Genomic DNA, 458,815 nt, shown 5'->3' with positions numbered 1-458,815 from the left:
ACTTCGCTGGAAGCCTTGCCACTGCTGGCTTTCCCGCTTCCCCGTGCCCCGGTATCCGAAGCACGAAAGAGCGAGATTCTAGCGAGCCGTACCGGCACTTGCAAGCGTTATTTTGATGTGCCTGGATTCGTCAGATCAGACTTAGAAACGACCACGCCCAACGCGGGCCCAGTGCGATCAGAAGCACGTCGCTTTATACAGCCGCGTGCTTGCGCATCACCCGCTCAACCAGCTCTAAATAGTGATTGAGATCCGGCGTCGGTTGATTCTGGGCTTTCGCGCGGTCATCCCATTTACGCAGGCGCAGCGCGTCTTGCGCATAAGGCTTTTGCAGAAACGACTCCGCCTCCTCCTCGCTGAAAATGCCGCCTTGCAACTCCAGACTGCGCACCGAATCGGCGGAAAGCTGGCCGAAATACGCGGCGTCGATCGCGCACAGGCAGCGCTTGGCGTCGACATGCAGACGAATGGGCTCCAGCACCGCATCCGGCAACACCGGCCGCAGGAACGGCAGCGCGAAGTACTGGTGCAGATCGTCGATCCCCCGCTCGGTCGGCGTTTCGCCTTGCAGATTCAACAAATGCCCGAGGTCGTGCAAAAACGCCGCCGCAACCAGTTCGTCGGCAGCGCCGGCTTGCTCCGCCAGCGCACCGCTCTGCAACGCATGCTCTAACTGCGTCACCGGTTCGCCGCTATAAGCCAGCTCGCCGTATCGCTCGAACAGCGAACGGATATCGTTCAGACTCAATGCCACTCTCTTACTCCCACGGTAATGAAAAGGTCTTCAGGTTGGTGAAGCTTTTCATCGCTTCCTGAACGCCTTCCTTATAGCCAAGGCCCGAATCCTTGATGCCGCCGAACGGCGTCAGCCCGATCCGGTAACCAGGGCACTTCCCATACGTTGACCAACTCCACGCGCGTACCTGTATAAGGATCGAACACGTCGAGCGTGCGCGCACGCGGCGCGCGCTCGCCTTTTGAGCCGCAGCGCTTCCGCCCGGAATGCCGGATGGTCTCGCAGCGTCGCGTTCATGATGGCGATACGCGATTCAACGCGATGTCGAAGATATCGAAATTGCGCAGCCTTCTATCGCCGCCGACGCCATGCAAAGCCTCAACCCGCCGGTTGAACAGCAGCGGTACTTCCTGTTCGGAAATGCCGCCATGCGAGCGCAATGGCACGGTCAAGCCCGACAGGTCATGTTCCTCGCGTCGCGTGCCGAGCACGACGTGTTTCGCACTCACCACGACGATATCGCCGACACGGTCTTCGGGCAGTTCGAAACGTTCGCATGCTGCAAGCCGGTCGAGCACGACATCGATCCCCTGCAAGTTGCTGATGCACTCAATAACCTGCGCAATCTCAACTTCGCGCGACACAGGCAAATAAACCGTCGCGAACGAACCCAACGCGCCGTGGTGCACGACATACGGATCGGTGATCGGCAAGATCACCCGCGCCGTCTTCGCGCCGAACCAGTCGTCCAGCACATCCTGCAGATAGACCACATTCGGCTCGCCGGTCTGCGGATTGTGCTTCGCGTTCATTCCATGATCGGCAGTAAGGCCGATCACCCAGCCGAGCGCATCGAGTTTTGCAAAGTAACCGTCCATCATCGCGTAGAACGCATTCGCGCCTTCGGTGCCCGGCGCCCATTTGTGCTGGATGTAGTCGGTGGTCGACAGATACATCAGGTCGAGTTTGCGCGTTTGGGCGAGACGCACGCCAGCAGCGAACACAAATTCAGAGAGCCCCGCGCTATACACATCGGGCAGCGGCAAGCCCACCAGTCCGAGCACTTCGTCGATGCCGTTTTCTTCGAGCGTCACTTTGTCGGCCTTTTCCGCCGAGAAACAGATGCCCTTCAACTGCCAGCCGAGCAGCCCGCGCAATTTGTCCTTCGCGGTCACGACCGCCACTGCGTCGCCCGCATCGGCAGCGGCGGCCAGCAAGGTACCGGCACGCAGATACGCGGGGTCGTTCATCATCACCGCCGCGCCCGCGCCGCCATGCGCGTCCGGGTCCCAGAAGTAATTGCCGCAAATGCCATGCACCGACGGCGGCACGCCGCACACGATCGACAGGTTGTTCGGGTTGGTGAACGATGGGATCACGCAATCGCCCTTGAACGCCGAGCCGCTCTTGAGCATCGTGCCGATGAACGGCGCGACGCCCGCTGAAACCGCCTCTTCCAGATAGTCGAACTCGCCGCCGTCGACGCACACCACGACGGTCGGTTGCAAGGGCAGCCGGTAATGACGGCCGTTGACATCGATCGTAGGTTCGCTGGAATCTGCCATCGCTACCTTCCATGCAGGCGGGGACATGCGTGCCGTCATCAATCGGTTGAGGCCTTTCTCAACCGCACCTAATTCTTGGACGAAGCCGCCAGCCGCACCGCTTCGCGCAGCTCAACCGGATCACACGCCGCATGAGCGCGCTGCAAGCCGTCGTGCACATGCGCGTGCATCAGCGTTGCGGCATGGTCGGCGTCGCGTGAAGCCAGCGCCGTCAGAATTGCACGATGCTCGGCGAGCGAGTGATGCATTGCATCCGCATGCACGACCAGCGCGGCTCGCCGGAACAGACTCAGTTCGCTGACTAGCCGCCGATACGTCTCGTACAGTTTCAGATTGCCCGACGCCGCCACCAGCGAGTCATGAAACGCGACGTTCGCGCGGCCATACGCATCGTGATCCCGCGCCTCGACGGCCGCGCGCATCGCGTCGACCCAATCGCGTAGCACCGCGAGCTTGCTCGCATCGATACTAGCCGCGAGCAGCCGGCACGCGGCCTCTTCGAGCACCGCGCGTACCGCGCAAATCTCATCGGCTTCCGCGAGCGTCACCGTGCGCACGAACACGCCACGATTCTTCTCGATGCGGACCAGACCGGCCTGCTCCAGTGCGCGAAACGCTTCGCGCACCGGCCCGCGCGACACCTGCAAACGCGCCGCCCAATCGGCTTCGTTGAGTTTGTCGCCCGGCGCGAGCGCACCTTCGACGATGTGCCGCTCGATCTCGCCGCGAACCAGCGTTGTCAACGAATGCCGGCGCACGACGTCGATGGGATCAACCTCGTCGGATTGCATATTTTCGGTCATTTTGACATTTTTTGCCACATCGACAGGTGTTTGCGTACGGCCTGTGCACGCAAACACAACACTTGGATTGGCTCGTCAGTCCATCCGGCGACGCGGCGCACGCGCGGCGATCAACAGCAGCGCGGCCAGCGAAACCAGCAGCAGAATCAGCGACAGCGCGGAGGCCGGCAGGTAATAGCCGCGCTCCACCTGGCCGACGACCACGATCGGCACCGTCGCGAAACCCGGCGGATACACGGTGAGCGTGGCGCCGAGTTCGCCGAGCGACAACGCAAAGCCGAGCGCGAGACTGGCGCGTATCGCCGGCACGAGTTGCGGCAGCACGACGCGACGCAGCACCATCGACGGCGGCGCACCGAGACTGGCCGCCGCTTCGCGCAAAATCGTCAGTTCCGGGCGCAGCGCGGCGGCGGCGCAGCGGTAGCAGAACGGCAGCACGAGAGCCAGCTGCACGAATACGACGATCGCGGCGGAGCTCGACAGATCGATTGGCCGTTTGTGATACGCGATCAGCACGGCGAGTCCAAGCACCACGCTCGGCACGCCGTTCGGCATCATCGCGATAGTGTCGACGAACGCGCCCAGGCCACGACGGTCACGTCCTTCGAGCGCCAGCGCAAGCCACAGTCCGAGGATCGTGCCGAGCACCGCGACGCCCATGCCGACTTCGAGGCTGGTGGTCAGCGCGTCGAAATCGTCGGAACCGAGGCGCTCGAACCAGCGCATGCTGAAGCCATCGGGGAAGATCGTGCCGGACCAGTGCGCGGCCACGCTGGAGAGCGCAACGACCAGCACCGGCAGCACGAACAGCCAGAAGCACAGCAACGCGGCAAAGCCGAGGAACAGGCCGCCGAGCAGCCGCGTGAGCAGACTGTGACGCACCGGCCGCGCTTTTTTATGCATGACCGGCAATACGGTCGGGTCGAGTTCAACGGCCATTACCCGCTCCTTTCACCTTGCGACGGTTGACCTGGCGGTACAACGCATACAGCGACAGAGACATCAGCAACATCACGACCGCGCCGGCAGCGGCAGTCGGCAGATCGAGGTCGACGGTGGCGGAACTGTAGATCGCGACCGGCAGCGTGATCAGATGCGCGCTGCCGAGCACGAGCAGAATGCCGAACTCGTTGAGCGTCAACAGAAAACACAGGATCGTGCCCGCCGCGATGCCCGGCCACGCGAGCGGCAGGATCACCTTGAACGCGACCATCACGCCGCTCGCGCCGAGGCTGCGCGCGGCCTCGATCAGACGGCGATCCAGCAACGCGAACGACGCGAGCGTCGGACGCACGACGAACGGCGCATAGAACACGACTTCCGCGAGAATCACCCCGCCGACCCCGAACAGGAAGTTCAGCGGCGGCTCCTGCAAATGAAACAGCCGCTGCAAGCCGATACTGACCGAGCCTTGCGAGCCATACAGAAAGATCAGCGTGAACGCGACCAGGAACGACGGGAACGCGACGAACAGTTCGAGAAAGCGCGTCACCATGCGCGCGCCGGGAAACGGCTTGAAGAACAGGATCGACGCCAGCGCCACGCCGAGCAACGAGGCCAGCCCGGCACTGGCGAACAGAATCCACAGCGTCGTGCCGATCACGCCGCTCGTTTCCGGATTGCCGAAGAACGACGAATAGGCATGCACGCTGATGCCGTGCGGACCAGTCAGACTCAACATCACCAGACGCACTAGCGGATAGATGACCAGCGGCCCGAGCACCACCACCGCGAGAAACAGCAGATGCCATTGCGCCGCGCGTTCGCGTCGCTTGACCGCAGCGGAATGCGCCGCGGCGCTGGCGTCGCGGCGAGCCTGGGCGGCAGCTTCGGCTTGCGCCTCCGCCGCGCTCAGCGGAGCACGCGCATTACCGGTTGATAAGGACGACATCGTCAGCCTCATAACGCAGGGAAACGCGCGCGCCCTTCTCCGGCATCATGCCGTGGGCGCGCTGCATGGTGACGAGCACCGGTTCGTTGGGCATCGCGTCGAGCAGGACCGACACCGACAACACCGCGCCATACCATTCGACCGATGCAATCGCGCCATGCAACTGCCCTTCGCCGAGCGGCACGATGCGCAGCGCCTCGGGACGCAAACACGCGACACGCTCGCGCTCGTTGTAACGCACATCGTCCATGCTGAACGCGACCTGCGGCGACAGCAGATTGGCCGCACCCAGGTAGCGCGCAACAAAGGCGTCGGCAGGTGTGTCGTACAACTGCTGCGGCGTGCCGAGTTGCGCGATGCGGCCGTCGCGCATCAGCAGCGTGCGGTCGGACAGCACGAGAGCGTCGTCCTGATCGTGCGTCACGCAGACAATCGTCAGATTCGGCAGACGCTCATGCAGCGCCTTCAGTTCGGAACGCACCGACGCACGCAGATTGGCGTCGAGTGCGGAAAGAGGTTCGTCGAGCAACAGCACGTCCGGCTCGATCACCAGTGCGCGGGCCAGTGCCACACGTTGCTGCATGCCGCCCGACAACTGCGCAGGCATCACGTGACCGGCGTCGCCCAATTGCACGAGTTTCAATGCATCGGCGACACGGCGTGCGACATCTTTTGCCGGCGTGCGGCGGGCGCGCAAACCGAACGCCACGTTCTCGAACACCGACAAATGCGGGAACAGCGCATAGCTCTGAAACAGCAGACCGAGGTTGCGCTTGTGCGGCGGCACGTGCGTGAGATCGTGGCCGGCGACAGTCAACGTGCCAGACAGTCCGTCTGCTTCGATAAACCCGGCGATGAAACGCAACAACGTCGTCTTGCCGCAGCCGCTGCGGCCGAGCACCGTGAGCAATTCGCCGCGCTGGATCGTCAACGACAGATCGTCGAGCACCGTGCGCGAACCGAAGCGCACCGTCAGATGGTCGATCTGCACGCCGCCCGGCGTAGTCGAACGCGCGAGCGCGTCCGGTGCGGCGCCGAGCGCGCCAGGTTGAGCAAGACTGGCGGTATTCACCGGGTTCATCCTCCAACAAGATTAATGCTGATACGGCGTCCCGAAGCACTCAAAGACGCCGCCTGAATCGACTCCATCCCACTACGTCGCGTTGCGCTATGTCGCGAACAACGGCTTACTTCGGCTTGACGACTTCGAGTTGCTTGCCCGACGAACCGATGACGTCGTTCTTCCAGCGCGTGGTCCAGTCGGCCTTCTTCGCCATCACCTGGTTCCAGTCCACCGGAATCAGCTTCACGCCCGAAATAGCCTGCTTGACGGCTTCGCCGTTCTTGCCGGCGAGCGGCACGTCGGTACGGCCCGGAATGCCGAAGATGTCCGGCACCTTGGCCTGCACGTCCGTCGACATCAGGTAGTCGATCAGCTTCTTGCCTTCAGCCTGGTTCGGACCGCCCTTGATCAGACCGATCGCGTACGGCAACTGGAACGTGGTCGGCTGGCCGCCAGGCGCAACAGCGAGGAACACCGGCTTGAGCGACAGGCCGCCGTTGGCTGCATCATCGAGATCCATCTGCAGATCGCCGTTGGCCACCGCGATTTCGTTGCGCGACAGCAGCACGTCGAGGTAGCCCGTGCCCTTGGTGTGGAACTTGGCGCTCTGCTCCAGCTTCTTCAGATAATCGAACGCCTTGTCTTCGCCCATCAGCGACGAGGTCAGGATGATCACGGCCATGCCGTCGCCCGCCGTCGCCGGGTTCGAATACGCGACCTTGCCGCTGAAGTCCGGATGCAGCAGATCGGCGAAGGTCTTCGGCGCGGTTTTCGTGACGTCCGGGTTGATCGCGAACGAGAAGTAGTTGTTCACGAACGTTGCCCATGCACCGTTCGGCGCCTTGGCGATCGCCGGCACATTCTTGTAGTTGGCGCTCTGATAAGCCTGCAGCAAACCAGCCTGGTCGGCTTGCTGGATGAACGGCGGCAACGTGACGATCACGTCGGCCTTCGGCTGATCCTTTTCGATCGTCGCGCGGTTCACCACTTCACCGCTGCCTGCCGTGACGATGTTGACCTTCACGCCTTCCTTCTTTTCGAACGCGGGCAGTACGTCTTTATACAGATTCTCCAGACCATCGGCGGTGTACAGCACCACCGCGTCGGCCGCGTGAGCCTGCACCGCCATGCCGCCAAACGCAGCCGCGGCGACCAGCGCCGGCAACAGCTTGCGTGCGAGACCGGCCGTGGCCTGAAGGGAATTCGTCTTTGTCATGTTGCTTTCTCCGAAAGGCAAAAACCAGACGGTCGGGATATCCCGATACCTGTTGTGATTGAACGGCGGTAGCGCCGCGCCGCTTGCGTGTTGCCCGCAGTCAGTTGCCGGTCACTTTCTGCCCACCGCCTGACGCCAGATTGTGCGGATTGCAGATTGCCAACAACTTTGCCGCGTCTTCTTCAGCCTGACCTACAGCTCACCTACGACCTCGCGCTGCCTGCCATGCCTGAACGGGCACGGCAAGAATCACAGGTTTCCATGACAACGCCATGACCATTCTGGCGAATTCCAAAAAATGACACAAATCGCCAATAATAACCAACACGCTCACGTCGTCACCGTGCACGGGCGACGACCATTCCTGGTGACGGAAAGGGTGTGGGCAAGTACGGGAAACGGCCCTGTCCTATCGACCGCGCAGCGCCTCAGCACAGCGCGAAGCGGCGCGATTTGCGATGCGATTGAGACGGGCAGTCAAACGAATGACCTTGAGCGTTCAAGTCACAATCGTATATGGCGAAAATGACGATGTACGCGCGCCGCATGAAAGCGGTGAAAATTCGCGGCTGAAATGGCCGTTGACACGCCGATGTCACGCGATTCCGGTGGGGCTATCGGACAACGGCGCGTATTGTGCCCTTCCAGCGGGGATCTTGCAGCGAATAGCGAGTGGCCGCCTGGGTTGGGCCGGGTTGGGCTGGCTCGGGCTGGCACTGCGCAACGATGGAACCGGCATCCGTGGGAACTGGATTGCGCCGCGTCTCCCCTGCGGCCTTCAGGCGATGACGATTTCCGGACCGTGAGCAGCGATCGCTTTGCCGAGCGCGCGCTCAGGCGCCAACTCGGTGACCAGATAACGCGCCGACTCGATACCGTTGATCCGGACCGGTGTCACGCGGCCGAACTTCGAATGGTCGGCGACGACCACCACTGTGTCGGCGGCGGCGATCATGCGGCTGCGCACTTCGGCGGCCATGCGGCTGTAGTCGGTCAGATAGCCATCCGGCGAAATCCCGCCCGCGCCAATGAACGCGAAGTCCGCGTGATATTGCGTCAGTTGATGAACCGTATCGAGCCCGAAGGTGGCGTCTTCGATATCGGAGAGTTCGCCGCCCAGCAGCGTGATGCGATTGTCGTTACGGCGGCCGAGCAGCAGCGCGATGCGCCAGTCGTTCGTATAGACCGCAAGCCGGTGCCGGTCGAGCAGCGCGCGCGCCACCGCCTGCGTGGTGCTGCCCGAGTCGATGATCAACGAGGCGCCGTCGGGCACATACTCCGCCGCCCGTTCGCCGATCGCCCGCTTCGCGCCGGCGTTCGCGGCTTCGCGCGTGTCGAGATCGGGCTCGCGGCGGTCGCTGGAAAGCGCGCCGCCGTGTGTGGTGACCAGCAGGCCGCGCCCGGCCAGCGCATTCAGATCGCGGCGGATGGTTTCGCGCGACACGTTCAGTTCACGCACCAGTTCAGCGACCGAGAGCGCGCCCGTTTTGGCGACTTGAGCGAGGATGTATTGGTGTCGTTGTTCTGCAAGCATCTGTTGAAGGCCGGAAGCCGGTGTGCTGGGGTTTCGCCACGATTGAAGAAGGCCGGCGTATTGTATTACGCAAGGCCAGCGGATGCGGTGCCCGGTGCGCTCAGCTCGTGCTGGCGTCGCATCTGTCGCGTGCACGGTAGGCAGTGATCGGTCACTCATCAGCCACTCGTCGGCCACTTACCTGCTAACCTTAGCGACCCGGGCCTGATTGCTTTGTCTGCTTTGTCTGCTTTGTCTGCTCCGACATGCTGCGACTGCGCGCCGGCCCAGATTGGTGTCTGTCGCTGCCGTCCAATGTCATCACCCTGCTGCCCCCGTTTACCGAACTGCCGATGCCGCCACTGTTTCGCCGTCTACTGCTGCTGTTCCACGCGCTGCGTTATGGCGCGCGCCTGATCTGGCTTGCCGCACCGCAGGGGCACAAGCTGCACTGGATCATTGAACTGGTCGGCCGTGTGCATGCATCGGGCAATAGTGGGCAGAGCCTGCACAACGTGCTGCCCGCGCTCGGTCCGCTGGCGAGCCGTTTCGCGCAGACGCTGGCCGAGCGGCCCGAACTCGCGTCCGGCACCTTGCACGATGCAATCGACGCGATCGATCACATGGAAGCGCCACTGCCGCCGCACGAGTCGGAAGCCGCGCTGGCACGTGCGTTTGGGCGGCCGCTTGCGACCCTGTTCAGCGCCGTCGATCTGGTGCCCGTGCGCGGCGGCTTTGCCGAGCAAACGCATTTCGCGCGCTTGCTGACTCCAGTCAAAGGCCATAGCGAAGTGGCGATCAAGCTGGTGCGCGTCGACCAGTTGCAGCAGATCGGCGACGAACTCGCGCTCTTGCGCTGGGTTGCGCGCTGGCTCGAAAAACTCTCCGGCACCGCGCGCCGCCTGCAACTGCGCACGCTCGCACAAAGCTTCACCGACGACATCCAGCGCCGCTTCGATCTGCGCGCCGAAGCCGCCAATCTGAGCCAGACCGGCCATCATTTCGACGGCGACAGGCGCATCATCGTGCCCGATGTGATCTGGGATCTCTGCACCAACCACACGCTGACGATGCAGCGCATCAGCACGCTGCCGGCGAGCGATCTGCCTGGCCTGCATGCGCATCACGTGAAGCTTGCGCCATTGGCCGCGCATATCGTCGAAGTCGTGACCGAGCAGGCTTTCGAGCACGGCTTCTTTCACGCCACGCTCGACGCACGCCGCGTGCGCGTGAGCATCGAGCCGGATACGCTGGGGCGGCTCGTGCTAGCGGAGTTCTCGATCATGTCGACGCTCTCCACGGGCGAGCGCGAATTCTTCGTGCATGGCGCGACCGCGCTATTCGACCAGGACTACGGACGTCTCGCCGACATGCATCGCGATGCCGGGCACGTTCCTCAAGACACCCGCACGGAGATGCTCGAAGCCGAATTGCGCACGCGCGCCGAAGCGCACTTCGCGGCGAGTCCCGAAGACCGCTCGGCGGGTTCGCTGTTTCATCATCTGCTGCATTCGGTGCATCCGTTCGACGGCGTGGTGTCCGGCCGTCTCGCCACTGCGCAGCGCTCGTTTCATCAGGCGGAGATGCTGGCGCGCGCGCTGCATCCCGGTGTCGATACGTGGAATATCACGCGCGGCGTGCTGGCGGGTATCGCGCAGCGCGACGTCGATCATCGCGGCTGGATCAAGCGGATTTCGCGCGAGTTGCCGCATCTCGCGCATATGCTGCCGCGTGTGCCGCAACTGGCGGTCCGTTATTTGCAGCACGAGCATGACCGCGCGCGGACTCCGCAGCAGAATGCCCAGTTGATCGTGGACATTGGGCGTGAGTATCGGCGTACGCGGATATTGTTGTGGGCGTGCGCGGTGTGCGGCGGTGTGCTCGGGGCGGGCGCAGTCTGGTTGATGTGGTGAGTACCCTCGCGTCCCCAGCGCATTGCAGCTTCGAACAAGACACGCTCCGCCCATCACGACAAGATGACGGCTTTCTACATCGCCCCTTCCGATGCTCGCCTCCCTGATCGCTGCTGTCTTTGTCGTACTGTGGTCGACCGGCTTTGTGGTCGCCCGCGCCATCACACCCTACGCCGACCCCAGCCTGTTCCTTCTCGCGCGCTTTAGCGGCACCGCGCTGATATTCGCGCTTGTGGCGCTGGTCACACGCGCCGCGTGGCCGACGGGCCGCGACCTCGGCAAGCATCTGATCGCGGGCGCCCTCCTTCAAGGGGTGTATCTCGGCGCCGGCTACTGGGCCGTCGCGCAGGGCATGAGCGCGGGCGTGATGGCTTTGCTCGGCGCGCTGCAACCGCTCGCGACCGCCGCCGTCGCCGCGCCGTTGTTCGGCGAACGTCTGTCACGGCGCGGCTGGACCGGTATGGCACTCGGCCTCGCGGGCGTGGTGCTGGTGCTCGAACCAAAACTGGCCATCGCCACGCCAGTCACGCAACAGGGTCATGCGCCAGGGTGGCTGGTCGTGCTCATCTCGATCGTTGCGGTCGCTGCTATCACAGCGGGCACGCTGTTTCAGAAGACCTCGCTGGCAAAGGCCGATATCCGCAGTGCGAGCGCGGTACAGAACTTCGGCGCGGCAATCGTGGCGGCGGTGTTGGCGTTATCGCTTGGCGAGCATCGCTGGATTGCATCGCCGACGCTGTGGGCATCGCTCGCGTGGGGCATCGTGATGCTCTCCGGCATCAGCGTGACCTTGCTGGTGTGGATGGTCAGACGCGGCGATGCCGCGCGTGCCACCGCGCTCATGTTTCTCGCGCCGCCGCTCGCCGCACTCGAAGGCTATGTGGGCTTCGGCGAAATCCTGTTGCCCGTGCAGATCGCGGGCTTTGCACTTGCGCTGGTGGGCGTGTTGCTGGCGCGGTCGTGAGCCCGACGCAGCGGTGCGTTGGTACTGGTTGAACGCTTGAGCACGTTCGGCCTTGCAACACTCCGCAAGGGATAGCCGATGCGAACTCGAACCGCCCATCAGTCCGCCGTATCCGCGCCCGCCGGCACCTTGGCCTGCGCCTTGCCGCCAGGCGCCGGCGTCCATCCGGGCCGGCTCTTGCGCTGCGAATCCACCACCACGATGTAGCGCCCCGCCCACGGCGTAATCTGTCGATCGCTCTTCAACAACCACAGTGATTTGCCGGAGTCGACCAGCGCGGCATACTCGGCGTCGAGAATGCCGTAGTGATCGAGAAACGTATTGAGCGACGCGGGAATCCGCACACAGCCCTTCGAATGACGGATGCCGAGCAGCGGCTCGAGCCGGTCGGGATCGGTGGCGTGCATCTGGAAGCGCATTTGCGACACGCCGCCCTTGCCCCAGCCGCGCTCACCCTGCGCCCAGCCAAGGTCGAAAATTCGCATGTCGCGCTTGCCATAACCGCGAATATGGTTTTCGTTCAGCGTGCCCTCCGAGCGGAAATCCATGTTAGCGGGCGTGTGTTCGAACACGCCGAGCGGTGTAATGAAATGATCGTATTCGCCGGGCCGCCCCGTCGAAACCGGCGACGCGCCGATCATCTGCCAGGTGTCGGCCGGAGCCGCGCGAAAATAGACGAACAGCGCCTGCACGTTCGCGTTGCGATCGACCAGCACCACATATTCGCCCGACAGGTTGCCAAGCGTATTCGCGCCGAGCGCCGCTTGCAGGCGACCTGCGTAGGCGCTCTGCTCGGAAGCGGGCACCCTGAGTTTGCGCGTGACGTCCTGCGCAAACACCGCACGCAGCAAAAACGCCCGGCGTGGATCGACGCCGCCACCCGCATCGGGCGCGGCTACGGCAGACGCGTTGAGAGCGGCCTCTGCGCGGTTTGCTGAAGCAGAAGAGGAAGCGGAATTCGCAACCGCAGTTGGCCCCGTCGCCGCTGCCGTTGCATGAGCCGACGCAGCCATCGCAATGCCTGACGACACCACGGACCAGGTGGCGCAAGCTACCAGCGTCAGTCTTTGCAAAGCACGCGTGGCACGGACCACACCAGACAGCCGCGGCCCGGACGGGCGCCGCAGGCACCCTCGTACCCGCCGACGATCCGGCGACGCAAAAGTCAGGCGGTCCAATACAGGCTGGCCAGGCCGGGTTGGGTAGTTCATCGCGTATTAGAGCAAACCTGATTATTATTGACTGCTCGCCGGTTCACGCGGCGCCTCGGAACGAGGATGTTACTAAGCACGCTGCATTCTGTCGATGAACTGGCGGCCGATTCGACATATCGCGGTAATAGACAAACATATTTGATGATCCGTAAAAACATGGCGAGCGATTTTAGAGTCGACTTCAACGCCAATATCACCGCAAAACGATAATGGCTCCGTCCCGTTACGCAAACTGAAGCAATCCAGAAGCCCGGACGCAGGTCGTTCCACTATTTACTTTATTTGCAGCAAGCGCAGCGTGCCGTCGACCCTGCGCAAGCCTGCGAGATCCACAGGAAATCATCATGAAAAACGATCCAGCCTCCCGCCAGACCAGTATCGCAGCGGAAATGCACGTGAGCGCCGAATTCGACGCCGGTCGCGAAATTGAACGCCGGGTCGATTTTCTGGCGAATTATCTGCGCAGCAGCGGCCTGAAAACTTATGTGCTCGGTATTAGCGGCGGTGTCGATTCGACGACAGCCGGACGACTCGCGCAACTCGCCGTCGAACGTCTACGCGCCGATCATTACGATGCACATTTTGTAGCGATACGTTTGCCTTACGGCGAACAGAAAGATGAAGCCGATGCACAGATGGCATTGCGATTCATTTGCGCTGACGAAAATATCGTTATCGACATCAAACCGGCTGCTGATGCAATGCTCGCTGCACTCGGCAATAGCGGCGTGCTATTCACCAACGAATCGCAGCAGGATTTCGTGCACGGCAATATCAAGGCGCGTCAGCGAATGATTGCGCAATACGCAGTAGCCAGTGCACGAACCGGCGTGGTGATCGGCACCGACCATGCGGCTGAATCGGTGATGGGGTTTTTCACCAAGTTCGGCGACGGCGGCGCCGATGTATTGCCGCTCACGGGACTGAACAAACGTCGTGTGCGAGCGGTGGCCAAGGCGCTTGGCGCCCCGGAAGCGCTGGCCCACAAGGTACCGACCGCCGACCTGGAAATGCTGCGCCCGTTGCGCCCGGATGAAGACGCGTACGGCATTCCATACGATTCGATCGACGACTTTCTGGAAGGCAAACCGGTCAGCGAGGCTGCACGCGACGTCGTGCTGCGGTTTTATGATGCCACCCGCCACAAGCGCGCTTTGCCTTACACGCCGTTCGACTGGCCTACGCGAGCGGACGAGGAGTGAAGGGGCGAAGGGGGGCACAAATGAGGCGGCGAACATCGCCGTGAAGAGGCCTTGCAGTCACGCGGGTCCGATGTGCGGCGTTTATCCGCAGCGATCCGCAGCGTGTGGCGCCGCGTTTTGACACGCTAGTCAACCCAAGCTGATAGCGCGCAAAAACACGGTGAAGCAAGCTGCATCACCGTGTTTTCAATCGCAAATCATCACTGCGCAGGCGGCTCGTCGCTGAACAGATCGGCGCTCGCCTCCAGCGTCTGACCGCCCAACTGCTTGCCGTGAATCTGCCGTGCGATCACATCGCCCACATAGGGCGGCGCTTCCGCATTCAACTCGATCGTGGCATAGGCAGCGGGTGTGCCAGCGTCGATAACCTCGACGTTTTTCGCATAATGACCCAGTTCGTGCTGGAGGAACTCCCGCACTTCCTGCTCACTGCACGATGGCGCGATGTTGCGCACGATCAGATTCATGCGCTCTACCCTCTACGCGTACTGCGGCCCGCGCCGCGATCTGCGGACTGCACGCGCACCGGGCGCAGCGCGGCACGTTGTTTCGCCTGAGCGGCGGCCAATTCGCGGATGAGTGCAGCGCCAGCGGCGCCCAAAGCGGCCAATGACAGATAGAAGGCAATCATTTAAATCTCCTCAGCGAATTACGTCCTGTATTCAGGATAGCCATATTCGATAGCAAAAGCGATGCAACCGGGCATGGGAAAGACGGAATTCACGCCCCCGTTAATGCACTGTACCCGAATAAGCCGCGTCAAAAACAGCAAAACATCCTGGATTTAACGCAGGTCATGGGTTAACCCACACTTGCCCATCACAATTCACTGCATTCCGTCCGCAAAAACCGGGGCGTGGTGGGCGTCGGCACGCAATCCAGACGCCCTTCTGAACAGATTCGCGCCAACGGCGAGCTGACCGGCAGGATCAGTCCGCTGCCTGCACATTGGCCGCGCTCACCCACCACGCGTTCTTGCCCTGCGGCAGCTGGACCAACACCGCGGACGGATCGTCGACACCGTCATCGGCGATCTGGCAGACGGACAGGCCGTCGGGCAGGCGCTTTACCTCGCCAGCCGACTGAAACAACGCGATGCGCTGCGCGTTCGACGGTTGCATCGAACGCAACTGTTGATAAACGTCGAAGCTGATTGCTGCCGGCACGTCGCCGCGAATCTGCAATGCGTCGGCGTTGCCACAGCGTGCCGGCTCGGCGGCGAACGCGGCGCTACTGCCCAACAGGCTGCCGAAAGCAAGGGCCACGGCCACGAGGCGTGAAGATTTCATGGTGATTCTCCGGAAAAAATTAGGCGCGGCGTGCAGCAATTACACGCCGCGCATCTGAATACGCGTGAAAGACCGCCCTCGACCAGGATCACAGCCCGCGAGGCGGCGCCTCGACGTCAGGGCGCACTGTCGCGCTCGGCAGGCCGTCCATTGTCACCGGTCGCGACGTCGAGCCGGCTTATGTCGCAAGAGGTCTGACTGAAACCCGAATACACCACCGACCAGTTCCCGACGATCGCAGCTTGCGCCTCGGCAAGGCTTAGCTTGCCTTCACAGACGCAGCGTTTGAGCATAACCGCCGCGCGCGCCTTGCGGCGCTCCCCCTGCTGACCTGCCCACGGCAGGAGATCGAGATTCGCGGACGCGTCCGGCGAGCCGCCGAGCACGATGGGCACACGCCGGTCGAGCGCAAACGCGGCGCCGTCTTCCGCGTCAATGCCGCGCTCGGCGAGCAAGCGGTCCCGATGGGCCATCAACTCGTCGAATGGCGGAGCAACGGTGTCCGCATAACCGGGGCGGCAAATTGTCTCGCCCACCGATTGTTGCGTGACACGCTCGTCGAGCATGCTGTTTTCCTGCGCGTGCGCGTCCCCGATACGCAAGACGAGAAGCGCAACGAGGCCGAGCAGCAGCGCACGCCCCCTCTTGGGAGTGACGCGCGCCAGCGCGGCCTGACGGGTGAAGACCGGCGGATTCGGTTGATACGTGCGGCGGATTGGGTCGCTGGAAAGTTGGATGCGACGCCTGTCTGCAATGTCTGCGTTCATTCGTCGGCGCGCCGTTAATGGCACGCAATAGTCAATTCGCAGAGTAATTAAAACACATCCAATATACCTGGGTGCAAAACGCGCGCTCGTTAAAGCGTGAATGGGCGTTAGATTGACGGCATCGAGCGGGGATTTTGGGCTTTGGGTTATGGGGCAATGAGGTGGGGCCGATGAGCCACGCAACGAAGTCGCCACGAGGCTGCGGCATGCAATGAAAAACACGAGGCCTCCCAACCAGAACGCGAACTACAGGCGAGAGCGCGCGCAAACGATGCGCGCGCCCTTTGTCTTCGTGCAACGGCCATTCTGCGCCGACGCGGCCCCTCAGCCTGTCACGCCCGCGCGCCGCCGGCTCGACTCGCCCGCTATTGCGCCACTCGCGCCTGCAACGCGCGAATCCGCCCCACCGCCTGCGTGTTCGACACTGTCGCGTCGTACATCGCCGCGAGATCCGCCTTCAATGCCGTACGCGACACACCGTCGAGATACACCATATGCCCCGACGGATAGAACCGCGCCGACAGGTTTTGCCTGACCTGCTGACTCAGCAGCGGCATTTGCTGCAGATCCAGCACGGTCTGGTAGAACGGCGTCACATAATCGAAGAAACCGTTCGCCGACAGTACCTTCAGATCGGGATTGAGTGCCATCACCGCGGCCAGATCGCCAGCGGTGTACAGAATGACGTTGCCCTTCGCGTCGAGTCCCTTCTGCGCGCCGGTCGGGTCGATATGGCCGAAATCCCAGTACTTGAACGCCTGGTCGTTCAGGTCGGTGAACGATGAATTCGACGTGTACTTCAACTGTTCGTTGAGGTAGACGTTCCACATCGTTGTATAGACGCCGGTCACGGCGGTCATGGTCGGATCGTTGCCGCCCGAGTTCGGATCGATCTTGCCGGCAATGCCCGTGTCGATCGCGGTTACGCGGCCGTCATACTCGCCGAGCGCCAGACCTTGCGACTTCAGCAACGTGGTCAGGAACAGCGAATTGCCCCGGCTGTCGTACGCCGCGATATCGAGGCTCCACGCGAGCAGCGTCGCCTTGTCGATGCCGGTGTATTCGCTCAGCTTTTCGACGGTCGCGGAATCGGTAGTCGGAAACTTGCGCAGCGCGGCGAGATAGTCGGTACGCGAGAATTGCGCGACTTCTTCGGCGAACACGCCCAGATTGGTTGGCCGTGGCGCGATGCCGAGTTTCTTGTGATACCACGCGTCCGCCGCCGCCGTGGGCAGAGCGCCAACCGGGTTGCCAGACTGCGTGTAATCGAGAATCGACGATTGCAGCGTGATACCGTTCAGATCGACGCCATCTTCATGCAGGCGGTACGCCAGCACGCAACTGCGTGCCGTGCCGTACGACTCGCCATACAGGTATTTCGGCGAATTCCAGCGGTTGTTCTTCGTCAGAAAGCGCTTGATGAACTGCTTGAGCGAGTCCGCGTCCTGATCGACGCCCCAGAAAGCGCGATTGGTTTTCGGTGCAATCGCCGCCGAGTAGCCGGTGCCGACCGGATTGATGAAAACGAGATCGCTCTTGTCCAGCAGGCTGTCCGGATTGTCTTCCATCGAATAGGGCGCGGGCGGCGTGAAGCCTGGCATCGACGTCTTGATGCGACGCGGCGCGAACGAGCCCAGCAACACGAAGACCGACGACGAGCCCGGACCGCCGTTATAGAAGAACGTGACCGGGCGCGCTTCCTCTTTCTGGTTGTCCTGCGTGAACGCGACGTAGAACATGCGAGCTTCGGGCTGCGAACTGCTCGGGTCGACGATGACCAGATGACCAGCCGTTGCCGTGTAGTTGATCTTGTGACCGCCGATCGTGATCGAATGATGCGTGACCGCCGCCGTTTCGGTGGTGTCGGTAACGGAATCGTCGGGCCCGTTGCCATAGGCGACCGGATCGAAGAATGGCTGATCCGCGGTTTTACGTTTTGTGCTCGCGGGCGTTGAGGCGGCTGAGGCGCCCGTTGCGTGAGAGTTGTGCGACGACTGCGGACTAACGGAAGCTGACTCGGTGTTCGTCATGATCGCTCCATGGGTTCGTTCACGTCTTGTAGGCTCGCCCGTTCCGGGCTTTCTTCAAGGTTCCGAAGGACTTCCTTCAGGAACCTGCCTGGGGAGCCGGTCGGCGCACTCCCCGAGGGACCTCCTGCGGCCGTGAGTTGCAAACTATAGTGCGGCCGCCACTTTCTGACCATTGGGACTGCCGAGCCCCGTGCAGGCGTCCCAACCAGCCGTAGCCGCGAAACTGCCGTTGTTGCCCTGCGTGATGTCGCGACACACACCCTGCGCCTTGTACAACTTCGGATTGATGAAACCCACCGGCTGTCCTTTCGACGCATTGATCAGCGCGATCAGCGCCGCCCACAGCGGAGCGACCGCGCTGGTGCCGCCCACCACGGTCTGCTCTCCGTCGATCAACACGCTGTAGCCGGTGACCGGCGATGCGTCACCCGCCACATCGGGCACACCGCGTCCACTGAGCGCGGTCGCGCCGCCATGGGTCGAGCTTGCCGACAACCCGGTTTGCCACACCGGCACCGGGAACGCCTTGCTCACGCCGCCGCCGGTTGCGCCGCCCTGCGCGCCGTCGTTCCACACGACCTCATGCGAAATCGATGTGCCTGATGCGGTCAGGTTCGTGCCGCCGCACGCCAGCACATACGGACTCGACGCCGGAAAGTCGACCTGATTGCCGCTGCCAGAGCCATCACTCGATCCGCTGTCGCCCGACGCGACGCAAACCGTCACGCCAAGCGCCGCCGCCGTCTGTAACACGCTGTTGAATGCGTTGAGCGACTGGCTGGTCCAACTCGACTCCGGGCCGCCCCAACTGATCGAGATGACCGAAGGCTTGTTGGTCGTGTCGTGCACCGCGCGGCTGACGGCGTCGATGAAACCGGCGTCGCTGTTTTGCGTGAAGTACACGGCGATGTTCGCGCCAGGCGCAATGGAGCCGACGATTTCAATGTCGAGCGTGACCTCGCCGTCCGGCCCATTTGGGTCGCCGCTCGGCTGATTGCTGCCCTGATCGACACCGACCGGTTTCACCGTGGGTGACGCGACGCCGAGGCTGGAGAAATAGGATTTGAGGTCGGACGCGTTATAGCCGCCGCCCAGTTCGATGATGCCGACGCACTCGCCTTTTCCATCGCCCTGCGGAAACTGGTAAAGCGCAGCAAGTTGCGGCGGAGTGAACGACGCCTGGTGTCCTTTGGCCGGCTGGAATGGCGGCCGGATCCGGAAGTGCGGCCGCGCCTGAGGCCGGTTATCGAGCCCGAGCACCGCCTCGACCACGCCGTGCAGGTCGTCCGGCACGCTGATCGTGCCGGTGCGTCCGCGAAACTGGCCTGCCGTGTGATGCTCGTAATGCTCGAGCTTGACACCGAATGCACTCTGGAACTGCTCGATCGTGCCGCTCAGCAACACTGAGCGCGCCGCCACGTCCTCGCGCACGACCGTCAGGCTATGGGCCTGTGCAAAAGCCTTCACCTTCGCGACGTCGTCGGGCGCGGCACCGAACTCCTGCGCGAACGCCTCACGCGACAACGGTTTGACGCCGGGGTCGCCGGCTTCGATTTTGCTCATCAACGCGTCGAACTGCGCCTGCCGCTGACGGCGCAGCATCACGAATACCTCGATCCGTTCCGCGGGATCGCACTGCCCAACGACTCTCGAACCCTGCTCTACTTTTCGCTCGCTTCCTGGCAAAGGATGCTTGGTGACCATGGTATCGACTCTCCTGTAAGCGTGACGCGCGGGCCACTAAGACCCAGACGGTGGATACAAGCACGGCACGCGCCTGCACAACCCCATTGCCTGACCGACCCGCCACCGGCCTGACTCGCGCGGCTGGCTTGCGCGAGCGACTACCGGGTCAATCAAAACGTGAGTTGCTGTTTCAAGGACTTCGTCAAACCGTCCGACCAAAGCATTCGAACACAGTTCCAATGCGTTCGACAGTTATCCGGATGGCTAACGTCACGTTGCATCAATGCGCATCGTCAACGGCTCGCGCTATGATGCTGCTGCGGCAATCCAGCCGTTCCATTGCCTCGCGCGCCGTCCGCGCGCACGCTCGAAGAATCAGAGGAACCCCATGTCCATTTCGATGTATCAAGCATCTTTGCCCGTGCTGATTCGCGGCCTGACCAACCTGCAAGCCATTCTCGGCAAAGCCGACGTGCACGCGTCCGAACAGCAGATCGATCCCACCGTGTTCACCAACGGCCGCCTCGCGCCAGACATGCTGCCGCTGGTACGCCAGGTGACCATTGCGAGCGACACGGCGAAGGGTTGCGCGGCGCGTCTGGCCGGTGTCGAAGCGCCGAAATTCGACGACGTCGAACAGACTTTCGACGAACTGCAAGCCCGCCTGCAGAAGACGATTGATTATCTGAAGGAATTCAAGCCCGAGCAGATCGATGGCTCGGAAGAGCGCGCAATCACGCTGAAAATGCGTTCGGGCCCGATCGGCTTTACGGGCCTGTCGTATCTGCTGGGTTTCGTGCTGCCGAACTTTTATTTTCACGTGACAACGGCGTATGACATTCTGCGTCACAACGGTGTCGAACTCGGCAAGCTCGATTACCTCGGCAGTATCGGCTAACGAGCGTCACGCAGGGTGTTGTGCTGCGGTGTGGACAGTGCGTGAGTGGCCATTGCGTGAGCAGGCCATTGCGTCACGCCTAGATACGCGGCTGGAATGCGATGATCGCCATGCCGGCCAGCGTGAAGGCAACGCCGGCCGCATCCCATAGCGTGGGCCTTACCTTGTCGACGCACCACAGCCACACGATAGCCACCGCCACGTACACCCCGCCGTAAGCCGCATACACGCGGCCTGCGGCGGTGCCGTGCAAGGTCAGCAGCCACGCGAACAGTGCGAGGCTCAATGCGCCTGGCACTAGCAGCCAGACCGGACCGCCCTCTTTCAACCAGCGCCACGGCAAATAGCAGCCGACAATTTCAGCAACGGCGGTCACCGCATAGAGCAAAAAAGTTTTCATCGACGAATCAGCGTGCAGTCTTGTGTCACCGCGAACGGATGCGCGGCGCTATCGGCTTTATTAACACAATCACTTTGCTGCCGGGTACGTCGCGTGCGACAGTCGTCGCATTCCTTTTACTGATGGCGACAGGTCATGAGCATTGCGTCACCCTGTATCGATATCTGCAAATTCGATAGCAAGACCGGTTTCTGTATCGGCTGCACGCGCACACGCGACGAATGCAAAAGCTGGAAAAAGATGAAGGACAAGCATCGCAGGAAGATCATTGAAGATCGTCCGCGTCGCGAGCATAAGTTGAAAAAATGAAGGGATGCGCGGCGCCCGCGTTGTGAGGCGAAGGGCCGCTGCCAGTGAGTCAGCAGCCCTTTTATCCGGCTTCAAAGCTGGACTACAGAAGCCGTCAATCCAGCGAGAGCCGCAGCGCAAAACCAATCAGCGCAGCGGAGAAGGTCCAGCGTTGCAGCGTCTGCGCAAGCGGATGGGCGCGCATCCAGCCCGCGATCCGCGCGGCGCCGATCGCGTACATTGCGTCAAAGCAGGCGCCGATCATCAGCAGAACCACGCCGAGTTCCACCATTTGCCACGCAACGGGGCCCGCCTCCGGGCGCACGAATTGTGGCAGCAGCACCGAGCAGAACAGCAGCGCCTTGGGGTTCAGCAGATTCGTCAACAGACCCTTGACGAACGCCGTCCGCAACGGACGCGAGTCACCGCGCTCAGCCCCTCTCGCCGCAGCACCGTCCGGCAATGCGAAGACCGGCGAGCGGAAGATCTGAACGCCCACCCACGCAAGATAAACCGCGCCGCCGTAGCGCACGATGTCATACAGCCATGGCGCGTTGCGCAACAGTGCCGCGACCCCGCATGCCGATAGCGTGACGTGCGTGGCACGCGCTAGCCCTAGCCCCCCGGCAGCCGCGAAACCACTGCGCGCACCACGTCCAATACTGGTTTGCAGAATCAGCGCCATGTCCGGCCCAGGCACGGCGTAAACGACGAACAGCGCGGCAATGTAGACGACCAGCAAATGTGCGGAAATCACTGAAACCCCCTGTTTTCAAGGGATCTATCTTGCTATCGTCGACGGAGAGTTTGCTGGCGAATTACAGGCCTCCCCAGTCAATTTTTGGAGGAATGCGCTAACATTGAGCCCATACCGCATGATTTCCGCCAAACCGCTTTCAGCATGCCAAAGACCATGACAACCGGGCTCGATAAAACCGACCGCGCGATTCTCGATGCGCTGCAAAAAGACGGCCGCATGTCGAATGCGCGGCTGGCCGAAACGGTCGGCCTGAGCGAAACGCCGTGCGCGCGCCGGCTCAAGCGGCTCGAAAGCGACGGCTATATCGATCAATATCGCGCGGTGCTGTCGCGCTCCGCGCTCGGTCTCGGCGTAGTCGCATTCATCTACGTGCGCTTCGCCGTGCACGACCGCGCCACGGCAACGCGTTTCGAGCGTGAGGTGCAGGCCATCCCGCGCATTCTGTCGTGCCATAACGTGTCGGGCAGCGCCGATTACATCCTGCAGGTGGTCGCACGCGATCTCGACGACTATGGCACCTTCATGCGCGATCAACTGCGCAGCCTGCCTGGCGTGACTTCGGTGGAGTCGTCGCTGTCGTTGCGAGAAGTGAAGAGCAACGGCGGGCTGCCATTATCCTGACCGTGAACGTGGCATAGTCTCACCCACTTGACCCGGTATCAGCCGGCCAGCAACCAGACAAACAGGGAGTTTTCATGGATCAGGACCAGCAAAAGGCGCGAGCCGAAGAATCGGCCGCAATGGAGCGGGTATTGACCGCGACGCAGCGGGTGCAGAGTGCGTTTGCATCGCTGCAATCACAATTCCCGCCGGCGGGCAGCGGCAAGCCTTCGCAGTTCGCGTTGCAAACCTTCGACGCCGCGTTGCAGGAACTGGAAGATGCGCAGGCGGCGTTTGACGAAATGCTCGGCGATCTGCTCGACGGAAATCGTTGACTGCACGCGGGGGCGGCGTTGATGTGTCGAGGCCGTGGGCGCTTGGGGCATCGCGGCTTTGAGTTGCAACATTTGCCGATGACCGGGTTAAAGATCGTAGACCCTGACCTCGCGCTCCAAACTTGCGATTGGCCTTGAGCGCGTTGCTCAACGAATGCCAGCCTGCATCACCTCAACGGGCCTTGGCCTTTAACGCTTCAGCGCAAGCCCGCGCAAGCGCACCTGAGCGACCGCCCCCACGCAACTCTCACCGCTCGCCCACTTCGATAAGCGGCTCGCAGAGAATCGGAAAATTGACCGAGTTCGCGACATAGCACCGCTCGTGCGCCACATGATGCAAGCGCTCAGCCAGCGCCACATCGGCGCCTGCGCGAACCACCACGCGTGGCCGCAAAACGATCTGTGAAAATCTGCCTTGCCGCGGATCGTCGAGCATCGTGCCTTCGGCATTGTCGTGATAATCGAGCACGACTACGCCGGCATCCGAGCACAGATGCAGGTACCACAGCTTGTGACAGGCGGAAGCCGACGCGACCAGCAGGTCTTCCGGATTCCACCGGCTGGCGTCGCCGAGAAACGCTGGGTCAGACGAACCCGCAATGGCCGGCTTGCTGCCTGCGGTAATGATGTGATCGCGGCCGTAGTCGCGATATCCCGAAGTACCACTGCCGCGGTTGCCTGTCCACGTCACCGATACCTGGTACTTGTGCTCGCCGTACGCCATACGCTGTCTCCTGATTGTCGAACCGGATCCGGTTACCGGGACCTGCATTCTAAATGCGGCAGGATCAGGAGAAAGCATCAACGCGCATTATCTGGACGGTGCTGCCCGGCCGGTCACGTTCGGCGCGCGTGGGTCGGGACTCATGTACAGGCTCGTGCCGTTAGCCCGCATGCTGTTGAGCGCAGGAGCCGATGGCACGCCGCCGGGTACGCCTCCCGTTGAGCCTCCTGTCATACCACCCAACGCGGAACCACCCGGCGTCAGACCTGTACCGGCTCCGGTTCCGGTACCGGCCGTTGCGCCGCCATTATTGCTCGCGCCAGATTGCGCGCTGTTGGCTGCGCCGGAGCCGGCAGTGCCGGACTGCGCCTGCGCCGCGTCTGCAAGACCCATCATGACCAATGCGAGCGAAGTTGAAACAAGCGCCGTTCTCGCGATACCGCCTAATACGATCTTCATGGCTCACTCCATCACATCATTGAACTGCGTGAGCGCGGCGTCCGCATGACGGAGCGCTCACAGAGTGAGACGTTGCGCGACGGCGTTTGTTCACGACTGGCGCCGCCGACGCGCCTCACAAGTCCGCGTCATTTCTCCGAACAATCACGTAACGCTTCGTGATTTTTCCGACGATTTTTATCGACATCTGAAGGCAAAATGACCGGTGCAAAAGGAATAATCGAACGCCCATGCGCGTTATGATCGATCGTGACGCCAGAACGGCCGCGAGAACAATAGATCACGCACGATGGAGCACGCTTATATCCACCTTTTGCATCAACTTGCCGGCCACTCGGCATGGATGCTCACGGTCGTTTTTCTCGCGGCCTTTCTTGAGGCCATTGCCGTTATCGGCACGTTCATTCCTGGCAGCACCGCAATGTTTCTCGCCGGTGCGCTGACCGGTACCGGCTCGTTGAGTCTCGGCTGGGTATTCGTGTGGGCAATCGTGGGCGCGATTGCCGGCGACGGCATGAGCTTCTGGCTCGGCGGCCGCTACAAGGAGCGGATCGTCCAGATGTGGCCGTTCAGCAAGCACCCCGAGGTGCTGGAAACGGGCCATCGCTTCTTCCGCAAACATGGCGCCAAGAGCGTCGTGCTTGCGCGTTTCATCGGACCGTTGCGGGCCATCGTGCCGGTGGTGGCGGGCATGCTCGGCATGCCGCCCATCCGCTTCTACGCGATGAACGTGCTGTCCGCATTGCTGTGGGCGCCCGCGCATATCCTGCCGGGCGTGGTGTTCGGCGCGTCGGTACTGCTGGCGGGCGCGGTGTCGTTCCGCCTCGTCGTGATCCTCGCTCTGCTGGTCTGTATCGTCTGGCTGAGTTTTCGCGGCGCGGGCTTCCTGCTGTCCCATGCCAATGCATGGTCGAGCGCGGTGGGCCGGCACCTCGGCAGCTGGGCCTGCCGGCACCCGGGTCCGTTCGGCCGTGCTGCCCGCAGAATGCTCGACCCCGACACGCCGGATGCCAGCCATATTCTGGTCACCTCGGTGGTCGTGCTGGTGGCTGGGGCGCTCTTTTTCGGCGTGCTGGGCGACGTGGTTAGTGGCGATCCGCTGACCACGGTCGATCTCTCCGTCTACCACTTCCTGCAATCGGTGCGCACGCCGTGGGGCGACGCCGTCCTCGCGGGCCTCGCAACGCTCGGCAGCGGCATCACGCTGATGGCGCTGATCGTCACCGTGGTCGTGTGGATGATGCTGGAGAAGCGTTGGCGCACCATCGGCTACTGGCTCGCGGCGGTCGTGTTTTCCCAATTACTGATCTTCGGCTTGCAATTCGCCATGCATCGCGCGCCGCCCAATGAACTGATGACGGCGCATTACGTGTTCCCCAGCAATCACGTCGCCGCCACCGTCATCGTGTACGGCTTTCTCGCGTTTCTGCTGGCGCGGCGCGTCGGCAAACTGGAGGGCGTGCTGGTGGCGGCGGCCAGCACGATTATCGTGATCGTGGTCGCGCTGTCGGGCATCTATTTCGGCCGATACTGGGTGTCCGACGCCATCGGTGGCGCCGCGCTCGCCTATATCTGGGTGGCGATCGTCGCGCTGACGGCCATGTGGCGCCACCCCAACGCGCCGCCTGCCCGCACCTTCATGCCAGTCGTGGTGCTGGCGGTCGTGGTGGTCAGCGTGGCGGTTCAGCTTGGCATGAGCACGCTCGCGCCGCCGCCGGACACCTCCGCCGCGCCGCCGCCCACGGTGCTGTCGCAGTCGGAGTGGACGCTGTCGGCGTGGCGGCGCCTGCCGTGTTACCGGTCGGACATGGGCGGCGATCATCGCGAGCCGCTCACGCTGCAATGGGCCGCGGAGCCGGCATCGATCCGCGGACAACTGCGTGCGCGCGGCTGGATCGAGGGGACCGACGTGTCCGCGCACAGCCTGCTCTCGCTCGCGTCGCCCGACGTCGCGGCGGTGTCCCTGCCGGTGCTGCCCAAGCTGAATAATGGCGTGCCGTCGTCGCTGGTCTTCATGCGTCCCGGCGACACGCGCGCCGAACGCGACGTGCTGCGCTTCTGGCCAAGCGGCTTTGCGGTGAAGAACGGCGAATCCGCGACGCCGCTGTGGGTCGGCAGTTTCGCGCACGAGCGGCTGTCGCGGCCATCGTGGCCGCTTAACATTTTGCGGGTCGACAAAGCCGTGGGTTCGTTCGACGCCCACCCCGCATCGCATGACGGCCTTGGCGCAGAAGTGCTCGCCAAAGTGGAGTGCCATGGCGTGCCGGTGTCACTCCTCGCCGCGCCGATGGAATGAGCGTTACGCCACCAAGCGCACGTTTGCTGTGTCCGGGAACAATTCGCTCTGCGTTCAAGTAGTTAGGATGATTGGCCAGGAGTTGTCCACAAGGATATGAACATTTTCTGTGGATAAACCTGGCAATACGAACGCATTTTTTCGACGGTCAACATCTCGGCCCATGAGCGCCACAACTGGCCACTTCCGTCGTCCACCTGATAGTTAGAAGCACCCAACGCCTCGGTCATTCTTCCGTCAGTTTCTCGCCACCTTCGCTCTGTATGCTGGTTGAATCGCAGCGATCATCCGGAGAGAAACATGGCGTCTTTTCCGCTGTTTATCGTTGGCTCTCCGAGGTCGGGCACGACCTTTCTGTGTTCCGTCCTGAACGTGCATCCGCTGATCCAGTTGACCAATGAGTGTCGCGTTTTCGCGTTGCTCAAGGACACCCTGGAGGTCGGCAGCCACCGGCCTGATCTGCTGAGTCAGGCCTGCGTCGATCGCTTTGTCCACTTCGGTAAGCGCACGCTCGGTGCGTGGGTCGAGCGGTTCTATCGCGAGGAACTCGAGATCACCGCGCCGATCTGGGGCGACAAGCACCCGTCCTATGCGGATCCTACGGTGCTCTCGGGCCGCCTCGGTTCGGTTGAACACCTGCCGCGCTCCGGCTCCTGCCTGCGGCTGATACGCGAGATGCTGCCGCAAGCGCGCTTCATTCACATTCATCGTGATCCCCGCCATGTGGCCAACTCGCTGCTGCATAAGCACTGGACCGGCTCGATCGATGACGGTGTGCGCGTGTGGGGGCAATACGTGAGCGAGATCCTCGACTTCTTCGACGAACTCCCTTCGCAGCTCGGCTTGACGATTCCGTATCGCGGACTGATCGAAGACCCGGCCGCGACCAGCGCGAGCATCGGCAAATTTCTCGACCTGACAGACGCATCGCCGATCGGCGACTTCCTCATCTCTCAGCGACATGCGCCGACGCCATTCAGCGATCCGGTGACCGATATCGCCGATCTCTATGTGATCCCTAATCAGCCAGCTGGCGACGACAAGCTGCTGGCGCTGGCCGGGCGAGCGGCGACGCATCTGGGCTATGCGGCGGCATAACCGGCCTGGAGCCCCACGGGATTACCTGGGCGATCGATCAGCCCACGAGACCGTTGCGCGACGCCGGCAACTTAAAAAGTGTCCGCGTCGATCACCGCCTGCGCAAACGCCTGGGGCGCCTCCTGAGGCAGGTTGTGGCCAACGCCGCCCTTGACGGTCCGGTGCGCGTACTTGCCGGTGTATTTGCCCGCATAGCTCGCCGGCTCGGGATGCGGTGCGCCATTGGCGTCACCTTCTAACGTGATGGTCGGCACCGTGATCGTGGGGGCAGCAGCGAGTCGCTTTTCCAGCGCGTCGTACTTCGACTCGCCTTCAGCGAGGCCCAATCGCCAGCGGTAGTTGTGAATCACAATCGCGACGTGATCGGCATTGTTGAGAGCATCGGCGGAACGGTCGAACGTCACATCGTCGAAATTCCATTTTGGCGATGCGTTCTGCCAGATCAGCTTCGCAAAATCGTGGCGGTTGGCCTGGTAGCCAAGACGCCCGCGCTCGGTGGCGAAATAGAACTGATACCACCAGGCCAATTCCGCTTTCGGCGCGAGCGGCGTGGCCGCCGCCGCGGGATTGCCGATCAGATAGCCGCTTACCGCCACCAGCGCCTTGCAGCGCTCCGGCCACAGCGCCGCGATGACATTCGCGGTACGGCCGCCCCAGTCATAGCCGCCAAGCACCGCTTTCTCGATATGCAATGCGTCCATCAGCGCGACGATATCGACGGCGATGACCGACTGCTGGCCGTTGCGCCTCGTCTCGTCAGAAAGAAAGCGGGTCGTGCCGTAGCCGCGCAGAAATGGCACGATCACGCGATAACCCGCCGACGCAAGCACCGGCGCGACATCGGCAAAGGCATGAATGTCGTACGGCCAGCCGTGCAGAAGGATCACTGCGGGACCGTTGGCCGGTCCTTGCTCCGCATAGCCGACGCTCAGCAAGCCCGCGTCGATCTGCTTCAGAGGTCCGGGCGACGGGTGGGCACCCGCAACGACGCCGGACCCGCTCGCCGGTTTGTTTGGACTGGACTGCGCGTTCGCGGACCCGATCGTGCCGGCTTGCGCAGCGGCCAGCGTCATCGCTGCAATGCCGAGGAAGCCGCGCCTGCGGGAATCGATTTGCTCCGACATCTGTTCTCCTTCAGCTCAATCGAATGCAGGTTGCATCGGAATGCGACCAAGTATTGAGACCGGGTCATTTGAACCCGCCATCTTAAGGGAGCGATGGCGTCCGATGCATCCCGGCCGGTTTCTGCCGATAGAGGACGAGATGCAAAGCGGCGAACCGTGGGGGTAATAAAAAACCCGGACCACTTCGTTGCCGCGCATTGCCAGGCCGGACTAACGGCTAACGCAAAAGCGCCCGTATCCCATTCAGCAACTTGTCGATTTCGGCATCTGTCGTCAGATAGCTGACCGAAGCCCGCGCAATCTCCTGGAGTCCGCGCGATTCCATATCGAACGGCGTATAAGCGACACCGTTGCTGCCAATCGTCACGCCTTGCTCTGCAAGACTGCGTTGCACGTGGCTCGCATCGAGTCCGGCAACGTTGAAGGCGATCAGCCCGGAGCGTTCGACGCCCAGATCGAGCACCGTCACGCCGGGAAGCGCCGCGAGTTGTCCGCGTAAGTGCTGCGCAATGCTGTCGATCCGTGCGCGAATGTTGTCGATGCCAATGTCGAGTGCCTCCTTGAGCGCATTGGCTAATCCACCGTGCAACGCGAGCGAGGCTTCCGCCAGTTCAAAGCGCGCCGCGTCGTTGCGCAGCACCGGTTCGCCCGCTGCATCGAGGGGTGCGGAATGCGTGTCGACGAATGCGGGCGTGACGCGCGATAGAAAGTCCTGCCGCACATAGAGGAGACCCGTCCCTCTCGGACCTCGCAGCGCCTTGCGGCCCGCGCCGGTCAGCACATCGCAACCCAACGCGACGACGTCGACCGGCACCTGCCCAACGGCCTGCGCACCATCGATGAAATACGGAATGCCGTAGCGTCGCGCGACCTGTCCGATCGCCGCTGCGGGATTGATCACTCCGCCGTTCGCAGGCAACCAGGTGAGCGCGATCAGGCGCACCCGCTCGTCGATCATCGCCTCCAGCGCGTGAGGGTCCGTTGCGCCGCTGGCATCGCACGGAATCACCTCGATCGATACACCATCGCGTCGCGCAGCGATACGCATTGCAGCAAGATTGCCACCCCATTCGTGCCGTCCGACCAGAATCCGCTCACCTGATTTCAACCGGCCCAATGCAGCAAACGCAGCGCCCCAGGCGAACGAATTGCCCGTCGTCAAGGCAATTTCCGATGCCTGCGCATTGAGCAGTTGCGCAGCAAGTTGCCGTGCGCGTTCACTCTGTTCACGTCCGAACCCGCCGGCTTCCATCTGGCCCATCGTGGCTTCCCGCCACAGCTGAGCATGGATCGCCTCCAGCGTCGCGGACGACGGCAGCGAAGCGCCTGCATGATTGAAATGGGTGGTCGTTTGTGTGCCGGGCGTTTGAGCGCGCAGCGCGTCCACGGCGGCAGTCGAAAGCGGAGTAGACATGTTTTTTCCTGTCACGCGATGTCGCGCGAGGTGGGAACGAGTGAGATCACAGCATCGACTTCAACAGCCACGCCGGCCGGCAGCGCGGCGACGCCGACCGCACTGCGCGCATGCCGCCCGGCGTCGCCGAATACCTGCACCATCAGATCGGAAGCACCGTTGGCCACCGCGCTCTGCCGATCGAAACCCGGCGCACTGGCAATGAACACGGTGAGGCGTACGACGCGTGCCACACGGTCCAGACGGTCATCTGTTGCAGCGACGATCTGCGCAAGAACACCTAGCGCCGCCAGTCGCGCCGCCGCGATGCCCTCTTCATCGGAAAGCGTGTCGCCCAATCGTCCTTGATAAGCGGGCGCTCCGCCCTGGCGCGAAATCTGCCCGGAGATATGCAGAAGATGGTGATCCTGGACGAAGGGGACGTAATTGGCCGCGGGGGAAGCAGCGGGTTCAAGCGTCAAACCGAGACTGGCAACACGAGCGGAAATCGAATTGGACATGACAGGGGTGACCGGTAGTTGATCGATGATTGATCGGGTTCGGGAAAAACGATCCTATTCGCTCCAGCTTCGACTGACCAATCAATTCTTGCATGCGACAGATGAGCCAGACTAATGCGTCTCGTCCAATCCATCCTGCCGCGCCGCTTCGCCGAGCCAGTCGCGAAATGCCGCGGCTGCGCCACTCAGGCTGCCCTTTGGCGTCACCAACCACCATCCGACGCGGGCGTCATCCAGGATTGCTTCGGGTAGTACCTGCACGAGTTCTCCGCTCGTCAGTTGCCGGGCGATCAGATGGTGGCGGCCCATCGCAATGCCCTGACCGGCAAGCGCGGCTTCCACCACGATGTTGTAGTCATGCAATTGCACCATCTGCGTCTGACCGAGATCCACGTCGAAGCGTTTCGCCCACCCATCCCATTCGAACGAATTGTTCGAATACGAAGTAAGAAGCGGAAAACGCAGTATGTCCTGCGGTTCGCGCAAACGCTTTTTTCCCGTGACCAGAGACGGCGCGCAAACCAGTGACAGGCGCTCCGGCATCAAGCGTTGCGCACGGACGCCTGGCCAGCCGCCACGGCCATAACGAATCGCCACATCGACTTCGCCGGCCGCCACATTGGCCAATGCAATCTCGGGCCGTAATTGCAGCGTGATGCCGGGGTGAGTGGCGGAGAATGCCCGCAATCGGGGCGCCAGCCAGCGGGTCGCGAAAGAAGCCAGCAGGCCGACTGTCAACGTGGTTTTTCCGGCCGGGCGTGAGCGAATCTGTTCGGTGCCAAGCCGAAGCAGTTCGAACGCGTCGCGGACCTTCGCGTAATAAGCTTCGCCGTGCGGCGTCAGTGCAATCGCACGTGTGCGGCGCTCGAACAAAGCGACGCCCAGATCGGCTTCCAGCTTCTGGATGTGATGACTGATTGCGCTTTGCGTGACGAAGAGTTCCTGTGCCGCATGACTGAAACTCATTCGCCGCGCGGCAGCTTCAAACGCGCGTAGAGACAGAAGAGGCGGCAAGGGGCGAGACAGGCTCATCAGGCTGGGATTAAAGGTGCGAGAGGTTCGTCATATTACGCGTCGGCAAGCTTTAACCGCGCAAACTTTGGCGCCTGCCCCATTCGCCTGGCGTGGTTACAGCGGAGGACGATGCAGTTCGGCCCAACGTTGCACGGACGGCCTCTCCCACTGACGGGTCGCATAATCAGCCAATCTTGCCGGCACGGGATCGCCATGCATGACAAGCCGATTCAGCATGACCGGGAGATCCGTGTCGGCAATGCACCACTCGCCGAACAGATTGCGTGAATCGGCAGAAAGCAAAGCTTCAGCCGCAGAGAACAGTTTCTGGGCGGCTGACTGCGCGGTGGCGGAAAGCGGCGCGCCGCGTACGCCATAGAACACGACCTGAGTCGAGCGTTCTTCGCGAATAGACATCAGATCGCTGCGCAACCACGCCTGTACCTGGCGAGCTCGCGCTCGAAGCAATCTGTCTCGCGGATAAACGCGCGTTTCGGGAAACGCTTCTTCAAGGTACTCCGTAATCGCCGATGACTCCGACAGTGCGAAATCCCCGTGAACGAGCGTCGGCACTCGCTGCGTCAGCGACGTGGCGGCGTATTGATCTTCCTGATTGGCGTGCCGGTCCAGATCGACGGTAGAGAGGTCGAACGGCAGATTCTTTTCGTGAAGGGTCACGAAAACCGACATCGCATAAGGGCTCGTGAGTTGAGCGTCGGCATAGAGACGGAAACGGCTTTGCTGCAAGATGTGCTCCCCTGTCGCGTGAGTTCTTGTATAGCCTACATGAAAACTCCCGGGAAACCTGGTCGGCGAGCAACGCAACGCTTATCGTTCTTTATTGACACACCGTATTCCGATGCGTCGATAAAGAACGCCTCGCCACGCACTGTGTTTTGTGAGCACTGCGCATAGCGAGGCTTCTGGCTTATCGCCGGCGAATCAATAGAACGACAATGCCCAGCACGATCAGTGCCGCTACGGCCATTCCAACTCGCGCAATCATAATCAGCGGCGATGCCTCGCCGCCTTGACGCAAGGTTTTCACCTGCTGCACCGTCACAGACGCATCCGGATTCCCATACTGTTTGAGCAGATAGTTACCCAGTGTCGCGATCTGCTGATCGGAAAGCAGGCGGCCAAATGCGGGCATCAGCACATCCGGCGCACTGTCCTGCCGATGCACGCCTTCCAGCATCACCATCACGAGGTTATTGGTGTTCGCATGACCCAACGCCGTGTTATGAAACAGCGACGGCAGACCCGGACCGTCGATGCCTTGCCCCGCTCCTTCGCCATGCGCCTGGTGACAGCTTGCGCAATACGCGTCGTAAATCTGCGGACCGCTCATCTGATTCGCGTCAGCCGGTAGCGGCACGCCGCGAATTTCATCGAGACTCGACTTCGCACTGCCCCATGTGTCGGCGGCCTGACGGTCTCCGGCATGATGGACCGGCGGACTCGACTTGAGATAGACCGCCATTGCACGCAGATCGCTGTCGCTCAGATGCTGGAAGCTGTTGTCCACCGCTTCGGCCATCGGACCCGCTGCCTGCGCGCGGCCTACTACATGACCCGTGCGCAGGTACGCGGCGATTTCCTCTTCGCTCCACGAACCAATCCCGCTCGCCGGATCAGACGACACGTTAGGTGCGTACCACGTCCCCACCACGCTGCCGCCCAGAGCCGCCGACGTGTCTTCTGCCATCAACGCGTTACGCGGTGTGTGACAGGTGCTGCAATGCGCGAGACCCTGCACCAGATACGCGCCGCGATTCCACTCGACGCTCTTCGCCGGATCGGCCTGGAACGGCTGGTGATCGAGGAACAGCAGGTTCCACGCAGCCATCGACAGACGTACGTTGAACGGGAACGGCAGCTGGGTCGGTGGCGGCGATGTATCGACCGGTGCGACGCCGTGCATGAAGTACGCGTAAAGCGCCTTTACATCGTCGTCACTGACCTTTGCATACGACGTATAAGGCATGGCCGGATACAGATGCTGTCCATCCGCACGCACGCCTTGCCGCAGCGCCGCGCTGAACTGCTCGAGCGTGTAGTTGCCGATGCCGTTGGTTCTGGACGGCGTGATGTTGGTGGAGACGATCTCGCCAAGCGGGGTCGCGAGCGGTAGGCCGCCTGCGAACGGCTTGCCTTGCGGCGCACTGTGACAGGCGATGCAATCACCCGCTTTCGCGAGATATTCACCCCGTTTGACGAGGTCATCGTCAGCAGCATGGGCCGCGGACACGAGTCCAACCGACGCGAACAACGCCGCGCACAAATGGCGTTTAAACGCCGTGAACGGAAAATAAGTCATCTTCAGGCGTTTGCGTTGATGTGATCGGCCGAGCGAAGCGCAAGCGCTACTGCGGTGAGTGTCGAGTTGACGGTAGCGGCCGTCGGCATGACGCCGGTACTCGCGATGTACAGGTTCTCGTGATCGTGCGTGCGTCCGAATGCGTCGACCACCGAGTCCTTCGGATCATGGCCCATGCTCATCGTGCCGGTGATGTGCTGGTTGTTGCCATACACGCCGTCGGGGCTATAGCGCAGATTCGTGCCGCCCATCAGCTTCGCGATGCGCGTGTATTCGTCGCGTGCCGCAGCCATGCCCTTGTGCACGTAATCGTTCATCGCGTAGTGCATTTGCGGCGTCGGAATGCCAAGCGCGTCTTTCCGGTCGCTGAGCGTCACGCGATTATCCGGATCAGGCAGAATTTCCAGCACGTTCTTCAAACTGCACTGGCGTGCCGAATGAAAACGAATCTGCTGTTCGAGTTCTTCGCCATACACGCCCTTCGCAATCAGCGCTTGCGTGACCGACAACACTTGCGACGAGTTCGAAATGTCGATCCGGAACGCCGCATGCTCTGAACGGAATGCGCCGTCGCGCAGCGCGTTGATCGAACTCGGGCTCATTGGGCCACGGCCCGGCCACAGTTCTTCATCGGCATCGAACACGAGACCGTTGCTCGGGTGATCCATCAGATGACGGCCCACCATATCCGAGTTATTCGCGAGACCGTTTTTGAATTTATCGCTGGCCGACAGCAGCAACAGCTTCGGACTTTCAATACCGTTCGCCGCGAGAATGAAGGTCTTGCCCGTCACGCGATGCGAGACCTTGTTCGGATCGTAGTAATGCACTGCGACGATACGGCCGCGTTCATCGTGCTCGATGCGATACACCACCGCGTTTTCGACCAGCTTCGCGCCGGCTTTTTCCGCTGCGTCGGCAGCGAGACCGCCGTGATATTGCGCGTCGATCGGACAAATCGGCATGCAGTTGTTATTGCCACAGCACGCGGGGCGGCCGTCGTAGGTACGGCTATTGCGCGCGGTCGTATTGGTGATGACGTCGTAACCACCCGGTGCGAGGCGCTCGCGAAAACGCTGCTCCAGAAACGATTCCGCGACCGGTTGCATCGGGAACGGTTTGGAACGCGGCGAACCGTTATTCGGTGCGCCCGACACGCCCATCTTCACTTCGGCTTCGTAATAGAAGGGTTCGAGGTCTTCATACGAGATCGGCCAGTCGCGGCCCACGCCGTATTGCGTTTGCAGACGGAAGTCGTTTGGCAGCAGACGCCATGCTTGCGCCGCCCAATGCCAGGTCGTGCCGCCGACCATGCGGATGTACTCCGCCTTATACGGATACGGTCCTGCCTGCACGAGATAATCGTTATCGACAGGCTGATAAACCGGATGCGGCGCCCATGACGAAAACGGATAAGGCGACATGAAGTCGCCTTTACGCGGGGAATTACGGAAGTTCGAAACGATGCGGCCGCGATCCACACGCGGTCCCGCTTCGAGTATCAATACAGACGCACCTTGCGACACGAGACGATGGGCCGCGAGAGAGCCGACGATACCCGAGCCGATAACAACAATATCGGCTGACAACTGGTCAGACATGCTTTGTTCCTTGAATTACCGATGAAGCGTCAGGCTGCCGAGAGGGGATTACGGCCCCAGCTTCCATAGGGACCATAGGCGTAGCTCGGCGGCTTCAACCGGTCGGATACCACGACATTCATCAAACTGGTTTCATACGTCACGCAACGTGCGAGCGGGCCCGCGCCGACCACCCCGACATACCATGCTGTGGCGATTTGACGCGGCAGTTTCGCGAACGGCGCATTCGCTGCATCGAGAGAAACCTGCAATTGCTTTGCTGCAGACGGATTGCCGGCAATAAACGCTGCGAGTGCATTCAATTGCGTGACAAACGACGGAACCGTAGCGACGAGACCGGCATAAAGCCGGTTTGCCTGAACGGAGTCGAGCGTTGCGCGCCCCGTGATAACACGCGACACGTTTAAAAATGCTTCAGGCGCTGCCGCAGTAGCGGGAGTAGTTGTTTGCGCGTTGGCGAGAGGCCATGGAATAAAAGAACTTGCGTAGCTTGCCAATATGCTGGCCAGCATAAGGCGCCGGCCGGAATTCGGCACGGCGTGGCCCGTATCGGGCTCGTGGGGTTGCGTCATTTGTAATGTAAAGTCCAGATCTACCGAAGCTGATAAATGCTGCTTCTTTTATCAGCATGCGCCGTAATTATAACGCGACTGCGTTCGATCGCCTTGTCAAGGTGGCGTGGTGGCGCGGCTAATATCTGCGTGACGATTTGCGCAACCTGTATTCGTTGGGTTCTTTTTTCGCATCGTCGGCCGCAATCGCATCGGACATCGCGGTGAGTTGAGTGCGAACCACTGCGTCGATTCTGCCGGCCTCGCGCAACCGCCCTGCGCTGCAGCGAGGAGCGAACCACCTGGCCGAAATCTGTTTGCGTATGCACGCTTTCCCCTCATCGATCCGCGCTCTCGCGCCGGATACCCCCGCCGCCAGCACTACACCGAGAACTGGAATTTCGTGATACCGTACGCGTCGTTCTGAAAAGAACAAGTTCTCGGGGCGGGGTGAAACTCCCCACCGGCGGTAATCGCGCCAATCGGCGCGTAGCCCGCGAGCGCTCTGTCATCGGTCTTAGGTGCGGAGGTCAGCAGACCCGGTTAGATTCCGGGGCCGACGGTCATAGTCCGGATGAAAGAGAACGGGACGGCCTGCGCTGTTCGCGAAAGCGATATAGCGGGAAGGGCCGTCCTTCGCCCTGTTCACACCAACAGGCTGAAGTCCATGAACATCGCAACCTCACTCCATTCAGAAACACAACACAGCTCCTTTAACGGCAACCGCACGCGCATCGCTTTCATTCAGGCATGCTGGCATCGCGATATCGTCGATCAGTGCAAGATCGCGTTCATCGAAGCAATGAAAGATCGTGGCTATAGCGCTGACGACATCGACCTCTACGAAGTGCCAGGCGCATTCGAAATTCCGCTGCACGCCAAACGCCTCGCGCAAAGCGGACGCTACGCAGGCATCGTCGCGGCGGGCCTCGTGGTCGACGGTGGCATTTACCGGCACGAGTTCGTCGCTCAAGCCGTGATTAGCGGACTCATGCAGGTACAACTCGACACCAGCGTGCCGGTCTTTTCCGCGGTACTGACGCCGCACCACTTCCACGGCGAAGAACATGCGAAGTACTTCAAGGAACACTTTCTGGTGAAGGGTGCGGAAGCGGCTCATGCATGCGCGGACACGGTTCGGAAATTCGCGGCACTGCCGGTTGCGTAATACCGCTTTGACGTAACGCAGGGCGCCAGTGAGCGAGTGGAAAAATGTTTTCTCTCAGATCACTGGCGTCAACATCACGTCCCAGCGGACGGCGACTTCTCGACTGACGCCGCACCACTTGTCAGCTTCATATTGCCGATGGGATTGTGCGCGATTCCAGCATGACGGTTATCGGCAGAGACCCGTGTGCGATGCGCGGGTATGACTCTGTGAGCATCCGATAAGCTGAATTTTTCTAAAGCCTGGCTAAGCCAAAGGCTATGGCGTTTTCGTGCCGCGACGCGCCACGATCGAAACGACTTTCGCTGCTATGCGATGCCGACCCACACCCTCATGCGTCTATCGGCACGACATACCCGCACTCAATCAGTGTGTCGTCGATATAGGGTGTTTCGAAAAAATCGTGTTCAGGATGCTCGCCAGCATACGGTGCGAGTACCGCACGGATACCCAACTCTGTTACCGCGAAGCGCTTCTGCCCGTGAAGCGCCACTACCTATCCTCGGTGGACAGAAGCGCCCCTGTGTCGCGCAACCGTGCCGACATCCGGCCTCAGCAGACGGTTCTCGCGATCGCATCGACTCAAAACGCATCGCGCGTTCCGCACGGGGTCATCGATCATTTTGAGATACGTCATCCTATAACATACCATTTTACAAAATTTCATTTTTTACGACAATGGCGGCTAGTTGAAAGACGTTTACGGGTTTACATTACTTCCATCGCCCATCCCATCAATGTAACAATAAGAAAGAGATAGGATGACATATAACATTCCGGGCGACAGAGGTCGATGCAAAATCGACCCTGCCAGCTCGCGGAGACAACCCATGCTGGTCAAGAAGCCTTATCAACCTTTGTCCAACGGCATCCGCTACGCAATGCGCGACCATGGGATTTCACCAGGTTATTGGGCATCACACAGCACCCGGGCTCTCGCCCCAGACATCCGGCAAGCACGCCGTTTCGCCCGAACCAGTTGATCGCGTTCGGCGCACCTCGAAGCCTCACCGCACCCCTTTCCCCTTCTGACACACCGGGCAATAGCGATCGCGTCACCGCGCGATGGCGTCGCTCGGCTGTCTTCCGACTCAACTGCCACACATAGGATAAGGACATGTTAATTCGCATTACTGCAGTCATATGCGCGCTTGCGACGCTTTCCGCTTGCGGATCCGACGACACGCCGCCACCACAATCGGCTACCACGCCCACACCGGTCGCGGCAGCGCCGTTCAAGGTCGGCGTCACGACCAGCGACGCCGCGCTGCCACCCGCACCGCAACTTCCCACCGACACCCAGGTGTGCAGCACCGTCGAAGCCAGCAATAGTTATGTGCGCCAGCCAAGCGGCGCACTGGGACCGGAAGCGGATAACGGCACGACCTCGGCAATCCTGAATCCGGACCAGCAACGCATTCAGGCTGCGCTCGACGCGTGCGGCGCGGCCGTGGATGCCGAAGTCGGCGCAACCATCGCCGCGGCGGACGCAGCGGCCGCGGCCTCGCAAACGGCGGCGGCTGTGCCCAACGTCAATATCGCGGGCGCATCGGCGCAGCAACTGGCGCAGCCGCAGTACCGTGCGAGCAAATTCGCGGTGCGGCTCAGCGTATCGAGCACCGGCGCGGGCAACGCGTTCATCACCGGCCCGCTGACGCTGCCGTCCGGCGTCACGCTGTGGGTCGACACTGGCGTCACCGTGTACGCAACCCGTGACGTGATGGCCTATGCGCCCAACGCCGCCGGCCCGTATTGCGCGAACACCGCGGTCAGTTCGACCAAAGCGGGTAGCTCGGGCAACTGCCTGCCGTTGATTGGCGGCAACTACCTCGTGAACTCCGCGATTGTCGGCGGCGGCAGCATCGATAGCCGCGCCGCGTCGGAAATCGTCAGCTCGAATCCGCTCTACCCGCTGATGCGTGTGGACCTGACCTGCACGAATACCTACGCCGCGTACGCAGCCGGCAAGCAGGCCACCACGGGCACATCGTGTGATAACGGCGGGACGTTCGTCGATACAGCTGCCTCGTCGCGTCATATGACGTGGTGGGATCTGGCATGGCTCGGCAACATGATCGAGAACGGCACGTCAGGCGTCGGTTCGCAGTCGAACTTCCGCATGATGGTCTTCAGCTATGCGAAGAACCTGACCTTGTACGGCATCACGCTGAACAACAGCGCGAACTTCCATGTGGTGCCGAGTGGCGTCGACGGTTTGACCGTGTGGGGCGTGAAGGTGCAGACGCCGTCGTTGTCGGCTTCGGCGAATCCCGCAGGCAATGGCAACCCGAATTACCTCGGCATGCTGCCAAGCATCGATACCGCCAAGAATACCGATGCGTTCGATCCGGGCTCCGCAGCGAAAGCCGTGGTCCAGGCGTTGACGACCGGTAACGGCAAGACGTCGAGCGCGGGCAAGATTGCATTCGACGGTTATCTGAAGAACGCCGTGTTCGCGTACAACTACCTCAGCACGGGCGACGACGATATTTCGCCGAAGGGTTCCAACAACCCGAGTCCGGCCGGTTCGGGACTGTTCGGTATCGACGGCAATCGCAATGTCGCGACCGATCGCAAATACGGTTTTGTGATTGCGCATAACCATATTTATGCGGGTCACGGTATCTCGATTGGCAGCGAAACCAATGCGGGTGTCACCAACATTCAGGTCTACGACAACTCGTTCGACGGCGCAGAATCGGCGCTGCGCATCAAATCGGATTGGGCACGAGGCGGCACGGTGACCAATATCAACTACAACAACATCTGTATTCGCAATAGCGACAATGCACTGGTGTTTACACCGTACTACAGCACCAAAGCACTGCCGAATCCGACGTCGCCGCTGTACCCGAACTTCCATGACATCTCGGTATCGAACGTGCATATCATCGGCAGCACGGCAGTCCAGCTGCAAGGCTTCCAGGCCAATACCGGCGGTATTGCGCATGCGCAGATTCCGCTTGGCATGACGCTGACGAATGTACTGGCCGATTCGCCGGATACGGTGGCCGTCAGCACGTCGGATGCAAACCTGACACTGAGCAACGTCAACCTGCCGATTTTTGCATCGACGGCAAATAACGTGACGTTGAACGGCGTCGCCTCGCGCTCGCTCAGCATGGCGACCGCGGTGGATTGCAGCGCGGCTTACGTGGACTTCCCAGGTATTGGCGAATCGTCGCCCGCCGGTCAGACGTGGCCGGGTTCGCAATAAGCACGACATAAGGTAGCGAAATAGCGCGCCGCTTCCAAAGCCGGATACGGGTCTGGAATCCTGGATCCTGGCTTTGAGAGCGGGACGCGCTACTCACTCATCTGTTGCGGGGAAGGCGATTCTTTATCGGCCTTCCCCTTATTGCTTTTTCATACGCCGCCGACATCCTATGCATAACGCATAGTTAAAGCTTCCCACTTATTGAGTGCCCGCATTTCAGTTGACGCTGGCGAAATAGTAATAAGTACCGATCTTCTCCCCGCTCTTCCGCACGCCTGCCAAAAGATGGCTTCTTCGGCCTTCTTTTCCGCGCCAACTCCGTCTGTTGTTTCAAACATCCAGCATTGCGCGACTTTCCTTGTCGCCACGGCACAACTTCTCCCGCTCAAACGCTTTGCACTGTTGTAAAGCGCACCGCCACGCGTTCGCACTCATTCGACAATAAAACCCGTCGATCGTCCCGGATGCTTGCCCCCGCAAGCGTTTGCGTCGTCACAGCGCCGCCTTGAAATGGAATACGCCGGCTCATAACCGCGAGGTCCGTTGAATTACCTTGGGGGTAGCATTCGAAGAGGTGTCTGTCAATTTTGACGGACAGCTTTGCGCTGATTCCGGCGTTAATTCAACCTATGGGAAAAAACAAATGAGAACTTCTTTCCACAGAGAAGTATTGACCGATTCCCACGAGCAAAACGGTCTTCAATTGCAGCGCAATAGTGCTCCTTTGGCACTCAAGCACGTCATTCACCCAGAAGAGATTCGCGATAACCTTCCACAGGGTCAAGGCGGCATCGGGTTCATGTTTCACGCTACCGACTGGGATACGCTTTCATTTTCATTTCACAACGTGAAGCAGCGAGATGCGCTATTCGAAGAGGAGCTTTGGAATACGAAGCCTTTTATCGCATCGCCTATCTATCAGGGTTCGCAGGTGATCGGCGCCAACATTGCGTGTCCGGTGCCACTCGAAATGTGGCTCGGCAGTCCGCGTGGCATCAAGCGGTTCCGCGAGACGCAATTCTTTCCGGCACTCGAACTGGCCAGACAGGCCGGCCTGAACATGGTGGCGATGGGTGCATCCACCCCGTACGCGTGTAACTACGGAGCACTCCCGCGCCCTATCAAGCCGCCTCATATCACCACGGGTCATGCGGCCACCGCGGCGATGCTCAAAGACTGGGCGGTTCATTGCTGCAATGAACTCGACCTCGAGTTCGGCAACACGAAACTCGCGCTGTTTGGCGCGGCCGGGCGACTCGGCACCACGGTGGCTAAATACGTGCTCTATAAGGATGCGCCAAAAGAACTGGTGTTGATCGACTTGCCGGACAAGGTGAACCTGCTCAGGGACCAGGCGCAAGAACTTCTTGCCTCCGATCTGCTCGGCAAGTCGAAGGTGTCGATCCACACCTTCAGCCCGGACACGCCGCTGCCGCAGTTCGACGGCGCCATCCTGACCAGCAGCACCAGCGTGCCCTACCTCACGGCCGCCGACCTCAAACGGGCGCAGTTCTGGATCGACGACTCTCATCCTCGCGCGGCAAGCGTCGACGCTGAACTCGCGTCGCGCGACCATACGCTATATATTGAGTGTTTTGCCCGTGGTCCGGCCGGCCTCGACACGAAGTTTCCGTTCCGACTGCCGACCAACCGCGATTGCTATACCTGTTTCGCCGAAGGCTATTCAGCCTGGCAGGAAGGCATTGCTTCTGACTTCATCATCGGCAGCCCGCCCGTCTGGTCGGTTTCCTATACGCATAGCCTTCTGAAAAAATACGGGTTTGCGGTCGGTCCGTTTCATGGAAAAAACGGCTCGCCGATCAATCTGGGCACGCAGCATAGCGGCGAGCATGAATTGATGGGGCCTTAAACCTCAACTGAGCATCCACGGAGGCCTGATGGTCGTACCGCGCGAAAGCATGCGGGACATGCTGGAAAGAAGCCGGTTTGCAATTCGATGGGGAGGCGCACTGGGCCTCCTGTGCCACCCCATCTATTACGTCATCTGGACGTATGTTCTGCCCCAGCCTTACGACAATCTTCTGCTACGCCTGAGTGCAGCGGCTGTCTGCGTGCCGTTGCTATTTCAGTCGCATTGGCCAAAACGGTTTAACCACTTTCTGCTGATTTACTGGCATTGCTGCCTGATCTACGTATTACCGTTTGTCTGCACGTTCCTCACCATCAGAAACGGATTCTCCACGATGTGGATGATGACCGAGGTCATGATGATCTTCATCATGGCGTTGTGCATCGACAATCCGCTTCTGCTCATGGCCTGCATTGGCATTGGCATGTTCTCCGGCACCGTGGCGGCCGTCGCTACCACTCCAGCGCCCATTATTCTCGACGCCGCCACGCAGTCCAATCTCGCCTTACTACCGGTTGTCGTGTTATGCAGTATGGCGTTCAGTCACGCGATCAGCAAAGGGCGCATTTTTGTTGAAAAGAACCGGGCATTGCAGGCGCTCGCGGGATCTATCGCGCATGAAATGCGCAACCCGCTTAGTCAATTGAGGCATGTTCTGGATCGGGTGGAGGAGGCACTGCCCGCCACCACGGGATCAACCCAGTCGACCGCGTTATCGCCCGCGAAATCCGCCGAGCTTTATCAACATGTCGCGCATGGGCAATTGTCGATCGAGCGCGGTCTGCGCATCATCGCGATGACGCTCGACGAAGTGGGCGACAAATCGATCCATTCGGAACATCTGACCTATCTGAGTGCCGCGGATACCACGCGCAAAGCGCTGGACGAGTACGGATTCGATAATGACAAGGAACGTAGCAAGGTCAAACTCGTGGTGCAGGAAGACTTCATTTTCAAGGTCGACGAGACGGTCTATCTGTTCACGTTGTTCAACCTGATCAAGAACTCGCTTCATCACATTGCCACGCTGCCGTTAGCTACCTTGACGCTCAAGATCGACCGGCAGTCGGTCATCGTCATGGACACGGGCACGGGCGTAAAGCCCGAAATCCTGCAACACCTGTTCGAGCCGTTCCGGACCGCGGGCAATTCGGCCGGCACAGGGCTTGGACTCGCTTATTGTCAGAGGGCCATGCAGGCGTTCGGCGGAAGCATCAGTTGCCGGTCGGAAGTCGGCAAGTTCACCGAATTCACGCTGCAATTTCCCGCCGTCCCGGAACAGGAAGTGGCAGGCCATGAACACAGGATTCTCGAACGTGCGACGCCGTTTTTCAAAGAGAAACGCGTGCTGATCGTCGACGACGAAGCCAGCCACCGGACCAGAACCTGTCGCGCGTTGTCCCGGGTCGGCGCACAGGTGGCATCGGCTGAAAGTGGTGCGAGGGCATTGGCCATGCTTCAGCAATCCACCGCTTACGACCTCGTCCTGATGGACATCAATATGCCGGGCCTGGACGGCTATGCCACCGCGGAAAAGATCCGCGCCAATCGCCGCTATCCGAATTGGGATGTGCTGATCGTGGCCTATACGGCCGAACCCGGCAATGCCGCACGTGTGCATGCGCGTAGAGCCGGCATGGATGACATGGTCAGCAAATCGTCCGGCGTGCTGGAATTGATCACGTCTTTACAGACGCTCCTCGAAAATGGTGAGGAGCGTCACCAGAGTCAGAGATCCGACGGTCTTGCGGGCAAATCGATTCTCGTCGCGGATGACGACACTTACAGCAGACTGGTCGCCAAGGCGAGCCTGGAGCGCTACGGTGCAACCGTTATCGAAGCGGAACACGGGCAGGCCGTGCTGACCCGATTGCAGGAAGAAAATTTCGTCGACGCCATCGTGATGGACATGAACATGCCGGGCATGAGTGGCGCGGAGACGACTGCGGCAATTCGCGCTCGTACCGACGCGTATGCCGGCATACCGATCATTGCATTGACCAGCCAGTCCGACAATGATTCGGTGCAGGCGTGCCTCGCAATCGGCATGAACGAAGTCATGATCAAGCCCGTGCACGGCGACTCGCTTTACGACTGCGTAGCAAGGCAATTTACACAGCCGCCCAAATCGAATCAGCCTGCGAACGCGAATCTGCCGCAAGCGTCTATTACGCCAGTCGAACGGCCTGTTCCAATTGCGGAGAGTGCTCCGTCAGAAAGCCTGCTTGATGAGCGACATCTGGAAGAACTGATCGCGCTCGATCTTATGGACGAACCTTTTCTCAATGGCATTGAACAGATCCGGGTACTCGTGACGCGAATCGCCGCCGATGCAGCGGCCAACGATCTGGAGTCGACGCACAACGCATTGCATCTTCTTCTCGGAATCAGCGGCAATATTGGCGCAAAGGCACTGCATCAATTTGCAAGGCAAATATACCCACCGTTCATTGCAAAGAAATGGCCGGTGCAAACCGACTGGGTCGCGCGAATTAACGGGCTGGGCACTCGTTCTGCCGACGCACTGCACAGATACTACGTAGAAACGAAAGCACTTCAGGATCATCGGGACGCACTAAGCAATAGTAGCGCGCCGCCCTACTGATGGAATCAGACGATATCGCCGATTCCGGTGTGACCCGATCTGGAAAAGAAACCAAGGAGACAACCGTGGCCCGTTTCCCGGCTAATCAGCTTGATGAGTACGCAGCTCAATTCGAACGTGACGGACTGGTTGTACTGAAGAACCACTTTCCGGTAGCAACGCTCGAAAGCTGGCGTGAGGCGTTCGCACCGTTGCTCGCAGAACGGATCGCCTCAAACGCGACGGCCGTGCGGGGCGAGAACCGGCACTACATTACGCTGCCGTTTAGCGGCGTATTTGCCGACGAGCGCATTTTTTGCGACCCCGACGTGCTCGGTATTGTCGAACGCGTGGCCGGTGACGATCCCGTGATGTGCCAACTCGCAACCGACACGCCGCTGAACGGTTCGACCTTTCAGGACATTCATCGCGACACACCCGCGCTGTTCGATGGCATCGCGGAAACGCCGTCCTTCCAGTTGGCGGTCAATTTCCCTTTGTGCGACGTCACGCCGGAAAACGGCCCATTCGAAACGACGCTCGGCACGCACCGCATGCGCGCGGAAGAAGCCATGGACGCATGGCGCGAGGGCCGTCTGCCCCTGCACGCCATTCCGATGGAATTGGGCGACGTGATGATCCGGGACGTTCGCGCACTGCATCGCGGCACACCGAACCATACTGATCTGCCGCGTCCCATGGTGGTCATTGGCTATAGCAGAAGCTGGTATTTCAGACCCGAGGTTCACATCGACGTACCGGTAGACGTGTACCAGCAGTTGAGTGCGCGGGCAAAGCGCTTATTGCGGTACATGCCACGGGTGGAGAAAATCGATCCGGGTCACAGTACTGAGCACTACCAGAAATTTGCTTATTGAAAGCCCGGCCGGTCGACCACGCTGTTGCGCCAACCGGTCGCGTACATACAGGTGAATCAACGAACGATCAGAACCGCCGGAAATTCCGGTCACGCAACGGATCGGGCGTTCGCTGCGTTGCACGCAAAATGCCTGTGTTGTCGAAAGAGAAGTTGAAAAGCAAAGGCGTGATGTTGTTTTCAATATAACGATACGACCAGACTTCTCGCTGCGACAACCGGAAGAAAGCGGTCTCCACGGGGCGGCCGAAATTGATCAATACGTCGTTGCGCGTCCACGTACCAATTTCCGCGCGATTAAACTCGCTGATCTGCAACACCTGACGCACGTTCACGATCTTGCCGGACGCGTCGATATCGGCTGCAACTGTCGTTGTTCCCATCGGCTGGGTCGGCCACATGAGCCGCCGCCCGCCGTTCGGCAAATCATAGGTTTCGCGCGGCGGCCCCAGTCGCGCGATGATGGTTGACTGGTCCTGGCCAGCCTGAAATTGCTGCCACGGCTGTGCGCACGCCGCCAGCATCAGCGCCGCAATGCAGGCGATCGCGGCGCGCTGCAACAACACAAATGTCCGCGAGCCCAACGCGGCGGAATCGGAAACACGAGCAAAGCGGGTAAGCATGGATTCCTCCAGTTACGTCGATGAGTGCTTCGTTCCAATTGGTTAGCCGACTATTCTGACGGGCGCGCTTCCTTACCCCGCCGTCAATCAGAGGGCAAAAATCAGTGTAGCAGGCAGGGGGATAAAGGCGAGGTGGAGAGTGACACTGCCGACATTGGCAGGCTGATGCCGACGGTCTGGCAGAGCTTGAAGTGCACTGCCAGCCGCCTCAGAGCGAACCCCGGTTACTCCATCAGCCGTCCTCTCAGACGCTTGTACTCGTCTTCCGAAATCGAACCCGCTGCCTTCAACCGGTCCAGCTTTTCCAATTCGTCAGCCGCACTGAAGCCGATAGCGTGGCGCAGGTTGTCGCGCGCGTGTTTCATTCGCTCTGCGTCGCGCTCCGCCATACCACGACCTTGCGTCAACAGGTACGCGAAGATGCCGATGTACGGCAAGATGATCAGCACGATGACCCAGATGACTTTGCCAAAACCCGAAACATCATGGCGGCGGAACAGGTCGCCTGACACCGTAATCAGCAACCAGAACCACAAAATAAACATGAAGACGGAAAATATGTCGGCCAGAAAATTCGTAAATGTGAAGCCACCATTAAAGAGCATTCTTTTCTCCAGTCATTGCGGTTGTGATTGAAATAATTAACAAATGTCAATCCTGGGGTTTGCGCGTTGACCCGCTATTCCCGCCGGTATAGTGCGCCGGCCATGTGCCACAAAAATGAATTGGTCAGCCACGTCAATCGGGGCCAATGGGATGAGCTATGCGGACGGTTCTGGCGCGGCTTCGCGTGAGGAAAACGGCTGGTCTTTCACCGAGCGTTAAAGGGAGCTTCCGTGCGGACTGGCGAGAAGTGCCGACGCGCGCGCGTTCGTGTGAGGCCTGGCGATAGAACCATTCCATCCTTATCCTCCGTTTGTCGCGATGTGATACGTACCCGTTTAAACTTTATAGTTCATATCGCCGCCAACGCGCGAAATTTTTTAGAGGGCGGACGATTATCGTCAAGTCATCTGGCCACCCGAAGGCACAGATTCGCTCGCGCCCTTAACCGGACCGCAGGTCATCACCCGATCAGCCCGCGACAAAAGCCGCGAGTCGCCACTTGAACTAACGGCCTCGATACCCGTTGCGGCCTCGCTTGCCTGACGTCTTCGGCCATTGGCCTCTTCACATTTACCTTATAACCACGGGATTTTTAGGACCGAGCCTATAGCTCGCTGGAAGGACATCCATAAAATAGAGAACCTTTCGGACTTCCTCCCACCATTCACGCTACCAATCTTCGCGACCGTACTCGCGATATTTTATAAATCATTTTTCGGCAAACTTATTAGTTTTCCCGAAACCAACCATGAAATTAACTTTATGAACAAGCCATACGTCTTTAACTATCAAGCACCGGTTAATCCCTGGTGGGAGAGCAGCGCAGCAGAAATCGCGGAAGGTTCCGGCGACCTGGACAACCTCCTCAAACAGACCCACGAAGACCTGCACTCTCTTGGCGAAACAGTGTTACGACTCGACGGAGAACTGCGTACAGCGAAGATCGATAAGGTTGTTGCCGAGAAAAAAATTGAAGTCATCTCGAAGCTGATTCAGGACGTCTCTGTACTGCGACGCAACGAACCCCTGGCAACCATCCAGAATGCCAGTCATAGCGCCGACACAATAGAAACCCCAAAACGCCAACGTCAGCCGAAGCATCGCAAGACCGGAAAGTTATTGTCGATCGTCGTCATTCTGGTTCTGGCATGCGTTTCCTTATTCGTCTTCGCGGCGATCTTCGCGACTCATAGCGGGAGTGAGCCGTGGTCGAGTGCGGGAATCAAACACTTCGCGACCTGGCTTCAACCGTTCGTGAGCAAGTTTCTTCATTGAGTTTTTCGTCAACCCCGAGCGTACTAACGCGAATTACGCTCGCGCGATCTCACCGTAACATCGCAAGCGCACTCGTCAATACCGCCTGCTTGAACGCTTTCGGTCGCTTGGGCAGCGCGGAAAACGGACTCAGCACGTGGCCATACGCCACGGTTTTACTGATTCCATTGACGAGCAGCATGAACATCACCTGGGGGTCCTGCGGGGGCACCTCGCCCGACTCGATCGCGTCGGCAAGCAACGGCACCAGCACATTATGGAAAGGCCGCACCAGCCGCTCGATCAGAACGTCCAGCCGCTCCCCGCTTTCCGTTGCGGCAGTCGAAAAGAACATCCCTACATCAGGCGTCAGAAACACCTGATCGATCAGGATCGACACCGCTTCTTCGACACGCGCGCGCGGCTTCAACTCGTTCCTTCCCCGCAATGTGCCGGTCTTCGCGATCATCGGCGCGGCTTCTTCGGCGATCCGATCAACCACGGCCGTCCACAGCGATTCCTTCGATCCGAAGTGATGCGCGACCAGCGCCGGGTCTACCCCGGAGGCCTTGGCAATCTCGCGCACGCTGGTCGCCTCGTAGCCGCTTTTCGCGAATGCAATGCGCGCATTGCGCAGCAATGCATCGGCGCCGCTCGCATCGGTGCAGACTGGGCGGCCGCGCGTGCGACGCGGCATGGCGCTCGTCGCGGCCGGCTCGGCGTTGTCTCTTGGTTGTTTCATCGGCGACGGCAGAAAGTGTTCAAGGAAAGTCCGAAATTTTAACCGGCGTGCTGGCGTAGATGACAGCACCGTCGTTTGACATGAACCCGTCAAGTCCGTAGGATCGCATTAATTCATCACTCGTAGAATTATTTATTCATGATTCAGGCGCCCCGGATTGCTGCTGCGGACCGCTGAACGGATCCGAAAGGCTCGTACCACCGGGCATACCGCCGACATGAATGCAGCGCATCTTTGAGAGAGGCAAGACTGTGGATCAATGCAACATCGGCAATACGGCATGGCAGAGAACAGTCGGCCAGCTCGACGCGGGATGCGCGCATCAGTTCGCGGCTCATGTCAGGCAGATCGTGAGTTCGCACGTATCGACCCGCGTGTCGTCCCAGCACGAGGCGATTTCGGTCGTGCTGCTGGACCGGGTCAGTCCGCGCACGGCGACAGTTTCGTGGAGCGATCCGCAAGGCTGTAAATACGGTGAACAGGTCTGGCGTCTGGCTACCGCAAAACGTGCTGGGACATGCGTGCTGTCCGGGCAACCCATTGCGAGAGGCGAGCAGATCTACCGGCCGACAAAGGTCGATCCTCCGCCAACTAACGCGGATGCGATGATGCTGGTAGCGGCACTCAATGAGGCGCTTTCTGACTGACTTATGTGCGGACATGTGGCCCAGAATCAGAGCTGCACGCTCTGCGAAACGCACTATAGTGAAGACTGTCTTCAATCCTTGGAGAGGGTTCTTCGATGACTGCAAGCAAACGACGCACCTGGGCCAATGGTTTTCTGATCGCTGCCCTGCTCTATTTCCCCGCCGCGCACGCTCAACTCGGCAACCTCCTCAATCAGAACGGCAACAGCGGGGCCGCCGGCGGACTTGGCAGTCTCAGCGGTTTAGCCGGCGGGTCGTCACTGCAATCGCTGACATCAGGCAGCACGGGCAACGTCGCCGGCGTGCTCCAGTTCTGTGTCAAGAACAACTATCTCGACCCTAGCGCATCATCGGTTAAAGACGGCTTGATGAGCAAGCTGGGCGGCTCCTCGTCGACCGATAGCGGATATACCGACGGTGCCAAGGGCATTTTGAATAGTGGCGACGGTAAGCAGGTCGATCTGAGCGGCGGCGGTTTGAAGGAGCAGCTCACGAAACAGGTCTGCGACAAGATTCTCGCTCAGGGCAAGTCCTTGCTGTAGACAGGCGGCGGCGTTTGTCGAAAGGAAATAGAAAGAAAAGACACTCGCCGCTTCTTTCATGGTCGACGCGCGAGAAAATCCGCGCTTCGACCTGTCCCTCGCGGCGACGCGTCAAAGGCTCCTCACGACGCCGGACCCTATCGATATTCCCGTCAGTGAAGTGCTCCGTGACCGGAATGCGCCGGATGCCGCTGCCGTCAGGATTCGTCTTCGCGTGCGAGTTGAACTGGATGCCGATCGTATCGGAGTGTCTCATGAGCGCGAGCCCGATCTTCAACGACAGTCCCTCAACGACACGTGCGGGCGGCGGCAATCCAAAGGCCGAGAAAATCGTCGGCATATAGCGCGGTTTCGAGGTCACGCGCGGTCTCCGTTAACCCGGGCTGCAATACGCCGAGTTGGCGCGCGGCCGTACGGACTATCAACGGGTTCGTGGCTGCCACAAAGATTCCCCGCTATACGGGTTCTCTGGCTCGCGAGCACCCTGCGCGCAACATGGCAGCGGTGAATGCCAGCATGCGTCTTTCCTCAGCCGCAGTAGACTGTCGATAGAATCTGTTTTCAATCCATTATTCGTTTATAAACGGAGACAAACGTGCCAGGCTTACTTCCCGATGTCGACCCCGAGGGACTCCTCGAATATTCAGTCGTTTATACCGACCGCTCAATCAATCATATGTCGCGGCTCTTCCAGGGAGTCATGCGCGACGTTTCCGCTTCCCTGAAAAAAGTCTACAACGCGAAGTCGGCCATTGTCGTCCCGGGCAGCGGCACCTTCGGCATGGAAGCCGTTGCCCGTCAGTTCGCGACGAACAAAAAGTGTCTGGTCATCCGCAATGGCTGGTTCAGTTTCCGCTGGTCGCAGATTTTCGACATGGGCAATATCCCGTCTGAATCGATTGTGTTGAAGGCTCGTCCGGTCGTACAAGGAAGACAGGCTGCGTATGCACCTCCGCCAATCGAAGACGTCGTCGCGGCGATCAGGGAAAACAAGCCGGATCTGGTCTTTGCGCCGCATGTCGAAACGGCATCCGGCATCATGCTGCCGGACGCCTATCTGCGCGTGGTGGCCGATGCGGTGCATGCCGTCGGCGGCATGTTCGTACTGGATTGCATTGCGTCCGGCACGGTCTGGGTCGACATGCAGGCTAGCGGCGTCGACGTCCTGTTAAGTGCGCCGCAAAAGGGCTGGAGCGCGTCACCGTGCTGCGGGCTGGTCATGCTTGGCCCGCTTGCGCGCGAAAGAATCGACGGAACCACCAGCACCAGTTTCGCGTGCGACCTGCGCAAATGGCTGCAGATCATGGAAGCCTACGAGAACGGTGGATTCGCGTACCACGCCACGATGCCGACGGACGGTCTCGCAACGCTGCGTGACGTCATGAAAGAAACCGAGAAATACGGCTTCGACAACATGAAAGCGAAGCAACTCGAACTCGGCAAGCGCATTCGCTCGCTCCTCGCTGACAAAGGCTTCAACAGCGTGGCAGCCGAAGGTTTTGAGGCACCGGGCGTCGTAGTCAGCTACACGGACGATGACGGAATCCGATCCGGCCAGAAGTTCGCCGATGCTGGCTTGCAGATTGCGCCCGGCGTTCCGCTTCAATGCGACGAACCTGACGATTTCAAGACCTTTCGCATCGGTTTATTCGGCCTGGACAAGCTGCTCGACGTCGAAGCTGCGGTGGCCAGGTTCGCGAAGGCGCTGGACAGGATTCTTTAGAACTTTTCGCTGAGCATGTACGTATTGCTTGTTCTCACGACGGCCTCGTCTGGAGAACTTCGAACGTGCCGGACAAGCGACGTACATGACCGGGCCTGGGCGAACGGTCAGGCGGTACAGGGTCCCTATGACCGCTTACCGAAAGACCCGGGCTATCTTTTAGAATCCGTCGTCCATCGGCGCTCTCGGCGTCGACTCAATGACAATGAGTTAGCACGATAAGCGGGGCGAGTTCGATGATTCACACTTATTCCGCTAGCAACCACTCAGTGCGAGTGACCCGATGTCCGTGACGAGAAAGAACGCGGCGACTCAAGCAAACGGCTTCGAGCTTCACTATGAAACGTTTGGCTCGCCGGCAGACCCAGCGACGCTGTTGGTGATGGGAAACAGCGCACCGGGACTCGTTTGGCCCGACGCTTTTTGCGAGATGCTCGCGGCAACTGGCTTCCATGCCATACGCTTCGACGCTCGCGATACGGGACTCTCGACGTACGTCGATTTTGACCAGGCGCCCTACACCCTGGACGATCTCGCCGATGACGCGTTTGCGCTGATGGCAAGCCTCGGCATCGGGCGGGCCCACGTGGTCGGGCTATCGCAAGGCGGCGTCATTGGGTATCGGATGGCGAGCCAGCGGCCTCAGCACGTGCTTAGTCTCACGGTCATGATGTCCTCCGTGGATCTGCGACCGAAGAACCATGCGTTCGCGGGCGTGGCGCCAATGGAAGGCGAATTGCCCCGGCCATCGTCCGATTACGTCGCGCGAGTCCTGGCGCTTAATGCGACCGCGCCAACAACAATCAATGAAGTCGCCGAGCGGTTCGTCGAAAATTTTCGGCTGGCTGCCGGGCCTCGGTCGCCTTTCGATGAAGAATCGTGGCAAACGCTCGGCCGCGCGTTTGCGGAGTTACCTCTGCAGAGAAGAGACGGGCTGTCCCCCACCATGGCAAACAACAGCCATCACACGCTAGCGCAGAAACTCACACCAGCTCTCACTGCCGATGCGCTTGCCTCAATCAGAGTGCCGGTACTTCTGATCCAGGGAAGCGATGACCCGATTTTTCCGATCCAGCATGCCGAGTGGTCGGCATCGGTTATCCCCACTGCAACGTTGCGCGTAATCGATACCATGGGACACGCACTGGACCCAGCGTTCTTCGATCGCATTGTCGAGGTGTGGTGCGACTTTCAAATTCGTAAAACGCACACATATCGTTAGCAACCCAAAATTGATGACTTCGTTCGCTGGACGTCTCAGCCCCAACATTCAGCTTCGGACACTCCATACTCACTGCAAAAATTCGCATGAACCTTATTGTGCGAATTTCTGCATGTCCGATGAAAGTCCGCGCCTTCTGTGCCCCTACTCATCACCCCCACCGCCAGTAGTGACATCAAGCATATCGTGAAAATCCGATATACAATTCGTTTTGTAGCGATGCAGACGTAAGACGCCCACCAGCGTCGCGCTTGCCTGTTGCTGAATATTGAAACGAACCTCATGACGCCCGACATCGACGCGATCCACAAAGCACTAGCCAACCCGGTGCGCCGGGAGATTCTCGGCTGGCTGCGGGAGCCGTACGCGCATTTCGCCGATCAGGAACTGCCGCTGGACCACGGCGTATGCGCTGGAAAGATCGACGCACGCTGCGGCCTGTCGCAGTCCACCGTGTCAGCTCATCTCGCGGCGTTGCAACGCGCGGGGCTGGTCACGTCGAAACGGGTTGGTCAGTGGGTCTTTTTCAAGCGCAACGAAGCCGTGATCCAGGCGTTTCTCGACCATATGAACGCCCGGCTCTGAACACGTGGTCTGCGTCGCCGCGCTTTTTCCTGACCTTTCATCAAGCAGTCTATTCAGGCTCGGGCCACGTGCCCGCCGCCAAAGGTGAATCCTTATGCCGACTCTTTTCGATCCGCTGCAAATTGGCGACATTACGTTGCCGAACCGCATCATCATGGCTCCCCTCACGCGTCAGCGCGCCGAAGAAATCCGCGTGCCGAACGCACTGATGGCGAAGTACTACGCCGAACGCGCATCCGCTGGTTTGATCCTCAGCGAAGCGACGTCGGTCACGCCGCAAGGTGTGGGTTATGCCGAGACGCCGGGCATCTGGTCGCAGGAACAGGTTGAAGGCTGGAAGCTCGTCACGAGCGCGGTGCACGCAGCAGGCGGCAAGATCTTCCTGCAACTGTGGCACGTCGGCCGTATTTCCGACCCGCTGTTCCTGAACGGCGAACTGCCGGTCGCGCCGAGCGCAATCGCAGCACAAGGCAATGTGAGCCACGTGCGTCCGGAACGTCCGTTCGTGACGCCGCGCGCGCTGCAACTCGACGAGATCGCCGGTGTGGTCGAAGCGTTCCGCAAGGGCGCGGAAAACGCGAAAGCCGCGGGCTGTGACGGTGTCGAAGTGCATGGCGCAAATGGCTATCTGCTCGACCAGTTCCTGCAGGACAGCACCAACACGCGTACCGACGCGTACGGTGGTCCGGTCGAAAACCGTGCACGCCTGCTGCTCGAAGTTACCGATGCCTGTATCGCCGTGTGGGGCGCGAACCGTGTGGGCGTCCACCTCGCACCGCGCCGCGACGCGCACACCATGGGCGACTCAGATCCGGCCAACACGTTCGGTTATGTGGCCCGCGAACTCGGCAAGCGCAAGATCGCATTCATCGCTGCACGCGAGTCGCTCGGCGACGATCGCCTCGGTCCGCAACTGAAGAAGGAATTCGGCGGCCCGTACATCGCGAACGAAAAGTTCACGAAGGAAACCGCACAACACGTACTGGACGCAGGCGAAGCGGATGCGGTGGCCTGGGGCCAACTGTTCATCGCCAATCCGGATCTGGTGCGCCGTTTCGAAATGGACGCGCCGCTGAACAAGCCGAATCCGGCAACGTACTACGCACGGGGTGAAACCGGCTACGTGGATTATCCGACGCTCGAAGCAGTGGAATAACTCAGCACGCTGTAGACACACGCGGCGGGTGTGACCGGAAACTATGCCGGTCACACCCGCCGCGTTTTTTTGTGCGGGCTATTTGCGCGACAACCGCAAGCATCATGCGAGATCACGCCGCATGAACACGCGCTTCGACTCGTCGAGTCCTCGCGCGATATGTGCATTGCGCCGCTCGATCAATGCTGCATCGAGTGCGGCCAGATCGATATCGCAAAACCCGAGCCGCCGATAATACGGCGCATTCCAGGGCACGTCGCGATAAGTCGACAACACGAGTTGCTTTATCTGCCGCTCGCGGGCAAGTTGCTCAACCTGCCCGATCAACGCGGCGCCAATACGATGTCCGGTATGCGTGGTCAGCACGTCGAGTTCCTGAATATAGATACGTGCGGGTTGCAATTCGAACATGACGAAACCAATGCACCTGTCATCTGCTTCCACGGCAACGACGATCTCGCCCGCCCCGATCTTGCGTTCGACCAGTTCCAGTTTCATTGGCGGAGCATCGGCAATCCCCGCCATATCGACGCTCACAAACCGCTGACCCGCTTCGAATTCAATCTCGCGAATCGCGGAGGCATCGTGCAGTGCGGCAAAACGAAAAGTCACATTGAGTGCGTATTGCATGGGGTTTTCAGGTTAGTACCGGTTTTCATTACTGAGTACATGGTCCAATATTGACACTCCTGCTTACAAATACACAAGTGCGCAGGCGATCGCGGCGCTACACTCATACGATTCCGATTTCATTCGAGCCATGATGCATTTGATGCAAATTCTCCACGTCGCTCTGCACATTGACCGGCACCTTGGAACGCTGATCGCACAGTTCGGCACTACCGTGTACGCGATGCTGTTTCTCGTCATCTTCGTCGAAATTGGTTTTCTGCCGCTGTTCTTCCTGCCCGGCGATCCGCTGATTTTCATTTGTGGCGGACTCGCGGCTACCGGTGCATTGAATGTCTGGCTCGTGATGCTCACGCTATTCGCAGCAACGGTAGCCGGCAGCATCGTCGGCTACGGAATCGGCCGCGCGATCGGCGAGCGGGCTTATACGGCCAATTATCGCTGGCTCAACAAGCGGGCGCTGCGCAAAGCGCACGCGTTCAACGAAGCACGCGGCGGCCTGACGTTTCTGCTGTCGCCATTGCTGGCGGTCGTTCGCACGTTCGCGCCGTTCGTCGCAGGCGTTTCGCGAATGACATTCGTGCGTTTTGTGTCCTTCGTCTGCGGCGGTGCAGCGCTATGGATCGGCGCACTCGTGACCGCCGGCTATCTGTTCGGCAACATGCCGCTAGTACATGACCATATGAGTTCGATCGTGCTGCTCGGCGTTCTGGCGGGCGGCGGCTCGTTGTTCATCGCAGCGCTCTGGCGTCTCTTTCATCAGCGGTTGCGTCGCGCGCAGTGATATTCAGGGAGGCCAGCATGACGCGTTCCGCGCAGCCGGCTTTCTTCCCCACCTCGATTCCCTCAACTTGACGCGAACCAGATGCGAAGGTAACCTTCACAGGTAGCCTTCATATTCTGTCATCATGAGCAAGAACGCCCCGCCGGTTGCGCCAGAAATCTTGCATGGAATGGCAGAAGATCTGCGCGTGCTGGCCGGCAAACTGCGCCGCCGCTTGCGCGAAGAGTCCCACGTGGGCGACTTCACCCCTTCGCAGGTGCAGGTTCTCAACTTGCTGGAACGGGAAGGCCCTGCCACGGTCACAACACTTGCACGCGCTATGGGCATGCGCCCGCAATCCATGGGTGAGACACTTTCAGTGCTGAAAGCTGCCGGACTCGTGAGCGGCGCACCCGACCCCAATGACGGTCGGCAAACTGTTCTCTCCCTCACTCCAGCCTTCCGCAAAAAGGTCAAGGCAAGCCGGGTGGCGCGCGAAGACTGGTTATTTCGCACCATTCAAACCCGCTTCTCGGCGGCTGAGCAACAACAGCTCGCAACTGGCGTCGACTTACTCAAACGCCTTATCGACTCGTAATTCTCAGGAGCATCACCATGGCCCTTACCACTCTCGACGCAAAAACCGCACTCGTCATCATCGACTTGCAGAGCGGCATCGTCGCACTGCCCGTCGTTCATCCGGCGCAGGAAATCGTGCAACGCTCGGCGGCCCTGCTCGACGCGTTTCGCCGTCATGGCCTGCCGGTCGTGCTGGTGCGCGTCACCGCAGGTGCGCCGGGCCGTACCGACAATGGGCGCAGCACGGGTGACTTCCCGGCCGGTTTCGCCGCTCTCGTGCCGGAACTGAAGCAGCAACCGTCGGATCACGTAGTGACCAAGCGCACGTGGGGCGCATTCACGAACACGGATCTCGAAGCGCATCTGCGTGAACAAGGCGTCACGCAAATCGTGCTCGCGGGTATCGCGACCAGCATCGGCGTCGAATCCACTGCACGTTATGCAAGCGAACTCGGCCTGAACGTCACGCTCGTCGTCGATGCCATGACCGACATGAATGCAGACGCACACACCAACAGCATCACGCGAATCTTCCCGCGTCTCGGCGAAACCGGCACGACGCAGGAACTGCTCGACTTGCTGGAAAACACCCGCGCATGAGATTGCGCATCAGCGTTCGCGCCTGCCTGCATACCGTCCGGTCTCGCGCTATGAGGGCCGGCCGGTGAAAGGCACGTTCCGTTCGCTGCGCACCTTCAATTACCGGACCTGGGCGAGTGGCGCGATCGTCTCCAACGTCGGCACGTGGATGCAGCGTACGGCGCAAGACTGGCTGGTCCTCACGGAACTCACGCATCACAATGCGACTTCCGTGGGTATCGTCATGTCGCTGCAATTCGGGCCGCAAATGCTGTTGCTGCCCCTCACCGGTTATGCAGCCGATCACTTCGATCGTCGCAAGCTGCTATTCGCGACCCAGGCGGCCATGGGTTCGCTGGCACTGGGTCTCGGCCTGCTGACTATCAGCGGGATCGTGCAGTTGTGGCAGGTGTACGTGTTCGCCGGGCTGCTCGGTTGCGTCACGGCCTTCGACTCCCCCGCTCGTCAGACTTTCGTATCCGACCTGGTCGGCGAAGAAGACCTGTCGAACGCGGTGGCACTGAACTCCACGTCGTTCAACGCGGCGCGCATGATCGGCCCCGCAGTCGCGGGCCTGCTGATCGCCTCCGTCGGCACGGGCTGGGTGTTTCTGATCAACGCGCTTTCGTTTGTCGCGGTACTCGGTTCGCTGCGCATGCTGCGTCTGCACGAACTGCATCTGAAGCCCCGCGCCGTGCGCTCGCGCGGCAGTTTTGTCGAAGGCTTCAAGTATGTGTGGACGCGTCCCGATCTGAAGGCCGCGTTGCTGATGCTGTTCCTGATCGGCACATTCGGACTGAATTTCCCGATCTTTATTTCGACCATGTCGGTCACCGCGTTTCATGCGGGCGCCAGTCAATACGGGCTATTGAGCTCGACCATGGCGATCGGCTCGGTGACCGGCGCGCTGCTTTCAGCGCGCCGGGCGAGACCGCGTATGGCGTTGCTGCTCGGCGCAGCCGCGGTTTTTGGCGTGGGTTGCACGATAGCCGCGCTGATGCCGAATTACGTGCTGTTCGGCATGGCGCTCGTCGTCATTGGCGTGTCGACGCAAACCTTCACGACCTCGACCAACAGTCTCGTTCAACTCTCCACCGAACCTGCGATGCGCGGCCGTGTGATCGCCATCCTGCTGGCCATTGCATTGGGCGGCACACCGCTTGGCGCGCCGGTCGTGGGCTGGGTCGCGGATCGCTTCGGCCCGCGCTGGGCGCTGGGTGTCGGCGCTGCATCCGGCATTCTGGCAGCGCTCGTGGGCCTGCTTTATCTGTTCAGGTATCGGCAGTTGCGCGTGTATGTCGACGATGGACGAGTGCGCTATAGCATCGATGAGCCACGTCGCACGCCATCGTATGTCACCGTGAGTTCGTTGCAGAGCGCCGTGTTGAATGAAGCGGAAGAAGACTCTTCGTCGGGCGTTTGAGCGGTCACAGAACCGTTGCTACCGCTGGCACGCTTAAGCCATCGCGCTGATCATTCACACGTGTGTTTGAATAAACTCCGCCAAACTACAGCCATTGTCATTCTTTTCCGATGCAACGCGCGCTCATCGGTCGCCATTTAAAAAATAACAATTCGCGGGAAAACCCGCCTCCAGTTCCGCCCTGCCAAGCCGTTGTCGAAGCTAGGTGCTGAAAAAATCAGCACCGTCATAACGACACACGAGAGCCGAGGGCATCATGAAGATTCAAACGACCGACGGTACGTTGCGTACCAGCTTGATCGCGGCCTCCGTGGCCGCGATCCTTTCTCTTGGAGCGTGCGGCGGGTCCGGCGCGCTGAGTTCAGGAACCGGCAAGACCGGTGGCAATGGCGGCGCACTCGCAGCTGGCGCCGGCACGACCGGCTCGACCGCCAGCGCCGGCGGTGCGTCGAGCGGCACCGGCACATCATCGGGATCGGGAGGCAACACCACGACGGCGAATGCATTGAGCCAGACCGTCGGCAATACCGGCAACGTCGTCACCGATGCGGGCAACACCGTCTCCGGCGTGGGCACCGTCATTGGCTCGCAGACTTTGCCGGTCGGCAATGCGCAAACTACCCAGGCGGCGGGCGGCATTGTCCAGAACGTGGGCGGCAGCGTGGCCACGCTCGGTACCGGCCTCTCCACCGGACTGGGGCAACTCGGCACGGGCACCGACGGCGTCGGCACCACGGTCGGCAGCGTGGGCGGCGCAGTCGATTACGCGGGCAAAGCGGTGAGCAACGCGGGCACACTCGTCACCAGCCTCGGCAGCGGCTCACTGGCGCCGCTCGCGGTGGTCACCACGCCCGTGGGCGACACCGTCGGTTCGCTCGGCAGCGTGGTGAGCAACACCGGCACGACGCTCGGCACCGCGCTGACCACCGGCCCCGTTCAGCAGATCACGAGTAGCGTGAGTTCGGCGGTCGCTCCAATCGAATCCGTGCTGGTGCAGACCACGCAAACCGTCGGCACGACGACGGGGATCGGCGCGCCGGTCAATGGCTTGCTGGGGACGGTCGGCAGCACGCTCGGCAAGACCGGCAGCCTGATCGCGACCAGCGGCGGCAATCCGGTCACGGCGGGACTCGGCAGCGTCGTGGCGGATACCGGCAAGACGGTCGCGTCAGCGGGCGGCCTGCTGACGGGCGGCAATAGTAATGGCGTCGCCGCCACGTTGTCGGGGATCACGGCGGTGACGGGCTCGGTGAGTGGCACCAACCCGGTGGCAGCGTTGACGTCGACGGTAACCGGCTCGCTCAGCGGCGCAACGGGCGGCAGCAGCAACGCGCTGACCGCACCGCTCACCGGTCTCGTCTCAGGCGTCACGACGACGCTGGGCAGTGTGTCCACCCCATCCGGCTCGACCACGTCGGGGAAGGCCACGGGTTCGTCGTCCAGTGTCACGACAGCCGGCATCTCGGCGACGCCGGGCACCACCAGTACGGCAGGCGGTTTGCTCGCACCTGTCACGACCCTGGTGGGCGGACTGGTGGGTGGGCTCGGCAAGAAGTGATGCGGCTCTGAAGCCCGGCATGAAGCGGCGTGAAGGGGTTTCACGCCGCGTTAAAAACCGCCTACCCCGCGCGTCACCAGCGCATACGGTCCGCTCGTCAACTGCTCTCTCAGGAACTCGATACACACCTGAATCTTCGCCGACGACGAAAGGCGCTCCGCCGTCACCGCCCACACATCGGCGGACTGCTGGTAGTCCGGCAACACGCGCACGAGTTCACCGGCGCGCAGGCTTTCGGCGACGTCCCAGATCGACACCATCACGATGCCGTAGCCGTCCTTCGCCCATTGCACGACGATGTCGCTGAGATTCGATGCGACCGTGCCCGTGACCTTCACGCTCTTTTCTCCGTTCGGTCCGCTCAGCCGCCAAACCCCGAAGCGATCGTCGCGTCCACGAAACACGAGGCAGTCGTGCTGCGGCAACTCGCCAGGTTCGACCGGCGCGCCACGCCGTTCGAGATAGGCCGGCGATGCACACAGAATGCGCGCGCTCTCCACCATCTTGTGCGCGATCAGATGCGGCTCCTGCACTTCGCCCACGCGCACGTCGATGTCGAAATTCTCGCCGACCAGGTCGGCGCGGCGATCCAGTAACTCCAGCCACACTTCCAGATTCGGATGGCGCTCGCGCAGCAGCGCGAGAATCGGCGACACATGCTTGCGGCCGAGCCGCAAACTGGTGCTGATCCGCAGCAAGCCACGCAACTCCGTACGGCGATCGGCGAATGCATCGGCCATGCCTTGCACATCGTCGAGTATTTTCTGCGCCCACTGCAAAGCCGCTTCGCCGTCGCTCGTCACGCTGACGCGGCGCGTGGTCCGTTGCAACAGCTTCACTCCGAGACTCGCTTCCAGCATGGCAATGCGCTTGCTCACATGCGAAGGCGACAAGCCCATTTCCGTCGATGCTCCGACAAAACTACCCCGCCGCGCGATGTTGCAGAACAGTTGAAGATCGCGCAGGAAAGATTCATTATTGGCTGTGAGCGCATTCTGATTTTCCATCGGGTCGCATTGTGTCGGGACAGAACCACATTACCCTAGCCGTAACGGATTGATCGGGCAAGCCAAAGCCACTTCGACGCAATAGTCTGGATACCCAATCACTGGTTAACCCGGTGCTACCTGTCGAGACCAGCCGGTCAATGCCGCATTGCGGCAAATCTGCCAGGGGTGATCCACGGGCGACATGTCCCGGAAAGTCCTGGCTTGCATAGTTCTGCTTTCAGGACGCCCAATGAGTCAGCCATAGAAGCTGATCAAAAACATTTCTGTTCAGGAGACGATATGGAAACGAACGCATCGCCGGACGCGCACGCGCATCGCTCGCAGGCTCGCAAGGCCACCGCCAGTGGCTGGATTGGTTCAGCGCTCGAGTACTACGATTTCTTCATCTACGCGCAGGCCGCGGCCCTTATCTTTCCTCAACTGTTCTTTCCATCGGGCAACCCGAAGATCGCGATCGTCGCGTCGCTCGCAACCTATGGTGTCGGTTATGTCGCCCGGCCGATCGGCGCTGTCGTACTCGGTCATTGGGGCGACACGCACGGCCGTAAAAACGTGTTGCTCGTGTGCATGTTCCTGATGGGCTTCTCGACGATGGCCGTCGGTTTTCTGCCGACCTATCACAACATCGGCATGTTCGCGCCGTTGTTGCTGGTGATACTTCGTCTGGTTCAAGGCTTTGCGGTGGCGGGTGAAATCTCGGGCGCAAGTTCGATGATTCTCGAACACGCGCCATTTGGACGACGCGGCTATTACGCAAGCTTCACGTTGCAAGGCGTGCAGGCCGGCCAGATTCTCGCGGCCGCCGTGTTCCTGCCGCTCGCCTACTACATGGACGAAAGCTCGTTCAATTCGTGGGGCTGGCGCATTCCGTTCCTGCTGAGTTCGGTGGTGCTGATCGCCGGCTACATCATTCGTCGTGAAGTGGAAGAAACCCCTGCCTTCGCGAAGGAAGACTCAACGGGTGGCGTGCCGAAGTCGCCGATTGCCGAAGCGTTCCGTTATAACTGGCAGGATATGATCCGCGTGGTTCTCTGTTCACTGATGAACGTGATCCCCGTGGTCGCCACGATCTTCGGCGCGGCTTATGCGGTGCAGGCGTCATACGGCATCGGCTTTTCGAAGAGCGTCTATTTGTGGATTCCGGTGGTCGGCAACATCGTCGCCGTGCTGGTGATTCCGTATGTGGGCAATCTGTCCGACCGGATTGGCCGCCGCTTGCCGATTGTGGTCGGCGCGCTCGGCGCGGGTCTGCTGTCGTTCGGCTACCTGTACGCGATCAGCATCCGCAACGTGCCGCTCGCCATGGTGATGTCGGTCCTCATGTGGGGAATCATCTATCAAGGCTATAACGCCATTTTCCCGAGCTTCTATCCGGAACTGTTCCCCACCCGCTCACGGGTCTCGGCAATGGCGATCGGTCAGAACATCGGCACGACGATCACCGCGCTGCTGCCCGCCCTGTTCGCTTACGTGGCGCCCCCGGGATCGAACAACATTCCGATGACCATCGGTGCAATCACATTCGCCATCTGCATCGTGTCGGCGATCACGGCGTGGACTGCGCGCGAAAACTTCCGCGTGAAGCTGAGCGATCTCGGCGAACCCAATGCGGTTCCGATCGACAAGCACAGCTATGACGCACTACGCGCCGAAACCATGGCCGAGTCGAAAAAAGTACTCGCCTGAGGTTCGACTTCATCGCTCACCGTGCCGCCCACACGGGCGGCTTTAAAGGAAGGAACCGCCTCATGAATCGAACCCGGATCGCCGTGGCCGGTGCGGGCTATATCGGCCGCGCTCATATGGCTGTCGCCCAGCAAAGCGGCACGTGCATGTTATCGGCCATCGTCGACCCGTCAGCGGCAGCCGGGGCGCTCGCTGCCGAGGCTGGCGTCCCGCTTTACCGGACGCTCGACGAGTTGCTCGAACGGGATCGTCCTGACGGCGTGATTCTCGCCACGCCGAACCAGTTGCACCTGGAGCACGCGCAGGTCTGTCTCGCGGCGGGTGTGCCGACGTTGCTCGAAAAGCCGATCGCATCGACGGTTGACGAAGCGGAAACACTCGTCGCGGAAGTCGAGCGTTGCGGCGTGCCGTTGCTGATCGGCCATCATCGCGCGCATAGCCCGATCATGGCGCGCGCGCGGCAACTGATCGACGAAGGCAAGCTCGGCAAACTGGTGGCGGTGATGGGCAGCGCCGTTTTCTTCAAACCGGATGAGTACTTCTCGGGCGCCGAATGGCGGCGCAAACCGGGCGGCGGCCCAATTCTGCTGAATATGATTCACGAGGTGCATAACCTGCGGATGTTGTGCGGCGACATCGTCGCGGTGCAGGCGTTTTCATCCCATGCGACGCGTGGCTTTCCGGTCGAAGACACCGTGGCGATCAACCTGCGTTTTGCGAACGGCGCATTGGGCAGCTTCATGCTGTCCGATACGGCAGCGAGTGCGCGCAGTTGGGAACAGACATCGCAGGAAAACAAAGCGTATCCGTCGTATCCGGATGAAGATTGTTACGTGATTGCAGGGACATTCGGCTCGCTCTCGGTGCCAACCATGCGCCTGAAAACGTATGGCAAAGCAGAAGACCGTTCGTGGTGGAAGCCTTTCGACGTGAGCGTCGCCGACCTGACGCGCGACGATCCGCTGAAGCTTCAGCTAGAGCACTTCGGGCAAGTGGTTCGCGGCGAAACCGCGCCGCTGGTCAGTGCGCGCGACGGCTTGCAGAACCTGCGGATTACCGAGGCGATTGCGCACGCCGCCAACGCGGGCGTGGTTGTCGATACGTCGCCAGCCGTTGCAATGAACTCCTTCGCTCATTCCGCTGTCCATTAACACGGCGCGGCGAATGCCGTCGAATTCACTCTTCCAGGATACTCAATGAAAACTTTCGTGATGCTGCACGGCATCAACCACAACATGTTCGGCAAGCGCGACCCTGCGCAATACGGCACAGTGACGCTCGCTGAAATCGACAGCAAACTTCAGGCGTTGGGCAAGGAGCTGGGCGTGCAGGTGGAAAGCTTTCAGACCAATAGCGAAGCCGATATGTGTGAGCGCATCCACCAGGCTTTCACAGATAACGTAGACGGTGTGCTGATCAATGCCGGTGCATGGACGCACTACAGCTACGGCATTCGCGACGCGCTCGCCATTCTGACGGTGCCGGTAGTAGAGATTCACATGTCGAATATCCACGCGCGGGAAGCATTCAGGCATCTTTCCGTGTTCGCGGAAATCGTCAAAGGACAGATTTGCGGCTTCGGGGTCGATAGTTACCTGCTCGGATTGCGCGCCGCTGTGTCTGCGGCGAGCTAGATAAGCCGTGATTGCCGCGTCTGGTTGATGCAGCCAGACGCGGCGTTATGCGATTAACGCCATGGCTCGGTCAGTTCGTTGGCCAGCACCATTTTTTCGCGCACCACGTCGACCAGAGCAGCATCGAGACCGCCCTGAGCTTTCAGGAATTTAAGTGCTGCCGAGTGCACGGTGCGCATCGAGCGTCCGTCGATTCCGGCAATACGCGGCGCACTGCGCCGCGTCTCTTCCACCAGATCGCGTGCGCTGCTTAAGTCCGGCGTCAAACCGCTCTGCGCCTGAAATGCGGCGCACAAGCCGGCCGCGTAGTCACGCGACTGCCCTAACTTGTCCATGTCGACCAGCAGGTCAACGCCTTCCGCCATGCGCAGCGCGCAGAGAATCCACAACGCAACGAACGCCCGATACGCATTATTGCCTTCAGCCGTGCGCGCGTATTGCTCGCAAGCCATCGCATAAGCGTCGTCCGACATCGACGACGGCGGCGGCAAGCTCACAGCGCAAACATTAATGACCTGCCGCACGAGCGGGTCCGACAGATTCAAACCCAGCACACGAAATGGCGCGGCGACAAAAAACGGATTGCTCCACTGCTGACTGAGTAACCACCCGGAAGCAAACTGCGACGCAGGATTGCGCAACACGCCGACATGCATCGCAGCGGGAAACACGTGTTTGAGCCAGGGCAGGCGGCCTGACGAACGGCAAAATTTGAAGACTGGCACGCTGCCGCGCTCAACGGTATGGGCGCACAGATTTTGCAAGTACGCGTGCAATGCCGGAAATTCCGCGTCGGGTTCGCGCGTAAAACGATCGAGACTGAAGCGCTTGCGATATCCGGCCACACCACGCGCGCCGTCCTGAAGAAACGGGCGATATTCATCGAAATATGGCGCGTCGAGCGGCGGATGCCCCGACGTGAGCGTGGGACGCGACGCGGCAACATCAGCGGGGCTCAGTTCAGCGAGAACATTGCTGAGCGGCTCGTAAAAACCGGTCACGGTCTCGAGTTCACGCAGGCGCGACCATACCCACGTTCCCGCGCTACGCCAACCGGTGTGCAGAAATATCGCCTGTTTGGCGGCACTTTTTTGCGTGGTACTAATGACGGAGCTAGCCGGATCGTTAGCGGAATGGGGCGACGACATGGGACTTCTCTTCAAATAAAAACGACAACGATTCGATGGAAAACAAACGCGGGCTGCGCGTCGCTACAGAAGCGCGTACTTTAGCGGGCCACGCTGTCGGCTGCCTGACAGAACAAGACACGACACTTTACCTCCGCGCGCTGAACGTATTCACCCATGCGAACACAGTGAACATGGAACGGCGCATCCAAACGCATTATGCTGCCAGATTCCGTACTCGAACCTTGCTGACATGAACGATTCGGCCGATATCCGCTTTCTGTTGACCATCCGTGAAAGTGGCAGCCTGATCGCCGCCGCACGAAAGCTGGGGCTTTCGCCCTCGGCTGTCACGCAGCGCCTTCAGCAACTCGAGAAGAAACTGGGCGCGCAACTGGTAAGCCGCACGGCACGCCGCCTGCAATTCACCGATGAAGGCACGCTGTTATGCGAACGCGGCGCCGACCTGATCGAACAGTTCGATTCGCTGTTCGACGACTTGCAGATGCGCCGTAACGGTCTGGTCGGCACGCTAAAGATCAACGCGCCGCTCGGATTCGGACGACGCCATCTGGCACCCGTCATCGGCGACTTCCAGCAGCAGAACCCGGATATCGATGTGGCGCTGACGCTGTCCGATCAGCCGCTAACCGAAACGATGGACCGCTTCGACATTGTCGTGCATATCGGCGAGTTGCCGCTATCGAATCGAGTCGGCTATGCAATCGCGCCGAATGCGCGCTTCGTCTGCGCCGCGCCCGCGCTGCTCAAACGGCTGGGCATGCCTGAGTCGCCCGACGAATTAAGCAGACTGCCCTGCATCGTGCTGCGCGAGAACAACGAAGACGTGACGCTCTGGCAGTTCAGTAAGGGCCGCACGCGCCGCAGCGTGCGCGTCTCCGCGCACCTGAGCTGCAACGACGGCGACGTGATCCGCCAGTGGGCCTGCGAAGGCCGGGGGGTGATCCTGCGTTCCGAGTGGGACGTGGCCGACGACATCGCCAGAGGAAAGCTCGTGCGCCTGCTCCCGGGATGGAAAGCCCCCGACGCCAATGTGATGGCGCTCACCCACCAAAGAGTCGGCGTGCCGGCGCGCACCCGTCATTTCATGCAGTTTCTCCAGAGCCGGTTCAAACCCGTGCCGCCGTGGCGGCGATGAATCCATCGCGAAGACGCGAACCGCGAACCGCGAACCGCGAACCCCATTCAGTTTGACTGAAACTATCAGTTAGCCGAATTGAACCTGCTTGCGCGGGTCGAACTTTATAATGAATGCACCGTTCCTAGCCGGTTAAGGTCAAACAGCCGCCATGACTTCCGCTCTGTACCCCAAAGCCGTTCTATTCGATCTTCTGACCGCCCTGCTCGATTCATGGACATCGTGGAATCAGGCCGCGGGGTCCGAACCGTTGGGCCGCGCATGGCGTGCCGCCTATTTGCGTCTGACGTATGGCTGCGGCCGCTACATTCCGTATGAACAACTGGTGCGCGACGCCGCCGTGGAAGTCGGTCTGCCGGACTCCGCCGCCCATGCGCTCGAAGCGGACTGGCTGACACTCACGCCGTGGCGGGGCGCAGTCGAAGCCTTACAGACGCTTGCGCCACATTGCAAACTGGCGGTCGTCACTAACTGTTCCACGCGATTGGGCGTGCAGGCGGCCAGGCTTTTCCCGATCCACTGGGACGCAATCGTAACCGCCGAACAGGCCGGCGTGTATAAACCCGACCCACGGCCCTACCAGCTCGCTCTCGACACACTCGGCGTACCCGCTCACCAGGCCGCATTTGTTGCCGGTTCCAGTTATGACATGTTCGGCACCGCTGCCGTCGGCTTGCGCACATACTGGCATAACCACGTCGGTTTGCCGCTCGTCGAGGGTGCGCAAAAGCCCGAAATCGAGGCACCTATGCTCGACCAACTGGTCCCATGGCTGGGTCGCTTCGGCCAGTGAGCTCAAACCACTCATCCCGGTGAAAGTATGAAACTCGAACAGATCGAAACTCCTGCCGCGTTGATCGACATTGCGCGGATGCAGAAGAACATCGCGCGAATGCAGGCGCAGATGAACACGCTGGGTGTCGCGTTTCGTCCGCATGTGAAAACCACCAAATGTATCGACGTGGTGCGCGCGCAGATCGCCGCTGGCGCACGTGGCATTACGGTGTCGACGCTCAAGGAGGCGGAGGCGTTCTTCGCCGCGGGCGTCGAAGATATTCTGTACGCGGTCAGCATCGTGCCGGCAAAGTTGCCGAGAGCGCTGGCGCTGCGCCGTCAGGGTTGCGATCTGAAACTGGTGGTGGACAATCCAACCGCGGCCTCGGCCATTGCTGCATTCGGCGATCAGCACGGCGAAACCTTCGAGGTGTGGATCGAGGTGGACACGGACGGCCACCGCTCCGGCATCACCCCCGAGCAGCACACGCTGCTCGACGTGGGCCGGATTCTGCATGAGAACGGCGTCAAGGTCGGCGGTGTGATGACGCACGCAGGTTCGAGCTACGAATTGAACACGCCGGAAGCACTCACCGCGCTCGCGGAGCAGGAGCGCGCAGGCTGCGTACGCGCGGCGCAACGGCTGCGCGATGCGGGCATCGCGTGCCCCGCCGTCAGTGTGGGCTCGACGCCGACCGCGCTCGCGGCCGCGCAACTGGAGGGCGTGACTGAAGTACGGGCCGGCGTCTATGTTCTATTCGATCTGGTCATGCACAACGTCGGCGTCTGCTCGCTCGACGATATCGCGCTCAGCGTACTCGCCACCGTGATAGGACATCAGGCGGAAAAAGGCTGGGCGATTCTCGACGCGGGCTGGATGGCAATGAGCCGCGACCGCGGCACGTCGAAGCAAGCGCACGATTTCGGCTATGGCCAGCCGTGTTTGCTGAACGGCACCTTGCTGCCAGGTTACAGGGTAAGCGGCGCAAACCAGGAGCACGGCATTCTTTCGTCAGCGGCGCAAAGCGCGCAAGCCGGTGACATTGACGACATCGCCGAGCGCTTTCCAATTGGCATGAAGCTGCGCATTCTGCCGAATCATGCATGCGCCACCGGCGCGCAGTTCCCTGAATATCACGCGGTTTCGCCCGATGGAACCAGCGTGGAGTGGCGACGTTTTCGCGGCTGGTAAGCTCAAACGCCGCCTGGCTCAACCCTCACTCGTCCTCTTCACCCAAACCGGCCAGCAGATCGTCCACCGCGCGATACACGCGCTCGACGATCTCCGGCCCGACCTTGCGCTCCAGTTCGCGATAATGCGCTTCGAGGTCTTTTGAAATCACGCGCACCAGCTCCACGCTGATGTCCGTCAGCGACACCAGCACGCGGCGCTGGTCGTCTGCAAACCGCTCCTTGGTCACCAGTTCCATACTTTCCATACGCGCGAGCACCCCAGCCATGCTCGGGCTCGAAATCGTGCAGATATCGGAAATATGACGCGGCTCCATCGGCCCCTGTTCGTTGAGTGCGCGAATCACGCGCCATTGCTGTTCGGTCAGTCCATGAGCGGTAATCAGCGGACGAAACCGCTCCATCATTTTTTCTCTGGCACGCAGCAACAGCATGGGCAGGTTGCGGTGTAAAACTCGGGTGGACGCAGCGGACATAGTGGATAAAAAGAATAAAAAGAGCCATCAAAACTTAAGGGAAAACCCGCGATCAGCCGACAGCCTATTGACCGTGAATCATATCAAGCGCAATACTACTAACATGTTAGTGTTTTCGCTGAATTTTTTCAGGTTTTTTTCGAAAAGGCGCCTCATTGATGTTTGCACTTGCCGATCACCTGTTGCATCCCGAAGGCGAAGCGCTGCCCCGCGACGTCGATGCGCGTGCGCTGGCCGCCCTGCTGGACAGCGGAATCGCCTGTCGCGCGCCGGTTAGCGGCGCGGTCTACGGAACCCTGCTGAACGACCGTGCCGCACTGGAAGCATTAGGCGAAGCCATGCACGCCGCGCCGTACAAAGCCCCGCCGAACGCACCCATTCTTTATCTGAAGCCGCGCAACACGCTCGCCGGGCACCGCGCGCGGGTCGTCGTGCCAGACAACGCGTTGGGCGTGGAAGTCGGCGCTTCGCTGGGTATCGTGATTGGCCGTCATGCGTCCCGTATCAACGCGAATCGCGCGGCTGAATATATCGCCGGCTATACGCTGGTCGGCGATCTCAGCGTGCCGCATGCGAGTGTGTATCGGCCTTCCGTGCGCTTTCGGGCACGTGACGGCTTCTGTGTGGTCGGGCCGGCCGTCGTCGCGGCACGTCATATCGCAACCCCCGATCATCTCGGCATCAAGGTGTTAGTCAACGGTAAGGAAATTTTTACGGCAAGTACGGCATCAACAGTACGCACCGTCACGCAATTACTCGCAGACGTCACCGACTTCATGACACTCAGTGCCGGCGACGTTCTCACGTTGGGCGTGCCGCACGGCTCGCCGGTTGCGCATGCCGGCGACACAGCAACTTTATCGATTGACGGCTTGCCGCCGCTCACGGTGTCGTTTATCGATGCCCAGCAACACGCGGGAGAACCGTCATGATGCGCGGCCGCGTTGCCTATGCAGGCGCGATTCACGAAGCGTATCCGGACCCCCACGGCGTGCGTCTCGCTGACGGCCGTGTGCGCCGCGAAGACGAAGTGGTCTGGCTCGCGCCAATCGAAGTCGGCACAATCTTCGCACTGGGCCTGAACTACGCCGAACACGCCAAAGAACTGCAGTTCAGCAAGCAGGAAGAACCGCTCGTCTTTCTCAAAGGACCGGGCACGGTACTCGGCCATCGCGGCGTCACGCGCCGCCCTGCCGATGTCACGTTCATGCACTACGAGTGCGAACTCGCGGTCGTGATCGGCCAGACCGCCTGTAACGTGAAGCGCGACAGCGCGATGCGGCATGTGGCCGGCTACATGATCGCGAACGACTACGCGATCCGCGATTACCTCGAAAACTACTACCGCCCGAACCTTCGCGTGAAGAATCGCGACGGTGGCACCGTGCTCGGCCCCTGGTTCGTCGACGCCGCCGACATCGAAGACGTGACGCAACTGGAATTACGCACGTTCGTGAACGGCACGCGGCAGCAGCACGGCAACACGCGCGACCTCGTCACCGATATTCCCGCTCTGATCGAGTACCTGAGCGGCTTCATGACGCTCGCGCCCGGCGACGTGATCCTGACCGGTACCCCCGAAGGCATCGTCAACGTGAATGCGGGCGACGAAGTGATCTGCGAAATCGACGGCCTAGGCCGTCTCGCGAACACGATTGCGTCGGACGCGGACTTCGGCCGCGCGTAATCGATCCAGCTAACAAGGACATGACAATGCGAATCGAGCACCTGATCAACGGCGAAGCGTGCGGCGCGAAAGAGTACTTCGAGACCGTCAATCCCGCTACGCAAAACGTGCTGGCCGAGGTCGCGCGAGGTGGTGCGCAGGAAATCGACGCCGCCGTGCGCGCGGCAAAGAACGCATTTCCCGCCTGGGCCGCCAGGCCCGCAGCGGAGCGAGCGAAGCTGCTGCGCAAACTCGGCGAACTGATCACGAAGAACGTGCCGGAGATCTCCGAAACCGAGACGAAAGACACCGGCCAGACGATTTCGCAAACGCGCAAGCAACTCGTGCCGCGCGCGGCCGACAACTTCAGCTACTTCGCCGAGATGTGCACGCGCGTCGACGGCCATACATATCCGACCGATACGCATCTGAACTACACGCTGTTTCATCCGGTCGGCGTGTGCGCGTTGATCTCGCCGTGGAATGTGCCGTTCATGACGGCGACCTGGAAAGTCGCACCTTGCCTCGCGTTCGGCAATACTGCCGTGCTGAAGATGAGCGAACTGTCGCCGCTCACGGCGTCCACGCTCGGACAACTCGCGCTCGAAGCCGGCATTCCTGCGGGCGTGCTGAACGTCGTGCATGGTTTCGGCAAGGAGACCGGCGAACCGCTGGTCGCACATCCCGATGTGCATGCGGTGTCGTTCACCGGGTCGACGGCAACCGGCAACCGTATCGTGCAGAGCGCTGGGCTGAAAAAGTTTTCGATGGAACTCGGCGGCAAATCGCCGTTCGTTATTTTCGACGACGCCGATTTCGAACGTGCACTGGATGCAGCCGTGTTCATGATCTTTTCGAACAACGGCGAACGCTGCACCGCAGGTTCGCGCATTCTGGTTCATCGCCCGATTTACGCGCGTTTCGCCGAGCGCTTCATCGAGCGCGCGAAGCGCCTGACGGTCGGCGATCCACTCGCCGACAGCACCCTTGTTGGCCCGATGATCAGCCACGCGCATCTCGCGAAAGTGCGCAGCTATATCGAACTGGGTCCGAAAGAAGGCGCAACGCTCGCGTGCGGCGGTCTCGATACGCCCGATCTGCCCGACGCAATGCGCAAAGGCAACTTCGTGATGCCCACCGTCTTCGTCGATGTCGACAATCGTATGCGCATCGCGCAGGAAGAGATCTTCGGCCCGGTTGCGTGCCTGATTCCATTCGACGACGAAGCCGACGCTATCCGGCTCGCCAATGACATCTGTTACGGGCTGTCGAGCTATATCTGGACCGAGAACACCGGCCGCGCACATCGTGTCGCAGCGGCGGTCGAAGCGGGCATGTGCTTTGTGAACAGCCAGAACGTACGCGATCTGCGGCAGCCTTTTGGTGGCACGAAAGCATCCGGCGTGGGCCGCGAAGGCGGAACGTGGAGTTATGAAGTGTTCCTCGAACCGAAGAATGTGTGCGTATCGCTCGGCTCACATCACATTCCGCGCTGGGGCGTTTAATGCGCAGCGGCGCATGACAGGCCACGCGTCGACGCAACCCGCATTGCCGCAGACACACACTGGAGACCGCGATGGGCAAGCTCGCGCTGGCAGCAAAAGTCACTCACGTGCCGTCGCTGTATCTATCGGAACTCGACGGTCCGCATAAAGGTTGCCGTCAGGCCGCCATCGACGGCCATCATGAAATCGGCCGGCGTTGCCGCGAACTGGGCGTAGACACGATCGTCGTATTCGACGTGCATTGGCTCGTGAATAGCGAATACCACATCAACTGCGCGGCGAATTTTGAAGGCGTGTACACCAGCAACGAGTTGCCGCATTTCATCAGGAACATGCCGTACGCGTATCCTGGCAATGTCGGACTCGGCCATCTGATCGCGGAAGTCGCAAACGAAATGGGCGTAAAAAGCCGTGCGCACAGCGAAACCACGCTGGGACTCGAATACGGCACACTGGTGCCGATGCGCTATATGAACGCCGATCAACATTTCAAAACGGTGTCGGTATCGGGCTGGTGCATGTGGCACGACCTCGCCACCAGCGCGCGCTTCGGCCTTGCGGTGCGCAAAGCAATCGAGGAACGTTACGACGGCACCGTTGCCATTCTGGCAAGCGGCTCGCTCAGTCATCACTTCGCGAACAACGGTACCGCCGAGCAATTCATGCACAAGGTGTGGAATCCGTTTCTCGAACAGATGGACCGCAGCGTGGTCGAATTGTGGAAAGCCGGCGACTGGCCAACCTTTTGCGACATGCTGCCGCTTTACAACGAAAAATGCTGGGGCGAAGGCGGCATGCATGACACCGCGATGCTGCTTGGCGCGCTCGGCTGGAATCGCTACGACGGCAAGGTTGAAGTCGTCACCCCGTATTTCGGCAGTTCGGGCACCGGCCAGATCAATGCGATCTTCCCGGTGACACCGCTCCCCGTCTGACTTCGTGAAGGAACTTACCGTGCCGCATCTCACGCTCGAATACAGCGCCAATCTCGCCGACGCGCAAAACATCGGCCAACTGTGCAACACGCTCGTGCAATGTCTGGATGCGCAGCGCGACGGCGAACAGCGGGTCTATCCGCTGGGCGGCATTCGCGTGCGCGCATTGCGTTGCGAACAGTACTGTATCGCCGACGGGCGCGCCGACGCCGCATTTCTGCATGCGAATCTGAAGATCGGCGCGGGCCGTTCCGAAGCCGTCAAAAAGGCCACCGGCGACGCGTTGTTCGCGCTGCTCAAACAGCACTTCGCCACTGAGTTCGATCAGCACGGGCTGGCGTTGTCGCTGGAACTCGGTGAGTTCAGCGAAGCCGGCACATGGAAGCACAACAACCTGCATGCACGTTTCAAAACCTGATCCGCCTGACCGGACACCACGCCTCACCGCGTCGCAAAGAGAAACCATCATGCTAGACGAACAGACTATCCGCGAACTCGCCGCGCAACTCGACCACGCCGAGAAAACGCGCACGCCATTGCGCCACTTCTCCGCGCAATATCCGCAAATGACAGTCGAAGACGGCTACGCCATTCAGCGCGAATGGGTGAAGCTCAAGCTGGCCGAAGGCCACGTGATCAAAGGCCGCAAGATCGGCCTCACATCGCGCGCGATGCAGCGTTCGTCGCAGATCGACGAACCCGATTACGCGCCGTTGCTCGACAGCATGTTTATCGAAAGCGGCGAGGATATTCGCGCCGACCGCTTCATCGCCCCACGCGTCGAAGTCGAACTGGCGTTCGTGTTGAACAAACCGCTCAAAGGCCCCGGCGTCACGCTCTTCGACGTACTCGACGCCACCGCCTACGTCACCCCTGCCGTGGAAATCATCGACGCGCGCATCGAGCAGTTCGACCGCGAAACCCACGCGCCGCGCAAGGTCTACGACACGATCTCAGACTTCGCCGCGAATGCCGGCATCGTGCTCGGCGGCCGGCCGGTGCGGCCCCTCGATGTCGACCTGCGCTGGGTCGGCGCGCTGCTCTATAAAAACGGTGCGATCGAAGAAAGCGGACTCGCGGCGGCGGTGTTGAATCACCCAGCCACTGGCGTTGCGTGGCTCGCCAACAAGATCGCGCCATACGACGAAATGCTGAACGCAAACGACGTGATCCTGAGTGGCTCGTTCACGAGCCCGATCGTCGCGCGCGCAGGCGACACGTTCCATGTCGACTATGGTCCGCTAGGCGGCATTGGCCTGAATTTCATCTGAGTCTGCAACGGCATACAACCCGACTGGATCGACATGTCCCTACCGCAAAACACTTTCCGGCGCGCTCTCGCCGAAGGCAAACCGCAATTCGGTCTATGGGCCGCGCTGGCCGACGCGTACGTCACCGAGTTGCTGGCCACTGCCGGTTTCGACTGGCTGCTGATCGACAACGAGCACGCGCCCAATGACGTCCGCAGTACGTTGGCGCAATTGCAGGCCGTCGCTGCTTATGCGTCGCATCCGGTGGTGCGTCCGGTGCGCAGCGACGCGGCCTTGATCAAGCAACTGCTCGATATCGGCGCGCAAACCCTGCTTCTGCCAATGATCGACACCGCAGCCCAAGCTGCCGAAGCCGTCGCCGCGACGCGTTATCCGCCGCAAGGCATTCGCGGCGTGGGCAGCGGACTGGCGCGTGCATCGCGCTGGAACCGGATACCCGACTATCTGACCACCGCAGCCGAAGAACTATGCGTGCTGGTGCAGGTGGAATCCGTGCAAGGCATGGACAATCTGCCGGCAATCGCCACCGTGGACGGCGTAGACGGCGTGTTCTTCGGCCCGTCGGACCTGAGCGCGTCGATGGGCCTGCTCGGCAGACCGGGCGACCCGAGCGTTCGCGAAGCGATCTGCCGGGGCATTGCAACGACGCGCGACGCGGGCAAGGCAGCCGGCGTGCTCGCGGCCGATCCCGCAATCGCCGCCGAATATCTCGCGGCGGGCGCCACCTTCGTCGCGGTCGGTTCGGACACGGGCCTGCTGAGCCGCGCGGCAGCGGACCTCGCGGCGTCGTACCGGAAAACGGCCGCAAGCGCGCCGCCGCCCAAAGGGGGTTACTAGCTCACCGCCCTCGCCTGTCGAAACGGTCTGCGACGCATCAGACAGCAGTCAACCGGCCGTCAAAGCCGCCGTCAAACCTGCCGTCCTACCCGCCGTCAAACCGTCACTCCGCCGCAGGCCACGGCAGGCCCTTCGCCGACCAGTCCAGCTCCACGCCAATCACCGAGCGCCCGTTGGCGAACGGCACAGCCAACGTCACGGCGATACACGGCCGGCCGCTCGCCAGCGAGAGATACGGATTGCTGGTCACCGCCACACCCGGCAGCAACACCGCATTCCTGAAGTACGGCCGGTGGTCCCACCGCGCATCGCGCGGATTCGCCACCGGTTGCAGCGAAGCCCCTTCCTTGCTCCAGGCCGGCCCCGGCAATTCGTGGCCGACCTGTCTGCCGGTAGCGTCGAGAATGAAACAGCTGATGCATCGATCGAATCGGGCTAGCGGCGCAAACGCGTCGTCCATCACGACGCCAGTCAGCAACGCGTCGGCAGCAGCACGCAAGGCGATCCGGTACGGCTCTACTTCGGATTCGAACAGCGCGTACTGATGCGCCCGGCCTTGCGCGATCACGTCGAACGCATCGTCGATCTGTCGATGCACCGACTCCGGCGGCGCAATCTGCGCAGCCGGTCGACCCAGTAGATAGCCCTGCGCGAAATCCACATTCGACTCCACCGCGAGAATCAGCTCTTCGGTGGTCTCCACGCCTTCGACCACCACCAGCATGCCCGCCTGATGCAGCAGCGACACGAGCTTCGGCAGGATCGGATGACCGGTGCCATGACTGGTCGCGCGAATCAGTTCGCCGTCGAGTTTCACGAGGTCTGGGCGGATCCGCAACAGCCGGTCGAGATTCGACTGACCGGCGCCGAAGTCGTCGACGGCGATCAGAAAGCCGTGCTCGCGGTACAGCGCTGCTGCCCGCGACATATCGTCGACACTGCCGCCATGCGATTCGAGAATCTCCAGAATCACCCGCTCGGGTTCCAGCCCGGCGGCCCGCACGAGCACGCTCAGCTGATCGGCATAACCGGCGGCAATGAAGGTGGCCGGCAAAATATTGAGGAACAGCCATGCGTCGTTCGGCAGCAGACGGCTTGCGTTGCTCAGATGCACGACGTGACTTGCGCGGTCGAGCGCGCCCTCGTCGCTGGAAGGCTTCGGTGCGAACATCACCACGGGCGGCACCAGCATGCCGTCGTCGTGTTCGCCGCGCAGCAGCGCCTCGAACCCCACCTGCTTCTGATGCGACAGGCTGTAGAGCGGCTGGAAATGCGAAGTCAGGTAATAGTCTTCCCATTGATACCGTTGACTCAACGAGCCGCCTTCAACCCGCCGCTCACTGCCCGCCGACCGCTGCACGTCGGGCAGCATTCGCCGCTCGGCGCAGACGCGGTTTCTTCCCGAGTACTTGGCGCGCAGCAGTGCCTCGTCGGCACGATCGAGCAGCACCATGATGCTTTCGCCGCGCCGGTGTTGCGCCACGCCGAAGCTCGCGGTCAGATTGCCGTCGGGCCGTTCGATCGCGGCAATCGCGCCGCGTAGCTGCTCGGCCAGCGCCAGCGCGCCGCTCAGGCCGTCGCGCAGCAGCACCGCGAACTCTTCTCCACCGATCCGGCTCACGCTGGCGTCGGCGGGAGTCTGTTCCATCAGCACCTGAGCTACCTGGTACAGCGCATGGTCGCCGACCGCATGGCCGAAGCGATCGTTCAGCGACTTGAAGTTGTCGATGTCGAGAAAGATCGCGCTGACCTGCATCTCGTCCGTGAGGGCGTCGAGATGCTGCTCGGCCTGTTTGACGAACGCGCGGCGGTTTTGCAGCCCGGTCAGCGGATCGGTCGCGGCCAGTTGCGCGAGCTGGCTTTCGAGCAGGAAGTGGTTGCGCCGGAAGCGGTAAAAGCCAAAGTGAAACACCACGGAAGTCGGGATACCGATCGCGGCGATCCATGCCCAGACGACCGTCTCGATGTCATGCGTGAGCGGCGCGCCGAACAGCAGCGCCAACGCCGACGCATAGAACAATGCGGTGCCGGTGAAAAAGTGCGCGGGCGTCAACCATAGCGGCGCGGCGCAAACCGGAATCACCACCATCGCCGGCAACAGCCATAGCAACGGCTGTGCGACACCCGCCGTATTCAGCGCCATGCCCGCGACCAGCACCTGCATGTACACGACGCCGATCGCGCCGAAGATCAACGTGGACCGGGTGCTGGGAATGACCAGCACCAGTAACGCGAGCACCAGCGCGCAAGCCAGCCGGTAGGCCAATGGCGTCGCCGGGCCGTCGACCAGGTTGCGCGCGCCCACCAGGCACAGGAACGCAACCACGGTAAACGCCATCGTCACCGTTGAGAGGGGCCGTTGATGTTCCAGCGAGCGTCGATGAAAACGTTCTCGCAATCCGCGTCCGGCTAGGTGAGGCGTTGAGATGGCAGGCATATTGATGGTTATCAGGCTGGTTCCAGTCACTCCGCCAATGGTTATCGGCAAACGTCTGACTAATATTTATCCCTGCCGATAAATATAGGTAAGAAATTCCTGGCTGGCGTCCCTGCTTATGCCCGCTGGATGGCTCGCGCTAGGCTGCCGCCATCACGCGATTGCGGCCGGAGGCCTTGGCGGCGTAGAGCGCACCGTCGGCGCGAGCGCTCAACTGGTCGAGCGACTCATCAGGCCGATACTGGTCCACCCCGACGCTGAACGTGTAGCGGAGCCCCAACGGCAGCGCGGACTGCGAAGCCGACGCGAGCCGAACGCGCAGGCGGTCCATTAGCGCGACCATTTCGGCAGCGGTAGTCGCCGGGCACAGCACGCCGAACTCTTCGCCGCCCAGCCGGCCGAACACGTCGCCGATCCGCAAATTGTGCGACACGAACGCCGCGAAATGCTTCAGCACCTGGTCGCCCGCGGCATGGCCGTAGGTGTCGTTGACCGCCTTGAACGAATCGATGTCGATGATCGCCATCGTGACCGGCGAGCGGGTTCGCAGCGACGCTTTCAGCAATGTGTTGCTCGCGGCGAGGAACGCGCGGCGCGATAGTGCGCCCGTCAGGTCGTCGACATTCGCGAGCTGTTCGAGCCGCTCGGCAAGACGGTCATGCGCGAGCATCACCACGCCGATCGACAGGCACGGCGGCGCAAGAATTCCTAACGCGAGAAACAGGATGCTGGACGGCGAGACCTGCATCAGGTCGGTCTGCATGATGATGCCGAAGCCATACATGATGCCGCGCGACGCATGGCCTGCGCATAGAAGCAACGCCGCGACCGCCAGAAAGTAATAGCTGTAGCGAGGCCGGTTGGCGGGACGTCCACGTAACATCAGCACAGCGAGCAACGCATAAAGATACGCGTGAAACGCCGACACCACCGCGACGCGCGCGTTGAAGTCCGGCGTAACGAAGGTCCACCACGCAACGCCTGCGAAAACGGCAACCAGGCCGGCATACGCGGGCCAGAGCCGGATGCGGCGTTTCTGAAAGCGCACGCAGCCTTCGACCACCAGCAGCAGCGAAATGGCCAGCAGTTCATTGGCGCCGACAAACGTAAGCCAGCGTGACGCATGACCCTGCATCGCGAAAGCCAGCAGCGCGACGATCGCGGCCGCGTTGGCGGAAATCCAGTAGCCGACGCCAGGGATCGTGGCACGCCATAACGAACCGAGCACCGCCATTGCCATGGCGCTCGACAACACCGTGATTAGCAGAAGACTGAGTGGATTGAGCATTACAGTTCAGTGAGTCAAACAGGCCAACGATAGCGCGCCACCTTTTTTCATCATCGCATCGGCTCGGTTAATACGTTGGTTTTATACATGACCGCATCGCGTGATTGATTGCCTGCAGATGATTCGATTCTGTGCACAGGTGCGTAAGCTTACCGGGCAAACTTCGCTGGCACGCGCAAAACCAATCCCCGGCAGCACAGCGGCAAGATTGTGAAAGAATGACAAATAGTGAAGGCATGTTGTCCACGCGAAATTAAAAAGCGTTGCATTTACCACCACACGCATAAGCCAGATAGCCGGCCCGCCTCGCGTGTTAATACCTATATTGCACGAGCTTATGCATGCCGTAGCTACAGGAAGGCAGGGGCGTGCGCGATGGAATCAGCAAAAATTACGTAAAAAACCCTGCATCCATTGCAATCCATTCTGCGTATGAACATACCAATAGGAAGTGGCTAAAAGTTAGTGTCTTAAGTAGACTTCTTCCGAAGTGTGCCGGACAAGGTAGACATGCCGGTAAAACTAACCTAGGACGCGTGCAACGCGCGATTTCTTCGACGCTTTCATCTCCACCTGGCCGTCGCCCGTTTTGAATGCAAAGCGACGCAGCAGCCACCTCCTGGAAAATATGGTCCCAATTCTCGATTACCTGCTGGATCGCCAAGTCTCGCCGCAGTGGCGCGGGATGTTGACCGCATTGGCCACCGAGTTCGAAGCGCAGATTGGCCGCGACGAATTGCGTCTGCTGATGCATCGCGTCGGCAGCCGGTTCGCGGCAGCGCATCCGTTGCCTGCGTGCGGCTCAACAGCCGAGCTCGCCAATGCGTTGAACATGTACTGGCATGAGATGGATTGGGGCTACGTCAAACTGGCCGACGAAGCTGAGTCGCTGCGCATCGTTCACTACTGCGCGCCGCTGCCCGCGTTCGGCGATGCTGCACTGGCATGGACGCCGGCGTTTCTCGAAGGCGTGTATCAGACGTGGTTGAGTTCGTTGGGCGCGCAAGGGCTGTCGGTCGCGCAGACGAGCGCGTATGGCGACGACACCGCGATCGAGTTCCGTCTGGGCCGCCATCCGGCCTGAACGGTCGTGTATGACGCGATAGCGCAGCGGATTCGTCAGGCATGAGCCGTGCGTCTGCGGTCGCGGCTTTGTGCAACGGCAGCGCTGATCGGCATGCAGCAGGCAGAGGCAGAGGCAGAGGCAGAGGCAGAGGCAGAGGCAGCAACGGTAGTCGATGAGTCAATAGAAAACGCGCCGGACCGGAGCGCGGACATGAAAGACGCGGAACCAGATCCCGTGACGGATCAGGTGAAGCACGCAGTAGAGGATGCAGTAGCAGGACGGGGATGGGCGCCGCGAGAAAATGTAGGCATCGGGGCAAGGCAAGTCATGTACAAGACGGCGGCATTATGAGTTCATCGAGCGACATCGAAAAATTATTCGACCACTTTGGTGGCGACGCTAGCGCGTATCAGGAGATTGGCCGCGAGAACGACGCGCGCACCGCACGCACGCGTTGGCCATTGCTGGTGACGCTGGATCTCACGCAGCCGACGATCCCCGAGATCGGGCAACGTCGCGAGGCGAGACCGCAGCCGCCGTTCGCTCCGGCGCTGGCCGTCGATCGTCAGGACACGACGCCCAAGGATGTCGCCTCGGTGACGCGCGCGAAAGCGCCGCTGTTCACACGCTCGCATCGGCGGGATATTCCGCCGGTGGTGGTTGCGGCACCTCAGCCTGCCGCGCCAAGCGGCGCGTCGCGTTTCGGCGCGCTGGGCAGCGACGATGAAAGCGCGCTGCAAGCCGCGCCCGCGGCCGCGGCCGCGATGAATGATCCTGTGGCGGTGCAGCCGGTGCCGGCTGCGTCACCCTCTGCGCCCTTTACTCCGCTCACCAATACAGCGGCTTCTGCGCAGGCCGCACCAAATGCTTTCGCCGTGCCCGCTGCGGCGGGTGCGTCGGCGGGTCTGTTTGCGGCAAGCGCCGCTGTGCCGCCCGCGGCATCGATTTCGCCCGTTACGCCATTTGCCGGTGCGCCGTTCAGCAGCCCATTCCGTACACCAGCCATGCCGGCTCCGCCCGCACCCGCAGCGCACACTCCGTACGCGGCGCCATCGGCACCGGCGCCCTCGGCTGTGCCGGGTTGGGCACAAGCACAAGCGCAAGCACCGGCGCCCGCACAGCCTTACGCAACCGCGCCTGCCGGACCCGCGACAGCACCCGCAGCAGCACCGGCTAGCCCCGCCATGTTCCCGCAACGTGCACAACGGGCACCGGCGACACAACCTGCGTCGATCCTCGGCAAGCTGTTTGCCGCGCCGCCGGCAGCGGCGTCGCAGCCGGCCGCCCCTGCCACGGCGTCCAGCGATCAACCCGCGCCGTTGCAAGCGGTTTTCGACCGTCTGCGGGGCACGCCCGCTCAAACGCACGCACCAGCGGTCACAGCGTCGGCCACTGCATCGGCCAGCGCTTCCCACGCCACGCCCGGCGTCTCCCCTTCGTGGCTGGTCAACGGCCCCCGTCGCTCATGAAAGTCATCGCGGTAGTGTCCGCCAAAGGCGGGGTCGGCAAGACCACCCTCGCCGCCAATCTTGCCTCCGTGCTGGCCGCCAGCGGCCGTCGCGTGATCGCTCTCGACCTCGACCCGCAGAACGCATTGCGGCTGCACTTCGGCGTGCCGCTCGACAGCATCGACGGTTTGTCGCGCGCCACGCTGACCGGCGATCCGTGGCAAACGGCCATGTTCGACGGCATCGACGGTGTCACGGTGCTGCCGTACGGCGCGGTGCTCGAAGACGACCGCCGCCGCTTCGAAGCGTTTATCGACCACGATCCGCGCTGGCTCGCCCAGTCGCTGCAAAACCTGCGGCTCGATCCCTCCGACATCGTCATCATCGATACGCCGCCGGGTTCGTCCACCTATGTCCGCACCGCGCTGTGCGCGGCCACGTTCGCGCTGAACGTGGTGCTGGCCGACGCCGCCTCGTACGCGGCCATCCCGCAAATGGAACGGCTGATCGCCACCTACGCCGCGCCGCGCCCCGAGTTCGGCGGCGAAGGCTACGTGATCAACCAGATCGACCAGTCGCGCCAGTTGACCAAGGACGTGCTCAAGGTGTTGCGCCAGATGCTCGGCGGCCGGGTCTTCCCCGGCGTGATCCATCTCGATGAAGGGGTGAGCGAAGCGCTCGCCTGCGACACCACGCTGATTCACTATGATCCGCTTAGCCAGGCGGCCGCCGACTTCCGTTCGTGCGGCGACTGGTTGATGGCGGCGGTCGACGCGATCGCCGTCTCGCCGAGGAACGTCGCATGAGTACGCCGGATTCGCCAGGCCTGGAGGGCGGCCCGCCATCGCGGCTGGAGCGTTTCGTCGACGCGGGCTTCTGGAATAGCCGCATCGTCACGGGCATCGTCACGCTGTTCGCGCTGGGCATGCTGTATTTCGTCTTCACCGTGCCGCTAGCGTTCTATGAACAGTTGACGTTCGCGACCTGCTGCTTCGTGATCGCGCTGTGGTTCCGCCGTCTGCAAGGCCGTTACGCGACGATGGTGATGATCATGCTGTCGGTGGTGACGTCGGGCCGCTACATGTACTGGCGGCTCACCTCGACCACGTACTGGGAGCATCCGCTCGACGCCGCGTGGGGCCTGCTGCTGGTGTCCGCCGAAGTCTATTCGACCGTCGTGCTGCTGCTCGGCTACTTCCAGACCGCGTGGCCGCTCAAGCGCACGCCGATGCCGCTGCCTGCGTCGCGCGACCAGTGGCCGAGCGTCGACGTGTTCATTCCGACCTACAACGAGCCGCTATCGGTGGTGAAGCCGACCATCTACGCAGCGCTCGCGCTCGACTATCCCGCCGAGAAAATTTCGATCCACGTACTCGACGACGGCCGCCGTCCCGAGTTCAAGGCGTTCTGCGAGGAAGTCGGCGTCAACTGGACGATCCGCACGCACAATCGCCACGCGAAGGCGGGCAACATCAACGAAGCGCTGAAGATCACCAGCGGCGAATACCTCGCGATCTTCGACTGCGATCACATTCCGACCCGCTCGTTCCTGCAGATCGGCCTCGGCTGGTTTCTGCGCGACAAGCTGCTGTCGATGCTGCAAACGCCCCACCACTTCTTCAACGCCGACCCGTTCGAGCGCAATCTCGGCACCTTCCGCAAGGTGCCGAACGAAGGCGAACTGTTCTATGGGCTGGTGCAGGACGGCAACGATCTGTGGAACGCGACCTTCTTCTGCGGCTCGTGCGCGCTCTTGCGCCGGACCATGGTCGAAGAGATCGGCGGCATCGCGGTCGAGACCGTGACCGAAGACGCCCACACCGCGCTGAAGCTGCACCGCCTCGGCTACACCACCGCGTATCTGGCGATTCCGCAGGCGGCGGGCCTCGCGACCGAAAGTCTGTCCGGCCACATCGGCCAGCGGATTCGCTGGGCGCGCGGCATGACGCAGATTTTCCGGATCGACAATCCGCTGACCGGCAAGGGCCTGAAGATCGGCCAGCGGCTGTGCTATCTGAACGCGATGATGCACTTCTTCTATGGCATCCCGCGTCTGGTGTTCCTGACCGCGCCGCTGTCGTATCTGTTCTTCGGCGCACACGTGATCGAAGCGGCCGCGAGCACGATCGCGATCTACGCACTGCCGCACATGATGCACGCGAGCATCACCAACTCGCGGATGCAGCGCTCGTTTCGCCACTCGTTCTGGGCCGAAGTGTATGAGTCGGTGCTGGCCTCGTACATCACCGCGCCGACTCTGCTCGCGCTGATCAACCCGAAGCTCGGCAAGTTCAACGTGACGGCCAAGGGCGGCCAGATCGAGAAGAGCTATTTCGACTGGTCGATCTCGCGTCCGTATCTGTTCCTGTTGCTGCTGAACCTGATCGGCTTCGTGGTCGGGCTGGTGCACATCTATCTGAACTGGCATACGCGCAGCGTCGTCGAGACGACGATCCTGAACCTCGCATGGACCGGCTACAACATGCTGATTCTGGGCGCGAGCGTGGCCGCCGCGAGCGAGCGCCGCCAGGTGCGCGCGGTGCACCGCGTCGCGATGAAGATGCCCGTGATGCTGAAGTTCTCGACCGGCCGCACGCTCGCTTGCGAAACGATCGACTACTCCGAAGGCGGCGTCGGCGTCGCGCTGCCCGCCAAAATCGAAGTGCCGATGCACGAGCGCGTGAGCGTGTCGCTGTTTCGCGGCGATGAGGAATACGCATTCCCCGCAACCGTCGGCTTCACCGCGCCGGGACGCGTGGGGCTGCGCTTCGCAGCGATGACGCGCGAGCAGGAATACGAGTTCGTCAAGACCACTTTTGCTCGAGCGGACGCCTGGACCGGGTGGGCCGAAGGGCGGCAACAGGACACGCCGCTGCGTGGTCTGTCGCATGTGCTGAGGGTGGGAGCGCTCGGCATTGCAGGGCTGTTCGAACATCTTTATGCCGACATTCGTAGTTCGATGAAAAGCCGTCCGGCGGACGTCAAGAAGCTAAAAACCAAAGACTGATCTATAGGCAAGAGGATGGCGAAGCAAAACATCGAACGCTCGCATCACGAGCGCAATGGGACTCACCCGGACAGGCGTTTCTTTGGACGCCCCGGCTCGCAACGATTGATGCGCGGCATCGCCTGCTGGCTCGCGCTGCAGACCGCGTTGGCGGCGCCGTTGGCGTCGGCGGCTGAAGCGTTGGCGGCTTCGGGCAGCGTGAGTACAAGTTCGTCGCAAGGCGCTGCGGGGCAGACCGCTGCGCCAGGCGCCACGGCGCCAGCGGGCGCACGCGTCGCCACCGGCACGCCCGGCATGCCGCCGCCGAGCGCGGCCGTGCCGCTCGATCCCAACACGATTGAACAGCCGCAACTCGCCACGCCGACGCCTGCGCTCGCCGCGTCGTCGGTGAAAGCGCTGGGCATTCGCACGCCGACCACCGCCGAACCGGGCACGCTGGTGCCGGGCGGCCGCCGTCAGACGCTCACGTTCGCCGACCTCGGCGCGCTCGACCCGCTGCAATTGCGCGGCACCGACGGCCAGAACGGCATCGCGTTTTCGGTGCGCGGCGACGAAGTCGTGACTGGCGCGGTGCTGCATCTGGTGTACAGCTACTCGCCCGCGCTGCTGCCGAGCCTGTCGCAACTGAAGGTGCTGGTGAACGGCGAAGTCGCCGCCACGCTGCCCGTGCCGCATGAACAGGCCGGCATGCTGGTAGCGCGCGACGTGTCGATCGACCCGCGCTTCATCACCGAATTCAATCACCTGAACGTGCAGTTGATCGGTCATTACACGACCAGCTGCGAAGACCCGGCGAACTCGTCGCTGTGGGCCACGGTCAGCAATGCGAGTTCGCTCGATCTGACCTATGCGTCGCTCGCGAGCAAGCCGGAACTGGCCGCGCTGCCGCAGCCGTTCTTCGACCGCCGCGACGTGCGACGCCTCGAACTGCCGTTCGTGTTCGCGCAAAAGCCGGGCAACGGCACACTCGAAGCCGCCGGCATCGTCGCGTCGTGGTTCGGCGCGCTCGCCGGCTATCGCGGCGCCGTGTTTCCGTCGCAACTGGATAACGCGCCGCTGTCGGGCAACGCCGTCGTATTCGCCACCGACGATCAACGCCCCGCCGGCATCACGATTCCAGCGATCTCCGGGCCGACCATCGCGGTGGTCGACCGCGACGCACCGGCGCACGGCAAGCTGCTGCTGGTGCTCGGCCGCACCGAAGCCGAACTGAAAACCGCCGCGAAGTCGCTCGGCATCGGGCAGAACACGCTGAGCGGTCCGAGCGCGACGATCACGTCGCTGACCCAGTTGGCACCGCGCGAGCCGTACGACGCGCCGAACTGGCTGCCGACCAACCGTCCGGTGCGTTTCGGCGAACTCGCCAATCCAGCTGACCTGACCGTGTTCGGTTACGACGCCGACGCCGTGCGCGTGAACATGCGCGTGCCACCCGATCTGTTCATGTGGCACACCAAGGGCGCGCCGCTCGATCTGCGCTACCGCTACACGGTGCGCCCGGCGCGTGACCGCTCGTCGCTGAACGTCAGCGTGAACAACGGCTTCGTGCAGGCGTTGCCGATTCCGTCCGAGTCCGCGTCGGTGTTCGACCTGAGCCGCTACTTCGGGCGCATCATGCCCGACCGGACCGCCGAAGCGCGCCGCACGGTCTACATTCCGCCGCTGCTGCTGACGCCGCGCACGCAGGTGCGTCTGCACTTCTACTACGACATTCCGAATACCGGCGAATGTCATGGCCGTCTGCTCGACAACGTGGTCGGCGCGATCGACCCGAACTCGACCATCGACCTGTCGTCGTTCCCGCACTACATGGCGCTACCCGACCTGGCCGCGTTCGCCAACAGCGGCTTCCCGTTCACGCGGATGGCCGACCTGTCTGAAACCGCGGTGATCCTGCCGAACGACGCCGATTCGAGCGACTTCAGCCTGTATCTGCTGACCATGGGGCGGATGGGCGCATCGACCGGCTTTCCGGTCACGGGCGTCACGGTCGGCAGCGCCGACGACGCCGACAAGTACGCGGACAAAGACCTGCTGATTTTTGGCGCACCGGGCAAGCAGCCGCTGTTGCAGCGCTGGGCCAAGTCGATGCCGTTTTCAAGCGACGGCGATTCGCGCACCTTCCAGCTCTCCGACATCGTGTTCAAGCTGCAGGACTGGTGGCATGGCGAGCGCGGCGTCGAACGCACGCCGGCGCGCGCCGACCTGACGCTGGTGAGTTCGAATGGCTCCGCGCTGCTGACCGGCTTCGAGTCGCCGCTGCAGAGAAACCGCAGCGCGGTCGCGCTAGTGAGCGCGGCCGGCCAGTCGGACGCCGACCTGTCCACCGCGCTGCTCGACGCCGACGTGCTGCCGAAGATTCAAGGTGCGATGGCCGTGATCCATGGCCGCGACGTGACCATCACGTCGAACGGCACCGCGTACTACATCGGCCATCTGTCGCCGCAGGAGTATTTGCGCTGGGCGCTGTCGTCGCATCCGCTGCTGTTGATGCTGGGCGGCGTGCTCGCCGCGCTGCTGATCGCTGGCCTCTTCTACCGGACGCTGCGCTCCATCGCCGCGCGCCGCCTGAAGGACTAACAGGACTGATATGCGGGTTCGAATTAACCGAAAAATGGGCGCGTTGCTGGCACTCGGATTGGGGCTCACCGCGTCCACCAGTTTCGCGAGCATCATGAAAGTTGCGCAGACCGCCGCGGCACCGGGCGCGTGCGGTGAATGGACCGGCTACCGCACGTTCGTCGAACGCTTCGTGCAGGCCGATGGCCGCGTAATCGACTACTCGACGCCGACCCAGCAGACCACCTCGGAAGGCCAGTCGTACGGCCTCTTCTTCGCGCTGGTGGCGAACGACCGCGCGACCTTCGACCGGCTTCTCGCATGGACCCGCACCAACCTCGCGGGCAATCAGTTCGACGCACAGAATGCGCGGCTGCCCGCGTGGCAATGGGGCAGAAAGCCGGACGGCTCGTTCGGCGTGCTCGATCCGAATTCCGCATCCGATTCCGATTTGTGGATTGCCTACGACCTGCTGCAAGCGGGCCGGCTGTGGCGCGACACGAGTTACACGCAACTCGGCGAGGCGTTGGCCAAACAGGTCGTCAGCCACGAGATCACCACGCTGCCGGGCGTCGGCCCGATGCTGCTGCCGGGACCGCAGGGCTTCGTCACCGCTGGCATCACGCGTCTGAATCCAAGCTACATGCCGCTGCCGGTGCTGCGCGGCCTTGCTCACGAGATGCCGGACGGCCCGTGGGCCAAGCTCGCGGACAGCGCGTACAAGCTCGTCAAAACCACCTCGCCGCAAGGTTTCGCGCCCGACTGGGCGGCGTGGCAAGGCGGCCAATTCGTGGTCGATCCGAAAAACGGCGATGTCGGCAGCTACGACGCGATCCGCGTGTATCTGTGGGCCGGTCTCGCGTCGTCCGCCGATCCGCTCGCGAAGCCCTGGCTCGCCGCCCTCGGCGGCATGCGCGCGAAGGTCGCGCAAACCGGCTTCCCACCCGAGAAAGTGTCGTCCACCACCGGCGCGGCCAGCGGCGAAGGCCCGCTCAGCTACTGGGGCGCGCTCGCCCCGTACTTCAAGTCGCTCGGCGACGAGCGCGGCCTCGGTCTCGCGCGCGAACATCTGGCCGCACTCGACACCCATCTGCCCGGTCACGAACCGGTTTATTACGATCGTGTGCTGGGCTTGTTCGGCACGGGTTTTATCGACGGACGCTATCGTTTTGACGAAGCGGGCCGTCTCGTGCCTAGTTGGAGAAACGCATGCGATTGAGCGCCCTCGCGTTGTCACTGCGCCTCGCGCTGAGCGTCACGGCGGTCTGCTGCGTGGCGACGGCCGCGCCTGATGCGTTGGCGCAGGCGTCGAAAGATCCTTTGAGCGTGCTGATCGATCAGGGCAAGTACTGGCAGTCGCATCAGCGCGGCGACCTCGCCGAGCAGGCATGGCTGAAGGTGCTGCGGATCGATCCGAAGCAGCCCGATGCGTTATGGGGCATGGGCATGGTGCTCGCCGACCGCAAGGACGGTGCCGGCGCGCAGCAGTATCTGGCGCGGCTGAAGGCAGCGGCGCCGACCTATCCGCGCATGGACGAACTGGGCCGCAGGCTCGGCGAAAGCAGCGAGCGCGACCAGACCGTCAACGATGCGCGGCGGCTCGCGCAAAGCGGCCAGAGCGCGAGCGCGGTGCAGCAGTATCAGCGCGCGCTGGAAGGCAAACCGGCCACGCCGGAATTGCAACTCGAGTACTACCAGGCGCTGTCGGCGACGCCGCAGGGCTGGGATCAGGCACGCCGCGGTCTCGAACAGCTTGCCCACGACAACCCCGACGACCCGCGCTACGCGCTCGCTTACGCACAGCATCTGACCTATCGCGACACCACGCGCCGCGACGGTATTGCGCGGCTGCAAAAGCTCGCGACCGACAGTTCGGTCGGCGCGCCGGCAAAAAAGAGCTGGCGGCAGGCGCTGTTGTGGCTCGACGCACGGCCCTCGGACTCCGCGCTGTATCAGGCGTATCTGCAAACCAGTCCCGACGACGCCGCGGTAAAAGCGCGCTTCGATTCGATGGTGCAGCAGGACAGTGCGACGCGCGAGCGCTCGCAGGAAAGCGTGGCGGCGGATGCGCGCGGCCGCGTGATCGGCGAGGGTTTCGCCGCGCTCGACCGTAACGACGCCGCGGCTGCACGCGCGAAGTTTTCGTCGGTGCTGGCCAATAATCCGAACGACACCGACGCGCTCGGCGGCATGGGTATCGCCGCGTTGAAGCAGGAACGTTTCGCCGAGGCGCGCAACTATCTGGAGCGCGCGTCGCGCAGCGGCAATCCGGCTCGCTGGAAAACCGCGCTGGATAGCGCGACCTACTGGACCTACACGAGCGACGCGATCGGCGCGCGCAGCAACGGCGAGTTCGCAAAGGCGAAGTCGCTGTTCGAGCGCGCGATTGCGCTGAATCCGTCCGACGTCACCGCGCAGGTGCAGCTTGGCGAAATGCTGCTCGCGAATCACGACGCGGTCGGCGCGGAGCAGGCCTACCGGATGGCGCTGCGCCGTCAGGCCGACAATCCCGACGCGATTCGCGGACTGGTCGGCGCACTGGCCGCGCAAGGCCGTGGCGACGAAGCGTTGCAGTTCGCCAATCAGTTGAATGCCGAACAGCAGTCGAAGGCGGGCGGCATCAATCGTCTGCGAGGTGAAGCACAGGCTTCGCAGGCACGCGCCGCCGAAGCGCGCGGCGATCTCGGCACCGCCCGCAGCCTGTTCGAAGACGCACTGCTGAATACGCCCGACGACCCGTGGCTGCGCCTCGACCTCGCGCGCATTTACGTGCGTCAGGGCGCGGTCGCCAACGCGCGCAGCATGATGGACGGCCTGCTCGCCGCGCATCCCGACATGACGGACGCGCTGTATGCGAGCGCGTTGCTGTCGGCTGAAACGCAGGACTGGTCGGCGGGTCTGGCACAACTCGACCGGATTCCGGTTGCGCAGCGCACCGACGCGATGACCACCTTGCAGCACCGTTTGTGGGTGCATCAGCAGGCCGATCTGGCCACCCAGATGGCGCGTGCCGGTCAGACCCAACAGGCGCTGGCCACGTTGCATGCGGCCGAGCCGGTGGCTGGCAACAGTCCCGAGTTGATCGGCGTGATCGCCGGTGCGTACCAGCAGGCGGGCGACCCGACCCGTGCGCTCAGCCTCGTGCGCGGCGCGATGAATGCGGCGCCTGGCAATACCGATCTGCTGCTGCAATATGCGGGCATTCTGTCGGCGACTCATCAGGACGCGGAACTCGGCTCGGTCATGCGCCAGCTCTCGTCGATGCAATTGACGCCGCAGCAGCGCACCGACTTCGGCAATCTGAATCTCGGCATCGTCATCAAGCAGGCCGATACGGTGCGTCAGCGAGGCGATCTCGCGAGCGCATACGACGTAATCGCGCCGTGGCTCGCGGCGATGCCCGATAACCCCGATTTGCAGGCCGCGCTGGCCCGTCTCTACTCCAGCGCCGGCGACGACCGCAATGCGCTCGCCGCCTATCGGATCGCGTTGCAGCGCAAGCCCGACGACCTGAATCTGGTGCAGGCGGCCATCCCCGCCGCGGTGGGTGCCAAACAGTTCGACTATGCCGAATCGCTCGCGAAGCAGGCGCTGGCCGCCGCGCCCGGAGACCCGGGCCTGCTGGCCACGGTCGGCCGCATGTATCGCGCGGAAGGCAAGCTGTCGCTGGCATCCACTTATTTGCAGCGCTCGCTAGTCGCCGCCAACACACCGTTGATGGCCAACGCGCCGCGCAATAGCCCCGCGAGCAATGTGCCGCGCGGCTGGGAAGCGGCCATGAGCCGGATGGGCTCGACGCCGTTGCCCGGCACCAATCCTTTCGAAGGCAAAACGGCCGTCGGGTCGCCGACCGATGCCAACAATGCCGCTGGCGCCGACGGCAGCTTCAATGCCGCGCGCGCCGCGCTTCCGTACACGCAGTCCTCCTTGCCGACACAGACCGTGCCGAACTATCCGCCGCCCACGCAGCCTGCGCCTTATGTTGCGCCCTATGTCGCGCCTTACTCTGCGCCCGCGCAGCCTTACGCACCGAACGTCGCGCCCGCAGCGTTGCCGTATAACGCTCCTCGTCAGGGGGCGGACACGGGAGGCTATGGGCAGGAAGCCTACGGATCGAGCCAGTCGGGTGCGCCGCTGCAGCCGTATCCGGGCCAGAGCCAGCCGCAGATGCAGTCGCAGCAGCCCTACAATCCGGCCTATGCGCAACAGGCGCAGCCGCAGCCGCAGTACAACGCGGGCTATCCGCAGCAGGCACAGCAGCAGTACAACTCCGGGTATCCGCAGCAGGCGCAGCAGCAGTACAACGGCGGCTATCCGCAGCAGCAATATGGGCAGGACGGCTACGCGTCGACGCCGTGGCCGATGTCGCCTGCCGCGCGCCAGGCGCAAGCCAGTTCCGGCGCAATGCCGCCGCAGCAGTACGCCCCGTCGACTACCACCGCGCGACGCGCCACGACCACCAAACGGCAAAGCCTGCCACGGACGACTCACACCGCCACCACCAACGCGCAGCAGCAGACCTATAACCGTCAGCAGGGTTATGCGCAGCAGCCCTACCCGCAGCAACAACAGCAACAACAGCCGTATCAGCCCTATCAGCCTTATCCGCCGCAACAGCAGCCGTATCAGAACCAGGGCTACTACGCGCAGCAGCAGCCGTACATTCCGCAGCCGCCCACCGGCTACGCGCAGCCGTACTATCCGCAGCAGCAAGGTGCGAACGCCAACACCTATCAGCCGTCGAACGCCGCCAACACGCAAACGCTCGGCGTCGCGGATGAACTCGCTCAGATCAACCGCCAGCAGGCGAGCACCGTGTCGGGCGGGATCGTATTCCGCAACCGCAGCGGCGAGGACGGCCTGTCCACCCTCAACGATATCGAAGCGCCGATCCAGGGCCGCATTGCGGCGGGCAACGGCCATGTCGTCGTGACGGCGACGCCGGTCACGCTCGACGCGGGCACGGCATCCAGCAGCACGTCGACACTCGCGCGCTTCGGCGCGGGCCTGTCGAACGACACGTCGGCGAAGGCGGCGATCGCCGGCACCAACAATGCCGGCAGCCAGACGGCGAGCGGCGTGGGGCTCTCGGTCGGCTACGACAGCCAGAGCGTCAGCGGCGATATCGGCGTGACGCCGCTCGGCTTCCGTGAAACCAACATCGTGGCTGGCGCGCAATACAACGGCGGCATTACCGACAAGGTGTCGTACTCGCTCGCCGTCGCTCGCCGCGCGGTGACCGACAGCCTGTTGTCGTACGCCGGGACACGCGATGCGGGCTCCGGCCTCGAATGGGGCGGCGTCACCTCGAGCGGCGCCCTCGCCAGCCTTGCGTGGGACGACGGCACCAGCGGGCTGTATCTGAACGGCTCGTTCCAGTACTACGGCGGCAACAATGTGGCGAGCAACAACGCCGTGAAGGGCGGCGGCGGTGTCTATACGCGTCTGCTGAAAGACGCCGACCAGACGCTGACCATCGGCGTGAACACCACGCTGATGCGCTACAACAAGAACCTGTCGTACTTCACGTACGGCCAGGGCGGCTACTTCAGCCCGCAACAGTATGTGATCCTGAATCTGCCGGTGGAATGGACCGGGCGTAACGGGGCGTTCACCTACGACGTGAAGGGCTCGATCGGCGTGCAGCACTATCGGGAGGATGCGTCGAACTACTTCCCGCTGGGCACGGCGGCTGCGTCGCAGCAGACGGCTGCGCGGTACGCGGCGCTGATCGGCACTGGCGTGGATAGCAACGCGGTGTATCCGGGCCAGAGCAAGACGGGCGTGTCGTATTCGCTCAGCGCGGTGGGCGAGTATCAACTCGCGCCGCAGCTGTCGTTCGGGGCGACGGCTTCGCTCGGGAATGCGTATGAGTATCGCGAGTGGCTCGCCGCCGTGTACGTGCGATACAGCTTCACCAAGCAGACGGGCCTGCAGCCGTTCCCGCCGGCGCCGCTCAGTTCGCCGTATCTGTCGTTGTCGAACTAACGGGCTTCAGTCGGCTGGCGTCGATAGTGATGTCGATATCGACGCCAGCCGCTGATCAGGTCCCGTTCAGTCCTTGCGCCCGGTCGCCCCGGTCGCATATCGCCGGCAATGCTCCAGATAACCGGCCGCGTGGCTGCTCACCAGTTCCACGATGCTGGTCCAGAGCCAGCCAGGCGCGTCGAGCGTCTTTGAGCGGTTCCTGCGCAATTCCGTCAGCCATGCTTTGCGCTCGCCGCTATCCATTTGCCGCGCGTGCGCCTTGCCGACTACCAGCGCCAGAAAGCGCGCCGCCTTCATCGCCTCGTCGCGGGTCAATTGCTCGATCGTCAGTTTCATGTCCTGCGGCAACAGCTCGCGGATGACGACCGCGCGGTCCGCCAGCCGCGCCGCCCGCATCCGCTCGCCCAGCAACGGCGACAGATGCCGCGCGCCCTCCACCACCCGTTCGGCGTTATCGCGCGGCATCCGCACGCCCGCATAGCGCGGCGCAGCAGCCTGGGCGGCCTCCTTGATATCGATCAGGCACAGGTCGTCGCCTTCCACCGCCGCACCGTCGATGTCGAGCAGCACCGCGTAGCGCAGGCGCCCCAGCGAGCTGCACCCTTTCACCCAGTAGGCGGCGTCGAGCACTGACACGTCGGTGTCGTCGCCGCCATCGCGTAGCACCGTGGCAAGTCCTTCCAGCGAACCCTGCTCGAACAGCGCGTCGATCTCGCGCCGCTCCCGCCTGGCCAGCGGCCAGAACCGCGGACCCAGTGGAATACTCGGCTCGATATCTTCGATCCGCTCTTCAGCCAGATGCCGCCATGAACGGCGCACCGCTTCCTTCATCACCACCCGCACGGCTTCGGGCTTTTCCGCGTGGATGTCGGCGTCGCCGGCGGCTTCGTCGAACGCGCGCTCATAGCCGTCCGCCAACGCTTCCATCATGCGCACGGTGGTGACGCCAGGCAGGTCGGACCCGCGCGCGGCGGTCGCCAGCGACAAGCCGAGTCGAATCAGGTCATGCGCGGGATTGCCGATCACGGTCTGGTCGAGGTCGCGAATCTGAATCTCGACGCGTCCGCGCGCATCAGCCACTGGCCCGAGATTGCCGCTGTGGCAGTCGCCGCAAATCCAGACGGCGGGTCCTTCGGGCAATGCATGGCCCTCGATGCCATCGAGCCATTCGTAGAACTTGCTGGTATTGCCCCGCACGTACGCATGCGCCGAGCGCGCCATTCTGGCGTTGCGGCGGGTGGTCAGGAGCGGTTGACGCTGTTGTGCTTTGGGTAGCTTGCTTCGTGCGTGGTTTTTGTTCGGCATTAGATGGTCTGGGCTTTATTGTTGAAATCGGGCGGTGCGGCGGTTTATCCACTCCGCATTTTTCTGCGCACGTAATCAACGAAAAAGATCAGCACTTTTCGCGCCTGGCAGTTCGCTCGCGTTTTCCCTGCAAACTAATGAAAACGCTTCCGATTACCATTCAAAAGCGCCCGCCAGAGACTCTGTTGTTACCTGAATGGTGAAGACTCCGGCGTGATGAAGGGAAAAATTGCCGAATCACTTCGTTCATTAACCCGTTCAGCACGATCGAAAAAGGTGCAGCGGCCCATCCGGAAATTCCTACAGTATCCCGTGCAAAATCGCGCGTTTGAAATGTGCGCAACCCCGCATAACCCTGCTTCATATTCGGATAATCTTTCGAAGTAAAAAAACGCTTCAAAATCTTTACCTTTCAAATAGATTAACAACATAAATCGATGCCCCTCTAATCGACCCTTTATACGGTTATCGAATAACGAGGCAATGGCATCGAAATAAATTCATCCACCGAATTACGCTGTTCCTATGGACACAAGCCAATGGAAACGCAGTCAACCCGAAGCACCGCGCAGTTCGAAATCGTCACCGATATCGATGCCTTCGCGTCATTGCAACAGGAATGGGAAACCCTCTGGCAATCCGCGAAAGGCACGCCGTTTCAACTATTCCGCTACTGCCTGCATGCGCTGCGGGAGGTGGCGATTCCGACCGGCGCCAGCCTGCACTGCATTGTCGGCAGGCAAGACGGCCGTATGGTGTTCGCGTGGCCGCTGATCCGCTACCGCGAATACATATGGACGACCGTACGTCCGCTGGCGCCGGATATCTCGGAACAGTCGGAAGTGCTGGTTGGGCACGGTGCGGACCGGGAGGCGCTCGTTTCCGATGCATGGCGCGTGCTGCTTTCGTCATGCGGCAGCGACATCATCCGGCTACCCATGGTGCGCACGGGCTCCCCGCTGCATCGCTATGCATCGAGTGCGAAATGGCTGTCGAGCGGCGAGCCGCGCATGATCGGCATGGCGCGGTTAATGCGATTCGACAAGTGGACCGACTATCGTCGCACGCTGCCGGAGTCGTTTAGAAAGGAACAGGATTACCATCAGCGCCGTTTGCTGAGAGCCGGCGAATCAGCATTGCTGATAATCGGACTGGACGATCCCCGCTGCGCCGCTTACGTCAATACCATGCTCGAGTGGAAGCACCAATGGGCCGAAAAGGTGGGCGCGGAAGGCGAATTTTTTAAACAACCCTATCAGAATTTTTTAAAAACAATATCGGCCGATTCTTCATTCGGCCAATCGTTTCGGCTATTTATATCCACGCTGAATGGAAAAGCCATTGCCATTAGCCTTGTCGCGATTTCCGACCATACGGTGATCGGCATGCAAGCGGCTTACGATCTTGCCCATTCGAAATGTTCTCCGGGCTCTCTGCTCCTCGAAAGCCTTCTTCAATGGGCCTTTGAGAACCGGCGCGACGTCGACTTCGGTTCCGGCGACAGCCGGTACAAGTCGATCTGGACCGGCGGACTCGGTTATGCATGCACGGATTTTCGAATTGCAGTGAGTCGCTGGGGGCAGATTGCGTTTGTCGCGCGTGCGCTTCAGTTGCAATACGGTGGCTTGCGTCAGCGGATTGCGGCCGGAAGCGTCGGGCGTCAATGGAAAGCGAGGCTGGGCAAGAAAGCTGACCAGCCGCTTGGAACAAGCACGCACGGCACCTGAAGGTGCCGCAGGCAGACGGCCAGGCGGCCGGGGCAGTCACGCACTGCCCCGTTCCGTCAACTCACGCAGTGCCAGATGTTGCAGCAGCATGATCGTCTTGGCGTCGACGATTTCGCCCCGCTGCACGGCCGCTAGCGCGCTCTCCAGCGTCATTTCCATCACTTCCAGATCTTCGCCTTCCGCTTCGACTCCGCCCCCGTCGCTGACGCGCGCGGTCGCGTCGTATTCCGCGATAAAGAAGTGCAGCTTTTCCGTCACCGATCCCGGGCTCATATAGGCCTCGAAGACCTTCTGCACGTCGCGCACGCGATACCCGGTTTCCTCTTCCACTTCGGCGCGAATGCGTTGCTCGGGCAACGCGTTGTCGAGCAGGCCCGCCGCGGCTTCCACCAGCATCCCGTCATGGCCGTTGACGAAAACGGGAAACCTGAACTGCCGCGTGAGGATCACGGTCTTGCGGGCGGGATCGAATAGCAGGATGGTTGCGCCGTTGCCGCGGTCGTAGGTTTCCCGGCTCTGGCGCTGCCAGGTGCCGTCGCGCCTCAGAAAGTCGAACGTCGTTTTCTTCAGCACATACCAGTCGTTGGAAAGCACCGTGGTGTCGATGATGCGGATCCGGTCTTGCGTCGCTGTCATGGCTCGCTCCAGTCACAAAAGGGTGAAATCATGATATCGTGCAGTTTCGTGCAATATCAAGAAATTTCGTGCAAACGATGCTGACAACCCAACGCAAGAAAGCCATCCTCGAATTGCTGACCCGTGACGGTCAGGTGCTCGCGGCACCGCTCGCGGCGACGTTCGGCGTCTCGGAGGACACGATCCGGCGCGATCTGCGCGAAATGGCGGCTGACGGGTTGTTGCAACGGGTGCATGGTGGGGCGTTGCCGGCGTCGTCGGCCGTGGCGCCGTTTTCGACGCGTCGCACGCTGGAGTCGTCGGGCAAGAGCGCGATCGGCATGGCTGCGGCAGCGATGATCGTGCCCGGACAGATCGTGATGATAGACGGCGGCACGACTTCCGCCGAACTGGTGAGGCATCTTCCGTCCAACCTGGTGGCGACGGTCGTCACCCATAGTCCGACCGTCGCCGTGGCGCTGGTCGATCATCCATCCATTGAAGTGATCATGATCGGCGGCCGGCTGTACAAGCATTCCATCGTGAATGTCGGCGCGGCTGCGATCGAAGCGATCTCGCATATCCATGCCGATATCTACTTCATGGGCGTCACCGGCGTTCATCCCACGGCGGGACTGAGCACTGGCGATCTCGAAGAGGCCTACGTCAAACGCGCGCTCGCGGCGAGATCGGCTGAGACCGTCGTGCTGGCCTCGATGGACAAGCTCAATGCAGCGTCCGCGTATTCGATCGGCGACGTCACGCTAGCGCAGACCGTGGTCGTCGAGCGGTCGACTGACAGCGCTTTTACAGAAGCGCTGGAGGCCGCCGGCGTGAGCGTCGTGCGGGCTTGACGTGTCACGCGACATGCGCGGATCACGTCGATATCGAGCCTGAGGTGTTGCGACGCACCATCGGTTTATCGCAGGTAGTTAGCGTGACTAATCGTTCCTCCGATGCCACGGGCCATTGAAGCCCAAAAAGCCAATATGCATTGCCGCCACCCTGTCGGCCCTTACTAGTCGCTGCGTAGCGAGTCGTGTCCCGTCGTAAAAAGCACTTCCCTCTCATGCGAGATCAGCACAATTTACATTGCATGCCGCACCGCGCACGGTTAGTCTAACGAAGCTTGTTGATTCATCGCCGCCCCGCTCTACAGCCATACCAGCAAGTAGGACAAGCACCGTATCGAGGCAGGCTTTCATCAGGCCGACGCGCTACGGCATTGAATGCAGACCATACGAAGATATCGCGGCATGCCATATTTTCAAGTCGCCTACTGTGGGCCAGCAGCAGTCCCCGACGATCTGTGGGTTCGCTGGAATACCGACCCGCTGCTGCTCGCCGCTCTGGCCGTGCTGGCGTTCATCGTCGCCAGCGGCCGTTCAGCCGATGCACGAGCGGGCTGGACGGCCATCGCGCTGATGGCCGTCGTCTTCGTGTCTCCACTATGCGCGTTGTCGTCGGCATTGTTTTCGGCACGCGTTACCCATCACATCATTCTGATTGCCGCGGTCGCGCCGCTTCTGGTGCGCGCGTTTCCGTTGCCTCGACTGGGTTATCCGCCACTGGTTCCGGTGGTCGCGGCTCACGCGGTGATCGTTTGGCTCTGGCATGCACCCGGTCCTTATGCGTGGGGACTCTCCACCGTGCCGACCTACTGGTTGATGCAACTCACGCTGCTGGGCAGTGCATGGCTGATGTGGCGCAGCGTCCTCGCGCCGTCGACACCCGCCGGCCCGGCGCTGATCGCACTCGTCGCCACGATCGGGCAAATGGGCTTGCTGGGCGCGCTGATCGTCTTCGCGCCCGAGCCGCTCTATGGCGTGCATTTCGCCAGCACGGCTGCGTGGGGCATCACGCCGCTGGTCGATCAGCAACTCGCCGGATTATTGATGTGGGTGCTGGCCATGATCCCTTATCTCGCAGCGGGACTCTGGATCACCTGGTCCAGCCTGCGCCCCAGAGAGCCTGCCCTGTGACGATCCTGCTGAAGTTCATCCATCTCGCGGCCATTGCGCTCTGGTCGGGCGGCCTGATCGTGTTGCCCTTTCTGTTCTGGCAACGCCGCGCGCTGACCACTGGCCCGGAACTCGACCGGCTGCACCGCATCACGCGGCTGGTGTATGTGGAACTGACCTCGCCCGCTGCGTTTGTCGCTATTGCGAGCGGCACGGCGCTGATCTTTCTGCAGGCCACTTTTGTCGAATGGTTCTCGCTGAAGATGGTGCTGGTCGGCATCATGGCGATGCTGCACGTGGTGGCCGGCCTTGTGATGCTGAATCTGTTTCTGCCCAACGGACACTTCAGCCGGCTGTCGGGCATCGCGTTGATGAGCGCTTATCTGGTGGTGATCGTCGCGATCATCTGGATCGTGCTTGCGAAGCCGCACGTCGACTCAACCCTGTTCGCCCCGCATCTGTTCGAACCTGGCGGACTCGCCCGATGGCTGCATCAGTCCTTCGGCGACACCAGAATGCCGACGCCATGATCGAACACGAGCTTGCCTCCATGCCAGCCGGCGAAGCCCGTCATCACCGAGGCGAGCGCCGACAGCGCGAGCCCATGCGGCAGCACTTCGTCGGGATAGTACAAACGCAGACCCCAGTTGGCGCCGGCAATGGCCACCAGCGTCATCGCGGCGACAGCGTGCGACCAGCTGGCCTCCCTGAGGCGGATGCCGCGCACGAGCAGAAGCTCGGCGGTGCCGACGAGGCTCGCGCCCACGCCGCTCCAGAACGCGAAGCCAGCGGCCCACAAACCGGCGCGGATCCAGAACGGGTCGCCCGACCACCAGTAGATGACATCCACGCCGAGGGTGGCGACGACGAACGCGATCGGGAAATGCACCATCATCACGTGAATCGGATGGCCGACGAATGCCACGGCCGAGCCTGCATCGAGACGCAACAACTCCAGCAACACGTCGCTTTTCGGCTGGGAGGCGGAATCGGAGTCACCTTTCTTTGCCATGATCAGTCTTCCTCGTTTCAGGTGAGGGATGGTGCGAACCATCATAGCTTTTTGCGCAGGCGGGTCCAAGGACGATTCAGAACCGCGTTGCCATTCGCGACCCTCGCGCCACTTGCACCACTCGCGACCCTCGCGCCACTCGCCGCGCTCAGCGGCTGCGCCGGTCCCTTGTCGACACTCGCGCCGTCCGGCCCTTCCGCTGCGTCGATTGCCGGGCTGTGGTGGGTAATGCTCGCGGGCTCGGCGATCTTGTTCGCGCTTGTACTCGTGCTGTTCCTGATGGTGTTCCTGCGGCCCGGCTGGGGGTCGCGAATCGCGCCCGGGCGCTGGATCGTACTCGGCGGCCTCGTATTGCCGGCCATCGTGCTGATTCCGTTGGTCTGCTATGCGCTGTATGCGGGTGAACAGCTTCTGCCGTTGCCCGGACATGCGCCGCAACGCATCGAGGCGATCGCGAAGCAATGGGACTGGACCTTCCGCTACCCGGACCAGGGCGGTGTCGAAACGCACGGCGTGCTGCATGTTCCCGCAGGCACACCGGTCGATATTGTCGTGACCAGTCAGGATGTGGTGCACGCATTCTGGATTCCGCGCTTCGCGGGCAAGATCGATGCGATACCCGGCCATGCCACGCATCTGCGCATTCAGGCCGATCAGCCCGGCGAGTACCAAGGGCTATGCAATCAGTTTTGCGGGCTGGGCCACGCAGGGATGCACTTCACGGTGATCGTCGATCGTCCGGAAGACTTTTCGGCCGCCGTCAAACAGGCCGCCGCCACCGGGGAGATGAACAAATGAGCGTGCCCGTCGAGCCGCCGTCGCCGCGCGTCAACGCGCTGCGGCTGCACCGCCAGCTTGCCGCGATCTGGGCGACCGGGCCAGGAATCCAGCGCTTTGCCGCCGTGAATCACACGGTCCTCGGCATGCGGATGATGATCACGTCGTTCCTGTTCTTTGCGATTGCGGGCGTGCTCGGCATGCTGACGCGCGTACAACTCGCGACGCCGCACGCCGCGTTCATGGACGCGGAGACCTACAACCAGGTCTTCACGATGCATGGTTCGATGATGCTGTTTCTGTTCGCGATTCCGATGGTGGAGAGCTTTGCGGTCTATCTGACGCCGAAGATTCTCGGCACCCGCGACTTCGCGTTTCCCCGGCTCACCGCTTATGGCTACTGGTGCTACCTGCTCGGCGGCACGATCCTGACCGTCTCGCTGATCCTGCGCTCCGCGCCGGACGGCGGCTGGTTCATGTACACGCCCCTCAGCTCGCACGTGTACACGCCTGGCATCAATGCCGATGTGTGGCTGCTCGGCATTACGTTCGTCGAGATCTCGGCGCTGTCGCTGGCGATGGAAATCGTCGTGTCGATTCTGAAGATGCGCGCACCTGGCATGTCGCTCGACCGGATGCCGATTTTCGCGTGGTACATCCTCGTCACGGCGATGATGATGATCGTCGCGTTTCCGCCGCTGATCCTCGGTTCGATCCTGCTCGAAGTCGAGCGCGCGTTCGACCTGCCGTTCTTCGACCCGAGGCGCGGCGGCGATCCGCTGCTGTGGCAGCATCTGTTCTGGCTATTCGGGCACCCGGACGTCTACATCATTTTTCTGCCGATGGCCGGAGTGCTCTCGACGATCATTCCCGTATTCGCACGGCGGCCGCTGGTCGGTTATCGCGCGATCGTCGTCGCAATCATTGCGCTCGCGTTCCTGAGCTTCGGCATCTGGGTTCACCATATGTTCACGGTGGGCATTCCGCATCTCGCGCTGGCGTTTTTCTCGGCGGGCTCGGCGGTCGTCGCGGTGCCGACCGCCATCCAGTTCTTCGCATGGCTCGCCACGCTGTCGCACGGAAGACCGCGCTGGGATGTGCCGATGCTGTACATCTTCGGCTTCTTCTTCGTCTTCACCGCAGGCGGCCTGACCGGCGTGATGCTCGCGATGGTCCCGTTCGACTGGCAGGCGCACGACACCTATTTCGTCGTCGCCCACCTGCACTACGTGGTGGGGGGCGCGCTCGCGTTTCCGATGCTCGCCGCGTTCTACTACTGGCTGCCGCTGCTGACCGGCCGCACCGCCGTGTACAAGCTGTCGCTGCCAGCGTTCTGGCTGGTGTTCATCGGCTTCAACATGACGTTCTTCATGATGCATCTGACCGGCCTGCTCGGCATGCCGCGACGCATCTTCACCTATACCGGCGACGAAGGATGGAACTGGCTCAATCTGCTGTCGTCGGTGGGCAGCTTTGTGATGACGATCGGCTTCGCGCTGGTCGTGATCGACATCATCGTGCAGGTGCGTTTTGGCCGGCGCGTGCGGCGCAATCCGTGGGATTCGACCACGCTCGAATGGGCGATGCCGATTCCGCCCGCACCGTATGCGTTTGCGTCGATCCCGCGCATCGGCGCTGAAACCGAAGGCGTCGCGCCGGGCAAACTGGCGGTGTCGCTCGCGCGCGGCGAAGGCTATCTCGGCTCCACGCGCAACGGCTGGCAGGAAACCCTCGGCGTGCATATGACCTCGGGCGAGCCGGAGCAACTGATCGTGTTGCCGCGCGCGACTTATCTGCCCCTGTTCACCGCGCTCATTACTTGCGCGGCAGTGCTCTCGATGCTGTTCAAGTTCTATCTGCTGGCGCTCGCGTTCGCGTTCGTGACCTTCGGCATGTTCATTTATGCCGGTCAAAGCGCCGGTCTTGCACGCGACTACGGGCCGCTGCCGGTGGGCCGCGGCGTCAGCGTGCCGCCGCATACCGAGGTTGCGGGCTCGCCCGCGTGGCTGGCGTTGATCTGCACGTTGGTGGCGAACGGCACGCTGTTCACGTCGCTGGTATTCGGGGTGTTCTATCTGTGGATCGCCGCGCCGAACTGGCCGGCTGGAACAATGCCCGAGCCGAGCCGTCTGCTTGCGCTCGTGACGGTCGTCGCGCTGGCCGTCGCGGCTATGCTTGCGCGCGGCTCGCTACGCACCGCTGCCGCTGGCGCAAAACCGCTCGGCCGGGTCGGCCTGACCGCACTGGCGCTAGTCGTAGCGATGGCCGCCGATGTCGCGTTGATCGGCGGTGTCATGCCCGATCCCCGTGAACACGCGCTCGGTGCCACAGCCGCTGCGTTGCTGGCCTACGTCGCGCTGCATGCGGGGATCGGCGTGCTGTTTCTGATCAGCAATGTTCTACGCATCGGCGCCGGCTTCATTTCGGCACGACGCTTGACGGACCTGCGCCTCACGCGCTTATGGATCGATTACACGCTGGTCACGAGCGTGATTGCGCTGGGCCTCGTGCTCGCGTTACCGGGACTCGTGGCGATGCTGGGAGCGCGGCCATGAACGGACAACCGCTGTCGCCGAGGCGTCTGTGGTGGCTTGCTGTGGGCTTCACGATCTGGTGTCTCGCGCTGGTGATTCTTTATGCGTTGCACGCGATAGGTTGCGCGTTTGGCTGGCCGGCCGGACCGCTGCGTGTGAGCCTGGCCATCGTGCTGGTGCTGCATCTGATTGCGATTGGCTGGCTATGGCGTCACCGGGTTGCGGCGGGCCGCGACCCCGGACCCGAGCGTATCGGCGCGTTCCTGCACACCGTCGTCATATGGACGCTGATCGCAGCGCTGGCCGCCACGGTGATTACGTTTGGACCTGCGCTGTTGCTGACCACCTGTATCTGAGTCGGGGTGAGCGGCAATGACGAGTGGCGAGATTTCACAGCCGTGGAGAGAGGACTCATGCAGCATCGCGATCTCGTGCGCAAGGCCATCTGGTCCGCCATCTATCTGCTGTTCATTCTCGCGCCGCTGTTCGCGCTACTCGCGGGCAAGCTGCCGCCCGCGCGCAACTTCGGCACCGAGTTCTCGGTAGCGCTCGGCTATTCAGGTCTGGCAATGATGGGGCTGCAATTCGGCCTCACCGCGCGCTTTCGCTACGTGACCGAACCGTGGGGCGAGGACGTCATCTACCACTTCCACCGGCGCATTTCGCTGATGGCGGTCGCGCTGGTCGTCGTGCATCCGCTGATCCTGATCGCGATCGGCTCGGAGTCGGTCGCGCTGCCCGATTCCGTGTGGGATATTCCGTGGGGCGCGCGTTTCGCGGCGCTGTCGATCGGCTCGCTGATTGTTCTGGTCGTCACCGCATTGTGGCGCAAGCAGTTGAAGATCCGTTACGAACTCTGGCATCTGTCGCATATCGTGCTCGCGTTGACTGCCGTGTTCGCGGGGATGCTGCATATGGTCGGCTGGGGCTTCTATCTGGTCGATCCGTTCAAGCGCGCGTTGTGGATCGGCATGACGGTTTTCTGGATCGCGCTGCTGCTGTATGTGCGTCTGTTCAAGCCGCTTTTCATGCTGCGGCGTCCGTACCGGGTCGCCGAAGTCCGTATGGAACGCGGTGACACCGTCACGCTCGTCATGCGGCCCGACGGTCACGCCGGTTTTCGCTTCAAGCCGGGGCAATTCGGCTGGCTCACGTTGTGGGCGAGCCCATTCAGGATCACCGGGCATCCGTTCTCGTTCTCATCGAGCGCCGAAGCACCGGATGGCCGTGTCGACATGACGATCCGCAATCTCGGCGATTTCACCAACGCGGTCAAAGCCGTGGCCGTCGGCCAGCGCATTTATCTCGATGGTCCGTATGGCGCATTCACGATCGGCAATCCGACCGACATGCATGTGCTGATTGCAGGCGGCATCGGTATCACACCGATGATGAGCATGATCCGCACTCTCGCGGATCGTGGCGACCCGCGTCCGCTGGTGCTGCTGTATGGCGGCAAGGACTGGGACACGCTGACCTTCCGCGATGAACTCGACACGCTTAAAACAAGGCTCGATCTGAAGATCGTTTATGTTCTGTCGCAGCCGCCCGAGGACTGGAGCGGAGAACGCGGCCGCATAACCGCTGACGTGTTTAAACGTCACCTGCCGCCTGCGTATGCGGATCACGAGTACTTCATCTGCGGACCGGATGTGATGATGGACGCGATTGAAACTGCACTGGGCGAGATGAAAGTGCCGCTCGCCCGATACCATTCCGAACGCTATAGCTTCGTTTAGGAGAATTGCGATGCGCCGACTGTTAGCTGATCGCCTGGCTATGGCGACGGGCGTGATTGTGGTGCTGTTGTCGCTGGCATTCGCGCTTTTAAGGGTAATGGGTACGCACTAGCCGGGAAGCCGCAGCGCCAGCATGCACACCATCGGTCAATTTGCATTCGACCGGCCAAATCTGTGTCCCCTATACTCTGAAGAATGCTGCCGTTAGCAACGCGACCATTCAAAAAAAACGGAGTCCGGGGACACGATGATGGAACGCAACACGCATTGGCTCAATGAGAGGCGCCTTTCTCATTACCCTCGCATCATCCTGACGTTGTTCATTGCGATTGCCGTTGTCTGGGTCGTGCTGTCGAAACACATGATCGATATAAAAGGCAAACCGCTCGGCTACGACTTCATTACGTTCTGGGGAGCGTCCCATCTCGGTCTGACAGGCCATCCGGCCGACGCCTATGACATCCGCCTGATATCCGACGCAGAAAAAATCGCCGTCCCACGGCTAAACAGTCTCTTTGTCTGGTATTACCCGCCCGCGTTCTATCTGGTCATTCTGCCGCTGGCCTTTCTGCCTTATCTGGTCGCGTACCTGAGTTTCATACTGGCCACGCTGGCTTGCTATGTCGTGCTGCTATACCGGGTTGTCCGCAATAAAACGGCGTGGTGTTACCTCGCCGCCTTTTCTGGTTTGTGGATGAATTTCTTTCACGGCCAGAACGCGTTCCTCACCGCCTCGCTCGCGGGCGCAGCGCTGATGTGCCTGCCGCGGCGTCCCATTCTTGCAGGCGTCCTGGTTGGCTTGCTCGCGATCAAACCTCATCTGGCGTTGCTCTTTCCGGTCGCGTTGATCGCCATCGGCGCATGGAGCACGCTCATTACCGCAGCCGTGACGGCCATTCTGTTCACGGCGATCGGCACTGCCGTACTGGGAGTCGGCACGTTGAAGGCCTGTGTGGCCAGCCTCGGCTTCGCGCGCCATTTTCTGGAAACGGGCCTGCTTCCATGGGCAAAGATGCCCACCGTGTTCGCCTTTGGACGCCTGCTCGGCCTGCCCGTCGCAGGCGCGTATGCCGTTCATGCCGTGGTCGCGGTCGGCGCGACGCTCGTTGTCTGGCGCGTCTGGCGCCACTGCCGGGACTGGCAGTTACGCGGCGCCGCGCTGATGACCGCAACTTTCCTGATCAGCCCATACCTGTTCGACTACGACCTCGCATGGCTGGCTTTTCCGATCGCGTGGCTCGCGCTGGGCGGCTTGCGCGACGGCTGGTTGCGCGGCGACCGCGAAGTGCTAGTCGCCGCGTGGCTGTTGCCATTGCTGATGTCGCCCATCGTCAAGGCCGTGCCCATTCAGATTGGGCCGTGGGTGCTCGGCGCGCTGCTGGCGGTCATCGTGCGGAGGGCCGCGCGATCTCCAGCGGCGCGCGGCCCGGTCGCCAACGAGGAGAGTGCGGATCGCGGCGAAACAGTGCAGCTCGGCCGCGCGCTTAACGATCATCCTGTCACGCCATGAGTGCGCAGTCAGCAGTCAGCAGTCAGCGGTTAGCGGTTAGCGGTTAGCGGTTAGCGGTTAGCGGTTAGCGGTTAGCGGTTAGCGGTTAGCGGTTAGCGGTTAGCCGCGGCCTCAGCCAACCGCCGCCGGCTTGCGGTCGGCCAGCGCTTCGAGCAACGGCTCCGACGGAACGAAGAACAGCCCGCCGGTCACCGCGCGGCTGTAATCGAGAAGCCGGTCGTAGTTGCCAGGCGGCCGGCCCACGAACATGTTTTCCAGCATCTGTTCGGTCGGCTCAGGCGAATTGGCGTAACCGATAAAATAAGTGCCGAACTCGCCCGCGCCGGGCCGGCCGAACGCCATGTTGTGCCGCAGGATTTTGACTTCCTGGCCGTCCTTTTCGATCGTGGTCAGCGAACTGTGCGACGACGACGGTTTGACCGCTTCGTCGAGTTCGACATCGGAGAGTTTTTTACGGCCGATAATGCGCTCCTGCGCCTCGACCGGCAGCGTGTCCCACGCCACCATGTCATGCAGATACTTCTGCACGATCACATAACTGCCACCCGCGAAGCCGGGGTCCTGCGCGCCGATCACAGCGAAATCGAATGCTTCGCGCCCTCGCGGGTTCTCCGTGCCGTCGACGAAACCCACCATGTCGCGCAGATCGAAATAGCGAAAGCCGTGCACTTCGTCGACCACGGTCACCGCACCGGCCAGGCGTTGCATCAATAACGCGGCGAGTTCGAAGCAGAGGTCCATGTGATCGGCGCGAATATGCAGCAGGATGTCGCCGGGCGTGCCGATAGCGCGACGTTTGCCGTCGCCGAATTCGCGAAACGGGTGCAGCGCTGCCGGGCGTGGGGTGCCGAAAAGCGTGTCCCAGGCAGCGGAACCAAATCCGCAGACACACGACAGGTTGCCCGTCGGCACGCGCGTGCCGACCGCGCGGACCAGCGCGGCGATATCGGGGCACAACGAGCGCACGGTGTCCGCGTGGTCGTCGCCGGGCGTCAGCGTGGCGACAATGAAAATGGCGCTGCGGGTGATCGGATTGCAGACAGCTTGCGGTTCTGGAAGGTCGTTAGGCATCGGATGATTACGCTCGACACGTTGGCATCCCGGCGCAAGCCGGACGCTGTTGAGGGACGCACAAGCGCGTGGGGCGGTTGTGCCCGACAAGGTTAGTGGATTCTTTAAAACGGCGCGAGGCGCAAGACGATTTTCATCGCGATTCCTCGAATGGATCAAACGCCTGAACCGTTCGAGCCATGCCGCGATACAGCGATGCTGCCTGCATCCCTCGATCTGGCGAAATCGATAGAATTCATCCGCTACCAGCGCGGGGGTGGAAAGATGACAACGAACACGGGGAGACTCGCCGTCTAGCTCTATGCAGCCGGTCTGCGGGCAGGATGCGCGACCGAAACTTCGCCGATAGAAGCCCCGCCGCCGATGCTATCGCCTGAAACAAGTGGCAGGCCGGTGCCGCGCCGCCGACACGCCGAAGAACGAGCCGGCGCCGCGCGGGACAGTTTCAGCGACGCGCAGCGGACGCAGCGGACCCCGTGCACACGCAAATCGCACATTTCATCCCGCTACCGGCAATGCGGCTTATATTGATGCAAAGAGCGGCCGCGCGCCGGCCCCGGCTTCCCGTTCAACATGAGCGCAGCGTCCCTCTCCGCAGGATCGTCGAATCAACGACGGCTCGCACGAGCCGATCTGCGGAGCGCCAGCGCGTGCGGTTATGATGCCGGTCGCGCGCCTTCATTGCGACCCGTGTCGCGAACGGCCTTCATTGCACGTCTTACGGATTGTTTTCAGCTACGAGACCCATCATGCCTGCCCAACACGACGACGCTTCCCCTGCCAGCACCAAGCCAGCCGTGGCCAAACGCAAGACGCTGACGGTGACCGTGCGCAATCTGATGATGGTCGCGGTCGGCTTCGTGGTTTTCGCGATCGTGGCGACCGTCGTGCTGTACAGCACGATCATGTACGGCGACCCGATTGCGAACTTCGGCATCATCCTGATGCTGACCGTGCCGGTGATCGCGGGCGTGGCGTTCCGCGTCGGTCTGGATGCGTGGCTGGACCGCGAGTGAGTCGTGACAGCGCGGCATCCTCGCGTTGGGTTCAGAGGCGTCACGCGGCCTTCAGGCGGCCTTCATGCGGCCTTGATTGGCAACACCACCCAGACCTCCAGTCCGCCGCCGTCACGGGCATGAAACTGCAGGCTGCCGCCATGCAGCCGCGCGATCCGCTCGACGATCGACAGCCCTAACCCGGTGCCGCCGCTATGCGAGCGGGCATTGCGGCCACGCTGAAAAGGCGCTTTCAGTTGCTCCAGTTCCTGCGCGGACAGACCGTTGCCACGATCGCCGACGGCGACAATCACCGTTTGCCCTTGTTTCGCAGCGCCTCCGGCCTTCAGGCTCACGTCTGCGGCCACCCAGCTTCGCACCGCCAGCCCCGTCTTCCCGTACACAATCGCGTTCTGCATCAGATTCATCAGAAGCCGCATCATGCTGATCGGCCGATAGCCCAGCGCCGGCAGCTTCGTCAGCGACAACTCGAACTCATGCCCCAGCCCCGCGAAGTCACCCGCTAACCGTTCGATCAGCGCATTCAGATCGCCGGGCTGCGGCGCCTCACGTTCGCCACTGCCTGCGTAGTCCATGAACTGCTGCAGGATCGTCTCGATCTGATCGAGATAGGACTCGGCGGCGACCACGAAACTGCTGTCGCTGCCGTCGGGCATTGCCATCGCCATCGAGAGGCGCAGCTTGGTCAGCGGCGTGCGGATGTCGTGCGAGATGCCGGCCAGCATCAACGCGCGGGTCGCCTCGGCCTCCTGCAACGTCTGCGTCATCTGGTTGAAAGCGCGGCTCACGGCAGCGATTTCGGTGGGGCCGTCGGTCGGCAACGGTGCGGGCGTTTTGCCGGCGCTCACATGGCGCGCCGCGCGCGCCAGTTCCTGCAGCGGCTCGTTCAGGTGAAGCTGGATTGCATAACCGGCCAGCGCGGCCAGAATGCCCAGGCCGAGCGACAGCACGATCGCCGCTTCGAGCCCGCTGCCCTGCGCGTCCTCGGGGATCGGCAGCGCGATCCAGTACGGCGCGTTCGGCGCGTCGGTAGGCGCGTGCATCCGGATCCACAGACGCTGACCGCCTTCGGTTTGCCAGCGCGCCGGCATATCGGCGGGCAGATGCGCGCGCAGGCTGTCGAGAAACAGGTCGCGCTGATACGTGCGATACGCCCGCGCGACATTCGGCGGCGGTTCTTCGGCGGCCCCGGCAGGCAGTTGCGCGCGGGCATCGAGGCGCGTCGTCAGCGCGGCACGCGCGCGCGCCGGCGTGGCTTCGAGCACGCTGTCGAGCGTCGTCACGTAGGTGGCGAACACGGTCGCCGCGCGCTCGACGCGAGGCCGCTGCACGTAATGCAGCAGCACCGCGATCGAGCAGATCTGGCTCAGCATCACGAGCACGATCAGCAGCACGATGTTGCGCGCCAGCAGTGTTCTCGGCAGCAGCCTGCGCAGCAGCGGACGGGTCATGAATCGACGTCGGCCACCAGCATGTAGCCGACGCCCCACACGGTCTTGATGAAACGCGGTTTGGACGGATCGTCCTCGACGATCTGCCGCAGCCGCAACACTTGCACGTCGATGCTGCGATCGAGCGCATCGTGGTCGCGGCCCCGTGCGCGCGCGAGCAGATTGTCGCGGCTGACTGGGCGGTTCGGCGACGACGCGAGCGCAACCAGCAACAACATCTGCGCGGAATGAATCTCCAGCAACTCGCCCGCGCGCGCAAGCTGCTGTTTGCCGACATCGACCGTGAAGTTGCCGAAGCGCACGCTTTGCGAGGTCACGGTGACATCGCCCGATGCGATCTTCTGGCGGCGCAACAGCGCATTGATACGCGCCACCAGTTCGCGCGGCAGAAACGGTTTGGCGAGATAGTCGTCGGCACCGGTTTCGAGGCCGACCACGCGGTCGAGCGGATCGCCCTTCGCGGTCAGCATCAGAATGGGCAGCGTCTGCCCCTGCTCTCTGAGGCGTGCGCAGATTTCGAGGCCGTTCTCTTCACCGATCATCAGATCGAGTACCAGCAGATCGAACGGTTCGCGCTCCAGATAACGGTCCAGACGCTTGCTGTCTTCGGCGACGCGCACGTCGAAACCGTGGCTGCGCAGAAACCGCTGCAGCATGTTGCGCAGTTCGACTTCGTCGTCAAGCACGATGATTTTGGCGGGGCGATCCATCCGAAAGCTCCTCGATTCTGGCATTCCAGAAAATACCGCAATCCTGAGCAAATGGCGCGCGTTTCAGTGCGCTGCCGCGCGTTCCTGCACGAATGCCTCGATCTGCGGCAACGTGATGTAGCCCGCCTTCTGCGCGTCGATTTCATCGAAATGTTTCGCGACCATCGGCATGCCGGCAGCGGCCTGATCTTTGGTGAGCTTGCGATCGTGCGTGGTATTCGCGGTGGCAAAGCGGGTTTGCAACTGCTGGACCATCCGTTCCATCCGCTGCGGATTGCCGCCCTGCGGCGCAACGGCCTGGGCAAACGTGACGGTGGACGCACAGCACAGCAACACGGCGGCGAGCAACTTCTTCATGACTGACTCCTTCAATCGCGCCATCGGGCGTCGCCTGCTTCGTGCCGCGATCCGTTCGATGACAGGCCGCATTCTTGGCCAGCCGACGACGGATGGCAATTGGGCAATCATGTCGACTGATGTCACGGCGGATCAGCAAGCGTGGGCGACGAGCGGGCTGACCGCGCTGACGTTGGCGCCACCGGCGGATAACCCGCATGCGGCGCCCGCTTCATTCATATCGACGCTGCGACGGCCGCTGCGCGTGACATCGGATGAAATGAGTTTGGCGTGTCGTTATGCCCGCGCTTTGCGTATCGTCCGTTTGCTGTTTTCGTTTTCTGCTTTCGTCGGCCGGCGCTGCAAATGCTGCAACGGCCACGCGCCGGCGCCGCGCCACGAGCGCTCAATCCAATGGTCAGGCTTCATGCAAAGCCCGGCCACCTGGCCGCTTCTTCAACCGAAGACGCACCGTCTTACGTATCAGGAGTACCCAGTGACTATCCGTCTTGCCTGCGCTTCTACTTTTACGGTTTTAGGACTCACCTGCTCATCGATGGCGGCCGCCCGCGCGGTGGTCTATATGCCCGCTCCGGCGATCTACGCGCCGCCCGTCAAGCCGCTGCCCATGCACACCACCATCGTCGTGCCCGCGCCGACGAACCATGCAGCAACGACCGCCCCGAGCGTCACCTGCTCGCAGCCGGCCACAGCGGTGCCGCGCTAAAGCGGGTGGGCGCGTGCAAGCTCACCGCTTCCGTATCTGACAGGTGGATGACGGCTGCGACCTCTGACTCAGCATAGGGCATACGTCAGGCGAGACCGCCTGGTGAATTCCCGTTGTCCTGATGAATAGTCAATGTACGTGGCGACGACACCGTGTCGTTCCTGCACCGCGTACATGGTTGAACGATCGATCAGTCGATGGGTTCAAGGGTGTCGACGCACTGATTCCGCTGCCGCTTTTACCTCGTTTGAGACGCCGACGCGCATCAATGGCCATGCCCGCGGACTCCGGCGGCAAACCGCAGACGATTCGCGCGTCGGGAAAAACTGGCATCCATGCCTGCTATGCGCAATGGGAACGCGATTTGCTGGGCATACGAAGATAAACCTCGGATCTGTGCGCTCGTTGCGTACTCATCCGCCCAGCTATCCGGCTCGAACGCACCTCGAGGTGCCTCCTTGCCAGGCCACTTTGCGGATACATCAGATGAGTTATCAGGACATAGACAAAGAGATTGCCCACCTTGAACTCGTGTTCGGCAAAATCACCACGCGTGATCGCTTTCCGCTGTCGTACTGGCATAAGCGCCTAGTTGCCCTGCACCGGTCGGCGATGATGCCGGCGCAACGTGAACGCGTCGCACGGCTCGAAGCGACATTGCGGTCGCTGGCCGAATCGCGGCAAACGGCTTGAATCTGAATCGCGGGTTGAATCCGCACCGCCTGAGATAGACAACGTCGAGACGACGTCGGTCCTTCGGCTTCAAACGAAGCCAACGTTCACCGCTCATTTCAGCCGCTCATTCAGCCAGTCAGAACCCGTGCCCCCAGCGCCAGCACCAGCGCGGGCACCATGACCAGCACGCCGACTTTCAGAAACTTCATGAAGCTCACATCCTCGCCCTCGCGGCGGATCGCGTTGAGCCACAGGATGGTTGCGAGCGAGCCGGTAATCGACAGATTCGGACCGAGATCGACGCCGATCAGCAGCGCGTCGATCACCCGCTCCGGGCTATGCGCCTGCATCACCGTCGAACTGGCGATCAAGCCGGCGGGCAGGTTGTTCATCAGATTGCTGCCGAACGCGATGATCGCGCCCGCCCAACCTGCGGTCGCCACTTCGTTATGTTCGGTCGCGCGGCGCAGCACCGTGGCGAGCGTGGTGATGACGCTGGTGTAATCGAGCATCTGCACCAGCACGAACAGCGCGGCGACGAGAGGCAGCACGCTCCACGAGATTTCGCGGATCATTGGCAGCGGCGATTTGCGCTCCTGGATCAGCACGACCAGCGCGGTCAGTGCGCCTAGAATCGCGGTGGGCAAACCGAGCGCGATGTCGTATGCGGACACGGTCAGCAGGACCACCGCCGTCACCGCGATCCCCGCCAGTGCCACCCGTCCGCTCGACGACAGCTCGACCGCGTCGAGATTCGCCTCGCAGGATCCGGCGAGCGCGTCGCGCTGGGTCCAGCGCAACATCGCATACGTGGCGACGATCGACAGCACCGACGGCAACGTGAAGCGCACCAGCCACGCGCCGAGCGCGGGCGTGTGATTGCCGTACAGCACGATGTTGGCGGGATTGGAAATCGGCAGCACGAAACTCGCTGCATTGGCGACCAGCGCGCAGACAAACAGCAACGGCAGCGGCGGCGTCTTCGCTTTTTTGGCAGCGGCAAACACGGCGGGCGTGAGCACGACGGCGGTGGCGTCGTTCGACAGAAACGCGGTGATCACCACGCCAACCAGATACACCAGCACGAACAGCTTGCGCGGCGAACCCTGCGCGTGGTTCACCGCGAGCACCGCGACCCAGTCGAACAATCCTTCTCTGCGGCCCACTTCAGACAGCACCATCATCCCGAACAGGAACAGATAAACGTCGGTGCCTTTGCCGATCGCCTCGATTGCCAGATGAACCGGCAACAGTCCGAATAGCACCAGCAGCAGCGCACCGGCGACCGCCCACACCGCCTCGGGCCACTTGAACGGCCTGGTGATGACGCCTGCGGTGGCGATGGCGGCAATGCCCCAAGACAGAAAGACGGAATTCACAGCGTAAGCCCTGGATTTTTTGTTGGTCTGCGGGCGCGATGCCCGAGCACGATGTCACGCATGAATCATTACGACCCGCGCCCGGGATTGCAAGCGCTGTGCCCGCGCGCTCACACCTGCGTGGATGCGGCCGGGTTCATGTAACCTTCGACGCTCGTCGAAGCCGGCGCGGCGTCGTCTGCGTTGTCGTTGTCTGCGTTGTCTGCGTTGTCTGCGTTGTCTGCGTTGTCTGCGTTGTCTGCGTTGGCGTTATGGCTGTCGTTGGCGTTATGGCTGTCGTTGGCGTTGTGACTGTCGCTGCGACCGTGATTGCCGTGCCGCAAGAAATCCGCGCCGGGCGCGGCTGGGTGCTTTCCGCTGCTACTCATGGATGGACCGCCCTCGTCTCAATTTAACCGGCAAATTACCACAGCGCTGTGTCCTGCCGATATTGGTCGGCCCACTGCCGGCGCCGATCGATTCAAGCGCTATTAACGTCACAGCGACAACAATCTGTTCCCTTCTCCCCGCCTATTCAGTTTTCATTGGCCTCCCTACCATTCGCATTCACTCGCCCTACCCCGCGATCCATGAGCACACCATGACATCACGTCCCGCTGATTCAGAACATTACAACGGTATTGCCATTGCGCTGCACTGGCTGATTGCGGCGCTGATTATCTGCGGCTTCTATATCGGCTGGATCATGACCGATATTCCCGGGTTCACGCCAACCAAGCTGAAGTACTTTTCGTGGCACAAGTGGATCGGCGTCACGGTCTTCGTACTCGCCGTGCTGCGCGTGCTGTGGCGCGCCACGCACCGCGCACCGCCGCTCGAGCGCGCCACACCGGCATGGCAGAAGGCTGCCGCCCATGCGGTGCATGGCCTGTTGTATCTGCTGATGCTGGCCATTCCGTTGTCCGGCTATTTCTATAGCTCGGCCGCCGGCATTCAGGTCGTGTATCTCGGCATCGTGCCGCTGCCGACCATCATCGGCCCCGATCAGGCATTGAAAGCGACGCTGCGCACGGTCCACGTGCTGTTGAATTACACCCTGCTGGCGCTCGTCGTCATGCATGTCGCCGCGGCGCTGAAGCATCAACTGCTCGACCGCGACGGATTGCTCGCGCGGATGATTCCGTTTTTGAAGTGATGCAGTGACCCACGTGTGGCCAGCGATTGATGCCGGATTGGCTCCCGCCCGTTGGCAATCTAATTCCCCTCAGTGCGCAATTAACGCACAGGGGTTCGATAGGATGCGTACCACCATGAAACCGACCGTCTTTCACTCTGTCAGTCAACGCGCTCAGCGCGTGACGCTCGCCGGCATCGCCGCCCTTTCCCTATTCGGCGTGAGCCTCGCGCACGCCGACGTCGACCTCGGCAAAAGCAGCGTGATTGCGACGACGAAACAGATGAACGTGCCCGTCGACGGCAAGTTCAAAAAGTTCTCAGCGCAACTGAATTTCGATCCGGCAAAGCCGACCGCCGGCAGCGCAAACGTGACAATCGACACCGCGAGCTACGACCTCGGCGCGGACGACTACAACAAGCAGGCGCAAGGCAAGGAATGGTTCGACAGCGCCACCTTCCCGAGCGCGACTTTCGTCTCCAGCGCAATTGCGCCGGCTGGCGGCAACCAGTACAAAATCACCGGCAAGCTCACCATCAAGGGCAAGTCGCAAACCATCGTCGTGCCGGTCAGCATCGCCAGCCAGGGCGGCACGCAAACCTTCGACGGCTCGGTGCCGATCAAGCGTTCGCAGTTCGACGTCGGCACCGGCGAATGGAAAGACACGTCGGTTGTCGCCGACGAAGTCGTCATCAAATTTCATCTTGTCGCTTCGAAAAAGTAACGCGCTTAAATACCCTTAACCGCACTTGACCGAAGCGTCGCAGCAGTTTTCTGAAACCTGGAGTACATCTTGAAAAAGCAATTCATGCTCGCCACCGGCGCACTCGCCGCTGCACTGTCGTTCAACGCAATCAGCGCGATGGCTGCCGACACGTATCAGCTCGATCCGACCCACACGTACCCGAGCTTCGAGACCGACCACTTCGGCGGCGTGTCGATCTGGCGCGGCAAGTTCAAGAAGAGCAGCGGCACCGTGGTGCTGGACCGCGCAGCAAAAACCGGCACGGTTGACGTGACGATCGACATGAACTCGGTGGACATCGGCAACGACAAGCTCGACGCCGAACTCGTCACCGACAAGTTCTTCGACACCGCGAAATTCCCGACCGCCGAGTACAAAGGCACGTCGATCCGCTTCGACGGCGACACGCCGGTGGAAGTGATCGGCACGCTGACCATGCACGGCATCACGAAGCCGGTCAACCTGAAGATCGAATCGTTCAAGTGCTTCACGAACCCGATGCTCAAGCGCGAAGTGTGCGGCACGGAATCGACCGCGACGTTCAACCGTGACGACTTCGGCGTCGACTTCGGCAAGGCGTACGGCTTCAAGATGAAGACCACGTTGCATATCCAGGCTGAAGGTATCAAGCAGTAAATCTGCGGGCTTTTTTTCGGCGGATGTTTAGCTGATCTCAGGGTTGCGGCAATGGGTTGAAAAGACCGATCACGTTGCCGCACCCTGCTTCCTCTGGCCCGCCCTCTTTCGCCGGATAGCCCCTGAAACAAGGCCTGTTCTGCGCGGAACGCCGGATTGAATCGGCGGTTTGGCAGGACTTACAGGTCATTCCTTCCGGTTTCATCTCCCGGCAAAACTTGAGCGCAAACAACCGCCTCAAGCGCCTGCTTTTCCCTTCATTGAAGCGCATCACCCGGTCGTAAAGTCGTCGGCAAGCGAATGGTTCTTGTCTGGAGACAGTACGATGCAATGGGTAAAAAATGCGGTTCCGGTCGCGCTGATCGCGACAGCCGCGATCGTGCTGTCCGGCACTGTTCACGCGCAGGAAATCTACGTTCACGGCGGCACGCTCGGCGTCGGTATCGGGGCGGCGCTACCGTTGAATTCATGGAGCGGCGTCCATGCGGAGATTGAAGGCTTCAGCCTGTCTCATTCATTCAACGCCGACGGCAACCGCTACGACGGCCATCTCAAGCTGCTGCAAGGCGGCGCCTACCTCGACCTGTTCCCGATTCCATCGAGCGGATTTCGTGTGACGGCCGGCGCGTTGATCAACGACAACCAGCTGAGCGCACAAGCGCAGCCGAACGCGCAAGGTGAGTTCAAGATCGGCGACGACTTCGTGCCGGCCGTGGGCGCGGCGCCGTCGGCGACCGCGACGTTACCGCGTGTGATGCCGTATGTCGGTATTGGTTACGGCCACAAACCCGTGTCGAAAGGCTTTGGCCTGACATTCGATCTCGGCGTCGCGTACGGCCGTCCGAGCACGACGTATTACGTGCCGGCCATTTATTCGACGCTGACGTCGCAAGCCAATATCGACCAGGAACAGCAGAGCATCAGCAACAGGCTGGCGCGTTACCGGCTCTATCCGGCGGTGCAGATCGGCTTGAGCTACCGGTTCTGAGCGGCGGCCGCGCAGGCCACTGACCCAGGCACCTGGCGCGGTGGAGCAAGGTAAGATTACGGTTTGGCAGACGGCTCGCGGAGCGCCGCGCCGCCACTGCTCACGCCATCCGTTTTCGATTGACCATGACTTCTGCCAGCCGCCGCATAGCCCACCTCGACATGGACGCGTTCTACGCGTCCGTCGAGCTATTGCGCTATCCGGAACTGCGTGGCCAGGCGGTGGTGATTGGCGGCGGCCGCGACGCCGTACCGGAAAAGCTCGAAGACGGCACGCTGCGCTTTGCCCGATTGCGCGATTACGCGGGGCGCGGTGTCGTCACCACCTCCACGTACGAGGCCCGCGCGCTCGGCGTATTTTCGGCGATGGGCATGATGAAGGCCGCCGTGCTCGCGCCGGACGCGATCCTGTTGCCCACCGACTTCGATTCGTACCGCCATTACTCGCGTGTGTTCAAAGCCGCGGTGGCGGAGTTCACGGACCGTATCGAGGACCGGGGAATCGATGAAATCTACCTCGATCTGACCGAGTTGCCGGGCGAGCCGCGCGAGATCGCCGCGCGTATCAAACAGGCGGTCAATCAGGCCACGGGTCTCACCTGCTCGATCTGCGTCGCGCCGAACAAGTTGCTGGCGAAAATCGGCTCCGAACTGGACAAACCCGACGGCCTGACGATCCTGACACCCGACGACGTGCCGTTGCGCGTATGGCCTCTGCCCGTGCGCAAGGTCAACGGCATCGGGCCGAAAGCCGCGGAAAAACTGACGCTGCTGGGGCTCGCCACCGTCGGCGATCTGGCCGCCGCCGACGCGGGCTTGCTCCAGGACAATTTTGGCCGCAGCTATTCGGCATGGCTGATGCAGATCGCCCAAGGGCATGACGAGCGGCCGGTGGTGGTCGAATCGGAGCCGAAATCGATGAGCCGCGAGACGACCTTCGAGCGCGATCTGCATCCGCGTCACGACCGCCCGGCATTATCCAGCGCGTTCACCGGACTGTGCGTGCGGGTCGCCGAAGACCTCGTGCGCAAAGGTTATGTGGGACGCACGGTGGGGATCAAACTGCGCTACGACGATTTCCGCACGGTCACGCGCGATCTGACGCTGGACGAACCCACCGCCGACGCCACCGAAATCCGGCGCGCGGCAACCGAGTGCCTACGCAGGGTGGAATTGAACCGCAAGCTGCGGCTGCTTGGCGTGCGCGTGAGCGCATTGACGCCGGTGGGCGCGGTCGTGCCCAAACCGCGCCTGCCGGTTCAGGCCGACTTGCCTTTTGCCAGCGACGAATAACCGGCCGATTCTGTCGCCGCGGCGGCATCCGCGCGCAACACGTGTACGCCGCTGTCTGCCTGCGACGCCGCGACCGAAAACGAAAACGTATTGATCCCGTCCGCGCTCTGCGCTGTCACCTTGCCGCGATGCATCTCAGCAATCGCCTTCACGATGGCCAGACCGAGCCCGTGATTTTCGCGGCTATTCGTGCGCGAGACTTCCGCGCGATAAAAACGGTCGAACAGATGTTCGAGCGTGTCCGGCGGAATTGGCTCACCAGGATTGGCGACCTCCACGCGCACATGTTCATCTTCACGCACGATCGTCACGCTGATCGCAGCACCCGGCTCGCAATGCTGGATCGCGTTCATCAGCAGATTCGTACACGCGCGGCCAAACAGCGAACGGTTCACCCGCGACATCGCATCGCCGTGCAAGCTGGCATGCACGCGCGCTTCTTCGAGCGGAATTTCCAGAAACTCCAGCGTATGCGCGACTTCTGCCGCCAGCGATACCTCGATCAGTCCCGTCGCGCGTTCACCCTGATCGGCGCGTGCGAGGAACAACATGTCGTTGATGATCGCGCGCATGCGTTCGAACTCTTCGAGATTCGATTGCAGCGTATGGCGCAGATCGTCGACGGTGCGATTGCTGCGCGTCAACGCGACTTCGGTCTGGCCGATCAGAATGGTCACCGGCGTGCGCAACTCATGCGCAACGTCCGCGTTGAACGATTCGAGCCGGCCATACGCGCCGTCCAGTCTTTCGAGTGCGCCATTGAACGAATTGGCCAGGTCGTTCAGTTCGAGCGGCAGCGACGCGGTATTCAGACGCTGCGAGCGATTATTCGGGCTCACCGCCGATGCGTCGCGTGTCAATCGTGTGAGCGGCTCCAGGCCGATGCGCGTGACCGAGTAGCTGAGCAGCAGCACGGCAAGACTGCCGAGCGCCGATAAAGCGGCGAGCGCCGAGCCGAACACGCGCATGGTCCGCACGTTCGGCGAATAGCTGACGCCCACCTGCAACTGCACCGTTGGACGCGCGGCGTTGGCCGGTATCGTCATCGTGGCGATCAGCATGTCGGGGCCGCCGTCGGCAGGTGTCACGCGCTGATAGCCGCCCGGCCAGCTACGCACCACTGTGCCCACCACCGGCTGGCCATAATGGAAACCGGTGTCCGCGCTGGTCGCCGCGTACACCGTGCTGCTGTCGTGCGGCGTCATGTCGGTGAGTTTTTCGCGGACCATCCGCCACTTTTCCGGCGTCACTGCGTGATAGACGATGATCTTCGCGATCTGCGTGCGGTCGTCCAGCGACTCGCGCAAATGATGTTCGAGTTGCGTGCGCAATACGAGGAACAGGCCGGTGCCGACCAGCGTGAACACGAACAGCGCGACACACGCGAACATCAACGCAAGACGGCGGGCGATCGACCGGTTCATGATTGTTCCGCCTCCTCGCGTACTTCGAGTACGTAGCCCATGCCGCGCACGGTGTGCAGCAATTTCGACGGGAACGGCCCGTCGAGTTTCGCGCGCAATCGTTTGATCGCGGTCTCGACCACGTTGGTGTGGCTGTCGAAATTGACGTCCCAGACAAGTTCGGTAATTGCCGTCTTCGACAGAATGTCGCCTTGCCGGCGGGCCAGCACGCTCAGCAACTGAAATTCCTTGGCGGTCAGATCGAGGCGCACGCCGTCGCGGGTCGCGCGGCGGCCGATCAGATCGACGAACAGATCGCCGACCGAAATCAGTGTGGATTCCTGCGAACGCGTGCGACGCGCCAGCGCGTGCAGCCGTTCAACCAGTTCCAGAAAAGAGAAGGGTTTAGTCAGGTAGTCGTCCGCGCCTTCGCGCAGGCCGCGCACGCGGTCGTTCACATGATCGCGGGCGGTCAGCATGATGACCGGGGTCGACTTGCGCATGCGCAGCGCCTTGAGCACGCTGAAGCCGTCGCGCTTGGGCAGCATCACGTCGAGGACGATCACGTCGTAATCGAACTCGGTGGCAAGATGCATGCCCTCCTCACCGTCGAGAGCGATATCGACCACCCAGCCCTGCTCTGTCAAACCGGAACGCAAGTAGTCCACGACCTTGTGCTCGTCTTCAACAATCAGCAATTTCATGCGCGTCCCCTTGAATTTGCATTATACGAAACGCTCTGAATTTCCTCCGGCTCGCGGGCATCCATCATGTGCGTGGCTCACCGTGCGGGAGCCATCGCCTCCTTCGACTCGTTGGGTTGCGGGTTGGCGGGTGGCTGGCCCGCTGAACTGGACACGTCCGTGCCCACCTCCCAGCCGCCGCCGAGCGCCTTCACCAGCGACACCGACAGCGTCATCTGCTGGCCGTGAATCTGCACATCCTGGCGCTCGCTGGTCAGCAGAGACTGCTGCGCGGTAATCACGTCGAGGTACGCGACGAGGCCACCCGAATAGCGGTCATTGGCGAGCGACAACAAACGCTGCGCGTCGGCCACGGCTTCGTGCGACTGGCTTGCCGCGCCGTCCAGCACCGACAGGCCGGTAATGCCGTCCTGCACCTGCTGGAACGCGCTCAGCACGGTCTGACGGTAATTCGCCTCGGTCGCCTTGTAGCCCTCGCTCGCATATTTGACGTTGGCCGCACGGCGGCCGCCGTCGAACAATACCTGGCCTACCGCTGCACCAAGCGTCCACATCAGCGTCGGCGCACTCAACAGGCTCGCGAACTGCGTGCTTTCCCAGCCGATGCTCGGCGTCAGCGTCAAGCTCGGAAAAAACGCCGCCTTGGCGACGCCGATCTGCGCGTTAGCCGCCGCCATTGCACGTTCCGCCGACGCGATATCGGGCCGCCGTTGCAGCACGTCGCTCGGCACGCCGAGGGGAATCGACGGCACTTTCACGTCGAGTACTTTCGGTGCGATCGCGAACTGCGGCGCAGGCACGCCCACCAGCGCGGCAATCGCGTGCTCGAACTGCGCGCGCTGGTTCAGCAGCAGTTGCGCCTGCACGCGAGTCGAATCGAGCAGCGATTTCTGTTGCAGCACGTCGAGTCCCGACACCGAACCGAGATCGTGTTCGGACGTGACGTAGTCGAGCGCCTTCTGCTGCAGCTGTACTGCCTGGTTCAGCACGTCGATCTCGGAGTCGAGCTCGCGCAGCGAAAAATAGTCGGTGGCGAGATCGGTGGTGAGCACCAGCCGCGCATTCGCAAGATCGTCGGCCGATTGTTCCGCCGACGCCTTCGCGCCCTCCACCTCACGACGTATCCGGCCGAATAGATCGGTGTCGTAGTTGATGGTCGGGCCGAGCTGCACGTTGTTCTGTACCGTCGACATGGTCGGCGTGTCGTAATTGGTCAGCGGCCGGTTTTGCGAAATCCGGAAGCGTGACGCCTGCGCGCCAAAATCGACTTCGGGAATCTGCTGCGCGCTGGTATTGGCCAGCGTCGCCCTGGCCTGCGCATAATGCGCGCTGGCCGCGACCAGCGTCTGGTTCTGCGCGAGCGCCTGGCTCTCCAGCGTGCCGAGCATCGGGTCGCCGAAGCTGCTCCACCAGTCCGGCGACACCGGCGCGTGCGACGGCGTGGCGACGCGCCAGTACGAATCGGTTTGCCAGGTGGGCGGCACCTCGGCCTGCGGCCGTGCATAGTCCGGCCCGACCGTGCACGCGGCCAGCGACAGCGCCATCCCCGCAAGGCTCGCCGCGCCCGTCAACGCGGTGATCTTCCGGCGTGGGCCCGCGTACTTCACGACGCCCCCTTGCCGTTCGGCTGCTGCGGCGCGATCTGCACGTGGTCGCCGTCCGCGACCGAATCGCTCGGATTGATGATGACCTTGTCGTTCGGCTCGATCCCGCTCTCAATTTCGAGCGACAGGCCGAGATCCTGCGCGATCACGATCTTGCGCAATGCTACCGTACCCTTACTGTCGACCACCGCGACCCGCGGACCTTCGGCACGGAACAGCAGTGCGTTGCCAGGCACCATCAGCCGCGCGTGCGCCACGGCCGGCACCGCGACCTGGACATACGCGCCGGGACGCAGCTTGCTGTCGGGATTCGGCAGCGTGACTTCGATCTGCAGCGAGCGGGTGGGCACGTCGATCGCGCCGGAAATGTGCGTGATCGTGCCGTGGAACTGCTGCCCCGGCAATTCAGCCTGCGTGACCACGACGTTCTGTCCGACCGACACGTTTTGCGCGTACGCCTGCGGCAGTTGCACGTAGACCCGCAATGGGTCCGACTGCGCCAGCGCGAACAGCGCCCGGCTGGTGCCGCTGCCTGCGTCGATCAGGTCGCCGACGTCGACGTTGCGCTGCGTGACCACGCCCGCAAACGGCGCGACGATGCGCTTGAACGATTCGAGTTGCTGCAGACGTTTCACGTTGGCATCGGCGGCGGCGAGGTTGGCGACGTCCTGCGCATACGTGCTTTGCCGTTCGTCGAGTTCCTGTTGCGACACCGCATCGCGTTGACGCAATTGCTGCCAGCGATCCAGCGAGCTTTTGGCAAGCCCCAGGCTCGAACTGGTTTGTTGACGCTGCGCCAATGCCTGCGCGAGTTCCTGATCGATTTCCGGCGTGTCGAGTTCGGCGAGCAATTGCCCCTGCTTCACGCGCGCGCCGATATCGGCGTACCAGTGCAGCAGATAACCGGTGGAGCGTGCGTAGATCGGCGACTCGACAAAACCGCGCAACGTGCCTGGCAACAGCGTGTTGCCGCTGCCTTCGGTCTGCGTCGGCGTGACGACGTTCACGTATTGCGTGGCATTCTGGCGCGTGGTCTGCTCAGTCGAACGGCTTTGCAGCACGTTCGCGATGACGGTCCGCAATGCGCCCAGCGCGAGCAGCACCAGCACGATCCAGATCGCGATCTTCGCGCGTTTCCATTCGCGATTGCGCGGCGGCAATGCGTGCCCCCCTTCTGTTTCTCGCGAGGGGATCGCTAGCGATGCATGAGTTTTTTCGGTCATCTCAGTCAGCCATCTCAGTCAGCCGTCATTTATCTTTACGCGGGCTGGATAGCGCCGCCGTGGGCCGGCGCGGGTTCGTTACCCGCACCGCCATTGCCGCGGTCGCCACCATTGCCACTGCCTTTGCCTTCGTTGCCATGGCCGGCGCTGTCGCGTTTGCCCTCTTCATGGCCGCTGCCACCGTCGTTGCCGTGACCGCCGCCGTCGCCGCCGTGGTTACCGCCGCCGTTGCCGCCACCATCGTCATCGCCGCCATCCTTACGATGTTTGCGAGCCAGACGCGAATGAATCGCGGCGAACACGAGCGGCACGAAGAACAGCGTGGATACCGTTGCGAACAGCAGGCCGCCAATCACCGCGCGACCCAACGGTGCATTCTGCTCGGCGCCTTCGCCCCACCCCAGCGCCATCGGAATCATCCCGATGATCATCGCGAACGCGGTCATCAGCACCGGACGAATCCGGCTGGCGCCCGCTTCGAGCGCAGCGGTAAGCGGAGGCGAACCGCCCAGCAGCCGCTGCCGCGCGAATGCCACCATCAGAATACTGTTGGCCGTGGCCACGCCCATCGTCATGATCGCGCCGGTCAACGCCGGCACGCTCAGATGCGTGCCCGTCAGGAACAGCATCCACACGATGCCCGCGAGCGCCGCCGGCAATGCGCTGATGATGATCAGCGGATCGACCCACGACTGGAAGTTCACCACGATCAGCAGATACACCAGCACGATCGCCATCGCCACGCCGAGACCCAGCCCAAAGAACGAACTGCGCATGGTCTGTACCTGGCCGCGCACGGTGATCGTACTGCCGCGCGGCAGCGAGCCGCGCACATTGTTCACGAGCTTGTCGACCTGATTCGCGACGCTGCCCAGATCGCGATTCTCGACGCTCACATACAGGTCGATCACGGGCCGGATGTTGTAGTGCGTGACCAGCGCGAACTGATTTTTCGGCGACACGCTCACCAGATTGCCGAGCAATTGCGTCGGCCCGTTGGTGGTCGCCGACACCGGCGTGCGCAGCAATTCGTCGATCGACGAAATCTGATACTGCGGTGTTTGCACCGCGACCTGGTATTCAACGCCGTTCTTGTTGTTGAACCAGAATCCCGGCGAGGTTTGCGAGCTGCCCGACAACGAAATCAGCACGTTCTGCGACACATTGTTCGCGTTCAGATTCAGTTGCTGCAAGCGTGTGCGATCCATCTGAAGATTGATCACGGGCTCGTCCAGTTTCTGCTGGATGTGCGTATCGACCGTGCCCGGAATCATCCGCACCTGTTTGAGCAGCTTGCGCGCAACGTCGAAGTTGCCCTGCTGATCCGCACCCGCAATCTGCACGTCAACCGCGGCCGGCAAACCGAAATTCAGAATCTGCGTCACGATGTCGGCCGGCTGGAAGAAAAACTCCACGCCCGGAAAACGTTGCGGCAGGATCGTGCGCAACTTGTCCATGTAGATTTGCGAGGGTTTGTGGTCTTCGTTAAGCGCCACCTGAATCTCGCCGTCGAGCGTGCCGATCGTGCCCGAGTTGCTGTACGACAGATTGATACCGCTATACGGCAAACCCAGGTTATCGAGGATCGTGCCGAGGTCCTTCTGCGGTACGACCTGGCGGATCACGTTCTCGACCTGGTCCGCCAGACGGGCCGTTTCTTCGATCCGGGTACCGGTCGGCGCGCGCATGTGCAGTCGAATATCCCCGGCATCGACGGTTGGGAAAAAGTCCTCGCCGAGCACGAATACCAGCCCCATCGAGACCACGCAGAAGCCCAGAAACACACTGCCGAACACACCGCGCCTGGTCAGCACGCTGCTCAGAATCATGATGTAGCCGGCGCGCATGCGCTCGAAGCCGCGATCAAAGCGCTGATACAGACGCATGAACAGGTTCGGCTTCGCGCCCTCTTTCGGCTTGTGCGCGTGGCCCATGAACAGCATGGCCAGCGTCGGCACCAGCGTACGCGACAGAATGTACGACGCGATCATCGCGAACACGACGGCTTCGGCAAGCGGCACGAACAGATAGCGCGCGACGCCGGTCAGGAAGAACATCGGCACGAACACGATACAGATACACAGCGTGGAGACGAGTGCCGGAATCGCGATTTCGCCCGCACCGTCGAGAATCGCATCGTGCAGATTGGTGCCCATATGCAGATGCCGTTCGATATTCTCGATCGTCACCGTTGCATCGTCGACCAGAATCCCGACGGCCAGCGCGAGCCCGCCGAGCGTCATGATGTTGATGGTCTGCCCTAGCGCATGCAGCACGATCAGCGACGAGAGAATCGACAGAGGAATCGAGATCGCGATGATGCAGGTGCTGCGCCAGTTACCGAGGAACAGCAGAATCATCGCGGCGGTCAGCGCGGCGGCAATCAGCGCTTCACGCACCACGCCCTGCACCGCCGCCTTCACGAACACCGACTGGTCGAACAGCGCCGTGATGGTCAGGTCCGGCGGCAAGGCGGCGCGTGCGCCCGGCAACAGGCCCTTGAGCGAATCGACAATCGACAGGGTCGACGCGCTGCCGTTTTTCAGCACCGACAACAGCACGCCGCGATGGCCGTTCTGACGCACGATATTGGTCTGCGGAGAGAAACCGTCGCGTACGTGCGCGACTTCACGCAGATAGGTCGTCGCGCCGTTCAGCGTGCGTACCGGGATGTCGTTCAGCCCTTCCACCGTGGCGGGCGAGCCGTTCATGTTGATCGTGTATTCCTTCGGCCCGATCTTGGCGGTGCCGGTTGGCAGAATCAGGTTTTGCGCGTTGAACGCGTTGACCACGTCGCTGGGCGTCAAGCCTTTTGCGAGCAACGCGCGCGTATCGAGGTCGACGGAAATCAGGCGTGATTTACCACCGTACGGATACGGCACGGCCGCGCCCGGAATCGTCACGAGTTGCGGACGCAGGAAGTTCAGCGCCGTATCGTTTAGCGATTGCTCGGAAAGCTTCGGGCTCGACAAGCCAAGCTGGATCACGGGAATGCTCGACGCCGAGTAGCTGATCACCAGCGGCGGTGTTGCGCCTGGCGGCATCTGCTTTAACTGCGCCTGTTCGACGGCCACCGTCTGCGCAATCGCTGTCTGGATGTTCGCAGTCGGCTGCAGGAAGATCTTCAGGATCGCGATGCCGGCAAGCGATTGCGACTCAATGTGCTCGATGTCGTTGACGGTGGTGGTCAGACTGCGCTCATTGACCGACGTGATGCGGTTGGCCATGTCCTCAGCGGACAGACCCGTGTACGACCAGATAATGCTGACCACCGGAATGTTGATTTCCGGAAGCACGTCGACCGGCGTGGTGAACAGCACAAACGGCGTCGCCAGCAAGATCAGAATAGCCATCACGATGAACGTGTATGGCCGTTTAAGCGCTACGTTGACGATCCACATTGAAACGCGCCTGAGAGGATGCAGGTGAGGGGGATGGGTGAATCTGCGCTTATGCTAGATCGGTAGCACCAACACCTGCATGGCGCGAAAATGGCCAGATTGTCAGGAAGGTAGTTGTAAGCGTTTTCGCCCGCTCGAACCCGCCGGTATCCGCAGATGAATGGCGGCAGGCAAACGTTTGTTAAAGAAAGATACGCGCGGTTAGTGGCATGTTGCCCCGCGCGAGGGGCGGCGCCCTGCTGAAATATAGAGAAATATACTTTCAGATTGATTCGTGGAAAGCAAATCTTCGCGCGTCAGATGAAACAAAAAAAGCTGCCCGACCGTGCGGTCGGGCAGCTTTTTCGTTTTGCGCGGCAGTATTTCGCGCCGTGCTACTTGGCGAACAATGACGACATATCGGCAAACGCCTTGAATTCCAGTGCATTGCCCGACGGATCGAGGAAGAACATCGTTGCCTGTTCGCCGACTTCGCCCTTGAAACGCACGTGCGGTTCGATGATGAAGTCGATACCCGCGCTTTGCAGCTTGTCCGCAGCGGCCTGCCATTGCTCCATCGACAACACCGCGCCGAAGTGCCGGACCGGTACCGCATCGCCGTCGACCTTGCTGGTCTGACGGTGGCCGATTTCGTCGGGCGCGAGGTGCGCGACGATCTGGTGGCCGTAGAAGTTGAAATCGACCCACGCCTCCGAACTGCGCCCTTCCGGACAGCCGAGCAGTTCGCCGTAGAACTCGCGGGCAGCGGCGAGGCTATGGACAGGAAACGCCAGATGGAACGGCGGCACAACGTTTTCGGCAACGCTCATGATTGAAAAACTCGCTGAGGGAGTGGATTTGATCGGGTAGCTGCGCCAGGCGCGAAGCCGTACGCATGAGACGCCCAGTCTAACCATGATTAAAAATGATGAAAAACGATATATATTTGACCTGACCAACACCAAAATCGATCAATCGATTCATGCTAAGCGAACTCAAAACCTTCATTGCCGTCAGCCAGTACCGCACATTCTCCGCCGCGGGTGCGCGCATCGGGCTGACGCAGTCGGCTGTCAGCGCGCAGATGCAGCGGCTCGAAGAGGAACTTGGCTTCGCGCTGTTCGACCGCACCGGCCGCTCCGCTACGCTCAACGACGCGGGGCGTGAAACGCTCACACTCGCCGAAGAGATGATGACGCTCTACGCGCGGCTTTCCGAGCGCAACACCGGCGCGGCGGAAAGCGGCATGCTGCGGGTCGGCGCGATAGCGTCCGCGCAAGTGTCGTTGCTCGCCGACGCGCTGGCCAGCTTTCGCGACGACCGCCCCGGCTGGCGGATTCGTGTCGTGCCTGGCGTGTCGCTGGGTTTGCTGGGCCAAGTCGATTCCGGCGAACTCGATCTGGCCGTCATCATCAAGCCGCCATTCGCGCTGCCGTCCGAACTCGAATGGCGCACGCTCGTCAACGAGCCGTTCGTGCTGCTCGCGCCAAAGAAGCTCGCGCGTAGTCAGCCCTCGTGGCGTGAGTTGCTGAAGAGCGAACCGTTTATCCGCTATGACCGGACGTCGTTTGGCGGCAGGCTGGTCGAGCGCTTTTTGAGGCGTTCGCGGCTGAATGTGCATGACGTGATCGAACTCGACGAATTGCAGGCGATCGTGCAACTCGTCGCACGCGGTATCGGTGTCGCGCTGATTCCGAATACGGTAGGGCTCGGCAAATGGCCGGCCAATGTCGCGATGCTCGAACTGGGCGACGCGACCTTTCACCGAGAGATCGGGCTGGTGCAGCGTCCGCGCCATAGCCGTCAGGCGGTGACGGAGGCGCTCGCCGATTGCATCGGGACGGCGGCGGGCGGGTGATTGTCGACCGTGACGAGGTCGCCGGCAGAGTGTGCTGCTGCGTGAATTGCCAAGTGTATCTGTGAGGGTCGGACAACGGCGGGCAGAATTCTGGCTCATCCGTTGAATGTGGAATGTCATCCCATCATGACCGTCGCCCCCTTCCTCACCGCCGATGTCCTGATCGCCTACAGCGCCTACTTCGTCGGCACGGCGAGTCCCGGGCCGAGCAATCTGGCCATCATGTCGCTCGCGATGAGCGCGGGCCGCCGCGCCGCGCTGACGTTCGCGCTGGGTGTGGTGACCGGGTCGTTCTCGTGGGCCTTGCTGGCGTCGCTGGGTTTGTCGGCGGTGCTCGCAACGTATTCGGAATGTCTGATCGCGATCAAGCTTGCCGGCGGCCTTTATCTGTTGTGGCTCGGGTTCAAATCCGCGCGCTCGGCGTTCAGCCCGGCACCGTTGGCCACTAGCGCTGCGCGGCCGAACGAGCCGCTCAGGCGGCTTTATCTGCGAGGTCTTCTGTTGCACCTCACCAATCCGAAGGCAGTTCTGGTGTGGCTGTCGATCGTCTCGCTCGCGATGTCGCCGGCCAGCGGACCATCGCATACGCTGCCGGTGGTACTCGGCTGCATGGCAATCGGGGGCGCCGTGTTCAGCAGCTACGCGGTGCTGTTCTCGACCGCGTCGGCCCGGCGCATTTACGTCGCGATTCGACGCTGGCTCGACGGATCGCTTGCGATCATGTTCGGCATTGCCGGCATCAAGATGCTCACGTCGAAGAGCTAACGCTTGTCTCGACGCGAGCCGCAAGCGCCGGGCTGCGCGTTATGCTCTGCGATACTGTCAGCTCGATGACGCAAGCGCACAGGCGAACACAATGAGCGGTAGTCAAAAGGCGGACCCGGCAGCGCCGCACTGGCCGTGGCGAAAACGGTTGTATCGGGCGGGCGTGGCCGTGTTGCTCGCGGGTCTGATCGCCGCGGCGATTATCTATGCGAGCGCCGCGCGGCCAGACAGCACTGCTTCGATGTATGCAATCACCGACCCGCGTTATCAGATCGAATTGCAGCATATTGGCGGCAATGCGGCGGTGTTCATGGCACAGCTTCATCAGTGGTTCGACGGCTTGTGGCACGGCACTGCGCTGGCTTATACGGTGGCCGTGGCGGGCATGGCCATCGCGGGCATATGTTTCTTCGTCGGCTATTTTTTCGCCGACGAAGAAACGTGAAGTACCCTGCGATCCCCACGACCGGCGAAACGCCCTACATCGGTCGGCGGGTCAGTCGGCCCGCACGCATCGCCTAAGTCATCCCTCTTACCGGTCCATCCGGCTTCTCCACCCCGGCCATGCTCAGCGCCTCGTGCAATGTGCTGAAAATGCATCGTTCCTCGACAATCGGCGTAATGCCGTGCCGGTCCATGTCCGAGCGCAGATAACGGTTCACGCGCGCGAAAATCACCTCGATGCCGCTGCGCTTTATCGTCTCGCACAACTCGCCGATCGAGCGCGCCGCCGAATAATCGAGATCGGTGATCGCACTTGCGTCGATCACGAACCAGCGCACCGCGCTCGGTGCCCGCTCGATCAGACGCCGCGTGTCGTCGACGAAAAAGTGGTCGTTCGCATAGAACAGGTCGGCGCCGAAGCGATAGACGATCAACCCCGGCGCGGTCTGGATACCCGGTGCAGCGGGCACCGGCACCCAGACGCCGTCTTCGCCGGGCGCGAGAATCATCGTATGCGGACGATAGCTGTGGCGCACGTGCCGCAGCAACGAGAGCGCCACCGCCATCAGAATGCCGTGCTCGACGCCGATCAGGACCACCGCTGCGGCCGTGACGACGGCCAGCGTAAATTCACCGGGACTTTCGCGACGAATCGCGAACAGCGTCTTCACATCGATCAGGCCGATTGCGATCGTGAACACGATGCTGGCAAGAATGCAGTGCGGCAGATATTGCAGATAGCGGCTGAAAAACAGTAGCACGACCACCACCACGAGCGCGAATACGAACTGCGCGAACTGGCTGCGAGTGCCGGCGCGGTCGGCCATCGCGGTTTGAGTCGGACTGCCGTTGACCACGAATGCGCCGGAAAAAGCCGCTGCGGCGTTAGCCGCGGCGATCCCGAGCAGATCGGCATTGGTATCGACCGACTCGTGATAACGCTCGGCGAAAACGCGGCTCGCGGCGGCGCTTTGCGCGACGATCATCACGAAGCACGAGGCCGCGACCGGCAGCAGATCGAGCGTTTGCTGCCATGTCACCGACGGCATGCTGAGCGGCGGCAAGCCACCCGCCACGGGCCCCAGCACGGAGATGCCGCGGGCGGCGAAACCGTAGATATCACTAGCCGCAATCCCAGCGACGACGGCAATCAACGGCACCGGCAAACGGGGGAAAAACCGCTTGCAGGCCAGAATGGCCACGACCACCAGCACTGAAATGGCGAGGGTCGGCAGGTTGAGATGGGCCGCCTGCCGCACCACCAGCAAAAGCTGATCGGTACTGCGCGAGGCCGCGCCGGACACTCCGACCATATCGCCCAGCATCGCGATGCCGACCTGTACGCCAACGCCGGCGAGAAAACCGACCAGCACGGTGCGCGACAGGAAGTCGGCCAGAAAGCCTAATTTAAAAATTCGCGCGATGAATAGCAGGCCGGCGGTCAGCAACGCGACCATGCCCGCCAGCGCTGCGTATTCGGCGCTCGACGGCGGCGCCATGGTGGAAAGCCGGCTGGCGAAGATCGTGGCGGTGGCGGAATCGGCGGCGACGATGAGATGCCGAGACGCGCCGAAAAAGGCAAACGCAATCAGCGGTAGAAATACGGTGTAAAGCCCGGTGACAGCGGGCATGCCGGCGATACGCGCATAGCCGAGTACTTGCGGAATATCCATCGACGCAAGCTGCACACCGGCTACTGCATCGCGAGCCGCTGCAGCGCGGCTCAAAGGAAGGATGCCCTTCAGCACGCCAAAGCGCGCCGCTATATTCGCCAGAAAATCTTGCATACGCGATGCTGCCCCAAACTTAGGTTATCGCGCATCGTGCCGCGACGGGGCATACAAAAGCAAGACTTAACGCTGGCTCAGCCAATCGCGATCCGCCGCGAAAATCGCTTCGGCAACCCAACTGGCGCAGCATTCGAACTTCGGATTTAACGCTTGAACTGACCTGTCTGCGGATCAATGCGCCGCGCAAAACCAAACAGCCCAACGATGCAAACTGGACAGACAACCAGGAACACGGCCAACATCACCACCACCCCGTAACAATTTGTTACTGACAATTCTAAGCGATCGGCATGCATCTGGAATAAGTGGAAACGGCAAGGCTTTATTGCGACTGATTACGACAATCTTTCGCAAGTGCTTCGATTTAAACCGGACAACACGGTGAAATCACGCATGTTGAACGCGCAAAACCCTTGATGCAGCGGGACGCAAACCTTTGCTTACGATCTGCGGGATTTGCGCCGTTCCATGGCGCGACGACGCGCTCTGCGCGGGCGCCCGGTAAGAATTAGAGATATTCCTCTACCTATCAGTATAAATTACCGAATATCGGCTCACTCGGGTTATTGCCTATCTGGTTCGCACACCCGCCAATCAACGCAGGGGCAACGACGACGGCGGGCCGCCGCCGCTCTCCCCGTATAATCCCGCATGATCCGAATTCCTCTCCCTATGCCCTCCCGGGCACTCATGGCTTGCTGCCAGACCGTCCACCACCTCCCGGTGGTCGCATGAAGACTCCGAAACGCCTGCTCCCGCTCGTCGAAGAAGGTTTGATCGACGAAGTCATCTCCCAGTTGATGAGCGGTAAGGAAGCGACCGTCTACGTAGTCCGCAGCGGCGATTCGATTCGTTGCGCGAAGGTTTATAAGGACGCTAAACAGCGCAGCTTCCGCCAGGCCGCGTCCTATCGCGAAGGCCGCAAGGTCAAGAACAGCCGCCAGCAACGTGCGATGGAAAAAGGCAGCCGCTACGGCCGCGAAGTGCAGGAACAGGCGTGGCAGAACGCTGAAGTCGACGCACTGTTCCAACTCGCCAACGCGGGCGTGCGTGTGCCGCAACCGTTCATCTGCACGGACGGCGTGTTGCTGATGGAGTTGGTGACGGATGCCGACGGCAACGTCGCGCCGCGTCTGAACGATGTGGACATGACCGAACAGCGAGCGCTCGAATTGCACGCATCGCTGCTGAACGAGGTGGTGCGGATGCTGTGCGCCGGCATGATTCACGGCGATCTGTCTGAATACAACATCCTGCTCGCGGCGGATGGTCCGGTGATCATCGACCTGCCTCAAGCGGTGGATGCCGCCGGCAATCTCGAAGCGCCCGCCATGCTGGAGCGTGACGTCGACAACCTCGCCGCCTATTTCGGGCGCTTTGCACCTGCGTTGCTCGACGCGAGTTATGGCAAGGAAATCTGGGCGCTGTATGAAGCGGGTGCGCTGCACGTCAACGCGGAATTGACGGGCCGGGTCGAGCAGGACACTACGCCGATCGATCTCGAAGCCGTGCTGCAGGAGCTCGAAGATACCCGGCTCGATGAAGAGGCGCGTTTGCGTTATGAGCAGTCGCTGCACAGCGGCACGTAGGACAACCGTAGGCGGCGTGCGAAGGAACCGCGGCCCACACTAGTGGCCGCACCCAGATGCGATTCTGGATCGCCGTTGCGGGACTGGGAAGAGACTCAGCCAGGCCTTGAACAAGAACCCGCAGCTTGCCAAAGCTCAGCAACCCTGGAACGGCGCAGCGAAGTTACCCAGCGCTGCCCAAACGTGTCTCCTTGAGCGCCGATACTGCCGCCTTCGGCGCCGGCCCGACCGACCCACGCATCGTCACGCTGACCGGAAACTCGCGGAAAATCTCCCACGTCGTCCGGTAGCACTGGTTGAGCAGCCAGCGCACTGCGTTCTGCGTCAACTCCGCCGTCGGGATATGCACCGACGTCAGGCCAGGCGCGGTATAAGCGGCCGAGTAATCATCGTCGTAACCGATCACTGACATCTCTTCCGGCACCGACACGCCCGCCTGATGCAGACGCGCGAGCGCGCTCACCGCCATCGTGTCGTTCGCGCAGAACACGCCGGTGACGCGCCGTTTCGCGTCGAGCAGCTTTTGCGCGGACTCGTAGCCGCCTTCGGACGAGAAGTCCGATTCGATCAGCGTGACGTCGTCGCGCGCAATGCCTTCACGCGCCAGTTCGGCAAAGAAACCGTCAAGCCGGATCTGGTTGTCCGATGCCGTGAACGGTCCCGATATCACGCCGATCTCGCGATGCCCGTGGTCCAGCAGCGTACGCGCCGCCAGCTCGCCGCCGCGCCGATGGTCGGCGCAAAACGACGCGTCCGGCAACTGTTCGAATCCGCGATTGAGAAACACCATCTTCGGATGCATGCGGTGCAGCATGATCAGGTCTTCGTCGTGCAGATCGTGGCTGATCACCACGACGCCGTCGCAATCGCGGCCAATCAGAAAACGTACCGCCTCGATTGCCTGTTCGCGCGGCGATACTTCTCCGCAGCCGGTTGCCACCACGACGTGGCGGTGCACCGCGCGCAGTTCGGTGTCGGTCTGCTTGAGAATCGTGCCGTAGTAGGAGCCGAAAAACGTTGGCACGAAGATGCCGACCATGCCGAGCGACTGCATCGCCATCGCGCGGCCAATCGATGACGGGCGGAAGTTCAGCTGCTCGATCGCCGCATTCACGCGCGCGGCGGCGTCGGCGGAAATCGGCCCTTTACCGGAAATGGCGCGCGACGCGGTTGACATGCCCACGCCCGCGAGTGCCGCGACATCCTTGAGTGTAGCCACGCGGTTCTCCGTCAGCCAGGTTGATTCGAATGACGCCGCATACGGGTGCTGCCGGCGTTGCGGCCGTTACAGACGCGCGTCGCTTGCGCTGTCGAACAGCGAAACATGCGCCGCGTCGAACGAGAATGCGACGGTGTCGCCTGTCGTGACCGGCGTCTTCGTCTGATCGATCGACGCAACCTGAATACCATGATAGTCGAGCCAGACGACGCGATGATTGCCCATCGGCTCTACCAGCGATACCTTCGCGCGCTCGCTCGACCCCTCGCCGATCCGCACGTCTTCGGCGCGTACGCCAAGCACGCACGGCAAGCCTTGCGTCGGTGCCTGTTTGAACGGATACGCCGACACATCGAGACGCCAGTGCGCGGTGCAGAAGTGCAGCGCACCGTCATGCGTTTCCAGCGTGCCCTTGAGCAGATTCATCGCAGGCGAGCCGAGGAACGTCGCGACAAACAGGTTGTCAGGACGCGCATAGACTTCGGCAGGCGTGCCGAATTGCTGGATCACGCCGCCGCGCATCACCGCCATACGCGTGGCAAGCGTCATCGCTTCGACCTGATCGTGCGTGACGTAGATCATCGTGGCGCCAAGGCGCTGATGCAGCTGCTTGAGTTCGCGACGCAGTTCGGTGCGCAGTTTAGCGTCGAGATTCGACAGCGGTTCGTCGAACAGGAACACATCGGCTTCCCGCACGATCGCCCGGCCAATGGCGACACGCTGACGTTGCCCACCCGAGAGCTGCGCCGGTTTGCGCTTGAGCAGCGGCCCGAGTTGCAGCATCTCCGAGGCCCGCGTGACACGCCGCGTAATCTCCGCCTTCGGCGTGCCGTTGATCCGCAACGCGAAGGACAGATTGCGCTCCACGCTCATCGTCGGATACAGCGCGTACGACTGGAACACCAGCGCAATGCGGCGATCTTTCGGATCGGCCCATGTCATGTCTTCACCGGCAATCTCGATCGTGCCATCGGTCACGTCGATCAGTCCGGCAATGCTGTGCAGCAACGTGGACTTGCCGCAGCCCGACGGTCCGAGCAGCACGACGAATTCGCCGGCCAGCACGTCGAGGTTGAGATTCTCGATCACCGTATTCGCGCCGAGGCGAATCGTCAGATCGCGCACCGCCACGTTGGCCGGATTCGTGAGGCCCGCTGTGTCGGGAACACTCGATTCTCCCGTCATATCCGCTGCATCTGCCAGCGCGTTTGCCACATTAGCCACGTTTGTCATGCCCTATCCCTTGACCGCGCCGGACGCAATGCCGCGCACAAACCAGCGACCCGAAATGAAGTACACCGCGAGCGGCACCATCGAAGTCAGAATGGTCGCCGCCATGTTCACGTTATAAAGACGCTCGCCCGTCGTCGTATTGATGATGTTGTTCAGTTGCACTGTCATTGGCAGATTCTTCGTGCCAGCGAATACGAGGCCGAGAATGAAGTCGTTCCAGATACCCGTCACCTGCATGATGACCGCGACCACGATGATCGGCGTGGACATCGGCAGCATCAATTGTAGAAAGATACGCCAGAAGCCGCCGCCGTCAATCCGTGCCGCCTTGAACAGTTCCTGCGGAATCGACACGTAGTAGTTGCGGAACAGCAGCGTCATCACCGGCATACCGAAGACGGTGTGAATCACCACGATGCCCGGCAGCGAACTGAACAGATGCACACTGGCCAACACCCGCACGAGCGGATAAACCATCACCTGCACCGGAATGAACGCGCCCATCAGCAGCACGCCGAACAGCACACCGGCGCCGCGTGGCTTCCAGAAGGACAGTGCGTAGCCGTTCACCGCGCCGATCGCGATCGACAGAATCGTGCTCGGCACGACGATGCGCACCGAGTTCCAGAAGCCCACCCGAATGCCGTTGCAATCCAGCCCCGTACACGCGGATTGCCACGCGGCGCTCCATGCGTCGAGGGTGAAATGCGCGGGGAAGGCGAGCAGGTTGCCGAGACGGATCTCGCTCATCGGCTTGACCGACGTGACCAGCATCACGTACAGCGGCAGCAGAAAGAACAATGCCGCGGTCAGCAGAAATGCGTAAATGCCAAGGCGCGCAGGCGTGAATGCCGAGCGTCGCCGTTTATGCACGCGGCGTTGCGTGCCGCTTTTCAGCGGAGAACTGAGCGTGTTCATCACGCCTCCTTGCGCAATGCTGCGCGGCTGCGGGCATAGAAGAACGGCGCGAGAATCGCGAGCACGGTGGCCAGCAAAACGATCGAGGCCGCCGACGCGAGGCCGATATTGGCCCGCCCGAACAGATAATCCATGATGAACTTCGCCGGTACTTCACTCGCCGTGCCGGGGCCGCCTTGCGTCATGGCGACTACCGCGTCGTAGAGCTTCACGACCATCACGAACAGCAGCACGAACGCGGTGGACATCGACGGGCCGAGCATCGGCACGACAATGCTCGCATACACGCGCCAACGCGGAATGCCGTCGATACGCGCTGCTTTCCACAACTCTTCGTCGATTCCGCGCAAACCGGCCAGCAGCAACGCCATCACCAGACCCGACGCCTGCCACACCGTCGCGATGACGATGGTATAGATCACCCAGTCCTGATTGACGATCCAATCGAAATGCGCATGCGTAAAACCAAGCTTGTGCAACACCGCCTGCGCACCGAGTTCCGGGTTGAGAATCCACTGCCACACCAGCCCCGTTGCGACAAACGACATCGCATACGGATAAAGAAAAATGGTCCGCAACGCCCCTTCCGCGACCACCCGCTGATCGATGAAAATCGCCAGCAGCAAACCGATCACCATGCACGCAACAATGAAGCACACGCCATAGATCACGATGTTTTGCAGCGACAACAACCAGCGGTCGTTATTAAAGAGCCTCACATATTGCGCGAAGCCCACGAAGTCGCTGGAAGGAAACGTGTGCGAATTGCTCATCGACACACGCGCGGTCCAGACCATCGTGCCGAGATACGCGAACACGACGGTAAGGATCATCGGCAGCAAAGCCAGCCATGCCGCGATGGAAAAACGCTTCTTCAGCGGCTTGTTTGGCCTGTGCAGCTTTTTATCCGCTGAGGAAGAACGGTTGGCTGGCAGCTTGAGCGCGTGCATCGTCGTCGTACCTTAACTCTTCAATGCGCTGGCAAACGCTTTTTGCGCGTCGTCGACCGACTGGTTCTTGTTCCAGAAGTTCGTGATCACGTCGATCAGCGCACCTTGCGTATCCGGCGACAACAGCATTTCCGGATTCGGCAACTGACGCGACTTGTCCTTCATGATCGCCATGCCCTCTTTCGCGCAGATGTCGAGACTGCTGACGTCCACGTCCGGACGAATCGGAATCGAGCCCTTCTTCGCGTTGAATGCGACTTGCGGACCCGGCGAGGTCATCACCGTAGCAAGCAGATTCTGCGCCTTGATCGCGGTCGGATTGTCGGTCTTCGGGAACACGAACACGTCGCCCGCGACCAGATACGGCGAATGCGGACCGAAGCCTGGGAAGCAGCCGAAGTCTTTGCCCGCGGTCTGATTGGCCGCCGAGAATTCGCCCTTGGCCCAGTCGCCCATGATCTGCACGCCTGCCTTGCCGGATATCACGAGCGCGGTAGCGTCGTTCCAGTTACGGCCCGGCGAACCCGGATCGACGTAATCGTGCAGACGCTTGAACGCGACCAGCACCTTCTTGAACGCCTCCGAATTCACCGCGTTCTGATCGCGATCGCGGTAGATCTTCAGGTACAGGTCGGGGCCGCCCACATCGGCGAATACCGCGTCGAACGTGATCTTTTCCTGCCACGGCTGGCCGCCGAGCGCGAGCGGAATCACGCCCGCGGTCTTCAGCTTGCCGAGATCGGCGATGAACTCGTCATAGGTCTTCGGCTCGGCGGCAATGCCCGCTTTCTGGAACACCGGCTTCGAGTAGAAGAACCACGCCGGCATGTGAATATTCACAGGCGCTGCGTAGTAGTGTCCTTTCACCTTGATGCTGTCGAGAATGGACTGCGGGAAAATGCCGTTCCAGTTCTCCTTGTTGGCAACTCCGTCGACGTTGTTCAGCAGGCCTTGGTCGATCAGGTCGTGAAACTGCTTGGACGTGTTGAATTGCGCCGCCGTGGGTGGATCGCCGCCGACGATCCGGTTGATCGCCGTGGCGCGCGCCTGATCGGCCCCCGCCACCGCGTTGTCGACCCATTGACCGCCCGCCTTGTTGTACGCATCGGCAAACTGTTTGATGGCGGCCGATTCGCCGCCCGAGGTCCACCAGTGAATCACGTTGGCCTTCAGGGGTTCCGCATGCGCGACGACGCCATACAGCGCCAATGCCGCAACCACGCCTCGCAAGACCATTTTCCTGCTGTTCATTCCGTCTCCTCCAGGTTTAGTACCTGTGTTTCAGTCGACATACAAACCAGCTCTGTTGTGCTGCTCTTATGTTGCTACTTCGGGCTGTCAACCCCGTGCCTTACGCTCCTTCAAAAATTTCGTCACCAGTTCGGCGCTGCGCTTGATGGTGCGCTTCTGCGTGCCGTAATCGACGTGCACGATACCGAAACGCCGCTCGTAACCGAATGCCCACTCGAAGTTGTCCATCAGCGACCACAGGAAGTAGCCGCGAATCTTCACGCCGGCCTTGATCGCCTGATCGACGGCCGCGAGGTGGCGCTTGAGGAACGAGATACGCTGGCTGTCGTCCACCTTGCCATCGGTTACCTTGTCGTCCGACGCCATGCCGTTTTCGGTGATGTAGATGGGCGGCAGGTTCGCATACGTCCCGTGGAAGCCGATCAGCAGATCGCGCAGACCGTCGGGATGCACTTCCCAACCCATCTGCGTACGCTCCACCCCTTCCGGCGGCGCTTCGGTGAAACCATGCGCACCGTCGCTCTCCACGTTGGTGCGGAAATAATAGTTGATGCCGAGGAAATCGAGCGGCGCGGCAATCGTTTCCATGTCGCCTTCGAGCACGAGCGGCTCGGTATGCGGCCACAGTTCGAACAGATCCTGCGGATACGCGCCCTTGAGCAGCGGATCGAGAATCCACGCGTTGTGCTGGACCTCGAACAGATGCGCTGCACGCTGGTCGGCGGCGCTGTCGCTGTTCGCGGTGCCGCGGCCGACGTTGGCGACAATGCCCTTCTGCGAGTCCGGATCGTTGGCACGCAGAATCGGCACTGCAAGACCGTGCGCCAGCAGCAGATGATGCATTGCCTGCGTCGCGTAACGGCCATTCGCGCGGCCCGGCGCGTGGTGGCCATTGCCATAGCCGAGATAGGCCGAGCACCACGGCTCGTTGAGCGTTGCCCATGCGTCGACGAGGCCCGTCAACTCACGGCTCATCAGATCGGCGTATTCGGCGAAACGGTAAGCGGTATCGCGATTGAGCCAGCCGCCGCGATCTTCCAGATGCTGCGGCAAGTCCCAGTGATACAGCGTGACCATCGTCGTAATGCCCTTCTCTTTCAGCCGCGTCAGCAGACGCTTGTAGAAGTCGAGGCCCTTACGGTTCGGCACGCCGGCTTCATCCATCACGCGCGGCCATGCGGTTGACAGGCGATAAGCTTCGAGGCCGAGCCCCGCCAGCAGATCGACGTCCGACTCCCAGCGATGGTAGTGATCGCACGCCACTTCGCCGGTGTCGCCGGCCAGCACCTTGCCGGGTGTCGCCGAGAAGGTGTCCCAGATCGACGGCAGACGGCCGTCTTCACGCACCGCGCCTTCGATCTGATACGAAGCCGTGGCTGCGCCGAGCAGGAAGTTCTTCTGCCACAGCGACGAGTCAGCGGGCGGCGTGAAGGGATCGGCGATGGAATCGGGGGAGATTGCGTCGAGTACAGCGGATGAATCGTTTGCCACGGGTCTCTCCTACGCGGAAGTCGTTGAACCAGCTATGGCGGAAGTCATTGCGCGACCGCACCGGAGGGCGCAGTGGAAGCGCTTCCACACGAACCAGCGAACGATAGCAGCGACGGATTCTCAGCAGCAATCAGGGTTTATCTGGAGCAGTGCTGGCATGCGGCGCGGGGGCTATGCGCGGTGCATCGAAGGCGTGATTTGGCCTGCGTTGACGCGGTGTTCGGGTTGGGGTTCGGGTTCGCCTGGGCATCAAAGAATGCGCACTGCACGTCGCACCAGCGAATCGGCGCCCGCACCACACGCGGCGCAAAAAGCCCTCAGCCTTTTGCCCGCGTCAGGTCGAACGCGCCGCGATCGTAGGCTTCGCAATAGGCTTTCCAGTCGTCCATCACCAGCGTTTCGCATTGCGTCGCGAGTTCGATCAGCGGTAATTGCCAGTCTTTGCGGTTTCCGAACGCGATCAACTCATCCGCGATCGACGATTTTTGCCGTCCGCCGCTGCGCAGATGCGCCCAGGCGCTCAATTCAGCCATGCTGTTGACGACCGCTTCGAGACGCGGCAACTTGCCGTCCCAGTCGCTCAACGCGACACGATCCTCGGAGGGCTGCAAGCTGCGCAGCACATAGGAACGCTGATTGAATTCGACCGCGTGCAAAAACGCCTGCGACACCGCCTGGTTCCGCCGCTGCACGTCGACCACGCGCTGTGCCTCGGTTGCCCACTTCGGCTGCGGCACGCGCACGTGCGGCATCACGGACGAAGGCAGCGCTTCTTTCAGGTCGATCAGAAAATTGCCGTCCGGCGATCCCTTTCCTTCAACAAGAATCACGTAGCGATCCACGCCGAGGCTACCGGTTCCGGCAATCCGCCGCGCCACGTCGAGAATGCGATAAAAGTCGGGATTGGGTTCGCTGGCCGCGAACTGATTCATGAACTGCGTGACGGCCGCGCGCTGTTTGTCTCCGACCGGCAGCGCCTTCTTGCCATCCACCTTCAGCGTGCGGAGCTTGCCCTTCAGAACCGTGCGACGGTCCAGATGCGCCGCGCGCGTGCGGTTGGCGAGCGCGTCGAACAGATCGCGCACCATGCCGGCCGCGGTCTCCGCTTCGATCCAGCGCGACTTGCCGAACGCCAGCGCCGCGGCGTACGAATCGACCGCCGTATGGCACAGCGCCAGCGCCTGCGCGCGACTCAACTTCAGATCGACCGCCCCGACCAGCACGCTGGACAGCAGGCGCACGAGTTCGTAGAGCGTGGGCGCGAGACAGGCTTCGTCGAAGTCGTTGTTATCGAAGTAGATCAGCCGGTTGTCGGCCTTATAGCTGCCGAAGTTTTCCAGATGCATGTCGCCGCAAATCCACACAGGCGGCGCATCGTCGAGCACCTGGGCGCGCGGCAAACGTTCGTAGAACAGATGACAGGTGCCGCGCAAAAACACAAACGGCGAGCTGCGCATGGCTTTGTATTTCATCGCGAGCCGTTCGGGATCCCGACCGGTGTTGAAACTGGCGATGATCTTCACGATATCGGACATGAGACATTCCGTTAAACAGGTGCGGTAGCGCTAATTCCGACGCTCGATGCGCGCGCCTCGACGCTACCGGTGCAGCGCGCCGGATCGTCGAGGATGTGCGGCATGGCGAGCGTTTTTCTCAGTACGGTGGGCAGGAAACGCTGTCGGACCAACCCCGGCAGGCGGCTGCGATCAATGCATGATAAGCGGCGCGGGCTTCTCGTGAACAGATACGCGCACGGCCAGCCCGTGGTGGTCAAACGGCCAACGCGTTGCCGCGTCAGGAACGGGTCATCAGATAGTAGCGTCCGTCGGCGCTGACGTTGTGGCCGAAACCGCAGCGCAGCACCGAGCCGTAGGTACGCACATCGAGCGTTTCCGGCGCTGAAAGCGCGAACTCGATCAGACACTTGTCGTCGTGCTTGTCGTACGGCGCGAGATTGCCGATCCTGGCGGTGGCATCGACTGGCGACGCGCTGCCGACGTCGGTCATCGGGACGCGCGCCACACCGCGGTAAAACCTCACATAAGCCGACAGGCTGCCCAGGTTCGCACCCGGTTGCCCCGCCGCATCCACGGTTGGATAGACGAACTCGCCGTCGATCCGGTACACGCCGCGCCGCCCTTTCACCGGCTTCACGTCGATCCTGTTCCACGCGCCGAAAAACATGTAGCGGGTAAAGTGCGCGCCGTCCGGCGGCAGCCCCTTCACCACCGCCTTGCCAGCAATCGCGTCCAGTCGGGCTTGCGCGGCGGCCACCGCGCGACTGAGCAACGCGTCGTCCGGAAAATCGCCGGCCCGGCTGATCGCGCTGCGGTAGTACGCTCGCGCGTTAGACAATGCCCCCAGCTTCAGTTGCACGTCGCCTTGATGGACGAGCGCCATCGTCGCTCGCGCTCGCGCCGAGCTGGCTGCTTTCGGCGAGTTCTCTTCCGCGGCCTGCATGACGGTGGCTTCGGCCAGCGCGGCTTCCATCGCGACCAGGGTCTGCGCATCGTCGATGCGACCTGCTTCAAGTGCCGCCACGCCCAGCGCGGCACATGACGCATTGGTGCGGCACGGCACGTCGCTGCGCGCCAGCAGATTGCGCCGATACAACTCGGCGCGCGACTCCGCCTGCTGCGTCTGAGCCGCACCGATGCCCGGTGCGAGTGCGGCGCTGGCACAGGATACGGCGACGACGACTGCAACGAAAACGTTTTTGACGTTCATGAGCAGGAGAACGGTGACGATGAAGCGAGTCGGCGGTCCGCTTCGAAGACACGCCCAGCTGATTCCTGAGTACGGTGTGCCCGCCTTATGCGAGCACAGGCGCTGTGCGGTGATGCTGACAGAAAAACGCCGATTGCGCGAACCTGTTTGGGCGTCCGGCGACGAAGTTCGCATACGGGAATAAAGCGGCCGCCCCTGAGCGGTAAGCACTGTGCGGCACGCGCTCGCGTGAAAGTTGGGGGTAGGTGTTAACACGGTGCGATGCATAGCACATGTACCGCACATGCCACGCACATCAACGTGCCGATCGTAGGGAAAACCGTGCGGGCGGGTGCGTGCCGCATTGGCCGCGCGTGTTGCGCAATACATCCGTTTTAAACCGCGCTGTGCGGCTTTATTCCATGCTTCTGCGTCGAGTGAGAAGCGCGATGCCGACCGCATGCATCATGCGGCCAAGACCAGTTCGCGGCCTACGCCGGGTCCGTCACGCCAAACTTCTTTCGATACGCTCCCGGACTCGTCAACGCGATACGCCGGAAGTGCCGCCGCAACGACTCTTCGGAACCAAACCCCGCGAGCTCCGCGACACGTGCCATCGGCAAGGGTGCCGGCGCCTCGAGCAACTCGCGAGCGACCGCCACCCGCTCACGCACGACCCATTCATAAGGCGCCATGCCGGTGGCGTCGTGAAATTGGCGCTGCAAGGTTCGCGGACTCATCGCGGCCCGCTCGGCCAGCGAGCGCAGCGTGTGCGGCGTGGCGGGATGACTGCGTACCCAGTCCATCAGCCGGGCCAGGCGTCCGCTTTCGTCGTGCGGCATCGGCCGCGGCACGAACTGCGCCTGCCCGCCATCGCGATGCGGCGCCACCACCAGCCGCTGCGCCACCCGGTTTGCCACCGCGCTGCCGTGATCGCGCCGCACCAGATGCAGCAGCATGTCGAGTCCCGCTGCCGATCCCGCCGATGTAATGATCGATCCCTCATCGACATAGAGTGCGTCGGCGCGCACCTGCAATTGCGGGTAGCGTTGCTGCAATTGGTCCGCGTAACGCCAGTGGGTCGTGACGGCCTTGCCATCCAGCACGCCGGCCGCCGCCAGTACGAACACGCCGGAGCAGATCGAACAGAGACGCGCGCCGCGTTTGTGCGCGGCGCGAATCTTTTTCAGCAAGGGTTCGGGCGGGATTTCATCGGCGTCGCGCCAGCCGGGAATGACGATGGTATCGGCGCGATCGAGCAGCTTGAGCGTGTACGGCGCGGCTACGGTGATGCCGCCCGCCGCGCGAATCGGCCCCGGCTCGCCGGCACACACGGCGAATCGATACCAGTCCACGCCGAGTTCCGGGCGTTCGAGCGCGAACAGTTCGGTCACACAGCCGAATTCGAAGGTGCAGAGCCGGTCGTAGGCCAGCGCGACGACGAGGTGATTTTGCATGGCGTGATGTTACCGGAGATCAACCATCACGCCAGATGTGAGGCCGCGATCTCAACCCGCCTCGACGACGGCGCCCGCGAGTTCGAAGCCTTCGTCGAGCCATCCGGTCACCCCGCCGATCATCACCTTCACCGGACGGCCAAGCTGCGCGAGCCGGATCGCGCCACGCGTTGCGCCATTGCAATGCGGGCCCGCGCAGTAGGTGACGAACAACGTGTCGGCCGGGTATCCGGCGAGTTTCGACGCCACGATCTTGCCGTGCGGCAGGTTCACCGCGCCTGGCACATGGCCACTTGCAAACAGCGCGGGACTGCGCACGTCGAGCAGCACGAAGTCGACGGCATCCGGGTTGGCGGCGAATGCGCCATGGACGTCGGCACAATCGGTTTCGAACGCCAGCGACGCGCTGTAATGGGCGATGGCAGCGGCGCTATCGGCGGCGGGAATGGCGGCTACGTGCGACATTTTTCTGGCTCCTCATTGGTGTTGGACAACAGCGATTATCGAATTCGCCGGCCGTCTGCGACAGTGGCGTAATCGACAACTTCCGGCAACATCGCGCCACCAGCAAAACCATCCCAACCGCCGTCGCCCGAAAACTCCGTGATCTATCGTCGTGGATATCCGGCGGGGCGATCATTGGGTCTTCATACCGGCCACACCGTGCGTGGGATGCGCGCGCCGCGCAAACGGGTTCGGGCCGTTCGGCAAAATAACCCCATCGTGAGAGACCCTATTCAGAATGAATTAAATAAATCCCGCGAACTGTCGATAACATGTTGAGCCGCCTCTCCCCGACGGTTGGACCTAACATGCAGAGTTCGTACAATTTTTGGCTCGTTGCCATTTCGTTCGTCGTTGCGACGCTTGCGTCGTTCACCGCGCTCGACCTGACGGGCCGCATCTTCACGCTGGCGTCGGTGCGGCTGCGGCTGGCCTGGCGGCTTGGCGGAGCCGTGGCGCTGGGCGTCGGCATCTGGTCGATGCACTTCATTGCGATGCTGGCCTTTTCGCTGCCCATCCCGCTCGGCTACGACTTCACCACGACCGCCTGTTCGCTCGGGCTGGCGATCGGCGCGTCGTTTCTGGCGCTGTACATCACCACCCAGGCGCGGCTCACGCCCGGTCATCTGCTGGCCGGCGGCGTGCTGATGGGCATCGCCATCGCCGGCATGCATTACACCGGCATGGCGGCGCTGCAGATGGCCCCGGGAATCGCCTACCAGCCGGCGTGGGTCGCGGCGTCGCTCGCGATTGCGATTGGCGCGTCGACCGCCGCGCTGTGGATGGCGCGCGCCCTCAGTAACGACGACCAACGCCATGTCATGCGCAAACGTTTCGGCGCGGCGCTGGTCATGGGCGTCGCGATCAGCGGCATGCACTACTCAGGGATGGGCGCCGCGCACTTTCTGCCCGATGCAATCTGCGGCGCGGCCAAGGGTGTGAACACCACATGGCTCGCCACGGCGGTGATTCTGTCCACCTTTGCGATCCTGATCGTGACGCTGATGCTCTCGCGTTTCGATGCGCGCACCACCTTCCTGGTCGGCGCGGTCTCGACGCTGAACGGGCAGATCGTGCGGCTCGCCACACTCGACACCCTCACCGGCCTGCCGAACCGCACCACGCTGACCGAGCGCATCGAACGGGCGATCCTCCACGCGCGCCGCCACCGCTCGAACTTCGCGATCCTGTTCATGGATCTGGACGGCTTCAAGACCATCAACGATTCGCTCGGCCACTCGGCCGGCGACGCCGTGCTGTCCGCGTTTGCGCAACGGCTGCAGCAATGCGTGCGGGTGAGCGACACCGTTGCCCGGCTCGGTGGTGACGAATTCGTCGTGCTGTCGGAAAACATCGCGGCGCGCGAGGACGCCGCCGGGTTGGCCGAGGGCGTGCTCGACCGGATGCGCCGTGGCCGCTGGACCGATTCGCAGCCGCTTCAGGTGATGCCGAGCATCGGCATTGCGCTGTATCCGCAGGACGGCGACAGCGTCGAACTTCTGCTGAAACACGCGGACGCCGCCATGTACGAAGCCAAGCGCGCGGGCCGCAGCACTTACCGCTTCTTCGAGCGGAGCATGAACGAGGCGGCCACGCGCACGCTGCAAATTCAGCACGCGTTGCACGACGCGCTGGCTGAGGGTCATTTCTCGCTGCACTTCCAGCCGAAATTTCACGGCGGCGGCGATTCGCTGGCGGGCGCCGAGGCGCTGATCCGCCTCAATCATCCGCAGCTGGGTGCGTTGCCGCCGCTCGACTTCATTCCGATCGCCGAGCGTTCCGGGCAGATCGTGCAGATCGGCTACTGGGTCGTGCGCGAGACCTGCCGGCAGATTCGCGGCTGGATCGAACAGGGCCTGCCGGCGGTGAAAGTGGCGATCAACCTGTCGCCGCGCCAGCTTCTGCAACCGGATCTCGTCGCGAACATGCTGGAGATCGTCGAGGCCGAGGGTGTCGAGTGCACGCAGATCATGTTCGAAATCACCGAAACGGTGGCGATGCATGATGCACCGAAGACGATCGAAATGATCCGCGCGTTCCAGGACAGCGGCTTTGAGATCGCCATCGACGATTTTGGCACCGGTTATTCCAGCCTCGCGTATCTGCAACGTTTTCGCGTGAAGCAACTGAAGATCGACCGCTTCTTCACCAACGGACTCGATGAGCAGGGCTCGGAAGGCAGCGCGATCGTGTCGGCGATCATCGCGCTCGCGCATTCGCTGGAAATGGACGTGGTGGCCGAAGGTGTCGAAACCGAATCGCAACTCGACAAGCTCAAGTCGATGATGTGCGACGAGATGCAAGGTTTCCTGCTCGGCAAGCCCGTGAGTGCTGAAGACTTCGGCGCGCTGCTCAAGGAGCGGATGGCGATCGCGGCCGCGTGACGATGGTGTTCGAAGGACGTATGACAGCACGGGGCAAAGTTCACCGCCTGCGCGAGCGGTGCGATTCGCGCCAGCTCCGGCCGCAGGATTCACACTTTTACGACGTGCGCTAACAGGCAGATAGGGGCCGGAGATTTCATGAAATTTGACGTAGCGACGTTTACTTCCATGGGGCTGATTACGTTTCTCTGCTGCGCGCTCATTACGACGGCGCTGGCGTACCTGTTCGCGAAGACTAGCGCGTTCCGTTTCTGGGCCGTTGCGTTTTATCTGCTCACTGCGTCGACCGCGTGTTTTGCATTGCACTTCACATGGCACCACGATCTGTTGCTGGTCGCCGCCGCCACACTCGCCCTGCAAAGCCGTCTGCTGATCTGGGGTGGCACCCGCGAGCTGTTCGGCGCCACCGCGCGGTGGCGCGCCGGGCTCGGTGTGACTGCGTTGTTCTGCGTGCTGTATGGCAGCGCACTGGCGTTCGACGCGCCGGTCGTGCTGCGCGCGCTGTTGCTCGTGACATTCTTCCTGCCATGCCGCGCCGGTGCGCTCTATGAAGTCTGCCGCCGGCGCCGCGCGCATCTCGGCGGCGCCCGGTTGATCGCGGTGATCGGCGGCTTGATCGCCACGCTCAACGCGATCGTGCCGCTCACGCTGGTGCTGCTCGATCGCGCCAATCTGTCGCTGCTGCTCGGTAATCCGCAACAGACGTCGGCGGTGTACGCAGTGGTATTCGCGGGCGATCTGCTGCTGGCGAGCGGCCTGCTGGTGCTGGCGTTCAAAAAGCTGGCCGTCGAGCGCGACATGCTGGCCACGATCGATCGCGGCGCGTCGGAACATCTCGCGAGAGCCCGCGTAGTGCGCGCTCAGCACGGTTTGCGGCCGCAGCCGCTGCCGTGGACGGTTTGAGCGGTTGCGACGCTATCGTCGCGCGGCCTCGCCTAACCGATCTCGCGCTCTTCGCGCAACACTTCATCCACCGCCATCAGCAATGGTGACGGCGCCTGCACCGTTTCCCGCTTCGTCAGCTTGCCGTCGACCGACGCGCCGCAGTCCATCCGCAACTGCTGGTAGTAGATATTGCCAGTCACGTGCGCGCTGCCCTGCAACTCGACGAAATGATCGGCAATCAGATCGCCGACGATGCGCCCGTTGACCACTACGTCATAGCCGTGCACGTTGCCCTCGATCGAGCCGCGATCGCTCAGCACCAGCAACGTCTGGCTGCCCGGCGCCCCGCTCACATTGCCTTTCACATGACCGTCCATCCGCAGACCTTCGCTGAACTGGAGATCGCCCGCGATCCGCACGTCGTGAGCGATCAGGGTGGCGAGCTTGGTCTGCTGCACGCCCACGGCTTTTTTCTTGCTGAACATAACGGTCTCCCGAAAATGAAAAGGTTCATCGCGTAATACGGTCCGGGCCATCGGCACGGGTTTGTTTGGGGGGTGATCCTGTTACGAGGCGGGTCAACGGCGCGGCGTTGCGCTCTGCGCCGCTGACCGGCCACCGCTCTGTCCGCGCAGAAAGCGCAATTCGGCGCTGAGCCGGGCGACTTCGGCGGCGGCATGGTCGGCGCTGACCTGCACAGCCGCACGCGCCGCCGATTCTTCCGCGAGCGCCAGCCGGGTGCGGGCCAGTTCGGTGTGTTGCAGGTTTTCATCGACGGGGGCGGCGACGCATCGATCCGGCTGCGCGTCGGCACGTTGCATGTGCCATACCGTGATGCCCGCCGCACCGGCCACCGCACAGAAGACGGCCGCCAGCGCACGCGATATCACGCGAAACAGCAGCGGGCGTGCGGGTTCCAGCGTGAAAGCCCCGCGGCTCAAACTGCCGGCGATACGGCGACCGCGGCGCTCAGCCATGAGACGGCGGTGCGAACAGCGCAAGATAATCGGACGGATTGACCGGCGTGCCGTTGGCAAGCACTTCGAAATGCAGATGCGGGCCGGTCGAGCGACCGGTCGAGCCGACATCGGCAATATGTTGGCGCGGCAGCACCAGATCGCCGACCTGCGCGACGATCCGCGACGCGTGGCCGTAGCGGGTCATCAAACCATTGCCGTGATCGATGTCGACCGCATTGCCGTAACCCGCTTTCTCGCCCGCGAAAACGACACGGCCGCCCGCTGCCGCGAGAATCGGCGTGCCGGTTTTCGCGACCAGATCGACACCCGAATGAAAATTCAGATGATGCGTGAACGGATCGCTGCGGTTACCGAACGGCGAGCCGAAGCGCGCGCCGTTGGCGGGCATGCGACCCGGGAACGCGGCGTAGGCCATCGCGTGATCGGCGGTCTCGAGTTCGAGTGCCGACAGCGTACTGGTCAGGCAGTCCAGTTGCTCGCGAGTGCGCGCGGCATCGGCGTGACCGCGCGCCTGCGTCGCGAGGTCCGTGCAGCGTCGCGGCGGCAGCGCGGGACCGCCTTCGCCGACGCTGTCGGTCGCGGACGCATCCGGCGAAAGTGCCGGCGCGGCCGGTGCGCGCTGCGCGGGCCTGGGGGTATGCAGACGTGCTTCGAAGTCGCGCAGCGTATCGACCTGCTGCGTCAGCCGCGCGATGCGTGGTTCGATCTGCGCGACCGACGCGCTGAGCTTGCCAAGCTGATCGATTGCGTAGGCGTGCTCGACAGCTTCTTCCAGCGGATGACCCGACCCATTGCGCGTACCGCCCTGAGCATGCGCGGACCACTGCAGGCCGATCGCAATGCCGGCGGCGAGCGCCAGTGCCGCCGCGACGCCGGCGCCGCCCGCTGCCAGCAACAACGCAGACCGGCGCGTGACGAAGCGCACCGAGCCGCTCGCCAGCTGACTGCCGGCGCTAAACACGGAGGCCATCAGCGCCCCCCGGTTCGCGACCGGCGCGCGGCACGAAACAACGTATGCGCGCGGCAGCATCTGCCACAGGGCGACTGGACACTCGGCGTAACTGGCGCGCACAGCCAGCAAGACTGACGAAGCGCGAGACAACCGGACAAAGAATCGGAGAACGGGACTGACTGCATGCGGCGTCGACCGGATACAGACCGGTCTCATTGAGTGACAAAGGGCGTCGATTATTACCTGGCCCTCCGAAGCTTCATCTCAAATACGAAGATGCCCTTACAACGCATTGAGCCGCTCGATCAGCGCATCGCTGGCTCGGGTCATCGGCATGCGCAGTTCGTCGCGGATCAATCCTTGCGCGGCCAGCAGCGCTTTCACCGGCGCCGGATTCGGTTCGGCGAATGCCAGCTGGATCATCGGCGTGAGCGCGTGAAAAATGCGCCGTCCTTCATCGAGCCGCCCCTCGGACAACGCGCGATAGAGCGCGACAAACTGCTCGGGCCGCACATGCGCGGACGCCGCAATCGCCCCGCTCCCGCCCAGACACAATGTGTTGAAGATCGCGATGTCCTCTCCCGCGAGCACCTGCAGACGAGCGTCGCGGATCAGCGCAAGCGTGGTGTCGAGCGAACCGGAACAGTCCTTCACCGCCCGGATTCGCGGATGCGCGGCAAGGGTCAGCAACGTGTCGAGTTCAAGCCGCACGCCGGTGCGGTAAGGAATGTCATAGAGCACGACGGGCTTCTCGCTTGCATCGGCCAGCGCGCTGAAATGACCGACGATGCCCGCCTGCGACGGCCGGATGTAATACGGCGCTGCGATCAGCACGCCTGCAATCGGCAACGGATTCAGTTGCTCGATCCGCTCGCGCATGCTCGCCGTGTGATTGCCCGATACGCCGACCATCACCGGTAGCGGCGTGGTGCGACCGGTGCGCTGCGCCTCGTCCAGAATCGTCGCCAGCACGGCGTCCTGTTCGGCTGCGTCGAGCGCGGCGGGTTCGCCGGTCGTGCCGAGCGCCACCAGTCCGGCAATACCCGCGTCGGCATAGCGGCGCACGAGTCCGCGCAACGCGGAGTAATCGACCGCGCCATTCGCAAACGGCGTGATGAGGGGAACCCAGATTCCAGAAAATTCAGACATGTTTTTTCCTCGATGACGACCGTATCGATTCCGTCAAACGGTGCGAAGGAGGAAAAACTGGCGATGCCGCTAGCGGGCGGTGACCGTTCTGTTCCGTCGCATCATCTGACGGAACAGCTTGCTCCGGTCAGATGAGCGGCTGTTTTTTGGCTTTGGCGCTGAGGTTCGAATCGGTCCCAGCGTTCGACTGGCGCGCGCGCGCAACTGCGGCGTTCGCGATAGCGAACGAGGCTGCGAGGGTCGACTGACGGGGTCGGAACATGAGGCCAAAGTGCATGACACGCAGTGTAACCGGCCTGGGCGCAGTCCGGCAAAGCGCATCTCGAAAAGCGCTTGACTTCTACGTCAGGCGAACTAATATACGCATCGCGTATATCTACCGCCGACTTTCTCCTCGACAGGTGCTCTCATGAACGTCCCACAACAAGCCTTCCTGCGCGATGCAATGCGTCGCCTGAACATGACACGCGACACGTTTGCAAGCCGTATCGGCGTATCCCGTCGGGCTTTGGACACATGGCTGCTGCCGGACGACTCGCAGGAATCGCGGGCCATGCCGGAGATCGTCGAGCGCTTCGTGTCGGAAATCGTGGTTCACGGCGAAACAGCCGACAAATATACGCAAAGCGTAGACTCACAGTCGCTGGCCAGCCAGATGCTGTTCGAAGGCAAGCCGCAATTGCTGTCGGTGGATCAGTTCTCGCGCGACTCCGTCGAAGCCCTGTTCCGGGTGGCCGACATCATGCAACCCATCGCGCGGCGCCGCAAAATCTCGCGCGTGCTGGAAGGCGCGGTACTCGGCAATCTGTTTTTCGAAGCCAGCACGCGAACCCGCGTGAGCTTCGGCGCGGCGTTCTGCCGGCTGGGCGGCTCGGTATGCGACACCACCGGTTTCACCTTTTCGTCGATGGCCAAAGGCGAGTCGATTTACGACACGAGCCGCGTGATGAGCGGCTACGTCGACGCACTGGTGATCCGCCACCCCGACCAGGGTTCGGTGGCCGAATTCGCGCGGGCGACCAACGTGCCGGTAATCAACGGCGGCGACGGTCCCGGCGAACATCCGAGCCAGGCGTTGCTCGACCTGTATACGATCCAGCGTGAATTTTCGCGGCTGGGCAAGATTGTCGACGGTGCGCATATCGCGCTGGTCGGCGATCTGAAATACGGGCGTACCGTGCATTCGCTGGTGAAACTGCTGGCGCTATACCGCGGCATTAAATTCACGCTGATTTCACCGCCGATGCTCGAAATGCCCGCTTACATCATCGAGCAGATTTCGCGTAACGGTCACGTGATCGAGCAGACGCACGACCTGACCACCGGGCTGCGCGGCGCCGATGTGGTGTACGCAACCCGCATCCAGAAAGAGCGCTTCACTGATGAGTCGTTCGAAGGCTACACGCCGGATTTCCAGATCAATCAGGCGCTGATGGACAGCGTGTGCGGCGCGGACACGCTGATCATGCACCCGCTGCCGCGCGACAGCCGGCCGGGCGCGAACGATCTAAGCGTGGACCTGAACCACGATTCGCGCCTCGCGATTTTCCGTCAGACCGATAACGGTATCCCGGTGCGGATGGCGATTTTCGCAGTGCTGCTGGGTGTCGAAAAGCTGGTTCAGCATTCGATGCGCGACGCCGCATGGCGTCCGCCCGTGTATCTCGGTCCTGATGACGCGGTGTTTCACGGCATTGACTGATTCGCGCGCCGAGCGGCGCCCGGATCACTGCAATCAGGTTGTCGCGCTTCCCGCATCCCTCGCCGCGCGCCTGAACGCGCTGGCAAAAAACAGCACCTGATACTGCACCGCATTGGACCAGTATTTCCACGTGTGACCGCCGGGCCGCTCGGCATAATCATGCGGCACGCCCAGTTCAATGAGCCGTTCGTGCAAGGTCCGGTTCGACTGAACCAGCGAGTCGTTCACGCCGCAATCGATGGTCAGCGCAATATGCGCGCCGCTGAAACTGCGCGCATTCTCGACGATCGCTGCGTTGTTCCAGAAATCCGCATGACTCGCCGGGTCGCCGAAAACCTGGTCGATGCCCGGCTCGTCCTCGCAGCCACGCGGATCCACCGCGCCGCTGATACTCCCTGCCGCGCCGAACTCATCCGGACGGCCTAGCGCAATATGCAGCGCGCCGAATCCGCCCATGCTCAGGCCGGTAATCGCGCGCGCCTGCTTCGTCGCAATCGTGCGGAAATGGCCGTCGATAAACGCCACCACTTCGGTGCCGACATAGGTTTCGTAAAGGCTTTGCGGGTTGATCGGGCTGTCGATATACCAGCTTTCGTGACCGCCGTCGGGCATCACGAGGATCACGTGATAACGGTCGGCCAGCTTGCCGATGTGCGAATTCGCAGTCCAGTCGGTGTAATCGCCACCCGAGCCGTGCAGCAGATAGACAACCGGGAAACGATCGGTGGCTTTACCGTGCCCATATTGATCGGGCACCACTACGGTCGCCTCGAACGACTGATGCATCGCGGCGCTCGGAATGGTAACGACTTCCGAGTGAAAGGCCCACGCGGGCGATGTGACGAGCAGCAGCAGAATGAACCAGAACGCACGAGCTGGATTCATGGTTGTCGCTCTCCTTGGTAGGCGTCCGAATAACTCGATCCGGCATGCAGCGGCAAATATCTGCCGACGACTCTAGCAATGGCGACTTACAACCAAATTTCAGCGAACCCTACGATCCCGTCAATCTGGTGCCGGCGTAAGTAACGGAAAGGCCGTGCGCGGCTTTAGCGCAGCACCAGGCCGGTTCTATCTCACCGCGCCGGCACCTTGGCACTAGCGCGCGTGTTAACAAAAGCGTAACCGGCACGCCACACAGCCTATTCAATGTGCGCTGCAAATCCCACCTGCTCTGGCGCGAACTCGTCCCGCAATGTGAGCTGCGGAATCGCGTACGCGCCGCCATTCTGCTGCCGGAAGGGTATCGGCGCAGTCGTCCACAAGTCATCCAGACGCTGCCCTAATGCATCGCGAACCTGCGCATAGTTCGTTTCGTCGATCTTGCTGGTCCGGTAGACCACGAATGGAGGCACCACGTCGAAGCCCGGGTAATAAAGAATGCCGTGCTGGATCGGGAACAATACGTCATCCATCGGACCATTGATGCCACGCGCGCTGTAGTGCGATTCCCAGCCACCTGTCGTAACGATCAGCATCGCCCGCTTGCCGGCGAACTTGCCCTCGCCATAGCGTTCGCCCCAGCGCGCGTCGGAGTGCTCGCCTACGCCGTACGCGAAGCCGTACGCATAAACCCGCTCCACCCAGCCTTTGAGAATGGCCGGCATCGAGAACCACCACATCGGAAATTGCAGGATCACTGCGTCCGCCCACATGAGCTTGTCCTGCTCGCGAGCAATGTCCTCGCTCTGCACGCCCTTTTCCAATGCATGCTTCGATTCACGGGACGGATAGAAACGCTCGGCGGAAAGTCTTTCGCGACTGTCATCTGCGTCGAGCGACGCTTTCCATTTCATCGCGTACAGATCGGATACCTGAACGACATGTCCCGCCTGTTCGAGACGCTTGACCGTAAAGTCCCTGAGGGATCCGTTCAACGATTTCGGTTCGGGATGCGCATAGACGAGAAGAACTTTCATGATCGGGCCTTGGGAGAGTGTTCGTGGGTTCGTGATTGATGAACCTACGATAGGCCCGTCTCAGGTATATTGGAAATGAATTCCCAATATGTCAGGTATTAGATTGGTTAATCTCAGAAGCCTGGACCTCAATCTGCTGGTTACGCTCGACGTGCTGCTGTCCGAGCACAACGTGACGCGCGCCGCCGAACGGCTGAACTTCTCGCAGCCATCGGTCAGCGTGCATCTGGCGAAACTTCGCGATGTATTCGACGATCCGTTGCTATTGCCGGGCCCGCGCGGCATGCGGCCCACCGCACGGGCCGAGGCGCTGCGTGAGCCGTTGCGGGAAGCGCTGCAGGCGCTCCAGCGCGCGGTTGCGCCGGCCAGTGCTTTCGACCCAGCCGTTGCGGCTCACACGTGGCGCGTCGCAGCGAGCGATTACGCCGAATCGACGATCATCCTGCCGACGCTGAACGGCCTGCGCCCGGTGGCGCCGGGCACGCGTCTCGCCGTCGTCGAGGCGGCGCCTCCCAGGATCGCCAGACAGGCGGAACAAGGCGACATCGATCTGGCGTTTCACACCAGCCACGGCGCGCCGGAAGGACTGCGCCGGCGTGTGCTGTTCGCGGAGCGCTATGTGCTGGCAGGCCGCGCCGGTCATCCACGGCTGAAGCGACGGCCCACGCTCGCGCAGTTCTGCAAGCTCGAACATGTGATCGTGTCGCCGGATGGTGGCGGCTTTGTCGGCGTCACCGACGACGTGCTCGCCAGCGCAGGGCTTGCGCGCAAGGTGGTGTTGTCCGTACCGCATTTCCTGTTCATGCTGTCCGTGCTGGCAAGCACCGACCTGGTTGGCATGCTGCCCGAGCGGCTGGTGCGCGGATCCCGCGCGCACTGCATGGTCGAGTCGCCAGTCGATGTGCCCGGTTACGAGATGGCAATGCTCTGGCATGAGCGTTCGCATCGCGATCCGGCGCATCAATGGCTGCGGGAATTCATCGTGGAGTCGGTGTGAACGGAAACGAACACGCCGCTTTTAACGGGTTGAAGATCAAGAACAGTGTCGCTGTTCGCGGACATCCGCCGCCGCATCGCTGCGAAGCGTGCCCTGAGTCGGCGGCGCATCGGCTCTTCATAGAAATGAAAGCTCACCAGACTCACCAGAACGCAGAGCAGCACCACCACCCAGCCATTCGACGGCCCGAATCCGAGCATCAGCGCCAGCAACGCGAGGGGCAAATGCGTGAGGTATAGCGAGTAACTTGCCTCGCCCAGTCGAACCAGCGGGCGCCAGCTCAACACACCCAGCACCGGCCGCTCCATCAACGCGAGACCGAGTATCAGCGAGGCAAAACACGGTGCATCGAGAAAGAAAGCGGGCGTGATGGGCCGCCATATGCTCAGCAGCACACCAGCGGCCAACGCCCCGACAACCAGCAGCGTGCCTCTGACATGCTGCGACGCGTGCCGTGCCTTTAGCCGCAGATAGACAATGCCCGCGCCAATGCCGAGCACGAATTCCGCGAGCCGGGTGAGCGGCATCGAGTAGATCATCGCGCCGCTTCGCGAGACCGGCATATACGCAAACAGAAATGCTATCCACGCACCGGTGACAAGCCATGATGCAACACAAACCCACGCGAGCCGGCCGCCTTTCATGGTCGTCAGACGGCGTAAAAGAAACGGAAACAGCAGATAGAAAAATGCCTCGCAAGACACGCTATACGAAGGCCCATTCCAGGGCTGGTTGATCGCTGAAAACGGCAACCACGCATTGAGCAACAGCAACTGGCAGATCAGACTGAGCGTCAGCGCCAGATACGCGTCGTCACGGATCGCGAACCACTTCAGCATCAGCGATGCGTGGCTGCCATGCAGCAGAAAGATCACCACAGGAACGCATAGCAGCAGCCCCAGCAGGATCGTCGGATAGATCCGTGCGATACGTGCCTCGTAAAACGGCCGCGCGCCACCGTGCGTGAGCGTGTCGCGATAGGTGAACGTGAGAATGAAGCCGGAAAGAACGAAGAACAGCGATACGGCGGAACGGCCGCCGTCGATGAAATTAATCACCGTCGCAGGCAACGGCAGCAGGCCGTTTTCCGAGTAGTGAGAGAGCACGACGGCAATTGCGGCGATGAACCGGATACTGGTCAACGCAGGAAACGCACCACCCGACTGGTTGGAATCCGCCGCCATGGAGATCGCCTCCCGAATGAGCGCAGTCGAATTTACCATTCGCAATCGGGCGACCAATATCGTGCCACGTGAATCCCGCAGCAATGGCGGGAACGCCTGGCAGATTGGCGCGATCGGGCGATGCCGGCTGACAAGCCCAGTGCCGGCGCGCCACGTTTAACGCCAGGAAATAGCGGAATGCGCGAGGCCGGACCGCTGCTTCAGGCGAGGTTCAGCCCGCATTCAGTCGGCATTCGGTTGGCATTCGGTGCGCCTCGCGTCCGCGCCGTCAGGCTTTGCCGTTGCCCGCGCCGCCAATCGCATTCAACTGATCCAGCACGTCATCGCTCAACGTCAATTCGGCTGCCTTCAGGTTTTCGTGCAGATGCCCGGTCGACGACGTGCCCGGAATCAGCAGAATGTTAGGTGCGCGATGTAACAGCCATGCGAGCGCCACCTGCATCGGCGTTGCACCGAGCGTTTGCGCAAGATCCGACAGCGCCGAAGACTGGATCGGCGTAAAGCCGCCCAACGGGAAAAACGGTACGTACGCAATGCCCTTACCCGCGAGGTCGTCGATCATTGCGTCGTCGTCGCGATGCACGAGGTTGTAGTGATTCTGCACGCAGACCACTTCCACGATGCGCCGCGCTTCGGCGATCTGGGTCGCGGTCACATTGCTCAGTCCGATGTGCTTGACGAGCCCGCGCTGCTGAAGCTCGGCCATCGCCGTGACCTGCTTTTCAATCGATCCTTCCGACGGCGTATGTATGTCGCCCATGCAGCGGATGTTGACGATTTCGATCGCGTCGAGACCGAGATTGCGCAGATTGTCATGCACGCCGCGCTCCAGATCTGCCGGCTCCAGCGCTGACAACCAAGCGCCATCGCTGCCGCGGACCGCGCCGAGTTTCGACACGATCACCAGATCGTCCGGATAGGGGTGAAGCGCTTCGCGGATCAACTGGTTGGTGACATGCGGCCCATAAAAGTCGCTGGTATCGATATGGTTCACACCCGCCGCCACCGCTGCGCGCAGCACCGCGAGAGCGGCGTCGTGGTCTTTCGGCGGACCGAACACGCCAGGCCCGGCCAGTTGCATGGCGCCGTAGCCCATGCGCCGCACCGTGCGGCCAGCCAGCTTGAACGTGAGCTGAGAAGTGAGGTTCGACATGAGGCTCTCCTTGAGAAGTGTTGAAAGACAGTATCGCCGCAATTGCACTGTTTAATAAACCGGTCTAACGTGTACGGGTTGTTTAAAAATGTGAACAGTCAACTCATCGCCATGGAACTGAACGATCTCGCAGCTTTTGTTTCGGTCGCCCGTGCGGGCGGCTTTCGCGACGCCGCACGAAGCAGCGGCGTGTCCGCGTCGAGTCTGAGCGTCGCCGTGCGCCGGCTGGAAACCCGGCTTGAATTGCGCCTGCTGAACCGCACCACGCGTAGCGTCGCGCCGACCGAGGCCGGGCAGCGGCTGCTCGACAAACTCACGCCACTCTTCGGCGAAATGGAAGCCGCGCTGGACGTTCTCAACGGCTTCCGCGACAAACCGACCGGCACGCTCAAACTGAACGTGCCGTCGAGCGCCGCGCGCATCGTATTACCGGGCGTCATCGGGCCATTCCTGAAAGCCTACCCGGATATCCGCGTCGAAGTGGTGGTTGAAGATGGTTTCGTCGACGTGCTGTCCATTGGCTGCGACGCCGGTATTCGCTACGACGAGCGGCTGGAACAGGACATGATCGCGGTGCCGATCGGGCCGCGCGTACAACGCTTCGCCACCGCGGCGGCGCCGGCCTATCTCGACCTGCACGGACGTCCCGAGCATCCACGCGAACTGCTTTCGCATGCGTGTTTGCGTGGGCAATTTGCGGGCGGTGCCACGCCCACGTGGTTTTTCGAACGCGACGGCGAAGTACTGCAACTCAATCCTTCGGGGCCGTTGATGGTACGTCCGGGCGCAGCCATCGATCTGGCGGTGAGCTGTGCGATCGCGGGCGTCGGCATCATCCATCTGTTCGAAGACATGCTGCGGCCGCATCTCGAAAGCGGCGCGCTCGAGCCGATTCTCGAACCCTGGTGGCAACCGTTTTCGGGACCGTTTCTCTACTATCCCGGACGGCGGCATTTGCCCGCGCCGCTGCGCGCATTCGTCGACTTTCTGAAAGCGCGTTGAACCTGCGTTGAGATTTAATGCCCCTGCTTGCACAACCGCGCCACGGTCCGCAGGAAAACATCCGCACCGACCGGCTTTCGCAAACAGTCATTCCAGTCCTGCCCCCGACCGTCGGGCGGCGGGACTGCGGTATGCAGAAGGACCGGCACATCGACGAGGTGCGGAGTCGATTTCAGTCGACGGCACAATTCCGCGCCGTCCATCACCGGCATCATCCAGTCCGTAATAATCAGGTCGGGAACAGCGGCGTGCATGCAGGCCACCGCCTCGGCACCGTTGCTCGCGCAGCCGACCTCATAACCCTCGTTTTCAAGAATCAGGCGCCACGCCGCCAGGATTTCCGGCTCGTCGTCCACCAACAGAATTGAGTGCATCAGGGATCGCCGGTTTAAACATTGATGTCATCTTGTAGCGCTTACGCAAGACATGTTCCACGCAACGCGATTGCGGCGATAATGACGCGGACTGTCGGCTACCGCGGCGCGTTTCCACGCCGATGCAGTGCGAACAGCCCGCTAGCGAGACCCCTAATTCATTCCAGCGCGGCGTATCTTTTTCCTGCGCAGCGCACGCAAGCTTTCCGACTCGACGCGTGTGGTGCGGTTCGACTATTGGCATGTTGTAGAAACTTCATCCCCGCGTTCCATCATGACCGACACACCCGTGAGCCCGCTGCGCAAATTCGCCGACTTCGTCCGCGCCGAGCGAATCCCCCTCACCGAGCAATGGATGGACGCCGTTGCAAGCGACCCCGATCTCGTCGAAGCGGACAAACTGACCTACCAGCAACTCGCCGATCATCTGCCGGAAATCCTGGAAGGACTCTGTGCGGCGCTCGATGTCGAAGACCTCGAACGGGTCGAATCGTCGCTCGAACGCAACGCGAGGAAGCATGGCAAGGTTCGCTGGCGGCAGGGCTACCGGATCGAGGAACTGGTGCGCGAACTCGATCTCTTTCATCAGGTGCTGGGCCACGCGCTCGAGGATTTCGCCGGCCGCGACAGCACTTTCACGCGCCGCCATGAAAGCCGCGCGCGGCGCATGGTCGCGGAAACCTTCAGCATGGTCTCGTATGTATCGATCAAGGAAGTGGTGAGCGAACGCGACCGCAAAATCGACGAATACACCGGGCAACTCGAACGCGCAAACCACGAACTGACATTGAAACAGCGGCTGGTGAGCGAGCTCTACGAGTCGCGGATGCAGATCACCCGCAGTGTCGTGCACGATCTGCGTAATTTCCTGAACGCGTTTTCCGTCGCGTTGCAACTGGTCGCACGCGCACCCGCCAAAGCCGATACCGCATTGGCGCTGGCGAACCGGCAGGCCGCCGACATGAAGCAACTCGTCGAACAGATGGTCGAATATTCAGTGATGCTCGGCGATGGCGCACCGCTCACACTGGAACAGGTCCAGACACGCGAGCTTTACGATGAACTTGTCGCGGCTTCGCGTCCGGCCATCGAGGCCAAAGGGCTGATCCTGGACGTTGGGTTCGACCCGGCGCTGTCGGCGGTGACGTCTAATCGGCTGAAGCTGAAGCAGATTGCGATCAACCTGCTGTCCAATGCGACCAAGTACACGAAGTCGGGACGAGTCGAACTCCGGTTCGCGATGGCGGGCCCGGAGCACTGGTCGATTCGCGTGTCGGATACCGGCGTAGGCATTGCGTCTGCGGATTCCGACCGCGTGTTCGACGAGTTCGAGCGCGCCGCGGGCGAAGAGATTCCCGGCACGGGCCTTGGCCTCGCGATTGTCAGGGAACTATGCCGCATGCTGAATGGACAGATTGATTTCGCGTCCCGCGAAGGTGTCGGGACCACGTTCGACATCCGTTTTCCGCTGGTTCTGGACGAGCCGAAGTGATGCAGTGACGCAGTGATGCAATGACGACCCAGGATGGAAAAACGCTTTGCCAAACCGGAACGTGCCAATGATCCAGATCCATCCTGCTCGCTTCCCTGAGCAAGTCGAAGCGGTTCGGGGCATTTTTAGAGAGTACGCGGAAAGCCTCGGCATCGATCTCAGCTTCCAGCAATTCGATGCCGAACTCGCCGATTTGCCTGGTAAATTCGCTGCGCCGCGCGGTCGGGTGCTACTCGCGTATCACACTGGGGAGTTGATTGGCTGCGTGGCTTTGCGACCCATCGACGAAACGGTCTGCGAAATGAAACGGCTTTACGTTCGGCCGTCGGGGCGTGGTCTGCAAGCCGGCAAGCAGCTGGCCACGCTGATTTGCGCGACTGCGCGGGAACTGGAATATAGCCGCATTCGGCTCGACACCCTGCCGACCATGCACGCGGCGCTTCGGCTTTATGCGTCGCTGGGGTTTGAGCCGATTCCGGCGTATGTTTTCAATCCGATCCCCGGGGCGATTTTTCTGGAATGTGATTTGACGCGCGCTCCAGTGCAGCCGGATTGAAACTGCTGGGCCTGGCGACGTCGCCGCGCGCTATCGGCAAGTTCATCGGCAAGCTCGTCGGCAAGCTCATCGGCAGGCATTCGCTCATCGCTCCGTGCTGGTCGCTGAGTCCTCGCACGACAACTCCGGACGATTTACCGCCGCGCCTCGCCAATTCGGCAAGGTCTAGCAATGCTGCGTATCGTGACGAACAGTCGCGTGAATCGTCGCCGTTCTGATTGGCCTGATTTGCGCGGAACGCGTCGGCGCTTGACGTCACAGCGGCTGTCGTCACAGCGGCTGTCGTCACAGCGGCTGTCGCCATCGCCCAACCTGTCGCGGCGACGATCGTGGCCAGCACCGCTGCTTTGCCTATTGCCCGCAAGCGTGGCAGGAGCGTATCGACCTGCAATCGATACGTCATGTGCGCATAGTGTGCATCTGGCGCACCGCGACGGAATCGCATGAACGTCATGCTGCTTTTGACTCGCATGACAACGCCGGTCACGCCCAATGCGCCGGCACCCACACACGCCCGATCCAGTGCCCCGGCACCCATACCGCCGGACGCGGAGCCGGCGCGACGTACACCGCGCGCGGTGCGACATACACGGCAGGCGGCGGCGCATACACGACCGGAGGCGCCACAACGACCGGCTTCGGCGCAACATAAACTACCGGCGGCGCTACGACCACGGGCTTCGGCGCAACATAAACCACTGGCGCAGGCACGACAACCGGCGGCGGCACATACACGACAGGCGCCGCCACGACAACCGGCTTCGGCGCCACCACGACCGCCGTCCCACCCGTTGCGACGACGCCGCCCGTCACTACCGTTGCGCCCGACGTCACCGTATTGCCATGCGTGCCGGTGACGCTCGTCGACGTCGTCACGACGCCCGGCGCGACACGCGTGGCCGTACCGGAATGATTGACCGTGCCGCCGTCCGAGCCCGTCACGGTGCCCGAGCGTGAGCACGTAGAACCCGCGCAATTCGTCGATGCCGAATGATCGACCGTGTTGCCGTTTGAACCCGTCACCGATCCCGACGACGAATACTGGCCGGGTGCGGTTCTCGTCACATCGCCCGAGCTAGTGGCGGTTTTACCATCCGGCCCAGTCATTGAGCCGGTATGCGAGCAGGTGCCGCCAGCGCAGTTGGTATCGCCGGAATGCTGGACCGAGTTGCCGTAGCGCCCTGTCGCCGTCCCCGAGTTCGAGAACTGGCCCGGTGCATTGCGCGTCACCGTGCCAGTGTTGCTCGCGAAGCCGCCGTAAGGGCCGGCCACGCCACCCGCATGCGAACAGCTACCGCCGCCGCATGAGCCGTAACGCGCGCCGTTGTAGGTGCCGCGCGACGTGTAGGCCGTGCCGTGTTGCGACCACGCGAACGCCGATGCACTGCCGAGCGCGAGCACGGCGACCGTGGCGCTCAAGACGAGCTTGCGAAGTACTCGGCCGCGCGTGGCCGTAAGCGTGGTGGACGAAGCGATACAGGCGGCGTTGGCCGGGATGAAGAGTGAACGGTTTTTCACGGTATGTCCTTCGAGGATTCGGGCCACTTGTGTCACTGCTGCGTGGCGACGAACGGACTATAGAAGGACGTGTCCGGTAAATCATCAACGAAGATATGTCGCCTTGTGTCATCACGAAGAAGCCGCGTGGGACAAGGCTTTCCGGGCGATTTAAAGGCGCGGCGACATAATTCGACATAGATTGCCGCGCCCGTTTTCGGCACCGGCGAACTCAGAATGGTCCGCGGCTCGCCAGGTGCGCGTACTGGTCTTTCAGCTTCGCAATGCGCTGATGGTACAAGGCAAGCAAACACGATTTACTTTCGCCGCACGCGTGCCTGGACGTTAGCCACGTCTGCTGTTCGTCCTGCATATCGCCGCGCGTGCCCATCGCGACCAGACCCGTCATCATCTGGTAACGCACGGACATCTCGACATCCAGTTCGCTGAGTTGCCGCGATGCGCATACGGCTTTTTCATCCGGCAAGCGGGCCCGGTTGCAATCGAAGCTCGCGGCGAAAGCCGCTCCGGAAGTCAACGCGGCGATCATGCACAGCGTCGATCGTAAGCGTTGCTGAATGCGCTGGTGACGGTCTGTATTCATCGGTTATCCATATTGAATAGTGACGGGAGTCTGTTGCAAAAGCATGTGGGTGCCAACCGCACGAATCGGCACATTTTTATTGACAAGCAATGCGACAAAACGGCACACTCGATTTCATGTTGACGCACACCTCCATCGCCGTAGCGATTAATCACCCGAAGCGAGCCATCACCGGCTGGCCATTGGGAGTATGTGCGCGTTAGCAGTCTGAATCTGCAAACCAAACCCCCAAGGCCCCGCCGGTAACGGAAGGGGCCTTTTGTTTGGTGGTGCCGCCTTCCTCTACCGGCTCGATGACGGAGAGCAAGAAGATGGATCAGGCAAGCCCCCAATGCATGGATGACGACTCAAGTCTCGTCGCGTATCAACACGACGAGCGTCTGCCGAAAATCGTCGTGCATTTTTCCGTGATGCCAGGCGTCACGCTCACCTGGTGTATCGAAGCAGATAGCACGCTCGCGGTTCAGGGCGCGCGCATCTGGCTCACGCGCATCAGTTCCCCTTACGATCACTGGCTCGTGCCCGGCGCGGAGATTCGACTGCAGCGCGGAGAACGCGTGTGGCTCAGCACCGACGCCGATCAGGTAGCGCGCGTGTCGCTGACGAGCCAACTGCGCATGCGACGTGGGTGGCCTGGACGCTGGCTGGCTAAGCTCGCGGGGGTGGGGCTCGGTGCGCCCACGCCGCGCTAGTGGCGATCGTCGCCCGCATGCGCAACGCTCAGTGCGCGGCGGGCGTGACCTGCACCGCCGCCGCCGACACGAACACTGCATGAATCGTGTCGCCCACCTTCACTGTCGACAAATCGACCGCAGGTCCCGCCTCCAGCGTTTGCGTCTGATACACGCCGCGCAACGTGACGAGGCGCTTCTTGCGATCGATCGTCTGCACGGTAGCCAGCACCTCGGTCTGCCCCGCCGATTCGAAGCCGTCCGAAGCCGGCGTGGTCACCCGTTTGTCGACACGCTTGCGAATGTCCTTGTCTGCGCCGACGACTTTCTCGGCTTTCACGAGCAACGCATTTTTGTAAAGCACGTCGACCCGGTCGCCTACTTTTAGCTGATCGAAACCGGCAAGCTGCTGGCTCACGAGGACGACCACTGCATTACCGTCTGGTCCCTTGAGCGTCAGCGTTCGGCTGCCCGGATCGATGGCGGCGATCTCCGCGCTCAGATGAACCGGCTGAACCGCGTCGATCACGCTTTGCGCGGTACTGGCCATCGAGTCTTGCGCCCACGCCGGCTGAACGGCGGTGATTACTGCGGCCACTGCGACGATCAACGCTGCCCCTGTCGACGCTGCCTTCATCTGCGCTCTCCTTGAGAAGTTATCCAGGCCGGCGTGATGGCGCCTTGAAACCTCAGGTAGCCGCTTCATCACGCCGGGACTGCCTGCATCATCGGGACGACCTTGTCAGATGGTAGGGTGCAAAACATGTTCCTGCTGTCAGAACGCTACGATTGGACAGCCCAAACAAAAACAGCCCCACCGCTTTCGCGATGGGGCTGTTCATGATGCGCGCTCTACTAACGTGACGCTGGACCCCGCGCCGCGGTCAAACTCACGCTAAAGCATTACACGCGTTCGATTGCAATGGCGATGCCCTGGCCGACGCCGATACACATCGTGCACAGCGCAAAACGGCCTTGCGTACGATGCAACTGATACATCGCGGTCGTCACCAGACGCGCGCCGCTCATGCCAAGCGGGTGGCCCAGCGCAATCGCGCCGCCGTTCGGATTCACGCGAGCGTCGTCATCGGCAACGCCAAGCGCGCGCAGCACCGCAAGACCTTGCGAAGCGAATGCCTCGTTCAGTTCGATCACGTCGAATTGATCGATGGTCATGTTCAGACGTTGCAGCAGCTTCTGCGTGGCGGGTGCCGGGCCAATGCCCATCACGCGCGGCGCGACGCCGGCCGTAGCGATACCCAGCACACGGGCGCGCGGCGTGAGGCCGAAGCGCTTCGCGGTGGCTTCGTTGGCCAGCAGCAGAGCCGCTGCACCATCGTTCACACCCGATGCGTTGCCTGCCGTCACCGTGCCGTCCGGACGTACGACGCCCTTGAGCTTGGCCAGCGTTTCGAGGCTGGTTTCACGCGGATGTTCGTCCTGCAGCACCGTGACCGGATCGCCCTTCTTCTGCGCGATCGTCACGCCGACGATTTCCTGCGCGAGCGTGCCGTCGCGTTGCGCGCGAGCGGCTTTCTGCTGGCTGCGCAGTGCAAATGCGTCCTGATCGGCGCGGTTGATGTTGTAGTCGGTCGCGACGTTTTCGGCGGTCTCCGGCATCGAATCGACGCCGTAGAGCTTCTTCATCAGCGGGTTGACGAAGCGCCAGCCGATCGTCGTGTCGTAGATTTCGGCCTGGCGCGCAAATGCGCTGCCTGCCTTGGGCATCACGAACGGCGCGCGGCTCATGCTTTCGACACCGCCTGCGACCATCAACGCCGCTTCGCCCGATTTGATCGCGCGTGCCGCGATGCCGAGCGCGTCCATGCCCGAACCGCACAGGCGGTTGACCGTCGAGCCCGGCACGTCTTTCGGCAAGCCGGCCAGCAGCAGCGACATGCGCGCGACATTGCGGTTGTCGTCACCGGCCTGGTTCGCGCAACCGTAGATCACGTCGTCGATCGCGCTCCAGTCGACGTCCTTATTACGCTCCATCAGCGCCTTGAGCGGCACCGCGCCCAGATCGTCGGCACGCACCGACGACAGCGCGCCTGCATAACGGCCAATGGGGGTGCGAATCGCGTCGCACAGGAATGCTTCGGTCATGTGATGTCTCCAGTTGATGTGCTGCGTGCGCTGCGCCGTGGCCGGCTGATCCATGATGGCGTGATGGCCCGGTGACGCGGGCGGGATACGCGGCGGTACGGGGCCCGCCGCACTCACGGACAAGCGACGGCACGGCAGCCGTCACGTCAGATCAGCTTAGCGCAGGATGGTAAACATTGGGTCCGAGATCGCGGCCATTTGTTCTTTACGCGAACACACGGTCATATATCGAACAATGAACCTCGATAATAGGCGTGTGCGCGAAACCATGTCAAGCGCGGGCGGGGCCGCATTAGGGAATACGTGCAGGCGGCGCGCACGTAAGCGGGCCCATTGGCGGACACGTAATACGAATGCTCAGGCGCAAGGCTCAACGAACCTCGATACCTTCATCTTCGATATAACTGCGGATCACGTCGGCAAAATTCCGCTCGCCGCTCAGTCCCAGCCGTTCTGCGCGCGACGCATCCCACTGCCCCGGCCAGCTGCCGACAATCTTCTCCACCCGCGCATCCGGCTCCCACACGATCCGGTTTGCGACCTCATTGCCGGCCACCTCGCGCAGCGCCGCGACCATTTCGTCGACGCTGACCGAGATGCCCGGCAAGTTCAACACCCGCTGATTGCCAAGCGCCGCTGCATCGAGTTCGAAACCGGCGACCAGGCTCGCGATCGCCTTGCGCGGCGACAGCAGCCACAAGCGCGTCGCACCCGCCACCGGACACACTGCCGCCTCGCCATTCAATGGCTCGCGGATAATCCCGCTCGCAAACGACGACGCCGCCGCGTTCGGCCGCCCCGGACGCACGCTGATGGTCGGCAGCCGCAACACCCGGCCGTCGGCGAAACCGCGCCGCGTGTAATCGTTGAGCAGCAACTCCGCGATCGCCTTCTGCGCGCCATATGACGATTGCGGATTCAGCGCCGTATCGTTCTGCACGACAGCCGGCAGATCTCCGCCATACACCGCGACCGAACTCGTGAACACCACACGCGGCCGATGCCCGCGTTGCCGGCACGTTTCGAGCAGCCAACGCGAAGCGTCCAGATTGATGCGCATACCGAGATCGAAATCCGCTTCGGCCTGCCCGCTGACGATTGCGGCGAGATGAAAAATGGCTTCGGTGTTGTCGTCGATCGCGTTGTCGAGCACGCTGCGTTCGGCGATATCGCCCACTTCGGTTCGCACGCGGCTGTCGCCGAAATCGTCCGCCCGCACCACGTCGAGCAGGACCAGTTCAGTCACTGGCTGCGGCGTACCCTGCGAGTCTTTCAGCGAGCCGCGCGTCAACAGTTCTCGTGCAAGGCGCTGACCGAGAAAACCCGCGCCGCCGGTAATCAGTACTTTCATGATTGGCTTTCCATCGTGGTCGTGAATTAGCGGCTGGCGCGCGTGGCATTCAGATACGGTTTCACCCAGCCAAGTCCCGCCGAGGTGCCCGCACGCGGCCAGTATTCGCAACCGACATAGCCGTCGTAGCCGAGCGAGTCGATCAGTTCCAGCAGGTACGGGTAATTCACCTCGCCCGTATCGGGTTCATGACGCTCCGGCACACCCGCGACCTGAATGTGGCCGATGCCCGCCATATCGCGTTTGAGTTTCATCGCCAGATCGCCTTCGACAATCTGGCAGTGATAGCAGTCGAACTGCACCTTCAGATTCGGCGCGCCGACCTCCGCGCAGATCGCGTGGGCGTCGTCCTGACGGGTCAGAAAATAGCCCGGCATGTCACGCGTGTTGATCGGCTCGATCACGATCGTGATGTCTTCGGCCTGCGCCGCCTGCGCGGCATAGGCGAGATTCTGCAGATACACGTCGCGATGCTGCGGACGCGACTGATCCACGCCGATCAGGCCGGCCATCACATGCAGCTTGCGATTACCGAGCACACGCGCGTAGTCGAGCGCGGTTTCGACGCCGCGCCGAAACTCGGCTTCGCGGCCCGGCAACGAAGCCATGCCGCGTTCACCACTGGCCCAGTCGCCGGGCGGCGCATTGAAAAGCGCCTGCGTCAGGTTGTTGGCATCGAGCCGTGCGCCGATCTCGCTGGCCTGGAAATCGTAGGGGAACAGATATTCGACCGCTTCGAAGCCGTCCTTCGCCGCGGCGGCGAAACGGTCGAGGAAAGCGTGCTCGTTGTACATCATCGTCAGATTGGCGGCGAAACGGGGCATGGCGACAACTCCCTGAAAACAGTTTGATCCGGCGCGAGCATCAGGCCGTTGATGCCTGTCTCTCGCGTTCGTCGAATAATCAGCCGGCTCGAGCGCACGGGCCACGTGAGCGACGCGAACCACGCCCGGCACGTGCAGCGTGCAGCGTGCAGCGTGCAGCGTGCAAGCAGAGTGCTTTGTATCGGTGCTACCAGCGCGCGCCGAACACGGCGCGCAATTCTTCAAGTGCGGCTTCATCGAGCGGCGCCGGTCTTGGATTCGTCATCAGCCACACGCGCGCGGTCTCTTCCAGTTCCTCCAGCGCATACGACGCCTGCGCGACAGAACGCTCCCACACCACGGGCCCCAAACGTTCGAGTAAAACCGCACGAACCGAATCGGCGAGGGCGGCAATCTCAGCGGCCACTTGCGGGTCGCCTGGGCGCCGGTAACGAATCAGCGGGACATGTCCTACTTTCATCACGTAGTACGGCGTGATAGGCGGCAGCACATCGTTTTCACTCCACACACCCGCTAGCGTCAGCGCCACCAGATGCGTCGAATGCGTATGGACGATGCCGCGTGCTTCGCCATTGCGCGCATAGATGCCACGATGCAACGCCAGCGTTTTCGACGGCTTTCCGCCCGACACCGCGTTGCCGTTCAAGTCGACCTTCGCGATGCCGGCAGGATCGAGCCGACCCAGGCAGGCATCGGTGGGCGTGATCAGCCAGCCGTCGTCGAGCCGCGCACTGATGTTGCCGGCGGTGCCCACCGTGTAGCCCCGCTGATAAAGACTCGCACCGCTCACGCAGATTTCCTCGCGCACACGCGCTTCGTTCGTCGTATGGACTGCGGGCGCGCTGTTCATCGGACGGCTCCGTCCAGATGACGCAGCGCCTTGTCGAAGAAATCGGTCGAACCGAAGTTGCCGGACTTCAGTGCGAGCGCGAGTGGCTCAGCACCCGTGGTCGCCGTAGCCGGCACACCGGGATCGATCTGCGCGCCGATGCGCAGCGTTCGCACGTCGAGCGCCTGGACGACAGCGCCGGACGTCTCGCCGCCCGCCACCACGAACTTGCGCACGCCGCGCTCGTGCAGACCGCGCGCAATGGCGGCCAGCGTCGACTCGACCAGATGCCCCGCTTCGTTGACCCCGAGTTCATGCTGCACGGCTTTGACTTCGTCGGGCGCGGCGGTTGCGTAGATCAGCACGGGTTCGCGCCGCTCGAGATGCGGCTGCGCAAAACTCAGCGCCTGTTCGACCACGTCTTCGCCGCGCGCCGCCGCCAGCGGATCGATACGAAACGCAGGCCGGGTTTCACGCCAGAGCGCGACCTGTGCACGGGTCGCTTTCGATGCGCTGCCCGCCAGCACGGCCGACAGGCCTTCAACGTGCGGCAACTGCGCGGCGTCGCCATGCTCGTCGAGCAAGCCGGTGCGGCGGAAATTCTCGGGCAAGCCCAATGCAATACCCGAGCCGCCGGTGATCAACGTGAGCTCAGCGCAGGCTTCGCCGAGCACATGCAGATCGGCGTCGGACACGGCGTCGGCAATCGCCATCCGCACGCCTTCGTTGCGCAATGCGCCGAACGCTTCGCGCACGGTCGAGGCGCCTTGCGCGACTGCGTCGTATCGCACGAGGCCGACTTTCGACGCGGTTTGACGTTGCAGCACGCGCACGAGATTCGCATCGTGCATCGGCGTGAGCGGATGGTTTTCCATGCCCGACTCATTGAGCAACGTATCGCCGACAAACAGATAGCCGCGAAAGATCGTGCGGCCGTTTTCGGGGAACGCAGGGCAGGCAATCGTAAAAGCGCCGGCGTGATTGCCCGACGACAACGCATCGAGCAATGCATCGGTCACGGGGCCGATATTGCCCGCATCGGTTGAATCGAAGGTCGAGCAGTATTTGAAGAAGAACTGCCGGCAGCCTTGTGCGCGTAACCAGTCGAGCGCGGCCAGCGATTGCGCAATCGCATCGCCAGCCGGAATCGTGCGCGATTTCAGTGCGACCACCAGCGCATCAGCCTCGACCCTGTCATTCGAGGCCGGTACGCCGATCGTCTGCACCGTGCGCATACCGCCGCGCACCAGCATGTTGGCGAGATCGGTCGCGCCAGTGAAATCGTCGGCGATGCAGCCGAGTAACGCGCGTTTCGTGGTGGACGTCATCCGATGCGCTCCGGCTTATTTCGCGGCCGGCACGTCGATGCCGGGGAAAATCTTGATGACCGCCGAATCGTCCTCGCCGCCATGGCCGGCCGTCGACGCCATCATGAACATCTGATGCGCAGCCGCCGACAATGGCAATGGAAATTTCGACCGGCGCGCGGTGTCGAGCACGAGCCCCAGATCCTTGACGAAAATATCGACCGCCGACAACGGCGTGTAATCGCCATTGAGAATGTGCGGCACGCGGTTTTCGAACATCCACGAATTGCCCGCACTGTTCGTGATCACCTCGTACAGCGCCTTGGGATCGACGCCTTCGCGCAGGCCGAGGGCCATCGCCTCGGCGGCGACCGCGATATGCACACCGGCCAGCAGCTGATTGATGATCTTCACTTTCGAGCCGGCGCCATGCGTGGCGCCGAGCCGGTAGACCTTGCCGGCCATGGCGATCAACACGTCCTGGCAGCCAGCATAGGCTTGCGCGGGGCCCGACGTCATCATCGTCATCTCACCGGATGCCGCGCGTGCCGCGCCGCCTGACAGCGGCGCATCGAGCATCTGCAGGCCCGCCGCTTCGATCCGCTTGCCGAGCTGGATCGCGAATTCCGGCGGGACAGTGGCGCTGGCGATCACCACGCTGCCCTTCTTCATCGCCGCCACCGCGCCCTGCTCGCCGAACAGCACGGCCTCGGTCTGCTCGGCATTCACGACGACGGTGACGACCACGTCGCATTGCGCGCCGAGTTCCGCAGGGGTCGCACAGCCCATCCCGCCTTCCGCGACAAAGGCCTGCAACACCTCTTCGCGCAGGTCGCACGCATGGACCCTGAAGCCCGCACGACGCAGCGAGCGCGCGACACCGAAACCCATTGCACCTAGACCGATGACACCGACATTTCTGGACATGTGTGACCTCTGTCAATTCGTGATGTGTTCGCCGCCGCCGAGCCTCTGCGCTCGCCGGACCTCGCCGCGGACAGCCCGTCGCCGTTAGCAGATTCCCGCTTCCGCCAGCCGGCGCGCGGCGTTGTACAGATGAGTTTGCGCCGCGTGACGCGCGGCCACTGAATCACCGGCGCGAATCGCGGCGGCAATCGCCGCATGTTCGTCGCGCACCTGACGCGAAAAGTCCTCGCGCAACGATTCGTTGCGGCGCGTGACGACCGTGCCGGCCTCCAGATATTGATTCAGAAAAGTGAGCGTTTTGAGGAAATACGGATTGCCGGTCGCCGCCGCAATCGCGCGATGGAACGCGACGTCGGCCGCGACGCCGTCGGTGCCGTCGGCCACTGCTTCGTCGATTCCGGCGAGCGCGGCCTCGATCGCCGCAATATCGGCACTGCTGCGGCATAGCGCGGCTTCGGATGCGACTTCCGCCTCGATCGCGCGGCGCAGCGCGAGAATCTGCACCACCGAGCCCGGCTCGACCGCTTCCGCGTAGTCGATTCGCAGCGGCCGGATCGCGCCGTGCGCCGCGACGAACACGCCGCTGCCCTGGCGCGGCTCGACGACACCCTCGTTTTTCAGCCGCGACACCGCCTCGCGGATCACCGTGCGGCTTACGCCGAACTGCTGCGCCAGCACCGCCTCGGTGGGCAGCTTGCCGCCGCGCTCGAAGGTACCTTTGTCGATCTGCTTGAGCAGTTGCTGCGCGACCGTGTCGCTCAACGCCTGCGCAGGAATCTTGTCGAACATCGAGGCCTCGGCTGGTCGTGTTGTCGGGTCATCATACAAATTTGAGACGAGACCGGCATCCGCGCAAACCCTGGGATTTTTACGCGAAGCTGCGTCAAGTTGGCGAAACAGAAGGCTTAAGCTATCGTCACGCCTTTGCGCAACAGCGCGTCGGGCGACCGGCGCGGCCAGCGTGCGCGCTTTCTTCGAACGCATCCTTCAAGGCCCATGAGCAAAGCCCTGCCGCCGTCTACTGTCGTTCCCGTCAGCGCCGAACCGGCTCCGGACAAACCGGGCGACTCGTATGTGCAGTCGTTCGCGCGCGGCCTCGCGGTGATCCGCGCGTTCGACGCAAAGCGCCCCGAACAGACGCTCACCGACGTCGCCGCCGCCACCGGTCTGACGCGCGCGGGCGCACGCCGCATCCTGCTGACCTTGCAAACGCTCGGCTACGTGGAAGCCGAGGGCCGCCTGTTCCGTCTGACGCCGAAGATTCTCGACCTCGGTTTCGCGTATCTGACGTCGATGCCGTTCTGGAACCTCGCCGAGCCGGTGATGGAGGGATTGTCGGCGGAGGTCCACGAAAGCTGTTCGGCAGCCGTGCTCGATCGCACCGAGATCGTGTATGTGCTGCGCGTGCCGACCCATAAGATCATGACGATCAATCTGTCGATAGGCAGCCGCTTACCGGCTTATTGCACGTCGATGGGCCGCGTGCTGCTGTCCGCGCTCGACGATGAAACGCTCGACGCCACGTTGAGTTCTGCACCGCTCTATGCGCACACGGCGCGCACGGTGACGGACAAGGACGAGTTGAAGAAGCTGATCGCGCAGGTACGCGCTCAAGGTTGGGCGATCGTCGATCAGGAACTGGAAGGCGGACTGATCTCGCTATCTGCGCCGATCCGCAATCGGCAAGGGCGCGTGATCGCAGCGATGAACATCAGTGGGAATGCGCAGCGGAATTCGGCGAAACAGATGGTGAAAGCATTCCTGGAGCCGCTGCAGAAGGCTGCGCAAACGGTCTCGGATATGGTGGCGAGACGCGGGTAAGCAGGGAGGCAGCGCGCGTTGCGCGCCTACCCCATCGCCGTCCCGTCTGGCCTATTGCCCCAGAAAACGCTCCACCAGCCGGGTCCAGAACGCGGCACCGACCGGCAGATTGCGGTCATTGAAATCGTAGTGCGGGTTGTGCACCATGCAGCCGTCCTCACCTGCGCCGTTGCCGATCCGCAGGAACGTGCCCGGCCGCTTCTGCAACATGAACGCGAAGTCTTCGCTGCCCATCAGGATGTCGGTTTGCTCGACGACCTTGTCGTCGCCGACCAGTTCGCGCGCCACCTGCACGGCGAAATCCGTTTCGGCGTCCGAGTTCACCACGACCGGATAGCCCTCGATGTACTCGACAAGCGCTTTGCCGCCATAACTCGCGGCCTGCGACTCGGCGAGTTCGGTAATGCGCTTTTTCAACAGCGCACGGACTTCCGGGCTGAACGAACGCACGCTCAGTTCCAGTTTTGCGCTGCTCGAAATCACGTTATTCGCGGTACCTGCGTGCATCGAACCGACCGTCACCACGGCCGGCTGCGACGGATCGACATTACGCGCGACGATGGTCTGCAACGCCATCACGATGCTCGCCGCGACCACGACCGGGTCGACCGTCAGATGCGGACGCGCCGCATGGCCGCCGACGCCTTCAATCGTAATAATCGCCTTGTCGCCCGCTGACATGAACGGCCCTTTGCGAAACAGCAATGTGCCAGGTTCTTCGCCCGGATGGTTGTGCACGCCGAACACGGCGTCGCACGGAAAGCGCTCGAACAGGCCGTCGGCGATCATTTTCTGAGCGCCGCTGTCAACGCCGCTTTCCTCGGCCGGCTGGAAATACAGATGCACCGTGCCCGAGAAATTGCGCGTGGCCGCGAGGCGCTGTGCGGCGCCGAGCAGCATGGTCGTGTGGCCGTCGTGACCGCACGCGTGCATTTTGCCGTGCGTACCGCTCGCGTACGGCAGCCCGGTTTGCTCGATGATCGGCAACGCGTCCATGTCGGCGCGAATGCCGATGCTGCGCTTGCCGTCGCCCACTTTCAATGTGCCTACGACCCCCGTTTGACCGACTCCACGTGTGACCTGCCAGCCCCATTGTTCGAGTTTCTCCGCGACCAGTGCAGCAGTCTGGACTTCCTCATACGCCAGTTCAGGGTGATGGTGAATGTGATGGCGAATTTCGCGCAAACTCTGTGCTGCGGGTTCGAGGTCGGACACTTCGGTCAAACGGACGGCGTCGTTCATCTTTGTTGCTCCGTGAATTCATGCCGCGGGCGAATGCGGCGAACAGCCCTGCTCTTCAGATACACCGTGACGTTTGAACAAGAAACACGGAGCGGTCGGTGCGCGGGCAGCGAAAAGCGTATTGTGTCAAAGACTGAATCGGGCGCCGACTGTTCACACCTGCATTTTTTAAGGCATTGTGTGCGGCCCGCTGTTTCGCTATGCTGGTTCTGACCAACTCCGGGAGCGGACACATGGAAGTGAGCACAGATGCGCTTGTTGACATGCTGCGAGAAGTTGAAGCCGAAGATCCGATCGACTATGCGGACCTTCCATTCGGCGAGCAGGAACTGCGGCGGCTGGTTATGACCTCTCTCGTCGAGCGCCACCACCAGGTCGAAGCCGGCAACATGTCGGTATCCGAGATTCACGCGTTGTATTTGCTGAGCACCGCCAAGCTCGTGCTCGAGAACATGGTGCTGCACGCGAGATTGCTTTTACTTCAGGGTCAACGTGTCGATGTGCAGGCGCTTCTCGCGCCGTTCACCCTTAAAGGTAAATCGTAGGCGGGTTGCCAATCGCTAACGGCGCGCGGGTGTTTCGCCCGTTGGGATAGTTCGCGGCGTAGCGCGCAGGACTCACGTGAGCCCGGGATGGATTAACTGCAATCAAGTCGATGCCAGCGGGATTCACGTCCGACTGGCATCGAGTAACACGGGTTGGCTTGCGTAGGTTTATACGGCCAATTCGACCGGCGCTACCGGTGCTGCGGGTGCTGCGGGTACATCAGAAGTTGCAGCAACGGTGTCGACTGCCGCTGTCTCGGCGGGCGCAACTTTCTTGACTGCTTTCGGCTTGGCCGGCGCAGCCACAGGTTTCTTCTCTGCGATCTTCTCGCTGGCAGCGGGAGACTTCGCGACAACGGCTTTCTTTACAGCGTCGGTCTTTTTAGCCACCGGCGCTTTCGTGACTGCGGCTTTCGGTTCATCAGCCTTTGCAACCGGCGCAGCGGCTTGCGTGGTCACGTCCTTCTTGACGGCAGCTTTCGGCTTAGCCGTTTTCGTAACCGGCGCAGCGGCTTTCGTGGTCACGGCTTTCGTGACGGCTGCTTTCGGCTTAGCTGTCTTCGCAACCGGAGCAGCGGCTTTCGTGGTCACAGCTTTCGTGACGGCTGCCTTCGGCTTATTCGTCTTCGCAACCGGCGCAGCGGCTTTCGTGGTCACGGCTTTCGTGACGGCTGCTTTCGGCTTAGCTGTCTTCGCAACCGGAGCAGCGGCTTTCGTGGTCACGGCTTTCGTGACGACTGCCTTCGGCTTATTCGTCTTCGCAACCGGCGCAGCGGCTTTCGTGGTCACGGCTTTCGTGACGGCTGCTTTCGGCTTATTCGTCTTCGCAACCGGCGCAGCGGCTTTCGTGGTCACGGCTTTCGTGACGACTGCCTTCGGCTTATTCGTCTTCGCGACCGGCGCAGCGTTTTGCGCGCCATCAATCAGAAACTTGTTGCGGTCTTTGGCGCCGGCAATCCACAGCGGCGCGCGGCCGCGACCGCTCCACGTCGCGCCCGATTTCGGGTCGCGGTATTTAGCAGCCCGCTCACCTTCAGGCTGAGCCTTGCGAACCACCACTGCGTTAGCGGAAGCCTTCTTCGCTACCGCCGTGTTAGCTTTACTTTTTGCCTTACCGACCGCCGCCTGATTCGAAGCGACTACCGCGCCCGCATCAGCGCCGATCAGAAACTTGCTGCGGTCTTTTGCACGGGCAATCCAGGCCGGCGCGCGACCGCGACCCGTCCACGTTGCACCGGATTTCGGATCTTGATACTTTGCCGCGACCTCGCCAACCGACGTCTTCGACGCGTTGACTGCGGAGCTAACGGTGGCGGTTTTCGCCGCGCGCTTCGTCTTTGCCTCGGCTTCAATATCTTTTGTCGTCAGTCCATGCTTGAGCATGAGACCGCGAATCTTGTCGACGACTACCTGCGCATTCTTTGTCGCCAATGCCTCGGCTTGCGCTTTAAGCTTATCCATCTTTGCCTGAATTTGTTCCAGTGTTGCCATGTAGACTCCCTTTATAAATGGTATTGCGGTGCGCACTATGCCACGCGCATTAAATTAACGCCATGAGGATATAGACGTGGGAAGCTTACGAAGTAAAACCTCCGCTGGATCGGCCACAAAACCACGTGCCGATTCCATCGATTGAATGAACGGAATAGACAGGCTTCATCGTTGCCGCCTGGTTAAAGAGCGACTCCGAATGGGTCGGCTAGCGCAGCACCGATCGGTGTCACAACGCCTTCAGCACGGATTCAATCTGCAACCCGAACCGGTTCGTTGATTGATAGACGACCACCGCCCTCACATCGGTCCAATCTTGCGCACCGAGCACATCGCAATATCGGATGTCGCGGTCCAACATCGGCTCGTGCGGAATCAGAAACAGGCGGCAACCCTTTCCTGAAGTTCGCTCTACCAGCCGCACCGGTTGGTCGGACACGAACCTGCTCCCAGGGAGTCGCGTGCCTCGGAGCGGTCTGCGCATAGCGCCCGACGACCGCCGTCGTGCTGGCAATCAACCGTATTGCCGCCGCAATTTCCGTGAGCCACACACCGGCATTCGCACGCACGGGTCCGCTTTATTTTTCGCACAAAAAAATATCAGGAGCACCAGTGTCAGCACGGCGAAAATCGCCATCGCCGCCATTGCCATTGCCCGGCTGTCGACGAGGTCCACCGGACTTGCAGTAAAGTGTTCACTTTCGGGTGGGTAATCAGCGCAGACCCGCTCGAAAAAACAGTGTCGAATTACGTCCATATTGAATCGTCCGCCGTCGCCCATATGTTATGGGCTCGCTTAACCGCAGCGAGCAAGCCGAAAGACATGATGAAACCTGAATTTAGCGAGCGCGAAAGTGCGCGGCCCGACCTGCTCTGTTTCCTCGTCGCGATTGCAGCGGCGTCGTACGCGTTGACCAACGAATGGCGGGTGGACCATGTAGTTCAATGCTGCCGTCAGTGGCTGCAGAAAAATCGCCTGCAGATGGACTGGCTGGACAGGGTTCGCATTGGCCAGCTTGCGCTGAAAATTGCCAGCAAGGATTTGCTGGAGGCGGGTGTCGCGGTTCGGCTGTCGAGTGTGAACGCGCTGTTCACCAGCGAGATGGAACTCAATGAAGCAAGCACCATGGTTCAGCGGATGATGGCGCTCTGCCACGACGCGCTTTAATCGCGAGAAGGCGGAGGTGTAGCCCCCTCAGCGTTAGAAACCCGTGATCAGGTTGAAGAGAACACGACCGCCGCAACACCCTCTATGTGCGTAAAGCTGCGAAAAAAACGGTACGTTTTACCTTCGATGTCAATCAGATTGTTTCCTGCTTCAGTCACGTTGAGGATTTCGTTAGCCAGCGACGCAGCGATCGTTCCGCGCTGCTTCAATTCCTCGCGCGGACCCGCCGCGTCACCGACATATAGTGTGGCAGTGTCGCTTGAATGACGCATCACGATGAGGCTGGCGCCTGCATCGAGCGACAACTCAAGATACTCGGCCAACACCTGCAGCGCCTCGAGTCTCGGCCCCTGCAGATTAGTAGTCGCCCCGGATGCGTTTGTCATGTCTTTCTCCGTCGCGTTGAATAACCGTCCGTCAATAGTTTATCTGACAGCAATGTCTCCACTATATGCGGACCAAATATAAAAAGCAGAAAACGTAGGATTCACACGACGGACCTCGACGAGCATTATCGTTTCAGTGTCGGCGAGCAACAGTTGCACGATAAACGCAAACGTTGACGAAGCACGCGACCGGCTCACACCTGATAACGGAAACTGTCATGGCAAACGAATACTGCATGTTCAAGGGAACGCTCGGGCTCGGCGTGCCGTTTTTCCGGCAATATCACGGCAGCCCACACTACGTGATCGTGCTGGAGAATTCGCCAGGCGAGAATTTCATGCTGGTCGTCAACGCTGCATCCGACACACGAACGCAGCAGAACGACAACCGGGTCCTTTCTCTCGTTTCGACCATATTCGAGCATCCCATGCTGCCCGTATTGCAGCAGCTGCCCGCCGGTCTGCATACCGCCGGCTTTCCTCGCCTCGATTACTGGCAGGACAAGAAACTCGTCGACGTCACGAGGATGCGCCCCATTCCGTACGACTCGACGAATGGCGATCAGAACGACATCAACGACCTGATCGACGACGCGCTAACCATCGACCGCACCCAACCATCACAAGACTTCCCGTACAAGCCATCGGACAGCGATGTGGAAACGCGCCAGGCATGGAAACCGGCCAGTGGCGATGAGATTACCGTCTACGGGTTTGGATTTCTTTTTGAACCGGAAAAGGACGGAATGCACGAGTTGCATATGAATCAGGGCAATCCGCCGACGCACGACCGCAATGACCATTCGAAAGAAAATGGCACCTTCCACGACGGCGCGGTGATCGTGCAAAGCGGCACGCAGTTCTCCGCCATCTTCACCGCGTTTCAGACTCAACTTCTCCCCACCGGAACCGACGGCTACCCGGAAAAAAACGCAAAGCCGATTCTTTCGCTGACGACCCATTCGTAGCGCTTGCTGCAATCGCACAACGCGGCGTCGTCCCGCACAATCACCTCTCAATCCGTGTGCGTAGGCGTCGCTGCGAACTCCACGCGATTACCCTGATCTTGTCACGCATTTCAATTCCCCTTCTCCTTTACCGTCCTTGAATGAAATCTGCCTGAGCGGAGAAACCCTGCTTTGAAAACGCACGCTACAGGGTCTAGTGTTCAGCAATGGGCGCACGCAAATCGGCACGTCAATTCGACCCGTAACGGCGCTGACAACGCACGACATCTGCCCGACAAACAATAGTATTTTCACGCCGCACTTCTTCGGCGAGCTTCACTTAACGAGCGTCAACAACAATTCAAGTGAGGTTTTCGTGAGACACATTCTGATACTGACAGTAGGTCTGGCCAGCACCCTATTCGCCGTCTCAGGGCACACCGCTGACATTACCGGCGCCGGGAGTACTTTTGCTGCACCCATCTACAAGCGGTGGGCAAGCGCTTATCAGGAAGCCGGCGGCGGCAAGGTGAATTACCTCAGTGTCGGCTCGACAGACGGCCTTCGGCAAATCGTTGCAAGTCTGGTGGATTTCGCCGGATCGGACGCGCCGCTCAGTGAAGCAGAACTCGCGAAAAACGGCTTATACCAGTTCCCAACCGTTATTGGCGGTGTTGTTCCAGTCGTCAACCTTCCCGGCCTCAAGTCGGGGGAAGTGACGTTAACCGGCCAGGTACTCGGCGACATCTTTCTGGGCAAAATTATTTACTGGGACGACCCGGCAATCGTCGCAATCAATCCTGGAATAAAGATGCCCAATACGCCAATTGCCGTGGTGCGGCGTCTCGATGGTTCCGGCACGACGCTTATCTGGACGCACTATCTTTCGCAGGTCAATCCGGAATGGAAAAGCAGGATCGGAGAAGGCACCACCGTACGTTGGGCTCGTGGAATAGGCGGCAAAGGCAATGAAGGGGTGGCGACCTTCGTGCAGATCCTGCCGGGTGCAATCGGCTACGTTGCATGGGACTTCACGAAGCAGAACCGCATGTCTTACCTCGCGATGAAAAATACTGCCGGCGCCACGGTCCGGCCTGGCCCGGACACATTCAAAGCGGCCGCCGCGAATGCTGACTGGTCTAAATCGCTCGTTCCGATTCTGACTAATGAGCCAGGCAAAAATGCGTGGCCGATTGTCGGGGCGACGTTTGTGTTGCTCCGAAGTTCACCCGCGCTTCCGGAGCGCAGCAGTGAAACGCTAAAGTTTTTCGATTGGGCACTCACCAACGGTCAACAGGCCGCGGAAGACCTCGACTACATTCCACTCCCCACCGCCGTCGTGGATGAAGTCCGCACACAATTACGCACTAAATTAAAAAGTTCGTCGGCCAAGGCCATTACCGCTCAGTAACACTTGCAAAGGATTGTGTGAAAAGTTGAAATAGATCCCTCCATTTGACTTGTGATTTTCCGCATTAAAAAAATAAATGGGAACTTTGACGGTTAATCGTTGACGTATGTCATTCGGTTAGGTAAGTTCCATGCCTCAAAAATTATTCAGAGCGGAGTCAATGGTCGAAGATTATGAAACAGCCAAGGGTATCGAAATTGAACTCAATGGCACCGTGTTTCGAGGTCGATATCGCGTCATGAACGGATCGGTTATCGTCTACTTCGACAATGAAATAAAGTTCGCCAGTCACGACATGAACCGGCCCGATGTGGTGGCCAAATGGCTGCTCACCGATCTCGCGCGCCGTGCCGAGTCGAAAAGAGGAAAGGCAACCGGTAACGCAAAACGATAAAAAACAGGAACGAAAAAAGGGATTAAAAGTGCGCACGCAGCATATCGTGCGCGACAATTTTCTGTAAGTTCTGCTGCTCGTCCAGATATTTAATCGCTTTTTTCAACGCATGCGGTTCGCCTAACTGGAACGCGTATTCGCGAAGCAAAGTTTCGCTGGCCACCAGATCGTTCAAATTGCCAAGGTGCTCCTGCACTTGCGCGAGTCGTTCAATCGTCACCGCATAATGATCGTCAAGCACGGGCGCGAGGAATTCCAGCGAATATCGCAGCCTTTTTCCTGCAATACGAATCTCATGAAGCTCAGCGTAGTCAGCGTCCTGATGAGAAACGACGCGTTTGACCCGCTTCTTTAGCATCGTTTCGGCCCGCTGTGCCCGCATCGTCGCGAATTCGTTCAGGCGCATCGACACGACCTGTTCGCCGATCTGATTTCGCGCAACCTGCACCGCGTGGTCGACGATCCGCTCAACGCCCGCATTCGCAATGATCCGGACACTGAACGCCAACGCGCTGCTGCGATGCCGATCGACGCGCTCAATCAGCGGCCCGAAAGAGTCGTTTGACTGCGCCGTTGACAGCAGCACACGCAGCACGTCCCAGTCCCGTGTTTTTCCCGCCGCCTCAGCTAGCGATTTGAATTCGCTGCGATGAAACCTCGCGTCCCGCTTATCGAGTAGCGGCTGAAATACCCACCACAATGTGCGCAGACGACGCAGCGCAACCCGCAGCTTGTGCAGGACTTCCGGTTCCGAACTTGAATTGAGCTCCCGCACTCTCCTGACGGCTTCGCTTGCCGCCATGAGAGAAAGCAGGTTGAAAGCGTCTGCAATCGACGTAGCAGACGTTATTGCGCACTCCGCTTTGCCGACGCGCGGTGGCTGTGACGCTTTCAGATTGTCAGCTGGAAGAGGACTCGAAGTCATTTCACCTGCTTCTATCGCGGGCGGATGAGCGCGATAACAGACGCCATCTTAAGTCAGTCAGAAAAAACAAACGCAATGCGCCGGGCGCATCAACTTCGCTCGTTGAAGGCATGCACGATTGGCATGCGAAAGCCTCGTTTCAGGGCGCGGTGCCACACCAGCGTCACATTAAAAAATCACCATCTCCGATAGATTGATATTCCGCCGACAGACTCTCGTAGTGACGATCGTTGCGGAAGCGAATTCAGCAGACGCCTCAATCATGGAAGAGACAAAGTGAAACAGCGAGCGACCGTTGTATGTCAGCTTGGCGCGAGAATCCTGATGGTAAGTAAAGAGGGCTCGCGATGGTCATTGCCGGGAGGCAAAGCATCCATCGGCGAAAGCTTGCAGGGGGCTGCGTCACGCGAATTGATGGAGGAAACCGGTCTGCGTGCGCTCAACATGCGATATCTGTTTGACTTCACGGGCGTTCGCACATGTCATCACGTTTTCGTCGCGTACATCGACGAAGATCAAATCGCGGTGCCCGATAACGAAATCACCCGTTGCCGCTGGGTCAAAGTGACGAACGTAGCACGTTATGCAACGAGTACCTGTAGTCGGGGCATTGTGGAAATTCTGTCTTTGAGCGCTCTGCACGAGCCTCAAACCGTGAGCCGCTCTCAGCAGACGCAGGCCTTTGTCCGAAACTTGCAGGCAGCCTACCCTGATTCGATTTTCAGCGGATAAAAGCGTTATCCGGCGATCAGTACGCCCGATCCGAAGCGCGTGAGCGCAGCGCGCGGCGCCCATTCCCGAAGCGATCATTCGACCATCACACTTCCCGCCAAACTCCTTCCGGCGCGGAAACAGCGCGTTATATTTTTTCGTCCTCAACGTCGCCGTACTATGCTTTTTGATTAGCGGCAGATGTTGACGAGTGAGTCTCGCGCATTTGTGACAAATACATGACAGACCTTTATGTCCATCACTTTAATGCGCTGGACACGGAGCTCACTCGCCTGCTTTCGACGCCACGCCAATCTCAACTTTTCTTTCGAGCCGCCGCGAGATGTCCGATAAAACACCACCGCAAGCGAGATCCCCTGAAGCTATCGACAAGGACTTTGCCGACCTGATGGCGTCGAAGATGCCGAGCGATGCCGCGCGCGACAAATTCGAAAGGCTCTGGGACGAGGCCAATGCAATCGCGGCGCAAACCGTTCACACAGTAGAGGGACAGCGATACATCTCGCTACTGAAACGAATGCACCAGACGTTTGAAGGCCGTTATCCCGTTGAAGGAGCGATAAACGGCCACGGAAAGCGGCGCTCGTAGAGATCGACGTGCCAATGAAGCACCTTGATGCCTCGTCGGAAGAGCACCGCCAATGACGACGGCACTCGCGATCCGCCCACTCAGGACTTCGCCGGCCGCCCGGTCTTGACCTGCTCTACTGCCGACACCGCCGCCAACAGCCGCTTCGATGACGCCGCTTCGAGCATCAGCAGACCCGCGCGCAAGAGTTCGCTTTTCTTCACAGAAACGCCTGCTTCCTGACACTTGAGCTTAAGCGCTGCAATTTTCTCGTAATCGGCTTTCGGCATCGTGAAGCTATCGCGGATAACCTTGTCTTTCTTCGCACGCTTTGCCTTGACCGCAGGGTTCGATTGAGCCGGCTTCGTGCGGATGCTTGGGCCGGACTGAGCTTTCGAGGCCTTTTTGACGGTTGCCGATTTTTTTGGCGCTTCCGTAGTGGGAGTACTTTCCACACCGGGAGTACTTTCAGCAGGGAGAGTACTTGCTACGGCTTTCTTCTTTTCAACGGGAGCTTTTTTAGCGGCAACCGCTTTAACAGGTGCCTTTTCAACAGAAACTTTCTTGGCCGCCTTGACGACTTTCTTCTTTTCTGCGGGCGCGTTGTCAGCCGCTTTGGGGAAGTGGAATGCTTTCTTCGTGGGTCCTTTGATGGTGGGTTCTTTAATGGTCGGCTCGCTCATTGTCATCTTCTGTTTATCATCGATATAAACAGTATATACAGTTTTCACTCAGCGTCGAAGCCCGGCCGGAGAAGCGCGACCAATGCGTTACCGGCCTCTTCGAGTTCGCCGGAATTGTCGATCGTCGTACAGCGAACCCCTTTGGGCAATGAAAACGGCGCACGCCGTGCGAGCCGGGCCACGACCTGTTCCGCCGACTCCCGCGCCCGCGCGCCGAGACGCGCTTCGAGAATATGCGGCGCCGCGTCGACATGCACCACTTCTGCCTGCGGATAACGCGTCAGCGCGTGCTGCACATACTGCCGCGAACCATTGACCACTACCGCGCAACCGCGCGCAAGCCAGGCATCGAGTTCAATGCCGATGCCATAGCGCAGCCCATGACTGGACCACTCCAGCGCGAACAGTCCAAGCACCGACCGCGCCGCGAACTCTTCGACGCTCAGCGCAACGTGCACTTCGCCATGACCGCTCGGCCGCGTGATGTAGCGATGCGCGAACAGCACCGCTTCGCCCATCAGGCGCTGGCGTGCGAACGCCAGCAGTGCGTCCTTGCCGGCCCCGGAAGGTCCCATCACGTAAATCAAACGACCTGTCATGGCTATTTCACCTCGCCACTCTGATCGTAGCCCTGGAACGGCACGCGTTGCCACAGCACGAACGGTTCACCCGCCGATGGTTCGACGAACAGCGCGGCGTGATCGACGATCAATGGCCCCAGCGCACGCGCTTGCAACTGCCACCACGCAACCAGTGCGGCGCGCTCGTGGGCATCGGCGAGTGAGTTAGACAGCGTCATGTGAAAACGGAATTCGTCGAACACGTACGGATAGCCCCACTCGACCAGCAACTCACGTTGACGCTCGCTAAGCGGCGCAGCGAGACGGCGCGCGAGATCGGTCGCCGAGGGCTTCGCGCGCAACGCGTCGAGCGTTTGCAACGCACTGCTTGCCACTGCGCGAATGTTTGCGTCGCCGCGCTGATCTGCGGGACGCAAGGCGACGAAATCGCCTAGCGTGGCCGCTTCCACCGGCAACGCAAATGCCCGTTGCGTAAGAGCCCATTCCCGCGTGGCTGCCAGAACGTCGTGCTGCGTCACGCCGCCGGCGGGTCGAAACGGCGCGACGAGCGTGCCATGCCACCCATATCGACGCGGCGCGCCGGTCAACTCGGTCAACGGACGTTGCAAGCCCGGCGGCTGCGGCGGCACGCCCGTTGCGCCGCTTTGCGCATCGCGGCCGAGCCACGTCGAACCGGCACGCCACCACGCCGATTCAAACGACGGCGCGTAATACACCGCGAAGCGCACGCCGTCCTTCCACGTCACATCGCTCATCAGTGAGGTCCCTCGCGCATTGCAGACCCGCTGTCGTTCGCTATCATGGTGTTCACATTCCCCAGATTCCGATTTTCACTTTACGTGTGACGTGCATTGTAGTGCGCGCGTCCAGCGATGAAAGTGAGAAACCGCGTTCGCTGCAGGCATTTGTCTAACCATCCGCCGTGCAATCCTGGAAGCGGGTGCGGCATAGCCGATCGAATAACGTAAAACGGCACTAGAATGGCGCAGTCAATCAAAGTGGTGAACCACGCCACTCATTAAAATAAAACCTGACGGGCGCACTCAAGCCCGACTCACTACGGAGCCACTCGATGTTGATCAGGAACGCCCGCCTCGTGACCCGAGACGAGGTTTTCACCGGCGTGATTCGCGTTGAAGACGGCGTGATTCGCGACGTCGAACACGGCACGACCGCCGTGCGCGAAGCGGAAGATTGGGACGGCGATTATCTGTTGCCGGGTCTGATCGAACTGCATACGGACAACCTCGAAAAACACCTCGCGCCGCGCCCCGGCGTGCAATGGAATACCGACGCCGCCTTCGTGATTCACGACGCCCAGGTAGCGGCGGCGGGCATCACCACGGTATTCGACGCGCTCGCGATCGGTTCGCGCACCAATGCCGGTTTGCGTGGCCGCGATCTGCAGATGCAATGCGCCGAATCACTGAAACGGCTTTCCGCGCGCAAGCTGCTGCGTGCCGAACACTTCCTGCATCTGCGCTGTGAAATCGCCACTGCCGACGTCGTCGACAGCTTCGATTCGCTGTGCGCGCATCCGCTGCTGCGGCTCGCTTCGGTGATGGACCATACGCCCGGTCAGCGTCAATGGCACGACCGCGAACAATGGCGCCGCTTCCAGGAACGCCATGGCAAGCTGAGCGACGAACACGTGGCGAATACGCTTGCCGAGTTGTCGATCGAACAGGAACGTTATGCCGACGCGCACCGCAGCGAGATCGTCGCGCGCTGCAAGCGGCTTGGCATTCCGCTAGCGAGCCACGACGACACGCTGATCGAGCATGTCGAACAGGCGCGGGCGGACGGCATCGTGCTCGCCGAATTCCCGACTACCCGCATTGCCGCCGAAGCCGCGCACGCGCATGGCATTTCGACCATCATGGGCGCACCGAATATCGTGCGCGGCGGTTCGCATTCCGGCAACGTGTCGGCGCTCGAACTGGCGCAAGCCGGTTTGCTCGATATTCTGTCGTCGGATTACGTGCCGTCGAGCCTGATGACCGCCGTCTTCGAACTGGTGGACAAAGCCGGCTGGAGCCTGCCGCACGCAATGGCAACGGTCTCCGCCGAACCGGCGCGCACGGCCGGCCTGCACGACCGCGGCGCAATCGAAGCGGGCTTGCGCGCCGACTTCGTGCGCGTGACGATGCTCGACGCGTTGCCGGTTCCGCGCGCGACGTATCGCGGCGGAGCGCGGATTGTTTGACGTGTTTTTCAAGCGGGTCGAGCCGGGACCGCCGTCGGCGTATCAGGCTGTGGGTTCAGCCTCACGCCCCTGCGTTAGTTCCGCGCTGGCATGGACTCGCGTGGAGCGCTCCATCTGTTCACGCAACCGCGCCTCGAGCACATCCTGGTAGCGCAAAAAGCCGCAACGTCCGCCGGATTTCGCCGCATACATCGCCGCGTCGGCGTTGAGCAGCAGTTCTTCGGCCGTGCCGCTGTCGTCGGGAAACTGGCTGATGCCGATGCTCGCGCCCACCGTCATGCTATGCCCGTCCATCAGCAGCGGTTCGTTTAACGTGTCCATGATGCGTGACGCGATACCGGGCGCCGCCTCGGCGACGCGCGGCCCTTCGATCAGCACGATGAACTCGTCGCCACCGAGTCTCGCCACCACATCCGCGGAACAGAGCACCTGCTTCAGTCGCCGCGCCACCGCCGCCAGCACCTTGTCGCCGATGGAGTGACCGAACTGGTCATTGATCTGCTTGAAGCGGTCGAGGTCGACGAACAGCACGGCCAGTCCTTCTTCGCGCCGCGACGCCTGCTCGATCGCGCTTTCGAGTTTTTCCATGAACAGCATGCGGTTCGGCAACCCGGTCAGCGTGTCGTGCGTGGCAAGGTGGACCAGTTCGCGCTGCTTGGTATGCAGCACATCCATCTGCGCCTTGATCTCCCGTCGCAGACGGTCGAAGCAGCGCGCCAGCACGCCGATCTCGTCAGTGCGCCTGAGCGGCAACGTATGCATCGCGTGTTCGGCGAACAGATGGGTCGCGGCATACGCGAGACTGTGCAGCGGCTTGGTCACTGCACGCGCCGCCAGGATAGCCAGCATCACCGACAGCAAGCTGAAAATCAGCACCATGCGGACGATGCTGTCGCCCAGCAGATGGGCGCCCGACAGCACATCCTCTAGTGGCTTGGCCAGACCCAGCACGATAAAGCGGCTGCCCTCGGAGCCGCCAAACGGCCGGCGCACGAAGGCGAGCACCTGGCCCGCCGCCTGCCTCGGCCGCGACAGACCGTTGACGAGCACTTCGCTTTGCGATTGATCGAACAGCGGCTTCGTCACGGGGAAACTGTCCTGCATCAGAACCCGCCGGCCACGGTCGAAACCGAAGGTCTTCGCCGGATCGGGATGAACCAGGAAGTCGCCCCATTCGTTGGTCAGATAGACCTGATAATCGCTCGGCAAATCGCTCTGCAGACGCTTGAGCATGCCAGCCAGATCGATATCGATCACGATCACGCCCAGCACCGTCCCGTTGGCGTCCGCCACCGGCGTGCCGAGCCGCAGCGTCGGCTTGCCCTCGGCGGCATGCGCGCCATACTCGTGGTTGACCGAAATCGGCGACGCGTAAATGCGGCCGGGCGAAAACGCCAGCGTGTCGAACACGTACGCGAACTGGCCTTTCTCCTGCAGATCGTTGCCCTGCACGCGCACGATCCCGTCCGCGTCGCGGTCGAAGCGGATCAGCTCCAGCCCGTGGTGCTGCTTCGTAATCAGGCGGATTTGCAGATATTCCGGGTGATGCACCATGAAGCTCGCGTACACCTGCGCGAGCCGTTCGCGGCCAGCATTCGTGTCGATGCCGTCGTCGGTCTTGGCAACATTGGCCGACGACGGCATGGTCGCGAGCACCAGCGCATCGCTACCCACGTCGTCGATCGATGCGGCAAAGCGCTGCCCCAGCAATTCCGTCGAAGTCAGCAGACTGTGCTCGGCCTCGTTCACCAGCATCGTGCGGTTCGCGCGGTACGCGTAGTAGCCGGTCGCGCCCGACGCGAGCACGCCGATGCACGCGAGCAGCACCGATAGCTTGAAGGTCAGGCCGGGCCGGATCATCAGAAACGCTCCGAGCGGTCGCCAGAGACGATACGGGCCCACAGGTCCTCACGCCGCTGAATATCTTCGACTGGGCCGATCCAGACAATGTGCGCGTTGCCGCTGCTTTCCGCCGGTGCCGTCAGCGTGTTGGCGAGTCCCTGCCGCTGCGTCAGCAACGCGTTCACTTTCGGATCGAGCATGTAATTGATCCACGCTAGCGCGAGCGGCTGATCGGTTGCCGCGCGCGTCATCGACCAGCAATCGAGCCACGCCAGCACGCCTTCGTCGGGAATCACATAGCCGACGTCCGCGCCTGCGCGGCGCAGCAATTCGACCTGCTGTGTGCCGTAGTTGCCGAACATCAACGCGACCTTATGCTGGATAAAAAACGCGGTCGCTTCTTCCGGCAACGTGTAATAGGTCAACAGATTCCGGCGCAGATCGACGAGTTTTTGAGCGATCACGCGCATTTGCGTGTTGTCGAGCTGAAACGGATGCGGATAGCCAAGCGCCAGTGCCGTAAAAGAGAAATTGTGCTGGGCACTGTTGAAGTCGAGCACCTTGCCGCGGTATTGCGGGTTCCACAGCTCGCGCATGGAGTGCGGCGGCACCGCAATCTGCTTGCGATCGTAAATCAGGCCCATCGACGAATAGGTGAACGGAATCGCATAGACTTTGCCGCCCGACATGAGCCCTTCAATCGACGACAGCGCGCGAAAACGCGGCAACTGGTTTTTGGTGTTCGGCAGATTGCTCAGGTCGAGCGGAGCCAGCAGATTGGCTTGTGTATAACGGCGGATTTCAGCCGTGTTGGCCGCGAGCACGTCGAACGGCGGCTCGTCTTTGGCATGCATCTGCGCCCAGAGCGCCTCGTCGGAATCGACCAGCGTGACTTCGACCTTGGCCTGGTAGCGGTCTTCAAAGACTCTTACCACGTCGGTGTCTGCATAGCCGGGCCATGCGAGCACCCGTAAGACTTTGCCCTCTGCGCTCGCGGGCAGTGACGTGGCGAGGCCGATGCAGAAAACCGCGCCGATCAGAAGCGGAAGGAATCGCGTGAAAACGCGGTGATGTCGTAAATACGCGCGTGCCAAAGCGGAAGCGGCTGCAATGTGCCGCTGAAAGAACTGTTTAGAACAGTGCATTTCGTCCGCCATCAACATCATGTGCATGTACAACACCATTTAGAAGGCCGTTTGGACGAGCACGCACGTGCGGCATTGATCCGCTAACGAAGTGCCCGATGACTTTCTTCACACTGATACGCCCGCAACGCTGAAGGAACTGCCGGCCGCGAGGAGCATCGATGATAGCGCCAAAGTAATACTTTTTTCCGATTATCCGATCTGCATCGGAAAATAATCGACCGCACGTCCGTCGCCAGATTTTCCCTGTCAACATTTAACGGCAATTTATGCGGAATCTTTAACTTCCCGCCTCGTGAATTAAACGGCGGACATCCGAAAACGGAATGAACCGCTTTAAAGTCTGACAGCCCGAAAGGAAGCTCGCGATGCCCGCTACGGATAATGCCGGCGCGCCGGCGAAACGCTGATTCAGTACGCGGCATTTAAAGAATCAGGTGTCCGTTGCCGATAACGATGGCTTACCCAACCGCCGCCGGCGGCTGACGGCAGAGCGCGGCCTGCCTGACGACGGGTGTCGACAGGTGTCGACGAGCTGGACACAAAACCGACAATGCGCGTGAGAAAAACCGAGTGGATGGGAGTGGCCGTCGTGGCCGGATCGATAGCCTGCTTCGGCAGCTGGCTGCAAGGAGAAATAAACCGCGCCGCGCTGGCGCGCGTGCAGCGCGACACGCCGGACTCGCGCAGCTACTGCACCGGCATGTCCGTGCGGGACACGCAAATGATGGACAAAGGCGAGCTCTGGTGCGGCACGGTCGACGCCGCGCACGCGGAATCGCTGGGCGCGCAGGGCAACGAATAAGCGCACCAACAACCGCTAAAAGACCGCATGCGACCATGCCGATCGCCCCACGAAGCCCGGCTTTAGAGGCGATCCTCGTGCGCCATCCGGTGTTTCACTAACTACCCAATATTTTTGACCTGATAAGCTTGCCCCGCGTTGCTGGCCTCCCCGCCGGCGGCATAACCCAAGCCCGGTCGTGAGTCGCGCCGGGCGTCCCGCAGCGGCACAACCGCACGCGGGAGTATCTGAACTACACCGAGGAGTTAAAGAGTGAAAAAACTGCTAGCGGCTTTGACGGTTGCTCTGCTTGCCACCGTCTCGATTGGCGCACACGCTAAAGATTGGTCGACGATCCGTTTTGGCGTTGATGCCAGCTACCCCCCGTTTGAGTCGAAGGGCTCGGACGGCAAGCTCGTTGGCTTCGATATCGACCTCGGCAATGAAATCTGCAAGCGCCTGGATGCCAAGTGCGTGTGGGTCGAAAACGACTTCGACGGGATGATTCCGGCCCTGAAGGCGAAGAAGTTCGACGGCGTGCTGTCGTCCATGTCGATGACGCCGCAACGCGCCGAACAGATCGCGTTCTCGGACAAACTGTTCAATACGCCGACGCGCCTCGTCACGAAGAAGGGTTCGGGCCTGCTGCCGACGGCTGATTCGCTGAAGGGCAAGACGGTTGGCGTGGAACAGGGCACGATCCAGGAAACCTACGCGAAGACTTACTGGGAACCGAAGGGCGCGAAGGTCGTGCCGTATCAGAACCAGGATCAGGTCTACGCCGACCTGCTGTCGGGCCGTCTCGATGCTTCGCTGCAGGACGCAGTGGAAGCCGAGATCGGCTTCCTGAAGACGCCGCGCGGCGCTGGCTATGACTTCGCTGGCAAGGATATCGTCGACGAGAAGATCCTCGGCAACGGCGCGGGCATCGGCATGCGCAAGGAAGACGCAGATCTGAAGGTCAAGGTCAACAAGGCCATCGCCGACATGATCAAGGACGGTACGTACAAGAAGCTCGAGAAGAAGTACTTCGACTTCGACGTGTACGGCGGCTAAGCCACTCGGGCGCGTCTCACGGCGCGCCTGCCGGCCTTGCCTGCTGCACGAACGGACGAACGGACGGGCCCCGCGATGCGGGGCCCGTTTGCGTTTGCGGCGCCGCATAAAGCCACGTAAAGCGTCATATCGGCTAAGATCGTGCGATCGTAGCGCCCCCGCACGGCGCTAGCCGCTGCACATGAAACACGGTCGCGAAGCCCACCAAAGCACCGGCCCGGAAGCCCCAGAGACGCACGCTTTTCCACTGAAATCAACGACATAGCACGGCACGCTCGCGCGCGCCGCGAATCTGACAACCATGCAAATCCAGACCCATCCGCTGATTGCCCCGACGCTCGGCACCGCCCGCAACCTGACGAGTTTTCACTACGGTTCCGGCGGCGGGCAGAAGATTTATATCCAGTCGTCACTGCATGCCGACGAGTTGCCCGGCATGCTGGTGTCGTTCGAACTGCGCCGCAAACTGGCCGCGCTGGAAGCCGCGGGCAAAGTGCGCGGCGAAGTCGTGATCGTGCCGGTGGCCAATCCGATCGGCCTGAACCAGCACTTTCTCGGCCATCTGACCGGGCGCTTCGAGACCCTCACCGCGCAGAATTTCAACCGCAATTTCCACGATCTGTCGGCGCTGGTTCAGCCGGTGATCGAGTCCCGCCTGACCGACGACATCGACGCAAACCGTACGGCGGTCCGCACGGCCATGCGCGAGGCGCTCGACGCGCAAACGCCGCATACCGAACTCGAATCGCAGCGTCTCGCGCTGCAAAAGCTGTCCTACGACGCCGACGTCGTGCTCGATCTGCATTGCGACTGGGAAGCCGCCATGCACCTGTACACGAACCCGGACCTGTGGCCGGAAGTCGAACCGCTCGCCTGCTATCTGGACGCCAAGGCGTCGCTGCTGGCGCTCAATTCGGTCGGCAATCCGTTCGACGAGATTCACAGCTTCTGCTGGTCGGATCTGCGCGGCCGTTACGGCGACCGCTTCCCGATTCCGAATGGCTCGATCTCGGTCACGATCGAACTGCGCGGCCAGCGCGAGGTGTCGTATGAGTACGCGGAAAAAGACGCTCAGGCGATCATCGAATATCTGACCTTGCGTGGCGTGATTGACGGCACGGCCGCCCCGCTGCCGCCGCTCGAATTCGCCGCCACGCCGCTCGCCGGCACCGAGCCGCTGGTCGCGCCGATCAGCGGCGTCCTCGTGTACCGCTGCGAAGTCGGCAGCTGGATTGACGCAGGTCATGAAATCGCCGATATCGTCGACCCGTTGACCGATCGCGTCGTCACGATCACGAACACGGTGGCCGGCGTGTTGTACGCGCGGCATCTGACGCGTTTTGCGACGGCTGGACTGGAATTCGCACGCATTGCAGGCGCGAAGGCATTCCGCAGCGGCTCGCTATTGAGCAATTAAGCAACTAAGGTTGCGGCCGGCATCAGGACAACCCGCCGCCCGGCAGTCTCGACGTGAAAGGCTGAACTAGCCGTTCTTCCCGGCGTCGGCAACTTAGGCAAATCGCCCGCTAGCTTCGCGGGCGATTTGCGTTTATAAGGCTCGCTTGCGTCAGATAATCACCTGGCGACGGCATCCAGCCACGCTTAAAAAAGGCCCGAATAATCGCGCCTTTGAACTGCGTGCGCGTCATATCCAGGGACTTGCGCACCTCATCGGACTTATACGCCGAGACCAATCTCTTCACCTTCGGCTGATTGCGACCCGGCACCCGCACCGCAATCAGATTCGCGTACGGCCCTTGATATCTTCAAGCGCGAGTTCGGCTGCACGTAATCGTCGAACTCGATGACCTTCACGTTGAGCCCTTCACGCGTCGCCGCCTGGGCCACGCCCGACCCGATTTGCGCATCCGGACCGCTCATCGTGCCAATGCGGACGACCTTGTCATCCGCATGAGCAAACGTTCCCGCGAACAAAATTGCAGCAAAGGCGAGCAGATTCTGGATGATCGTCCGGCGATGAATGTTTCCCTGCCAACAATTCGATTGATGAGCAGGCATCGTCGCATACCCGTTCTCTGCCAGAAAACCAATCGTTTTTCACACGCTTATATCCACGATTCAAACAAAGCTTATAAGCGAGTGGCCTTGCGCGATTTCAACTTGCAAAGCTATGTGAGTGTCGCGTCAATGCTACAGATTCAAAAAATAACAGAAGCTGTCACATACGCTTCTCTGCATTCCCTTAAATTTCGGACCATCGCTCGACCTGACCACAGAGCTCGGCGCCGCGATCGCTTAATTTTTTATTGGAGAAAGTCTTGAACAAGAAAGTATTGACCGCCGCTACGCTGGCCATCTTCGCATCGGCAGCACACGCACAAAGCAGCGTCTCGCTGTACGGGATTATCGACGCGGGCGTCAGCTACGTGAACAACTCGAAGACCGCTACGGGCGGTTCGAGCAGCCTCACCAAGTACGACGACGGCGTTGCTCAAGGCAGCCGTTGGGGCCTGCGCGGCACGGAAGACCTGGGTGGCGGCCTGAAGGCGCTGTTCGTGTTGGAAAACGGTTTCAACAGCGGCACCGGTGCAGCTGGCCAGGGCGGCTTGCTGTTCGGCCGTCAGGCATACGTGGGTCTGTCGCAGAACAACGTCGGCTCGCTGACGTTCGGTCGCCAGTACTCGTTCTCGACCGACTACCTGGGCGGCAACTACTCGACCGGTGGCAACACCGTCGCGGGTAACTACGCTTTCCACATCAACGACGTGGACCAACTGACGTCGAGCCGTATCAACAACGCGGTCAAGTTCAGCAGCGCAAACTTCTCGGGCCTGACGTTCGGCGCGTTGTACGGCTTCTCGAATCAGGCTGGCGCATTTGCAGGCGCACCGGCAACCGGCACGACCGCCGCACCGGTGGCAGGTTCGTCGCGCGCTTACAGCTTCGGCGCAAACTACGCAAACGGCCCGTTCTCGGTTGGCGCAGCGTACACGGACATCACGTACCCGTCCCAGGCAGGCACGGCGTTCTCGACGACGCTGGCGAACGTCCCCACGGGCACGATCCGCGATCTGCGCACGTTCGGTGTTGGCGGCCGTTACACGATCGCTGCTGCCACGCTGTGGGCGTTGTACACGAACACGCGCTTCGAGCCGATCACGGGCGAGTCGACGACGTTCGCTGCGTACGAAGCAGGCGCGAAGTACGCGTTCACGCCGGCTATCACGGCAGGCGCAGGTTACACGTACATGCACCTGAGCGGCGCGAATTCGGGCCACTGGAACCAGGCCGACCTGAGCGTCGACTACGCGCTGAGCAAGCGTACGGACATCTACGCACTGGGCATCTATCAGATCGCTTCGGGCAGCAACAAGGGCGCGGACGTGCAGGCTCAGATCGGTTCGAGCACGAGCTACTTCAACACGTCGGGTTCGGGTGCGGACAACCAGCTGGCATTCCGCGTCGGTATCCGTCACAAGTTCTAAGCGGGTCTTTTACGGCGGGGAGCCTTCGGGTTGCCTGCTGTAGCGAGGTTCAGAGAAACGCCCTGCGGGGCGTTTTTTCTTTTGTGCCGCTGATGGATCGTCGACTCATCCGAGTTGCGCTGCGTCGCGCTGGGATCGGTTTGCCCTGTGCGCGGCAACGGGGCCAAGGCCTGCGAGAAAGCCTCGCCCCTGCGGATGTCGCGTCATGCTGCGACATCTACAGGATCAGGATCGTCATCTATCGTGTCAGCGGCTAGTGCCATCGCGCCGCCATCGCGAACCGGCTGCTAGCCAGTCTGCTGCGTCGCCAGGATCTTCTCGAACAGGTAGCCCGGCGGCTCGTCTTCACCAAAGTCGTGCGCCGACAGCAGCGTATAGCCACTGGTCTGATAGAGCCCAATGGCCTCCGGCTGACGGGGCCCAGTACCGAGAAATACGCGCGTGTAACCCAGCCGGATCGCCTGCGCTTCCAGTTCAACGAGGATGCGGCGTGCCAACCCCTGGCGGCGATGATGCCGGCTTGCCCAGATGCGCTTGAACTCGGTGGTGCCGGGGTCGGTGTGGGGCATCAATGCGCCCCCCGCGATCGCCTGACCGTCGCGTAGCAGCAGCACGAACGCGCCATGCGGTGCCGCGAACGCCTCTGCGGGATAGCGCTGTAATTCGTTTGCGATCTCTTCCTTGTTGATCAGGCCTTCGTAGCGGCTGCTGTATTCGTAGACCAGTTCGTCGAACAGAGGACGGGCCAGCGGGTCGCTCACATGGACGTAGACGAAGCGTTCGTCGGGCACCGCTAAGGAAAATACGGCGGCCATTTACTGTCCCCTTGCCTGGGTAGGGCGACCTACGAAGCCGGCCTTGGCGGCTTCGCCTGTGGCCGCCATGCCTGTCCCAAACGCGCGAACACTATGCGCGTTGTTCGCCGCAGCGGCACATTGCCAGCCAGCGTCATGCCCGCTGGCGCCGTCGATGACAGCATCGAAGCGTATCTGTCGGGATGCGGTAGAAGCGGAGATTGCGTGTGTCATGAGGTGGTTACCTGATCGCGTGACGGACCTTCAGCTTTAGTGGACCTTCGGAAAACCGTGCCGCTCGGCCAGCAGCGCGAGGATCCGTTTGGTGTCGGTGACGAAGCGCGTATCGCCGAGGGTCTGTGCGTCGTCGGGTAGCGGATGTTCGTTGCCCAGCACGAGAACCGGCAGACCCTGATGCGCTTCGTCGAGCGCCTCGATCACGGCGGGCCTGGGCCGCGCGAACGGCACGCGCTTCACGTCCAGCCGTACCGCCCGCTCGGGCTCGCCGGCAAGCAGTCCTTCGATCGCCACGCCATGCGGACAGACAAAGCGCTCGCCCGGATGCGCGGGATCGGTGAATCCAGGTTCCAGCAATAAAAGCAGATCGCGACTCACGATGAGGTTCCTTTAATGGGTAGTGAGTGCAGGCAGATAGCCTGCGGAAAAATGTCAGCGATGCATTCGTGCCGCTAGACGGCGACCTCTTTGCGCGCGGCCTCGGGATGCCAGCCCAGTTCGGGCGCAATCCGCGCGACGAAGTCCTCGAGGATCTGCTGATAGTTTTCAAACGGCAGGTCGTACGGCAATTCGACGCGCAGTTCGTGGACCTGGCCGACCACCGGATCGGCGAGCAGTTGGCTGATGATTTCATCAGCCGTACCGACGAGATCCGGCACGAACAGCGTGCGCCGCTCGCCGTGCGCGCTCAGCGTACGGGCATGACGTCCGTCGGCAAACTCCCGATAGCGCTGACGTGTCCGCGCATCGGCGCCATCGGTCGGCACGATCACGCGGCCTAATGCAATTCGCGGCGCGCGCGGTTCATTCCAGTGCGAACGGAACAGATCGAGCTGACGTAGCTGCGCGCCGCGATAATCGTCGGTTCCCTCGCCCGTGGTGATGTTGCCGATCAGCAGGTTGAAACCCTTGCGCCCAGCCCATTCGATCGAGCGCAGCGAGCCCCCGCCATACCAGAGCCGCTCGGTCAGACCGGGCGCATAAGGCGACACGCGCGGCCTCACCCGCCCCGCCGCCGATTCGACGAAGGTGTCTTCACCGCCGAGCCACTCGTGCGCGAGATTGCGGCGCAAACGCTCGACGCGTGCATGCGAGAAATCGATCAACTCCGGATTGGCGTCGAATAGCCGTTCGCCCAGCAGGATGCCGTGCGCGGGTGCGCCCGCGCTCAGACCGATATTGAGCCGGCCATGAGACAGGATGTCGACGGTCGCCAGATCTTCGGCGAGGCGAAACGGATTCTCGTACCCCATCTGGATCACTGCTGCACCGAGGCCAATTCGCGTCGTGCGCTGACTGGCCGCAGCCAGAAACGTCGCCGCCGACGAAACCGCGCGTTCGAGATGACGCTGACGCACCCAGGCGCTGTCATAGCCGAGCGTTTCGCCAACGTGAAACAGGTCGAGCGTGCGCTCGAAACCGGCGGCCGGATCTTCGTCCGGATAATTTCCTGGCGTCAGAAACGCAATGTGGTCAATGCGCGGTGCGCCCATGTGATGCCCTTGTCGTGATGTGTTCCGGTGCGTCATTGGCGCGATTGACGCAATTGACGCGATTGGCGGCCATTCGCTCAGGCATCCTTATAGCCCGGCGGATTGGTCTCGGAGCGCTGAACCGCTTCGTCTTCGAGCCCCCAGCGAGCCAGCGCCGCCTTGTACTGGCCGCTCGCGATCAGGCCGTTGGTCGCCTCGGTCAGCGCCGCCGCGAGCCCGCTGCCCTTGCGCGACGCAACCGCCACATCAGCCTTCAGCGGCCAGCCGGCATTGACCGTGCCGACCAGGCGGATCCTGCCCTGCGTCGCGGCCTCGTACGCGAGCGGCGCGTGCGGATTGAAAATCGCGTCCGCGCGACCGGACTGCAGCGCGAGCATGGCCGAAGACTGATCGTCGAAGAACTGCAAGCCGGCCGGCTTCAGATGCTGCGCCACGTTCTGCTGATTCCATTCGAGCAGAATGCGCTCCTGGATCGTGCCCGAGCCCGTAATGATGCGTAGGCCGGCAATCTCGCCGGGCGCGCGGATCGACTGGATCGGGCTGGTGCTCGCCACATAGAACGCATGCAAGCCGAGCCGATAGGTCGTGAAGTCGAACTTCTGCTTGCGCTGCTCGGTGACGCCGACGTTGGCAATCACCGCGTCGAATTTTCCGGAGGCAAGCCCCAATGGCCAATCGGTCCAGACCACCGGCACCAGTGCCAACTTGAGACCGAGTGCATCGGCGAGCAAGCGCGCGTAGTCCGGGTCCGAACCGACGATGGTGCGCGCGTCGGTGGCATAGGTCGCGAGCGGCGCGGCAAACGGCGCGACGGCGACCGTCAATGCGCCCGGCGTCACGAGACGGTAGCCACGCGCGAGACGCTGCGCGGCAGGATCTGCGGATGCGTTGAGCTGCCCGCGTTGTTCCGGGCTGAAATCGAAGGCTCGGGTGTCCGCAAACGCCAGTCTGTTCCAGCCCAGCGAAGCAACCGCGACCCCGGCAAGTCCCGTTAGAAATTGTCGTCGCGTCATGATCGGTCGTGAAGAGTCTCGTTAGCAGGCTCGTCGCCCGTTACAACACCTTGGACAAGAAATCCCGGGTGCGCGGATGAGCCGTGTCGCCGAACACACTCGCCGGCGGACCGGACTCGATGACCCGGCCACGATCCATGAACACGATCGTATCGGCCACCTCGCGCGCAAAACCGATCTCGTGCGTGACGATGATCAGCGTCGTGCCGGACCGTGCCAGCTGACGAATCACGTCGAGCACTTCGTTAACCAGTTCCGGGTCGAGCGCCGAGGTCGGCTCGTCGAACAAAAGAACCTTCGGCTTCAGCGCCAGGGCGCGCGCGATCGCCACACGCTGCTGCTGCCCGCCGGACAACTGACGCGGCCACGCGTCGGTCTTGTCGGCGAGTCCCACGCGTGCGAGCAGTGCATGCGCCTCCGCGACTGCCTGGGCGCGCGGCACGCCCGCCGCCAAAGGCGCCTCGATGACGTTGTCGAGCACGCTCAGATGCGGGAACAGGTTGAAGCTCTGGAACACCATGCCGACATCCGCGCGGCGCCGCTGCAAAATGGCCCTTTCCTTCAGCTCATAAAGCGTGCGGTCCTCACGGCGATACCCGATCAGCTCGCCGTCGATCTCGATGAAGCCGTCGTCGACGCGTTCGAGATGGTTGATCGAGCGCAGCAGCGTCGACTTGCCCGAACCCGACTGACCGAGAATCACGGTGACGCTGCCCGACGGAAACGCCAGCGACACGTTGTCCAGCACCTTCACCGTGCCAAAGCTCTTCGACACATTGCGGATGCGGACCGTGCCGCCGACGCGCCGCTGCGCCCAGCCCGTTGCACCCGCCTCGGCCGCTGCGCCGGAGACACCGGATACACCTTGACGAGCCAGCGCTGCGCTTCGTGCCGCACGCCACCGCCCGAACAGCGCGGCCAGCCGTGACGGCACCACCTGTTCGCGCGTCGCGCCGCGCGAGAAGTACCGTTCGATATGAACCTGAATCGCCGACAACACCGTCAGGATGATCAGATACCAGACCGTCGCCACCATCAGCAGCGGAATCACCTCCAGGTTACGGTGATAGATGATCTGGACCGTGTAGAACAGATCCGGCATCGCGAGGATATAGACGACCGAGGTGCCTTTTGCGAGGCCAATCACGTCGTTGAAGGCGGTGGGCAGGATCGCCCGCATCGCCTGAGGCAACACGATGCGCCGCACCTGGCGTCCACCCGGCAAACCGAGCGCGGCGGCGGCTTCACGTTGCCCATGGTCGACGGAAAGAATCCCGCCGCGGATCGCTTCGGCCGAGAACGCCGCGTGGTTCAGCGTGAGCCCGAGCACGGCGGCGAAGAACGGGCTGATCAGATCGGTAGTCGACTGGTTCAGCAACGCAATGTGCGTGAACGGCACGCCGATCCAGATCGTGTCGTACAGATAGCCGAGGTTGTTCAACAGCAGCAGCAGCACGATCGGCGGGATCGAGCGGAACAGCCAGATGAAAGCCCACGCACAGCCCGCGAGCAACGGCGAGCGCGAGACTCGCGCCAGCGCAAGCGGCGTGGCAAGCGCGAAGCCGAATAGCGCGCTGAGCGCCGTCAGCACGAGCGTACGGCCCAGTCCGTCGAGTACCGGCTGCGCGAATAGCCATTGCGCGAAAACGTCCCAGCCCCAGCGCGGATTACCGAGTACCGAGTTCAGAACAATGCCGATCAGCACGATCGCCAGCACGGTGCCGGCCGTGCGCGCGTGATGCCGCGCCGGGACGATCCGATAGTGCGCGTATTCGTGACCCTCCGCGTCGTCGTTCAGATTGCCTCGTGGGGCCGAACTGGCAAGGTGCGTGTCGCTCATGATCCTGTCCTCCTGCATGTCAAGCCGTGCGTCGGACCGCACGGCGAGCCGTACGGCCCGACATTCCTCATACCGTTTCCGCGGTCGCGTAGCGGCTTTCGCGGCGCGGCAAGCCGAGGTGATCGCGCAACGTCTTTCCGTCGAGCGTGCGGCTGTAGCGACCGCGTGCTTCCAGCACAGGAATCACGTGCTGGACGAAGTCGTCGAACCCTTGCGCCTGTACCGGGAAGCCGAGGATGAAACCGTCGGCGGCACCCGCATCGAACCAGCGGATCAACTCGTCGGCAATCTGCTCGCCGGTGCCGATGAACTGGGTCTTCGGCGTCGCGACGGCCAGCGCGATCTCGCGCAGCGTCGCGCCAGTGCGTTTGGCGTCGGCCTTGATGCGATCGGTCGTGGAACGGAAGCTGTTGGTGCCGAGATCGCCCAGCTCGGGGAACGGCGCGTCAAGCGGGTACTGACTGAAGTCGTGGTGCTCGAAGAAACGGCCCAGATAGGCGAGCGCATCTTCAATCGTCAACAGGTTGCGGATCTCGAGATACTTCGCCTCGGCTTCGGCTAACGTCGCGCCGACAATCGGCCCGATACCCGGGAAAATCTTCACGTCATCGGCGGTGCGGCCGTGCTCGACTGCGCTGTTCCGCACACTGTCGGCGAAGGCTTTGGTTTCTTCCAGCGACGGCGAATGCGTGAACACCGCATCCGCATATTTGCCGGCCAGCGCAATGCCTGAATCCGACGAACCGGCCTGGAAGATCACCGGCTGACCTTGCGGCGAACGCTGGATATTCAGCGGCCCGGCAACCTGGAAGAACTTCCCTTTGTGATCGAGCGTATGCAGCTTGTCCTGATCAAAGAAGCGGCCGCTCTGACGGTCGCGCACGAATGCGTCGTCATCCCAGCTATCCCAGAGTCCCTGCACGACTTCGAGATACTCGTCGGCGATCTCGTAGCGCAGGCCGTGATCCGGATGCTCGCCGCCATAGTTCTTCGCGGAGCCTTCGAGCGGCGACGTCACGACGTTCCATCCCGCGCGCCCGCCGCTGATCAGGTCGAGCGACGCAAACTGTCGCGCCACCGTAAACGGATGGCTATACGACGTGGACAGCGTGCCGGCCAGACCGATCTTCGTGGTCGCTGTCGCGAGCGCAGAGAGAATCGAAATCGGCTCGAAGCGGTTCAGGAAATGCGGAATCGACTGCTGGTTGATATAAAGCCCGTCGGCCACGAAGGCGAACGCGACGCCATTGGCTTCGGCCTTCTGCGCAATACCGGTGATGAAGTCGAGGTTGACGCTGGCATCGGCGGGGCCGGCGGGATGTTTCCACGAATGCATGTGGCCACCCGCGCCATGCAGCATGATGCCGAATGCGAGATTTCGCTGAGTCATAGTCTGGTCCGTAAATGGGGGGAGCTGAGGTCAGGCGTGTGCGATCTGTTCCACACTGGCCAGCGCTTCGACCGTAGCGAGGCGCTGCGCGTAGTCTGTAATCGGAATATCGATCACGAATTCTTCAATGCCCAAACGTTCGTGCAGTGCGTCGAGTTCTGCGCGCACGTCGTCCGCGGTGCCGGCAATCACATGGGGATGCAACTCGGTCAACTGATAGTCGACTACGCCGGTTTGCCGCGCGAATTCGGCTGCTGCCTCGGGGCTAGGCAGATTGACGCTCTGCCCGGTCGGCAGTTGCAGCTTGAAAATACGCAGCGCGCCGACCTGGCGCTGAGCCTCTTCGCGAGACCCGGCTACGAATGCAAACAGCGCGAGAAGCGGCGTGCGCGCCGTGATGTTGCGATAAGCGTCGAGCGAGCGTCTGATGTTGGCTTCATCGCCATTGAAGTGGCCGGCATAACAGAATTGCCAGTCGTGCTGCGCAGCGAGTGTCGCACTGTCCGCGCTGCCGCCGAGCAGGATTCGTTGCGGCGCTTCGGGTGGCAGCGGCAGTGCAATCGCCCCTGCCAGCGGATGATCGGCGGCGACGCCCTGATTCAGGAACGCGTCGAGTTCCGCGAACTGGTGCGCGAAATCCAGCTTCTTTGCCTTGTCATGAAACCATTGCAGCGCGCGCGTGGTGAGTGGCAGCCCGCCAGGCGCCTTGCCGATCCCGAGATCGACACGACCCGGCGCCAGCGAGGCAAGCAGGCGAAACGATTCCGCTACCTTGAATGGGCTGTAATGCTGAAGCATCACGCCACCCGAGCCGACCCGAATTCGCGACGTATGGGCGAGCAGATGGGACACGACAATCTCGGGCGCGGAGCTTGCCAGCCCCGGTGCGCCATGATGTTCGGCAATCCAGTAACGCTTATAACCTAACGCCTCCGCGCGCTGCGCAAGCTTGACGGTGAAGCGCAATGCATCATGCGCATTTTTTCCGTCGGCGATGGGGCTCTTGTCGAGAATCGAAAGTGAATAAGGCATGTCAGGCCGTCCTGGTGCGCACGTAAGTACACGCGAAAACTGGTGAGACTGGTTGAACCGAACCGCTCGTCACATTATCGCTATGAGGGTCCGGCGCCGTTCCAGTAAATCGTTCTATAGATATGAGGAGAACTTCAGAAGACGTAACGCGCGCGCGCGTAATAGAAGCCGCCGTTCACGCCGGTTGAAGACGCATAGCTGTCGTACTGCACACCTTCGAGCTGGGCTTCATAAGGCAGCTTGCTCGGGTAGACGTCGAACAGGTTGTTCGCCCCAATCGCAATCTGGAATTTCTTGGTCACGTCGTAACGGACTTCGACGTCGGTGACGTATCTGGCCGCGCTGTTGAAGTGGATGAACTGCGTCGTCGAGAAAGCATTCGGCCCGACGATGTAGGTCTCCTCACTCGACGTAGCACCGAAGCGCGTCTCATGCAGACTGACGCCCCATTTGTCACGATGCCAGGTACCCCCAAAGATGATCTTGTTCTTCGGTGTGCCTGTCGTGAGCCATGCCACCTGCTGGGCGCTGAGTTCCGGTGCGCCGTTCGCGCCCGTCGCGATATGGGTGACCGAGGTCGTGTTGATGTTCACGCCCAGATCCCAATCCACCTGGCCGTAAGCGCCGAAGCCCGTATGGTAGGTGCCGGTCAGATCGAGGCCGCGGGTGCGCGTGCTGGCGCCGTTGGTGAAGTAGCTCGCCGACACGGCCGACGCCGGGATCGAACTGGGAATAGACAGCCCCGCCGCTTCCATCGCGGCAATCGCGTCCGCCCCCGATGCGGTTCCACCTTCGACGATCCGGTTGCGAATGTCGATCTGATACGCATCGAGCGTCACGTGCATGCCCTGAACGGGGGTCAGCACGAAGCCGAGATTGAAGTTGGTCGACTTCTCCGATTTCAGCGGTTCGGCACCAATCAGCCGGGCGGCCGCCGAGTTGGCGGCGAGCAGACCCTCGACCGACGCCGGCGATTCATTGATATTGCTGTAGTACTCCTCGGCGAGCGACGGCGCGCGGAAGCCGGTGCTGACACTGCCACGAATGGCGAACGCCGGCGTGAAATCGTAACGTGTCGCCAACTTGCCGTTCACGGTGTTGCCCACGTCGCTGTAATGCTCGAAGCGGCCCGCCAGATCGACAGTCCATTTCGGTGCGAGACGGGTCGACAGATCGACATAGGTGCCGAGCACATTACGCGAGACGTCGTTCGCACTGACCGGTGCGAGACCTGGCAACGCCTGGGAGCCGCCGTCGATATACGACGCGTAGTCACCCGCTCCGATCGAATAGGTCTCGCGGCGCTGTTCAACGCCCCACGAAACGTTCAGCGGCGCCGGCAGAACCGGCAGCTGGAATGCCCGCGAGAAATCCAGGTTGTTGGTCAACTGCGTGTTGCTGACCGTGGCCAGGTGGAACGAGGTCGGCGTATAGCCGGTCGCGGCATACAGACCCGTGTTCGCCGAATGAGTCATGCCGATATCGTCATGGTCGCCGCCGTAGGTCGAGCTCAAATCCCACGACCAGCCAAACAGGTTTTGTCCCTTGACGCCGGTGGTGACCGAAAAGTCGTTCTCGCTGATCGTCTCCTGCGGCACGAAGCCGTTCGGATAAATCTCCGGCAGCACCGATGACGGACGAAAGTTCTGATAGGCCTGCGCGTCGCGATGCGCATACGTACCGAAGCCGTACAGTTCGACGTTGTCGCCGATGTAGTAGCCCGCGTTGTAGCCGACCGACTGACGGGTGCTGGCTGGATCGCCGAGCATCGGGTTGTAATAGCCATGTCCCGGCTGGAACGTGCCGAAATAGTCATCGGGCCCCGTGCGCACCGTGTGGTTCTGGCGCACATATTCCGCGCTCAGATCCAGAAATCCTTTACCGCCCAGATTGAGGCCGACAGTCGCCGAGTTGGCGGTTTTGAAACCATCGCCGGCATAGGTCTGCCCGTTCGTGGACTGCAACTCTCCACCGTGCGAGTTCTTCTTCAGGATGATGTTGATCACCCCTGCGATCGCGTCCGAGCCGTACTGTGCGGCTGCACCGTCGCGCAAAATCTCCACGTGGTCGATGAGACCCAGCGGAATCATGTCGATGTCGACGCCCGTGGACCCCTGGTTCGGCCCTGGGTCAAGCGAGATGTTCGCCGTGGAATGGCGACGCTTGCCGTTCACCAGCACGAGCACATGGTCCGGACTGAGGCCGTGCAGGGTCAGCGCATCAGTCAGCATCGACGCGTCGCCGCCATAGGTCTGATGCCCGATCGACGGCGACAGCTGGACCAGCGCGTCACGCAGATTGCTCTGTCCGGTGGAGCGCAAACGGTCACCGGTAATCACGTCCACTGGCGTAAGACTCTGGCTCGCCCTGGTATCGGTGCGCGTCCCCGTCACGACCACCGTGTCCTGCTGCACGGTGTTGACCGGTCCGGACTGCTTCGCGACCGGCGTTGCGGCACCTGCTTTTGACGGCGCGGCTGCGGGCACCGCCACGGTGTCGCTTGCACCCGTCGGCGCGGCCGCGCCCTGTGCCCATGCCGCGCTGTTGCAAGTGATCGCCAGTACTGCAGCCGACAACACTTTCCTGCGGACCCCGATGATGGGTTGATCGACCCCATTCTTCCTGTCTTTACCGCGCATTGATTAATCCGTTGGTTATATTTTGAACGCAATGCTCCGCCACACCGGCCGGCAAGCGCCCTGTGCGGATCTACTTTTCAGTGATACTGACGATAGAGACCAGACTCGATCGAGGCGGCGACATCCGCCTCGATGACTGAGTGACTTAGCTCTTTGGCAATCCCGGAGGATTTGTTCTGGACTGATCGATCGCTTCGGAGCCGAGGCTCCAGCGGTCGAGAACCTGAGTGTATTTGCCGCTGTGGATAAGGTCGTTGAGCAACAGCGTCAGCGGCGCTGCCAGCCCACTACCCTTGCGCGTCGTGATCGCGACGTCGGCCATGATCGGCCAGCCACCGCTGATGGTGCCAACCGAATGGATATCCTTTTTCAGCGCAGCCGTGTACGCGAGCGCGGAGTTGACGCTCAGGATCGCGTCGGCCCGTCCGGAGCGCAGCGCCACGTCCCGCACCGCGATGTCGTCGTAATACTGAACCTGCACCGGCTTCAGGCCGTGCGCGACATTTTCCTTGTCCCACGCGAGCAGGATCTTTTCCTGGTTGGTGCCGGAGTCGGTAATGATGCGCAGACCTGCGACGTCTTTAGGTTCCCGAATGGCTTTGATCGGACTCGAATTGGTCACGTAGAAACCGAGTACGTCGCGCCGGTAAGTGGAGAAGTCGAACTTCTGCTTGCGCTCTTCGGTAACGGTCACGTTCGACAACACCGCGTCGACCTTGCCCGATTGCAGCGCGAGCGGCCAGTCTTCCCATGCGAGCACCACGATCTTCAGCTTGCGCCCCAGACCGTCAGCCACCACTTGCGCGAGATCCGGGTCGAAGCCGACCACCGTCTTGTCGTCGGACGCGTAGGTATCGAGCGGGGGCCAGCCCACGGTCATGCCGATCACCAGTTCGTCTTTCGACGCAAACGGAAACGTGCCGGGCACGGCCTTGATTGCCGCGGCGTCTGGGGTGGTTCGGATCCGGTCGTGCTGATCGGCGCTCAGATTCAAGGTGGCCGTGTTCGCCGCGAGCACAATGCCTGCTGCACCCATTGCCATTGCGATGATCGTTCCGGCCACCGCCGCGCGGATTGCCCTGCTGTGCTTCATGACTGTAGATTCCCTGTGGATTGAGTGATTTGCTCGATGTACAGCGAGAATGACTAGCGCTGGCCAAGCGGTTCCGGCTGAACCAGATCGTGTAACGAATCAACGCGGCCCGGCTCCAGCAGATCCTTGCCGAACGGAAGCCGAAAATGAATCTCCGGCGCGATCGACCGGTCGAATAGCGGCTCATAACCTGAACTGCCATAGAGGCCTGCCGCTTCGGGCTGCCTGAAGCCAGTGGTCAGATAGACCCGGCGATACCCCTGGCGCAGCGCGCGCGCCTCCAGTTCCTGCAGAACGCGGCGAGCCAGTCCCTGGCGCCGCTCGCTGGCATGCGTCCAGATACGTTTGAGTTCGGCCGTGGTCGAGTCAAAGCGTTTGAATGCACCGCCGCCCACCGTTTCGCCGTCGCGCACGATCACGATGAACGCACCCTCTGGCGGCGCAAACAGACTGGCGGGATAGCGCGCCATCTCATCACTGCGGGCGGTGGCACCGGCCGGACGAAACTCGCGATAACGCGTCGTGTATTCGATCTCCAGCGCGTCGAGTAGAGGCTGCGCGATGGGATCCAGTGGAGTGGTATCAATTATTTCGTAGGTCATCGTGCATGGAGGGATCTCTGCAGTCCCTTCGGTCCTGTCGTTTAATTTCTGGCGCGTCTTATTGATTGCCGCGAAACCGTAGTGAAGGTAACAGACCGATCGTTCGAAACGAACCAAACAATTCTGAATTGTTATTCGATAAAATTGTTATTTGAAATTTACGTCAGGATTGACGCTATAACGGCAGAAGAGCGGCAGCGCATGATGTATGCGTGATTAGAAATGCATGACGTCGATTTATTTCATCATGCTTTCGTGCGACCTCTCCATCCACCCGAGGTCATGCTTGAAATGCCTGCTATGTAACGAGAATCCAGTTTTATCGCGAAATTTCAGATAGCCAGATTATTTCTAATTGCTTTCAAAGCAATTAGGCCAGCGGCATTGTTATGCAATGAACATTGCTGGCTTTTATTCCAGTCAAGCATGTAAATTTGCAAAGTAACGGCATTCGATCCATTTAGAATTTTTCTTATCCAGGATCGACACCGTCATTAACCGCGCTGAAATGGAATACGCATTGCCGGTTAAACGCGTGATCGTCCAGGATAGCGACAATCCATTTGCGTCGCGCCGCCGTCAGACCGGTTCGGCGAGATGGAAAAGACAATCGCCACGCTCCACGGCGGCCGGTACGCGCTTGCAGACCACCGTGCCCGCATCGGCGAAAAAGGTTGTCACGGGTTCACGCAAAGGCGTGTCCGGAAAGTGGATACGCGCTGCCGGCTGGCCAGCGTGAACGATGTCGCCCAACTCGACTAGCGGCTCGTAGACGCCGCGATCGTACGCATACACATAATGGCGTGCGATAGATACCCTGAAGAAGCGCGTCTGCGCAGGCGGACCGTCCGGTACGAGCGGCCCGTTCAGCAGTCCGATGAAGCCGAACAGATTCAGCAGCCCCTGTCGCGCATCGCGCAGCAACCGTGCCTGCACGGTGCCTCCGCCGCCGAGTTCCGCGAGGATCGACACAGCCCCCTGGCGACGCGCCGCCGTTGCGGCATGCACCGGATTCTCCCGGTGCAGAAACGCACGCGGCAATCCAAAGGCCGCGAGCAGCGACTTGAGCCGTTGTTCCTCGCCGGCATCGCGCGGCTCGATGGCTAGCATGTTGGCGCCGTCATAGAGCAGCGAGCTGCCACCCGAATGCAAATCGATCAGATAGTCGGCGCGCGCGAGCAGCGTGTGTTCGATGTAATCCGCAATCGCGGCGGTCGGCGTGCCTTGCGAATCGCCTGGAAAACTGCGGTTCAGGTTGCCGCCATCGAGCGGTGAGGTTCTCAGACCTGCGGCCGCTGCGGGGAAATTCGCCATCGGCAGGAAGATCAATTGCCCGCGTACCCACTGCGGCTCGATCTCGCGGATCAGGCTGGAAACCAGTACCTGTCCTTCATATTCGTCGCCGTGGTTGCCGCCCATCAATAGCACGACGGGCCCGTCGCCGTTGCGCACGGAGGCGATCGGAATCGGGATCCAGCCGTACGCGGAACGATGAACGGAATGCGGCAAACGCAGATAGCCGACGTGACGTCCGTCGGCATCCAGATCGATTTCGTTGTAGATGCTAGTCATGGGTTTCCTTCGGGACGTGGGATAACCGGTCGACCCGGCAGCTCATCGGGCGCACATCGGACGTTCATCGCACGAACAGTCCAGCGGACAGGCGTCAGCTTATCGCCAGATGCGCGTCCGTGGCCGGCACCGGCACAACCTCGGGCGATAACTTACCCGCCCCGTTTATCCGCGACGAGCGCCCACAGGCGTGCGAGATCGGCGGAACCGTCATCGCCCTTCACGCTGCGGAACACTTGTGCCGCGCGGGCTTTCTGTCCCGCGTAATAATAGGCTTCGCCCAGGCGAAGACGCGCCGCCTCCGGATGCGCGTCCCCCTTGCCGATCGCCGCATTGATTCCGTCGATGCCCTGCTGCGTTTGTCCCGCGAATACTTGATTGAACGAGCCGTCAACAGGATCGACCGGCAGGTTGTTGCCGTCGTTCTGCCCTTGCAGCCGCCGGACCACCAGCGCCTGCAAACGCTTCTCACGTTCAGCCTGCGCATCGTGGCCGAGCACGCCCGACGCGAAACCCTGGTCGATCACCTGCTTCGCCTCGGCGGGCAGGCCAGCCACGAGCGACAACTGGGTCATCTCCATGAACTGGTCGCTGCTCGTCAACGTACCCGTGGCGCGACGCAGACGATAAATGTCGAGATCGAGCGGCGCAAAATAGCCTGGCTTGCTGCGCACGGTATCGAACAGCCGCTCTTGATAGGCCGGGCCCGGATAGTAGGCAACCAGCGCGGCCAGCGCTTCGCTCTGCGCGGCGGTGTCCCGGGTCTTCTGCCCGCACTCGGCCAGTACTTGAAGTTGCGATTCGGCGGGCGCGTGGCCCGACTTCAACGCGGTGTCGATGGCTGGCTTCAGCGTGGCGACGAGATTGCCGCAGTCGCCTGAGAGGAAATAGGATTGCAGCAGGAGTTCACGCATCTGCGGGTCCGTGCCGCCCGCTTTGTCGTACCGTTGCGCGGTGCGAATCGCCGCGGCGTAGTTCTTCTGCTGGAAGTAGACGCCCGCGAGGGCCGCCGAGAATTGCTGCACACCCGCGCCGTCGAGCTGGCCCGTCGCAAGCAATGCCTCATACGCTTGCGTCGCGGCGCCAGGGTCGCCGCCCGCTATCGCGGCCGCGCCCTGCATCTCCTCGATGACGCGCGTCTCGTACGCGGTCTTGCCCGGTACCGCCGCGGCCTGCGCGATCCGCTCCAGCGCGCCGCGATAGTTGTGCGCGCGGTACAGGTTCTGCGCGTCGTTCAACGGCTTCGCCACTTCGGGACGCAATGCCTCTGCGCAATGAGCCACACCGGGAATCACGGCGAGCGACATCGCACCACTGAGCGCAGCCGCTGCCGCCGCACGCTTCACACTACGTAGATTCATTCTGCCTGGGTCCTTGCCTGATCGAGAGGTTTGCCGCACCAGCGCTCACGCGCGCTCAGTGCATATACTGTTCGTTGCCGATCAGCCCGATCTTCGTCGCCCCTTCGCGCTGCGCGGCGGCCAGCACGGCGGCTACGTCCCGGTAAGGCGCGAGCCGGTTCGGCAACAGATGAATTTCCGCCTGATCCGGTTGCGCCGCGACCTCGGCCATGTGTTTGTCGAGATCGGCCGCGCCTGCGACCGGCGCACCGTTCCACGTGATCGTGCCGTCGAAATCGATATCGACCTGCACGACCGGCGGCGGCACCGCTGGCGGCGGCGGATTACCAACCGGCAAATTCATCTTCACCGAATGCATCTGGATCGGAATCGTGATGATCAGCATGATCAGCAACACCAGCATCACGTCGATCAGCGGCGTGGTGTTGATGTCGACCATCACGTCCGGCTCGCCGTTGCCGCCACCCGAAGCTACGTTCATCCCCATCGTCCACTCCTGTCGACCGGGGCTGACGCTTCAGCGCCATGCCCCGGCTCCCTGCAAAGTTAGCCGCCGCGCGCAGGCGGCTGCGTTATAAACGACACCTTCGAGATACCCGCGCGCTCGCAGGCCGTCACCACGCGGCCGATCGCCTCGTAGCGGGTGGTCTGGTCGCCGCGCACGTGCACCTCCGGCTGCGGCGCCTTCACTGACGCAAGCTTCAATCGTGCAAGCAGCGTCGGCGCATCGACCCGCTTTTCATTCCAGAAGAAGTCGCCGTCCTTGTTGACCGCGATCTCGATGCTGTCCGGCCTGGTCTGCAATGGGTTGACCGTTTCCTTGGGCAACTGCACCGGCACCGTGTGCGTGACGACCGGAATCGTGATCAGAAAGATGATCAGCAGCACCAGCATCACGTCGACGAGGGGCGTCGTGTTGATGGCAGCGATGACTTCGTCATCGTCGCCGTCCTGTTTTACGTTTATGGCCATGACTTCTCTCTCTGGCTATGCCGCGTTTGCCTAGCCCGCATTCGCGACTGCGCGCACCCGGCGCTTCGTGCCCGGCAGCAATACCGTGTGCAACTGTGCGCCAAACGCCCGCACGCGCTCCATCACCGACTTGTTGCGACGGACCAGGAAGTTGTAGCCGAGCACGGCGGGCACCGCGACGGCGAGGCCGATTGCCGTCATGATCAGCGCCTCGCCGACCGGTCCGGCGACCTTGTCGATCGACGCCTGCCCGGCAATGCCGATCGCAGTCAACGCGTGATAGATCCCCCACACCGTGCCGAACAGGCCGACGAACGGCGCAGTCGAGCCGACCGTGCCGAGAAACGCGAGCCCATCCTGCAAGCGGTTCGACACGCTGGTAATGGCACGCTCGATCGACACGTCGATCCACGTATTGCGGTCGACGGCTTCAAGCAATGCCTCTTCGTGATGTTCGCCCGCATCGATACCCGCCTGCGCGATGAAACGGAACGGCGAATTTTCGTCGAGCTGTGCCGCGCCCTGGGCGAGCGACGGCGCGTCCCAGAGCTGCTCGTCGGCCGTCTTCGCGCGGCGATTCGCACGCAATTGCTCGACGAACTTGGTGATCATGATGTACCAGCTTCCCATCGACATCAGCACCAGCAGAATCAGCACGAAGCGCGCGACAAAGTCGCCGTTCGCCCACAGCGCGCTGAGACCGTATGGGTTGGTCACTTCGGTGCTCGTGGCGGCGAGCGGCGGCGGTGCCGGCTGGTCGGTGGCACCCGTCTGCGATGGGGTGCTGGATTGAGCCGCGTTCGACGTGCCAGCCGTCGCCGGACCCGTGGCCGTGGGCGCGCTCGACTGGGCCCAGACGGCTTGTGGAACAGCGACGAAGCTGACGGCCGAGGCCGAGATCAACAGGCTGGCCACCGCGGTGGCGAGGGAACGCTTTTTCATAGATGCTCCAGATGTTGCAGTCATCGGTATCGAAGAGTGGGACGGGCAAGCCCGGTTGCACACACGGTAGTCAGTTCAGGTTGAACGCGAACGGCACCTGGACGCGCACCGGCTGCCCTTGCGAAATACAGTTGAACTTCTTCACGGCGACGAAGGCCGCGTGATCCAGAATCGGGTCGGCGGACTGCTCGACTTTTTCTTCGGTCACGTGCCCTTGCGGGTCGACAACAAAAGAGATCGTCACGTCGCCGGTAATGTTGTTGTCCTGTGCTTCCTGCGGATAGCCCATTGAACGGCGGATCTCGTCCGAGTTCGGACACACCACCCCGACCGCGTGACTAACCGGCTGCGCGGGAGCCGGCGGCGCGACCGGTGCGGCGGGCGCTGGCTGCGGTGCAGGCGGCGTCGGCGACGGCGTGGCCTGATGCGTGATGGTCGGCGCAGGCGGCGGCGCGACCGGCACTTCAGGCGGCGGCACGAATGGCGGCGGAGGCGGTGTGAATTTCGGCGGCGGCAGCTTGACGACCGGCATGGGCGGCGGAGGCGGCGGCTTGACTGGTTCGATGATCTTCGTCTCGATCGGCTTTTCGACGATCTGCACGACCTTGTTCGCGAGTCCGTTTGTCAGCGCCCAGATGAAAAGGATGTGCAGCAGCAGAACCGCAGCGATGCCGGCATAGCGGCGTACCGGATTCTGCGGGCGGCGGCCAAACTGCGGCGGACGCCCCACCGCTCCCGTCGATCCCACCGACCCGGATGGCCTCGAAATTATCTCTGCAGACATACATCACTCCGATAACTGTAGCCCGTGCTGCCCGCGATTGCCCTGCTAGCTATCTGTTACGCAGGGTCTCGCTATTCGCAATGAGTAAAAGCGGGAGGCGTGCTCCAGATTCCACTTCTGCTGGAGAGCAACACAATTGAGGTGCGTACGTTACCGAGATCGGGTAGTTCAGTGAACAAAGAAATTCATCTTAGGATTTCTGCCAATCCATCAGATCGAAGTGATCTTTTACTCATGTGATTGGCTGCGCTGCTAGCACTCGTCGCTGACTGAATGGCCTGGGCGAATATCAGCGAAACGAGGCGTGTATAGCGACACGAACGGCACCCGGCTGTCCAGCGGGAGACGCGTGGCTTGCGAAGCGCGACGACGCCGGCGCGAGGTGCGCCGACGCTTCGTCGACATCATGCTCAATCGAGCGAAACCCCATCGAAACGGTGACTCCCCAGCGGTGAAAACACCAGCCCCTTCACGCGTCGGGAAGCCGGCAGCGAGACGATCGAATGAGCGATCGGGGTATAAGGCACTTGCTGCTTGAAGATAACCTGAGCCTGCTCGTACAACTGGGTGCGCGTCGCGAGATCCGAACTCTCGCGTCCTTTGACGATCAGCGCGTTGAAGGCCGGATCGCACCACTTCGAGAGATTGCTGCCATGCACTGCTTCGCAACCGAGCAAGGTGCCGAGCCAGTTGTCCGGATCACCGTTGTCGCCCGACCAGCCATACAGAATTGCGTCATGTTCGCCGCCCTGCTTCGCGCGCCGGTTGTACTCACCCCATTCGTAACTGACGATCTTCGCGCGCACGCCGATGGTCGCCCAGTCCTGCTGGATGAGCTGAGCCATCAGTTGCGCGTTCGGGTTATAGGGCCGCTGTACCGGCATCGCCCACAGCGAGATATCGAAGCCGTTCGGGAATCCCGCTTTTGCCAGCAGCGCCTTCGCTTTCGCGGGATCGAACGGGGCGTCTTTCAGCTGTTTGTCGTACGACCATTGCGACGGCGGCATCGGGTTGGTCGCAACGGTCGCGTTGCCTGCGAACACGGCCTTGATGATAGCGGGCTTGTCGATCGCCATATCGAGTGCCTGACGCACTTCAACGCGATCGAGCGGGGTGTGCTGCGTGTTGTACGCAACAAAGCCGACGTTAAAACCCACCCCGGACACCAGCGTCAGGTCCGGATTGCGCTTGACCACCTCCAGATCGGCGGGACGCGGAAACACCGACACCTGGCACTCCCCGCTCGCCAGTTTCTGGATGCGCACGCCCGGATCAGGCGTGATGGAAAAGATCAGATGCGCGAGCTTGACCTCACCCGGGCGCCAGTAGTTCGGATTGCCGTCGTAACGGATGAGCGCATCTTTCTGATAGGAGCGGAACACGAACGGTCCGGTGCCGACCGGCAACTGGTTGATGTCGGCCTCACGATGTGCGGCGCTGAGTTGCGCGGCATATTCGGCGGACAGGATCGACGCGAAATTCATCGCGAGATTGCGCACGAAGATGACGTCCGGCTGCTTCAGCTGGAAGCGCACCGTATAGTCGTCAACCTTGTCGATGTGCTCAAGGTTCTTGTCGAAGCCCAGGTCGCTGAAGTACGGGAAACTGGTGGGATAGGCCTTACGGAATGGGTCGTCCGGATTGAGCATGCGGTTGAACGTGAACAGCACGTCGTCCGCGTCGAATTCGCGGGTCGGTTTGAACCACGCCGTGGTGTGGAACCTGACACCGCGCCGCAGATGAAACGTATAGGTGCGTTGATCCGCGGAGACGTCCCAACTCGTGGCGAGCGCCGGCTCGGGGTCGAGCGTGCCGCGATGAAATTCCACCAGTTCGTTGTAGACGGTATTGCTGCTGGCGTCGAAGTCGGTGCTGGTGGTGTGCTGGCCGGGATCGAAACCGGCAGGGCTGCCCTCGGAGCAGAACACCAGCGTTTTGGCATCGGCTGCGCAGGCGGGCGCGGACATCGTCGACGTCGCCGCAGCCACACCTAGCGATGCTGCGCACAGGGACGTGCGCAACGCGCGGTGCAACGCCGGCATCGAAGTCCGGAAAGAACGCTTGATCATGATCGGTGGAAATGAATTCGGAGAGGAGGAATGACTCGCCGCAGATTCTGGTTCCAACGGCACGCGCGCACTACGAATCAATCCGCAGATGAATATGCGAAATCGAGCTAAGGGAGCTTGCTGACCGACCGGTCGTCATTGCAATGGCGATGCGTCGGGCGTTATGCCTCTCACGTTTGCCACGAACACCTGATGCGTTCCCGGATGTCCTGCAAGCGCGAAACGGATTCGTTCGCGAATACGAAGCGCAAATATCGGCTTGCCGTGGGTCCCCAATCTGTCATCGGGGTGGCGGCAATCTTGCCGCGCTCGAGCAGTAACTTCGCCGCCTGTGCAGGTTCGATGCCCAGGCTTCGGGTGTCGATCAGCATCGACCAGCCGCCGTGAGGACGCACCAGCGGCAGGTCGTGCAGCGCGTCCATCAGAAAGTCACGCCGGGTCTGCCACTCCGCTGCCGCTGCTGCTACACCATCGTCGGGTGCGGTAAGGGCGGCCGTGGCGCCGTCCATCGCAATGCCGACCTGACAGACGACATTCGACAGACTGGTCAGGCGTATGTCATTCATGATCGGTTCGGGGCCGACGATCCATCCCACGCGCCATCCGATCATCCGGTATTCCTTCGAAACCGAACCGACCGTGATGGTGAGATCGCGCATGCCCGGCAGGCTGGCAGGATGGACGACGCTACGGCCGTCGAACAGGATGCGTTCCATAGCTGCGTCGTAAAGGAGCCATAGGCGGCCGCGCTCGCAATGCCCCGCTATGGCCTGCCATTCCTCTCGCGATGGGACGTAACCGCTCGGCATGGAAGGCGACATGATCAGCAGGGCTTTGGTGCGCGGTCCAATTGCCGCGGCAAGGCTATCCAGGTCAAGACGCCAACCGTCGGCACCAGGTCGGAGTTGTGCGAACCTCGGTACGCCGCCGGCGAGACGCACGCGATTGATCAGGCCGGCGTAGGTCGGATCGGTCAGCACGACTTCATCACCCGGGTCGATGATGGACAGGAGGACGTTCAATATCCCGCTCAGGCCGCCCGCTGAGACGATGCATTCGTTCGATGCTTCGTAGGTCGCACCTGCGGCATCTCCGACGCGTGCGGCGGCCGCCTCGCGCAAAGACTGCAAGCCGGTAAATGGCAGATAGCTGTTCGCCGCGTCGTCGTCGATCGCCTCGCGCGTGCGCGCCAGCGCCGCGGCAGGCGGGCGCAGGTCGGTGTCCAGATTCTCAAGCCTTAAAATATCCGCGTCGCCCAGCGAGTCCGCTGCGTCGCCCATTTTGTCGACGCCAATGCCGGGAATTCCTTGCAACCTTGCTACTGTCATATCGGCCTCCAAGTGTGTTTTAATATATTAAAATGAAAAAATCAGCAGATAGCAAGTTTTCTTCGAGCTCATTGGTCGAGCGTCTGCGCGAGCGCATTACAGACGGAACCTGGGCGCCAGGAACCCAACTGCGGCAGGACCTTATCGCGAAGGAATTTGGAACCAGCCACATCCCGGTCCGCGAAGCGTTCGTTCAATTGCAGGCGAGTGGATTCGTGACGATCGTGCCGAATCGCGGCGCGTTCGTTTCATCAATGACGACAACCGAAGCGACCGAGTTGACAGAAATGCGGGTTGTGCTCGAACTGCTTGCGCTCGACGCGGCAATCGATCAATTCAGCGCGGCCGACGAGGCTATCGCGCGAGGGATTCTCAAACGCGATGAGGACGCTCACGAAATCGAGCATTGGTCGATCGATAACTGGGCATTCCACCGGGTCATTTATCAGGCGAGTGGGAAGCGACATCTGCTGGAGACGCTGGAAGCGATCTGGCGCAAGACCGACCGTTATCTCCGGCTTGTCTGGCAGCTACAGCGTTACCAGTCCATCTCGTTCGCCGAGCATCTGGCCATTCTCGATGCCGTGGTGGCGCGCGACCGCCGTGCGGCCAAGCGGTTGACGAAGGCGCATATCGAAGCTGCCGGCATGGTGATGCAGGATGCGCTTCGCGAAGTCCGGCAGAGCTGATTGCTGGCTCGAGAACGCCATCTCCCGTACGTCGTAAAGTCAGTGTTACTCGGTAACCGTACGGCATTCAGCGTAGCGTGGCTGGCGTTCGACGACCGTCGCAACCTGGCGGCTGTCGTTATCGCACAGCAAGTCTCCTCCCCGGCGGCCCGGCGCCGCGTGGTCTTCGGCGATAGCGGCGCAGTCACTGATCGGAACCGTGTTACGAATCCTGCCATAAGAGGTTCCCACGTGAAGAGCCGACCGGTCGTGACGCACTTTCCGTTAGAAACGGACTGCAGGAACAAACCATTCCCCTCGCGCATACCATCATCGGCTAGCTGTCGCATCGGATCTGCATAAGCGAAGCACCGGTGTGCCGCCAGAGCTAGCGGTCTGAATTCTTTTCTATGGCAGGCTGTGGCGCTGCCGCAAACTCGAGAGAAGCAAATGCGCTGGCTTTAGAGCATCACGAGTCTGGTATCGCACATGCCGTTCCCGCTGCGTCAGAATCTGAAGTTTGCAATAAATAGTTCACACAGGCCTTTGCTACAAATCGATTCGCAGATGAACTTGAACGTTCGCCGGAGCCCGTCCGGCAAAAGACGGCGAGACAATATAGGGTGGCCGGTAGCCAAGTGGTCGACTACTCTATGTATTGGCACATGACTTTAAGGCACGCATGATTGTCGTGGGCCAACGAACGAGCGTTGACGTCTGTCGCAAGCCTTGGAGGGTCGGTCGTCGGCGTGGCGCGAGGAGCGCGCTAACACTGTCATCGCTTCGTCTTTTGACACGGTCGTTGTGGTCTTTTTCTGCTCCTGCACACTCGTCAACGAAGCCGGTACTTTCTCGTTGACCACTTGAATCCGCTGCGGCCACTGTTGACGGAACTGGCATGACCTGCGCCGGACCTGGTTCACTCGCACTAGACTGCGGACTTGACGGACTCCGACCCTGAAGTCAGCATCATGAGCCTGGTCGATGCGGGCACATGAACGCGGAGCGTCCCGATAGCTTGAATGGCCATCACCGAGGAGCACGAAAATGGTCAAAACGAGAGTTGGACTTTGGAAGCCAGTGGGGATAATGCTGGCCGCAGCCGGATTATTAGCGCTATCGGGCCCAGCCTTCAGCACCAATCAGTCACAACAGCGCCAGGCCGGCAGGAACGTCAACCAGAATGCTAAACATCAGGCACGCTCGAACAAGGTAGACTGCCGCGCCGCCAACGAAAAGAGCAACTCCCAGTGCCGACAGGACAAGCGCGACACGAAGCAAAATGGGCGCCAGGCGAAGCGTGACATCAAGTATTGACGGTGCCTGCAGGAGTGCCGCGCCCGTTCCGTATGCCAATCCCGGACCTGAACAGCAGCACGCGAGTCCGCGCTGAAGCGATGTTGCGCTGGCGTCAAGTCGGCGATGTAGCCGTGGGTGCCGATCAGTTCGTCCCCTCGCGGAACAGCGTCGAAGGATGACCCGGCTGACCGGCATCAGGGCTGGCATTCTCATCGACGATGCCCGGGCCGGTCTGGCGCTGCAGGTTTGTCAACGCTGCGAGCTTTGGTAGGACTCTACTTGCACCGCTTGAAATACGAGTGGGTTATCGGCGCCCAGAGGAGCTTCATCCACTACGAGATGGCGGCGTAGACGTGCTCTTCATCATGGTGGCTCGCCGACCCGCACAGGTCAGTTGCGGAAATGGGTGCGACCATTTCGAGCGATGGCATTGACCCAATTCGACTACTCTTGTCTAAACACTCGACCTTACTCATGAACGTCGTCCGCCCACTTAAACGCGACTTTGGCAGGCCTGATCATGGTTGGCGGCAGCGCCTTTACGCCATCGTTGTTGAAGCCGATACGGACGCCGGCCGACGCTTCGATGCCGTACTGCTGTCGGCAATCATACTCAGCGTCGCCGTCGTCATGCTGGACAGCGTCGCGGCTGTTCGCGCTCGCGAATTGTTAGTCCTCGAGATCCTGGAGTGGCTCTTTACGCTGCTGTTCACCGCCGAATACATTCTCCGGCTCATTTGCGTGGAACGTCCGCTGCGCTATGCGTTGAGCTTTTTCGGTGTCGTCGACCTCCTCTCGATCCTGCCAACCTATCTGGCCATTCTCCTGCCGGGTTTTCATGTCCTCGTCGACGTCAGACTGTTGCGCATGCTGCGTATCTTCCGCATCCTGAAGCTGCCACTGTACTTCGACGAGTCCCAGGCTCTCTGGCGCGCGTTCGTCAGGAGTCGACACAGGATCATGGTGTTCCTCGGTGTGGTGCTGATTCTAATCGTGGTACTCGGCACGGTTATGTATCTTGTCGAGGGACCGTCGAACGGCTTTACGAGCATTCCGGTCAGCATGTACTGGGCTGTGGTCACCATGACTACCACCGGCTACGGTGACATTCATCCGAAGACCCCGCTCGGGCAACTCGTCACGTCGTTGGCCATTTTGCTCGGCTACGGCGTCATTGCGTTCCCGGCGGGCATGGTCGGTGGAGAAGTGGTAACAGCGATGCGACAGAAGCAGGAGCCAGCCCGGGCGTGTCCGCAATGCCATACCGAAGGGCACGATCGTGATGCAATCTATTGCAGACACTGTGGCGTACAGCTTCCCTCAATTGACGGTCGATAGCCGGGGCACCCGGAGCGAGCGGTTTTGATGGTCGACCCTCAGCAGCCGATCGATTCATTTGTATTCCAATGATCGCATCCGAAGTACGACGGACTCTTCGGCCACCGAGCAGGCCAACGCTCATCAAGCGAAGCGGTCAATCAGGCAGGCTTTGGGAGCGCTAATGAGTGGCACGAATCCGCTCTCGAGAGGCGTGCCTGTGAGTCGCAATCACCTGCCCCTCAATGTGACGAAACGAACCGTGACTCTGGAAACGCGGGCGGCAACGCAAAGCTGTCGCGCAGGCGTTGCGCCTCGGCGGCAGGGGTTAGGCCAAAGAGTCGCTTGAATTCGCGGTTGAATTGAGAGGGACTGACATAGCCGACAGCGTGACACGCCGCCTCAGCAGTGATGCCCTGGCGCACCATCAGCAGGCGAGCCTGATGCAAGCGAGTGGATTTCACGTACTGCATCGGCGAGGTACTCGTGATGGCCTTGAAGTGACTGTGGAACGTCGGCACGCTCATCCCCGCCTGACTTGCCAGTTCCGGAAGGTCTAGGGGTCCCGCATAGGTCGCGTGGATGCGCTCAAGCGCTCGCCCGATCTTGCCGAATTTCCCCTGCATGGCTAAAGCTGCACGTATCGAGTGGCCTTGTTCGCCGGTAAGAACGCGGAAATACAATTCACGCACTAGTCCCGGGCCGAGGATTGCGGCGTCGAGCGGCCGGTTCATGGCTTCCAGAAAGCGCAGTACAGACGCTCGCATCGCCGCATCCATCGGACTCGACATCATGGTCTGCGGCGGGTCATCTGACGCCTTCAGCCCATGGCGGTCCACCTGAATAATGAGCTCCGCCGCTACCTGAAAGTCCAGGTGCATATAAACGGCGAGCAGCGGACGCTCGGGTGTCGCGTCAGTCTCCATCGTGAAGGGTACTGGCACCGCGACAGCCAGATAGTGCTGCGCGTCGTACACAAAGACCCGGTCACCAAAAAAACCGCGCTTGGTGCCCTGGCAGACGATCACGATGCCGGGATCGTATAGCACCGGCGTACGAGACAACGCCCTGTCCGAACGCAGGATCCGCACATCGCGCAGCGCGGTCAGGTTGTAGCCTTCCTGCGGCGCCAATGCGGTAAGCAACGCAACCATGCGGTGCTGTTCACGTGCGCTGGCCGCTGAAACACGTTGATCATTGGCTTCCGTGTGGCTCGCCTTGCTCATATAAATAGGCAATAAAAATAGAGAATTTGGTCTGATTTCGAGCGTTTTATCAGAATAACATGCAATCAATCAAATCAGCCCTGGAGTGTTTTTCATGCCCTCAACCAAAACCATGCTTATCACTGGTGTCAGTAGCGGCTTCGGACGCGCACTGGCTGAAGAAGCGCTCGCCGCAGGATATCGGGTCGTCGGCACGGTACGAAGCGAGCAGGCAAAGCAGGCGTTCGAAGCGCTTGACGCTACCCGTGCATTTGGTCGCGTACTTGACGTGACTGACTTTGCGTCTGTCGAGCATGTCGTGGCCGACATCGAGGCAACCGTCGGGCCTCTCGACGTGCTGGTGAACAACGCAGGCTACGGTCACGAGGGCGTAATGGAGGAGTCACCGCTTGCGGAAATGCGTCGGCAATTCGACGTGAATGTGTTCGGGGCTGTTGCCGTCATGAAGAGTGTGTTGCCGTATATGCGTGAGCGGCGGCGCGGACATATTCTCAACATCACATCGATGGGCGGATTTATCACCATGCCGGGAATCGCCTACTATTGCGGCAGTAAATTCGCATTGGAAGGAATCTCCGAGGCCCTCGGCAAGGAGGTCAAGCCATTCGGCATCCACGTGACCGCAGTAGCGCCGGGGTCTTTTCGCACTGAGTGGGCCGGTCGTTCGATGGTTCGAACGCCGCGCTCGATCCAGGACTACGATCCTCTGTTCGACCCGATCAGAAAAGGACGGGAAGAGAAAAGCGGCAGGCAGCTCGGGGATCCGGTCAAGGCCGCGCGTGCCATGCTGTCCGCTATCGAAAGCGATGAGCCGCCATCCCATCTTCTGCTGGGCAGTGATGCGCTCGGTTTGGTCCGCGAAAAGTTCTCGTTACTCAGCGCAGAATTTGACGCGTGGGAAACTGTCACGCGATCGACAGATGGATAAATGCATGTGGCGACGTTGCTGCGAGCGAACGGGTTGAAACGTCTCAACGGCAGTAGATGGCGTTTGATGCTGTTGAGGCTGAGCCGATATACGAAAAGCACCTCGCGTTGCCACGCTGCGGAGTCGCGAAGAACGACGCCGCCCGGGCCCTCAGTCGGTCAGATCCTGAACCGCCGCTTTGAAAGCTGCAACGGTCGCTGAGACAACCCGGAAAACCACGCACGGTGATAAAAAGCTCGATCACCGTGCGTACTCCTTACGCCGTGGGGCACGCCGTCAGACGCCTTCGTGCCGCCGGCCCGCGTCATATCGCGCGACGACCTGTTCGAGGTTGTAAAACATTCGTTCGCGGCCCAACTGCATTGCAAGCGGCGAGCGCTGCACCATCGCCAGAACGCCCGGATTGAGGGCCGCGAGCCACAGCACCATGCTGGCGTCGTGCATTTTCTTTTCGGCGTCGATCAACATCCGCAATGCCGTGTATTCGATATCGAAGACGCCGCTCAGATCCAGCACCACGATCGCGGGCTTTTCCTTCGCAATGTGCTGACGGATCTTCAACGCGACGTTGTCTGCGTTGGCGAAAAAGATGCGGCCTTCTGGCCGCAACATCAGCAGGCCGGGAAACGATTCGTCATCTGAACGTTCCGCGGAGATCGGGCGAAATACGTTCGTGCCACGTTTGCGTACCAGTTCATGTACCGGCGGATCCGACACCTGATAGGCAAGCGCAATCAGCGACACCACGATCGCAACCAGAATCCCCTGCAACGTACCCAACAGAACGACGCCCGCCAGCGCGACCAGCGCCCAGACCAGTTCCGTACGACGTACCGCGAGAATCGCGCGAAATTCGGCGGGGTTGAACAGGCCGATCGAATAGACGATGACAACGGCCGCGAGCGTTGCATGCGGAATCAATCCGATGAGCGGCGCCAGCAATAGCATGACGCCCAATGCGGCGGCCGCAGTCACGCATTGCGCAGCCTGACTGCGAGCGCCCGCGCTGCGATTGACCGCCGTTTGCGTCGTGCCACCGCCGCCAGGCATTGCGCCGAACAGCGAACCACCGAGGTTGGCCATCCCCGTGGCGAGTAGCTCCCGATTCGCGCCCGGCGTGGGCTCACCATCGCGAACGAACGCGCGCCCCGCTGCAATGGTTTCGGTAAAGCTCATCAGTGCCGTGCCCAAAGCAACGGGCCAGAGGACGGCCATTAGCGAAAAGTCCGGCAAGGTGATCGCAGGCAAACCCGTTGGAATATGACCCACGGTGCCCACGCCGCGCGCGGCCAGGCCGAACAGGCTCGCCCCTGCGATCGCGCCGGCCACGGCAATGAGCGGTGCGGGAACGCGCGGGAAGAAATGTTCCAGTCCCACGAGTACGACTAACGTCAACGCGCCGACAAGAATGGTCAGAAGCGATGCATGCGGCAAAGCCTGAAAAATTGCCAGTAGATTGTGTGCAAACGAACCCTTGGGAAAATGAATGCCGAGAAGTTTGGGAATCTGATCGACGACAATGACCACGGCAATGCCCGCCTTGAAGCCGATCAACACCGGCTCGGAAATAAAGTTCGCCACAAAGCCGAGTCGCAATGCCGACGCAAGCGTCAGGATCGCGCCGACCATCAGCGTCAGCGTCGCCGTTGCGGTGATCAGGCCAGCCTCATTCCCGTCAGGCACGGCCTCGCCGATTCCTGCCGCTACGAGGATGGCCAGCGTGGTGGTCGTGCTGACGCTCAAGGGCCTCGATGTCCCCAGGCATGCATAAATCAGCATCGGCACGAAAGCCGTATAGAGCCCGACCTGCACCGGCAATCCCGCCACCGTTGCGTAGGCGAGCGCCTTCGGAATCACGACAGCCGCCGCCGTCAAGCCGGCGATCAGATCCGGTTTTGCCCAGGACTTCTCGTAATGACGAATCCATTCCGGCATCAGAAGAAACTGCCTGCCTGTGGAATGGTTCGGCGTTTCGTTAGTCATCTTCGGTCCTGGGCCTGTTGAGATGATCGGCGAGAGCTGCATCTCGCTGCGGGTGATTGACCCTTGCCAGCACGAATACGCCATTAGCCAGATCAGAACTTCTGCGGGACCACTCTGTGCGGGTAGTCCGGTTCAACGTAGCCGTCGGATTTTTGCCGCTTCGGCAGCGTGATCTTCTCGCGTGGCATTGCTTTATAGGGCACGCTGCCCAGCAGATGACTGATGATGTTCAAGCGCACACGTTTTTTATTGTTGGAGTCGGCGACGAACCAGGGTGCGACGTCTGTATCGGTGGCCTTGAACATATCGTCGCGCGCACGGGAATAGTCGTACCAGCGGCTATACGAAACAAGATCCATCTTCGACAGTTTCCAGATTTTCCGTTCGTCCTTGATGCGCGCTTCGAGCCTGCGGGTCTGCTCTTCTTCGCTGACTTCGAGCCAGTACTTGAGCAGAATGACGCCGGACTGAACGATCGCCCGCTCCACCAGCGGAACTCCTCTCAGGAATTCCGTGGCCTGCTCTTCGGTACAGAAGCCCATTACGCGTTCGACGCCTGCGCGGTTGTACCAGCTGCGATCGAACAGCACGACCTCGCCCGCAGCGGGCAGATGCGGCAGATAGCGCTGCACATACATCTGGCTTTTCTCGCGCTCGGTTGGCGCCGGCAACGCAACGACACGGAAGATGCGCGGACTCACGCGCTCGGTGATCGCCTTGATCGTGCCGCCTTTGCCCGCGCCATCGCGTCCCTCGAAGACGATGCAGATCTTGGTGCCGGTTTGCACGACCCACTCCTGCAGCTTGACCAGTTCCACGTGCAGGCGCGCGAGTTCTTTTTCATAAGCTTTGTTCGACAAGGCGTCCTGCTCGACCACGTCGTCAGTTTTCTTCCGCTTATCAGCCATAATTTTCGACTCCAGAGACAGTCTGTTTGCGCCTACAGCGTGGGTGCAGACAGCCCGGCCGGGCGCGCCGCCGATGCGGGCGCGGTGGCCACGGCGGCTGGGCTTGCCGACGTACTAAAGCCGCCGCCTGGTGCAAGACCCTTCCCATCTCTCGCCGCGACAAGGTGGAACCAACCCCAATCGCTGAACGATTCGGCGGCCTGTCAATTCACCTCGCACCGTTTGCGGCGAAAGTTTCCTTGGCCCCCGGAGACATCAGGAACTTGATGAAGCCCTCGGCCGTGTCGCGCTGTGAAGTGTTTGCCATGACCACAGCGGTATACGTGAGAGTACTCTGGAGATCACCCGGAAGCGGGCCAAGAAGCTTGATGCCGGGTGTCGTCGCGATGAGCGGTATCGTACCCGCCACCATCTCGTTGCCGCTGCCTTTTAGCACAGGCTCAAAAATCCCATTGGGCGTCGTGCGTACGATCTTCGGCTTGAGTGTTTCTGCGATTCCCAGCTGATCCAGGATGCTTGCAAAGGCCTGTCCCGACTTAACGCTGTTAAAGACAAGGAGGTCGGCGCCAAGCAACGTGGTCCTGAATTTTTCAACCGTTGAAATATCGTATGCCGGACTGTCCTTGCGGTTACCGAGGCCGACGCCAACGTGAGCGATGATCGGTCTGTCGCCGGCACTCGCCTTGCCCGATTTCGTCAGGTCCTCAGCAAAGTCCGGCTGAACGATAACGACGTCGACCGCTTCGCCGTCGTCTATCCTTTTTTTCACGGCGGGCGAAGGGTCGAACACCAGACTGACCTGGTTATGGGTCTGCTGGCGATAAAGATCGACCACCTTGGTCAACGCAGGCTCGAGGGGGCTATCGCTCATCACCTTAATGCCGGCGGCATGGGCCAACACCGTGAGCATGGACAATGACACGGCTACGATAGCGCTTCGACTGATGCACTTAAGTATTGTGTTCATGGCTTGCCCGCTGATGACTGGATGCCGTGCTGGCGGGTGGCGGGTGGCGGGTGGCGGTTGACCACGATGTCGTCGCTCACGGGAAATTTGCGGGAGACGAAAACGGTTTGGTGGTGTCGGGCACAAACATCACCAAAGCGTGCAGATCCGTCGAACCACTGGCCGCGACTTGCATCGGGACAGCCGCCCGGTGGCCCGGTTGGGCCTCGCCCGCGTTGCCAACCTCGGCCGCTTTGAAGCCAAGCGGCGCCCGCGCAACCGCCGCCGGTAGCGGCAAGCATGCTCCGAACGCCACAGTGAGGAAAAAATGGGTCAGAAATCGCTTCACGAGTGCGCCGCCGTTAATGCACCGACGTAAGCCATACTAAAGGCTCAGCCTAGGGAAGCGAACCTTCCACTCCGTATGCAGAAACATTAGTGCACGATGCGCGGTTTTTCCAGACGTTGCCATCGCGGCTCGCCTGGGACACTCGACCCAGTATATCGCCGTAATGGTAGCGCGCAGACTCTTGGTCGCTCGGGTTAGTACTCGTTTGACGGTAGCGGAAGTCACCGTCGAGAATGTTTGGATTTACACATTACCCGGGGATGCCGATGCTTCAGCAATTGGCGAAGAATATTTCGACCGCTGCGGTTCATCATTCTTTTATCGGTTTGCAGGTTGAATGACCGTCCGTGGCCCGACCCGGTCCGACCTTAACTGGATAAACAATACGCCGCGAGCCGCACGGCATCCGGACCCGCAGCGGACCTCCGCCCCCCTGTGACATCAAACTTCATTCGACGCTGCCAACCCGCCGCTTCCCCCGCTAGCTGAAGGCCGGATAATATGGCGACGAACTCTCGCGGTGCTAACGCCATGGCCAAAATCGAAGACAGACTGGCGCGTTTCTATGCCCTTTCCGACGGCATCTTCGCCGTCATCATCACCGTTATGGTTCTGGCATTTAAGCCGCCGACTGGTCACGACTTTCGCGCGTTATCCACCCTGTGGCCCGATCTCATCAGTTATGCAGTGAGTTACGCATTCATCGCCGTGGTCTGGTTGAACCTGCTCCCGCATTCGCAAAGATCACGTCGATGCGTCCAAACGTTTCGACGATATCGGCGACAGCCTTGTCAATCTGGGCAGGGTCGCGCAAATCGACTGACAGGGTGACCGCGCGTTCACCGAGAACGCTGGCGGCATTGGCGAGGCGCTCAGCATTCGTCCCCGTTACGACGACCGTGGCCCCTTCGCTCTGAAAAAGTTTGGCCGCTTCGAGGCCGATGCCCGAGGTTCCACCGGTGATCAGTGCGATTTTGTTCTTCAGCTTCATGACAGGCTCCTTGATAGGTGTGACGTATCGATAACTTCAATCGGCATTGCGTTGCCGGTAGACACACTATCGTTGCTGCCAGCTGCGCCGACAAATGAGAAGAACTTGCCGGGCTGGAAAGAAAAACTATGCTGCCTCTGGATGGGCAACTTTGAGATCAGCAACCCTGCGATTAGCTTCAGGTTAAATATCCAGGCAGCGCTTTCAAAGCGTTCACGTTCCCTAGCGGCCACGCGCAGTCGATTTCTCAACAGCCGCCCTTACAGAACAAACGAGAACCGCATATTAGGCGCGTCTGGGCGGACATCCGTCGCCCGAAAGGTGTTGAATGTCCGGCACAGTCAACAATCCTGTCAGATAGCAGAGCGCTGATCGACCGACAGGTTCTGCTCCACCCAGTCCTCCAGATTGCAAACGTCAAGGCCACGCTGCGCATTGAATGTGCGCTGTTTGTCCCATGCCACACCGCGCCCTTCGGCAAAGACAACCCGGTACTTCCGTATCGGATCATTCGGCTCTTCAGCGAGTTCCCGTTTCAGTGCCGGCACGCTCCACTCCGTGCGATGCAGCTTGAGATTCAACAGCGTGTCGAGCGCATCCGCCAGCCGGCGATACGTGACCGTATCGCCGGCGACGTGCACGACCTGATTCACGATTCGTGGCTCGGCAAGCAGAATCTCCGATGTCAATGCACCGATGTCCTCCGACGTCGTCACCGTGACCGCGTTTTCCCAACTACCCAGCGCGTGCACGCTTTTCCCTTCCATATCCACGACACCGAAGGTCGGTTCGAACAGGAAGCTCATGAACATGCCCGTCGATACGATGACCCATTCGGTCTTTTGCTGCGAGCGCAGAAGCGCACGCACGTCCAGTTGCTCGTCGAACAGGTCCTGCGCACTACCTTTGCCAATCACGTCGTAGTCCACGCCGAATTGCCACGGAAAGTACCGTCGGACACCCGAGTCCAACGCCGCCCGCGCGATTTTCATCTGTACGCCCGGACCACCGACGAATCCGGTGCAGGAAACAACCGTGTCAAATCGGGCGAAGATATCGGCTAGTGCGGCAACCGACTGTGCGGCCAGATCACCTGGCACGATATCCACGCCGAGTGCGCGCAATTCCTCGATGTCCTTCCGTTTGTCGGGACTCGTCGATGCCAGAGTCGATGGGCGCAACAGCACCGAGATAGACCCGCCTGGTGCTTTGCCGACGCGTCGAACGAGATTGCGCAGTACCGCCATACCAAGTTCGCCTGCGCCTAAAACGAGAATAGCCTTATCGTGATGCATGTGTTGACCCCTGCAGGAAAAGTAGAACGTCGAAGAATGAGTCGTTCGCAACCGGTTAGCGTGTCGCTCGAGGGAACATCCCATCAATGATCCGCAGTGTAGTGGCGGATGCCCGCGACATTGTTCGCCGTGCAGGAATACTGAATGCAGGATGAGCGAACCGCCCTGCTGGCGGCTTTGTCCAGATCTGGGTCGGCCTGGGCAGTAAGATAGGGTTTTCGCAAATGTCGGCCAACGAACCCGCTACGTGATCTGCTCATGGACAAACTTCAGGCAATGACAGTACTGGTCAGGGTCGTTGAGGCGCAAAGCTTCAGCAAGGCAGCAGAGACGCTGTCCATGCCTCGTTCGTCGGTCACGACGATCATCAAGAACCTTGAGGCGCACCTTGGCACACCTTTGCTCAGGCGGAGTACACGAACACTGAGTCTGACCGACGCTGGCGCCCGTTACTTTGCGTCGTGTCAGGCCATATTGTCCGAGATTGCCAGAGCGGAAGACGATCTGTCGATAGAAGTCACGCATCCACGTGGACGCGTTCGGGTGGATATGCCCGGCGTGATTGGCCGGGCCATCGTAGTGCCACGACTGCGAGAATTCGAGGAGCGCTTTCCGGATATCGAACTGATGCTCGGTGTCAGTGATCGTCCAGCCGATCTGATCTATGACGGAATAGACTGCGTCATCCGCACCGGTGAACTCATCGACTCAACACTCGTTGCACGTCGCCTCGGTCAGTTGAACTGGATCACCTGCGCATCGCCGCGCTACCTCAGTCAGCATGGCGAGCCTGACTCCGTTGGCGCACTTCATACGCACCGTATCATCAACTACATTTCGAATGCGACGGGCCGTCCCATGGACTGGCGCTTTAACGTCGATGGCGAAGCGGTTGTCATGACGATGACTAGCCGGTTTGCGGTCAACGACACCGAGGCCTACCTGCAATGTGGGCTTGAAGGTCTGGGGCTGATCCAATTATCGGAGTTCGCTGCTTTTCCCTATCTCCAGAGCGGGCGATTGAAAGAGGTGCTGACAGAGACAAGATGTTCGCCTGTGCCCATCTCCATTCTTTATCCGGACGGGCGAAATGCCACCGCTGCGGTCAAAGTGTTTGTCGACTGGATAGTCGAGATCGCAAAGTCCGATCTGCTGCCGTGAGCGGTCTTTATGCCGCCAAAATCGCCTTTAACGCAATCTGGTCCGACGACAGGCTTGCACCTATGCCATTAGGTCAACCACAGCAGTCCTCGGAGAACCAAAGACGAATAGGACACTCATTGATGACGTTTGCGGGAGGACGTGGTTTGCTCAGCGCGAACAGGCGGTAATGACTTGCACAAAGGCATCTTGTTGAGCGGGATTCCTGGAGAAGACTAGACCTGCTGAGAGCGATGAAGATATGACCCGGGAGTGCAGCCGAGCATGGTTCGAAAGAAAGCGATGAAAACGCTATCGCTCGAGAACTCCAGTTCCGCCGCCGTGTAGGTGATGCTATGTCCGGTGGCCAGTAGTTCTATCGCTCGCATCAGACGCCATTGCTGACGCCACTGTTGATAACCCATCCCGGTCTCCTTCTGGAAGATGCGCGTGATGGTCTTGCCGCTGGCCCCAACCGCCGCCTCCAGCACCTGCAATTCCGGTGGCATTCGATCCAGATGAGCGGTCAAGCTGGCGAGGCGTCGATCGGAGGGTAACGGAAGCAACATCGCCTCTTGTGGTGCGCCGCATATCTCGTGAATGCAAAGTCCGAGCAAGTGCGCGTGCCGCCCGCCGCGCCAGTCTTCGTGAAAATCCGCCAATGCAATCGACTCAAGGACCGCGCGCAACAACGGCCGGACGTCGATTACACGCACATCTTCCGGTAGCGAGGCACTCAGGTCTGGCCTGAACCACAGCGACCGGTAATCGACTGTTTGCTGCATCACCGCACGATGCGCCGTCTGCGGTGGAATCCAAACGGCGCGCGATGGCGGCAGCAGGCACAAGCGGTCGGCCAGTGTGATGCGGATGCAACCTCGCCGTGCATACAGCAATTGCCCCCGCTGATGCAGATGCGAGCCTGAATCGTGATCACCCAGCGACGTGGCAAGACCAATGACTTCGGCCTCGAAGGAGTCGGGGTCGAACGTGCCGGTGACGTCGAGATAGGGCATGCAAATCATTGTCCCATTTCACACATTTTCTGTCCAAGAATCTGTAACCGGACTGGCGAAAACGATCGATCATGGCGTCTTTCTTCAGGAGGACAATGCCGTGCAAACGAGAGGTCTGCTGCCGCTATCCATCGCGCTGCTGATGTTTCCGCAAATGGCCCAGACGCTGTTTAGTCCGGCGTTGGCCGATTTCGCGCGGGCGTTTTCAGTTCCTCCCGAAGCCGCGAGCCAGGCCCTGACGGTTTACTTCGCCGCCTTCGCGGTCGGCGTATTCGTCTGGGGACGCGCGTGCGACCAGATCGGCCGCAAGCCGGCGATGTTGTGCGGACTGTTCGTGTATGCGCTGGCCTGCTGTGCCGCTTTTGCCGTCACCACATTCGACGGATTATTGCTCTCGCAGGCTGTTGCTGCTTTCGGGGCGGCGGTCGGCTCGGTCGTCACGCAAACGGTGCTCAGGGACCGGTATGCCGGCGCAGAACTGGCCAGAATCTTTTCGGTAGTGGGCATGGTACTCGCCGCCAGTCCGGCTATCGGATTGTTCGCGGGCGCGGCGCTGGTGCAGGCGTTCGGCTACAAGGGCGTGGTGGCCGCGCTATTCGTGCTGTCCTCCGTGCTGATTGCCTGGACCGTGGCCGCGCTGCCGAAGACTCATCTGCCGCGTCATGCGGCTGAGCCGCTTTCGGATACGCTGAAACTGATGCTTCGAGATAGGCTCGTCTGGCGCTCCGCGCTGTTGGTCGCAGTGTTCAATGTCGCGCTGTATAGCTATTACGATCTCGGCCCATTCGTGTTCCAGCGACTCCATCTTGATCCCGACATGTACGGCTACAGCGGGGCATTATTGGCTCTGGGCGCATCGCTTGGAGCGTGGCTCAATCGGCAGCAGCTTAAAGCAGGCAGCGGAGGTGAACATATGCTCCGGATAGCAAGCGTATTGATGCTGGCAAGCGCGCTCGGTGTGGCAGCCTTGCAGAACAGCCCGTGGTTTCTCGTGCCGATGCTGCTGGTGGTGGTTGCGTTTGGTGTCGCTATTCCTAACGTGCTCGGCCATGCGCTTGCCGCTTACAAAGATAAACTCGGCACGGCAGGGGCGCTATTTGGATTGTTGTACTACCTGATGATCGGTGCGGGAATGATGGCGACGGCGTGGACTCAAGCGCTGGGTGGAACGCTGATCGTGTGCGGCGTGATTGCGGTCATGGTGTGCGTTGTTTCAGGTTGGCGCAGAGGGTGGGCGACGGCAGTGTAATGCACGGGGGGGACGAATCGGCCCCGAGCTTCCTGGTGTTGCCGCGCGAGATTGCATAATTTTCCGCTAACACTGATGGCTCAACATGTCTGCCGCGACACCTCTCACGCACGGCGCCGGAAACGGCGCGTCGCGGGCGGTTCCCTTCCATCAGACATGAAGAAACGCCATGGACATCAATACCATCCGTCAGTCCGCCTACGCAATGCCGTTTCACAATCCGGCCTACCCCCGTCCGCCGTTCCGCTTCTGCAATCGCGAATATTTCATCATTTCCTACGAAACCGATATGGACGCGCTGCGCGCCATCGTGCCGGAGCCGCTGCGGCCAGAGAACGCGCTCATCCACTATGAATTCATCCGCATGCCGGACTCGTCGGGTTTCGGCGATTACACGGAAAGTGGTCAGGTGATTTCCGTACGCGACATGGATGGGCGTCTCGCGAACTACACTCACTCGATGTACCTCGACGACGAAGGTCCGATTGCTGGCGGGCGCGAAATCTGGGGCTTTCCGAAAAAACTCGCGCACCCGACGCTCAGCGTCGACGGCAACGACACGCTGCTCGGCACGCTCGACTACGGCACGCAACGCGTGGCGACGGGCACCATGGGCTACAAGCACAGCGCGCTCGATCTCGAGGGGGAACGCGCGAAGCTCGCCGATACGCCCAACTATCTGCTCAAAGTGATTCCGCACGTCGACGGCAGCGCGCGCATTTGCGAACTCGTGCGCTTCTTTCTGCGCGACGTCACGGTGCTTGGCGCATGGAGCGGCCCCGCCGCGCTCGAACTACACGCTCACGCACTCGCACCCGTTGCCGATCTGCCCGTGAAGCGCGTCGTGGCGGCGCGCCACGTCATTGCCAATCTCACGCTCGATATTGGCGAAGTGGCCTTCGACTATCTCGCGCAGAATACGCAACACGCGAAGCACGCGCGCGAAGCCGCCCTCCACGCCGTCTGATCGACTTACCGGGAATCACCATGTCTTTGCAAAACAAAGTCGCGCTCGTGACGGGCGCAGCAAGCGGTATCGGCGAACAATGCGCGCGCAAGCTCGCGAGCCTCGGCGCGGCCGTCGTCATTGCGGATCTGAATCTGGAGCAGGCGCAGAAAGTCGCGTCGAGCATCGTCGAAAGCGGCGGCAAGGCGATTGCCGTTTCGATGGACGTGACGAACGAGGAAGCCGTGAATGCAGGTATTGGGCGCACAGTGAAGGAACTCGGCAGCATCGACGTGCTGGTGTCGAACGCGGGTATTCAGATCGTCGCGCCAATCGATGCGTACGCATTCGCCGACTGGAAGAAGATGCTTGCCATCCACCTCGATGGCGCCTTCCTGACTACGAAGGCAGCTATCAGACATATGTACGACAGCAAGCGCGGCGGCTCGATCATCTATATGGGCTCGGTTCACTCGCATGAAGCATCGAAGCTGAAGTCGGCGTACGTCACGGCGAAGCATGGGCTGCTCGGTCTCGCTCGCGTCGTCGCCAAGGAAGGTGGCGCGCGTGGAGTACGCGCCAACGTCGTGTGTCCGGGTTTCGTGCGCACGCCACTCGTTGAAAAGCAGATCCCCGAACAGGCGAAAGAACTCGGCATCTCTGAGCAGGAGGTCGTGAAGAACGTCATGCTGAAGGAAACCGTCGACGGCGAATTCACTACCGTTGAAGACGTCGCGAATACGGTGGCCTTTCTCGCGGGTTTCGAATCGTCTGCGCTGACGGGCCAGTCGATCGTCGTCAGCCACGGCTGGGCGATGAAATAAGGGTGTCCCATGCGCAATGAACTAAAAGAAATCCGCCGGCCGTCCGATGAGTTCGCGCTGCCGCGCTACGACGAAGTCGCACTCGTTCTGCAGGGCGGTGGCGCGCTGGGCTCGTACCAGGCTGGCGTCGTCGAAAGTCTCGTCGAAGCGCACATCGAACCGAACTGGATTGCGGGCGTGTCGATCGGCGCGCTGAATACGGCGATCATCGCGGGCAATGCGCCGGAGAACCGCGTAGAAGCGCTGCACGGCTTCTGGAATGCAATTTGCCGGCCGCGCGACTGGATCGCAAATGTCGGTGCATGGACGTTGCCGTATGCGGGTCTGAACGAACTGGTGCGCAAGTGCGCCAGCAACTGGGCCGCGGCGCGGGCGCTGGCGGAAGGCCAGCCAGGCTTCTTCGTGCCGCGCTTCCCACTGCCACTTGCAGGGCTCGACAGGCTCGATCCCGCCCGCGTCAGCTATTACGACACCACGGCGCTCAAGGCGACCCTGCTGAAATACGCCGACATCGATCGCATCAACGACGGCCCGATTCGCGTGTCAGTGGGAGCGGTGAATGTGCGCACGGGAAATCTGGTCTATTTCGACAACACCAGGATTCGCCTCGTGCCCGAGCATTTTATGGCGTCGGGGGCTTTGCCACCGGGCTTTCCGGCTATCGAGATCGACGGCGAATACTACTGGGACGGCGGCCTCGTGTCGAATACCCCGCTCACCGAAATCCTCGCCGAGGCCGAGCACAAGATTTCGCTGATTTTTCAGGTCGATCTGTGGAGTTCGCGTGGCAAGACACCGGCTGATTTTCTCGACATTTCCGAGCGCACCAAGGACATCCAGTACTCGAGCCGCACGCGCGCGATCACTGACTTGCTCGCCGACCGGCAAAAGCACGCGCGCCTTCTCAAGGAAGTGCTCAAGCACGTACCAGAGAGTGTCGCGAAAACCGATCCGATCTTCCGCATCGCCGAAGCGGCCGCGGACGGCAGCTCGATCAACGTCGTGCATCTGATATACAAGAACAAGCCGTACGAAGGTAACTCGAAGGATTACGAGTTTAGTGTGGACACAATGCGCGAGCATTGGCAGACGGGACTCGAAGACTGTCGCAACTCACTCGCGCATCGTGACTGGTTCGATATTCCGAGCCGTGAGCATGGGTTCGTCACGCACGATGTGCATCGAGTAGAGACGCGTTCAGCCATACACAGCGAATTAGAAGCGCATTGATTGGTTCACGAGTCAGAAGACGCCAACGGAAATCCGATCGACGCGACGATGCCCGACGGCCCATCCTGACGATTTCGAAGACTCGCCATGCCGCCGTATTTATTCGCGATCGCCGTCACGATGGACAGCCCCAGGCCGCTACCCTCGATCTGCGTATTCGCTCGAAAGAAGCGGTCGAATACCCGTGGCAGCAGTTCTTCCGCAATCCCGGGCCCTGTGTCGGTCACGTTGATCCACACCATGTCCTCGCGTACCTGCACACTCAGATCCACTTTGCCGCCATCCTGGGTGTAGCGGACCGCGTTGCTAACCAGATTGCGCACGGCGATGCCGATATCGGCCTCGACCGCGAGCACAAACGCACCGGCCATTTCGTCAGCGCCGATATCGATGCCGCGCTTCATCGCGATCGGCAATACTTCGGCCACAGTGTCAACGACCACGGCGGCCACATCTACGCGCGTCAGCATATCTGCCTGCAACGTCGCATCGGCACGCGCAAGCCTGAGGAGTTGCGCGATCAGACCGCCGCTGCGCGTAATGCCGCCCCGCAGTTCACGAAAGCGCTCCTGATTGCTGGGTGCGATATGCGGCTGCAGATTGTCCGCTTGCAATTGAAGCGCGGTGAGTGGCGTGCGCAGTTCGTGCGCGGCGTCGGAAATAAACTTTCGCTCCGACTCGATAGATTGCGCGAGCCGATTGATCATCAGATTGATCGAGTTGATGAACGGACGTATCTCGATCGGTACGCCCGACGTGGACAATTGCTGAAAATGGCTGACGTCGATCTCCTGCACTTGCGCACCCAGTCGATTCAACTTGCGCAACGAGCGGCGCACGACAAGCAGCACGGCGATCCACAGCAACGGCACCAGCACGATCATTGGCCAAAGCGTACTGACTGCACGTTCTTGCGCAAGCTCGCGCCGTACCGCCGAGCGTTGCGCGACCTGAATCACCATCGACGACTCACGCAGCGTGTAGATGCGCCACGCTTCGCCGTCAACCGCTGTCGTCACGAAACCCGCCGCGGCGTCGCGCGGCAGCGCCAGCGACGGTTCAGTCGACCGGTAAGGCGCGGCCTGATCGTCCTTCCATATCGTGATGACAATGTCGCGTACCGGCTGCGAACCGCGCGCTGGAATCACGGGCAGCGAATCCGCGAAGCCGCCGCGCATGCGGCTGGCGACCTGTTCGAGCCGAAGGTCGAGCAACGCGCTCATACCTGCTTTCGACAGTTGATACGAGCTGACGCCCTGCACCACGCCGACGACGCTGGCCAGCACGCAGAGCGCGAGGACAAGCTGGTTTCTTAGAGACTTGAACATAGAGACCCAGAGAAAGTATTTCGTCGAATGGACGATTCGTGGATGCCGGGACACTCAGCGCAACGCGAGAGACGGGCATGTTCTTGAGACGACTCACTCGCGGCCAGACGCTTTATTGCAATGAAACGACGGCAAAGGCGCATCACCCTTGCCGTCGTTTCAACGAGCGATGGTCAATCGGTCTGGTCTAACTACCGCTCAATGCTTGATGTAAATCGACTTCAGGCCGACGTCGTATAGGGAATGAATCCCGGCACTGCTTTGAGACGCGCTGTCAACGACGACGCCATACCCAGCGGATGCGTCGCCTGGCTGGTCGGGACTCGTCCCGGCAATCTGAATTTCCGCGCGCTCACCCGCCTGGTCAACGGTAGTGTTATACCCGGTCTGCTCGAGCGGTGCGAGTTGAACCTGCATTTGCGCAGGCCTCGCCGATTCATTCGACTGCGCGAAAGAAGCAATCGGAAACACAAGGGCTACTGCAATGGCAGCGGTTTGGATCAGCGATTTCATGATATTTCCCTCCAGATCTGTTTTTTGTCATTCGGTGAGGCAGGCGTTCTCTGCGATGAAGTTCACGGTAAAGAACAAGAATTAGCGAAGAATGAGTGGCCATCGGCGTGCTGCGCACGTCCCTCATTTCCCGCTAAGTCACGGCGCCTACGATTCATTCGTCGATGCACAGGTTCAAGTTCGAACACGAAGTCAGGCGAGAAAAGCACGTTTGGCACGCATCCGACTGAAGCGACGATGCGGTCCGCCGGCCCGATATGCGTCGCACCACTCAAGGAGCACATCATGTTTGCCGCACTTTCAGAAAAACTAGCGTCTTTTTTTGAGTCTTCTCGCCACGACGAACGCGAAGAATATCTGGCGTCATCGACCGATCTCGGGGATCTCGAACGGCGCATGCGTCACCTCGACAGTGGCGACTATCCGTTCAGCGTGCATTCGGGCGCCCTACCGCGTGACAACGAGCTGTGAACGACCAATAGACAAGGAGAACAGACATGCGCCACTATCAATGCAACAGCCCTGAAGCCGCAGCACGCATCGTCGCGGCCTGCTTACTATCAGACGGGCACGTCGGCTACGACGAGATCGATGCGCTCGAGCGCCACGGCATCGAACAGCGATTGTCGTTGCGCCCGGGTCAGTTTATGGCCGTCATGCAGACGCTGTGCGAAGACCTGACTTCCGCCGCCTATCTGAATTGGGGCGACGCGTGCAGGCTCGACCCGGTCATCGTCGCGGAGCTCTCGGCCGACGTGCAGGATTGGCAAATGCGGCGCGACATCATCTCGCTATGCAAGGAAGCCATTCAAGCGGATCGACACATCTCCGACGCAGAGGCCGGGTTTCTTCGCCTATTGGGCGCTGCGTGGATATTGCCCGATCACACGGATTGGGTGCGCCCACGCGAGGTGATCAGGCTCGTGCGTGCCCATCGCGAGTGAAAACACGCAAGGGCCGGGAGTATCGTACGCACTGAATTTTTTGCGATCCGCGAGGTGGGCAATCTGCACGTTCTTTGTCGCGCTCTCGATGTCCCGCAGATCGACAGCGCGGTAATGTTCGACGGGGCGCCTGCATGCGGCCATCGAATCAGCGTCTTTTCCGGAGCGCCTTTTGAACCGTACGTAACTTTCCGCTAAGTTTCGGCTCATATCTTTGCTTGATTCGTCATCGATCTCATGACGCACACGTACGAGCCATTCGGACTCGACGCAAAGCAAGGAAATTCCGTGCCGGTACCGGCCTCACTTTCTACTAATTCTCATGGTCCACAATTGTTCTGTGCCATATATGTGCCATCGCTACCAATCTGGATATGGCTCGCGCCGCGTTCTCCATATTGCGCGGGCGTGTCGAAGACGATGCGCATTAGGACCATCTGAAACAACTCGCATACCTCAGGAGCTTATATGAAACTTACCGCAAATCAGCAAGCCAATTTGGTCACCGCAGCCAATGGAGGCGTCGACAGTATCGATGCGACGATTCAAAAGTTGAGACAGGAATGCCCAACCGCGTTCCATACCAATCAGAGTCTGCTGACTCGGGTCTTCTTTCATCGACCCGCAGGCGAAACACCATACAGAAGTTTTGTACGCAACTCGGTGCAACGGTAGATCGCCTCGCAGTGTGGTGGCCTTGTGGCTTACTGCCCCAAGGTTACCGAACGCCAGTCAATCTAAAACTGCACGGTCGACAGGCAGGATGCCCACTACACGAGTGCGAGGTCGATATTGCGTGACGATCGGCCGCTTCTGCCTCTGGATATTCGTGCGCCTGCCCAACGAGCTTCCGTTCTATTGAGTTTCGCGTACCCGCTCGCCCGCCGGTAATTCTCGGCTCATTCTTCACCGCTACGATGCCGTGCGTCGGACGGAGCGGACATTGATTACCGCTGGCCGACAACGCTCTCCTCACCTGTTTCACCTGAGCGAATGATCGCCCATTGAAGCATGCGGCGTCAGGGGACGAATACATCAGGGTTAAGAGATTCGCAAAACGAGCTTCTTCTCAATTCAGAAATCCAGAAGATGGTCCGCATCAGGCGGAAAGATCGTTTTGCATTTCATGACAACGACAGCTGTTTCAACATTTTGCCAGGCGATATTGTGACGACGAATCCGATTGCTCATTCCACCTCCATTTCGCGCGCGAACACCTTGCGCCAACGCGCGCGGCACGTGTCGCTCCTGCTGACCACCGGCTTCATGGCAATCACCCTGACAGCCTGCGGTGGCGGAGGCGGAGGCGGTGGCGGGAATCCCCCGCCAACGCCGCCCACTTCGAGCATCAGCGTGTTTGCCGGCAATCCCACTGCGACCGGCGCGCACGATGGCCCGGTCGCTTCAGCACAGTTCAATGTGCCGACAGGCGTCGCCGCAGACCTCAGTGGCAACCTCTACGTCGCCGACTTCGAGAATGACACGATCCGCAAGATCAGTGCGGGCAACGTGTCGACCTTTGCCGGCACAGCGAACACGTCGGGCTCGGCCGATGGCACCGGCGCGGCTGCTTCGTTTTCGGGGCCGTCCAATATCGCCATTTCGCCGGCGGGCAACCTGTATGTCACCGACCAGGGCAGCGAGGCTGTCACGGTGCGAAAGATTACGTCAGCCGGCCAGGTAACGACGCTCGTCGACCCGCGCACGAATCAGGCGCTGCAAACGGATGGAAGCACCGTCATCGCCACCGACGCAGCCTCGAATCTCTATCTGTTCACGACTCAGGCCAGCACCGGCGCTAGCATGCTGACCCAGGTCACCCCCACGGGCGCCGTCAACTTGATCACGCTCACCTCGCCGACCGGTGCGCCGATTGGGCTGATCAATCCGTCCGGCGTAACCGTGGACAGCGCAAACAACGTTTATATCGCCGACGACAACACTCAGGCCGGTGCGGGCGTGCTGTACAAAGTCGCGATTAATGGCGCGAATGGCCAGGTCACTACGCTGGCTGGTTCGATTGCGATTGCCGGTTCATCGGATGGCCCGGGCAATGCAGCGACTTTCGACGGCCTGTCTACGCTTGCCGTCGATCCGGCGGGCAACATCTTCGCTAACGATTTCAACAACGGTACCATCCGCGAAATCTCGCCAGCCGGTGTGGTCAGCACGTTCGCAGGTACGCCTGAGCAATACGGCCTGAACCTCGGACCGCTGCCGGGGACGCTTCCGGCGATCGACCAGTTGGCATGGCTCGGCCAGTCGCTGTATGTCGCGGACACGGACGACAGCGTCATTCTGAAATTGAGCCCTGCACCGTAATCGGCGCCTTGATATCGACGCGGTGTGGCCATTGACCCTTCTTACCATGGTCAACAAACACCGGGTGCTCGCATTAAGCATTGCATCGGCAAGTTGCCTTTTTCACGTTAGCAGCTGACGTCAACTTGTTTTCTTATCGAGGCATGTGCAAGCGAGCCCGCTCGTTGACTTCAGATCGCCGGCGTCTCATTTCGGCGCAGCGGATTGGCAAGCTCTTGCGGCTTGCCAATCCGCTGCGCGGCGTGCCGCGGGATGATTCGCACGCGAATGCGTCAACCCTGGCACGACTGATTGTCGGTTGACTCTTACCACTAAGGCACGATAACGGAGCACACTGAGTTGCCCCGTGAAGTGCGCTAATTCCCACCTCACTTCCGTCTGCGAACATAGTCAAGCGAATCGACGATTCGCTTTTTTTCTGCCCAGAATGGAGGTCCCTTATGTTCGCATGTCTCAACCCTCAAATACGTCAAACCATGACCGATACCGAGATGCCTTTCGACAGCCAGATTGCGACGCAGCCTGCAGCCTCCAATGCCGTCAACGAATGCAAAGAAGTCTCTGAGCAGCCGGCAACCGACGAGGACTTATATCCGTACCTGATGCTTGCGATAGTCGCCGTCATCTGATCCGGGGCCATCGTCACACGTTCGCAGCGATCGTCGCGACCCAAGCTGATGTTGACTACGCAATCCATGGAAACACGCCATGATCGACGTATTTGAATGGCTCATTGACATTTCGGTGGCCAGCGCGAGCGCCTCGGCCACCGGTTCGATCTTCCTGCTTCTGGTTGGTATAGCCACCGCGACGCGGCACCATCTCATCGAATATCGCTGTCGCAGGTGGCCAACCTAAATCGGCGCTCCGACGCATCAGTCCAACTGTAATGATTGACGCCAGTCAGGATAAACCGGTCACCACTCTTGTACTTAATTCTCCACTAATTCCATGCCGGTACGATGACGGCCATTCGGTTACCTGAATGCTACTCGCGCATCGGAGAATCGTCAGATCGGCAAGCGGTTCACCATGTGACCCACATTGCTCGCCCACGGCACGCCAATGCCGGTCAGGATGATTGTCCTGATCGACGCCGTTGTGTCCGGGTCGCCGCTGGCGCATTCGGTTGGCGCTTCTACACCTAACGGCACGCGCAAAAAACGCGCGTGCTTTTCAGTGCTAGTTACGTCAGCGTGTTCGCGGCCCTCGTCGAATCTAATGCAAAGAAATCCGCTGGGGTTGCACCGTCTCACATCGGATCAAGGAGCGTCCATATGAATAAGCTGCCATGGCCCCACGCACTCGTGGTCGCGGTGATATGTGTCGCGCTGTCGAGCGGCGCTCACGCACGTACTGTGAGCTACGCGCCCGAAGCGATGTGCGTGGCGCCCCCCGCTACCTCGTCGATCCATGCGGATTATCACGAGCAGATTGCGCAGACCTCTCGCGGCCCGCTCGCCTATTACCGCTTCGGTCACGGCAGCCCGCTTCTGCTCGTCACCGGTTATCGCGCGACGGTGTCCGAATGGAACGCGGCGTTCCTGGCCGAGCTCGCGAAACATCATGACGTGATCGTCTTCGACAATCGCGGCGTGGGCCGCTCAATGCCCGATGCGTCCAGCTTCACGATCGACGATATGGCAAGCGATACTGCCGCACTGATCGACAACCTGGCGTTAAAGCACGCGACAGTGATCGGATGGTCGATGGGTGCCTCCATCGTGCAGCAACTCGCGATCGACAAGCCACAGGCAATCGGCAAAATGGTACTGATGAGCGCGCTGCCGCCTGGCCGGAGCGGTGTCCCGGTACCCGCAAACGTGATGGCGAAACTGTCGGGCAAGCCCGGCGTCACCTTTAACGACATCATGGCGGTGCTGTTCCCCGCATCGAGCGTGAAAGACGCCGAACAGTGCTTTGCCAAGGATAGATTCAACCCGCCAGACTACCAGTCGCGAGCGATTCCCAGCGTGGTCGCAGATGGCCAGGCCGCCGCGCTGCACGCATGGGAAACCAACGATAAAGCCGCCGACGCGCTACGCTCGGTGCACATCAATACGCTGGTGCTGTCGGGCAGCGACGATGCCGTGGCCGACCCGCAGAACGCCATCGCACTCACGCACTTATTGCCCGATGCTCATCTGTTGCTGGTTAAGCACGCGGGACACGCGATGATGTATGAATACCCAATCGCGTTGGCGCATGCGATCGATTCGTTTGCATCCTCTCGAATTGCTCTGCCGGTATGACTCCCCAGCGAGTGCCATACCGGGCGCGCGCGAATAAAGCGAATTCCTTATGAATCACTATGTCCTGTCTATCGTCGTACTGGCTCTAATTCTTGCCAGCGCAGCGGTTGGTTCGCATGTGCGCGCCAGCCTCGCAGATCACCATTTCGCGGAGGAATCGCTAGCCGCGATGCGTATCGCCGTCGGTCTGGTGGCGACGCTCTCGGCATTGGTGCTCAGCCTGCTCATTTCGTCGGGCAAGTCGTCACTCGACCTGGTCAACACCGCTCTGCAGCACAACAGCGTCGCGATGATTCAGCTGGACCGAACCTTGTCCCAGTTCGGCCCATCGGCCGACGGTCTGCGCACCGACATTAAAGACGACTATGGTCGATGGATCTCTTTCTTGTTTTCCAACAAAACCGGTACGACCGCAGAAGCAGAATCGCGACAAATCCTCCAGCATACCTACGAAATCCAAGGGAAAATTTTCGCTCTAAAGACACCAGAACTTGGGCAGGACAAATTTCGCAGCCATGCAATGGAGCTTTGGGACGACATATTTGCGGGTCGATGGCTTGCGCTGGAACATAGAAGAGGCTCGATTCCGACGCCTCTGATCGTCGTCCTCGTCGGATGGCTCACTGTCATATTCGGCATATTTGGCTTCAGCGCACCAAGAACCTGGAGCATGTGCGTCGTATTTTCTCTTTGCGCGTTATCGGCTTCAACTGCCGTGTTCGTCGTGTTGGATCTCGACACGCCATTCCAGGGGATGGTCAACGTGTCCAAGACGCCCCTGCTGGATGCGCTCAGGTTCATTGGAGGATGACACGCGCTTTCGGGCCGCTCGGTTCTGTCGGACGATCCTAATCGCGCTCTGATGTGAACTGAGACGTGGCGGGCCGCGATCAGCAGCTTCGAAGTCGAGCCATCATGCAAATGAAATTTGCAGACTGTTTTGCCGCAAATGCAGGCTCATGTCCAATCAGCAACTTGCTTGTGCAGCGGCGATAACATTCGCGATCGCACCGCTCATTTCCGCCTGTTGCAGTTCAATCGACAACGCGTATGGGTGAAAACTGCCTGATGACCTGGTCGTGCTATCGGGCGAACCGTCCTCGTCCACCGGCGGGTCCGCCACGTCTTCAGCGACGTGGCGCCCGGGACGCAAGATCAATGGGTAACCTCTAAGGTCTTCTGAACCGGCGTAGCCCTACGTTGTGTGCCACTCAGAGGTTCCGTCGGCATCACGGTCCAGCCGATGCCACGGATGTTGCGGATCAACGATTGTCCATACTTCTTTCGCATTCCGTGGATCAATACGTCGACTGCATTGCTTTCTACCTCTTTTCCCCAACCGTATAGCCGTTCTTCGAGCTGACCTCGTGACAGCACTCTGCCACGTCGTTCCAGAAAAGCATGCATCAGCACAAATTCACGCGCGGATAGCATTGACTCAGTACCGTTAAAGAGGAAAGTGCGCTTGTCCAGATCAAGACTGATCGTTGCGTCGCCGATTCGCGAAGTTGGGTAGCCCGCCGTGCGCCGCAGCACAGCACGAATGCGCGCGAGCAGTTCTTGGGTATCGAACGGCTTGAGTACAAAATCGTCCGCGCCAGTGTCGAGACCACGTGTGCGCATTTCAGGATCGTCATTCGCGGAGAGCAGCAGCACTGGAATCGCGTTACCTGCGGCACGCGATGCCTTCAATAAGTCGATTCCGCACAGACCCGGAAGCCCCTGTTTGAGGAGAGCCACGGTGTAGCACGCATTTTCAATGGCAGTTCTGCCGTCTTGTCCACTACGAACCCAGTCCACTTTATAGTCTGCTCCCTTCAATGCGGAGAACAGTTTTCGACCTATATCCAGATCATTTTCAACAAGTAATACTCGCATCATTTCCTCGTGAATTGCCGAAAGCGTTCGCCTGGTTCGTCAACTGAACGCCGTGTGTTTAATCGAGCCCTGTGTTGTTTCGAAGGTCTATCGGAGCAACTTCCAGACGCCCCGACATTCACTACCTGCGCGCTGCATGGTTTATCCGTTACAGGTGCGGTGCTCTGGAAGAGCGCACCGCAGCGAATAAGGTTTTTTTAAGAATTCACAGAATTAATTGCAGCGGGTCCAGAATGAAAGCGCTCGGAAAGCCAGCATGCGTGGCCAATCTTTCTCCGAAATCCGCTGGGCTGAATTGTGCGAGTTCGTATTTAAGAAAACATCTCCATAACTGGGGATAGCCGAGCTATTGTTCTGGTAACGGCACAATTGCGCATTGGGCCAAGCTTACGATTTGCCTTCGATATCTTGCTGACACGCTCCCGAGTCGTGCCAGATGCAGGTAATCATGCGAGGTGACTGTATGCCCGGATACGGTGCGGACGAGCTCGTCGGAGAGATTTACGAAGCCGCAATGGGACAGCGGAACTGGCTGGATGTCGGCGTTGGGATTCGACGGCTGACGGGCGCGCTCTCCGTGGCAATGTGGGCGCCCGGACTGGATAGCGAAACGAAGTCGAATCTGCTGATGCCGTTCGACGAAATGCAGGCAAAGCATCAGTACTTCTCGCACGGTCTGAAGGTCAATCCATTTCACAATTGGGGATTCACCACAGCCTCAGCGTTGGGGACGCGGGCGTCCTATCCCGTCGTGACGAGCGGTGAAGAGATCATTTCCCGGCAGGAACTCGTCAAAAGCGCTTATTACCACGAGTGCATGCGCGAATACGATCTTCAGCACGTAAGCTACGCCCGGCTTACCAACTGCGACGCGATAGGGATCGGCTTCAGCCGCGATGGCATATCGGGCCCATTTGACGCAGAGGAACTGAAGCTGATTGAGCGCCTTCTTCCGCATCTGGAGAGGGCGCTGCAACTGCGTCGGCAAATGTCGACTATCGCCAGCCGGCCTGATCATGGCCGGGCCGCGCTGGAGGCGCTTCCTGGATACACGATGATCGTAGCGGCGGATATGCGGATCCTGTTTGCGAACATGGCCGCGATCAACAAGGCTGCGACCGCCTCTTGTGGCTTGCGCGTCGTGAGATCGGGGCCAATGCCTGGCAGTTCGTCATTTCTCACTGCCGCGCATCGTGACGACAACAGAACACTCGCAGCACTTGTTCTGGCGGCGGCGTCGGGACGCTCTGGAGGCGCGATGCGGGTTCGTTCTACCGCGACAGCATCCTTGTCGACCGGTCTGGCCGTTGTTGTTTCGCCCGTTCCTGATTGCCTGATTGGCGCAACGGGGGCCGACCCGCGAATGCAACTGGCGAAAGGTGTCGCACTGGTGACTGCGCGGGATATATCTGCAAGACAATCACCCGCTCATGGAGAAATGCTGAGAAGCCTATTCGATTTATCGCGAGCGGAAGCCGATGTGGCGATGACGCTGATTGGTGGACGATCGGCCGAAGACGTAGCGCGCTCTCGCGACGTTTCCCTCGGAACGGTTCGCTCGCAAATCAAAGCAGTTCTCCGAAAAATGGACGCGTTGAATCTGAGAGATTTTGAGCGAATCGTTGCATCGGTTGAAGCGATGCTGCCCCCTGCGGCGGCTGATTCCGTCGGTGAGAAATCGACAATGCCGACATCCAGTTCGATCCCTCTTTCATCGGCTTGAACGAAGACCTCCTGTAACGGCCACGCTTCTTGTCGAATCACTGCTTTGAGAAAATGACCATCACGAAAGCGATGATGCCACCCTATGGGTTCCTCCGGTCGACTGGCACGCTGCCCGGTATGGGAACGCACTGACTAAGGCACCCATTCGAGAAAAGACGATGATGGAGAGGCAAGCGTAGCGGGTAACAAAAGCTGGCGAATTTGCGACAGCTTCCGCACTTTCGTGTTGTGCCCAGGTTACAGGCGAGACAGGACAAGCGCGCTTGCTGACGCAATGAACCCGGCCGTCATCGTTCCGGCTACGAGCATTAACATCAAAATTCCAAGACCCGTCGCGCTGTCTTTCAATGATTTCATTTTGTTGTTCTCCAAAGTGAAGCCCGCCTGAAGCGAACTGTGATTTCTGATTGGCTACATCTTCCTATCTGTTCGCTAACTGAGAATTACGCCTCGTCGATAGGTCCGGTCGATTCAATGCCCGCACGCATGAAGAAGCGCGCACCCCGTCTGTGGTGGCTTCCCGGAACTACTGGCTGTCGAACTCCACGTCGACAAAGTAATTCCCTTCTAACTCAGGGCTTCTACAATTTCGACTTGTGGTCGTCGAACACATCCACCCGCTAATCCCGTGATGAGCACATAACCCAAAACGGAACAGCCACGTTGAAAGACAAAATCAAAACTGCAGACGAAGCCATTGCGTTGATTCGCCATGGAGACGCAGCGAGGCCGATCAGGTTTGTTGGAATGGGCACGCCGACGGAATTGATCGCAGCGCTGGGGCGTCGTTTCTTCTAAAGCTTGGGGAACACGACGAACTGACGCTGTGATCTGCGTCCCTTTGCACAACTCCCATTTGAAGAAAAAGGAGCATCTCTCGTGCTGTTCATCCGTCGACTTGCAATCGCCTTGTCTCTGGTCCTGTTCACGATCCCGGCGTTCGCCGCGCAAACGACCAATCCGGAAAGTGCGGTTTCCACCGTTCTCCTCAAAACCGAACACTCATGGGATGGCAAGTTATATAAAAGCTATCCTGCGGGCCAGCCGCAGCTCACTGTTCTAAAGATTATTATTCCCGCTCATACGACGCTACCGTGGCACCTACACCCGATGCCAAACGCTGCGTATGTATTGTCCGGAAATCTGCATGTGGAGAGCAGAGACGGCCGCCATAAGACGACCCTGCACGCAGGCGACGTTCTGCCTGAAATGGTCGGAAGCGCTCACCGCGGATACACCGACAATTCGCCCGTCGAACTCATCGTATTCTATGCAGGGGCGAAGGGGATGCCCACCGCCATAAAAGTGAGATGAGCACGTCGCGGTGCTCAGAAATCTGCGAATTGCGCGGGTATTGCTTCCGTCGATAGAAAGCGCCTGGTGTGAGTCAATGCGTTCTACGCCGATTTACTGCAGCATTCGCCAGTACCGATTTTTCATACGCGAAAGCCACAGATTGCAGCGTCCTGCATCGACATATCGAAGTCCTGCGAGTAGCACCGGAAGCGATTCACAACTTCCCGGTTGGCTGCAGCATCGGGTAGGTAAACAGGAAAAAGTGCGTCACGTTCAAGCCAAAATGAGCGAGCACTGCGGCCTGAAGTCCGCCGAAGCGGTAAGCCACTCCATATCCAACGCCCGCGATGCTTCCAAGGGCGACCCATTGCCACCCGCCCGCGGCGTGGCCGAGTCCGAACAGCCCTGCCGCGACAAAGATGGCAATTGCGTCTGCACAGGGCCACTGCTTGATAAGACGATTCAGGCCGCCCTGCAGATAGCCGCGAAACAGCGCTTCTTCAGCAAACGTGACAAGCAGCAGATTGTTTAGCAGCCACAGCCAGCTAGCGGACGGCCATTTCGGTTCCCATGTGACGATTCCTAGCAGCAAGGCGACCATCAGACAGGCCGCTGTCGTCAGCAGCATGCAGACTACCCCCACCTTCATCGAATTAAACAGCTGGTGCTGCGGCCGAGTCCACGGCAGCATTAGCAGGATCCAGAAGCCAATCAGGGGCTTGTCCAGGTTGAGGTACATCGTGAACGGCACGGCATCGGCAGTGAAACGCTGGGCGGCGATGACGCGGAGGTTATGAAAACCCGGTAGCCAATGCATGTTAAGTGCAATGGCAAGCGCGATGAACAGCGCGTGCCCGATGAACTGAAGATACGGTTTCCGACGTGGCAACACGGCATAGGCAGCAACGAGCAACAATGCGACCGGCACCGCCGCCACGAGGCCGAGTTGTCCGTTCGCGAGCGCAGCGCTGTAGCCGACAATCAGCAATCCAATAGTCAGCCACCGGGAAACCGATAACCATGTCGCCAGCGCGGCAAGCATAACTGCAACCCACGGTAACGCGAACATTTCGGCTCCCAGGAATTGATCGCCCGAAAGCTCGGGTCAACGGTCTGAATGTATTCCGTCAGGCGAGCGCATAGCCTTCCTGATTGATTAATCTACTGCGCGATGAGTTGAAAGAATTCAGCCTTCGCAGATAGATCCATGAGTTCAAAGATGCACCATTATCTCTGACGCAGAGTCGACAGTGAAAATATTATAGACAAGACGGCCGGGACGACTCCGCGCCACCAAGGTCCGGAAAACCGCGTCGACAAGGTTGCATCCGCAGCCGGCGGTTCCATTTTCGACGCGGCACCCAACGCAGCAAAACAAGCCGCCATCTGCAAGTCTCGTGATACGCGGCGCCTGCTCTGCAAGATGCCTACTCGTCTCCGCGTACACGCGGACAACCTCCCGATTCCGCCGATGCCGGTTACAGCTCGCCCCATATCTTCACAACGCGCCGTCGCTCGGATTCGCGAAGCGCCGTCTATCCGACGCAGCTAATTCTTTGCTAATAGAAGCAGCATAAATTGTGTTCTGGAGACTGACTTTCGATTGAGAGAGCAAGTTGATCCAACTTCACTTTACTTTGGAGAAGTCCATGAATGCCACCGTCAAGCTGAATTCCGAGCAAACCGTTAACGCCCTCATTGCCCCGCAGCAGGAAGAGTTCGTCCTGCCCGAAGGTATCGTCGCAGACGGCGCGGACCTCGTCCCAACCGTGCAATACCTGATGTAACCGCGCGCGGGGAGTGCATCGCGTTGCCGGCAGATAAACCGCAACGCGTGCATCCCCGCTCTTTCTTCGCGCGCCGACCTGCGCAGACCTCGCTAGCTACCATGAACACCACCGTTGAAATGCTGGACGATCCGACCGAATGGCGAAAGCTGATTTATCCGGCATCCGGAGTGAGCGAATTGCTACGGACTCGACTACAGGCAAAGATGAAAGACTCGCTGCGAAAAGTCCTGCTAGAAATTGCGCGAGTCATGCCAGCGAAGCTAACGCGTGGTAGCGATGTCGTTGCAGGACTCGACAGTTCGCGCCGATACTCTCCGCGCCTTTACTTCACCTATTTTGGCTTGCTTCAGGAGATGGCACGCTCCGACGCAAGCGCTGTTGCTCTGCGCTGTGATGACCTGCTGGATTGTTTGCACGCGCCCTATTCTGACGCCTTCGAAATTCGCGCGGACGTCGACGATATCACCCGGTCTTTTCTGCGCGCACATCAAGCGGCGACACGCTCCGATGCAACCTTTCTGCAAATCGCGTCGAACGCAGAGCATCACGACACCGGCGAAGCGGTAGCGCGTTGCGACGTAAAGTCTGCTCGCCGGCACCTTGGTGATCTGAGAAACGCAATCTCGGCTAGCAACCCAAACCTCGCGGATGAGATCTCGAAGATCGTGTCCGTCGTCCAGTTAATGCCTCCCGCTTTTTCGGCTGAGGCAGCGTCAAGCCTGGCGGCATTCGGCATGGTGCTCGTGCGGCCACCGTCGGGAATTCGAGAGCAATACAAACGGTTCTTCTACTTTGACCGCCTGCTTCACGAGGCTGCGCATATCTACCTGAATATGCTCATGACCTTCGATCCGCTTGTGAACAATGGTACCGATCCTGCACCATCGCCCGCGCGCCAGACACTGCGCCCTATCAAAGGCGTACTGCATGCGCACTTCGTGTTTTTCCGCTTACTGCATGCGTACCGCCATGCACCCGAATTCATACGGCAAACGCACGCGCCCAACCCGTCCCCCGACGAGATCGAGCGTTTGAGCCTGTCCGCGCTGCCGTTGTCATTTGCTGTCAGAGAAGCCGTCTACCTCGACAAGTTCATGCAGGGGGACGCGATCCTGAGGTCTCGTGCCGTTTTCACGAAGCCAGGGCAAATTTTTCTCGATTCCATGAGGGAGGCTGTTTGTCATGTGTGATTTTCCGCTGGGTGCCCTCGACCAACGCGTGGTCGACCGCCTGTTGCAACTGAAGCCCTTTCCTGAATCACTGCTTGAAATGGGATGCGGCGAAGGCCGCAAGCTGCTAACGCTCAAGCACGCCCATAACATGACCGTCTGCGGTGTCGATACGCACGAGCCATCGTTATCCTCGCTGACTAGCGCTGGCGTAGAGGCAATGGCCTGCGACATGCGGCGCTTGCCGTTCGACGACGGCGCCTTCGACTGGGTGCTCATTGCGAACTCACTGCACCACGTTCCCCGGCCCGGTGACGCGTTAAGAGAGGGCGCACGCGTGACGCGTCACGGGCTGGTAATTTGTGAGCCGTGGTGGGATCTCAGCATCAGCTCACAGCGCACCACGCACGCCTTATGCGACTGGTCGAATTCGGTGGTGCAAAGCTTCGGCTATTTCCACCGCACAGGCCTGTCCGCAGGCGAAATTCTGCAACTGGTCAACTTCAATGCGACGTCGGCCGAGATCCATTACGAGCTCGAGATCGAGCGCTGGGACGTGCACCAGTGGCTCGCCGATTTCTCACCCTGGCTCGCCAGGCTGTCCCGCGATCACTATTTGCGCTGGCGTCTCAACGAGCTTCTGAGAACGTTGCCGACAGCAACGGCCACTCGCCCAGGCCAGGTGGTCGTCGTGGTGAAGAAGGCAACGGCGTGAGCGTCATTCACTTTTCCACCGCGAAGGGATCAGCATGAAACTCCAAAGACAGGCCGTTGTTATCGTCGGCGCGGATCGCAAGGGTTATTACATTGGGCCGACGCTGCATGGACGTGGCTATCAGTGCATCCATGTCGCATTCGGCAAGCCCGCAGGTGATGAAGCCGGTTGCCCCGAGTGGTGTACCCGCGAATTGCGCATCCTGTCCAACGACGATACGGCAATATGCGATCTCGTAGACCAACTCAAGCATTACAGCATCAAGGCCGTTATCGCCGCGGGCGATAGCGGGGTGATCGCCGCTAACAAACTGGCTCAGTTTTTCAATGTGCGCAGAAACCCCGCGGGGAGTTCTCAGCTACATCGTCATAAATTCCATATGGTGGACGCGCTCCGGCTCAATGGAGTTCCGTGCGCGGCGCAGTTCTGCTCCCGCAGTCTCGACGAAATACGCGCATGGTATCGGACCTCCGGTTTCGCGCGCGTGGTATTGAAACCCTCGCTGGGCGGTTATTCAGACGGGGTCGGTATCTGCGAGAACGAAGCGGACATCGCCGACGTTTTCACGCGCAATATCGATCGCGTCAACGTGGTGGGTGAAATCAAGGACGAGTACGTCATACAGGAATATCTGGAAGGCAGGCACTTTGTTATCAACACTGTATCGGTAGAGGGACAGCACTTCGTCACGGACATCTGGCAAGACGTCAACCACTACGAAGACACGTGGCTGATCGACGAATACTCCGACCTCATGAGCCGTAGTGCGCCCGAATTCTCCGTTTTGACGGCATATGTCTACGACGTACTCGACGCATTGCAGATACGGAATGGCGCTGCTCATACGGAGGTGATGCTAACGCTGAGCGGGCCTCGTCTGATCGAAACAGGCGCGAGGCTGGCGGGAGGAATCGACTTTTCACTGGTCGAGGAGTGCTATGGCTATAGCCAGGTTTCCGTCCTTGCGGACAGCCTCGTTGCCCCTCACCTGTTTCTCGACAGAAGCAAGTTATATGAGGCGGCTCCTTGCCGCTTCGCACGTTTCATCTATATGTCTTCGAATCTCTCTGGGCGGCTGGCAAAACATCTCCCGCTCGACATGTTTCTGGAGATTCCGAGCCTCATGAGCATCAAGCTCACTATCGCTCCGGACGGACAGCTCAACGAAACGAAGTACGCGCTAGGGCATCCTGGCTACGCGACACTCGTCGCGGACAGCGCAGAGACTCTCGAAAGGGACTACGCACGTTTTCGCCTGATCGAAGAAGCTTTTTTCGCCGCGGTGACGCTTAACGACTCACGCGACGAACGGCCACCGCAATGGATGGAACTGGATACAGCAAACTCTTATCGCCCGGATTCGAGGCGACTTCAAATGGAGTGTTCGTCATGACCCAGACGCTTTGGCTACGCGCCGAATCCAGGATGAACGAGCGCCGCACCCCGCTGATTCCGGTTCATGCGGGCGTTCTGGTCAGGAATGGCTACCGCGTGTGTGTTGAATCGTCGCTGGATCGCATCTTCCCCGACTCGAGCTATCTCGACGTGGGATGCGCACTTGCTCCAACGGGCAGTTGGCCATCAGCGCACCGCGATGCGCTGATCCTCGGCCTGAAGGAGCTTCCTGACGACCCATTCCCGCTCCGGCATCGGCACATGTATTTCGCCCATGCTTACGAGCGCCAGCGAGGCTCGCTCAAACTACTCGAACGCTTCACACGCGGCGGAGGCTTCCTTTACGACCTCGAACAGATCAAGGATAACTTCGGCGCGCAGCTCGTCACCGGTGGCGCGGGCTACTTCGCTGGACTCGCCGCCGCCACTGCTTGCCTCGACATCTGGAAGCAGAAACGGCACGGACATGATGCGCTGTATCGGATTCCCAGGCAGTTCATGTGCGTGGCCGAACTCGTTGAATACGCGCAGCGGCTGGTCCGCACCGGATTCCGGGCACCGCGCATTCTGGTGATTGGACATCGAGGCAAGTCCGGCGCTGGCGTCACGCATCTGCTCGATCAGGTAGGGCTCGCGTACGACTGTTCGCCGAAAATCACGAGGGAGAATCATGAGTTTAGAGAGCGGTTGCATGACTACGAGGTGATCTTCAACTGCATCAAGCTATCTGCCGGCACGCCGTTATTTCTAAGCGACGCGATGATCGGCTCGCACACGAAGATCCAGCTGATCGGTGATATCAGCTGCGAGGCAACGCACCCGGACAATCCCATTCCGCTGTATTCGAACCCGACAAGTTTTGCCGCGCCTGTCTGTCGAACCCGTGCCGGCATCGACATTATGGCGATCGATAACATCACAGCGATGTTGCCAGTGGAATGTAGCCGGATTCTCAGCGAGCAGATTTTCCCTTACCTCTGCTACTTTCTGCTCGCGCGGGGTGTACATGATGCTTCGCCGTTTGAACGCGTCGTTGATTCGTTTCATTCCGCGAGCGCTGCCGTGCGCGCGGAATCGACGATGGCGGCCTGAACTGACCAAGCTCGTATTGGGTCCGACCGGTGCGGTTCATTCAGAATATCTTTGGCTAACTCGTCGCCATGCCGTACGCAGCTAGCGCTCACGTGGCCATGCCATAAAGTCTGGCAAACCCACCGAACCTTCGGGCACCAGAACCTGCCATAGCAGCGGCGGAGCAGGTCGGGGCCTATGGCCTATAGCTGTCGCCTATCTGGGACTCGGCTCCAGCGGCTGCGATGGCACGAGTATCGTCTGGTCGTCGCTAGCGGGATACGGCTCTGGTTTGTTGCCCATGTTTCAATGGGCAAATATGAGGCCGCCATGCAGCGCAGCCATTTGTATCCGTACTATCGCGTCGGCGCAGCACAAGTGCCCACGCGCGCTAGACCATCACGCATTCACAAATTGAACAACCTCTCCGCATTCCGATGCGCAATCTTTTCCCTGTCTTCCTGACTCACCGGAAGATTCTCGAGAAACGCGCGTGCGCCGGTGTTCGTGAGATACGGATAGTCAACCGCGTAGATGATACGATCGGCACCGACGACTTTGTGAATGAACTCGAAATGCGGCAGGTTGAGCATGCCGCTTGGCGTTACGTACACGTGTTGCTTGTAGGTATCCGTGATCGATCGGGACAGGCACGTCACTTCCTGTGACATGGAATCGTCCATACGCTGCAGATAGAACGGCACCATCTCGCCCCAGTGACCACTGATCACCTGCAGGTTCGGGAATTTGTCGAATTGCCCGGAGAGCATCATGCGAATCACCTGCACGCCGGCTTCGTTGTGCCAGCCCCAGCCGAATAGCGACAGTCGCGCGCTCACTTCCTTGTCGAGGCCGCCGTAATACGCGTCGCGCACCTCGGGCAGCGGAAAGCCTGGGTGGACATAAACCGGCACCTTTAATTCGTTTAGCCTGGCGAGAACGGGCTCGTAACGTGGATCGTCGAGAAAAGTCTTGCCGGGACGCCCTGTGAGCAGCGTGCCTTTGAAACCCAGCTCCCTCACTGTCCGTTCCAGTTCAACCGCAGCAGCCTCCGGGTCCTGCCACGGCAGCGACGCAAAGCCACCGAACCGCGCAGGGTTCGCCTGAATCGCTTCGGCCAGCCTGTCGTTCGCCGCACGCGTGAGTTCAATGGCCTCAGCAGCAGGCGCCAGTTGCGGAGAACTGCTGTACGACAGAATCTGCATGTCGATACCGTGCTCGTCCATATCCGCGATACGGCCGGCCCCGAGATCGCGAGCTAGCTCCATGGACTTTTTGGGCGGCACGAGCGACGGGCGGATGTTCGCAAACGCAGGTGGCTTGTCGTCGACGCGGCTGCCCCAGTCGGCCATATAACCCGCTTCGGCCGCCTGCCCTTGCTGGCTGGCTTTCGCGATTGCTGCGTCAACCGTGTGTTCTTCGATGCAGATGATCTTCATTCGTTAACTCCTGGAGAAGACTGGACGCTCGCCAGGAACGGCGAGGGTCCCGGTCTATTGAGGTGCACGAGCAGGCAGGTTTTCGATCATGCGATGCAATTCGTTCGCAAACGTTTCGGCATGGATTGCGTATCCGAGATGATTGCCGACGATGTCGGCGCATGGACAGGGTAATTGCCGCGCAAGTTCGCGTGCCGTCTGCGCGTAGAAGGCGTCACCGCTGTCGCGCCCGACCACCGTGACCATCGGCACGCCTGCGCGGCGCAGCGCGTCGACATTCGGCACAAAGCTGTTGATGTGGCGAAATTCGTGCGCGAGAAAACGGTCATGGGTGCCTCCCGCCTGATCACCAGGCGCGGGCGCATTTTGGTCAAACCCCACGAATGAAGTAGCAAACAGTTTCATCGCCGGGCCGGCACCCTCAGCGACGTAGACCTCATAGACGCGGTCAAAGAACGTGCGCCATTTTCCGGCCTCGGGCTGCGGCAGCATGTCGGTAATCGGAGGTTCATGGTCGATCAACCCTCTTACGAGGTCGGGATGGTCCTCGGTGAGCTTGAGCGCAATATTCGCACCTGCGCTATTACCGAATACGTAGGCGGCACCGCGGTTCACGTCCTTGATCACAGCGGCGGCGTCGCGTCCGGCCTGTGCCATGTCCAACTCGCCGTTGATATCGCCTGTGCTGCGTGCGTTCGCCCGCCGGTCGTATTTCACGACGGTATAACGGTCGGCAAGTTGTGCGGATAACCTGGCAAACAATTTGCTGTCGCCGTTGCCACCCACCACCAGCAGCAGTAGCGGGCCCTGGCCATCGATATCGTAGGCGATGTCGGCGCCTTCGGTTTGGACGGTTCTAGACTCACTCATGAATAACTCCTGAAAATGTTGTCGGGGACGCTACGGCGTCAATAAAATATCGTAGGACATGCGCGTCTGGATATCGCCGGGGAAAGCACAGCGAATGCCTGGGCCATTCGAATCACCGCGGCGGACGAGTCGAAAAAAATCGGCCGTGGTAAGGATTTCCTATGTCATCGACGAATAGAACTGGGCGGCGACGGTTTGCGCAACTCCGTCGCCCTTCATCTGCCCTCTTCTGATCATGTTCATGACTTCGATTCCTGGAGAAAATGATGCGGGCGCACCGGAGATCCTTGAAGTCCATCAGGGGTTTGACGATGCGCTCGATGGGTGTCTGCAACTATCGCTTTCGCTAGTTGCCATCACGAAGCGTGTGAGATTGTGAACGGGCTCGACATGGATTCTGACCTCAGCGCGTTCGTTGATAATAAGTATGGGTTATAAATATGGGGAAAACACGTGGGTCTCTACGTCAATCAGAAGTGCGGATCGTGCAAGAAAAGTCTCACCCGCGGATATGTGGCGAACTATTCAGGTATAGGCGAGCCGTTTGTCGTTTGCGGGAGATGCGGCACAACGAACAACAACTCCAATCGGGTTACTGAATGGAAGTTGAAGTCCGCGCTGGGCAAATCGTTCTTTGTCTTACGACACGTCTTGTCGGTGATCATCATCTATGGGTTTGGTGGAGTGTGCGTAGGCGCGCTCATCGCCGCGAAAGGCAACATGCCTCGCTCGGATATCGTATTCGTCGCCGTTTTTGGATGCATCCTTGCCTACGGATTGCTGAGTTTCTTATTTCGTCTGGGTCGGGCTATTGGCGAGTCTAATGCCCGCATGAACAATGCGAACTACATTAGTAAGCTGAGGCGTATGGGGTTGATCCGCTAAATCGACGAAGCGTGCACGCTAATACTGTGCATCTCGGCGCACGTCGCAAATCTCAGGGACAATTAGAACTCGTGCTGCGCGCTGATGGCCGCGCCCGTGTCGCGCCCGCGAGTCACAGGAACGTGTGCGGCCGCCGAGAAATTCCAGTCCCCGATCGAGACTAGCGGGGGCGCCTGCGAATGAACGTGGGAAGGCAGCAAACCGTAGCTGTCGACCTGCGCAGCCTGATCAAGGGGACCGGTCGGCTCACCGGGGCGCACGTCCGGTTCTGTTTGGGAATCGGGTGGCGCTGCAGTTAATGACTGGGCCAGACGGGTCGAGTAGTCGAGTTCGAACGGACTCAGGAACTTCACCTGAGCAGGAACCGATGAAATCGACGAAATACCGGGAATGGCTGTAGCTGGCGCAGAAGGCGCTGGCGCGACCAGCTTGGTCGCGGCGAGATGGTTTTTCCGGGCCCCTCGGCTGGCAGGGTCGGCCGCTGCGGTTGCAGCGAGCGCCATGAGAGCCGCACCGAGAACGCAAGCTCGGATCGGGTCGCGCTTCAAGGGCGGAGAAAATCTGAAAAGGGCATCAGGGTTGTGGCGAACTCGCTAGCGTCATAGCAGACACAGTCTATGGCTAACCATCACGCCGGCAATATCGGGAGGAACCCGCGCTCGACTTCGGCGCGCCCTTCGTGACGGCGCCGTCAGCGCATCAAGCGTTTCGTCGGTGGCCGCCTGGGCCTGCTGCTCGCGCGCCGTCAATGGCGGTGACGCGCTGACTGTGCAAACCCCAAGGCGATTGGCCACTGAACCTAAAGTCGGACTAAGTGCGATATCGCTGCGATCACTCCGTGCACACTCGCGATGCTTCGTCCACCGGCTTGTTTCATGCGCTCAATCCAAATCTTTCATCAGCGTAGTCCACGCATGCGATTGGCGCGGACTTCAACAGTCGGCATCGATAATTAATGCCGCTTTTCCAATAGAATGACTAGGCTGACGCCTTCGTCAAAATCTCGAGTGAGCTAGCCAAAGGCGCTGCGGTGAAGCGCTGTCCTCGATCAGCGGCCTGTCCGCACTTAGGCAACTCCCCCAATTCTCAAGAGCGTTTGCCTTGCAATGAAAAACACGTCCCCGACGATTCGTGATGTGGCGGTGGCAGCAGACGTATCAGTTGCAACAGTGTCGAAGTACGTCAACGGCACGAAGCGGTTTTCGCCAGAGGTCGAATTGCGCCTCAAGGAGACAATCGGAAAGCTGGGGTATCGGTCGAACCCTCTTGCACGATCGATGATCACCGGTCGCACACGCACGATCGGGCTCGCTATTCTGGACATCAGCAACCCGCATTTCACGAATGTTGTCAAAGGCGCAAACCGCGTAGCGCTCGAGCATGATTACACGCTACTGCTCGTCGATACCGAAGAAAATCCGACGCGTGAGCGAGCGTTGATCGAGGCGCTCGCGCAGCGCGTCGACGGACTCGTCATTAGTTCCCGCCTTCCGGAAGACGAGTCGGCGTGGATGCTGGATCTGAACAAGCCAGTTGTGATGCTACGCCATGTGCATGAACTGACAATGCCCAACATTGGTATCGACAATCGCCTCGCTACCTATATGCTGGCTCGCCATCTCCTGAACCTTGGGCACCGTCGAATCGCATACTTGGGCTTCGGTCACGCGCCGATCAACGACGAACGAGTTCGTGGTGCACGCGAGTGCCTCGCGGAGGCGGACCTCGCGCTCGACGTATACGATGCGCACGCACCGACAGCGGCAGCGGGCGAGCAAGCCTGCTCGAAGGTTTTGCTGGGTCCGCGGCGTCCCGATGCGGTGATCTGTTACAACGATCTGATCGCCCTTGGCTTCATGAAAGAGGCGAAATCGCTGGGGTTCCGACTGCCGCAAGACGTCTCCGTCACGGGCATCGACAACGCACCCTACGGCGAATATGCCGAACCCAGACTGACCACCGTAGACACCCAGAGCGAGAAGATGGGTGAACTTGCCACGCAAAAACTGATAGACGCACTTTCTGGCCAGACCGATACCGCACATCTAATCCTTGAACCCCGACTGATCGTGCGGGAATCGACTGCTGCTTACGCGGCCGCCGGGCCGAAAAAAACGTGACAGCAGCCCGTCTTTCCCAGTTCATCGCCTAGCGCAAAGGCGGGTTTGCCTGGCGCAACGCGCCAAGCCAGAGAGAGTCAACTCGAGTAGCGTCAGCCTGCGAAACATCGTCCACGGCCTGTCGGCGCCCGAGGCTTGCACGTTGCCTAGCCTCCTTTCGAACGCCCTCTCCAGCCCTCCACGCACCGTTTTCCCTCCGGATCGAGGCATTGAAAACGCCTGTCTAAAAGGTCAGGATCGCACGCAAGTGGTTCGCAAAGAAATGACTCCGCGTTAATCCTTACTAGCGAAATCCGATCAGAGGCTCTAATCTTGGGAAAACGTTTTCCCTGATTAGCGTTCGTGAAGACGACGACTGAGCACCCCTGTCGTTGGCAAGCGAGGCAAAACCAAACGGGGCGCGCCAAGACGCCGCCCCGACGGAGATATCTATGCAGTCGATTGCCCTTGGCGCGAAGCGCGCCACCAGCCGCTACCGCTGGGTGATTTGCGGGCTTCTGTTTTTTGCGACCGTCATCAATTACATGGATCGCCAGATCCTCGGACTACTCGCGCCGGTTTTGCAGCACGATGTCGGCTGGTCGCAGGTCCAGTACGGACGAATTGTGATGACATTCTCCGCGTTTTACGCGGTCGGCCTGCTGTGTTTTGGACGCCTGGCCGATTGGCTCGGTACGCGCGTTTCCTATGCGATCGCGATGTTTGTCTGGAGCATTGCTGCGATGCTACATGCCACGGTAGGTAGCGTCATGGGATTCGCGGCCGTGCGCGCGCTACTGGGCATCGGCGAAAGTGGCAATTTCCCCGCAGCCATCAAGGCCACGGCCGAATGGTTTCCGTCGCGTGAACGCGCATTGGCAACCGGAATCTTCAACTCCGGCGCGAACATTGGCGCGGTATTCGCTCCAGCCATCATTCCCGCCATTGCCGTCGGCTATGGCTGGCGTGCCGCGTTCGTGGTGATAGGTGCGGCGGGCCTCGTCTGGCTCGTGTTCTGGTTCGCCATCTATCGCGAGCCCGATTCCGTTACGCAGGATGGCGACCTCGATGACCGTGCTCATCAGACGCGAATCGGGACTGCTGTCGATACCAAAACGCCTGCGCCCGGCTTCGGCACTCTAATCAAAACGCGCGAAGCGTGGGCTTTCATTATCGGCAAGTTTCTGACGGATCCGGTGTGGTGGTTCTATCTGTTCTGGCTTCCGAAGTGGCTCAACGAATCGCGTGGTATGGATATGCAACATATCGGCATGCCGCTCGTTTGCATTTATGCGTTGACGACGGTCGGCAGCATTGGCGGTGGCTGGATTTCCTCGGCGATGATCCGCCGTGGTTCGAGCGTGAACGTCGCACGCAAAACCGCGATGCTGATCTGTGCATGTTGCGTTTTGCCGATCGCCTTTGTCTCGCAAGTGGAGAATCTGTGGGCCGCGGTTGCAATCGTCGGGTTGGCCGCGGCGGCTCACCAAGGGTGGTCCGCCAACCTCTTTACGACGGCATCCGACCTGTTTCCGCGGCGCGCGGTCGGCGCGGTCGTCGGGCTGGGCGGCATGGCTGGATCGCTTGGCGGCGTGTTGTTCTCGGAAGTGATCGGGCAGGTATTGCAGCGCACGGGACACTACTGGGTGCTCTTCGCCATTGGCGCGCTGGCATACCTCGTCGCACTGGCAATCATGCACCTCCTGACCCCTCGTATGTCGGCAGTCAGATTGAAGTCGTAAGACGTCAATCCCGCAGTGTGGCAAAGCGGAAGGCGGAATCAGGTGATGAATCGGTACGGCCGTGGAGGATTGTTAATCCTGCCGGCGCTGTCCATTGAAGCGCAAATGCCGTTCGTTATTGCTCCGGGTGCGTTTTTCCGTCGAAGCAGATTGCGCCCGCAGGCATCCCTATGAGATGTCTGGCGCTTACAGGATGACGTACCCTGGATGGCAATATCTGACGGATTCGCGGAGACGCGTTATGACCGCCTTCTTACCGTGATTTTGACTGCGGGAGCCACCTGTGATCTGCCTGCCACAGAATGCTCATTCATGCCTGAAACGTTCAGGCCGTTCGTCGAAAAATTTATCTTCTCGCCAATCCATAGGTATCTCTAATCGCCTTCCGATACTAACTTCAGTTGTATCGGACGTGTAACCCGTGACGAATCTGCGCGCATCTCTCACGTAGAGAACAGCCGCCTGCTACGTTGCACATTGATCTTTAAAACATCATTTCCGGCGATTCGGATTTGATCATGACACTTCAACTAGAACGGAGACTGGAACATGAAAAGACGCCTTTGTTGTCTCGCTATCCTGGCATTGACGATTTCGCTCTCAGGATGTGGAGGCGATAGCCTCGGCAATCCAAATGCGGCGGCCACATCAGGTAGCGCTTCGGCGCCTGGCGGAGCATCGGCACCCGGCGGAGCATCTGCACCCGGTGGCGCATCAACGCCGACAGGTAGTACCTGTCCAGTCAACAAAGGCGATATCGACTTGTCATCGACCGATCTAACAATCTTTTCGTAAAACTAGTCGACCCAATTTCACTGGAGGAGCAAATGAATAACAAAACGTCAATCGAGAAATTCGCCGTGCGCAATGAGCCCATTTCGAGTACCCGAAGGTCGCTTCTCAAAAGCAGTATGGCGCTCGCATTACTGCCCATCCTGCGTGCTGGACATGTCTTTGGACAAACGGCACCGGCGGCGGCGACCAATTACACGACAACCGTTCCAGATTGGGTACCGACGCTGAAAAGCAATCTTCTCGCAATGGCGGAAACACTTGAGTGCACTGTACTGCCGTGGACCGGTCCTGACCTCACCGCTACTCCCGAGCAGTTCGGTTATACGGTATCGAGTACCTCAAGCCAGACGACGAGATGCATACAGGCTGCCGTTGATTTTGTCAGCGGCAAAGGGGGTGGGACGGTCAACCTGTCGACGGGCGACTACCTGTCCGGGACGATCATCCTGAAGGATAACGTTCGGCTCTCGATTAACGACGGTGCACGCCTGCTGGCCAGCACCAGCCAGAGCGACTATCCCAAGCTGGTGCCGATTACCCAGACTGAGATGGACACGTATTACCAGCAATTCTACTCGTTGATTTATGCCGAACGGGCCACCAACATAGCAATTACGGGTGGCGGGATCATTGACGGGCAAGGGGAAGAATATCCACGAGTCAACAATGAATTCGGAACTGTGTTTCGCCCGTTCGTTATACGGATCATCGAGTGCAATAAAGTACACGTTAGCAAGATTACGCTAATCAATTCGCCTGCCTGGATGCATCTCTATCTGGCCTGCAACAACCTTCTGGTCGAAAATATCACGGTCTCCAATATCTCGAACATCAATAACGATGGGATCGATATTGACGGCTGCAAGTCGGTCATCCTCAGAGATAGTGTTTTCAACACTGAGGATGACGGGATTTGCTTCAAAGGCTCCGCCGGAGGCCTGCTGCAGAATGTACTCGTAAAGAACTGCCAATCCTACAGTAGTACGAACGCACTCAAGATTGGTACCGACACTCAAGGCTCCTTTGATAGCGTCCTCGTCTACAACTGCATCCTGGGCGGCCCAAAGACTGATCGCACTACGCTGTACAAAGAGCTGGGGATTAACACGGATCCGCTTCATGTTAAAGGCGGCGTTTCCTGGGAGAGCACCGATGGCGGTTCGCTCTCGAACATTCTGGTGTCTAAATGTACGATCAACAACGCGACCAGTCCGCTCTTTCTCGCACTAGGCGACCGATTCCGACTCATGCCCGGTCAGGCAATACCTCCCGTTGGAAGCATTCAGCGGATCGTGTTCGACCAGATCTCCGGTGAAAACAATGGCCCCAATGGTTCCTGGTTTTCGGGATTTAAAGACAAGCCTATCACCGACGTAGTGTTGACCAACATCAATCTGGGCGTGAACGCCTACACGGGGAGCGTGCCGAAAGACCCAGGCGAAATCGGTGCTGGATATCCTGACCCGGGTGCCAGTCCGCTGCCGGCCTATGGGTTGTGGGGCCGTCATATCACGAACCTCACGCTTTCGAATTGCAGTTGGAGGGTCACTGGCACGGATACGCGTCCCATGATCCAGATCGAAGCAACGTAAATCGCGTGACCAGTCCGCCTGTATCGATCCAAGGTATCGCGAGAACAGCGCGAGCGCACCGATAGCGGCTTCAACGTCAGACGGCGGAAGTGAGTGCACGTCGGGTGTTCTCACTTCCGGCTTCGAACGCCGCCTTCCCAAAGCCCGTCGCTTCACCGGTGCACGCATTGCGATGAGCTAAAGGCAGCTTGCGATTCGCTTAGCCCTGAAGCCAGGGCGGGTCCGCGAATGTTGTCGCGAGCCAGTTCACGAACGCGCCCGCGTTGGTAGCTCCATGTTTCACGAACGCGGGCGCCACGCTGACTTCTGTCGAGCCTATCGCCACCGCGTATGGCTCCCGGATAGACTCCAAGCTAACATTTCGTGATCGCCGTTGTGAAAGAAATCGAAAGCCAAACAACACCAGGATTTAGTCACGAACTTCCGTAACTCAAATTTTGAGTCGGTTAAACAAGGAACGACATCCGGCAAGCCTCATAACGGAACAAGAACATCCGCAACTTCAGGCATTCGAAGTCTGGTACGCTGCGCCCTTTGCTACCGCTTGCATTCGACTCGATGGAAACCCCTTTCAATGATCGCGGCGTGTCGGTCACACGTAACGCACTCTCGTCGGCCGGCCAGGTCTTTCCGTTACGTGACGTCCTCGACGTACAGGTCGTCACCGTGCCGAAAAACAAACTGCTGCCACGCATTATTTCGCTGATCGGTCTGGTCGGCGCTATTGTTGGCGGAATATTTCGCTCGCCGGTGGGCATGGTGTGCGGTGTCATGCTGATCGTCGTCGGCTGGCTCACGTGGGCGACTCAGGACGTCACGCATCGTCTGATCGTACAGACGGCCAACGGCGAGCGCGAAGCGCTGATGAGCACCGATCGCGAGTTCGTCGAACGGGTTAGCGCGGCTGTGCATGAAGCGAAGACGGCGGCAGCGGCTCCGAAAGACTGAGCGCTGTCACTGTCCGGCGCGAAGCGAAAGAGGCAAGTGAACGCGGGACGGATTGCGTTGTGCACACCCCGTTGCCCCCTCGTCAAGACTTCAACGCGTGGGAATCCTGCGCCATCAGCGTTGCCTCGTAGTGCGCCATAGTCTGGCTGTGAGTCGCGTGAGCGGACCCGCCGCGCGATTGTCAACGCCAATCAACCCGCGCTGGCGGAGTCAAACCGCCGCCGTACGTTGACACATCTTTGCAATCGCACCCGAGCGGTCCGGTAGAGTCGCCGCTTCTGTCATCGCGTGTCCCTTCCCGCTGGCTTTCGCAAGCGCCCGGCTTCTCCGTACGCTGCGGCCTTCCATTGACGATCGCCGGCTGTGCTGTCCGCCGCCAGGCCGACGGCCAGCAATGCCGCATCCGGCCAGGGACCCGCCTTTTAGCGAAGCGTGATCCATGTTCCTGTCGTCCCTCGATGCCGTTCTCCGGCACATTCGTCTCCGTTTGCATCCCCGCCTGACGGCTCATCGACGCCGTTTCAATGTGCCACTGCTGATTGCGTCGGTCGCACTGAGCGGCTGCGGCACCACCTTCCCGCCGCCCGCCCCGCCCGCGGTCAACGCCACGCTGATCAACGGAGGCAACGACGGCCTGCTGATTCCGTTGCACGTGGAACGCGCCGATGAGGATCACGCGCGCCTGGGCCTGCCGATCCAGCTCGACGGCACGCCGCGCTATGTCGCGCTGGACACCGGCACGCAAGGCGTACGCGTGTTGCGATCGGCACTACCTAAGTCGAACTACGCGAGCGCGGGCGGCACCACGTCGTTGGCGTTTGCAAACGGCTCCGAGGTGGTGGGCTCGCTCGTCACGGTGCCGTTCAGCATCGCCGGTACGCAAGCGGCACCAGTCGTCGCGCAAGCGGTCGATACCGTGCGCTGCCGGACAGGCGCGCGAGGCTGCGTCGCTATCGACGGCTATACCGGCGAATTCGGCTGGGCGTTTTCGGGCATCGCAGGCGTCGGCGCGGATCTGCCCGGCGACAATTGCTGCACGCAACCGCTGCGCGCGTTGACCGGCAACATCGGTCAACGGTATCTGGTGCACTCGAACGTCGCGAAGCCGTTCCTCGTGCTGAGTCCGTCGAGCTCGCTGACAAAAAACTACACGATGGTGCCGATGGCGGCGTCAAAAGATGGCGCATCACAATGGCCCACCGGCTGCGTGCGAGTCGCCGACAAGATGACCTTTTGCGCACCGCTGGTGTTCGCGACGGGCAACTCCGGCATGATCCGCATCGAGATGGACAAGGCACCGGCCTGGACCGGCGACGACGAAGCCGGCAAGGTCCTCAATCAGGGTAACTATGTGACGGCGATCGGCGCGGGATCGTGGACGCACCGCTACGAGAACGCGCAGGTGACGATTGTCAAGGCAACGCCGGGGGCAAACCGTATCGTGGTGGGTTTGATGGCGATGCAGAACATCGACGTGCTGTTCGATTTTCAGCGTGGGCAATTGGGCTTGTATGCGGCGAATGCGAGTGAGAGCTTTGCACCTTGAGCGATTTCTTTTGAATGGTTCGGCAAACGTCGCGTCAACGCACGCTTGCCCCTTTGATAACCCTTCATGAAAGTAAGCAACTGTTAATGAAGCCGTGCCAAAGCGCACACGCGTAATTTGCCGTCACATGCGCCGCAGAACAACATCGTATGCTTTCCCTCAAATACGAAAGGCTGAAAAAGAGAGGAAATCATGATCAGACTATTGATATCAGCATTATGTGCAGTGGGCCTCGCGGGGTGTGTCGTCGCGCCTCCTTACGCGTATGCGCCGGCACCGGCGTATGGCTATGCGCCCGGCTACTATGCTGCGCCGAGCGTCAGTGTAGGCGTCGGGGGTTACTACGGCGGACGTGGCAGATGGTAAGTGCTGACACGCGCTAGCGGACCGGTCTCACGCTGCGGCCGCCGACTGCGGCAACTGCGGCAACCTGCAATACGCGACAAAAAAGCCGTGCGCAATTCCATTGCGCGCACGGCTTTCTTTTTTCCATCGCGAGAATCGTCACTCCATATTCAGCGGATTCACTCGCCAGATATTTCGCGCATATTCGCCGATCGTACGATCCGAAGAAAACTGCCCCATGCCCGCGACATTCTCGATTGCGCTTTCGGTCCATGCGCGTTTGTCGACGAAGCGTGCATCCACTTCGTCCTGCGCCTTTGCGAACGCGTCGAAGTCGGCGAGCACCATATAGTGATCGCCCCAATCGACCAGCGTGTGGAAGATGTCCGAGAAACGAAGCGGATCGTCCGGCGAGAAGAAGCCCGTGCGGATCTGGTCGAGCGCCATACGCAGTTCCGCATTCTCCTCGTAGATCTGTCGAGGCCGATAACCGGTGGCGCGCAACGAGTCCACTTCATCGGCGGTATGGCCGAAGATGAAAATGTTGTCGCGACCCACGGCGTCACAGATTTCGATATTCGCGCCATCCATCGTGCCGATTGTCAGCGCACCGTTGAGCGCCAGCTTCATGTTGCCTGTGCCCGATGCTTCCGTACCCGCCATTGAAATCTGCTCTGACAGGTCGGCGGCCGGAATGATCAATTCCGCGACGCTCACGCCGTAGTTCGGCACGAACACCACCTTCAGACGATCGCCGATCAACGGGTCATGATTGACCTTTTCACTGACATCCCCGATCAGTTTGATAATCGTCTTCGCCATCCGGTACGCGGACGCGGCCTTGCCCGCGAACAGCACGACGCGCGGCACCCAGTCGCCCTCAGGATTCTCGCGAATCTGGTTGTAGCGCACGATCACATGCAACACGTTGAGCAATTGCCGCTTGTATTCGTGAATGCGCTTGACCTGCAAATCGAACATCGCATCCGGATCGAAATGCAGCTTCGTGTGATGCGCAAGCCGATGCACGAGCCGCAATTTGCTCTGCCGCTTCGCCTCGCGGAACGCGTCGATAAAGCCGCTATCGGTGCGCAGATTGCGCAACTGCTCCAGCTCGAACAGATTGCTGCGCCAATGTTTGCCGATCTGCTGATCGATCAATGACGACAGCGACGGACTCGCCTGCGCGAGCCAGCGACGCGGCGTGATGCCGTTGGTCACATTGGTAAAGCGGTCGGGATAGACTCGCGCGAAGTCGGCGAAAATATCGCGTGTCATCAGTTGCGAATGCAGCTTCGACACGCCGTTCACTTTATGGCTCGCGACGATCGCCAGATACGCCATCCGCACACGCCGCTGACCATATTCATCGACCAGAGAAATTCGGCGGATCATCTCGCCGTCATACCCCGACTGCTCGCTGACGTGCTTGAGAAACTGCGCGTTGATCTCGAAGATGATCTCGAGATGCCGCGGCAACAGGCGCGCGAGCATTTCGACGTCCCACGTTTCGAGCGCTTCGGGCATCAGCGTGTGATTCGTGTACGAGAAGATCTGCGTGACGTGTTTCCACGCCTTGTCCCACGGAAGATGGTGCACGTCCACCAGCAAACGCATCAACTCGGGAATCGCGAGTACCGGATGCGTGTCGTTCAGATGCACCGCCACCTTTTCGCTAAAACGCCCGAACGTGCTGTGCGTGCGTTGATAACGGCGAATCAGATCCTGCATCGTCGCCGAGACGAAAAAGTACTCCTGACGCAAGCGCAGTTCGCGACCCGCTGGCGTCGAGTCGTCCGGATACAGCAGACGCGAGACATTCTCCGACATGTTCTTGGTGTCGACCGCATTGCGATAGTCGCCCCGATTGAACGCACCGAGATCGAGTTCTTCGGTTGCGCGAGCGGACCACAGACGCAGCGTGTTGGTCGCGTCGGTCGCATAGCCGGGAATGACCGTGTCGTACGCGGTCGCATTCACATGCTCGGTGTCGATCCATTCGACGTGTTCGCCACGTTGCACCGTACGACCGCCAAAGTGCACCATGTACTTGATCTCAGAGCGCGGAAACTCCCACGGATTCCCCGCGCGCAGCCAGTAATCGGGCGCTTCGACCTGCTCGCCGTTGACGATCTGCTGGCGAAACATCCCGTATTCGTAACGGATGCCGTAGCCGAAACCGGGGATGCCGAGCGTGGCCATCGAGTCCAGAAAGCAGGCCGCGAGCCGGCCGAGGCCGCCGTTGCCGAGCGCGGCGTCCGGCTCGATATCGGTCAGCGTATCCATGTCGACACCGAGACTCGCGAGCGCCTCTTTCATCTGGTCATGAATGCCGAGCGCGAGCAGCGCATTCGTAAAGGTTCTGCCGATCAGAAATTCCATCGACAGGTAATAGACGCGTTTGACGTCCTGTTCGTATTGCAGGCGCGTGGTTTTCATCCAGCGCGCAACCAGCCGGTCGCGCACGGCGAGCGCCGCGGCGTGCAGCCAGTCATGCGGATGCGCGGTGACGGCGTCCTTGCCGACCCCATACATCATGCGATTGGAAATTGAGCGCCGTAGCGCGTCGACGGTACTGTTGAGCTGGTCGAATTCCAGATCGACGGCTGTCATCGAAGCCTCCGGGAAAGAACGACGCGACATACGCGAACCGCACAGGTGACGGACGGGAGGCGCGTGCCGGTCAGGCGGGTTAACAAACAGAGTAGGACATTTTACGGCTGCCGCACACCGGCCGCGCGCGAGCGCTTGCTCACGCACATGCCATGCCCGGCGACACGCGCCGCAGCGACGGTTTTGCGCACGCGGGTGGTGCACGACGCGCGTGCGCGGCACTGCGCGCGTGCATCGACCGGCACAAAACAGGCAAACGCTTGCGAAGCGTTGCGCGGTTGTCTGGAGCCGGCAACGTCATTATTTTTTCAAACCATGTCGAGGTCATGTCGCATGCATGAACCGGTCGATTACTGCGGGTACTCGCCAGGTCAGTAGTCAAATCGCCTCCCTCATCTGCTGAACGGTGGTGCGGAATCGCGTGTGACAAGGTGAGGGTCGATCAGTTTCATCAGCGTTGATTGAAATTGACCGTTAGTTGCGCACTCGATGCATCGGGCAAAACTCGATACGCATGCATACGAACGCCTTTCGGCCTGCGTGCTGCCCAGCACATTTGCCGCGTCTCTGTAACAATCGCTACATTCGCCGCACGAAGGGCTTCATTTGTCGTACCGCCCAGTGCGCTTCATCTCACGCAAACCCTGTCTTGTGAAAGCCGTGCCGGGTCTCTCGGACCCGTCACGCTATCCGGCATGCATAACCCGACGAGCCACGCCTTGTCCGATAAACCCAGCGCCACTTTCGACTCGACTCTCCCCGCGGACGGCCCGATGTCCGCCGCCAACCGCCGCGCGATGGCGGCCATCATGCTCGCCGTCGCACTCGCCACGCTCGACACCGCCATCGCCAACACAGCCCTACCCGCTATTGCCGCGGATCTGCACGCAGCGCCCGCGGCATCGGTGTGGATCATCAACGCGTATCAGCTCGCGGTGGTCGCCACGTTGCTGCCGCTCGCGGCGTTGGGAGACATCGTGGGGCATCGGCGCATTTACATCGGCGGCATTGCGCTGTTCACCGTTGCGTCGCTCGCGTGTTCGATGGCGTCGACGCTGCCGTTGCTCGCCGCCGCCCGCATCCTGCAAGGTCTGGGCGCGAGCGCGATCATGAGCGTGAATACGGCGCTGATCCGTTATCTATACCCACCGCATCGGCTGGGTCGCGGTCTTGGGATGAATGCGCTGATCGTCGGTGTGTCGTTCGCGGTTGGGCCGACGGTGGCATCGGTGATTCTGTCTGTCGCAACCTGGCCGTGGCTCTTTGCGGTGAACGTGCCGCTCGGCGTGATTGCATTGGCCTTCGCGTGGCCGGCGCTGCCGCAGACCGCGCGCGGCAAGCACAATTTCGATCCGGTCGCGGCGCTGCTGAACATCATCACCTTCTCCGCGCTGATTTTTGCGCTCGGTGAGGCGGCGCAACGTGCGTCGACGCAGTTGGTGCTGAGCGCGGCAGCCATCGCCGTGGTATTCGGCTTTCTGATGATCCGCCGCGAAAGCGGCCACCCTGCGCCGATGCTGCCGGTCGATCTGTTCAAGCGGCCGGTGTTCGCTTTGTCGGCGGTGACGGCCGTGTGCTCGTTCGCCGCGCAAGGTCTGGCGTTCGTGTCGCTGCCGTTCTATTTCGAGGACGTGCTGCATCGCAGCCAGGTCGAAACAGGTTTTCTGATGACGCCGTGGCCCGTGGTGGTGGCGCTGGCCGCACCGCTCGCGGGCAATCTGTCGGATCGCTATCCGCCTGGCTTGCTGGGAGCGATCGGGCTCGCGGTGCTGTCGGCAGGGATGGCGTCGCTGGCGTTATTGCCAGCGCATCCGCATGTGCTCGACATCGGTATCCGGATGGCGGTGTGCGGCGCGGGTTTCGGCTTTTTCCAGTCACCGAATCTGAAAGCGCTGATGGCCAGCGCGCCGCCGGAACGCAGCGGTGGCGCGAGCGGCATCGTCGCGACTGCGCGCTTGCTCGGTCAAACCACGGGCGCGGCACTGGTCGCGTTGAGCTTTGGGATCGCGGGGCGGCATGGTCCGACGCTCGCGCTCGGCGCGGGTGCATTCTTCGCTGGCGCGGCAAGCCTCGCGAGCGGATTGCGATTGTTCGCGCCGTCGCATCGCGCGGGCGGTCATGTGAAGGCGTCGGCAAAATAAAAAGCGGGTGCGCTATTGATCGCAGCGCACCCGCTTTACTTTGTCCTCACCTGGTGATCACCAGGTGATCACCGGCCACTTACGCGGCCACTCACGCGCGAATCAACCGCCTATCAATGCGCGGCGAAATAACCCTTCACGGCGGCAATAAACGTATTGATATCGTCACGCGACACGTCTTTATGCGTAACGAATCGCGATGCATAAAGCATCTGCGTGAGAATGCCACGCTCCTTCAGCCACGCTTCGAGCGGCGCGCAATGCTGCTGCGGAAATTGCGCGAACACCATGTTGGTCGCGACTGACTGCACCTTGACCGGATCGATCGACTCCAGAGCCGCCGCCAGATGCGCGGCGTTCGCGTGATCGTCGGCGAGGCGCTCGACGTTGTGATCCAGCGCGTACAAACAGGCCGCCGCGAGCACCCCGGCCTGACGCATGCCGCCGCCCAGCACCTTGCGCCAGCGATGCGCGACGTCGATCAACGGCTGGCTGCCGACCAGCACCGAGCCGACCGGCGCGCCCAGACCCTTCGAAAAGCAGATCGATACGGAATCGAACGGCTCGCACAAAGCGGCAAGCGGCTTGCCCGATGCAACCGCCGCGTTGTACACGCGAGCGCCGTCGAGGTGAGCGGACAGACCGCGTTGACGCGCAAGTTGAACCGCTTCGGCGACATACCCCGCCGGCAACACTTTCCCGCCGATGGTGTTTTCCAGCGCCAGCAGGCGCGAGCGCGCGAAGTGATTGTCGATTGGTTTGATGGCAGCCGCGATCTTCTCGAGCGGGATCGAACCGTCGGCGGCATTTTCGAGCGGTTGCGGCTGGATGCTGCCGAGCACCGCCGCGCCACCGCCTTCATATTTGTACGTATGCGCCAACTGGCCGACGATGTACTCATCGCCGCGCGCGCAGTGCGCCATCAGCGCCGCGAGATTGCTTTGCGTGCCGCTCGGGAAGAACAGGCCCGCTTCCTTGCCCGCGCGTTCGGCAACCGTGGCTTGCAGACGCAGTACGGTGGGGTCGTCGCCCCAGACGTCGTCGCCGACCTCGGCGGCCGACATGGCCGCGAGCATCGGAGGAGTCGGACGGGTGACGGTGTCGCTGCGCAAATCGATCATGGTGAGTCCCTGTGCGTCTGTGGATAACAGCCTGTGACAGTCGCCGTGCGCGTCATGCCGTGCGTCGATTTCTGGCGCGCGCCGTCGGCGGGTTAGCCGCACATTTTGCTTTTTGGCCGGGGATTTGTCATTGGTGCAGCGCAGCAGGGATATTGGCAGCCACGGAACGGTAGACTCGTCGCGCGGCGCGTACTTGGATCGCCGCGGTGGCGATTAGCTATGGCGCTCTTCGCTCTTCGCTCTTCGCTCTTCGCTCTTTGCTTTCCGCGCCGCGCGGCGGCGATGAGCCCATCCCGCTCAGGCAGATCCTCGCGGTTGTCGAGGCGATGCTGCAGCCGTTGTCGTTCAACCCATCGCTCGTCGGTGCTGCCAGAAAACCTGACTTCGAGCAATTTGATCGCGGTGATGCCAGCGCGACCGGCCATGCACGCAGACGGACCGGCCGTTGGATCGCCCATTGAGATTCCGGGCTTCACGAACACTGTGACGTGACACGAGCGAACGCATCAGACGCCCGGGTCATCAATGGCGTGCGCGCTGCTGGTTCAAACGTATGCGGCGTGTCGACAGGACGCGCCGCGCTCCTTTGCAACAACCTTTAATGCCGCGCTTTCTCGATCGCGCTGGTCGCCAGTTCGCGCGCGAGATCCGCATACAACTCCGCCCATTTGCCCAGCAGACTCGGTTCGTCTGTCAGGAAAAGCGGATGCTGGACCCAGGCGCTGATCTCGGTCCCCTTCCAGGCCATCTCGAAGATGCGCATATCCTCATCTTCGCTAATGCCGATATCGACCAGCTCGCGGAAAGCGGCAAGGTTCGACAGTGCGACGTTATGCGCGGTGAGACCATAAATTGCAGCCAATGCACCGGTCGCGCGCGTTCGCGCATCGTCGCGATCATCAGCAATCAGGAATACGATGCTTTCGCCGTGAGCGGCATTGAATACGGCCCGAAACAGCGAGGTTTTGCAGCGATGGCTGAGTTGCGTGCCCATGGTCGCGTTGGCTCCTGAAAACTCTTCGTCGTTCTGTGGGATCGCGGGAGTGCTGCTTTTTTGCTTTTTGGGTGATCTGGAAGGTAGCGGCCTGAGAATCTGCGCCTCGAATTCGCGCCGCCGGCGACGGGAGCGATAGGCGTCGCTGCCCCAGTAGAGATAGACGCCGCACACGGTGAGGCAGGCTAGCGCGAGAATTCCAACGCCCCCGAGTACAGCCAGATCGGCATGCGCCATTTCAGGCCCCCCTTTAGTCCTCTAGAGTCGCGCGCGCCTTGTCTGCCATTTTCCGGACCCTTTCCGCAAGATCGGGCAGGAGCCGGAATCTTAAGCTCAGCCAACCAGGATGCGCTTCATTCCCGTTGACGGCCACGCGATTGAACATTCCGTTAATGCGCTTTCTGGTCAGCCCGGCTTTAATACGACCGGGACTGGCGGCTTGCCATGAATCAGAACTTGACCGCCCCGTTCGACATTGCAACCAGCCCCACGCATGAACCGGCGAGAAGCGGCAGCGGACCGATCTGCTTTCATCGTCGGCGGGGCCATGGTTGTGTGGGGCTAAAGGACGATGTTGCGAGTATCGGACGGGAGCGGTAATTGATCAACAGAGCACACCTCTCTATTGACCAATTCGTTCTGCTATAGGACGCTATCCGATTCCACGCCCCATATCTTCAGAAAAGTGCCTGTTTAGCCAGGCGCTGGAATCCTGCCGGCACCTATCCAGGCTAATCCCCGCCGGCTTCGTCCGGTCCGATTTCCTCACACGTATTTGCCACCGGCTTTTTTCCGCGTGCAACACCATATGTCACATAAATGGATGGCACGATTGTCTTCAACCGAAACGCTCCGTTTGAATTTCTAATACTGCGTTCGCCATTCGCCTATTGAGTAGTTAAGCGCCTTCTGCGAAATGGTAACAGTTGCCGCATGGCAAAATTCAACATTACAATGCGCTTTCTATTACCCATGTTCAAAGGGGATGTCCAATGGTTCTATTCCACCTTGGCGCGGCAATTCAGGCGTCGACCATCAGGCTGGGCAATACCTTCGTCGCCCGCGCCTGCATTCTGAAGGAAGATGGCGAATCCACCTCGTTGGGCGATCTTGGTCAATTTGCAAGCCAGAGTTGCGCGTTTGAATTTGCCGTACGCTGCGCCAAAGCCTTTGTGGAAGATCTGCCCATTCCTCGCTCCCCGTTTGGCAGATGGTCAAGTCTGGATGAAGCCGCCGCGAGTTAAAAAGCGGCCACGCAACAGAGTGCGTCCCGTCATGCTCGATACGATCGATGCGGCACGCGAGAACTGAAGCCACTCAAAGGAAACGCGATGTATAAACCCGTGTTGAGCCGTTTTCAGTACACCCGCAAACATGGCAAGCAACGCACCTATGACGTAACGGTCAATCTGGTGCAAAAAGCGTCTGGTGTTTGTTCATATGCAGCATGGGTGCATTTCGAAACTCAATTCAAGGGTTCGGGATTAATGCTGCCACTCGTTGCCAACACCCGCGATGCCGCCGTGCAGGAAGCAAGAAAGCGTATTCAGGAGGATATCGATAATCTGGTGGGCATCGACGAATAGCGTTGATAGCCGTCATTCCTCTCGTTATGCATCGCTAATGGAAATCGGATTGGCATCCGCATTATTTCCATTGAAGCGTCTTTATTGGCGATCAGGCGGTGGGCGTTGGCGAAAACTATTGGAAATTGAAATCAGCGTCACGCCGTCTGCTGTGCCGACCACATGCGCGCGGTAATCAATGAGCACGGCTCGCACGGTGACACTATCCGCGCCGCCCGGACAACCGATCAATGTCGCCGTGTGGTCGAGGTAGTCTGCTGTCGCGGGCGACTCGCCGAGTCGGCGGCATGCATCCCCTTCTTTTGGATAACCATTACCGATCGGCGTTAGCGAGGCGGGCCACGCAAAAGGCTGCGGCGCAGTCGTTGCTGCGCCGACCGGATTGCTACCGACGCCCCACGCGGCGAACATGATGGCGCCGAACACGTGCGCGGCACGAAATGATCTGCCAGCGCTTGCCATGGGCTTTCCCCCGCGTTGATATCCGCATGCCATGTCAGCCGATACTGGCCATCACGACAACCAGCACCGTAGGCAACCTCAACTCATATGCGAACCTGCGTTGGCGCGATTGCGTTGCCGCTGCCTTCGCCGCCGCGCGCGAACTATGCTGACGGCGATCAGCACAATGACCAGCAACGCCAATTCGATAAACGCGGGGAATTGAATCGGATCGTGGAACATGATGGAACTCCACCAGATGGTCCATTCATATTACGTCACGGGAGTTATGACGGTGTGAGATCCGTTACTGTCACGGTGAGCGAGCCGCGGCGCATGAACCATGCGGCCTGGACCGACGGTGCCAATGGTGGCGATCGCGCCAGCGCCGGCGGCAAGACCCTGCAAGACCGCACTCCCTGCGTTCTCCCGCGCTACACGAACCGCGCCGGGTGATCCACAGGAAGTACTCCGGTTAGCGCCGGTTCAGGTGGAACCTCACTCACCCACCCGACTTCGGCAACCACGCCAGCGGATCGACTGGCTGCCCGTTCTGACGGACCTCGAACTGGATCGATGCCGTGCCGTGGCTATCCACTCCGACCTGGCCAATGGTCTGCCCTTGCGCGACCGCATCGCCTTCCTTGACGAGCAACGCGCTGTTCTGCCCATAAGCGGTGATCAGCGAGTCGTCATGTTTGATGATGATCAGCGGACCATATGCTTCGATTCCGGAACCTGCGTACACCACTCGACCGGTAGCAGCCGCCTTGACCGGATCGCCCGGACGGCCACCGATCACGATGCCGTTCGAGCGGCCCGGCGCGAAAGTCTTCAGAACCGGACCGTGCAGCGGCCATTGCAGCACACCCTGCTGCGGTCCCGTGGATGCGGTCGGTGCCGTCGGTGCGGCAGGCGCAGCCGGCGAGACATTGACCGGCGGCGTCACGACACTGCCGGAGGCCATCGGCGGAGACACGCGCAGCACCTGGCCGGGATTGACGGGCGAATTCACCGCAAGGCCATTCCACCCGGCGATTTCCTGCGGATTGCGACCGTATGCCGACGCGATGCCGCCAATCGTATCGCCCGGATTGACGCGGTAGAAACCGGCGGGAACAGGGACCGTGCTAAGGGTGGTCGGGCTGGTCGGCGCACTGCTGTAGAACGGTGTGCTCTCCCACGGCGTGCTGGTACAGCCGCTGATCATCGCGGCAAACGCAGCCGCTGTCAGCAACCGGGTCCCCGTCACTTGCCATTGTCTTGTCATGTGATTTTCCTCGACACTGATTTCAATCGGATTCAATCGATGCCCAAGCATTTGCCGTGCCGCCAGACCTGACGCCCTGTGGCCGCTATCTGAACGGTACGGCAGGCAGTGGCAATCCACCCGCCATTATGCCGCCCTGCACGCCGCCAACGGCAGCGCAAAGGCCCCGGGGCACCGGCATGGACATGGTCGCGCCCATGCTCAGACGCTGCCCTGCGCCTCGACTACCAGAACCCGCGCCGCGCCAATCGGATGAGCGACGTGCTCGGTGCCAATCGAAGCGTAGAACACGTCGCCCGTCTCCAGAATCGCGGACTGCTCGACTCCGTTCTCGCGATAACGCATCTCGACCCGGCCATCCAGCACGGCGAACACTTCCTCGCCGTCGTTGACATGCCACTTGTACGGCTGGTCGGTCCAGTGCAGACGCGTGGTGATACCGCCCATGTTGGCGATGTCGAGCGCCCCCCACGGGCGCGTCGCGGTGAAGTTCCTGCTGCGGATAATCTTCATGGTCGATGGGCAGTTGAGAAATTCGACGCCGTCGCGGCTTTTTTGCCGCCTCCACAAGGCCGTCGGGCCTGCCCGACCGGTGTTTCGGCTGGCCCACATTATAGGTCTGCCGGCTTACCCGTCTGCGCGCTGCAACGCTTTAACCCAAATTCGTATGAATATTGCAACCTCGGAGGTCTCGCCTATACTCGTTCAACCTGCGCGTAGTGGACCCACGCACCCACGACAACGTCTGAATCCTGCGAGGAGTTGGGGATGAACAAAGCCACCTTTCTGGCCGTGCAACTCAACGTCGACGATATTGCGGCGTCGCCCGGTCTGGTCGAGTTGCTGAACACGCACCTCGTCTTCGCCGCCGATGTCGCCGAAGCCGCCGACGCACTGGTGCAACTGGCCAGCATCGCAGGGTTGTCGAGCGGGGTCGAAGCGAGCGTCGAGATTCCCGCCGTGGCGATCGAGCGGTTACGCGAGGCGCTGGACAATCTGAGCGGCTACGACGAATCGTGGCTGCTCGCGCTGGAGCCGAGCCGCGCGTTGTTCGACGAAATAGGCCGGCGCCATCGCACACTGCATTAGCAGGCGGAGTTCTCCCCGCCGTAAACGACAAAACGCCATCCGCTAAAGCCGGATGGCGTTTTTTATTGCTCGCCGCCAGATTAGCCTGACAGCGCTTCAACCCGACCCGATTGCAGAAGCCGGGTTACCGACGCTTAGTTACCGAAATAAATCGAGTTACGGTCGTTGCTGCTGGTCGAATGGCCCGATTGCGACGTGCCGACTGCAGGTGCACCGTAACCGCTGTTTTCAGCCTGCGCGGTGCCGTTCTGCGCATCTACGCGAGCTTGTGCAGCAAGCAGATTGCTCGGGTAATCGGTGTGATCGCCGATTGGGTTATAGCCGGCCTTTTCGAGTTGAACCAGTTGAGCGCGGACATCGGCGCGTGTGAGCGGCTGGTTCGATTGAGCGAAGGAAGCGACAGGTGCAACCAGGGCGGCAGCGACGACAACGGCAGAGATCAGGGACTTCATGATGTAAACCTCCATAACTTGTTTTGTAGTGCGCTCAGGACTGGTACTCCCGAAACGCTTAAAAACAAGTCTACGAGCGTCGACATCTAGGGGAAATACTTAAAACAACGAAACTCTATTTCGATTTTCGAAATAATAGCCGCGCCAAATCGCATTAATTACATTTGGCCAATACTTTCAGCAACAATACACTTTGGACAATTCAAGCGGCAGCGCAACCCGGCGCGCTTTGTTCCAGCTGCGCGCCGGGTTGCGATTCAAACGCGTTTAGCTCCAGTTAGCGTGGAAGCTGCCCGGCTTGTCGGTACGTTCGAACGTATGCGCGCCGAAGAAATCGCGCTGCGCCTGCACCAGGTTCGCCGGCAGACGTTCCGAGCGATACGCGTCGAAGTACGCGACCGCCGACGCAAACGCCGGCACCGGCACGCCTGCATTGATCGCAGCCACCACGACTTCACGCAGCGCGGCCTGGTAGTTCTTCGCGATGTCGCGGAAGTACGGATCGAGCAGCAGGTTCGCGATCGCTTTGTCTTTCGTGTAGGCGTCCGTGATCTTCTGCAGGAAGCGGGCGCGGATGATACAGCCGGCGCGGAAAATCTTCGCGATCGTGCCGAAATCCAGATCCCACTTGTACTCTTCCGACGCAGCGCGCAGTTGCGCGAAGCCTTGCGCGTACGAGATCACCTTGCTGAAGTACAGCGCGCGGCGCACCGACTCGATGAACGCGTCACGCTCGGCGCCGAGCGGCTTGGCCTGCGGCCCTTCGAGCACCTTGCTCGCGGCCACGCGCTGATCCTTCAGCGACGACAGCACGCGTGCGAACACCGCTTCGGTGATCAGCGGCAGCGGCGCGCCGAGATCGAGCGCGTTCTGGCTGGTCCACTTGCCGGTGCCCTTCTGCGCAGCGCGGTCGAGGATCACGTCGACCAGATCCTTGCCCGTTTCGTCGTCTTTCTTGCTGAAAATCTTCGACGTGATTTCGATCAGGTAGCTGTCGAGTTCGCCCTGGTTCCACTCGGTGTAGACCTTGCCGAGTTCTTCATTCGACAGACCCACCACCTGCTTGAGCACCGCATAGCTTTCGGCGATCAGCTGCATGTCGCCGTATTCGATGCCGTTGTGCACCATCTTCACGAAGTGGCCCGCGCCGTCCGGTCCCATGTACGCGACGCACGGCTCGCCGTCCGGCGCCTTCGCGGCGATTTCGGTAAGGATCGGAGCGACCAGATCATAAGCCTCGCGCTGGCCGCCAGGCATGATCGACGGGCCTTTCAGCGCGCCTTCCTCGCCGCCCGACACGCCCGTGCCGATGAAATGCAGACCGGCCTTCGCCAGCTCCTGATTGCGGCGGATGGTGTCGGTGAAATGGGTATTGCCGCCGTCGATCAGAATGTCGCCCTTGTCGAGCAGCGGCTTGAGCGCGTTGATGGTGGCGTCAGTGCCTTCGCCGGCTTTGACCATCAGCAGAATGCGACGCGGCTTTTCCAGCGACTCCACGAATTCTTCCAGCGTGAAGGCCGGCACCAGCTTTCTGTCCGGATATTCGGCGATGAGTTCGTCGGTTTTCTCGCGGCTACGGTTGTACACCGACACCGCGTGGCCGCGGCTCTCGATGTTGAGTGCCAGATTGCGGCCCATCACCGCTAGCCCCACCACGCCGATTGCCTGTTTGCCCATGTTGAATTCTCCAGAGTCCAAAAAAATGTCGAGACGCCGCGCCGCAAGCTTCGATGGCGCAACGTCGAGGGTGAAAGAATAAAAGAAATGTGAGCTTGCCGCTCGTTGGCGGGCAACGGGCGGTGCTGCGTGCGTTGTGTCAACTGCCTGTCAACTACGTATCAACTGCAAATCTACTGCGTGCCGCGCGGCCGGTAGTGCGTGACGACACGCGTCATGCGCGGCACCTCCGCGCGACACCCGTCAGGCAAACCGGTCTACCCCTGCAACCAAAACCTGATTAGATACAAGGCGATGCGGCCTGTATGCGGCCTGTATCCGGCCTGCCTCCATCGAACCCACGCACTCTCAGACCTGTCCCGTGCCGGGGCGTTTCCTGAACACCAGACTGAAATTGTTAGCCGGCATCGCGATCGGCTCATCGCACACCAACCCGTGCGACGCACCCAATGCCACCACGGTTTCCATCTCACGCACGCCCCAAGCCGGGTCGCGGCTGCGCAACTGTTGATCGAATGCGTCGTTGCTCGGCGAAGTATGCGCGCCGCCGCGTTTGTATGGGCCGTAAAGGTACAGTACACCGCCATCGACCAACCGGCGGCTCGCGCCCGCGAACAATGCCTGCGTCGCGCTCCACGGCGAGATGTGAATCATGTTGATGCAGACCACGGCGTCGAGCGAATCCACGCCCCAGTCGGACTGATGCACGTCGAGCGCCAGCGGCGCGCGTACGTTCGGCAAGCCGTCATGCGCTATCCACGCGACGATCGACGCACGCGCGTCGGCATCGGCGTCGCTCGGTTGCCAGTCGAGACCCGGCAGCGCGGCGGCGAAGCACATCGCGTGCTGACCGGTGCCGCTTGCGATTTCGAGCACGCGGCCGCTGGCCGGCAACGCGTCGCGTAGCACGGCCAGAATCGGCTCGCGATTGCGTTCCGCGGAAGGCGAACGTTGCCGCAACGCCGGGTGGGATTCAGTCATGTTGGGTCTTTATGTCAGTAAAGCGTAGTGCGTACACGTTCCGCAAGTTCATGGTCGTAGGTCAGGGCGTCGAAATGCTCGCCGTTGATATGCCGGTGAATCTCGCCCGCGCTGGGCAGCCGGGAGCGTTCGACGTGCAGCGCCGGATCCCAAAGCTTCGAGCGCACCAGCGCTTTCGAACAGTGAAAGTACACCGAGTCGACATCGATCAGCAGCACGGTGCGCGGCAGTTTACCTTCGACGGCGAAACTGTCCAGCCATTCGGCGTCATTGGTGATCCGGCCACGGCCGTTCACGCGCAAACTCTCGCCAACGCCCGGGATGATGAACAGCAGCGCGAGCCGCGGTTCGGTGATGATGTTGCGCAGGCTATCGAGTCGGTTATTGCCGGGACGATCCGGCAGCGCGAGCGTCCGCTGGTCGACGATACGCACGAATCCCGGCACGTCGCCGCGCGGTGAACAGTCGAGTCCTTCGGGACCGGCAGTGGCCAGCACGGCAAAGGGCGCGGCCTCGATGAACGCGCGATAGTCGTCATTGACGTAGTTGATCTCTTTCGCCAGCGCGCGTTCGTGCGGCTGTTGGTAGAGGGCTTCGAGTTGTTCGATCGTCGTCAACATCGGCGCTCCTTGCAGGCTTTGTGTCACGGGGCGACCGGCTCAGTCCAGCGCCAGACGACCGGCCAGCGCGGTCAGCGTGTCCGCGCATGGCGCCGCGATCTTCAGCGACAGTAGCGGATCAGCGCGCGTGCGCCCCAGATTGATCGCGGCGATCGGCTTGCCCAGCTTCTGCGCCCACACGCAAAAGCGATAACCTGAATAGACCATCAGCGACGAGCCGACCACCAGCATCGCGTCGGCCGAATCGAGCGCATGCGACGCCGCATCGACCCGTTCTTTCGGCACGCTTTCGCCGAAGAACACCACGGCGGGCTTCAGCATGCCGCCGCAATTCGCGCAGCGGGGAATGCGGAAGCCGCCGAGATCGTGCCATTCGAGATGTGCGTCGCCATCGGCGGCGGTTTCGGCAGTGACGTTCAGCAGCGCGGGGTTGTCGGCCTCCAGCGTCTGCTGGATCGATGCGCGCGAATGCTGCATCCCGCAATCGAGACAGGTGACGCCGTCAATGCCGCCATGCAACTCGATCACCCCCCGGCTACCGGCCCGTTGATGCAGACCGTCGACGTTCTGCGTCACCAGCGTCGGCACATGACCGGCCGCTTCGAGCCGGGCCAGCGCGACATGCGCGGCGTTGGGTTGCGCGTGCGCGACCACCGGCCAGCCGACCATGCTGCGTGCCCAATACCGCTGGCGCATGGCCTGCGTGCCGAGAAACTCCTGCAGCGTGATCGGCGGCGAGCGCTTCCATGCGCCGTTGTCGTCGCGATAACCTGGGATGCCCGAATCGGTGCTGATGCCCGCGCCGGTCAGTACGAACAGACGCGGGTAACGCTGCACGAAGCTGTGCAGATCGTCGAGCGTAGACGACTCGATCAACGGGTCGCTGGACGGTTCGGTGAGTGGTTGAATGAGCGCGGGCTGAAGGTCGGTCATGAGGGACACGATGGAAGGCTGCGGACTGGGAACGGAACTGCCCGCAGCCATCTGGTTATGCGCGAGGCGAACACTGGGACGTCTGCGCCGCCTGCCGCGCCTGCCATTCGGCGAGCGCGGTCTTATAGCGCTCGAGCGCCTCGTCGTAAAGATCGAAAACACATGGACTGCAGCCGCTCTGACAACAGTCTTCAAGTTCGGGCGTCACGGGCGGCTGGGGTTGAGGGTCGTCGACAGATAGGACTTGAGACACGGTGAAAACGCGTTCCGTAAAAGCGGGAAACGCCCAGTATAAGTTGATCCCGCACGGCGTGCTTTGCGCGCCCGCCCCGCTCCGCCATTGCGGGTTCGTCGCTCAGCCGCGCCCGACGTACGGCATCTTGGTCGCCATGATGGTCATGAACTGCACATTCGCCGACAGCGGCAACTCGGCCATATGCAACACGGCATCGGCGACGTGCTGGACGTCCATCAGCGGCTCGATGGCGATTTCGCCGTTGGCTTGCGGCACGCCACGCGCCATCCGCGCGGCCATTTCCGTTTCCGCATTGCCGATGTCGATCTGTCCGCACACGATGTCGTATTTGCGGCCGTCGAGCGACACGGATTTGGTCAGGCCGGTGATCGCGTGTTTGGTGGCCGTGTAGGCGATGCTGTTCGGCCGCGGCGCGTGCGCCGAAATCGAGCCATTGTTGATGATGCGGCCGCCTCGCGGGCTCTGCGTTTTCATCAGGCCGAACGCTTCGCGCGTACACAGGAACACGCCGGTGAGATTGGTATCGACCACCGCCCGCCATTCGTCGATGGCGAGTTGATCGATATCGACCGGCGAATTGCCCCGGCCTGCGTTGTTGAACAGCACGTCGAGCCGGCCACGCCGTTCGCGGATGGTGTTGAACAGCGCCGCAACGCTGTCGGCATCGGTCACGTCGCATGCGACGGCCAACGCGTCGCCGCCGAGATGCTGCGCCTGCTCGACCACCGCGTCGAGCGGCGCCTGGCGACGCCCGGCCAGCACCACGCTGTACCCGTGTTCCAGCATCTTCAGTGCGCATGCCCGGCCAATACCGCTGCCCGCGCCCGTTACGAGTGCCACCTTCTTGGTTCCTGTTGCCGTCACAACGTATCTCCGTGGTTTTGCATGGATGGCTACTTGCGTTCTGGCGGGCCGCTCGGCTCGCCGTTCGCATATCGCCTTTGACCCAGCACATTACAACAGCGGGTCGTCCATCACAAATGCCAGAGGCAACCGTTGAGCGTCGCACGCGCTTTCAACACGCTTTCACTGAGAGTCCGATGCTGGCGCGAGCCGTTTCGTCTGGATCCGCGAACGGCATGCGCACCGCCCTTCGCTAAATTCGGAAATCCGCCGCCATGTCTTCATCCGTGCGCGCGATCAACTCGCCGCTGCGGCATGCTTTCAGGAACACGTCGTAATCGCGCTCGACCTGGTCCGCATAGGCCGTCGCGTAGGCCGTCAACGATTCGGCAAACTGGTCGCCCCGGCCAATGTACGCGCTGACCTCGATCGCCTGGCCGCTCGCTTTTGCATGCGCACGCGCCATGATCCAGCCGCACAGGCGCGCATAGCCGTCCAGCAGGTCGTTGTCGAACAATTCGATATTCGCCGACAACTTCATGTCCCGCAGTTGCCGGAAATAGAACTGCCGCCCGAGCGGACCCGTGGCCCAGCCGAGGAAAATATCGCTCGCGGCCTGCAACATGCGCTGCCCCTGCACGACGCGTTCGCCTTCATGCTTGATCGCCGCCGACTTCGACTGATAGACCTGCGCAATCACCGAAGGCCTGGCTTCCTTGATCTGCAGAAACAGCGGCTTGTTCATGTGATCGACCAGCAGGATCGCCATGCAACGCGTGCCGACGCTGCCCACACCCACCACCTTGAACACCATATCCTGCACCGTGAAGTGATCGAGCAACTCGCGCCGGTCATGCGACATCGTCTTCAGGTACTCGCCCCACATGCGTTCGAGCATCTTGCGCCAGTTGCCACCCTGGAATGCTTCGGTCTCTTCAGGCGTGAACAGCGTATTCGCGCCGAGTACGTGAAAAAGCGCGGGCGGTGCATCGCGAATGGTCCAGTGATCGCCGTCATGCACAGCCATTTTTTCGAGCAGGTTTTCGTGCGTGCGGCTCGCGGCTTTCTCCATCCCGCGCCGCACGGTGCGGCGGCGCTCGGGTGTCAGTGCGGTTTCCGCCATGCGGTCGAACGTGATGCGGTCGTACCAGAGTTCGAGCGCGCCGCATTGCGCGTACTGCGCCATCCGGTCACGATATTCGCCGACCGCCGTCATCACCAGACTTTCGGCGGTGCCCCGGCTCAGGCGCATATGACGCGCGGCCACGACGAGACTCGCGGTCAGGCGTTTCAGATCCCATTCGAATGGACCAATCGACACTTCGTCGAAATCATTCAGGTCGAATACGAGTTGCCGCTCGGGGGTAGCAAAGCCGCCGAAATTCATCAGATGGCCATCGCCGCAGATCGGCATGGTCAGCCCGGTGCTGTGAATCTTGCTGAGGTCGTGAGCCTGCAGGATGGCGGTGCCGCGAAAGAACGTGAATGGCGACGCGGCCATGCGGCCGTAGCGTAGCGGCACCAGGTTCTCGACCCGGCCTTCGCTGCTTTGTCTAAGAAGCGCGACCGGATCGCGCTCCAACTCTCCTACCGCGCGATGGCTCGACCGTTTCGAATGCTCGCGGGCCGCGCGGCCACGCGCTTCGCGTTCGGCGATGGTGCTGGCTTTCATGCTCTCTCCGTTTCTGGCAAGTCTTGACTGGCGGTTCCAGCGACTGCTTCTACTGGCACGACAAAAGCGGAACATCGAATAGCACATGCGAATCGCGATGATAACGGCCGGGCTGCAATGATCGGTAAAAATGTTGCAACCCTATATCCGCTGAGTCGCTCCGATAATCTCAACTGGCCAATCCGTTTGATTGCCAAACAGACAAAATTACCGAAGCGCAGTTCATCAAACTAACTATCCGGTGAATTTTTCTTGTTTCCATTGTTCGCGCACTTCAGCCGCAACGAATCCAGCCGTTAGCCATATATACAAAACTTTTATGACGCACGAAAAAAGGTCTGGAAACAAGACCTGCTCCGATCGGACGTGCGTCGCGCAAGGTAAGGGAGCGAGTATGTTTGTTGCGATTGGCTGGATCGTGGTGATTGGATCCGTAATAGGCAGTTTTGTCGGCGTGGGAGGGCATCTGCCCGCACTCATTCAGCCGTTCGAATTGCTGTGTATTTTCGGAGCGGCAATTGGCGCGTTCGTCGTGAGTAATCCGACTTCCACGCTGAAGAAAACCCTCAAGGCAATTCCGTCATGCTTCAAGGGCGGCGGCTATACAAAAGAAAAATATCTCGAACTGATCGCGCTGCTTTATGAACTGCTTCAGAAGGCGCGTAAGGAAGGGATGATGTCGCTCGAAGCGGATGTCGGCGCGCCGGAAGAAAGCGTGATTTTCCAGAAGTACTCGCACGTGTTGCACGATCATCATCTGCTGGATTTCATCGTCGATTATTTGCGGATGATGTCCGGCGGCAATGTGAACGTGCTCGAAGTACAGGACCTGATGGACGAGGAACTGGCGACGCATCACGCGGAGTCGTCCGTGGCGGCCAATGCGATCCAGAAAATGGCCGATGGCCTGCCCGCTTTCGGCATTGTCGCTGCGGTGATGGGCGTCGTTCACACGATGGGTTCGGTCGGCGCGCCGCCCGCCGTGCTCGGTGAAATGATTGCAGGCGCGTTGGTCGGCACGTTTCTCGGCATCCTGCTCGCGTATGGTTTTATCGGTCCGGTTGCGGACTTGCTGAATGCGAAGGGCCGCGCCGAAGCCAAACCGTTTCAGTGTGTAAAGGCCGTGTTGCTCGCGTCGCTGTCCGGCTACGCGCCGCCGATCGCGGTCGAATTCGGCCGCAAGGTGCTGTTCACCGCCGATCGCCCGAGTTTCCAGGAGCTCGACGACGCGGTGCGCGCCACCAAGATGCCGAAGTCGGCCTGATCGCGGAGACGGGAGCATTACGATGAGCGAAAGAAGATCGCGCGGGTCGGATCAGGCCGACACCGCCCCGGCACCGGTAATCGTGCGTCGCTCGAAAAAAGGCGATGACCACGGCGCCCATCACGGCGGCGCATGGAAAATAGCCTACGCCGATTTCGTGACCGCGATGATGGCGTTTTTCCTGCTGATGTGGCTGCTCGGCTCCACCTCGAAGTTTGAAAAGCAGGGCATCGAAGATTATTTCAACACGCCGTTGTCCAGCCTGCTAGGCGGCAACCAGGGCACGGCGGCAGCGCGGCCTAGCGTGGTGGAAGGCGGCGGCCGCGACATTTCCGATACGCGGCCGGGTGTCGGCAAGCGCAGTCAGACCGAACCGACGCCGCCGAGGGCCGCCACGCCAGCCGTGTCACCGGCCGACACTGCCCGGCTGGAGCAATTGAAAGCGAAGTTGTCGGTGTTGATCGAGCAGACACCTGCGTTGAAGGCGTTCAAGGATCAGATCCGTATTTCGATCACGAACGAAGGGCTGCGTATCGAGATCGTCGATTCGCAGAACCGGCCTATGTTCGCGTCGGGCAGCTCGAAGCTGCAACCGTACGCAGTGACGATCCTCACGCAGATCGGCGCAGCGCTGAACGACGTCGACAACCGCATGTCCATTGCCGGCCATACCGACGCGGTGCCCTATACCGCTGGCCCCGACGGCTATTCGAACTGGGAGTTGTCGTCCGAACGCGCGAACGCTGCGCGCCGTGCGCTGGTGGCCGGCGGCATGCACGATGACAAGCTCCTGCAGGTACGCGGACTCGCCGACGTGTTGCCGCTCGATAAAGACGTCGTCGATCAGCCGGTTAATCGGCGCATCAGCATTCTGATTCTGAATAAGGCTGCAGAACAGGCGTTTTTCCACGACGGCGGACGGACTACGATCGATGAAGCGTCGCCCGCGAGTTCAGCGATTCCCGCTGTCGTCGAACGCTTGCAGCCGGTAACGGGTTCGCATCGCACGCCGTAGTTTTTCTGGAACGCGTATGCGTTAGTCGAGTTAGTCGAGTTACTCGAGTTACTCGCGCGAAGGTTGGCAGCGCGAATGGCAGGCGCCTTTTTAACGCACACTGCAAAGCGCGCGGCCTGTGGTTAGAATCGTTCGCATGCACCCTAACCCTCCTCAGCAACGGGAGCCCGAGCTTCCGTTGCATACGCCCAGTGTGTCGTCGGTGACGTTGGCGTCGGTCATTGCCGTCATTGCCTGGGTCGCGCTCATCGCGCAAGCCAATGTCACGATCGATCGCACACTCGCACGCGGGCTGACCGTCTTCGACGGATTGGCACGCATGAGCAGTTATCTGACCAATCTGACCGTGCTCGCCTGTGCGGTCTGTTTTACGTGCGTCGCGCTGCGCACCCACAGGTCTGCTGGCGTGCGATTTTTCCGCCAACCCACCGTGGTCAGCGCAGTCGTCGTGTATATGGTTTTTGTCGGAGTCGCCTACAACCTGCTGTTGCGAGGTTACTGGTCGCCTGCGCCGCTCAGGCGCATACTCACCGAATCGCTGCACAGTGTCCTGCCGATGCTCACCGCGCTCTACTGGGTGCTGTTCGTGCCGCGGTTTCATGTGCGGTGGCGGCACTGTCTGCTGTGGCTCGTGTATCCGGTCGCGTATCTGGTCGTGACCTTGTGGCGCGGAAGTCTGTCGGATTTTTATCCCTACCCTTTCATCAATGTCGACACGCTAGGCGTCGAGCATGTGATGATCAATTCCGCGCTGCTGTTCGGTGGATTCCTGATGTTGATGGCGGTATTCATCGGCATCAACTTCCGCCGCAGACGTTAGCGAGAGCATTAAGAATTCGCTTCATCTTCCGCGCTCCTTTTTCGCGGGCGCGCTTCTTGCGCGCTGTCTGGTGGACGTAAGCCGTCGCTGCTGGGCGGGGCTTGCGCAACCCTTGAGGCGGGCGCGTTGCAATTGCGGAGCGCTCGCACGTAAATATGACATTGGGAGCACATTCGATGGACATCAATTCAGCGGAAGGCGCAGTGAAGGAAGTGGCGGGCAAGGTTCAAGGTGCAGTCGGCGATGCGCTGGGCGACACCAGCACTCAACTGGCCGGCAAGGCCAGGGAACTCAGCGGCAAAGCCCAACAGTTGTGTGCGAGCACGACCAGCCTGGTGCGCGAGACCACGGCGGAAAGCCCGTTCACCGCGATTGCGGTAGTGGCGCTGGCGGGGTTTGTCGCGGGCGCGCTGTGGTCGCGGGGCGCAGGGGATCGCGATTATCGCCGCTGATTTTTCAACGCGTTGAGTATCGGGCGATCTGCTTCTAGCGATCGCCCGAGGTGCTTTTTTTGCGCGGCGCGCTTTTTCGCGTGGGCGGTTTTACGCTCTTTTCTGCGCTCTTCGTTGCTGGGCTCTTCGTTGCTGGGCTCTGCGTTGCCGCCCTCTTCGTTGCCGCCCTCTTCGTTGCTGCGCTCTTCGTTGCCGCACTCTTCGTTGCCGCACTCTTCGTTGCTGCGCTCTTCGTTGCCGCGCTCTTCGTTGCCGCGCTCTTCGTTGCCGTACTCTTCGTTGCCGTACTCTTCGTTGCCGCGCTCTTCGTTGCCGCGCTCTTCGTTGCCGCACTCTTCTTCACACCCATATCCAGTTCGACCCAGGTCGGCGCGTGATCGCTGGCATGCGCTTCACCACGAACCCAACGGTCAACTCCAGCGTCGCGCAAACGGGGCGCGAGGTCAGCGCTGAGGAGAAGATGATCGATACGCAGCCCCGAATTCGTATCCCAATGACGGCGGAAATAGTCCCAGAAGGTGTAGACCCGCTCGTCACCAAAATGCGCGCGTAGTGCGTCGGTCCAACCTTGCGCTAGCAACTTGCGATAACGCTCGCGGGTTTCGGGTTGCAATAGCGCATCCTTCAGCCATGACCGCGGGTTATAGATGTCTTCGTCGGTAGGCACGACATTGAAGTCGCCTGCCAGCACCACCGGATGACCGCTTTTAAATAGCTTCGCCGCATGCGCGATGAAGTGATCGAACCATGCCAGCTTGTAATCGAATTTCGGCCCCGGCTGCGGATTGCCGTTCGGCAGGTATAAACACGCAATCAGCACGCCGCCCACCGCCGCTTCGAGATAGCGGCTATGGGTGTCCGCTTCGAACCCGGGCAAACCACGGCGGCTTTCTATCGGTGCGTCTCCTTTAGAAAGAATCGCCACTCCGTTCCATGCGCTCTGCCCTTGCCAGATAGCACCATAGCCCGCGTCGCGTAACGCGTCGACCGGAAAGGCGCTGTCCACCGCCTTGAGTTCCTGCAGGCACACGACGTCAGGCGCTTCGCGCTCGAGCCATTGCAGCAGTGCGGGCAACCGCGAACGGATACCGTTGATGTTGAATGTCGCGATGCGAAGCTTCGCCACGATGTTTCCTCGTTGTGTGCCGGCTTAGTTCGCCGCTGTCGCTGAATCACACCACTCCATCGCCCAGGATCGCGCGCATGAAATGGCATCGCCTTCATTCGTGAAGGAATCGATATCGCCCGAATCGTGCGACTGGACATGCTCGTTTTTGCGCGGCATCCGGGTGATTTTTGCTCTGGCGTAATAGACGCCCTCATCGGCGTGACGGGCGCGGCAATCGATATGGAAATGCTTGTAGTCGAACTGCATGAATGCTCCTTCTAACAGGCTTCATCTGACCAGCTAAAGCATTGCCTGTACCTGGATGAACCCTGGGTGAATGTCGGCCCAGAGGATCGCGATCGCCCGCGTCAACCCCGCTTTCTTGCTGATTTCCAAAAAACGGTGTTTCGTAAAACGTTGCATCTACAACGGCACTGAATTTGCTACTTACTGTCATAGTGCAATGACGAAGTGCACCTGTAGTCCAGTTGAACGCGACGCTTCGGAGATCGACGCATCGCTAGCCTGCATTGACCTTTCAATGGAGTCAACAGAACGTCATGTCCAAGCATAACGAATGTCAGGATTCCGGCGACCCCGCCGCCACTCCGCAAAAACCCGTCCAACCCTCGCGGCGCCGCTTTCTTCAGTCCGCTGCCGCCGCTGCGACCGTTGGCGCCGCGCCGCATCTGCGCGCACAAACACAAACGCCCGCTGAAGCGCCGCCTGCTCAGGCCAATCCCGCCGTACCGCCGCGCCCCGTCACGTTGACGATTAACGGTCGCGCTTATACGTTGCAACTCGAACCGCGTGTGACGCTACTCGACGCACTGCGCGAATACGCGGGGCTGATGGGCACGAAAAAAGGCTGTGACCGGGGCCAGTGCGGCGCGTGCACGGTGCTCGCCGACGGCCGCCGCATCAACTCGTGTCTAACGCTTGCGGTGATGCACGAGGGCGAAAACCTCACGACGGTCGAAGGGCTCGCCACGAATAATGCATTGAGTCCAATGCAACGCGCGTTCATCGAACACGATGCGTTCCAGTGCGGCTACTGTACGCCCGGGCAGTTGTGTTCCGCGACCGCCCTGCTCAACGAATTCCGCAACGGCACCGCCAGCACGGTAACGGCCGATGTGCGCCGCCGCCCGCCCCAGCTTTCCGACGATGAAATCCGCGAACGCATGAGCGGCAACATCTGCCGCTGCGGCGCGTACGCGAATATCGTGGCCGCCGTGCGCGCGGTGCATGACGGTGGCGGTGAAAGCAGCAGCGTGACTGTCAAACCCGATTTCCACCGCAACGTCTGACGGAGCGACCAGCATGGATGCGATCTCTTATGAACGCGCCGGCGACGTCGCCAGCGCAGTGCGTGCGGCGCAACAGCCAGGCGCGATGTTTATCGGCGGCGGCACGAATCTGCTCGATCTGATGAAGGGCGGTGTCGAACGGCCCATGCGGCTGATCGACATTACGCATATCAGTGGGCTCGATACGGTGAGCACGCTGCCGGATGGCGGCATCCGGATCGGCGCGTTGGTCCGCAACAGCGACGCCGCGAATCACGCCCTGGTGCGCGAGCAATATCCGTTGCTCTCGCAGGCGTTTCTTGCGGGCGCGTCGTCGCAACTGCGCAATATGGCGACCGTGGGCGGCAATCTGCTGCAACGCACACGTTGCGGCTACTTCTACGACACAGCCTTTACGCAGTGCAATAAGCGCATGCCTGGCAGCGGTTGCGCGGCACTCGGCGGCCACAACCGTACGCATGCGATTCTCGGCGCGAGTCCGCAATGCATCGCCGTGAATCCGTCGGATATGAGCGTAGCGCTGGCCGCACTCGATGCCGTCGTCCGCGTGAACGGCCCGGCTGGCGAGCGGACCATTGCGTTCGCCGATTTCCACCGCCTGCCCGCCGACCGGCCCGACGTCGACACCACGTTGCGGCCCGGCGAACTGATCACCGCAGTCGATCTCCCCCCGCCGCTGTTCAGCGCGAACTCCCACTATCTGAAAGTACGTGACCGCGCCAGTTACGCATTCGCACTGGTGTCGGTCGCGGCTGCGCTGCAGATGGACGGCGATCGCGTGAGCACCGCGCGCATCGCGTTAGGCGGCGTCGCGCACAAGCCGTGGCGGGCGAGCGCGGCAGAGCAGATGCTCAACGGTCAGCCGCTCACGCAGAACACGCTGAAAAATGCCGCCGCCGCCGCGCTGAGCAACGCGCAGCCGCAGCACGACAACCGCTTCAAGGTGCAGCTCGCGCAACGCGCGATCGTGCGCGCCGTCAATCAGGCTGCTGGCCGCACCGGAGGTGTCGCATGAATCTGATCGGTCAACCGCTCGACCGCATTGACGGTCTGCTCAAAGTGATCGGCGAAGCGCGTTACGCCGCCGAATTCCCCGAAGCGCGGCTCGCGCATGCGGTGCTCGTCACCAGCACGATTGCGAGCGGCACGATTGCGTCGATCGATGCAAGCCGCGCTCAAGCCGTCCCCGGCGTACTGCTCGTGATGACGTACCAGAACGCGCCGCGTCTGCCGAACGGCGGCAAGCCGCCGCTGGCACCGCCCGCCGGTCGCCGCCTGTCGCTGTTGCAGGATAACGAAGTGCACTACAACAACGAGCCGGTCGCCGTGGTCGTCGCCGATACGCTCGAACATGCAACCGATGCCGCGCGTCAGTTGCACATCGTCTATCAGCCCAGCACCGCAAGCGTGGATTTCGCGCTGGCCAAACCGAACGCGCATGCGCCGGTGAAGCCGCAAGGACGGCAGACCGACACGCAGCGCGGCAGCTTCGAGGACGGCATGCAAAACGGCACGGTGCACGTCGATGCAACGTACACGACGCCAATCGAACATCACAACCCGATGGAGCCGCACGCCACGATGGCGATCTGGGACGGCCCGCAACTCACGCTCTACGATTCGACCCAGGGCGTCAGCAGCGCGGCGTTGGCGGTCGCGAAAACGCTCGGCGTTTCGCCTGGCGACGTGCGCGTCATTTCACCGTTCGTCGGCGGCGGCTTTGGCTGCAAAGGCTCGTCGTGGTCGCACGTGTCGTTGTGCGCGATGGCGTCGAAACAGACTGGCCGACCGGTGCGACTCGTGCTCGAACGGCCGCAGATGTTCGGCCCGGTTGGCGCGCGGCCCCGCACCGAACAGCACTTCGTGCTCGCCGCACGGCGCGATGGCACGTTGACGGCGATGCGCCATGACAGCATCTCCAATACCTCGGTGATCGAAGACTGGACGGAGACCTGCTGCATGGTCACGCGCATGCTCTACGCCGTGCCCAATCAGGTGACGACGCATCGAATCGTGCCGCTCAATCTCGGCACGCCGACCTTCATGCGCGCGCCGGGTGAAACCACCGGCTCGTTCGCGCTCGAATCGGCGATGGACGAACTCGCTGTCGCGTTGAAGATGGACCCGCTCGCGCTGCGCATCAAGAATTATGCGGACGCCGATCCGCAGGAAAACAAGCCGTTTTCGGGTAAATCGCTGCACGAGTGTTATCAGATCGGTGCGCAAAAATTCGGTTGGTCCCGGCGCAGCAGCGCACCCCGTTCAATGCGCGAAGGCAACACGCTGATCGGCCTCGGGATGGCAACCGCGACGTATCCCGCCAACCGCAGCGAAGCTGCCGCCATCGCGCGGATTCTGCCGGACGGTACCGCGATGGTGGCCTCGGGCACCCAGGACATCGGCACCGGCACCTACACGGTGATGACCCAGGTCGCCGCCGACGCGCTCGGCTTCGCGCCTGAGAACATCCACTTCGCACTCGGCGACTCATCGTTGCCGCGCGCGCCGGTGTCGGGCGGCTCGCAATCGGCGGCCAGCGTCTCGCCCGCCGTGCGCGACGCGGCGAACGAGGCGCGCAGTCAGTTGATCGCGCTGGCGCTCGCCGACCAGGCGTCGCCGGTGTACGGCATCGCGCTCGACGACATCACCGTGGAAAACGGCTGGGTCACGAGCCGTTCGCAGCCCGCGAAGCGTGATCCGGCGGCGGCGATCATCGCGCGCTCGGGCGGCAAGCCGATCGAAGCAACCTCGACGGTCAAGCCCGGCGACGAAAAGCAGAAGTACTCGTTCCACTCGTTCGGCGCGGTGTTTGTCGAAGTCCACGTCGACGCCGACTTGGGGACGATCCGCGTGCCGCGCGTCGTCGGCGTGTACGACGTGGGGCGCGTGCTCAACCAGAAGACGGCGCATAGTCAGTTGATGGGCGGGATTGTCTGGGGCATCGGTGCAGCACTCCAGGAAGAGACGTCGGTGGATACGCGGTACGGCCGCTTCACCAACGCGAATCTCGCGGAGTACCACGTACCGGTGAATGCCGATATCGGCGCGCTCGACATCACGTTCATCGATCGCCCTGATCCGTATATCAACTCGCTCGGTGTACGGGGGATTGGCGAGATCGGCATTACCGGGGTGTCGGCGGCGATCGCCAATGCGGTGTATCACGCGACCGGGGTGCGAGTGCGGGATCTGCCGGTCACGCTGGACAAGGTGATGCAGACCACGGCGGTTTAGCGGGTTGCGGGCGTGAGTGGTTGGGGGCGTTCCGCACGTTCGACGTAGCTGGAACGCCCCGCGCGTTGTGATCGCTCGTGACGGTGGTTCGGGATGCCCGGCACCCGGCGCATTCGGGCGCGCTTCATATTGAAATGGATTCCCGTCAACTCAACGCAACGCGACACCATTCGACCAGGCTGGCCGCGTTGCGCTTGCATAAACACCACTCCACCGGCGTGATACGACTTTATTCACGCTTGCCTGTGACCGCATTGCATCGCACAATCATTCTCACTTTCGCTACCGGTGCCCGCCCATGGCCTACGCCTCGCTCGCCACTGGCGTGTTGCTCGCCGCCGGCTTTGGTTCGCGCTTTGATCCAGGCGGAATGCACAACAAACTGCTTGCGCGTATGCCCGATGGCACGCCGGTCGCGCACGAAGCCGCGCACCGCCTGCTGCGGGTCGTGACGCGCGTGCTGGCTGTGGTGCGGCCCGGTTCCGACGCGCTCGCCCGTCTGCTGAACGACGCGGGCTGCGATGTGGTGTTCGCAGCCGACGCCGGACGCGGCATGGGCGCGAGCCTCGCCGCCGGTATCGAAGCCTGCGACGACGCCGAAGGCTGGATCGTCGCGCTGGCGGACATGCCGCGCATCGCCACCACGACGATCGAAGCCGTGGCCCGCGCGCTCGACGACGGCGCCTCGCTCGCCGCGCCGTTTTATCAGGGACAACGGGGTCATCCGGTGGGCTTCGGCATCGAGCATCGCGACGCGTTACTCACGCTCGACGGCGACACCGGTGCGAAGTCATTGCTGATGTCGCAATATGTGACGAGGCTGGACGTCGACGATCCGGGTATTTTGCGCGACGTCGATACGCCTGAGGATCTGCGCAACGTCTAGCCTGGCGAGCGGCCCGCCCGTTGCGCGCGATGGGCTTGATTCCGGCACACCTTCAGGCGCATACTGTATATCCATACAGTATTTTATCCGCTTTGCTTCACGGCGTGCCGGTCTCGCGGCGCGGGGCATTGCATGTCCGCATGAAGCGCATTTCGATCGAACCGTCCTTTGCCGCATGGCGCCTCGCGGCGCGGGAACTGCTGCGTCAACGCATCGAACCCGGGTCGGTCGAGTGGGTTGAAGGCGGAGAGAACGCGGCAGAGTCGTTTACCCGTCAGGCGGCCAGCCCTGTCCTCGTTACGCCAGCCATACCGCGCGAGTTGCTCAAGTGGCTGAAAGCCGCCGCATGTTTTCGTGCACCGGATCGTTGGGCACTCCTCTATCGCGTCTTATGGCGCTGGACGCAGGGCGAGCGCGCCGTCGTCAATCCGGAAGACCCGGACGGCGCGTTGCTGGCACCGCGCGTTCAGGCCGTCGAGCAGGAAACCGGCAAGCTTCTTGGGCTCACGTTGTTCCGCAGGCGCGATCCTGCCATGGGACTGCCGGAATTCGTCGGCTGGAGCGAGCCGCAGCACGACGTGCTGGCGCACGTCGCAGAACTATTCGTCGAGCGCATGGGCGAATCCACATGGATGCTGGCCACGCCGCAAGGCGCGGTGTTCTGGAATGGCATGCTGCTGCGCATCCGGCAACCGGCCGTTGAGGAAAACGGGCCGACCGCCCACGTTTTATCAGCGAACGCACTGACTGGCGAAGCCATCACCAGCGAATCCACCGAGGCCCTCTGGCTCGCCTGCTACGCCAGCGCCTGCGTCTCCGGCACCGTGCCGGCAACCATCTCGTTGCGCTACTGGCGCATGCCGCCTGCCGGCCCACCGCTACCCGCCCGCGTCGCGCGCGAACGCAGCCGCCTCGGCGCGCAAAGCGCCGCTGTCGCCGTTGCGCAGCCTCCGCCGGTCGAATATTCGGCGATAACGCCGCCATTACGCGAGCCGACCGGACCGCTGGCCACCTGCCGGCGCTGCGCATTGTGGCGCAATGCAAAGCAGGCCGTCGCCGGCGTCGGGCCAGCGCACGCAACGATCATGGCCATCGGCGAACAACCTGGCGAGCATGAAAATCAGCATGGCAAGCCATTTACGGGCGCAGCCGGACAACTGCTGGACATCGTGCTGGCACGCGCAGGTCTCGCACGCGACAAGCTGTACCTGACCTATGCGGTCAAACACTACAAATGGGAGACGCCTAATCAACAGCTACAACGGCAATCCGGTCAACGGCGGGTTCATCGCACGCCAGAGCCTCGGGAAGTCGAGGCATGCCAGTTCTGGCTGGAGCAGGAGTTGTCACGAGTCGCGCCGCGTGTGGTCGTCACGCTCGGCGCAACCGCGCTGAAGGCACTGACCGGAGCGCATGTCAATTTGTCGGAATATCTTGGGCAGACCATCACTCATGGCGGGCATCTGATCGTGCCGAGCTGGCATCCGTCCTATGCGCTGAGAACGGTTGAGGCCGAGCTGCGCGAGGAGGTCATCGCGACCATAGTGACGGCGTTCCGCCGCGCGGCATTGCTGGCGGCGGGCGCGGAGCCGGGTTGGTTGGGACACAGTCTCATTGGCGAAGGTGAGCCAATTCGGGAGACGCCGCCGCCGTGACGGTGAGCTTCTGCGGGAAGCGGTGGCCGTGCGCCCCCAGGCATGCCACTTGCGCACACCACAACCGCTCCGCAAGCGGCCCAGATTCCGCCTAAGCTGATGTGACGCCGCATTTTTCGCAAAAGCACCTGCTGCAAAGACGCAGCGACGCACACTTCAACCCTCCCCGTCCCATGAGCGAAACCAGCCCACGCCTTTTCATCGTCTCACCCCATTTCGACGATGCCGTCTTCAGTTGCGGCGCCCTGCTCGCCGCCCATCCGGACGCAGCGGTTTGCACGGTATTCGCCGCGCCACCCGAGCATCAGATGCATACCGAATGGGACGAAAGGTCGGGCTTCGCGAACGCCCATGAAGCGATCCACGAGCGCACGCTGGAGGACAATCGCGCACTCGAAGTGCTCGACGCGATTCCGCTGCGCATGCCGTTTCGCGACAGCCAGTATTCGGATTCGCCATCGATCAGCAAAATGGCCGCAGCGCTGGAGGAAACCATTTATCGCACGACCGCCAACACGCTGCTGATGCCGCTCGGCCTGTTTCACGACGATCACGTGCGGGTTTTCGAAGCCTGCTGCGAAATCCTGCCGCGTCTGTCGCATCTGGAGTGGTTCGGTTACGAGGAAGCCATTCACCGGCGCACGCCGGGTGTCGTTCAGGCGCGCCTCGCGGACCTTGCGCAGCGCGGTGTCGTGGCGACGCCGACGCATCCGAGCGCGGGCCATACGATCGATGTGCAGCGCCGCTTGCAGCTCAAGCGCGAAGCGGTCAATGCGTATGCCAGCCAGTTGCGGGCATTCGGCGCGGGTAATTACGATGACATCTTCGCCACCGAACGCTACTGGCAATTGAGCGTCGGACGTCGGGCGAGAAAGTAACGGAGCGATACGCGCGGCCAGCGCCTACGCTTGAAGAGAGCCGCTGAAACCTGGCGCAAATCGGGTTTGGTTGACCGATCGACACGCGCTTTCACTACGAGGTGATGTCATGAGTTACGACATGCATACCAGTCCGATTCCCGACCCCAATGCCGATCCGAACCGGGACCCGGAAGCCGACCCGCTGGTGCCACCGTCGCCCGGCCATCATGTGGAAGAGCCGCAGCGGCCCGATGGGCCGCCGGATAAAGATCCGGTTTGATTGCCGGGCGCCGTGGCCGCAGGGCACGGCAAAGCACGGCAAAGCACGGCCAAATGTGTGGCTCGGCTCGCCGGTGTGTGCCGAAGGCGGCTGCGTTCCGGATCGCGATCCGTCATCGCAGCCGCCTTGCGCGACGATGGCCAGGTTCACTGGCCCGTCTACTCACCGCATACCACTCAGCGCATCAGGTCCGAAAAACCCTGCAACAGACGCTCAATGTCAGCCGCATGAATATTGCCCATCGTCGAAATGCGGAACAATTCGGCCGACAAACCGCCTTGCCCTGCATAGATGACGAAGCCGCGCGCCTTCAGCGCATCGTGCAGTTGCGGATAGGCGATGCCATCCGGCAACCGGTACGCGCGCAACACGACCGACGACTGTTCCGGCGGCAACACGCTAGCCATCCCTCGCCCGGCCAATCCCACCCGCGCCTGCTCGGCCAATGCGGCATAACGCTGATGACGCGCGCGCCAGCCACCCTCGTCGGCGATTTCGCGCAGTGCTTCGACCAGTGCGTAGTACGCGTGAACTGACGGTGTGAACGGCGTATTGCGCTGATCCTGCAAACGCGCGAGACGCCCGAGGTCCAGATAGTACGTGCGGCTCGCCGCCTGCGCCAACGCGACACGCCGCACCAGCACGAACGACGCGCCCGGCACACCATGCAGACATTTGTTCGCGGTGGCCGCGACCGCGTCGAGACTGGTGTCGGCGAAATCGATCGGCTCCGCGCCGAAGCTGCTGACGCCGTCCACCAGCAACCGCAAACCCCGTTCGCGACACAACGCGCCAAGCGCAGCCAGATCGTTCAACCGGCCGGTCGTGGTTTCGTGATGAATCACCGCGACGTGCGTGAACGCTTTGTCTGCGTCGAGGCGTTCGGCGATCTTCGCGAGATCGGGCGCCTGCATCCAGTCGTGCTTCAGCGATTCATGCGCGATGCCGTATTGCGTGGCGATCTGCGAAATACGCTCGCCGTACACGCCGTTTTCCACGACCAGCAACTTGCCGTTTTGCGGCACCAGCGCAGCGGTCATGCTTTCGACCGCCGCCGTGCCGGAACCCGTCATCAGTACGGCTTGCCATTCGCCGCCGTCGAGCCCATACAGCTCGACCAGCCGCGTGCGCGCCTCTTCCTGCAAATCGAAAAACTCGCTTTCGCGATGGCACAAATCCGTCTGCAACAGGCTGTTGCGGACACGTTCGGTCAGCGTCACCGGACCGGGATTGAGCAGCAACATAAGCGCTTCTCCTCGCTTTATGCCGCGCCGATGTGGCGCATCAGACGCGTCTTCACATCGGGCGGAGTAATGGTGGGACGCGGCAGACCGTCGGGCGTACCACGGCGAATCGCGAGACGCACGAAGCGCGGGCCGTCGACGGGCGGCGCATCGAACAGTTCATCGATCACAACCGGATCGTCGCTTTCAACCGCCGACGCATAACCGCACGCCGCAGCAACCCCCGCAAACGACACTTGCGACGACACCGTCGCCTGTCCGCCGGTCGAGTCGTGCGCGCCGTTATCGAGCAACACGTGCGTGAGATTCGACGGACCGTAAGCGCCGAGCGTCGCGAACGCGCCCATGCGCATCAGCGCGGCGCCGTCGCCATCTACCGCGACCACGTGCAGGTCGGGACGCGACATCGCGAGACCCAACGCGAACGGCGTGACGCAGCCCATCGAGCCGACCATGTACAACTGGTTCGGGCGGTCGTCGATCGCGTAGAGTTCGCGTCCGCAGAAACCGGTCGACGCAAGCACCACTGTCGATTCGAGCGGCGTATGCGCGATCACTTTCTGCAACGCTTCGTGACGCGTGGCCAGCTCGCTCGCAGCGACATCGCGGAACTGCGCACGCGGCGCAACGGCACTACGGCGCGAGTTCGAACGGCTGTCCTTCAATTCGTACGGTGCGACGCTGCCCTTCTGCATCACCAGCGCGTACGGGCGGCCCGTTTCGTCCATGTACGCAGTGGCGCGATCCAGTGCCGGGCCGATTGCATCGGCTTCGGTAGGGAATGTCTCCCACGGAATTTCCATCGTGTCGAGCATCGCGGGCGTGACCGGGCCCATCAGCGCGTGCTGCGGTTCATCCGCGACACCAGGCTGGCCGCGCCACGTGACGATCAGCAATTGCGGCAAACGGAAGGTCCACGTGAGCGAAGTGAGCGGGCTCACCGCATTGCCAAGGCCCGAGTTCTGCATCATCGTGACGCCGCGACGGCCGTTCTGCGCACCGAGCGTGACGCCCGCGATCAGCGCCACCGCATCGCCCTCATTCGCCGCCGACACGTAATGCAGCGACTCGTCCTGCAGCACGTAGTTGATAAACGGCGTCAGATACGAACACGGCACGCCCGCGTACCAGTCGAAGCCGCGCTCGCGCGCCGCCTCGACGAACTGTGCTGCGTCGATCATTGCGCGGCTCCGCTTTTAGCACCCTTCGCCAGATTGTCTGCCGTTGCGAACGGTGCTTGCGCATGGGCGAAATCGCCGGCACGACGGAAGTCTTCGAGATCGTTCACACCGCGCCAGTGGCCGTGCACGTATTGCACTTCGATCGCCTCACCCGCTTCGATCAGCGCATTCAGCAGCGCGGGCATATCGAGCGACGCGAAATCGGCGCGGGCCTGCAACTGGCTCATCACCGCCTGCAAACGCTCGCGGCCTGCGTCGCGCACGTTCAGCAGACCCACCCAGCGGCCGTGCGGCGATTGCGAAGCGATGGCCGACGATGCATCTTTGCCGCTCGACACATGACGCAACGTCACTTTGCTGCCGAACAGCCCGCGGTCGTCGGCCGCCGAGCACCACGCGAAATCGCGCACGCTGGCATTTTCCGTATCGGTCGACGACGAATCGACCACCACGCTGAACGCGGCTTCGCTTTCCACCAGATCGCGCAGGATGTAGCTGCGGAACAGCAGATCGCCATACGAGATCACGGTGTCGCCCGCGAGTTTGTCGATCGCGCACGCCAACGAAGCGAGTTCGCCGGTTTGCGCGTGCTGTTCGTTGACGACCAGCTTGATACCCGCCGTTTCGATTGCATCGGCACGATAGCCGCCAACCACGGTGATGTCGTTGACACCCTGCTTCTTGAACGAGTCGACCAGCCAGCGCAGCAGCGGCTTGCCGGCAATCGGCAGCATCACTTTGGGGCGGTCTTCGGTGACGGCTTCGAGGCCCTTGCCACGGCTCGCCGCGAGCACGACCGCCGCGCCCGCTGCACGGCCGCTCGACAGATAACGGTCTTCCGCTTCCGAGTATTCGTCGGCATCCTGCAGACGGAAGATTTCATTGACGGCAGCAATGCTGTCTTCGACGTTGACCAGCGTTTCGCTCGAATGAATTTCCTTCGCGACCGCCTGCATCGCCGAGGTTGCCGAGCGAATCAGATGGTTCGCCCAGATCACCGTGCTGATGCCGGCTTCGCGGAACACTTCAGTCGGCGTGCTGTAGTACTTGGTCGGCACGATCACGAGCGGACCACGGCCGGCCCATTCACGCGCGAATTCGAGAATTTCGTCGGGACGTGACAGCTTGCTGTGAATCAGAATCGCGTCTGCGCCGGCTTGCCGGTACGCTTCCGCGCGACGCAGCGCTTCGTCCATGCCCCAGCCCGCGATCAGCGCTTCGACGCGCGCGACGATCGAGAAATTCTCATCGGACTGCGAGTCTTTGCCGGCCTTGATCTTGCCGCAAAACTCGTCCATGTCGGCAAGCGGCTGCGCTTCGCCGTTGATGAAGCTATTGGTCTTCGGAAACTGCTTGTCTTCGATACACACGCCGGCGATGCCGCGTTGTTCGAGCTTGCGCACGAGGCGGCGCACGTTGTTGAAGTTGCCGTAGCCGGTGTCGCCGTCGAGCAGGATGGGCAGGTCGCTCGCGTCGGCCATGAATTCGAGCGTGTCGACGACCTGGGTCCAGCTTGCCTCGTTGTTGTCGCGCACACCGTATTGGGCGGAAATCGCGAGGCCCGAGCCCCAGATCGCCTTGAAACCGGCTTCGCGAACGATTCGTGCGGACAGGCCGTTATGGGCCTCCATGATGAATTCGAGTTCGTTGCTCAACAGCATCTGGCGCAGACGTGCGCTGCGGGAAGTGGCGATAAATGCGGGTTCGCGGGCGTTCATTTTCTACTCCTGATAGCGGGCTTATCGATACTTTTTTTGCCCGGCCGACGACTGGAAAATGGCGACTATAGCGGAATTTTTATTAATGCGTCTCTTTGATGACAGCGATTTTCCGTCGTTGTGATTAAGTGGAGAAATGTGTCGTTTTTTGCATTCTTCACTCCATGCGCACTATTTTGGATTTTATTGGCGTTTTGTGGAATCCTGATGCAACTCATGACAGGCAAGGATCGGCGGCACGAAGGACTGACCGCCGGGTAATTGAAGGGGCATACCCGTCCAATCTATTTAATATCCCGGTTTATTCAACGCCTTAACACCGGGTGAATTATTTACCTGGTTCTCACTTTGTGCAGTCTCATATCGAATCCGCTTTGGTCAATATAAAACCGCGCAATAGACAATCAGATAAACACCTCATAGAGCGAATTGAAAAATCACGGCAAAGCGTGCGAAGGGTCGATAAATCAGACAAATACCACCGTAAAAACAGCGGGTTTCCCCTCCCCTGCGGAATAAAACCGCTCGCGCCGTAAACACAGTTAGCTGGAAGCTACCCGCTACGAGCAAATCCACTCTGACCGACCTCTTTGCGAAAGCCTATCCCCATCGCTATGACTCTGAACAAAAAACTCGCCTCGATGATCGCGGTCCTCTGGATTGGTCTGATCCTGATCGGCAGCTTCGGCGCATGGCAAAACCGTGCGTCGATGATCTCTGACCGCCGTGCCCAGTTGATCTCGCTGATCGACCAGGCCAACCATATCGTCGGCCGTTACTACGCGCTGGCCCAGCAACACACGCTTCCCGAAGACGAGGCCAAGAAACAGGCGCTCGACATGCTGGCGAGCATGCGTTACGGCAAGGACGGCTATATCTCCGTCAACGATTCGCAGCCGGTCATCCTGATGCACCCGATCAAACCCGAACTGAACGGCAAGAACGTCGCGCAGTTCACCGACCCGCTCGGCAATCACCTGTTCGTCGATATGGTCAATCAAGGCAATCATGAGGGCGGCGGTTTCGTCGACTATCTGTGGGCGAAGCCCGGCAGCGAGAAGCCTGTGGCGAAAACCAGCTATTCGGCGCGCTTCGCGCCGTGGGACTGGTATCTGGTCACCGGTATGTACATGGACGACGTGCAAAGCGCGTTCTACGCCAACCTGTTGCGCTGGCTCGCGATCACGGTGGCACTCGGCGCGATCGCCACGGCCGTGATGCTGCTCGTGCTGCGCAGCATTCGCCGCACGCTGGGCGGCGATCTCGAAGTGGCCGTCGAACATGCGCAGTTGATGGCGCGCGGCGATCTCGCCAGCCGCGTGCCGGTTCAGGCAAACGCCAACGGCAGCCTGCTGCATGCGCTTCAGACGATGCAGGCGGGGCTGGTCGAAACCGTGTCACGGGTTCGTCTTGGGACGGAAAACATCAATGTCGGCGCAACTGAAATCGCCGCCGGCAACACGGACCTGTCGCAGCGCACCGAAGAACAAGCCGCCGCGCTGGTCGAAACCGCGTCGAGCATGGATCAGATGACGGTCAACGTGAAGCAGAACGCAGAAAGCGCGATGCAGGCCGCGCAACTCGCTGGCCAGGCCGCCGATGTCGCGACGCGCGGCAGCCGCGTCGTCGATGATGTGGTGCGGACGATGGGCGAGATCACCAGCAGTTCGCGGCAGATCGGCGACATCATCGGCGTGATCGACGGCATTGCGTTCCAGACCAATATTCTCGCGCTCAATGCCGCCGTCGAAGCGGCCCGCGCGGGCGAACAGGGACGCGGCTTCGCCGTGGTCGCCGCCGAAGTGCGCAGCCTCGCCCAACGCTCCGCCACGGCCGCCAAGGAGATCAAGGCGCTGATCGAAACCTCGACGGATACCGTCGAAGCCGGCGCGTCGCTGGTCGCCAATGCGGGCTCGACGATGGGTGAGATCGTGCAGTCGGTGCGTCGCGTGAACGAGATTCTGGAAGAGATCAGCAATGCGTCGCGTGAACAGAGCGCGGGGATCGAGCAGGTGAATCGCGCGGTCGGCGAGATGGATCAGGTGACGCAGCAGAACGCGGCGCTGGTCGAGCAGGCCGCGGCCGCGGCCCATTCGCTGAAGGATCAGGTGGGCGTGCTGCGCGAGGCGATTTCGAGTTTTGCGCTGCCGGCCTGAGGTGGCATACACAGCAAAATAAGCGCCAAAAAGAAGGCGCTCGACAGGCACGGAGCGCCTCTTTAACACGCCGCGTCGGAGTCGACGCATCAATCGAACGAATCAGCCGCGCGGATTTTATAAGTCCACGCGGCTTTTTTATTGCCGTGCGCGCCGCGCCAGCAGGTCGAACCTGATCCACTTGCGCAGTCCTCGCATCAACATTACGTTTTCTTTACAATCAGGGCCACGTCCGTCAATCGAACTGCTCGCTAGCCGCGCCCAATGATCCAGAACAAGAAATCGCAATCGCACGAGCCGTACGCGCCCGTGACGAAGAACCCGCTACTGGCCGCGCGTTTGCCCAAGTGGCGCTCGACTTTCGTATTGCTGCTGGTATTCGCTGCGTTCGCATCGCTGGCGGGACGAGCGTTCTGGATTCAGGTGGTGAATCAGCATTTCTACGTCGATCAGGGGCAAAAGCGCTACCAGCGCACGATCGAACTCGACGCAACGCGTGGCCGGATCGTCGACCGTCATGGCGCGATGCTCGCGGTCAGCCTCGCGACCTACGAAGTCTGGGCGTCTCCGAAGCTGATCGAGGAAACCGCCATCGCGCCGCTGTCAAAGCTCCTCGACCTGCCCGTCAGCGATCTGCGCCGACGCCTGGTCGGCGACAAAACCTTCGTGCTGCTGAAACGCCAGGTAGACGCGGACACTGCCGCGCGTCTGTCGAAGGAAGGACTCGTGGGGATCACGCAGATCGCCGATTCGAAACGCTTTTATCCCGAAGGTGAATCGGCCGCGCACGTAGTCGGCTTCACCGATATCGAAGACAACGGCCAGGAAGGCGTCGAGCTCGCGGCCAACGAACAGCTGCTCGGCGTGCCGGGCCAGCGCGAAGTGATCCGCGACCGGCTCGGGCGGGTGGTGCTGGACATCGGACCACGGATGCCCGCGCATAACGGCGACACCATCCACCTGACCATCGACCGGCGCATCCAGCAACTCGCGTACGCGCAACTGAAGGACGCGATTGCGAAACATCACGCTGAAGCCGGCAGCGTGGTGGTGCTCGACGCGCGCAACGGCGAGATTCTCGCGCTCGCCAACTACCCGAGCTTCGATCCGAACAACCGGGCCCGGCTGACCGGCCGCCAGTTGCGCAATCGCGCGGTGGTCGACACGTTCGAGCCGGGTTCGACGATCAAACCGGTGGTCGTCGCGCTGTCCATCGACGAAGGCAAGGTGCGGCCGCAAAGCATCATCGACACCGCGCCCGGCTGGTACAGGATCGGCCCAGCCGTGATCCACGACACATCGAACCACGGCGCGATGACGGTTGCCGAAGCGGTGCAGAAGTCGAGCAATATCGCGCTCGCCAAACTCGCGCTCAACCTTCCGGCGGAGAAGATCTGGAGCAAGTACCAGGAATATGGACTCGGTTTGAGACCCGAGCTGACCTTTCCGGGCGTGGCATCGGGCAAGGTGCGTCCGTACAAACGCTGGCGTCCGATCGAACAGGCGACCATGGCGTATGGGTATGGGTTGTCGGCATCGTTGCTGCAAATCGCACAGGTCTATACCGCTTATGCAGGCGACGGCACCCTGCAGCGCGTGAGTCTGTTGCGGCAACAGAAGGACAGCGGTGAAGGCAGCGCGCAGGCCGCGCCGTCCACCGATCCGCAGCAGCGGGTGACCACGCCGGCCACCGCGCGTTCGATCCGCGCGATGCTGGAAATGGCCACTGGCGTTGGCGGCACCGGGCGGGCTGCGGCGGTGGAAGGCTACCGGATCGGCGGCAAAACCGGCACCGCGCGCAAACAGATCGGCGCGACGTACGCGAAAAACCGCTACCGCGCGCTGTTTGTCGGCATGGCGCCGATGAGCGATCCTCGACTGATCGTTGCTGTGATGATCGACGACCCGGCGGGCAAGGCGTTCTACGGTGGAACGGTGGCGGGACCGGTCTTCAGCGGCGTGACGGGCGGAGCATTGCAGTTGCTTGGGGTGCCGCCGGATGCGCCGGGGGTTTAAAAGCGTTGTCAGACAGAATATCGCACCAGGCGGCGCCAACCAGAACTTCGAAACCGCTGACCCGAGCGGTCCTCGTCGGGTCGATTACGTACGCTGCAAGGTTTCTGGCTGATCGAAAAACCCGCGCATCCGGACCCCGACGTTCTTCCATGCGTTGTCCAACCTGTTTGCTGGCGATGCTCACAGATCAGCGCGCCGTCTGATCGCGGTCCGCTTTCACCAGCGCCTCGATCCGGTTGCGGCCATTGCGTTTGGCCTGATACATCGCGCGATCCGCTTCTTCCATCATCGCGCGCCCCAGCCCGACGGCCTCCGACGGCGCACAGCTAACTGTGCGCGCCGCAACGCCAATCGACACCGTCAACGCAATGCGTTTGCCGTGATCGTCCTGCAGATCCAGCCTTTCGACGGCAAGCCGCACACGCTCGGCGACGGTCAACGCGTCGGCCCGGTCGCCTTGCAGCAGTGCCGCGAATTCCTCTCCGCCATAACGCGCCACCGTATCACCGAGCCGGACCTGCTGCCGCACGCACGCCGCGACCGCCGCCAATGCGCGGTCGCCGGTCTGATGGCCGTACGTATCGTTGATACGTTTAAAACAATCGATGTCGATAAAAAGACAGCCCACCGGCACGCCATAACGAACTGCTCGCATGAGTTCCTCACGGAGCCGCTCGTCGAAATAGCGCCGATTGGCGAGGCCTGTCAGCGAGTCGGTCATCCCGAGTTGCTTGAGCCGCTCGCGATGGGCGACATTGTCCAGACTCGCCGTGACGATGCTGGCAAAGCGCTCCAGAATATCCGTCGCCATGCCCTCGGCGAAACGCTCCGGATCGTCGCTACCGAGGCATAGATAACCGCTGACGGTATCGGCTGCGGACAGCGGCAACAGAATCGCGCTGGACGGTGGCCGCGCGTTGCCAAACACCGCCTGGCGAGCGATCTCATCCAGCTCATGCGGGCGTCCCAACCATGGCCGCCCTTCTTCGCACAGACCTTGCGCGGCAAGACCGCCCTCGCGCGAGGTCTTCAGACTGGCGTAATCGAGGTCGCGCAGCGCGGTGGGTTCAAGCAGTTCGAGCAGCATCGGCGCGCGGTCGTCGAGCCACAGCGTGACGTGCGTCAGGGAAAATTCATGCGGCAGATGGCCGAACAGCGTGTCGAGAAACGACGCGAAGTCCTGTGAACCGATCAAACGCAATTCGACATTCTGAAAACGGCGCAACGTGCGCTCGTTGTGTTGCACAGTGTCGACTAGCGAGCGCAGGCGGTCGGAAAGCGGCGTTTGAGCGAGATTCGTCACGTTATCAGCAAGGCAAGCCCGAAGGCCAAGCGAGGCCAGCAGCCCCAACGGCTGTAATAACGGCCAATCTCGCGGGGTCTTGAGCATAAATTCGCCGTGCCTACGTGTTTATGCCTTTTAAGTTTCGCTTAATTCTTCCCTGTAACCATGCACGCACAACATCCCCTGTTGAGCCGCCAGAGCATCGGCGGCGCCCTTTTCTCCGGAATATCGACGACACGCCGAACAACGGGCAACCGCCCGCGAAGAAGGAGTCAAATCATGGTTGAAGAGACGGTAGTCGAGTATCTGCGCACCATGCCCGGCAACGAATGGGCTCGCCAGATCAACTCATGCAAGGTCTCGGACCCGCTGCAGCCACCATGGGGACGCTCATACCGGCTGGTTGAATGGACCATGAAACATGTGCCCGAATCGAGCCGCCGCGTAGTTCCCGCCGAGAGCACGGCGCTTGAAATCGCTCAGGCCGTGGTGTCGCATGTACCGGGGCGCCGCTTCTGCCAGCATGGCGACGAATAGCGGCTCATAGCATTCAACAAACAACGCCTTTCGCGCTAACCTCGCGTTGCGATCGAATCGCAGAAGTCCAGCGCGTCGTCCAGCCGGTCGTTTCCCCAGAACATTTCATCGCCGACAAAAAACGTCGGTGCACCAAAAATGCCTTTGGCCGCAGCGGCGGCCGTTTGCTCCCGCAAACGCAGCTTGTTGGCATCGCTCTGCGCGTCGGCAATGATCTGCTGTCCGGGCAAGTGCAGCGCTTCCAGAGCTTCGCTCACGACATCCATTGAGCCGATATCGCGGTCGTCCGCGAAATTAAGCTGCATGATCCTGCGGCAGTAGGCGGGCATCCATTGTTCTTCCGCACCTAGCAGTGCCACACGCATTGCAAGCAGCGCGGCGCGCGGAAACGTGCTCGGCCGCGTGAGTGCAATACCGTATTTGCGGCATTGCCGCTCCATATCCTTCCAGACGTAAGCGCCCTTTTCCTGTTGCAATACGAAAGGTGAATTGTCGAAACCAAGGTCGCGAAAAACAGGTCCCAGCAAGAACGGACGCCAGCGGACTCGCACGCTCCGCGCCTGCGCCAGCGCCTCTATACGCATGACGCTGAGATAGCTGTAGTTGCTGCCGAAATCGAACCAGAATTCGATTTCCGGTACACAGGTAGGCGTTTCAGCAGACATGAGGTCGGGCATGGTTGTTTCCTGGATCGCGCGGACTGCGTTAGCTGCGCTACGTTTTGCAATGGTTGACAGTCAGGTCGGACTGTTCTGCCTATGATCAACTCTTCCACCCGCCACACCCGACGATCTAGCCATGAATTACCCGTACGATCTGCTTACCGCCACCTGCCTTTTCATCATCGCCGTTTCGTCGTCTATTTTGTTGGCGTTGTCATCGGCTCACTAATACCGGGCGCGCGATATCTACGTATCGCTCTTTTAATGCAGTGCGGCTCGCCGTGGCATTAAAAGAAAACACCCTGCGCTTCAATTAACGCGTTTGCGTCGCCACACGCAGCCCGAGCGAGATGAACAGCACACCAATCATCTTGTTCTGCCAACGCGTGAGCCATGTCAGCCGCTTGACCAGCTTGCCGAGTGGTCGAATCGTCAACACGATCAGCGTCGTATAAAGCGCGCTCATGGCGACAAAGATCAGCCCAAGCGTGGTGAACTGCAAAAACGTCGAACCGTGTTCGGGCCGCACGAACTGCGGCAGGAACGCGAGAAAGAACAGCGCCGTCTTGGGATTCAGAACTTCTGCGGGAACCGCCTGAAAGAAGGCTTTCGACGCCGACACCGGCGCAATGACTGGCCGCTGGGGGCTCGACGGTTTCTCACGCAATGCGCGGACACCCAGATAAATGAGGTACGCAGCGCCAATGAATTTCACTGCATTGAAGGCTAGCGCAGAAGTCATCAACAGCGCCGAGAGGCCGACCGATGCGGCCAACGTGTGAATGAAGTCGCCGGCTGCAATACCCAGTCCGGTGAGAATGCCGGCTTTGCGTCCGCCGTGCACGGTGCGCGTCAACACCAGCAGCACTGCCGGCCCGGGAATCAGAAAGAGTCCCAGCACAACAGCGACAAAAGTCCCTAACGTGGATAGGTCAAGCATGTTGTCTCCTGTTTGGCGCGCTGGCCTTGACGGATGCGCGCGTTCAACTCGCAATTGTAGACGAACCTGCGGAACCTGATTCGCTCGCAGCGTGGTGCTCTGATCGCCCATGCGCAGACCCCTGCTTTTTTCCGCTACGTCGGCGTGCACCACGATCCGTTACCATGATGGCCAAAGGGCCGCGCAAGGCCCGCCATCTTTTATCTACCGATTTTTTGCCTTGCCCACCTATACCTTACCTGCTGCGCTGAGCGCGGAACTCGAGATCCGCAAAAGCCGCTTCATTGCGTACGCAATACCGGTTGCCGACCGCGACGCCGCAATGGACGAACTGCGTCGTCTGCGCGAAGAGCATGCCGCCGCCACGCACGTTTGCTGGGCACTACTCGCAGGCGGCCAGTCCGGCATGTCCGACGATGGCGAACCGTCCGGCACCGCTGGCCGGCCGATTCTCGAAGTACTACGGCATCACGATCTGGACGGCGTACTGGCAGCTGTCGTGCGCTATTACGGCGGTGTGAAACTCGGCGCGGGCGGCCTGGTCCGCGCGTACACCGATGCCATCGCGTCGGCCTTGCTGAACGCGCCACGGATCGAGAGGATTGCTCAGGTTTCGTTGACCGTCGAAGTCAGCTACGCCGACGAAGCCAAAGTGCGCAGATGGATCGACGCTGAAGGATACGCGCTCGTGGACAGCGCCTATGGAATGCTGGTGAAAATAACGGTCCGATTGCCGGCCAATGCGCTCGACACTGCACAACTGGCCTTGGTGGATATGACCCAGGGGAAAGCCGGCTTCCCGTGACCATTTGTTTTAATGAAGCACGTCTGGCACATGCTTTTCACACACTGCGGTTATTGTCGTGAGATAACGTCCGCCGTGCCGATGTTTCCTGACAGGAGCCGCCCTCTATTGATTCGACGGGTATTGAAGAAGCCGCCCGGTATGATGGGCACGCCGTCGGGGACGCCGCCCCGTGCACCCGGGCCGAAACACGCAGGGATCCGGAGCGCTGTTACCATGCTGCTATCCACCGGGATGAACTTCCTTTGAAAGGCCAATTCCTCTGACCTCGACTGCCGCTTTTTCCCGTACAGCACCTGAGTCGCCGCAACGGAGCCTGTCTCTGCCGCGTACGGCCTGCGCTACGCGTTCGTCGCTCAGATCGACCGTGCTCAAAGGCTGCGGCACCGTCGCATTGCCGTTAATGCTCTCCGCGTGCTCGTGGTCGTGGTTCGGCCTGAACAGCAGTGCACCCCGCGCGGCCACCCACTCTACAGGTTGGCTCAGCGTCGCGCCCGCCCGCGACTTCGCCTATCTGCCCGCCACCAGCGGACAGGTGTCACCCAATCGCATTGAGAACACGGCGATGACTGGCATCATTCTCAAAGACGACATTAACGAGGTGGTGCGCAATAGCGTCGTGAGCAGCTTGCGGGTTGCCGGTTTTCATCTGACGGGCAGCAAACGGGTATTGAGTGGCAGCATCGAAGTGTTCAAGGTGGACGACGCGCGGTCGCCGACTTTCTGGACCTTGAAGATGCACTACGTCGTCACCGATGTCGTCACGCACAAGGTCGTGTACTCGACCACCCGAACGGTCAAACAGAAGTCGCCGAAATTTACCAGTAGCACCATTGCCATTGAAGATACGGTCAAGCTGAGTGTCGACACCTTGATCGGCGACCCGGGGTTTGTTGAAGCAGTTAATTGAATCACACAAGTTTCAATTAAAGATATTGTGTCAACGCGAGGCGACTCGCGCTCCGGCCTGCTTCATTAACGCACTCTCCGGCCGTAGATCCTGTTCTTTCTCTTCGTTTAAAGCGCATCACCCCGCAGCGGCTTCCATAAGCAATCCCTAATGCATCAGCCGACAAACTTTAACTATCTGTATTTGTCGTGCCCTCTTATCCTCACGCAGAGGCTCTGCGGCTGAACACGATACGATGCGGCAGTGGGGCAAGCGACTTCTTATAGTCACGGGAGCGGCATCATGAAGATCTGCATCTTTGGAGCGGGAGCAATTGGCGGTTTGATGGGCGTGCAACTGGCGCGCGCCGGCGCGGACGTCAGCTTTATTGCGCGTGGCGCACACCTGGCCGCGATGCGGGAACACGGCGCGCGCCTGATCATGGATGGCGAGACTTTCAGCGCGCCGGTACGCTGTACCTCCGACCCGCGCGAGCTAGGAGTGCAGGACTTCGTCATCGTCACATTGAAAGCGCACTCGCTTCCAGGCGTAGTGGATGCCATGCAGCCTCTGCTCGGCAAACACACCGCAATTGTCACGGGCGTCAACGGCATTCCGTATTGGTATTTCTATCAGCATGGCGGGCGCTTTGCCGGTACTCGCCTCGCGAGCATCGACCCGGACGGTAGTCAATGGACAAAACTTGGCCCCGAGCGAGCGATTGGTTGCGTGCTGTATCCCGCTGCGGAAATTGTCGAGCCTGGCGTCATCAAACATGTGTACGGCAAGAAATTCCCGATCGGCGAGCCCAGCGGCGAACGCACACCGCGCATTCAGCAACTGCATGAGATCATGCTGACCGCTGGTTTCGAGGCGCCGATCCGGGACAATATCCGCGACGAAATCTGGCTGAAATTATGGGGCAATCTGTGCTTCAATCCGATCAGCGCACTCACGCATGCAACGCTCGACGTGCTCACCAGCGACCCCGGCACACGCGCAGTCTCACGTACGATGATGCTCGAGGCGAAACGCATTGCGGATCAATTCGGCGTGAACTTTCGCGTCGATGTGGAAAAACGCATTGATGGCGCAGGTGCGGTCGGCGCGCATAAAACGTCGACGCTGGTCGATCTCGAGAATCGTCGGCCCATGGAAATCGACCCTCTCTTAACTGTCGTTCAGGAAATGGGGCGTCTCGTGTCCGAGCCTACTCCTACTATCGACGTCGTATTGGCACTGATCAAGCTGCGTGAGCGTATGGCATTGCAGGGCAATTGAGTGCTGGCAAACTTCCATTAATGATGCGCCATGTGAAGAAGGATCGAACGCCGTAAGCGTTCGATCCTTCTTTTTATGTCGTGAGTCGACGCTACTGGTCAATCGCCAGCCACACCGCTTTCGGCTCAGTGAAGTTCTCAATGGCGACGTCGCCGTGCTCGCGGCCAAAACCCGAATCGCCGGAACCGCCCCATGGCAAACGCACATCTGTATAGCCGTACGTATTGATCCACACGGTCCCCGCCTTCAGGTCTCTTGCGACCCGATGCACTCGCCCGATATCCGCACTCCACACACCGGCCGCGAGGCTATAAAGTGTGCCGTTAGCGATTCTGATCGCATCGGCTTCGTCCTCGAAGCGGATCACGCTGGCGACTGGCCCAAAAATCTCCTCCTGAGAAATACGCATCTCGTGCTCGACGTCGGCAAAAACCGTCGGCTCGACAAAGAAGCCTCGCTCGCCAACCCGTGCGCCACCGGTCACGAGTCTCGCCCCTTCGGACCGCCCGGCGTCGACATAGCCCAGCACCGTTTTCATCTGCGCCGCGGAGATCAGCGGCCCCATTGATGTCTCACGTGACGACGGATCGCCGATCTTGATCGACTTCGCGCGCGTGGCCAACCGCTCGACGACTTCGTCGTACACGTCACGGTGCGCGAGAATCCGCGAGCCTGCCGAACACACTTGCCCCGTGTTGAAGAAAATCCCCGATGCTGCGGCACGCACTGCATTGTCGAGATTCGCATCCGCGAAAATCAGGTTGGCCGACTTGCCGCCCAATTCCAGCGTGACGCGTTTGAAGTTGCCTGCTGCGCCCTGCAAAATACCGCGCCCAACCGATGGCGATCCCGTGAACGTCACCTTGTCGATACCAGGATGCGCCACCATGGCATCTCCCACTACGCGTCCCTTGCCCGTCACGATATTCAGTACGCCCGGAGGCACACCCGCTTCAAGCGCCAGCTCGCCGATACGCAATGCAGTGAGCGGCGTAATTTCAGCGGGCTTGACGATCAACGTACACCCGCACGCGAGAGCGGGTGCGATCTTCCACATGCCGATCATCAACGGGAAGTTCCAAGGCACGATTGCGCCGACCACACCGACCGGCTCGCGTAGCGTGTACGTCAACGCATCGGGGCGCGTCGGTACTACCTGGCCGTTGATCTTGTCGCACCAGCCTGCGTAATATTCGAGTGTATCGATCGCTGCGGGGACGTCCTGACGCATTACTGCAGCAATCGGTTTGCCAGCATCGAGGCTTTCGAGTGCAGCGAGTTCGTCGAGATTGGCGCGCATCAGACCGGCGAGACGCATCAGGATGCGGCCACGTTCGGCTGCGCGCAGCGCATTCCACACTTTCAATGCGGCCCGTGCGGCTCGAACCGCGACATCGACGTCGGCGGCGCTCCCTTGAGCGACAAGTGCAATGGGTTCTTCGGTGGCGGGGTTGATGTCGACGGAATATTCGCCGGTGCCAGGCGGCAAACGCTTGCCGTCGATCAGCAGATCATGGTGCCTGAGGTCGGTATCGGTTTCCATCATGAAGCTCCGTGTGTGGGATGTTGTGCGGCTGACTACCGGCGAATCGATCGTGAACAGGCGCCGGTAACCGGAACAAAACTAAGGTTCGTGCAATACCGCACAGCCTGGCGTCGCCGCCGGCCAATTGAAGATTTGTGAAGAGGGAGCCGTTCTCGGTAAGGGTTCGCAAACAGTCCCGGAAAACTGCGACCAGACCGCGGCGGCATTAGGCCGGAGAGAGCGATTGCGTCGCTGCACTAGCAACGTACTCACTGTCACCTCAGGAACCAGAAGCCTTGTGACGAGTGACGCTTGGGGCAAAGGCCAGTGCGCGCCGACAGGTACTACACCGACACCCAGGCCAAGCTCAACCGTCCGCGAAACCGCCGCAACATGTCCGAGTTCCTGCATCGGTCGCCGTTTCATTTGATTCGCATTGAAGGCGACGTCAAGCGCAACGCGTATACCCGCATCGCCGTTCAGCGTGATGAGATTCCATTCATTCAATGCGCGCCAATCAATATTGGCATGCGTTGCCAAAGGGTGCGCGGCGGGTATCAGCGCGTGCAGCGGCGTCGTGAAAATCACTTGCGCGTGCAGCAAGTCGCTAGCGAATGGTTCTGCGACCGACACCACACCAAAGTCCACCTCACCCTGCTCCACACTCGCGAGCACGCCGCTTTGCGGTTGATCTTTAATCGACACAATCAGTTCGGGAAACGCTTCTGCACAACCCGCAAGAGACTGTGCAACCCAACCCGACGACAACATGGGATTACTGCCAATCACCACCAACCCGGTATGTCCCTCGTAAGCAGTACGTTCCTCAAGCAATGTCCGTTCTATTTCGTCCAGCAATCTGCCGATTCGTCGTTCGAGACTGGCACCCGCACTCGTCAATTCGACCTGGCGTGTCGTGCGATCGAACAGTTTCAACTCGACCGCGTCTTCGAGTTCACGTACACAGCGGCTGACTGCCGATTGCGTCAGATCGAATTCGCGTGCCGCGCGTGTAAAACTCCGCTCGCGCGCGACGGCGACAAACACCTTGAGTTGTTGCAGCGAAACGTTCATGACATCGTGAACCGCGTGGCTATCGACATCGTCTTCGCGCGTACGTCGTTCACGCTTATTCCCCGGTCTGCTCAGGCCAGTTGCTCAGCCGCGATGGGCCGCCATTGCCCGCGACTGCGAGCACCGCCTGAGGCTCGTTGTGAGATTCGATCCAGCGCGAACGCATCGGCGCGAGCACGAACTTTGCCGAGATGCCGGCGGCAATCGTGATCACGGCAGACACGGTGAAAACCAGACTCCATCCGCCCATCGCGGCCAGCACCGACGCCACCGGCACGAGCAAAGCCGCCGTGCCTTTCGCGGTGTATAGCGTACCCGCGTTGGCGGTTGCGTATTTACTGCCGAACGTGTCGGCGCAGATTGCCGGAAAGATCGAAAAGATCTCGCCCCAGAAGAGGAAAATCAGTGCGGCGAAGGTCATGAACGCGTAGGGGTTGGTTCCAAACTGCATCATGCCGAGCAACGCCAGACCTTCACCAATAAAGATCACGAACATCGTGTTTTCGCGGCCGATCTTGTCGGAAATAAAACCGCACAACGGACGTGTCAACCCGTTGAGAATATTGTCGATAGACAGCGTGGCCGTGAGCAGCGGCAAGGTCATGCCGAGGAGTGACATCGGAATGCGCGCAAGGCCCCAGTCCCTTGCAATCGGGCCGATTTGCGCAGTGGCCATCAGACCACCTGCAGCCACGGCGACGAAGCACACATACATCACCCAGAAAACCGGGGTTCTGATCATCTGTCCCGCAGTGAAGTCGACCTTCGACATAGCGAATCGGGTCTTGCGCACTGCTTGCTGACGTGGTGTCGGCCTCCGTAACAACAGTGCGAGCACCAGAATGCTCACGCCCTGCAAGATGCCGAAGAAGAAAAACGCATGCTCATAACCGGAGCGCGTGATCATATTGGCAATCGGAATCACTGTAATCGCCGCGCCCGCACCGAAACCCGCGGCGGTCAATCCGGCGGCGAGCCCCCGTCGATCGGGGAACCACTTGAGCGCATTGCCGACGCAAGTACCGTACACACCGCCCGCACCGATGCCGCCGATTACTGCGGAGAGGTACAGAACGCCGAGCGATGTCGCATACGAATTCATCACCCACGACAGCCCTGCGCACACGGCCCCCACCGCGACCACTGGGCGTGGCCCGAATTTATCGACCAGCAGGCCTTCCAATGGCACAAGCCACGTTTCGGTAAGAATGAAGATCGTAAAGGCGAGTTGTATGGACGCTTCGCTCCAGTGATGCCGCGCATTCATCGGCGTGACGAACAACGTCCATGCATATTGCAGATTGGCCACGAGTGCCATGCACACCATGCCGATGACGAGTTGCCACCAACGGTTCCCTAGAAATAGCCGGGGCGTTTGCTGGGTGAAATTGTCCATGAGCCTTGTCTCCACTATTTATTAGTGCAGCCGGTCAACGCTCCGAAGGAAGTTCTCCGGAGGACACGCCGTGCTGTATGCGTCCCACCTTTTGGTTGTGACCCGAAAAGCCTTGCTATTCGGGAAAATTTAATATTCGCGTCTGTTTTATATTTTCTTTAAAAGCGATCCGGAAGAATCATCGCTTTTCCGGAAGTTATTTATTCCGACCAATCAACCGCTCGCGCTGAAAGCACTGATCTGATCGGCTAATCGGGAATTTTCCTTCCACTGTGCCTGGAAACAGGCGTTAACCCGAGTACCGCGCCGAGTACCGCGCCAAGTACTGCCCCGAATATCCAACCGGCAATTTCGCTGCTTACAGTTCCATGCTAGGGTCATTGCTGAATTACGAATAATTAAAGTTTGTTATTATGTTGATTCACATTTGCTTATACATCGGCCATGACGATGCGCAATGCGACTCTGCGGCAACTGAAGGTTTTCGAAACGGTAGCGCGCCACCTGAGTTTCTCGCGCGCCGCAGAAGAATTGCATCTGACTCAGCCGGCTGTCTCCACTCAGGTTCGGCAACTCGAAGAACATGCGGGCCTGCCGCTGTTCGAACAACTGGGTAAAAAGATCTATCTGACGCCGGCGGGCACCGAGATGCTGCACTACAGCCGCGCGATCATTCAGCAATTCCACGAAGTCGACGAGGCGATGAGTCAGCTGAAGGGCGTTTCCGGCGGCAAGCTGAATGTCGCGGTAATTAGCGCGGGCGACTATTTCTTTCCGCGTCTGCTCGCTGAATTCACGCGCCGCTATTCGGGTGTCGTGCTCAACCTCGCCGTGCACAATCGCGAAGAACTGCTGCATCAGTTGTCGACGAATCAGACCGATCTCGCCGTCATGGTGCGTCCGCCGCATGAAACCGATGCGACCAACGAACCCTTTGCTCCACACCCTTATGTGATCGTGGCTGCGCCCACCCATCCGCTGGCACACAAGCGCAATATCAGAATGAGTCAACTCGCTAACGAGGCTTTTATCGTGCGCGAACGCGGCTCCGACACGTGGAATTCGATGGAAGAAGGCTTTGCCGGGCGCCTTGCCAATCTGAAGATCGCGATGGAGATCAAAAGCACCGAAACAATCAAGCAGGCGGTGATTGCCGGTATGGGCATCGCCTTTCTGTCGGCTCATACGATCAGCCTTGAATTGCAGCTGGGGCATCTCGTGGTGCTCGACGTCGAGAGCTTTCCCGTCATGCTCAACTGGTATGTCGTGCATAGAAAGAACAAACGTCTGCCGCCGGTTGCGGTTGCATTCAAACGCTTCCTGATGGAAGAAGGCGCGCATCTGATCGAGAAGATCACACGCGTCAAGGAATTGAGCGTGTATAAGCAGTAGGCTATGGATAGCCAATAAAACTTTAACTATTGCAAATTGATCAGTGCTTCTATTCTGCAAACGAGATCTTTTACTCGTTAGCCGAGGAGGCCGATCATGAACCACACCCAGGTTGAATCCGACAGCAGTGTCCGCTCTGCCCGCGTCACTCAAGACCATCCTGACGACGCTCATCTGAGTGCGTACAACGCAGCGTTCAGCGACCTTGGCCTGCGATTCCGCTGGGACCGTGACACCCTCGATCTTCTTAAGGAATTCAACGGCGAGAGTGCGCGTATTACCGCCTATATCGAGCGCTATCATGGCCACCTTCATCGCGCATACGACGCCGACTTTCTCGCGCAACTGATTCTGCACAAGAAAGACAAGTACTACAGTGAATTCTCGGCGGCAGAAGAGTAACTGTAGCGGCGGGATTGCGATCCCGTCACCCAGAGCACTTGTTACCTGGCCGGTGTGCGCGTTCATAGCCGACGACGCGTCGAGAATTGAGTCAACCGGCGATGGCTACATACTCTGGATCTGGAGCGCCCCGCCGCGCCTGTACCGTCATTTCTACTATTGCTTTTATGCCAGTCACGGCGGTGTCGATATGCTGCCGCGCGTACATTTCCAGGCGTTATTTCGCGTAGTACCCACGCCGGTTCGTCTCCCCCATGCCATTCGATACAAGCCATGAGTCCTTGCTTGCCGGCTGCGAGTGCGTGCCCGCCGTCATACTCGCAACTCGTCGTCAGATGGACGCCGATCGCACACGCCAATGCACTTGCTGCGATTAACGCGGCAAGTCCGAATGGCTGCGCCTGTTCGGTCACGAATCCATAACCGAGCCAGCCGCCTAGCAGGATCGCGAACAGATTGACGACGTTATGGCCTGGACGCGCCGCCCTCTTCAAAGAGAACGCACCGCACAATTTGCAGAAGGCAATCGTGGAAGCCGCAAAAGCCAGTGCACCCATAAATACTGCACTATAGAGCTCGAAGCGCTCGCTCTCTGTCCAAGCCGACGAAGATAGATAAAGTACAAAGGCGCCGGACAAGAAAGCGAATCCAGTGCTGCCGCCCAGCATTGCCGCGAGATGCGCGCGGCGCGTCGATCTCCAGTCGAAGCTGCGTGTGATAACAGAAGCAAGCGCAACAACCAGCCCAAAGGCCATCGCCGCAATCAACGCAGAAACGAGTACCGCACCGAAATCCGGCCCGAGCCGAGAACAGATGTCCATCCACACTGTACTGTCAGACCCTCGCGGCATGCCTGCCCCCCGTGTTTCGATGCGACGACGTGTAGCCGATAAATCGCCAACTCCGCTCAGACTGCCGCGGCCCGCTCCGCGTGTGCAGCCGCCGTTGCGCCTGCGGCGATCAACGTGTTACTGAGCGTGCCGATTCCCTTGATCGTAATCGACACCGTCGCGCCCTCCTTGATCGATCCAACCCCAACCGACGTGCCGCACGCAATGACATCGCCCGGCTCGAACGTGAGGTCCTGCGAGATGAGACTGACCTGCTCAGCAGGAGAGAACACCATATCGTCAAGTGGATAGTTCTGCCGTTCGACGTCATCCAGCATCGTGACCAGATGCGCTTGCTGCCACTCGAAACCGGAGACGATACTCGGCCCGATACAGCAGAACGTATCGAAGCCTTTCGCGCGACACCATTGTGGGAAATGCGGATTCTCGTTCAGCAGATCGGCGGCTGTCACGTCATTGATAAGCGTGTAACCGAAGATCGCATCAGCTGCCTCTTCAACACTCGCATTGCGGCAGCGTCGTCCGATCACAATGCCGAGTTCACCTTCGTAGACAATCTTGCCTGCGTAGCCGGCCGGCCGGCGAATCGGCTCGCCTGCTCCGATTACCGAGCCTGCGGGTTTGAGCAGAAAGAGCGGATGCGCAGGCACCGGTTTGTCGAGCTTCGCCGCCAACGCGTGATAGTTGTTCCATAGCGCGACGACCTTGCCGGGCGCACAAGGCGCGAGCGGTGTCAGCACCCGCGTTGACAGCACTGCACCGGTCGGCACCGGCTGATCGAGACTTTTGTATTCGTGCAGATAACCACCTTCTACACGACCGAATACGATGTCGCCATCGTTCGACCTGAACCGCATCCACGTATCCATACATCGCTCCTTGAGCGCTTCGGCTCGACCTGCTTCATTGACGATGGTCTGCACGAGTGGGTGCTAGATCGCGCCGGCAGTCCGCAACGCACTGATCTGCTCGACCGAATAACCGAGTTCGGCCATCACTTCGTCAGTATGTTCGCCGAGTAGTGGCGAGCGTTTGACTTCGGTGGGACTGTCAGAGAGTTTGATCGGATTGCCCACGGTCAGATACTTACCGCGTGTCGGATGATCCACTTCGACGATCGTGCCTGTTTTGCGCAGCGAAGGTTCCTCAGCGATTTCTTTCATCGACAGAATCGGGCCGCACGGAATGTCGTACTTGTTGAGAATCTGCATCGCTTCGAACTTGGTCTTGGTCATCGTCCAGCGTTCGATCTCGGCGAAGATATCCTTCAGATGCGGCAAACGCGCGGCAGGCGTCGCATAGTCCGGGTCCGTCGCCCACTCTTCCTTGCCGATCACGTTGCAGATCTTCGCCCACACCGGCGCCTGCGTGATGAAGTAGATATAGGCGTTCGGGTCCGTCTCCCAACCCTTGCACTTCAGAATCCAGCCCGGCTGACCGCCGCCCGACGCATTGCCCGAGCGCGGCACTGCTTCACCGAACTTCCCATTCGGATATTGCGGATACTCTTTCATCGTGCCGGTGCGATCGAGCCGCTGCTGATCACGCAATTTCACGCGACACAGGTTAAGTACGCCATCCTGCATCGCGGCGAGTACACGCTGTCCGCGACCGGTATGCGTGCGCTGATACAACGCGGTGACAATGCCTAACGCCAGATGCAAACCCGTACCGCTGTCACCGATCTGCGCGCCAGTCACGACGGGCGGCCCGTCGTCGAACCCGGTGGTCGATGCCGCGCCGCCCGCGCATTGCGCGACATTCTCGTAGACCTTGCAATCTTCGTATGGCCCAGGGCCGAAGCCCTTCACTGACGCTACGATCATTTGCGGATTCAACTCCTGGATCCGCTCCCACGTGAATCCCATACGATCCAGCGCGCCCGGCGCAAAGTTCTCGACCAGCACATCGCATTTCTGGATCAGCGCTTCGAGAACCTGCTTGCCTTCCGGGTTCTTCGTATCGATCGTGACTGAACGCTTGTTGTGATTGAGCATGGTGAAGTACAGGCTGTCCACGTCGGGAATATCGCGCAGTTGTTCACGCGTGATATCGCCTGCGCCAGCCCGCTCCACCTTGATCACATCCGCACCGAACCACGCCAGCAATTGCGTGCAGGTCGGGCCCGATTGCACGTGCGTGAAGTCGAGAATGCGCACACCGTCGAGTGCTTTGCTCATGTCGTGTCTCCTGAAAACTGCGGCTTATTTGTACATGGTCTGGTTTTTCGTTCCGGGTGCGTACTCGCGCGGATCGACCCAGATGTTGACCACCGCCGATCGTCCAGTGCGGTGAATCGCTTCGCGGGCGCGTTGCAATGCGCCGGCTATCTGTGCAGGATCACGCACTTCTTCGCCGTGGCCGCCGAGCATTTCAGCGAACTTGCTGAATGGCACGTCGCTCAGCAGGTTGCCGACATTGCCGCGTTCTTCGCCGTATTTGGCTAGCTGACCGTAGCGGATCTGGTTCATCGCCGAGTTATTGCCGATGACCGCGAGATACGGCGCGCCGAAGCGGTTCGCGGTTTCCATGTCGAACGCGGTCATGCCGAACGAGCCGTCGCCGTAATAGCACAACACTTCTTTCTGCGGGTGTGCGAGTTTGGCCGCGAGTGCGAAGCCCGTACCGACGCCGAGCGAGCCGAGCGCGCCGGGGTCCATCCACTGGCCGGGACGGCGCGGACGCACCGCTTGCGCGGAAATCGTCACGACATCGCCGCCATCGCCGATATAAACGGTGTCGTCGGAGAGAAACTCGTTGAGTTCGTAGGCGACGCGATAGGGATGAATCGGTGTGCTATTCGATTTGAAAAGCGGCATCAGCTTGTCGGTCGCGGTGGCTTCGGCGTCCTGCAACTGCGCCATCCACTTGCGGCGCGCCTGACGTTTGTCATCCTTCAGACGACCGCTCGCGGCCTGCAACACCGCCGCCAGAATGGCGCCCGGATCGCCGACCAGGCCGAGATCGATATCGCGATTCTTGCCGACCGTCCGGTAATCCATGTCGATCTGCACCAGCGTGAGTTCTTTGCTGATGCGCTTGCCGTAGCCCATACGGAAATCGAACGGCGTACCGACGACGATCAGCACATCCGCATTCGCAAAGGCCTGCGAACGCGTACGGTCGAAATGATGCGGATCGCCCGGCGGCAATAGCCCGCGGCTCGCGCCGTTGAAATAGCCGGGGATGTCGAGGCCACGCAGCAATGCGACGGCTTCTTCATGACCGCGCGCGGTCCACACCTGCTGCCCATAAAGAATCGCGGGGCGCTCCGAATTCACGAGGATGTCCGCGAGTTTTTCGATATCGCGCGGATCGCCGACCGATTTTGTCGAGGCCCGATATTGGCCTGGCTGAGGAATCACAGCGCGCGTCAGGTCGACTTCGCGGTCGAGCACGTCGCGCGGGATCTCGAGATACGACGGACCCGGTGCGCCGTTGAAGCATTCGCGCGCGGCCATCGAGATCATGTCCGCGACGCGCTCGGTGCTTGACACGCTGGCGGCGAATTTCGTGATCGGCGCCATGATGTCGACGTGCGGCAGGTCTTGCAGCGAGCCCATCTTGTGCTGGGTGAGTGCGCCTTGTCCGCCGATATGCAAGATCGGGCTTTCCGAACGGAACGCGGTCGCGATGCCGGTCACCGCATTCGTGCAGCCTGGGCCTGCGGTTGTGACTACGCAGCCGAGCTTGCCGGTCTGACGCGCGTAACCGTCGGCAGCGTGCGCGGCCACCTGTTCGTGCCGCACGTCGATGATGCGAATTCCTTCGTCGACACAGCCATCGTAAATATCGATGATGTGGCCGCCGCACAGCGTGAAGATCGTATCGACGCCTTCGTTTTTCAGCGCCTTCGCCACCAGGTGGCCGCCGGAGATGACGCCGGCATTACGCGTCTTTTGCCTGAGCGTGTCGTCGGCGGTGGTGGTGTTTGTGCTGTTTGTGCTGTTTGTGCTGTTTGTGCTGTTTGTGTCTGGGGTCAAGGATGAAACAACTGCTGACATGGTTGTCTCCTGTGTCGACCTGAGTTAGCGCTTTAGCGCTTACTCAGGTCCCATGCAAAGCTGTCGGTGGGAGTTAGCGCTTTAGCGCTTACTCCCACCCCCTGCAACGCTGTCGGTGGGAGTTAGCGCTTTGGCGCTTACTCCCACCCCATGCAACGCTGTCGACCTGAGTTAGCGCTTTAGCGCCCACTCCAGCCCCATGCAAAGCCATCGACCAAAGTTAGCGCTGCGCCACCCAACCCCGATCCCATGAAAGTTGTTGCTGCCCACCCGGTTGTGCAACCACTTATCGACAGACGCATCGAAACACATCGAATGTCATCCCCATCCACCTCACCAGATACATACCGTATGTGATATATCACATTCAGGCAAGGCCGATTTCACGCGGTTTTACTGCACCGGATTCACAGCTGTGAGGCTTACCAAATAAGGCTTTCGAGAGAAATTCCCGAACAACGCAACGGCATTCCAAGGGAAACCACCAGGCCACCAACTCATCCACTCCGATGTTGATATATCACATACCATATTTTTAAGACCGTCAAGCAAGGGTTTATCCGGAATCCTGTCTGCGGCACCGCGCCAAAGCAAAAAGGCCCGCAGTGTTTTCACACTGCGGGCCTTTCCGATCGTCGGCTCGCTCAACCCCTCACATCGCCCTCAACCGTCAGTCCAGAAAATCGCAATTCGCTTCGACAAACGCAGCAAGATCGAGCGAATGTTGACGAGTCAGACGCTCGGCCAGTTCCGTATCCCGTTTCTCCAACGCCTCGATAATCCGCAGATGATCGACGATCGAACGCGACGCACGGTCGCTCTGCGAAATCGTCATGCGACGAATCGCGCGCACGTGAATGAAAATGTTCTTGATCGTGTCGAGGATGATCTGCGACTTCGACAACTCGACGATGGCCTGATGAAACGCGATATTGGCGTCCGAATATTCGGCAATATGCTCGGCCGGGGTAGCGTCGCGGAAATTGTCGAACATGTGGCGCAGACGGGCGATTTCGTCGTCCGTTGCATGCAGCGTGGCAAGCCGCGCCGCCATGCTTTCAAGCGCCGCCCACATCTGGATCATCTCGACAATTTCGCGCTTGCTCTTGCGCACGATGTAGATGCCGCGCCGCGGCACCATCCGCAAAAAACCTTCCTGTTCGAGCAAGGTCATCGCTTCACGCACCGGCGTTCGGCTCACGCCGAGCGATTCGCTCAGCACGCGTTCGTCGAGCCGGATTTCTTCACGATTCCGGTAGATGTCCGCATCGGCAATCGCCTGGCGGAGCATCGCATACGCCTGATCGCGCAAGCTCGCGCTCGCGCCGATGGGCTGCAATGACAGGGTCAGCGGTGTAGCCACTGCTTCAGTTTGAAGTTCTGACGACATTCATCGCCTCTGGTTGAACATGCGCGCGATACGACACCGCGTGCGCTGCCTCGTCACCTTGCTCGCCCAGCCCAATAAAGCGGCCATGTCGCGATGCCAGTTGCGCAACCGGCTGCGGAATCCAGTCGGTCAACAAAACGGTGGCGGCAGCGCCTAAACCCACAACAGCAATGGTGAACAGCATGAGAGGCACAAACTCCATTTGCAACTCCGGACGATTAAGTGAACGAATCACTCAATCATATGCTGCAACGCCGCATTTTTCAATATTCCGTATGTAGTATATCAACGAAACTGTTGTTTTCAGGATGGATTCCTAACGTTAGCACGCGGCGAGCGCGATGGGTTTGTCGCCTCGGACAAACACACAGCGCTTGGTGTATACGCGCAAAACGCGCGCTATGCGCGCACTTCCGTGCGATGATCGCGCAATTTCACCCGAATGCGGATTGTGAGATTCGGCTCGCATCATTAATCTTCCGGACATCCTGCACGGATCGAGCGCGGCGCGGTCCCTTGCGTTGGCCTTTGCCCCGGCTGCGTCGGCCGATCCCGCGTGCAACCCCAGTTTCAAGGAGACATTCGTCATGAGCACAACCATCCCGACCGCCACCATGGGCGACAACCGCGCCACGCGCAGCCAGGCGCGCAAGGCGGCACTCGGCAGTTTCATCGGTGCCGTGGTCGACTGGTACGACTTTCTGTTGTACGGGATCGTCGCGGCTTTGGTTTTCAACGCCGAGTTTTTCCCGAAGGTCAGCCCGGCAATGGGCACGCTCGCTGCGTTCGCGACGTTCGGCGTCGGCTTCCTGTTTCGCCCGCTTGGCGGCTTCGTGTTCGGCCATTACGGTGACCGCCTCGGCCGCAAACGCATGCTGGTGTTGACCGTGATGATGATGGGCCTGTCGACCGCTGCAATCGGTCTGCTGCCGGCCTTCTCCACCATCGGCTGGTGGGCACCCGTTCTGCTCGTCACGTTGCGTGCGATCCAGGGCTTCGCGGTCGGCGGCGAATGGGGCGGTGCGGCACTGATGGCGGTCGAAAGTGCGCCAGAGAAGAAGAAGGCGTTCTACAGCAGCGGCGTACAGGTCGGTTATGGCGTGGGCCTCGTGCTGTCGACGGGATTGGTCGCGATCATCAGCCGCTCGATGGATAACGAGTCGTTCCTGAGCTGGGGCTGGCGTCTGCCGTTCCTGTTCAGCGTGGTGCTGGTACTGATCGCACTGTGGATCCGCTCGAGCATGGAAGAGTCGAAGGAGTTCGTCGAAAAGGTCGGCAAGAAGGGAGAGCGCAGCGTGCGTCTGCCGATCGTCGAAGCATTGCTCCGTCATCCGAAAGCGTTCCTGCTGATCATCGCATTGCGTCTCGCCGAGTTGTTTACGATGTACATCGTGACGGCGTTCGCGCTGAACTACTCGACCGCGAATCTGCACATGCCGCGCGAGTTCTTCCTGACGATCGGCCTGTTGGTCGGCGCACTGAGCTGCGTGACGATTCCCTGCTTTGCGTTGCTCGCGGACCGCTTCGGTCGCCGCCGCGTGTACATCATCGGCGCAGTGGTCGGCATGTTCAGCGCGGTGCCGTTCTTCCTCGCACTCGACGCGCGCTCGACGGTGTGGATCGTGGTCTTCGCGGTGATGCTCGCCAACGTCGCGCACGACATGGTGGTCAGCGTGCAGCAGCCGATGTTCACCGAACTGTTCGGCACTGAGTATCGCTACAGCGGCGCGGGCGTCGGCTACCAGGTGGCGAGCGTGGTCGGCGGCGGCTTCACGCCGTTCATCGCGGTGGCGCTGGTCAGCTTTGCAGGCGGCTCGTGGCATCCGGTAGCGGCGTATCTCGCGATTGGTTGCGCGATCTCGGTCGCCGTCGCGGCAAAGATGAAAACGGGCCGCGGTATCGCCTGAATCTCGCGAAACAATCACGGCTGAATCGGGCCGGCGTGTGGCGAAGAAGCCAGCGCCGGCCTTTCTCTTTTTGCGCTGCAGTTGCTTGTATGACGCACAGATCCCGGTCGGGCAACCCGCCCGTCGCTCTGCATTGCGCTCCCACCTTCCCCATTCGTCCGATTACAATCCTGCCTCACCAGGTGTACGCCTTATGCTGTGCTATCTCATATTGCAAAGCTCAAGTGCACCTCATATCGTTCACCCAGGCGGGGTTCGCCACAATTGAACTCACGCCATATGAAAATTCATATCATATTTTGACGATACGGGAATCGGCGAACGTTACGCTGCGACGCCTCAAGCATCGCGTGTAAAGCGCCGATAACAAAGACTTCGTCAACGGAGGCAGACCATGAGCAGCATTACCGAGCCAGGCGGGGCGTCCGGCTCTTCCCCATTTTTTTCCAAACAGGCTACCGTCGCGAAGCCAGGTTTCTCGCGTTGGATGGTTCCGCCCGCTGCCCTCGCCGTTCACCTCTGTATCGGCCAGGCGTATGCGTTCTCTGTCTTCAACGGTCCGCTGACCAAAGTCATCGGCATTACGCAAACCACGGCCGACGACTGGTCGCTGACCTCGCTCGGCTGGATCTTTTCGCTGGCAATTGTGTTCCTCGGATTGTCGGCGGCCTTTGCCGGCAAATGGCTTGAACGCGTCGGCCCGCGCCGCACGATGTTCACCGCCGCGTGCTGCTTCGGCGGCGGCTTTCTGGTCTCTGCGCTTGGCGTACATCTGCATCAGATCGCGCTGCTCTATCTCGGCTATGGCGTGATCGGCGGAATCGGGCTTGGGCTCGGTTACGTCTCGCCGGTATCGACGTTGATCCGCTGGTTCCCGGACCATCGCGGCATGGCAGCGGGCATGGCGATCATGGGCTTCGGCGGCGGCGCAATGATTGCCGCGCCGTTGTCGGTCGCGCTGATGAACCACTTCCGCAGTGCCACCAGCATCGGCGTAGCCGAGACCTTCGTCGTGCTCGGTATCGCGTACTTCATCTCGATGTCGATCGGCGCACTTGCGATCCGCGTGCCGCCCGCTGACTGGAAACCGGCTGGCTGGACGCCCGCCGCGACCAGTCAGAAGAAGATGATTTCGCGCAATCACGTGCATATCGACCAGGCATTGAAGACGCCGCAGTTCTATCTGATCTGGCTGGTGCTGTTCCTGAACGTGACAGCCGGCATCGGCATTCTCGGCCAGGCCTCGGTGATGATCCAGGAGAGCTTCAAGAACACGGTGTCGGCGGCGGCTGCAGCCGGCTTCGTGGGTCTGCTGTCGCTGTTCAACATGGGCGGCCGTTTTGTGTGGGCGTCGGCGTCGGACTGGATCGGCCGTAAGAACACGTACTTCATTTTCTTCGTGCTGGGCGCCGTGCTGTATTACCTCGTGCCGAGCTTCGCGGCCTCCGGCCAGATCGCACTGTTCGTGCTCTCGTACTGCATCATCCTGACGATGTACGGCGGCGGTTTCGCGACCGTGCCCGCCTATCTCGCGGACATGTTCGGCACCGCATTCGTGGGCGGCATTCACGGACGGCTGCTGACTGCGTGGGCGGCTGCCGGCGTCGCCGGCCCGGTGCTGGTGAACTACATTCGCGCGTATGAAGTCGCCAACGGTGTCGCCAAAGCAGATGCGTACACGATGACCGTTCACATCATGGCCGTGCTGCTGGTGGTCGGCTTTATCTGCAACCTGCTGGTCAGGCGTGTGGATGAAAAACACCACATGACCGACGCACAACTGGCTAAAGGCAACTAAGGAGATTCGCATGTCGACAGCTCACATTCAGAGTCCAACCAGCAAGGCGAAGCTCGCGGTCTTCTGGCTATACGTGACGCTTCCGCTGGCATGGGGTGTGGTCAATACCCTCACGCAAGCGATGAAGCTATTCAAATAAGTTCGACCCGGCACCCCGTGGTTTCGGGTAACGGGGTGCCGGCAGCGAACGCATGCGCTAGGCCCGGTTGCGCTGCGTGGCTGCCGGTTGTCACTTTCACTCAAGCCTGTCACACGCGCCTGTCACGCGTGCCGAAAGCTGGCTGCTACCACTGATAGGCGGCACCTGCACCGACCGTTGTCGTTGCTGCACTAATGCCCGCGCCGAGTTTCACCTTCAGGCTTGGCGTGACACGCGCCGAGAAGCCCACGGCCACTGCCTGATATCCCTTATAGCCCGCCGTCGCGACACCGATTGCCAGATTCTTGTTCGCATCGACTTCCGGCACCATGGTCAACGCAATAGCCGAGGCCGTGCCCGAGTAAGCATTGCGCGCAATTTCGTTCAGGCCGCCCTGAAACTGCTGCATGGTCACGGCGTCAGTGGGCGCCTGGCCAGCGGCGACGTTCGTGATACGACGCTCGTTGCCGGCCGAACCCACCGAGACGGTGCCCGTCTGGTCGGCCACCGACCCCTCGCCGAGCGCCACCGAATCCGGCGCGGACGCACGAGCGCCGCCGCCAATCGCCACCGAGCCGTTACCGATCGCCTCGGCCGCGTTCCCCGTGCTGTTGACCGAGACATAAGCATCGCCGGTGGTCTGATAGTTCTGCACAGTCTGATTGAGGTTGCCGATCTGCTGATTGGTCCGCCAGAGTTGTGCGCCGGTCACTGCGTCGCTGCTGGTTGCCGATACGTCGCCGTCCTGCAGGTTGGTCAGTACGACCTTCGGCGCATTGGCCGCCGTGCCACCGAGGGTGATCCTGTTATGCGCGGAGTCGTCGTACTGCACCGCGTTCGCCATCGTTCCGTTGATGCCGCCTAGCGTCGTCTGCAAGCCCGCAATATCCGCGCTGTTTTGCGTGGTGCGCGTATCCAGATTGGTGATTGCACTGCCAACGTTGTTCACGACTGTTCCGCCCACGTTATACGAAGGCGCCGACACCGCGCCGTCTGCGTCGACGGTCGAGCCGCCGCCGAGCGCCGCCGCCGTGTTCTGCCCCTGCGCATACAGTTGTGAGCCGTTGACCGCGTCGCTGCTGGACGCGCTGACCGTACCCGGCGCGACCCCGGTGACGACGCGGCTGCCCACTGTGCCCGCGACATTGACGAGCGAACCATCCATCGTCGTACCGATGTTGATTGCGCGGGACAGCGGATCTTGCGTGACCACGCCGATCCCGCCGACCGCCATGTTCTGCTGCAAGGTGCTCAGGCCACTGTCGAGCGAGCCGAGCGCTTCCCCGACCGTGCGCTGCGTGCCGCCCTGCACGCGATACGTGGGTCCGGTGAACGAGCCGTCCGCGTTGATCTGCGCGCCGCCGCCCAACGCCGCCGCCACCGGTTTGAGCTGACTGAGGTTGACTGCGGATGCGTCCGTGGTACCTGCCGCTACTCCCGTCAGTTCGCGCGCGCCGTCCGTGCCGCCGAAGTCGATGCGCGCGCCATCGGCCTCTTTCGCCACGCTGAGATTGCGCGACACCTGGTCTTGCTGGACCAGCCCGATCTCGCCGGTGGTGATCTGGTTCGTGATGTTGGTCACGTCCCCTTCTATCGTCGTGGTTCGGGTGTCGAGATTGTTGATGGTCGACGTGTTGTCGGTGACGCGCTGGTCGAGGTTCGTGATGGTCGACGTGTTGTCGGTGACACGCTGGTCGAGGTTCGTGATGCTCGACGTGTTGTCGGTGACACGCTGGTCGAGGTTCGTGATGCTCGACGTGTTGTCAGTGACGCGCTGGTCGAGGTTCGTGATGCTCGACGTGTTGTCGGTGACGCGCTGGTCGAGGTTCGTGATGCTCGACGTGTTGTCGGTGACGCGCTGATCGAGGTTCGTGATGTCGTTGCTGTTCTGCTCGACCACCTGGTTGGTGCCGAACAGTTGTGCGCCGTTCACAGCGTCCGAGCTATCTGCAACGAGGTTGGCAGCACGCACATTGGTGATCTGGACCGGCGTGTCGGCGTGGCCCAGCGTCACCCCATCATGCGCTGGCGAATCGTACTGGACCGAATCGGAGCTCGCCTGCGTACTCGCAATCACCGCTGCCGCGAGCGCCGAGCCAACATCGTTATAAGTCGCTGCACCCACGTTATAAACAGGCGCGACCATCGCACCGTTGGCGTCGATCGACGCGCCGCCACCCAGCGCATTAGCCACACGGGAAAGCTGGCCGACGTTGGCCGCGTCGGTGGCTTGCGCACCGTCTGCGACGTAGGCGATCTGCCGCCCTTGCGTGGCATTGCCCACGGCAATCACATTGACGCGGTCCGCGACCGAATCGCTGCCGAGTGCGACCGAATTTCTCGCGCTGACTGATGAATTCGGCCCCAGCGCCACCGAGTTCGTGGCCGTCTGCCCAACAAACACGTTGTATCCAATGGCTACCGCTCCCGTCGACGTGGCGCTTGCAAAGCCGCCGATCGACGTGCTGTTGAACGCACTCGAGCGAGCGTTGTAGCCGATCGCCACCGAGTTGTCGGACAGCGCGCCCACCGTCGCACTCGCGCCGACAACGGTCGAGTTGACCGACAACGCACCCGCCCCCGCGCCCACTGCGGTGGATGCATTGCTGCCCGCAGCCGAGCCCCCGCCGACGGCCAGCGCATTGATACCGGTCGCCGCAGCGGTCGGTCCGATCGCCATCGCGTTCAGCGCGCTCGACGCACTGGTACGCGTGCCCTGAACAACGTTTTCACTCACTGAGATGTAATCGGTCACAGCCGGCGCCGTGGTCGCGAACGCAACGATCTGTTGCTGCGCGTCGGTCGGCTGGATGCCGGCGAATTCGCTGGCGTTTTGCATGGCGGTCGTCGCGCCTGCGGCATTGGCCGACGCGCTTCGTGCATACGCCGTCAGCACCCGTTCGACGCCAGAACAGTCCTGCGTTTGCAACGCGCAATTATCGGCACGGGCAGGTTGAGCAAAAGTCAACGCGCTCAACAGACCTGCGCTGGTGGCCACTAGCGTCCGGCATGCCATCGCGGTTCTCAGCGCACTTCGCTTTGCAAGCTCCGGCGCGCGCTCAGCAATCCGAGGCGTTTTAACTCGCATACTCTTATAGGTCTTATTCAACATGTCTTCCCCTCTCTCATCTCGGTCTATCAACCAAGATTCTTCCTATGACATCCTAATTAATCTAAATAAAACAATCGAAAATTAGGAGCGTATTACGCTTTCGATTTATCGTTAAAAGCGCAACGCCCAGTGTGCCGTGACAGGAGCCACATCGAGAATACGACTACTCCTAAAAAGGATAAACAACAACTTGCCCAAGAAAAACGATCTATTTTGATTAAGGATAATTAGCAAAAACAAGCCGGTTTTCTTAGCTTTAATTTTATTTAATAAGCCGAGAATAGAATCGCCACCGGTCTTCTTAAATAAAAACCGGAAATATCGAGAGACAACATTGAATTGACTTAAAGAGTCTTAAATTACATGAAGACAAGAGATGGGTAAGCCAACCTGGCTGTCAGGGAGAAAGCCAGGTATGCGTCAGCGGAACAGCAGCGTTCACGACTCAATCACCTTGCAAGCGCATCGGAAAGGTAATCTCGAAGATCGTCCCTTCGCCTTCCTGCGAATCGAAACGAATCTGCCCTTCAAGCACCCGGCACAATTCCTTGACGATCGCGAGACCCAGACCAGCGCCGGGAATATCGTCGTCGGTGGCGCGTTCGAACTCCTTGAACACGCGCTCCCGGTCCGACGCACCGATGCCCACGCCGGTGTCCGACACGCGCAGCCGCCAGCAATCGTTTTCCACTGCGGTCATGGTCAACTCAATCTGGCCCACCCGCGTATATTTCGCGGCGTTGGTCAGCAGATTGAGCGCGACCTGCTTGAGCTTCAGCCGGTTGGAGACGACTTCTGTCAGCGCGATATCGAACGAGGTCTGAAGGCGCAGCCCCTTCGCTTCGATCGCGGATTCGCATGAGATTGCCAGTTCATCGAACAGATCGCGCAGTGTGAAACGCTCCAGCGCCAGCGGGCTGGTATCGCCGAGCACGACCGCATATTCGACCAGTTCGTCCACCAGCGTTTTCATATCCGCGGCCTGACGGTTCGCGAGCGCGAGGGCAGTCTCCGTTTTCGACGGCGCGCGGCTCATCAGTTGCAGCGCCATTGAAAACACGTTGAGGAAGTTACGCAGATCGTGCACGACGCTGCGTGTAATCTGCATTCGCGATTCATGCAGTTCGCCGACCAGCCGCTGTTTGAGCGTCAGTTCGTGATTGGCCCGTTCGAGCTGGCCGGTGTAATCGTCGATTTTGCGGTCGCGTTCGCTGACGACCTCGCGGATCGACGTCAGCGTGACGAAGCTCACGGCCTCGTCGATGAAATGACGGGCGCGTTCCTCATGACGCCGCGTGAATGACGGTCGCACCTCGCTATATTCGACGATCGCGCCGGTCAGCATCTGACGGAACAGATCGAGTTCGCGCACCAGTTCGTCGATCCGGTAGCCCTGTTTCCAGCGCAATTTGCCGTGCAGCCGCGCATCCCGTTCGATAGCGGCCCCGGCGTGATCGAGGTCCTGGTTTTCCAGCACGCTGCATATCTCGTCGAGAATATTCGGGATGTGATCGGCGAGTTGCTCGTAGGTCAACCGGTCGGATTCGGTCAGATCGGCATCATGGAAGACGGCCTTCATCCAGCGTTCGGTCAAATCGACCTGCTGCGAGCGCAAGTGCGCGGCGAAAGCGGCTAGCGGAGGGACGTGCGAGTCTGTCATGTAGGAGACCCTGGTGCCGCGCGGCGGCCGGAAAATTGAATGTTCCGTGCCCTGCCCGGTGCGCGCCAACCGGCTGCGGCCGCGCCCGGAAGGCACTTAAAAAGACTCAGGAGCGGTGTTGTGAGCGTTTCACAAACTGCTCCTGCCCCTCCAGTATGCGCGATTTACGGAACAGAAATTAACCAGGGTTAGGACGTGCTATTGCCCAATATTGCAGGTGCCGCTTCAGATCTTCTCGAACAGCACTTCCTGTGCGCCTTCCCACAACACCTTGGTGCCGAGTTCGCGCAGCTTCTCGCGACCCTCGACGACAGTCAGGAAATGGTTGCCCGCCAGCTGCCCCAACTTGCTCGCGAAGCAGCACGAGCCGTACGCGAGAATGATCTCGGTTTCGCTATAGCCACCCGGATAAAACAGAATGTCGCCGACGGACGGATGGCTCGTGTGATTCTCGAAGCTGACCGCGACGCCGTCGTTTTCGAGTTTGAAGTCGCCGAGCGGCACCCAGCAGCCCTCGCCGCTCCAGCGCACGTGAATGATCTTCTGGCGATACGGCAGCAGCTTCAGGAACGCGGCCACGGTTTCCGGCGCGTCAGGATGGGTTTCGGCGATGAATTCGTGGCCGCAGGAGGTAATTCGGAGTCGGGTCATCGGAGGAGTTCCAGGGTGACAGGTTAAATGGAATGGTCGGTCAGACGCGGGCTGGGCCACGCTGGATGCGCATCATTCTGTCGTCCGGTACAACGCTCCGACAGATACAGTTGCGTTTCACCCGGTCAGGCCAGTTAGACCGGACAGCGAGCGCTTATGCCCACCCGAGCGAAATAGCCCGTCCGGTCCGGCCGGGCCACGCCAGGGTCAACCACGCGCTCGCCACGAAAGTTCGTAGTTTGCAAGCCACGCGATGCACAGCAAACTGCAAGACGCGTGTGATTCCGTTCGGAGCACGGGCAAGTCGCACCTGTCCGTACTTTCCGCTCCATGGTTTCTACCGTCGAGCCGTTCATCCTGCCAGCCGGTAGGCCAGCGGCGTCATCCCGTAGCCACGCTTGAACTGCACGGAGAAATGACTGGCGCTCTCGAAGCCCACCGCGATGGCAATTTGCAGCACGGTTTGACGGGTGGCGCGCAGCAGCCTCGCCGCTTCTTCGAGCCGCAAGCGCGACACGAAGCCGTGCGGCGTCTCGCCAGTCTCGCGGCGAAACACGCGCGCAAAATGAAAACTGCTTAGGCCCGCCTGCTGGGCCAGATCGGCAATCGCCAGATCGGCGGCAAGATTGGCGCGGATGTAGTCGGTCACCCGGCGAATCCGTCGAGGCACGAGCCGTTCGGGCGGCACAGTCAGCGCGCGTTGCGCAAGCCGGCCGCGCGAATAATGTTGCAGCAGATGGGCCGCGAGCGCGTGAACCAGCGTGTCGGCATAAAGACGCGAATCGGCGGGGTCGCCGGCAGCGCGATGCAAAGCGCCAAGCATGGCGGCAACGAGCGGATCGCGAAACTGCATCGCGTCGCTCAACGCCAGTTCACGTGAACCGCCCAGCTCCATCTGGTCGGCAACACTGTCGATCAGGCTGCGCTCGACGTGCAAGTGAACGGTGGACAGCGGCTCGTCGCTGATCGAATGCCAGCGCCAGGAGATCGGTGCGGATGGCACGAACCAGACATCGCCCATGCGCAGATCGGCGCTCTCCCAGCGTCCATTCAGATTGCGCTCGAGGTGTTCGGCGCCGCTCGCGAGCGTCATTAGCGTGAGGTCCTGCAAGCCGGGAGCTTCCAGAAGCGCCTGCTCATCCGGTTCGAGATACGAGCGCAGCACGAGGTGCCGCCACGGGCGATTCACGCTCGACACCAGTTTCTGACCCGCCATATAGCGGTCGTAAGCAAGCGTCGTGGTCAACTTTGGAATTCGCGTCATCACATTCATCCCAGGGAGACGCCGTATGCAAGGAAAACACCTGTTGCACCCGCGTAGCCGGCCTGTCGGTCGTGGTCGGCGCAAGAACCCGAAAATGATAGCAAGGAACCGGCTACCGTAATGTCGGGAAATAGCTAATCATTCAGCTTGTCGTCTTTCATGCGTTTCGAACGCCGGAGCTACCGTTTCATGGAACACGAATGCGATACGCTGCCGCATTGGCTGGCTGGCTCGCCGCAAGGCGAAACCGGGCCCGCATCGGCAGCCTGTAACCCTGCGGTGTCCGCACAACCGGCCTACCCGGCCGGCACGCGGCAACCGGGGGCGTCAGCCCACGCGGCTGAAGCATCGAGCACCTCGAGAAGCGCGGGCCGCCCTGCCACAGGTGCGGCGCCCACGGGTTTTCTCACGCTCTTCACCGAGGAGGAAATCGGCACACCGTCGCCAGCCGCGAGGCGTAGTGCGCCGTTCATCAGTCCGCTGGGGCGATTCAACAATGCGCAGGACCGCATCGAATTCGTGCGGCGGCGCATCAAACAGTTGGGCTTCGAGTCGTTCAGCTATACGGCCACGCGCACGTCGGCGCATCACAAGACGATGTTCGTGCTGACCAGCTACGAATCGCAAACCTGGCTCACGCGCTATTTCCGCGAGCGCTATTTCGACATGGACCCGCGTGTGGCACTCGCGTCGCCGACCGGTATGCCATTGCTGTGGAATACCGCCGACATGCGCGCCGATCTGCCGCGCGCACAACTGCGCAGCGAGCGCCTGAGCGGGCTGATCGACATGCTGGAGGCAACCGGCCGCAAAAGCGGGATTCTCACGCAGATGCCGCTGCCCGAGCCGGAGTTGAGCGCGAGCCTGTGCTTCAACTCGGAGATCGGCAATCCGCGCTGGATGACCGAATCGATCGTGGCCGAAACGCTGATGTTCGCGCACACGATCCACGAATTCATCTGGACCCACGCCAAAAGCGCGATCGGTATCGCGCCCGCGCAGCAACAGCGTGTGGCGTTGAGCCAGCTGCAGCACGCGGTGCTGAAGGCGGTCGTACAGGGACAGCGGGACAAGGAAATCGCGTATTTCCTTGGGCTGTCGCCGCATAACGTCGACTATCATCTGCGCCGTTTGCGACAGTTGTTCAACGTGCGTAATCGCGTGCAGTTGATCAACGTCGCGCACGCGTATGTGTCGTAGTTCAGATCGTGGAAGACGCGACGTAACCTGATTTGACGGCGAAAGCCGTCAAATCAGCTGGCGCTGCTAGGCAATGCGGCGTGGTGGGTTCGTGGACATCGGCACTGAACGCCCACGCGCTGGCTCAACTCGCCTGCGGCTTTCCGCTAGCCCACGTGCCGATGATCTCCTCGATCGCCCGCGCCGCCGACAACAACGCCGCCTCGCCACGCGGCTTGCCGACAATCTGGATCGCCACGGGCAAGCCGCTAGCGCTCATCCCGCACGGAATCGCGATGACCGGCATGCCGGTGAGCGTCAATGAATAGGTGATCGCGAGCCAGTCGATGTAAGTCTCGAAGTGCTGGCCGACCGCGTCGCGTATGTCGCGCATTTCAACCGGAAACGGCAGCACGATCGAAGCCGGACAGATCAGCACGTCATAACGTTGCAGCAGCGCATTCAGCTTGTAGAACAGCGCGCTACGGGTACGCTGCGCCGTGCGCATCGCCTGATTGTCGAGTTGCAGGCCGAACTCGATGTTCCAGATCACATTCGGGTTCAGTACGTCGCGGTGCTGGGCCAGCACCTCGTCATAATTCGTCGCGTAGGCGATGCCGCGCAATGCGTGGAACGCCTGCTTCGCGCCGCTCAGATCGATATCGCTTTCGTCGACGCCGATGCCTTCCGACGTCAACCGGTCCATTGTCCTGCGGCAAATGGCGAGAATCTCCGGCTCGACCGTCGCGATGCCGAGCCCTTCGCTGAACGCCACGCGCGCCGGGCGCTGTGCTTTGCGCGCATGGTCCAGAAACGAAGTCGCAGGTTCGCGCAGCGACAACGGCGCGCCGTCGACTTCACCGCACATCGCGTCGAGCAACAACGCTGTGTCGGTGACGTTGCGCGCCATCGGTCCGTGAATGCCGAGCGTGTCGTACGGATTCGCGCTCGGGCCATACGACACGCGACCCGGCGAAGGACGCAAACCGACCACGCCGCAGAACGCCGACGGGGTACGCAACGACCCCGCCAGATCGGAGCCTTGCGCGACCCACGCGGTGCGCGACGCGAGCGCGGCCGCCGCGCCGCCGGACGAACCGCCCGCCGAACGCGACAGATCCCACGGATTGCGCGTGATACCAAACACCCCGTTATACGTATGGCCGCCCGAGCCGAACTCCGGCGTGTTGGACTTCGCATACACCACGCCACCGCGCGCTTCGAGCAGGCTCACACCGGCATCCGACGTATCGGGAATCCGGTCGCGATAAACCAGCGAACCACGGGTGGTGCGCACACCGGCGACATCGGTCAGATCCTTGATCGGCACGGGCAAACCGCACAGCAGACCCCGCTCGCTCACCGGCTTTTTCAGCAGCGCGTCGGCATGCGCGTGCGCGCGCTCGAAACACAACGTGGGCAGCGCATTGACCTGCGACTCGACGCGCGCCACCTGCGCGGCGAGCGTGTCGAGCAGGTCATGCGGACTCACGGCCTGTTCGCGCAACAGATCGACGACTTCACACGCGCTTCGCTCAATCAGACTCAAATCAACGGACATGATGACTATCGACTCCGTGGTAAGGGTGTCCGTCAGTCTCTCATGCCGGGTTCGATTTTGCGCACAAGCTGGCGGTTCGATCGACACGCCCGCGCATCAGCTTTTCAGCCGATAACCCGTTCTGAATATCCAGCCGACAATCAGCAGAAACACCGCGAGAAACAGTGCGGTCATCGCGAGGCTGATACCCACATTCACATCGGCGAGTCCGAAGAAACTCCAGCGAAAACCGCTGACCAGATAAACGATCGGATTGAACAGCGTGACGACGCGCCAGAACTCGGGAAGCATGTTGACCGAATAGAAGCTGCCGCCCAGAAAGGTCAATGGCGTGATGATCAGCAATGGCACGAGTTGCAGCTTCTCGAAACTATCCGCCCAGATACCGATGATGAACCCGAGCAGACTGAACGTCACCGCCGTCAACACGAGAAACAGAATCATCCAGAACGGATGCTGCACTTGCAGCGGCACGAATAGGCCCGCCGTGGCGAGAATGATCAAGCCGAGCAGAATTGATTTGGTGGCCGCCGCGCCGACATAACTCACCACGATCTCCAGATACGAAACCGGTGCGGACAACAACTCGTAAATCGTGCCGGTAAAGCGCGGAAAATAGATGCCGAACGACGCATTCGAAATGCTCTGCGACAGCAGCGACAACATGATCAGACCCGGCACGATGAACGAGCCATAACTGATGCCGTCTACTTCCTTGATCCGCGAGCCGATGGCCGCGCCGAACACGACGAAATAGAGCGACGTGGAGATGACCGGCGCGATGATGCTCTGCATCAGCGTGCGCCAGGTGCGCGCCATCTCGAACTTGTAGATCGCGCGGATTGCATGGATATTCATTGGCCACCCCGAAGCAGACTGACGAAGATGTCTTCAAGCGAACTCTGCGTGGTATGCAGGTCCTTGAAACGGATGCCGGCGTCATCGAGCGCTTTGAGGAGCGCGATGATATCGGTGCGGCCACCCTCGCCTTCATAGGTATAGATCAACTCGTTGCCGCCCTTCTCCAGACCCAGCGCATAGCCGGCCAGCGACGGCGGCACCTGCGCGAGCGGGCTTTCCAGTTGCAGCGTCAACTGTTTCTTGCCGAGCTTGCGCATCAACTCGGTCTTCTCTTCGACCAGCATGATCTCGCCGCCGCTAATCACGCCGATGCGATCGGCCATCTGCTCCGCTTCGTCGATGTAGTGCGTAGTCAGGATGATCGTTACGCCGCTTTCGGCGAGTCCGCGCACCAACTTCCACATATCGCGCCGCAACTCGACGTCCACGCCGGCAGTCGGTTCGTCGAGAAACAGCACGCGCGGTTCGTGCGCGAGCGCCTTGGCGATCAGTACCCGGCGCTTCATGCCGCCCGACAGCGTGATGATCTTGCTATCGCGCTTCTCCCACAGCGACAGGTCGCGCAAAACCTTCTCGACATACGCCGGGTTCTTCGGCTTGCCGAACAGCCCACGGCTGAACGACACGGTGGCCCAGACGGTTTCGAACGAGTCGGTGGTCAGCTCCTGCGGCACGAGGCCGATCAGCGAGCGGGCACCGCGATAGTCGGTAGCGATGTCGCGGCCGTCCACCGTCACGCTGCCTTCGCTCGCGTTGACAATGCCGCAGATGATGCTGATGAGCGTCGTTTTGCCCGCGCCGTTAGGCCCGAGCAACGCAAAGATCTCCCCTTGGTTAATCGCCAGATTGATATTTTTCAGCGCATGAAAACCGCTGGCATAGGTTTTCGACAGATTCTTGACCGAGACGATTGGCTGCATGGAATCGACGATGGCAGACACCGTTGTTAAGTTGGGAAAATAAGTTGGGAAAAGCGCTTCGATCATGCAAGCGCCCCCGCAATGTAATGGAAAGTGGGAAAGCCTGCAGCGCTTCGACGTGCACGCTCCGGGTGAACCCTGTGTTGGCCCCGCACAGAGTCGGCCGACGCGGCGCGGCACCTGAGGCACACCGCTTGCGGCAGATCATGCATGCGAGCGACAGACGCTTGCGTGAGATCAACCCATTCTATGGAGGTGGACCATGAAACACGTGACCAGGGCGGTTCTGGCTTCGGCACTCGTGATGGCGCTGTCGGGCGGTGCGTATGCACAAGCAGGGGGTGGTGGAGGCGCGGGTGGCGCTGGGGGTGCTGGCGCTGGCGCAGGTGCGGGTGGAGGTTCGGCGGGCAATGGCGTGGGCGCTGGCGGCGGCACGACCGGTGGCGCAGGCGGCACGGCCACACCGGGCGTCGGCACCGGTTCGATGCGGGCGCCGAACAGTTCCGGCTATGGCTCACCGGGCGTGACCGGCACTGGCGGCGGCATGGGCACAGGCACGGGTGCCACGCCGAATAGCCCGTCGATGAGCGGCTCCGGCGGCAGCATGAGCAACGGCATGAACAACGGTACGCGTACCGGCACCGGTAATAACGTGAACGGCAACCCGGGCACGATGCAGAACGGTCAGTAATGGCGTGTTGATCGGATTGATCGCGCAGTGAGTGCCATTCGAAATGCGGCAGTGCGATTGAGCCTGATGTGAAGTGCGCTGCAGGGCGGAACCGTCAGACGTGGCGGTCCGCCCTTTTCATTGCGGTCATCGCCACTGCTCGACGTTGAGGTTAAGGCTCATGTAGAAATAGAACCCGCTTACAGGACCCGATCGCTTTTTCAACACTTGCGCAGTTTTTTCATTGGAGCGACGCGCCCAGCCACTTGTTGCAAAACACCCTGGTCTCACGGCTCCACGCACGTAAAACTTCCGGCGAGATTCACATTCCCTTTGCCGGCATAACGCGGAAACAGCGGGTAACGGCATAACGGACGCGAGCGTCCATTCGTCGCTGGCGCGATATCGGTGGCCGTCAACGTTTCGGGTGCGACGTCGTGGGTGACCCAGTTGTCGAGCGCACCCAGCAAATCGACCGAAGGAATGAACACGCCGCCGCCGTGTTGAAAACCCGGCACCATATAAAGGCGCATGAAGCCGTTCACCTGATCCGTGCCGAAGCGGTCGATCAATGCTTCGTAATAGCCGATTGTCTGGTTAGGGCTGATGACCTCATCGGCGAGACCTTGCAGCGTGATGAGCTTGCCGCCGTGCGCGATATAGCGCGACAGGTCGGGGTTCATTGCACCGATTGTCTGCGACAGCGCGACCAGTTGCGCGACATATTTGCCCGGATTTTGCGGATCGAATTTCAGCGAATCGAAATTTGCATCACGTGTGACGAAGTAGCGGACATAGCCGTCGCCTTGCGCGAACAGGTAGCCATTGCCGAAGAAAGTCGGTACGGGCAAACGTTCCGGTTGATGCGCGAGTCCAAGCAGCCCGGTCAGATGCGTGCCCTGAAAGAGGTTGTAGCCACGATAGCCGCCAATGTCCCACGCCAGTTTGTAGGGCAACGTCAGGCCGTCGCGCATCACGAATAACGTGGCGAGTTGCGCATCGGTGAGGCACTCGTTGGTGGACGGTGAATCGGCGGTGCAACGTAGTGAATCGATGATTACCGGTTCCTGCTTGCGGCAAGCTTCGACATTGCTGACTATGCCATCCGCCGCACCGTCGAGCCGGTCGCAAACCTCGAGCGTGCGTTGATAAACATGTTCCAGCAACGGCGGCGGAATAAAGCCACCATGTGTCGCATATTCCGCGTGACCGAGCTTCACACCAAGCAATCGCACGCCGGAAAAATTCAACGCGGGAGAATTCGCGATCACGCCGTCGTAATCGTCAGGATAGCGCTGCATCACGGTGTAGCCTTCGCGGCCACCGGTCGAGCCGCCGGCAAAATACATCCGCTGCGGCGGCTTGCCATAAGCGCGCTGAATCAGCGCAAGCGCGACGTCATGGGTTTTCTTCAGATGGGCATAGCCGAAATTCGTCACGGCTTCGTCGACCAGACCGAACACCGCCAGCGACGAATCGCCGACATGCCCCGAGTCGTCGCCGAACGTCGCATAACCTTGCGCAAGCGGTGCACGGTCCGGTGAAAACGGCATCACACCTGTGCCGCTCACCACTACGCCGTTGTAACCGCCGCCGCCAATCTGCAGCGCCCGCCCGTTCCAGCGGCGCGGCAGATTCAGATCGAAACGGATATCGGGCGTGGTCGCTTCGAGCGCCTTGATGCGGCCAGTGATGCGGCAATACTCGCCGCCTTGCTGATTGCCTGGCGCGGTCGCGCCGACCATCGCCGCGCTGTCGATCTGCGCGCCTGCGCTCGGCAATGCGATGAGTTCGGGGGGCAACACGGCGCCGGCCAGTTCCGCGCAATGCAGGCTGAGCGGTGCACCTTCGGACGCAGCAAATACGGGATCAGCGACGACACACAAAGACGCCGCGACGGCCATCATCAAGACGAGCGTCCGCTCCTCGATTGTCGAACGTGAACGGTGCCATCGCACCGTCATCCGGCACCCGCGCCGTGGTTGGCAGGCGCTGCCGATTGTTGTCCTTTCCAGCCGCTCCAGCCGCGCGCGATCATCAGCACCGCGCCGATCGCAACCAGATCGCCGCCAAGTCCGACCAGCACGCCGCGAAAGCCATGAAACATATGAGGCGTAGCGGTATCGACGATCAGCGACACGAGCGTGCCGGCGACAAAACAGACGAGGCCCGTGCGCCCGACTGTCACGACCGCCGGCAAGCGCTGCGCGAGCCACGCAACGCTGCCCATGCGCACCAGTTGCGCAGCCAGCCACGCGATGACGACGAAGTTGATCACGCGATCCACCGACAGGTTCTGTTTAAGCGTGCCGGGCAACGGTTGCGTCAGCACGAAAAGTTTGACGATTGCAAAGGTCAGCGCGGCGACGACCGCGGCACGCGTGAGCCAACGCGCGGCATCACTTGTCTGAAAACGCTCGCTGACAGGCTGCACGCGACTCAGCACACCGAACACGAACATCAGTTGCCACGCAAACGGATTAAAGGCCCAGTCGGACATGTCGTCAATGCTGAATAACGAGGCCAGCGGCCGCGCGAACGCCCAGATCGTCACGCTCGATGCCAGCGCCAGCAGCGACGAGCGGCGCGCAAGCGGCACGACGAACGGCACGCACAACGCAAAAATCACGTACATGGGCAGCACGCTCGACAGATACGGTTGACGCCGCAATAGCGCGATGTCGAACGCCTGGCGCAGCGGTTGACCTGCGAATGGCGGCCAGCCGCTCAACTCGACCATTGGCGGATTCAGATGCAACAGTGCAAGGAGCGCGCCCGATACCAGCGTCAGCACCGCCGTCAACAAATACGCGCGATAGATTTCCCAGCAACGTCTGACGAACCGCATTTTCGCCGCGTTCTCGCCGCGGCCCGCCAGCACCGCTGTATACGCCGCCGCCGATGCATAGCCGCCGAGAAACACGAACACTTCAGCCGAATCGCACATCGCGTACGCGTGCAACATCAGATGCGATAGCGTGCTGCCCGGCATATGGTCTAGCACGATGACGATCAATACCAGGCCGCGAAAAAAATCCACTTCGATCGAACGTCCCCCAGCGGGACTTCCTCCACTGCGATCGGAACGGATTTCCATACGGCACTCACTGGTTGACGCGCGCCACGCGCTGTGAAAGGCGGCGATGCACCGCCGTTGTTCGTAGGAACACCATGAGAATAAATTGTTCCCACTGCCTTTGCGCGCGCTGTCGATGGGCGCTGACAACCGGCCTTTAGTTATTCAATGACGAACGGCAATCTGAAATTCAGCTGTCGGCATGCGGTAATACCGAGTCGCCGCGTCTTCAATTTGCGGCAAGATTTGCGGCTTTTAATCACAAAATACTCATGCAATCGGTCATCAACGGCGAAAAAAATTGCGAAAAGTAACGCGCGATTTTTTTCGCTTTTTTTCATCGTACGATGGCTTCATGCTCGATCGCATGAGCTTGCGCGCAGCGCGCGAGGCTCTCATGACGCGGCGGCCATTCATGTGGACCGGACACGCCGCCGGCTGATTGCAGTCAGCCGGCTCGCTGCGCGTCATGACGACGCCGTCCATTCGCCACGGTCGACTTTACCGTCACCGATGCGCGCCGGTCCCGCCTTTACCGCCCTGAACGGCAGCGCCATGCGCGCCACCTTCGCCGAGGAAGACGACCCCATGAACAACAGGATTGCCGGCTTCGACGGATTGCGTGCCATCGCAGTCCTGATGGTATTTTTTCAACACCGCCTGTTTGGCGACATCGGCGAGATCGGTCATCTCGGCGTGTGGATTTTTTTCGCGCTGAGCGGCTTTCTGATCATCGGCATTCTGTCGTCGCAGCGCGTACGCATTGAAGCAGGCGGCAGCCAATTCGGCGCGGAACTCAGGCGCTTCCTGTTTCGTCGGACCGTGCGCATTTTTCCGATCTATTACCTGATGCTGGTGGTGATGTGCGTGCTGATGGCGTTCGGTTTTGCGAGTCCCGAACTGGCGAGCGGCATGCCGTTTCACTTCACCTATCTGTCGAATATCTGGATCGGCTCTGTGCTGCATTACTGGCCGGGCCGCTACTCGCATTTGTGGAGTCTCGCGATCGAGGAACAGTTTTATCTCGTGGTAGCGCCGCTTTTGCTGCTGCTCTCGACGCAGCGGCACCGCACAGCGTGCTGGGCAATCGTCGCGATCGGGCTGGTGTCGTTACTGGCGATGCGCGTTGCGCATTGGCAGGAGATCACGATTTACACGCATCCGCTGACTAACTTCTGGTTGCTGGCACTGGGGGGTATTTGCGGGTTGATGATCGCGGGAAAACGGTCACATGTACGCGTGTGGCTTGGACATAGCATCACGCTGTTTGCGTTGTGTCTGGCGCTGATTGCGCTATGCGCAACCGAACCGGCGTGGAGTCAGGTGAACAACCCCTTGTGGTTCACCGCGATTAGCGGTGTATACGGCGTCTGCATTGCGGCACTCGTGGGTTCGATTGCTTGCTGCCGCAACGCCGTGGTGATCGGCTTTCTCGAAACGCGCTGGCTCGTGAGCTTTGGTCGGATCAGCTACGGTTTCTATCTCTATCACAACCTGATCCCCGACCTGACCCGCAACCATCACGCAGAGGCGCTGTTCGGCGGCACGGTGCCGGTGTGGGCGCATGCGGTGGGGATCGTTGCATCGTTTGCGATCTCGCTGGTCATCGCCATCCTGTCGTGGCGACTGATCGAAGAACCTGTTCTGCGACTCAAGACGCGCTCGCGTACCCAAACGAGCCCCGCTCGTCCACTCGACACGCGAACTCCCAGCACCTCCGCCACACGCGAACGTGCCGGCCACGCCGACCACGCCAAACGCAGACTGCGCGAAGACAGCACCGCTTCGGATGTGGTCTAGCCACGCGCGCATTACGTTCCGCTTGCAGGCAGCGGCTTTGACGGCGCGGTATCATGCGGCCTCAATTAGCCGGCTGCTTCCGGCCTCGCGCGACACGCAGGCATGGAACAGGTCAAACGATAAAAACAAGCCACGCGCGATGCCACCGCTTCGAACCGCGCGCCTGGTTCGCGGACCTCAACGATGTCTCATTTCAATTTCGCCGACGGCATGCTGGGCGCTGGCCTGCAGAGCCTCGATCTGTATGCGCTGCTCGGCATCGTCGCTGCACTCCTGCTCGGCGGGATGGTTAAAGGTGTAGTCAGCATCGGCGTGCCGCTCATCGCCATGCCGATCCTCAGCTACTTCCTGCCGATCAAGGAGGCCGTGCTACTGCTGTCGATGCCGATCATCCTCGGCAACATTCCGCAGGCGCTGGAAGGCGGCGACATGCTGCCCACCATTCGCCGCATCGCCGCGCCGCTGATCGGCACGGTGATCGGCAATCTGGTCGGGGTGATGGTGCTGATCTCGCTCGCACCGCACCGCGCGCAAGCGGCAGCGGGCGCGTTGCTGATGATCGCGGCACTACTGCTACTGGCTTCGCCACGGCTGACGTTGTCGCCGGCATGGGCAAAGCCCGCCGGATTGGGGTTGGGTTTCGGCGCTGCGCTGATGGAAAGCATCGCCTCCGTGCCCGGTCCATTGCTCGCGATGTATCTGATTGCAACCGGCGCAACCGGCAAGGCGTTCACGAAGCAGATCGCGATCATTCTGGTGGTGTCCATCATTACGCTGGTCGCTGCATTCAGCGGCGGTGCGCATGCCAGTTGGAGCGATCTGGCGATATCGGCTTGCGCGAGCGTGCCGGTGATCGCCGGCATCCTGCTGGTGCGGCCTTTGCGAGACCGCTTGCCGCCTGGCGCGTTCCGGGTGCTGGTTCTGGTATTTGTCGTGATTGCGGCCGCGCAGATGATCTGGAAATCCGGCGTGCTTCACGCGTAGAAGTGCGCGGGGTGGGTACGCGTATTGCTGATCAACGACATGTTCCATCAACTGGAGAATCGTTGTGGCAAATATGGCCAATCGCCCGAATGAGCCTGAGCGCCAAGCTGAAGAGGACCCCGGCAGCCCGCCCACCGAACTATCCAAACCGATTGGCGACGCCATTCCCACGCCAGTCGAGCCGGGGCTCGATCAGCCGCTGCCGAAGAAAGGCGAAAACCCACCGCCTGCTGCCGACCAGCCCAGCGGTACACCTGATCCGCTAGGCGACACTGAAACGCCTCCGGGTGTTCCTCCACCCAGCGGGTCGGACTTTGCATAACGACTGTGATGGGCCACGCATGCTCGTGATGTCGCGTGGCCCCTTTTGAAGTTCAAGCCGCTTCCGGCTCGTGGACGATCTTAAGCGTGCTTTTGTGCTCCCTGATCAGCCGATAAACGGTTTCTCCGGGCACGGTTTCCTGTTCGAGCAATTCGTCGGCAATCGCGCGCAACACCGGCTCGTACGCATGTAAAAGCCCAAAGCACAACTCGTTCAGCTCCTTGAGCAGAACGTTCGCGTGCCCGATCGCGTTTTTCATCTGCAAGCCTGCATATTGCGACGGCAATGCGGCGAGGCTGAACAGATCGCCGTCGTTGTTAAAACCAAATTTCGACACCATGTCGAGACTGATCCGCGACGCTTCCTGCAGATCGGATGCAGCGCCGCTGGACGCTTCCGAGAACGTCAGAATCTCCGCGTTACGTCCGCCGAGCAGCACCTGGATTTCATTGCGGATTTCCGTCTCGCGATACAGGTGCTTGTCTTGCGCCTTGGTGATGAGCGCCACGCCCAAAGCACCGCCTCGCGGCAGGATCGTGACTTCTTCCAGCACTCCGGTACCCAGCAGCGCGGCGACCAGACCATGGCCTGCCTCATGCACGGCAATACGCGTGCGTTCGTCTTCGCTGAGCGCGCGCTCAGCGCCGCTGACGTCGCCGATGCGCGCAATCTTGATCGCTTCCATGAAATGCTTCGACGTGATCTCGGTGTCGCCTGCCTTGCGTGCGACGAGACCCGCCTGATTCACGACCATCGCGACCGTGGCCGGCGACAAACCGGTAGTCAGACGTGCGAGCTGGTCGTAGTCGATATCGGCGGATTTCGATTTCAGCTTCTCCGCATAGAAACGGAAAATCTTGGCGCGGTCTTCGCGATCGGGCAACCGGACCTGCACGGTGCGATCGAACCGGCCAGGGCGGCGCAACGCCTCGTCGAGATTGTCTGGATGGTTGGTCGCGGCCACGATGATGACCCCTTCGTTCGAAGCGAAGCCATCCATTTCCGCAAGCAACTGATTGATGATCCGGTTGCTCTCCGCTTCAACCGGACCGCCGCCCGTATCGGTACGTTTCGCCAGACCGTCGGCCTCGTCGATGAAAATCACCGTGGGTGCATTCTTGCGCGCCAGTTCGAACAGATGTTTGACCTTCTGGATACCGACACCGTAATACTTCGCGCTGAAGTAGCTACCCGTGATTGAAATGAAACTCGCGCCGCATTCGCCGGCCAGCGCCTGTGCGAGCCGCGTCTTGCCGACACCGGGACCGCCCACCATCAGAATGCCGCACGGCGCGCGCACGCCCATCGACGTGAACTGTGTCGGATCGGACAGATAGCCGCGAATATCCGCGAGTGCGGCCTTCGCTTCGCCCGCGCCGATTACGTCGTCAAAGCGCAGCGTAGGTGCCTCGCTGAGCAGCGTCGCGCCGCCGCGCATTTCGCGCCGCATGAACCACACCATCCCGCCGATCAGCAACAGCGGCAGCAGCACACTGATGCCGTCGCGGAACTGGTCGAATGCCTGCACCCAACGCGCGCCGCCGGTCTGAATATCGGCATCGGGAAGCCACACGAGCTGATACGACGCGGCCTCGCCGGACTTGGGCTCGCCGAGCAGCAGCGCATGCGAGAAGGTGGCGTTGTGATCGGTGACGAAGTACTTCAGACCGTCGCGCCTCGATACCAGAATCGCGCTGGGACTCACGCCGATGGCCGCGACGTTCGCGTCGTGAATATCGCGCAGCATTTCCGACGCGTCTTTCTCTTCATGCGTCCAGGCCGACGGGTCGTGACGCATCTGGCTCGCGACGCCGGTCAGTGCCGCCGCATCCGGATCCTTGCGATGCTGCGAATACCAGAGGCCCACCGCAAGCAGCACGACGAGCAGCATCGCGGCGACTACGACGGCAATTTTGTGTACGCGTCTTTTCCCAAGCGAGTTATGTCCCGGCTTCATGAGTCACTTCCAAAAACGGGTTCTGGCGAACCCTGGTACTTGTCAAAACAGGTAGGTGAAGGCGGCGGGGAAATGGGCTGATACGACAGCCAGCGTTTTGTCGAAGGAATCAAGGACAACCAGGCATGCGTCCCTTTTAGCCGTTCTCACCGTGGTCAGTATGCGGGGTGAGAGCGCGTCGCAAATCGCCGAAAAGGCCTATTTCTACCGTCTATCCAGCCATTTACGCGGCTGAAATGTGGGGAGCGAACGATGCGCTGCCACGCGCACTATGCTGCTCAGGCGCACAGTTTATCAGCGCTAAATTTATCGCGTACTTGGTATAACTATTATTAACCGCGCCCCATTTAAAAGCGGAAAAAGTTACGGCAAAGATCTTTATCGCGCGAATAGAAACGATGGGGATTGGCGTCGTGCTCATTGGCAAATCTGACTGCCCGCGCCGCGCATGAGCTACGCGAAAGGTGACGGACACGCGTGTGCAGTTGATTACTGACAAGGAAGATGATCGTTGACCGGCACCCGGAGAAGGGGCGATCGGAGAAGCGGCATCGATTCACACCGCTGAAGCCACCACGTGGGGACAAGATAATTGGGTCGATGAGCGGCGGACTTCTGCGAGTCCGTCGCTCATCGCCACTTGTTTTCTCTCAGGTCCTACTATTTTTTTGTCGATGCTGGCGCGCATCGATCTGGTCCTCCTCTGCTGCACTGCCCGGTCGTTGCACCCGGTAACTCAAGCGGCCGCGCGCCTTGTCAGCGCGATGCCGCCTTTTCCTGCCCGCCTGTCCAACAGCCTTGCGATGCGCTGCCGCTGACCGGCGCTCAATTCAAATGTTTCTCCCAATACTGATGGCCGGATACAGGCATCAGCGTCGGCACGCCCCCGCGCGACAGGTACTTCACCACGTTCTAGAGATGGTCCAATTGGGTGTCCACCAGACTGGCCGAACCTCGTCCCCCGCATTGCGCGGCAGGCGCCCGGTTTCGCTCGGCTCATCTTTGTTACCCCCAGCAATTACCCGCTAGCAGAGCGATGACTACGCGCCCTTTGCGCAACGGCGGGTCGTTGACGCTGTCGGCTAGCGCAGTTGCGATTTCGTGCCGGGCGACACATCAATATGGGTCGCGCCGTGGGCGAAGACGGCCTGCTGCTTAATCCCTCGACGATAGCGCAGCGGCGCCGTTGGGCTTGACCGTGCGTCTCAGTTTTCGGGGGGAAGATGCAAAAAAAGGCCGAGTGCCGGGTCGACCGGCCCGCGCAACGCGCGAAGCCAGCCCGTTCCATGCCCAGAGCCGGGCTCAAGCCGCCCGAGGCCGTCCCTTACGCTTCGCTTCCACCGGCTGCACCACCGCCGCGACGGGCGCGACCCGCAAACTGCGCTTGAAATAAGGCGAGCTCAAGGTGGCCGCGCCCATATCCGACGCGGCTTCGAGCAACGCGGGCGCCAGTTCTTTCAGCCGCGCTTCCGGCAGACGGCTGGTCGGCCCGGCGAGACTGACAATGCCGACCACCAGCCCCGTCACCGGATGCCGGATGACCGCCGCCATCGACGTCATGCCCGCCTCGTAAGTCTCGCTCGCGACCCCGTAGCCGCGCTTGCGGGCGCCGTTCAGGTCCTGAAGGAACTGCTGGATCGTCTTCGGTGCTTTCGGACCACGCGGCCCCGCCTTGCCGATACCGCCCTGACGCGACACGAGTTCGAGCGCTTCTTCGTCGCTCATCGTCGCGAGCCACGCCTGGCCGCTCGCGGTGCAATGCAGCGGCGGCTGGCTGCCCATGTCCGGGTCATACCGCAAGCCAGATTTCGCACCTTGCGCCTTGCCGACGAAGGTAATGTGATCGTCCTCGACCACGCCGAGCCGCGCCAGTTCGCCCGAGGCCGCCGCGAGCCGGTCGAGCACCTGCTGCGAAATATCGAGTACGCCGCCGGTGGACAGCCACATCAGCGCGAGCGACACCAGTTTGAGCGCCAGCACATATTCGCCGTGCTCGTTCTGCCGCACATAGCCTTCTTCGGCCAGTTCCGCGAGCAGCCGATGCGTGCCGCTGCGCGGAATGTTCAGCGTGTCCGCGATAGCGGCCAGTTGCATGCTGCCGCCCTGCCTTGCCAGCAGTTCAATGATGGACAGCGCCCGCTCGAGATTCCCCGCCATGATCCACTCTCAATTCGATTTCAATCCCGAATGAGAACACGATTCCATATCGGAATTCAAGCACGCATGAAGCGAGCCGCGCGAGCGCCTCAATGCCCAATCCCCGCGCTCACCCGCATCACCGGCCCGCGATGCCGAGCGCCCTTGAGCAACACGGCTGCCGCGCCGACGGCCGCGGGCAGCGCGAGCGACGTGAACACTTCACCAAAGCCCCAGTTCGCGTGCAGCATGCCCGCGCCCAGCATGGCCCCGGCGATCCCGCCAAAGCGGCCAATACCGAGCATCCAGCTAGTGCCGGTGGCACGCATCCGGGTCGGGTACGATCCCGCCGCCAACGCACAGAAGCCAGTGTTGGAGCCGTTCATGCAGTAGCCCATGCCGAAGGCCAGCAAGCAGATCGATGCCATGCCATGACCGGGCAGGCCCATGGCCCATGCGAGCACGCCGCCCATGAACACGGTCGCACCCAGTGCCCGATGCGGGTTGAAGCGGTCCATCAGCCAGCCGATCGCGAGCGAGCCGATCGTCCCGCCCGCCTGGAACAGCGCGCCCACCACTGCCGCTTCGGCCAGCGTGAAACCCGCGCCGCGAATCAGCGTCGGCAGCCAGCTGCCGAGCAGATAAACCGTCAACAGTCCCGCGAAGTAACAGACCCACAGCATCACCGTGCCGAATGCGTAATCGCGCGACAGGATCAAACGGATCGGGCTGCGTTCGCGTTGCGGCGTTTCATGCGCGACGAAGCGGGTCGTGTGATCGGCCATGCCGGGTTCGAGACGGTTCATCACCGTGACGAGTCGCGCGCGGCGGGTGTCCTTCAATGCCAGAAAGCGCGCCGATTCGGGCAGCCATTTGATCATCAGCGGGACGTAGAGAACGGGCAGCACGCCGCCGAGAATCAGTACCGAGTGCCAGCCGTGCGACGCGATCAGCCACGCGCTGACGAAGCCACCGCTCGCCGCGCCGAGCGTGAAGCCGCAGAACACGGTCGTCACCATCAGCGCACGGCAGCGTTGCGGCGCGTATTCGGCCATCAGCGTCGCGGCGTTGGGCATCGACGCACCCAGACCGAGGCCGGTGAGAAACCGCAACACCGTCAGTTCACTGATATTGGTCGCGAATGCCGAGCCGAGACTCCAGAGTCCGAAGAACAGCACCGCGCCCGTCATCACCGTCTTGCGGCCGAAGCGGTCCGCGAGCGGGCCCGCGCACAGCGCGCCAAACGCAAGGCCAAGCAAGCCACCGCTCATCACGGGCCCTAGCGCATCGCGTGGAATCGCCCATGCGTTTGATAACGCTGGCGCAATAAAACCCATCATCACCGTGTCGAGTCCATCGAGCGTGACGATGAACATGCACATCAGCAACACGAGAATCTGAAAGCGCCCGACAGGTTGTTCGTCGAGTAACTGCTGTACGTCAATGACGCGTGAAACGGGCGTGTTCGGCCGCACCGTCGTGATCGAAGGTTTCATGGTGTCTCCAGACCGTCTTCTCTATCGAATGGACGCGCCCGTCCCAGTCGCATCTTTATCGTGCGTTCTGGTGGGCGGAGCGCGAGTGATGCGGCTTACGTCGTCGCGTAAGTCCGTTCGAGTACGCCGAGCGTCGCGTCGCGCAACTTGCGGGCACGCTCGAGTGCGGGGGCGGTTTGCGCCCATTGCTGCGTCGGCACTTCGATGCTGACCGGCAAATGATCCGGCAACGCACGCAAAATACCGGCGAGATCGAGACCGCCCTCGCCGGGAATCATGCGTTCGCAACGTGCCTGAAACAACAGTGTGTCGAGGTCGGCAGGACGCTCGGCTGGCGCGTCGCAAAACTGCACGTAGCCAAAGTATTCACGCGGCAACCCGCGCAAAGTCTCTGTCGACGAACCCGCCCGGTCGAAGTGAAGCGGGTCGATGATCAGCCCCGTGTTCGGCCGCGCCGCCGCTTTGACGACCCGCGCGCCTTGCGTGATGTCCTTCACGTCCGTCCACGGCATCGGTTCAAGCGAAGGCGACAACCCGAGCGGCGCGGCGAGATCGCACAGTTGCGCGAGCCGGTCGGCCGTGCGCGCTTCGTCGGGATCGTTACCCGCCACCAGCACGTAACGCGCACCGAATTCGGCGGCGGTGTCGAGCATCGGCTTATAGGCGTTCACGTCGGTATCAGGCTTCAGTCGCAGAATCTCGACGTCGAGTACCTTGACGCCGGTGTCACGCAAACGCGCCAGCGTTTCGCGCTTCAACGGCGTAGCGCCGATGATCTCGTGCCGCACTTCATGATCGGTGGCGGGCACCAGGCGCAGCCCGACAAAGTCGTAGCCGGCCTGCGCCGCGCATTCCACCATCTGCGGCGGGGTCAGTTCGAGCACGGTCAACGCGGATAACGAAAGCGCGCGCGAATGGTGCTGGGTCATGGGCTCTCCTGGTTTCGAATCGGCTCGGCTTGGCGAACGATGTTTAGCGCAGCGGCGAGAAAGGCGCCGGTACGTAGATGGTCGACTCCATCGTCGTCAGATGGGCGGGGCCACCCTTCGGCGGCCAGATGCCGTCTTTCACCGCTTCAGCGCGAATCCGCGAACGTTCGTCGACGCTCGCATACGGCCAGATGTTGAGGAAACGCGGCACGGTGCCGTCGAGCGAATACATCGCGCCGACGAGCGGCGAACGCTGCGTGCGCTCGGGCACGGCTTTCTCCCACGCGTCGATCGTGTGCTGCAGGCTCGCGAGCTTCGTACCGTACACACGCATCTCGTAGATGCCGCCGTGCACAGCCGGTTCGATCGGCGGAAGAAACGGGAACAGCGAATAGCTGTCGATCTTCACGTCAGTGACGAATTCGCCGCAGCCGAACGGATTGCCTTCCAGCAGCAACCGCTTGCGCGCGGTGATCAGCGACGCCTCCGAATCGAAACCGCGCAGCACCATCACCTGGCCCAACGCGCCGATGTCGGAATACCAGCAGCCGAGCAACTTCGAGCCAGGCTGATCGCCGCTTGCGTTGATACTTTCGAAGACCTGCGCGTTCGCGCCGATTTTCACTGTGAGCGTGACGACGTCGTAGAGTGTCATTGCATGTGTCCTTGTGACTGAATGGTGGAATTCGTGGCCGGTGTGGCTTGGGTTTTTTGCTCTGCACCCGCGATTGAAAGACCCGCGCGATAGCCGAATGTCATCGCGGGACCGAGTGTGATGCCGCCGCTCGGATAGCAGCCGCCCATCATGCTGGCGGCATCGTTACCGACCGCGTAGAGACCGGGCATTGGCTGGCCGGCGTTGTCGAGAACGCGCGCGTTGGCATCGGTGGCTAGGCCCGCGAAGGTGCCGAGACTGCCAGGCAACAATTTGACGGCATAGAACGGCCCGTCATCAATCGGTGCGAGACACGGGTTCGGCGTGTGCTTCGCGTCGCCCTGCACGCGGTTGTAGGGCGTCGAGCCTTTGTGGAACTGCGGATCGAAGCCGTCTTTCGCGTAGCTGTTGTACGCGGCCACGGTGCTTTCGAGTCCTTGCGGATCAATGCCGCATTGCGTGGCCAGATCGGCGAGACTAGTTGCGCGCTTCAGATAACCCGAGCGTCGATACGGTCCGAGGGGAAACGGAAACGGCTTCGAAAAACCCAGCCCATAACGGCGTTGAAAACGATGATCGCAAATCAGCCATGCGCACACTTCTTCACCGGCGGGCGTCGTGCCGATCAACGCACTGATGAAATCGTGATACGACGACGCTTCGTTGACGAAGCGCTGCCCGGCACGCGTCACCGCAATCACACCTGGCTTCGCACGCTCGATCAGATGCGGAAATGCCACGGCGGGCCGACCGTCGCGCTGCGGCACGAGAGAAACCGGCGCCCATGCCGCGGGCGTTTCGAGCGACGCATCGAACTGGCCGCCGATCGCTTCGCCGAGACGAATCCCATCGCCGGTATTGCTCTCGGGAGCCGCGGACCAGTGCTCGCGGCCTGACGGCGTATAAGCAAATGTCTGCGCGCGACGCGCAAGATCATGCGGATAACCGCCGCAAGCCAGCACCACACCTCGCGCGGCTCGCACCTCGTACGCCACGCCTTCGATCTCTATCGTTGCGCCCACCACGCGGCCTGCTGCGCCGCCGGAATCCCGCTGCAACGCTACCGCATCCGCGTTCGTACGCAGATCGACGCCGAGGTCGTGCGCCGATTTCAGCAGCCGCGCGACCAGCGCGTTGCCATTCACCAGATGCATCGAGCGGCCATGGCGCAGCTTGTGACCCGCAAACGCAGCAAGCCGTCGCGCCACGTGCCATGCAGAGCGCAGCGAACGGGTTGCGTTGAAAAAATGCGCGAGATCCTGACCGGAGCCAATCGCCATGCCCTTGATCGTCACGACATCGAGCGGTGGGCGCAACCGGTCGATCAGCGGACCCAGTTCGCGGCCATCGAACGGCATCGCGCAAACCGAACGGCCGCCGCTCACTGCACCTGGCGTCGTATGAAAATCGGGAATGCGGTTGCCGTCGATAAAACGCATCGAGGTATGACGTTCGAAAAACTCCACCATCTCGGGGCCGGATTGCAGCAACGCGTCGACCTTGTCCGCATCGAAATGTGCGCCGAGTTCGTTGCGCAGATACGTACGCGATGCTTCAGGTTCTTCGACAATGCCGGCGCGCGTGGCGAGCGAGTTGCCGGGAATCCACATCCAGCCGCCCGACCATGCGCTCGTGCCGCCGAACACGTTGGCTTTCTCAGCCACGATCACGCGCATGCCGCGCGTCGCGGCCGTTACCGCCGCGGCCAGACCGGCCGCGCCGGAACCCAGCACCAGCACATCACATTCGAGAATCGGTTCGCGCTTCATCGCCACTTTGCTGGGTTCACTCGATACGGTGGAATCACGGGAAAGAGATCGTGCAGAACTCATTTGTTGAATACTATTCCACTTTATAACGTTTGTCTAAACCAGGTGACACCCTGATTCATCCCGTGATTTTTTCTTTCGCGCGATGCTGCGTGCTGTCGGGCTGCGCGGAAGAAACCATCGGCGTTGGTGCCGCGTTGGCGCGCGCCGCCGCATCACGCCCCGCGAGATAGGCAAACGCAAGCCCTGGCCCGAGCGTGATGCCGGGGCCTGGATACACCCCGCCCATCACCGATTGCATATCGTTGCCGCACGCGTAGAGGCCGCCAATCGGCTGATCGGCGCGATTCAGCACGCGCGCGGTGTCGTCGCTGACGAGGCCCGTAGCCGCACCGATGTCGCCGGGATAAAGCCGCACCGCGTAGAACGGCGCTTGCCCGATCGGCCCTAAACAGGGGTTCGGACCGGTCCAGTTCGCGTCGCCGTTGGCACGCTGGTAGTCAGTCGTGCCGCGCTGGAAATCCGGATCGACGCCGGTCTTCGCGTACTCGTTGATGCGCGCGACGCTGTCGGTGAGTCCGGCCGGATCGATATTGAGTTTCGCCGCAAGGCCGGCGAGCGTATCGGCACTCGTCAGATAGCCGTCCGCGACAAACGGCTGCAAACCTTTACCGCCTGGTCGCACCATTCCCAGTCCGTATTTACGCAAACCTTCCGCATCGGTGACGAGATACGCGGGCACCGACGGCACCTTGCGGTTCGCTTCCTGCATCGCAATACCGAACAGGTGATACGACGTGTTTTCATTCAGAAAGCGCCGGCCTTCCTTGTTGACGACGACCATGCCGGGCTTGCCGCGATCCATCATGAAGTGAGGGAAAACGGCGGTCGTGCCGTCGCTGCGTTTGCGCACCGAGACGGGCGCCCAGAACGCGTTGCTCAACGCACCTTCGCCATAACGCGCGCCGATGGCGAGCGCGAGATCGTGCGCGGTGCCCGTGTGGCCCGGCGCACCCGGACACCAGCTCGGATCGACGCCTGGCAGCATCGCACGACGCTTTTGCGCGTGGCGGTTGAAACCGCCGCTCGCGAGAATCACACCCCCTGTCACCGCGATCTGACGACGCTGACCGTTCTGGCTCAGCGCGATGCCGTCGACATTCCCAGTGCGGCCGGTGTGCAACGACTCCAGCTTCGTCTTCACCAGTACCGTGACATTGCGCGCGAGCAGCGAATGCAGCAGACGGCCGATCAACGCATTGCCCATCACGAGACGCGTGCCGCGCGGCCAGCTGATGCGGTCGCGACCATGGCGTGCGAGCAGCTTCACTGCATGACGCAGCGACTTGAACGACTTCGTCATGTTCAGCAGATGCCCGACATCGTCGCGATCGACCATCATGCCGCCGAGCACCGTAAATTCCGGAATCGGCGGACGGATCAGCGCGAACGCTTTGCCGAGCTTGCGGCCATCGAAAGCGAGCGGTTCGAGCGCGCGGCCACGCAGCGTCGATCCTTCGAGTTCGGACAGATAGTCAGGATGAAACGGACGCGCGCGGTACTTCACTTCCGAGTTGGCCTCGATATGCGCGACAGCCCGCGGTCCCGCCTGCAGGAATGCGCGCCGCAGCGCCTCACTGCTGCGCTCGCCGACCGCGCGGCGCAAAAAAGCCTCGGCATTGGCGCTACTGTCGTCGGGATTGATCGACGGGCCATGCATCGAATCCGGTATCCATGTCGTGCCCGCCGAGTAGGCCGTCGTGCCGCCCACATAGTCCGTGCTCTCGACCAGCAGCACGCGCGCGCCGTCGATAGCCGCGAACAGCGCCGCTGACATCCCTGCGCCGCCTGCGCCAATCACGACGACGTCGAATGTCTCGTCCTGCTTCAAACCGTTGAGTGTCTCCACCATCTCACGCTCCTTATGTCCCTTTTTGCGAGCGATGAAGCGGCTGCTTTCTCCGTTCATCGTGCCATCTAGAATTTGCTTTGATATTGGAATACTATTCCGAAACAGCAAAAAAGCAAAGCGTTCAAACATTCTTGGAGACACAGCAATGCGCGTACTGGTAACAGGAGGAAGTGGTTTTCTAGCGGCGTGGATCATGCGGCGGCTGCTCAGGACAGGCCTGAGCGTCAGGGCCTTCGACCTGCGTGCGGGCTCGCCGCTGCTGGCATCGCTCGCGCCCGGGCAGGCTGCTGCGGTGCAATGGGCGACTGGCGATGTTGCACTCGCCAGCGACGTGTCGCAGGCAATGAGCGGCTGCGACGCGGTCATTCATCTGGCCGGCATTCTGACCCCGGCATGCGCGCTCGACCCGGTGCGCGGCGCGCAAATCAATCTGATCGGCACGCTCAACGTATTCGAAGCGGCGCGCGTCGCTGGCCTTAAAAGCGTGCTGTACGCGAGCAGCGCTGGCGTATTCGGTCTCGACGACGGCGCTGTGCCGTTTCCGCAGACCTTCTACGGCGCGTTCAAGCTGGCCTGTGAAGGCGCGGCCCGTGCGTATTGGCACGACCACGGCATCGCCAGTATCGGTTTCCGGCCGCTCGTCGTGTATGGCGCCGGACGCGAAACGGGTTCGAGCGCGGGGCCGAGCCTTGCGTGCCGCGCGGCGGCACGCGGCGAACCGTACACGATTCCGTTCACCGGTTCGACTGGCCTCGTCTATGCGGACGATGTCGCCGCCGCTTACGAAGCCGCGCTAGGAGCGCCGCCACGCGGCGCGCATGTATTCACGCTGGCCGGCGACATCGTGGCGATGGATCGGGTCATCGGGCAAATCGGCGCAATCGTGCCTGGCGCACGAATCGACGCACAGGGTGCGCCGTTGCCAATCGCCACGTCGTTTCCCGTTGATCCGTCGCTCGCGCAATTACTTCCCGATCTGCCACACACGTCCCTCGAAAACGGCCTGCGCGACACCGTGGCGTTCTACCGATAACCCATTCACCCAATCAAGCAGAACAGCCCGGTATCGGGCACGATACCAACGGGCTCCACTATCTGGAGAAGTTTGAACATGACGCAATCTGACGAAGTTTCTTTCTCCGCTTCGCTCGACGAAGGCCTGAGCGGCGCGACCCGGGTGTATTTCATCGTCGGCGATCCGATCGCCCAAGTGCGCTCGCCGTCGGGCGTGACTGCGGCGTTGCGCGCGGCGGGCCGCGACGCGCTGGTGGTGCCCGCTCACGTCGCGCCCACCGATCTGCCCGCGTTCTTCGCGGGCGTCACGCCGATGCGCAATGTCGACGGCATCATCATCACTGTGCCGCACAAGTTCAGCGCGGCAGAGTATTGCGCGACGTTATCGACGGAAGCGTCGTTTCTTGGTGCGGTCAACACGTTGCGCCGTACCGCGGACGGCAAGTGGCATGGCGGCATGTTCGACGGCACCGGCTTTGTCGCGGCGCTCGTCGATGCGGGCTGCGAATTACGCGGCAAACGCGCGTTGCTAGTGGGCGCCGGTGGCGCGGGATCGGCGATTGGCCATGCGTTGATGCACGGCGGTGTCGGCTCACTCGACGTGCGCGATAACGACGTCGCACGCACCACCTCGCTGATTGGCCGTCTGAATGCACTGGGACATGGCGAAGCACACAGCGCGTCAGCCGATGTCGCGGCGCACGAGTACGACGTAGTCGTGAACGCATCGCCGCTCGGCATGCGGGCCGACGATCCGCTGCCGATCGATGTATCGCGCCTCGCGCCCACCACCTTCGTCGGCGACGTGGTGACGAAGCCACCGCTCACGCCGCTGATCGAAGCGGCTCGCGCGCGCGGCTGCCCAACGGTAACCGGCACGCAGATGTTCGGCCGTGTGTGCGACCGGATGGTGACATTTCTGCTCGAAGCGGGTCAGTAAAGGGCGCGGCGTTGCGCTGCTACACTGGCGCAACGCCCACCTATCGACACCCGCTCCACCCCATGCTTCGATTCGACAACCTCAGCAAGCAGTACAACGACCGCGTCATTTTCCAAGGATTGCATTACGACACGGCATCAGGATGCGTGGCGTTGAACGATGAATCTGGCAGTGGCAAATCGACGTTGCTCGGCATTCTCGCGGGCACGATCGAGGCCAATTCGGGCGACGTATGGCTCGGTGGACATTCGTTGCGAAGCGCACCGCTGCCCGCGAAATCCTCGCTCACGTATGTGCCGGAAGACTGCATGCCGTATTCCGCTCAGACAGGTCGCGAGTATCTGAACCAGGTGGCGCTGGAAAGAAAAGTGACACTGACCGCCGACGCGCTCGAACTCGCCGATCGTTTCGGCCTCACGCCGCATCTCGACAAGCGCTTCGAACAGATGTCGTTCGGTACGCGCAAGAAGATTTTTTTTACCGCGTCCGTGCTCGGCGAAACCCGCGTGCTGATCGCGGATGAACCCGCTGGCGGACTCGACGCATCGGCCCGCGCGGTGCTGGCCGATCTGTTCAGGACATTGGCCCACACACGTACGGTGTTTTTCTCGAGCTACGATACGGCGTTTACGGAAGCTTGCGAGGCGACCAGCATTCAATTCGCCGACCTCGCCAATCGCGGCCACGCAATCGGTTGATAAAAAATAGAGCCGGTATAACCGGCTCTATTCATCTGTCGCAAACCTGCTTACCGGCCTAGACCGCCACGCAAATCTTCCCGAAGTGCGCGCCCGACGCTTCATGCGTGAATGCATCGCCTAACTTCGCGAGATCGAACGTACTGTCGATCACCGGCTTGATGCCCGTCACTTCAAGCGCGCGAATCATCTCCAGCTGATCCTGCCGGCTGCCGACAATCAGCCCTTGCAAACGTTGTTGCCTCGCCATCAGCGCAGCGGTCGGCACGGGCCCCGCACGTCCGGTCAGCACACCGATCAGCGCAATATGACCGCCGATCCGGCAAGCGGTAATCGACTCCGGCAACGTACCCGGACCGCCCACTTCGATCACATGATCGACACCACGTCCATCGGTCAACTGACGAACCTGCTTGCCCCATTCGGGGTTCTCGCGATAGTTGATCGTATGGTCCGCACCGAGCTCACGCAGCTTCGCGAGTTTTGCGTCCGACGAGGACGTGGCGATCACCGACGCTCCCATCGCTTTCGCCAGTTGCAGGCCGAAAACGGACACGCCGCCGGTACCCAGCACGAGCACCGTGCTGCCCGCCTTCAACTGGCCGTCTACGACGAGCGCGCGCCATGCGGTCAATCCTGCTGTAGTCAGCGTGGCCGCTTCTGCATGGCTGTAGCCGCGCGGAGCCCGGGTGAAGTAATGGCTCGGCAGCACGACGACTTCGCGCGCGTAACCGTCGACGCCGTCGCCCGGTGTGGTGCTGAAATCGGCGATAGCGGGCGGGCCATTTTCCCAGAACGGGAAGAAGCATGACACCACGTGATCGCCAGCCTTGAACTCGGTGACGCCTTCACCGACCGCTTCGACGACGCCCGCGCCGTCCGCCATCGGAATGCGGCCCGCGTCGGCCGGCAGATTGCCCGTGACGACGCCATAGTCGTGAAAATTCAGCGAGTTCGCGTGAATGCGCACGCGAACCTGGCCCGCCGCAGGCTGACCGGGGTCCGCGATATCGACCACTTGCAGATTCGCCACGGTGGCGGGCGACCCGATTTTGACGGCTTTCATGGATTCATTCCTTGGTGATTGCACAGACGCACGGCGGGCAACATTGAAGCTCGCCCTTCGAGTCGAAAAGCATACCGCATGCTGGATTAGCGCGTCGGCACACGCTCATGGCTTCGCCTGAGCGGAATGATCATTGATAGCGGATCGGGAGGGTTGCGATGCCCTTTTTCGTCATTAACACGCGAAGTGCAGGCTCCGCTGCGACGACAGTTACTTCACTGTCTGAACCACTTCAAAGCCTTCAAACTCCGGATGTCCAAGATAATGCACGCGGTTATCGCCCGCATTCCGATGGGCGGCGCGAAAGGCGTCGGACTTGGTCCATGCATCGAACGACGCATGATCACGCCAGATCGTATGACTCGAATACAGAACGTGATCTTCCTTTTGCGGCCCCTTCAACAAATGAAATTCCACGAAACCTGGAACCTCTTTCAGATGGGTATCGCGAGTCGTCCAGAGTTGTTCGAAGGCAGCCTCGGACCCGGGGCTCACTTTGAAGCGGTTCATGGCGATATACATGCTGTCAGCCTCTTTGCAGTAGCAATACAGTTGGCAGGTTGCGGGTTCGTGCAGAACATCTCACGAGCTTCGCGAAACGAACGTCGATTATAGGCCTGCCTCAGCGGAAGCTTTCTGAAGCCGTCGCTGGCCGTGCTACGCGATTGCAAAGATGGAACTGCTGCACGCTGTCAGGCCGCCTTTTCGTGGGCGGCCTGTTCGAGCCAGATCCGGCTATCGGGAAACCAGAATGCATCCTGACGCGGCGGCGACACGAGTTTGACGGGCAAAGAGGGATTGAATATCTTCGACCACGCGGACAGATAGGAGGGTGTCTTGATCAGAACGCCGCAACGCGATAACAGCAGGCTGGACACCAACGCTTCACGGCCAATCTCAAGCCCGGGATAGCCGCTGAAATGAATCGGCGTGCTGCCCTGGGCAAGTAGTTTCGCGGGCGCGATCCTGACCGGCTTGCGGAACGGCCACGTGGAGAAATAGTCGAGAAACGCGGGTTCGTCGCTGGAAACAAACAGGTTGGCGAGGCGCGGGTTGTCCGCGAGCGTCGCATCCACCTGGCGGCAGAAGTTGCTCCACGAAACCGGAATGGCTTCCAACGTTTTGTCGGTGCCTCTGAAATGCACGCCGAGAGTCGACCCGCCGATACCGAGCGACTCGCAGATCGCATCGACTTCTCTCTCGATATGCGCGGCAATCCGATAGTGCGAAAAGAACAGTTCGCTCGCGCTGCCGAGTCGCAGTTGCGCTTCGTAGCGCTGACGAAAACCCAATTGCACCAGGTCCCGAACGGTCGACGTTCTGATCTTCTGCGTCGCCTCCGACGCCGACGAGGTCATGACCGGCTCAAAGAACGTAGCGAACCAGTCGATCTTGCGGGCGGCATCGCCATAGAGGCCACCGCGCGCGCTGATGCACGGCGTGAGTCGTCTCTCGTCGCAATACATCAGAATGAAGAGGACCATCTGCATCACGGAGAAGAAACCCGAGTTCTCCTGAATCTCGATCGCAAACACGCCGCGATTCAGGCGCTGCCGCGCGTGCAGCGAAAGCCTCTGAGGCGTCGCCACGGAATGCTTGAAGCCCTCGCTGCGCCGGATCTGTTTGGCCCGGTCGACTACTTTTTTCAACATGCCGAACTCCTGATCATTTAGATATTTTTCGACGTGGCAGGCGGCTCGTTACGACAGAAATCGAACGGACCCAGAATAACAGTTCGAAACAGAGGGTCGAGTAAGTTTGGCCTGCCAGGGTGAGCAAGCGCACATAACACCGGTAAGGTTTTCCCCGACTTGTCAAATAAGCTGGCGTGGCGGCCACCAGCGTGGATGCGGTTCCTGGCGACACGGTGCATTTGCCGCGCCGATTGCCTGACTACCGGCGAAGGCGGTTTGAATCAACCGGTTACACCGTTCGCGCGGCCTTGGCGCCATAGAGTGGATACTGTTTTTGCAAAGCGACGGCGACCCGGCTGAGTACATCGTTCCAGTCGCCGCGTTGCGGTTGCGTAAAAATCCGCACGCTGGGATACCACGGGCTGTCATCCCGATCACGCAGCCAGCGCCAGCAGCCTGCGAACCGGTTGAGCAGCCATACCGGTTTGCCCATCGCGGCGGCCAGATGCGCGACAGCGGTGTCGACCGCAATCACCAGATCGAGGTTGTCGATCAGCGCAGCGGTATCGGCGAAATCGGTTACGTCGTCCATCCAGTCGATCAGGCGCGTGCCCGTATTTGCGTCGGCTCGCCGGGTGTCGTCTTCAGTCTTTTGCAAGCTGATCCAGCGTACGCAATGCAAGGCCAGAAGTGGCGCGATTTGCGTGGGCATCAGGCTACGCGTGGTGTTTTCAGTCAACGCAGAATGGCCGCCGGCCCACACCATGCCCACGCGTGGCAGTTCGGGGTCGGGCAGCGAATCGAATCGGGTACGCCATGACGCGCTGCGGGCAGCGTCTGCCTGCAGATAGGTGGATGCCGGGATAGTGTCGGTGCGCGTGCCGAACGCCATCGGCAACGACATCAACGGGCACTGGTAGTCCCAATCGCTCACATCGGGATCCGCGTCGTCGAGCATGACGAGGCCAGGCCAGCGCATCGACAACGACTCGTCGTAAAGACGCCGCAGCGGTTGCGGACAGAGATAGCCGACCTGCGAAAACTGTTCGAGCAGCAACGGCAGATAACGCACGAATTGCAGGCTATCGCCGTATCCTTGCTCGGGCGTGACCAGCAAACGTTTTTTGCTGCTGGATGCGGAACCGCCTCGCGTTGCCGTGTTCAACCGCTCGCCCCGCCATTCGGGCAGACGCAGTCGCGGATTAACCGGGCTGGGTCGTTCATGAGCATCAGCATCGGCATCGGCATCGACGAAATTCGCCCCGCGGTCTTCGAAATACGGCCACCCTTCTTCATAGTTGCCCGCAGCCAGCAGCACCCGACCCAGATTGGCACGCGCGCCGCGATTCGACGGTTCGATGTCGATCACCTGCCTGAGGTACCGTTCGGCTTCGCTCAGCGACCCGAGATCGTTAAGAACCGCACCGAGGTTAGCGAGCGCCTGCGAATGGTCCGGCTGAAGTTCGAGCAGCCTGAAGTAGGCATGCGCCGCCTCGTCGGGGCGGCCGTGCATGTGCAGCATCAACGCCTGATAGTAATGAAGCACGGTCGAATCCGGCGCCAGTACCAGCCCGCGCTGGGCCGTTTGCAATGCGTTCGCGTAGGCGCGTTGTTTGATCTGGATCACACATAACGTACCGTAAAAAGCGGCCTCCGCCTGCGTGGCGATCGCGCGCACGACCCATTGCTGCGCCGATTCGAGCTGATCCGACATCAGCGCCACCAACCCCAGCGCATGCATGGCTCCGGCGTGAACCGGATGCTGGGCGAGAACCCGATCGAAGCCTCTGCGCGCCTGTTCGATATCGCCCGCACGGCGCGCCGTTTCGGCTTCGCTGAAGCAGATCGCAATGGCTTCGGAGGGAGACGGAGGTTGGCTTGACATGGTCGGCGAATGGATTGGCAGTGAACGGATTGCGCGAGGCGCCGTAGACGGTGATATTGGATCGGCTCCCTGCCACGAGGATGTGCGGCGGGTAACGCTCGCGGACCGACTTGTCGACGCCCGCGTTATCGAGCGGGAATTATCGGTACCGAATGAAGGGCCGTCCGCAAGACCGCTCTGAAATGGCGGCGCAGATGGGGGTGTGACGTACCCGCGTCGCCGAACGGCAATCCGCGCATGGTCAGTGTGAAATTCATCCGCCACCGTGCTTGGCCTTACCGCCGTGGGAAGGTCCACGCTTGTGTCTGATTTCTTACTGGAGATAAACCATGGAATTCGCCATCCCGGACATGACATGCGGCGGATGCGCCAGCGCCATCACTCGCGCAGTCACGCGAATCGACCCGACCGCGACACTCCACGCCGATGTGTCCATTAAAATCGTCAAGATCACATCGACGCTGCCGGCGCAGCGGCTCATCGAGACGATCGAAGCGGCGGGGTTTCATCCTTCGCTGAGGACATAGATAAACCCCAGCCGGGCTGATGCACAGTGAAGCAGAAAAACGCGAAAAAGGCCGCGTACGAACCCGTTAAACTCCCGCTTCCTGGCAGCAGTGTCGCTCGAACCAATCTTTTACCAACGGACATCCACTATGAAAAACCTTCGCGCCTTTCACGCTCTTTGCCTGTTCAGCGGTCTTTCGTTTGCCGTAGCGACCTTGCCGGTCTACGCTGAACAACCGGCCGCGATGCAGGGCATGGACATGTCCAGTTCGGCGCATGCCGGCCCTGACGGATCGACGCAAGCGTTCAAAGCCGCCGACGACAAGATGATGCATGACATGAGCGCACCCGAGTACACCGGCGAGGCCGACAAGGACTTCGTCGCGCACATGATTCCGCATCATGAGGGTGCGATCGAGATGGCCCAGACCGAACTGAAGTACGGCAAGGACCCTGAATTGAAGCGTCTGGCGCGCAACATCATCAAGGCCCAGCACGATGAGATCGAGTTCATGCACCGCTGGCAAGCCAAGCACGGCGTCAAGTGAGCAGTGTGAGTGGCGCGTGAGCTTCTAATGAATGTCGGTAACGCGGCGGCCCTCGCCGCGCGGAGGGACGCAATCAACACCGCGCGCACGCACCTTGCCGCGCGGCGCGCGCCCTGCGTCACCAGCAGCTTCATGTCAAACGGATAGATTCCCTTCGGCGCTACGCCCACGCCGACTTCGCCGCCGAAGCGGAACACGACGGCCGAAACCGGGCCGCTACCAAACAGCGCAAGTAGCGCGTTCAGCGCCGCAACGGCTACGCTCCACCCAGCAAATACCCCGCTCGCCGGCATCCTGTCAGCGAGCCCCCCATCGCCGCCGAATCAACGTGCCGTCGATCAAGACCGCCTGCACCGCGTTCGCCCTTCGCTGCCGTCACAGCGCTGTCACAGCAGCACGACAGAATCGTGGCCCATTTGAGCTGCTCACCGGCAGCGCCACGTTCTACGTCGCCAACCACGCGGCGCCCTCACGCCACGGCTGCTTCCTTTCAAGCCTGCTTACACCGCACATGATGCCGGTGCGGCCGGCCTGGATGCGTTGTGCGCGTCCCGTCAGAAGAAAAAATTTCAACTACACGTTACGACCAACGCATGCAAAAGAAACAGATCATCCTGGCCATGCTCGGCGCACTGGCTGCTTTCGAGCAAGGCCACGTCTGGGCCAAGTCCACCTCCAATGCCTCCTTCGAGGTCACCGGCGGCACCACCAATAGCACGGCGCAGAGCCTCGGCACAGGTGGCACGACGGGCACCGTCGACAAAAGCGGCACCCTCGCCGTATCGGGCAGCACGGTGGCGATCACCGTCACCGGCAACGCCAGCATCACCAACAACGGCACGATCACGCAAACCGGCACGGGCCGCGCGATCCGCGACAACACGGGCGCCCTGACGCTGACCGTCACGAACAACGCGGGCGCGACGATCCAGACGGCGGACGCCGACGTGATCCAGATGAACCAGCCGAACAGCAACATCACGTTCTATAACGCGGGGACCTTGACCTCGCTGAATGCATCGGCGGGCGGCTCGCAGGCAATCGACTTCAACGCCATCACCACCGGCAGCAACACGCTGATCAACACCGCGACCGGGCTGATCCAGGCGAACGAGGCCGATGCCGTGCGCCCCGGCGTGAACGGCTATGTGTACAACGACGGCACGATCCGCTCGACCAACAATCCCGGCAGCACCGATGGCAGCGACGGCATCGACGCGCAGACCAACAGCGGCATCACCATCGTCAACGCCACGACCGGCACCGCGAGTTCGCCCGGTACCGGCCTGATCGAAGGCGCACGGCACGGCATCACCGGCGGCAACTCGGACGTGACCACCGACGGCACCTTCACGATGAGCATCACCAATAACCTGGGTGGGACGATCCAGGGCGATAACGGCTCGGGCATCAACATCGATGGCTTCAACGGCAAGGAAGTACTGACCATCGTCAACAACGGCACGATCACCGGCAACGGCGTCACCTCCGACGGCGATGGCGTGGATGTCGACGGCCTCGTCAACCTGACCAATACCGGCACGATCAAGTCGCTGCACGCGTACGACGACGCCAGCGAAGGCGTGACGGTCGGCGGCGGCACGATCGTCAACTCGGGCACGATCGAGGGCATCAACTCTGCGACCAATGCCGATGGCACCGCGAACACCGGCGTGGGCCGCGGCATCACGCTGGCCGGCATCGACAAGGATCCGACCACCGGCGACGCGATTCCGGTGCAGGGCATTTACGGCAACACGACGGTGGTCAACAGCGGCCTGATCAAGGGCGACACCGATTCGGGCATTGCCGTGACCGGCGCGGCCACTTCCTATTCGCTGACGATCACCAACCTGGCGAGCGGCGTGATCGAAGGCGGCGGCAAGACAGCGGCGGCGATCAGCACGGGCGCGCAAAACTCCACCGTGATCGATTACGGCACCATCACCGCCGACAGCAGCGGCCGCGCGGTCGATCTCGGCAGCGGCAACAGCAGTCTGCAGATTCTCGGCGGCGCGGCGGTGATCAACGGCAGCATCTCGGGCGGCACCGGCACCAGCACGCTGACGATCATCCCGGGTGCAGGTAACAGCTTCACCTATCAGGATTCGATCTCGAACTTCGCGAACGTGTCGATTGGCGCGGGCACGGTCACGTTGTACGGCGCGAGCACCTATGTCGGCGCGACGACGCTGACGGGCGGCACACTGGTGCTCGGCAACAGCAGCGCGATCGGCAGCGGCCAGCTCAACACCGCGGGCTCCGGATCGACGATCGTGTATCTGAACGGCGTCGCGCTGGCCAATACGGTGAGCCTCGGCAGCACTACGACGCTTGAAGTCGACGGCGCGAATACGGCGGCGCAAAGCGGCGCGCTCGGACAATCGGGCGGCAGCTTCGGCATCGACAAAACGGGCACGGGCACGCTCGTGCTGAACGGCGCGAATACGTACACCGGCACGACCATGGTTCAGGCGGGCACCTTGCAGGTGGGCAGCAGCGCAACCACGGGAACCTCGGCGTCGCTGGCCAGCAACGTGGAGGTCGCGTCGGGCGCCACGCTGTCCGGCTATGGCACGATCAACGGCGACGTCGACAACCAGGGCACCGTGGCGCCGGCCAGCAACGGCGGCAATCTCAGCGTCACCGGCAATTACACGCAAGCCGCCGGTGCCGCGCTGAGCGTGAGCGTCGGCAGCGGCGCTGTCGCAACCGGCAGCTTGGTCAGCGACAGCGGCTATGGTCATCTCGTCGTGGGCGGCAGCGCGACGCTCGCAGCGGGTTCGTCGGTGGCGCTGGTGAACACCGGCTCCTATGGATTCGCAGCGGGCCAGCGCTTCGTCGTGATCGATGCAGCGACCAGCGGCACGAACTACAACACCAGCATGCTCGACTACTCGGCGCTCGGCTACAGCGGCCTGCTGTTCGGCACGACCGTCAAGGTGGACGGCCGCAGCGATCTGGTGGTCAGCCTGGCCGGCCAGCCGGCCAGCTCGCTCGCGACGACGTCGAACGCCAATGCAGCGCTCGCCGGTCTCGCGAAATACACCGGCGTGAGCACGGAGCTGCTCAATCTGTACAACGCGGCGACCGCGCTGAGCCTCGGTTCTAGCGCAGCGGCCACGAAAGCGGGCGTGCAGCTCAGCCCGGCCACGCAGGCGTCGCTGAGCCGCGCGGCCGCAGCGCCGACGCTCGACGCGCTGAACATCGTGAGCGGCCACGCGGACAGCCTGCGCCTCGCGCAAGCCGACAGCGCAACCGGCATCGCCACCGGCGACGCGCCGCCTGCCTGGGGCGTATGGGGCCAGGCGTTCGGCGGCCATGCAGGACAGGGCGAACAGGACGGCGTGGACGGCTACAGCGCGAACTACGCCGGCCTGCTGCTCGGCGTGGACCGCTCGATCACCGACAACTGGCGCGCGGGTGGCGTGTTCAGCTATTCGAACACCGCCGTCAACAACACCGACAACAGCGCCGGTGATTCGACCCGCGTCAACGGCTACGGCCTGATCGGCTACGCGAGCTACAGCGGCAACCCGTGGTACGTGAACCTCGCAGCGGGCGCAGTGCTGCAACGTTACGATACGACCCGCGTGGTCGATTTCACCGGCTTCTCGGGCGAAGCGAACGGGCAGTTCAACGGCCAGCAATATGTGGCGAGCGCGGAGTTCGGCTATCCGCTCGCATTGGGTGGCGGCACCACGTTGACGCCGCTCGCGAGCTTGACCTACAGCTATCTGCATCAAGGCGCGTACACGGAAAGCGGCGGCAATGGCGCGGCGTTGTCCGTCGATTCCGCGCATACGACGTCCGTGCGCAGCAACGCGGGCCTGAAGCTGGAGACGGGCTTCACGAGCCGTTACGGCGACATTGTCCCGTATCTGCAGGCGCAATGGACCCACGAGTACGATCACTCGCGTCTCGTAACGGGTGCGAGCTTTGCCGGCGACCCGACCGGCGCGAGCGCATTCACCACCGTGGGCGCTACGCCGATCGACGACTTCGCGGACATCCAGTTGGGCGTGACGTTGTTGCGCGCGAACAACCTGAGCCTGACCGCTCGCTATGAAGTGCAGGCGGGTTCGCGCTTCGTGTCGCAGACCGGCTCGTTGAAACTGCGTCAGATGTTCTAGGCGGCTTGCTTTATGTTTGCGCTGTTTGCTTTGGTTCGTTGCTGGGCCGCATCGGTTTTGACGACCGAAGCGGCTCACCTGAGCGGCGCGATGACGATGACGTGCGTCGCGCGTTACCGTGCCTCGTTATCGCGCTGGCTCGGGGGCGTGTTCGTCGCGCTGCTGGTCACCGGTTGCGCGATGCCGGACCGCAACGAACGCGCGGATACGCTGGCTGCAAACGCGGGTCTTCAGCGTGAACAGATTGCCACCCGCCCTTTCGTGCTGACCGCGTTCACGCGTTTCACGCGCGCCGACCGGCCACTCACGGTCTATATCGAAGGCGACGGACTCGCATGGCTTTCCCGCAGCGAGCCGTCGCCCGACCCCACGCCGCGCCATGCCACCGGCCTCGCGCTGGCGGCTGCGGATCCTGCGCCGAACGTCGCGTATCTGGCGCGGCCCTGCCAGTTCACGGCCATGTCGGCGAATCCGGCGTGTGCGATTTCCTATTGGACCGGCAAGCGCTTTGCACCGGAAGTCGTGGACTCGCTCGATCAGGCCATCGGTCAACTCGCCGCCCGTGTGCCAGGACAACGTATCGATCTGGTCGGCTATTCGGGTGGCGGCGCACTCGCCGTGCTGATCGCGGCGCGGCGCGCCGACATTGCGTCGCTTCGCACGGTCGCCGGCAATCTCGACGATGAGTTCGTCAACCGCCTGCATCACGTATCGCCGATGCCGGAGTCGGAAAATCCTGTGGACGTGGCTCCGCGCGTTGCCGCGATTGCGCAAATTCACTTCAGCGGAACTGCGGACACGGTCGTGCCGACCGAGGTCGCGACGCGCTTCGTGGCCGCAGCGGGCGGCCACTGTGCGCGAGTCGAGGCGGTGCCGGAGATTGCGCACGACGGTGACTGGGTTCGCGCGTGGCCTGCGTTATTGCGGATCGAGCCGGTCTGTTCTGCAAGCGCCGCGCCGCCGCGCTGATTCAATCAACGGAAGCCGTAGAAGAGCACCCTCTTCCCTTCGAGGCTGACCTGCACACCCTCATAACACCCGGACGTGCAGGACGTGCCATCTGCGGCCTTCCCCGCTCCCGGCACGTATTCGGTGCTGATAATCGCTCTGACTTCGCTCGCATCACTATCCACGACCATCTGCAAAACCAGCACGACGCCATTGTCGTAGTTGATCGTCATGTTGCCGGTGCAATCGGAATTCAACGTATAACGGCCGTTCTGATTCGGATTGAAAGCAGTCTGTCCGCCTTTCGGCACGCCGCTGACATTGCCGAAGTCGGTCCGCGAGAAACTCCCTGCGCCGTTGAACGTCACGATCGCGACGTCATCGAGAGGCGCCGGCGTGGGGAACGCATGCAGTACGTTGGCCGAATCCAGTATGCCCAGCGCCTCCCCTTTTGCACTGAATCCGTATGGACCTTTTAGCGTCTGGTTCGAGCAGAGACCCGCGGCCGACGCTGTCCCGCACAAAACCATAAGCGCAACTGCTGTTGCCGAAAGCACACTTGAACGATGGGTTTTCACGATCATCTCCTTATCGGTGGCCGGATGGCGTAATCGTTATAGACCGTGCTGGCGGCAACGTCGGCCGCCTCCCTTACACGCGCATACCGCGAAAAATGCGTGCAATCCGCTTCGGTATTGCGGTCTCCTTTCGCAGCACGCGCTAATACCCTTCACCCTGGCGCGACAGTTAACGATTTCTTCAGCTTGAATCAATAGAGACGTTCGGGCACTGCGCGCACTATCAGTCTCCAGCGGGTGCATTTAACCGCTGCCGTCATTTCAACCGGGTATGAAAGGAGTGAACAAAATGAAAGCTCTACGACTTGCGGCGATCTGTACAGTTGCTGCACTGGCTGGCAGCAGCTGGGCGCAAGATGCGCCAACCACCACGGACGCGATGTCGAACAGTACCGCGGCACCGCCACCGTCGGCGGACGTCGGCGGCGTGGCTACCACGAGCGCCACGGGATCGGGCGCGACGATGGTGACCAGACAGCAGGTCTATCAGGATCTGATCCATTCGGAGCAATCCGGCGAGCAGGCCCGTTTGCAGCACGATACGTATCACGGCAACTGACCGGTGCAATTGAACACATCGTGTTTCAAAGGCCAATCCGCTTCTCGACACTGCGAAAACGTCCCATCGACCTGAACCGTCTGAACCAGGGATTGGTCTTCAGTTCGCACATGCGCGGCGAACGTTCCGCCAGCGACGCCTCGAGCCAGCGGAACATCGGCTCGGGCTGCGCGAGCCGCGCATAGAGTTCGGCGAACAGAAACGGTGAAATATAGCCCTCCGCCGCGCGTGCCGTCAGATCGCGCAAATACCACTGCAACACTTCGCGATAGCCGCCTGCGTCCCACGCTTCACGAATCTTTTCGGCGCGCGCGAATGCGTTGCTGCAGAACAGCGCTTCAACAGTGGCCTCGACGGCCTCTTCATAAAGACCGCGAATCTCGAACGCGGTCGCCACCAGTTGATGAACCAGCGGCGAATGTGCGCGTCCTTCGTGCAGGCAGTATTCGGCAATCGCTTCGTCATACTGACCCGATTGCACCAGACCAAACACACGCGAACCTTCGAAGCCGATCGGATCGGCACGCTCGGCGCGTTCGAATTGCGCACGGCCTTCCGCATCGCGGCCTTGCACCAGCAAAAGGCGCGCATAGAGCCGGCTGGTTTCCGCGTGCGAGGGATTGATCCGCAGCGCTTCGAGAAACTCGTCCTCGGCACGTCGCCAGTCCCAGTCGTAGAAATAGTGCACGCCCGCCAGCGCCTGATGTGCCTCGGGCAGATTCGCGTCGAGCTGCAACGCGTGCAAAGCGGCTTCACGCGCGCGCGGATAACCGTCTTTCGGTGGATAAAAACCGTGCGCCGCCGTCGACCCGAACACGTTCGACAAGCCGACATAGCCGAGCGCATAAGTCGGATCGCGCTCCACCGCGCTTTCGAAATAGGCCCGCGCGCGCACGAAATCTTCATCGCCCAACGCGTGATGCGCGGCGAAGCCCGCATCGAAATGCACGCGACGGGTCCAGTAAAACCGGCCGCGCAACCAGTCGTCATGCGCAGCGGGATTGATCGGCGAGCGTCGGTTCAACGGATGCAAACCCGATGCGGTCAACGCGGACATTACGTCTGTCGCGAACGCGGCCCGCAATTCCCGGCAAATGTCGAAATGACCTTGCGACGCCGGCTCGTACGCGGCGCTCCATACCTGCACCTGATCGACGCAGCGCACGAGCTGCGTCAGAATCCGCATCTGCGTACCGTCGATAGCGACCGAACCTTCCAGAATGTAATCGAGCGACAGGTGGCGGCCAATATCAGCGATGCCGTGCGTGATGGTCCGGTATTGAGCGGCGGTGGTCCGCGCAATCACGAGCACGTGGGCCGGGTTCATCGCGCCAATGGCCGCCGATATTTCATCGGCGAGCGCGTCGCAGAACGGTTCGAACCCGCGGTTCGTCGTGTGATTCGAGAACGGCAACACCAGCATTCGCAATGCGTCGCCGGGCAGCGACGCCACCTCTTCACCGTCCGACGGCGTGACATTCAGCCGATACCCTTTGCCTTTGACCGTGACCAGATATTCGGGCTGTTCCGGCGACTCCCCCAACGCGACGCGAATCTTGCGGATCGCCGTGTTGATGCCGTTATCCGTTTCACGAAACGCACTGCCGCCCCACAGCGAGCGGGCAATGTCGGCGCGCGTCACCAGTTGTTCGTGACGCAGCGCCATCATGATGAGCAGTTCCATTGGCTGCCGTTCGAGTGGAATCTGCACGCCGCCGCGTCGGAGTTCGTAGCGCTCGACATCGAGTTCGACGTCGGCGATCCGGAAGATCGAACGCGTATTCATTCGGAGCCAGCCGAGAGCGACGCACCCCTCCGTGTGCGTGCCATTTGCGACGAGGCGTCACGATTCATCCCGAACGACGCAGTGAACGCGAACATCGCGCACACGACGATCAGCAGTGCCGGCGCGATCGAGGAGTGCAGATGGACGGACAGCAGGTTGGCGGTGAGGGGCGCGAGCCCCATCGGAATCGCGAGGCCCAGGTTGATTGCCATCGCGAGTCCGCTGAAACGCACGTCGACGGGAAACATTTCGGCGATCGCGCACGCATAGGTCCCGTTCACGAATGACGCGACGACAGCAGCCGCCGAAAACAGCAGTGTGAGACTAGCGATATGCGCATCGACGGCCAGATAGAAAAGCGGCGCGAACGCCATCCACATGACAGTGCCGGCACGAAACACATAGCGTCGCGGGATGCAGTCGCCAAGAAAGCCGGTTGCAAGAATGCCGAACGAAATAAGCAGCACGTAAGCCAACTGTGCGCGGGCGACGGACGCTGAATCGTAATGCAACGCCTGCAACCACGGCGGCAAATGCGCGACCAGCAGCCCGCCCGATACGCCGACGAGAGACGCCGCCGCCACACCTCGAACCGTCGACGCGAGATGCTTGGAGAACAGCAGCCGCAAAGGCTCATTGCGACGCACACGAAATTCGCGAATGTATTCGTCGGTTTCAGTCAGATTACGGCGCAGAAAGAAGCTTGCGAGGCCAAACAGGCCACCTGATAGAAAGCCGATACGCCAGCCGTACGCGTCGACCTGCGCGGGAGTGAGCAGCACATGAAGCAGCAGATTGCCGCCGGACGCGAGCAGCAACGCGATATTCACCGCGAAAAACACCACTCCACATAAAAGCCCGCGTCGCGCGTGCGCCGTTTCAACCGCGTAAATCACCGCGCCGGGCAGTTCTCCGCCGAGACAGAATCCCTGCACCACGCGCAGCAGAATCAGCAGTAGAGGCGCCGCGATTCCAAGCACGGCGTAAGGTGGAATGACGCCGATCAGCAGCGTGCAGACACCCGCGATCATCGCCGATGCAGCGAAGACGAGACGGCGGCCGTAAAGATCGCCCAGCCGTCCCAGCAGCATGCCTCCCGTGAGCCTCGCTAACTGGCCCGTCGCGAGTACCAGAAAAGACAGCGTCGCCGGTGCAATGCCGGTGGACGGTGAGAAGAAAGCCCGGCCGATGTTCTGCGCGAAAAAGCCGTAGATGACGAAGTCGAAAACTTCAAGCGCGCCGCCCGTACTGGCGATCGCGATCATCCAGCGTTGGTGGACACTCATGCGCCCGTTGTACGAAGCGGTTGATTCGTGAGCCATGCCGAACCCCGATCGCAAATACCCAGGCCGCGCCGGATAACTGGACGCCACGGACAATCGTGCACGCCGCGCTTGTCCGCTGCCGGACAATTTATCTACAGAATAGGTCGGGAGAATCGTGGGGCACAGCTTTTCGTGCGTGTTTTACGAGGTATTTCGTGGATCTCGTCGTGGAGCGCATAAAGAAAAACGCTGTGTGCCAGATTTGAGCTTTCATTTTCGATTGAGAATGATCGCGCAAATGATGAGGATGCCCAACTTCAAATCTCGCAACGCTGTGGGGCTTTTTGAACACTTAAGCGCAGGATGTTATCGAGCGTCTCGTTTTATTTTTCGCACTGCCTTTCCCGTATCGCAGAGCCACACTTGCAGCTTCGGTTCTTCGCTGCGGCAACGATCGATCGCATGCGGGCGAGCATGCTCATTAATGAAACAGCCCGAACCGCTCATTTAATATGCAACGATGTTTAGACCGGCAGCAGTGTCCCGGTACTTTGCGCACGGGTATTTGCGGGAAAGGCGAAGTGAAGGATGAGACGTACCAGACAGCAGGCGCTCGATACGCGAGCGAAAAGCACCGACGCAGCGGAGCGCGCGTTTTTTCTGCGCGGTGCGACACGTACCTCGCTCGACGACATAACAAACAAGGAAGCCGGCGTGACGCGCGGCGCGGACGATCTCAATGCCAGGCAAGCGGCAGCGTTTATTCACGCCGCGCTGAGCGGCTATTTTCGCAAGCGCCTGATGGTGTCTTGTGCAAGTAACGATGCGGAGATCGGACAGATTGTGGCGATTGCATTGCGTTGTATCGATTCTGAGTCGATTGGCCATGCAGCCTGTATTGAGCCGTAAAACCGGCTAACACGTCGTTACTGGTTTGATGACGGTCGCGAGGAGGGTCATCGTCGAGCCTGGGTGAGCCAGGCTGCGACAATAGGGCGCACAGCGTGAATCAGGCTGCGGCGTGCGCGCGATCGTAGAACTCGTCGATCTGCGCGACTGCGCGATGCTCAAGCGTATGGATCGCCAGGAGCGGGTCGATTTTCAGCTTGGGGATAGTGAGTTCGTCACCTGCGGGTGCGCCTTCTGCGCTGTTGCCATCAATACGTTCGATGCTCGAGCGGCACACCCACTGCACACCCTGTTCGTCTGCTGCTACGTCTACGTTGACTCGAAAACCACGATGCTCTAATGCCACATTTCCTCCGGCCTACAACTGAATTGAAAGTACTCGACTACTGGTGCGACGAGAAAGGGGTGAAGGTTAGCATGGCCACAGGATCTCTTCAGCGACGCGGGCAGGTGTTATGTACTTGTAATGTAACGGTTTATTCACGCATTAAAGTCTGCACCCGTCCCGCCCCGCTAGCTGGTTTGCCGGTGACCACTCACCCGCGAGCCCGCATCGCGAGGGAGCGATACGAGGTCGATCAATCCGCAGGCGCCGAGCACCGCGACGAAAATAAACGCCAGTTGAAAATCGTGCGGTCCCACCGGCGCCGCATTCGCGTTCGCATCCAGCAGCCACTGGGAGATGCGCAGCGCGATAGCGCCAGCCGACACACCGAACGCCATCGTCAGTTGGGTTGCCACGCTGGAAAGCGTGGCTGCGCCGCTCATCTGCGGCTGGGGAACGTCGGCGAAACTGAGCGTGTTCAACGCAGTGAACTGAAGCGAACGCGCGAGACCGCTCGCGAACAGGATCGCCACCATCCATGCGACCGGACTCGCGGGCGACAGCAGACTCATCGCCGCCACCGACAGCGATGCAAGCACGCCATTGACCAGCAGAACCGAACGGAAGCCAAAGCGCTGGATGATCAGCGTCGTAAGTGGTTTCATTGCAAGGTTGCCGGCAAACACGCTGAGCGTCAGCAAGCCGGAACTGAACGCCGATAAACCGAACGACGTCTGGAACATCAGCGACAGCAGAAACGGCACGGCGCCAATCGAGATCCGGTAGATCGATCCGCCGCCCACGGCGACGCCAAACGTCCTGATCCGCAGAGTCGCGAGGCTGACGAGCGGCGTGCGTGCGCGGCGCAGATGCCACACGGCCAGCACGGTCGTGACGACGCCCATCGCTACGCCTGCTGCCAGCACCAGCGATGAGCCGCCCGCACGTCCCAGATGTTCGGTGGCATAGACCAGGCTCGAACAGGCGACACCGCACAGCACGAAGCCACAAACATCGAACGGACGCCGTTCGGCGGGAGCCGCCATGGCGTCGAAAAAACGATGCGTGAGCCACACGCCCACGCAACCGAGCGGCACGTTCAGATAGAACAGCCATCGCCACGAGGCAAACGTGACAATCAACCCGCCGAGCGGCGGCGCAAGAATGGGCGCGACCAGACCGGGCCACGTGATCACCGCGATGGCGCGCATCAGGTTCTCTTGCCGCGTGGAGCGCAGCACGGCCAGCCGGCCGACCGGGACCATCATTGCGCCGGCCATCCCTTGCAACATGCGCGCCGCGACGAAGCCAGCGAAACTCTGCGCCGCTCCGCATAGCGCAGAAGCCACGGTAAAGGTGGCTAGTGCCGCCATGAACACCGTGCGCACGCCGAACCGGTCGGCCACCCAGCCGCTCACGGGAATCAACACGGCGAGACTCAGCAGATACGCGGTGATGCCCGCGCTCATGTCAAGTGGCCGGACGCCGAACGACGCTGCCATCTGCGGCAACGCGGTCACCATCAGCGTGCCGTCGAGGTTCTCCATGAAGAACGCGGCGGCCACCAGCAGCACGACCCACGACGCTCGCGCGTCACCGGACCGCCGTGTTGCCGTGACGGTCCCGACTTCGATTGGCGCGCTCATCGGCGTTAGCGGCGGCTGGTGGCTGCCAGTGAGTCGCCCGGCAACTCGATCCGCTTGATGTCGCCGAGAATGAAGATGTACGACGCCGCGCCCAACAACGCCACCGCCCCGATGAACGCAAGCCCCAGGACGAACGAGCCGGTCAACGACACCAGCACGCCGATCACAACCGGCGTCACGATGCCCGCGATGTTGGCGGTGAAGTTGAAGATACCGCCGGTGAGCCCCATCAGACGCTTCGGCGCGATATCGGGGACGATCGACCAGCCCAGACCACCCATGCCCTGCCCGAAGAACGCGATCGACATGACTGCGATCACTGCCGTGTCGGTTTTGACGTAGATCGCCAGCACGATCGTGGAGGCCAGCAGCAGTCCCGTGACGATCGGCAGCTTGCGCGCCAGGTTGACCGAACCGGTACGGCGCAGCAGCAGGTCGGACACCCATCCGCCGAACAACACGCCCGCCGACGCGCCCAGGAACGGCAGCACCGCGAAGAACCCGACCTTGAGCCAGACCATGTGCCGTTCCGCGACGAGATACGTCGGGAACCAGGTGAGGAAGAAAACTACCGTAGCGTTGCCCGCGAACTGGCCGATGGCCGCGCCCCAGATCTGGCGTCGTCCGAGCAGCGTACGCACATCGGCCCACGAAAACGGCCGCTGCACGTCGCCGGTACTCTCGAGGCCGCCGCCTGCGCCGATGTACTCGCGCTCCGCGTCGTTCATCGTGCGAGACTCGTGCGGCTCGTGATAACGCACCCACCAGATCAGTGAAAACAGCAAACCGACCGCACCGACCACCACGAACATCGCGCGCCAGCCGAACGCCGCGATGATCCAGAACAGCAGCGGACTGAAGACCGCGAGACCGATGTACTGCCCCACCTGGTAGATGCTGGTGGCACGCGCACGCTCGCGCTGTGGAAACCAGTGGCCGACCACGCGGCTGTTGGCCGAGAAGCACGGCGACTCGGCCACGCCGAGCCCGAACCGGCAGACCAGCAACGAAGCCAGTCCGCCGACAAAACCATGCAGCACGATGAACGTCGACCAACTCGCGACCGCAAGAAAATAGGTCTTCCTGACGCCAACCCGATCGAGAAACATACCCGCCGGTATCTGCGAAGCCGTGTACGTCCACGAAAACGCCGAGAACACCAGACCCATCACGGCGGCCGAAAGTCCAAGGTCTTTGGTCAGCGTCGGCGCGGCAATACCGAGCACGGTCCGGTCAAGATAGTTGACCACCGTGCCGATCGCGATCAATGCGAGGATCGTGAAGCGTGCGCGCGACCGGCGTGACGACGCGATGGGCACGTCCTGTACGACAGGCGAAACTGCTTGGCTCTTCATATCGTCTCCGGTATTCGAGGTGCAGACGTTCTATGCGTCTTTCGAGGCTGCCGGCTGGCAGGTGCATCACGCGTCAAGCATCACGCGTCGACTGCGGTCAGACGGTTTCCCACTTTTCCGAGCGGATGCTGCGAGCGATCGCTTCGAGCGCCGCGATGGTGTCGACCGACTCCTGTTCGGTGCAGCCGGTCCAGTGTTCGGGGCCTTTCGCAATCGCCAGCGCGAAGCTTTCGGCTTCGACCAGAAAGCCGCTTTTGCCGGACACGGTGATCGTTTCGCGTGGCGTCGACGACGGGATGCCGCGACGCAGGTGGATCTCCGGCGGTCCCGCTTCGGGCGGGCTATTCAGAAAGGTGGTTTCCAGAATGCCGTCGCTGCCGGCGATCAGCGCGTGACGGTGATACGCGGTGCTGAAGCTGCAGGTGATCTGTCCGAGCAGGCCGCTCGCAAACTCCAGATTCGCGACGACGGTCAGATCGACGCCCGACTCTGCCCAGCGGGCCAGCGCATTGACACGGGTCGGCTTTTCGCCGGCGACCATCCTCAGGAAGTTCATCGCGTAGCTGCCGGCATCCAGCAGCGCGCCGCCGCCGCGATCGGGATCGAGGCGGATGTTGGCGGGATCGGTGAAGGTCACGCCGAAACAGGCATGCACTGTCTGGACCCGGCCAATCGCGCCGTCGGCCAGCAGGCGCTGCAATGCGAGGGTCTGTTCCTGCGCGCGGTACGGATAGGCTTCGGCCAGAAAGACCTGATTGCGCCGCGCTGCGTCATACATGCGACGGGCGTCTTCCGACGACACCGCAATGGGCTTTTCGCAGAGCACGTGTTTGCCCGCGTCGAGTGCCTTGATGACCCACTCGGCGTGCAGCGTGTTCGGCAGAGGGACGTAGACGGCCTGGATGGTCGCGTCGTCGAGCAGCGCTTCGTAGGAACCGTGCACGTTGGGAATGTTCAGCTCGCTCGCAAATGCTTTGCCCTTTTCCAGATCGCGGCTGGCTACGGCGGCCACTTCGATGAGTTCGGATGTCGATACGCCCGCGATGAACGAGCGGGCGATTTTTGCGGCGCCGAGGACGCCAAAGCGAAGGGGAGCTGGGGTGGGCATGGCGTATGTCTCCAGAGGAATTCAGGTTGGAATGAGGAAGTGGGTCCTTCCTGTGGCTCTCTGCGTACAGTCGGGGAGCCCGTCTGCCCGCGCGACAGCGTCGGGCCGGCAAACCCCGCGTAGCAGGCCAGTCGGGAATGGGTTTCCCGTTGAGCAGATACTAGATAGATGTCGTCCGGCTGTCGTATGCCGAGTTTCGGGTGGGGTATAACTTTTGGTTAAGGAGCGAACGTCCTTAACGAGAGACGGACCGGACTGCGTGTAATGCAGAGGATAAAAGCGCCGCGGGATCAACCACACAAGGAAATCCGGGCATCCGGCGGATTGAACGCGCGAATGCCCGGCATCGGAATCAGTCGAGGACCGCTTCCGGAACAAGACCACACATCAACGGACTCACGGCAAACGCGTCACCCCGGCACCCTCACCCAGCCCTCCATCAAAACCCGTGCACTGCGGCTCATGATCGCCTTGGTGACGGTCCACTCGCCGCCCTCCAGCCGAGCCTCCGCTCCCACGCGCAAAGTCCCGGAAGGATGTCCAAACCGCACCGCCTCCCGCTCGCCACCGCCAGCCGCCAGATTCACCAGCGTTCCCGAAATCGCAGCCGCTGTGCCGATCGCCACCGCCGCCGTCCCCATCATCGCGTGATGCAGTTTGCCCATCGACATTGCCCGCACCAGCAGATCAACGTCGCCCGCTGTCACCCGCTTGCCACTCGACGCAACATAGTCAGCCGGCTTCGCGACAAACGCGACCTTCGGCGTATGCTGCCGCGTCCCGATCTCGTCCAGATGCTTGATCAGCCCCATCCGCAACGCGCCGTGGGCACGAATCGTTTCGAACATCGCGAGCGCCTTCTCGTCGCTATTGATCGCGTCCTGCAGTTCGGTGCCCTTGTAGCCGATCGACTCCGCGTCCACGAAAATGGTCGGAATGCCCGCGTTGATCATCGTCGCCTTCAACGTGCCGACGCCTGGCACGTCGAGATCGTCGACCACCTTGCCGGTCGGGAACATCGCGCCGCCCGCCCCCTCTTCTTCCGCAGCCGGGTTCATGAATTCGAGTTGCACTTCAGCCGCGGGAAACGTCACGCCGTCGAGTTCGAAGTCGCCGGTTTCCTGCACGGCGCCATCGGTCATCGACACATGTCCGATGATCGTCTTGCCGATATTGGCCTGCCAGATGCGCACAGTGGCCACGCCATCGCGCGGAATACGGCTCGGGTCGACCAGACCCGCGCTGATCGCAAACGGCCCCACGGCAGCGGAAAGATTGCCGCAGTTGCCGCTCCAGTCGACAAACGCCTTGTCGATCGACACCTGTCCAAACAGGTAATCCACATCGTGATCGGGCCGGCTGCTTTTAGCGATGATCACCGTCTTGCTGGTGCTCGACGTCGCGCCACCCATGCCGTCGATCTGCTTGCCATACGGATCGGGGCTGCCAATCACGCGCATCAGCAGTGCGTCGCGCGCGGCGCCCGGCACCTGCGCGGCCTCGGGCAAATCCTGCAAGCGGAAGAACACGCCTTTACTGGTGCCGCCACGCATATAGGTGGCCGGAATTTTGATCTGCGGTCGATGCGCCATGACAATCGTATCCTGATGAGATAAGCGGGCGGTACGCGCTTAAGTCCATACCGCCCTGTGCTGCATTACGTTAGCCGTAGAACTGCATGCGGCAACTCAAGCCGCCGCTTTCGACGACTCAAGAAAGTCCTGCGCAAAGCGCTGCAACACGCCGCCGGCTTCATAGATGGAAACTTCTTCGGCGGTATCGAGCCGGCACGTCACCGGCACGTCCACCCGCTCACCATTCTTTCGATGAATCACCAGCGTCAGATCCGCACGCGGCGTGCGTTCGCCGATCACGTCGAAAGTCTCGGTGCCGTCGATACCGAGCGTCAGCCGGTTCACGCCCGCCTTGAATTCCAGCGGCAACACACCCATGCCGACGAGATTGGTCCGGTGAATCCGTTCGAAGCCTTCCGCCACGATCGCTTCCGCGCCGGCGAGGCGCACGCCCTTGGCCGCCCAGTCGCGCGACGACCCCTGGCCGTAATCGGCACCGGCAATCACGATCAGCGGCTGTTTGCGTTCCATGTAGGTTTCGATCGCTTCCCACATGCGCGTGACCTTGCCTTCAGGCTCGATGCGCGCCAATGAACCGGCCTTGACCTTGCCATCTTCGAGCACCATCTCGTTCTTCAATGTGGGGTTCGCAAAGGTCGCGCGTTGCGCCGTCAGATGATCGCCGCGGTGAGTCGCATACGAATTGAAATCCTCTTCGGGCAGCCCCATTTTTGCGAGGTATTCGCCCGAGGCGCTGTCCAGCAGAATCGCATTCGACGGCGACAGGTGATCGGTCGTGATGTTGTCGCCGAGCACGGCCAGCGGACGCATGCCTTTCAGCGTGCGCGCTCCAGCCAGCGCACCCTCCCAATACGGCGGACGACGAATGTAGGTGCTCATTTCACGCCAGTCGTAAAGCGGATTGGCCTTCTCGCCCGTATCGACAGAAACGGCGAACATCGGTTCGTATACTTTGCGGAATTGCTCGGGCTTCACACTCGACGCGACGATTGCATCGATCTCTTCATCCGTCGGCCAGATATCTTTCAACGTGACCGCATGACCGTCGGCATCGATACCGAGTACATCTTTCTCGATGTCGAACCGAATCGTGCCCGCAATCGCGTAAGCGACCACCAGCGGCGGCGATGCGAGAAAAGCCTGCTTCGCATACGGATGAATACGTCCGTCGAAATTGCGATTGCCGGACAGCACCGCAGTCGCATACAGATCGCGCTCGACCACTTCCTTCTGGATCACCGGGTCCAGCGCGCCGGACATGCCGTTGCACGACGTGCACGCATAAGCGACCACGCCGAAGCCGAGTTTCTCCAGTTCCGGCAGCAACCCTGCCTCTTCCAGATACAACGTGACCGCTTTCGATCCCGGCGCGAGCGACGTCTTCGCCCATGGCTTGCGGGTCAAACCGCGCCGGTTCGCATTACGCGCGATCAAGCCTGCGGCAATCATGTTGCGCGGGTTGTTAGTGTTCGTGCAACTCGTGATCGCGGCGATGATCACCGCGCCGTCCGGCATCAAGCCAGGCTCGTTCTCCACCTTGCCGCTAATGCCGCGCGCCGCCAGCTCCGAAACCGGCAGACGTCGATGCGGATTCGACGGGCCCGCGAGCGTGCGCACCACACTAGACAGATCGAACCTCAGCACACGTTCGTACTCGGCGCGCTTCAGCGTGTCGGCCCACAAGCCGGTTTGCTTCGCGTACGTTTCTACCAGCTTCACGAGTTCGTCGTCGCGGCCCGTGAGTTTGAGGTACTTGATGGTCTGTTCATCGATATAAAACATCGCGGCCGTCGCGCCGAATTCGGGCGCCATGTTCGCGATGGTCGCGCGGTCGCCGAGCGTCAGTTTGCTGGTGCCTTCGCCATAAAATTCGAGGTAGGCGCCGACCACTTTTTCCTTGCGCAGGAATTCGGTCAGCGAAAGCACGACGTCGGTTGCCGTAATGCCTTCGCCTGGCTTGCCGGTGAGTTCCACGCCGACGATATCCGGCAGCCGCATATAGGATGCGCGCCCGAGCATCACGCTTTCCGCTTCGAGCCCGCCGACGCCGATGGCGATCACGCCGAGCGCGTCGACCATTGGTGTATGCGAGTCGGTGCCGACCAGCGTATCGGGAAACGCCACGCCGTCTTTCACCTGCACGACCGGACTCATCCGCTCAAGATTGATCTGATGCAGGATGCCGTTGCCTGGAGGAATCACGTCGACATTCCTGAACGCGCGCTTGGTCCAGTTAATGAAGTCGAAGCGGTCTTCGTTGCGGCGATCTTCAATCGCGCGGTTCTTGTTGAACGCATCGGGATCGAAGCCGCCGCATTCGACCGCCAGCGAATGGTCGACTACGAGTTGCGTCGGCACGACCGGATTCACCATCGCCGGGTCGCCGCCTTGCGCGGCAATTGCATCGCGCAGGCCGGCGAGATCGACCAGCGCAGTCTGACCAAGAATGTCATGACACACCACGCGCGCCGGGAACCACGGAAAATCCAGCTCGCGCTTGCGTTCGATAATCTGCGTGAGCGACGCAGTCAGCGTTGCCGGATCGCAGCGGCGCACGAGATTTTCGGCCAGCACGCGTGACGTGTACGGCAGGGTGTCGTAAGCGCCGGGCTGGATCGCATCGACCGCGGCACGCGTATCGAAGAAGTCCAGCGAGGTGCCGGGAAGGCGTTTGCGGTTTGCAGTATTCATGGCGTAGGAAAGACAGTATTGATCCGGGGACGATGGCGGGGGCCAATCGCAATCCGCCGGGCCTTTTCCAGCGGTATTGCGCTGATGGACCGGTCGGACACTCTGGGTAGTTTATCGCTGGTTGAAAAGCCCGCGTTTGAACGTTGCGCTGTTTAGGCTGTGGGTTAGGCGATCACACACCCGCGTCGATAAAAAGCAGCCTTGGCCCGGGGTACTAGCGAGCCAAGGCCAAATTTCGCTGCATCGCCTTCCGGCGACGCAAGCGAGGAGAAATACGTCGCGATCAAACGCGTTTAGCCAGCGGCACGAACGGCAGATCGTCGGGTCCGGTGTAATTCGCGCTGGGGCGAATGATCTTGTTGTCGACCCGCTGCTCGATGATGTGCGCGCTCCAGCCGGCCGTGCGCGCGATCACGAAGAGCGGCGTGAACATCGCCGTCGGCACGCCCATCATGTGATAAGACACCGCGCTGAACCAGTCGAGATTCGGGAACATCTTCTTCGCTTCCCACATCACCGATTCGAGCCGCTCCGCGATGCTGAACAGCTTCGTGTTGCCCGCTTCCTTCGACAACTTCTTCGCGACTTCCTTGATGACCTTGTTGCGCGGATCGGAGATCGTGTACACCGGGTGACCGAAGCCGATCACCACTTCCTTGTTCTCGACGCGCCGGCGGATGTCGGCTTCGGCCTGGTCGGGCGTTTGATAGCGCGACTGGATCTCGAACGCGACTTCGTTGGCGCCGCCGTGTTTCGGGCCGCGCAGCGCGCCGATCGCACCGGTAATCGCCGAGTAAATGTCCGACCCTGTGCCGGCGATCACCCGGCCCGTGAACGTCGACGCGTTGAATTCATGCTCCGCGTACAGGTTCAGCGATACGTGCATCGCGTCGACCCACGCCTTCGACGGTTCCACGCCATGCAGCAGATGCAGGAAATGGCCGCCGATCGAATCGTCATCGGTCTCGACCTCGATGCGCTTGCCGTTGTGCGAGTAGTGATACCAGTACAGCAACATCGAGCCGAGCGAGGCCATCAGCTTGTCGGCGATATCGCGTGCGCCGGGCAGGTTGTGATCGTCCTTCTCCGGCAGCACGGTGCCGAGCACGGACACGCCGGTGCGCATCACGTCCATCGGATGGGCGGCGGCGGGGATCCATTCGAGCGCGGCCTTGACGTTCGCGGGCAGCCCGCGCATGCCCTTGAGCTTGGCCTTGTACGCAGTCAGTTCGGCCTGCGTGGGCAGCTTTTCGTGGACCAGCAGATAGGCGATCTCCTCGAATTCACACGCGCTGGCGATGTCGAGAATGTCGTAGCCACGGTAGTGCAGATCGTTACCGGTCTTGCCGACCGTGCACAGCGCGGTGTTGCCCGCCGTCACGCCAGACAGCGCGACGGATTTCTTCGGTTTGAAAGCGCCTTGGGCCGGCGTGCTGTTGTCTGCTTCGCTCATGTGTCTGTCTCCAGATTTTGTGGGGGTAGGCTTTTGATGTGAAGCCTTAAATGCAAAGAACGGGCCAGGCGTGCTGCCATGCGCTAAGTGCCTGATTTCACGTAAAGCAGCATCGTGGCAGCCTGTGCGTTTCATTTCAACAATGAAATCGAAATTTCAGATTGGAAACGGATACGCGCATAATGGCGAGACATCCGTTGCCTGACGCGAGCCCACTGCCTTGAGCACACCTCCTTTCGAACCCACCCAGCGTCCGCGCATCTGGGCCTTGAGCATCAGCCGGCTGCGCGATCTGTTCTTCGACATTGCGGGCGAATACGTCGAACGCGCTGACCTGCGCATCGTGTCGCACGCATTCGAAGACGCAGTCCGCGAGATTGAAGGCACAGGCGCGGGCCGTCCCGACGTCGTGATTGCTGGCGGCTCCAACGGCGCCTATCTGAAGACGCGCGTGTCGGTGCCGGTCGTGCGGATCAACCCGACCGGTTTCGACCTGATGCATGCGCTGGCACGCGCACGGCGTGACGGCGCGAAAGTGGCGCTGGTGACGCACGGCACCACACCGGATGAAGTACAGCGCTTCACGTCCGCCTATGCACTCGACGTCACGTTCGCGTCGTACCAGTCGGCGCAGGACGCGGAGAGCGTCGTGCTCGATCTGCGCGATCGTGGCGTCGACGTGGTGGTCGGCCCCGGACTCGTCACCGACCTCGCGGCCAATGCGGGCATGGGCGCGGTGTTTCTGTATTCGCGCGCGTCGGTGCGCGCGGCGTTCGACACCGCACTCGAAGTCGCACAAGCCACCCGCCGCGAATCGGTGCGCCGTCAACGGCTCGACAATCTGCTGCAGCATCTGCGCGACGGCGTCGTTGCACTCGACGCGCAAGGCCGCGTCGAAGCGATGAATCAGCGCCTGGCCAGCGTGCTCGGCATCGACGCAACGAAGGCCGTGGGCCGCGCGTTACTCGATCTCGCGCCCGATCTCGCCGGCAGTCTGCCGGACGCGGATGGCGACACGTTCTGCACGGTTCGCGGCGCGAGCTATGTCGTGCATCGCGGACCACTTGCCAGTAGCAACGCCGCAGCGGGGACCGTGTTGACGTTTCAGGAGTCGCGCGCTGTCGAACGACTCGATCGCACGTTGCGTTCGCGACAACGGGTGCAGCAGTTCAGCGCGCGTTACCGGCTAGGCGATATCGTCGGCGCGTCCGAATCGATTGAACGGGTACGCACGCTGGTGCAGCGCTATGCGAGGTCCGACGCCACCGTGCTGATTCTCGGCGAGAGCGGGACCGGCAAGGAAATGGTCGCGCAGAGCATGCATCAGTTGAGCGCACGACGCGACTTCGCGTTTGTCGCCATGAATTGCGGTGCGTTTCCCGAGGCGTTGCTGGAAAGCGAGTTGTTCGGCTACGAGGAAGGCGCATTCACCGGCGCGCGCAAGGGCGGCAAGGCGGGGCTGATCGAAGTCGCGCATCGCGGCACGCTGTTTCTCGATGAGATCGGTGAAATGCCGCTGTCGTTGCAGAGCCGGCTGTTGCGCGTGCTACAGGAGCGTGAAGTGGTACGCCTGGGTTCGACGGAACCGATGCGCGTGGATATTCGCGTGGTTGCAGCGACGCATCGCGCGTTGACCGAAGGCATCGAGGCGGGAAGTTTTCGGGCCGACCTCTACTATCGGCTGAACATTCTGAGCATTGCGTTGCCGCCACTGCGCGAGCGCCCCACCGACCTGCTGCCGCTCGCCGTCGAACTGCTGCTGCAAGCCGCCGCGCGTGAGCCGAGGCTCGCCGCTCACCTGCCCGATGCGGCCGCTGCCGAACGGGTGCTCGCCGCCCTTGCCGCGCCATTGCGACGTTACGCATGGCCGGGGAATGTGCGCGAGTTACAGAACGTGATCGAAAGAATTGCGGTCGAACTCGCCGACATGGAGATGCTGCCTGACGGCGCCACCATTCTCACGCGCGACATGCTGCGCACTATTGCACCGGAAATTGTCGACCAGCCAGTCCGCACGAAACAGACAGCGCTCACGTTGCGCGAACGCAGTCGTCACGTGGAAGCCGATCAGATCCGCGCTGCGCTCGCGGCACACGGCGGCGATCGGGATGCAGTGTGCGAGGCACTCGGTATCAGCAAGACGACGTTATGGCGCAAGCTGAATGCGGGGCGCAGTGAGTAACGTCGTCATCGCCGTAGGTTAAAACGTCATTTCCTGCTGGAGCCGCAGGAATAAAATGGCCGGCACTGGATTATCGAAAACCCCATAGGAGGAGCACGAGATGTCGAAGAAATATCGGATCGCAGTCATCCCCGGCGACGGCATCGGCGTCGAAGTCATGCCCGAAGCCCTTCGCGTGCTGGATGCAGTCAGGCAGCGCTTCGGCATCGAACTCGAGTATCAGCACATTGCCTGGGCGAGTTGCGACTACCACGCGAAGCACGGCAAGATGATGCCCGACGACTGGAAAGCCCAACTGCAATCCGTCGACGCCATTCTGTTCGGCGCAGTGGGCTGGCCGGACACCGTCCCTGATCACATCTCGTTGTGGGGTTCGCTGCTGAAGTTCCGTCGCGAATTCGATCAGTACATCAACCTGCGTCCAGCGCGTCTTTTTGCCGGCGTGCCTTCGCCGCTCGCGGGACGCAAAGCGGGCGACATCGATTTCTGGATTGTGCGTGAGAACACCGAGGGCGAATATTCGTCAGTGGGCGGCGTGATGTTCGAAGGCACCGAGCGCGAATTCGTGCTGCAGGAATCGGTGTTCACGCGGCATGGCAGCGAGCGCGTGCTGAAGTTCGCATTCGATCTGGCGCAACGTCGCGAGCGCAAGAAGATCACCGTCGCGACGAAAAGCAATGGCATTGCGATCAGCATGCCGTGGTGGGACAAATGTGCAGCCGGCGTCGCGGCACAGTATCCCGATGTGACGTGGGACAAACAGCATATCGACATTCTGTGCGCGCGTTTCGTGCTGAACCCCGATCGCTTCGACGTGGTGGTCGCGACCAATCTGTTCGGCGATATTCTGTCCGATCTCGGCCCTGCGTGCACCGGCACAATCGGCCTCGCGCCGTCGGGCAATCTGAATCCGGATCGCAAGTTTCCTTCGCTATTCGAACCGGTACACGGTTCGGCGCCCGACATCGCCGGCCAGAACATCGCGAATCCGATTGCGATGATCTGGTCGGCCGCCATGATGCTCGACTTCCTCGGTCATTCCGAAGGCAAGGAACGCGACGCGCACGACGCGATTCTCGCGGCCATCGAGGCGACGCTGGCTGAAGGCCCTCATACCGGCGACCTCGGCGGCAAAGCGAATACGACGGAAGTCGGTGAGGCTATCGCGGCAAAACTCGCCTGACTCCGCGTCGCCCGTATCACGCTCGATAAGAGCCGCATCAGCCCGGCAGCGGTGACGCCCGTTTCGTGCGTGGCACTCGGGTTCCGCGTAGTATCAGCCGTCAACCTGTCCGGGTATTATTCACTGTCCAGGCGTAGCGGGCCCGATGCGCTGCAGGCATTCCAGCGCACCGCGGGTAACGCGCCCGGCACGGCAGGTGCAGCGCGCGTTACTACCGCCGCGGCAGCGATGGGCGACGGCTTTCCAGAGTGTGCCGCCCTCGTCGAGCGGCCAGTTTGCCGCCGGTGCAGGCATCGTGCAGCGCTTCCAAACGGCGTACGATCGTATAAGAAAGAAAAGGCTCGTCATCACGGGCCTTTTCGCAATCAGGAGACCCTTTATGAGCCGCAGCAACGCTGTGAATGTTCAAACCTTCATCAACGAACATCCGTTTTCGCCGTTTCAGTGGCTGATCTTTTTCATGTGCTTCATCATCGTCCTGCTGGACGGTTTTGACACGGCCGCCATCGGCTTCATTGCGCCTTCGCTGATCTCCGAATGGGGCATTCCCAAACCGGCGCTCGCGCCCGTGCTGAGCGCCGCGTTGTTCGGTCTCGCTTGCGGCGCGCTCGTGTCAGGCCCGCTGTCCGACCGGCTCGGCCGCCGCTCGATGCTGCTCGGCTCCGTGCTGCTGTTCGGTGTGGCCTGTTTTGGCTCGGCCTTCTCCACCGGCATCGAGCAACTCACCATCTTGCGTTTCATCACGGGCGTGGGCCTCGGCGCGGCCATGCCGAACGCCGTGACGATGATGGGCGAGTACTGCCCCGACCGCCGCCGCGCAACCGTGATCAATCTGATGTTCTGCGGGTTTCCGCTAGGCGCGGCATTCGGCGGCTTCCTTGCCGCGTGGATGATCCCGCATTTCGGCTGGCGCAGCGTGCTGCTGCTCGGCGGCGTCACCCCGCTTCTGCTGATGATTCTGCTGCTTGCCAAACTGCCGGAATCGGTCCGTTACATGGTGGCGAATCACAAGCCGGTGGAACGGATTCGTGCAGCGCTTGCCCGCATCTCCGGAGACGCCGTGCAAGCCGGCACCTTCACGATGACCGAAACCGCGCCGCAAACCGGCGGCAAGGGATTAGGCGTGGTGCTGTCGCGCTCTTACATCATCGGCTCGGTGATGCTGTGGCTCGCCTATTTCATGGGCCTCGTCATTTTCTACGCGTCGATCAACTGGATGCCGATTTTGTTGAAGGACGCCGGCCTCACGCCAGAACGCGCGACGCTGATTTCAGCACTGTTCCCGCTTGGTGGCGTCGGCGCAGTGTTGTGCGGGTTGCTGATGGACCGCTTCAACGCGAACCGCATCATTGCCGCCTGCTATGCGTTGACTGCGGTGAGCGTGTACTTCATCGGCCAGGCCGTTGGCAATGTCGGCGCGCTGGTGTTTATCGTGTTCGTCGCCGGCGTGTTGATGAATACCGCGCAATCGTCAATGCCGGCACTCGCCGCTGCTTTTTATCCGACCCAGGGTCGCGGCACGGGTGTCGCGTGGATGTTGGGTATTGGGCGTTTTGGCGGGATTGCGGGTTCGTTTCTGGTGGCTGAATTGACGCGCCGCCATTTCACGTTTGGCGGGATTTTCGCGATGGTCGCGGTAGCGGGCCTGGTTTCATGCGTGGCGTTGCTGATCAAGCAGGCTGCCCGGCCGCATGTGGCGACGGGCAATGCCGCGAAGGCCGAGTCGTTCGGCCATTAAGACGGGGGAAGGCATTGGCGGTGTGCTGGTGCTGGTCTTCTTTCGTTGCACGTCGAACCGGGCGGCGGCATCCATGAAACTGGGATGCCGCCTTTTGTGCCTGCCGCAAAAAAAGCGCGCCGTGCGACTTCCCGGTAAACTGCCGGGTTGCTTGCCCCTCCGGTCGCCGCAGCCGTGAACCCCGCCGCTGCCGCACCCTCGCTCATCTAACGACAGGATTCTGGTAATGAAACGCGTAGTCGTATCCGCGCTGCTGGCGGTGTGCCTCGCGCAACCGGCGGCTCAAGCCGTGGCGCAAACGGTCAGCGGTCAATGTTTCGCGCTCGGCGATATTGCCGGTCAGGTCGCGTCGTGGCGTGCGCACAAGAAGACGAAGGCACAGGCGCTCGATCAGGCCGCGAAGTACTATAAAGACCCCGACGACCGTCAGGCGGTCAACGCGATCATCGAGAAAATCTATGCGCCGAACGCGCCGCACATGACGCCCGATCAGGCGAGCATGGCGGTGTCGGCAGACTGCGCCAATCAGCAAAAAGGGCAAACGCCCGCGCAGTAATGCATGTCGTCAATGCGGGTTGCGCGGCGACGAATTCCGCTGCCGCCGCGCCGGCCCCACGGTATTAGCGCTTCCGGAACGCGTCCAGCGAGGTCAGCGCATTGCCCTTGAAGTCGAACACCGTATTGTTGTCCCACTGATCGCCGGCCCCGGCTTTCCAGCCGACATTCGGCGTCGGAATCCACTCCGGCTCCCACCAGAACACGCCTTTGCCGTGGCCATCGGGAATCGCTTTGACGATATCCGTCACCGCGCCGAGGAATTGCGTCTGGCCAGCCGGCGTCTGCGGATAAGTCGAGGTCCCGACATTGGTCATTGCGTTGGGTTCGGAGTCGCCATCACTGGTGGTCCACGGATACGCGGTCTCGACCACCATCACGTCCTTGTTGTAGCGCGTCGCCAGATCGTTCGCGTTGTTCTGCAGATCGCTCAGCGAACCCTGCCACTGCGGGTAATACGACAGACCGATCACGTCGAACGTCACACCTCGCTGCGTCGCGGCATCGAACCACCAACGGCTCTTTGCGTTGTCGCCACCGCTGTCGATATGCAGCATCACCTTGGTGCGTTCGTCGACAGATTTAACCGCGTCATGCCCCGCTTTCAGCAATTGTGCGAGGTTGTCGAGTTGATCGTATTTGCCGAGCGGCCACAGCATGCCACCGGTAATTTCATTGCCGATCTGCACCCACTCTGGATGAACGCCATCGCGCGCGAGCATAGTCAATACGTTCGACGTGTACTCGTATAGCAACGCGCAGGTTTCCACGATGTCCTTACCGGCCCATGCGTGTGGCGGATACTGCTTGCCCGGATCGGCCCACCAGTCGCTGTAATGGAAGTCGATCAGCACCCGCATACCCAGCGCCGTCGCACGACGTGCCAGCACGCGCACATGTTCGGCATTGTTGTAACCGGCTGCGGGACTCTGATTGGCCGGAAAGAAATCCGGATTGCCGGGATCGTTCCAGACCTTGATCCGGATCGAATCGACGCCGTGGTTCTTCAGCAGCCTTAGACAGTCCTGCCTCTCGCCGTGCTCGTAAAACTTCGCGCCGTTCGCTTCCAGTTCAAGTAGCGTCGACACATCCGCGCCCACTGCAACGCGGCCGCCGTGCGCTGGCTGTCCCGACGATTCGCGCTCCGCCGCCAGGGCTACGGCGGGCGCACCGATCGTCGCGCCGACGCCAGCCGCTGCCGCTGTCGAAGCCAGCCATCCCAGCATTTCTCTTCGGTTCATCCGTCATCCTCCATCGATTGAATGGCAGCTCTTTCAAGGCTGCCTGGTCCGGTTTCAAGCGTCTGACTCTGAATGCCAACCTGCTAACTACCGTCTTACAATGCGATCCGATTCAGGCGTCTTTCCATGCGCAAACGTCGCCGGTATTCAAACCCGGTTGCCCGAGTACAAAGACCGCATTGGCCGGGGCGGGTGCCTGCACCTGTTCTGCGCCGAAGTTGAACGCAAAGGTCAGCTCGCCGCGACGGCGGACGCGCAAACCATCGGCGAGTAATTGCGTGTCGAGGCCTGCGTCGTGCGCGGCCTGCTGCAATACCGTGCGATGCAGCGCGTGCGACAACCACGCCGCCACGTAGCGAACCTTGCCGTGCGAGAGAAGCGCGGGCCATTCATCGGCGAACTGTGCGGCAATGCGGGTCGCGCCGTTGGCCCGAACATGCTCGCGCCAATAGATCGCCGTGCCATCGGTGCCGCCGACAGACAACGCAGGCGTAAGCGACGGACGCAACGATTCGACTTCGAGCACCTGCATCGGCAACACGCGCTGCAATGCGCCTGGCGGGAGGTTGCCGGGAATCGCGAAGGCTTCCGTTTTGGAGCCGCTGCGTGGGCCGAAAACCCACTGCGCGTCGCTGCGTTCGATCTGCGCGACGAGCGCATCGTCGATGACCGCGAGGCTCGGCACGACCACCAGGCGATACCCTGAAAGATCAGCGCGGCTCGACACGATATCGACGTCGAGTCCGAGTTCACGCAGCGATTCGTAGTAATCGAACACCAGTGTCTGATAATCGAACGTCTTGCCATGACGCTGGATTTCGAACATCCATTGCGTTTCATAATCGAACAGGATCGCGGTCGCCGCACGCGCCGGCGCACCGAGTGTCGACAGTGCCGAGGAATTCGCAATCTCGCGCGCCGCCTGCTGCACTTCGAGCCCGCCCGGCGACAACTCGTTGTTCGGCAAATTCAGCCCGGAATGCATCTGCTCCTGCGCATACGGGCACTGACGCCAGCGGAAATACGACACCAGTTCCGCACCGTGCGCGAAGGCTTCGTACGCCCACAGTCGAACCATGCCTTTCGCAGGCACCGGATTCCACGGCGCCCAGTTCACCGGGCCTGCCTGCTGTTCCATCACCCAGAAGCGCCCGCCGCCGACGGCGCGATAGCGGTCGTGATCGAATGCAGAAACGTCGGGATGCGCAGTGCGTGCGAAACGCGCTTTCTGCTCTTCCGGCAACGCAATCGATTCCGTGCGCGCGATCGGGTAACTGTCCCACGACGCGACGTCGATCGCGTTGTCTTTCACGAAATCGTAGTGATCGAACGTCGTGAAAAAGCCCATGAAGTTATGCAGCAAATCTGCATTTGGCGCATGACGTCGCAATACATCGATCTGCTCGCGATGAAAACTCGCGACTTCATCGGACATGAAGCGCCGGAAGTCGAGCAGATGAATCGGATTCGCATCGGTCGGCGTGAGGTTCGGCAATCCGATCGATTCGAACGACGGGTACTCCATGCTCCAGAACACATTGCCCCACACGTCATTCAAGCGTGCGACGGTTTCATAACGCTGCTTTAGCCATTTCTGGAAACGCTCGAGTGCGGCGCCCGAATAACTCGGCACCGTCTCATGACAACCGAGTTCATTGTCGGTCTGCCATGCAACGATGGAAGGATGACGTCCGTAACGTCCGGCCATCGCGTCGACAATACGCAGGCATTCGCGCCGGTACGTGTCGCTCGAAATGTCGTAATGGCGACGCGAGCCGAAGTTCCAGCGCGTCCCGTCTGCACGCACCGGCAACACGTCCGGATGCGCGTCGATCAGCCATCTCGGCGGCGAAGCGGTCGGCGTGCCGAGTACCAGTTTCAGTCCTGCGCCCGCCAGCGTTTCGACGGCTTCGTCGAGCCATTGCCATTCGTATTCGCCGGCGCGCGGTTCCATCCGGCTCCACGCGAATTCAGCAATACGTACGTGCGTAATGCCGAGTTCGACCATACGCTTTGCATCGTCGGCCCACATGTCGCGCGGCCATTGTTCCGGGTAATAACACACACCAAGTTGCATGAGAGAAGTCTCGTTGTTAGTTGACGTCGAGCGGGCGCTCAGCCTTTGCTCGCACCAAAAGTCAGGCCGGCGACGAAATGCCTTTGCATCGCGAAGAACATCAGCACAGAAGGCAATGCGGCGAGTACCGAGCCTGCGGCGACCAGGTTCCACGCGGTCGTCCATTGCCCTTTGAGCGCGGCAACCCCGACCGTGATTGGCGCGGCGTCATCACCTTGCGTGAGGCACAAAGCCCAGAAGTAATCGTTCCACACGAAGGTGAACACCAGGATGCCAAGCGCCGCGAGCGCGGGACGGATCAGCGGCAGTACGATGCGCAAATAGACCGTCCATTCACTCGCCCCTTCCACTCGCGCAGCTTCGATCATCTCGAACGGCAACTGCTTGATGAAGTTACGCAGAAACAGCGTGCAAAAGCCGGTCTGAAACGATATGTGAAAAATCACCAGCGCCCACAGGGTATTGAAGAGCCCAACCTTCAGCGCCATGTCGCGCACCGGAATCATCAGGATTTGAATAGGCACGAAATTGCCGGCGACGAATGCGAATAGCACCGCGGTATTGCCCGGAAAGCGATAGGTCGCCAAAGCAAAACCCGCCATCGACGCCAGCACGATGGCACCGATCACCGAAGGCACCGTAATTAGCACGCTGTTGGTGAAGTAATGCAGCATCGGCGTTTGCGTGAGTGCGGTGCCATAGTTTTCTATTAGCGCGAAATGCTTTGGCCAGCCCCAGTAATCGCCTTGCGACAGCTCGTCGGAAGAACGGATCGACGTCACGAGAACAGCAAGCATCGGCAATAACCAGATCAGCAACGCAATCGGCAATGACACTTTGTAGAGCGCGCGATTGAGCGGTTTCCAGCGTTCGACGGGAAGTGGATACATGACACGCAACTCCTGAAAATCAGCGTTCTTCGCGCAGCATGCGGCGAAGATGGAACACGATGTAGACGAGCATGATGGCGAACAGAACGACGGCAATCGCAGCGGAATAGCCCTCGCGGTAGTACTTGATCGCCTGGTCGTACATGTAGTAAGCGAGCACGGTGGAACTGTCGAATGGACCGCCGCCACTCATCACCGCAATCAGATCGAAGCTGCGCAATGCGCCGATCACGGTCAGCACAACCGCCATGAAAGTCGCGGGGCGCAATTGCGGAAGAATCACGTGCCACAGCAGACGCAAACCTTTCGCCCCCTCCATCCGCGCGGCTTCGACCACTTCAGGATTGATACCCGTCAGGCCCGTGAGATACAGCACCATGCAAAATGGTGTTTGCGGCCACAGTGCAGCGAAAATAATGCCGAACGTCACCGTGCGCGGATCGCCGAGCACGGGAATGCCGTGTCCGACAATCAGGCGCAGAAGACCAAAGCCGGGGTCATAAAACCAGCTGAACACGAGACCGACCACCACCCCCGACAGCACGAAAGGCGCGAAGAACAGCGACTTCACCACCCGCATCCCACGAACATGCTGGTTCAGGTACAACGCGAACATCAGGCCTAGGGGCGGCGCCAGCAGAAATAGTGCAAGCCAGATCAGGTTGTTCTTCAGCGCCGTATAAAACGTATCTGAATGAAATAGCTCGATGTAATTGCCGAGACCGATAAAGGTCTTTGGCGTCATGCCGTCCCAGTTAAAAAAACTGAGCGAAATGCTGCTGATAATCGGATAAACCACGCACAGGCAAAACAATGCACAGCCCGGCAACAGAAAGAAAAACGCGGCACGGTGCTGATGACGGCGCGTCGTAGAGGCGTGACGGCGCCGGGCCGCGGGTAAGCGGCTCGCTGTGGAATGAGACATGGATCGAGCCTCGTCGGAAATCTAACGCGAACGCCGGCCGCTACTGCATGGCCGGCGCTTCGGGACTTACTTCTGATAGATGCGCTTACGCGTTGCTTCGAGGCGTGCGAGCACAGCGTCGAGTTGCGACGGATCGCTATAGAACTGTTGCATGGCCTTCATGCCTTCGTCGGCCATTTCCTTCTGCATGTCCCGGTCATAGAACTGGGCGATACCGCCCTTGGTATTCGCGAGCGTCTGGAAGCCGACCTTCGAGATCGCGTCTTCAGGTTCGGCAGACTGACTGTTCGACGGCAATTGACCCCAACCCTTTGCGAGTTCCGCGTTGATCTTCGGCTGTTCCATGAAGGCCAGCAGCTTGCGGGCGTCGGCCTTGTTCTTGGCCTTCGCCGGAACCAGCAGCACGTTGACGGGGCCGTCTTCGGCCATCGGCACATTGGCGTCGATCACCGGGAAACGGAAGAAGCCGGTTTGCTCCTTGATGGAAGGCGGAATGCTCGCCGAGAAGAACGTGCCCATCAACATCATCGACGCCTTGCCGTTGACGAGGAACGGCGCGATCGAGTCGAGATCGTACGACAGCGCGTTGTCGATAAAGTAGTGGTCGTCGATCAGCGTCTTCCACGTCGTGTAGACCTTCTTCACGCGCGGATCGGTGTAGGGAATTTCGCCCGCCATCAACTGCTGATGGAACGCGTTGCCGTTGATGCGCAGATTGAGGTAGTCGAACCATGCGGCAAGCGTCCAGCTATCGCGCGCGGCCACGGCGATCGGCGCAACGCCGATTGCCTTCAGCTTCTTGTTGGCTTCGAGAAACTCATCCCACGTTTTCGGCTCGCTCTTGATCCCCGCTTTCTCGAACAGATCCTTGCGATAGAAGAAGCCGTACGCGTCATAGCCGAGCGGCGCTGCGTACTGTTTGCCCTTATAGGTCGACGCTTCCTTCACCGACGCGTACTGTTGCGACCAGCCGTTCTTGCTCCAGTCGGTCGACAGGTCTTCGAGCAGGCCGCGTTGCGCGTAATACGCCATGCGTTCGCCGTCGTGCCAGGAGACGACATCTGGCGGATCGGTGGCGAGCCAGCCACCCATCTGCACCTTGTACGCTTCTTCGGTGATGTACGTCACCTTGAGATCGATATCGGGATTGGCTTTCTTGAACTGGTCGAACGCGTCCTGCCACGTCGAGCGCTGATTCCCGCGTGCCGATACGTTGACCGTCAGCGTGGCGGCGTCGGCATCGGCCGCGACGCCAGCGAATGTGCCGGCAACCAGCGCGGTGGCAACCGTCAGCTGTGCAAGACGGCGAAGGCGAAGAGCAATCATCTTGTGTCTCCTTGACTACCTTGTTGACCGACGGCGGACGGTACGTACCGCTGTCGGCGAAGTAACCCGCTCTGTGGCGGAATTCAATCTGCTGAACCCGCTGGACCGGCTCAGCACCCTACTCGATCGTTCACGCGGTCACGCGTTCGGGCTCGAACGCGCTGCGGCGTAAAGCGATTCCATCCGCGTCGAACAGATGACAGGCGGAAGGCGGAACGTGAATGCGAATGCGCTCGCCCGAACCGATCAGCGTGTCGCCGGCGGCCTTGGCGATCAGCGTGCCGGTCGCGTAGTCGGCGTGAATGTAGCTGTGCTCGCCAAGGCGTTCGGATAGCACCGTCGCGCACTGGACAAACTGGTCATCGCCGTCGAGCTGCAAGTGTTCCGGCCGCACGCCGAGCGTCACCTTCTGACCGCGTTGAAGGCGCTGGCCATCCACGTTGGCGACCAGCTTCTCGCCGCTTTGCGGCAATACCACCGTGACGCTGCCCGGCGCGATCGAATCGACCGTTGCGTCGATGAAATTCATGCGGGGCGAGCCGATAAAGCCCGCCACAAAGCGCGACTTTGGGTGGTGATACAGCTCCAGCGGTGCGCCCGATTGCGCGATGCTGCCGTAGCGCTCGGCGTCTGCGCCGGCATGCAGCAACACGATGCGGTCGGCGAGCGTCATCGCTTCGACCTGATCGTGTGTCACGTAGACCACGCTTGCATCCGCGAAACGCTGGTGCAGGCGCGCAATTTCAACGCGAGTCTGGCCACGCAACGCGGCATCGAGATTCGACAACGGTTCATCGAACAGGAACACGCCCGGCTCGCGCACAATCGCGCGGCCAATCGCAACACGCTGACGCTGTCCACCCGACAGCGCTTTCGGATAGCGCTGCAGATAGTCGTCCAGTTGCAGAATGCGCGCGGCTTCACGCACTTTCCGATCGATCACATCCTTGGGTTGCTTCGCGAGCTTCAAACCGAACGCCATGTTGTCGAACACGGTCATGTGCGGGAACAGCGCGTAGCTCTGGAACACCATCGCCACGCCACGCTGTGCCGACGGCACGTCGTTCACCAGACGTCCACCGATATGCAACTCGCCTTCGCTCAGGTCTTCGAGACCGGCGATCATCCGTAACAGGGTCGACTTGCCACAGCCGGACGGGCCGAGGAAGACACAGAACTCGTGCTGCGCGATCTCGAGATTGACGCGCCGGATCACCGGCGGATGATCGCCGTATGACTTCTGCACATCCGTCAAACGAATTGTCGCCATGCTGCCTCCGTAGGATTTAACCGCTTAAATTTTACAAAAAAATAAGCAGCCAGGCCTTGTGCAGTCGGCATTTAATCGCTTAAATTCGAGTTCGAGGGAAGAAGTCATGGTGGGTGTCTCCGGATGTTTTCCAGAAAGTTATCAATGTCGCCCAATGCTTGCAACATTTGAATCACTTTCCCTAAATATGGGATAAATCGAAAATGGTCACGTTGTCCGAAGTCGCGAAGCGCGCGCACGTCACCGCCGCCACCGTCTCAAACGTGTTGCGCAACCGCGAGAAGGTCCGCCCCGAAACTGCCGAGCGCGTGCTGAAAGCGATCGACGAATTGGGCTACCGGCCCAACCTGAACGCCCGCGCACTGGCCGAGGGTCGCTCGTCGACGCTGGCGTTGATGCTGTCGAATATTTCGAACCCGTTTTATCCGGAGTTCGTGCTGGCCGCCGAACGCGCCGCGCGCAAAGCCGGCCATTTCCTGATGGTCTGCAATACCGACGACGACGCTGAAATCGGCCGCGCCTATCTGAACCAGATCGCCGGCACGCTGGCCGACGGCGTGCTCGTGATGAACACGGACATTGCGATCAACGATCTCTGCGCGTCCGCCACGCACAGCGCGCCGATTCTGCTTGCGATGTGGGAGCACCCCGAGTCGCCGCCCGCGCTACCCTGCATTGCCGTGGATTTCGCACTTGCCGGCGAACTGGCCGCGCGGCATCTGCTGGAACTGGGTCATCGCGAGATCGGCCTGTTGATCGGCGATGGTTGCGGCGGTTTGCAGGACGCGCGTTCGAATGGCTTTCGCGCGGCGATGCGCGCAGCCGGCATCGAAGCGGATGCGGCTGCGGTGCTGCAAATCCGCGACTCGATCGACGCAGGCTACGCCGCGTGCATGCAATTGATGGCAAACCGGCCGCACCTGAGTGCGATTTTCGCGACCAACGACCTGCTCGCGATCGGCGCAGTGCAAGCGCTGATCACGTTGGGCCGCAGAGTGCCGGACGATGTGTCGGTGATCGGCATTACCGACATTCAACTCGCGCACCAGGTACACCCAGCGTTGACGACCGTCGCGATCCAGACGGCGGCGGTCGCGGAGTTGTCGATTGACTGTCTTATACGGTTGATCCAGACGCCCGAGCAATCGCCGTCGATGGTGATCGGGCCGCCTCCGGAACTCGTGGTTCGCGCATCAACGGGGCCTTGCAGCAAGGGTTATTTCTAGCTGCCTTGCTTGATGCGCGTTAGCGTTTCTGTGCCTGATGCATTTTCACGAGATCGGCCATGCTATTAAAGCGAAAGTCGATAGTCGGCTGCGAGCCTGGGTCCATCGTCGCACCAAAACCCTCTTTCGCGTGCCGCCGGCAAATCCAGCATGAAGCAAGACCGAATTGATTCGCAGGCTGGTGATCGTGGAACAGGCTCTCCGCAGTGTGCAGAATCGTGTCTTTGTGGATGCCGCGCTCGCCCAGCTTCTCCAGCATGTATTCGAAATTACGCGGCGACGGCTTATAGGAGCCGATATCTTCGGCCGTGAAGATCGCGTCGAATTCGACCTGCAATTTCGGGTTGCTAAAGCTGAAGCTCTCGTTATCGATGTTCGACAGAATGACGAGCTTGAAGTGCTGCTTCAGATAACGCAATGCAGCGGCCGAATCGTCGAATGCAGGCCAGTTCCTGATGGACTGGCCGTACGCGATACATTCGGCAAGCGTGTACGGCGCCTGCCATTCTTCTGCCAGACGCTTGTACACGACAGGTAGCAATTCCTGATAACGCCGCTGAGGCGTGTACTTCTGCTGCGACGACTCGTGTCGCGCATGCGCTTCGAGCACCTGATCGCGCGTAAGCGGCGACCCGACACGTTCAAGAAGCGGGCGTAATCCTTCGAAAATACCCGTCTCCCAGTCGATCAGGGTTCCATAGCAATCGAAGGTCAGCGTATCGAAGTCAGCCAGTTTCATGCCTGTTTTCTCGCTGTTATTCGACTCATCCGGTGCCCCCATGTCGCCGATCCTCTTCGTGTAGCAGAATGCCTTATTCGACGATGTTGAAGTCAGCAAGATGCTTGTCGCTCAACGTAATGCCGAGACCCGGCGTATCGTCGGACAATTGCAGAAAGCCTTTCTCGGGACGCGGCTCGCCGTCGAAGATGTAGTAGAACAATTCATTGCCGACTTCCACATCGAATACGGGGAAGAACTCCGACATCGGGCTCGCAGTACTCGACATGGTCAGGTGATAGTTATGCATTTGACCCGCGTGCGGGATCACCGGCACTGACCACGCTTCGGCCATCGCATTGATCTTTTGTGCCGCGGTAATGCCGCCAACGCGGTTCGTGTCGTACTGAATCACATCGACTGCGCGGCGTTCGAGCAGATCCTTGAAACCGTAGCTCGTGAATTCGTGTTCCCCACCGGAAATCGGCGTGATGTTCAGCTTCTTCAGTTCCTGATACCCCTCGACATCGTCGCCAATCACCGGTTCTTCGATCCAGCGCGGATTGAATTGCGCGAGGCGCGGCAGTATGCGTCGCGCGTATTCGAGCGTCCAGCCCATATAGCATTCAAGCATGATGTCGACTTCGTCGCCGACCAGTTCGCGCAATAGGCGTACCTGTTCGATATTTTTCGCCATTCCCTTCGGGCCGTCTTTCGGACCATAGCCGAAGCGCATCTTCATCGCGGTGAAACCGTCTTCCAGATAACCCTGTGCCTCGCCGAGGAACGCGTCGCGATCGTCGTTGTTATAGAGCTTCGACGCATAGCACCAGATCTTTTCTTTAGTGCGGCCTCCGAGCAGTTTGAATACCGGCTTCTTCACTGCCTTGCCCATGATGTCCCATAGCGCGATGTCCACCGCTGAGATCGCCGCCATGCCAATCCCTTTACGACCCCACGCAAGCGTGCGGCGATACATCTTCTGCCAGATGTACTCGTTGTCGAACGGGTCTTCGCCAATCGCAATCGGCGCGAGGTATTCGTCGATGATCTGCTTGGCGATGCGCGGTGCAAGCGCGCAATTTCCGATACCGATCGTACCGTCATCGCATTCGATTTCCACTACCAGCCAACCGTGGAAACGGAATGAACCCATCGCATCGCCACGCTCGTAAAGAATGTCTACCGCGTTCGTGCAGAAATGCGGCTGCGGCGGCACGACCTTACCTTTCCATTCAAAGACGCGCGTGCGGATATGCTTGATTTTCATGTCGATGATTCCTCGAAAGCGTTAATGGCCCGAACGTTCGCCGAGCGGCACAGGACGGTGTGAAAGCGATGCGGTTGATTCGGGCGTCATCCGGAAGGTGAGCAACAGCACGGCGCCGATCAGTCCGACTGCCGAGAGCGACAGCATGCCGGCCTGCGACGAACCCGCCAGGTGTTCGGCGATGCCCTTCAGATTCGGCGCGACGAAGCCGCCCAGATTGCCGATTGAATTGATTAGCGCGATGCCGCCTGCCGCTGCGGCGCCGCCGAGATAACCGGTCGGCAGAGTCCAGAAAAGCGGCTGCACAGCGACAAAACCGATTCCCGCGACGCAGAACGCGGCGATAGCGAGCGTGACCGACGAGGTCAACGCACTCGCGCCAATGCCGATCGCCGCGAGTGCGAGCATGGCCGCGGCCCACGTCCGGTGATGGCCGTAGCGGTCTGCCGCGCGCGTCACCAGGAACGTGCCCACGATCGCCACGATCCACGGAATGGCGGTCAGCAACCCAACCTTCGTGCCGACGTGGCCGCCTGTGAGCCCGGCAATGCGGGTAGGCAGATAAAACACCACCCCGTAGACGCTCATCTGAACCGCGAAATAAATCAGTCCGCAGAACAGCACGCGGGAATCGCGCAATGCCCCGATGACCGATGCCGGGCCATGCGAGAGCTTATGTTCGTCTTCCTGACGCAGTGCGCCATCGAGCGCTTCACGTTGTGCGTCGTCGAGCCATTTGGCCTTGGCAGGGCGATCAGTCAGATAGAAATACGCAACCACACCCACTACCGACGCCGCGAGTCCCTCCACGACAAACAGCCATTGCCACGGATGCATCCCGAATGGATTGCCCGTATCGAGCAGAATGCCCGACACCGGACTACCGAGCAGCATTGCAAGCGGGAAGCCAAAATAGAACATGCCCATCGCCTGCGAGCGGGTCTTCGACGGAAACCAGTTGGACAGAAAGAGGATGATGCCGGGGAAGAAGCCTGCTTCGGCAATGCCGAGCAGTGTGCGCAGAATGTAGAAGCTCGATGCGTCGTGAACCAGCGCGGTACACGCGGAAACAATGCCCCACGTCACCATGATCCGGCTCATCCATACCCGTGCGCCGAAGCGGTACATCAGCAGATTACTCGGCACTTCGAACACGGCATAACCGATAAAGAAGATGCCGGCGCCGAATGCGAAGGCCGCATCGCTCAAACCGGTATCGGCCTGCAGCACGTTTTTCGCGAAGCCTACATTCGCGCGGTCGATAAAAGCTAACAGGTACATCAGAATCAGAAACGGCAACAGTCTCGTCCGCGCTTTGGCAATGGCGCTGTCGAGCGCCGGACTGGCGATCGTCGTCATACTTATGTCTCCTGGATTTTTTTAATCGACCCGCTTCTCAGTGTTGTCCGCGAGTCGTTCATAGCCGCTAGTGTGCGAAACTATCCAATAACTGACCACTGAATAAATCGAATCAGTTGATTCCCTGGAGTTATCGCTCACATGATTGCGCCCGCCTCCACCATACGCAAACGTCTGCGTCTGCGCCATCTGCAACTGATGGTCGCGCTGTCCGAGACCGAATCCCTGCGTCGCGCCGCGGACGAAATGGCAATGACCCAGCCGGCGGCTACAAAAGCCTTACAGGAACTGGAGGACACGATTGGCGTCTCGTTGTTCGTGCGTCATGCGCGTGGCATGGAGCCGACCATCTTCGGCGAAGCGGTCATGCGCTATGCACGCGTGGTATTCGAGGATCTCGACGAATTGCGCGAGGAACTGGCGGGTATCGAGGCAGGCGATATTGGCAAGGTACGCATTGGCGCGGTCATGGCGCCCTCGCCCGAATTGCTGACGCAGACCATCGTCAAATTGAAAGAAGCGCATCCCCGTTTGCAGATGTCGGTCACGATCGACACCAGCGACGTGCTCGTGCAATCTTTGCAGCAGGATCAACTGGATATCGTGATCGGCCGCATTCCCGATGGCTTTCCGGCGCTCGATCTGAGTTTCGAAATGCTGGCCGAAGAGGCGCTGTCCATCGTGGTGCGCCCGGATCATCCGATGGCGCTTGCTGCGACGCGTCCCAAACTTGCGGAACTCGCGCTTTACCCGTGGATTATCCAGCCGCATCCGAGTCCGATGCGGCAGGTGATCGATCAGACGTTCCGCGAATCGCGCGTCGCGCCACCTGTGAGCACGGTGGAAACGTCGTCGATCCTCACCACGCTGTCACTGCTGCGCGACTCGGACATGCTCGCGGTATTGCCCAGTTCGGTCGCCCAGTATTACGTCGCATTGGAAGCGATTGCAGCGGTCTCTACGCCGCTGCGCGGACGGCTTGCACCTTACGGATTGATTCTGCGCAAGAACCGCCGTATCACGCCCGCCACGCAACTTGTCATCGACTCCATACGCGCAGCGTGAAACCTGCTTCAGTAACCACCGGTGATGTACCCAGGCGATATCATTGTCGGCAATGAAGCCGGCGCGCCCAGCGCGACCTGACGATAAACCATTGACTGTAGGCCACATGGCGCAATATCTGAACGCGGCAAGTTTTCTCGACCTCGCACGCGCCGCGCAACAGCGTGCGACCGAGCGATGTTCGTGTACCCGGACACCACTGGACGGCTGGCAATCGCAGCCTTTATCGCTCGACGAAACTCTGCTGGAGGAAATCGGCACGCTGTTACTGGAAGACGATCTCGAGCCGGCATATAACGAATACCTGCCGGGCAAAACGACTTACTGGGCAACTGATGCCCCCATCGCACCACGCTACTTTCCGTACAACCGCTGCGGCGTCTGGCAATGCTCGACATGCGCGCATCTTTATCTGCGCTATGTAGAAGCTGGCGGGTATTTTGTCGATCGTCGAATTCGCGCGGTAAAGGCGGAATTGATTGAAGACGTCCCTTTACCGGCGTGACGCGACTCAGACGTCGCCGCTCCCACCGCCCAGACGCCGCGCGAGTTCGCGGCCAAGGCCGGTCAGTTTCAATGTCGACATATCGTCATCGTCACGCCGGGAAATCTCGACCAGTTCGTAGCGGCTCAGCGCGAGTACTTCCGGGTCGAGTTCTTCGAGACGGCGTTCAGCGTCGCGCAGACGCAGAAGCGTCGCAAGTTCGTGATGAGTCAACATCGGTCACCTCACTAATCGACAGAGGACAATGCCACTATCGTAGAGGGAGAGTCCGACATTCAGGCTACGGTTGTGTTGCGCAAAATTACTGCGTTACATAGCGAACAACTGACCGACTGCATCCAGCGGCACGCAATCCTTACTTGCCGCGCGCAACCGAGACCAATCCTCTCACGCGTCGGGCGATATTCCCCAGGACGCCCCCCGACGAATTCGTGGCCGATTGCCGGTGCGGCATTTTCTGGAGATCTTGCCGGTCTTCGTCAAGCGCGCGCGCGTGGCCCGCTGCCGTGAACGGCCACTCGATCACAACGGCCCGCAGCAGAGCCGCTCGAGGGCCCTTTTCGGCTCTGTCGATATACGCATTGATCGCCAACGCTTCCTGCTCGGCCGATTCGCGGGAATCGGTGGCAATGAAGTCGTTCACGCCTTCAATATGGACGCACCATAGCCGTTCATTCACGTCCTGTCTCCGTAAGGGTTCTGAATCGCCAGACCCGTGTGTGCTGCCCGCCTGAATCGAACTTTGTCTTTCAACCCGACAATAGCCGGCAACACTTTTCCCACGCTGAATCTCAGGACACGATTTTCAGTCGTTCCCATTTCAGGTCCGAAAAACACGGACCTTGCGTCGCCTCACTGAACTTCACATCGTTGTGCTCGCCGTTCCACTCCATGACCTGCACTTTCTCGTCGGCGTCAACGGCTATATCCCAACCTACACAGCGCACGAACGGGATTTTCTTATGGAGGCCGAGCACGGTAGCGACACATTGATCAAAAGCAGGAATTCTCAAGCCGGAAAAACGGACGCCGGAATCCGGATGCGCTTCAGTCGCGCCCCAGTCGCTCATGTAACCTTCCCGATCAAGCTCGCCATTGGCGAGATTGACCGGCACACAGATCTCGTGGTCGGTCTGCACGTGCGTATCCTGCTCTCTGCCGAGACGCAGGAAACAGGCTCGAACGGAAATGCCGCCGAGATCATCCACCACCGTTGTAAAGCGCAACGTGGCCACGGACTTTGAAGCAAAGGTATTAAACAGACTGTGCTGGATAATGAATTTCTGGATTACCCCATTGCCCAACGACCTGATCATCCGGTAATCGAAATTTGTTCTGTCCAGGAAAAATACGCCATTGCCGCGCCTCGACCCATCCAGCTTGAACACCACTCTGTCCGACTCGCGGAAGACCACCTCTTTGACTTCGTGGTCGGGAATCACGTCGCTCTGTCCTGTGAAAAACAGGCCATTGGCGAAATAGGCGAGGTCGGGGAACTCGTCGCCGTTGAAGATCAGCCTCGCAATAGGCTTCAGATGAGAAATTTTGCCGTACCCACCTTGCAGTTTCGGCACAACAACGCTCCCGTAGAAGTTGTCTGGAATCCAGCCTTCCTTGAACGTCCCCCGAAATGCCGCGTACACGCGCAGCCAGGGCGCGTAGACGCCGTCGCCAAACACTTCGCGTGCGTAGACATCGGCCAGTTTCAGATTGGCCGGGTCCGCTCTGCCATACTGCTTTTCGATCAGCTGCAAGACCCTCCTGGCCTGTGCACCATGATCCCGGTGGAATCTGTAATGGGCCACCTGCTTCAACGACTTTCTAATTGCGCTCTCGACGTCTAATACCATCGTGTCTCGCTCAGCCGGTCTGCGGCTATCTTTACTTTAGTCGACTTCCTGTACCGTATTACTGGGACCTCGATCTAAGCATCAGTACGCGTTAGGATGATGAAGCCCCTTGAATACAGTCGCGAAAATGATCTTTACGTCCAGTCTGAACGACCAGTTCCGTAAATAGTACAAATCGTGCGCCACCCGGCCCTCCATCTTTTCAATGCGATCGGTCTCACCGCGAAAGCCGTTGATCTGTGCCCAGCCGGTGATACCGGGTTTGATGCGGTAACGATGAATATAGCCAGACACAATGTTCTGATAAAGATCGTCGTGTTCGAGCGCGTGAGGACGAGGTCCCACCACTGACATATCGCCTCGTAACACGTTGAAGAACTGCGGCAATTCGTCGAGACTCGTGCGACGAAGAAATCCGCCTACCCTGGTAATGCGCGGGTCGCCCCGAGTAGCCTGTTCCAGCACGCCTTCCTTTTGCTGATGCAAACGCATAGTGCGGAACTTGTAGATCGTAAACACTCGCCCGTCGGCACCTTTACGGCGTTGTTTGAAGAAGACCGGGCCAGACGAACTGAGCTTCACGGCAATCGCACAGGCAAGCAGAATGGGCGATATAGCCACGATCGCAACAGCCGCAAAAAGACGGTCGAACATTTCTTTCTGCACCATCGCATTGGGCGGCAACGGTGATACCGCCAGATTGATGGTCGGAACACCCAACAGATCCGTAATGCTGCCTTCAAACAGCGCGAGCGTACGCACATCAGGCATGAACCGGATATTGATCAGATCATTGCGGAACTCGTCGACCAGCTTGAGTATCGTGCGTTCTTCAGTGAGTGGCAATGCGAGCCAGACTTCGCCAATGTTCTGTTCACGAACATACTTTGCAAAAGCAACGTGCTCGTCGAACATCCGTACCGGTGCTGTGGTGGCGGCCGCAGTGCCGGGGCGAACGTTATACAGCGCGTTGGCACGAAAGCCGGCTGCGGGCGACAACTCCATTTTGCGAATGATTTCATCGCAATGATCGCCGCACGCCGCAACCGCCACCTGCTGCAGGTTTAAACCCGCATTGCGCACCCGGCCAAGCAGAATGTGCGTAACCAGACGCCCGGCCATCATCGCAGCGCCTGAGATTCCAGTCCAATACACGAACCACAAACGCGACACGAAGTCGATCCGGTGCAATGAAAACATCAACGCCATTGCGCAGGCCTGAACAACCAGCCAACCTAGCGCAACATGTCCACAAAGCGCCCGTTTCGAACGACCGCGCCATGACTCATACACACCCAATGCAGGAAAGACCGCAAGTGAAAACGCTGCTGCAAACGCCACGAACGCAAAATAGAAACTCCGCTGCGAGCCGTCGTCGAAACGAATCTGGGAGGCAATGTATGCGCCCGCCAGAATCATCGCCACATCGAACAATCTCGCCATCAGACCAGTAATCAATCGCATTGCAGCCCCCTAAGAGCGCGCCCCGTTCAATACAACTGACTTAGCCGCATCGTCCGTACTTGTCGTCGAATCTGACGATGTCGTCTTCGCCAAGATAGGTTCCCGACTGGACCTCGATGATCTGAAGCGGTACACGTCCGGGGTTTTCCAAACGATGACGGATGCCCAGCGGAATGTAGGTCGACTCGTTCTCGCCCAGAAGGAACTGTTCTTCTCCACGAGTGACAAGCGCGGTTCCGCTCACCACCACCCAGTGTTCCGCGCGGTGGTGATGCATCTGCAGCGACAGACGCGCACCTGGCATCACGACTATCCGCTTGACCTGGAAACGGTCGCCATGATCGATCGAATCGTAAAAGCCCCATGGGCGACGGACTTTTCTGTGCGCGTCAGCCTCCGGCGATTTTTCCCGCTTGATACGCGTCACCAGTCCCTTGATGTCCTGCACGTGAGAACGATCCGCGACCAGTACGGCATCATCGGTTTCGACCACAATCAGATTGTTCGTGCCGACACAGGCGAGCAACCGGCCGCCCTGTGAGCGCGCGTAAGTCGCCGTGGCGCCCTCGAACAGCACCCGTCCATTCGACGCGTTGCCGCACTCGTCCTTCTCCATGGCCTGCCACACCGCGTCCCACGAGCCCAGGTCCGACCAGCCCGCTTCAAGCGGCACGACGATTCCGCTGAATGGCGAATCCGGCTTGCCCAGGTGCTCCATGACTGCGTAGTCGATCGAGTCCGACGGCGAGCGCAGGAATTCATTCGCGTCGGGAATCACGCATTCATCTGCTGTTTTCGCGCCGCGATAGGCTTTGACACAAGCCGCATGGATGTCTGGCTGGAAGCGTTCGATAACCGCAAGCCATACGGAAGAACGGACGACGAATATCCCGCTGTTCCACCAATAATTGCCGGATTCGACATACTGAGCCGCCAGTTCCGCGGCGGGCTTTTCAACGAAACGCTCGATACGACGCGCACCGTCCTGCAATTCGCCACCAAGGCGGATGTACCCGAATCCCGTATCTGCACGATCGGGCGGAACGCCGAGCGTCGTAATCGATCCTGATTGCGCATGGCGCGCGGCAATCTCGATTGCCTGATGAAGCGCATCGAGATTGGCAATCGAATGGTCCGCCGGCATTGCGACCAGAATGGCGTCCTGTCCGTCAGCGCTTGCAGCCAGGGCAGCGAGTGTGAGGGCCGGCGCCGTATCGCGGCGAGCTGGCTCGACCACGATGCGCGCATTCACGCCAATTTCCCGCGCCTGTTCGTATGTTGCAAAGTAATGCTCCGCACCGCACACAATCACCGGGTCGGCCGCGATATCCCATGCGCTGCTGAAGCCCGCCATGCGACCCATAGTGGCTTGCAACAAGGTCTTGTCACCGACCACGTCGATCAGTTGCTTTGGAAACTGCTCCCGCGATACGGGCCATAGGCGGGTTCCTGAGCCACCCGCGAGAATCACCTGCACAAGCGGTGGATAATCAGCGAAAGCCTTTTCAATAGCGTCGATATCTGTTTCGCCCGCAACTGCCTTCACCTTGCGCATTTAAAGCTCCTTTACGTTCTGGCCAACTCGAGGACGACGGTTGTGACGTCCACGCATTACGCGTTGCGACGCCAATCGCGTCGAAGTTGTCTCGTTTGATTTATAAAAGGACGCCCCTGCTGGGCGGACAAGGCAAGCCGTGTGGTTCACGGCCGACTGAACGCAACTTCTGGCCGCTAAACCGGCTCTGCCGGAAAGCATGGATACCGTTGCGGCCCGATCGCAGTTACATGGCGCTCAGCAACTAACCTATCGACGCTGTGCCAGCAAACTGGTGCCACGAGAGCAGTACCCGGTGAATTCATCTTAGTCAGATTACGTTGCACCACAGCATGTATGGCGCGAACCGATGAGGTTTTGGCTCTGCTCGTGGGAGGTGTTTTCTTAAGTACTTCGATCAGCCAACACTTGCCCCACGTTTCTGTCAGCGAAAGAGGCGTGAGGTTGGAAATCAAATACATCCCGTGGTACCGTTCATAGGGACGTCTCATCTACCTGCTCTCTCAACCGGCATCAGACCGTAGTTTCAGAAGTCAATCAAAGCTAAGACGCCGGCATGGTTCTCTGTCGGTTCACGCCGGCTTTTTGTGCCCGGCTCCATGTCGATCCGATGTCATGGACAGGTCTTCAAAAACTGTGCGCCATCCGTATTTCCGGAGTCGCAATGGCTTACATATCGCTACTTGCCCTATTCCTGACTGTTACCAATCTGGTCCCCGTCAGTGCGGTAGGATTTGTCCCGATCGTGCTGTGTTCGTGGCGCTTTTTCGGAAGAAGTTACCCCGCGTTTATCACGCCGCTCACCGCGCTCACGCTTCTGATCATCGTTTCCACACTGCTTTACGACCCGCGCTCGTTTATCGAATTCGATTTTTATCGGCGTGACGGCAATTTTTTCATTTCGTATGCGCCTATTTTTGCCGGATGTCTGTACACGCACCGTTGGGACCTGAACAAAGTACTTCGCGCGTTCTTTGTATTCGCCGTCATCATCAATCTTCCGCTTTACGCGTACTACGTCATTGAAACTGGCTTACTTGGCATCTTCACGCATCCTGGAGACAGCTTCGGTAGCTACTTTATCGCGCGCAATGCCGCTGGCGGCTTCTTTGCGATGCTGCTTTGTCTGGGAATCGCGTGTTACCTGCAAAGGCGGAGCAATCTCGTGCTCGGTCTGATCTTCGCTACCGCGCTGATGCTCTTTTCCACTTACAGCCGAGGCTCGTTGCTGGGCGCGTTGGCGACCCTCCCGTACCTCTATTTCGGCCGTAAGCGCTGGATGCTGGGAACGCTGATAGCGATCCTGATCACAGGCTCGATTGCGATGGCGATTTACCATACCAATTCGACAGTCAACTACATGGGCTATACCTTCACCATCCAGAATCAGGACGAGAAAGTCGCCAATCTGGACATTCGCTACGAATGGCTATGGCCGCGGGCGCTGACGTATTTTGAGCAAAGTCCAATTGTGGGCCTCGGATTCGGTTCGTTCGACGACCACATAGGCAGCGTGACCTCGTATTTTCATCTGCTGGGTGTACCTTCCGACGTGATTGTCGAACACAGCGATTCGCACGCTCATAACTCCTACCTGAACTTCCTCGCTGAACTCGGGGTGGTTGGACTCGCGTTGATCCTGAGCTTTTTCTGGAAGCTGGTCGACTGGGCAAAACATGGCGCCGCGGTCGGTGCGCTCATGGGCGGTGGCCAGAACTTCGCCGCATTCAGGTTTGTCGAGATATCGTCTGTCTGCCTGCTGGTGATGGCCGCCACCGAACACCGGTTGGTCTCGCCGTCTAATGTGCTGATCCTTTCGCTCGTGATCTCGTTATTGCTGGCATCGCGCGCGCTCAGCACTGTCGTTTTCGAGCGGCAGCAGGTTAAAGTTGTTGACCGCGTAATATCGTGAGTGGGAAACCGGTGCGATAGCGCCAGTCCGCCGCAAAAAATGACTAATGCACGCGCTCGTGCGCGTCGGCGGCGGCCAATGACAAAGACGGGGAATTCCATGTGGACTGTGTTTAGCAACATAGGCGACGGCGCCGTGACGTTGCCCGTGGCCGCTCTTTGCGTCGGCTGGCTCGCTTTCTTCAATGTGCGTCAGGCGCTCAGGCTAACTGGCGTACTGGCGATTGGCCTCGCCATTGTGGGCGCTACCAAAATAATGTACGCGGGCTGGGGAATCTCCGTCCCTGCTCTTGATTTCCGCGTTGTTAGCGGACATACCATGCTGTCGACTTCTGTCTGGATGGTAGCCATCACCCTCCAGCTGAAATGGTGGCGTCAGCCGCCGCTTCCAGGCGTAATTGCCGGTATGGCGATTGGCGCCTTTACCGGAATTTCACGACTGCTCAATCACTCTCACTCGCTTCCCGAAGTCATCGCTGGCTGGCTTCTGGGCGTTTTCGTCGCTGCCTTCTTTTTACGAACCGCCGTCAACGTTGAGTTCGAACGTTTCAAACCTGTCTGGTCCACCCTTAGTCTTCTATTGGTCTCAACGCTAGGGTACGGACACGAGGCACCGTTTCAGTATCTGATCGAAACGCGCTCGCCTGAGATCCGCAATCACACTCCTTCTGTCATGGCTCTCCTTAGCCGGATGCGTTATCGCGTTCTGTCTCACGACGCTACGTCGGCAAAGTGATGTTCGTCGACAGGCAAAGCCTCCCTGACCGGATAGGGAAGAAACTGTTCGACACACGCGTAAGGCACCCGTGAGTCGATAAAGCTCATCAGTGCAGCTTTAAAGTTCTCCGACGAAAAGCGTTCGGCATTCTTCCGGCATTGCCGCGCGTCGAACAGATGGGAATTGTGTTCGAACCTGCTTACCGCTTCCAGCAAAGACTCCGACGTTTGTTCGCCAAAGAAAACGCCCGTGGGCCGATCAAGCGGCAAGCCGATCACCGACTCGAGCGCGCCGCCCCTGCCAAATGCAATGACCGGCGTTCCGCACGCCTGGGCCTCGACCACAGAAATACCAAAGTCCTCTTCCGCCGCAAATACAAATGCACGCGCACGCCGCAAGTAATCGACAAGGACATCGGACGGCTGGTGCCCCAGAATCGTCACATTGTCGCCGGCTACTGATTTGATCTTCTTCATCTCGGGACCGTCACCGATCACAACGAGGCGGCGCTCCGGCGTCTGCGAAAAGGCACGCACGATCAGATCGATACGCTTATAGGGCACCATGCGTGATGCCGTCACGTAGAAGTCCTCTTTCTGCGTGCACATTGGCATGTTCGCCAGGTCGACCGGCGGGTAAATGACAGTCGCTTCACGCTGATAAGCCTTCTTGATCCGTCTGGCAATGAACTGCGAATTGGCCAGAAGATGATCGACGCCATTGGCGGAACGCGAATCCCATCCTCGTATGTAGTGAAGCAGCACGCGAGCCATGATCGACTTGATTCCCTTATTCAGGTGCGATTCACGGAGATACTGATGTTGCAGGTCCCACGCATAGCGAATCGGCGAATGAACATAGCTGACATGGACCTGGTTGGGCCCGGTCAGAACGCCTTTCGCGACCGCATGCGAACTGGAGATTACGAGGTCATAACCAGAGAGGTCGACCTGCTCGATCGCGATCGGCATCAGTGGCAGGTAAGCACGGTAACGCCGGCGCGCAAAAGGCATCCGCTGGATAAACGACGTATTGACGGTCTTCCCTTTCACACATTCGCGGTCCTCCAGAAAATCGACAATCGAGAAGATGTCTGCTTTCGGGAAGCACTCGATGATATTTTTCAAGACCTTCTCTGCCCCACCCGACACCACCAGCCAATCGTGAACAATAGCGACTTTCACTTCGACCTCCTGTGAGATTACAACCGGGATCCTGCACGTCCAGCGATCTGATTCATTCGTCTTTTGCAGCACCCGCCTGAGGCCGCACGCCGCATGCAACCCGAAACATTCCTAGCGCCCGCTCGGCTCCGGGCACAAGTCCTACTAACTGAAGACGGATCATCGTGCCCATCAGAATCACAGCCAGGGTTGCCTCGCCTACCACCCGAGCAGTCGCCATGCCTGTCGCGCCATATCGGGGTGCGAGGAATAGCGCAGCAGCCAGATTCATCACCCCCGACCCGACACCTGCCATGGCAAGCAGGCGATCCTTCCTTCTCGGCACGAAAACATAGAACGCAACGAACTCGTTAAAAGCGGCGAGCGGAAACATCCACGCGAAGATCTGTAGTACTCGGGCACTCGGTTCGAATGCCGGGCCTAGAATCAGAGGAAGTACAAACGGCGACAGCGTCAGCGCGCCGCACAGAACCAGAAGCCCGTAACCCATCAGCAACGTAGCGCCACGGCGCGTGGTCGCATGTGCGCCCTCCTTGTCGCCTTGCGCGAGCTGCCTCGATATAGTGGGAATAAACACCTGTGAAGCGGGACCCATGAGCGCGAGGCCGATCGTCGCAAACCGCTCCGCTGCGCCGAAATAGCCCACTTGCGCGGGCGTGGACAACAACGTCAACAGATAGGTGGACGACGCCGTGAGTACAACCGAGCCAGACGAGTAGCAGAACAGCATCGTCGAACCTCGTACCAGCGGAACAACACCTGTCAACTTCAGCTTGGGCAAGCCGAGTTGCCAGGTCGTCAGACTGTACGAAACGATCGACGATGCCACGCCGGCCACCAGAAGACTCGCCAGCACCCACACTGCGTCGTTGGGGCCTTTCACCAGGTTCAGCACCAGCACAAGGCTCAGTGCGAAGCCAAACACCTCGATCATGATGGGTGTTCGAAAGTGTTGACGCCCCTGAAATAGCCAGCCGAGATTCAGAGCGGACACGATCCCCAGCAAGGTCGCCAGCAGACCGATTACGGGTCGCTCCGACAATGTCGGCGACAACATCGTGGCCGTGATGCCAATACCCGCGCCCAACACGGCCAATAACAGACGCGCGCTGACATGCAGTGAGTAGATCTTGTTGCATTCCGCCGCCGATTGCGCTTTCGACACCTCACGCATGCCAACAAACGTAAACCCATAACTCACCAGCATCCATATCACGTTCATCAGTGACATCGACGCAAGCACCCGACCGTATTCCGATACGCCCAGAATTCTTCCGTAAAACGGCACCACGATGATGAGATAAACATACCTCATCAAATAACCGCCGTAGACAAACGCAATGACGTTAGCGTTCGCTCGTCTATCCATACCGTCCTCCTGACGCGCGTTCTGGACTTCAGCGCCCAGCCACGCGACGGCGGGCAAGCGGGTTAGAGATATAACGCACCACGAAGTCGGACAGTGGCGAGTAAGGGACAAGACATAAACCAGAAAGCACGAGCGTGCCCAGCTTCTTCTTGACGCTCCAGAAAGGGTTGGCAACGATCGCGTGCAAATAACTACGGGAATCCCGCAACATCCAGCGCCAGCGGCTAGCAAACGGCGCCTGATAGACGCTCGAACAAAATGTCGCCTTCTCGTGCGAGAAGTCATGGAATTCTGGTGGCAGTTCTATCTGAAGCCGTGCTCTGGCGAGATTACGTAATATCGCCCAACGCATGCCGAAGGCCTTTGGCGCCTTGGTCAGCTGCTCCGAATTGGCAAACGACACGGAGCCACTGCCGGCGTTATGTACGCGATAGCTTCCCAGCGACTTTGAAATAGTGGCGACCGGACCGGATAGCACGACTCCATAAATCGCGTAAAAATCAGCTCCATAGCGATTAATCCCCTCTTCCGGAACAGGGAAGATCCTCCTGAGAGCGCTCACACGGTATGCATTGCCCGAAGCGGGAGGCGATGGATAAAGCCAGCCGCCCCTCAGTAATCTGCCGCAGTCGGCAGGCGGCTCGGTGTTAGGTACATGTGCACCGGTCGGCGCGCCCGCACCGTCCATCACGTCCAGTCGAAACTGCACTTTCGCCCATGAACCCGTGGAGAAGCGGCTCATGACTTCGGATACGACGCTCGGGTACAGAATGTCGTCGGAGTCGAGAAAAATCGCGTATTCCGTATCGAGTATCTCGATCGCGTAATTGTAAGCGGAGACCTGTCCGCCGTTTTCCTTGAAGATCGCCCGTACACGCGCACCGTACTGTTCAATGATCGCTCGCGATCCATCGGTCGAACCATCGTCGATCACCATCACATCCGTTGCCGGATAGTCCTGCGCGAGCGCCGAGTCGATTGCGGAGGCAAGAAAGTTCTCGTAGTTGTAATTGCAGATCACAACGGTCACGTGGTTCATGGTATCTCGACGCTATCTAAAGTTCGGTCAGCCGGAATCCGGTCACCGTGAAATTAACGACACCTGCGGCCAGCACGAAACTTCACGCGAAATGGTCATGACTTCGTCACGCTCAATCAGCTATGCGCGAGGCCGGATAACGACATAAGCGAGATGCTTCGGCGGATTGTTGTCCGCTCCGTTGACCTTGTCCGGCACTTTGAATCGAACCTTGAGCATCGAGTCATCCCATGTCAGTGCTACGTCGTCGCGGGGACTGACCACGCCCGTCAGCGCGTCGACGAATTGAATCTGTGCCGTACGTGATGAAGGCGGCTTGAGTCCCGGCACCGAAACGCTCTGCCAGCCCGAACTCGCAGTCACCTGCATCACCACATCGTTACCGGAAACCAGCGCTCTTCCGGCAGCGCCGGGATCGAACTGCAACGGCTTCGACAAGCTTGCCAGCGATCCACCGGCTGTCTGGCGAAGCACGATCAGGCTTTGCCCCGACACGTTGTAAGTCCGCGTGGGCGGCCCGCGATGCGTAAGGCGGAAAGGCTCATAGCCGTCCCAGTGATAAACCATCGACAGGTACTTGTCGGGATCGTCCCAATTCCGGTCGAGTGCCCACACAGCAAAGTCGAAGAAATAGCGCGGCAGGTAGTGCGGATCTTTCATATACTCATCGCCGATTTCCGTCTGCCAGATGCCACGCGCAGGCCCGTTCCTCACGTACTGCTGATACAGCGAATCCAGGTCGGAAACATTGAGGTAATGGGTATCGATGTAATCAACCCAATCGAGCATCCGCTCTTTCAATACGGGACTTCTGTATTCCAGCCATTGCTGGAAAGTGGAGAGCCCGCCCTGGTCCGGCCACCCACCGTAAACAACGTAAGCGTGATAACTGCGGATGATCCTGGCGGCGGGAATGTGAACCCGCTCCACGTAGTCCTGCATTGCGCGCTCATAAGGCTTCGACAGCTTTTGGTCCTTATTGAAGTCCGGACCGTGCCAGAAAGTGGCTTGAGGCGATCCGCCAGACAACTTGCCAGCGGCCTCGTTCCAGATCTGGAAGTAGCGCAGGTTAAAAGGCGGCGCGGAATATTTGCGCACCACGGCGTCGACATATTTCTGCCAGGCCTCGACATCCATCGGAGCAGAATTGGAGTCGCCCGGCACGGTCGAATTCCATTTCGGCGTATAACCAAGAATGAGGAGCGAGCCGATTCCATTCCGGTCGTTCTGAATCAACACCGATGGCAGGTCGCCGTCATACGCCGCCCCTGTCCTGTCGATACGCATCGCTTCCCCCGGTCCATCCGGCTGCCCAGGACCCACCGAGCCCCGCCCCCAACTAATACCCATTGCGCGCCACATCTCTACATCGCTGGCCGATCCCGCCCAGCCATTTGTGCCGATCAGATCGGTAATCCGGCGGGCACGTGCATCGACCCGCTGCGAACTGGGCGTCAAAGCGAGCGCGCTCTTACCTCTTGCGAGAGGAATCGCCGCTCCCGCCAGCGCCGCCAATATTCGCAATGCGCGACGCCTGCCGGCGCTATTCGTGACCTTGACCATTCGTCCGCCCACGAACATGCGCTAACTCACCGACGCTCGGGGCGCCAACTCCGGCAACCGCTCGCCCGCGCGACCGTACAGAATTTCGAGCACCTTCTGCGCCGAATACTCCCAGCGAAACTCGCGCGCATGCTCGATGCCTTTTGTCCGGTGACGCTGCCGTAGTTCGGCGTCACTCATCATCAGTGAGATCTTTTCGGCAATGTCGTCCGCCGACGCTGCGTCGCAATACAGTGCAGCGTCCCCGCACGCTTCGGGTATCGAGGTTCGCGAAGAAGCGATCACCGGGCATCCGCAATACATTGCTTCGAGAGGCGGCAGTCCGAAACCTTCGTATAAGGACGGGAACACGAGGCACGCCGCGTTTTCGTATAGCGACTTCAATTCCCCATCGGAGACGAATCCGGCCCACAGTACCTGCGCGGCGTGCGCAGGCTTTTTGGTTTCCTCGCTACTGAAGATGCGCGTGTTCTTACCGCCCACAATGACGAATTTGACCTCTGAAAGATGCTCAAGCTTGTCGACTGCTTCCAGAACACGCTGCAAATTCTTGCGCGGGTCCAGACTGCCGACAATCACGCAGTAAGCGTCTTTCACAAGTCCCATCCGATTGATGACTGCGGGATCCGACACAACCCTGTCAAGATGATCTGCGCCAGGATTGACTACCGTCACGCGCGACTCGTCCACTTTCAGATGATGACAAATACGCATCTTCGAATAGCTCGACACTGTCAATATCACCGGTTGCATTCGCGGCAATATTGAAAAGCCGATTCGATACCACAAGCGGAATTTCCTCGAGAATCCCAACGGCACGTCGAACACGGCCATGTCATGCACCATCACAATCTGCCCACGCTTGAAGAGCGGATTGGTATTGCACAGATTGAGCAGCGTCTTTCCTCGCGCTGCTATCGGCAGTGTGATCTGCTCCCAAAGCGTTCCTCGCAGCCACGGAAAGCGTCGCTGTCGTTTGAGAAACGCGCCGGGCTCACGAACATTCTCCGGTACGAAAACTTCCAGCTCGTCTCCCGGTAACGCGCGCATCTGCATGGCCCGGGTCAGTTCATACGCCACCCTCTGCACACCCGTCACAGGCTGCGAAGTGAACTTTCCGTTAATAGCGAAGGGCATCAGGTTCTCCGTTTAGCGACGCCGCGAAACAATCGAAGTCAACTCGGGCTATGGGTGTGATCAATGCACCGGTTCTGCGTCCCCATAGTCGCTCGCGTAGTTGGTCGCATAGCCGTAGTTCCGCGTACTACGCCGCAGCGGGATGCCGTTGAAAACCGCGCCCGCGATACGACCCTCCGCGCGTTCCATTTTCTTGACCGTGTCGGCGATTTCCTGCTCGCTTTGCATTCCCGAGCGCAACACGAGCAGCGATGCCCCGGCTTCGCTCGCAATGATTGAAGCGTCAGTCACCGCAAGGAAGGGAGGCGTGTCGATGATCACCAGGTCGAACTGGCTACCGAGCCGCTCCAGTAATTCCTTAAAGCGGGGCTTCATCAGCAGAGCGGCGGGATTCTCCGGACGAACGCCACAGGACAGGAACGTCAACCCGTCGATGCTCGTGGGTCGCAACGCGCTGCGCAAAGCCATCCGCTCCGATAACACCTCGGAGAGTCCGCCACGGTTACTCTCGCTAAACAACGAGGCAAGATGACCGCGGCGCATATCGGCGTCGATCAGCACGACCTTCGAGCCGATTTCCGCGTGCAGGATCGCGAGATTCGCTGCGACAAAGCTCTTTCCGGCAGATGGCGTAGGGCCGATCACCATCAGAATGTTATTGCGGGCATGTGCGAGATCGCGGGTCACCGCCGTGCGTACTCCTCGCAGTCCTTCTACCGAGGTGTCATGCGGAAAGCGCGCAGCCAGTATTCTGCTGCTCTCGCCCCCGAGCGATGCCGCCGCGCCGGTTGCGCCGGTTGCACTGCCGCCGCTGCGAATTTCGAAATCGGGCGCTATTTTCTGGAATGGAAGACTGCTCCGTCCTCCGAGTCCCGGTAATGACTTTCGAGCCGCGCTCGCGAAACTGCGGTCCAGCATCAGTTGCTGCTGACTGAAAAGGATTTCGCCGAACACCGGCACACTCATCCGACGCTCTACGTACCGAGGGTCCGTCACGCCAGTCATTACGTGGCGACGCATGAAAACCAGCACGATTCCGGATACGAGACCTAATACCAGACCGCCACCCAGCACGATCGCAGGTTGCGGCTTAACCGGCCGGTGGGGCCTGATCGCAGAGTCGACGATATGCGCGCCGCCGGTCGTGCTCGCGCGCCGGACCTGCAATTGCTCTGCCTTCTGCACCATACCGAGGTAAATGGTTTCCGCGACTTTCTGCGCGCGAATCAGATCGACACTCTCACGCTCGGACGACGGCATTCCATTAAAACGGCCATTGAATTGGGCTTTAGCGTCTTTCAGTTGTGCAAGCTGCGTGTCCACACTCTGCACCCACCGGCTATCTGGCTGATAGCGCTCAAGGAGCTGGGTACGTTGCAATTGCAGGGTCGCTATCTGCTTGTCGAGATCCATGCCGCCCTGAAGGTAGGCCTGCGCCTCGTTCGTCGGCTGCATCGACTGGGACGTCGAGCGGAAATGTTTGAGCGCGTCTTCCGATTTTCGAAGATCCGTAAGAAGACGCGGAAGTTCGCCGTTAATAAACGCGAGCGTGGTCGTGTCATTCGCTTGCCGGCTGGCGACCGCAGTCGCCAGGTACTGCTGCCCCAAAGCGTTAGCGACTTCTGCAGCCTTATCCGGGCTTTGATCTGCGTACTCGATCTGAAGCAGCCCTGAGTCCTTGACCTTGTCGCTCACCTTGACCAGGTCGCCGAACCGTTTCACTGCGTCGAGCTCATTCCAGCGAATCACTTCAAATTTCGTACCAGGCCGCGCGTCAAGTTGCTTGACGAGCATGGAGACGCCGTTGTCCGTGACCGGGATGCCGACCTCACCCTTAACCAGAAGTTGATCCGATGGGCCGCGCAATTCGAATCCGTTGTCAGCACGCGCAATCAAAGTCAGCTTCTCTTCTTCCAGATCCCTCGGGACCTCCAGCGTGCCAATCTGGACACGTTCACCACCCCACGCAAAAGAGCCCAATCCGAGCCATGGGGCCGCAGGTTCACCCGGCGTCGCAAATTTCTCTGCAATGTCACCCAGAATTGGAACCCTGTGCGGCGTCACCGACACGTCAAAGCGGTATTTGTCGATGACCGGGTCAAGCACCGAACGACTTTTCATCACAGCCATTTCAGTCACGGGCGCCGGCGCGGGCGGGGGCATCGCCTCCTGGTTCTGCAATGCCAGGCCTAACGCGTTAGGCTCCGGCGGATCCACGCGCACCAGAACATCGGCCGAATAAATTGGCGTGGCGATAAGCAGGTAGGCCACCGCGAGCGTCAGAACGATCACTGTGGTGACCACGATCTCCCAGATGTGATCGCGCATCAGCGTGAGCATCCCGCGCGCGCTGAGTTGGCCGCGCTCATTGCTGTCGGCGGGAGAGAGCGAATTCAGAGGGTAGTAATCCACCGGTTTGATCCTTCCATGTTCGATGGGCAGAGTAAGAATCGATACTGCTCTGCTGCACCACCAGTTCGCGATCTGGAACCGCCGCCGGCCCGCGTTGGCATTGATTGGCCGGCAGCACCTCGGAGTTACGTGCTGGGTCAGTAAGGTCGGAGAACCGCACTCACAACTTCATGAACAACGAATGACAGTATTGCCTGTTGCTTGCTGATCGTTGCAGCACCCGGTTCCCGCGTGACGTGTGACCGGTCCGCACAACAGCGCCTCTCTTTCGCAGTCAATAGAAAGAACTGATCCCTACATTCAGAATCCTTTCCATATTGGTACTACGAAATATATTCACTCATTTATTTCAAAAACTTTCTTCAGTACGCAAAGCTTCGAAAAAAAAGTACTCGCCGCCGTTCGGACAGCAGACAAAGAATGCATTGATCGATCTGGTTTCGACCGCGTCGACATCCAACGGCCTCGACACTGTGATGAAGCCGTCGAAAAGCCAATTGCTAACGCGCAGCCATAGAACTACCACTGCGCCCTCCCAGACACGCGCCCTGCAAGTTCAATTGTTATATGCGAACACTAGACGGTCGCGCCTCGTCCGATAGAAAGCTGGCGAAACACGACGAACGCAAGACCGATAGAACCAGATGCTCAAGGCAGTGCGTGAACGGCTACAGCTCCTTCGCGTCACACATGAGACCTGCGCGTTATCCAGCGGCCCGGACAAAGGTAATTGGCATGACCTTGCCATGGCAAGGTAACGGCGCGTTAAAGCAAAATTACACATCTCATGGATTTAAAATCGCCCAATGCGGACTGACGATTTTTCTTTCCATGTTGCGGTGAAGCATAGCCCCCAAAAAAACCACCGAATCACGGCGGGCATAAATTCGGGTGTTATTGGCCGATTATGAGGAGCTCGTTACAAATGCAGCGGCAGCAGAAAGCGTTGTTGCTATCTGCAATTAATGTAACAGAGTTATACAAGGCGACTCAGGCGCTGTAACAGAACGTTAGTGACAGTTCACAAGAGAAAAACGCGTGTTTAGAACGCGATTTCCCGCTACATCCCTTGCCACGCGGAGCGGCCAGCCATCTCGCTCAGCATCTGTTTGCTGCTGGCTCGCGTATTAGCTACGGAAAAAGTTTCTGGTGGAAATAGATATTAGAACGCTTTTTAGCAAATTGCGAGGTAAGTATTTCCCCGATCATGACTATTACGCCAAACACCCATGAATACCGGCCAAGTTCGTCGTGAAAATTTCGATGCGCTAATCTCGCTACCTGAGTGGCTTGTTTGTTTGATAACCAAGACGATGACTTCGACCGATTTTCTTACGTCGTTCGGTAAAGAGCGTCAGAATGGACTACGCGCTATGAAACACATTGGTCTTCTGGTTTTTCAGGACTGTTCCATGGTGACTACGGGAGCGATCGGAGATGCATTTCGCCTGGCCAATGAGTTCGAAAAAGCCGAAGGCGAAGAACCTCCTTATCGCTTCTCCGTACTGTCGGATGGCGGCGGACTGGTGACCAGTTCGTCGAGCATCTCCATCTGGACGCAGACGCTCGAACGGTATAGCCTGGCGGACTTTCACGCGTTCTTTGTCGCGTGTCGCGATGCCGCCGAAGCGATGGAGTCTAACGACCGTTTTCTTTCGTGGATCTCACGTCAGGGTTCGATTGCTTCATTTGGTATTCAGCAGGGTGCGAATCTCGCTGTCGTGTGCAGAAACCCATTGCAGTCGACAGTACCCATTTTTCTATTCGACGACGGCGGCAGCACGACGCGCACCACTGCGAGCACGAGCGTGACGCCGACGGATCTCGCTCTATCGCAGATCGAACGGGACCTCAGTTCGGACATCGCGCGAAAAATTGCCCGTCTTCTGCACACAGGTTACAACGAGCACAGTAAGAGCGAACTGGACGACGCCAGCATTACTACGACAACCGAGAAGATTCGCGAGTCGGCACGGTGGATCAAGGAGAACTACAGCAAGGCTATTTCTGTCGCCAAGGCAGCGGAGTCGGCGGCAATGAGTAAGCGCAATTTTCAGCGCCGCTTCAAATGCGAGTTCGGCATGACCCCGCTCGAGTACCTTTTGCGTACCCGTTTCGAGGTCGTTTGCACAATGCTAAGGAATACAGATCTACCCGTCGACAAGATAGCGCGGCGATGTGGAATGGGTGACGGCAATCGTTTGGGCCGATTGTTCAAGGAACGATATGGCATGTCGCCCACACAATTTCGCGCGCAACAGCATTTCGAATCCGACGAGCGGTGGCTAACGCCTGAAGAGGGCTGGCATTCGGCAACTGAGATGTTGAAGGAACCCCCTTGAGTCCTCTCTTCCCATGCAGCTTCGTAATGCCTCCAATTATGGATTGAGACATGACGCCCCCCAATTCTGCCCAGCTCGACGAAGAAGCAGCCGCATCCGTTCTGTTGCGGAAGGAACTCGAACTGCACGAAGACAAAGTACTCGCGGAAGCCAGCCAATCGCTGGCCGCACTCTATCAGTCTCCGGCGCAGTCGGGCTCGGTGATCCGAAGAATCAAGGAGGCAGCGAAGTCTGTGCTGCCAGACTCGCTATTTCTGAGTTTGCTTCATCACAAGTGCATTGGCCGCTACCCCAATCTCGTTCGTCCCGTCACCTTTAATGAAAAGATCCTGCAACGTAGTCTCAGACCCGATTCTCGCTATATCGGCCTGACAGACAAACTTTTGGTTCGGGAATACATCGCGGGCAAGATCGGGCAGGAGCATCTCATCCCGCTAGTCGCGGCGCCTGCTGAATTCACGCGCAAGGTATTCGACGCGCTGCCGGATGCCTTTGTGATGAAAGCCAATCATGGCAGCAGCTTCGTCGAGGTGGTCAGAAGGAAGTCTGAGACATCTTTCGAAAAGCTGCGGCTTCTCGCCGACAAATGGTTGTCGACCGCGTTCTACAGCGTTGCAAGAGAAAGGCACTACCGCAAAATCAAACCTCGCATCTTCTTCGAACAATTACTACTGGACGACAGTGGCAAGATCCCCGCAGATTTCAAGCTGCACTGCTTTGGCGGACGACCGGGTGGGCCCATCATCTATATCCTGGTGATATCGGACAGGTTTGGAAGCAACACACGTGGCGATGTGTATGACATCGACTGGAATCATCTCGACATCGCTATCGGTTACTACAAGCGCAGCGTAACACCGGCGCCCCGCCCTCCCCACCTTCAGGCTGTGCTCGACACCGCCGTCAAGCTATGCGAGGACTTCGACTATGTTCGCGTGGACCTCTATGCGCCGGATAACCGGGTCTATTTTGGCGAACTGACGTTCACGCCCGGCGCCGGCGTATTGCCTTTCACGCCAGACAAGACCGACTACGAGTGGGGAAAACTGCTCGCGTGACAGACCGCAAGTCAGAAGAGTCATCGCTGAAAAACGAAAAGCGGGTGATGGAGATACGGAAGTACCTCCATCACCCGCTTGAACAGACATCCGGCCAGGGTTAAGCGCCGTTGAAACTCAACGAGCCGCACCGCTCCTTCAATTGCGCAGGAACGACGCTAGCAACCGCTCACCCATCAGTTATCTGCGTGACCTGCCGTGAAGCTGGTAAATGCACTGTAAGACGGATTGATCGGGGTGCCGTTGACCATAATGCCGTAGGTATCGTCACCACTATCGAGCACGTAGTACATCACCGACTGGATGTTGTGCGACTTTCTGTTCGTATAGAACTCGCCCAGTTGCGTGGTGATGTAATTCGCGCGATACGCTTCGGTTTGCTCCGGACCCGCGTTCCACTCGGTAATGATAAATGGCACGTTGTACCGGGCCTTGCAGTACGTCGGCAGATCGAAACCAGGTCCCGCACCATCGGTTCCGATGTCGAAAATATCACCGTACACTTCGTAGTTATGCCACGTCGTGATGTCCCAACGCACGGTGGGATAACCGCCGCTGCCGTCAGGTTGCATACCGTCCCACAACGCGTCGGCTGCGCCGATATCTGCGACGCAGAAGTTGATACCGCACTTCGCCGTAGACTGCACGGACTTCACACCATCGATCATCCCGCGCATCACGCCACGCATAACGGGCCAATTCGAGTTGTTGAAGTCGGCGGCGTTCGTACCTGCGTTGGTGGAATCAATGATGATGCCACTCTGACGCGTCAACTCATTGCCGCACTCATAAATCGTCACGCCATACGGCATCAGCGCGCTTGCCACCGCTGCGCCCACCGTATGACCCGTGCTGTAAGCAGCCGATTCGTTGGCGAAAAGCTTGTTGCTAGAGTCGAACACACCCTGGTTGACGAGGACGACCAGCTTGAGTCCTGCCGACTGGAAGGCTTGCGCCAGTTTGACGACCGCGTTCAATTGCGTCGGGTCGTCAGTGCAACCGACGCGATAGCTTGTGCAACCCATCGTCTTCAGAATGGAGACGAGTTGCGTCGGCGTATAGGTGTAATCGTAGTGACCGTTGATGCCGTAGAACATGCCCGCGGTTTGCGTCGGCGTAATGCGCGGATCGTTACATGCCAACCATTGCGCCGCCACACCCGCATTGACGTAATACTGGCCACCCGTGCCGCAATGCCAGATCTTGCCGCCGTACCACAGGACCAGCGAGACGTTATACGTATTGCCGACCGTAGCGCCATTCCTGTAGATCACGCCATTGACGAGAGTCCAGATTGCGCCAGTCTTGTCGATGATGTACGGCGAAGCAGGAAGCGTCGTGCCGTCCGCGGACGTGCCGCCCAGACGCGGGTCATTGCAGGACGACCACCCGGAGCCACCCCACGCGTAGAACTGACCGCCCGTGCCTTCGTGATAAATGCCGTTGCCGAAATACAGAATGAGCGACACGTTGTAGGTGTCGCCAGCTTTTGCACCATTCTTATAGACCGAGCCGCCCGACAATGTCCACACGTTGCCCGAGCTATCGGTAACCGAAGCCGCCGGCGGGACCGTCGTGCCGCTTGCGGACGCAGCGGCCGACTTCGCCGTAGCCTTACTGTCGGCCGCTCCATTACTGTCGCTACCGTCCCCAGAGCCGCCCCCACCGCAAGCGCTCAAAAGGTAACTTCCACCGAGTGCCGTGAGGGCACCAATAAACTGACGTCGTTTTACCATGGCAAATATTTTCCACTGTCGAGAAAATTCTCGATAAAAAGTCCAAAGATTATTTTTGGAGGTTCAAGTGATTCAATGCGCAAGGACAAACCGATTTGAATTCGTAGCCCTGAGAAAATTAAAATCTTCTAGCGCATTCCAGACATCGTTTTAGATGCTCTATTTGAACTGCCGGGCGCAATGCCCGTTTAAACGTGATAATCCAGCCAACGGATATCAGCGATCGCCAGGGGCGAGCCGATGCGCGTCACGTTACTTGGAACGTACGATGGGAAACGACCTGACTGCGACACCCGTTACCGTTTAAAGCATTTGTTTACAAAGCGAGGCTGGCGGCTACGCAAACGTTTCACCGAGCGAGCAGATGCTCCGAGTCTTTCAGCAAAATATTCCTGCAACCGCGTCGACCGGGGTAAATCGTACCCGGAGTGACCGCTTAATCACAGAAGAAATAGCACTTTTCGGCCAAATAGTATAAATATTTCTAATAATTTCCTGCATCGCAAAAATTCTGGTTTTCTCGCGATGATCAGAGGATTGGATGTACCCGATCTTTGCCACTTCGACCCTATAAGTAAAAGCTGCTTATAGCCGCCGTTTAAAGCGCATGCCTTTGAGCGGTGCATTATGCACCGCCAGGGCGCACGCTCATTAACAACTCGTTACATAAATAATAGAGGCAATATGATCCTGATTCACGAGGATGACGCCGGCAGCTGCGTAAATCGACTGCGTCTTTCATTTTTCTTTCTTTGACGAAGGCCGGTCAGCGTCACCAGACGGGCCATTTCGTTTGCACGGAAAACAGCCTCATCAGCAGGCGGAAATATAAGCGCACCGCAATTGACAGTGGCAATAGGATAATTTTTATTTAATGTGAAGGGGCGAGAAGTTCAGCGTATTGAAATCGATTGAAAACGCGTTGATCAGTCTCTACAGACCTGCCCATGCGTTTGCAAGGTAACGCGAAAAAGACTTGCCCGGCATGACGCCAAGTCATATTACTGCGTCGTAACGATTCAATTTGTCATTGCGGAGATCGCCGTGTTCTTGCAGTGACCCGCTCTTTTACTCAATGGCCCGCCAGCAACCCGCTTGGCGCATTGATCTCCGTGAGCAAAAAGTCCGGCATGTCGCGCGACGTAACTGGACTTTTTTCTTCATGCAACATTGCAATGATGTTGGCTAAGGCGGACCGCCTGGAAGCGCTATCGCGGCAAGCCGCGTACTGCGCTCACACCGGCTCCATGCCGTTTGCCGATTTAGCGCTGTCGGCTTCGTGCGAAGTCAGAAACGACAGTAGCGCTTGCGCAGCCTCGTGCTGGCTCGTCGCCGTACAGATCGAGGCCGCGAAAATCGTCGTGACCTGAGTGGCGGGCGGCATTGCACCGACCACCTCGATACCCGGCAGGTGAATCAACTCGCTGAGTTGCTGAAACCCGAGCGCGACATCGCCGCGCGCGACCAGCGCACCGACCGGAACACCGGGCGACGCCTGCACGATCCGTGAAGCGATATCTCCCGCGATACCCCAGCGCTCGAACAAACGCGTCAGGTGCGTGCCACTCGGTCCCGTCGAATAGCCAATGCTGCGCGCACTCAGGATAGCCTCACGGAGCGCCGCTTCCGTACTGATCTCCGGATGCGGTTCGCCTGCCGCGATGGCAATTGCAATGCCCGACCGCGCGAGATCGACCTTACTGGACGATTCGACACGGCCGGCGGCAGCCAACCGGTCGAGCGCGTCTGAAGCCAGCACGACGATATCGAATGCTTCGCCTTCCCGGACCCTGCGCGCCGCGTCGACACCGCCCACCGATTCGATGACCACCGGCTGCCCCGTCTTGCGCTCATAAACTGCCGCGAGTTCGCTCAGCACCTGGCGCGTGGCCATTGACGAAATTCCGGTGATCGGTTTGCGTCCGGGTTGAGCGCTACCCATATCTATTGCCCTGTTCAATCTTTGTAGCGCAAGCCTGCCTTTTCGAGCGGCCCACGCATGTTGTACATATCCAGACCAAGTACGCCGGAGGCCAGCTTCGCCCGCTTTTCGCTTTCGTTCGCCTCGCGTGCGGCCGCTTTTTCAAGCACGGCCGAAGCCATCGCCGACGGCACCACGACGACACCGTCGTCATCCGCGACAATGACATCGCCTGGCGTGACCAATGCGCCCGCGCAGACTACGGGGATGTTCACCGAGCCGAGCGTCGCCTTGACTGTGCCCTTCGACGAAATCGCCTTGCTCCAGACCGGGAAATTCATCTCCGTCAGCACGCTCACGTCACGAACGCCCGCATCGATGACCAGTGCATGCGCGCCACGCGCCTTGAAACTCGTTGCCAGCAAATCACCGAAGTATCCGTCGGTACAGTCCGCTGTCACGCCGGCGATCACGATGTCGCCAGGTTGAATCTGTTCGGCCGCGACATGCATCATCCAGTTGTCGCCCGGCTGCAGCAGTACCGTGATCGCCGTGCCGCTAGCGCGCGCCCCAACATAGATCGGCCGCATATACGGCTTGAGCAGACCCACGCGCCCCATTGCCTCATGGACGGTCGCCGATCCGAGCACGCCGAGTTTCGCGGCGACCTCTTTATCCGCGCGCTGGATGTTCCGATACACGACTCCAAGTTCATACATGATCAGTGACCCTTCGATTTAAGCAGTGCATCAAGGCGGGGATAAACGCGTCGTGCGTTTCCTTCGTAAATCTTCTGACGCTCTTCCACCTCGACGTGCGCGGCTTCGATATAACGCTTTGTGTCGTCGAAATAATGACCCGTTTCCGGATCGATACCTCGCACTGCGCCGATCATTTCGCTTGCGAACAGAATGTTGTCGACGGGGATCACGCGCGTGAGCAGGTCGATACCAGGCTGATGGTAGACGCAGGTGTCGAAGAAAATATTGTTGAGCAGATGATCCTTCAGCAAAGGCTTTTTGAGTTCCTGAGCGAGTCCGCGGAAACGACCCCAGTGATAAGGCACTGCACCGCCGCCGTGCGGAATCACGAAGCGCAGCGTCGGAAAATCGCGGAACAGATCGGATGTGAGGCACTGCATGAACGCCGTTGTGTCCGCGTTCAGATAGTGCGCCCCCGTGGTATGGAAACATGCGTTGCAACTCGTGCTCACGTGAACCATTGCCGGAATGTCGTACTCGACCATCTTCTCGTAGATCGGATACCAGTAACGGTCGGACAGCGGCGGGCTGGTCCAGTGGCCACCCGACGGATCGGGGTTCAGGTTGATCGCGACGTTACCGTATTGCTCGACGCATTTGACGAGCTCCGGAATGCAGGTGGCAGTATCTACGCCCGGGCTTTGCGGCAGCATCGCTGCGGGAACAAAGTGATCCGGAAAGAGTTGACTGACCCGATAGCACAGCTCGTTGCAAATTGCGGCCCACGTAGCGGAGATTTGCGCGTCGCCGATGTGATGCGCCATGAAGCTTGCGCGCGGGCTGAAGATCGTTAGATCGAGGCCACGCTCGCGCATGAGCGTCAACTGATTGCTTTCAATCGATTCGCGTAGTTCGTCGTCGCTAATCTGCAACTCGGACACCTTCGGCATCTCGGACGGATTCTTGATACCCGCAATCTGGCGGTTGCGCCACATCTCCAGCGCTTTTGGCGCGGTGGTGTAGTGGCCATGAATGTCGATGATCACCGTCTCTCCTCAAAAAATAACTATAACCAGCGGCGCGTTGCGGCAAAAGCCGCACGCGCCGCGTTGAATCAGTGCGCCACGTTCGTGCGAGGAGCCACTTCCCCTGCGTTCACGCGCTGACTCACCAGAATGGCAATCGCAGCAAGCGTCGCGGGGACGGCCAGCATCGCCAGAATAGCGCCGAACTGCCAACCGAAACCGAGCAATGCGCCGCCGATTGCCGAGCCGAAAATGCTGCCGAAGCGGCCCATGCCGAGCATCCAGCTTACGCCCGTGGCACGCGCGACCGTTGGGTAACGACCTGGCGCATACGCGTTCAGACCGGTTTGCGCACCACTCATGCAGAAGCCCGCAGCAAACACCAGTAACGCGAGCGACGACGACATCGCACCGATATAGCCAAGCGCGAGCACGCACACCCCGCCAGCCAGATAAGCCGCGCTGATGACCGGTGCCGGACGAACCTTGTCCATGATCCAGCCGACCAGAATCGCGCCGATCGTGCCGCCAATCTGGAACATCGCCGTCACGTTCGCGGCTGCGGTCACGGTCAGGCCGGCGTCTTTCATCAGCGTCGGCAACCAGCCGGTCAACAGATAGATCACGAGCAGGCCCATGAAGTACGTGACCCACAACGCGATGGTCATCGAGCTATAGCCTTGCGAGAAGAGCACGCCAATCGGCTTGCGCGTGGGCAGCGGCGGTTCATTCGACACGAACACTTCGTCGCCGGTAAAACGCGCGCCGCATACGCGACCCAGAACGGCACCGATACGCGTGGAGGTCGCACCGCGCACCGCCAGTAGCCGCGCCGACTCGGGCAGCAACCAGATTTGCAGCGGAATCAGCACTAGCGGCAACGCGCCGCCGAAAATCAATACCGAGCGCCAGCCGTGCACGGGAATCAGCCAACCCGCAGCGAAGCCGATCAATGCCGAACCCAGGTTGAAACCCGTGAACATAATAGTGATCAGCAATGCACGCTTGCGCTGAGGCGCGTACTCCGACAACAGCGTCGTCGAGTTCGGCATCGCGGCACCGAGGCCGATACCGGTCAACAAACGCAGCAGTGCCATTTGCGTCGGCGTTTGCGTCAACGCTGTCGCGATCGTGAAAACGCCGAACAGAAACACCGAAGTAATCAGTACCCATTTGCGGCCGATACGGTCCGACGCCGGACCCGCAGCCAACGCGCCGATCACCAGCCCGATCGGCGCAGCGCTCATCACCAGACCGAATGCAGGACGCGAAATCGCCCAGTCGTGAACGATGGATGGCGCCACAAACCCCATGATCGCAACGTCCATTCCGTCGGCCGTCACCACCAGAAAACATAGCGCTACCAGTAGCCACTGGTAGGCCGAGATAGACCGTTCGTCGATGAACGCCTTGATATCGATTCTCTTACCGCTCGTTGTTCCGCTCGTCATCAGATTTCTCCTGTCCCCTTCATTGGTTTTATCGCGCGGCCGAAGCCGGCATTTGCCTTACGATCAGTGCAAGAGCACGTGCCGTCCCCCTCGGCAAAAGCCTCGGGCTGGATACTTTCATCGCCTCTTACCGGTCGTGTCGATGGCGCGCCGCCTACCTTCCTCGTGCAACCAGGCTGAAGGTATCCGCTCGTCCACCGCCGCCAAAAGTGCGGGTTAACCAGATGCGTGAATGAAGTATCCATTTTTTCGGTGTTCCGCATAGCACCGTCGGAATCGGCGAAACCCTTTGCAGAAGCCGCTCAAATAAGGTTGAGACCCGCCTCGTCGGCGATGCCGGGTGGCCTCCGAGATTGCGCGACAAACCCCACCCCGATAAACAGATCAGATGACGCGCGAACGAAGTCGCATAGAACGGTCGGGCACACGCTGGCGTTTTCCCGGGTTTTGCGTAGACGAGCCTATTTGGGCTGAATGGAGAGTGATGCTTCCGAACTTGGCAACAGTGAAGCTTGTCACGCGGCAACCCGTGCCGCCTGCACTACCCACGGCTAACGATTTGCATCTCTTTCAATCTCTTTCGCCATCTAAAAAAATTATTGCGGATAGTCGGCCCAGCTTATTGCGGGAAGCGAAGCTCAAACCGCGGGACCAAGCGCAAGCCCTTGTATTGCGGGCGTTCGAGTGGCATCGAATGACTCGTCATGTTGCTTCAAGCATCTCGTCGACCGTTTCACAAACGGATGGCTCTGGTTAACCCCCGATTTCACGGCCCTCGTCGCGCGACTAACGTCGCGACAAAGTACTCCGGATGTATCAACGATCTACGTTGTTCACTGTATCTACTGAGAGAGCACCAGAATGAGCGGAGACAAAAAGGTGCTTACGTCATGCGCCTGGCAGACGCCGCGAGATTCCGCGACATGTGGCGTCGTCCGATAAGAGAACATCAGGGCCGGTGATCGTCCATGAAAAACCCGTACAACACAGTTAGTTATCTTGAGCACAATTCGCAGCGCATAACCCCAAATTGCTACTTCAACGAACTATTCAGCATCGGTCATCACCGATGTGTACCTGCACGTCCAATTACCACTATTGATAAGCGAAACGACAACTATATCGATGACCTGGAGAGGTGATTTTGAGTACCGAAGCAAAAAAATAGGAGATATAAATCGATGAAGACAGACACCCAACGCGTCACTCACTGCAAGTACGTCATGCGGTCTGAACGTACCCACACGATTCTGATGCTCGATAGAGAAGACACACCAGGGAGACAAGCATGAGAGCTCTGCATCCGACGAAAATACTCACCCGCGTCCGTGCGCGTACCGCCTCAATACTGGTACTGGCCTCCGTCTGCGTCGGCGCCACCCTTGTCGCCGCGTGCGGCGGCAGTGTCACCAGCAATAGCGGCAGCGGCACCACTACCACTGCCGCGCTGTCCGTTGTTACTCCGGTCGTCGACTGCTCGAAGCTGGCGGCGATCGACATCACCGATATTGGTGGCGCAGGCAGTTCGATTACTTCAGCGACAGTCACCGCCGCGACAGTCAACGGCGCAACCGTCAACTTCTGTACGGTGAAAGGCACGCTTGCTCCGTCGAATACTTTCGAAGTCGCGTTGCCCGTCAGCACCTATACCCAACGCTTCGCTGCATTGGGTTGCGGCGGTCTGTGCGGCATGGTGAGCGATCCGACCCAGCAAAGCTCGTTTAGCTTCAGCTACACGTGCCCGCTGGTACAGCACGGCGGTTTCGTCACGGCGGCGACCGACATGGGTCATTCAGGCCAGGACGCGACGTGGGCCTCCGACCCGCAGAAGCAGGCTGACTTTGCCTATCGCGGCCAACACATCACGACCCTCACCGCAAAAAAATTGATCAAGGCCTATTACGGGCAAGCTCAGAAGTACTCGTACTTTATTGGGTGCTCCGACGGTGGCCGCGAAGCTCTGATGGCCGCGCAGCGCTACCCGACGGACTACAACGGTATCGTCGCAGGCGCACCGGCTGCGCACTTCCAGATCCAGAACTCGCTGTATCACGGCTGGAGCGTGGAGTCGAATAGCACCACCGGCAACAGCACCGGCAATGCCGTGCTCTACGCCGATAAGGCGCTGGTGCTGCACAAGGCCGTCGTCGCTGCTTGCGGTGGCCAACCTGGCGTTCCTGACGGACTGCTGGCCGATCCGCGTACGTGCAATTTCAATCCGGCATCGATTCAGTGCGCGAACGGCGCGACCAATACCACCAACTGCCTGACCGCAGCAGAAGTCGCTACCGCCAGCAAGATTTACGGCGGCCCGGTGGACGCCACGACGGGTGAGCGCATGCTGGCAGGTTCTCCGCAACTGGGCTCCGAAGAGAACTGGGTTGGCGTCGAAGTGCCAACGACGAACTCGACGGACGCGCCGGTGCCTGTCACGGGTCTGTTCAGCTATACGATCGTGACCGGTGCGTATAACCTGATCTTCACGGGTTCGCCGAGCATGCCGAACATCGATACCTTCGGCTACCAGAACGCAAGCTTCTACCCTAACTTCCTCGCCGCCAACCATCCGCTCAACGATGCGACCAGCCCTGATCTGTCTGCGTTCCAGAAGGCCGGCGGCAAGCTGATCCTGTGGCACGGGTGGGCTGACCAGCACATCTCGCCGCTCTTCACGATCAACTATTTCGAGGCGATGCAGAACACGATGGGCGCGTCGAACGTCAGTGAATTCGCGCGGCTCTACCTCATTCCCGGCGTGGGTCATTGCGGTGGCGGCGAAGGCTTCCCGAACATCGATCTGGTGACACAGGTGACGGGCTGGGTCGAGCAAGGCAGTGCGCCGAATGCGGTGATGACGTACCAGACCGATTCGTCGAATGCTGTGACGGCGTCGCGTCCGGTGTACCCGTATCCGGCGGTGGCGCAGTTCACCGGCACCGGCGATTGGCACAACGGCGCCAACTACGTGCAGGGCCAACCGCTCTATAACGCACCGGCACCGGCCTGGGCTGGCTCCAGCTTCTACACGACTTACACGGCGACGACACAGGGTGTCGCTGCGCCGTAACGAGGTTCCCGTCCGTGCTTGAATAACCGGTTCGTTAGAACCGGCTATTGTCCAGGTGGAATTGCCTTGATTGCGGCAATTCCACTTTTTCTTTTTGACGCTTCCCGCGTCCGGCTAGTACGCGGACATCAGTTCTTCCCCTCATCTCTGCTACCCCAGTCAAGACTTCTGGGAGACCTTCCCGCTATCGATACAAAGCATGCGGCGTGCTTCTACTACGCTGGAATTCTTCGAGCGCTCTGCCACGCATCGCAGCTCAACCATACTGTGAAGGTAGTTGTTGATCAGGAATGCCATGACCGCCGCTTCAACAGAGAACGGGTACGTGTCCATCCGTTTTTTGCACCGGTCAATTGAACTGGGTTTCGTCGAGTTCCGCGTCCGGAGAAACATAGGGATCGAACTGATCATCGCGCGCAGAGCATATGCCTGCGTGTTGGAAAACGTGGCTGTGGCGTAGACCCAACGCTCTTTCAGCCTGCATTCCGAAGTACCCCGAAAAGCTTTCCATTCTATTTATCGGTCTTTCGACCGGCACTCGCTAATCCTGGCAGGTTTTCTTGCCGCCCTTGCTACGGAGCATTTGTGCCGCAAACACAAACCTCAAAAAACACCTTTATTTTTCAATAGATTAAGTCACTTCACCGAAAACTCGCAACCACTTTCGCAACGTCATAAGTTCGCGTAAACCCCGCAATTCTTTGCAACGCCTCGTATCAGATCGATCAATTTTTTGCCTTTTTTGGGCACTTCCTTACGACCATCGCGCCGACTATATTGAACTCCGCTCAGCAGTTGATGCTGTGCGACAAGAGCAACGCAAAAAGACAGGAGACGGGGGACGTACGCGTTCGGCACAAAGCAATTCGTCGATCGCTCAACCATACGGCCTGGTTACCTGACTTCCTGTCTATGCCTGTCCGCGAGCGCTGGCGAACCCTTACTTAGACACCGTAGCTCACACCCGCAATAGTTATCCGGCTGAATCAAGGACCATTCGCCGCTGGAGGCAGCAAGGGTCTGGATAACATCAAGTCAATTTGAATTACTAAATAAAATGAAGGAGATCGCTTCGATGAAAAAGACGCACATTGCACTGGCAACTCTCGCAGGTACTTTTATTGCATCCGCTGCGCACGCTCAAAGCAGCGTCACGCTCTTTGGCATGATGGACACAGGTATCACCTACGTGAGCAATCAGTCAGGCAAGAGCAACGTCAAAATGGACGATGGTGTGAACGGTCCAAATTTGTGGGGAATGCGAGGTTCTGAAGATCTGGGCGGCGGCACAAAAGCCATCTTCGAACTGGTAAATCAGTTCCAGGTCGACAACGGACAGTTCATGCCCAATTCGAGTCTGTTCACCCGTACGTCGCTAGTAGGCCTCGTCAACGACCGCCTTGGCAAGTTCACGCTGGGCAACCAGTACGACTTCATGACAGATGCGCTCTATTTCGGCGGGAATGATCCTGCCGAGATTTCAGGACACTTCTACGATTTCCGCGCGGGCCCATTCCAGAAGCTGGATTTGCCGTCAAATCCAACCGGCGCATTCGACTGGGACCGCATGGCCGGCGTAGCCGTTGCCAGTTCGGTCAAATACGTCACTCCGATCTTCAATGGATTGAGCGCTGGTGCAATGTACGGCTTTGGAGGCGTAACAGGCTCTATTGGCGCTGGTAACTCGACGAGCTTCGCGCTTAACTATGCGGCGGCTTCTTTTGGCGCTAACGCTGCCTTTACCAATATCAAGTACTACACCGCCGGCTCTCCACAAGTCAGTGTCCGCAACTGGGGTGTGGGCGCGCATTACAAGTTTGGCGCCTGGTATACCAACTCCTTATTTACCACTGTTCATAATTCGGCAAATGGCGGTTCCGTCTACCAGGGATCGGCTGGCGCGCACTATAACTTTACGCCGGCACTGAGCGCAGGCGCATCGTACATGTATATGAAGGGCAACTCGGTCGTCGACAACAACCATGCTCATCAGGTTGCGGGCATTGTTGATTACGCATTGTCGAAGCGTACGAGCGTCTATGTGCTCGGTCTGTATCAACGTGCAAGTTCGGGTGGACTCGCTCAGATCAACGGTATGAACAGCGCTGACGGTGCGTCTAGTGGCGCGACTCAGGCCATTGCACGCGTGGGCCTGCACACACGTTTCTAATCTGCGAAGTCAGGCGACGAACCAGGCTTTCTCTTTGGCTTTGTTCGTCGCATTCGAGGTTCATACAACCATAGTCGGGACCGAGTCCACCGCTACTCTGAGCCATCTGTTCCGACCTGTCAGGAGAAAATTCATGAAACGAATCGCGATGCGCCTCCTTCCGGCACTGACTGTTGCCGCGCTGTTGTCAGTTGGAACATCGTCGGCATTCGCGCAGGCATCCACCACGCCGGCAACAGGCGCCGCCGCATCTTCACCGACGTCGAAGAGTGCCGCAAGAGCGCAACGCAAAACCGCGCGCAAGGAAGCCCGGGCGAAGAAAAATGCTGAACTCAAGAAGCTCGAAGACGCCGGAGTCAACCCCGCCACGCGGGATGACGAGAATTACTCGAAAGATCTTCAGAATGCGGAGAAGAAGGCGGGTGCCGTTCGGGGAGCAAGTCAATAATAAGCGGCGGTACAGTTTCGTCTCGACTGACTAGCGCCGCTTAACCTTCCCTTTCGCTATCGGGCGGACCAGGTTTTCATATCCTCCGCCCGGTAAGCACGAGGCACACCGCTCAGGCCGCGAACCGGATCTCCGCAACGTGGTCCGCGTGGGCACGGCCTCGTCTACTTGAACGCTACGCAAACCCCCATGAGATATGTCCATCTTCGGGGCTCTGCTCTTTCCTGTGTGGATGCCTCATTCGCTCCAATCGCCTTGCCTTCAGGCCGAGGTGCTAATAAAGAACCCACTCACGTTCGACGTTCCGTTTTGCAGGCTACTCGCGAGCGTTGTCAGAAATGTTTGCAGATTCGCCGTCGAGTCGCTGGACGACGAGCCGTCCGACGATCCCAGTGCCGTTAAGAGATTCTGGAAGTTATCCGAAAGCGAATTGTCGTTCGACGAGTCGTCGGTCGCACTTGCATCTGTCGATGTACCGTCCGAATCAGCATTCGCCGTAGAAGACGAGGTCAGCGATTGTGCGAGGCTCTGGATTGCCGACGCGAGATCACCACCATAGCCTTGCGCGCCTTGAGGGGCTGGGGGCGGTGGAGCGATGGTCTCATCGAGCGCGACAGTGACGTCGTCGGTATCCGAGGTGCTGTCATCTGGGCCGTCGAAAGAATCCGTGTCCGAAGCCGTATCCATGTCACCCGTCGTCGCAGAGATACTGATCGACACAGTGCTGACGGTGCTGGACGACGGCGATCCCGCGCCTCCCTGCGGCGCCGCTGCCTGAAACAGGCCGCCCAGGAACTGTTGCAGTGCCGCGTTGACCGTGCTCGCGGACGTGGACGTGGACGACATGGCAGACGTCGAATCGGTCGACGAAGAGTCGGAGGTCGATGCCGTTGAAGACGTGCTGTTCGACGAGACGCCAATTTGCGCAAGCGCGGCCGCCATTGCTGCGGCCAGCGGATTGGTCGCCGAGGCGCTACTGGTCGACGACGGATCGGAGTCGTCTGTCGACTGATACGCGCTTGCGTTGTTTGGCCACCATGCTTGCATGCTGCCAGCACTTCCCGACAAAGCCGATATGGACATCGATTCACTCCGTAAGTTTAGCGAGACCTCTCACTGAGAGGCTGTTCCAGTTTATGGAAACGTCTGTCGCTATTACGGCTAAATCAGCTCAAATCTAAGGGAACATGCAGGGGCACTGACTTACCGAATCTTTTCGCATACCCGATCAACGCGAGCAATATCTGGTAAGGGAGCTTGCATTATTCTGCGACGCCAGCAGCGGGCACACGTCTGCGTGTCACCGGATCAGGCCTCGAGTCGACCGACTGAGGAAGTCATAGAACATCTGGACTTCGGCATGAGAGCTTGCGATCTCTGCTATCTCCGGCTTCGCTTCCTCCAATGTCTTGCCACTCCGGTAAAGCACCTTATAAGCGCGCCGGATCGCCTGGATTGCCTCTTGACTGAAGCCCCGGCGCTGCAGACCCGTTGTGTTCACCCCATTCGGTGAAGCATGATTACCTTGGGCCATGATGAACGGCGGGACATCCTGTGCGATCCCTGAGCAACCGCCCACCATCACATGCGCACCTATCGTGCAGAACTGATGAACCGCGCACATGCCACCGACGATCACATAGTCGTCGATCGTGACGTGCCCGCCCAAGGTTGCGTTGTTCGCGAGAATGCAGTGGTTAGCGATGACGCAATCGTGAGCCACGTGTGCATTGACCATCAACAGGTTGTCATTGCCCACTTTCGTGAGTCCGCCGCCCTGAACCGTTCCACGATGAATCGTGACGCTCTCGCGAATTCTGTTCCGATCGCCGATCTCGACTAACGTCGGTTCTCCCGCGTACTTCAGGTCCTGGTTGTCTTCACCAATCGTCGCGAAGGGATAGATAACGTTATCGCGGCCAATCCGGGTGTGCCCGTTGACGACGACGTGCGATTTAAGCACGCTCCCTTCGCCGATCTCGACGTCGGCACCCACGCAACAATACGGACCGATACGTACACGGGCACCTATAACAGCGCCCTCTTCGACAATTGCACTCGGGTGAATCACTGCGGTTTGATCGATCAAAATCTGGCTCTCTCAGGTGTCGGACATAGTGTGTCCACAAGTTGGTCACATGAGGTAGGTGGCTTGCGCATCAACCCGCTGCTTCGGACAGAATCTGCTGGATGCCCTGTACAAAGGCCTCTACTGGTTGGCCGCCGGTCATCAGATGGCGACGATTGAAAATGATAGAAGGCACAGACTGAATGCCCATCGCCTGATTGTTCCGCTCTTCAGCGCGAACCTCAGCGGCATAGTCTCCACTTCGCAAAACCTCGCGCGCCTGCACAGCGTCGAGTCCGACAGACTGCGCCGCTTCGACCAGCACTTCGTGATCGCTCAGATCTTTACCCTCGGCATGATAGGCCTGCAGCAGCGCCTTCTTTAACGGCAACTGCGCGCCGTTAAGGCCGGCCCAATGCAGCAGACGGTGTGCATCGAAGGTGTTGTACACGCGTGTACGCTGGCCGAATTCAAAACCAACGCTCGCACCGCGCTCGCGGATCATTGCCTGGGTCTCGGCGATCTGCTCGGGTGTGCGTCCATATTTCTTGCCGAGATAATCGACAATGGCCTCGCCGCCCGGCTCCATGTCCGGATTCAACTCGAACGGATGCACGACGATCTGGGCATCTACGGTGTCGCTCAGGCGGGACAGAGCAAGTTGGAGCGACGAGAGTCCGATAGCACACCAAGGGCAGGCGATATCGGAAACAAAATCGATAGTGAGTGGTTGTTTCATGGCTGTCTGATCTGGATAACCTGTTGCGCCACCGGCGTGGCAGGAGCGACGACTGTCTGCCAGCGTAGCCTGGATTGCAGACTCGTGCAGCGGATGGCGAAACTGGACGTTAATTAACGTGGAGGAGCACAACCAGGGAGCGATCCGGGCGCAACCACTTCACCATGAAACTCTTACCGAAAAATACCGTGGCACGCTATAAATATTGAGCGCCGAGCGCAGTGCCCGGCCATTCATTTACGTTCAAAGCTAGATAATACATTTTGCGACCGCTACACTGAGGTCGTTCACGTGAATGCACGACATCAACACGAAAATTGGCGGCGCCCAATGCGGAGTCTATGCGGGCGCGCCCCCTCAACCACCATATGTTTTTTATTTTCATACATCCAAGACGTTGAATTTAAACGAATTATTTAAAAAATGGAGACAACTTCTTATTGATCGATTCGCAATAGGCGATTACGAAATGCCTACTGAAGTTATTGCGTCGGTTATTTGATCTGTTTCGCATATTTTTTATTTAATGTGCCATAGATAGCACCGGTGTTCAGATCGACATGCGTCGCATGCGTGTAAAAAGTGGCGCGAACGGGGAGCGAATTTGTCAGAAAATGCGCTCCGGAAATTCCTGGTAGTTTCCCAATTTCATCTAGATGAGTACAAGCAGAATACCGCCGTGGGGCATTCGTAAGCTGGCGTCGATCCGCCCGCTGCTGGCCCAGTCATTCGTGCCAGCCGCACGCAATCTGCAATACATGAGTCGCAGGATGCGGCCATTCGCGCTCATTGCGATCGTCGGCTTTCCGCTCTATTTCTACATCTGGCACAGCCTCTTTCCGCAGCCTTACGAGAACCTGCCATTGCGGCTCGTCGGCTCTGCGCTATTCATCCCGATCCTGTTTTCCAATCGCTGGCCGGCGCGTACCAGACAATTTTTGCCGTACTACTGGTATGCGACGATCTTTTACTCGTTGCCGTTCTTCTTCACGTTCATGTTATTGAAAAATAACGGCTCCAACGTGTGGATCGAAAGCGCATTGATTGCAGCGTTCGTGATGGTGTTGCTGCTCGACTGGCTGATGCTGCTACTCAATTTCGTCATTGGCATCGGTGTGGCATGCGTTGCGTACTGGCTTACCACCGACCCAGTCGTGTTGCATGCCACTTATCCCGCGCACCTGGCCATCTTTTCTTTTGCCGTCGCCATCGGCGTGGTGGCGAACTACGATATGGACCGGATAAGGATCGAACAGGAACGCGCGATGCTCGCCACCGCGAGCAGTGTCGCGCATGAGTTGCGCACACCGCTTCTGGCGATTCGCGCTGGCGCATCGGGTCTCGGTCGCTATCTCCCGTCACTGCTCGAAACATATTCCATTGCGCAAGGCAGCTCACTGGATGTGCCGAAGATCCGCCTCGTGCATCTTCAGTCAATGGACGGCGTGCTGTCGCGCATCGAGCAGGAAGCAATTCATTCGAATGCGATCATCGATATGTTGCTTGCGAATGCGCGCTTTACGGACGGCTATTCGCATGCCTCGACTGCCTGCTCGATTGCACAATCCGTCAGGACCGCGCTCGAACGCTATCCATTTCGCGAAGGCGAACGGCAGAAAGTACTCACCGATCTCGCCACGGACTTCTCTTTCCAGGGCTCGGAAATGCTGATGGTCCACGTTCTGTTCAATCTTCTGAAAAACGCCTTGCGCGGCATGGCCAGTGTCGAAAGCGCATTGATCTCGATCCGCCTCGTTAGCGGACCGCGAAGCAGCCAGCTTCTTTTCCGCGACACTGGCGCCGGTATTTCACCGGATGTCCTTCCCCACATCTTCACGCGCTTCTATACATCGCCGGCCGGTGTCGACGACGCTTCGATCGGCACGGGCATCGGACTCGCTTTCTGCCGCGAAGTCATGCGTGCGATGAATGGCACCATCGACTGCAAGTCAGTCGAAGGCATGTTTACCGAGTTTACTTTGACCTTTCCCCGGCCATGATGAAGCACATGATCAAGCCATTCTATTTTCCGACGACGGTGACCTTCGTCGACGATAGCCCAACCTTCCTGTCGAACCTGTGCCTTCAGCTTGACCCGAATCTCGCTTTCCGTCTGTTCAGTTCGCCAGGAGAAGCGCTTGAGTTCGTGAACAGCCCCACCCGCCCCGGCATGTCTGACGAACCGCTTTTTGCGCCGTTCCGGGACCGGACCGACGAAGACGTCGCGCAACAGGTCATCGCGCTGAGTGTGAACACGGTTCGCAAACAGGTGCTCAATGCTCACCGGTTCCGGGCTACCTCGGTAGTGGTCGTCGATTACGACATGCCCGGCATGAACGGACTCGAGTTCTGCCGCCGCATGACCGATCCGTCCGTACGCAAGATCATGCTAACCGGCAAGGCCGACGAGCACATTGCGGTGCAGAGCTTCAACGAAGGCATCATTCACCGCTTCATTCGCAAACAGGACGCGTCTGCTGTCCCGGCGCTGAACCGCGCGGTGCACGATTTACAGAATGCCTATTTCGACGACATGTGCCAATCCATACTCGACACCCTCGCCGTGTCGGAGTATGCGTTTCTGCGCGACGAAATACTCGCAGCACGAGTAGCCGCGCTATCTGACTCGCTGGGTATTGTCGAGCACTACCTTTCGTATTGCCCCGGCGGCCTGTTGATGCTCGACAGCACTGGCAAATCCTATCTGCTGATCGTTCACACCGACGAAACCTTGCGAGGTCTGCGTGAGATAGCGATTGAACAAGGCGCGCCGACCGGTTTCCTGGACGCGCTGGACAGCCGGCACAGCTTGCCTTACTTCTGGCAAACCAGTGGGCACTATCCCGCCGACTGCGTCGAGTGGCAGGACTATATGCACCCGGCAACGCAGTTAAGCGGCAAGCAGAGTTACGTTTATGCGGTCATTCCGAATCCACCAGGACTGGATCTGGAACGGATCCACAGCTACGACAGCTACCTCGAAAAACTGGACCGCGAGATGTAACGGACATGGAACTCGCCGAGGCGGACTCCATGTCCGGCGCTGTCAAACCATCATGCCGTTACGGCATTTTTCTCGTCAACCAGCTCTCGTCTGCGTCTGCGTGACGACAATTCATCGCCAAGCCGCCGCGTGGACGGCCATTTATCGAGTTCCACCTCAGTGCGAATGTCGCGGCAAACGCTAGCAATCTTCTCGATCTGCGCATCGCTCAGATCGGCGTGGAGAGACAAGCGGATCAGTGCGCGATTTCGTGCCGTCGCGGGGGCACAAAACACCGAGCCGAAAATGCCTCGCGATTCCAGTGCATCGCGCAACACGATCGTACGTTGCTCCGTTCCCGCCTCCAGGGCAATGATCTGACTCTCGCTGCCATTCAGGTTGTACCCCAGTTCAGTCAATCGCTGCCTCAACCACGCGGCACTCGACGCAAGTCTTGCGCGGCGCTGGTCAGAACGTTGGATCACCGAAAGCGTAGCGTCCAGCCCGCTGATCTCGTGCGGTAACAGTGTCGAGCTAAAAATCGCGGGATTCGACTCGAATTTGAAGTACTCCTGGAAGTCGACCGGGCAGGTGATAAAACCAGCGCGCCCCGCGAATGCTTTCGCCAGGCTGGCCGTACGAAACGCAACACGGGACTCAAGTCCGAGTTCGACCACCATCCCTGCCCCACCCGGACCATGTGTACCGAGCGAATGCGACTCGTCGACAACAAACACGCACCCATGTGCCTCGCAAATGCCGGCAATCTCCACCAGCCGACACACGCTGCCCGTCGTGCTGTACACCGAGTCGACCAGCACGACCCCTTGCCCATATCGGCGGATCTGCTGTTCGAGATGGACCACGTCGTTATGACGGAATGCGATAGGCGCGGCGCCCGCGCTGCGAATACCCTCCCACAGTGACATGTGCGCCATCATGTCGACATAAACCGGTGTTTGCGCCGACGCGATAGACTGGATCAAGCCGGTATTGGCCGCATACCCCGACTGGCACAATACCCCTGACTCGGCATTCATGAACGTGGCAAGCCGGTTTTCGAATTGCAGCAATGGACAATCGCCATGCAGGAAAATGGCCGACATCAATAGACCGTTGCCGCTCTCGAGCAAGGTCTTTGCCATGCTGGCAATAATGTCCGGATGCCGGGCAATCGCAAGATAGTCGTTGCTCGACAGATGCAGTGCGTCAGCATCGGGAATGAGGCCCCGCATGATATGGCCACCTTCCCAGGTTTCCTGCACGCGTTCGCGGTAATACCTTTCAACTCGCGAAGTCACGAAATCCGGCAATGTCGGCCGCGCGTGGTCCTGAGTCGACCGATTAAAGGCGTTTTTCATTTTCAGCTCCTTATGGTTAGCTACCCGTAGCGGACAGCGGGTCCATAGTGAGCCTGTCATTTATGACGCGTAAGCAAAGTCTGCGAGGTTATGCCTTTTAGGGCACGATCTGTTTAAAAAAAGACTCTCATTGCTATGCTTTAACGAGGGTGAAGGCTTGCCTTACACAATAATTCGACGCACTCGCAAATGCGAAATGAATAAAATCACTCATAGAACGGCTTCTTCCATTCGCTTAAAAACCGTTCCGACGTGCGAACCGTAGTGCGAGTAAAAAGTACTGGACCTCAGGCGTTGATCAAACGCGGACCGGGGTATCTTTACAGATCGAGTACGAGCAACGGAGATCTGGCGCGCGAACAACACGGCAGGAACTGATCGTTGGCGGCTTGTTCTTCTGGCGTCAGATAAGAGTCCAGATGATCGGGTTCGCCGGACAGAACTCTGGTGAGGCACGTCCCGCATACACCCTGTTCGCACGAGGTCATGATTTCGATGCCGTTTGCCGCCAATGCCTGAACGACCGTGCATTCAGACGGCACTTCGATCGTTGCGCCGCTACTGGCAATGCGCACCTGAAAGCTGTTCCCCACTGCGCTCAGATCGACAGCCGCGCCAAAGAACTCGTAATGCAAGCGCTCTTCGGGCCAGCCTTTCGCACGCGCGGTGTTTAGCACTGCGTCCATGAATCCTCGAGGACCGCAAACATAGAGGTGCGTCCCGCTCGGCGCGTTATCTAACACCTGCTCAACGTCAAACGTGGATCCGCTATCGTCGTGATGAAACTGGACCGACCTGGAAAAAGTACTCCGTTCGATACGCTCGGCAAAGGCCGTTCGCTCTCTGGAACGCGTGCAATAGTGCATGTGGAAAGACTCACCCGATGCGGCAAGCCGCTCCGCCATGCATAGAATTGGCGTCACGCCAATTCCGCCCGCCAGCAGCAGATGATGAGGAGCCTCATGCGCCAAAGCGAAATGATTGCGCGGCGCACTAATCTTAATCCGATCGCCTTCGTGGATCAGATCATGAACCGCTTTTGATCCCCCTCGACCGGATTCGTCACGCAGTACGGCGATAACGTAACGGTGCGTTTCACCCGGGTCGTTGCATAACGAGTACTGACGCACGAGGCCGCCAGGAAGATGCACGTCAATATGCGATCCTGCAGCGAAAGGCGGCAACACGTGACCCGCTTCGCTGGTCAGTTCGAAACTCGCGATATCGAGTGCTTCATTGCACTTGCGAGTCACGAGTACATCCAGAATAGATGCGTTCATGTTGCCGCCCGCACCGGAATAACGCGGGAAACCGCAGACTGTGACGTACTTTCGCTTTCTCCCTTGACGCGTTCGAGTTCCAGCAACCGGTCAATCACCCGTCGTGACATCACGCCACCCGCATCGATATTCAGTTTGAGCAGCTTGCGATCCGGCCACTTCAGCAGGTTTTGCTGCTGACGTTCGAGCATCTCCAGATCTTCGCTGAAAATCTTTGCTTGTCCTTCGCGGATGCTGGCTGTGAGTGCCGCGTCGTCAGGACGGAAGTTGCGGGCCATGCCCCAGAAGTACCAGATCGACGTTTCGGTTTCTGGCGTAATGAAGTCCACCACGATCGACGAAGCTTTCTTGTCAGCCGGCGCGTGATAGCCGCCGTGTCCCGCATGCGCTACGCCGACTTCAATCAACACATGACTCGGCGGCGTGAAGTGGCAAATCTGCCACCGGTCGACAGCAACGTCATCGGCGAGGCCATTGCCTCGCAAAGCCATTTTCCAGAACGACGGCGCGGCGACGTTCTCCATGAAACGGCTGGTCGTGACCGTGTCACCTTCGCTAGTGGTTTTCGGCGCGGCCTCGTCGATTTCTTTTTGCCCGATGCTGTTCGCGTGCACGTAGGTCTCGTGCGTGAGATCCATCAGGTTGTCGATCATCAGCCTATAGTCGCAGCGGATGTGATAAAGGCCACCGCCGTATGCCCATGCCGAGCTTTCTGCCCACTCCAGATGATGCAGTTTCGCTGCGTCGGCCTGAGCCGCATCGCCGGGCCATACCCAGATAAAGCCATAGCGCTCGATAACCGGGTAGTGGCGAATAGAAGGGAAACCATTGACGCGCTGGCCCGGCATGCCGGTCGCCTTACCCTGGCAGCCCATTTCGAGTCCGTGATAGCCGCACACCAGCGTGCCGTCACGCACGAAACCCAGCGACAACGGTGCACCCCGATGCGGGCAGAAATCTTCGAGCGCGACAGCCGCGCCCTCCGCGTTTCGATAAAACACCATTGCTTCGCCGCAGATCTGGCGGCCGAGCGGCTTGCCCGTGATTTCGTCAGGCATGCAGGCGACATACCACGCGTTCTTGGGGAACATTTGAGTCTCACTCCTTATTTTTAGCGCGCGCAACGGCGTCAATCGAGCCGCCGCTTATGAGTCGATCGACAAAACGTTCGTCGCCTCATTCCGCACACTCATTGAGATTCAGTGTACTCAATATGACTTTGATGATTAAATGAAGGTTTTCCCTAACATCGACTTTTATTCCGCAAATGCGGCGATCATGGACAATGCTCACGCCTGCAAAGTCCGGCACTGTCGCAGACATCGGCGATTCCCGATGCGTGCCAGTCAACAGCTTTTCTTATTTCCATGGCCACATCAACAGATACCACCGCTTCAGCGATCAGTCTCGACCTTTACGATCAACCCGGGCATCTGATCAGACGCGCACATCAGATTTCAGTGTCGATGTTTCATGAGTTGTTGGGCCGGGAGGTCACACCGGTGCAGTACTCGGTGCTGCGGATGCTTCACGAACTGCCTGGCCTGGATCAGGTCACTCTCGCGCAGCGGGTTGGCCTCGACACGTCTACCACCGCCGATATCGCCGTGCGACTGGAAGCAAAAGGATGGATTGTCCGCGAGGTTTTGCCGCGCCGCCAACGTCGGCTGTTGCTGACACCAGAGGGCGAGAAGCTACTCGTTCAATTCACTCCCGCCGTTAATGCATTGAGTCACGGACTGCTCGACGGAATGGGAGAAGAAGACGCGCAACAGCTATTGCGGCTGTTGCGGAAGTTCGTCCATTTGAATAACGATCAGAGCCGTGCGCCACTACGCAGCTCTACCGACGACACAGCTTCAGGTTAGCAACGCCGTCAAGCAACTCAACCGGATCGTGGCAGACCGCGCTTTAGTAGCTAACGAAGCCTCGCCACGATCGTCATTCGCCAGTTAGTGACGACCCAGATTGGACATGATCATATCGAGGTCGACAGCGCGTGCCATCGCTTCATAACCCGCATCGCTCGGATGCAGATGATCGCCGCTATCGAATACCGCGCGCATATGGTCGGGGTTGGCTGGATCGCGGGTCACCTTGTCGAAATCGATCACACCGTCAAACGCGTGGCTGGTCCTGATCCACTCGTTCACCTTGAGCCGCTCCTGTTCTCCCGCTGGCGTGCCGTAGTCGGTATGGTAAGTGCTGTTCGATCCCATGAACGGCAGCAGCGTTCCGCCATAAATACGCGCGCCAGCCGCGTGAACCTGCGCGATAACCTGCTGCATTGCCTGAATGACGTCGTCCGCTTTCGCCGACTTGTCGCCGATATCATTGATGCCCTCGAGAAACACCACTGCACGCAAGCCCGGTTGAGTCAGCACGTCGCGTGCGAGACGCTCGCTAGCCGGGACGCCGAACATCGCCTGATCGCGGTTCGTCAACAACTCGTTGCCGCTGATGCCCGCGTTGGACACCGATAGGGTCGCGCCTTTGCGCAGCGACATCCTGCGAGCTAGTGCATCCGGAAAGCGGCGGTTCTTGCCGGTCGTCGACAGGTAGCCGTCGGTGATCGAATCGCCAAACGTGACGAGGGTGCCCTTGACCGTCGGCGCAGCGTCGACATCGACACCAGAGACGAACATCCAGCAACTCACCGGACGCGCAAACGCAACCGTATTGCCGCTTCCGGTCTGGTTGCCTGCGGACAGATAACTTGTTTGCGTCGCGAGGAAATGCTGCGTAGCGGGGCCGGTATTCGCCGGAAGGTAGACGCTGACAGCGAGCGCGTCGAACGACTTTACCGGCAGTTCGACTACATCGCTAAGTGCTTCGCCGCCTGCGGGAACGACGACTTGCTGGGCGCCGCCGAAATGCAGCGCGTGGGTATCGCCTTCGAGGCCGGGTCCATCGCTCGCAGAAGGGGCGACGGAGGCCGCGCCGACCCGCAGCGGCACCACACCGCCAGCGTTTGAAATCCTCACGCGGATGCGGTCGCCACCCGTGCTGAGGTACACGATATTGCGGACGGTCTGATCCTGTACGCCGACATCGGAAGGACAGGCTTTGGTGTCGAATGTCGCGCCTTTGGTCGGACTTCCCTGCCAGCTATTGACCCAGTTGGCCCGTTGTGGCCCCTCCGCAGCGTGGGCTGCCGCCAGTCCTATCAGTGCGGGTGTGATCCACGCAAGGCTCCATTTGGCGAGCACCATCGTGCCGCGCTTGAAGCGAAGGGCGCCGTCGTAGTGGTGATGAAAGGGGGTGTACCGCTCCGCATTTGTCTCGCGTCGTCTCATGTCTTTTCCTTTTTTTTCTGGAGCAGAAAAGTATCAGGAAAAAGCGCGGTCTATCCATGATGAAATCAACCGGAGAGCGTTCTGATTTTGCGGAGAATAGTGAAAAGCTGATTCATTCAGCTTAGCGGTCATCGATAGCATAGCCACGGACGCTGTAGAAAGGAACTTCGCGGAATGGGTCCACGACGATGAAGCGGAAAGTGCGGACAGAAAACGGGACTTGCGGTGCAGATGGCATTTGCCGATCGAGGATACACAGGAGGAGAGTCAGCGCCGGCCACATTCGAGGATGGCACTGCACTGCAGATGATCAAACTTGAGAAATGGAAAAAGGGTTTTGTATCGCGGGCCCGGCGGTGGACGGTCAAGCACAGCTTTGGCTGGCTCGACCGTTTCCGTCTTCTCGCTCGCGATTGTGAAGGGCTACCTGAAACTCTTGCCGGGCTTCACTGGTAGACTTCGCAATGCTTACGCTAGTTCAAGCAGTGCCAGTACTTCAAAGTCACTGGCACGCTCCAGGCTTTTACCATTGATAAGAAGCCCCTATCCCAGCAGTCGTGCCACCGCTCGACATCCCGACACCCGCTTTCACCTTGATGTTTTCCGTGATACGAGCCGTACCACCGAGTGCGACAGCCTGATAGCCGTGGTAAGTCGACGCACCGATACCGAACGAAATCTTCTTGCCTACATCGACTTCTGGAATCATCGTCAGCGCGGTAGCTGCTGCGATGCCTGAGTAAGCGTTCTTGGCGAGATCGTTGACCGCCTGGTTCGTGGCATTGACACGCTGATCGGTATAGCTATTAGCTTGCTGCACACCTTGCGAAAGCGAGTTATTCATCTGGCTCAGATTGACCGCATCGGTCGGCGCGGTACCTGCCGCTACGTTGGTGATCTGACGTTCGCTACCCGTCGAACCTACCGACACCGAATTGTCGCGATCCGCCGTCGACCCGGCACCCAACGCAACTGAGTTTTGAGCCGTGGCGCTGGCGTTCGCACCCATTGCTACGGCCTGCGAACCTGCTGCAGAGGCGCTCGCACCGGCAGCCACCGACGACGTACCGCTCGACGTCGCTGCCTGCGTATCACGATTACCGTCGGCGCTGAACATCGGGTTGCTAGCTGCTGCTGCCGCGTTGTTCACCACGGAGTTCAGCTGGCTCATGTTCACCGCATCGGTAGGCGCCTCGCCTGCTGCCACGTTATGGATAACCGTACCACCGTCGACACCATTGCCCAACGTCATGCCGTTGTAGTTAGTCGAGCCATCAGCATTGTGATCATAGGACACCGCAGTATTCACGTTGCCATTACTGTCGACAATGCCGGCGCTCTTCAACTGCCCGACGTTCACCGCATCCGTGTCGGCCGTCCCTGCCGCGACGTTGGTAATCTGACGCTCCGCGCCAGAGGCTCCCACCGACACCGTATCAGCGCGATCAGCGACCGAATTGGCGCCGAGTGCGACGGAGTTCTTTGCCGATGCATTCGCACCACCGCCGATCGCCACCGAATCAATACCACTAGCGATCGAATCCGGCTGCGAAGAGTTCGTGTGGAAGTACATGATTCCGTTGCCGCTGCTAATACCGTTCATCACCGTATTCAGCGCGCCGATCTGGTTAGCGTTCTGCGTCGTGCGACCGTCGATATTGCTGATCGCGTCGCCCATATTGCTGACTGTCTTGCCGTCGACACTATAGTTAGGCGCCGAGATCGTGCCGTCTGCATTCACCGTCGCGCCGCCGCCCAATGCCGAGGCCAAACTCGCCGCGTTGTAGTACAGCTGGCTGCCGTTGATCGCGTCCACGCTCGATGCGTTGACCGCGCCTGCCGCCACGCCCGTCACCGTGCGGTTGCCGGCTGTGCCCGACAGGCTCACCAACGTGCCGTCCGTGTCCTTCGCCACCGTGATGTTGCGCGAGTCCGCGTCCTGCTTCACCAGACCCACTTCACCATTGGTCAACTGTGTCGACAGATTCGTCACCGAGCCTTCAACGTTTGTCACGCGACCATCGATGTTGCTGATGTTGCTTTCGGTCGTTGTCACACGGCTGTCGATGGTGGTGATGTTGCCTTCAGCCGTCGTCATGCGACCGTCGATGTTGGTGATCGCCGTACGGTTGTCTGCAATGTCGCTTGCGTTCTGCGCGATGTTGCCTTCAGCTTCGGTCACGCGGGTGTTGGTTGTGTAAAGCTGCGAACCGTTCACTGCTTCTGTGCTGTCAGCGCTCAGCGTCGCGGCCTTCACGCCTGACAGCGTGCGGGCGCCGTCCGTGCCGGCGAAGTCCACCGAGGTACCAGCCTTGTCCGACGCCACCGTGATTGCGTTGGTTTCCGCGTCCTGCTTCACCAGACCCACTTCACCTGAGCCGAGTTGTTGCGTCAGGTTCGTCACCGAACCTTCAACGTTCGTTACGCGGCCGTCGATGTTGCTGATGTTGCCTTCAGCGGTCGTCACCCGACCGTCGATGGTGGTGATGTTGCCTTCGGTCGTCGTCACACGGCTGTCGATGGTGGTGATGTTGCCTTCAGCCGTCGTCATGCGACCGTCGATGTTGGTGATCGCCGTCCGGTTATCGGCAATGTCGCTTGTGTTCTGCGCGATGTTGCCTTCGGCTTCGGTCACGCGGGTGTTGGTTGTGAACAACTGCGAACCGTTCACTGCTTCCGTGCTGTCAGCGCTCAACGTTGCGGCCTTCACGCCAGACAGCGTGCGAGCGCCATCCGTACCGGTGAGGTCCACCGACATACCAGCCTTGTCCGACGCTACCGTGATTGCGTTGGTTTCCGCGTCCTGCTTTACCAGACCCAGTTCACCCGAGCCGAGTTGCTGCGTCAGGTTCGTCACCGATCCTTCAACGTTCGTTACGCGGCCGTCGATGTTGCTGATGTTGCCTTCAGCCGTCGTCACGCGACCGTCGATGTTAGTGATGTTGCCTTCGGCTTCGGTCACGCGGGTGTTGGTTGCGTAAAGCTGCGAACCGTTCACTGCTTCCGTGCTGTCAGCGCTCAACGTTGCGGCCTTCACGCCAGACAGCGTGCGGGCGCCGTCCGTACCGGTGAAGTCCACCGACATACCAGCCTTGTCCGACGCTACCGTGATTGCGTTGGTTTCCGCATCCTGCTTTACCAGACCCAGTTCACCCGAGCCGAGTTGCTGCGTCAGGTTCGTCACCGATCCTTCAACGTTCGTTACGCGGCCGTCGATATTGCCGATGTTGCCTTCGGCCGTGGTCACGCGACCATCGATGTTGCTGATGTTGCCTTCAGCCGTCGTCATGCGACCGTCGATACCGCTGATCGCCGTCCGGTTGTCGGCAATGTCGCTCGTGTTCTGCGCGATGTTGCCTTCGGCTTCGGTCACGCGGGTGTTGGTTGCGTAAAGCTGCGAACCGTTCACTGCTTCCGTGCTGTCAGCGCTCAACGTTGCGGCCTTCACGCCAGACAGCGTGCGGGCGCCATCCGTACCGGTGAGGTCCACCGACATACCAGCCTTGTCCGACGCTACCGTGATTGCGTTGGTTTCCGCATCCTGCTTTACCAGACCCAGTTCACCCGAGCCGAGTTGCTGCGTCAGGTTCGTCACCGATCCTTCAACGTTCGTTACGCGGCCGTCGATATTGCCGATGTTGCCTTCGGCCGTGGTCACGCGACCATCGATGTTGCTGATGTTGCCTTCAGCGGTCGTCATACGACCGTCGATGGTGGTGATGTTGCCTTCAGCCGTCGTCATGCGACCGTCGATGTTGGTGATCGCCGTCCGGTTGTCTGCAATGTCGCTTGTGTTCTGCGAGATGTTGCCTTCGGCTTCGGTCACGCGGGTGTTGGTTGCGTAAAGCTGCGAACCGTTCACCGCTTCCGTGCTGTCAGCGGCCAGCGTTCCAGCCTTCACGCCTGACAGCGCGCGGGCGCCGTCCGTACCGGTGAAGTCCACCGACATACCAGCTTTGTCCGACGCTACCGTGATTGCGTTGGTTTCCGCATCCTGCTTTACCAGACCCAGCTCACCCGAGCCCAACTGCTGCGTCAGGTTCGTCACTGACCCTTCAACGTTCGTTACGCGGCCGTCGATGTTGCTGATGTTGCCTTCAGCGGTCGTCATGCGACCGTCGATGGTGGTGATGTTGCCTTCAGCGGTCGTCACACGGCCGTCGATGGTGGCGATGTTGCCTTCAGCCGTTGTCATGCGGCCATCGATGCCGCTGATCGCCGTCCGGTTGTCTGCAATGTCGCTCGTGTTCTGCGCGATGTTGCCTTCAGCTTCGGTCACGCGGGTGTTGGTTGTGTAAAGCTGCGAACCGTTCACTGCTTCTGTGCTGTCAGCGCTCAGCGTCGCGGCCTTCACGCCTGACAGCGTGCGGGCGCCGTCCGTGCCGGTGAAGTCCACCGAGGTACCAGCCTTGTCCGACGCCACCGTGATTGCGTTGGTTTCCGCGTCCTGCTTCACCAGACCCACTTCACCATTGTCCAACTGTGTCGACAGGTTCGTCACCGACCCTTCAACATTTGTCACACGGCCATCAATGTTGCTGATGTTGCCTTCAGCCGTCGTCACCCGACCGTCGATGGTGGTGATGTTGCCTTCAGCTTCGCTCACGCGAGTGTTGGTCGCGTAAAGCTGCGAACCGTTCACCGCTTCCGTGCTGTCAGCGCTCAACATCCCGGCCTTCACGCCAGCCAGCGTGCGGGCGCCATCCGTACCGGTGAAGTCCACCGACGTCCCGCCCGTAGACGATGCCATCGTGATCGCCTTCGTCCCCGCATCCTGCTTCACCAAGCCTAGTGTGCCGGCCGCCAGGCCTGAAATGTTGGTCGTGTTCTGTGTAGTACGGCCATCGAGGTCGGTAATCGCAGCACTAACAGTGCCAACCGTAGTGCCGCCCACGCTGTAGCTTGGCGCACTGATCGCCCCGGTAGTCGAGTTATAGCTTGCGCCACCACCCAATGCTGCAGCTGTAGCAGCGCCCTGGCTGTTAACCTTCCCGTCTTCCACTATTAACTGACTAACGTTCACAGCGTCCGTCCCCGCGGAGCCCGACGACACGTTCGTGATGCGCCGCGTCGAGCTGGCGCTACCGACCGACACTTCCGAATTTGGCGCCACAGCATTCGTGAGGAAACCGGTGCCGGTCGGTGCGGTCGCACTAGTCAAACTCCCGCTTCCAAGCGCGACACTGCCGCCAAAATTGGCCGTGGCCCCATTCCCGATCGCAATGCTATTGGTGTTCGTCGCTCTTGCTGATAGGCCCAGCGCCACCGCCGTGCTCCCCGTCGCGTTGCTGTTCGTGCCGATGGCAATGGCGTCCGATCCCGAGGCTTTGGTGTTGTTCGTCGTGTTTTGCAACGAATCTAAGTTTCCGGTCAAGTCGGTGGTTAGGGCCGAACCCAGCGCGATCGCGCGGGCGCCGCTCGCCGCAGCCGAAGTGCCAATCGCGGTGGCGTCCACGCCGGTGGAGGTCGCAAGTGTCCCGATCGCATTCGCGCGATCATTGTTGGCGACTGAGAACGAGCCAATGGCTTGCGATTGCAAACCAGCAGAGTAAGCTCCTGTACCCACACTAGTGCTATTGCGCCCCAGCGCCTGGTTGAAGCCACCGACCGCAACCGCGCCGGTACCCGAGGCTGTCGAATTGTTGCCCAGTGCGGTTCCCCCATAACTGGAGGCGGATGTATTAGTGCCCACCGCAGTCGCGACACCAAGTTCCGTAAGTTTGGAAGCATCAACGCCTAAACCGTCGGTACGGCGGTTGCCCGTAATTGCTGCGTTCCAGTTAGTGATGCCGGTAGTGGTCGCGCCGGCCCCTAAAGCGGTACTTCCATCAGAACCCGCCACCGCTCCCGCTCCTAGTGCCGTCGAATCGTTTCCGACCGCGCTTGGGTTAGCTGTCTTCTTGCCGTTTGTGGCGGCAGCCGGCGTCGACAGCGATGCAGCCGAAACCCCGGTCGGTACACCTATGACAATCGCCAACAGCGTGCCCGTTGCGACCACTGACAATCGGGACTTGCTGCGCTTGCCACGTGCGGTTGTGTTTTCGGACGCCGCCACCCATGAGCCGAGAGCTTCATTCCAAACGCTAACATATGACTTGTTCATATCATTCACCTTCAAACGAAATGTATTTCGTTATCCGAAATACTGGATTTGATAAATTAGATAAATATCGAAAAATCTTTCTTTCACTGTTATTGGCAGATCAAGTCGCGCAAAAAGATCAAAGATCTGAAACAGTGAAAATCGCCGATATCACTCGCGACGAGACGCGGCGCAACCCACTCGGGAAGCGACTCGCTGAGGAACCAACAGATCAGTTTGTAACGCTCAGAAGCCCTAGACGAGATAGCCTTAGATGGGCTTCCTGTCGTTCATTGACAATTGATTCGTAGCGAATCAATTGTCAGGAATATGCGAATCGTCTGATCGGTTGAGCGGACCGACGAATCACGACATATTGGCTTCAGCGAATCTGAAAAACGCAGACCTTCTAACCCATTTCAACGGGTGACAGATTCAGGAAACTAAGCAGCTAGCTGAGCGGGCGAACCGTTTACCGACTAACTTTTATTCGGATCACGACTACCGCCCTGATGAATTCTGACAATCTGTGAGAAAGTTCTTAATTGATTCCAATGTCGATAAGAATATCAACCTTCGAAAAATCGAGATATAAGACTACGCCTAAAAAATCTGAGGTTCTTGCCCGACGGCAAGACTGATTTTCTCGGCTCAGCGGGCCGGGACGGCATAGCCGTGGCCCCGTGAACAGGAGGTTCACGGGCGGACCCCGACGATCAAACGGCAGAATTCGGCTTTTGCAAGCGAAAATGGGGAAGGAGACGTGGGCCTCGTCAACGCTTTTTTACCCAGATGGAAAGCTCGTCCTGCGGTCGTGGCTGGTGTCGGCCATTGAACCGAACTATCCGAACGGCGAGCCTGGGCGGCCTGCTAATGGGCTTAAGCGAACGCCCCAAATTTGCTTTCTTAAGTACTGTTATGGGTTACCGGACAAAGCAATCAAAGATGCGCCGCACAACAGAGCAACGCGCGGACGGCATGATCTGGCCCTCGATAAGGCGCGCATGCGATAGCTCTGCTGAATCTTCAGCGCGCTGCCCGCGCCTAGACTGAAGGACAGGGTGGACGAGACTGTTACTCACTGTGTGGGAAAGGGTTGATGATGACGGAAAGCACGCTGGTCGACGCGACGATCACCGAAAGCGGCCCCATCGATCAGAATAAATCAGAAGAGCCCGTCCCGGATAAACATCAGACGAATAGCGATATCCAGTGGCACTTCGGGTGAGGGTCCACGCGGAATCAACACTTATTCTTGACCGCCAGATAGCCAGATAGGTGCTTCGGGAAACATGTCGGATTTATCGCAGGTTCACGCGTTTCTCCATGGGCAGCGCATTCGGCGACGCGGGTTACCCACGTGTAGACAAACGCGACGAAGTGAAGAGCCATACGGTCAGTTGGCAGATAGCGGCCAAACGCGGAAAGATCAAAGGGATGCGGAAAGGTTTGTTGACGAGCCTACTGGTCGCGCGAGAAGAACTACGGCGCAGTTCGAGCATCCGTTTCATTTTATGACGAACGTGTTTCGTCATCGGAAGGCCTGCTAACAAACGGTCTAGCCAAGTACGCCGTGCACTGGTTTATCCTGTTCGCGCCAGCAAACCTGGAAAGCGCCGACAATCTGATACTGCGGATCCACTGAGGCAATACGTCAAGCGGGTGAAAAAAATAAAGGGAATGAGGCCTGCACATAGGCGCCATTCCCTTCGAACCCTCAACTTCATTCTTCATCAAAAAATCGCCACCTACCTCGTCCTAAACGCGAACAACAGAGTCACCAATCAGCGCATCCCTAAACACTAGCCACCAGCAATTCCTCTGCATTGTTCGGCGGACGCAACCCATCGCCCCGATTTGCAAAATAGCGCGCTGCAAGATCATTCGCCGAGACATGCCGCGCTTGCGCAAAACCAGCATCACTCGCTTGCGTGATGATTTCAGACGGCGTGTAGAAGCTGATAAAAGGTGTACCGCTGGCTCGCGCGCCCTTCTCCGCCATCTGAAGACCGGGACGAACCTCCGGGTCCGCCAATTCGAGTGGAAGCAGAAACGTCATCGCAAGCATCGAGCCGGAAGCAAAAGACGCAACCTGCCTAAGCGTAGCCGCGTTTGCCTCTTTCGTGAGATACATGCTGACGCCGGTAGACACCACTATAGCGGGCTTGCTGTCATCGAAGCCAGCGGCCGACAGTGCCTGACGCCATGCGTCGTTTCGTTCGAAATCGACCGGCACGAAACGCAGCCAGTCCGGCACCCCAAAGCCGAGTTCCATCAGACGCTGACGTTTCCATGCCTGGGGACCAGGCTGATCGACCTCGAATATCCGGATGCGAGATGCTATTTCCGGCCGGCGCTGCACGAAGCTGTCGAGCCCCGCACCAAGGATCACATACTGCTCGAGCCCACGGCCCATTTGCTCCACGACCAGATCTTCAATGAAGCGGGCACGCGCGACGATCGACGCGCGAAACGGTCGGGTGAACTGCGGGTCCATATCTCCGCGATCGCGCCAGTCTTCGCCCGGAGCAAGCAGCTTAAGACCGATGTCGTCGTCCAGCACATGCGGCGGGGCGTCGGCCAGCACGTGCAAAGCACGCCATAACGCGACGCGTGCGGCTGTGCTATCTGGCGCTGGATCCTGTTTGTCGCTCATGATTTTCAAGTCCTCTCTGGTCTCATTCGACCGAATCGGACCTAATAGTACTGTGAGTACCGTGTCACGTCATGCAGGGACATGTCGCGCATAGGCAATGTGCCCCACCTCAGTTGAAATCAAACCGGTGCGCTGCGCAAACGCGCAACGTTGTGCTCACGCACCGAGACCCACAACACGATCAAACCCAACGCCGCGAGTGCGCTGGCAACAACAAATGCAGATGAATAACCCGCGCCGTACTGAATCATGAAGCCGGTAATGCTCGGCGAAAGAATACCCGCAAGATTCGCGAGCAGATGCACAAAGCCACCCGTTGCGCCGATCCGCTCGCGCGGCACGATGTCCTGCAACAGCGACCAGCAGGCTTGCGGCGTCATGAATGCAAACAGACTCGCCACTGCAATCAGCGTAACGGCGGGTACCAGCGAACTCACTCGCGACACGAGCATCACGCAAACTGCCGCGACGCCAAGGCCCATGATAATCACGGTCTTGCGCGCGAACAGAACATTGCCGGTGCGCTTATAGAGTCCGTCCGAAATCATGCCGCCGAACACGAAGCCAAGCGTCGCGCCCAGCCACGGCAGGATACCAACCACACTCATGTGCTTGATATCCAGATGCTGGTAATCGGTGAAATAACTCGGCAGCCACGAAAGGAAAAAGTAGAGCACGTAGTTGAACGCGAAGAACGCCATCGCGACGCCAAGCACGGGCAATGAGAACAGGTAGTGAAAAACGCTGTGTGCGGCCTTTGAAGAGTCGGCATTAGCCGATGCCGTCAAATGGCGGTCGGCCACGATCCATTCGGCCTCTTCCTTCGACACAGCCGGATGCTCATCCGGTTGATCGCGGAAACAGCGCCACCAGAACGCCATCCACACGAAGCCCAGCACCGCGATCACCGCGAACGAAATGCGCCAGCCGAATTGCAGCGCAACCAGTCCGACGATCGGCGCCGCAACCGCCGCACCGAGCGGTTGACCGGCGTTGGTAAGGCCGACCGCGCGACCTGCTTCGCGCCGCGGAAACCAGTTCGAAATGGACTTGTTGGTCGTGGTACCCATCGGCCCTTCGGCAACCCCGAACGCGACACGCGCGATCATCAGCGTGCCGAAGCTCCCGGCGAATGCAGTCGCCCCGCAGAACATGGACCAAAAACCGGC

The 458,815-nt window shown here is 60.6% G+C and carries 403 protein-coding genes, 5 pseudogenes and 1 riboswitch (1 of these 409 only partly in view); of the genes and pseudogenes, 183 read left to right on the top strand and 225 right to left on the bottom strand.

Going from position 1 to position 458,815, the window contains the following annotated elements; translation table 11 throughout:
* Positions 1-193 precede the first annotated feature (193 nt).
* The 9 genes and pseudogenes from LMG28727_RS13735 to LMG28727_RS13695 all read right to left on the bottom strand — a co-directional run bounded on the left by LMG28727_RS13735 (position 194) and on the right by LMG28727_RS13695 (position 8,808).
* Positions 194-754, bottom strand: a complete 561-nt coding sequence (locus tag LMG28727_RS13735) for a phosphonate degradation HD-domain oxygenase (RefSeq protein ID WP_201642858.1) — start codon at positions 752-754, stop codon at positions 194-196.
* Between the two features lie 4 nt (positions 755-758).
* A pseudogene (locus LMG28727_RS13730) lies at positions 759-915 on the bottom strand (aldehyde dehydrogenase family protein); the annotation flags it as partial.
* 114 nt (positions 916-1,029) lie between these two features.
* Positions 1,030-2,301 (bottom strand): phosphonoacetate hydrolase, encoded by a 1,272-nt coding sequence (phnA, locus tag LMG28727_RS13725; RefSeq protein ID WP_201642857.1) that lies wholly within the window; start codon positions 2,299-2,301, stop codon positions 1,030-1,032.
* 68 nt (positions 2,302-2,369) lie between these two features.
* Positions 2,370-3,104 (bottom strand): phosphonate utilization associated transcriptional regulator, encoded by a 735-nt coding sequence (locus LMG28727_RS13720; protein WP_201642856.1) that lies wholly within the window; start codon positions 3,102-3,104, stop codon positions 2,370-2,372.
* A gap of 75 nt (positions 3,105-3,179) precedes the next feature.
* Complete coding sequence (gene phnV / locus LMG28727_RS13715; RefSeq protein ID WP_201642855.1) at positions 3,180-4,043, bottom strand: 2-aminoethylphosphonate ABC transport system, membrane component PhnV; 864 nt, start codon at positions 4,041-4,043, stop codon at positions 3,180-3,182.
* Entirely contained in the window at positions 4,033-4,995 is a 963-nt protein-coding gene (locus LMG28727_RS13710) for a 2-aminoethylphosphonate ABC transporter permease subunit (protein WP_201642854.1), read from the bottom strand. Before LMG28727_RS13710 ends, phnV begins: the two co-directional genes overlap by 11 nt.
* Positions 4,973-6,067, bottom strand: a complete 1,095-nt coding sequence (gene phnT, locus LMG28727_RS13705; protein ID WP_201642853.1) for a 2-aminoethylphosphonate ABC transport system ATP-binding subunit PhnT — start codon at positions 6,065-6,067, stop codon at positions 4,973-4,975. The genes LMG28727_RS13710 and phnT overlap by 23 nt, the downstream gene beginning before the upstream one ends.
* Positions 6,068-6,182: 115 nt before the next feature.
* Positions 6,183-7,274 (bottom strand): 2-aminoethylphosphonate ABC transporter substrate-binding protein, encoded by a 1,092-nt coding sequence (phnS, locus tag LMG28727_RS13700; protein WP_201642852.1) that lies wholly within the window; start codon positions 7,272-7,274, stop codon positions 6,183-6,185.
* A gap of 778 nt (positions 7,275-8,052) precedes the next feature.
* Positions 8,053-8,808, bottom strand: a complete 756-nt coding sequence (locus tag LMG28727_RS13695; RefSeq protein ID WP_201642851.1) for a DeoR/GlpR family DNA-binding transcription regulator — start codon at positions 8,806-8,808, stop codon at positions 8,053-8,055.
* A 332-nt stretch (positions 8,809-9,140) separates the two neighbouring features.
* On the opposite strand from LMG28727_RS13695, the gene LMG28727_RS13690 reads away from it, so the two are divergent.
* Together LMG28727_RS13690 and LMG28727_RS13685 are read left to right on the top strand one after the other, a co-directional pair.
* Complete coding sequence (locus tag LMG28727_RS13690) at positions 9,141-10,700, top strand: ABC1 kinase family protein (RefSeq protein ID WP_201642850.1); 1,560 nt, start codon at positions 9,141-9,143, stop codon at positions 10,698-10,700.
* Between the two features lie 91 nt (positions 10,701-10,791).
* Positions 10,792-11,664, top strand: a complete 873-nt coding sequence (locus LMG28727_RS13685; protein ID WP_201642849.1) for a DMT family transporter — start codon at positions 10,792-10,794, stop codon at positions 11,662-11,664.
* Between the two features lie 98 nt (positions 11,665-11,762).
* On the opposite strand, the gene LMG28727_RS13680 is transcribed toward LMG28727_RS13685, so the two are convergent.
* Entirely contained in the window at positions 11,763-12,677 is a 915-nt protein-coding gene (locus LMG28727_RS13680; RefSeq protein WP_236591882.1) for a L,D-transpeptidase, read from the bottom strand.
* Positions 12,678-13,222: 545 nt separating this feature from the next.
* Here LMG28727_RS13680 and nadE point away from each other — a divergent pair.
* Positions 13,223-14,080, top strand: a complete 858-nt coding sequence (gene nadE / locus LMG28727_RS13675) for an ammonia-dependent NAD(+) synthetase (protein WP_201642847.1) — start codon at positions 13,223-13,225, stop codon at positions 14,078-14,080.
* A gap of 200 nt (positions 14,081-14,280) precedes the next feature.
* Here nadE and LMG28727_RS13670 read toward each other — a convergent pair whose 3' ends face one another.
* From LMG28727_RS13670 to LMG28727_RS13645, 6 genes are all read right to left on the bottom strand, one after another.
* Positions 14,281-14,547 (bottom strand): RNA-binding protein, encoded by a 267-nt coding sequence (locus tag LMG28727_RS13670; protein ID WP_201642846.1) that lies wholly within the window; start codon positions 14,545-14,547, stop codon positions 14,281-14,283.
* Positions 14,548-14,552: 5 nt separating this feature from the next.
* Positions 14,553-14,711: a hypothetical protein gene (locus LMG28727_RS13665; RefSeq protein WP_201642845.1), complete on the bottom strand. Its 159-nt coding sequence runs from the start codon at positions 14,709-14,711 to the stop codon at positions 14,553-14,555.
* 298 nt (positions 14,712-15,009) lie between these two features.
* The gene (locus LMG28727_RS13660) at positions 15,010-15,369 is read right to left on the bottom strand and encodes a hypothetical protein (RefSeq protein ID WP_201642844.1); all 360 of its coding nucleotides are present in this window, start codon (positions 15,367-15,369) and stop codon (positions 15,010-15,012) included.
* Between the two features lie 116 nt (positions 15,370-15,485).
* Entirely contained in the window at positions 15,486-16,136 is a 651-nt protein-coding gene (locus LMG28727_RS13655; RefSeq protein ID WP_201642843.1) for a hypothetical protein, read from the bottom strand.
* A gap of 365 nt (positions 16,137-16,501) precedes the next feature.
* On the bottom strand, positions 16,502-18,166 hold the full coding sequence (locus tag LMG28727_RS13650) for a S10 family peptidase (protein ID WP_201642842.1): 1,665 nt from the start codon (positions 18,164-18,166) through the stop codon (positions 16,502-16,504).
* Positions 18,167-18,310: 144 nt separating this feature from the next.
* Positions 18,311-19,870 carry a S53 family peptidase gene (locus tag LMG28727_RS13645; RefSeq protein ID WP_201642841.1) on the bottom strand — a complete coding sequence of 520 codons (1,560 nt, stop codon included), beginning with the start codon at positions 19,868-19,870 and terminating at the stop codon, positions 18,311-18,313.
* Between the two features lie 370 nt (positions 19,871-20,240).
* On the opposite strand from LMG28727_RS13645, the gene LMG28727_RS13640 reads away from it, so the two are divergent.
* A complete protein-coding gene (locus tag LMG28727_RS13640) occupies positions 20,241-20,750 on the top strand; it encodes a DUF1993 domain-containing protein (protein WP_201642840.1) in 510 nt (169 codons plus the stop codon).
* Between the two features lie 79 nt (positions 20,751-20,829).
* On the opposite strand, the gene LMG28727_RS13635 is transcribed toward LMG28727_RS13640, so the two are convergent.
* The gene (locus LMG28727_RS13635; RefSeq protein ID WP_201642839.1) at positions 20,830-21,150 is read right to left on the bottom strand and encodes a YnfA family protein; all 321 of its coding nucleotides are present in this window, start codon (positions 21,148-21,150) and stop codon (positions 20,830-20,832) included.
* A 135-nt stretch (positions 21,151-21,285) separates the two neighbouring features.
* Between LMG28727_RS13635 and LMG28727_RS13630 the strand changes: the two genes are divergently transcribed.
* On the top strand, positions 21,286-21,459 hold the full coding sequence (locus LMG28727_RS13630; RefSeq protein WP_201642838.1) for a DUF1289 domain-containing protein: 174 nt from the start codon (positions 21,286-21,288) through the stop codon (positions 21,457-21,459).
* 94 nt (positions 21,460-21,553) lie between these two features.
* Here the strand turns inward: LMG28727_RS13630 and LMG28727_RS13625 are convergent, their stop codons facing one another.
* Positions 21,554-22,195: a LysE family translocator gene (locus tag LMG28727_RS13625; RefSeq protein WP_201642836.1), complete on the bottom strand. Its 642-nt coding sequence runs from the start codon at positions 22,193-22,195 to the stop codon at positions 21,554-21,556.
* Positions 22,196-22,351: 156 nt separating this feature from the next.
* Here LMG28727_RS13625 and LMG28727_RS13620 point away from each other — a divergent pair, with 156 nt between their 5' ends.
* On the top strand, positions 22,352-22,819 hold the full coding sequence (locus LMG28727_RS13620) for an Lrp/AsnC family transcriptional regulator (protein ID WP_201642895.1): 468 nt from the start codon (positions 22,352-22,354) through the stop codon (positions 22,817-22,819).
* Between the two features lie 74 nt (positions 22,820-22,893).
* A complete protein-coding gene (locus LMG28727_RS13615) occupies positions 22,894-23,133 on the top strand; it encodes a hypothetical protein (protein WP_201642834.1) in 240 nt (79 codons plus the stop codon).
* 247 nt (positions 23,134-23,380) lie between these two features.
* Here the strand turns inward: LMG28727_RS13615 and LMG28727_RS13610 are convergent, their stop codons facing one another.
* Both LMG28727_RS13610 and LMG28727_RS13605 read right to left on the bottom strand, forming a co-directional pair.
* Positions 23,381-23,857, bottom strand: coding sequence for an OsmC family protein (locus LMG28727_RS13610; protein WP_201642833.1), 477 nt, complete (start codon positions 23,855-23,857; stop codon positions 23,381-23,383).
* 87 nt (positions 23,858-23,944) lie between these two features.
* Positions 23,945-24,316 carry a hypothetical protein gene (locus LMG28727_RS13605; protein WP_201642832.1) on the bottom strand — a complete coding sequence of 124 codons (372 nt, stop codon included), beginning with the start codon at positions 24,314-24,316 and terminating at the stop codon, positions 23,945-23,947.
* Between the two features lie 289 nt (positions 24,317-24,605).
* Between LMG28727_RS13605 and LMG28727_RS13600 the strand changes: the two genes are divergently transcribed.
* Both LMG28727_RS13600 and LMG28727_RS13595 read left to right on the top strand, forming a co-directional pair.
* Positions 24,606-26,612 carry a bifunctional DedA family/phosphatase PAP2 family protein gene (locus LMG28727_RS13600; protein WP_201642831.1) on the top strand — a complete coding sequence of 669 codons (2,007 nt, stop codon included), beginning with the start codon at positions 24,606-24,608 and terminating at the stop codon, positions 26,610-26,612.
* Positions 26,613-26,912: 300 nt separating this feature from the next.
* On the top strand, positions 26,913-27,710 hold the full coding sequence (locus tag LMG28727_RS13595; RefSeq protein ID WP_201642830.1) for a sulfotransferase family protein: 798 nt from the start codon (positions 26,913-26,915) through the stop codon (positions 27,708-27,710).
* Between the two features lie 71 nt (positions 27,711-27,781).
* Here LMG28727_RS13595 and LMG28727_RS13590 read toward each other — a convergent pair whose 3' ends face one another.
* From LMG28727_RS13590 to LMG28727_RS13555, 8 genes are all read right to left on the bottom strand, one after another.
* Positions 27,782-28,834, bottom strand: a complete 1,053-nt coding sequence (locus LMG28727_RS13590; RefSeq protein ID WP_201642829.1) for an alpha/beta fold hydrolase — start codon at positions 28,832-28,834, stop codon at positions 27,782-27,784.
* A 217-nt stretch (positions 28,835-29,051) separates the two neighbouring features.
* Positions 29,052-30,248: an aminotransferase class V-fold PLP-dependent enzyme gene (locus LMG28727_RS13585; RefSeq protein ID WP_201642828.1), complete on the bottom strand. Its 1,197-nt coding sequence runs from the start codon at positions 30,246-30,248 to the stop codon at positions 29,052-29,054.
* An 11-nt stretch (positions 30,249-30,259) separates the two neighbouring features.
* A complete protein-coding gene (locus LMG28727_RS13580; RefSeq protein ID WP_201642827.1) occupies positions 30,260-30,748 on the bottom strand; it encodes a RidA family protein in 489 nt (162 codons plus the stop codon).
* Between the two features lie 111 nt (positions 30,749-30,859).
* Positions 30,860-31,780, bottom strand: a complete 921-nt coding sequence (gene gcvA / locus LMG28727_RS13575; RefSeq protein ID WP_201642826.1) for a transcriptional regulator GcvA — start codon at positions 31,778-31,780, stop codon at positions 30,860-30,862.
* 96 nt (positions 31,781-31,876) lie between these two features.
* A complete protein-coding gene (gene yfcF, locus LMG28727_RS13570) occupies positions 31,877-32,509 on the bottom strand; it encodes a glutathione transferase (RefSeq protein WP_201642825.1) in 633 nt (210 codons plus the stop codon).
* Between the two features lie 181 nt (positions 32,510-32,690).
* Positions 32,691-34,082 (bottom strand): c-type cytochrome, encoded by a 1,392-nt coding sequence (locus tag LMG28727_RS13565; RefSeq protein WP_201642824.1) that lies wholly within the window; start codon positions 34,080-34,082, stop codon positions 32,691-32,693.
* 2 nt (positions 34,083-34,084) lie between these two features.
* Entirely contained in the window at positions 34,085-35,683 is a 1,599-nt protein-coding gene (locus tag LMG28727_RS13560) for a GMC family oxidoreductase (RefSeq protein WP_201642823.1), read from the bottom strand.
* 29 nt (positions 35,684-35,712) lie between these two features.
* Complete coding sequence (locus LMG28727_RS13555) at positions 35,713-36,195, bottom strand: sorbitol dehydrogenase family protein (protein WP_236591847.1); 483 nt, start codon at positions 36,193-36,195, stop codon at positions 35,713-35,715.
* A gap of 471 nt (positions 36,196-36,666) precedes the next feature.
* Positions 36,667-36,824: riboswitch (FMN riboswitch) on the top strand.
* A 77-nt stretch (positions 36,825-36,901) separates the two neighbouring features.
* Here LMG28727_RS13555 and LMG28727_RS13550 point away from each other — a divergent pair.
* The 5 genes from LMG28727_RS13550 (at position 36,902) to LMG28727_RS13530 (ending at position 45,951) form a co-directional block, all read left to right on the top strand.
* Positions 36,902-37,402: a 6,7-dimethyl-8-ribityllumazine synthase gene (locus LMG28727_RS13550; protein WP_201642821.1), complete on the top strand. Its 501-nt coding sequence runs from the start codon at positions 36,902-36,904 to the stop codon at positions 37,400-37,402.
* A gap of 1,117 nt (positions 37,403-38,519) precedes the next feature.
* Positions 38,520-40,619 (top strand): glycoside hydrolase family 28 protein, encoded by a 2,100-nt coding sequence (locus tag LMG28727_RS13545; RefSeq protein WP_201642820.1) that lies wholly within the window; start codon positions 38,520-38,522, stop codon positions 40,617-40,619.
* A 643-nt stretch (positions 40,620-41,262) separates the two neighbouring features.
* Positions 41,263-42,489: a hypothetical protein gene (locus tag LMG28727_RS13540; protein WP_201642819.1), complete on the top strand. Its 1,227-nt coding sequence runs from the start codon at positions 41,263-41,265 to the stop codon at positions 42,487-42,489.
* 28 nt (positions 42,490-42,517) lie between these two features.
* Positions 42,518-45,094 (top strand): ATP-binding response regulator, encoded by a 2,577-nt coding sequence (locus LMG28727_RS13535; protein ID WP_201642818.1) that lies wholly within the window; start codon positions 42,518-42,520, stop codon positions 45,092-45,094.
* Positions 45,095-45,159: 65 nt separating this feature from the next.
* Complete coding sequence (locus LMG28727_RS13530) at positions 45,160-45,951, top strand: phytanoyl-CoA dioxygenase family protein (protein ID WP_236591821.1); 792 nt, start codon at positions 45,160-45,162, stop codon at positions 45,949-45,951.
* A gap of 67 nt (positions 45,952-46,018) precedes the next feature.
* On the opposite strand, the gene LMG28727_RS13525 is transcribed toward LMG28727_RS13530, so the two are convergent.
* Positions 46,019-46,573 carry a hypothetical protein gene (locus LMG28727_RS13525; RefSeq protein WP_201642816.1) on the bottom strand — a complete coding sequence of 185 codons (555 nt, stop codon included), beginning with the start codon at positions 46,571-46,573 and terminating at the stop codon, positions 46,019-46,021.
* A 224-nt stretch (positions 46,574-46,797) separates the two neighbouring features.
* Complete coding sequence (locus LMG28727_RS13520) at positions 46,798-47,178, bottom strand: SHOCT domain-containing protein (RefSeq protein ID WP_201642815.1); 381 nt, start codon at positions 47,176-47,178, stop codon at positions 46,798-46,800.
* A 763-nt stretch (positions 47,179-47,941) separates the two neighbouring features.
* Between LMG28727_RS13520 and LMG28727_RS13515 the strand changes: the two genes are divergently transcribed.
* Positions 47,942-48,454 (top strand): hypothetical protein, encoded by a 513-nt coding sequence (locus LMG28727_RS13515; protein ID WP_201642814.1) that lies wholly within the window; start codon positions 47,942-47,944, stop codon positions 48,452-48,454.
* A gap of 49 nt (positions 48,455-48,503) precedes the next feature.
* Here the strand turns inward: LMG28727_RS13515 and LMG28727_RS13510 are convergent, their stop codons facing one another.
* A complete protein-coding gene (locus LMG28727_RS13510) occupies positions 48,504-49,175 on the bottom strand; it encodes a TetR/AcrR family transcriptional regulator (RefSeq protein WP_201642813.1) in 672 nt (223 codons plus the stop codon).
* A gap of 221 nt (positions 49,176-49,396) precedes the next feature.
* Between LMG28727_RS13510 and LMG28727_RS13505 the strand changes: the two genes are divergently transcribed.
* The 6 genes from LMG28727_RS13505 to LMG28727_RS13480 all read left to right on the top strand — a co-directional run bounded on the left by LMG28727_RS13505 (position 49,397) and on the right by LMG28727_RS13480 (position 55,050).
* Positions 49,397-49,822 (top strand): DUF3331 domain-containing protein, encoded by a 426-nt coding sequence (locus LMG28727_RS13505; protein WP_201642812.1) that lies wholly within the window; start codon positions 49,397-49,399, stop codon positions 49,820-49,822.
* A gap of 95 nt (positions 49,823-49,917) precedes the next feature.
* Entirely contained in the window at positions 49,918-50,364 is a 447-nt protein-coding gene (locus LMG28727_RS13500; RefSeq protein ID WP_201642811.1) for a DUF2501 domain-containing protein, read from the top strand.
* Between the two features lie 595 nt (positions 50,365-50,959).
* The gene (locus LMG28727_RS13495) at positions 50,960-52,087 is read left to right on the top strand and encodes an aminotransferase class V-fold PLP-dependent enzyme (protein ID WP_201642810.1); all 1,128 of its coding nucleotides are present in this window, start codon (positions 50,960-50,962) and stop codon (positions 52,085-52,087) included.
* Positions 52,088-52,370: 283 nt separating this feature from the next.
* Complete coding sequence (locus LMG28727_RS13490; protein WP_201642809.1) at positions 52,371-53,309, top strand: alpha/beta fold hydrolase; 939 nt, start codon at positions 52,371-52,373, stop codon at positions 53,307-53,309.
* A gap of 282 nt (positions 53,310-53,591) precedes the next feature.
* Positions 53,592-53,894, top strand: a complete 303-nt coding sequence (locus LMG28727_RS13485; RefSeq protein WP_074767897.1) for an ArsR/SmtB family transcription factor — start codon at positions 53,592-53,594, stop codon at positions 53,892-53,894.
* Between the two features lie 94 nt (positions 53,895-53,988).
* Complete coding sequence (locus LMG28727_RS13480; protein ID WP_201642808.1) at positions 53,989-55,050, top strand: alkene reductase; 1,062 nt, start codon at positions 53,989-53,991, stop codon at positions 55,048-55,050.
* 102 nt (positions 55,051-55,152) lie between these two features.
* Here LMG28727_RS13480 and LMG28727_RS13475 read toward each other — a convergent pair whose 3' ends face one another.
* On the bottom strand, positions 55,153-55,680 hold the full coding sequence (locus tag LMG28727_RS13475) for a GNAT family N-acetyltransferase (RefSeq protein WP_201642807.1): 528 nt from the start codon (positions 55,678-55,680) through the stop codon (positions 55,153-55,155).
* A gap of 133 nt (positions 55,681-55,813) precedes the next feature.
* On the opposite strand from LMG28727_RS13475, the gene LMG28727_RS13470 reads away from it, so the two are divergent.
* The 5 genes from LMG28727_RS13470 (at position 55,814) to LMG28727_RS13450 (ending at position 60,582) form a co-directional block, all read left to right on the top strand.
* A complete protein-coding gene (locus tag LMG28727_RS13470) occupies positions 55,814-56,464 on the top strand; it encodes a VTT domain-containing protein (RefSeq protein WP_201642894.1) in 651 nt (216 codons plus the stop codon).
* A 124-nt stretch (positions 56,465-56,588) separates the two neighbouring features.
* Positions 56,589-57,041, top strand: coding sequence for a MarR family winged helix-turn-helix transcriptional regulator (locus tag LMG28727_RS13465; protein WP_201642806.1), 453 nt, complete (start codon positions 56,589-56,591; stop codon positions 57,039-57,041).
* Between the two features lie 17 nt (positions 57,042-57,058).
* The gene (locus LMG28727_RS13460) at positions 57,059-57,622 is read left to right on the top strand and encodes an isochorismatase family protein (RefSeq protein WP_201642805.1); all 564 of its coding nucleotides are present in this window, start codon (positions 57,059-57,061) and stop codon (positions 57,620-57,622) included.
* 64 nt (positions 57,623-57,686) lie between these two features.
* A complete protein-coding gene (locus LMG28727_RS13455) occupies positions 57,687-59,024 on the top strand; it encodes an MFS transporter (RefSeq protein WP_201642804.1) in 1,338 nt (445 codons plus the stop codon).
* A 256-nt stretch (positions 59,025-59,280) separates the two neighbouring features.
* A complete protein-coding gene (locus LMG28727_RS13450; protein ID WP_201642803.1) occupies positions 59,281-60,582 on the top strand; it encodes a collagen-like triple helix repeat-containing protein in 1,302 nt (433 codons plus the stop codon).
* A gap of 50 nt (positions 60,583-60,632) precedes the next feature.
* Here LMG28727_RS13450 and LMG28727_RS13445 read toward each other — a convergent pair whose 3' ends face one another.
* Complete coding sequence (locus tag LMG28727_RS13445; RefSeq protein ID WP_201642802.1) at positions 60,633-61,589, bottom strand: LysR family transcriptional regulator; 957 nt, start codon at positions 61,587-61,589, stop codon at positions 60,633-60,635.
* Between the two features lie 282 nt (positions 61,590-61,871).
* Between LMG28727_RS13445 and LMG28727_RS13440 the strand changes: the two genes are divergently transcribed.
* The 3 genes from LMG28727_RS13440 (at position 61,872) to aroQ (ending at position 64,912) form a co-directional block, all read left to right on the top strand.
* Positions 61,872-63,278, top strand: coding sequence for an MFS transporter (locus tag LMG28727_RS13440; protein WP_201642801.1), 1,407 nt, complete (start codon positions 61,872-61,874; stop codon positions 63,276-63,278).
* Between the two features lie 62 nt (positions 63,279-63,340).
* A complete protein-coding gene (locus tag LMG28727_RS13435) occupies positions 63,341-64,429 on the top strand; it encodes a Gfo/Idh/MocA family protein (protein WP_201642800.1) in 1,089 nt (362 codons plus the stop codon).
* A gap of 45 nt (positions 64,430-64,474) precedes the next feature.
* Positions 64,475-64,912 carry a type II 3-dehydroquinate dehydratase gene (gene aroQ / locus LMG28727_RS13430; protein ID WP_201642799.1) on the top strand — a complete coding sequence of 146 codons (438 nt, stop codon included), beginning with the start codon at positions 64,475-64,477 and terminating at the stop codon, positions 64,910-64,912.
* A 53-nt stretch (positions 64,913-64,965) separates the two neighbouring features.
* On the opposite strand, the gene LMG28727_RS13425 is transcribed toward aroQ, so the two are convergent.
* A complete protein-coding gene (locus LMG28727_RS13425; RefSeq protein WP_201642798.1) occupies positions 64,966-66,060 on the bottom strand; it encodes a hypothetical protein in 1,095 nt (364 codons plus the stop codon).
* Between the two features lie 35 nt (positions 66,061-66,095).
* Here LMG28727_RS13425 and LMG28727_RS13420 point away from each other — a divergent pair, with 35 nt between their 5' ends.
* The 4 genes from LMG28727_RS13420 (at position 66,096) to LMG28727_RS13405 (ending at position 69,164) form a co-directional block, all read left to right on the top strand.
* Positions 66,096-66,296: a hypothetical protein gene (locus LMG28727_RS13420; protein ID WP_201642797.1), complete on the top strand. Its 201-nt coding sequence runs from the start codon at positions 66,096-66,098 to the stop codon at positions 66,294-66,296.
* Positions 66,293-67,198, top strand: a complete 906-nt coding sequence (locus LMG28727_RS13415) for a LysR family transcriptional regulator (RefSeq protein WP_201642796.1) — start codon at positions 66,293-66,295, stop codon at positions 67,196-67,198. Before LMG28727_RS13420 ends, LMG28727_RS13415 begins: the two co-directional genes overlap by 4 nt.
* A gap of 151 nt (positions 67,199-67,349) precedes the next feature.
* On the top strand, positions 67,350-67,991 hold the full coding sequence (locus LMG28727_RS13410) for an HAD family hydrolase (protein ID WP_201642795.1): 642 nt from the start codon (positions 67,350-67,352) through the stop codon (positions 67,989-67,991).
* Positions 67,992-68,018: 27 nt separating this feature from the next.
* Complete coding sequence (locus LMG28727_RS13405) at positions 68,019-69,164, top strand: DSD1 family PLP-dependent enzyme (RefSeq protein ID WP_201642794.1); 1,146 nt, start codon at positions 68,019-68,021, stop codon at positions 69,162-69,164.
* Positions 69,165-69,189: 25 nt separating this feature from the next.
* Here the strand turns inward: LMG28727_RS13405 and hpaR are convergent, their stop codons facing one another.
* Positions 69,190-69,597, bottom strand: a complete 408-nt coding sequence (gene hpaR / locus LMG28727_RS13400; protein ID WP_201642793.1) for a homoprotocatechuate degradation operon regulator HpaR — start codon at positions 69,595-69,597, stop codon at positions 69,190-69,192.
* A 200-nt stretch (positions 69,598-69,797) separates the two neighbouring features.
* On the opposite strand from hpaR, the gene LMG28727_RS13395 reads away from it, so the two are divergent.
* The 7 genes from LMG28727_RS13395 (at position 69,798) to hpaI (ending at position 75,853) form a co-directional block, all read left to right on the top strand.
* The gene (locus LMG28727_RS13395) at positions 69,798-70,571 is read left to right on the top strand and encodes a fumarylacetoacetate hydrolase family protein (protein ID WP_201642792.1); all 774 of its coding nucleotides are present in this window, start codon (positions 69,798-69,800) and stop codon (positions 70,569-70,571) included.
* Positions 70,568-71,326: a fumarylacetoacetate hydrolase family protein gene (locus LMG28727_RS13390; RefSeq protein ID WP_201642791.1), complete on the top strand. Its 759-nt coding sequence runs from the start codon at positions 70,568-70,570 to the stop codon at positions 71,324-71,326. The genes LMG28727_RS13395 and LMG28727_RS13390 overlap by 4 nt, the downstream gene beginning before the upstream one ends.
* A 26-nt stretch (positions 71,327-71,352) precedes the next feature.
* Entirely contained in the window at positions 71,353-72,810 is a 1,458-nt protein-coding gene (gene hpaE, locus LMG28727_RS13385; protein WP_201642790.1) for a 5-carboxymethyl-2-hydroxymuconate semialdehyde dehydrogenase, read from the top strand.
* A gap of 71 nt (positions 72,811-72,881) precedes the next feature.
* Entirely contained in the window at positions 72,882-73,745 is an 864-nt protein-coding gene (hpaD, locus tag LMG28727_RS13380) for a 3,4-dihydroxyphenylacetate 2,3-dioxygenase (RefSeq protein WP_201642789.1), read from the top strand.
* A gap of 19 nt (positions 73,746-73,764) precedes the next feature.
* On the top strand, positions 73,765-74,163 hold the full coding sequence (locus LMG28727_RS13375) for a 5-carboxymethyl-2-hydroxymuconate Delta-isomerase (protein ID WP_201642893.1): 399 nt from the start codon (positions 73,765-73,767) through the stop codon (positions 74,161-74,163).
* A 49-nt stretch (positions 74,164-74,212) separates the two neighbouring features.
* Positions 74,213-75,016, top strand: a complete 804-nt coding sequence (gene hpaH, locus LMG28727_RS13370) for a 2-oxo-hept-4-ene-1,7-dioate hydratase (protein ID WP_201642788.1) — start codon at positions 74,213-74,215, stop codon at positions 75,014-75,016.
* A 33-nt stretch (positions 75,017-75,049) separates the two neighbouring features.
* The gene (gene hpaI / locus LMG28727_RS13365; protein WP_201642787.1) at positions 75,050-75,853 is read left to right on the top strand and encodes a 4-hydroxy-2-oxoheptanedioate aldolase; all 804 of its coding nucleotides are present in this window, start codon (positions 75,050-75,052) and stop codon (positions 75,851-75,853) included.
* A 103-nt stretch (positions 75,854-75,956) separates the two neighbouring features.
* On the opposite strand, the gene LMG28727_RS13360 is transcribed toward hpaI, so the two are convergent.
* Together LMG28727_RS13360 and LMG28727_RS13355 are read right to left on the bottom strand one after the other, a co-directional pair.
* Positions 75,957-78,290 (bottom strand): bifunctional diguanylate cyclase/phosphodiesterase, encoded by a 2,334-nt coding sequence (locus LMG28727_RS13360; RefSeq protein ID WP_201642786.1) that lies wholly within the window; start codon positions 78,288-78,290, stop codon positions 75,957-75,959.
* A gap of 139 nt (positions 78,291-78,429) precedes the next feature.
* On the bottom strand, positions 78,430-79,578 hold the full coding sequence (locus tag LMG28727_RS13355; RefSeq protein ID WP_201642785.1) for a GGDEF domain-containing protein: 1,149 nt from the start codon (positions 79,576-79,578) through the stop codon (positions 78,430-78,432).
* Between the two features lie 628 nt (positions 79,579-80,206).
* Here LMG28727_RS13355 and bcsD point away from each other — a divergent pair.
* The 7 genes from bcsD (at position 80,207) to LMG28727_RS13320 (ending at position 93,646) form a co-directional block, all read left to right on the top strand.
* The gene (gene bcsD / locus LMG28727_RS13350; protein WP_201642784.1) at positions 80,207-80,662 is read left to right on the top strand and encodes a cellulose biosynthesis protein BcsD; all 456 of its coding nucleotides are present in this window, start codon (positions 80,207-80,209) and stop codon (positions 80,660-80,662) included.
* 329 nt (positions 80,663-80,991) lie between these two features.
* The gene (bcsP, locus tag LMG28727_RS13345) at positions 80,992-82,113 is read left to right on the top strand and encodes a cellulose biosynthesis protein BcsP (protein ID WP_201642783.1); all 1,122 of its coding nucleotides are present in this window, start codon (positions 80,992-80,994) and stop codon (positions 82,111-82,113) included.
* The gene (bcsQ, locus tag LMG28727_RS13340) at positions 82,110-82,898 is read left to right on the top strand and encodes a cellulose biosynthesis protein BcsQ (protein ID WP_201642782.1); all 789 of its coding nucleotides are present in this window, start codon (positions 82,110-82,112) and stop codon (positions 82,896-82,898) included. The genes bcsP and bcsQ overlap by 4 nt, the downstream gene beginning before the upstream one ends.
* Positions 82,895-85,099 (top strand): UDP-forming cellulose synthase catalytic subunit, encoded by a 2,205-nt coding sequence (gene bcsA / locus LMG28727_RS13335; protein ID WP_201642781.1) that lies wholly within the window; start codon positions 82,895-82,897, stop codon positions 85,097-85,099. Before bcsQ ends, bcsA begins: the two co-directional genes overlap by 4 nt.
* Before the next feature lie 15 nt (positions 85,100-85,114).
* A complete protein-coding gene (gene bcsB, locus LMG28727_RS13330; RefSeq protein WP_407945845.1) occupies positions 85,115-87,679 on the top strand; it encodes a cellulose biosynthesis cyclic di-GMP-binding regulatory protein BcsB in 2,565 nt (854 codons plus the stop codon).
* Between the two features lie 10 nt (positions 87,680-87,689).
* Positions 87,690-88,877 carry a cellulose synthase complex periplasmic endoglucanase BcsZ gene (gene bcsZ / locus LMG28727_RS13325; protein WP_201642780.1) on the top strand — a complete coding sequence of 396 codons (1,188 nt, stop codon included), beginning with the start codon at positions 87,690-87,692 and terminating at the stop codon, positions 88,875-88,877.
* Positions 88,868-93,646: a cellulose synthase subunit BcsC-related outer membrane protein gene (locus tag LMG28727_RS13320; protein ID WP_201642779.1), complete on the top strand. Its 4,779-nt coding sequence runs from the start codon at positions 88,868-88,870 to the stop codon at positions 93,644-93,646. Before bcsZ ends, LMG28727_RS13320 begins: the two co-directional genes overlap by 10 nt.
* A gap of 66 nt (positions 93,647-93,712) precedes the next feature.
* Here the strand turns inward: LMG28727_RS13320 and LMG28727_RS13315 are convergent, their stop codons facing one another.
* Positions 93,713-94,951: a DUF2252 domain-containing protein gene (locus tag LMG28727_RS13315; protein WP_201642778.1), complete on the bottom strand. Its 1,239-nt coding sequence runs from the start codon at positions 94,949-94,951 to the stop codon at positions 93,713-93,715.
* A gap of 539 nt (positions 94,952-95,490) precedes the next feature.
* Between LMG28727_RS13315 and LMG28727_RS13310 the strand changes: the two genes are divergently transcribed.
* The gene (locus LMG28727_RS13310) at positions 95,491-96,678 is read left to right on the top strand and encodes a GNAT family N-acetyltransferase (RefSeq protein WP_201642777.1); all 1,188 of its coding nucleotides are present in this window, start codon (positions 95,491-95,493) and stop codon (positions 96,676-96,678) included.
* 36 nt (positions 96,679-96,714) lie between these two features.
* Here LMG28727_RS13310 and LMG28727_RS13305 read toward each other — a convergent pair whose 3' ends face one another.
* A complete protein-coding gene (locus LMG28727_RS13305) occupies positions 96,715-97,314 on the bottom strand; it encodes an NUDIX domain-containing protein (protein WP_201642776.1) in 600 nt (199 codons plus the stop codon).
* Positions 97,315-97,391: 77 nt separating this feature from the next.
* Here LMG28727_RS13305 and LMG28727_RS13300 point away from each other — a divergent pair, with 77 nt between their 5' ends.
* The 3 genes from LMG28727_RS13300 (at position 97,392) to LMG28727_RS13290 (ending at position 99,784) form a co-directional block, all read left to right on the top strand.
* Positions 97,392-98,147: a DeoR/GlpR family DNA-binding transcription regulator gene (locus tag LMG28727_RS13300; RefSeq protein WP_201642775.1), complete on the top strand. Its 756-nt coding sequence runs from the start codon at positions 97,392-97,394 to the stop codon at positions 98,145-98,147.
* A 402-nt stretch (positions 98,148-98,549) separates the two neighbouring features.
* Entirely contained in the window at positions 98,550-99,275 is a 726-nt protein-coding gene (locus tag LMG28727_RS13295; protein WP_201642774.1) for a cytochrome c oxidase assembly protein, read from the top strand.
* The gene (locus tag LMG28727_RS13290) at positions 99,272-99,784 is read left to right on the top strand and encodes a CopD family protein (protein ID WP_201642773.1); all 513 of its coding nucleotides are present in this window, start codon (positions 99,272-99,274) and stop codon (positions 99,782-99,784) included. Before LMG28727_RS13295 ends, LMG28727_RS13290 begins: the two co-directional genes overlap by 4 nt.
* Here the strand turns inward: LMG28727_RS13290 and LMG28727_RS13285 are convergent.
* On the bottom strand, positions 99,748-100,266 hold the full coding sequence (locus LMG28727_RS13285; protein WP_201642772.1) for a DUF2231 domain-containing protein: 519 nt from the start codon (positions 100,264-100,266) through the stop codon (positions 99,748-99,750). The genes LMG28727_RS13290 and LMG28727_RS13285 overlap by 37 nt on opposite strands.
* Positions 100,267-100,353: 87 nt before the next feature.
* Here LMG28727_RS13285 and coxB point away from each other — a divergent pair, with 87 nt between their 5' ends.
* The 5 genes from coxB (at position 100,354) to LMG28727_RS13260 (ending at position 106,826) form a co-directional block, all read left to right on the top strand.
* A complete protein-coding gene (gene coxB, locus LMG28727_RS13280) occupies positions 100,354-101,064 on the top strand; it encodes a cytochrome c oxidase subunit II (protein WP_201642771.1) in 711 nt (236 codons plus the stop codon).
* Positions 101,061-103,598 (top strand): cytochrome c oxidase subunit I, encoded by a 2,538-nt coding sequence (gene ctaD, locus LMG28727_RS13275; protein ID WP_201642770.1) that lies wholly within the window; start codon positions 101,061-101,063, stop codon positions 103,596-103,598. Before coxB ends, ctaD begins: the two co-directional genes overlap by 4 nt.
* A complete protein-coding gene (locus tag LMG28727_RS13270) occupies positions 103,595-103,933 on the top strand; it encodes a hypothetical protein (protein WP_201642769.1) in 339 nt (112 codons plus the stop codon). Before ctaD ends, LMG28727_RS13270 begins: the two co-directional genes overlap by 4 nt.
* Positions 103,934-103,990: 57 nt before the next feature.
* Positions 103,991-105,316 (top strand): ferredoxin reductase family protein, encoded by a 1,326-nt coding sequence (locus tag LMG28727_RS13265; protein ID WP_201642768.1) that lies wholly within the window; start codon positions 103,991-103,993, stop codon positions 105,314-105,316.
* 247 nt (positions 105,317-105,563) lie between these two features.
* Positions 105,564-106,826, top strand: a complete 1,263-nt coding sequence (locus LMG28727_RS13260; RefSeq protein ID WP_201642767.1) for a glycosyltransferase family 87 protein — start codon at positions 105,564-105,566, stop codon at positions 106,824-106,826.
* A 111-nt stretch (positions 106,827-106,937) separates the two neighbouring features.
* Here LMG28727_RS13260 and LMG28727_RS13255 read toward each other — a convergent pair whose 3' ends face one another.
* Positions 106,938-107,897 carry a Dyp-type peroxidase gene (locus LMG28727_RS13255; RefSeq protein ID WP_201642766.1) on the bottom strand — a complete coding sequence of 320 codons (960 nt, stop codon included), beginning with the start codon at positions 107,895-107,897 and terminating at the stop codon, positions 106,938-106,940.
* Between the two features lie 749 nt (positions 107,898-108,646).
* Between LMG28727_RS13255 and LMG28727_RS13250 the strand changes: the two genes are divergently transcribed.
* Positions 108,647-108,913, top strand: a complete 267-nt coding sequence (locus tag LMG28727_RS13250) for a hypothetical protein (protein WP_201642765.1) — start codon at positions 108,647-108,649, stop codon at positions 108,911-108,913.
* 62 nt (positions 108,914-108,975) lie between these two features.
* Here the strand turns inward: LMG28727_RS13250 and LMG28727_RS13245 are convergent, their stop codons facing one another.
* The 3 genes from LMG28727_RS13245 to LMG28727_RS13235 form a co-directional block, all read right to left on the bottom strand.
* Positions 108,976-110,364 (bottom strand): ATP-binding protein, encoded by a 1,389-nt coding sequence (locus LMG28727_RS13245; RefSeq protein WP_201642764.1) that lies wholly within the window; start codon positions 110,362-110,364, stop codon positions 108,976-108,978.
* A complete protein-coding gene (locus tag LMG28727_RS13240) occupies positions 110,361-111,074 on the bottom strand; it encodes a response regulator (protein WP_201642763.1) in 714 nt (237 codons plus the stop codon). Before LMG28727_RS13240 ends, LMG28727_RS13245 begins: the two co-directional genes overlap by 4 nt.
* A 63-nt stretch (positions 111,075-111,137) precedes the next feature.
* A complete protein-coding gene (locus LMG28727_RS13235; protein WP_201642762.1) occupies positions 111,138-111,431 on the bottom strand; it encodes an EF-hand domain-containing protein in 294 nt (97 codons plus the stop codon).
* A 58-nt stretch (positions 111,432-111,489) separates the two neighbouring features.
* Between LMG28727_RS13235 and LMG28727_RS34170 the strand changes: the two genes are divergently transcribed.
* Together LMG28727_RS34170 and LMG28727_RS13225 are read left to right on the top strand one after the other, a co-directional pair.
* On the top strand, positions 111,490-112,137 hold the full coding sequence (locus tag LMG28727_RS34170; protein ID WP_236591819.1) for a hypothetical protein: 648 nt from the start codon (positions 111,490-111,492) through the stop codon (positions 112,135-112,137).
* 486 nt (positions 112,138-112,623) lie between these two features.
* Complete coding sequence (locus tag LMG28727_RS13225) at positions 112,624-112,830, top strand: hypothetical protein (RefSeq protein WP_201642761.1); 207 nt, start codon at positions 112,624-112,626, stop codon at positions 112,828-112,830.
* 110 nt (positions 112,831-112,940) lie between these two features.
* Here the strand turns inward: LMG28727_RS13225 and LMG28727_RS13220 are convergent, their stop codons facing one another.
* Both LMG28727_RS13220 and LMG28727_RS13215 read right to left on the bottom strand, forming a co-directional pair.
* Positions 112,941-114,191, bottom strand: a complete 1,251-nt coding sequence (locus tag LMG28727_RS13220) for an arsenic transporter (RefSeq protein ID WP_201642760.1) — start codon at positions 114,189-114,191, stop codon at positions 112,941-112,943.
* A gap of 110 nt (positions 114,192-114,301) precedes the next feature.
* Entirely contained in the window at positions 114,302-114,559 is a 258-nt protein-coding gene (locus tag LMG28727_RS13215; protein ID WP_201642759.1) for a hypothetical protein, read from the bottom strand.
* 212 nt (positions 114,560-114,771) lie between these two features.
* Here LMG28727_RS13215 and LMG28727_RS13210 point away from each other — a divergent pair, with 212 nt between their 5' ends.
* The 5 genes from LMG28727_RS13210 to dinB all read left to right on the top strand — a co-directional run bounded on the left by LMG28727_RS13210 (position 114,772) and on the right by dinB (position 118,966).
* Positions 114,772-115,326 carry a cytochrome b gene (locus LMG28727_RS13210; protein WP_201642758.1) on the top strand — a complete coding sequence of 185 codons (555 nt, stop codon included), beginning with the start codon at positions 114,772-114,774 and terminating at the stop codon, positions 115,324-115,326.
* 115 nt (positions 115,327-115,441) lie between these two features.
* Complete coding sequence (locus tag LMG28727_RS13205; protein ID WP_201642757.1) at positions 115,442-116,029, top strand: YceI family protein; 588 nt, start codon at positions 115,442-115,444, stop codon at positions 116,027-116,029.
* Positions 116,030-116,098: 69 nt separating this feature from the next.
* On the top strand, positions 116,099-116,686 hold the full coding sequence (locus LMG28727_RS13200) for a YceI family protein (protein WP_201642756.1): 588 nt from the start codon (positions 116,099-116,101) through the stop codon (positions 116,684-116,686).
* 325 nt (positions 116,687-117,011) lie between these two features.
* On the top strand, positions 117,012-117,674 hold the full coding sequence (locus LMG28727_RS13195; protein WP_201642755.1) for a hypothetical protein: 663 nt from the start codon (positions 117,012-117,014) through the stop codon (positions 117,672-117,674).
* 125 nt (positions 117,675-117,799) lie between these two features.
* Positions 117,800-118,966 carry a DNA polymerase IV gene (dinB, locus tag LMG28727_RS13190; RefSeq protein WP_201642754.1) on the top strand — a complete coding sequence of 389 codons (1,167 nt, stop codon included), beginning with the start codon at positions 117,800-117,802 and terminating at the stop codon, positions 118,964-118,966.
* Here dinB and LMG28727_RS13185 read toward each other — a convergent pair.
* The 6 genes from LMG28727_RS13185 to LMG28727_RS13160 all read right to left on the bottom strand — a co-directional run bounded on the left by LMG28727_RS13185 (position 118,933) and on the right by LMG28727_RS13160 (position 128,110).
* Positions 118,933-120,390 (bottom strand): heavy metal sensor histidine kinase, encoded by a 1,458-nt coding sequence (locus LMG28727_RS13185; RefSeq protein ID WP_201642753.1) that lies wholly within the window; start codon positions 120,388-120,390, stop codon positions 118,933-118,935. The two genes, dinB and LMG28727_RS13185, sit on opposite strands and share 34 nt — an antisense overlap.
* Positions 120,387-121,073, bottom strand: coding sequence for a heavy metal response regulator transcription factor (locus tag LMG28727_RS13180; RefSeq protein ID WP_074767774.1), 687 nt, complete (start codon positions 121,071-121,073; stop codon positions 120,387-120,389). Before LMG28727_RS13180 ends, LMG28727_RS13185 begins: the two co-directional genes overlap by 4 nt.
* A 77-nt stretch (positions 121,074-121,150) precedes the next feature.
* Complete coding sequence (locus LMG28727_RS13175) at positions 121,151-122,617, bottom strand: efflux transporter outer membrane subunit (RefSeq protein WP_201642890.1); 1,467 nt, start codon at positions 122,615-122,617, stop codon at positions 121,151-121,153.
* A gap of 59 nt (positions 122,618-122,676) precedes the next feature.
* Positions 122,677-123,900: an efflux RND transporter periplasmic adaptor subunit gene (locus tag LMG28727_RS13170; protein ID WP_201642752.1), complete on the bottom strand. Its 1,224-nt coding sequence runs from the start codon at positions 123,898-123,900 to the stop codon at positions 122,677-122,679.
* Positions 123,901-123,935: 35 nt separating this feature from the next.
* Positions 123,936-127,301: an efflux RND transporter permease subunit gene (locus LMG28727_RS13165; protein WP_236591817.1), complete on the bottom strand. Its 3,366-nt coding sequence runs from the start codon at positions 127,299-127,301 to the stop codon at positions 123,936-123,938.
* A gap of 374 nt (positions 127,302-127,675) precedes the next feature.
* A complete protein-coding gene (locus LMG28727_RS13160; RefSeq protein ID WP_201642751.1) occupies positions 127,676-128,110 on the bottom strand; it encodes a VOC family protein in 435 nt (144 codons plus the stop codon).
* Between the two features lie 152 nt (positions 128,111-128,262).
* Here LMG28727_RS13160 and LMG28727_RS13155 point away from each other — a divergent pair, with 152 nt between their 5' ends.
* From LMG28727_RS13155 to LMG28727_RS13145, 3 genes are all read left to right on the top strand, one after another.
* On the top strand, positions 128,263-129,138 hold the full coding sequence (locus tag LMG28727_RS13155; RefSeq protein WP_201642750.1) for a LysR family transcriptional regulator: 876 nt from the start codon (positions 128,263-128,265) through the stop codon (positions 129,136-129,138).
* Positions 129,139-129,264: 126 nt separating this feature from the next.
* Complete coding sequence (locus tag LMG28727_RS13150) at positions 129,265-129,903, top strand: LysE family translocator (RefSeq protein ID WP_201642749.1); 639 nt, start codon at positions 129,265-129,267, stop codon at positions 129,901-129,903.
* Positions 129,904-129,994: 91 nt separating this feature from the next.
* A complete protein-coding gene (locus LMG28727_RS13145) occupies positions 129,995-130,348 on the top strand; it encodes a hypothetical protein (protein WP_201642748.1) in 354 nt (117 codons plus the stop codon).
* A 73-nt stretch (positions 130,349-130,421) separates the two neighbouring features.
* Here LMG28727_RS13145 and LMG28727_RS13140 read toward each other — a convergent pair whose 3' ends face one another.
* A complete protein-coding gene (locus LMG28727_RS13140; RefSeq protein ID WP_201642747.1) occupies positions 130,422-132,134 on the bottom strand; it encodes a SulP family inorganic anion transporter in 1,713 nt (570 codons plus the stop codon).
* A gap of 734 nt (positions 132,135-132,868) precedes the next feature.
* Between LMG28727_RS13140 and LMG28727_RS13135 the strand changes: the two genes are divergently transcribed.
* Positions 132,869-133,726 carry a PA4780 family RIO1-like protein kinase gene (locus tag LMG28727_RS13135; protein ID WP_201642746.1) on the top strand — a complete coding sequence of 286 codons (858 nt, stop codon included), beginning with the start codon at positions 132,869-132,871 and terminating at the stop codon, positions 133,724-133,726.
* Positions 133,727-133,889: 163 nt separating this feature from the next.
* On the opposite strand, the gene LMG28727_RS13130 is transcribed toward LMG28727_RS13135, so the two are convergent.
* From LMG28727_RS13130 to LMG28727_RS13085, 10 genes are all read right to left on the bottom strand, one after another.
* Positions 133,890-134,945: a LacI family DNA-binding transcriptional regulator gene (locus LMG28727_RS13130; protein ID WP_201642745.1), complete on the bottom strand. Its 1,056-nt coding sequence runs from the start codon at positions 134,943-134,945 to the stop codon at positions 133,890-133,892.
* Between the two features lie 66 nt (positions 134,946-135,011).
* A complete protein-coding gene (locus tag LMG28727_RS13125) occupies positions 135,012-136,178 on the bottom strand; it encodes an ABC transporter ATP-binding protein (protein ID WP_201642744.1) in 1,167 nt (388 codons plus the stop codon).
* 3 nt (positions 136,179-136,181) lie between these two features.
* On the bottom strand, positions 136,182-137,096 hold the full coding sequence (locus LMG28727_RS13120) for a carbohydrate ABC transporter permease (RefSeq protein WP_201642743.1): 915 nt from the start codon (positions 137,094-137,096) through the stop codon (positions 136,182-136,184).
* Positions 137,096-138,046 carry a carbohydrate ABC transporter permease gene (locus LMG28727_RS13115; RefSeq protein ID WP_201642742.1) on the bottom strand — a complete coding sequence of 317 codons (951 nt, stop codon included), beginning with the start codon at positions 138,044-138,046 and terminating at the stop codon, positions 137,096-137,098. The genes LMG28727_RS13120 and LMG28727_RS13115 overlap by 1 nt, the downstream gene beginning before the upstream one ends.
* A gap of 12 nt (positions 138,047-138,058) precedes the next feature.
* Positions 138,059-139,297 (bottom strand): ABC transporter substrate-binding protein, encoded by a 1,239-nt coding sequence (locus tag LMG28727_RS13110; protein ID WP_201642741.1) that lies wholly within the window; start codon positions 139,295-139,297, stop codon positions 138,059-138,061.
* 87 nt (positions 139,298-139,384) lie between these two features.
* Complete coding sequence (locus LMG28727_RS13105) at positions 139,385-140,788, bottom strand: GH1 family beta-glucosidase (RefSeq protein ID WP_201642740.1); 1,404 nt, start codon at positions 140,786-140,788, stop codon at positions 139,385-139,387.
* Positions 140,789-141,105: 317 nt separating this feature from the next.
* Complete coding sequence (locus LMG28727_RS13100; protein WP_201642739.1) at positions 141,106-142,323, bottom strand: DUF2252 domain-containing protein; 1,218 nt, start codon at positions 142,321-142,323, stop codon at positions 141,106-141,108.
* A 259-nt stretch (positions 142,324-142,582) separates the two neighbouring features.
* Positions 142,583-143,515 (bottom strand): hypothetical protein, encoded by a 933-nt coding sequence (locus tag LMG28727_RS13095; RefSeq protein WP_201642738.1) that lies wholly within the window; start codon positions 143,513-143,515, stop codon positions 142,583-142,585.
* A 470-nt stretch (positions 143,516-143,985) separates the two neighbouring features.
* A complete protein-coding gene (gene ftrA, locus LMG28727_RS13090; protein WP_201642737.1) occupies positions 143,986-144,951 on the bottom strand; it encodes a transcriptional regulator FtrA in 966 nt (321 codons plus the stop codon).
* Positions 144,952-145,002: 51 nt separating this feature from the next.
* The gene (locus tag LMG28727_RS13085) at positions 145,003-145,416 is read right to left on the bottom strand and encodes a rhodanese-like domain-containing protein (RefSeq protein WP_201642736.1); all 414 of its coding nucleotides are present in this window, start codon (positions 145,414-145,416) and stop codon (positions 145,003-145,005) included.
* 347 nt (positions 145,417-145,763) lie between these two features.
* Between LMG28727_RS13085 and LMG28727_RS13080 the strand changes: the two genes are divergently transcribed.
* A complete protein-coding gene (locus tag LMG28727_RS13080; protein WP_201642735.1) occupies positions 145,764-147,839 on the top strand; it encodes a putative bifunctional diguanylate cyclase/phosphodiesterase in 2,076 nt (691 codons plus the stop codon).
* A 138-nt stretch (positions 147,840-147,977) separates the two neighbouring features.
* Positions 147,978-148,742, top strand: coding sequence for a hypothetical protein (locus LMG28727_RS13075; protein WP_201642734.1), 765 nt, complete (start codon positions 147,978-147,980; stop codon positions 148,740-148,742).
* 32 nt (positions 148,743-148,774) lie between these two features.
* Here the strand turns inward: LMG28727_RS13075 and LMG28727_RS13070 are convergent, their stop codons facing one another.
* The 4 genes from LMG28727_RS13070 to dapA all read right to left on the bottom strand — a co-directional run bounded on the left by LMG28727_RS13070 (position 148,775) and on the right by dapA (position 151,805).
* Complete coding sequence (locus tag LMG28727_RS13070) at positions 148,775-149,209, bottom strand: bactofilin family protein (RefSeq protein ID WP_201642733.1); 435 nt, start codon at positions 149,207-149,209, stop codon at positions 148,775-148,777.
* Positions 149,210-149,302: 93 nt separating this feature from the next.
* Positions 149,303-149,701, bottom strand: coding sequence for a hypothetical protein (locus LMG28727_RS13065; RefSeq protein WP_201642732.1), 399 nt, complete (start codon positions 149,699-149,701; stop codon positions 149,303-149,305).
* Positions 149,694-150,674: a M23 family metallopeptidase gene (locus tag LMG28727_RS13060; protein WP_201642731.1), complete on the bottom strand. Its 981-nt coding sequence runs from the start codon at positions 150,672-150,674 to the stop codon at positions 149,694-149,696. Before LMG28727_RS13060 ends, LMG28727_RS13065 begins: the two co-directional genes overlap by 8 nt.
* Positions 150,675-150,938: 264 nt before the next feature.
* Positions 150,939-151,805 carry a 4-hydroxy-tetrahydrodipicolinate synthase gene (dapA, locus tag LMG28727_RS13055; protein ID WP_201642730.1) on the bottom strand — a complete coding sequence of 289 codons (867 nt, stop codon included), beginning with the start codon at positions 151,803-151,805 and terminating at the stop codon, positions 150,939-150,941.
* Between the two features lie 409 nt (positions 151,806-152,214).
* Between dapA and LMG28727_RS13050 the strand changes: the two genes are divergently transcribed.
* Positions 152,215-153,507: an aspartate carbamoyltransferase gene (locus LMG28727_RS13050; protein WP_201642729.1), complete on the top strand. Its 1,293-nt coding sequence runs from the start codon at positions 152,215-152,217 to the stop codon at positions 153,505-153,507.
* 33 nt (positions 153,508-153,540) lie between these two features.
* Here the strand turns inward: LMG28727_RS13050 and LMG28727_RS13045 are convergent, their stop codons facing one another.
* Positions 153,541-154,392, bottom strand: a complete 852-nt coding sequence (locus LMG28727_RS13045) for an alpha/beta hydrolase (protein WP_201642728.1) — start codon at positions 154,390-154,392, stop codon at positions 153,541-153,543.
* Between the two features lie 257 nt (positions 154,393-154,649).
* Positions 154,650-155,426 carry an NAD(P)H-dependent oxidoreductase gene (locus LMG28727_RS13040; protein ID WP_201642727.1) on the bottom strand — a complete coding sequence of 259 codons (777 nt, stop codon included), beginning with the start codon at positions 155,424-155,426 and terminating at the stop codon, positions 154,650-154,652.
* Positions 155,427-155,514: 88 nt separating this feature from the next.
* Between LMG28727_RS13040 and LMG28727_RS13035 the strand changes: the two genes are divergently transcribed.
* Positions 155,515-156,423, top strand: a complete 909-nt coding sequence (locus LMG28727_RS13035) for a LysR family transcriptional regulator (RefSeq protein WP_201642726.1) — start codon at positions 155,515-155,517, stop codon at positions 156,421-156,423.
* On the opposite strand, the gene LMG28727_RS13030 is transcribed toward LMG28727_RS13035, so the two are convergent.
* Both LMG28727_RS13030 and LMG28727_RS13025 read right to left on the bottom strand, forming a co-directional pair.
* Positions 156,387-157,607, bottom strand: coding sequence for an acyltransferase family protein (locus LMG28727_RS13030; RefSeq protein ID WP_236591810.1), 1,221 nt, complete (start codon positions 157,605-157,607; stop codon positions 156,387-156,389). The genes LMG28727_RS13035 and LMG28727_RS13030 overlap by 37 nt on opposite strands.
* 268 nt (positions 157,608-157,875) lie before the next feature.
* The gene (locus LMG28727_RS13025; RefSeq protein ID WP_201642724.1) at positions 157,876-158,760 is read right to left on the bottom strand and encodes an aldo/keto reductase family oxidoreductase; all 885 of its coding nucleotides are present in this window, start codon (positions 158,758-158,760) and stop codon (positions 157,876-157,878) included.
* Between the two features lie 111 nt (positions 158,761-158,871).
* Between LMG28727_RS13025 and LMG28727_RS13020 the strand changes: the two genes are divergently transcribed.
* Positions 158,872-159,762 carry a LysR family transcriptional regulator gene (locus LMG28727_RS13020; protein WP_201642889.1) on the top strand — a complete coding sequence of 297 codons (891 nt, stop codon included), beginning with the start codon at positions 158,872-158,874 and terminating at the stop codon, positions 159,760-159,762.
* A gap of 14 nt (positions 159,763-159,776) precedes the next feature.
* Here the strand turns inward: LMG28727_RS13020 and LMG28727_RS13015 are convergent, their stop codons facing one another.
* A complete protein-coding gene (locus tag LMG28727_RS13015; protein ID WP_201642723.1) occupies positions 159,777-160,136 on the bottom strand; it encodes a response regulator in 360 nt (119 codons plus the stop codon).
* 274 nt (positions 160,137-160,410) lie between these two features.
* Between LMG28727_RS13015 and LMG28727_RS13010 the strand changes: the two genes are divergently transcribed.
* The 3 genes from LMG28727_RS13010 to LMG28727_RS13000 all read left to right on the top strand — a co-directional run bounded on the left by LMG28727_RS13010 (position 160,411) and on the right by LMG28727_RS13000 (position 162,402).
* The gene (locus LMG28727_RS13010) at positions 160,411-161,628 is read left to right on the top strand and encodes a sensor histidine kinase (protein ID WP_201642722.1); all 1,218 of its coding nucleotides are present in this window, start codon (positions 160,411-160,413) and stop codon (positions 161,626-161,628) included.
* A gap of 67 nt (positions 161,629-161,695) precedes the next feature.
* Positions 161,696-162,184 (top strand): GNAT family N-acetyltransferase, encoded by a 489-nt coding sequence (locus LMG28727_RS13005; RefSeq protein WP_201642721.1) that lies wholly within the window; start codon positions 161,696-161,698, stop codon positions 162,182-162,184.
* On the top strand, positions 162,181-162,402 hold the full coding sequence (locus LMG28727_RS13000) for a hypothetical protein (protein WP_201642720.1): 222 nt from the start codon (positions 162,181-162,183) through the stop codon (positions 162,400-162,402). Before LMG28727_RS13005 ends, LMG28727_RS13000 begins: the two co-directional genes overlap by 4 nt.
* 265 nt (positions 162,403-162,667) lie before the next feature.
* On the opposite strand, the gene LMG28727_RS12995 is transcribed toward LMG28727_RS13000, so the two are convergent.
* Positions 162,668-163,702, bottom strand: a complete 1,035-nt coding sequence (locus LMG28727_RS12995) for a hypothetical protein (RefSeq protein WP_201642719.1) — start codon at positions 163,700-163,702, stop codon at positions 162,668-162,670.
* A gap of 211 nt (positions 163,703-163,913) precedes the next feature.
* The gene (locus tag LMG28727_RS12990; protein ID WP_201642718.1) at positions 163,914-164,285 is read right to left on the bottom strand and encodes a lysozyme inhibitor LprI family protein; all 372 of its coding nucleotides are present in this window, start codon (positions 164,283-164,285) and stop codon (positions 163,914-163,916) included.
* 311 nt (positions 164,286-164,596) lie between these two features.
* Here LMG28727_RS12990 and LMG28727_RS12985 point away from each other — a divergent pair, with 311 nt between their 5' ends.
* Entirely contained in the window at positions 164,597-164,977 is a 381-nt protein-coding gene (locus LMG28727_RS12985; protein ID WP_201642717.1) for a DUF2917 domain-containing protein, read from the top strand.
* Positions 164,978-165,005: 28 nt separating this feature from the next.
* Here LMG28727_RS12985 and LMG28727_RS12980 read toward each other — a convergent pair whose 3' ends face one another.
* The 8 genes from LMG28727_RS12980 to LMG28727_RS12945 all read right to left on the bottom strand — a co-directional run bounded on the left by LMG28727_RS12980 (position 165,006) and on the right by LMG28727_RS12945 (position 173,089).
* Positions 165,006-165,593 carry a hypothetical protein gene (locus tag LMG28727_RS12980; RefSeq protein ID WP_201642716.1) on the bottom strand — a complete coding sequence of 196 codons (588 nt, stop codon included), beginning with the start codon at positions 165,591-165,593 and terminating at the stop codon, positions 165,006-165,008.
* Between the two features lie 266 nt (positions 165,594-165,859).
* The gene (gene pcaF, locus LMG28727_RS12975) at positions 165,860-167,062 is read right to left on the bottom strand and encodes a 3-oxoadipyl-CoA thiolase (RefSeq protein WP_201642715.1); all 1,203 of its coding nucleotides are present in this window, start codon (positions 167,060-167,062) and stop codon (positions 165,860-165,862) included.
* A gap of 370 nt (positions 167,063-167,432) precedes the next feature.
* Positions 167,433-168,413 carry a D-erythronate dehydrogenase gene (gene denD, locus LMG28727_RS12970; RefSeq protein WP_201642714.1) on the bottom strand — a complete coding sequence of 327 codons (981 nt, stop codon included), beginning with the start codon at positions 168,411-168,413 and terminating at the stop codon, positions 167,433-167,435.
* A gap of 26 nt (positions 168,414-168,439) precedes the next feature.
* On the bottom strand, positions 168,440-169,237 hold the full coding sequence (gene otnI / locus LMG28727_RS12965) for a 2-oxo-tetronate isomerase (RefSeq protein WP_201642713.1): 798 nt from the start codon (positions 169,235-169,237) through the stop codon (positions 168,440-168,442).
* A 187-nt stretch (positions 169,238-169,424) separates the two neighbouring features.
* The gene (gene otnC / locus LMG28727_RS12960) at positions 169,425-170,087 is read right to left on the bottom strand and encodes a 3-oxo-tetronate 4-phosphate decarboxylase (RefSeq protein WP_201642712.1); all 663 of its coding nucleotides are present in this window, start codon (positions 170,085-170,087) and stop codon (positions 169,425-169,427) included.
* Complete coding sequence (gene otnK, locus LMG28727_RS12955) at positions 170,084-171,394, bottom strand: 3-oxo-tetronate kinase (protein ID WP_201642711.1); 1,311 nt, start codon at positions 171,392-171,394, stop codon at positions 170,084-170,086. The genes otnC and otnK overlap by 4 nt, the downstream gene beginning before the upstream one ends.
* Before the next feature lie 15 nt (positions 171,395-171,409).
* A complete protein-coding gene (gene ltnD / locus LMG28727_RS12950; RefSeq protein ID WP_201642710.1) occupies positions 171,410-172,300 on the bottom strand; it encodes an L-threonate dehydrogenase in 891 nt (296 codons plus the stop codon).
* Between the two features lie 84 nt (positions 172,301-172,384).
* Positions 172,385-173,089 (bottom strand): FadR/GntR family transcriptional regulator, encoded by a 705-nt coding sequence (locus LMG28727_RS12945; RefSeq protein WP_201642709.1) that lies wholly within the window; start codon positions 173,087-173,089, stop codon positions 172,385-172,387.
* A gap of 207 nt (positions 173,090-173,296) precedes the next feature.
* Between LMG28727_RS12945 and LMG28727_RS12940 the strand changes: the two genes are divergently transcribed.
* On the top strand, positions 173,297-174,121 hold the full coding sequence (locus LMG28727_RS12940; RefSeq protein WP_201642708.1) for an IclR family transcriptional regulator: 825 nt from the start codon (positions 173,297-173,299) through the stop codon (positions 174,119-174,121).
* Positions 174,122-174,172: 51 nt separating this feature from the next.
* On the opposite strand, the gene LMG28727_RS12935 is transcribed toward LMG28727_RS12940, so the two are convergent.
* Positions 174,173-175,363 (bottom strand): M20 aminoacylase family protein, encoded by a 1,191-nt coding sequence (locus LMG28727_RS12935; RefSeq protein ID WP_201642707.1) that lies wholly within the window; start codon positions 175,361-175,363, stop codon positions 174,173-174,175.
* A 233-nt stretch (positions 175,364-175,596) separates the two neighbouring features.
* Here LMG28727_RS12935 and LMG28727_RS12930 point away from each other — a divergent pair, with 233 nt between their 5' ends.
* Positions 175,597-175,908 (top strand): hypothetical protein, encoded by a 312-nt coding sequence (locus tag LMG28727_RS12930; RefSeq protein ID WP_201642706.1) that lies wholly within the window; start codon positions 175,597-175,599, stop codon positions 175,906-175,908.
* Positions 175,909-176,076: 168 nt separating this feature from the next.
* On the opposite strand, the gene LMG28727_RS34645 is transcribed toward LMG28727_RS12930, so the two are convergent.
* Complete coding sequence (locus LMG28727_RS34645) at positions 176,077-177,399, bottom strand: H-NS histone family protein (RefSeq protein ID WP_201642705.1); 1,323 nt, start codon at positions 177,397-177,399, stop codon at positions 176,077-176,079.
* A gap of 229 nt (positions 177,400-177,628) precedes the next feature.
* The gene (locus tag LMG28727_RS12920; RefSeq protein WP_201642704.1) at positions 177,629-177,838 is read right to left on the bottom strand and encodes a hypothetical protein; all 210 of its coding nucleotides are present in this window, start codon (positions 177,836-177,838) and stop codon (positions 177,629-177,631) included.
* Between the two features lie 384 nt (positions 177,839-178,222).
* On the opposite strand from LMG28727_RS12920, the gene LMG28727_RS12915 reads away from it, so the two are divergent.
* On the top strand, positions 178,223-178,567 hold the full coding sequence (locus LMG28727_RS12915; RefSeq protein ID WP_201642888.1) for a hypothetical protein: 345 nt from the start codon (positions 178,223-178,225) through the stop codon (positions 178,565-178,567).
* 47 nt (positions 178,568-178,614) lie between these two features.
* On the opposite strand, the gene LMG28727_RS12910 is transcribed toward LMG28727_RS12915, so the two are convergent.
* Positions 178,615-178,953, bottom strand: coding sequence for a hypothetical protein (locus LMG28727_RS12910; RefSeq protein WP_201642703.1), 339 nt, complete (start codon positions 178,951-178,953; stop codon positions 178,615-178,617).
* Between the two features lie 218 nt (positions 178,954-179,171).
* On the opposite strand from LMG28727_RS12910, the gene LMG28727_RS12905 reads away from it, so the two are divergent.
* The 3 genes from LMG28727_RS12905 to LMG28727_RS12895 all read left to right on the top strand — a co-directional run bounded on the left by LMG28727_RS12905 (position 179,172) and on the right by LMG28727_RS12895 (position 181,705).
* Entirely contained in the window at positions 179,172-179,921 is a 750-nt protein-coding gene (locus LMG28727_RS12905) for a DUF2278 family protein (protein ID WP_201642702.1), read from the top strand.
* 355 nt (positions 179,922-180,276) lie between these two features.
* Positions 180,277-181,311, top strand: a complete 1,035-nt coding sequence (gene pstS / locus LMG28727_RS12900) for a phosphate ABC transporter substrate-binding protein PstS (protein WP_201642887.1) — start codon at positions 180,277-180,279, stop codon at positions 181,309-181,311.
* 160 nt (positions 181,312-181,471) lie between these two features.
* Complete coding sequence (locus LMG28727_RS12895; RefSeq protein WP_201642701.1) at positions 181,472-181,705, top strand: hypothetical protein; 234 nt, start codon at positions 181,472-181,474, stop codon at positions 181,703-181,705.
* A gap of 22 nt (positions 181,706-181,727) precedes the next feature.
* Here LMG28727_RS12895 and LMG28727_RS12890 read toward each other — a convergent pair whose 3' ends face one another.
* A complete protein-coding gene (locus LMG28727_RS12890; RefSeq protein ID WP_201642700.1) occupies positions 181,728-182,507 on the bottom strand; it encodes a CHAD domain-containing protein in 780 nt (259 codons plus the stop codon).
* 399 nt (positions 182,508-182,906) lie between these two features.
* Here LMG28727_RS12890 and LMG28727_RS12885 point away from each other — a divergent pair, with 399 nt between their 5' ends.
* Positions 182,907-183,362 (top strand): NUDIX hydrolase, encoded by a 456-nt coding sequence (locus LMG28727_RS12885; RefSeq protein WP_201642699.1) that lies wholly within the window; start codon positions 182,907-182,909, stop codon positions 183,360-183,362.
* A gap of 322 nt (positions 183,363-183,684) precedes the next feature.
* Positions 183,685-183,951 (top strand): hypothetical protein, encoded by a 267-nt coding sequence (locus LMG28727_RS12880; protein WP_201642698.1) that lies wholly within the window; start codon positions 183,685-183,687, stop codon positions 183,949-183,951.
* Between the two features lie 80 nt (positions 183,952-184,031).
* Here the strand turns inward: LMG28727_RS12880 and LMG28727_RS12875 are convergent, their stop codons facing one another.
* From LMG28727_RS12875 to LMG28727_RS12865, 3 genes are read right to left on the bottom strand one after another with little or no spacing between them, the layout of a single operon-like run.
* Entirely contained in the window at positions 184,032-184,613 is a 582-nt protein-coding gene (locus tag LMG28727_RS12875) for a hypothetical protein (protein WP_328810684.1), read from the bottom strand.
* Positions 184,614-184,657: 44 nt separating this feature from the next.
* On the bottom strand, positions 184,658-185,212 hold the full coding sequence (gene phnN, locus LMG28727_RS12870) for a phosphonate metabolism protein/1,5-bisphosphokinase (PRPP-forming) PhnN (RefSeq protein ID WP_201642697.1): 555 nt from the start codon (positions 185,210-185,212) through the stop codon (positions 184,658-184,660).
* A gap of 2 nt (positions 185,213-185,214) precedes the next feature.
* The gene (locus LMG28727_RS12865; protein ID WP_201642696.1) at positions 185,215-185,949 is read right to left on the bottom strand and encodes a DUF1045 domain-containing protein; all 735 of its coding nucleotides are present in this window, start codon (positions 185,947-185,949) and stop codon (positions 185,215-185,217) included.
* Between the two features lie 317 nt (positions 185,950-186,266).
* Between LMG28727_RS12865 and LMG28727_RS12860 the strand changes: the two genes are divergently transcribed.
* The gene (locus tag LMG28727_RS12860; RefSeq protein ID WP_201642695.1) at positions 186,267-187,400 is read left to right on the top strand and encodes an alpha-D-ribose 1-methylphosphonate 5-triphosphate diphosphatase; all 1,134 of its coding nucleotides are present in this window, start codon (positions 186,267-186,269) and stop codon (positions 187,398-187,400) included.
* Positions 187,401-187,442: 42 nt separating this feature from the next.
* On the opposite strand, the gene LMG28727_RS12855 is transcribed toward LMG28727_RS12860, so the two are convergent.
* On the bottom strand, positions 187,443-189,260 hold the full coding sequence (locus LMG28727_RS12855) for a diguanylate cyclase domain-containing protein (protein ID WP_201642694.1): 1,818 nt from the start codon (positions 189,258-189,260) through the stop codon (positions 187,443-187,445).
* On the bottom strand, positions 189,260-190,414 hold the full coding sequence (locus tag LMG28727_RS12850; RefSeq protein WP_236591806.1) for an extracellular solute-binding protein: 1,155 nt from the start codon (positions 190,412-190,414) through the stop codon (positions 189,260-189,262). Before LMG28727_RS12850 ends, LMG28727_RS12855 begins: the two co-directional genes overlap by 1 nt.
* Positions 190,415-190,901: 487 nt before the next feature.
* Between LMG28727_RS12850 and LMG28727_RS12845 the strand changes: the two genes are divergently transcribed.
* The 3 genes from LMG28727_RS12845 to LMG28727_RS12835 all read left to right on the top strand — a co-directional run bounded on the left by LMG28727_RS12845 (position 190,902) and on the right by LMG28727_RS12835 (position 193,644).
* Entirely contained in the window at positions 190,902-191,192 is a 291-nt protein-coding gene (locus LMG28727_RS12845; RefSeq protein ID WP_236591798.1) for a hypothetical protein, read from the top strand.
* Between the two features lie 252 nt (positions 191,193-191,444).
* Positions 191,445-192,227 (top strand): ABC transporter substrate-binding protein, encoded by a 783-nt coding sequence (locus LMG28727_RS12840; RefSeq protein ID WP_201642693.1) that lies wholly within the window; start codon positions 191,445-191,447, stop codon positions 192,225-192,227.
* Between the two features lie 301 nt (positions 192,228-192,528).
* On the top strand, positions 192,529-193,644 hold the full coding sequence (locus tag LMG28727_RS12835) for a succinylglutamate desuccinylase/aspartoacylase family protein (RefSeq protein WP_201642692.1): 1,116 nt from the start codon (positions 192,529-192,531) through the stop codon (positions 193,642-193,644).
* A 260-nt stretch (positions 193,645-193,904) separates the two neighbouring features.
* Here LMG28727_RS12835 and LMG28727_RS34775 read toward each other — a convergent pair whose 3' ends face one another.
* The gene (locus LMG28727_RS34775) at positions 193,905-194,246 is read right to left on the bottom strand and encodes a MetQ/NlpA family ABC transporter substrate-binding protein (protein ID WP_201642691.1); all 342 of its coding nucleotides are present in this window, start codon (positions 194,244-194,246) and stop codon (positions 193,905-193,907) included.
* Between LMG28727_RS34775 and LMG28727_RS12825 the strand changes: the two genes are divergently transcribed.
* Together LMG28727_RS12825 and LMG28727_RS12820 are read left to right on the top strand one after the other, a co-directional pair.
* Positions 194,139-194,510, top strand: a complete 372-nt coding sequence (locus LMG28727_RS12825) for a hypothetical protein (protein WP_201642896.1) — start codon at positions 194,139-194,141, stop codon at positions 194,508-194,510. The genes LMG28727_RS34775 and LMG28727_RS12825 overlap by 108 nt on opposite strands.
* On the top strand, positions 194,507-195,673 hold the full coding sequence (locus LMG28727_RS12820; RefSeq protein WP_201642690.1) for a porin: 1,167 nt from the start codon (positions 194,507-194,509) through the stop codon (positions 195,671-195,673). Before LMG28727_RS12825 ends, LMG28727_RS12820 begins: the two co-directional genes overlap by 4 nt.
* 287 nt (positions 195,674-195,960) lie before the next feature.
* Here LMG28727_RS12820 and LMG28727_RS12815 read toward each other — a convergent pair whose 3' ends face one another.
* The 18 genes from LMG28727_RS12815 to LMG28727_RS12730 all read right to left on the bottom strand — a co-directional run bounded on the left by LMG28727_RS12815 (position 195,961) and on the right by LMG28727_RS12730 (position 216,834).
* Complete coding sequence (locus LMG28727_RS12815; protein WP_201642689.1) at positions 195,961-196,488, bottom strand: GNAT family N-acetyltransferase; 528 nt, start codon at positions 196,486-196,488, stop codon at positions 195,961-195,963.
* A gap of 249 nt (positions 196,489-196,737) precedes the next feature.
* Entirely contained in the window at positions 196,738-197,082 is a 345-nt protein-coding gene (locus LMG28727_RS12810; protein WP_201642688.1) for a DUF3088 domain-containing protein, read from the bottom strand.
* Positions 197,083-197,156: 74 nt separating this feature from the next.
* Positions 197,157-198,197, bottom strand: a complete 1,041-nt coding sequence (locus tag LMG28727_RS12805; protein WP_201642687.1) for an LLM class flavin-dependent oxidoreductase — start codon at positions 198,195-198,197, stop codon at positions 197,157-197,159.
* A gap of 77 nt (positions 198,198-198,274) precedes the next feature.
* On the bottom strand, positions 198,275-199,210 hold the full coding sequence (locus LMG28727_RS12800; protein WP_201642686.1) for an ABC transporter substrate-binding protein: 936 nt from the start codon (positions 199,208-199,210) through the stop codon (positions 198,275-198,277).
* A 40-nt stretch (positions 199,211-199,250) separates the two neighbouring features.
* The gene (locus LMG28727_RS12795) at positions 199,251-201,050 is read right to left on the bottom strand and encodes an amino acid ABC transporter permease/ATP-binding protein (RefSeq protein ID WP_201642685.1); all 1,800 of its coding nucleotides are present in this window, start codon (positions 201,048-201,050) and stop codon (positions 199,251-199,253) included.
* Between the two features lie 67 nt (positions 201,051-201,117).
* Entirely contained in the window at positions 201,118-202,440 is a 1,323-nt protein-coding gene (locus LMG28727_RS12790; RefSeq protein WP_201642684.1) for an LLM class flavin-dependent oxidoreductase, read from the bottom strand.
* A gap of 30 nt (positions 202,441-202,470) precedes the next feature.
* Positions 202,471-203,472 carry an LLM class flavin-dependent oxidoreductase gene (locus tag LMG28727_RS12785; RefSeq protein WP_201642683.1) on the bottom strand — a complete coding sequence of 334 codons (1,002 nt, stop codon included), beginning with the start codon at positions 203,470-203,472 and terminating at the stop codon, positions 202,471-202,473.
* Between the two features lie 134 nt (positions 203,473-203,606).
* Positions 203,607-206,111, bottom strand: a complete 2,505-nt coding sequence (locus LMG28727_RS12780) for a TonB-dependent receptor plug domain-containing protein (protein WP_201642682.1) — start codon at positions 206,109-206,111, stop codon at positions 203,607-203,609.
* Positions 206,112-206,256: 145 nt separating this feature from the next.
* On the bottom strand, positions 206,257-207,204 hold the full coding sequence (locus LMG28727_RS12775) for an ABC transporter substrate-binding protein (protein ID WP_201642681.1): 948 nt from the start codon (positions 207,202-207,204) through the stop codon (positions 206,257-206,259).
* A 53-nt stretch (positions 207,205-207,257) separates the two neighbouring features.
* The gene (locus tag LMG28727_RS12770) at positions 207,258-207,806 is read right to left on the bottom strand and encodes a GNAT family N-acetyltransferase (protein WP_201642680.1); all 549 of its coding nucleotides are present in this window, start codon (positions 207,804-207,806) and stop codon (positions 207,258-207,260) included.
* Between the two features lie 579 nt (positions 207,807-208,385).
* The gene (locus tag LMG28727_RS12765; protein WP_201642679.1) at positions 208,386-209,378 is read right to left on the bottom strand and encodes a succinylglutamate desuccinylase/aspartoacylase family protein; all 993 of its coding nucleotides are present in this window, start codon (positions 209,376-209,378) and stop codon (positions 208,386-208,388) included.
* Positions 209,379-209,530: 152 nt separating this feature from the next.
* A complete protein-coding gene (locus tag LMG28727_RS12760) occupies positions 209,531-210,739 on the bottom strand; it encodes a tetratricopeptide repeat protein (protein ID WP_201642678.1) in 1,209 nt (402 codons plus the stop codon).
* Positions 210,740-210,794: 55 nt separating this feature from the next.
* Positions 210,795-211,226 (bottom strand): ExbD/TolR family protein, encoded by a 432-nt coding sequence (locus LMG28727_RS12755; protein ID WP_201642677.1) that lies wholly within the window; start codon positions 211,224-211,226, stop codon positions 210,795-210,797.
* Positions 211,227-211,285: 59 nt separating this feature from the next.
* Positions 211,286-211,711: an ExbD/TolR family protein gene (locus tag LMG28727_RS12750; protein ID WP_201642676.1), complete on the bottom strand. Its 426-nt coding sequence runs from the start codon at positions 211,709-211,711 to the stop codon at positions 211,286-211,288.
* A 30-nt stretch (positions 211,712-211,741) separates the two neighbouring features.
* Positions 211,742-212,653 carry a MotA/TolQ/ExbB proton channel family protein gene (locus tag LMG28727_RS12745; protein WP_201642675.1) on the bottom strand — a complete coding sequence of 304 codons (912 nt, stop codon included), beginning with the start codon at positions 212,651-212,653 and terminating at the stop codon, positions 211,742-211,744.
* A 70-nt stretch (positions 212,654-212,723) separates the two neighbouring features.
* Positions 212,724-213,437, bottom strand: coding sequence for an energy transducer TonB (locus tag LMG28727_RS12740; protein WP_201642674.1), 714 nt, complete (start codon positions 213,435-213,437; stop codon positions 212,724-212,726).
* A 410-nt stretch (positions 213,438-213,847) separates the two neighbouring features.
* A complete protein-coding gene (locus LMG28727_RS12735) occupies positions 213,848-215,506 on the bottom strand; it encodes an ABC transporter substrate-binding protein (protein ID WP_407945844.1) in 1,659 nt (552 codons plus the stop codon).
* Between the two features lie 170 nt (positions 215,507-215,676).
* The gene (locus LMG28727_RS12730; protein ID WP_201642673.1) at positions 215,677-216,834 is read right to left on the bottom strand and encodes a pyridoxal phosphate-dependent aminotransferase; all 1,158 of its coding nucleotides are present in this window, start codon (positions 216,832-216,834) and stop codon (positions 215,677-215,679) included.
* A gap of 32 nt (positions 216,835-216,866) precedes the next feature.
* Here LMG28727_RS12730 and LMG28727_RS12725 point away from each other — a divergent pair, with 32 nt between their 5' ends.
* The 3 genes from LMG28727_RS12725 to LMG28727_RS12715 all read left to right on the top strand — a co-directional run bounded on the left by LMG28727_RS12725 (position 216,867) and on the right by LMG28727_RS12715 (position 220,139).
* Positions 216,867-217,523, top strand: a complete 657-nt coding sequence (locus LMG28727_RS12725) for a GntR family transcriptional regulator (protein WP_201642672.1) — start codon at positions 216,867-216,869, stop codon at positions 217,521-217,523.
* Positions 217,524-218,549: 1,026 nt separating this feature from the next.
* The gene (locus LMG28727_RS12720; RefSeq protein ID WP_201642671.1) at positions 218,550-218,819 is read left to right on the top strand and encodes a hypothetical protein; all 270 of its coding nucleotides are present in this window, start codon (positions 218,550-218,552) and stop codon (positions 218,817-218,819) included.
* 456 nt (positions 218,820-219,275) lie between these two features.
* Positions 219,276-220,139 carry an ion transporter gene (locus LMG28727_RS12715; protein ID WP_201642670.1) on the top strand — a complete coding sequence of 288 codons (864 nt, stop codon included), beginning with the start codon at positions 219,276-219,278 and terminating at the stop codon, positions 220,137-220,139.
* A gap of 221 nt (positions 220,140-220,360) precedes the next feature.
* On the opposite strand, the gene LMG28727_RS12710 is transcribed toward LMG28727_RS12715, so the two are convergent.
* Entirely contained in the window at positions 220,361-221,272 is a 912-nt protein-coding gene (locus tag LMG28727_RS12710) for an AraC family transcriptional regulator (RefSeq protein WP_201642882.1), read from the bottom strand.
* A 166-nt stretch (positions 221,273-221,438) separates the two neighbouring features.
* Between LMG28727_RS12710 and LMG28727_RS12705 the strand changes: the two genes are divergently transcribed.
* Positions 221,439-222,272, top strand: a complete 834-nt coding sequence (locus LMG28727_RS12705) for an oxidoreductase (RefSeq protein WP_201642669.1) — start codon at positions 221,439-221,441, stop codon at positions 222,270-222,272.
* Positions 222,273-222,548: 276 nt separating this feature from the next.
* Here the strand turns inward: LMG28727_RS12705 and LMG28727_RS12700 are convergent, their stop codons facing one another.
* From LMG28727_RS12700 to LMG28727_RS12690, 3 genes are all read right to left on the bottom strand, one after another.
* On the bottom strand, positions 222,549-224,255 hold the full coding sequence (locus tag LMG28727_RS12700) for a SulP family inorganic anion transporter (protein ID WP_236591776.1): 1,707 nt from the start codon (positions 224,253-224,255) through the stop codon (positions 222,549-222,551).
* A gap of 92 nt (positions 224,256-224,347) precedes the next feature.
* A complete protein-coding gene (gene ppk2 / locus LMG28727_RS12695; protein WP_201642667.1) occupies positions 224,348-225,163 on the bottom strand; it encodes a polyphosphate kinase 2 in 816 nt (271 codons plus the stop codon).
* A 208-nt stretch (positions 225,164-225,371) separates the two neighbouring features.
* A complete protein-coding gene (locus LMG28727_RS12690) occupies positions 225,372-226,073 on the bottom strand; it encodes a molybdate ABC transporter substrate-binding protein (RefSeq protein ID WP_201642666.1) in 702 nt (233 codons plus the stop codon).
* A gap of 886 nt (positions 226,074-226,959) precedes the next feature.
* On the opposite strand from LMG28727_RS12690, the pseudogene LMG28727_RS34635 reads away from it, so the two are divergent.
* Positions 226,960-227,151 (top strand): annotated as a pseudogene (locus tag LMG28727_RS34635) (TMEM175 family protein); the annotation flags it as partial.
* A 7-nt stretch (positions 227,152-227,158) separates the two neighbouring features.
* Here the strand turns inward: LMG28727_RS34635 and LMG28727_RS12680 are convergent.
* Complete coding sequence (locus LMG28727_RS12680; protein ID WP_201642665.1) at positions 227,159-227,449, bottom strand: SDR family oxidoreductase; 291 nt, start codon at positions 227,447-227,449, stop codon at positions 227,159-227,161.
* A 353-nt stretch (positions 227,450-227,802) separates the two neighbouring features.
* Positions 227,803-228,744, bottom strand: coding sequence for an aromatic alcohol reductase (locus LMG28727_RS12675; protein WP_201642664.1), 942 nt, complete (start codon positions 228,742-228,744; stop codon positions 227,803-227,805).
* A gap of 258 nt (positions 228,745-229,002) precedes the next feature.
* Between LMG28727_RS12675 and LMG28727_RS12670 the strand changes: the two genes are divergently transcribed.
* The gene (locus LMG28727_RS12670) at positions 229,003-229,905 is read left to right on the top strand and encodes a LysR family transcriptional regulator (protein ID WP_201642663.1); all 903 of its coding nucleotides are present in this window, start codon (positions 229,003-229,005) and stop codon (positions 229,903-229,905) included.
* A gap of 215 nt (positions 229,906-230,120) precedes the next feature.
* Here LMG28727_RS12670 and LMG28727_RS12665 read toward each other — a convergent pair whose 3' ends face one another.
* Complete coding sequence (locus LMG28727_RS12665) at positions 230,121-230,900, bottom strand: AraC family transcriptional regulator (RefSeq protein ID WP_201642662.1); 780 nt, start codon at positions 230,898-230,900, stop codon at positions 230,121-230,123.
* A 100-nt stretch (positions 230,901-231,000) separates the two neighbouring features.
* Here LMG28727_RS12665 and LMG28727_RS12660 point away from each other — a divergent pair, with 100 nt between their 5' ends.
* The 4 genes from LMG28727_RS12660 (at position 231,001) to LMG28727_RS12645 (ending at position 235,149) form a co-directional block, all read left to right on the top strand.
* Positions 231,001-232,149, top strand: a complete 1,149-nt coding sequence (locus LMG28727_RS12660) for an MFS transporter (RefSeq protein ID WP_201642661.1) — start codon at positions 231,001-231,003, stop codon at positions 232,147-232,149.
* 169 nt (positions 232,150-232,318) lie between these two features.
* Positions 232,319-233,116, top strand: coding sequence for an acetoacetate decarboxylase (locus tag LMG28727_RS12655; RefSeq protein WP_201642660.1), 798 nt, complete (start codon positions 232,319-232,321; stop codon positions 233,114-233,116).
* A gap of 20 nt (positions 233,117-233,136) precedes the next feature.
* Positions 233,137-233,919, top strand: a complete 783-nt coding sequence (locus LMG28727_RS12650) for a 3-hydroxybutyrate dehydrogenase (protein ID WP_201642659.1) — start codon at positions 233,137-233,139, stop codon at positions 233,917-233,919.
* A 9-nt stretch (positions 233,920-233,928) separates the two neighbouring features.
* On the top strand, positions 233,929-235,149 hold the full coding sequence (locus LMG28727_RS12645) for a DUF3734 domain-containing protein (protein ID WP_201642658.1): 1,221 nt from the start codon (positions 233,929-233,931) through the stop codon (positions 235,147-235,149).
* 5 nt (positions 235,150-235,154) lie between these two features.
* Here the strand turns inward: LMG28727_RS12645 and LMG28727_RS12640 are convergent, their stop codons facing one another.
* Both LMG28727_RS12640 and LMG28727_RS12635 read right to left on the bottom strand, forming a co-directional pair.
* Positions 235,155-236,477 (bottom strand): ATP-binding protein, encoded by a 1,323-nt coding sequence (locus LMG28727_RS12640; RefSeq protein WP_201642657.1) that lies wholly within the window; start codon positions 236,475-236,477, stop codon positions 235,155-235,157.
* A 198-nt stretch (positions 236,478-236,675) separates the two neighbouring features.
* Positions 236,676-236,990: a hypothetical protein gene (locus tag LMG28727_RS12635; protein ID WP_201642656.1), complete on the bottom strand. Its 315-nt coding sequence runs from the start codon at positions 236,988-236,990 to the stop codon at positions 236,676-236,678.
* Between the two features lie 285 nt (positions 236,991-237,275).
* On the opposite strand from LMG28727_RS12635, the gene LMG28727_RS12630 reads away from it, so the two are divergent.
* The 5 genes from LMG28727_RS12630 to LMG28727_RS12610 all read left to right on the top strand — a co-directional run bounded on the left by LMG28727_RS12630 (position 237,276) and on the right by LMG28727_RS12610 (position 241,114).
* Entirely contained in the window at positions 237,276-237,461 is a 186-nt protein-coding gene (locus LMG28727_RS12630) for a DUF3563 family protein (protein WP_201642655.1), read from the top strand.
* A 26-nt stretch (positions 237,462-237,487) separates the two neighbouring features.
* Entirely contained in the window at positions 237,488-237,934 is a 447-nt protein-coding gene (locus tag LMG28727_RS12625) for a tellurite resistance TerB family protein (RefSeq protein ID WP_201642654.1), read from the top strand.
* 1,239 nt (positions 237,935-239,173) lie between these two features.
* Complete coding sequence (locus LMG28727_RS12620) at positions 239,174-240,256, top strand: NHL repeat-containing protein (protein ID WP_201642653.1); 1,083 nt, start codon at positions 239,174-239,176, stop codon at positions 240,254-240,256.
* A 476-nt stretch (positions 240,257-240,732) separates the two neighbouring features.
* Positions 240,733-240,885: a hypothetical protein gene (locus tag LMG28727_RS12615; RefSeq protein ID WP_201642652.1), complete on the top strand. Its 153-nt coding sequence runs from the start codon at positions 240,733-240,735 to the stop codon at positions 240,883-240,885.
* A gap of 79 nt (positions 240,886-240,964) precedes the next feature.
* A complete protein-coding gene (locus LMG28727_RS12610) occupies positions 240,965-241,114 on the top strand; it encodes a hypothetical protein (RefSeq protein WP_201642651.1) in 150 nt (49 codons plus the stop codon).
* A 152-nt stretch (positions 241,115-241,266) separates the two neighbouring features.
* On the opposite strand, the gene LMG28727_RS12605 is transcribed toward LMG28727_RS12610, so the two are convergent.
* The gene (locus tag LMG28727_RS12605) at positions 241,267-241,416 is read right to left on the bottom strand and encodes a hypothetical protein (RefSeq protein WP_201642650.1); all 150 of its coding nucleotides are present in this window, start codon (positions 241,414-241,416) and stop codon (positions 241,267-241,269) included.
* 117 nt (positions 241,417-241,533) lie between these two features.
* Here LMG28727_RS12605 and LMG28727_RS12600 point away from each other — a divergent pair, with 117 nt between their 5' ends.
* A complete protein-coding gene (locus tag LMG28727_RS12600; protein WP_201642649.1) occupies positions 241,534-242,508 on the top strand; it encodes an alpha/beta fold hydrolase in 975 nt (324 codons plus the stop codon).
* 49 nt (positions 242,509-242,557) lie between these two features.
* Positions 242,558-243,319 carry a bestrophin-like domain gene (locus LMG28727_RS12595; protein ID WP_201642648.1) on the top strand — a complete coding sequence of 254 codons (762 nt, stop codon included), beginning with the start codon at positions 242,558-242,560 and terminating at the stop codon, positions 243,317-243,319.
* A 344-nt stretch (positions 243,320-243,663) separates the two neighbouring features.
* On the opposite strand, the gene LMG28727_RS12590 is transcribed toward LMG28727_RS12595, so the two are convergent.
* Positions 243,664-244,386 (bottom strand): response regulator transcription factor, encoded by a 723-nt coding sequence (locus LMG28727_RS12590; RefSeq protein ID WP_201642881.1) that lies wholly within the window; start codon positions 244,384-244,386, stop codon positions 243,664-243,666.
* Positions 244,387-244,822: 436 nt separating this feature from the next.
* Between LMG28727_RS12590 and LMG28727_RS12585 the strand changes: the two genes are divergently transcribed.
* The 3 genes from LMG28727_RS12585 to LMG28727_RS12580 all read left to right on the top strand — a co-directional run bounded on the left by LMG28727_RS12585 (position 244,823) and on the right by LMG28727_RS12580 (position 247,425).
* Positions 244,823-246,109: a helix-turn-helix transcriptional regulator gene (locus LMG28727_RS12585; protein WP_201642647.1), complete on the top strand. Its 1,287-nt coding sequence runs from the start codon at positions 244,823-244,825 to the stop codon at positions 246,107-246,109.
* 665 nt (positions 246,110-246,774) lie between these two features.
* Entirely contained in the window at positions 246,775-246,909 is a 135-nt protein-coding gene (locus LMG28727_RS34530; RefSeq protein ID WP_268960474.1) for a hypothetical protein, read from the top strand.
* Positions 246,910-246,990: 81 nt separating this feature from the next.
* Positions 246,991-247,425: a cupin domain-containing protein gene (locus tag LMG28727_RS12580; protein WP_201642646.1), complete on the top strand. Its 435-nt coding sequence runs from the start codon at positions 246,991-246,993 to the stop codon at positions 247,423-247,425.
* A 196-nt stretch (positions 247,426-247,621) separates the two neighbouring features.
* Here the strand turns inward: LMG28727_RS12580 and LMG28727_RS12575 are convergent, their stop codons facing one another.
* Complete coding sequence (locus tag LMG28727_RS12575) at positions 247,622-248,476, bottom strand: CPBP family intramembrane glutamic endopeptidase (protein ID WP_201642645.1); 855 nt, start codon at positions 248,474-248,476, stop codon at positions 247,622-247,624.
* A gap of 580 nt (positions 248,477-249,056) precedes the next feature.
* On the opposite strand from LMG28727_RS12575, the gene LMG28727_RS12570 reads away from it, so the two are divergent.
* The 3 genes from LMG28727_RS12570 to LMG28727_RS12560 all read left to right on the top strand — a co-directional run bounded on the left by LMG28727_RS12570 (position 249,057) and on the right by LMG28727_RS12560 (position 251,081).
* Entirely contained in the window at positions 249,057-249,194 is a 138-nt protein-coding gene (locus LMG28727_RS12570) for a hypothetical protein (protein ID WP_201642644.1), read from the top strand.
* Positions 249,195-249,295: 101 nt separating this feature from the next.
* The gene (locus LMG28727_RS12565) at positions 249,296-250,387 is read left to right on the top strand and encodes an aKG-HExxH-type peptide beta-hydroxylase (RefSeq protein ID WP_201642643.1); all 1,092 of its coding nucleotides are present in this window, start codon (positions 249,296-249,298) and stop codon (positions 250,385-250,387) included.
* 28 nt (positions 250,388-250,415) lie between these two features.
* On the top strand, positions 250,416-251,081 hold the full coding sequence (locus tag LMG28727_RS12560) for a class I SAM-dependent methyltransferase (RefSeq protein WP_201642642.1): 666 nt from the start codon (positions 250,416-250,418) through the stop codon (positions 251,079-251,081).
* A gap of 7 nt (positions 251,082-251,088) precedes the next feature.
* Here the strand turns inward: LMG28727_RS12560 and LMG28727_RS12555 are convergent, their stop codons facing one another.
* Positions 251,089-251,334 (bottom strand): hypothetical protein, encoded by a 246-nt coding sequence (locus LMG28727_RS12555; RefSeq protein ID WP_201642641.1) that lies wholly within the window; start codon positions 251,332-251,334, stop codon positions 251,089-251,091.
* Positions 251,335-251,373: 39 nt separating this feature from the next.
* Here LMG28727_RS12555 and LMG28727_RS12550 point away from each other — a divergent pair, with 39 nt between their 5' ends.
* Together LMG28727_RS12550 and LMG28727_RS12545 are read left to right on the top strand one after the other, a co-directional pair.
* On the top strand, positions 251,374-252,474 hold the full coding sequence (locus tag LMG28727_RS12550) for an ATP-grasp domain-containing protein (RefSeq protein WP_201642640.1): 1,101 nt from the start codon (positions 251,374-251,376) through the stop codon (positions 252,472-252,474).
* Positions 252,471-253,568 carry a Rossmann-fold NAD(P)-binding domain-containing protein gene (locus LMG28727_RS12545; protein ID WP_201642639.1) on the top strand — a complete coding sequence of 366 codons (1,098 nt, stop codon included), beginning with the start codon at positions 252,471-252,473 and terminating at the stop codon, positions 253,566-253,568. Before LMG28727_RS12550 ends, LMG28727_RS12545 begins: the two co-directional genes overlap by 4 nt.
* Positions 253,569-253,954: 386 nt before the next feature.
* On the opposite strand, the gene LMG28727_RS12540 is transcribed toward LMG28727_RS12545, so the two are convergent.
* The 3 genes and pseudogenes from LMG28727_RS12540 to LMG28727_RS34140 all read right to left on the bottom strand — a co-directional run.
* On the bottom strand, positions 253,955-254,986 hold the full coding sequence (locus tag LMG28727_RS12540; RefSeq protein ID WP_201642638.1) for an amidohydrolase family protein: 1,032 nt from the start codon (positions 254,984-254,986) through the stop codon (positions 253,955-253,957).
* Positions 254,987-255,040: 54 nt separating this feature from the next.
* Positions 255,041-255,856, bottom strand: a complete 816-nt coding sequence (locus LMG28727_RS12535; protein WP_268960473.1) for an alpha/beta fold hydrolase — start codon at positions 255,854-255,856, stop codon at positions 255,041-255,043.
* Between the two features lie 159 nt (positions 255,857-256,015).
* A pseudogene (locus LMG28727_RS34140) lies at positions 256,016-256,178 on the bottom strand (IS6 family transposase); the annotation flags it as partial.
* Positions 256,179-256,309: 131 nt separating this feature from the next.
* Between LMG28727_RS34140 and LMG28727_RS12530 the strand changes: the two are divergent.
* Positions 256,310-256,741: a hypothetical protein gene (locus LMG28727_RS12530; RefSeq protein ID WP_201642636.1), complete on the top strand. Its 432-nt coding sequence runs from the start codon at positions 256,310-256,312 to the stop codon at positions 256,739-256,741.
* A gap of 62 nt (positions 256,742-256,803) precedes the next feature.
* Here LMG28727_RS12530 and LMG28727_RS12525 read toward each other — a convergent pair whose 3' ends face one another.
* Entirely contained in the window at positions 256,804-257,244 is a 441-nt protein-coding gene (locus LMG28727_RS12525) for a hypothetical protein (RefSeq protein WP_201642635.1), read from the bottom strand.
* A gap of 603 nt (positions 257,245-257,847) precedes the next feature.
* Between LMG28727_RS12525 and LMG28727_RS12520 the strand changes: the two genes are divergently transcribed.
* The 5 genes from LMG28727_RS12520 to LMG28727_RS12500 all read left to right on the top strand — a co-directional run bounded on the left by LMG28727_RS12520 (position 257,848) and on the right by LMG28727_RS12500 (position 265,463).
* Entirely contained in the window at positions 257,848-258,861 is a 1,014-nt protein-coding gene (locus tag LMG28727_RS12520) for a LacI family DNA-binding transcriptional regulator (RefSeq protein ID WP_201642634.1), read from the top strand.
* A 431-nt stretch (positions 258,862-259,292) separates the two neighbouring features.
* Entirely contained in the window at positions 259,293-260,582 is a 1,290-nt protein-coding gene (locus LMG28727_RS12515; protein WP_201642633.1) for an MFS transporter, read from the top strand.
* Positions 260,583-261,409: 827 nt separating this feature from the next.
* Positions 261,410-262,969, top strand: a complete 1,560-nt coding sequence (locus LMG28727_RS12510) for a glycoside hydrolase family 28 protein (RefSeq protein ID WP_201642632.1) — start codon at positions 261,410-261,412, stop codon at positions 262,967-262,969.
* Positions 262,970-263,527: 558 nt separating this feature from the next.
* On the top strand, positions 263,528-263,917 hold the full coding sequence (locus LMG28727_RS12505; RefSeq protein ID WP_201642631.1) for a DUF6232 family protein: 390 nt from the start codon (positions 263,528-263,530) through the stop codon (positions 263,915-263,917).
* A gap of 439 nt (positions 263,918-264,356) precedes the next feature.
* Positions 264,357-265,463 (top strand): hypothetical protein, encoded by a 1,107-nt coding sequence (locus LMG28727_RS12500; RefSeq protein WP_201642630.1) that lies wholly within the window; start codon positions 264,357-264,359, stop codon positions 265,461-265,463.
* A 504-nt stretch (positions 265,464-265,967) separates the two neighbouring features.
* Here the strand turns inward: LMG28727_RS12500 and LMG28727_RS12495 are convergent.
* The gene (locus LMG28727_RS12495; RefSeq protein WP_201642629.1) at positions 265,968-268,421 is read right to left on the bottom strand and encodes a glycogen/starch/alpha-glucan phosphorylase; all 2,454 of its coding nucleotides are present in this window, start codon (positions 268,419-268,421) and stop codon (positions 265,968-265,970) included.
* Positions 268,422-269,194: 773 nt separating this feature from the next.
* On the opposite strand from LMG28727_RS12495, the gene LMG28727_RS12490 reads away from it, so the two are divergent.
* Positions 269,195-270,562, top strand: coding sequence for an MFS transporter (locus tag LMG28727_RS12490; RefSeq protein ID WP_201642880.1), 1,368 nt, complete (start codon positions 269,195-269,197; stop codon positions 270,560-270,562).
* A gap of 113 nt (positions 270,563-270,675) precedes the next feature.
* On the opposite strand, the gene ltaE is transcribed toward LMG28727_RS12490, so the two are convergent.
* Positions 270,676-271,683 carry a low-specificity L-threonine aldolase gene (gene ltaE / locus LMG28727_RS12485; RefSeq protein WP_201642628.1) on the bottom strand — a complete coding sequence of 336 codons (1,008 nt, stop codon included), beginning with the start codon at positions 271,681-271,683 and terminating at the stop codon, positions 270,676-270,678.
* 206 nt (positions 271,684-271,889) lie between these two features.
* On the opposite strand from ltaE, the gene LMG28727_RS12480 reads away from it, so the two are divergent.
* Positions 271,890-272,144, top strand: coding sequence for a hypothetical protein (locus tag LMG28727_RS12480; RefSeq protein ID WP_201642627.1), 255 nt, complete (start codon positions 271,890-271,892; stop codon positions 272,142-272,144).
* Positions 272,145-272,281: 137 nt separating this feature from the next.
* Here LMG28727_RS12480 and LMG28727_RS12475 read toward each other — a convergent pair whose 3' ends face one another.
* Positions 272,282-272,914, bottom strand: a complete 633-nt coding sequence (locus LMG28727_RS12475) for a hypothetical protein (RefSeq protein WP_201642626.1) — start codon at positions 272,912-272,914, stop codon at positions 272,282-272,284.
* 755 nt (positions 272,915-273,669) lie between these two features.
* Here LMG28727_RS12475 and LMG28727_RS12470 point away from each other — a divergent pair.
* On the top strand, positions 273,670-273,921 hold the full coding sequence (locus LMG28727_RS12470) for a hypothetical protein (RefSeq protein ID WP_201642625.1): 252 nt from the start codon (positions 273,670-273,672) through the stop codon (positions 273,919-273,921).
* 87 nt (positions 273,922-274,008) lie between these two features.
* Positions 274,009-274,263, top strand: a complete 255-nt coding sequence (locus tag LMG28727_RS12465; protein ID WP_201642624.1) for a hypothetical protein — start codon at positions 274,009-274,011, stop codon at positions 274,261-274,263.
* 81 nt (positions 274,264-274,344) lie between these two features.
* Here LMG28727_RS12465 and LMG28727_RS12460 read toward each other — a convergent pair whose 3' ends face one another.
* The 4 genes from LMG28727_RS12460 to LMG28727_RS12445 all read right to left on the bottom strand — a co-directional run bounded on the left by LMG28727_RS12460 (position 274,345) and on the right by LMG28727_RS12445 (position 276,487).
* The gene (locus LMG28727_RS12460) at positions 274,345-274,725 is read right to left on the bottom strand and encodes a hypothetical protein (RefSeq protein ID WP_201642623.1); all 381 of its coding nucleotides are present in this window, start codon (positions 274,723-274,725) and stop codon (positions 274,345-274,347) included.
* A gap of 78 nt (positions 274,726-274,803) precedes the next feature.
* Entirely contained in the window at positions 274,804-274,947 is a 144-nt protein-coding gene (locus tag LMG28727_RS12455) for a hypothetical protein (RefSeq protein WP_201642622.1), read from the bottom strand.
* A 259-nt stretch (positions 274,948-275,206) separates the two neighbouring features.
* On the bottom strand, positions 275,207-275,974 hold the full coding sequence (locus LMG28727_RS12450) for a peptidoglycan DD-metalloendopeptidase family protein (RefSeq protein ID WP_201642621.1): 768 nt from the start codon (positions 275,972-275,974) through the stop codon (positions 275,207-275,209).
* 201 nt (positions 275,975-276,175) lie between these two features.
* Positions 276,176-276,487 carry a cupin domain-containing protein gene (locus LMG28727_RS12445; protein WP_201642620.1) on the bottom strand — a complete coding sequence of 104 codons (312 nt, stop codon included), beginning with the start codon at positions 276,485-276,487 and terminating at the stop codon, positions 276,176-276,178.
* A 255-nt stretch (positions 276,488-276,742) separates the two neighbouring features.
* Here LMG28727_RS12445 and LMG28727_RS12440 point away from each other — a divergent pair, with 255 nt between their 5' ends.
* Entirely contained in the window at positions 276,743-277,063 is a 321-nt protein-coding gene (locus LMG28727_RS12440) for a hypothetical protein (RefSeq protein WP_074767588.1), read from the top strand.
* Positions 277,064-277,197: 134 nt separating this feature from the next.
* Here LMG28727_RS12440 and LMG28727_RS12435 read toward each other — a convergent pair whose 3' ends face one another.
* The 8 genes from LMG28727_RS12435 to LMG28727_RS12400 form a co-directional block, all read right to left on the bottom strand.
* Positions 277,198-277,515, bottom strand: a complete 318-nt coding sequence (locus LMG28727_RS12435) for a DUF4148 domain-containing protein (protein ID WP_201642619.1) — start codon at positions 277,513-277,515, stop codon at positions 277,198-277,200.
* A gap of 267 nt (positions 277,516-277,782) precedes the next feature.
* Positions 277,783-279,192, bottom strand: coding sequence for an NADP-dependent phosphogluconate dehydrogenase (gndA, locus tag LMG28727_RS12430; protein ID WP_201642618.1), 1,410 nt, complete (start codon positions 279,190-279,192; stop codon positions 277,783-277,785).
* Between the two features lie 348 nt (positions 279,193-279,540).
* Positions 279,541-280,173: a DUF938 domain-containing protein gene (locus LMG28727_RS12425; RefSeq protein WP_201642617.1), complete on the bottom strand. Its 633-nt coding sequence runs from the start codon at positions 280,171-280,173 to the stop codon at positions 279,541-279,543.
* 14 nt (positions 280,174-280,187) lie between these two features.
* Complete coding sequence (locus LMG28727_RS12420; RefSeq protein WP_201642616.1) at positions 280,188-280,793, bottom strand: pyridoxamine 5'-phosphate oxidase family protein; 606 nt, start codon at positions 280,791-280,793, stop codon at positions 280,188-280,190.
* A gap of 39 nt (positions 280,794-280,832) precedes the next feature.
* Complete coding sequence (locus LMG28727_RS12415; RefSeq protein ID WP_201642615.1) at positions 280,833-281,726, bottom strand: NAD-dependent protein deacetylase; 894 nt, start codon at positions 281,724-281,726, stop codon at positions 280,833-280,835.
* Positions 281,727-281,781: 55 nt separating this feature from the next.
* Positions 281,782-281,934: an oxidoreductase-like domain-containing protein gene (locus LMG28727_RS12410; RefSeq protein ID WP_236591830.1), complete on the bottom strand. Its 153-nt coding sequence runs from the start codon at positions 281,932-281,934 to the stop codon at positions 281,782-281,784.
* 147 nt (positions 281,935-282,081) lie between these two features.
* Positions 282,082-282,846 (bottom strand): SDR family oxidoreductase, encoded by a 765-nt coding sequence (locus LMG28727_RS12405; protein WP_201642613.1) that lies wholly within the window; start codon positions 282,844-282,846, stop codon positions 282,082-282,084.
* A 232-nt stretch (positions 282,847-283,078) separates the two neighbouring features.
* Positions 283,079-284,497: a DUF2252 domain-containing protein gene (locus LMG28727_RS12400; RefSeq protein WP_201642612.1), complete on the bottom strand. Its 1,419-nt coding sequence runs from the start codon at positions 284,495-284,497 to the stop codon at positions 283,079-283,081.
* A 394-nt stretch (positions 284,498-284,891) separates the two neighbouring features.
* Between LMG28727_RS12400 and motA the strand changes: the two genes are divergently transcribed.
* The 4 genes from motA to LMG28727_RS12380 all read left to right on the top strand — a co-directional run bounded on the left by motA (position 284,892) and on the right by LMG28727_RS12380 (position 288,048).
* Complete coding sequence (motA, locus tag LMG28727_RS12395; protein ID WP_201642611.1) at positions 284,892-285,761, top strand: flagellar motor stator protein MotA; 870 nt, start codon at positions 284,892-284,894, stop codon at positions 285,759-285,761.
* A gap of 22 nt (positions 285,762-285,783) precedes the next feature.
* On the top strand, positions 285,784-286,776 hold the full coding sequence (gene motB, locus LMG28727_RS12390) for a flagellar motor protein MotB (RefSeq protein ID WP_201642610.1): 993 nt from the start codon (positions 285,784-285,786) through the stop codon (positions 286,774-286,776).
* Positions 286,777-286,912: 136 nt separating this feature from the next.
* Complete coding sequence (locus LMG28727_RS12385; RefSeq protein WP_201642609.1) at positions 286,913-287,596, top strand: Pr6Pr family membrane protein; 684 nt, start codon at positions 286,913-286,915, stop codon at positions 287,594-287,596.
* 176 nt (positions 287,597-287,772) lie between these two features.
* A complete protein-coding gene (locus tag LMG28727_RS12380) occupies positions 287,773-288,048 on the top strand; it encodes a CsbD family protein (protein ID WP_201642608.1) in 276 nt (91 codons plus the stop codon).
* 334 nt (positions 288,049-288,382) lie between these two features.
* Here the strand turns inward: LMG28727_RS12380 and LMG28727_RS12375 are convergent.
* Together LMG28727_RS12375 and LMG28727_RS12370 are read right to left on the bottom strand one after the other, a co-directional pair.
* Positions 288,383-289,174, bottom strand: a pseudogene (locus tag LMG28727_RS12375) (exodeoxyribonuclease III); the annotation flags it as partial.
* A 24-nt stretch (positions 289,175-289,198) separates the two neighbouring features.
* Positions 289,199-289,423, bottom strand: a complete 225-nt coding sequence (locus tag LMG28727_RS12370) for a hypothetical protein (protein ID WP_201642607.1) — start codon at positions 289,421-289,423, stop codon at positions 289,199-289,201.
* Between the two features lie 293 nt (positions 289,424-289,716).
* Here LMG28727_RS12370 and LMG28727_RS12365 point away from each other — a divergent pair, with 293 nt between their 5' ends.
* From LMG28727_RS12365 to LMG28727_RS12335, 7 genes are all read left to right on the top strand, one after another.
* Complete coding sequence (locus LMG28727_RS12365; RefSeq protein WP_201642606.1) at positions 289,717-290,466, top strand: 2Fe-2S iron-sulfur cluster-binding protein; 750 nt, start codon at positions 289,717-289,719, stop codon at positions 290,464-290,466.
* 13 nt (positions 290,467-290,479) lie between these two features.
* The gene (locus LMG28727_RS12360) at positions 290,480-291,481 is read left to right on the top strand and encodes an FAD binding domain-containing protein (protein WP_201642605.1); all 1,002 of its coding nucleotides are present in this window, start codon (positions 290,480-290,482) and stop codon (positions 291,479-291,481) included.
* Positions 291,478-293,700, top strand: coding sequence for a xanthine dehydrogenase family protein molybdopterin-binding subunit (locus tag LMG28727_RS12355; RefSeq protein ID WP_201642604.1), 2,223 nt, complete (start codon positions 291,478-291,480; stop codon positions 293,698-293,700). Before LMG28727_RS12360 ends, LMG28727_RS12355 begins: the two co-directional genes overlap by 4 nt.
* A gap of 298 nt (positions 293,701-293,998) precedes the next feature.
* Entirely contained in the window at positions 293,999-294,586 is a 588-nt protein-coding gene (locus tag LMG28727_RS12350; RefSeq protein ID WP_201642603.1) for a nucleotidyltransferase family protein, read from the top strand.
* 140 nt (positions 294,587-294,726) lie between these two features.
* On the top strand, positions 294,727-296,241 hold the full coding sequence (locus LMG28727_RS12345) for a UdgX family uracil-DNA binding protein (RefSeq protein ID WP_201642602.1): 1,515 nt from the start codon (positions 294,727-294,729) through the stop codon (positions 296,239-296,241).
* Positions 296,242-296,414: 173 nt separating this feature from the next.
* Positions 296,415-297,119, top strand: coding sequence for a PIG-L deacetylase family protein (locus tag LMG28727_RS12340; protein WP_201642601.1), 705 nt, complete (start codon positions 296,415-296,417; stop codon positions 297,117-297,119).
* A gap of 109 nt (positions 297,120-297,228) precedes the next feature.
* Positions 297,229-297,381: a hypothetical protein gene (locus LMG28727_RS12335; protein WP_008921009.1), complete on the top strand. Its 153-nt coding sequence runs from the start codon at positions 297,229-297,231 to the stop codon at positions 297,379-297,381.
* Between the two features lie 176 nt (positions 297,382-297,557).
* Here LMG28727_RS12335 and LMG28727_RS12330 read toward each other — a convergent pair whose 3' ends face one another.
* Genes LMG28727_RS12330 through aepX form a run of 3 tightly spaced genes read right to left on the bottom strand, consistent with a single transcriptional unit; the run spans position 297,558 to position 301,524 of the window.
* Complete coding sequence (locus LMG28727_RS12330) at positions 297,558-298,625, bottom strand: 2-aminoethylphosphonate aminotransferase (protein WP_201642600.1); 1,068 nt, start codon at positions 298,623-298,625, stop codon at positions 297,558-297,560.
* 17 nt (positions 298,626-298,642) lie between these two features.
* Positions 298,643-299,806, bottom strand: a complete 1,164-nt coding sequence (gene aepY / locus LMG28727_RS12325) for a phosphonopyruvate decarboxylase (RefSeq protein WP_201642599.1) — start codon at positions 299,804-299,806, stop codon at positions 298,643-298,645.
* Positions 299,803-301,524, bottom strand: a complete 1,722-nt coding sequence (gene aepX / locus LMG28727_RS12320) for a phosphoenolpyruvate mutase (RefSeq protein WP_201642598.1) — start codon at positions 301,522-301,524, stop codon at positions 299,803-299,805. Before aepX ends, aepY begins: the two co-directional genes overlap by 4 nt.
* Positions 301,525-302,138: 614 nt before the next feature.
* Here aepX and LMG28727_RS12315 point away from each other — a divergent pair.
* Both LMG28727_RS12315 and LMG28727_RS12310 read left to right on the top strand, forming a co-directional pair.
* Positions 302,139-303,680 (top strand): methyl-accepting chemotaxis protein, encoded by a 1,542-nt coding sequence (locus tag LMG28727_RS12315; RefSeq protein ID WP_201642597.1) that lies wholly within the window; start codon positions 302,139-302,141, stop codon positions 303,678-303,680.
* 264 nt (positions 303,681-303,944) lie between these two features.
* Positions 303,945-305,696, top strand: coding sequence for a peptidoglycan D,D-transpeptidase FtsI family protein (locus LMG28727_RS12310; protein ID WP_201642596.1), 1,752 nt, complete (start codon positions 303,945-303,947; stop codon positions 305,694-305,696).
* Between the two features lie 187 nt (positions 305,697-305,883).
* Here LMG28727_RS12310 and LMG28727_RS12305 read toward each other — a convergent pair whose 3' ends face one another.
* Positions 305,884-306,999: a GGDEF domain-containing protein gene (locus LMG28727_RS12305; RefSeq protein ID WP_201642879.1), complete on the bottom strand. Its 1,116-nt coding sequence runs from the start codon at positions 306,997-306,999 to the stop codon at positions 305,884-305,886.
* A gap of 261 nt (positions 307,000-307,260) precedes the next feature.
* On the opposite strand from LMG28727_RS12305, the gene LMG28727_RS12300 reads away from it, so the two are divergent.
* Positions 307,261-307,518, top strand: coding sequence for a DUF2866 domain-containing protein (locus LMG28727_RS12300; protein WP_201642595.1), 258 nt, complete (start codon positions 307,261-307,263; stop codon positions 307,516-307,518).
* A 35-nt stretch (positions 307,519-307,553) separates the two neighbouring features.
* Here LMG28727_RS12300 and LMG28727_RS12295 read toward each other — a convergent pair whose 3' ends face one another.
* Together LMG28727_RS12295 and LMG28727_RS12290 are read right to left on the bottom strand one after the other, a co-directional pair.
* Positions 307,554-308,195, bottom strand: coding sequence for a 2-hydroxychromene-2-carboxylate isomerase (locus LMG28727_RS12295; RefSeq protein ID WP_236591774.1), 642 nt, complete (start codon positions 308,193-308,195; stop codon positions 307,554-307,556).
* Positions 308,196-308,493: 298 nt separating this feature from the next.
* Positions 308,494-309,120 carry a LysE family translocator gene (locus LMG28727_RS12290; RefSeq protein ID WP_201642594.1) on the bottom strand — a complete coding sequence of 209 codons (627 nt, stop codon included), beginning with the start codon at positions 309,118-309,120 and terminating at the stop codon, positions 308,494-308,496.
* Positions 309,121-309,340: 220 nt separating this feature from the next.
* Between LMG28727_RS12290 and LMG28727_RS12285 the strand changes: the two genes are divergently transcribed.
* From LMG28727_RS12285 to LMG28727_RS12275, 3 genes are all read left to right on the top strand, one after another.
* Positions 309,341-309,925 (top strand): IMPACT family protein, encoded by a 585-nt coding sequence (locus LMG28727_RS12285; RefSeq protein ID WP_201642593.1) that lies wholly within the window; start codon positions 309,341-309,343, stop codon positions 309,923-309,925.
* A 367-nt stretch (positions 309,926-310,292) separates the two neighbouring features.
* Positions 310,293-310,835, top strand: coding sequence for a hypothetical protein (locus LMG28727_RS12280; RefSeq protein ID WP_201642592.1), 543 nt, complete (start codon positions 310,293-310,295; stop codon positions 310,833-310,835).
* 282 nt (positions 310,836-311,117) lie between these two features.
* Complete coding sequence (locus tag LMG28727_RS12275) at positions 311,118-312,095, top strand: 2-dehydropantoate 2-reductase (protein WP_201642591.1); 978 nt, start codon at positions 311,118-311,120, stop codon at positions 312,093-312,095.
* 91 nt (positions 312,096-312,186) lie between these two features.
* On the opposite strand, the gene LMG28727_RS12270 is transcribed toward LMG28727_RS12275, so the two are convergent.
* From LMG28727_RS12270 to oxlT, 3 genes are all read right to left on the bottom strand, one after another.
* Entirely contained in the window at positions 312,187-313,638 is a 1,452-nt protein-coding gene (locus LMG28727_RS12270) for an aldehyde dehydrogenase family protein (protein ID WP_201642877.1), read from the bottom strand.
* Positions 313,639-313,719: 81 nt separating this feature from the next.
* A complete protein-coding gene (locus LMG28727_RS12265) occupies positions 313,720-314,694 on the bottom strand; it encodes a LysR family transcriptional regulator (RefSeq protein ID WP_201642590.1) in 975 nt (324 codons plus the stop codon).
* Between the two features lie 55 nt (positions 314,695-314,749).
* Positions 314,750-316,090 (bottom strand): oxalate/formate MFS antiporter, encoded by a 1,341-nt coding sequence (gene oxlT / locus LMG28727_RS12260; protein ID WP_201642589.1) that lies wholly within the window; start codon positions 316,088-316,090, stop codon positions 314,750-314,752.
* A 444-nt stretch (positions 316,091-316,534) separates the two neighbouring features.
* Here oxlT and LMG28727_RS12255 point away from each other — a divergent pair, with 444 nt between their 5' ends.
* Together LMG28727_RS12255 and LMG28727_RS12250 are read left to right on the top strand one after the other, a co-directional pair.
* Positions 316,535-317,482, top strand: a complete 948-nt coding sequence (locus LMG28727_RS12255) for a LysR family transcriptional regulator (protein ID WP_201642588.1) — start codon at positions 316,535-316,537, stop codon at positions 317,480-317,482.
* A 96-nt stretch (positions 317,483-317,578) separates the two neighbouring features.
* Positions 317,579-317,884, top strand: a complete 306-nt coding sequence (locus LMG28727_RS12250; RefSeq protein WP_201642587.1) for an HAD family hydrolase — start codon at positions 317,579-317,581, stop codon at positions 317,882-317,884.
* A gap of 62 nt (positions 317,885-317,946) precedes the next feature.
* Here LMG28727_RS12250 and LMG28727_RS12245 read toward each other — a convergent pair whose 3' ends face one another.
* From LMG28727_RS12245 to LMG28727_RS12220, 6 genes are all read right to left on the bottom strand, one after another.
* Complete coding sequence (locus LMG28727_RS12245) at positions 317,947-318,705, bottom strand: NAD(P)(+) transhydrogenase (Re/Si-specific) subunit beta (RefSeq protein WP_236591772.1); 759 nt, start codon at positions 318,703-318,705, stop codon at positions 317,947-317,949.
* 86 nt (positions 318,706-318,791) lie between these two features.
* Positions 318,792-319,604, bottom strand: coding sequence for a fumarylacetoacetate hydrolase family protein (locus tag LMG28727_RS12240; RefSeq protein ID WP_201642585.1), 813 nt, complete (start codon positions 319,602-319,604; stop codon positions 318,792-318,794).
* Between the two features lie 63 nt (positions 319,605-319,667).
* Positions 319,668-320,915, bottom strand: a complete 1,248-nt coding sequence (frc, locus tag LMG28727_RS12235) for a formyl-CoA transferase (protein ID WP_201642584.1) — start codon at positions 320,913-320,915, stop codon at positions 319,668-319,670.
* A 24-nt stretch (positions 320,916-320,939) separates the two neighbouring features.
* Positions 320,940-322,739, bottom strand: coding sequence for a thiamine pyrophosphate-binding protein (locus tag LMG28727_RS12230; RefSeq protein ID WP_201642583.1), 1,800 nt, complete (start codon positions 322,737-322,739; stop codon positions 320,940-320,942).
* A gap of 670 nt (positions 322,740-323,409) precedes the next feature.
* The gene (locus LMG28727_RS12225) at positions 323,410-324,129 is read right to left on the bottom strand and encodes a GntR family transcriptional regulator (protein WP_201642582.1); all 720 of its coding nucleotides are present in this window, start codon (positions 324,127-324,129) and stop codon (positions 323,410-323,412) included.
* Positions 324,107-324,331 carry a hypothetical protein gene (locus LMG28727_RS12220; protein WP_201642581.1) on the bottom strand — a complete coding sequence of 75 codons (225 nt, stop codon included), beginning with the start codon at positions 324,329-324,331 and terminating at the stop codon, positions 324,107-324,109. The genes LMG28727_RS12225 and LMG28727_RS12220 overlap by 23 nt, the downstream gene beginning before the upstream one ends.
* Positions 324,332-324,716: 385 nt before the next feature.
* On the opposite strand from LMG28727_RS12220, the gene shiA reads away from it, so the two are divergent.
* The 3 genes from shiA to LMG28727_RS12205 all read left to right on the top strand — a co-directional run bounded on the left by shiA (position 324,717) and on the right by LMG28727_RS12205 (position 327,973).
* Positions 324,717-326,036, top strand: a complete 1,320-nt coding sequence (shiA, locus tag LMG28727_RS12215) for a shikimate transporter (protein ID WP_201642580.1) — start codon at positions 324,717-324,719, stop codon at positions 326,034-326,036.
* 394 nt (positions 326,037-326,430) lie between these two features.
* Positions 326,431-327,834, top strand: coding sequence for an L-lactate MFS transporter (locus LMG28727_RS12210; RefSeq protein ID WP_201642579.1), 1,404 nt, complete (start codon positions 326,431-326,433; stop codon positions 327,832-327,834).
* Between the two features lie 10 nt (positions 327,835-327,844).
* The gene (locus LMG28727_RS12205; RefSeq protein WP_201642578.1) at positions 327,845-327,973 is read left to right on the top strand and encodes an MFS transporter small subunit; all 129 of its coding nucleotides are present in this window, start codon (positions 327,845-327,847) and stop codon (positions 327,971-327,973) included.
* Between the two features lie 145 nt (positions 327,974-328,118).
* On the opposite strand, the gene LMG28727_RS12200 is transcribed toward LMG28727_RS12205, so the two are convergent.
* The 4 genes from LMG28727_RS12200 to LMG28727_RS12185 all read right to left on the bottom strand — a co-directional run bounded on the left by LMG28727_RS12200 (position 328,119) and on the right by LMG28727_RS12185 (position 334,660).
* On the bottom strand, positions 328,119-331,085 hold the full coding sequence (locus LMG28727_RS12200; RefSeq protein WP_201642577.1) for a YadA-like family protein: 2,967 nt from the start codon (positions 331,083-331,085) through the stop codon (positions 328,119-328,121).
* A gap of 445 nt (positions 331,086-331,530) precedes the next feature.
* Complete coding sequence (locus LMG28727_RS12195; RefSeq protein ID WP_201642576.1) at positions 331,531-332,745, bottom strand: sensor histidine kinase; 1,215 nt, start codon at positions 332,743-332,745, stop codon at positions 331,531-331,533.
* Positions 332,746-332,970: 225 nt separating this feature from the next.
* Positions 332,971-333,396, bottom strand: a complete 426-nt coding sequence (locus LMG28727_RS12190; protein ID WP_201642575.1) for a DUF3830 family protein — start codon at positions 333,394-333,396, stop codon at positions 332,971-332,973.
* Positions 333,397-333,748: 352 nt separating this feature from the next.
* Entirely contained in the window at positions 333,749-334,660 is a 912-nt protein-coding gene (locus LMG28727_RS12185) for a helix-turn-helix domain-containing protein (protein ID WP_201642574.1), read from the bottom strand.
* A gap of 189 nt (positions 334,661-334,849) precedes the next feature.
* Between LMG28727_RS12185 and LMG28727_RS12180 the strand changes: the two genes are divergently transcribed.
* Positions 334,850-335,860, top strand: coding sequence for a helix-turn-helix transcriptional regulator (locus LMG28727_RS12180; protein WP_201642573.1), 1,011 nt, complete (start codon positions 334,850-334,852; stop codon positions 335,858-335,860).
* A 124-nt stretch (positions 335,861-335,984) separates the two neighbouring features.
* On the opposite strand, the gene LMG28727_RS12175 is transcribed toward LMG28727_RS12180, so the two are convergent.
* The 3 genes from LMG28727_RS12175 to LMG28727_RS12165 all read right to left on the bottom strand — a co-directional run bounded on the left by LMG28727_RS12175 (position 335,985) and on the right by LMG28727_RS12165 (position 339,181).
* Positions 335,985-337,400: an amidase gene (locus LMG28727_RS12175; protein WP_201642572.1), complete on the bottom strand. Its 1,416-nt coding sequence runs from the start codon at positions 337,398-337,400 to the stop codon at positions 335,985-335,987.
* A gap of 96 nt (positions 337,401-337,496) precedes the next feature.
* Positions 337,497-338,258, bottom strand: a complete 762-nt coding sequence (locus tag LMG28727_RS12170; RefSeq protein ID WP_201642571.1) for an ABC transporter permease — start codon at positions 338,256-338,258, stop codon at positions 337,497-337,499.
* Positions 338,255-339,181, bottom strand: a complete 927-nt coding sequence (locus tag LMG28727_RS12165) for an ABC transporter ATP-binding protein (protein WP_201642570.1) — start codon at positions 339,179-339,181, stop codon at positions 338,255-338,257. Before LMG28727_RS12165 ends, LMG28727_RS12170 begins: the two co-directional genes overlap by 4 nt.
* Before the next feature lie 262 nt (positions 339,182-339,443).
* Here LMG28727_RS12165 and LMG28727_RS12160 point away from each other — a divergent pair, with 262 nt between their 5' ends.
* Entirely contained in the window at positions 339,444-339,872 is a 429-nt protein-coding gene (locus LMG28727_RS12160) for a hypothetical protein (protein ID WP_201642569.1), read from the top strand.
* 266 nt (positions 339,873-340,138) lie between these two features.
* Here LMG28727_RS12160 and LMG28727_RS12155 read toward each other — a convergent pair whose 3' ends face one another.
* Together LMG28727_RS12155 and LMG28727_RS12150 are read right to left on the bottom strand one after the other, a co-directional pair.
* Positions 340,139-341,755 (bottom strand): tannase/feruloyl esterase family alpha/beta hydrolase, encoded by a 1,617-nt coding sequence (locus LMG28727_RS12155; protein ID WP_236591828.1) that lies wholly within the window; start codon positions 341,753-341,755, stop codon positions 340,139-340,141.
* A gap of 56 nt (positions 341,756-341,811) precedes the next feature.
* Positions 341,812-342,948: an OpgC domain-containing protein gene (locus tag LMG28727_RS12150; protein WP_201642568.1), complete on the bottom strand. Its 1,137-nt coding sequence runs from the start codon at positions 342,946-342,948 to the stop codon at positions 341,812-341,814.
* 567 nt (positions 342,949-343,515) lie between these two features.
* On the opposite strand from LMG28727_RS12150, the gene LMG28727_RS12145 reads away from it, so the two are divergent.
* From LMG28727_RS12145 to LMG28727_RS34135, 3 genes are all read left to right on the top strand, one after another.
* Complete coding sequence (locus LMG28727_RS12145; protein ID WP_201642875.1) at positions 343,516-344,727, top strand: acyltransferase family protein; 1,212 nt, start codon at positions 343,516-343,518, stop codon at positions 344,725-344,727.
* A 183-nt stretch (positions 344,728-344,910) separates the two neighbouring features.
* On the top strand, positions 344,911-345,711 hold the full coding sequence (locus LMG28727_RS12140; protein WP_201642567.1) for a TSUP family transporter: 801 nt from the start codon (positions 344,911-344,913) through the stop codon (positions 345,709-345,711).
* A 64-nt stretch (positions 345,712-345,775) separates the two neighbouring features.
* Entirely contained in the window at positions 345,776-346,033 is a 258-nt protein-coding gene (locus LMG28727_RS34135; RefSeq protein ID WP_236591766.1) for a hypothetical protein, read from the top strand.
* A gap of 52 nt (positions 346,034-346,085) precedes the next feature.
* Here LMG28727_RS34135 and LMG28727_RS12135 read toward each other — a convergent pair whose 3' ends face one another.
* The 7 genes from LMG28727_RS12135 to LMG28727_RS12105 all read right to left on the bottom strand — a co-directional run bounded on the left by LMG28727_RS12135 (position 346,086) and on the right by LMG28727_RS12105 (position 356,887).
* Positions 346,086-347,990 carry an ATP-dependent metallopeptidase FtsH/Yme1/Tma family protein gene (locus LMG28727_RS12135; protein ID WP_201642566.1) on the bottom strand — a complete coding sequence of 635 codons (1,905 nt, stop codon included), beginning with the start codon at positions 347,988-347,990 and terminating at the stop codon, positions 346,086-346,088.
* A gap of 1,302 nt (positions 347,991-349,292) precedes the next feature.
* Complete coding sequence (locus LMG28727_RS12130; RefSeq protein WP_201642565.1) at positions 349,293-350,147, bottom strand: IclR family transcriptional regulator; 855 nt, start codon at positions 350,145-350,147, stop codon at positions 349,293-349,295.
* A gap of 89 nt (positions 350,148-350,236) precedes the next feature.
* On the bottom strand, positions 350,237-351,622 hold the full coding sequence (locus tag LMG28727_RS12125) for an MFS transporter (protein WP_201642564.1): 1,386 nt from the start codon (positions 351,620-351,622) through the stop codon (positions 350,237-350,239).
* Between the two features lie 95 nt (positions 351,623-351,717).
* Complete coding sequence (locus LMG28727_RS12120) at positions 351,718-352,551, bottom strand: sugar phosphate isomerase/epimerase family protein (protein WP_201642563.1); 834 nt, start codon at positions 352,549-352,551, stop codon at positions 351,718-351,720.
* 43 nt (positions 352,552-352,594) lie between these two features.
* Positions 352,595-353,206 (bottom strand): NIPSNAP family protein, encoded by a 612-nt coding sequence (locus tag LMG28727_RS12115; protein WP_201642562.1) that lies wholly within the window; start codon positions 353,204-353,206, stop codon positions 352,595-352,597.
* A complete protein-coding gene (locus LMG28727_RS12110) occupies positions 353,203-354,975 on the bottom strand; it encodes an FAD-dependent oxidoreductase (protein ID WP_201642561.1) in 1,773 nt (590 codons plus the stop codon). Before LMG28727_RS12110 ends, LMG28727_RS12115 begins: the two co-directional genes overlap by 4 nt.
* Positions 354,976-355,093: 118 nt before the next feature.
* Positions 355,094-356,887, bottom strand: coding sequence for an FAD-dependent oxidoreductase (locus tag LMG28727_RS12105; RefSeq protein ID WP_201642560.1), 1,794 nt, complete (start codon positions 356,885-356,887; stop codon positions 355,094-355,096).
* A gap of 145 nt (positions 356,888-357,032) precedes the next feature.
* Here LMG28727_RS12105 and LMG28727_RS12100 point away from each other — a divergent pair, with 145 nt between their 5' ends.
* The 3 genes from LMG28727_RS12100 to LMG28727_RS12090 all read left to right on the top strand — a co-directional run bounded on the left by LMG28727_RS12100 (position 357,033) and on the right by LMG28727_RS12090 (position 359,539).
* Positions 357,033-357,920 (top strand): NAD-dependent epimerase/dehydratase family protein, encoded by an 888-nt coding sequence (locus tag LMG28727_RS12100; protein WP_201642559.1) that lies wholly within the window; start codon positions 357,033-357,035, stop codon positions 357,918-357,920.
* Between the two features lie 78 nt (positions 357,921-357,998).
* On the top strand, positions 357,999-358,841 hold the full coding sequence (locus LMG28727_RS12095; protein ID WP_201642558.1) for a shikimate dehydrogenase family protein: 843 nt from the start codon (positions 357,999-358,001) through the stop codon (positions 358,839-358,841).
* A gap of 62 nt (positions 358,842-358,903) precedes the next feature.
* Positions 358,904-359,539, top strand: coding sequence for an ABC transporter ATP-binding protein (locus LMG28727_RS12090; protein ID WP_201642557.1), 636 nt, complete (start codon positions 358,904-358,906; stop codon positions 359,537-359,539).
* A 58-nt stretch (positions 359,540-359,597) separates the two neighbouring features.
* Here LMG28727_RS12090 and LMG28727_RS12085 read toward each other — a convergent pair whose 3' ends face one another.
* The 4 genes from LMG28727_RS12085 to LMG28727_RS12070 form a co-directional block, all read right to left on the bottom strand.
* Positions 359,598-360,605 carry a zinc-dependent alcohol dehydrogenase family protein gene (locus tag LMG28727_RS12085; protein ID WP_201642556.1) on the bottom strand — a complete coding sequence of 336 codons (1,008 nt, stop codon included), beginning with the start codon at positions 360,603-360,605 and terminating at the stop codon, positions 359,598-359,600.
* Positions 360,606-360,815: 210 nt separating this feature from the next.
* The gene (locus LMG28727_RS12080; protein ID WP_201642555.1) at positions 360,816-361,127 is read right to left on the bottom strand and encodes an antibiotic biosynthesis monooxygenase family protein; all 312 of its coding nucleotides are present in this window, start codon (positions 361,125-361,127) and stop codon (positions 360,816-360,818) included.
* Between the two features lie 170 nt (positions 361,128-361,297).
* Positions 361,298-362,257, bottom strand: coding sequence for an O-fucosyltransferase family protein (locus LMG28727_RS12075; protein WP_201642554.1), 960 nt, complete (start codon positions 362,255-362,257; stop codon positions 361,298-361,300).
* A 271-nt stretch (positions 362,258-362,528) separates the two neighbouring features.
* Positions 362,529-364,124: a tetratricopeptide repeat protein gene (locus tag LMG28727_RS12070; protein ID WP_201642553.1), complete on the bottom strand. Its 1,596-nt coding sequence runs from the start codon at positions 364,122-364,124 to the stop codon at positions 362,529-362,531.
* A gap of 329 nt (positions 364,125-364,453) precedes the next feature.
* On the opposite strand from LMG28727_RS12070, the gene LMG28727_RS12065 reads away from it, so the two are divergent.
* From LMG28727_RS12065 to LMG28727_RS12050, 4 genes are all read left to right on the top strand, one after another.
* Positions 364,454-364,651, top strand: a complete 198-nt coding sequence (locus LMG28727_RS12065) for a heavy-metal-associated domain-containing protein (RefSeq protein ID WP_201642552.1) — start codon at positions 364,454-364,456, stop codon at positions 364,649-364,651.
* 129 nt (positions 364,652-364,780) lie between these two features.
* Complete coding sequence (copM, locus tag LMG28727_RS12060) at positions 364,781-365,179, top strand: CopM family metallochaperone (RefSeq protein WP_201642551.1); 399 nt, start codon at positions 364,781-364,783, stop codon at positions 365,177-365,179.
* 593 nt (positions 365,180-365,772) lie between these two features.
* On the top strand, positions 365,773-369,312 hold the full coding sequence (locus LMG28727_RS12055; RefSeq protein ID WP_201642550.1) for an autotransporter domain-containing protein: 3,540 nt from the start codon (positions 365,773-365,775) through the stop codon (positions 369,310-369,312).
* Between the two features lie 180 nt (positions 369,313-369,492).
* Positions 369,493-370,281: an alpha/beta hydrolase family protein gene (locus tag LMG28727_RS12050; RefSeq protein ID WP_236591826.1), complete on the top strand. Its 789-nt coding sequence runs from the start codon at positions 369,493-369,495 to the stop codon at positions 370,279-370,281.
* 5 nt (positions 370,282-370,286) lie between these two features.
* Here LMG28727_RS12050 and LMG28727_RS12045 read toward each other — a convergent pair whose 3' ends face one another.
* Entirely contained in the window at positions 370,287-370,844 is a 558-nt protein-coding gene (locus LMG28727_RS12045) for a hypothetical protein (protein WP_201642549.1), read from the bottom strand.
* A gap of 283 nt (positions 370,845-371,127) precedes the next feature.
* Between LMG28727_RS12045 and LMG28727_RS12040 the strand changes: the two genes are divergently transcribed.
* Positions 371,128-371,397, top strand: a complete 270-nt coding sequence (locus tag LMG28727_RS12040) for a hypothetical protein (RefSeq protein ID WP_201642548.1) — start codon at positions 371,128-371,130, stop codon at positions 371,395-371,397.
* Positions 371,398-371,422: 25 nt separating this feature from the next.
* On the opposite strand, the gene LMG28727_RS12035 is transcribed toward LMG28727_RS12040, so the two are convergent.
* Positions 371,423-373,183, bottom strand: a complete 1,761-nt coding sequence (locus LMG28727_RS12035; protein WP_201642547.1) for a winged helix-turn-helix domain-containing protein — start codon at positions 373,181-373,183, stop codon at positions 371,423-371,425.
* Positions 373,180-374,505, bottom strand: a complete 1,326-nt coding sequence (locus LMG28727_RS12030; protein ID WP_201642546.1) for an MFS transporter — start codon at positions 374,503-374,505, stop codon at positions 373,180-373,182. Before LMG28727_RS12030 ends, LMG28727_RS12035 begins: the two co-directional genes overlap by 4 nt.
* Before the next feature lie 531 nt (positions 374,506-375,036).
* On the opposite strand from LMG28727_RS12030, the gene LMG28727_RS12025 reads away from it, so the two are divergent.
* Positions 375,037-375,357 (top strand): hypothetical protein, encoded by a 321-nt coding sequence (locus LMG28727_RS12025; RefSeq protein ID WP_201642545.1) that lies wholly within the window; start codon positions 375,037-375,039, stop codon positions 375,355-375,357.
* Positions 375,358-375,457: 100 nt separating this feature from the next.
* On the opposite strand, the gene LMG28727_RS12020 is transcribed toward LMG28727_RS12025, so the two are convergent.
* The 7 genes from LMG28727_RS12020 to prpC form a co-directional block, all read right to left on the bottom strand.
* A complete protein-coding gene (locus LMG28727_RS12020) occupies positions 375,458-375,703 on the bottom strand; it encodes a hypothetical protein (RefSeq protein WP_201642544.1) in 246 nt (81 codons plus the stop codon).
* A 167-nt stretch (positions 375,704-375,870) separates the two neighbouring features.
* Complete coding sequence (locus tag LMG28727_RS12015; RefSeq protein ID WP_201642543.1) at positions 375,871-377,328, bottom strand: MFS transporter; 1,458 nt, start codon at positions 377,326-377,328, stop codon at positions 375,871-375,873.
* 5 nt (positions 377,329-377,333) lie between these two features.
* A complete protein-coding gene (locus LMG28727_RS12010) occupies positions 377,334-378,683 on the bottom strand; it encodes an MFS transporter (protein ID WP_201642542.1) in 1,350 nt (449 codons plus the stop codon).
* A gap of 97 nt (positions 378,684-378,780) precedes the next feature.
* Positions 378,781-379,791 carry a Gfo/Idh/MocA family protein gene (locus tag LMG28727_RS12005; RefSeq protein WP_201642541.1) on the bottom strand — a complete coding sequence of 337 codons (1,011 nt, stop codon included), beginning with the start codon at positions 379,789-379,791 and terminating at the stop codon, positions 378,781-378,783.
* Positions 379,792-380,201: 410 nt separating this feature from the next.
* Complete coding sequence (gene prpF / locus LMG28727_RS12000; protein ID WP_201642540.1) at positions 380,202-381,383, bottom strand: 2-methylaconitate cis-trans isomerase PrpF; 1,182 nt, start codon at positions 381,381-381,383, stop codon at positions 380,202-380,204.
* Between the two features lie 96 nt (positions 381,384-381,479).
* Positions 381,480-384,077: a Fe/S-dependent 2-methylisocitrate dehydratase AcnD gene (gene acnD / locus LMG28727_RS11995; RefSeq protein WP_201642539.1), complete on the bottom strand. Its 2,598-nt coding sequence runs from the start codon at positions 384,075-384,077 to the stop codon at positions 381,480-381,482.
* A 283-nt stretch (positions 384,078-384,360) separates the two neighbouring features.
* Positions 384,361-385,530, bottom strand: coding sequence for a bifunctional 2-methylcitrate synthase/citrate synthase (gene prpC / locus LMG28727_RS11990; protein ID WP_201642538.1), 1,170 nt, complete (start codon positions 385,528-385,530; stop codon positions 384,361-384,363).
* Positions 385,531-385,750: 220 nt separating this feature from the next.
* Between prpC and prpR the strand changes: the two genes are divergently transcribed.
* The 4 genes from prpR to LMG28727_RS11970 all read left to right on the top strand — a co-directional run bounded on the left by prpR (position 385,751) and on the right by LMG28727_RS11970 (position 391,189).
* Complete coding sequence (gene prpR, locus LMG28727_RS11985) at positions 385,751-387,712, top strand: propionate catabolism operon regulatory protein PrpR (protein ID WP_201642537.1); 1,962 nt, start codon at positions 385,751-385,753, stop codon at positions 387,710-387,712.
* A gap of 100 nt (positions 387,713-387,812) precedes the next feature.
* A complete protein-coding gene (locus LMG28727_RS11980; RefSeq protein ID WP_201642536.1) occupies positions 387,813-388,895 on the top strand; it encodes a tartrate dehydrogenase in 1,083 nt (360 codons plus the stop codon).
* A gap of 379 nt (positions 388,896-389,274) precedes the next feature.
* A complete protein-coding gene (locus LMG28727_RS11975; protein WP_201642535.1) occupies positions 389,275-390,633 on the top strand; it encodes an MFS transporter in 1,359 nt (452 codons plus the stop codon).
* Positions 390,634-390,859: 226 nt separating this feature from the next.
* On the top strand, positions 390,860-391,189 hold the full coding sequence (locus LMG28727_RS11970; protein WP_201642534.1) for a hypothetical protein: 330 nt from the start codon (positions 390,860-390,862) through the stop codon (positions 391,187-391,189).
* Positions 391,190-391,253: 64 nt separating this feature from the next.
* Here the strand turns inward: LMG28727_RS11970 and LMG28727_RS11965 are convergent, their stop codons facing one another.
* The 6 genes from LMG28727_RS11965 to LMG28727_RS11940 form a co-directional block, all read right to left on the bottom strand.
* Complete coding sequence (locus LMG28727_RS11965; RefSeq protein ID WP_201642533.1) at positions 391,254-392,429, bottom strand: glycoside hydrolase family 53 protein; 1,176 nt, start codon at positions 392,427-392,429, stop codon at positions 391,254-391,256.
* Between the two features lie 112 nt (positions 392,430-392,541).
* Complete coding sequence (locus LMG28727_RS11960; RefSeq protein WP_201642532.1) at positions 392,542-394,506, bottom strand: beta-galactosidase; 1,965 nt, start codon at positions 394,504-394,506, stop codon at positions 392,542-392,544.
* 38 nt (positions 394,507-394,544) lie between these two features.
* Positions 394,545-395,396, bottom strand: coding sequence for a carbohydrate ABC transporter permease (locus tag LMG28727_RS11955; RefSeq protein WP_201642531.1), 852 nt, complete (start codon positions 395,394-395,396; stop codon positions 394,545-394,547).
* 19 nt (positions 395,397-395,415) lie between these two features.
* Positions 395,416-396,321, bottom strand: coding sequence for a carbohydrate ABC transporter permease (locus tag LMG28727_RS11950; protein ID WP_201642530.1), 906 nt, complete (start codon positions 396,319-396,321; stop codon positions 395,416-395,418).
* A 66-nt stretch (positions 396,322-396,387) separates the two neighbouring features.
* Complete coding sequence (locus LMG28727_RS11945) at positions 396,388-397,647, bottom strand: ABC transporter substrate-binding protein (RefSeq protein WP_201642529.1); 1,260 nt, start codon at positions 397,645-397,647, stop codon at positions 396,388-396,390.
* A 130-nt stretch (positions 397,648-397,777) separates the two neighbouring features.
* Positions 397,778-398,917 (bottom strand): ABC transporter ATP-binding protein, encoded by a 1,140-nt coding sequence (locus LMG28727_RS11940; RefSeq protein ID WP_201642528.1) that lies wholly within the window; start codon positions 398,915-398,917, stop codon positions 397,778-397,780.
* A 203-nt stretch (positions 398,918-399,120) separates the two neighbouring features.
* On the opposite strand from LMG28727_RS11940, the gene LMG28727_RS11935 reads away from it, so the two are divergent.
* Complete coding sequence (locus LMG28727_RS11935; RefSeq protein ID WP_201642527.1) at positions 399,121-400,143, top strand: LacI family DNA-binding transcriptional regulator; 1,023 nt, start codon at positions 399,121-399,123, stop codon at positions 400,141-400,143.
* A gap of 19 nt (positions 400,144-400,162) precedes the next feature.
* On the opposite strand, the gene LMG28727_RS11930 is transcribed toward LMG28727_RS11935, so the two are convergent.
* The 3 genes from LMG28727_RS11930 to LMG28727_RS11920 all read right to left on the bottom strand — a co-directional run bounded on the left by LMG28727_RS11930 (position 400,163) and on the right by LMG28727_RS11920 (position 403,490).
* A complete protein-coding gene (locus LMG28727_RS11930) occupies positions 400,163-400,882 on the bottom strand; it encodes a haloacid dehalogenase type II (protein ID WP_201642873.1) in 720 nt (239 codons plus the stop codon).
* 73 nt (positions 400,883-400,955) lie between these two features.
* Positions 400,956-402,131, bottom strand: coding sequence for an L-rhamnonate dehydratase (locus LMG28727_RS11925; protein ID WP_201642526.1), 1,176 nt, complete (start codon positions 402,129-402,131; stop codon positions 400,956-400,958).
* Positions 402,132-402,152: 21 nt separating this feature from the next.
* Entirely contained in the window at positions 402,153-403,490 is a 1,338-nt protein-coding gene (locus LMG28727_RS11920) for an MFS transporter (protein ID WP_201642525.1), read from the bottom strand.
* A 141-nt stretch (positions 403,491-403,631) separates the two neighbouring features.
* On the opposite strand from LMG28727_RS11920, the gene LMG28727_RS11915 reads away from it, so the two are divergent.
* Together LMG28727_RS11915 and LMG28727_RS11910 are read left to right on the top strand one after the other, a co-directional pair.
* Complete coding sequence (locus LMG28727_RS11915) at positions 403,632-404,555, top strand: LysR family transcriptional regulator (RefSeq protein WP_201642524.1); 924 nt, start codon at positions 403,632-403,634, stop codon at positions 404,553-404,555.
* Positions 404,556-404,661: 106 nt separating this feature from the next.
* Positions 404,662-405,060 (top strand): hypothetical protein, encoded by a 399-nt coding sequence (locus tag LMG28727_RS11910; RefSeq protein ID WP_201642872.1) that lies wholly within the window; start codon positions 404,662-404,664, stop codon positions 405,058-405,060.
* 6 nt (positions 405,061-405,066) lie between these two features.
* Here LMG28727_RS11910 and LMG28727_RS11905 read toward each other — a convergent pair whose 3' ends face one another.
* The 5 genes from LMG28727_RS11905 to LMG28727_RS11885 form a co-directional block, all read right to left on the bottom strand.
* On the bottom strand, positions 405,067-405,276 hold the full coding sequence (locus tag LMG28727_RS11905) for a hypothetical protein (RefSeq protein WP_201642523.1): 210 nt from the start codon (positions 405,274-405,276) through the stop codon (positions 405,067-405,069).
* Between the two features lie 139 nt (positions 405,277-405,415).
* Positions 405,416-405,739, bottom strand: coding sequence for a hypothetical protein (locus LMG28727_RS11900; RefSeq protein ID WP_201642522.1), 324 nt, complete (start codon positions 405,737-405,739; stop codon positions 405,416-405,418).
* A 112-nt stretch (positions 405,740-405,851) separates the two neighbouring features.
* Complete coding sequence (locus tag LMG28727_RS11895; protein WP_201642521.1) at positions 405,852-406,910, bottom strand: sugar-transfer associated ATP-grasp domain-containing protein; 1,059 nt, start codon at positions 406,908-406,910, stop codon at positions 405,852-405,854.
* Positions 406,911-406,991: 81 nt separating this feature from the next.
* Positions 406,992-408,374, bottom strand: a complete 1,383-nt coding sequence (locus tag LMG28727_RS11890) for an undecaprenyl-phosphate glucose phosphotransferase (protein ID WP_201642520.1) — start codon at positions 408,372-408,374, stop codon at positions 406,992-406,994.
* 40 nt (positions 408,375-408,414) lie between these two features.
* Positions 408,415-409,929 (bottom strand): mannose-1-phosphate guanylyltransferase/mannose-6-phosphate isomerase, encoded by a 1,515-nt coding sequence (locus LMG28727_RS11885; protein ID WP_201642519.1) that lies wholly within the window; start codon positions 409,927-409,929, stop codon positions 408,415-408,417.
* Between the two features lie 664 nt (positions 409,930-410,593).
* Here LMG28727_RS11885 and LMG28727_RS11880 point away from each other — a divergent pair.
* Positions 410,594-411,841, top strand: a complete 1,248-nt coding sequence (locus LMG28727_RS11880; RefSeq protein ID WP_201642518.1) for an O-antigen ligase family protein — start codon at positions 410,594-410,596, stop codon at positions 411,839-411,841.
* 99 nt (positions 411,842-411,940) lie between these two features.
* Positions 411,941-412,576, top strand: a complete 636-nt coding sequence (locus LMG28727_RS11875) for a phosphatase PAP2 family protein (RefSeq protein ID WP_201642517.1) — start codon at positions 411,941-411,943, stop codon at positions 412,574-412,576.
* Here LMG28727_RS11875 and LMG28727_RS11870 read toward each other — a convergent pair.
* From LMG28727_RS11870 to LMG28727_RS11845, 6 genes are all read right to left on the bottom strand, one after another.
* Positions 412,552-413,742 (bottom strand): glycosyltransferase family 4 protein, encoded by a 1,191-nt coding sequence (locus tag LMG28727_RS11870; protein ID WP_201642871.1) that lies wholly within the window; start codon positions 413,740-413,742, stop codon positions 412,552-412,554. The genes LMG28727_RS11875 and LMG28727_RS11870 overlap by 25 nt on opposite strands.
* A 52-nt stretch (positions 413,743-413,794) precedes the next feature.
* Positions 413,795-415,111, bottom strand: coding sequence for a lipopolysaccharide biosynthesis protein (locus tag LMG28727_RS11865; protein ID WP_201642516.1), 1,317 nt, complete (start codon positions 415,109-415,111; stop codon positions 413,795-413,797).
* A gap of 28 nt (positions 415,112-415,139) precedes the next feature.
* A complete protein-coding gene (locus LMG28727_RS11860; protein WP_201642515.1) occupies positions 415,140-416,150 on the bottom strand; it encodes a glycosyltransferase family A protein in 1,011 nt (336 codons plus the stop codon).
* 120 nt (positions 416,151-416,270) lie between these two features.
* On the bottom strand, positions 416,271-417,713 hold the full coding sequence (locus LMG28727_RS11855; RefSeq protein ID WP_201642514.1) for a hypothetical protein: 1,443 nt from the start codon (positions 417,711-417,713) through the stop codon (positions 416,271-416,273).
* A gap of 21 nt (positions 417,714-417,734) precedes the next feature.
* Positions 417,735-418,850 (bottom strand): glycosyltransferase family 4 protein, encoded by a 1,116-nt coding sequence (locus tag LMG28727_RS11850; protein ID WP_201642513.1) that lies wholly within the window; start codon positions 418,848-418,850, stop codon positions 417,735-417,737.
* A 60-nt stretch (positions 418,851-418,910) separates the two neighbouring features.
* The gene (locus LMG28727_RS11845; protein WP_201642512.1) at positions 418,911-421,262 is read right to left on the bottom strand and encodes a polysaccharide biosynthesis tyrosine autokinase; all 2,352 of its coding nucleotides are present in this window, start codon (positions 421,260-421,262) and stop codon (positions 418,911-418,913) included.
* A 1,412-nt stretch (positions 421,263-422,674) separates the two neighbouring features.
* Here LMG28727_RS11845 and LMG28727_RS11840 point away from each other — a divergent pair.
* Both LMG28727_RS11840 and LMG28727_RS11835 read left to right on the top strand, forming a co-directional pair.
* Positions 422,675-423,604, top strand: coding sequence for a helix-turn-helix domain-containing protein (locus LMG28727_RS11840; protein WP_201642870.1), 930 nt, complete (start codon positions 422,675-422,677; stop codon positions 423,602-423,604).
* A 50-nt stretch (positions 423,605-423,654) separates the two neighbouring features.
* Entirely contained in the window at positions 423,655-424,662 is a 1,008-nt protein-coding gene (locus LMG28727_RS11835; protein WP_201642511.1) for an ATP-grasp fold amidoligase family protein, read from the top strand.
* 176 nt (positions 424,663-424,838) lie between these two features.
* Here the strand turns inward: LMG28727_RS11835 and LMG28727_RS11830 are convergent, their stop codons facing one another.
* The 5 genes from LMG28727_RS11830 to LMG28727_RS11810 all read right to left on the bottom strand — a co-directional run bounded on the left by LMG28727_RS11830 (position 424,839) and on the right by LMG28727_RS11810 (position 431,496).
* A complete protein-coding gene (locus tag LMG28727_RS11830; protein WP_201642510.1) occupies positions 424,839-426,398 on the bottom strand; it encodes a hypothetical protein in 1,560 nt (519 codons plus the stop codon).
* A 1,234-nt stretch (positions 426,399-427,632) separates the two neighbouring features.
* Positions 427,633-428,292, bottom strand: a complete 660-nt coding sequence (locus LMG28727_RS11825; protein ID WP_201642509.1) for a substrate-binding domain-containing protein — start codon at positions 428,290-428,292, stop codon at positions 427,633-427,635.
* 62 nt (positions 428,293-428,354) lie between these two features.
* Entirely contained in the window at positions 428,355-429,038 is a 684-nt protein-coding gene (gene ligK, locus LMG28727_RS11820) for a 4-carboxy-4-hydroxy-2-oxoadipate aldolase/oxaloacetate decarboxylase (protein ID WP_201642508.1), read from the bottom strand.
* A 2-nt stretch (positions 429,039-429,040) separates the two neighbouring features.
* On the bottom strand, positions 429,041-430,066 hold the full coding sequence (locus LMG28727_RS11815; RefSeq protein ID WP_201642507.1) for an amidohydrolase family protein: 1,026 nt from the start codon (positions 430,064-430,066) through the stop codon (positions 429,041-429,043).
* A 68-nt stretch (positions 430,067-430,134) separates the two neighbouring features.
* Complete coding sequence (locus tag LMG28727_RS11810; protein WP_201642506.1) at positions 430,135-431,496, bottom strand: MFS transporter; 1,362 nt, start codon at positions 431,494-431,496, stop codon at positions 430,135-430,137.
* A 1,288-nt stretch (positions 431,497-432,784) separates the two neighbouring features.
* Here LMG28727_RS11810 and LMG28727_RS11805 point away from each other — a divergent pair.
* The 3 genes from LMG28727_RS11805 (at position 432,785) to LMG28727_RS11795 (ending at position 437,181) form a co-directional block, all read left to right on the top strand.
* The gene (locus LMG28727_RS11805) at positions 432,785-434,563 is read left to right on the top strand and encodes a tannase/feruloyl esterase family alpha/beta hydrolase (protein WP_201642505.1); all 1,779 of its coding nucleotides are present in this window, start codon (positions 432,785-432,787) and stop codon (positions 434,561-434,563) included.
* Between the two features lie 1,075 nt (positions 434,564-435,638).
* Entirely contained in the window at positions 435,639-436,733 is a 1,095-nt protein-coding gene (locus LMG28727_RS11800; protein ID WP_201642504.1) for a porin, read from the top strand.
* A gap of 133 nt (positions 436,734-436,866) precedes the next feature.
* Positions 436,867-437,181 (top strand): DUF4148 domain-containing protein, encoded by a 315-nt coding sequence (locus LMG28727_RS11795; RefSeq protein WP_201642503.1) that lies wholly within the window; start codon positions 436,867-436,869, stop codon positions 437,179-437,181.
* Between the two features lie 261 nt (positions 437,182-437,442).
* On the opposite strand, the gene LMG28727_RS11790 is transcribed toward LMG28727_RS11795, so the two are convergent.
* Positions 437,443-438,027, bottom strand: coding sequence for a hypothetical protein (locus tag LMG28727_RS11790; protein ID WP_201642502.1), 585 nt, complete (start codon positions 438,025-438,027; stop codon positions 437,443-437,445).
* On the opposite strand from LMG28727_RS11790, the gene LMG28727_RS11785 reads away from it, so the two are divergent.
* On the top strand, positions 438,026-438,193 hold the full coding sequence (locus LMG28727_RS11785) for a hypothetical protein (RefSeq protein ID WP_201642501.1): 168 nt from the start codon (positions 438,026-438,028) through the stop codon (positions 438,191-438,193). The two genes, LMG28727_RS11790 and LMG28727_RS11785, sit on opposite strands and share 2 nt — an antisense overlap.
* 288 nt (positions 438,194-438,481) lie before the next feature.
* Here LMG28727_RS11785 and lpxA read toward each other — a convergent pair whose 3' ends face one another.
* Together lpxA and LMG28727_RS11775 are read right to left on the bottom strand one after the other, a co-directional pair.
* Positions 438,482-439,252, bottom strand: a complete 771-nt coding sequence (lpxA, locus tag LMG28727_RS11780) for an acyl-ACP--UDP-N-acetylglucosamine O-acyltransferase (RefSeq protein ID WP_201642869.1) — start codon at positions 439,250-439,252, stop codon at positions 438,482-438,484.
* Between the two features lie 88 nt (positions 439,253-439,340).
* Positions 439,341-439,988, bottom strand: coding sequence for a DsbA family oxidoreductase (locus LMG28727_RS11775; protein WP_201642868.1), 648 nt, complete (start codon positions 439,986-439,988; stop codon positions 439,341-439,343).
* Positions 439,989-440,644: 656 nt separating this feature from the next.
* On the opposite strand from LMG28727_RS11775, the gene LMG28727_RS11770 reads away from it, so the two are divergent.
* A complete protein-coding gene (locus tag LMG28727_RS11770; protein WP_236591756.1) occupies positions 440,645-441,988 on the top strand; it encodes a sensor histidine kinase in 1,344 nt (447 codons plus the stop codon).
* 8 nt (positions 441,989-441,996) lie between these two features.
* Positions 441,997-442,992, top strand: coding sequence for a response regulator (locus LMG28727_RS11765; RefSeq protein ID WP_201642500.1), 996 nt, complete (start codon positions 441,997-441,999; stop codon positions 442,990-442,992).
* 50 nt (positions 442,993-443,042) lie between these two features.
* On the opposite strand, the gene cqsA is transcribed toward LMG28727_RS11765, so the two are convergent.
* The 3 genes from cqsA to LMG28727_RS11750 all read right to left on the bottom strand — a co-directional run bounded on the left by cqsA (position 443,043) and on the right by LMG28727_RS11750 (position 446,703).
* Positions 443,043-444,332 (bottom strand): alpha-hydroxyketone-type quorum-sensing autoinducer synthase, encoded by a 1,290-nt coding sequence (gene cqsA / locus LMG28727_RS11760; RefSeq protein ID WP_201642499.1) that lies wholly within the window; start codon positions 444,330-444,332, stop codon positions 443,043-443,045.
* 320 nt (positions 444,333-444,652) lie between these two features.
* Complete coding sequence (locus LMG28727_RS11755) at positions 444,653-445,612, bottom strand: PDR/VanB family oxidoreductase (protein WP_201642498.1); 960 nt, start codon at positions 445,610-445,612, stop codon at positions 444,653-444,655.
* Complete coding sequence (locus LMG28727_RS11750) at positions 445,609-446,703, bottom strand: aromatic ring-hydroxylating oxygenase subunit alpha (RefSeq protein WP_201642497.1); 1,095 nt, start codon at positions 446,701-446,703, stop codon at positions 445,609-445,611. Before LMG28727_RS11750 ends, LMG28727_RS11755 begins: the two co-directional genes overlap by 4 nt.
* 276 nt (positions 446,704-446,979) lie before the next feature.
* On the opposite strand from LMG28727_RS11750, the gene LMG28727_RS11745 reads away from it, so the two are divergent.
* Positions 446,980-447,480 carry a MarR family winged helix-turn-helix transcriptional regulator gene (locus LMG28727_RS11745; RefSeq protein WP_201642496.1) on the top strand — a complete coding sequence of 167 codons (501 nt, stop codon included), beginning with the start codon at positions 446,980-446,982 and terminating at the stop codon, positions 447,478-447,480.
* 84 nt (positions 447,481-447,564) lie between these two features.
* Here the strand turns inward: LMG28727_RS11745 and LMG28727_RS11740 are convergent, their stop codons facing one another.
* On the bottom strand, positions 447,565-448,908 hold the full coding sequence (locus LMG28727_RS11740; RefSeq protein ID WP_201642495.1) for an SGNH/GDSL hydrolase family protein: 1,344 nt from the start codon (positions 448,906-448,908) through the stop codon (positions 447,565-447,567).
* A gap of 213 nt (positions 448,909-449,121) precedes the next feature.
* Between LMG28727_RS11740 and LMG28727_RS34920 the strand changes: the two are divergent.
* Positions 449,122-449,441 (top strand): annotated as a pseudogene (locus LMG28727_RS34920) (IS5/IS1182 family transposase); the annotation flags it as partial.
* Here the strand turns inward: LMG28727_RS34920 and LMG28727_RS11735 are convergent.
* Positions 449,432-455,011, bottom strand: a complete 5,580-nt coding sequence (locus tag LMG28727_RS11735; protein WP_201642494.1) for a YadA-like family protein — start codon at positions 455,009-455,011, stop codon at positions 449,432-449,434. The pseudogene LMG28727_RS34920 and the gene LMG28727_RS11735 sit on opposite strands and share 10 nt — an antisense overlap.
* A gap of 1,078 nt (positions 455,012-456,089) precedes the next feature.
* On the opposite strand from LMG28727_RS11735, the gene LMG28727_RS34770 reads away from it, so the two are divergent.
* Positions 456,090-456,218, top strand: coding sequence for a hypothetical protein (locus tag LMG28727_RS34770; RefSeq protein ID WP_407945843.1), 129 nt, complete (start codon positions 456,090-456,092; stop codon positions 456,216-456,218).
* Positions 456,219-456,785: 567 nt separating this feature from the next.
* Here the strand turns inward: LMG28727_RS34770 and LMG28727_RS11725 are convergent.
* Both LMG28727_RS11725 and LMG28727_RS11720 read right to left on the bottom strand, forming a co-directional pair.
* Positions 456,786-457,646, bottom strand: coding sequence for a class I SAM-dependent methyltransferase (locus LMG28727_RS11725; RefSeq protein WP_201642493.1), 861 nt, complete (start codon positions 457,644-457,646; stop codon positions 456,786-456,788).
* 119 nt (positions 457,647-457,765) lie between these two features.
* Positions 457,766-458,815: the 3' portion of an MFS transporter gene (locus LMG28727_RS11720; protein ID WP_201642492.1), read on the bottom strand. The gene runs 237 nt beyond the window's last position; only the last 1,050 of its 1,287 coding nucleotides appear in the window; its start codon lies off the right edge, out of view; its stop codon occupies positions 457,766-457,768.

The sequence above is a fragment of the Paraburkholderia metrosideri genome (assembly GCF_904848625.1).
GTDB classification, from domain to species: Bacteria; Pseudomonadota; Gammaproteobacteria; order Burkholderiales; family Burkholderiaceae; genus Paraburkholderia; species Paraburkholderia metrosideri.
The sequence above is the reverse complement of the archived record's forward strand: the minus strand, read 5'-3'. Positions and strand labels throughout refer to the sequence as shown.

What these genes read in the sequence shown, in the direction of transcription:
- phnA (WP_201642857.1), bottom strand. Translation starts at nt 2,301, where the DNA reads ATGGCAGATTCCAGCGAACCTACGATCGATGTCAACGGCCGTCATTAC.
- LMG28727_RS13720 (WP_201642856.1), bottom strand. Translation starts at nt 3,104, where the DNA reads ATGACCGAAAATATGCAATCCGACGAGGTTGATCCCATCGACGTCGTG.
- phnV (WP_201642855.1), bottom strand. Translation starts at nt 4,043, where the DNA reads ATGGCCGTTGAACTCGACCCGACCGTATTGCCGGTCATGCATAAAAAA.
- LMG28727_RS13710 (WP_201642854.1), bottom strand. Translation starts at nt 4,995, where the DNA reads ATGTCGTCCTTATCAACCGGTAATGCGCGTGCTCCGCTGAGCGCGGCG.
- phnS (WP_201642852.1), bottom strand. Translation starts at nt 7,274, where the DNA reads ATGACAAAGACGAATTCCCTTCAGGCCACGGCCGGTCTCGCACGCAAG.
- LMG28727_RS13695 (WP_201642851.1), bottom strand. Translation starts at nt 8,808, where the DNA reads ATGCTTGCAGAACAACGACACCAATACATCCTCGCTCAAGTCGCCAAA.
- LMG28727_RS13690 (WP_201642850.1), top strand. Translation starts at nt 9,141, where the DNA reads ATGCCGCCACTGTTTCGCCGTCTACTGCTGCTGTTCCACGCGCTGCGT.
- LMG28727_RS13685 (WP_201642849.1), top strand. Translation starts at nt 10,792, where the DNA reads ATGCTCGCCTCCCTGATCGCTGCTGTCTTTGTCGTACTGTGGTCGACC.
- LMG28727_RS13680 (WP_236591882.1), bottom strand. Translation starts at nt 12,677, where the DNA reads ATGGCTGCGTCGGCTCATGCAACGGCAGCGGCGACGGGGCCAACTGCG.
- nadE (WP_201642847.1), top strand. Translation starts at nt 13,223, where the DNA reads ATGAAAAACGATCCAGCCTCCCGCCAGACCAGTATCGCAGCGGAAATG.
- LMG28727_RS13670 (WP_201642846.1), bottom strand. Translation starts at nt 14,547, where the DNA reads ATGAATCTGATCGTGCGCAACATCGCGCCATCGTGCAGTGAGCAGGAA.
- LMG28727_RS13665 (WP_201642845.1), bottom strand. Translation starts at nt 14,711, where the DNA reads ATGATTGCCTTCTATCTGTCATTGGCCGCTTTGGGCGCCGCTGGCGCT.
- LMG28727_RS13660 (WP_201642844.1), bottom strand. Translation starts at nt 15,369, where the DNA reads ATGAAATCTTCACGCCTCGTGGCCGTGGCCCTTGCTTTCGGCAGCCTG.
- LMG28727_RS13655 (WP_201642843.1), bottom strand. Translation starts at nt 16,136, where the DNA reads ATGAACGCAGACATTGCAGACAGGCGTCGCATCCAACTTTCCAGCGAC.
- LMG28727_RS13650 (WP_201642842.1), bottom strand. Translation starts at nt 18,166, where the DNA reads ATGACGAACACCGAGTCAGCTTCCGTTAGTCCGCAGTCGTCGCACAAC.
- LMG28727_RS13645 (WP_201642841.1), bottom strand. Translation starts at nt 19,870, where the DNA reads ATGGTCACCAAGCATCCTTTGCCAGGAAGCGAGCGAAAAGTAGAGCAG.
- LMG28727_RS13640 (WP_201642840.1), top strand. Translation starts at nt 20,241, where the DNA reads ATGTCCATTTCGATGTATCAAGCATCTTTGCCCGTGCTGATTCGCGGC.
- LMG28727_RS13635 (WP_201642839.1), bottom strand. Translation starts at nt 21,150, where the DNA reads ATGAAAACTTTTTTGCTCTATGCGGTGACCGCCGTTGCTGAAATTGTC.
- LMG28727_RS13630 (WP_201642838.1), top strand. Translation starts at nt 21,286, where the DNA reads ATGAGCATTGCGTCACCCTGTATCGATATCTGCAAATTCGATAGCAAG.
- LMG28727_RS13620 (WP_201642895.1), top strand. Translation starts at nt 22,352, where the DNA reads ATGACAACCGGGCTCGATAAAACCGACCGCGCGATTCTCGATGCGCTG.
- LMG28727_RS13615 (WP_201642834.1), top strand. Translation starts at nt 22,894, where the DNA reads ATGGATCAGGACCAGCAAAAGGCGCGAGCCGAAGAATCGGCCGCAATG.
- LMG28727_RS13610 (WP_201642833.1), bottom strand. Translation starts at nt 23,857, where the DNA reads ATGGCGTACGGCGAGCACAAGTACCAGGTATCGGTGACGTGGACAGGC.
- LMG28727_RS13605 (WP_201642832.1), bottom strand. Translation starts at nt 24,316, where the DNA reads ATGAAGATCGTATTAGGCGGTATCGCGAGAACGGCGCTTGTTTCAACT.
- LMG28727_RS13600 (WP_201642831.1), top strand. Translation starts at nt 24,606, where the DNA reads ATGGAGCACGCTTATATCCACCTTTTGCATCAACTTGCCGGCCACTCG.
- LMG28727_RS13595 (WP_201642830.1), top strand. Translation starts at nt 26,913, where the DNA reads ATGGCGTCTTTTCCGCTGTTTATCGTTGGCTCTCCGAGGTCGGGCACG.
- LMG28727_RS13590 (WP_201642829.1), bottom strand. Translation starts at nt 28,834, where the DNA reads ATGTCGGAGCAAATCGATTCCCGCAGGCGCGGCTTCCTCGGCATTGCA.
- LMG28727_RS13585 (WP_201642828.1), bottom strand. Translation starts at nt 30,248, where the DNA reads ATGTCTACTCCGCTTTCGACTGCCGCCGTGGACGCGCTGCGCGCTCAA.
- LMG28727_RS13580 (WP_201642827.1), bottom strand. Translation starts at nt 30,748, where the DNA reads ATGTCCAATTCGATTTCCGCTCGTGTTGCCAGTCTCGGTTTGACGCTT.
- gcvA (WP_201642826.1), bottom strand. Translation starts at nt 31,780, where the DNA reads ATGAGCCTGTCTCGCCCCTTGCCGCCTCTTCTGTCTCTACGCGCGTTT.
- LMG28727_RS13565 (WP_201642824.1), bottom strand. Translation starts at nt 34,082, where the DNA reads ATGACTTATTTTCCGTTCACGGCGTTTAAACGCCATTTGTGCGCGGCG.
- LMG28727_RS13560 (WP_201642823.1), bottom strand. Translation starts at nt 35,683, where the DNA reads ATGTCTGACCAGTTGTCAGCCGATATTGTTGTTATCGGCTCGGGTATC.
- LMG28727_RS13555 (WP_236591847.1), bottom strand. Translation starts at nt 36,195, where the DNA reads ATGCTGGCCAGCATATTGGCAAGCTACGCAAGTTCTTTTATTCCATGG.
- LMG28727_RS13550 (WP_201642821.1), top strand. Translation starts at nt 36,902, where the DNA reads ATGAACATCGCAACCTCACTCCATTCAGAAACACAACACAGCTCCTTT.
- LMG28727_RS13545 (WP_201642820.1), top strand. Translation starts at nt 38,520, where the DNA reads ATGTTAATTCGCATTACTGCAGTCATATGCGCGCTTGCGACGCTTTCC.
- LMG28727_RS13540 (WP_201642819.1), top strand. Translation starts at nt 41,263, where the DNA reads ATGAGAACTTCTTTCCACAGAGAAGTATTGACCGATTCCCACGAGCAA.
- LMG28727_RS13535 (WP_201642818.1), top strand. Translation starts at nt 42,518, where the DNA reads ATGGTCGTACCGCGCGAAAGCATGCGGGACATGCTGGAAAGAAGCCGG.
- LMG28727_RS13525 (WP_201642816.1), bottom strand. Translation starts at nt 46,573, where the DNA reads ATGCTTACCCGCTTTGCTCGTGTTTCCGATTCCGCCGCGTTGGGCTCG.
- LMG28727_RS13520 (WP_201642815.1), bottom strand. Translation starts at nt 47,178, where the DNA reads ATGCTCTTTAATGGTGGCTTCACATTTACGAATTTTCTGGCCGACATA.
- LMG28727_RS13515 (WP_201642814.1), top strand. Translation starts at nt 47,942, where the DNA reads ATGAACAAGCCATACGTCTTTAACTATCAAGCACCGGTTAATCCCTGG.
- LMG28727_RS13510 (WP_201642813.1), bottom strand. Translation starts at nt 49,175, where the DNA reads ATGAAACAACCAAGAGACAACGCCGAGCCGGCCGCGACGAGCGCCATG.
- LMG28727_RS13505 (WP_201642812.1), top strand. Translation starts at nt 49,397, where the DNA reads ATGCAGCGCATCTTTGAGAGAGGCAAGACTGTGGATCAATGCAACATC.
- LMG28727_RS13500 (WP_201642811.1), top strand. Translation starts at nt 49,918, where the DNA reads ATGACTGCAAGCAAACGACGCACCTGGGCCAATGGTTTTCTGATCGCT.
- LMG28727_RS13490 (WP_201642809.1), top strand. Translation starts at nt 52,371, where the DNA reads ATGTCCGTGACGAGAAAGAACGCGGCGACTCAAGCAAACGGCTTCGAG.
- LMG28727_RS13485 (WP_074767897.1), top strand. Translation starts at nt 53,592, where the DNA reads ATGACGCCCGACATCGACGCGATCCACAAAGCACTAGCCAACCCGGTG.
- LMG28727_RS13480 (WP_201642808.1), top strand. Translation starts at nt 53,989, where the DNA reads ATGCCGACTCTTTTCGATCCGCTGCAAATTGGCGACATTACGTTGCCG.
- LMG28727_RS13475 (WP_201642807.1), bottom strand. Translation starts at nt 55,680, where the DNA reads ATGCAATACGCACTCAATGTGACTTTTCGTTTTGCCGCACTGCACGAT.
- LMG28727_RS13470 (WP_201642894.1), top strand. Translation starts at nt 55,814, where the DNA reads ATGCATTTGATGCAAATTCTCCACGTCGCTCTGCACATTGACCGGCAC.
- LMG28727_RS13465 (WP_201642806.1), top strand. Translation starts at nt 56,589, where the DNA reads ATGAGCAAGAACGCCCCGCCGGTTGCGCCAGAAATCTTGCATGGAATG.
- LMG28727_RS13460 (WP_201642805.1), top strand. Translation starts at nt 57,059, where the DNA reads ATGGCCCTTACCACTCTCGACGCAAAAACCGCACTCGTCATCATCGAC.
- LMG28727_RS13450 (WP_201642803.1), top strand. Translation starts at nt 59,281, where the DNA reads ATGAAGATTCAAACGACCGACGGTACGTTGCGTACCAGCTTGATCGCG.
- LMG28727_RS13445 (WP_201642802.1), bottom strand. Translation starts at nt 61,589, where the DNA reads ATGGAAAATCAGAATGCGCTCACAGCCAATAATGAATCTTTCCTGCGC.
- LMG28727_RS13440 (WP_201642801.1), top strand. Translation starts at nt 61,872, where the DNA reads ATGGAAACGAACGCATCGCCGGACGCGCACGCGCATCGCTCGCAGGCT.
- LMG28727_RS13435 (WP_201642800.1), top strand. Translation starts at nt 63,341, where the DNA reads ATGAATCGAACCCGGATCGCCGTGGCCGGTGCGGGCTATATCGGCCGC.
- aroQ (WP_201642799.1), top strand. Translation starts at nt 64,475, where the DNA reads ATGAAAACTTTCGTGATGCTGCACGGCATCAACCACAACATGTTCGGC.
- LMG28727_RS13425 (WP_201642798.1), bottom strand. Translation starts at nt 66,060, where the DNA reads ATGTCGTCGCCCCATTCCGCTAACGATCCGGCTAGCTCCGTCATTAGT.
- LMG28727_RS13420 (WP_201642797.1), top strand. Translation starts at nt 66,096, where the DNA reads ATGGAAAACAAACGCGGGCTGCGCGTCGCTACAGAAGCGCGTACTTTA.
- LMG28727_RS13415 (WP_201642796.1), top strand. Translation starts at nt 66,293, where the DNA reads ATGAACGATTCGGCCGATATCCGCTTTCTGTTGACCATCCGTGAAAGT.
- LMG28727_RS13410 (WP_201642795.1), top strand. Translation starts at nt 67,350, where the DNA reads ATGACTTCCGCTCTGTACCCCAAAGCCGTTCTATTCGATCTTCTGACC.
- LMG28727_RS13405 (WP_201642794.1), top strand. Translation starts at nt 68,019, where the DNA reads ATGAAACTCGAACAGATCGAAACTCCTGCCGCGTTGATCGACATTGCG.
- hpaR (WP_201642793.1), bottom strand. Translation starts at nt 69,597, where the DNA reads ATGCTGTTGCTGCGTGCCAGAGAAAAAATGATGGAGCGGTTTCGTCCG.
- LMG28727_RS13395 (WP_201642792.1), top strand. Translation starts at nt 69,798, where the DNA reads ATGTTTGCACTTGCCGATCACCTGTTGCATCCCGAAGGCGAAGCGCTG.
- LMG28727_RS13390 (WP_201642791.1), top strand. Translation starts at nt 70,568, where the DNA reads ATGATGCGCGGCCGCGTTGCCTATGCAGGCGCGATTCACGAAGCGTAT.
- hpaE (WP_201642790.1), top strand. Translation starts at nt 71,353, where the DNA reads ATGCGAATCGAGCACCTGATCAACGGCGAAGCGTGCGGCGCGAAAGAG.
- hpaD (WP_201642789.1), top strand. Translation starts at nt 72,882, where the DNA reads ATGGGCAAGCTCGCGCTGGCAGCAAAAGTCACTCACGTGCCGTCGCTG.
- hpaH (WP_201642788.1), top strand. Translation starts at nt 74,213, where the DNA reads ATGCTAGACGAACAGACTATCCGCGAACTCGCCGCGCAACTCGACCAC.
- hpaI (WP_201642787.1), top strand. Translation starts at nt 75,050, where the DNA reads ATGTCCCTACCGCAAAACACTTTCCGGCGCGCTCTCGCCGAAGGCAAA.
- LMG28727_RS13360 (WP_201642786.1), bottom strand. Translation starts at nt 78,290, where the DNA reads ATGCCTGCCATCTCAACGCCTCACCTAGCCGGACGCGGATTGCGAGAA.
- LMG28727_RS13355 (WP_201642785.1), bottom strand. Translation starts at nt 79,578, where the DNA reads ATGCTCAATCCACTCAGTCTTCTGCTAATCACGGTGTTGTCGAGCGCC.
- bcsD (WP_201642784.1), top strand. Translation starts at nt 80,207, where the DNA reads ATGGTCCCAATTCTCGATTACCTGCTGGATCGCCAAGTCTCGCCGCAG.
- bcsP (WP_201642783.1), top strand. Translation starts at nt 80,992, where the DNA reads ATGAGTTCATCGAGCGACATCGAAAAATTATTCGACCACTTTGGTGGC.
- bcsQ (WP_201642782.1), top strand. Translation starts at nt 82,110, where the DNA reads ATGAAAGTCATCGCGGTAGTGTCCGCCAAAGGCGGGGTCGGCAAGACC.
- bcsA (WP_201642781.1), top strand. Translation starts at nt 82,895, where the DNA reads ATGAGTACGCCGGATTCGCCAGGCCTGGAGGGCGGCCCGCCATCGCGG.
- bcsB (WP_407945845.1), top strand. Translation starts at nt 85,115, where the DNA reads ATGGCGAAGCAAAACATCGAACGCTCGCATCACGAGCGCAATGGGACT.
- bcsZ (WP_201642780.1), top strand. Translation starts at nt 87,690, where the DNA reads ATGCGGGTTCGAATTAACCGAAAAATGGGCGCGTTGCTGGCACTCGGA.
- LMG28727_RS13320 (WP_201642779.1), top strand. Translation starts at nt 88,868, where the DNA reads ATGCGATTGAGCGCCCTCGCGTTGTCACTGCGCCTCGCGCTGAGCGTC.
- LMG28727_RS13315 (WP_201642778.1), bottom strand. Translation starts at nt 94,951, where the DNA reads ATGCCGAACAAAAACCACGCACGAAGCAAGCTACCCAAAGCACAACAG.
- LMG28727_RS13310 (WP_201642777.1), top strand. Translation starts at nt 95,491, where the DNA reads ATGGAAACGCAGTCAACCCGAAGCACCGCGCAGTTCGAAATCGTCACC.
- LMG28727_RS13305 (WP_201642776.1), bottom strand. Translation starts at nt 97,314, where the DNA reads ATGACAGCGACGCAAGACCGGATCCGCATCATCGACACCACGGTGCTT.
- LMG28727_RS13300 (WP_201642775.1), top strand. Translation starts at nt 97,392, where the DNA reads ATGCTGACAACCCAACGCAAGAAAGCCATCCTCGAATTGCTGACCCGT.
- LMG28727_RS13295 (WP_201642774.1), top strand. Translation starts at nt 98,550, where the DNA reads ATGCCATATTTTCAAGTCGCCTACTGTGGGCCAGCAGCAGTCCCCGAC.
- LMG28727_RS13285 (WP_201642772.1), bottom strand. Translation starts at nt 100,266, where the DNA reads ATGGCAAAGAAAGGTGACTCCGATTCCGCCTCCCAGCCGAAAAGCGAC.
- ctaD (WP_201642770.1), top strand. Translation starts at nt 101,061, where the DNA reads ATGAGCGTGCCCGTCGAGCCGCCGTCGCCGCGCGTCAACGCGCTGCGG.
- LMG28727_RS13270 (WP_201642769.1), top strand. Translation starts at nt 103,595, where the DNA reads ATGAACGGACAACCGCTGTCGCCGAGGCGTCTGTGGTGGCTTGCTGTG.
- LMG28727_RS13265 (WP_201642768.1), top strand. Translation starts at nt 103,991, where the DNA reads ATGCAGCATCGCGATCTCGTGCGCAAGGCCATCTGGTCCGCCATCTAT.
- LMG28727_RS13260 (WP_201642767.1), top strand. Translation starts at nt 105,564, where the DNA reads ATGATGGAACGCAACACGCATTGGCTCAATGAGAGGCGCCTTTCTCAT.
- LMG28727_RS13255 (WP_201642766.1), bottom strand. Translation starts at nt 107,897, where the DNA reads ATGCCTAACGACCTTCCAGAACCGCAAGCTGTCTGCAATCCGATCACC.
- LMG28727_RS13250 (WP_201642765.1), top strand. Translation starts at nt 108,647, where the DNA reads ATGCCTGCCCAACACGACGACGCTTCCCCTGCCAGCACCAAGCCAGCC.
- LMG28727_RS13245 (WP_201642764.1), bottom strand. Translation starts at nt 110,364, where the DNA reads ATGACCCGTCCGCTGCTGCGCAGGCTGCTGCCGAGAACACTGCTGGCG.
- LMG28727_RS13240 (WP_201642763.1), bottom strand. Translation starts at nt 111,074, where the DNA reads ATGGATCGCCCCGCCAAAATCATCGTGCTTGACGACGAAGTCGAACTG.
- LMG28727_RS13235 (WP_201642762.1), bottom strand. Translation starts at nt 111,431, where the DNA reads ATGAAGAAGTTGCTCGCCGCCGTGTTGCTGTGCTGTGCGTCCACCGTC.
- LMG28727_RS34170 (WP_236591819.1), top strand. Translation starts at nt 111,490, where the DNA reads ATGACAGGCCGCATTCTTGGCCAGCCGACGACGGATGGCAATTGGGCA.
- LMG28727_RS13225 (WP_201642761.1), top strand. Translation starts at nt 112,624, where the DNA reads ATGAGTTATCAGGACATAGACAAAGAGATTGCCCACCTTGAACTCGTG.
- LMG28727_RS13215 (WP_201642759.1), bottom strand. Translation starts at nt 114,559, where the DNA reads ATGAGTAGCAGCGGAAAGCACCCAGCCGCGCCCGGCGCGGATTTCTTG.
- LMG28727_RS13210 (WP_201642758.1), top strand. Translation starts at nt 114,772, where the DNA reads ATGACATCACGTCCCGCTGATTCAGAACATTACAACGGTATTGCCATT.
- LMG28727_RS13205 (WP_201642757.1), top strand. Translation starts at nt 115,442, where the DNA reads ATGAAACCGACCGTCTTTCACTCTGTCAGTCAACGCGCTCAGCGCGTG.
- LMG28727_RS13195 (WP_201642755.1), top strand. Translation starts at nt 117,012, where the DNA reads ATGCAATGGGTAAAAAATGCGGTTCCGGTCGCGCTGATCGCGACAGCC.
- dinB (WP_201642754.1), top strand. Translation starts at nt 117,800, where the DNA reads ATGACTTCTGCCAGCCGCCGCATAGCCCACCTCGACATGGACGCGTTC.
- LMG28727_RS13185 (WP_201642753.1), bottom strand. Translation starts at nt 120,390, where the DNA reads ATGAACCGGTCGATCGCCCGCCGTCTTGCGTTGATGTTCGCGTGTGTC.
- LMG28727_RS13180 (WP_074767774.1), bottom strand. Translation starts at nt 121,073, where the DNA reads ATGAAATTGCTGATTGTTGAAGACGAGCACAAGGTCGTGGACTACTTG.
- LMG28727_RS13175 (WP_201642890.1), bottom strand. Translation starts at nt 122,617, where the DNA reads ATGGCGCTGTCGCTGGCCGCGTGCACGGTCGGGCCGGACTATGCACGG.
- LMG28727_RS13170 (WP_201642752.1), bottom strand. Translation starts at nt 123,900, where the DNA reads ATGACCGAAAAAACTCATGCATCGCTAGCGATCCCCTCGCGAGAAACA.
- LMG28727_RS13165 (WP_236591817.1), bottom strand. Translation starts at nt 127,301, where the DNA reads ATGTGGATCGTCAACGTAGCGCTTAAACGGCCATACACGTTCATCGTG.
- LMG28727_RS13160 (WP_201642751.1), bottom strand. Translation starts at nt 128,110, where the DNA reads ATGAGCGTTGCCGAAAACGTTGTGCCGCCGTTCCATCTGGCGTTTCCT.
- LMG28727_RS13155 (WP_201642750.1), top strand. Translation starts at nt 128,263, where the DNA reads ATGCTAAGCGAACTCAAAACCTTCATTGCCGTCAGCCAGTACCGCACA.
- LMG28727_RS13150 (WP_201642749.1), top strand. Translation starts at nt 129,265, where the DNA reads ATGACCGTCGCCCCCTTCCTCACCGCCGATGTCCTGATCGCCTACAGC.
- LMG28727_RS13145 (WP_201642748.1), top strand. Translation starts at nt 129,995, where the DNA reads ATGAGCGGTAGTCAAAAGGCGGACCCGGCAGCGCCGCACTGGCCGTGG.
- LMG28727_RS13140 (WP_201642747.1), bottom strand. Translation starts at nt 132,134, where the DNA reads ATGCAAGATTTTCTGGCGAATATAGCGGCGCGCTTTGGCGTGCTGAAG.
- LMG28727_RS13135 (WP_201642746.1), top strand. Translation starts at nt 132,869, where the DNA reads ATGAAGACTCCGAAACGCCTGCTCCCGCTCGTCGAAGAAGGTTTGATC.
- LMG28727_RS13125 (WP_201642744.1), bottom strand. Translation starts at nt 136,178, where the DNA reads ATGACAAACGTGGCTAATGTGGCAAACGCGCTGGCAGATGCAGCGGAT.
- LMG28727_RS13120 (WP_201642743.1), bottom strand. Translation starts at nt 137,096, where the DNA reads ATGAACACGCTCAGTTCTCCGCTGAAAAGCGGCACGCAACGCCGCGTG.
- LMG28727_RS13115 (WP_201642742.1), bottom strand. Translation starts at nt 138,046, where the DNA reads ATGCACGCGCTCAAGCTGCCAGCCAACCGTTCTTCCTCAGCGGATAAA.
- LMG28727_RS13110 (WP_201642741.1), bottom strand. Translation starts at nt 139,297, where the DNA reads ATGAACAGCAGGAAAATGGTCTTGCGAGGCGTGGTTGCGGCATTGGCG.
- LMG28727_RS13100 (WP_201642739.1), bottom strand. Translation starts at nt 142,323, where the DNA reads ATGTCCGATATCGTGAAGATCATCGCCAGTTTCAACACCGGTCGGGAT.
- LMG28727_RS13095 (WP_201642738.1), bottom strand. Translation starts at nt 143,515, where the DNA reads ATGAACGTCAAAAACGTTTTCGTTGCAGTCGTCGTCGCCGTATCCTGT.
- ftrA (WP_201642737.1), bottom strand. Translation starts at nt 144,951, where the DNA reads ATGCAAAATCACCTCGTCGTCGCGCTGGCCTACGACCGGCTCTGCACC.
- LMG28727_RS13085 (WP_201642736.1), bottom strand. Translation starts at nt 145,416, where the DNA reads ATGTCGCACGTAGCCGCCATTCCCGCCGCCGATAGCGCCGCTGCCATC.
- LMG28727_RS13080 (WP_201642735.1), top strand. Translation starts at nt 145,764, where the DNA reads ATGCAGAGTTCGTACAATTTTTGGCTCGTTGCCATTTCGTTCGTCGTT.
- LMG28727_RS13075 (WP_201642734.1), top strand. Translation starts at nt 147,978, where the DNA reads ATGAAATTTGACGTAGCGACGTTTACTTCCATGGGGCTGATTACGTTT.
- LMG28727_RS13070 (WP_201642733.1), bottom strand. Translation starts at nt 149,209, where the DNA reads ATGTTCAGCAAGAAAAAAGCCGTGGGCGTGCAGCAGACCAAGCTCGCC.
- LMG28727_RS13065 (WP_201642732.1), bottom strand. Translation starts at nt 149,701, where the DNA reads ATGGCTGAGCGCCGCGGTCGCCGTATCGCCGGCAGTTTGAGCCGCGGG.
- LMG28727_RS13060 (WP_201642731.1), bottom strand. Translation starts at nt 150,674, where the DNA reads ATGGCCTCCGTGTTTAGCGCCGGCAGTCAGCTGGCGAGCGGCTCGGTG.
- dapA (WP_201642730.1), bottom strand. Translation starts at nt 151,805, where the DNA reads ATGTCTGAATTTTCTGGAATCTGGGTTCCCCTCATCACGCCGTTTGCG.
- LMG28727_RS13050 (WP_201642729.1), top strand. Translation starts at nt 152,215, where the DNA reads ATGAACGTCCCACAACAAGCCTTCCTGCGCGATGCAATGCGTCGCCTG.
- LMG28727_RS13045 (WP_201642728.1), bottom strand. Translation starts at nt 154,392, where the DNA reads ATGAATCCAGCTCGTGCGTTCTGGTTCATTCTGCTGCTGCTCGTCACA.
- LMG28727_RS13040 (WP_201642727.1), bottom strand. Translation starts at nt 155,426, where the DNA reads ATGAAAGTTCTTCTCGTCTATGCGCATCCCGAACCGAAATCGTTGAAC.
- LMG28727_RS13035 (WP_201642726.1), top strand. Translation starts at nt 155,515, where the DNA reads ATGTCAGGTATTAGATTGGTTAATCTCAGAAGCCTGGACCTCAATCTG.
- LMG28727_RS13030 (WP_236591810.1), bottom strand. Translation starts at nt 157,607, where the DNA reads ATGGCGGCGGATTCCAACCAGTCGGGTGGTGCGTTTCCTGCGTTGACC.
- LMG28727_RS13025 (WP_201642724.1), bottom strand. Translation starts at nt 158,760, where the DNA reads ATGTCGAACCTCACTTCTCAGCTCACGTTCAAGCTGGCTGGCCGCACG.
- LMG28727_RS13020 (WP_201642889.1), top strand. Translation starts at nt 158,872, where the DNA reads ATGGAACTGAACGATCTCGCAGCTTTTGTTTCGGTCGCCCGTGCGGGC.
- LMG28727_RS13015 (WP_201642723.1), bottom strand. Translation starts at nt 160,136, where the DNA reads ATGCACTCAATTCTGTTGGTGGACGACGAGCCGGAAATCCTGGCGGCG.
- LMG28727_RS13010 (WP_201642722.1), top strand. Translation starts at nt 160,411, where the DNA reads ATGACCGACACACCCGTGAGCCCGCTGCGCAAATTCGCCGACTTCGTC.
- LMG28727_RS13005 (WP_201642721.1), top strand. Translation starts at nt 161,696, where the DNA reads ATGATCCAGATCCATCCTGCTCGCTTCCCTGAGCAAGTCGAAGCGGTT.
- LMG28727_RS12990 (WP_201642718.1), bottom strand. Translation starts at nt 164,285, where the DNA reads ATGAATACAGACCGTCACCAGCGCATTCAGCAACGCTTACGATCGACG.
- LMG28727_RS12985 (WP_201642717.1), top strand. Translation starts at nt 164,597, where the DNA reads ATGGATCAGGCAAGCCCCCAATGCATGGATGACGACTCAAGTCTCGTC.
- LMG28727_RS12980 (WP_201642716.1), bottom strand. Translation starts at nt 165,593, where the DNA reads ATGAAGGCAGCGTCGACAGGGGCAGCGTTGATCGTCGCAGTGGCCGCA.
- pcaF (WP_201642715.1), bottom strand. Translation starts at nt 167,062, where the DNA reads ATGACCGAAGCATTCCTGTGCGACGCGATTCGCACCCCCATTGGCCGT.
- denD (WP_201642714.1), bottom strand. Translation starts at nt 168,413, where the DNA reads ATGAAAGTACTGATTACCGGCGGCGCGGGTTTTCTCGGTCAGCGCCTT.
- otnI (WP_201642713.1), bottom strand. Translation starts at nt 169,237, where the DNA reads ATGCCCCGTTTCGCCGCCAATCTGACGATGATGTACAACGAGCACGCT.
- otnC (WP_201642712.1), bottom strand. Translation starts at nt 170,087, where the DNA reads ATGAACAGCGCGCCCGCAGTCCATACGACGAACGAAGCGCGTGTGCGC.
- otnK (WP_201642711.1), bottom strand. Translation starts at nt 171,394, where the DNA reads ATGACGTCCACCACGAAACGCGCGTTACTCGGCTGCATCGCCGACGAT.
- ltnD (WP_201642710.1), bottom strand. Translation starts at nt 172,300, where the DNA reads ATGTCCAGAAATGTCGGTGTCATCGGTCTAGGTGCAATGGGTTTCGGT.
- LMG28727_RS12945 (WP_201642709.1), bottom strand. Translation starts at nt 173,089, where the DNA reads ATGTTCGACAAGATTCCTGCGCAGGCGTTGAGCGACACGGTCGCGCAG.
- LMG28727_RS12940 (WP_201642708.1), top strand. Translation starts at nt 173,297, where the DNA reads ATGAGCAAAGCCCTGCCGCCGTCTACTGTCGTTCCCGTCAGCGCCGAA.
- LMG28727_RS12935 (WP_201642707.1), bottom strand. Translation starts at nt 175,363, where the DNA reads ATGAACGACGCCGTCCGTTTGACCGAAGTGTCCGACCTCGAACCCGCA.
- LMG28727_RS12930 (WP_201642706.1), top strand. Translation starts at nt 175,597, where the DNA reads ATGGAAGTGAGCACAGATGCGCTTGTTGACATGCTGCGAGAAGTTGAA.
- LMG28727_RS34645 (WP_201642705.1), bottom strand. Translation starts at nt 177,399, where the DNA reads ATGGCAACACTGGAACAAATTCAGGCAAAGATGGATAAGCTTAAAGCG.
- LMG28727_RS12915 (WP_201642888.1), top strand. Translation starts at nt 178,223, where the DNA reads ATGATGAAACCTGAATTTAGCGAGCGCGAAAGTGCGCGGCCCGACCTG.
- LMG28727_RS12910 (WP_201642703.1), bottom strand. Translation starts at nt 178,953, where the DNA reads ATGACAAACGCATCCGGGGCGACTACTAATCTGCAGGGGCCGAGACTC.
- LMG28727_RS12905 (WP_201642702.1), top strand. Translation starts at nt 179,172, where the DNA reads ATGGCAAACGAATACTGCATGTTCAAGGGAACGCTCGGGCTCGGCGTG.
- LMG28727_RS12895 (WP_201642701.1), top strand. Translation starts at nt 181,472, where the DNA reads ATGGTCGAAGATTATGAAACAGCCAAGGGTATCGAAATTGAACTCAAT.
- LMG28727_RS12890 (WP_201642700.1), bottom strand. Translation starts at nt 182,507, where the DNA reads ATGGCGGCAAGCGAAGCCGTCAGGAGAGTGCGGGAGCTCAATTCAAGT.
- LMG28727_RS12880 (WP_201642698.1), top strand. Translation starts at nt 183,685, where the DNA reads ATGTCCGATAAAACACCACCGCAAGCGAGATCCCCTGAAGCTATCGAC.
- LMG28727_RS12875 (WP_328810684.1), bottom strand. Translation starts at nt 184,613, where the DNA reads ATGAGCGAGCCGACCATTAAAGAACCCACCATCAAAGGACCCACGAAG.
- phnN (WP_201642697.1), bottom strand. Translation starts at nt 185,212, where the DNA reads ATGACAGGTCGTTTGATTTACGTGATGGGACCTTCCGGGGCCGGCAAG.
- LMG28727_RS12865 (WP_201642696.1), bottom strand. Translation starts at nt 185,949, where the DNA reads ATGAGCGATGTGACGTGGAAGGACGGCGTGCGCTTCGCGGTGTATTAC.
- LMG28727_RS12860 (WP_201642695.1), top strand. Translation starts at nt 186,267, where the DNA reads ATGTTGATCAGGAACGCCCGCCTCGTGACCCGAGACGAGGTTTTCACC.
- LMG28727_RS12855 (WP_201642694.1), bottom strand. Translation starts at nt 189,260, where the DNA reads ATGATCCGGCCCGGCCTGACCTTCAAGCTATCGGTGCTGCTCGCGTGC.
- LMG28727_RS12850 (WP_236591806.1), bottom strand. Translation starts at nt 190,414, where the DNA reads ATGCACATGATGTTGATGGCGGACGAAATGCACTGTTCTAAACAGTTC.
- LMG28727_RS12835 (WP_201642692.1), top strand. Translation starts at nt 192,529, where the DNA reads ATGCAAATCCAGACCCATCCGCTGATTGCCCCGACGCTCGGCACCGCC.
- LMG28727_RS12825 (WP_201642896.1), top strand. Translation starts at nt 194,139, where the DNA reads ATGAGCAAACGTTCCCGCGAACAAAATTGCAGCAAAGGCGAGCAGATT.
- LMG28727_RS34775 (WP_201642691.1), bottom strand. Translation starts at nt 194,246, where the DNA reads ATGCCTGCTCATCAATCGAATTGTTGGCAGGGAAACATTCATCGCCGG.
- LMG28727_RS12815 (WP_201642689.1), bottom strand. Translation starts at nt 196,488, where the DNA reads ATGGCCGCCGTATTTTCCTTAGCGGTGCCCGACGAACGCTTCGTCTAC.
- LMG28727_RS12805 (WP_201642687.1), bottom strand. Translation starts at nt 198,197, where the DNA reads ATGGGCGCACCGCGCATTGACCACATTGCGTTTCTGACGCCAGGAAAT.
- LMG28727_RS12800 (WP_201642686.1), bottom strand. Translation starts at nt 199,210, where the DNA reads ATGACGCGACGACAATTTCTAACGGGACTTGCCGGGGTCGCGGTTGCT.
- LMG28727_RS12795 (WP_201642685.1), bottom strand. Translation starts at nt 201,050, where the DNA reads ATGAGCGACACGCACCTTGCCAGTTCGGCCCCACGAGGCAATCTGAAC.
- LMG28727_RS12790 (WP_201642684.1), bottom strand. Translation starts at nt 202,440, where the DNA reads ATGACTCAGCGAAATCTCGCATTCGGCATCATGCTGCATGGCGCGGGT.
- LMG28727_RS12785 (WP_201642683.1), bottom strand. Translation starts at nt 203,472, where the DNA reads ATGCCTTATTCACTTTCGATTCTCGACAAGAGCCCCATCGCCGACGGA.
- LMG28727_RS12780 (WP_201642682.1), bottom strand. Translation starts at nt 206,111, where the DNA reads ATGCGCGGTAAAGACAGGAAGAATGGGGTCGATCAACCCATCATCGGG.
- LMG28727_RS12775 (WP_201642681.1), bottom strand. Translation starts at nt 207,204, where the DNA reads ATGAAGCACAGCAGGGCAATCCGCGCGGCGGTGGCCGGAACGATCATC.
- LMG28727_RS12770 (WP_201642680.1), bottom strand. Translation starts at nt 207,806, where the DNA reads ATGACCTACGAAATAATTGATACCACTCCACTGGATCCCATCGCGCAG.
- LMG28727_RS12765 (WP_201642679.1), bottom strand. Translation starts at nt 209,378, where the DNA reads ATGACTAGCATCTACAACGAAATCGATCTGGATGCCGACGGACGTCAC.
- LMG28727_RS12760 (WP_201642678.1), bottom strand. Translation starts at nt 210,739, where the DNA reads ATGAATCTACGTAGTGTGAAGCGTGCGGCGGCAGCGGCTGCGCTCAGT.
- LMG28727_RS12755 (WP_201642677.1), bottom strand. Translation starts at nt 211,226, where the DNA reads ATGGGGATGAACGTAGCTTCGGGTGGCGGCAACGGCGAGCCGGACGTG.
- LMG28727_RS12750 (WP_201642676.1), bottom strand. Translation starts at nt 211,711, where the DNA reads ATGGCCATAAACGTAAAACAGGACGGCGACGATGACGAAGTCATCGCT.
- LMG28727_RS12745 (WP_201642675.1), bottom strand. Translation starts at nt 212,653, where the DNA reads ATGAAAAAGCGTTCCCTCGCCACCGCGGTGGCCAGCCTGTTGATCTCG.
- LMG28727_RS12740 (WP_201642674.1), bottom strand. Translation starts at nt 213,437, where the DNA reads ATGTCTGCAGAGATAATTTCGAGGCCATCCGGGTCGGTGGGATCGACG.
- LMG28727_RS12735 (WP_407945844.1), bottom strand. Translation starts at nt 215,506, where the DNA reads ATGATCAAGCGTTCTTTCCGGACTTCGATGCCGGCGTTGCACCGCGCG.
- LMG28727_RS12730 (WP_201642673.1), bottom strand. Translation starts at nt 216,834, where the DNA reads ATGACAGTAGCAAGGTTGCAAGGAATTCCCGGCATTGGCGTCGACAAA.
- LMG28727_RS12725 (WP_201642672.1), top strand. Translation starts at nt 216,867, where the DNA reads ATGAAAAAATCAGCAGATAGCAAGTTTTCTTCGAGCTCATTGGTCGAG.
- LMG28727_RS12720 (WP_201642671.1), top strand. Translation starts at nt 218,550, where the DNA reads ATGGTCAAAACGAGAGTTGGACTTTGGAAGCCAGTGGGGATAATGCTG.
- LMG28727_RS12715 (WP_201642670.1), top strand. Translation starts at nt 219,276, where the DNA reads ATGAACGTCGTCCGCCCACTTAAACGCGACTTTGGCAGGCCTGATCAT.
- LMG28727_RS12710 (WP_201642882.1), bottom strand. Translation starts at nt 221,272, where the DNA reads ATGGTTGCGTTGCTTACCGCATTGGCGCCGCAGGAAGGCTACAACCTG.
- LMG28727_RS12705 (WP_201642669.1), top strand. Translation starts at nt 221,439, where the DNA reads ATGCCCTCAACCAAAACCATGCTTATCACTGGTGTCAGTAGCGGCTTC.
- LMG28727_RS12700 (WP_236591776.1), bottom strand. Translation starts at nt 224,255, where the DNA reads ATGACTAACGAAACGCCGAACCATTCCACAGGCAGGCAGTTTCTTCTG.
- ppk2 (WP_201642667.1), bottom strand. Translation starts at nt 225,163, where the DNA reads ATGGCTGATAAGCGGAAGAAAACTGACGACGTGGTCGAGCAGGACGCC.
- LMG28727_RS12690 (WP_201642666.1), bottom strand. Translation starts at nt 226,073, where the DNA reads ATGCTCACGGTGTTGGCCCATGCCGCCGGCATTAAGGTGATGAGCGAT.
- LMG28727_RS12680 (WP_201642665.1), bottom strand. Translation starts at nt 227,449, where the DNA reads ATGAAGCTGAAGAACAAAATCGCACTGATCACCGGTGGAACCTCGGGC.
- LMG28727_RS12675 (WP_201642664.1), bottom strand. Translation starts at nt 228,744, where the DNA reads ATGCATCACGATAAGGCTATTCTCGTTTTAGGCGCAGGCGAACTTGGT.
- LMG28727_RS12670 (WP_201642663.1), top strand. Translation starts at nt 229,003, where the DNA reads ATGGACAAACTTCAGGCAATGACAGTACTGGTCAGGGTCGTTGAGGCG.
- LMG28727_RS12665 (WP_201642662.1), bottom strand. Translation starts at nt 230,900, where the DNA reads ATGCCCTATCTCGACGTCACCGGCACGTTCGACCCCGACTCCTTCGAG.
- LMG28727_RS12655 (WP_201642660.1), top strand. Translation starts at nt 232,319, where the DNA reads ATGGACATCAATACCATCCGTCAGTCCGCCTACGCAATGCCGTTTCAC.
- LMG28727_RS12650 (WP_201642659.1), top strand. Translation starts at nt 233,137, where the DNA reads ATGTCTTTGCAAAACAAAGTCGCGCTCGTGACGGGCGCAGCAAGCGGT.
- LMG28727_RS12645 (WP_201642658.1), top strand. Translation starts at nt 233,929, where the DNA reads ATGCGCAATGAACTAAAAGAAATCCGCCGGCCGTCCGATGAGTTCGCG.
- LMG28727_RS12640 (WP_201642657.1), bottom strand. Translation starts at nt 236,477, where the DNA reads ATGTTCAAGTCTCTAAGAAACCAGCTTGTCCTCGCGCTCTGCGTGCTG.
- LMG28727_RS12635 (WP_201642656.1), bottom strand. Translation starts at nt 236,990, where the DNA reads ATGAAATCGCTGATCCAAACCGCTGCCATTGCAGTAGCCCTTGTGTTT.
- LMG28727_RS12630 (WP_201642655.1), top strand. Translation starts at nt 237,276, where the DNA reads ATGTTTGCCGCACTTTCAGAAAAACTAGCGTCTTTTTTTGAGTCTTCT.
- LMG28727_RS12625 (WP_201642654.1), top strand. Translation starts at nt 237,488, where the DNA reads ATGCGCCACTATCAATGCAACAGCCCTGAAGCCGCAGCACGCATCGTC.
- LMG28727_RS12615 (WP_201642652.1), top strand. Translation starts at nt 240,733, where the DNA reads ATGACCGATACCGAGATGCCTTTCGACAGCCAGATTGCGACGCAGCCT.
- LMG28727_RS12610 (WP_201642651.1), top strand. Translation starts at nt 240,965, where the DNA reads ATGATCGACGTATTTGAATGGCTCATTGACATTTCGGTGGCCAGCGCG.
- LMG28727_RS12600 (WP_201642649.1), top strand. Translation starts at nt 241,534, where the DNA reads ATGAATAAGCTGCCATGGCCCCACGCACTCGTGGTCGCGGTGATATGT.
- LMG28727_RS12595 (WP_201642648.1), top strand. Translation starts at nt 242,558, where the DNA reads ATGAATCACTATGTCCTGTCTATCGTCGTACTGGCTCTAATTCTTGCC.
- LMG28727_RS12590 (WP_201642881.1), bottom strand. Translation starts at nt 244,386, where the DNA reads ATGCGAGTATTACTTGTTGAAAATGATCTGGATATAGGTCGAAAACTG.
- LMG28727_RS12585 (WP_201642647.1), top strand. Translation starts at nt 244,823, where the DNA reads ATGCAGGTAATCATGCGAGGTGACTGTATGCCCGGATACGGTGCGGAC.
- LMG28727_RS12575 (WP_201642645.1), bottom strand. Translation starts at nt 248,476, where the DNA reads ATGTTCGCGTTACCGTGGGTTGCAGTTATGCTTGCCGCGCTGGCGACA.
- LMG28727_RS12570 (WP_201642644.1), top strand. Translation starts at nt 249,057, where the DNA reads ATGAATGCCACCGTCAAGCTGAATTCCGAGCAAACCGTTAACGCCCTC.
- LMG28727_RS12565 (WP_201642643.1), top strand. Translation starts at nt 249,296, where the DNA reads ATGAACACCACCGTTGAAATGCTGGACGATCCGACCGAATGGCGAAAG.
- LMG28727_RS12555 (WP_201642641.1), bottom strand. Translation starts at nt 251,334, where the DNA reads ATGCTTGAGTTGGTCTACGAGATCGCATATTGCCGTATCGTCGTTGGA.
- LMG28727_RS12545 (WP_201642639.1), top strand. Translation starts at nt 252,471, where the DNA reads ATGACCCAGACGCTTTGGCTACGCGCCGAATCCAGGATGAACGAGCGC.
- LMG28727_RS12540 (WP_201642638.1), bottom strand. Translation starts at nt 254,986, where the DNA reads ATGAAGATCATCTGCATCGAAGAACACACGGTTGACGCAGCAATCGCG.
- LMG28727_RS12535 (WP_268960473.1), bottom strand. Translation starts at nt 255,856, where the DNA reads ATGAGTGAGTCTAGAACCGTCCAAACCGAAGGCGCCGACATCGCCTAC.
- LMG28727_RS12525 (WP_201642635.1), bottom strand. Translation starts at nt 257,244, where the DNA reads ATGGCGCTCGCTGCAACCGCAGCGGCCGACCCTGCCAGCCGAGGGGCC.
- LMG28727_RS12520 (WP_201642634.1), top strand. Translation starts at nt 257,848, where the DNA reads ATGAAAAACACGTCCCCGACGATTCGTGATGTGGCGGTGGCAGCAGAC.
- LMG28727_RS12515 (WP_201642633.1), top strand. Translation starts at nt 259,293, where the DNA reads ATGCAGTCGATTGCCCTTGGCGCGAAGCGCGCCACCAGCCGCTACCGC.
- LMG28727_RS12510 (WP_201642632.1), top strand. Translation starts at nt 261,410, where the DNA reads ATGAATAACAAAACGTCAATCGAGAAATTCGCCGTGCGCAATGAGCCC.
- LMG28727_RS12505 (WP_201642631.1), top strand. Translation starts at nt 263,528, where the DNA reads ATGGAAACCCCTTTCAATGATCGCGGCGTGTCGGTCACACGTAACGCA.
- LMG28727_RS12500 (WP_201642630.1), top strand. Translation starts at nt 264,357, where the DNA reads ATGTTCCTGTCGTCCCTCGATGCCGTTCTCCGGCACATTCGTCTCCGT.
- LMG28727_RS12495 (WP_201642629.1), bottom strand. Translation starts at nt 268,421, where the DNA reads ATGACAGCCGTCGATCTGGAATTCGACCAGCTCAACAGTACCGTCGAC.
- LMG28727_RS12490 (WP_201642880.1), top strand. Translation starts at nt 269,195, where the DNA reads ATGTCCGCCGCCAACCGCCGCGCGATGGCGGCCATCATGCTCGCCGTC.
- ltaE (WP_201642628.1), bottom strand. Translation starts at nt 271,683, where the DNA reads ATGATCGATTTGCGCAGCGACACCGTCACCCGTCCGACTCCTCCGATG.
- LMG28727_RS12475 (WP_201642626.1), bottom strand. Translation starts at nt 272,914, where the DNA reads ATGGCGCATGCCGATCTGGCTGTACTCGGGGGCGTTGGAATTCTCGCG.
- LMG28727_RS12470 (WP_201642625.1), top strand. Translation starts at nt 273,670, where the DNA reads ATGGTTCTATTCCACCTTGGCGCGGCAATTCAGGCGTCGACCATCAGG.
- LMG28727_RS12465 (WP_201642624.1), top strand. Translation starts at nt 274,009, where the DNA reads ATGTATAAACCCGTGTTGAGCCGTTTTCAGTACACCCGCAAACATGGC.
- LMG28727_RS12460 (WP_201642623.1), bottom strand. Translation starts at nt 274,725, where the DNA reads ATGGCAAGCGCTGGCAGATCATTTCGTGCCGCGCACGTGTTCGGCGCC.
- LMG28727_RS12455 (WP_201642622.1), bottom strand. Translation starts at nt 274,947, where the DNA reads ATGTTCCACGATCCGATTCAATTCCCCGCGTTTATCGAATTGGCGTTG.
- LMG28727_RS12450 (WP_201642621.1), bottom strand. Translation starts at nt 275,974, where the DNA reads ATGACAAGACAATGGCAAGTGACGGGGACCCGGTTGCTGACAGCGGCT.
- LMG28727_RS12445 (WP_201642620.1), bottom strand. Translation starts at nt 276,487, where the DNA reads ATGAAGATTATCCGCAGCAGGAACTTCACCGCGACGCGCCCGTGGGGG.
- LMG28727_RS12440 (WP_074767588.1), top strand. Translation starts at nt 276,743, where the DNA reads ATGAACAAAGCCACCTTTCTGGCCGTGCAACTCAACGTCGACGATATT.
- LMG28727_RS12435 (WP_201642619.1), bottom strand. Translation starts at nt 277,515, where the DNA reads ATGAAGTCCCTGATCTCTGCCGTTGTCGTCGCTGCCGCCCTGGTTGCA.
- gndA (WP_201642618.1), bottom strand. Translation starts at nt 279,192, where the DNA reads ATGGGCAAACAGGCAATCGGCGTGGTGGGGCTAGCGGTGATGGGCCGC.
- LMG28727_RS12425 (WP_201642617.1), bottom strand. Translation starts at nt 280,173, where the DNA reads ATGACTGAATCCCACCCGGCGTTGCGGCAACGTTCGCCTTCCGCGGAA.
- LMG28727_RS12420 (WP_201642616.1), bottom strand. Translation starts at nt 280,793, where the DNA reads ATGTTGACGACGATCGAACAACTCGAAGCCCTCTACCAACAGCCGCAC.
- LMG28727_RS12415 (WP_201642615.1), bottom strand. Translation starts at nt 281,726, where the DNA reads ATGACCGACCTTCAGCCCGCGCTCATTCAACCACTCACCGAACCGTCC.
- LMG28727_RS12400 (WP_201642612.1), bottom strand. Translation starts at nt 284,497, where the DNA reads ATGAAAGCCAGCACCATCGCCGAACGCGAAGCGCGTGGCCGCGCGGCC.
- motA (WP_201642611.1), top strand. Translation starts at nt 284,892, where the DNA reads ATGTTTGTTGCGATTGGCTGGATCGTGGTGATTGGATCCGTAATAGGC.
- motB (WP_201642610.1), top strand. Translation starts at nt 285,784, where the DNA reads ATGAGCGAAAGAAGATCGCGCGGGTCGGATCAGGCCGACACCGCCCCG.
- LMG28727_RS12385 (WP_201642609.1), top strand. Translation starts at nt 286,913, where the DNA reads ATGCACCCTAACCCTCCTCAGCAACGGGAGCCCGAGCTTCCGTTGCAT.
- LMG28727_RS12380 (WP_201642608.1), top strand. Translation starts at nt 287,773, where the DNA reads ATGGACATCAATTCAGCGGAAGGCGCAGTGAAGGAAGTGGCGGGCAAG.
- LMG28727_RS12370 (WP_201642607.1), bottom strand. Translation starts at nt 289,423, where the DNA reads ATGCAGTTCGACTACAAGCATTTCCATATCGATTGCCGCGCCCGTCAC.
- LMG28727_RS12365 (WP_201642606.1), top strand. Translation starts at nt 289,717, where the DNA reads ATGTCCAAGCATAACGAATGTCAGGATTCCGGCGACCCCGCCGCCACT.
- LMG28727_RS12360 (WP_201642605.1), top strand. Translation starts at nt 290,480, where the DNA reads ATGGATGCGATCTCTTATGAACGCGCCGGCGACGTCGCCAGCGCAGTG.
- LMG28727_RS12355 (WP_201642604.1), top strand. Translation starts at nt 291,478, where the DNA reads ATGAATCTGATCGGTCAACCGCTCGACCGCATTGACGGTCTGCTCAAA.
- LMG28727_RS12350 (WP_201642603.1), top strand. Translation starts at nt 293,999, where the DNA reads ATGGCCTACGCCTCGCTCGCCACTGGCGTGTTGCTCGCCGCCGGCTTT.
- LMG28727_RS12345 (WP_201642602.1), top strand. Translation starts at nt 294,727, where the DNA reads ATGAAGCGCATTTCGATCGAACCGTCCTTTGCCGCATGGCGCCTCGCG.
- LMG28727_RS12340 (WP_201642601.1), top strand. Translation starts at nt 296,415, where the DNA reads ATGAGCGAAACCAGCCCACGCCTTTTCATCGTCTCACCCCATTTCGAC.
- LMG28727_RS12335 (WP_008921009.1), top strand. Translation starts at nt 297,229, where the DNA reads ATGAGTTACGACATGCATACCAGTCCGATTCCCGACCCCAATGCCGAT.
- LMG28727_RS12330 (WP_201642600.1), bottom strand. Translation starts at nt 298,625, where the DNA reads ATGTTGCTGCTCAATCCCGGTCCGGTGACGCTGACCGAACGTGTCCGC.
- aepY (WP_201642599.1), bottom strand. Translation starts at nt 299,806, where the DNA reads ATGATCGACGCAGCACAGTTCGTCGAGGCGGCGCGCGAGCGCGGCTTC.
- aepX (WP_201642598.1), bottom strand. Translation starts at nt 301,524, where the DNA reads ATGAACGCCCGCGAACCCGCATTTATCGCCACTTCCCGCAGCGCACGT.
- LMG28727_RS12315 (WP_201642597.1), top strand. Translation starts at nt 302,139, where the DNA reads ATGACTCTGAACAAAAAACTCGCCTCGATGATCGCGGTCCTCTGGATT.
- LMG28727_RS12310 (WP_201642596.1), top strand. Translation starts at nt 303,945, where the DNA reads ATGATCCAGAACAAGAAATCGCAATCGCACGAGCCGTACGCGCCCGTG.
- LMG28727_RS12300 (WP_201642595.1), top strand. Translation starts at nt 307,261, where the DNA reads ATGGTTGAAGAGACGGTAGTCGAGTATCTGCGCACCATGCCCGGCAAC.
- LMG28727_RS12295 (WP_236591774.1), bottom strand. Translation starts at nt 308,195, where the DNA reads ATGCCCGACCTCATGTCTGCTGAAACGCCTACCTGTGTACCGGAAATC.
- LMG28727_RS12290 (WP_201642594.1), bottom strand. Translation starts at nt 309,120, where the DNA reads ATGCTTGACCTATCCACGTTAGGGACTTTTGTCGCTGTTGTGCTGGGA.
- LMG28727_RS12275 (WP_201642591.1), top strand. Translation starts at nt 311,118, where the DNA reads ATGAAGATCTGCATCTTTGGAGCGGGAGCAATTGGCGGTTTGATGGGC.
- LMG28727_RS12270 (WP_201642877.1), bottom strand. Translation starts at nt 313,638, where the DNA reads ATGGAAACCGATACCGACCTCAGGCACCATGATCTGCTGATCGACGGC.
- LMG28727_RS12265 (WP_201642590.1), bottom strand. Translation starts at nt 314,694, where the DNA reads ATGAACGTTTCGCTGCAACAACTCAAGGTGTTTGTCGCCGTCGCGCGC.
- oxlT (WP_201642589.1), bottom strand. Translation starts at nt 316,090, where the DNA reads ATGGACAATTTCACCCAGCAAACGCCCCGGCTATTTCTAGGGAACCGT.
- LMG28727_RS12255 (WP_201642588.1), top strand. Translation starts at nt 316,535, where the DNA reads ATGACGATGCGCAATGCGACTCTGCGGCAACTGAAGGTTTTCGAAACG.
- LMG28727_RS12250 (WP_201642587.1), top strand. Translation starts at nt 317,579, where the DNA reads ATGAACCACACCCAGGTTGAATCCGACAGCAGTGTCCGCTCTGCCCGC.
- LMG28727_RS12245 (WP_236591772.1), bottom strand. Translation starts at nt 318,705, where the DNA reads ATGGACATCTGTTCTCGGCTCGGGCCGGATTTCGGTGCGGTACTCGTT.
- LMG28727_RS12240 (WP_201642585.1), bottom strand. Translation starts at nt 319,604, where the DNA reads ATGGATACGTGGATGCGGTTCAGGTCGAACGATGGCGACATCGTATTC.
- frc (WP_201642584.1), bottom strand. Translation starts at nt 320,915, where the DNA reads ATGAGCAAAGCACTCGACGGTGTGCGCATTCTCGACTTCACGCACGTG.
- LMG28727_RS12230 (WP_201642583.1), bottom strand. Translation starts at nt 322,739, where the DNA reads ATGTCAGCAGTTGTTTCATCCTTGACCCCAGACACAAACAGCACAAAC.
- LMG28727_RS12225 (WP_201642582.1), bottom strand. Translation starts at nt 324,129, where the DNA reads ATGTCGTCAGAACTTCAAACTGAAGCAGTGGCTACACCGCTGACCCTG.
- LMG28727_RS12220 (WP_201642581.1), bottom strand. Translation starts at nt 324,331, where the DNA reads ATGGAGTTTGTGCCTCTCATGCTGTTCACCATTGCTGTTGTGGGTTTA.
- shiA (WP_201642580.1), top strand. Translation starts at nt 324,717, where the DNA reads ATGAGCACAACCATCCCGACCGCCACCATGGGCGACAACCGCGCCACG.
- LMG28727_RS12210 (WP_201642579.1), top strand. Translation starts at nt 326,431, where the DNA reads ATGAGCAGCATTACCGAGCCAGGCGGGGCGTCCGGCTCTTCCCCATTT.
- LMG28727_RS12205 (WP_201642578.1), top strand. Translation starts at nt 327,845, where the DNA reads ATGTCGACAGCTCACATTCAGAGTCCAACCAGCAAGGCGAAGCTCGCG.
- LMG28727_RS12200 (WP_201642577.1), bottom strand. Translation starts at nt 331,085, where the DNA reads ATGTTGAATAAGACCTATAAGAGTATGCGAGTTAAAACGCCTCGGATT.
- LMG28727_RS12195 (WP_201642576.1), bottom strand. Translation starts at nt 332,745, where the DNA reads ATGACAGACTCGCACGTCCCTCCGCTAGCCGCTTTCGCCGCGCACTTG.
- LMG28727_RS12190 (WP_201642575.1), bottom strand. Translation starts at nt 333,396, where the DNA reads ATGACCCGACTCCGAATTACCTCCTGCGGCCACGAATTCATCGCCGAA.
- LMG28727_RS12185 (WP_201642574.1), bottom strand. Translation starts at nt 334,660, where the DNA reads ATGACGCGAATTCCAAAGTTGACCACGACGCTTGCTTACGACCGCTAT.
- LMG28727_RS12180 (WP_201642573.1), top strand. Translation starts at nt 334,850, where the DNA reads ATGGAACACGAATGCGATACGCTGCCGCATTGGCTGGCTGGCTCGCCG.
- LMG28727_RS12175 (WP_201642572.1), bottom strand. Translation starts at nt 337,400, where the DNA reads ATGTCCGTTGATTTGAGTCTGATTGAGCGAAGCGCGTGTGAAGTCGTC.
- LMG28727_RS12170 (WP_201642571.1), bottom strand. Translation starts at nt 338,258, where the DNA reads ATGAATATCCATGCAATCCGCGCGATCTACAAGTTCGAGATGGCGCGC.
- LMG28727_RS12165 (WP_201642570.1), bottom strand. Translation starts at nt 339,181, where the DNA reads ATGCAGCCAATCGTCTCGGTCAAGAATCTGTCGAAAACCTATGCCAGC.
- LMG28727_RS12160 (WP_201642569.1), top strand. Translation starts at nt 339,444, where the DNA reads ATGAAACACGTGACCAGGGCGGTTCTGGCTTCGGCACTCGTGATGGCG.
- LMG28727_RS12155 (WP_236591828.1), bottom strand. Translation starts at nt 341,755, where the DNA reads ATGGCCGTCGCGGCGTCTTTGTGTGTCGTCGCTGATCCCGTATTTGCT.
- LMG28727_RS12150 (WP_201642568.1), bottom strand. Translation starts at nt 342,948, where the DNA reads ATGGAAATCCGTTCCGATCGCAGTGGAGGAAGTCCCGCTGGGGGACGT.
- LMG28727_RS12145 (WP_201642875.1), top strand. Translation starts at nt 343,516, where the DNA reads ATGAACAACAGGATTGCCGGCTTCGACGGATTGCGTGCCATCGCAGTC.
- LMG28727_RS12140 (WP_201642567.1), top strand. Translation starts at nt 344,911, where the DNA reads ATGTCTCATTTCAATTTCGCCGACGGCATGCTGGGCGCTGGCCTGCAG.
- LMG28727_RS12135 (WP_201642566.1), bottom strand. Translation starts at nt 347,990, where the DNA reads ATGAAGCCGGGACATAACTCGCTTGGGAAAAGACGCGTACACAAAATT.
- LMG28727_RS12130 (WP_201642565.1), bottom strand. Translation starts at nt 350,147, where the DNA reads ATGGCGGGGAATCTCGAGCGGGCGCTGTCCATCATTGAACTGCTGGCA.
- LMG28727_RS12125 (WP_201642564.1), bottom strand. Translation starts at nt 351,622, where the DNA reads ATGAAACCTTCGATCACGACGGTGCGGCCGAACACGCCCGTTTCACGC.
- LMG28727_RS12120 (WP_201642563.1), bottom strand. Translation starts at nt 352,551, where the DNA reads ATGACCCAGCACCATTCGCGCGCGCTTTCGTTATCCGCGTTGACCGTG.
- LMG28727_RS12115 (WP_201642562.1), bottom strand. Translation starts at nt 353,206, where the DNA reads ATGACACTCTACGACGTCGTCACGCTCACAGTGAAAATCGGCGCGAAC.
- LMG28727_RS12110 (WP_201642561.1), bottom strand. Translation starts at nt 354,975, where the DNA reads ATGAAGCGCGAACCGATTCTCGAATGTGATGTGCTGGTGCTGGGTTCC.
- LMG28727_RS12105 (WP_201642560.1), bottom strand. Translation starts at nt 356,887, where the DNA reads ATGGTGGAGACACTCAACGGTTTGAAGCAGGACGAGACATTCGACGTC.
- LMG28727_RS12100 (WP_201642559.1), top strand. Translation starts at nt 357,033, where the DNA reads ATGCGCGTACTGGTAACAGGAGGAAGTGGTTTTCTAGCGGCGTGGATC.
- LMG28727_RS12095 (WP_201642558.1), top strand. Translation starts at nt 357,999, where the DNA reads ATGACGCAATCTGACGAAGTTTCTTTCTCCGCTTCGCTCGACGAAGGC.
- LMG28727_RS12090 (WP_201642557.1), top strand. Translation starts at nt 358,904, where the DNA reads ATGCTTCGATTCGACAACCTCAGCAAGCAGTACAACGACCGCGTCATT.
- LMG28727_RS12085 (WP_201642556.1), bottom strand. Translation starts at nt 360,605, where the DNA reads ATGAAAGCCGTCAAAATCGGGTCGCCCGCCACCGTGGCGAATCTGCAA.
- LMG28727_RS12080 (WP_201642555.1), bottom strand. Translation starts at nt 361,127, where the DNA reads ATGTATATCGCCATGAACCGCTTCAAAGTGAGCCCCGGGTCCGAGGCT.
- LMG28727_RS12075 (WP_201642554.1), bottom strand. Translation starts at nt 362,257, where the DNA reads ATGTTGAAAAAAGTAGTCGACCGGGCCAAACAGATCCGGCGCAGCGAG.
- LMG28727_RS12070 (WP_201642553.1), bottom strand. Translation starts at nt 364,124, where the DNA reads ATGTCAAGCCAACCTCCGTCTCCCTCCGAAGCCATTGCGATCTGCTTC.
- LMG28727_RS12065 (WP_201642552.1), top strand. Translation starts at nt 364,454, where the DNA reads ATGGAATTCGCCATCCCGGACATGACATGCGGCGGATGCGCCAGCGCC.
- copM (WP_201642551.1), top strand. Translation starts at nt 364,781, where the DNA reads ATGAAAAACCTTCGCGCCTTTCACGCTCTTTGCCTGTTCAGCGGTCTT.
- LMG28727_RS12055 (WP_201642550.1), top strand. Translation starts at nt 365,773, where the DNA reads ATGCAAAAGAAACAGATCATCCTGGCCATGCTCGGCGCACTGGCTGCT.
- LMG28727_RS12050 (WP_236591826.1), top strand. Translation starts at nt 369,493, where the DNA reads ATGCCGGACCGCAACGAACGCGCGGATACGCTGGCTGCAAACGCGGGT.
- LMG28727_RS12045 (WP_201642549.1), bottom strand. Translation starts at nt 370,844, where the DNA reads ATGATCGTGAAAACCCATCGTTCAAGTGTGCTTTCGGCAACAGCAGTT.
- LMG28727_RS12040 (WP_201642548.1), top strand. Translation starts at nt 371,128, where the DNA reads ATGAAAGCTCTACGACTTGCGGCGATCTGTACAGTTGCTGCACTGGCT.
- LMG28727_RS12035 (WP_201642547.1), bottom strand. Translation starts at nt 373,183, where the DNA reads ATGAATACGCGTTCGATCTTCCGGATCGCCGACGTCGAACTCGATGTC.
- LMG28727_RS12030 (WP_201642546.1), bottom strand. Translation starts at nt 374,505, where the DNA reads ATGGCTCACGAATCAACCGCTTCGTACAACGGGCGCATGAGTGTCCAC.
- LMG28727_RS12025 (WP_201642545.1), top strand. Translation starts at nt 375,037, where the DNA reads ATGAGACGTACCAGACAGCAGGCGCTCGATACGCGAGCGAAAAGCACC.
- LMG28727_RS12015 (WP_201642543.1), bottom strand. Translation starts at nt 377,328, where the DNA reads ATGAGCGCGCCAATCGAAGTCGGGACCGTCACGGCAACACGGCGGTCC.
- LMG28727_RS12010 (WP_201642542.1), bottom strand. Translation starts at nt 378,683, where the DNA reads ATGAAGAGCCAAGCAGTTTCGCCTGTCGTACAGGACGTGCCCATCGCG.
- LMG28727_RS12005 (WP_201642541.1), bottom strand. Translation starts at nt 379,791, where the DNA reads ATGCCCACCCCAGCTCCCCTTCGCTTTGGCGTCCTCGGCGCCGCAAAA.
- prpF (WP_201642540.1), bottom strand. Translation starts at nt 381,383, where the DNA reads ATGGCGCATCGACCGCAGATCAAAATTCCGGCCACCTATATGCGTGGC.
- acnD (WP_201642539.1), bottom strand. Translation starts at nt 384,077, where the DNA reads ATGAATACTGCAAACCGCAAACGCCTTCCCGGCACCTCGCTGGACTTC.
- prpC (WP_201642538.1), bottom strand. Translation starts at nt 385,530, where the DNA reads ATGAGCGAAGCAGACAACAGCACGCCGGCCCAAGGCGCTTTCAAACCG.
- LMG28727_RS11980 (WP_201642536.1), top strand. Translation starts at nt 387,813, where the DNA reads ATGTCGAAGAAATATCGGATCGCAGTCATCCCCGGCGACGGCATCGGC.
- LMG28727_RS11975 (WP_201642535.1), top strand. Translation starts at nt 389,275, where the DNA reads ATGAGCCGCAGCAACGCTGTGAATGTTCAAACCTTCATCAACGAACAT.
- LMG28727_RS11970 (WP_201642534.1), top strand. Translation starts at nt 390,860, where the DNA reads ATGAAACGCGTAGTCGTATCCGCGCTGCTGGCGGTGTGCCTCGCGCAA.
- LMG28727_RS11965 (WP_201642533.1), bottom strand. Translation starts at nt 392,429, where the DNA reads ATGAACCGAAGAGAAATGCTGGGATGGCTGGCTTCGACAGCGGCAGCG.
- LMG28727_RS11960 (WP_201642532.1), bottom strand. Translation starts at nt 394,506, where the DNA reads ATGCAACTTGGTGTGTGTTATTACCCGGAACAATGGCCGCGCGACATG.
- LMG28727_RS11955 (WP_201642531.1), bottom strand. Translation starts at nt 395,396, where the DNA reads ATGTATCCACTTCCCGTCGAACGCTGGAAACCGCTCAATCGCGCGCTC.
- LMG28727_RS11950 (WP_201642530.1), bottom strand. Translation starts at nt 396,321, where the DNA reads ATGTCTCATTCCACAGCGAGCCGCTTACCCGCGGCCCGGCGCCGTCAC.
- LMG28727_RS11945 (WP_201642529.1), bottom strand. Translation starts at nt 397,647, where the DNA reads ATGATTGCTCTTCGCCTTCGCCGTCTTGCACAGCTGACGGTTGCCACC.
- LMG28727_RS11940 (WP_201642528.1), bottom strand. Translation starts at nt 398,917, where the DNA reads ATGGCGACAATTCGTTTGACGGATGTGCAGAAGTCATACGGCGATCAT.
- LMG28727_RS11935 (WP_201642527.1), top strand. Translation starts at nt 399,121, where the DNA reads ATGGTCACGTTGTCCGAAGTCGCGAAGCGCGCGCACGTCACCGCCGCC.
- LMG28727_RS11930 (WP_201642873.1), bottom strand. Translation starts at nt 400,882, where the DNA reads ATGAAACTGGCTGACTTCGATACGCTGACCTTCGATTGCTATGGAACC.
- LMG28727_RS11925 (WP_201642526.1), bottom strand. Translation starts at nt 402,131, where the DNA reads ATGAAAATCAAGCATATCCGCACGCGCGTCTTTGAATGGAAAGGTAAG.
- LMG28727_RS11920 (WP_201642525.1), bottom strand. Translation starts at nt 403,490, where the DNA reads ATGACGACGATCGCCAGTCCGGCGCTCGACAGCGCCATTGCCAAAGCG.
- LMG28727_RS11915 (WP_201642524.1), top strand. Translation starts at nt 403,632, where the DNA reads ATGATTGCGCCCGCCTCCACCATACGCAAACGTCTGCGTCTGCGCCAT.
- LMG28727_RS11910 (WP_201642872.1), top strand. Translation starts at nt 404,662, where the DNA reads ATGGCGCAATATCTGAACGCGGCAAGTTTTCTCGACCTCGCACGCGCC.
- LMG28727_RS11905 (WP_201642523.1), bottom strand. Translation starts at nt 405,276, where the DNA reads ATGTTGACTCATCACGAACTTGCGACGCTTCTGCGTCTGCGCGACGCT.
- LMG28727_RS11895 (WP_201642521.1), bottom strand. Translation starts at nt 406,910, where the DNA reads ATGGTATTAGACGTCGAGAGCGCAATTAGAAAGTCGTTGAAGCAGGTG.
- LMG28727_RS11890 (WP_201642520.1), bottom strand. Translation starts at nt 408,374, where the DNA reads ATGCGATTGATTACTGGTCTGATGGCGAGATTGTTCGATGTGGCGATG.
- LMG28727_RS11885 (WP_201642519.1), bottom strand. Translation starts at nt 409,929, where the DNA reads ATGCGCAAGGTGAAGGCAGTTGCGGGCGAAACAGATATCGACGCTATT.
- LMG28727_RS11880 (WP_201642518.1), top strand. Translation starts at nt 410,594, where the DNA reads ATGGCTTACATATCGCTACTTGCCCTATTCCTGACTGTTACCAATCTG.
- LMG28727_RS11875 (WP_201642517.1), top strand. Translation starts at nt 411,941, where the DNA reads ATGTGGACTGTGTTTAGCAACATAGGCGACGGCGCCGTGACGTTGCCC.
- LMG28727_RS11865 (WP_201642516.1), bottom strand. Translation starts at nt 415,111, where the DNA reads ATGGATAGACGAGCGAACGCTAACGTCATTGCGTTTGTCTACGGCGGT.
- LMG28727_RS11860 (WP_201642515.1), bottom strand. Translation starts at nt 416,150, where the DNA reads ATGAACCACGTGACCGTTGTGATCTGCAATTACAACTACGAGAACTTT.
- LMG28727_RS11855 (WP_201642514.1), bottom strand. Translation starts at nt 417,713, where the DNA reads ATGGTCAAGGTCACGAATAGCGCCGGCAGGCGTCGCGCATTGCGAATA.
- LMG28727_RS11850 (WP_201642513.1), bottom strand. Translation starts at nt 418,850, where the DNA reads ATGCCCTTCGCTATTAACGGAAAGTTCACTTCGCAGCCTGTGACGGGT.
- LMG28727_RS11840 (WP_201642870.1), top strand. Translation starts at nt 422,675, where the DNA reads ATGGTGACTACGGGAGCGATCGGAGATGCATTTCGCCTGGCCAATGAG.
- LMG28727_RS11835 (WP_201642511.1), top strand. Translation starts at nt 423,655, where the DNA reads ATGACGCCCCCCAATTCTGCCCAGCTCGACGAAGAAGCAGCCGCATCC.
- LMG28727_RS11830 (WP_201642510.1), bottom strand. Translation starts at nt 426,398, where the DNA reads ATGGTAAAACGACGTCAGTTTATTGGTGCCCTCACGGCACTCGGTGGA.
- LMG28727_RS11825 (WP_201642509.1), bottom strand. Translation starts at nt 428,292, where the DNA reads ATGGCCACGCGCCAGGTGCTGAGCGAACTCGCGGCAGTTTATGAGCGC.
- ligK (WP_201642508.1), bottom strand. Translation starts at nt 429,038, where the DNA reads ATGTATGAACTTGGAGTCGTGTATCGGAACATCCAGCGCGCGGATAAA.
- LMG28727_RS11810 (WP_201642506.1), bottom strand. Translation starts at nt 431,496, where the DNA reads ATGACGAGCGGAACAACGAGCGGTAAGAGAATCGATATCAAGGCGTTC.
- LMG28727_RS11805 (WP_201642505.1), top strand. Translation starts at nt 432,785, where the DNA reads ATGAGAGCTCTGCATCCGACGAAAATACTCACCCGCGTCCGTGCGCGT.
- LMG28727_RS11800 (WP_201642504.1), top strand. Translation starts at nt 435,639, where the DNA reads ATGAAAAAGACGCACATTGCACTGGCAACTCTCGCAGGTACTTTTATT.
- LMG28727_RS11795 (WP_201642503.1), top strand. Translation starts at nt 436,867, where the DNA reads ATGAAACGAATCGCGATGCGCCTCCTTCCGGCACTGACTGTTGCCGCG.
- LMG28727_RS11785 (WP_201642501.1), top strand. Translation starts at nt 438,026, where the DNA reads ATGGCAGACGTCGAATCGGTCGACGAAGAGTCGGAGGTCGATGCCGTT.
- LMG28727_RS11790 (WP_201642502.1), bottom strand. Translation starts at nt 438,027, where the DNA reads ATGTCGTCCACGTCCACGTCCGCGAGCACGGTCAACGCGGCACTGCAA.
- LMG28727_RS11775 (WP_201642868.1), bottom strand. Translation starts at nt 439,988, where the DNA reads ATGAAACAACCACTCACTATCGATTTTGTTTCCGATATCGCCTGCCCT.
- LMG28727_RS11770 (WP_236591756.1), top strand. Translation starts at nt 440,645, where the DNA reads ATGAGTACAAGCAGAATACCGCCGTGGGGCATTCGTAAGCTGGCGTCG.
- LMG28727_RS11765 (WP_201642500.1), top strand. Translation starts at nt 441,997, where the DNA reads ATGATCAAGCCATTCTATTTTCCGACGACGGTGACCTTCGTCGACGAT.
- cqsA (WP_201642499.1), bottom strand. Translation starts at nt 444,332, where the DNA reads ATGAAAAACGCCTTTAATCGGTCGACTCAGGACCACGCGCGGCCGACA.
- LMG28727_RS11755 (WP_201642498.1), bottom strand. Translation starts at nt 445,612, where the DNA reads ATGAACGCATCTATTCTGGATGTACTCGTGACTCGCAAGTGCAATGAA.
- LMG28727_RS11750 (WP_201642497.1), bottom strand. Translation starts at nt 446,703, where the DNA reads ATGTTCCCCAAGAACGCGTGGTATGTCGCCTGCATGCCTGACGAAATC.
- LMG28727_RS11745 (WP_201642496.1), top strand. Translation starts at nt 446,980, where the DNA reads ATGGCCACATCAACAGATACCACCGCTTCAGCGATCAGTCTCGACCTT.
- LMG28727_RS11740 (WP_201642495.1), bottom strand. Translation starts at nt 448,908, where the DNA reads ATGAGACGACGCGAGACAAATGCGGAGCGGTACACCCCCTTTCATCAC.
- LMG28727_RS11735 (WP_201642494.1), bottom strand. Translation starts at nt 455,011, where the DNA reads ATGAACAAGTCATATGTTAGCGTTTGGAATGAAGCTCTCGGCTCATGG.
- LMG28727_RS34770 (WP_407945843.1), top strand. Translation starts at nt 456,090, where the DNA reads ATGATGACGGAAAGCACGCTGGTCGACGCGACGATCACCGAAAGCGGC.
- LMG28727_RS11725 (WP_201642493.1), bottom strand. Translation starts at nt 457,646, where the DNA reads ATGAGCGACAAACAGGATCCAGCGCCAGATAGCACAGCCGCACGCGTC.